Below are 461,373 nucleotides of genomic sequence, written 5' to 3' on the forward strand. Positions count from 1 at the left end.
GTCGCAATCAACGGCCCAGTTCCGTGCCTTCGCGGCGGTGCGTTCGAAGTAGTCGCCAACCTTCTGAGCGAGGCCTGCTTCCTGACGTCTGAACCTGAGGGCGTTCGCGATGTCATCTTCAGCCACGCCTTCCAGAGCAAGGAGGTTTGCGATCGCCAAGTCGATGCCACTGTCGCTTGTGTCCTTTAGGTCCTCGGTCTCTCCAGCCCAGCGGGAGCTGAGTCGCGGGTATCGGGGCGTGCCGTCGGGAGACCTCGCTTCAAGTAGGTCCACGACCGCTTCGGGGCACTCGCCATCGAAGGAAATCAGGCCGGCGGCATGGTCGCGGGGTCGCCCTTGAGTGGCTGCTCCCGCTTGAAGTTCGGCCCCACGGTCCCTCAGTGAATCGAAGGCTGAGAGCGCGTAGCGTCGCTCCGGGTGGAACTCGGCCATCCACGTCTCGTACGGGACCCGTCCCTTCGCCCGCTTCTTCTCATTGGGCCAGTTGATGGTCCCGGCGAGTCGCATGGTGCGGGAGGCGTCTGTAGCCGCTCGGTCCGCCCTGAGTACGTCAGCGATGCCCTTCAGCGTGTGCTCGAAGGTGCGGACGTTGGCCGGGTCCGTGAGGTCGATAGGCTCTTGGAGCAACCAATACAGGTGGAGTCCACCGCCGGAGTAGATCTCCATCGAAGGGACCAACGGGAAGGCCTGGATGAGGTCCCGTGCCGTGCTCTCGGCCAGCTTCGCGGAGAAGTCGATATCAGCCCAGAGGGCTTGGGTGGCCTGAAGGTGCTCCTTGCCGCCTCTCCTCTGACTTGTGCTCTTGGTCTGGCGAGTCGCCACTCCCACGCAGTAATTGAGTTCGCGTCTACGCGGCTTGGATGCCTCCGCCCAGACTTCTTCGGTGGTCTCGAAGACCTCCCGATCCGTTCGCCCGTCGGGTTCGATCAGTCGGAGATCGAGGTAGCCGGGGAGTCCGTCGAACAGGGCGTGCAGGAAGTCGAGCGTGTCGTTCCCGTGCGGGTCTTCGTCTCTCGGGTCGTGGGTCATTCTTGTTGGTTTCCTTCGTGGAAGCGCTCCCGGTTCTAACCCGCGGTTGGTGCTGGGGGCCTGCCGCGGCTTGCGGAGGGCAGACGCACCGGTCCGCTCACGGGCCCCAAGGGGCTTCGCGTGCGGGCGGGAGTGGTGGGAGCTGTGGAATCGGTGGGGGTCCTGCGTAGAGACCAGAGGTGGCGCGGTTCGGGCGAACCCGCGGCACTCCGCGGCTACACCGTGGGCCGGGGATTCAGACGGGATGCGGGCCCAAGACCCCCAATACGTGGCTGCCGGGCTGTCGGTTGGGCTCAGATGGCCTCTTCGGGCGCAGGGGCCCGTTCAGACTCGGGCAGTCCATCTCTGTCTGTATCTGTGTACTTCCTTCGTCGTGCGTCCCTATGCCCCATCGCTCTCCGCTGACGTCTCGCGGGTTCCATTCCTTGCAGAGCACCTACCGGGCCTTGCTTGTTCATGGCATCTGATACATGCTATTCTCGGATATCAGAAACGCCTCTGAGGAGCCATGAAATGCCCCCTGCCAAGCCCTCTCTCCCGTCCCCGGCTCACTCCGCCACCCCGGAGATCGCCCCCTCGGCGGCCGACTACAGGGCCTCCGCATGGTCTCCCTCCACCCGCAGGGCATACCAGTCGGGGCTCAAGGACTTCCGAGCTTGGGCTCAGTCCGAGGACCGCCCCTGGCTCCCTGCAGACGCCGCCACCGTCTCCGCCTACCTGGCCCACCTTGCCAACCTCGGCAGGTCCCCGGCGACCATCACCCAGCGTCTATCGGCCATCCGCTGGGCACACGAGGCCGAGGGGCACCCGAGCCCGACCAGCCATGCCGAGGTCCGCACCACCATGGCCGGCATCCGCCGCTCCAAGGGCACCGCGCCCGCCAACCGCAAGGACGCCGCCACGGCCGACCGAGTCCGTGACATGTCCAACGCCTGCTCCTCGGATCTCCTCGGCATCCGCGACCGAGCCCTCATCCTGCTCGGCTTCGCCTCAGCCCTCCGCCGATCCGAGCTGATCGCGTTGACGGTCGAGGACACTGAGTGGACCCCACGAGGACTGCTCCTCACCATCCGCTCCTCCAAGACGGACCAGGAGGGGCAAGGCAGGCAGATCGCGATCCTCCCAGGGCGAAGTCCAGAGACCTGCCCGCTCCGGGCTCTGCTCATCTGGCTGGAGGCCGGAGGAATCGCCGAAGGCTGTCTACTGAGGCGGGTGGACCGGCACGGAAACGTTGGCGAGAGCCTTGGTGATCGAGCTGTGGGTGAGATCGTAAAGCGGCTGGCGAAGAGGGCAGGGCTGGACCCGGCTCGGTTTGGTGGTCACTCGCTGCGGGCCGGCTTCATCACCTCGGCTGTGGATCGGGGAGCGAGGGTGGACCGGGTAATGGACCAGACTGGGCACCGGACCGCGGCGATGATCAGGACATACACGCGGCGGACGGATGCATTCGAGGATCACGCGGGGGCTGGGCTGCTGTAGATGATCGGCTCGATGAGTCGGGTGGACTGGGATGCTGTGAGCGACGGAGGGGCGGTAGGCCCGTTCGATCGCCTCGAACAGCTGCTCTGATGGGTTCGGGCGGAGGCACCGGGGGGAAGCGCGCGCGTCTCGAATATGCGTTTGGGCATTCGGATTTCTGCGCCAGATGTCCGCCGACTTGCCCAAGGCCGCGCCTGCCGTTGGGCTACGATCGCCGTACCTCGATCAGGCCCCGCCGGCGAAGTCTTCAGGTTATGGGCTGATCCGCTATGCGGCAGACCGACTTCGCACGAAGAGAAGGCCGCCGCCGGCGATCATGGCGGGCGAAGGCTAGATCCTGCTCCGCCCTCGATACTATGCACTCAGCCAAGCAGTTGCCGCGAGATAGACATAGAGAACAGCCGGGGGCCAAGCTGCGATGATTTCGGGCGTGCGCCTGATGACCATCGGTATCACCACGGAGCAAAAGAAAACACTCAGAGTCAACCCCGATAAGCGCCGTAGCTCTTCGTTCTCAAGAATCCGACGGCGCAGATAGCTTTCCTTCTTTGCGAGAAGATCAAGACTCTGTGACGAGATTCGGTACTGCGATCGCAAGAAGCGTTCGAACTCCTGAAAGTGAGCAGCTGCGGACCACGGCGAAACCCGGGGGCGGGACACGACGACCAATCCGTCAGAGGCACCCGCTTCGCACGATACCCGTGCTGCGTCCTGACTCTGGCGGGGGTTGGATGCAATATTCCGAAGGGCGTCCTCTTGCTGCTTTCCGCATTCCAAGTAGTCCTCAGTTGCTCTTAGGTATGAATCGAAGCCTTCGAAAGCCTCCGCTATTAACGAGCCGGACTCAGGTCTACCAGCCCAAGTCTCTCTGAGGACCTGTCGTCCCTGAAGAACCTTCAACATGTACTCGGATTCCTTGCGAATAGATTCGAGCCATTCAGCGAGTCGTAGGTCCTTAAGTTCATCCTCCTCGACTCGATATGGATACTGCTCCGCGATCGCAGTCATAGTCGCCAAGAGGAGGGCGCCCCGAGCTGAGCCTTGAAGTCTTGGGATACTGATCTCTGCTCCGCGAACGAGTTCGCTGGATGCCCATCCCGGCTCGTCTCGTACAAGCGCCGCGAACAGCCTAGCTTTGTCATGCGGCGAGACGTACGCCTGCCCGCACGGCTCTGTCAGATAGGCGCAGGCTGCGGGTGCTCCCGAACTTTCCCAAAAAAGAGGCACGCCGGGAGGTGAGAAGCGATACCTAAACGGAAGGCCGTCCTCGTTCAGAGTTCTCGAAATCGAGAGCGCGCGTTCCTCCAGGACCTCCGACTCGCCTAGGACAAAGATTCCGTATGCAGATAGAGCCCCCAGTATCACCGAGAGCACTGAGGCGTTTAGGCGCGCGACGTCAAGGGTCTTCTCGCTCGGCAACGAGTCTATCCACGACGCGGTACGCAGAAAGAGCCGTATCCCGCGTTCGCGAGAGCTCAAGAATCGGGACTGTAGACTCTGTAGAAGAGGACCCATGCACGAAAGGTCGGCGAAGTCTAGGCGCTCTGCAATCTCAAGGGGTGCCCACGCCCTCGGCCCGACGCATAACAAGCCTCTGAATCTGACAGGCTGATATCCGAGGTTCGAACGGGCAGCCGCCGCGTGGACTACGCTTTGGTTAGAACGGCGAGGTGCTCGCGCCTCTTCGCAGCTCGGCTGGCGTCTGAGGTCGCGGGGTATCGCGATGGCCAACTCACACCAGCAGTGTTCATGGCAACTCGGGACAGGTGGATAGATCCGCTCGTCCCGGACGCGCTGGTCGCCATCCTGCTCGTCCGCGCGGAGTACGCACGCAGCGTACAGGCCGAGAGCTGGGTCGAGATGTTGTTCGACGATCGAGACGCCGTCCCGCATGTTCCGGAAGCTCCGCACGATTGATCCCTAGCTGATCGGCGAGCTCTCCACGATTCGGAGCATGTCGATATACGACCCCTTCGCCCCTCTCAATCTACGGCAACTGGAAGAGGCTGAGCGCAAGGCGCGCCGCGCACACCCGATCCTATGGTGCGTAGCCGAGGTGATCGTCTTCGTCCGAGATCAAGTGTCTTGGTGTAGGCACTGGAGGCAGCGCCGAGCGATCGGCTACGACGGCCGGCCTCGCTGATCTTCCCGGGTGCCTTGTGAGGCAGAAAGCGGCCTATCCCGCACCGTCCGCGCGCCGTTGGGACTCCTTAACCATCCGAATCGCGCGTTTCAGGTTCTTTTCGCGACTCGCCCTGACGGCTTCTCGCTCCGCGGGATCTTGCAGGTCTCCGAGCGGTCGCCTTGGGGCGTCCGGGGTATCACTTGGTCCTCGCCAGTCGTAGAGTCCTTCAAGCTCAGCGATGTCTGCCTTGGCCTCTCGTTCGAAGGAGTCGATGAGCGGATCGGGGCCGATCTCGGCGCTTGCGGAAGCGCTCCCATAGCGAGCAACGAACTCAGGCAGCGGGTACGGAGCGACGTGTGACCACTTCGCACCAGGGGGCCGATGAAGCCACCACAGCATACGGTCCGAGCCATCGTCCGCCTTGTTGGACTCCTGGAAGCCGAAAAAGACCTCGACCTGGCTCTGGCCCCAGTCGCGTATCAACCGCTCGCCCTTGGTGCGGATACGTCGCACTGAACCGTTCTCGGTAACCGGCTTGGTCTCTTCCCACCTACTAGGGAGAGCGGCCCTGTCGCCGTCGCGCCTCCAGCCGTTGACCACCCAGACGAGCGCCTCGTAGAAGGCCTCGCGTGAGCGGACTTCGGCGGGCTTGATGTAGGAGTACTGGAACTCCAGGACCTGCCCGAGAGGTGTCTTCATGTCCGCGATGTGGATCTCACCGTCGGGTGCTTCGTGTCGAATCTCCTGCCAGTCGGCCGGGAAACGGTCCTTCCAGGCACGATGCCACTCTGTCTCGGGCTCCCACCAGTGGTCGCAGTGCCGACGCCCCCTGTGCGCCCAGTGGTGCACTCTTTTCTCGCCGCATCGCGGAAGCATGGCCTGACCGCATCCGCGGCATTCGCCGGGGAGCCCACGCTCGGCTTCGTGCCGTGCTCCGTTGACGAGGGCGAACCTCATGAAGCGCTCCTGTGCGGGGTAGGCGATACGGGACCATTGCTCGCTACCTGAGCGGGATGGGCTCCGGATGGTCGAAGTAGGTTACCTCGACATCGCCGGTGAGGTCCCCGATCAGGACCCACCGCGACTGATCGGGCTCGGTCGATCCGAATAGGTACACCTCGGCGAATGGCATGTCGGGAAGCTGCAAGGCGCCATAGTTGAGCGTGCCGACCCTATTGACGTGTACGGCGAGGATCGTTCTCTCTGTCCCTGAGTATCTGGTGGCAGCTGTTTCAAGGAGCGCCTGTAGGGTGATGCCGGGGTTTAGCTCGTCTGGCGGCAGCTCCTTAAGCTGCACGGCTGCGAAGAGATCCCCATCATCGTGCTTCACCACGGTGACGAAATCATAGTCGTCATCCTCAACCGGCGCGTACCCGACCGTCAACCCGAGCCGCGACGCGATGCCTAGCGTGAAGAAGGCGGCATCTCGGGCTTCGCGATGGACTGCCAGGCCGCGTGTTCTGAGGTTCGCGATGTCCCCAGGGACCTCTGAGAGATCGAAGGCAAGCTGGACAGAGCGTAGCTTGCCGAGGACCACGGCTGGATCGTGATAGTCGTAGGCCGCCCAGCGCCTGAGTGTGATCTGTTCATTGACGTCTGTGCTCCGGCGGGCGGCCATGGTGTCCCCGTTTGTTCCGCTCTCAGTCCTTGGAGCAGGCCGCTACTCGTGAAGGCTTGCGGAGGTCTTTCCCTCCCTCGATACATGTAGCCCATGCTCGCCCGTGGGCATTTGAGCGAGCGCAGTCTACCCTCAGACAGTGACGCGGCTTGGAGGCAGTGGGCTGGGCGGGCGTCGCGCCTGCAACGAGGAGTAGCAATGGGACTTCTACGAAGGATCTTTGGGGGCGCGAAAGAAGGGGCAAGACCTCCTGCCGAGATGGACGCCGAATTTGCTCAGAGAGTCGTGAACGACTTTGGTGCGGCCCTAGGCGATCGCAGTGGGGGCGCTGGAGGGGTCTCGGACACCCGCGAACTGCCTCACTCGAAGGAGACGATCAAGGCAGCCCTGATCTTCGCTCTCCGCTTCGCGAATGACCCGGTGTCTCGGGATCAGCTGAAGGCGGGATATGTCAGCCTCGCTGACTGGCAGGACGGAGTTGGCGATTCGGCTGGTGGGCTGAACCTCTCCCGGGCAGACCTCGACCGTGACCCCGTGGAACTAGCCAAGATGCTCCAGTCTCAGGCGATGCCGTCGCAAGAGTTGAGTGATCGAGTCGAAGCTGAGTCCCTCGCTCTCCAGGCCGAGCTGCGCCGGCTCGGCTACTGATCCGATGTCTGCACACACTCCCACGGCCTTGCTGCTTCCCTCATGGGCTCGATGAGGCAGGGCATAGGGCTTGCCTCCCGTTGTGCCACTAGTCCTTGCGGTCCCTGGCCGAGACGGCATTGAGGTTGCCGAGGCCCTGCGAGATCCCACGTAGGCCCCCTTCGGTGGCGGCGATGCCAGCCCCCGGCCCCGGGTTGATGGCAGAGATGGAGCGGGCGGTGGCGGCATTCGCGCCCTGCGCCTCAAGCGCTAACTGCTCTTGGACCGCGTCTTCGTTCCGGTCGACGGCAGCGATGCCCGCGAGTTCTCGGCGCCTAATGTCTCGAGCGAGTGCCTTCACGGTTCTGCCACCGATACCGGCCTCGCCGGTGGCCACCTGGTTCACGCTCTGGGCGCGTTGAGCTGCGTCCCGGACTTCCTGCTTCTTCAGTCCGGCAGCACGAGCCTCCTGGATCTGTCGCTTGCGGATGGTGTTCTGCTGAATACGTCCGGAGCGGAGAGCAGAAGAAGCAGACCGGCTGGCCATCTTCTCCTGGGTCTTGGCAGACTCGGCGGCAAAGGTGGCGCCCAGTACGGCCATGGTCACGGGTTCACACATATAGGTACCTCTCGTATTGGATGAAGGGATGTTCCCCGACTCCGTAGTGGGGGTGGAGCGCGGTGAACGTGAAGCCGAGCCGGCTGAGTCACTGGGCGGCCGCGACGTTTCGGCGTTTGCGGTGGGCCACACGGTCAGTGGGAAAACGGAAGACGTTCGGACGATCGGTCGAGACTCGGAAGTTGGGAGGGTCGAGGCAACCACGTTCGACCGCTTGGTACGTTCCGCGGAAAGACGGTTGCTCGGTCTCCGCGAGCGTCTGGGGGATCGCTATACGAATCTGACAGGCGAGTCTCTGGCCGACCGAGTGTTCGACGAAGACGGCCAAGGTCAGCTCGTCGAGGCGCGCTAGCTAGCGGGACTCGGGGCGTCGTGCATTCCTTAGCGCTTCGAGTCCATGCCGTTTGCGACGTACACCGCCGCGACGAACGCCCCAGCTGTGACCGCCACGGCCCAGTTGCCGCCCCACTCGGCATCAAGCACCAGCTGCGTAGGAATCAGCCACACCGCTAGGAAGATCGCAGCGGACTTCAACTGGTAGGCGGCGCCTCGTTGCGGGCCGTGCGGGCCAACGTCCTGAGGATGCTCGGTGGGGCTCGCCGAGCTGTTCGTGACGGGACGATCCGGCCGGTTCATGGGGCCTCCACAAGACGTGCATGAGTTTGCGGAGGGCTGGTTGCGTCTGCCGCACTGTTGGCAGAATCGAAGTCCGGTCTCGGGGGAGTGGTCAACGGGCGTCATTGGGCACTCGTAGTCCATCTGCAAGGATTCAGTGGAGATCGAGCCCCGCGCTAGGCGGAGCGTCGATCGGTTCGGGAGAGCTAGCCCGCGTACAGTACTACCTCCCACGTCCCCCAGTGAACCCCCGAGCTGCGTCCTTCCTTCATCCAGGACAGCTCTCCTACGGGCCGATCGAGCCAGCGATTCAGCTCCAGGCGACGCTCGCCGGGGAGTCGTATGTCCAGCCGACACCCGTTGCCGCTGGTCGGGTTGACGTAGACGTAGGCCTCAATCTTCTTGCGCATCTGTTCAACCATGGTCATTCCTCTCTACACTGTCTCGTGCTTGCCGCTCACCATCGGGAACCACCCGGAACTGTCTCGGTGATCGACACTCTTCTGTGTGTGGGGAGATTCGTGGGGACTTGGCTGTCCTTTGGTGTATCTGCCTGTCTTCTGAACTACGAAGAATCAGGCACTTAGCCACCCTGTAGACCCTCTGCTCTCCTTTACACCGAGGGGGTCCGGGGTTCGAGTCCCTGCGCGCCCACCAATTGTGTCGGCGCTGCGCGCCTCTCGAAAGCCCGCTTCTTGCGGGCTTTCTTGCGCTGAGGGCTCGGGTTCGGGACGGACTGCGTGGCTCTCGACTTGCGCTGAGGGCTCGGGTTCGGGACGGACTGCGTGGCTCTCGACTTGCGCTGGGGGCTCGGGGTCGGGAGGGCGCTTTCGTTCTGCGCTGAGGTCTCCGTTGCGGGGCAGTGCCTCGAGTGGGGCCCGTCGACCTCGTCGGGGGCGGGCGTTGCCGGGTTCGCGATCGCTTCGCGCGATCGGCGTGTGAAGGGCTTCACACGCCGGGATTCATATCGGTCCTTTTCGTGAGAATCGACGCCCGTGTGAACCCGTTCACCGAGTCGCCCCGCCATCCGCCGTTCAATGTCCCTGTCGACGGAGTGGTCGACGTTCAATCGAACGCCTTCGAACGAAGGAGGGACACGAACATGGACCGAAGGAATCGAAACGACGCGTGGACGCGACTTCGGCAGCAGGTCGGTCTGCTGCTCGCGCTTCTCGTATTGGCGCCGCTCTCCGCGGGAGCGGCCATCTTTTCCGTGAACACGACCGACGACGACGCCGACGCCAACGCGGGCGACGGCTTCTGCTCGACGGGGACGCTGATCGTGCCGGTCGGCGGCGGACTCGCCTGGGAGTGCACGCTTCGGGCTGCGATCGAGGAGGCCAACGCGAGCGCCGGATTCGACGAGATCCGCTTCACGGACAACCTCCCGACCGTCGCGGGGATCGTCGAGATCATCCCGGCCACGCAGCTCCCCTGGATCTACGACCCGGTCCGGATCGACGGCTACAGCCATCCCGACTACGACGGCTCGAGCCCGACTGCGCGACCGGTCATCAACCTGCTCGGCAGCAGCGTCGCGACGGCGAGCGTCGCCGGTCTGACGCTCCTTCCGGGCGCGGACGGCTCCCAGATCCAGGGCCTCGCGATCGCCGAGTGGACGGGCGCAGGGATCCTGATCTCGCCCTTCTTCAGCCCCGCCCCGGGCAACATCCGGATCGAGGGCAACCACATCGGCGTCTGGCGCGGCGTCTTCTACCGGGGCAATGACGGGGACGGGATCCACGTCGTCGGTTCGAACGGCAACACGATCGGAACGAACTGCACTGCGTTCGTGGGCTGCCCGGGACGCGGCAACCTGATCGCGACCAACGGTCGCCACGGCGTCTTCCTCGACGGGACGAGCTCGAGCAACACCGTCGCGGGCAACTTCATCGGCACCGACCGCTACGGCAACTCGACGTTCGTGCCCTTCGGCGGCTCGACGCCGAACGCGGAGTGGGGCGTGTTCGTCGGCCCCGATGCGGACGACAACGTGATCGGTGACTACGGCGGGATCTTCGTGCCGCCGAGCAACTCCACCGGGGTCGCCTCGGGCAACGTCATCTCGGGCAACCAGAGCGGTGGTGTCCGGATCGAGGGGGAGTTCAACCGGGTCTTCGCGAACCGGATCGGCACCAACGACGCCGGGACCGGCGCGCTCGCCAACCAGGGCCCCGGTGTGGTCGTCTTCGGCGACGACACGACGATCGGCAACGTCGGCCTCGGCAGCAACGTCATCTCCGGCAACACCTCGACGGGCGTCGTCTTCGAGACGCCGAGCGGCTTCACCCCGGTTCGCGTCCGCGTCCAGGGCAACCGCATCGGCGTCGACGCGACCGGCAGCAGCCCGCTCGGCAACGGCGGCTCGGGGATCTCGCTGTGGGGCAACGATCACGAGATCCTCGACAACGTGATCGGCGGCAACGCGTTCGTCGGCATCAGCGACAGCAGCTACTCGAACGAGACCCTTCGCAACTACATCGGCACGAACGCCTCCGGCGCCGACCTCGGCAACACGCTCTCGGGGATCTCGCTCTCCGGCGGCAACGTGCAGATCGGTACGGCCGGCAACGGCAACGTGATCGGCTTCAACGATCGCGGAATCACGATCGGAGGCTCGAGCTACGACATCACCGTCCAGGGCAACTGGATCGGCACCAACGCTTCCGGCGCCGATCTCGGCAACGTCAACGAGGGCATCTACGCGAGTGGCGCCGAGTACGTGATCGGCGGCTCCGGCGGGACGAGCAACGGCCTCGGCAACGTGATCGGTCACAACGGCGGCGTCGGGATCGAGGCCCGCGGCTTCGTGCCGACGATCCAGGGCAACTGGGTCGGCACCAACGCTTCGGGCGACGACCTCGGGAACAGCTTCGAGGGCATCTACGCGGAGCCCAGCTCCGGCGGTCCCCCGAGCTCGATCGGTGCGTACGCCTCGGATGGCGACGCGACGGTCGCGGCCAAGGGCAACGTGATCGCCCACAACGCGCTCGAGGGCCTGGTGCTCGACGGCGTGCAGGACGTCGCGTTGCGCGGCAACCGGATGTGGAACAACGGCGGGATCGCGCTCGACCTCGGAGACAACTTCGAGACCGACAACGATCCCTCGGACTTCGACGGCGGCGCCAACAACCTGCAGAACTTCCCCGAGATCGACACGGTCCACACCTACTGGAACGACGTGTCAGGAGCCCTGCACGTCCGCTACCGCGTGGACGCGCTTCCGGCTGCGGGCGTGCAGTACCCGCTCTCGGTGGACTTCTACCTCCACGACCCGTGGCTCTCGCCCGGCGACCAGGCGCGCGCCTTCGTCGCGAGCGACACGTACGTGGCCGCGGAGGCGGGCAACTTCAAGGACGTCGTCCTGTTGCCGATGCCCGGTTCGATCGCGCCCAACGTGCACGGCTTCGAGTTCGGAGGTCTGCGGGCCACCGCGACCGATGCCGACGGCAACACGAGCGAGCTCTCGCGAGAGAACATCCCGGTTCCCGAGCCGGGCATGCCTCTGCTGCTCGCGGCCGGCGGAGCGGGCTTCGCTCTCCTCGGTCGGCGAGGGCGCCGCGCCTAGCGCATCAGGGAAGCGCTCGACGCGCATCGCGGTCGCGCCCTCCTGCGCCCGTCCGGCCTCCGCCGGGCGGGCGCAGCTGCGTTCGGGGCCCCGCGCGGGCTCGCGGAGCTAGACTCCCGCGAGCCCCGGAGATCCGATGCCGACCTTTCCCGACCGACCCGTCCCGCCCCGCGCGTTCATCGAGGACGTGATTCCCTCGCTCTTCGCCGAGGTCGAGCTCGAGCCCGACGAGGAGGCGATCGATCTGCGCGTGGGCATCGTGCTGGAAGGCGAGGGCGGAGGCGAGTGGACTCTGCATTTCATCCAGGGCGAGCTCGGGGTGCGGGACGCGCGCGATCCCGAAGCCGAGCTCACGGTGATCCAGGCCGTCGCCGACTGGCGCGCGGCGATCTGGGAAGGCCGGCCAGCCCTCATCGCCGAGGGCGTCGAGCAGATCCGGAAGGGCGGCGCCGCCGAGCTGCGCCCGCCTTCCCCCGCCGACGGGCGCCCCCGCGTCGACCCGCTGAAGGGCATCTCGGATCTGCGCGGGCGGATCGAGATGGTGATCGACGACGCGAACGACGCGCGCTGGGCCGTCGGGGTGCTCGTGGGCCCGGGCGCGATCCCGCCGACGCCGCAGGCCACGATCACCCTGGGCGCGGCCGAGGCCGAGTCGATCCGGACCGGCGTGCTCCACCCGCTCGAGGCGTTGATCTCGGGGCAGCTCCAGCTCGACGGGGATCTCGGACTGATCCTCCAGCTCCAGGCGGTCGCGATGACCCTCTCGATGGCGGCGAGCGGCCGGTAGAGGCCTCCGCGACCGGGCCGTTCGAGCCGCGTCGTCCGCCGGCGACGATCCCCTCGGAATCCCTAGCGGGGGCGCCCCAGTTCCGCTAAAAATGCGGCCCGATACGACGGCGGTCCGGTAGTTCAATTGGTTAGAGCACCGGCCTGTCACGCCGGAAGTTGCGAGTTCGAGTCTCGTCCGGACCGCCATTGTACGTCTTTGAGCAGAGGTGCCGGATTCGCTGCGCTCTGCTTCTATGGCGACGCTGTTTTGCGTCTTTGCGCAGGACCTCGGATTCGTTGCGCCCTGCTTCTATGGCGACGTCGAGCTGCCTTTGCGCTCCGTCGTGAGCCCGCGCGAGAGGGTGGCCTCGGTCGTTTCCCTCGCGCGACGCCACCTGAGGGCGTGGCCTCGCCTTGGCTCGGCGGATGAAGGAGTGATTTCGATGGCTGAACGGGTCTTGTATGGGATGGCGGCTTCGCGGGCTTTTCGGTCGGTTTGGGCGATCGAGGAGGTCGGGGTCGAGTACGAGCATGTGCCGACGAATTTCGCCGGGGACTCGAAGACGCCGGAGTATCTGGCGGTGAATCCGAATGGGCGGATTCCGGCGTTGGTGGACGGGGATCTCGTTCTCTTCGAGTCGATGGCGATCAATCTCTACCTGGCGGAGCGCTACGGGGACGGGCTCTATCCCGACTCGCTCGAGGACCGGGCGCGGACCCATCAGTGGAGCGTCTGGGGGATCAGCGAGATCGAGCCGCTCCAGATGCAGATGATCGTGCAGATGTACTTCACGCCCGAAGAGAAGAAGAAGCCGAAGCTGATCGAGTCGGCGAAGAAGGGTCTCGAGCGGCCGCTCGCGGTACTCGACGCCCACCTGGCGGATCGCGACTTCCTGCTCGGCGACGCCTTCACGATCGCCGACCTGAATCTGGCGTCCGTGATCGACCTGCTCGGCGGCATGGGCAGGCACGACTATTCGGCCCACGCGAACGTGAAGCGCTGGACCGACGCGTGTTATGCGCGGCCGTCCTATTCGGCGGCCAAGAAGCGGGATTAGGCGCGGGACGAGCAGCCGGCGCGCGCCGGGCGATCTAGAGGTCCAGGAGGCGGGCGATCTCGCCGCCGAAGAAGCGCTCTCGCCCCGTCGCGCTCACGCCCTCGAGCTGCGCCTCGCAGATCGCGACCGCGTCGTCCCGGCCTTCCGGGTGGGGCAGGTCGCTCGAGAAGACGAGCAGCTCCTCCGGAACGGTGCCCCAGACGGCCTGCAGGGGGTCCGAAGAGACGAGCGGCGTCACGCGGACCTGGCGCTGCATGTACTCGCTCGGCTTGAGCGGGAGCGAGTAGTCGCCCGGGCCCATGCCGAAGTTGGCGCCGTGGGGCCCAGTCGTGATCGCGTCGATCGTCGTGAGGAAGTGGGGGAGCCAGGTGATCCCGAGCTCCTCGACGATCAGGACGAGGCCCGGGTGTCGCTCGAAGACGCCTTCGATCAGCATCGCCGCCATCGCGACCTGCGGAACGGTCGAGCCCGCGACCAGGTGGAGCAGGGCGAAGTGGCCCGGCGAGCCGCCGTTGAAGAACCAACCCTGATCGACCTCGGTCCGCGCCCCGCCGATGTGGAAGACGGCGGCCATGCCCAGGTCCGCCGCCGCGGCCCAGACCGGATCGAGATCCGGATGCGCGAGGCTCTTCGTCGGCGTCACCGGCTGCGCCCGGATCTGGAAGGCGCGACTCCCCGCCCGTCGCATCCGGGTCAGCTCGGCGATCGCCCAGTCGACGTCGGAGAGGTCGATCATGGCCGTGGGGATCAAGCGGTCCGTGTGGCCTTCGCAGATCCCGCTCGACCAGGTGTTGTAGGCGGAGATCGCGCGCCGGGTGAGCTTCGCGTCCCCCGCCCGCCGGGCGCCGGCGACCATGTCGTTCGCGAAGGTCGGGTTCAGGAACTGGACGTCGATCCCATGGGCGTCGTTGTGGGCGAGACGGGCCGCGGCGTCGTAGCTGAGCGGCGGCGGGGCCTCGTCCTTGCTGGCGTCCTCGTCCGCGATCCGCGCGAGGGAGGCGCGCAGCGCGCGTTCGCCGGCGGGGGCCAGGAGGCGGATCAGGTCCTGCGGAAGCTGCTCGCGCGGGACCCGGTCGATCAGGTCGCCGACGACGAAGCGGACGACCCGCTCGATCGTGTCCTCCGCCGGGAGCTGGGCGGCGAGGTCGGGGTCGACGCTCGCGAGCCAGTCCGGGGGCTCGAAGTAGTGGCTGTCGACGTCGATGACCCGCATGCCCTTCCTCCTCTGATCTGGGGAAAGGCTAGCTCGGATCTGGTCAGGGCCACGTGGCCGAGATCCTGAAGTGGATCCCGTCGTCCTGGAGCGAGCGGAGATCGTCCCTCGGGCCGTCCTGGAGCAGACGCGCGCCCCAGTGAAGCTCGCCGATCAGGGTCTCTCCGAGCCGTGCGCGGAGGCCCAGACCGACCGAGGCCAGCGACTCCGCGCGAAGGTTGTCCGACGAGAGGTGGCGGCTGAAGGCCCGGCCACCGTCGAAGAAGGGGACGAGCTGGACGATCGGTCGGCCGTCGATCGCATCGCGCCAGATCGGGATCCGCGCTTCGAGGCCGCCGACGACGCCTTCGTCCCGCACGATGCGGTTCTGGCTGTAGCCGCGGACGCTCGGCGGGCCGCCGATCGCGAACTGGGCCAGGCCGAAGACGCGTTGGCTCGTCAGCTGCGCGCTCGCACCGGCGATCAGCTCGATGTCGTAGTCGGTCACGCGTCGCGCCGCCTGGATCTGGGCGTTCCAGGCCCAGAAGCGTGCGTCCGGGAGGTCGCCGTCGCTCCGCGTGGCACCGAAGGCATCGAGCCCCACGGTCGCGACCGCACGAAGCGCCACGACCTGTCGCGGTCGGCGATGAACCGCGTCCGCGACCAGACGGAGCGTAGCCAGGCGCGTCCGCCCCTTCGGTGCGCCCGGAAGCGCGAAGGGCTGGTCGAAGCCGAGTGGCGCGAACGTGATCTCCGACTCGGCGAGCTCGCCGACCAGTCCGACGCCGAACTCCCAATCGCCCATCACGCCGTCCGGGCGGAAGGGCTGGTAGAGCCCGAGCTCCGCGGCCCAGTACTCGCTCTCGACGTCGAGCGGGTCGTTGCCCACCCCGTCCGAGACGTCGAAGCGGCGGTAGCGACCGATGGCGTGGGCGAGGGTGTCGCTCGCGTTGAGCGGGCGCTGGTAGACGACTTCGATCCCACCGCCCGCCTCGCTCACGTCGCCGCCGACGAGCAGGCTGTCCCCGGCGCGGGTCAGGCTCCGGTTCATCACGGCCGCGCCGAACCGGATCTCCCCCAGGCTCGGCGCCAGATGATTGTGGACCGTGGCCGCCGCCGAGAGCACGGACTTCTCTTCCACGGCGACGTCGAGGATCGTTTCACCGCGAACTTCACCCGGCCGGATGGTGGCGTGGATCCCCGCGAGCCGGGGGTCCCGCTGGAGCTGTCGGAGCCGCCCTTCGAGGGTCGGCACGTGGAGGGGACCTTCGAGGCCCCGGCGGATCCGGGAGGCGTAGTAGTCCGCGTCGACGCGTTCGGCCCCCGAGACCTCGACGTCGGCGAGTCGCCCCTCGACGAGCTGGACGATCAGCTCGGCGGGGCTGCCGAGCGATTGGGGCGGGAAGACGGCACCCGAGGTGAGGTAGCCCGCGCGCACGTAGACGGCGGTCAGCGCGTCCCGCAGTCCCTCGAGATCGTTGGCTGTGAGCGGGCGATCCAGCCAGGGGGCGGCGACCTCGTCGAACGCCTCGTCGGAGAGCGCCGTGTTGCCCTCGAAGCGCAGGTTGCGCACGACGACGATCGCGTCCGGTCGGTCCCCGTCGCCCTGGAGCGGCGCTCGGGGCGTCGGTGCGCTCGGGATCGGCGGAAGGACTTGTTCTCCCTCGAAGTCGGGCGCTTCGCGGGGCGCGATCGGGCGGGCGCGCGGCGGCTCCCGGAGGAGCTCCCGTGCGACGGCCCCAGGGTCCTCCGCGGCGGAGACCGCGTCCGCCGCCGATAGGGCGAGCCCGGTCGCGACGAGTCCCGCGAGCGTGGCCACGAACCGGACGGGCTTCATCCCGGGCACGTGACCCGAACGACCACGGGCCCCGCGTCGGCGGAGGCGACGACCCGTTCGTCCGGTTCGACCTCGTTCGCCGGCTCGGGTGGCGTCTCCGCCGACGCGGACGCCGGCCCCGGCGTGGGCACGGGCGTGGCGACCGCCAGCGGACCCGCCGGCGCCGGCGCGAGGCCCGAGTGGCGCTGGAGCACGAGGCTCGCGACCGCGCCGCCCTCTCGGGCTGCACACGCTTCACGAAGGAAGGCCGTGGCATCGCGGATCTCGGCGGGCACATTGGGACGTTCGACACGGATCACCGCCTCGGGCGAGGTGAAGTCCTGGTTCCCGTCCTGGCCGAAGACCGAGTCGGCGTTGATGTCGCTCGACTCGTCGAGCACCAGGCTGCTCGCCTCGACCCGGATGTTGCCGCCGTCCCCGCCGACCGCCCGCGCGAGGATCTGGCTGTTGATCAGGACGACGCTGGTCGCGGCCAGGGCGAGATCGCCGCCGCCGCCAGCCCCCTCGGAGACACTCGTACTGATCTCGCTGTCGCTGAGGAAAAGCACGTTCCCTGGAACGACGCCCGGCGGCGTGTCGACCGAGAGCCCCCCGTCCGGGTCGACCGTGACCGGCCCGCCGTTCACGTAGATGTCGCCGCCCTCGCCGAGATCCGCCTCCGCGGTGATCTCGCTCGCGGCGAGCTCGACGTTGGCGGCGCGCAGGTCGATCGTGCCGGCGTCGCCGACGCCGCGGGCCGTCGTCGCGATCCGCACGCCGTTCTGGAGGAGGAGGGACGGGGTCGTGATCCGGATCTCGCCCGCGTTCCCCGTGGCTTCAGGCTCGGAGATGGTCGTGATGCCGGGCGTGATCGCAGGGTTGGTCTGGTTCGCGATCACGACGTCCTCGGTCGCCGTGATCGAGATCGCGCCACCGTCGCCGCGTCCGCGGGTGCTCGAGTCGATCCGGCTGCCGTCGACCACGCGCAGGCGCGCGACCTCGATCGTGATCGCGCCGCCCTGGCCGCCGCCCTCGCGGACCTCCGAGAAGAGCTCGGCCCCGTTCTCGAGCCGGAACTCCTCGGCGCGGATCGTGACCGGGCCGCCGTTGCCCGACTGCTCGTCGCCGCTCAGGTCGCGCGCATTGGAGACGATCGAGACGACTTCTTCGTCGGGCTGTCCCGTGGCGTCGACCCGAACGAGCCCGCCGCGGGCGTCGATGTCGATCGCGCCGGCATCGCCGCCGAAGCGGCTCTCGGTCTGGAGGACCGCGACGCCTTCGAGGGAGACGTTCGCGGCACGGATCACGATGTCGCCGGCGCGCCCGGTTCCCGGGTAGGTCACACGGGTGATGTTGCCGCTCAGGTCGCTCTCGTACTCGAACCGGTAGTTGCCCTCTGGAAAGTCGAAGCTCTCCGAGAACGTGAGGAATCCGTCGCCCGGGAAGTTCTCTTCGAATCCACTCAAGCTCGTGATCGTGCTCGGCGTGTCGATCGTCCGGCCGATCATCGTCAGGTCGCCCGTCAGGTCGATGCCGATCGTGCCGGCGTCGCGGTCGGTCACGGTGAAAGCGCGTAGCTCTCCAGCGTCGAGGGTCAGGTTGCGGCCGAGGACGCGAATGTCGCCGGATCCATTCGCGATCTGGCAACCAAGACCAAGGCAGAACGCGGCGTCGGGTGGGATTCCTCCGCTGCTCACGACGGCGCGATCGCCGATGAATACGTCTCCGCGTGCCGTACCCGGTTGGAAGGAGACGTCGCCGGGCTCGCCGAGTGCCGCGCCTGGCTGGACATCGACGCCGCCGGGGCCGCCGACGCTTACCAGCGTGATCTGTCCGCCTGCGCTGTAGAGCAGCGTCAGCTCGCCTGCGACGCCTGTGCCGCGGATCTCGAGGTCGCCGCCGATGAGCGCGAGGTCGTAGCCCAGACCCGCGGCCGTGTTGCCGAAGCGCGTCTCGAGCTGGGTGTTCTCGACGCGGATCGGTGCAGGCGAGTCCGAGAGGAATCCGAACGCGGTGACCGGCGTCGACGAGAGGACGCTGCTCAAGGGCGTCGTCGCCGAGTAGACCCCGGCCCCGCCGCCGAGGGTCATGTGATCGGCGGTGGACAGGGTCACGTCCCCGCGGACGTCGATGGCGCCACCTTCGCCGACGACGACGCCCGACGGATTGATCATCAGGAACTCGGCGCCCTCGACGTTGGTGCGCAGCACGCCTTCGATCGAGGTGACCTCGCCGCCGGTCACCCGTGAGATGAATCGATCCACGGTGGCGGGACCGTCGAAGGTCGCGGTCTCCCCGCTCTCGAGACCGAAGCGCTCGAAGCTGTGGAACTGGTTGTTGCCGACGGAGACGCCGTGGGTCTCGTCGATCAGGTAGTCGGGACCCGGGAGATCGCCTGCGGTCACACCGGGCAGGGTGTCGTCGAGGGCGATGCTCGACTGCGCCCGGGCCTCTCCGGCGAGGGCAACGCAGAGCAGACAGGACAGCACCGCCGGGGCGACGAGGGCCTGGGCGGGCGGACGCGTCCTGTCCCGGCTCGGCCGGCCGCGGGACGAGGAACCGCGCCTTCGGCGACGGGACGACGGGGGCTTCGGGAAGTCGGGCATGCTCACTCCGTCCGGGACGATACCACCGGCAACACCCCCGCCGGGCATGCGCAGATTGGGGCCCGGGGCCCAGGAACCGCCCGATTCGGTGACCGATTCGACTAGACTGAGGCGGAGTGTCCGCCAGCCCACCCGCTGCGCCTGTGAAGTGCGCGACAGAAGGATGGATTCGGGACGCGCATGCTCTGGAAGACGCGGTCGGGAGGGGCCTCGCCAACCCAATCACCCACGAGGGGCACATGACCGGATGCCAGCGACATCGAGTCGGGAAGGGCCGCGCAGCCGGGCTGCTGCTCGCGGTGGCTTTCCTGTTCGCGGCCTCCGCCGTCCACGGGAAGCCGGCGATCGATGCGCAATGGTCCTCGACGACCGGCATCGGCCGGCCGGGGGGGCACGTCATCGAGGCCGGCCCCGGCGACACCCTCGTCGCGAAGATCTTCCTCCGCGCCGACGAGCTCGGCATCAGCCGCTATTCGATCTCGGTCCGGTTCGACGAGGGGGGCGGCGACGAGCTCGATCTGGTGGGCGTCTCGACGAGCCTGCCCCCGGGCTTCGACGCGGAGCTGCTTCCCAGCCCGGCCAGCCAGACCGACAGCACGCCCACCATGGCCGGCGAGATCCTGAGGATCGGCGCCGAGACCTTCGACGACTACGGCCCGGCGGTCACGAGCTTCGAGATCGCCGAGCTCACGTTCACCGTGAATACCCCCGTCACCGACGGATACGACCTGCGGATCGATCTGATCGATCCCGCCGACCGCATCGTGTCGAACGTGCTCGCACCCCGCGGCCCCGACGTTCGCGGCGGGCGGCTCGCGGTTCACGCGTCGTTGCCCCAGGGCCACGAGGTCGATCTCGACTTCATGGAGCTCGTCCACTTCACGAGCTTCGGGCCGGATCCTGCGACGGGCCTCGGTGAGGTGCCCTACGCCTACTACATCGGTCGCTTCGAGACGACGAACGACGAGTGGGTCGAACTCCTCAACGCGGTCGACCCCACCGGCGCGAACCCGCTCGGCCTCTACGACCCCGAGCAGACCTCGTCCTCGAACGGCGGGATCGACTACTTCCCGGGCAACCCGGCCGGCGAGAAGTACGCGTCCAAGCCGAATCGCGGACGCTTTCCCGTCAACTTCGTCGACTGGTTCGACGCGCTCCGGTACGTCAACTGGCTCGAGAACGGCAAGATGGACGGGGGGGACACCGAGGTCGGTTCGTACAACCTCCTCACGTCGCCGGTCACGGATCTCGGCGGCGCGTTCGGGCTGCCGACCGAGAACGAGTGGTACAAGGCCGCCTACGGACGTCCGATCGACGGCTTCTGGTGGCTCTACCCGATCCAGTCCAACTCGCCCCCCGGCGTCGCCACCTGCAACTTCTCGACGCGGACGGTGAACAACCCGTCGAGCACGACGGTCAACTATTCCTCGGCCTGCGGCTATCCCGTCGAGGTCGGCACGGCGCGCGCGGGTCAGACCACGAACGGCACCCAGGACCAGGCGGGCAACGTCTCCGAGTGGATCTACGCGCTCTCGGGCGACGGACTCTTCGCGAAGCACCGGGGAAGCCACTTCGACGAGTACACGGCGCCGCTCGAGAGCACCTTCGGCGGGACCTTCTCGCCGACCGGCACGAGCACCGACTTCATCGGCTTCCGGATCGTGCACCGGCGCGACAGTCCGGACTCGGACGCGGACGGAATCCAGGATCGGTTCGGTGCGAGCACCTTCGACATCTGCTTCGGCGGCCAGAACTTCGGCTGTCGGGACAACTGCAACGACGTCCGGAACCCCGACCAGACGGACACCGACGGCGACGGCGTCGGTGACGCCTGCGACACCTGCCCCTACGACTGGAATCCCCTCGAGACCTTCGACCTCTTCGGCGACGACGAGTTCTTCATCCCCGGGCAGCACGATACGGACGGGGACGGACTGGGCGACATCTGCGACGACGACGTGGACGGGGACGGAATTCCCAACGAGAGCGATCCCGACGCGGACGGGGATGGGGTGATGGACTCCGGTGCGCCCTGGATCTGCGGGCAGGAGCCGTCCGGCCAACCGTGCAACGACAACTGCCCGGGGATCCCGAATTCCGCGCAGTTCGACTGCGACGTGGACGGATTCGGCGATCAGTGCGACTACCGGCTGGACGTCGGGGCGGGGCCCGATCTCGACGGCGACGGCGTCGGCGACCGGAACGACGTCTGCCCGGGCTTCCTCGATCCCGACCAGAGCGACTTCGATCGCGACGGGTTCGGGGACGTGTGCGATCTCTGCCCGACGGTCAACGAGGAGATCCAGATCGACGCGGATCTCGACGGCGTCGGCGACGCCTGCGACGTCTGCCCCTTCGACTACGACCCAGGCCAGGCGGATGCGGATCTCGACGGGGTCGGCGACGCCTGCGATCTCGGCCTCGACACGGACGGCGATGGCGTGCCCGACGCCGACGACGGGTGTCCGCTGGTCTTCGAGACGTCGTCGGCGGACACCGACGGGGACGGGATCGGGGACGCCTGTGACCCGACGGTCGAGGTCTCGCAGACGGACTTCATGGACGCGACCGGCTACAACGGCTGCAACTTCGACTCCGACAACGACGAGTTCTTCGAGACCGCAGCGGGAGGCTCGACGTTCCAGTGGCTCTACAACGGGAGTGATGCAACTGGCGAGTGCTTCCTGACGGGCGACCTGGACGAGAACGGCTTCGTACCGTGGGGCTACGTTCCGACGGGTCCCTCCGGTGCGGACTGCTGCGTATACAGCTACGCGCAGGACGAGAGCGACCCGAATCCCTCGGTCGTGATGGTGACCGTCGAGTTCGGCGGCGCGATGGTCGACACGACGAACTCGGACGCGGACTTCGTCTACGACACCTGCGACAACTGCCCCGCGATCACGAACGCCGACCAGGCCGATCTCGACGGAGACGAGGTCGGCGACGTCTGCGACAACTGTCCGAACGATCCGAACCCGAGCCAGGCGGACACCGACGGCGACGGGATCGGCGACGCCTGCGACGCGATCCTCGGTCCGGAGCCCGACGGGCTCACGATGTTCTGGATCGGGTTGCTCGCGGCGGCGGCTCTCGCTCGCGTCCGTGTTCGCGCCGCGATCGGCTAACGAAGCCCACGCTGGCGACCGGAACTGGTCCGCCTAGAGCCCGCTCCCGATCAGGAGACTGCCTAGAGCCAGCTCCCGATCAGGAGAAAGGGCGCCCAGTAGGCCGGGTGGCGGTGGCGATCGCTCGCCAGGAGCGCCCGCTGGGCCTCGGCGAGCGACACGGCGCGGGAGCGCGGCGACACGGGATCGAAGACACCGCGGTAGAAGCGCTCCGCGATCTCGCTCGCGGCGGAGTCGTTCACGACCCAGAGCGTGCCGATCGCGCTGCGCGCGCCGGACTGGACGGCCAGCCCGGCGAGTCCCATGGCCGCCTCGTCGTCCCCCGCCGCCGTCTCGCAGGCGCTCAGCATCAGGAGCTCGAGGGGCTCCTCGCGGTCGCGGAAGAGGGCCAGGTAGTCGCTGAGCGCCGACATCGAGATCCGGCCGTCGTGGGTCAGGACGAAGGCGTCGTCCTTGCTGTCGAAGCGCGCGTGGGTCGCCACGTGGAGCACGCTGATCGGACGCGTCGACAGGCCGCGCTCGACCCGGGGCGGCGTGAAGGTCTCGTTCAGCAGCACGTCGGTCTCGAGGATCTGCGAGACCGCCTCGATCTCCGCTTCGACGAAGGGGAGGGAGGCGAAGCCGTCGATCGGGACCGAGAGGCCGCCGGCGAGGGCGAGGCGATTCGGGGAGGCGAGGGGGCGGGGGACCGTGAGGTCGATCCCGGGCGTCGTCGCGAGGGCGAAGCGCTCGACCAGGTGGCGCTCGCCGTCGTGGAGCGCCGCCATGGGCAGCGCGCGAAGCGCCTTGTCCGGCACGAAGACCAGGGTCCGGGTCCCCCACGCCTCGAGCTCGTCCTCGATCGGTCGGATCAGCCAGTCGTAGAGCGAGCGGGCGGGGCGGAGGTAGCGGCGGTGGCTGCGGATCTCGATCAGCTGCCGGAACTCCGCGGCGGTGGCGCGCAGACGCTCCCGGGGAACCGGGACGGCTCGACGGAAGCGGCCCTTCGGACTCGTGACGACGAGCTCCAGCCGATCGTCCAGCGCGATCGGGTAGATCAGCGCCGCCCCGGGATCGACCTGTCCGGCCTCGACACGTCGCTGGAGCGCCGCGTCCACGCATTCGTCGTCGAAGTAGTCGCGAAGCTCCTGGGCCTTCTGGCGCTCGAGGGAGCGCTGGGCGAGGGCCAGGTCGTCGTCGCGCTGGGCGCCCGACGGCGCAGGGCGGGCCGCGCGCTGGAGCAGGAGATCGACGTAGGCGAGGTGGACGGCCTGGAGCCGCGCGGCGGAGAGGCTCGGGTCGAGGCCGTAGCTGCGCGCGCGCAGGGGGCGCAGCAGCTCCGCCTCGTCGAGGGCCTGCGCGTACGCCGCGAGGGCCGCCTCCGGGTCGCCGCTCTCCCGGTGGAGCTCTGCGGAGGCGAGCCATGCCCGGTAGCGCGCGACCGGATCGTCGGCGCGCGTCGCGGCGGCGACGGCCCGGTCGAGCAGGGTGAGCGCTGCCGGGTTCTGGCCGTCCGCGCGGTAGAGCCGTGCGAGGGTGAGGAGCGCCATGCCCTGGGCGCGCTCGTCGTCGGTCGACTCGGCGAGGGTCAGCGCTTCGCGCGCCGCCGCGTGGGCGTTTCGTCGCGCCGGCGCGTCGATCGCGCCCGCGTCCCGCGGCGCCAGGGTCTCGGCGAGATGCAGGAGGAGTGCGCTTCGAGGCGCTTCGGCGTCGACGCGGTCGATCGCCTTCGAGGCGGCTTCGATCGCGGCCCCTGCGTCCGGTGCGCCCGAGGCGACGCTCGCCCGCGCGAGGTTCGCGCGGGCGCGCGCGCGGAGGACCGCGTCGTCTTCGGTCGCGTCGCCCGTCGTTGCGTCCAGTCGCGCCAGCGCGGCGAGGTACGCGGCACGCGCGGCGGTCCAGGCCTCCGCGCGGGCGCCGCCCTCGCGCAGGGCGGCCTCGAGCGCATGACTGTTGCCCAGGTGGACGTCGATCGCCGCAAGCAGGGCGTCCGCTTGCGCCTGCTCCGCCTCGGTGCGCGCCGCCTCGAGCAGGCGCCGCGCCGCCGCCGGGGACTCGAGCGTCATCGCGAGGTGACCCCGCGCCGCGAGAACGGCGGCGCGCAGGCCGGTGTCGTTCGATTCTTCGGCCATTCGCCGCGCCGCTTCGAGGGGCGCCTGGGCCGAGACGAGGTCGCCCCTCGCCTGGGCACGTTCCGACGCGGCGATGGCCTCGGCGACCCGCGCCGACGTCGCCGCGGGATCCGCGGAGGCGTTGAGCGCGACGAGAGCCACTAGGGTCGCCACGGTCGCGATGACGGGCGCGTCCGCGAGCCGGCGGCCGGCGCTCACGCGGCGCGAGACAGAGGCATCGGATCGGCAACGAAGACCCCGGGGCATGCGCGAATACTAGGGAAGTCCGCGTCCACGCCGCGCTCTGTGAATCGATTCACGGACGCAGGCGCCGAGCAGGTCCACGCTCAGGGGGAGAAGACCATCGTCGGGACGGCCCTGTGGGTCTACCCTAGGTGACGGGGTCCTGGGGGCCCGATTCAACCGACGCGAGCGGACCGGGGCATGCGCCAGCGCAGCGACGACAGGATGGAGCGAACGATGGATCCGCCGGTCTGGCTCGGCCGGCTTCGGCGTGCCGCGTTCGCGATCGTGCTTCTGGTCTTCGGTCCGGGGACCGCCGCCGCGCACCTCCAGGGCTACGGCTTCGCCCACGCGAACCAGCCGTCGACGCCGGCCTATTCGGCGCCGCTCGTCGACTCCTACAACGACGGCGGTGGAAGCATCGACATCACGCGAAGCGGACCCGGGGCCTACGCGGTGTCGTTCGAGGACCTGTCCGACGTGGGAAGCGGCGGCGGTCACGTCCAGGTCTCCTCGACGGATCCGGGCAGTCGCTACTGCACGATCTCGAGCTGGGGATCCACCGTCGCGAACGTCCGCTGCTACGACTTCCTCGGCAACCTCGCCGACGGGCGCTTCAACGTCCTCGTGCTGCGACCGGGGCCGGAGCCGAGCGACTACGCCTTCGCCTGGGCGAGCAACCCGACGTCGGCGTCTTACACGCCGAGCGCGACCTATCGCTACAACCCCGCCGGTACGGGATCCGCCACGGTCACGCGACACCAGGTCGGTCACTACTCGATCCGCTTCGACGACTTCGACGCGGTCGGCGCCGGGCCGCGGGTCGATCTCGTGACCGCCTACGGGGGGAACGCCCGGTGCCAGGTGCACGGGGCGATCTCCGACGGGTTCAACGTGCGGTGTCACTCGCCGCTCGGATTCGCGATCGACTCGCGCTTCGCCGCGCTCTCGATGCGCACGGAGCTCGAAGACGACGGGTGGGGCTTCGCGCGCGTCTCGGATCCCTACTCGTTCGGCTACACGCTCCCGTTCGACGACGGACACAACGCCGGCCTGCCCGACGACCCGACGGTCGACCATTCGGCGGTGGGCGTCTGGCACCTCGAGTGGCCGGGCCTCGACGCGATCGGGATCAACCTGGGAAGCGTGCAGGTCTCGGCGGATGCCTTCTTCGACCGCCAGTGCGGCGTCGATCCCGAGGACGGCGATTCGGTCACGATCCGCTGCTTCGACGGGATCGGGATGCCGGCGGAGACCGAGTTTCAGGTGCTCTTCCTGAAGCCGCCGCTCAAGGCCTGGCTCCGGGACTTCTCTTTCGCCTTCGCAAACGACAACATCTCCGGTCCGTTCCCGTACAGCGCGTCCGACGACGTGAGTCGGAACGCCGTGCGCGGCAGCCCGATCAACATCGACCGGATCTCGACCGGCGTCTACCACGTCGAGTTCGTCGGGACGGACGAGTTCTCGACCGCGGGCCACGTCCAGGTCTCCGCGTTCGGCTTCAATGCGAATCACTGCAACGTCGAGACTTCCTACGACGAGTGGGCGGAGATCCGCTGCTTCAACCGGCTGGGCAGCCTGACCAACACGCATTTCAACGTCTTCCAGGCGAAGCCTTCCGCGGCCGAGGACTCCATCGCCTACGCCCGCGCCGACCTCAACTACCTGTCTGCGTACACCGCGAACCCGACCCACGCCTACAACCCGGGCGGCGGCGCGGTCACCGTCACCCGGACCGCGACCGGCGTCTTCGACGTCCAGTTCCCGGGATTCGGCGCGATCGGGGACGACGGCGGCAACGCGCAGGTCTCGGCCTTCGGGCTCACCAACGGCAAGTGCCAGGTCGCGTCTTGGGGAAGCGAGCGCGTGACCGTCCGTTGCTTTACCACGACCGGCAATCCCGCGAATCTCAACTTCAACGTGATGCTGTCCCACGCGGACGCCAACGACGAAGCCCTGGCGTACGTCTGGGCCTCGTCCTCGACCGCCTCTTCGTACACTCCGTCCACCTTCTATGCCTATCAGACGGGGACCGGCGCGATCACCGCCACGCGCGGCGGGACCGGGAGCTATACGGTGAACTTTGAGGGCTTCGGAGACGAGGGGCTCGGCAGCGGCATCCCGCTCGTCTCGACCCACGGCTCCGCCGCAGGGATCTGCAACCCGGTCTTCTGGACGGGCTCGACCGTCACCGTCCAGTGCTACGACCTCGGCGGGAACGCAGCCGATCGGCGCTTCAGCCTCCTCTACCCGAAGGACTTCACGAACACCGTGCTCGAGGAGACCTACGTCGCCGCTCCGGAGCCCGGCTTCGGCGTCGGCCTCGTTGTGGGGGCGTTCGCGTTGTCGGCGTCGCGCCGCCGTCGTCGATAGGGGCGAGACCGCGCCCCGCGCCTACCGCTCGGGCGGCGCGGCCCGGAATCGCCCGGGCACGTCGACGAACTCCCCGGCGTATTTGCCGCCGTCGATGAGCAGCTCCGTCCCGTTGATGAAGCGCGCTTCCGGCGACGCCAGAAAGACCGCTGCGGGGGCGACGTCGTCCGGCAGTCCACGGCGTCCCATCGGACCGAAGGCGGCGTCGAAGGTCGGGGCGTCGCTTGCGCTCGCGATGCTCGGCGGCGAGGCGACGCCGAACGCGTCCGCGTGCATCTCGGCGCTGCCTGCGCGGGGGCAGAGTACGTTCGCCCGGACTCCGTACATCCCGTTCTCGAGCGCGGTCACCTTCGTCAACCCGACGAGGCCGAACTTGGAAGCGGTATAGGCCCCCGTCGTCGTCGTGCCGGAGAGGGAGTCGGTCGACCCGACGTTCACGATCGCGGCGTCACCGGTCTCTGACGCGGCGGCGCGCAGGCGGGACAGCGCCGCGCGGGTGCCCAGGAAGGGACCGACGGTGTTCACGCGGAGCACGCGTTCGAAGTCGGCCTGACTCGTCGCCTCCAGGGGCTGGAGGACGAGGATCGCGGCGTTGTTCACCAGGACATCGAAGCGGCCTTCCTGCGCGTCGATCTCCTCGAGGGTCGCGTTCCACTCGGCCTCGCTCGTCACGTCGAGGCGCCGGTAGCGCGCCGCCTCGCCGAGCTCGGCCGCGACCTTCTCGCCGAGCTCGTCGAGGACGTCGCTCAGGATCACCCGCGCCCCGGCCGCCACGAAATGGCGGGCGATGGCTTCGCCGGTGCCCCGGGCGGCGCCGGTGACGAGGGCGACCTTGCCTTCGAGACGGAAGGGATGCTCGTTCATGTGGACTCCTTCGGGCGCGCTCGGTCGGGGACTCGCTCGCTCGCCGTCAGTCGGCGAGGACTTCACCCTTCGCGAGGCGGTGCTTCTGGACCTTGCCCAGGGCGTTGCGCGGCAGCGCTTCGACCGGGTGCAGGGCGCGGGGGTGCTTGAAGGGGGCGAGGGCATCGCCGATCGCCGCCCGCAGATCCGCCAGCTCGACCGGTGCCGTGAGGACGGCGTAGGCCTCGACGCGCTCTCCCCATTCCGGGTCGGGCTCGCCCACGACGGCGACGTCCTCGATCTCCGGCCGCGTTCGCAGCACGTCCTCGATCTCCCGCGGATAGACGTTGTACCCGCCGCTGATGATCAGCTCCTTCGCACGACCGACGATCGAGACGTAACCGTCGTCGTCGACGGCGCCGAGATCGCCGGTGCGGAACCAGCCGTCGTCGGTGAACGCGTCGGCGTTGGCGTCGGGGCGTTGCCAGTAGCCGGAGAAGACGTTCGGTCCGCGGACCTGGATCTCCGCCGGCTCGCCTTCGAGGCGGAGCTCGACGCCGGGCAGGGGGAGCCCGACGGTCCCCGCGCGTCGCTCGGCGTCGTGGGGGTTCGAAACGAGCATCAGCGTTTCGGTCATCCCGTAGCGCTCGAGGACGCGCTGGCCCGAGACGCGCTCGATCTCTTCGTGGAGCGCAGCGGGTAGGGCCGCCGAGCCCGATACGCAGAGCCGGAGCCGGGCCAGCGCCTTCGCCTCGGGGTGGCTCGCCAGTCGGTGGTACATCGTCGGCACGCCGAAGAAGAGCGTCGCCTCCCGCTCTTCGATCTCCTCGAGGATCTCGTCCGGGCGGAAGCCGCGGTAGAGCACGGCGGAGCTGCCGTTGTAGAGCGTGCCGTGCAGGCCGACGCCGAGCCCGTGCATGTGGAAGAGCGGGAGCGCCAGGAGAAGGCGATCCGCCTCCGTCCAGCGCCAGGCCAGGCGGAGCCCCTCGGCGCTCGCGAGGCAGTTCGCGTGCGAGAGGACCGCGCCCTTCGGTCGGCCGGTGGTGCCGGACGTGTAACAGACGAGCGCCGGGGAATCGGGCGTTTCCGCGTCGAGCTCCGGGATCGGGCCGTCGGGGATCTCGAGGGTCGGGTCGAGCCGCGCCAGATCCGGCGCGAGCTCGGCGATCGCGGATCGCTTCGCGGGATCGTCGACGATTGCGGCGCGCGGACCGGCGTCCTCGATCACGTGGGCCAGCTCCCGGGGGCCGTAGGCGGTGTTCGTCGGGATGACGACGAGACCGAGACGGAGAGCGGCGACGTAGCTCGTGACGAGGTCCGCCGAGCTCTCCGCCGAGAGGAGGATCCGATCCCCGGACTGCAGGCCGAGGGCGGCGAGGCGGCCGGCCCGGGTGGCGGACTCCGCCGCGAGATCGCCGCGCGAGAGCCAGCCCCGGTCCGGATCGTGGATCACCTTGGTGTCGGGGCGCGCGCGCCAGTGACGGGCCCAGGCCGCGGTCAGGCAGGAAGCCCCGCCCGCCGTCGGGTCGAAGCGGGCGTCCGCCGGGACGTGGATCGAGGGCACGGTCATCGGTACGAGGCTCCCGGTCGGCGGCGCGAGGCCGTGGGCGAACGGGGAGGGTATCCGAGTCCGGGGGCGAAGCGCGCGGGGCCGAAGCCGATCGCGTGGCGCCGATGGTTCGCGGCGCGGCCGGCAAGCTGAAGGGCCCGGGGCGAGCCCCGGGCCCTTGCACCTGGTAGGAGGTCGCTCTCCGGCGAGCGAGTGATTCGCGACCCACCCGGGCCACGAATGCCGGAGAACGTCCTCTTGAAGACTGAGTGCCCGGCCGTCCGGAAAGGGGGACCGTCCGGGACGCGATCGGCAGCGGATCGGCAGCCTGCCGGCGCACGGGACGCGCCAGAGCCGATCGGGAGGCCGGAGGAAGAAAAATCTCCGCTCCGGGCCGAAAGTCCGGAACCGCCCGACGGGCGCGGGGTCTCTCCCCATGACCATCGAGTCATCGCCGCTGGTCACCTCTCCTTTGCTTTGGTTGTGAATCGGACTGGGCCCGTCTGCAAACGCAGGCGGGCCTTTTCTCTGTCCGGGGTGCGTGGGCGAGGCCGCCCGGGGGCGCGGAATCCTCACGATTGCCCGTGCCATGGCCGATAACCCTCGGGGCCGGAGATCCTCCGGCGCATGCTCCCGGAGGCGCCTTGGCGACCCTGCTCCTGATCGACCCGTCCGAACTCCACCGCGCCCAGCTCCGGGCGGCGGTCGAGCCGGCCGGGCTCTTCGACGAGATTCTGGAGGCGGCGGACGGGATCGCGGGGACGCGGGTCTTCCTCGACAAGCGCGTGGATGTGGTCGTGTGCCGGGGGGAGCTCGGCGGGGTCGATGCGGCCGGTCTCCTGCCGGCGTTCCTGGACGCGCCCGGCCGCGCGGCGGCCCCGATCGTCTTCCTGTCCGCGAAGGACGACCCGGAGTCGCGGGCGCGGCTGCTCGATGCCGGGGCGACCGACGTGCTGACGATGCCGGTCCACTTCGCAGAGCTGGTGGCGAGGCTGCGGATCCATCTCCGCAGGAAGCGGATGCAGGACGATCTGCGCGTGAAGGACGAGACGCTCGCGCGCCTGTCGACCGTCGACCCGCTGACGGGGCTCCGGACGCGGCGCTACGCCGACGACGTGCTCGCCACCGAGTTCCTCCGCGCGCGGCGTCACGACAATCCCCTCGCGATCCTGCTGGGCGACCTCGATCACCTCGTTCGGGTGAACGACGAAGTGGGCCATCTCGCGGGCGACGCGGCCCTTCGCGGGGTCGCCTCGGTCCTGCTCCACGACCTCCGGTGCACCGACGTCGCCGCGAGATATGGCGGGGGCGAGATCCTCGTCGTGCTCGCCCAGAACGATCTCTCCGGCGCGCGGATCCTCGCCGAGCGATGGCGAGAGTCGGTCGAGGAGTCCCGCTTCGCGGATCCCGCGGGCCAGGTCGTCGGCGTGACCCTCTCGATCGGCATCGCCGCGCTCGACGGCGAGACGGTGTCGCCCGAGGCCCTGGTGGGCGCCGCGGATGCCGCGCTCCACCGGGCGAAGGCGCAGGGCCGCAATCGCGTGGAGCTCGCCGGCCCCGCCTGACGGCGGCCGCGAACGGACGCGCCTAACGTTCCGCGTCGCGCCGGGCGCGCCAGGCCCGCAGGCGCTCGCCGATCTCGTTCTCGGCGCCGCGGTCCTTCGGCTCGTAGTAGCGACGGCCTGCCAGTCCCTCCGGCAGATTCTCCGCTGCGACGAAGCCGTCCTCCGCATCGTGGGCGTAGACGTAGTCCTCGCCGTAGCCGAGCTCCTTCATCAGGCCCGTCGGCGCGTTGCGCAGATGCATCGGGACCGGCAACGGCCCCTGACCCTCGAGGTCCGCGATCGCCGCGCCGAGCGCGAGATAGGCCGCGTTGCTCTTCGGTGCGCAGGCCAGGTACGTCGTCGCCTGCGCGAGGGGGATCCGGGCCTCGGGCATCCCGATCTTCTCGACCGCCTGGTGGGCCGAGACCGCCAGTCCGAGGGCGGACGGGTCCGCGTTGCCGACGTCCTCGGAAGCGAAGATCACCAGGCGCCGCGCCACGTAGCGCGGGTCCTCCCCGGCCTCGAGCATCCGCGCGAGGTAGTGGATCGCCGCGTCGGGATCGCTCGCGCGCAGGCTCTTGATCATCGCCGAGACGACGTTGAAGTGTTCTTCGCCGTCGCGGTCGTGGCGGAGCGCGATCCGCCCGACCGCTTCGCTCACGGTCTCGTCCGAGAGCGGCTCGGCGCGGCGGCCGCTCGAGAGATGGATCGTCGCGCTCGCGTCGAGCATGCCGAGGAGCCTGCGGGCGTCACCCTGCGAAGCGAGGATCAGCGATTTCCGCGCGTCCTCCGACAGCGTGATCCCCGAGCGACCGAGGCCGAGCGCTTCGTCCTCGAGCGCCCGGTCGAGCACGCGCCCCAGCGCCTCGGCTCCGAGCGCCTCGAGCGGGATCACCCGACAACGCGACAGGAGCGGGGCGATCACGCTGAACGAGGGGTTCTCGGTGGTCGCGCCGATCAGCGTGACCGCGCCGGCCTCCACGTGGGGCAGCAGCGCGTCCTGCTGGGCCTTGTTCAGGCGATGGATCTCGTCGATGAAGAGGAGCGTGCGCAGGCGGGTCCTGCGTGCGGCCTCGATGGCCTTGCGGATCTCCGGCACGCCGGACGTCACGGCGGAGAGCGGAACGAGCTTCGCGTCCGCACGCTCGCCGAGGATCCAGGCGAGGGTCGTCTTCCCGCTGCCCGGCGGACCCCAGAGGATGATCGAGGAGAGTGCGCCGCTCTCGAGCAGGGTGTGCAGCGGGCGCCCCGGCGCGAGCAGGGTCTCGTGGCCCACCAGGTCCTCGAGCCGCCGCGGCCGCATCCGCTCGGCCAGCGGGGCGTGGGGCTCGAGGCGGCGCTCGGTCTTCGTCTCGAAGAGATCGAGCGTGTCGTCGGGGGGCGGCATGGCGCGAGCGTAGCCGAGGCGATCGGTGTGTCGGGATTAGCTCCAGGTCGTGACGGATCCGGTCGCAGCCTCGCGGACCCCGATTCCCGCGCGAAGGGCGCCGGTGGTGTTGAGGGCGTCGCTTCGAAACGGGATCATGACGAGGTTCCGGCTCGCGTGGGCAGGGCGGCGGATCGGCGCCGAGTGGGTTGGTGGGGTGAGGCATCCATGATCGAAGTGCTGCGGATCGACAACCTGGCGCTCGTCGAATCGGTCGAGCTCGAGTTCGGCGCGGGACTCAACGTCCTGACCGGCGAGACCGGCGCGGGCAAGTCGATCATCCTGAGTGCACTCGCGCTCCTGACCGGCGGCCGGGCCTCGGCGGAGACGCTCCGCAGCGGGGCGGACGAGGGGGCCGTCGAGGCGCTCTTCCGCATGGACGGACACGAGGACGTGGCCGAGGCGCTCGAAGCGCGCGGACTCGCCGATACCACCGATGTCACCGATGCCACCGATGCGACCGAGGAGGTCGCGGGCGAGGCGCCCGAGCTGATCGTGCGGCGCACGCTCCACGCCGGGGGACGCAGCCGCGCGCGGATCGGCGGCCAGCTCGTCCCGGTCTCGACGCTCGTCGATCTCTTCGGAGGCCAGCTCGAGATCTCGAGCCAGCACGGCTCCCAGGCGCTTCGGCATGCGGAGGTCCACGCCGTCGCCCTCGATGCCTATGCGGAGAAGACCGCTCTGCGCGAGACCGTCGCCCGCGAGGTCGCCCGGGTCGGCGAGCTCGACCGCGAAGTCGCTGCGCTCCGGGCCGCCGAGGAGGAGCGCGCGCGGAGGCTCGACTTCCTCCAGTACCAGCGCCAGGAGCTCGAAGGCGAGGAGCTCGATACAGAGAGCGTCGCGCAGCTCGAGTCGGAGCACCGACGCCTGACCTACGCCGAGCGACTCGCCGACGAGATGGCCACGGCGAGCCGCGCCCTCGACGGTGGTGACGGCGAGGGGGACTCGGCCGAGACCGCGATCGCGACGGCGAGTCGTGCGCTCGCGTCCGCGCTTCGGATGGATCCCTCCCTCGAAGGCCTGGCGGATCAGCTCGAGAACGTTGCGTCGGAGCTGCGCGACGTCGCGGTCCGGGTGGCGGACTATCTCGGGGAGCTCGAGATCGATCCGGCGCGGCTGGCCGACGTCGAGTCCCGGATCGCGCGCCTCGAAGCGCTGCGTCGCAAGTACGGTCGCTCGGTCGAGGACATGCTCGCCCACCGCGACGAGATCGAGCGCGAGCTCGCGGCGCTCGAGGGCGCCGACGATCGGATCCGCGAGATCGACAAGCGCCGCAGCCAGGCGATCACCGCCGCGAACGAAGCAGCCGAGAAGCTCTCGAAGGCCCGCAAGCGGGCGGCGAAGAAGCTCGCGAAGTCCGTCGAGGGGGAACTCGGAGATCTCGCGATGGCCGGGGCGCGCTTCGTCGTCGACCTCGAGACCGTGGATCTCTCGGGTGCGCCCGAGGGACTCGAGACCGGCGCGGGCGGACGCGAGCGCCCGCAGTTCCTCTTCTCGGCCAATCCCGGCGAGGCGCCGCGGCCGATCCAGAAGGTCGCCAGCGGCGGCGAGCTCTCCCGGCTCTTTCTCGCGATCAAGAATGCGCTGCGTCGGGCGGACCGGAACATGGTGATCGTCTTCGACGAGGTCGACGCCGGGATCGGCGGCGCGACCGCCGAGCGGGTAGGGCGGGTCCTGGCCGAGCTGGCCACCGAGCACCAGGTGCTCTGCATCACGCACCTGCCCCAGATCGCGGCCTTCGCCGACCGGCATTTCGTGGTGCGGAAGGAGGCCAGTGGCGGCCGCACGCGGACCCGGGTCGCCGAGGTCCGGGACGAGGCCCGGATCGACGAGCTCGCTCGGATGGCCGGCGGTGAGACTGTGACCGACGTCACACGTGAGCACGCCCGAGCGCTTCTCCAGCGCTGAGTGGGCGCCGCTCGGCGGGGCCTCGGGGCCATTCTGGGGTATTTTTCCTTCATCGAAGGATTCTTCTGGGGCCTTCTCCTCGCGGCCCCGGGGTGAACGCCCCGGGAGGCGCCTCTCGGGTCCCTCGCTCGTTCAAGAACGCGCGCGCCTGCACCGATGAAGTGTCTGGAATCCCTGGATCCCGGACGCGGGGACCGGGCCTTCGAGGCGATGCGCGATGGCGACGGATCAGATTGAAACGGGCGACAGCCGACGACGCCCCCCGAGCGGGGCGACGGCGATGGTGCTCTCGGGCTTCTACGAGGGGCTCGAGGTCGCGATCGACCGGGATCGTCTGGTGATCGGCCGGGGTCGGAAGGCCGACCTGGCCCTCGCCGAGGCGACGATCTCCCGCGCCCACGCCGCGATCGGCTTCGACGGTCGGCTGTTCTACGTCGAGGACCTCGGCAGCACGAACGGAACCCTCGTGAACGGGGCCCGCGTGACGAAGCAGGCCCTCAAGTCCGATGACGAGATCCAGATGGGAAAGCTGCGTATTGGAGTGACGCTGCCCGCCTAGGGCAGCAGGGAGCAACGACCGTCGTGGAGACCTACACGCTCATCTTCGTTCGGGACCAGCGCGCACGCCCGGTCCAGATCGCCATCCCGAAGGTCCGGGTCAGGCAGGCCGCGATCGGCCTCGCCGTCGCCGTGCTGATCGGGTGCGCCCTGACCTGGGACTACTGGCGACTGCGGGCGGACAACGCGGAGCTGGCGGACCTGCGCGTCGAGGCCCTCGAGCAGCGCGAGCAGATCGCGGTCTTCCGGACCCGACTCGAGACCGTCGACACCGAGATCGCGAAGGTGACCGAGCTCGAACGCAAGGTCCGCATCATCGCGAACCTCCCCGGCACCGCCGGCGTGGGAGGCGAGGGCGTGGCCGAGTTGGCACCGCAGGGCGTTCCGGTCGGACCGCCCGCCGGCGTGCCCGTCGACCAGACGAAGCCGCCGCAGGGCCTCCAGGGCCAGGGCGGCGGGCAGCCGCTGCCCGAGATCGGCGAGGACGTTTCGGGAATCCGGGTTCTCGAAAACCTCGGCTCCCAGGCGCTCGAGCTCTCCGCCGCCTCGGGCGACCGCGTCGACTCGCTCGAGTCGCTCCTCGAGCAGCTCGAGGACAAGCGCCAGCGTCTCGTCTCGATGCCCTCGATCTGGCCGGCGAAGGGATGGCTCACGTCGCGCTTCGGTCCGCGCGTGTCGCCCTTCACGGGGCGCAAGCAGCTCCATGCGGGGATCGACATCGCCGCTGCCAGCGGCACCTCGATCTACGCCCCGGCCCGGGGTCGGGTCAGCTTCGTGGGTCGCAAGGGGCCCCTCGGCAAGACCGTCGTCCTCGATCACGGATTCGGCGTGAAGACCGTGTACGGGCACACGAAGGAGATCCACGTGTCGACCGGTGAAACGGTCGAGCGCGGCCAGGAGATCGCCGCCATCGGCAGCACGGGTCGCAGCACCGGGCCGCACCTCCACTACGTGGTCGAGGTGAACGGCAAGGCGCGGGATCCCTTGGACTATATTTTCGATTGAGGGCTGCGCCCTCAGTCGAAAAATAATCGGGTCCTTTTCCTTGGCGGCGCTTCGCGCCTCTCGACCGCGCCTTCGGCGGCGCGGTCTTGCGCTGAGGGCTCGGGGGCTTCCTCGGTGGTCTTGCGCTGAGAGCGCTCCAGTGCCGACGGAGAGAGCACGGGAAGCGCCCTTGCGGCGTCTCCGGGGCATTCTCGTTGCCGGTGGGAGGGGGCTCTCCTACCCTCCGGCGTTCATCTCAGCACCCCCCAGAGCCCCGGTCTCCGCCCCAGACCGTGATTCCGGCAGCGCTCTACCCAGGAACGGGCGGGGCGCCGGACACACGGCGATGCGACGGCCGTGGCGGGAAGCCGGAACGGGTCGATGCAACGAGTTCTCAGCAAGGTCTTCGGCACGAGCAACGATCGTGCGATCAAGCGGCTGCTTCCGCTCGTCGAGCAGGTGAACGTCCTCGAGGGCGCGCAGTCGAAGCTCTCCGACGCCGACCTGCGCGGGTTGACCACGCGCTACCGCGAGCGGCTGGACAACGGCGAGGCCCTCGACGATCTCCTTCCGGAGGCCTTCGCCACGGTCCGCGAGGCGGCCAAGCGGACGCTGGGCCAGCGCCACTACGACGTCCAGGTGATCGGCGGGATCATGCTCCACCAGGGGCGGATCGCCGAGATGAAGACCGGTGAGGGCAAGACCCTCGTCGCAACGCTGCCCTCGTACTTGAACGGTCTGACCGGCCGCGGCGTCCACGTCGTCACGGTCAACGACTTCCTCGCCTCCCGCGACGCCGAGTGGATGGGCCAGCTCCACCGCTTCCTCGGCCTCGAGGTCGGCTCGATCCTGCACGGGCAGAACGACGCCCAGAAGCAGGCCGCCTACGCCGCCGACGTCACCTACTGCACGAACAACGAGCTGGGTTTCGACTATCTCCGCGACAACATGAAGTTCAACGTGGAGAGCTGTGTCCAGCGCGACCTCCACTTCGCGATCGTCGACGAGGTCGACTCGATCCTGATCGACGAGGCGCGGACGCCGCTCATCATCTCGGGGCCGTCCGAGCAGAACACCCAGATCTATACGATCGCCAACCGCCTGATCCCGTCGCTCCAGATGGGGACCGCCGCCGAGCCCGCCAAGGGGATCGAGGAGACCGGCGACTTCTGGATCGACGAGAAGGCCCACAGCGCGACCTTCACCGACGAGGGCATGGCCAAGGTCGAGAAGATGCTGCGCGTCGACAATCTCTACGACCCGCAGATGCTGCCCGTGCTCCACGCCATGCAGCAGGCGCTGATGGCGCACACGCTCAAGAGGGTCGACGTCGACTACGTCGTGCGTGCCGGCGACGACGGCTCGAAGGAAGTCGTGATCGTCGACGAGCACACGGGGCGCCTGATGCCCGGACGCCGCTGGGCGGACGGCCTCCACCAGGCGGTCGAGGCGAAGGAAGGCATCCAGGTCCGCAGCGAGAGCCAGACCTTCGCGTCGATCACGTTCCAGAACTACTTCCGCATGTACGACAAGCTCGCCGGCATGACGGGGACCGCCGACACCGAGGCCGAAGAGTTCGCGAAGATCTACAACCTGGACGTGTCGCTGATTCCGACGAACCGGCCGCTGCTCCGAAACGACCAGGCGGACGTCGTGTTCAAGACGAAGAAGGAGAAATTCGACGCGGTCGTCGAAGAGCTCCAGGCGCGCAACGAAGCCGGGCAGCCCGTCCTCGTCGGCACGATCTCGATCGAGACGAGCGAGATGCTCTCGAAGAAGCTCAAGCGCTCGGGCATCAAGCACACCGTCCTGAACGCGAAGCAGCACGAGAAGGAAGCCGAGATCGTCGCCCAGGCCGGACGCAAGGGCGCGATCACGATCTCGACGAACATGGCCGGCCGCGGCACGGACATCCTGCTTGGGGGCAACCCCGAGGTGATGGCGCTCGAGAAGTGCCAGCACGACAAGAATCATCCCGACTTCGAGGCGACCCTCGCGAAGTTCGAGGCGCAGTGTGCGGCGGAGCGGGGTGAGGTCCTCGAGGCCGGCGGGCTGCACATCCTCGGGACCGAGCGCCACGAGTCGCGGCGGATCGACAACCAGCTCCGCGGCCGCGCCGGTCGTCAGGGCGACCCGGGCTCTTCACAGTTCTTCCTCTCGCTCGAGGACGATCTGCTCCGGATCTTCGAAGCGGACCGCGTCAAGCAGTGGTGGGACCGCGTCGGCGTCGAAGAGGGCGAAGCGATCGAGAATCGCATGCTCACGCGGGTGATCGAGAACGCCCAGAAGAAGGTCGAAGGCCGGAACTTCGACATCCGGAAGCACCTCCTCGACTACGACAACGTGATGAACAAGCAGCGCCACGCGTTCTACGCGCGGCGCCTCGCGGCGATGACCTCCGACGACAAGGCCCTGGACGAAGAGGTGCAGGCCTGCGTCGAGGGCTTCGTGGCGGATCTGCTCGGGCGGACCTGGCCCCAGCGCGGCGAGCCGGACGACGATCAGTACGTCGAGATGGCCCACGCCCTCGAGGCCCAGTTCGGGCTCGCCTTCTCGATCGAGGAGGAGCCCTTCCGGACCGCCGACGGCAAGCGACATCCCGAGAGCGACGCCCTCGGTCACGCGATCCTCGCGAGGATCGACGGGGCGCTCGAGGAGAAGCGGGAAGAGGGGCGCGTCCTCGCGGAAGAGACCTACGCGGATCTCGAGGGCTACCCGAACTTCCAGCGCATCATGCGGGACCTTCAGCTGCAGATCCTCGATCAGCAGTGGAAGGCGCATCTCCACACGATGGATTCGCTGCGCGGCGGCATCAACATGCGTGCCTACGCCCAGCGCGACCCGAAGCTCGAGTACCAGCGGGAGGGCTTCGCGCTCTTCGGCGAGATGGAGCAGCGGATCGACGACACCCTCGCCGAGTACGCGCTCAAGTTCAGCTTCCCGCGCCCGGAGACCGGGCCGAAGGCGACCCAACGTCGCGTCGACGGCAACCAGCAGCCCGAAGCACCGAAGCCCCGGAGCCAGGGCGGGGCCGCGCCGCCGACGCCCGCCGCCGCAGCAGGCGGAGCGGCTGCCGGCGCTGGGCAAGCGCCCGTCGAGAAGGTCGGCCGCAACGATCCGTGTCCCTGCGGCAGTGGCAAGAAGTACAAGAAGTGCCACGGTTAGGCGTCCCGCCCGACCGCGCTCCCGCTCGGAGCGCCCGGAGCTCACCACCATGAAGGTTCGACGCGAGGCGTTGCCGGTCCCCGGATTTCGCGCCGCTGGCCTGCACGCCGGGATCAAGGACCGCGAGCCGGATCTCGCCCTGATCGTCTCGGACGAGACGGCTTCGGCGGCCGCCGTCTTCACGCAGTCGACGGTGGTCGGCGCGCCGGTCGAGATCTCGCGCGAGCGCGTGAAGAGCGGGCGGGCGCGGGGCGTCGTCGTGAACAGCGGATGCTCGAACGTGGCGATGGGTGCGCGGGGGATCCGGGATGCGAAGGCGATGGCGCGGATCGCGGCGAAGGCCGTCGGGTGCGACGAGGCCGAGATGCTGGTCGCGTCGACCGGGGTGATCGGCGAGCCCCTTCCGATGGACGCGATTCGCGCCGGCGTTCCGCGGGCGGCGGACGCGCTCGCGGTCGACGGCTGGATGGATGCGGCCGAGGCGATCCGGACGACGGATACCCATGCGAAGGTCGCCTCGACGAAGCTCCGGCTGGGCGGGAAGACGATCACGCTACAGGGGATCGCCAAGGGCTCGGGGATGATCGAGCCGAACATGGCGACGATGCTCTCGTATCTGGCGACCGACGCGAAGATCGCGCCGAAGACGCTCCAGGGGATGCTCCGGCGCGTGGCCGACCGGACCTACAACTGCCTGTCGATCGATGCGGAGGGCTCGACCAGCGACACCGTCGTGCTGCTCGCGAACGGGGCGGCGGGGGGCGCTTCGCTCCGGGGCGACGACGCGACGAAGTTCGAAGCGGCGCTCCTCGCGGTCTGCGAAGACCTCGTTCGTCAGCTCGCGAAGGACGGGGAAGGCGCGACGAAGCTCCTGCTCGTCGAGGTCGAGGGGGCTTCGAGCGCGGACCAGGCGAAGCGGGCCGCGCGTCGAATCGGGAACTCGATGCTCGTGAAGACCGCGGTCTTCGGCGGCGACCCGAACTGGGGCCGCATCATGCAGGCCCTCGGACATGGTCAGATCGATTGGCATCCCGAGAAGACCCGCGTGAAGGTGGGCGGCGTGACGGTCTTCGCGAAAGGGCGTTCCGCGGGTCCGGCGGCGCGCAAGCGCGCCGAGAAGGCCCACGAGAAGGACGAGCTCACGATCGAGGTCGACCTGGGGCTCGGCCGGCACGCCGCGCGGCTCTTCACGTGCGATCTCACGTACGACTACGTGAAGATCAACGCCGAGTACACGACCTAGCTCCGGCCGGGCGGCGTTCCGCAGCGTGGCGTCCGAGCGGCACGCGGGGCGAGAGTCGGACTCGGCCAGGACCGCGCCCGCTCGGGAACCGGCCGCGTGGGAACACGCCGGCGGGCACCGTCGATGTCGGCGAGTGATCGCGCACACGCTGAGGCACAGTCAGGTCGGGCTTCATCGCGACGAGACGCGCCTCGAGGCGAGCGGTCGTTTCCGATGCGCGCGGTGGTTATCCGGCCTAACGGGAAGCGCGCTCGGAGGACGTGGAAACCGCTCGCTCCCGAGGTCGGTCTCGTGATAGTGTCGAACGACCTCGACCGAATGGGGACTGCCTGCCACCTTTCCGCAGCCCCGCCGGAGCCGCAATGAGACTCGGACTCGGGTTCTCCCTCATACTGCTCGCGACGTTCGTCCTCGCGGTTTCCGCCGCGGCGTCGGAGTCGTCGAGTGCGAGCTTTCGGCACCACGCCGGGACCGTTGCGGTCGTCGCCGCCTCGGGCGGAGCGGCTCCCCTGATCGGGGGGACGCCACCGAGTCTGTCCGACGCCTCGTTCACGGTGGGTGGATCCGTGGTCGCGCGTCCGACGGGAAGCGAGGTCTCTCTCACGACGCTGCTGCCGGGCTTCTGGGCGCGACTCGTGGGCGCGCTGCCGAACCTGGACCTCGATGGAGACGGCATCTCCTCGTTTCTCGACGACGACGACGACGGAGACGGTCTGGCCGACGTCGTCGAGACGAACACGGGCTTCTTCGTCGACGCCTCGAATACGGGCACGTCGTCGACTTCCGCCGACAGCGATGGCGACGGGTTCGGCGACGGGGCCGAGGTCCTCGCTGCGTCCGACCCGAACGATCCCCTGTCGACGCCGGCGACGCCGCTCGTCCCGGGACTCGGGACACCCGGGCAGCTCGTCCTGCTCGTCACCCTTCTGCTGGCCGGTCTCGGATTCGCGGGGTCCTCGCGGTCGAGGTCTCGAGCTGCTTGACGAACGCCCGGTCCTCGCGCCTCGCGCTTGACTCGAATCGACCTCTCTCGGAGGAAAGACACATGATGGTTGCTACGCACGACAGGATGGCTTCCCGCTTCGTGAGGAGTTCGAAGCGCGGGCGTCGGCGCCTCCGGTTCGTTTCTTCGCTCGTCGCCGTCCTGCTGTCGGCCTCGGTCGCGTCGGCGCAGGTTCCGGACCGCGTGGCGTTCCAGGGGCTCCTGCTCGACGACCTGGGCACACCGCTGAACCGAACCGTCGACCTCGATTTCTCCCTGTACGATTCGCTCGCGGCTGGATCGCTCCTGTGGAACGAGAGCCAGCTCGGTGTGCTCGTGGTCGATGGTGTGTACGCGGTCGAGCTCGGAGCCACGAGCCCGCTGGACGCAAGCGTGTTCGCGGCCGGGCCCGCGTTCCTCGAGATCGTGGTCGATGGGGAGGTGCTCGTCCCGCGCCAGCAGCTCCTCGCCGTTCCTTTCGCGTATCGCGCGGCGCAGGCCGGCAACGTCGGCTCGGTCGAAGCCCTCGTCCTGGAGCAGATCGTGTCGAGCTTCGCGTTCGACGGACAGGATCCGCCGAACCTCGATCCGTCCGAGGGGACGGCGGACGTCGACGGCGACGGCACGCCCAACTTCATCGATCCGGACAACGACGGTGACGGGCGGCTCGATGCGGACGAGCTCGCGACCGGAAACTCGATCAATCTCGTGACTCCGCAGATCACGTCGATCTCGCCGACGTCGGTCCCGTCCTTTACTCCGACGACCGTTCAGGTGTCAGGCGCGTTCCTCGGAACCGTTGCCAGTGTCAGCTACGGCGCCGAATCGCCGACCGCGACCGCCATCTCGAGCACGAGTTTCGAGATCGAGGTCTCGTCCGATACGGCTGCCTCCGATCTGTCGCTCCACGTCGTCGCCGCGAACGGAGAAGCGTCGGTTCCCTTCTCGGTCCCGGTCTTTTCTGTGCCGCCCTCGATCACGGACGTGGATCCCGTCTTCGTTCTGTCGGGTGTGCCGACCGTCGTGACCATCACCGGGACAGGCTTCGTTCCCGGCACCACGGTCGAGCTCGGGGCCAGCAGCTTCGTGCCTTCATCGATCTCGTCGTCCGAGGTCGTCGTCGAGATCACGTCGTCGGCGATCGGTCCTGACGACCTGCGGGTGCTCCATCCGGGGGGCGTGTCCGGTTCGATTGCGTTCGCCGTCGCGCCCCCCGCATTCCGCTTCGTCTTCGCGACGACGTCGACGACGCGCGCCGACTTCGGAGGGATCGCGGCGGGGGATGCGATCTGCCAGAGCGAGGCGGTGAGCGCCGGTCTGTCGGGCACCTTTCGCGCCTGGCTGAGCGAGTCTCAGGCGTTGGCCTCGCCGGACTCGCCTTCGGTCACGTTCACGCAGAGCACGATTCCCTACGTGACGACGCACGGCCGGCAGGTGGCGGACGATTGGGCCGACCTGACCGACGGAACCCTGGACAACCCCATCGATCGAGACCCGGTCGGTGCCCCGGTCATCGGCGGCGTGTGGACCGGGACCGAGACCGATGGGTCGTCTCCGCCGGTCGCGACGAATACCTGCGGCGAGTGGACGCCGGGCGGTACGACCGGCGTCTTCGGGCGTACGTCGAGCTCCGGTCAGGAGTGGACGAAGGCGCTCAGTCCCCCGGCGGGCTGCGCCACTTCGCTGCGGCTCTACTGTTTCGAACAATAGATCGCTCGTCCGGCTCTTCCCGCTCGGGGCAGGGCCGGACTACAGACGGTCATCCTGCCCTAGCGTGCGAGATCGACGATCTCCCGCTCCCAGGCCTGCGTCGAGGCGCATTCGATCGGCACGCCCCGGAGCAGCTGTCGATCCGGGAGGCGGGTCGTGAGGCGGAACGAGGCGTCGTGCGTCCCCCAGCTCGCCGTGTCCTGGGGCCTCCCCAGGAAGTCGGTCGCGTGGACTGCGCCGCTCTGCTGCATGCGGAGCTCGAATCGCGCGTTGGCCTCGACGCGCGTCCGGTCGCCCTCCGGCTCGAGAAGGATCGACAGTCGACCGACCCGCCCGCTCACGAGGTGGTCGATCTCGGCGAGGCCGAGGGTCGAGCGCCGCCGGAACTTCGACGACTTCTTCGGCTCGAAGCGCCAGGGGGCGCCGTTCACGGAGATCTCGAGGGTTCCGCAGTCGATCAGGCGCTCGAGCCGGCCGGCGTTCGTGTCGTCGAGGCCGTCGCGGGCGAGGTCGATCGTGATCAGCCCCGAGTCCTTCGACACCTGCTGGACGTCGAAGACGCTCTGCGCGAGTCCCCGGACGATTCGCGCCCAGGCGTCGTCGAAGTCCCGATCGACCACCGCGACGTGGTTCGTGGCCCCGGAGGAAGGGGGCGTGTAGACGGGGACGGCCTCGATCGAGGCGCAGCCGAACGAGAGCGCGGCGAGCATCATCACGGCGTGGGGAATGAGTCCCGCCAAGAGGGAGGGGCGTCGCATCGGGATTCTCCTTCGGTCTCGTGCTGGCTACGGCTGTGTCGCAGACTCGCTTCGCTGGGACAAGAGCGTTCTCCCGCAGCGTCGGGCCGCCGCTCTCTCGTAGGGGGCGCGAATGGCCGATCCTGTTCCGACGGGGCCTTCGCGGCGCGGATCGCGCGAGGGGTGATCCCGCCGCGGGTGTCTGCTAAACACCCGCCATCTCACACGTTCCGAGTCACCCCGGCGGTGCCTCGAGCGAGGCGAGACGTCTTTCTTCCGGCGGGCCGAGTGGTCCACGCGTGGAAGGCGGCCCGGGACAATCCAGTCCGGACGGGGCGCAGCGAAGGCGGATCGGGCTCGATTCGAGGTCGGGGAGTAGGACGGCTCGGGGCGGAGGACCAACCGCCAAAGGAGAATTCCGATGTCCGAGACGCCGGTCGCGCCCGAAGAGGCCACCGAGACGACCCCCGCTGCGCCCGCAGCCCCCGAGACCCCTGCCGCCGCGACCGATGCGGCCGCCGCCCCTTCCCCCGCCGCCGACACTTCGGCCGAGAGCGAGCTGGGCCAGGCGCTCAAGGAGCAGGAGATCTCGATCCGTGCCCTGATCGAGGCCGGTGTGCACTACGGCCACCAGCCCGGTCGCTGGAACCCCCTGATGCGCTCCTACATCTTCGGTGAGCGCAACGGCACCCATATCATCGATCTCGACCAGACCCTGCCGCTCCTCAAGGAAGGCCTCGACTTTCTCCGCGAAACCACGGCCGCCGGTGGCTCGGTGTTGTTCGTAGGGACCAAGCGCCAGGCCCAGGGTTCGATCATGGCCGAGGCGAGGCGCGCCGGTCAGCACTACGTGAACAACCGCTGGCTCGGCGGCATGCTCACGAACTGGAAGACGGTCAAGAAGTCGATCGATCGATACAACCAGTATCTCGACATCCTCGGCAACGAGGAGAAGCGTGCGGAGCTCTCCAAGAAGGAGCAGTCGAGCATGCAGCGCGCCGTCGACAAGTACGCGAAGTCGCTCGAGGGCATCCGCTCGATGGAACGCCAGCCCGACGCGATCTTCATCATCGACGTCGGCAAGGAGTCGATCGCCGTGCAGGAGGCCAAGCGCCTGCACATCCCGATCGTCGGCATCGTCGACACGAACAACAGTCCCCGGGACATCGACCTCGTCGTGCCCGGCAACGACGACGCGCTCCGCGCGATCGATCTCTACTGCGTGGCCGCGGCGAACGCCTGCCGCGAGGGCTACGACCAGCACCAGCAGGAGCTCGTCGCCCAGCGCAGCAGCCAGCCGGCCAAGCAGGCGGCGGGTGAGGCGGGACCGGCCAGCGGCCGCCGCGTCGTCGAGATCAAGCAGCAGCCGCGCCGTGGCCGAGGCGGCCGCGACGGCGAGCGCTCGGGCGGTGGCAAGAGCTACTCCGCGGGCGGCGACAAGGAAGACGCCTCTGCGACCAAGGCTCCCGCGGCGACCAAGGCTCCTGCGGCGGCAGCCAAGGCCGAGACTCCGGCTCCGGCGGCCGCACCCGCCGAAGGTGGCGAAGAGAGCAAGTAGGTTCCGGACGGGCCTGCCCCTTCGAGCGGGGCAGGCACCGCTCCGTGTTCCTCGGCAACCCATTTGATACGGGAGCCCAGGCTCCCCCGATCGGATCCCTCGTGACCCGGCCGTGTGCGGTCGGGCGCGTCGCGTGATCCGGGAGATCCAAGACAGTGGCGATTTCAGCAAGTGACGTGAAGGCGCTCCGCGACGCGACCGGCGCGGGCATGATGGACTGCAAGAAGGCCCTCTCCGAGGCCGAGGGCGACGTCGAGAAGGCGATGGAGATCCTCCGCGCTTCGGGGCTCGCGAAGGCCGGCAAGCGCGCGGGCCGCGAGACCAGTGAAGGTGCGGTCGTCTTCTCCGCCCAGGGCGGCAAGGGCGCGCTCATCGAGCTCGGTTGCGAGACCGACTTCGTCGCCAAGACCGACGACTTCCAGGCGCTGGCCCAGAACGTCGCCGACGCGATCGCGGCGGCGGGCGTGATCGACGACGCCGAGGCCGCCCTCGCCGTGGCGATGGACGGCGGCACGGTCGACGAGGTCATCAAGACCACCGTCGGCAAGGTCGGCGAGAACATCCAGCTGAAGCGGGTCGCCACCTGCGACATCGAAGGCCAGACCGGCGGCTACATCCACGGCGGTGGCAAGCTCGCCGTGCTCGTCGCGCTCCAGACGGCCCAGTCCGGTGACGCGGTGGACGCGATCGCCAAGGAAGTGGCGATGCACGTCGCGGCGCACGATCCGACGCCGATCGCGATCGACCGGGACGACATGCCCGCCGACGTGGTCGAGAAGGAGCGCGCCTTCCTGATCCAGCAGGCCAAGGAGTCCGGCAAGCCCGACAACGTGATCGAGAAGATGGTCGACGGCCGGATCAACAAGTTCTTCCAGGAGAACACGCTCCTCGCGCAGGGATTCGTGAAGGACCCCGACAAGAGCGTGCGTGATATCCTCGAGGAGGCCAGCGAAGCTGCCGGCGGCGACATCGTGGTCGCCTCCTTCGTCCGCTTCGCGCTGGGAGATAGCGCCGAGTCGTGACACGGACGTACCGGAGGATGCTGCTCAAGCTCTCCGGCGAGGGACTCGCCGGAAGTCAGGGCTTTGGCATCCATCCGGACGTGCTGGCGCGCGTGGCCGGTCAGGTCCGTGAGGTCCACGACGCGGGCACCGAGGTGAGCATCGTCCTCGGCGGCGGCAACATCATCCGCGGGATGAGCGCCGCGGCCGAGGGGATGGACCGCGCCCAGGCCGACTACATGGGCATGCTCGCGAGCGTGATCAATGGCATGGCCCTGCAGGACGCCCTCGAGCGCGAGGGCGTGCCCGTCCGCCTCCAGAGTGCACTCGAGATCGCCCGGGTGTCCGAGCCCTACATCCGCCGCAAGGCCATCCGCCACCTGGAGAAGGGGCGGGTCGTCCTCTTCGCGGCCGGAACCGGGAATCCGTACTTCACGACGGATACGGCGGCAGCGCTCCGGGCGGCCGAGATCCGGGCCGAGATCGTCCTCAAGGCGACGAACGTCGACGGCGTCTACAGTGCCGACCCGACCAAGGATGCCGGGGCCTCACGCTACGATCGCCTGGGGATCGCGGAGGCGATCCAGAAGGGGCTCCGGTTCATGGACCAGACGGCCCTCGCCTTGTGTCGGGAGAACGATCTGCCGATCATGGTCTTCGACATGGACGTGCCGGGGAACATCGTGAAGGCGGTCCGGGGCGAGCGGGTCGGAACACTCGTCGAGCCGGACGCGCCGATCGCCTAGACGAGGCAGGGCGAGGCGAGGCAGGGCGGGCCGTAGCGCCCGGGCACGAGAAGAATCCCGGCGGTGTCGGAAGACCGGGCCGCCGATCGGGAACGAACAGGCAACGCGCAGGAGGGCCTCGGAAATGGCGGAAGAAGAAGACGTCCAGGCGGTGATCGACGAGGGTCGGGACGCAATGGACAAGGCGCTCGAGCGGTTCCGCAAGGAGCTCACGAAGGTCCGGACGGGCCGGGCGAGCACGAGTCTGCTCGACGGCATCACGGTCGACTACTTCGATACGCCGACGGCCCTCAATCAGCTGGCCACGCTCTCGGTCCCCGATCCGCGCATGATCGTGATCTCGCCCTTCGACAAGACCGCGATCGCGCAGATCGAGAAGGCGATCCTCTCGTCGGATCTCGGTCTCACGCCAAGCAATGACGGCAAGGTCATCCGGATCGGGATCCCGCCGCTGACCGAGGAGCGCCGCAAGCAGCTCGTGAAGCAGGTCAAGAAGGTCGCCGAGGATTACCGCATCCGCGTGCGCGACGCCCGCCGCGACACGCTCTCGCTGCTCAAGGATCTCGAGGACGACGGCCTGTCGAAGGACGATCGCCACCGCGCCGAGAAAAAGGTCCAGGATGTGACCGACGAGTACGTCGGCAAGATCGACGAACTCACCGCCCAGAAGGAGAAGGACGTCCTCGAGGTCTGACGACCGGGCGTCTTCGTTCTATGTCCCCTCCCTCTTCGAGTCCCGCGGACGAAGCCGGTCTCCACGCCGAGATCGACCTCGATCACGTCCCGCGCCACGTCGCCATCATCATGGACGGCAACGGCCGATGGGCCGTGGACCGCGGCCTCGAGCGGAACGCGGGCCACCGCGAGGGGATCGAGTCCGTCCGCGAGATCATCCGTGCCTGTCGCGACTACGGCGTCGAGGCACTGACGCTCTACGCCTTCTCGATCGAGAACTGGAACCGGCCCAAGGGCGAGGTCTCCGAGCTGATGCGGCTCCTCGAGGAGTACCTCGAGACGGAGCTCGCCGAGGTCATGGAGCACGGTGCCCAGGTCCGGTCGATCGGGCGCCTCGATCGGCTTCCTCCGTCGACCCGACGCGCGGTCGAACACGCCGTCGCCGAGACGGCGGACAACGAGGGAATGAAGCTCGTCTTCGCGCTGTCCTACGGCGGGCGGACCGAGATCGTCGACGCCGCCCGACGCCTGGCCCGCGACGCCGAGCTCGGGAAGATCGACGCCGAGGGGCTCGACGAGAAGGGCTTCGCTTCATACCTCTACGCCCCCGACGTGCCGGACCCGGATCTGCTGATCCGGACCGGCGCCGAGCAGCGCGTCTCGAACTTCCTGCTCTGGCAGATCGCCTACGCCGAGCTCCATCTCTCCGAGCGCATGTGGCCGGACTTCCGCCGCGCCGAGTTCGAGTCCGCGATCCTCGACTTCCAGCGCCGCGAGCGCCGCTTCGGCCTGACGAGCGAGCAGGTCGCCGGCGGTGAGGCGAAGGGTTCGTCCGGAGAGGGTGGGGCGGACGAGGACGCCGCGTCTTGAGCGACGACTCGCGCAAGCGCCTGGCGATCCTCGGCAGCACCGGGAGCATCGGCGAGCAGACCCTCGACGTGGTCGCCCGCCACCCGGACCGCTTCGACGTCGTCGGGATCGCGGCCGGCCGCCGGGTCGAGCGGGTGATCGAGCAGGCGCGGCAGTTCGGCCCGCGCGTGGTCTCGATCGCCGACGAGAGCGCCGTGCCGGCGCTTCGCGAGGCCCTCGGTCCGGACGTCGAGGTCGTCTCCGGCGCCGCCGGGCTCGATCGCGTGGCGACCGAGCCGTCGGACCTCGTCGTGGCGGGACTCGTCGGGGCCGTCGGACTCCAGCCCGTGCTCGCCGCGATCCGCGCCGGCGTGGCGATCGGACTCGCGAACAAGGAAGTCATGGTGATGGCCGGGGCGATGGTCCGGCGCGAAGCCGCGGCCCGCGATGTTGCGATCATCCCGATCGACTCCGAACACAGCGCGATCTTCCAGTGCCTCGTCGGGAGTCGACCCGACGAGATCGAGCGCCTGATCCTGACCTGCTCGGGGGGACCCTTCCGGACCTGGGCGCCCGAAAGGATCGAGGCGGCGACCGTCGAGGAAGCGCTCGCCCATCCGAACTGGTCGATGGGCGACAAGATCTCGATCGACTCCGCGACGCTCATGAACAAGGGGCTCGAGGTGATCGAGGCGCGCTGGCTCTTCGACGTGCCGGCGGACCGGGTCGACGTCGTCGTCCATCCCCAATCGATCGTCCACTCGCTCGTCGAATACTGCGACCGCTCGGTGCTGGCCCAGCTCGGCCTGCCGGACATGCGCGTCCCGATCGCCGTCGCGCTGGCGCATCCGGACCGGGTCGAGCTCGACGTGCCCCGCCTCGACCTGGTCGAGCTCGCGCGGCTCGACTTCGAAGCGCCGGACCGTGAGCGCTTCCCGTGCCTCGATCTCGCGTATCGAGCGGTCGCCGGGAGCGAGGCGGCCCCGGCGGTGCTCAACGCCGCGAACGAGGTCGCCGTCGAGGCGTTCCTGGGGCGGCGGATCGCGTTCCCGGACATCGCGCGCCTGAACGGCGACGTGCTCGAGGCCCACCTGGCCGACCACGCGGGACAGCGCGTCGACGCGCTCGAGGAAGTGGTCACCGCGGACGCCTGGGCGCGGGGCGCCGCCAGCGAGTGGCTCGCGAAGAGCGAGTCCGCGCCCGGGGCGGGCGACTGATGGCGTTCATCGACTCGCTGGTCGCCGTGATCCCGATGCTCGGCGTGCTGATCGTGGTGCACGAGCTCGGACACTTCCTCGTCGCCAAGGCCGTCGGCGTGCGCGTGCTCAAGTTCTCGGTCGGTTTCGGGGCGCCGATCGGGATCGGCAAGCTTCGGCTTCGCTGGGAGCGGAACGGGACCGAGTACGTGATCGGGTGGATTCCGCTCGGTGGCTTCGTGCGCATGCTCGGCGAGCCCTATCCCGGCGACGACACGATGGGCCCGCCGATTCCCGAGGACGCGCGGGACGACGAGTTCCTCGAGCGCAAGCCCGTCTGGCAGCGGCTCTGCGTGGTCTTCGCCGGGCCGGGCATGAACCTCCTGCTTCCGGTCGTCTGTCTGGTCGGGATCCTCTGGAACGGCATCGATCGCCCGGACGCGGTCGTGGGCATGGTCGACGCGGGATCGCCCGCGGCGATCGCCGGCGTGGCGCCGGGGGACCGGATCCTGTCCGTCGACGGACAGACGGTCCGACACTACGGCGAGGCGGTGACGCCGATCCGGGAACGCAAGCCCGGAGAGACGGTCTCGCTCGAGCTCGAACGGGAAGGCGAGCGCTTCTCCCTCGACGTGGACGTCGCTTCCCAGGAGGTGCGCGACGGCTTCGGCGGAAACGAGGAGATCGGTTGGATCGGGCTCGCCCACGAACGCCGGGACGCGCGGATCGCGCTGCCGGATCCGGCGAGCGTCGCCGGGCAGGCGGGGCTGCGATCGGGCGACCGGGTGCTCGCCGTCGACGGCGCTCCGATCGAGGGCTGGGAGGCGCTCGCGGCGGCCCACGCGCGCGCTGCGACGGGCGGGACGACCTGGAAGATCGAGCGCCCGCGGCCCCTCGACGAGGCGGCCCTCGCGAAGCTCGCGCAGGGCGAGCGCGTCGAGACCGAGACCGACGAGCTCACGCTCGAGGTTCCGCGGACGGCGGACCTGGCAGAGCTGGGCGTCGTGCCGGCCACGATCCTCGTCGGCAGCGTCGCGGAGGGGAAGCCCGCCGCCCGCGCCGGTCTCCAGCGGGGCGACCTGATCCTGGCGGCCGACGGCGAGCCCGTGGGCAGCTTCCGGAGCTTCGTTGCGCTGATCCAGACGAGCCGGGGCCGCGAGCTCGAGCTGACCTACTCGCGGGAGGGCGAGCTGCGCACGACCCGGCTGCGCGCCGAGGAGGAGCTCGTCGAGGGCCGCTACGACATCGAGGCGATGGCCCAGAAGATCTACCGGATCGGCCTCGCGCCGCAGCCGTCGCTCCTCGCCGGCCCGGTCTTCGAACAGCAGATCCGCAACCCGCTCGAGTCGGTCCCCGAAGCGTTCGCCATGACCTGGGACATGACGGTCCGGTATCTCGAAGGCCTGTCCCGGGTCTTCGACGGCGGCGTCGGCGCGGACCAGATCTCGGGCCCGATCGGGATCGCCCGGATCGCGCGCCACTCCCTCGATCGCGGCTTCGAGGAGTATCTGTTCTGGATCATGCTGATCAGCATCAACCTGGGGATCCTGAACCTGCTGCCGATTCCGATCCTCGACGGAGGCCAGGCGCTGATCTACTCGATCGAGGGGATCATGCGCTCGCCGCTCTCGATGCGGGCGCGGGAGATGGCGAACTCCTTCGGCTTCGCCGTGCTCGTGCTGCTGATGGGCCGCGCCTTCTGGAACGACCTGACGCCTTTCTGGTCGAGATTCGTCGACTGGCTGTCGGGCAGCGCCCCCTGATCCGCGGCCGATGCCCCGCCGACTCCTCGCCCTCGAATCCGCGACCGATTGGCTGTCGATCGCCCTCGCCGAAGACGACGACGTCGTGTGCGTCCAGGAGGCCGCGCGCACCCGTCGGCATTCCGCCGAGCTGCTCCCGCTCGTGCGCGCGGCGCTCGCCGACGTGGGCTGGTCGGTCTCGCAGCTCGATGCGCTCGCGGTCTCGGCCGGTCCCGGGAGCTTCACCAGCCTGCGGATCGGGCTGGCGAGCGCGAAGGGCCTGGCCTTCGGGCGCGACTGGCTCGGCGTCGGCGTCTCGACGCTGGAGGCGATGGCGCTCGGCGTCCTCGACGAGGCGGAGGAGGGGACGCAGGTCGTGCCGCTCCTCGACGCGCGGCGGGGCGAGTGGTACGCCGGGGGCTGGCGAAGGCAGGACGGCGGGCGAGTCGCTGGCCTCTTGGAGGGGCTCTACGACCCGGCGACGATGGCCTCGGATCTGGACGGGCCGGTGACCTTCTGCTGCCCGGACCGGCTCGGCTGGCACGTGGACTTCGAGGCCGCCGGGATCGAGATCGCCGCTCGGATCGAGGGCGAGGCGGCGCGTCCCCGGGCGGATCGCGTGGCCCGGCTCGGTCTCGAGGCCCTGGCGCGCGGCGAGGGCCAGCCGGTCGAGGCGCTCTCGGCGCGCTATCTGCGTCGTGCGGAGGCCGAGGCCCAGCGTCTCGGCGGGCCCGTGGAGCGCGGCGAGGTGGCCCGGGTGGCGCCGTCCAGGGAGTGAGCCCCGGGGCGCTGCCGGTCTCTGGCGCCGGCCCAAAACGTCGCGTAATCTCGCGCGGTTAGCGCTTCCCGCCCGTCGGGGGTGGAGTGCGCCCGGGCACGCTCTGCGGTCCTCTGGACCCCTGACGTCGCCCCTTCGACCGGGCTCCGCCGTCCCGCAATCAATCGCCGGATCAGGCGCCCGCAGAGGCACCCGAAGGGCCCGCTTCCCGCTCTCGAAACCGTTTCTCCCTAGCCGCCGCAGGCGACCGAGCCCCACTCGGCGCCGAGCCAGCGCAACCCAAGGACCGACCCTCACATGGCACTCGACATCTACTACGACAAGGACGCGGATCTCGGACGTATTCAGTCCAAGAAGGTCGCGATCATCGGCTACGGCAGCCAGGGCCATGCCCACGCCCAGAACCTCCACGCGTCCGGCGTCGAGGTGATCGTCGGGTTGCGCAAGGACTCGTCGAGCTGGCAGAAGGCCGAGGGCGCCGGGCTCCGCGTGGCGACGGTCGCCGACGCCAGCCGCGAGGCGGACCTGATCATGCTGACGGTCCCGGACGAGCTCTGCCGCGACATCTACGAGAACGAGGTCGCCCCCAATCTGGAGTCCGGCAACTACCTGGCCGTCGCCCACGGCTTCAACATCCACTTCGAAGCGGTGATCCCGCCCAAGGACGTGAACGTGATCATGATCACGCCGAAGGGCCCCGGTCATACCGTTCGCGATCACTACGAGCAGGGCCGCGGGGTGCCGTGCCTGATCGCCGTCCATCAGGATCCCTCCGGCGACGCCAAGCAGATCGCGCTCGCCTACGCCTCCGCGATCGGCGGCGGCCGCTCGGGCATCATCGAGACGACCTTCCGCGAAGAGACCGAGACGGATCTCTTCGGCGAGCAGGCGGTGCTCTGCGGTGGCCTGACGTCCCTCATGCAGGCCGGCTTCGAGACCCTCGTCGAGGCGGGCTACGCCCCGGAGATGGCCTACTTCGAGTGCATCCACGAGACCAAGCTGATCATCGACCTGATCTACGAAGGCGGCATCGCGAACATGCGGTACTCGGTCTCGAACACCGCCGAGTACGGGGACTTCATCTCGGGCCCGCGCGTGATCGACGAGAGCGTGAAGGCGCGCATGAAGGACGTCCTCACCGACATCCAGCAGGGGGAGTTCGCCAAGCGCTTCATCCTCGAGAACAAAGCGGGCAACGTGGGCATGCACGCGCGTCGCCGCGCCGCCGCCGAGCATCAGCTGGAAGAGGTGGGAGCGAGGCTGCGTGGATTGATGCCCTGGCTCTCCGAACGACAGCTCGTCGACAAGAGCAAGAACTAGGAAGGCGGCCTCGCTCGCTCGATCCACGCAGGACGGCCTTCGGCCGTGCGTGACTCTTTTCTTTCGCGGCCTTCGGCCGCAAGGACAGGACGAGACGGCTACTCTGATCGGAAGGACGACGGGTCGGAGGTTCGAGCGGTGACGGACGAGCCCGAGAAGAAGCGGAGACGGCGGCGGAGACGGCGCAGACGGGACGATCCGGATCGGGCGGGGTTCGCGGCGCTGCTGCCGCAGCTGCTGACGACCGGGAATCTCGCGGCGGGCTTCTACGCCATCGTGATGGCGAGCAGCGGGCGGGTCCTGATCGCGTCCTACGCGATCTTCGTGGCGGCGCTGTTCGATATCCTCGACGGCCGTGCGGCGCGCATGACCGGCAACGTCAGCCGTTTCGGGGCCGAGTACGACTCGATCGCGGACACGGTCTCGTTCGGTGTGGCCCCGGCGATCCTCGCGTTCTACGCCGGCGACTTCGCGAGTCTCGGCTGGGCCGGCTGGGTCATGGCCTTCACCTACACGGCCTGTGCCTCGCTCCGCCTCGCGCGCTTCAACGTGCAGTCGGGTCGTTTCGAGGGGCGCTTCGACGGGGTGCCGACGCCGGCGGGCGCCGGCATGATCGTCTCGACCGTCTGGTTCAAGAACTTCCTGGTCGGCCCGACCGTGAGCCTCGGGCTGCCGTCGATCATCCCGGCGATCGGCGTCGCGTTCCTCGGTCTGCTGATGGTGAGCCCGATCCCGTACCACAGCGGGAAGAACCTGCGCTTCGGCCAGAGCTACTCCACGACGGTGATCTCGCTGATCGTGCTCCTGCTTCTGATCCTGGAGCCGGGCCTCAACTTCTTCCTCGTGGGCGTCGTCTACGTGATCTCCGGACCGGCGGGCTACCTGTGGCGCTGGCGGACCGGCCGCGAGCTGATCCCCGTGGAAGACGACACCGCGGAGGCCCCGGCCGACGAGGCCGCCCCCTCGCCGAACGTCACCCCCATCTCGGACCATGTGTCCGGCAGCGACGCCGGACGTTAGGGTCCCGCTTTTCCACCCCCTCGGCCCCCTCGGAGTAGACCGACGATGAGCGAACCGCAGATTCGCATCTTCGACACGACCCTGCGCGACGGCGAGCAGTCCCCGGGCTGCAGCATGAACCTGCAGGAGAAGGTCGCCCTGGCGCGCCAGCTCGAGCGGCTCGGTGTCGACGTCATCGAGGCGGGGTTCCCGATCGCGAGTGACGGCGACTTCGAGGCGGTCCAGGCGATCGCCAAGGAGATCGAAGGCGCGACGATCTGCGGTCTTGCGCGAACCGGCGAGATGGACGTCGAACGCGCCGCCCGCGCGGTCGAGTCCGCGCGCCAGGCGCGGATCCACACCTTCATCGCGACCAGCGACATCCACCTCGAGCACAAGCTCCGCATGACCCGGGAGCAGGTCCTGACCGAGGTCGAGCGCGCCGTCCGCCAGGCGCGGGACGCAGTCGACGACGTCGAGTTCTCCGCCGAGGACGCAACGCGCTCGAACTGGGACTTCCTGGTCGAGGTCTTCTCCGCGGCGGTCGAGGCCGGCGCCTCGACGCTCAACGTGCCGGACACGGTCGGCTACACGACGCCCAAGGAGTACGGCGATCTGATCGCGTTCCTGCGGGAGCGCGTGACCCGGGGCGGCGAGGTCACCTTCTCGGTCCACTGCCACAACGATCTCGGTCTCGCCGTCGCCAACAGCCTCGCCGCGATCCGCTCCGGCGCGCGCCAGGTCGAGTGCACCGTCAACGGGATCGGTGAACGCGCCGGGAACACCAGCCTCGAAGAGGTGGTGATGGCGCTCAAGACCCGGAGCGAGGAGTTCGACGGACTCGATACCGGCGTGAACACGCAGGAGATCTATCCGTCCAGTCGGCTCCTCTCGTCGATCACCGGCGTCCAGGTCCAGCCGAACAAGGCGATCGTCGGCGACAACGCCTTCGCCCACGAGGCGGGCATCCATCAGGACGGCGTGCTCAAGGCCGCGATCACCTACGAGATCATGACGCCGGAGTCGATCGGACGCGCCAGCAACGAGCTCGTCCTCGGCAAGCACTCCGGCCGCCACGCCTTCCGCGATCGACTCGAAGAGCTCGGCTTCGCCGTCGAGGGAGAGGACTTCGAGCGCGCCTTCAAGCGCTTCAAGGCGCTCGCCGACGCCAAGAAGGTCATCTACAACGAGGACCTCGAGGCCATCGTCGCCGACAGCGTCCAGACCGCCGGCGACCGCTACGTATTCGCCACGCTCGTTCTCACCTGCGGGAGCGACGCACCGCCGAACGCCCGGGTCGTGCTCGACATCGACAGCGCACGCCAGGAGACCGAAGCCTCCGGCGTCGGTCCGGTCGACGCGATCTTCAAGGCGATCTCGGATCTGACGGGGACGGGGAGCGAGCTGATCCGCTACCAGGTCCACGCGGTCACCGCCGGGCTCGATGCCCAGGGCGAGGTGTCCGTCACGATCGAAGAGGACGGGCGTCGGGTGATCGGCAACGGGGTCCACGAAGACGTGATGGTCGCGAGTGCGAAAGCCTACGTGCACGCGCTCAACAAGCTCGAGTGGCACAAGGCGCGCCACACGCCGGACGAGCCCAAGGGCATCTGAGGCCGGTTCGTCGCGTCGGCCACGTGCGTGACGCGCGACCCGGGTCGCGCACGGGAGCGCAGCGCGCGGTGGCCGCGCGTGCGCCTACGCGCGCGAAGTCCGATCCATAGTCGGACTTCGAGTGGCTTGTTAGCGTGCGCGCCATGTCGACCCACGCGCCCCGACCGACCTGCTTCGATCGCCCCGCCTCTCGATGGCTGCCTGCTCTGACGGCGTTCCTGCTTGCCGCGGCGGGCGTGATCGGGCCCGCCTCCGCGCACGAAGGCGAGGACGGCGTCGAGTCGATGGTCGTCTTCGGACGAGCGGACGAGCAGCTCGGCACCGCGAGGGCAGCCTCGGAGGGCCGCATCGCCGGGGCCGATCTCGAGCTGCGGCCCCTCGCACGGACGGGTGAGCTCCTCGAGGTCATCCCCGGCCTGATCGCGACGCAGCACTCGGGGCCGGGCAAGGGCAATCAGCTCTTCCTCCGCGGCTTCAACCTGGACCACGGCACGGACTTCGCGGCGCACTTCGACGGTGTCCCCGTGAACTTCCGAAGTCATGGCCACGGCCAGGGCTATCTCGACCTGAACTTCGTGATCCCGGAGCTGATCGAGACGATCGATTTCCGGAAGGGGCCGTATCGGGCCGACGTCGGGGACTTCGCCTCGGCGGGCGCGTCCTTCCTGCGCTCGCGGGACCAGCTCCCCGAGTCGATCGCGTCGCTCACGATCGGCGAGGATCGCTGGGTCCGCGGGCTGGTCGCGGCGAACCTCGAAGTGCCCACGGGCGAGGCCCTCGTGGCCCTCGAAGGCCGAACCTACGACGATCCGTACCGGCTCGACGCGGACCTGCTGCACATCAACGCGTTCGCCAAGTGGACGGTTCCCCTCGGCGACGGCACGCTCCGCGCTTCGCTGCTGGGCTACCACGCCGAGTGGTTCTCGACGGACCAGATTCCGCGACGTGCGGTGGAGTCCGGCGACGTCTCGCGGCTCGGCTTCATCGATCCGGACCTCGGTGGCGAGACGACGCGCGTGAGCGCCAACCTCGAATGGGCCAGCGAGGGCGAGGATCCGCTGCGGCTCTCGACCTACCTGATCTACTACCGGCTCAAGCTCTTCTCGAACTTCACGTACTTCCTGGAACCGGACGGGCTGGGCGACCAGCTGGCGCAGCGCGACCAACGCATCGCCTGGGGCGCGCGGGCGGAGCGCGACCTCTCGGCCGACTTCCTCGGCACGACCGTCGATTTCGGGTTCGGCGCCGAGACGCGGCTGGACCACATTCCCGAGGTCGGTCTCTATCGGAGCCAGGCGCGTCAGCGCTTCCAGACCGTTCGCGAGGACGAGGTCACCGAAGTGTCCGGCTCCGCCTGGGCCGAGGCGGTCTGGACGCCCGTCGAATGGATGACCTGGACCGCGGGCGTCCGCGGCGACCTCTTCGGCTTCGACGTGGACACGAAGGCCGGGCAGGGCGCCTTCACGAACGGAGGCGGCGAGGTCGACGGGCTGGTCAGCCCCAAGCTCTCGCTCACGCTGCGGCCCGCGGAGCCCTTCGAGATCTACCTGAACGCGGGGGGCGGCTTCCACTCGAACGACGCCCGCGGCACGACGATCCGGATCGACCCGGCCACGCCGACCCCCGAGATCGTCTCCCCGGTGGATCCCCTCGCGCGTCAGTGGGGCGCCGAGGCCGGTGCGCGCTGGCAGCCCGATCGCCGCTTCCACGTGACCGGGGCCTTCTGGTGGCTGCACTCCGAGTCCGAGCTCGTCTTCGTCGGCGACGGCGGCTTCACCGAGCCCCAGGGCGGCAGCCGTCGCTACGGCGTCGAGCTGACCGCGTTCCTGCGTCCGCTCCACTGGCTGGCCTTCGACGGCAGCTACGCCTGGTCGAACGCCGACTTCAGGAACACGCGAAGCGGTATGGACCGGATTCCGGGGGCGATCGAGACGGTCGTGTCCGCCGGCGTCACGCTCACCAACGGGCCCTGGTCGGGCAGCCTGCGCGTCCGTCATTTCGGGGCGTATCCGCTGAACGAAGGGAACACCCAGCGAGCGGGCGGCACGACGCTCGTGAACCTCGGTGGCCACTACGACTGGATGCAGCTGCGCTTCAGCCTCTCCGTCCTGAACCTCTTCGATTCGAAGGACAGCGACATCGAGTACTTCTTCGAGTCCCAGCTCCAGACCGAGGCGGCGCCCGAGGAGGACGTCCACTTCCACCCGGTGCCGCCCCGCCAGGTGCGCGCGACGGTGACCGCGCGCTTCTGAGACGGACGCGCGTCGGGCTCAGCCGCCGAGGGCGTGGGACAGGGCGTGTTCGGCGACGTGATGGAGCAGGGAGCCGAGCCCTCCGGCGAGCGCGAAGAGTCCCAGGCCGACGGCCCAGGGGGCGGAGGCCGTGGGCGCCGGGCCCGGCGCTTCCGGAGCCAGGAGCGTGTCGATCCGCGCGGCGACGCCGCCGTCGGCGATCCCGACCGTCGAGAACGAAGGCGCGGGCGTCGCGGACATCAGACGTTCCACGCGGAGGATCGCGCGGGCGACGGCCAGCGGATCGGTCCGTCGCGCTGCTTCCGCGTCACAGATCTGTTCGCTCGCGAGGACGAGCGCGTCGAGCACTTCGTTTCGGGTCGAGGCCGGGAGCGCCGTGGCGCCGAGCTGCGCCAGCCAGCGCCAGAAGGGCTCCGCGCGGCGGACGTGCGCTCGCTCGTGGGCGAGCAGCGCATCCCATTCGTCCGGCGCGAGGGCCCCGGCGAGCGTGCGCGAGACGAGGGTCCGCGGGCGCCAGCGGCCGTGGGTCAACGCCAGGGGGGCGGCGGTGTCGACGAGACAGAGGGAGGAGGCGTCGCCCGCGCCTGCGACGGACTCGAGGGCGCGCAGCGCGCGGTTCGCGGGCGCGTCCTTCCGCTGGCGATCGAGCGTCGCCAGGCCGACCCAGACGATCGTGAGGAGGACCGGGACGGCGACCCAGAGGCTCGCGATCTCGAAGCCGTGGACCAGACAGAGATGGACGTGGTCGGCGTGATGGAGGCAATGGTCGAGGCCCGCCCAGGCGAGGCCGAGCACGCCCGGCAGGAGCACGAGCAGGACGACGGTCGCGGCGAGCGGGAGCGGCGCGAGGGCGAAGGACAGCGCCGCGCGGTAGCGGCGGGTGGGAGGCTGGTCGGCGAGGTGGCGTGCGAGTCGAGGCCAGGCGAAGCGGGCGAACGATCCGATCGCGCCGAGCACGACGAGCCAGGCGAGGGCTGCGAGGGCGAGGGTCGTCGTCATTCCTCCTCCCCTCCGCTTGATCCGCCCCCTCGCTCGTCGATGCGCTCGTGGACGAGACGCCGAAGCGTCTCCAGCGCCTCGGGGTCGGTTCGCTCCGCGAAGTCGACGAAGCCGGCCAGGAGGTCCTGGCTCGGTCGGGACCGAAGCGCGTCGGCGAGGGCGCCGACGGCGCCGGCGAACCAGGCGCGGCGCTCGACGCGCGCGGCGTAGCGGTAGGCGCGGCCGTGTTTGGTGCGTTCGACCAGCCCCTTCTTCACGAGTCGCTCGAGGGTCGACTGAACGGTGTTCCGGACGGGGCGCCCCTGCGGCGCCACCTGCGCATGGACCGACTCGACGTCGAGCGCATCGGGCGTTCGCCAGAGCGAATTCATCACCGCGGCCTCGAGCGGTCCGAGCTCTGCCGCGCGCCGCCCCTCGCCTTCGATCGTCATGGTCGTGTCGTCCTCGTTCCGCGTTCGCGGGATCGGTCGACGGACCGGTTTCGGGACCGTCCGTCCTCGCCACCGGATCGTAGAGCATCGCCTCCGGCTCGACCCGACGGTCCGTCCCCGCATCCGCTAGGATCCGCGCCCGCGCGGGCGAACCGAGCCCGCAGCGACACTCCCGCAGAGCGAGGTTCATCGTGGCAGAGAAGATCATTTTGCTCCCCGGCGACGGCATCGGCCCCGAGGTGACCGAGCAGGCGCGCCTCGTCCTCGAGAAGGCGGGCGCCTCCGCGGGCCTCTCCTTCGAGTTCGAGGAGGAGCTGATCGGCGGCTGCTCGATCGACGCCCACGGCACGCCGCTGCGCGACGAGGTGATCGAGAAGTGCCGAGGGAGCCGTTCGGTCCTGCTCGGCGCGGTCGGTGGCCCCAAGTGGGACGACATGCCCGTCGACATCCGTCCCGAGAAGGGGCTGCTCGGGATCCGCAAGGCGCTCGGACTCTTCGCGAACCTCCGCCCGGCGCAGGTGATGCCCGCTCTCGTCAACGCGTCGGCGCTCCGCCCCGACATCGTCGAGGGCGTCGACATGCTCGTGGTCCGGGAGCTGACCGGCGGGATCTACTTCGGCGAGCCGCGCGGTCGGTCGGGAGAGAAGGGCAACCGATCCGCCATCAACGCGATGGTCTACGACGAGCACGAGGTCGAGCGCATCACGCGCGTCGCCTTCGAGCAGGCGCGGCTCCGTCGCAACCACGTGACCCACGTGCACAAGGCGAACGTCCTCGACGTGTCGCAGCTGTGGGTGGAGGTCGTGGACGAGGTCGCCCAGGACTACCCGGACGTCGAGCTGGCGCATCAGCTCGTCGACTCCTGCGCGATGCTCCTCGTCCAGGAGCCGAAGCGCTTCGACGTGATCGTGACCGGCAACCTCTTCGGCGACATCCTGTCCGACGAGGCCGCGATGATCACCGGCTCCCTCGGCATGCTTCCTTCTGCGTCGCTCGCCGAGGGCGGGTTCGGCCTCTTCGAGCCGGTCCACGGCTCGGCCCCGGACATCGCCGGCAAGGATCTCGCGAACCCGCTCGCCGCGATCCAGAGCGCGGCGATGCTCCTCGAGACGGCGTTCGGCGCGAAGGACGCGGCCGGGGCGATCCGCCAGGCGGTCGCCGACGTGCTCGACGCCGGCCATCGCAGCGGCGATCTGCTGCTCCCGGGCGAGTCGCGCGAAACGGTGGGCTGCAAGCGGATGGGCGAGCTCGTGCTGGAGGCCCTCGCGTAGGGCCCCCGTACGGAACGAGGAGAGAGCACATCGATGGGCGACGGCACGCCGCGACGGATCGTGATCTTCGGGGTCACGGGGCAGATCGGGCAGGAGCTCGTCGATCGCCTCGACGAGAGCGAATGGAACGTGGCGGAGCTCGTGGGCGTCGCCTCGCCGGACTCCGCGGGGACGACGTTCTCGTTCGGCGGGTTGGACCTCGACGTGGTGGGCGAGTGGCCGCCGCTCAAGGGGGCCGATCTGGTCTTCCTGGCGACCCGCGCCGTCGAGGCGCTCGAGGTCGTGCGTGAGTGTCTGAAGGCCGAGGTCGCGTGCATCGACCTGACCGGCGCCGTGAGCGGCCAGGACGCGGTCCCGCTCGTCTTCTCCGCGACGGAGGGTGCCGTCGAGGCCCCGCTGCTCTCGTGTCCGAGTCCGACCGCGCTCGCCTGGGACGCCGTCCTGCGTGCGGTCGCGGGAGAGGGCGCCATCGTGCGGGCGACCGGAACGGTGCTCGCGAGCGCAGCGGCGCACGGCCGCGCGGGTGTGGTCGCGCTATCCGAAGAGTCGATCGCGCTCTTCAATCAGTCCGAGCGTCCGGCGCCCGGGCCGGCCGGACAGGGCGTCGCGTTCGACGTGCTGCCGAGCGGAAACCTCGAGCGCGCCCGCGTCGAGCTCCGGCGTTCGCTCGGCGGGGAGGCGGAGATCGCGATGGGGGGCGCCGAGGTGCCGACCTTCGTGGGGGAGGCCACGTCGCTCCTGGTCGAGCTCGATGCGCCGGTGGATCTGGCCGCGATCACCGAGCGCCTCGCGGGCCACGCTCTGCTCGAGGTCGTCGCGGACGGTCCTGGCAGCCGCGGGCTCGTCGCCATCGACGAGGTGGAGGTCGCGCCCGTCGGACCGACGATGCGGGACGCGGCCGGCGAGTCCGGCGTCCTCGTCGGGCGGATCGAGGCGGAGCCGGCACGGGAAGGCGGGCGCGCCGTCCGCCTGTGGTTCACGATGGACCCGCTTCGGGTGGCGGCAGACCACGCCCTCGCGATCGCGGAAGCGCGGCTCGGCGCCGCGTGAGCGCCGCCGCCGGCGGGACGCGCACGTTCCGTCTCGTCCTCGAGTACGAGGGCGCGGGCTTCGAGGGCTGGCAGGTCCAGGCCGGGGCGCGGCCCGCGCGGACGGTCCAGGGCGTGCTCGCCGAGGCCCTCGAGTCCGTGACGGGACGGACGCCTCGGGTGCGGGGCGCCGGCCGGACCGACGCCGGCGTCCACGCGGAGGGCCAGGTCGCGAGCGTCCACGTCGAGACCGGACTCGTCCCCGAGCGGCTCCAGGCGGCACTCAACGCACGCCTGCCCGACGACGTCGCCGTCCGGGGCCTCGTCGAGGCCACGCCAGGCTGGGACGCACTCAGGGCCGCGCGGGGCAAGCACTACCGATATCGGATCTGGAACGGCGTCCAGCGCTCACCGCTGCGGGCCGGCACCTGCTGGTGGGTTCGCGAGCCGCTCGATCTCGAGGCGATCGAGCGGGCCGCCCAGGGCTTCGAGGGGCGCCACGATTTCGCGGCCTTCCAGGCGGCGGGCTCCTCGGTCAAGACGACCGCCCGGACCGTCACGCGCTGTGCCGTCTTCGGGGAAACCCGCGGCGACGTCCGGCTCGACGTCGAGGGCGAGGGCTTCCTGCGCCACATGGTCCGGAATCTGGCCGGGACCCTCGTCGAGATCGGGCGGGGCCGCTGGCCGGTCGAACGGGCGGCGGAGATCCTGACCAGCCGGGATCGCGGCCAGGCCGGCCCGACGGCGCCCGCCCACGGGCTCTGCCTGATCCGGGTGGACGACGATGGGGGATTGTCCCCGGCGGGGGCGGCCCCGGCCGCGCAGGTCGATCCAGTTGACTGCGACGGTCCCGTCGGGTAAACACTCGCTTTCCTGGACGCCCCTCCCGGGCGCGACAGGTATGTCTCGCGCGTGATTCGGCGACCGCCGACCGCGCTGGACATCCCGGAACAGTCCGAGTCCCTCGACTTCGCCCGGTCGCGCGCAGGCGCCCGGTCCTGGCGAGAAGGACGGCTTGATTTCAACCGGTCGGATCGCGAGCGCGCGCCGACCGGTGAGTGAACGAAGAAGGAAACGAAGCCCGATGGCCAATCGAGCCTTTGCCGCGACGAAGAGCGTGAGCAGCGACGAGGTGGATCGCGAGTGGTACGTGGTCGATGCGGAGGACCTGGTCCTCGGCCGCCTCGCCACCCGGATCGCCACCGTCCTGCGCGGGAAGCACAAGCCCAGCTTCACGCCCCATTCCGATACCGGGGACCACGTGATCGTGGTGAACGCCGACAAGGTCCAGCTGACCGGGCGCAAGCGCGAGCAGAAGACCTACTACCGCCACTCCGGTTACATGGGCGGCATCAAGTCGATCACCGCGGACAAGCTCCTCGCCTCGGCCCACTCCGATCGCGTCGTGCGCAACGCCGTGCGGGGCATGCTCCCCAAGAACAGCCTCGGCCGGAAGATGCTCTCCAAGCTGCGCGTCTACGCCGGTCCCGATCATCCCCACGCCTCTCAGAAGCCCGAGGAACTCCCGAATGTCTAGCTCTGCACCGGCCGCAGGCGCCGTCATCCAGGCCACCGGCAAGCGCAAGAGCGCGATCGCCCGCGTTCGTCTCAAGCTCGGCTCCGGCCAGATCACCGTCAACGGCAAGTCCATGGACGAGTACTTCCCCCGCGAAGCGCTCCAGATCCTGGTCCGCGGCCCCTTCGAGAAGACCGAGTCCGTCGGCCGCTACGACATCGACGCGAACCTCTGCGGCGGTGGCGTCGCCGGCCAGGCCGGCGCCCTGCGCCACGGCATCGCCCGCGCCATCGAGAAGCTCGACGAGACCCAGCGCGGCACCCTCAAGCGCGCCGGCTACCTGACGCGCGACCCGCGAAAGAAGGAGCGCAAGAAGTACGGACAGAAGGGCGCTCGCGCGCGCTTCCAGTTCAGCAAGCGCTGATCCTCCGCCTGCGGGCGCTCGGCGAATCCTCCGCCTGCGGGCGCTCGGCGAGTCCTCCGCCTGCGAGCGCTCGGCTCATCCTCCGCCTGCGGGCGCTCGGCGGGGTCGGATGTTTTCCGCCGCGTCGGCGCTCACGACGGTCGACGATTCGAAGCGGCCGGTTCCCGATGGGGGCCGGCCGCTTCTGCGTTCGGGGCCGCGGACTCGGGCGTCGCGAGGGGCGGAACGCGCTCGCGGTGTCAGGCGCGGTTGCGGCTCGCGAGCAGGGCGAGGCCGCCGACCAGGAGCAGGCCCGTGCCCGGCTCGGGAATGGGCTGGCCGGTCACCGTGAGCTCGAACTGCTTCACGAACAGGCTGCTGTCTTCGAAGATCTGTCTGTAGTCCGTTCCCGCGACGAGGAACCCGCCGAGGAAGACGCTCAGATCGAGGCGGCCCTCGAGCGCGAATCCGTACGGCGGTTCCCCGCGTGGGTCGTCCAGGACGGTGGTCTGCCAGGTCGGGTGATCGGTGAACGCGAGGTCCGCGAAGACGAGCCGGATCGGCTCGGAGTCGCCGCGGCCGAGCTGGATCAACAGGCTGGGCGGGAGCCGCTCGTGCGCGCCCTTCGGGTCCGAGGCGTAGCCGACGCGCGCATGGCGCCCATCGCCGAGTACCGAGACGGAGATCGAATCGATGCGGCTCCATCGGGTGCCGAGGTCGACGGTCATCCGCCGGGATTCCGGTGACTCGGGCAGCGGTTCTCCGCGGAGGCCACGCTCGTAATGGCCGTGGAGGTCGGAGAGGACGTACGTCTGCGTGAGGGCCAGCGCTGCACTCGGTGCGAGGAAGAGGAGCGCAGCGGCCAGGCGCAGGGCGGGACGGGTCGAGTCGTGAAATTTCACCGGCACCTCCGGGGTTGGGTGGTGCCCGCGCGCCTGATGTGGCCGCGAAAGACACAGTCCCGGCCTGCGCGCGCGCGATCCCGGAGGTGGAGACGGCTCCGGGCGTGGCCGCGATTGACGGCGTGGCGAGGCGCCCGCTATAAACAGCCGGACCCCCCCGGTCGAAGCAGGTGTGAGTGCGAACGAACTCCGCAGCGACCGTTTCGCTGCGCTCCGTCGTGCCGAATCGAAAAACGGCACACCCATGGTTCCCTTGACCTTCGGGGTCGAAGGAAACCAGGAAGAAAACGTCGTGAGAAGCCCTTCCACGACGTCGACGGCGGAGCTCCCCCGGTGACATCCCCGGCAGACAAAGCAGCCCTTAGCTCGGACACGAGCGCGAGCCAGGGCGATTCGATGTATTTCGCGTCCGATCCGACGGAGCTGGGTCTCTCCGTTTCGGCGATGGTCTGGCGCGAGGGTGAACTGTTGTTGATGCGCCGATCCGACAACGGCTTCTGGGGCCTGCCCGGGGGCTTCGTCGAGATCGGCGAGTCGGTCGCGGAGGCGGCGTGCCGTGAGGTCGCCGAAGAGACCGGGTGGAAGGTCGAGGTCGGCGGGTTGATCGGGGTCTACTCGGATCCCGGAACCAACGTCGTGGACTATTCCTTCAAGAAGAGCGGCCCGAGAAAGGGTGCCGACCCCGACGGTGGGGAGCGGCGCGTGCAGATCGTGAACCTCTGCTTTCACGCGGAGGCGGTCGAAGCGGGCGAGATGACGACGCCCGAAGAGACGCTGGAGATGGGATTCTTCGCGGCGGACGCGCTGCCGCAGCCGTTCGTGCCGATCCACGCGATCCGGATCGAGGACGGACTGGCCAGGCGCGCCGCGGCCGCGATTCGATAGGTTTGGGAAGAGCAGGGGGCCGACCGAGAGGCGGCCATCCGGGGGGAGAACGAGTATGAGTCCGCGACCGACCAAGTACATCTTCGTGACGGGCGGCGTGATGTCGTCTCTTGGTAAAGGCCTTGCTTCCGCGTCGATCGGCGCGCTGCTCGAGGCGAGGAGCCTCAAGGTCACGTTCCTGAAGCTCGACCCCTACCTGAACGTCGACCCGGGGACCATGAATCCGTTCCAGCACGGCGAGGTCTACGTGACCGAGGACGGCGCGGAGACGGACCTCGACCTCGGTCACTACGAGCGCTTCACGACGACGGTCCTCGGTCAGGTGAACAACATGACCGCCGGCCGGATCTACGACCAGGTGCTCTCGGCGGAGCGCCGCGGCGACTATCTCGGCGGGACCGTCCAGGTCATCCCCCACGTGACCGACGCGATCAAGGGGGCGATCCGGAACGCCAGCCAGGACTGCGACGTGATCCTCGTCGAGATCGGCGGCACGGTCGGCGACATCGAGTCGCTCCCCTTCCTCGAGGCCATCCGCCAGTTCCGCGCCGACGCGGGCCGCGAGAACTGCTGCTTCATCCACGTCGCCCCGGTGCTCTACCAGTCGACCGCCGGCGAGGTGAAGACGAAGCCCGTCCAGCACTCCGTGAAGGAGTTGCAGACCGTCGGCCTCGCCCCGGACATCATCCTCTGCAGGACCGACCGCTTCCTCGAGAAGGGCATCAAGAGCAAGATCGCGCTCTTCTGCAACGTCGACGAAGACGCCGTGATCACGGCCAAGGACGTGAGCTCGATCTACGAGGTCCCGCTCGCCTTCGCCAAGGAGAACCTCGACGAGAAGATCGCCCAGGTCCTCAACATGTGGACCGGACGCCCGGACCTGCGCCACTGGGAGCGCCTCTTCAACGTGCAGCAGAACCCGGAGCGGCAGATCCGCATCGCGATGGTCGGCAAGTACGTCGACCTGACCGAGAGCTACAAGTCGCTCAACGAAGCGCTCTACCACGGCGGCTTCGCCTGCGGCAACGAGGTCGTGATCGAGTACGTCGACTCGGAGAAGCTCGAGGACACGGCCGAGCTCGCCGGCTACGACGGCATCTGCGTCCCCCACGGCTTCGGCTCGCGGGGAATCGAGGGCAAGATCCGCGCGATCCAGTACGTCCGCGAGAACGAGATCCCGTTCCTCGGGATCTGCCTCGGGATGCAGATGGCCTGCATCGAGTTCGGTCGCAACGTCGTCGGCCTCGAAGGGGCGAACTCCTCGGAGATGGTCGAGGACTCGCCGCACCCGGTGATCGACATCCTGCCCGAGCAGAAGGAGGTCGAGGACCTCGGCGGGACGATGCGACTCGGCGCCTACCCCTGCGTCCTCCAGCCCGGCTCGAAGGCCGCGGAGGCCTACGGTCGGCTCCAGATCAGCGAGCGCCACCGCCATCGCTGGGAGTTCAACGAGGACTACAAGGACCGGTTCCAGGCCGCCGGCATGCTCTTTTCGGGCTCGTCCCCGGACGGCCGACTGGTCGAGGTGATCGAGATCCCGAGCCACCCCTTCTTCGTGGCGTCGCAGTTCCACCCCGAGTTCAAGAGCAAGCCCTTCGACCCGCACCCGCTCTTCGAAGCCTTCGTCCGCGCCGCCAGCAAGCGGGCCACGGACCCCCCGAAGCCGCCGGCCGACCAGCCGGAATAGGCGCCGCAGGGGAGCCCGGCCGCGGCCTTCCGAACGGACCTCCCAAGGGCGGCAAGCCCCGGCGGAATCCGCTAAAACCTGTGGCCTCGTGGGGCGTTAGCTCAGCTGGCTAGAGCGCCGTGTTCACACCGCGGAGGTCGGTGGTTCGAGTCCACTACGCCCCACCAGCATTGTTCGGCGCTGCGCGCCTCTCGAAAGCCACCCTTATCTGGGGTGGCTTTCTTGCGCTGAGGGCTCGATTTCCTGGCGCGGTGCTGCGCGCCTCTCGAAGGCCTCCCCTTTTCGGGGAGGCCTTCTCGCGCTGAGGGCTTTGGTATTGCCCGTTTCGTCGAGGCGCGGGGGTCAGACGGTTCGGCGGCGGGCGAGGTGGGTGAGGGCGCCCAGCGCCGTGAGCAGGGGGAGGAGGCCGCTGGGCTCCGGGACGAGGGTGGGTTCGCAGGCGTCGCCCTGGAGGTCGACGTCGGCGTCTTCCTGGGCCAGGGAGCAGAAGCCGCCGGCGCCACAGTCCGTGGGCAGCGTGCACGCGGTGCCGCGCAGGTCCGGTTCGCCCGCGGTGCAGGTCCCGCCGCCGGGGCCGTTCGGGGCAGCGGGGCAATTGTCGACCCCGTTCAGCACGAGGTCGAGGTCGCGGTCGATCCCGATGCGTTGGCCGGATCCGGGGGGAACGGCGGTGTAGGTCAGCGTGAGCGCATCGCCGTCCGGGTCGGCCTTGGCGCGAAGCGCCGCCTCGGTGATCGGCGCCCCGCCGTCGTCCGGCGTATAGGTCCCGCCGGCGGTGCTGACCCAGCCCTTCTCGACGCCGGCTTCGACGGTCTTCACGACGACGTCGCACTGGGTGACGGCCCCGCCCAGGACGGCCGACTCGAAGGCCGTACCGGCCATGTCGTCGAGGAGGGTGATGCGCGCGTTCACGTCGGTGACCTCGAAGGTCGCGGGGGTGATCGTCACCTGCTGCCCGACGATCGGCGCGACGTCGCTCGGCGCGGCGAGCATGAGCGCCTCGAGATCGGATTCCTGCTGGTTGTCGAGCGCGAACACGGGAGACTCGAAGAAGGTCTTGAGCGTGTCGACGGAGCCGTCGTGGAGGAAGCCCGTGCCGCGCACCTGGTCGCCGGACACGCTGAACATGCCGATCTTCTGAACCATGTTCCGGATGTGCGGGACCTTCACGTGCTGCACCGCGCCTTCGAAGCTCGCTTCGCCGCCGGTGCCGAAGAACCCGTTCACCGGATCGAGGGTGTGGCAGCCGTCGCAGTCCTCGACGGTGTCCGTCGCGTTGGGGTCGAGAGGGGCGCATTCGGTGGCGCCGGGGCCGCAGCTGAACCAGACGTCGTTGCCGCGCTGCTCGCTCGGAGCGGGTGCTGCGGCCGTGCGGAGCGTGTCGTCGAGGGAGCGCACGGGATTCGGCGGGAGCTGCACCTGGAGGATGAAGTCCGCGAACTGCTGCATCTCGGCGGGCGTGATCGTGCCCTCCTTCCCGATCAGTCCCTCGAAGGCGACGATGAAGTTCCGGAACGAGAGGTCTTCGTCGCAGGGGGCATTCGTCGCGTTCGCCTCGGCGTAGCCCGGCTGCGTGCAGGGATCCGTGCCGAAGAAGCCGTCGACGCGGTCACCCCGCCAGTGCATGCCGCCGTGGGTCGACATGCCTCGCAACGTCTGCGTCGTCATGGGCCCCTTCATCGGATGGAAGGGCTGGCTCGGCTGAGCTGCCTCGAGCAGCGGATCCGGCTGGGGCTGGTTGTTGGTCCCGACCCCACCATCCGGGTCACCGAGATTCCAGGCCAGGGCGTCGAAGTCGCCGAAGATGTGGCAGCTCGCGCAGGAGCTCTCGCCGTTGCCCGAGGTGATCGTCGCGTCGTAGAGGAAGGGGCGCCCCGCGACGAGCGAGACCGGCTCCGGGTTGTGCAGCGGGTGGACGGCCCAGGTCTCGCGGGAGACGAGATCGATGACCTCGATCGCGTTGTTGAAGCGCGTCATCACGTAGAGCTTGCCGTTCGTCTCGTCGACGGCGACGCCGGACGGGCCACCCCCGATCGTGTCGAGGTAGTCGGCGCTCTGGGCCGTCGGGTCGAAGTTGGTCTCGAACGCCGGGTCCTCGAGCTCGGCGCGACTGAAGACACCGACCTTGGACGAGCCGAAGGCGGGGACGTAGATCGTCTCGCCGTCCGCCGAGATCGTCGGTTGGAGGGGGGTCGCGAGGCTGTGGGTGATCTGCGCGTCGATGGCCGCGTGGTCCGCGCCGGCGTCCGTGTGGAGGGCGTCGTAGTCGATGTGCTGGTTCAGGTGCTGCACGTCCTGGGTCGGCCCCGACGGGTCGAGGATCGTGATGCGCGACTCCGACAGGTGCCCCTGTACGGTCGATCCGCCGTGCACACCCGGCCCTTCGAAGCGGATGTGGTTCGGGCTCTCGATGTTGGTGACGTAGACCTTCCCGCTCGTCGGGTTCACGGCCATGTTGAAGAGGATCGTGCCGACGGAATCGAAGACCGTACCGGCGGCCAGGGTGTCGGCGTTCAGAACGAACACGTCGTGGTCGGGCAGGTCGAAGGGGACCAGCGCGTTCCAGGATCGGCCGGCGGCGTCCTGCCAGTTCGCGCCATCGTATCTGACGATCACGCCGGTTTCGGGGGCGGCGTCGGAAGCGGCGTTGTCGTTCGGACCCGGAACACCGCCCGGCGCGCCGCCGCTCGGCCCGGCGCTGTCGAAGCCGTTCGGGACGAATTGCTCGGCGATCGTGGTCGTCTGATTGCCCGAGAGGAAGGCCGCCACGTAGACGTGGGTGCCGTCCGTGGCGAGGGCGCGCGGCGTGTCGGCGAAGAAGGTGAGCACGTCGACGGGGGTGCCGCCGATCGTCGTGCCGAGCGCGAGCGCGTCGAAGACCCAGACGTCGGCGCGTCCGATCCCGGGCGTCGTGAACCGGGGATCGGCGGGGTCGCCCGGGCCGAAGACACCGGCGATCGAGGGGTGCGTGCGGTGCTGGCCGCGGTGGGCGGTGGTGATGAAGGCGCGGTTGCCGCCCGTGCCGGCGAAGACGATGTCGCGGGGCTCGTCGCCGACGAGGAGGGTGCGGGTGACGTGCGGGGTCGCGCTCGAGACATCGACGATGCTCACGCTGTCCGAGAGATGGTTGACGACCCAGACCTCGTCGTCGGTTCGCGGGGCGACCGCGACCGGCTCCAACCCGACCGGGACCGACGCCGCGTGTTCGAGGGTGCCGAACACGACGTCGAAGATCTCGAGCGTGTTGTCCGGCGTGTTCACGGCGAAGAGGCGCGCGCCGTTCGGCGAAAGGGCGACCGGCCGCACGTGCCCGCTCTCGAAAGCGACGAAGGGGACCTGCGCTTCGGCGGGGGAGGGGATCAGGATCGAGCCGCCGACGGTCGCGACAGCGAGCAGGGCGGAGATCGGGCGCAGGAGGCGTAGAACGCGCAGAAAGAGCGGCAGCATGAGAAGACTCCAGATCGATGATCCAAGCACCCGGCCATCATACGTCGAGGGGCGAACCCGATGTCGGCGAATGCAGTTCCGGTCACGAAAATACGGGGGGATCGGCGCGATTCCTGCCTTCCGGCTGCAGCGGCCCTGCCTCACCGCGCCGGCGTCGATCATTCGGCCCCCATGATCTGAACGACGTAGCGCCGGAGGTTCAGCGCATGGACCCCCTCGACATCGACCTCGATCAGGTATCGCCCCGGTCGGAGAAAAGCCCCGTCCAGTTCCAGCCCGAACGTCGATTCGGTTCCCGCGACGCGCTCCACGCGGGTCTCCAGTCGCCGGCCGTCCTCGGTGACGACCCGCGCCGTGCGCGTCGGCTCGGCGCCGCCGTCGTCGAGGACGACGCGGAAGGCGACGGGTGCTCCTCGGTCGAGGTCGCTCTCGACGAGCGAGAGTCGGCCTCGCTCCGCGATCTCGAAGACCTGTACTTCCTCCCCGCCCGATCCGTCCACGCAGGCGAGGAAGGCCATGCCGATCCCCAGGATCCTGGCCCGAGCCCCTCGCGGCCGCCGCACGCCCGTCTGGCCCATGCCCCCCTCTGACCTCCATCCGTTCGCGTTCGTTTTTGCGTTCGAGATTGCTAGGATACGCGCCCTGTGGCCCGGTAGCTCAGCTGGATAGAGCACCAGCCTCCGAAGCTGGGGGTCGCGCGTTCGAATCGCGCCCGGGTCACCATTTTTCAACCAGTTACGAGGCATCGGCACTCCGTTCGGTCGGGCTCGGTCGGGATTCGGTCGGGTGGACGAGACGAAGGAAGCCCATGTCCGGCGTCTCCTCGGGGACGAAGTGCGCGTACCGGCGGAGCGTGGTCGCCGGATCGCTGTGGCCGAGCGCGTGCTGCACCCAGGTGATCGACTTTCCCGCGTCGAGCGCCCAGCTCGCGAACGTGTGGCGGGTCGCGTGGAAGGCGAGGGGGCGAATCGTCGGCTCGCCCTGGTCGTCGACGCAGCGAGTCCGCAGGCGGCGCCACGAGCGCCCGAAGTTCTTCTCTTCCCACTGATCCCCGTTCGCGTTCGTGAACACCCAGCCGGGCTCTGAGAAGGCGCCCTCGCGCTTCTTCCGGGATGCGCGCCACTCGTCGAGCAGCGCGCGGAAGTCGCTCGAGAGGGCCACCGTGCGCGGCTTGCCGCTCTTCGGCGCCTTGATCCGACCTCGCACGAGCGCCCGGCGGATCCGGATCTCCTCGCGCCCCACGTCCTCCCAGCGAAGCGCGAGGAGCTCGCCGCGGCGCATCCCCGTGCAGAGGGCCGCGAAGAGCACCGGGTAGACGAACCGCTCCCGGTCGCGCGCCTTCGCGAGGAGCTGCTCGACCTCATCGCGCGTCCAGGCGTCGACCTCGCGCACGCCCTCCTCGACGTACTTCCGTTCGATCTGCGCGACGAGCTGGCCGCAGTTGATCGCCGGGTTCCGGTCGAGGAGACCCGCCTCGACGTGCAGCGAGTACACCCGGCGCAGCGCCGACAGCGCATTCTTGATCGTGGCTGCGCTCTTCTTCGCGCGGAAGCGGTCATCGATGAACTCGATCAGGTCTTCCCGGGTGATGCCCCGAATCTCGCGCGACCCGAAGTAGGGGATCAGGTGCGTCTCGATGCTGTTGCGGTGGGTCTCCTCGGTCGAGTCGGCCATCGTCTTTCCGTGGATCGTGATCCACCCGCGCATCGTCTCGTCGAGCGGCATGGGCCCGCCCTCGAACCACCGGTCCGCGGCTTCCCCCTCCTGGTTCAGTTGGGCGGCGATGGCCTCGGCCGTGGCCTGATCCTTCACCTTGCGCCCCTTGGTTCGGTTGCCCTCGTAGACGAAGACGAACCACCCCTCGGAGACGCGGGTCCCGTCCTTCCGCTTCCTGAATCGCTCGCGCGCTTTGGCTCTCATGGTCGACACGCTAGCCACCTCCCCGGAGCGCACGCATCGCGGTTCGGTCCGCGCTCGACAGCCGCACGCGCGGCGCGGACGGATTCTCTTGCGATTCCGGGGACTCACCGACGACCCTTCGCACGGATTCGACGGTGACGAAGATTTTGCCTGCCCGGGTCCGGTGCTCGAGCTCGTCCCGATCGACCATGGCGCGGACGGTGCCCGGGGCGATGCCGAGGATCGCGCCCGCCTCGCGGAGCGAGAGGTCCGGCAGCTCGCGCCAGTGGAGCAGGGTGCGCTCGATCATGCGCCCCTCCCCTCGGCTCCGATGTCCGGCGGGGTCAAAAGAACTCTCCGACACAGAGGTCCCAGGTGCCCTCGCCGTGGGCGATGCAGTGATTGTCAATCATGTGCCTGTGCGGCGGCTTACCACCCCAGCTTCGCTCGGTGACGATTACGTCCATTTCCTCCGGTGCGACAATCGTTCCGTATTCGTTGACGATCGTGCTGCCTTCGAGCGCCCATCGCTCTCGCCAATCGTCGAGGTTGTGGATCTCCTCTTCCGGAATGACGTGAAGGCTGAAGCACCACCCGCCCGACGACTTGCCGATATGGAGATCGTCTTGGAACTCGACATGGCCGCACGTCTCGCACGGCTCCTCCGACTTCGGTCGCCAGTAGTAGTTCGTGCCCACTACTCTCCCCCTCCCTCGACCCGCGCGAGCGAGGCGCGGAGTTCGTCGATCTCGTCGGCGTTGATTTCGTAGTAATCCCCGCCATCGCAGTCGGTCAGGCGATTATTCTCCAAGACGACCCGCACTCGGTTGACGAGCCCCTCGACGGCGGTGCGGTAGGCGCTCGGGTCGGGGATGCCTTGGAATGCGTTCACGCAGGCGACTGCCCTTTGGAAATGGGCCATCTCCTCGGGCATTCCGCCGATGTCGTGCAAGATGGCCCCTTCGGAGTCCTCATCGAGCGAAACAATTCTCGGGTGCCTCTCGCCGTTAAAGTGCGTGGCGTAAAGCGTCCACGGCTCTCCGTACTTCCCCTCACTCATCGGATTCCCTTGCCATTGCTAGGTCGATCGCCTCTTCGTAGCTGTCTCCGTTTGCGATCCTCTTGCGGTCGCGCAGTCCGTTGTTTTCCAGGATCGGTCGGTTGATCCACGCCCCCAGCGGACCCTTAATTGCCTCGATCCCATCACCGCGCTCTGCTTGCTTCAAGACCCACGCGAGTCGGGCTTCGGCGCGCTTCGCCCGCTGCAAGACGCTCACGTAATCTCCGCACGCTTGGCCAAACAGGTTCTCTGCGCCTGTTAGTCGATCACGCAGGCGTTCGACCCCGGCTGCCAGCTCACGGCAGAACTCCGCGTGGTCCGTCGTCCCGTCACCTTCGAATCGCTCTGCCATCTCCAGCAGGACGATCATACGCTTGTCCCAATCGGCTACCGGCTCACCCACGAGATTCCCCCTCACGATCGATCAGCGTCATTCGGTACAGCGGCAGGATGTACTCGCTCCCGTTCTCATGTTTGATGAGAGCGGAGGGAACAAAATCCATCGGCCCCTTGATCTGTACGACTTCGATCGACTCGACACCGATGCGCCCAACGGTGTACCCCTCGGAGGCGTCCTCTCCGAAGTAGACGCCCTTGAGCTTGTCGCCTGTGTGGAACGTCTCGTTGCTCATTCCGAGGCCCCCTTAGCGTCGCGGGCTTCGGGCATGGCGTCGGCGATCTCGTAGGACTTATCCGCGAGATTCTTCGCGCTCGGCGGGCATCCCGTCCACTTTTTCGCACAGAGACCAGTCAGGGCGGCCATCGCGTATCGATCCCGCAGCGCGTCCTGTTCTTCTTCCGTCATATCTTCGAGGCGGGGCATTAGGCGCTCCTCTTGTATGTGTTGGCTTCCATTCCGAGGAGCCTCTCGGCCGCGATCCGGTTCCGGGGCTGCGGTTGCGCTTGTCCTGTCTCCCAGCGACACACGACGTTCGGTCCTGAAAGGCGGAGCGCCGTCGCTAGCTCGAACTGGCTCATGCCCGCGCGTAGCCGCGCCGCCCGCAGCCGGTCGCCCCAGCTCAAAACCTCGCCCGAGCCGTCGCAGTAGGGGCACGGCGCGCTCATTGATCCGCCCTCAGCCGCAGCAGCGCGCGGCAGATCACGACGCACACGATCACGACGACGAGCGACTTCACGAGTCGACGCGCGCCATCAGAACGGCGCCTCCGCGCTGGTCATGTTCTCCAGCGCCCACTCGGACAGGAAGTGCAGCAGCGCCCCCGAATCGGTGAACGCCCACCGCTTGGAGCCGTGTCCGCGCGTCGTGTGGTACGCCGTCTCGGTGACGACGACGCCGTTCGCGACCTGCTCGATCGACAGGCTGCGCTGCGTGATCTCGCCGGCCGGAACGTCGGCAGGCTCGGCGCCGGTGTTCATCTCCATCATGGGGACGCCACCTCCGAAGTGCATTCCCTCGACCATCACCGCCCCCTCGCCGACACGGTCGTCGTCGCCTTCACGCGCACGCCGGGGACGTTCATCGACTCGCCCACCGACCGGGCCAGCGCGTTCAGCGCCTTCTCGTTCGGCAGTAGGTACTGGAGCAGGTGCTCGTTCTGGGCCGCGGCCTTCACGAGCTCGGCGAGGTCGACCACCTCGGCCGAGTACCGCTTGACCGTGGACACGCCCTCGGCCTTCGGCTTCGCGGGGGCGGGTGCCGCGGGCGGGGGAACGATCGGGGCGTCGACGATCGCCTCGGCTTCGGCGGTGTCACCTCGAGCTTCCGCCTCCGCCGCTTCCTGGAGCCGGCGCTCCTCTTCCTGCTTCCGGGCCTCTTCCTGCCGGCGGCGCTCTTCCTCGCGGGCCCGGCGTTCCTCGGCCTCGATGAAGTCGCCCATCTTCCGCTTCACGAGCGACTCGGCTTCCTCGAGCGGCGCGATCTGCTCCTTGCGAAGCTGGGTCAGTCCCTTGTGGGCGTCGTTCGCGCGCTGGATGTGGGGCGCGAGGATCTCGATCATCTGCTTCTGGATGCCCTTCACGCGCTTCAGGAACTCGGCGGCGCGCTCGAACGCGGCGTCGCTGTCCACGACGAGCGCCCGCGCTTGCGCGACATCGGCGTCGACCGCGGGTCGGAGCTCGGCGATCTCGGCGTCGGGTCGCTGGATCACGATCTGGGAATCGGTCAGGGGTTCGGCTGCGGCCATCGTTCAGTCCTCCAGATGCGCCAGCCCTTGGGCCAGCCGATAGTGCGCGACGCGCAGCGCCGCGAAGAAGTTTCGACGGTCCTCGGGGTCGTCGTGCAAGAGCAGCCGCGGCTTGCCGTTCGGCTGAAGGCGGAGCGCGGCACGCTCGTCGGGCTCGATACCCACGTCGTTCGCGGCGATCGCGTAGCCGGCCGTCTGGACGCGCCACGTGGGACTCGGCTGTGCCGGCGTCTTCAGGTCGAGCAGCGTCACCCGCCCATCCGGATACATGCCGATCCGATCGATCGTGCCCGCGAAGAGGTAGGTCGAGGACGTGACCGCCAGCTCGATCTCGATCGGCTCGAACCCGGTCTCGGCCTTGAACGCAACGTAGGCCGCGACGTAGCCTCGGTAGGGTTCGGGCACGTCCTCCACGTCGAACTGCTCGTCGAGGTCGATCACATCGCAGTAGCCGTGGACGATGCGCCCGCGGAGCGACGCGTTTTCGACCACGTCGGCGCCGGCCACGCGCTTCAACTGCTCGATGTCGGACAGCCCGCCGAGGTCGATCACCTCGGTCACGGAGGGGACGCGCTCGCCCCGGACGCGATAGCCCGACGTATCGCGCCCGGGGGAGCCCCCCGACTGGCGATGCGGCCGCGTCCCAGTCGAAGAGTCGTCGAGGAGATCCGCGTAGTTCACGACGCGGCCTTCAGCTCGGCGAGGCGCTTGTGCAGCGCCGCGAGTTCGTTGGCCTGCTCGTCGTCAACGTCCGGGGACTCGGAACCGAATCGGTCGTACTCTTCGTCGAGCGTGATCTCGCCCGACACGACGCCCTCGAGGTCGTCCGGCGGGATCTCGAACACGGTGCCGCCCTCGCGGAGCTGAATCAGGACGAGACCATCGGGGGTCGTGCCTGTGATGCGCGGGAAAAGCGGCGTGTCCTCGTGCGGCGACCTCGGCTCGGCGCTGTCCGGCTTCCGGCGCTGTCCACCCTCCGGCTGCCGGGCCCGGACGCAGTCGACCCGGTCGTCGCCGAAGTCGGTCTCGTCCTCGAACAGCTCGATTGAGCAGCCGATCCAGACGTCGACGTCCTCGGACCCCACGGCCTCGGCGATCGACGCGCAGGCCTCTTTCTTGCCCGCGAGCCAGAAGTTCGCCGTCTCCTCGAACTTGATGCAGAGCTTCGTCGAAACCTTCCCCTCTCGATTCTCCATCTGGCGGGGTTCGACGCTCGCGATCGTGAGCACCTTCGGCGCGTTGCGGAAGTCGCGGGCCTTGAAGCTCTTCGGGAACAGATCCTTGTAGTCGGGCATGGGAGTTCTCCTAGTGGGTGAAGGTGAGGACCGCCCAGACGAGCGATCCGAAGGCCATGACGCCGAGAATCGGGACCACCACGGCCCGGAATCCGGCCAAGATCCGGCGGTGCTTCTCGCTGCGGGCCACTCGCTCCTGCTCCTCGATGCGCTCGGATTCGAGCGCGTAGGCGAGAGCGGCTTCGGCGGCCGGATCGAAGGTCGGGTCGATCAGCTGCCGGTAGACGTCGGCGTCGAGCTCGGGGTCGGCCCACACGCTCACGACGCGGCCTCCCAGTCGAGGCCGATCCCGCCGCATTCGTCGCACTCTTCCTCGGCGCCGAACTTGCCGGTGCCGTTGCACTCGTCGCAGTTGGGGGCGTCGAGCTTCTGGAGCGCCCCCTCCAGGGCGTCGCGCATGAACGAGAAGGCGAGGCGGAGCTGATCCAGGTTCGTATTCGCTACGTCGGCGTCGCGCTGTGCCCGATCGCGGTCGAAGGTCGCCCGTGCGGCCATCGCCATTGCCGCCTGCTGGGCCGTCTCCGGGTCCTCGATCGAGGCGATGCGGAGCACCTCGCGGAGCTCGTTGCGCTCCTTCGCGAGCTTCTGGATGCGGCGGCTGTCGCGGGCGAGTTCGCGCTTGAGCCGCGCTTTCTGATCCTGCGCCCGGTCGAGATCGCTCCGGAGCTCTTCCATCGCATCGTGGACGGCAGCGAGGCGGGACTCGCGCTCGTGGGCCTCGGCGCGCTGGGCGGCGTGGGAAACAGAGCCGCAGGAAACGAAATGAATGGTTGCCATGTCGGGTCTCCCTGAGTGGGTGACTCGACTATCGGGAACTATTCCCGTTTATGCAAGCTTTTTTTCGGAATTATTTCCCGGTTTCTGATTCCTGCTGTGATTTCGCGGGCTTCTCTTGCCGGCGCCACCACTGGAGCACTCGGTTATGGGCGCGCGATGCGGCCTCTTCGCCGGTGCTCGCGGTGCGGATGTCATCGAACAGCTTCCAGAGGAGTGCCCAGCTGCCGTCCTGGGCTTCCTTCGACAGGTTCAGCGCCCTAACTGTCTGCCGCACCTCAGCGAGGGTTAGGGAGCGGCCTAACGCTCGAGCGAGGTACTCGCCGCGATCGGCCTCCGGGACCTTGCCTGCCTCGTAGTCTTCCGCGACGAGGCGCTCCGGAAGCGTTCCAAGCGACGAGGCGATCGCTTCGATCATGTCGTGGTGCCATCGAGTCTTGCCGGTTCGCGCCGCTCGGATCTGATCGGAGACCTGTGTCTGGAACGCCTTGCCGGTCGAGGGGTGGCCCGCCTGCTCTGCGTCGAGGCGATACGCTACACGCCGCGCGAGCTCCATCCAGGTCACTTTCGGTCCGCCGTCCTCGCGGGATCGGGCGTCCGCCCGCAAGCGAGCGGTCTCTACGTTCTGGCTGATCGTCTTCCCGAGGGATCCCATCCGGGAAAATCTACCGGTTTCCGGGTAGATAGAGGTATCGGGAAAAATTTCCCCTAAAATGCCATTGACTGTCGGGAACTATTCCCGAAATATGGCGAGCATGCCGAAGCGAATCCGACCCGGGGAACGAGTGCGGCGATGGCGACTTAGCCAAGAGCCCAAGATGACTCAAGCCGAGCTCGGCAAGCGCATTGGGCTGAGCGGCGATGCGATCCGTCACTTTGAGAAAACCGGAAAGACGATCGCGTTCCCTGCGAAGGTCGCGTTATGCGCGCTCATGGAGTGCCCTCCGGACTGGATCTTTGACAGCGACGAGCTGACTGTCGCGCGAGAGGTGCATCGACTCTTCGTCGTCAACGAAGAAGCCGGGGGAGCGGCCGCGTGAGGCGGCCGCTAGTAGCCGCAGGCCTCGCGCCCGATGTATCGATCGAGGCATGCCGCGAAGTCGTCGCGCTGTCTCTCGACTTCGAGGAGTCTCAGTTCAGCAGTGTCGGCGCGCTGGCTTTGCGTGAGTCCCCAGAAGAACACAGCGACGGCGAAAACCAGAGCGAGCGTGAACGGTGCCCACGCGTCGCGCGAGATGGTGATCCCGCTCTGTTGGCGGTCGTCGTGTCCGTCTGCGGGCACGGAAGGCCGAGCGGCTCCGGCTACCACCTCGCCGGATTCCATCGATATCGCCGCTCGCTCGTGCTTTCGGATCGCCCATGCGGCCACGAGCCCGACGCCCAGCCAAAAGCCGGCCACGACCATTCGTTCGCCGCTCGCGTAGTCGGCGTCGCTTTCCGCGAAGGCCACCACACGGATGCCCATCGCGATGCAGTTCAGCGCGAGCCACATCGCGAGCACCGTGAACCAGCCCAAGTCGTACCTCCGTCTGGCCCATCCGGTCAGAGCCACGGGGCCGAACAGGGCGGCGAACGTGACCGCGGCTTCCGTATTCGTCATTCGCACCTCCGGGGAATTCAGCTTGCCCCGCGAGTATCCGCCACCACCCGCCACGACCGCCTTCGCCTCGTCTTCACCCCCCGCCACGATTCCCCGACCCGTGGCGGGTGTGCCGTTTCCACCCCCCAGGAGACTCCCCATGGAACGAGAGATCGAGGAGGTGGCGTCTCGCGCCGCCGCCCGCGAGGTCAGCCTCGCGCGCATCATCGACCGCGTCCGCCCCGAATGGTGGCCGCGCTGGACGCCGGCCAATGCGAAACGCCGGCTTTCCAATCAGCTGAACCCGCGAGACGCGCAGACGCCGCTTCAGGCGCGCGTGTGGTTCGAGGTGCTCGCGGACACGGGCGACGACGAAATGCTCGATCAGGCGATCGAAGCGCACCGCCGCGGCACCGCCGCGCGCATGAAACGGGATCACGACCGGCTGACCGCCGAGCTCGACCAGGAGCGCCGCCGGCCGCGGCTCGTGCGTCCCGGCGGGCGCGTCGCCGACACCGGCTGACCGACTGTGCCCCGACTCTCTGAGGAGGCCTTCGCCATGCGCTGCATGCACGAGAACACGGACGACACAGCGATCCGCCGCTTCCGGTATTCGGGTGGCTCGTACTTCGCTCTCCAGTGTCCCGACTGCCTTCGAAGGGTGGGGCGGAAGCTCGAGGCGAGCGAGCTCGATGTGCATCCCCGGGAGATCCGGTGGGCCGAGAAGAAGCGCGGGAAGACCGGCCTCGGCGGCAACGGGAACTCGAAGCGCCTGAACTACGAGGCGCGCTTCAGGCAGTCCGATTGGAAACGGCTTCGGGCGCGCGTCCTGGACCGAGACGACTTCACGTGCCGCAACTGCGGCGAGGCCGCGGATCAGGTCCACCACCTGACCTACGAGCGGTTCTGGAAGGAGCGTCTCTCCGACCTCGCTGCATCGTGCGCGGAGTGCAACCAGGCGGAGCGGCAGCAGAGGATTGCGGGCGGCGCGTAGCAGCGCAGATTCCACGGGGGGGGTGGGGATGACAGACTGGATTCAGTGGCGCGATGAGGAAGCAATCGAGGAGTGGCTCCACCTCTACTGGTGGGAACTGGACATCTTCCGGTTCGCGATCAAACCGCCGGAAGGCCTTCGGTTCACTGGTGATGCGCACGTCGAACGTCAGCGCACGATTCGGAACGCGAGCAAGGACCATTCGGGACCGGCGCCGGCGGACCTCGTGTTCGAGCTTCCCTGCGTCGACGAAGATGACCGGGTGCGGGCCGTCGTATGGCTGATCGTCGAGCTGAAGAACCGGAAGATCGAAGCGAGTGATCTGGCGCAGGTCGCGCGGTACATGGCGGGGCTGCGCGAAGAGAAGCGCTCGAAGGAGACCTGCTACGACGAGGTCGTCTGCGGAGCGCTGATCGGTACCGGTGTGACCTGGGCCGCTGTCGATGCCGTGCGACTCGCGCCGGCCGTGACGCTGGGATCGATCGACGTGCAGGGCTCCGATCTCGACTTCGAGATCTGGAACGAGCGCTTCGACGTCGTCGTGCCTGGGCATGACGGAATGAAGTCCGATTCCAGCCTGGGCGTGCCGCTCCGCGTCGTCAACGAGGGCGCGTAGCGATGGCGCGCCCCAAGTACCCGAGCGATCACCGACGTTGGTTCAAGCTGACCGAGGACATTCTCGACGACGAGAAGCTCACCGAAGCGTCGCCCGAGGTGTTTCGGTTCTACGTCCGGCTGCTCGCGATGCTGAACAGAACCAAGAGCAGAAACGGGCAGTTGCAGCTCGACGAGTTCGCGCTCATGGGGTGCACCATGCGAGGACAGCGGCAGCACGCCGAGAGGACTCTGCGAGCAGCGGCGGAGCTCGGCCTGTGCACCTTCAGACGAGACGGGAAGCACTTCACGATACGCGTCTCTAAATGGCCGAAAATACAGGGATTCACTCCGACGAAACTCCGACGCAGCTCCGGGGACACTCCGGACACTAAGACTAAGACTAAGACTAAGACTAAGACTAAGACGGAGGAGAGTAAGTCTGCTCCCGAGCAGGCCTCCCTCCTCGACGAAGCCGCGGCCAACGAGAAGCCGAAGCCCGAAGCGCTCGCCCAGCAGGCATGGCCCGCGATCCGCGCCGCCTTCGCCGAGTACGGAAAGGACGTGCGCGAGTCCCTTGCCGGGGACCGGCTCAAGCTGATCGCGAAGCGCATCCGCGACGGGGCGACGGAGACCGAGCTCGTCGCCGCGGTCCACGGGTACGTGATCGAGAACGAGGGTCTCGAGGTCTGCGAGAACGGCTGGAACCCGCGGAGGTATTTCCGCCCCGGCACGATCTTCAAGGAAGACGGCTTCTCGGATCGAGTCGAAGCGGGCATGGGCCCGCGCGACATCCCGGAGCGCACGCGTGGCGCAAAGGCAACGCCGCGCAGGGGGGTAGGCGTATGGCAGAACGGGTGACTCGAGGACCCGCCCCGATGACCCCGGTGGCGGAGGTCGTGAGCGAACTCCGGCGCGATCTCCCGAGCGCGGAGGACGCAGCGCAGCGCTGGCAGCACTGGCTCGATGGGCGTCTTTCGCCGAAGGCCGTCGACATGGTCCTGAAGGGCTACGGCGTGTCGAGCAGGTTCCGCCGGCTCGAGCCCTCCGAAGATCTCCTTCCCGCCGAGTGTCGGAAGTGGGTCGCGCTGGCCGACCAGGGCGCCGCGATGATCCTCGCCGGGCCGCCCGGCACGGGGAAGACGACGGCGGCCGTGTGGTGCCTACGCGCGCTCTACGAGCGGTGGTCACGAGAGGGCCGGGAGATCCCGAAGGCGAAGATCGTGAAGACGCGCGATCTCTACGCCGCCGTCTTCGACAAGAACGCCGCGCTGATCCGCGAGGTCGAGCGTTGCGACGCGCTCGTGATCGACGACTGGGGGACGGCCTACGAGCACGAGTGGCCGCTCGCCGAGCTAGAGGCGGTGATCGACCGCCGCTGGGACGAGTGCCGTCCGACGATCGTGACGACGAACATGAACCCCAGCGGGAAGGGCTCGGAGACGCTCCAGCAGAAGCTCCCGCGGTCCTACGACCGCCTGACCGGAGACCCGGGGCCCGGCGTCGTGATCCTCGATCGCCCGTCGCTCCGGCAGGGGGGGCGGTGATGGCCGAGAGCAAGCGCGCGCGGAAGCGACGCCTGAAGCGACGCCGTGAGGAGCGGAAGGGCGACGTCCCGCACCGACAGAAGCAGCGCGAGCGCCTCTGGAAGCGACAGAAGCAGCGGTGCGCCTACTGCCGGCGGTCGATTCCGCTCACGGCGGCGACGCTCGACCACGTGATCCCGCGGGCCGCCGGAGGATCCGGCCGAATCGGAAACCTCGTGGTCGCCTGTGGGCCGTGCAATCAGCGCAAGGCCGATCGGATGCCGGGATGAGCGAGCCGTACCGCCTCGAGATCGACCTGCCGGGCCTGCCGCCGATCAACTCCGCGGACGCACTCCACTGGAGCACGCGCGGGAAGAAGCGAAAGCTCTGGAAGCGTCTCGTCTGGGCCCAGGTCGTCGGGAAGAAGCCGCCGGCTCCTCTGTCCCGTGCGCGGGTCACGATCACGCGTTGCAGCTCGGTCGAGCCCGACCCGGCGAACCTGGGCGAGGGCGCGAAGTTCGTGCTCGACGGCTTGGTCGAGTGCGGTGTGCTCGCCGACGACAACCGCGAGACGATCGGGATGCCGGAGCTGCTCTGGGAGCCGGCGCCCGCGAAGAAGGGTCACGTGCGTGTCGTCGTGATCGAAGCGACACCGTAGGGTGTTCCACGTAGAACGAAAGGTATGAAACAGCAATGGACTTGAACACGGATGAGATCGAACCGCTGGGCGCCATGGTGCTCGTGCGCATCTTCCACGAGCGGAAGACGGCCGGGGGCCTGATCGTGCCCGAGACGGCGAAGATGTACGGCAAGAACGTGGCTGAAGTGCTGGCCGTGGGGCCGGGCGACATGCTCTTCGACGCGGGCACGGGATCGAACCACTTCCGGCAGGCGAAGGTCGATGTCGGGGACTTCGTCCTGATTCGGTACCACGCCGAGCAGACCGAAGTCCGGATCGCTGGAGACGACGAGGACGACTGGCACGTCGCGCTCATCGATCCGTCGGTGATGCTCGCTCGGCTCTCGAATTGGGAGCCGGGGCAGGTGGCGGCGTAGGGAATCTCCCTAGTCTAGGGGCGTCTGTGGCGGAACGAAACGAAAAGGGACAGTTCGTCAAGGGTTCAGGCGGGCGCAAGAAGGGCTCGCAGAACAAGACGACCAAGGCCGTGAAGAACGCGCTGCGCGACGCGCTCGAGGGCGCCCACGAGGACGGCGCGGAGGGCTACTTCAAGCAGCTGGCGAAGGACGATCCGGCGCTCTTCGTGTCGCTCGTGCGGAAGCTGATCCCCAACCAGATCGAGGGTAAGGTCGACGGCGTTCCCACGCTCGTTCTCGATCAGAACTTCGTGACGGGAAACGTGGCAGAGGTGGACACGGAGGAGGGGGAATCATGAGCAGTGAGGGAAGACGGTGGCGCTCGGGGACTCCCGAAGCGGTCGCAATGTCCGGGAAGCTAGGAATCGGCATCACCTGGCATGCTGTGTGCGCCGGATACGGAACGGTGGGTTGCATCGGCGATCGGGAGGAATGTGGCGCCGAGGAGCTTCCGCTCACGCGCGAGCCAGAGATCAAGAGCGAGCAGGATGTAGTCGACCTGCTGCATTCGCTGGGTTGGAAGCAGGTAGAGAGGGTCGGTTGGGTTTGCGGGGCGTGCTTTGCGAACGAAGAGATGTTGCCGCTGTTGATTCGGTACTTCGATGAGCGCCCGTAGCCGGGACGACGGCCAGCAAAGATACAGGGAGATCCGAGTCACCGTCGGCTTCCCGAACGCGCCGACCGTCGAACGGTTCGTCCAGGACCGGTCGCGCTACGCCGCGATCATGGGGCCGTATGGGTCCGCGAAGACGACTGGTGTCGTCCACCGCATCCGGGCGCACATGGTCGAGCAGGAGCCGAACTCCGAGGGCATCCGTCCTTCGCGCTGGCTGGCGACGCGGACCACGTACAAAGAGCTTACGTCGACCACGATGAAGGACGTGGAGAACCTATTCCGCGGCTGCGGTCAGATGAAGCTGGGCTCGGGCATGGAGCCGCCGAAGTTCCTGTACCACTGGCGCAACCCGGACGGGACCGAATCCAAGGGCGAGATCATCTTCGTGGCGCTCGATCACATCGAGACGGCGATCCAGATGATCGCGGGCTTTAAGCTCACCGGCGCGTGGGTGAATGAGGCGTCGGGCACCGCGAAGGCCATTCTCGACACGCTGGGCAAGCGGGTGGGGCGCTACCCGCTCCCGACCGAAGGGGGCGTGCGCTGCACCTGGAAGGGTGTCCTCCTGGACACCAACGCCATGGACGAGAGCCACTGGTACTACAAGCTCGCCGAGGAGGACAAGCCGCGCGGCTGGACGTTCTTCCGCCAGCCCGGCGCGCTCATCGAGAAGCCCGGCGAGGGTCGGCTCGGTAAGTCGCTGTGGGTGATCAACTCGGAGGCCGAGAACCTCGCCAACGTGGGCGAGGACTACTACCTCGACGGCCTCGAGGGCATCGACGACGACTGGATTCGCGTGAAGCTCGGCAACGAGTACGGGTTCACGGTCGATGGGAAGCCCGTCCACCCCGAGTACGTCGATTCGGTCCACTGCCTGAAGGAGCCGCCCGAGGTCCGCGACGCGCCGATCTTCCTCGGACAGGACTACGGTCGGACGCCGGCGACCGTCGTGGCTCAGTTCGACGAGTCCCAGGGGCGCACCGTGGCGATCGCCGAATTCTACGACGAGGACATCTCGGCCCAGAGCTACGCGCCCGAGCTCAAGCTCTGGCTCGACCGCAAGTTCAAGGGGCTCCCGATCGGGGGAGGGTGGGGCGACCCCGCTGGCGGCGACGGAAACCAGTCTACGGACCTGACGCCGATCCAGATCATGTGCGACAACGGCATCCCGATCGAGCCGGCGCCGACCAACGATCCGTTGCTTCGCCGCGGTGCCGTGCGCGGCCCGCTCAAGCGCATGGCGTTCGACGGGTTGCCCTCCCTCTTCGTGTCGCCCGACTGCCGGATGCTCCGCAAAGGGCTGATGGGCGGATACTGCTATAGAAAGCTGCGCACGGTTGACGGACACTACTCGGAGAAGCCGGACAAGAACGAGTACAGCCATCTGGTCGAAGCGCTGGAGTATCTCGAGCTCGGTCTGGGAGAGTCGGCCTCGCCGCGCGAACTCGCGCCGCACGCGCAGCCGATCTCACCATACGCAATCCAGTAGGGGGTGATTGGATGGCAGCGAAGAAGTCGAAGGCTGATGTTCCGGTCGAAGAGGAGGGTACGCCCGATCCGAGCGGCGCGCAGGAAGGCGGACTCTCGGTCGAGCGCTACTTCAACGAGCAGGATCAGGTCCCGGGCAGCCGGCGCAACCCGCTCAAGACGGCGCCACGCCGTGGCGAAGGCGACCTGATCTCGACCGTCGAGGCCTGTCGGCTCATCAACGATCGGGCGAAGTACCTCATGTTCGATCCGGCCGCGCTCTACCGCGACGCCGGCAAGACGGCGCCCTCGGCGCACGAGCTCTCGCCGGGCGACCTGCGCTTCTCCCGCGAGGAGTGCATCAAGTACGTCGACGAGGTGCTCGCCCGTCGTGAGGCGCGCCAGCGCCTCAAGGCCGAGGAAGCCGCCGCGGCGAAGGAGATGGCCGAGTTCTACGGCGAACAGAACAAGTCGCCGAACCCGGGCGCGAAGGTCGAGCCGGGCGCCCAGAGTCAGGACTTCGCCGAAGGCTAGAAGGGGGCCGCCATGGAGGAGGAGCGCGAACCCTACGATCCCGAGGTCGATCCCCGGAAGATCCGCCCTTGGGAAGACCCGGATCTGTTCGAGCTGGTCATCCAGACCTACGAGGACCTGGGACTGGTCGACGACTTCGATCGTCGCGGGAGCCGTCCCGAGCGCCTGCGTTCTGTCCGTGACGCTCCCCTCGCCGAGAAGCGCCGGGTGATCAGCTCGTTCTTCCAGCGCGACAAGAGGCCGCGGCGTGAGTACGCGGTGCGCGCGGGCCAGTTCCTCACCGAGCGCAAGGCGGCGCGAACGGCCGAGAGTAGCCGGCTTCGAAGCGGCGCAGGTCGAAACCGACGAGGGCGCGCCGCTGCGCTGCTCCAGGGCGCGTCGACTCTCTCGAGCCCGTCTCAGGACCGGGCGAATCTCGGTCGCGCCGCCGCCACCATCGGCTCACTCGGCCAGCGGGGGGTGCTCGGGTAGTGGCTTCCCCCTCGATAGAGACCCTGATCAAGACGCAGGAGCACATGGCGACGCGCCGTGTGAACTTCGACTCGATCCGGCAGGTGACGAAGGAGATCTTCTGGCCCGACGGCGCCGACTTCATCGTCCACCAGACGCAGGGCGGCGTCCGCAGCCAGTCCGTCTACGACGCCACGGGCGTGATCTCGCTCGAGCGGTTCGCGGCGATCTGGCAGTCGCTCACGACGCCCCAGAACTCGATCTGGCAGTCGCTCAAGTCGAACGTCGAAGAGCTCAACGACGACCCGACGGTGAAAGAGCACTTCGCCGACATGACGAAGAAGCTCTTCCGCGTCCGGAACTCGCCAAGTTCGATGTTCTACCCGCAGCAGGAGACGGACGCCAAGTCGCTCGGCTGCGTGGGGGACGCGTGCCTGCGAGTCGAACCCAACCGGATCACCGGCCTGCCTACCTACCGGTCGATCCACGTCGGGAACGTCTGGGTCGCGCTGAACGAGGACGGGCTTCCCGACACGATCTACCACAAGCGGCCGCTCACGGCGCTCGCCGCCGTTCGCATGTGGGGCGATCGAGCTCCCCGGTGCGCGAAGAAGGCGATCGAAGAGAAGGACTTCATGGAGGAGCACGAGTACCTCCATGTCGTCCAGCCTCGGGACCTGGGGCAGTACGACCCGGAGCGACTCGACGCGAAGGGCCGACGGTTCGAGTCGTGGGAAATCTCGCTCGAGGACAAGGCGCCCATCAAGACGCGCAGCGACGAGGAGAGCGACGGCTACTTCGAGCAGCCGTACATCTACTCGCGCTTCACGATCAACCCGCAGGAGGAGTACGGCCGCGGCCCGGCGATGTGGACGACGCCGACGAACCTGACCCTCCAGTCGATGAAGCGGTCCGTGATCAAGCAGGGCGAGAAGGCCGTGAGTCCGCCTCTGCTCTCGCACGCGCTCCAGTTCAAGGGCGACGGGCGCGGAACGCTCAACATGCGGGCCAACGCCATGAACCCCGGGTGGCTCGACCAGTCCGGTAACCCGCGCGTCCGGCCGTTCGACAACGGCTTCAAGTACGACATCGGCCGCGAGATGATCGAAGACGAGCGGAACACGATCCGCGACGCGCACCTCGTCACGCTCTTCCAGATCCTCGTCGACAATCCGCAGATGACCGCGACCGAGGCGCTGATCCGGGCCCGCGAGAAGGGCGCGCTGATCGGTCCGCCGATCGCCCGCCAGCAGACGGAGCGTCTTGGACCCATGACGATGCGCGAGCTCGGCATCCTCGCCCGGCTCCCGGAGGGCCACCCGAACCGGATCCCGGAGCCGCCGCCGGCGCTGGCTGAGGCCGGCGAAGACGTGCTGATCGAATACGAGTCCGAGGCGACCACGATGCAGCGCGAGGCCGAGACCGGTCGGGTGCGCGTGTGGTTCGAGGATCTCGAGCTGATCAAGACGGTGACCGGGGATCCGACCGTGGGCATGGTGGCGAACGGCCACGAGGCGGCGCGGTGGCTCAGCGAGGCCCGGCAGGTGCCGGCGGAGGTCGTGTCTTCCAAGCGCGAGGTCAAGGCGGCCGTCGATCAGATCGAGGCGGCGCAGGCCGAAGCCGAGCGGAACGAGGCGCTCCCGAACCGGGCCCGGGCGATGAAGGACATGGCCCAGGCTGAAGCGGTCGCCACGGCTTGACGTTCGTCGACGAGAATCAGCGGAAGGCGTTTCATGCGTTCTTCCAGACGCCTGAGGGCGCGTGGCTGCTCGAGGCGCTGATCGTCGGCAATCACGTCTTGGATGCGCTTCCTGATTCGAGGATCGAAAACGAGATGGCTCGACCCGTGACGGAGTTCGAGCGCGGTGTCTGCGAAGGCCGGCGGAGGCTGGTCCTCGAGATGCTCGATGTCTTTCAGCTGGGCGTCCAGGACGCCTACGGAGTGATCAACCGCGTGGAACGCATGGCGCAAGGGGAAGCGTCAGAAGAGGGCTACGCGGACTCTTGAGGGGTGAGAGATGTTTCGACGACACGTGTACCAGCAGGCGGCGGCAGAGCCCGAGGGTGGAAGCGGTGGCGGCGGTGCCGCGGGTGTGATCCAGGACGCGGGCGGCGCGGGTGGCGGAGGCGGCGGCGGGGCTGCGGAGGGGGGCGACCTGCCGACGGGCTTCGGTGAGCTTTCGCCCGATCTGGCGGCCGTCGTGCGCGAGGCGAAGTGGCAGGACCCCGGGCAGGCGGTGAAGTCCTATAACGACCTGCTCTCGCTGAAGGGCGCTCCGGCCGATCGACTCCTCAAGCTGCCCGGGTCGCCGGACTCGGACGAGTCGAAGGCCTATCTCGCGCAGCACCTCGGCGTTCCCGGCGAGGCCTCCGAATACGATCTCTCGGTCGTGACGCTGCCCGAAGGGGCCGTCGACATCCGAGACTCGATCACCGAGGCGCTGCACGCCGCGCGCGTGCCGGGGGACGCTGCGGCGCCCCTCGTCGATGCGATCGCGCAGGCCTATGCGGCGAAGTCGCTCGCGGCCGAGGAGGAGGCGGACGCGAAGTTCGCTCAGGCGAAGGACCAGCTCACAGGCGAGTGGGGCGGCGAGTCGCAGCAGCGATGGGCGAACGTCAGCAAGGCCTACAAGCTGCTCGGTCTCGACGATTCCCAGGCCGACAAGATCGCGCTCGAGGGTGAAGGCGGCGTGTCCGAGTTCTTCAAGCGGCTCGAACTGCTCGGCTCCCGCATGGGAGAGCCCACCGATCATGGCGCGATGCCGGAAGGCGGCGGCGATGGCGGCTTCCTGACGGCGAAGCAGGCCGAGGCTCGGCTCGACGAGATCGAAGCGTCGGGTGCCGACCAAAGTGATCCGAAAGTGCGATCCGAAATCGATCGCCTCTCGCGGATCGCGCGGCCCGGCAAGGTGTCGATCTGACCGACTGCGATTGACGTACCCGAAAGGCTGCGTATATCTTTTCGGAGTCCCAGAGAAGCCGCTCTATCGGCGGTCCTGCGGTTGCTTTCGAGCGATCGTGGTCCCGGGTTCCCCGGAGAAGCCACGCAAACCAAGCGTGAACCTTCTACGAGGAATCCAACATGGCCGATATCGACGCTGGCGCCATCTACTCGTACGAACGCCGGACCGAGATGCTCCTTCAGCAGGAGGACTCTCGTTTCGAGCCGTACGTCTTCATCCCCGAGACTGCCACGGGGAAGAAGAAGATGATCGTCGAACAGTACGGGCAGGTCGAAGCCGCCGAGGTCACTCAGCGCTATCAGGCTGCGACGTTCACCGAAGTCCCGCATGACTCTCGGTGGGTGACGCCCCGCGACTACTTCATCAACTCGCCGGTGGACGAGTTCGACGTGCAGCGTCGGCTCACCGATCCGACGGGGAACTACCAGAAGTCGCAGGTCGCCGGCATCAAGCGAAAGCAGGACGATGCATGCATCACCGGCTTCTTCGCCGACGCGATGACCGGTGAGGACGGCAATACGACCGTCACGTTCGCCGCGGACGGCGGGCAGACGGTCGCCGTCGGGTCCACCGGCATGACCATCGACAAGATGCGGTCGGGCAAGACCAATCTCCGCGCCTCCGAGGCGCTGGAGAAGGGCGACATGGTGATCATGGCGATCGCCGCGCAGCAGCACGACGACCTCATGAGTCAGACGCAGCTGATCAACCTCGACTACGCCAGTCGGCCCCGTCTCGAGGACGACGAGATCGTCTCGTTCCTCGGAACGAAGGTCATCGACAGCCAGCGGCTCGCGCTGAACGCCTCCGGGCACCAGCGCATCCCGATGTGGTGCAAGTCGGGGATGGCCCTCCAGAAGTGGAAGGGCGTCTCGGTCAAGGTCGAGAACCGGCCCGACCTCGTGAACACCAAGCAGATCAAGACCATCGCGACCTTCGACGCCACACGGCTCCAGGGCGGCAAGGTCAACGAGATCGTCTGCGCCATCCCGTAAGGGGAGGAGAGAACCATGGCTGAATTCTTCTCGAATCAGTTCGCGCCTGCGGGCACGGAGACGGCCTCTCCGGAGACGGGCTACCGCATCCCGAAGGGTGAGGGTGGCGGAGGCGGCAACCGTGTCGTCGCGCGTCTCACGACGGACGGCACCACCGCGGCCGACGTGTTCCGCATGATCCCGAACGTGCGTTCCGACGCGCGGATCTGGTCTATGCAGGCTCAGGTCGCCTCGACGCCTTCGGCGGGCGACATCGATGTCGGTCTGCACCTCTCGGGGTTCAACCACGACGGTGCGGTCGTCGATGCCGACCTCTTCGAAGATGGTCAGTCGGTCACGTCGGGCCTCTCGCTCGCGGACGTGTTCACGGGCGCCAGCCTGACGAACCTCGACCGCGGCAAGGCGCTGTGGGAGCTCCTGGGTCTCTCCGAGGACCCGGGCGTGCTCTACGACATCACCGTCACCACGGCGACGGGCTGGACGACGGCGTCGGCGGTCGAGTTCCTGCTGACGGCCGAGTTCCTCGAGCAGGGCGTCTAGGGGGTCGTCATGGCTGCACGACTCATGGCCGTCACCGGTCAGCAGGACATGAGCACGATCGCGTCGGTCGCCGCGGGTTCCGACCCGGGCACCGACATCATCACGATCCAGTTCGACGACTCGGACGACAAGTCCACGAGGCGAGCGGCGCTCACCCGTGCCCTGGAGGTCCTCACGGAGGAGGGGTGGCTCTAAGTGCCGTCACAGGTCGGAATCTGCAATATCGCGCTGCGACTCATCGGGGCAGGCAGAATCGTCTCCCTCGACGAGGATTCCGAGGCGGCTCGCGCCTGTAGCGACCTCTACGAGGCGACTCGTGAAGAGCTCCTGCGCACTCATCTGTGGCGGTTCGCTCGGAAGCGGGAAGCTCTGCCCGCTTCCAGCACCGCCCCTCTCTTCGGGTACGACGCGGCTTTCCCCAAGCCGGCCGACTGCCTGCACGTCTTCGCGGTCGACGCCGGGCGCTACGCAACGCGTGGCGTCCGGTGGACCGTGGAGGGGGACAACGTCCTCGCCAACGCGTCGGCACCCCTGAACATCCTCTACGCGGAGGACGTGACCGAAGCCGGGCGGTTCGATCCGCTCTTCGCTCAGACTTTTTCGCACCTCCTCGCGGCGTATCTCTGCGAGCCGCTCACCCAGAGCAACACGAAGAAGCAGCTGATCGAGCGCGATCTCGATCGCGTCTACTCCCAGGCGATCGCGGCCGATGCTCTCGAGTCCATCGAGATGATCGAAGCCGACGGAGTCTGGATCACGAGCCGCTACTACACGGGCGGCACGATCGATCCGACCATCGTCTGGGATGCGTGGGTCTGGTAGTGCCCCGGGCTGCCCCCGCCATCACCCGGATGAACGCCGGGAAGCTCTCTCCGCAGGTCGGTGCACGCATCGATCCGCAGATCCGCCCGTTCTACGACGCAGGCGCACAGGTCCTCAAGAACTTCATCGCGATGGTCGAGGGGCCGATCATCAAGCGGCCGGGCTTTGTCTACATCCGGCCCGCGCACCTCCAGAATACGAGCTTCAAGCTCGTCCCCTTCTACAACGCTGCGAGCCGCTTCGTGCTCGAGGTGAGCGGCACGGACTCCACCTCGGACTGCGAGGTCCGATTTCTCCAGGACGGCGTTGCAGCGGCGGAGACGGCGCAGTCTCTCACCGGATCGCCGACCGCCGCGAACCCCGTATCGATTCCGCTCACGTCGCACGGGTATTCGACGGGTGACGAGGTGCTGATCGCGGGCTCGGCAATGTCGGAGCTGAACGGCCGCTACTTCTCGATCACGGTCACGGGGCTGAACGCCTTTACGCTGGACGGAGAAGACGGAACGGGAAGGTCGACCGGGGCGGGAGGTACTGCCGCGAAGACGTACCACGTTCGTCCCTTCCTGACGGGCGATCTCCGAACGATCCAATGGGAGCAGGACCAGGACGTGCTCTACCTCGTCCACTCGAGTCGCCCGCCGACGTGGTACAGCCCGAACGCCCACAACGATTGGGAGTTCGACGGTCTCTTCGCCGGAAACGATTGGCCGCTCTTCGAGTTCGACTCGACCTCCGGCGTCACCATGCAGGCGTCCGCGACCGTGGGATCGATCACTCTCACGGCCTCCTCTGCGATCTTCACCGCCGAGCACGTGGGGCGAGCCGTTCGGCTGACCGACATCACCACGGGCATCGGGACGGTCGATCAAGACTCCGGGGGTGAAGGCTTCGTCGAGATCGACTCGGTGACCTCACCCCCATCGACTACCGCCTCTGCGACCGTGCGCTCGACGCTCGACGCGAACGTCGTTTCTTCGCCGACGACGCGATGGGCGTGGAGCGTCGTGGGCAACCCGACGGCGATTGCCTCCTTCGATGATCGTCTCTGGCTCAGCGGAATCGAAGGCTACGAGGGCCAGATCTGGGCCTCTCGCATCGGATCGATCCTGAATCCGGAGTCCTTCGCTCGCAACGCGACCGATGTGGGTGCCCTTCACTTCCGACTCCAGAAGGGTGGAAATCAGGAGGTGCGCTGGCTGCGCGGCATGGACGAGGTGCTCATCGTCGGCACCGCGAGCGATGAGCAGACGGTGACCTCGATCGACTCCACGGCGGCGATTGCGGCCGGGAACATCAAGGCCCGGCGCAGGTCGGCTCGGGGGGCTCGGGATGGCGCCGACGCGGTCGAAGTCGACGATCGCGTGATCTTCGTCCACCGCGCGGGACGGAAGGCCTACGATTTTCGGTACCGGATCGAGCTGAACGAGGTGACTGCCTCTGATCTCACCAAGCTCTCGCGCGAGTCGACGCAGAAGAAGCTCGCCGAGATGCAGTACCAGCAGGAGCCCTACAACGTCATCTGGAATCGGATGGACGACGGCTCGATCACGGCGCTGACCTACGACCAACGGGAGCTTGTGGCGGCGTGGCAGGACGTGGAGCTAGGGGGCGGTCCCACCCTTCTGTCTCACTGCATTCTCCCGTCCGACACGGATTCGTCGGACGAGGTCTGGGCCATCACGGAGCGCACGATCAACGGATCCGCGCAGCAGTACATCGAGCGCATGAACCCCTTCTGGGAGGAGGGCGACGCGCTCGAAACTTGCGTCTTCGTCGACTGCGCGTGGACCTACGACGGTGCTGCCGCGACGACGTTCTCCGGCCTCGACCATCTGGAAGGTGAAACCGTCTGGGTTCTCGCGGACGGTGTCCGACTGGACGACGTGACGATCGCGGACGGCTCGTTCTCGATCTCGACTGCCGCGTCGCAGCTGGCGGTCGGCTACGGCTACGACGCCGACTATCTGTCGATGCCGATCGAGGCTGGATCAGCCGACGGCACGTCGCAGGGCAAGCTCGGCTCGATCGCACGGATCATGCTCCGGCTCTACCAGACGGGCGAGGGACTCTTCTACGGCCGGACGCTCGACGACGATGACCTTAGAGTCGTCCCGATCCGTGCAGTGGGTGACGCGATGGACACTCCTGTCCCGGTCTTCGACGGGGACAAGGACGATCTCTTGATGCCGGCGCACCAGGAGCAGCGGCGCACCGTCGCGCTCCGTCATAGGGCGCCGCTTCCCTGCACCATCGTCGGCGCGTTCCCGCGCCTGGAGGCGCGGTAGATGGCCGCGGTGGCCCTTGGCGTCGGATCGCTTCTTGTGGGGTCGAGTATTGGCAGCTCGGTCTTCTCGTCGATCGGTTTCGGCAAGCGATCCAAGGCAGAAGAAGAAGCCGAGCAGCTCGCAGCGCTGATCGCACGGGAGCGGACGCGCGTCTCGGCCGCGCGCTCACGTCGGCAATCGGCACGCACGCTCGCGTGGCAGCGGGGCATGGTGGGCCGAAGCGGCGTGTCGCTCGAGGGGTCACAGATCGATCTCCTAACGGAGAACGCGAAAGAACTGGAAATGACCGCGATCTACATCGAGCGGTTCGGCGAGCTTGAAGCAGAAGCCGCGGAGGCCCGCGCCGACAGCATCGAAGAAGCGGCACGCATCGGAAAGGTGCTGGGGGTTCTTCAGGGCGTCACGAACGCCGGATCCATCGCCTACAGCATGTTTGGCACGCCCGGCGGTGCCGGGAGTGGGGTTACGACTGATCCGCGCCCTGAACAGACGCCGGCGCAGCGTGCGAACTCCAACTCCTTGTATCGGAATCGGATCCAGCGATGAGGATCCAGCGACTCATCGCCGCAGAGACGCCGATCGCCCCGCGGCCCACCGGCGAGCAGTTCGGGGCCGCTGAGGGACGCGCTGTCCAGCGGCTTGGGAACGAACTGGGGCGCACGGCGCAGCTCGCTTCGCAGATATTCGACAGCTACCAGCAACAGGTCGCCACGTCGCGGGGCCTCGACGCCGAGGACCAGCTCCGGCGCTTCGCCGAGGAGCAGGAGCAGAATCCCGACTTCGAATCGCGCGAACGCGTCTTCCTCGAGCGGGCCGCCGAGCTCCGGTCCGAGCTCGGGCGCGGTCTCACCCCGCGTCGCCGTGTCGACTTCGAGCGGATCCTGTCGCAGGCCCGGAACCGGCACGCCGTGACGGTGCGTGCGGGAGCCAGAGGGGCGGCACTCCAGGCGGCAGAGATCGAGACCAACGAGATCCTGCGAAAAGCCGCCGTCACGGTCGCGAACTCGGACGATCCGCTCGACCAGATGACCGCCCATGGCGAGGGTCGGAAGGCGATTCAGGACTTCGGCGAGAACTTCGGGCAGACGCCGGAGCGTATCGAGGAGTCTCTGCGGGGCTTCGACCGCATGATCGGAGACGCCGTCTTTGTCCAGAAGCTCCGCGAGGATCCGGTCCACGCCTACAACCTGCTCGAGGAGCCCGGGGCAGGGCTCACCGTGGGGCGCACGCCGGCCGAGATCGAGCAGATGCGGACTCGGGCGATCAACGAGGTCGAGTCCCGGATCCTGCGCGCGGACCAGATGGAGCTCACGCGGATTCGGAAGGCCGAAGCAGCCCGAAAGGAAGCGGCGCGCGACGTGATGGTTTCGATCGCGACCGAGGCCCGCACCGAAGAGGGCGTGAGCGTCGACTTCATCCGGGACAACGCCGATCTCCTGGGCGGCGAAAAGGCCATCGAGCTCATGGAATGGGCCGTCAACACCGGTGGGCGCATTCAGCGGACGAAGGTGGATCCCAACGTCCTTGAGGCGCTCCGCGCGCGCGCGGCGTCTGGCGAGGACGTGACGGGCGAGATCTTCGACGAGGAGGTCGCGGGGAACCTCGGGCCGGCCGAACGAAACGCGCTGCTCACCATCAACGACGACCGGTTCGACCCGGCCTTCGACTATCTCGACGGCGCGATCTCCGAATTCACGCGTGGACCCGCCCGGCAGCGCGTCAACGAAGCGAAGGCAGAGATGGTTCTCTGGGCAGCCAACCATCCGGAGGCGTCCCGCGCCGACGCCCTGGAACAAGCGCGGGAGATCGCAGAACGCGCCCAGATCTACGACACGAGCAAGATGCGAGTCGCCAAGTTGCCGCCGCCGTTCGCGGTCTTCGAAGAAGACGGGCGAACGATGCGGGCGAACGAGACAGAACAGGCTCTCACCGAGCGTCTTCTCTCGGGCGACATGGACGAGGACGAGTTCGATCGCGCGATGGATCAGTACGAGGCGTACATGGAGGCGCAGCGGGCCGAGCAGTCGCGCGCGGTCGAGCGTGACGCGACGGAGGGCAATCGGTGAGCACTCCGATCGAACCCCACGCCAACGTCATGCAGGCCCATGCCGAGCGCGAAGAGACGCAGCGCAAGGCCGCTCGCCGAGAGCGCATGATTGCGGAATACCGAGAGCGGCAGGCGGCTCTCGCAGCCGAAGCGGCACCCGCCGCACCTCCCGGCGGCGGTGACGGCGATGACGACGACGACAAGCCGTTCGACCTTGGTTCCCTCTCGGGCGGACCGCACGGCGAGCACGCGCCGGGGGCGATGGAGTCCGCGAGCCGCGCGGGGGGCGTGGCGCACAGCCTCGTCCCCTACCCGACGCAGATCGCGGGGGCGCTGCTCGACGCTGCGCAGGAGGCCCCGGCGGCCCTCGTCGACATGAGCGACTGGCTCGGCGAGAAGCTCAACCTGCCGGGCGACATGGGGGCGATCGTCGGAGACGAAGAATGGGGAATCCGGCACGACGTTGTCGATGCGATTCAGGCGCTCGTCCCCGACATCGAAGAGCGAGAGGACGGCGGCGGGGCGGCCGCGCGCGGCATCGCGCAGTTCATCGCGGGGTTCGCCCTCACGCGAAAGCTCCCGGGCATGGAGAAGCTCGCGGCGGCTGGGCGAACCGGACAGATCACTTCCGCGGCGCTTCGCGGCGCCGTGGCGGACTTCGCGGTGTTCGACCCGCACGAGGATCGGCTCTCGAATCTGATTCAGGAGTTCCCCGCCCTCGAGAACCCGGTCTCCGAGTACCTCGCCGCCGATCCTGACGACGGCGAGGCAGAAGGCCGCTTCAAGAATGCGCTCGAAGGGCTCGGTCTGGGCGTCGCGCTCGACGGGCTCTTCCTCGGCGTCCGAGCGATCCGGAACGCGAGGCGCGGCGCGGCCGAGGTCACCGAGCCGTTCGAGTCGATGGCGCGTGAGGTCGAGGTGCTCGACGAGCGGGTCACGCTCCAGAAGCAGCGATTCGACGAGCTTCTCGGCGACCCCGAGGCCCCGATCTTCGACATCACGCCTGCCCGGGTCTCCCCTGACGAGATCGCCGAAAGCGGTGCGACCGGATCCGCGCGGGCCCCGGCGGCGGCCGCCCGCGGCGCCAAGGGGGAAGAGGGCGCCGAGTACGTGATCAACTGGTCGCGGATCGACGAGGCCGACGACGTCAAGGCGATCATGCAGGACATCGCCAACGCGTCGAAGGAAGAGATCGACGCAGTCCGCGGACCGAAGATGCGCTTCGCCCAGGTCGAGGCCGAGGCGGGCGAGATGAACGCCTTCGAGGTGCTGAAGCATCGCCGCGAGCTGAATGGCGCGGCTCTTCCCCCGGCCGAGGCCACCGCCCTGCGCGCTCTGTTCGTGACGTCAGGCCGAAAGGTGCGCGAGCTCGCGGCGGCGGTGCGCGCCGATCCCGGGTCCGAGATCAACCAGATCGCGTTTCGCAAGATGATGTCGATCCACAACCTGATCCAGGCCGAGGCGTTGGCCGATCAGGCAGCGGCCGCGCGCACCTTCGCGGCTCGCCGGATCCCTGTCGGCGACACGCCCGAGTTCATGCAGCAGATGGAAGAGCTGACCGGCCTCTACGCCACCGGGACCGACACCCTCGACATCGCTGATCGGGTGCTGCGGTACGAACGCATGGGAAGGCAGGACGCAATCGCGCCATTCGTCTACGGCACTCCCTGGGCTAAGACGCAGGATGGCATTGCCCAGCTCTGGTATCTGAGCTTGCTCTCCGGGCCGCACACGCACGCGCGAAACTTCATCTCGAATACCACCGTTCTGCCCCTCCAGGTCATGGAGCGGCGCGTGGCGTCTTTCCTCTCGCAGCACGGAGGGAGCGGCGAGGTCGCCACCGAAGAGGCGGCGGCGATGCTGACGGGCATGTGGGAGGGAATCCGGAAGGCACTCCGCGTCTCCGCCGCCGGTCGGCAGGTGCTCCGCGACGGCCTCGAGCAGCCGGCGTTCGCTGGGGACGCGATCCGCGAGAATGCCGACGAGTTCGGGACCTTCTACCAGTCACTCGCGACAGGTCGTTCCGGCTTCGGCTCCGGAAAGGTCGACGAACGGGTGCTCGGGGCGTTTGACCCGGAGAAGTGGGAGATGTCGCGAACCACGCCGATGGGCGCCGTGATGTCCGTGTTCGATACCGCGACTGCGATGCCGACGCGCGCGCTGGCCGCAGGCGACGAGATCTTCAAGACGGCGAACTTCATGGCCGAGCTCCACGCGCAAGCGACGCGCCGCGTCGCGGCTGAGGTCAAGGCGGGCCGCATCGCGCCGGACGACTATCTCGACGAGGTGACGCGCCTCGTGAACGAGCCCGACAAGGCCATGCGGCTCCAGGCGATGCAGTTCGCGGACGAGTCGACGTTCACGAACACGCCGCCGCGAGGGTCCACGATCCATCGCGCGATGCGCTCGCTCGCCAATATTCCTGTCGTCGGGCGAGTCACGATGGCGTTCGTTCGGACGCCCTACAACATTGGACGATTCACCTTTCGCCGTACGCCGATCGCTCTCGCCATGCGTTCCTACCGGGATGCGATCGAGGCTGGAGGGCGAGAAGCCGAGCTCGCCCGCGCGCAGATGCTCACAGGAACAGCTCTTCTAGCTGTCTTCACCGATCTCGCGTTGCAGGGGCGACTCACCGGGAACGGCCCGCCAGACTCGAAGGAGCGTGCGCACCTGCGACGGATGGGGTGGCGCCCCAACTCGATAATGCTGGGCAGCGTCGAGGACGACACGGCTCGCTTCTACAGCTACCGGGGCCTGGAGCCTGTAGCAGGCTTGCTCGGAATGGCTGCCAACACCACTGAAATCCTCGCTGCCGCCGCGCACGAGGACGACCCGGAACTCGACGAGCTAGTGATCGCGTCGTCGCTGGCCATCGCGAATCAGATGACGGCCGCGAACTACATGCAGGGTGTCTCCGGAATCCTCGAAGCCATGAACCAGCCCGAGTTGCATGGCGAGGACTACTTCAACCGGCTCGCCGGATCCCTGATTCCACAAGGCGCCGCGACGTTCACCTACGCGATGGATCCGGTCTATCGGGAGGTCACGGACTGGCAGGATGCGATCCGAGCGCGGACACCGGGGCTTTCGGAGGGCATGCCCGCCGTGCACGACCTGCACGGACGCGAACTCACGCGGCAGGGACCGCACGGTCGGACGTACGACATCCTGTCTCCGCTGTACGCCTCTGAGTGGGATCCCGAGCCGATCGATCTCGAGATGCAGAAGCTCGAGATGCACCGCGCCCGCCCGAGCTGGAAACAGCAGATCGACGGTGTTCAGGTCGACCTCTCCCGCTACCCGGGTGCCTACCAGCACTTCGTCAAGCAGGCTGGGGACGGCCTGACCGGCGAGGCGCCCGGAATGATCCAGCGTGGTCAGTACGTGAGCGACGGCGGCACCCGCCTTCAGGAACTCAACTCGCTCGTCTCCGGCACGCACTCGCTTTCAGGCTGGTACGAGCAGATGGGACGCGAGGCCAAGATCGCCTTCATCCGTTCCGTGTTTCAGGCGTTCAACGACGAGGCGAAGGACGACCTGATGCGCGAGTTCCCAGAGATCCAGCAAACCGTGAACGAGCAACTCCAGCAGGACTGGCTCGAAGAGTACGGGGTCTCTGCCGACCCGAATACAGTGAGGCTGTTCAGATGACCGTATCAGTCGAGACCAAGCGTGCGCAGAGCAACGGCGACGGATCGACCGTGGCCTTCCCTTTCGGCATACCCGTGAAGGCGGAGACCGACATCGCGGTGCTGAAGACCGCGACCGCGACGGGCGTCGAGACGCCGCAGGTCCTCACGACCGACTACACGGTCACGCTCACCGGCTCGCCGGCGGGCGAGACGGGTGGCGTTGTGAACTTCCTGTCGGCTCCAGCCTCCGGAGAGCGGGTGACGATCTACATCAACGCTCCTCTGACGCAGACTGCGAGCCTTCCGCAGTCCGGGCCCTTTCTATCGGAAGCCGTGGAGTCCGCGCTCGACCGCAAAGTCACGCTCTCGAAGCGCGCCGTCGACATCGCAGAGCGGTCGCCGACTCTCTACGAAGGCGATCTCGACGGGACGGACGGTCGCTACGATGCGAACTCGAACCGAATCGTGAACCTCGCTACACCGGTCGAGACGACGGACGCGGCCACGAAGGGCAGCGTGGACGCCGCCATTGCCGCGGCGCTCTCCGTTGGGGACGTGACGGTCCTGACTGCGCTGGGCATCGGTTACACGATCGCGGACTACCGCTACCAGATCGGGGACACCGGCAGCACGGACGTTGACCTCGAGACGCGTCTCGGGGAGACCAAGAGCGTCACGGACTTCGGCGCCACCGGCGACGGGGCCACGGACGACACCGTGGCCTTCCAGGCGGCCGTCGACGCCGGCGGGCACATCTTCGTTCCGCCCGGCACTTACCTGCTCGATCAGGTCGAGATCACGAACGAAGTGCACATCGTCGCCGACCCGCAGGCCATCCTACGGCAGCGGTCGCTCACTGCCTCGCAGGATCAGGCGATCCTCTACTTCTCGACCGGCTCCGACTACTCGAGCTTCGAGGGCGGGCAGTTCGACGGGAACGCCGCCGCGCTGACCGGGTCGCACACGGACGAAGAGATGATGGCGATCCGCGTCATCAACGCGCCCGATCACATCACGATCGAGCGCACCTACATCCACGACTTCCTGTGGGCGGCGTGGCGGTTCGGCAGCGGGAGCTTCTCCGTCTTCCGGGACATCCACATCAAGGATTGCGGGAAGGGCTTCGTCCATCAGCAGCCGGTCGCCGGGCGTGTCGAGAACGTCACCGTGGAGGGCGCAGCGAACAACGGAAAGGCGATCTTCCAGCACGCGGTCGAGATCCGCGACGGCGACCACTTCAAGGTGAGCAACCTCCGCGTCGTCAGCTTCGCGCCGGACGGCTCCGGACTCGAACCGACGCCGAACGCGATCGCCTTCCAGCGCATGAAGAACCTGACGGCGGAGAACCTCGTGATTTCGGGCTTCGCCGGCACGGGCGGCAATCCGGGTATCGGGATGGACCTCGATTCCCTCGAGCTCTCGACGTTCGCGCACATCACGATCGAGGGCGGATACGACCGGGGCATTTCGTGCAACTCGCTCATGGACTGCTCCATCAGCGACGTGCATATCGCGATGGAATACAACGCCGAGGGCTCCAGCAATCACGGCTTCCAGGTGCGGACGGGCGGCCTCTATCCGCCGATCAGCCTCGGCGCCGTCAGCGAGAACGCGCGTGCGAACGTGGCCTGCCGAAACCTTCGCATCGCGAACGTGATCGTGACGGGAGCCGCGGACCACGGTTTCCACATCCAGTCGGGCGATATCTCGCTTTCCAATTGCATGGCGATTGGGTGCGACCTGGACGGCTTCCGGATCAACGAGAGTCTGCCGAGCGCGCTCTTCGTCAATCCCCCCATCCCGGCCACCGCGGTCGTCACGCTGGAAGGCTGCGTCGCGGTCAACAACGGCCAGTGTGGGGTCCGCGTCACGAAGGGTCAGGATGTCTCGATCGTGGGCGGGCTCTTCGTCAACAACGGTCAGGACTCGTCCGCCGGGACGAACTCGCGATGCGGCGTCGTCGTGAACGACGTGGACCGGATCTCGATCATCGGCGTGGATGTCTCGGACACCCAGTCTTGGTCGACGAAGGCCGACAATGCGTCCTTCGAGCCGGGCGCGACGGTCGGCGATCAGTACGAGGTGAGCCTGATCGACCCCGGCCTCGTGAACCTCGGGCAGCGGATCCTGATCCATGATGCGGGCGGCGCCGCGGTCGATGCGACGGCGAAGGTCGTCGCGAAGTACCTGGACGACATCACGGTCGAGATCAGCGGCGGATTCACCTTCTCGTCTTCCGGCAACCTGACGACGCTTTCGGGCACGTTCGACACCACGGGAGCCGAGCTCGACGGCGTGTCCGGGACGGCGCTCGATACGGAGATCATCGGCCGCACGTTCGTGGAGTCCGCCGGCGTCTATCGCCGGATCATCCGAGTGGACGACGCGGCCAACGGGATCATTGAAAGCGCCTTTCCGTCCGACCTTTCGGGTGCCGCGATCCAAGCGCTTCGATGCGACGTGGACCCGATCGCGTCGCAGCAGGTCGGCGTCCGAATCGAGTCGGCAGCGACGGAGGTCTACCTGTCCGGCGTCACGGGCGGCGGCAATGTGAGCGCGCTCTACAGCATCGCCGACCCGGCCTCGATCGCCGAGCTCGACGTAGCAGATGCCGCTTGGGTCGATGTCGCTTCGGCGAGCACGATCGCGATCCCCTACGGCCGCGGAAACGTGCGCGTGACGGGCACGACGAACGTCAACAACGTGACCGCGGGCTTCGACGGTCAGTCGGTTCGCCTGTGCTTCGCGGCGTCTCTCACGGTGGCGGACGGGACGGGGAACCTGCGGCTCGCGGGGAACTTCTCGGCGACGGCGGACGATGTGTTGGAACTCGTCTGCGACGGCACGAACTGGATCGAGGTTTCGCGGTCGGCCAACTGATCGCGGGGAGGGAATGACAATGGCACGAACGATTCGATTCTTGGCGGTGGCCCTCGCGCTGCTGTTCGCGGTGCCCGGCTGGTCGGCGCCGCAGGCCAACGGCGGGCGGATCTCGGGTGGCATCACCGAATGGACGATCACTTTCTTCGCCGGGGACACGTCGGAGTCGAAGTTCCTGGACGTGGGCGGGCAGTGTTCGGTGCGCGTCAACCACAGTGGCACCGGCACCGTCGAACTTTGGCAGGTCGCCGACAGCAGCGTCGCAGCGACGAGCGGAACGCAGGTCGGCTCCGATTTCACGACTTCGACGACGACTGCGACGACGTTCGCTCCGGGCACGTTCGGCGTCAAAGCCATCGCGACGACGGCTTCTCCGGACACCGTGATGAAGATCGAGTGCTCGAGGGTGCAGCAGGTGGGGGGCGGCGGCACTACCCCTTTCGACTCGTGCCGCTCTGGGGTCAGGGGCGGCGGATTCGATTCGGCGACGGGTCAGTATGCTTGGACCTGCGCAGGCACGGCATGGACTTCTGGCACGACTTTCTTGGACTGCGACGGAGAGGCTTCGACGACGAGCGGGACGGACGGGCGATGCTGGGCTGACGGCGAGCGCCCGATGGTCGACGAGACTCTCGAGGCGTTCATGCTGGCTCACGATGCGACGCTGCCGGGCGGCACGATCTACGTGCCTCTGTTCGCGGGTGAGGACCACGCGATCTACGTCTTCGAGGAGTGCGACGGTGACGACTGCCCACTGATCCAGCAGGGGTACAGCGACCGCCGAAAGAATCAGCCGAACCGGACGGCCTACATCACGGCGACCCACGGCCGAAGATTCGTCGCCGAGACCCCGTGCCGAGTCGATCCACTCACTGATCGGCGAACGGGCGTCTGCTTGGTCGACAACACCGACGATGGCACGGAGTCCGGATCCTGGGTCTTTCGGCATGGACTCGACCAGGAGGCGAGGTACTGCATCCCGACGAGCACGACGGATCCGACCTGCGACGTGGATGCGGCGGGCGTCGCCCCGTTTGATATGCCGACTCACGCCCTAGCCGGAGTCTCTTCCTCGGTGGACGAAATCACGCCTAGCACCTCCGGGAACGGCGGATACGGGGCGCTTTGCCTGGACAACGCAATCACGAGTTCGGTGGCGACAACGAAAGGTGTTTGCCGAGGAGACCCGCGCATTCGCTGCACGGTTGCAGGGTCGAGCTCGAGACTCACGACGACGACGGGAGGATGCGATTTCGGAGCGGGTGGCGACCTGGGGCCGTGCGAGGGGTTCGTCGACTACATCGAGCACGCGGTCGAGACTCTCGGAGAAGAACATTACATCGGCTTGAGGCTGACAAACTTCAATGAGGACGGGAGCACGGCCTCGAACGGCCAACAGTTCCACAAGCTGCCGGTGGAATCGGTCATCGCTGGGACGTGCGGGCAGGGGACGTGCGAGGGCGGAGACGACGCAGGTCAACCGTGCGACACCAACGGCCAATGTGAAGGCGGCGGCACTTGCGCCAATGTCGACGAAGGCGCGTTCGTTCGCCTGGGAATCGACGGCGACGAGCCGTTGTTCAGACTGTGGCCGTACATGACCGACGAGATTTCACCTTCTGGCCTCTGCTCGGGCGGAACAGATGCAGGCGAGCTCTGCTACACGGATTCGCATTGCGACGGCGGCGGGGTCTGCGAAGGCGCGCTGACGGTCAACCAGGTCGATTTGCTCGACCAAGACGCACGCGACATGGGTCCTGGTTATGCATTCGAGAACTTCGGATTCATGCCTAACAACCCCCTGGGTCGAGACTCGTCTCTCGCTTCGGCCGATTGTCTTCTCGGCACCGAGGCTGCGTGTGACGAGCGCCCGCTAATCGGCTTCATGTCGGCCGACGGCGGAGGGCACAGATCCAGCCGATACATCCGATGCTCCGAGGACGATTCCAAGTCTTGCCTCGACGGTCAGGTTCCCGGTCTCGGAGCGAAGATCCATGATTGGGTCGCGTCCGACGCACGGCAGGGATTGATCGCGGACCTGTCTCGGTGGGACTTCGACAATTCTCTGATCGAGGACACGACGATGGACGGTGGTCTGTTCGCCATCTTCGTTTCTGGATCGCGGGTCTGCAATTTCACGATGCGGAACGTCCGCGCTGCCTACGCGGTCAGCGGGTCTTACGCAAAGAACGTCCAAATCTGCGACTTCACGCTCGATGGGGGGTACTTCGATCAGGGCATGTTTCGCCTCCGAAACCCCGTGAACTGGACGATCGACCACGGCCAGGTCGGCGGCCTAGCAGGGCATTTTGCTGTGATCGGCGCCGAGGACGAGACGAAGATTCGCGGCTTGACGTTCAGCGAAATCAACGCCTTCGGGCACTCTGCGCCGATCATCAGTAGCAGCTTCGGCCCCGATCGATCGAAGAGCTTCATCGCGGTCACTCAGTCCGTTGTGGCCGCCGACCAGCAACAGGGTGAGCTCGAAGACATCGTGTTCGACGCGATCAAGGTCGAATCGACGTTGCCGGAGGTGATCCTCGTCCATTTCGATGCGGGGGACGACAATGCGGCTGGAGGTGCGACCGCGACTGACTTGGGCGTCGAGGAGTACATGCACCAGGTGTCGATTCTGAACTCGAGCCTTACGTCCGCGTCGGGTGCGCTCGTTTCGTTTATGAACGCGGACAGCTCGTCCAACTTCGACGCGGCCGACACGCTTGATTTCCGCACGGCAAGCCGAAGACCCCGGATGCAGAACAACCGTCTGAACGGGGTGCCGGCCGAAGACTTTCCGTACACGCAAGGCGCCGCCGCAGCATTCGGGGACTGCGAGGGCATGAGCTATGGATCGGTCGTCGCGGTCTACGACGACACGGCCATCGGCGCTTGCACGGATGCGGGAGCCGACGGGGTTCTCGACGGCGGTGGCACCGCACAGAGCGTGTGCAAGTGCGATCCGTCCGGTGATTCCGGAGATGGAGCCTGGTCCCCTATGTAGGCATACAGGCAGCGTCCGAGGATCCATTCGACCTGAGCGTCTACGCGAGCGAGCTCAACGCGGTTCACGGCAGCCCCGCCAACTGGCCGGAGTGGCCGACGGAGCCGACGATCACGAGCGGGCCGACCGCGCAGACCGACTGCTCGGGCCTCCAGACGGCGGTCGGCATCGCTGGCCGGCACTCGGTGATCGAAACCGGGGTCACGATCGGAAGCTCCGGGACACCCTGCGTCCTCACGTTCGCGTCGAACACCAAGCTCGAGATGCAGGGGACCGCCTTCCTCTGGGGCCGGTACATCATCAACACCGCGATCAGCAACGTAGAGATCACCGGCGGTGAAGCGAACGTCGGGACCGTCTTCTCCACGGTCAACGGCGACGACGTTCTGGTCGAGCAGGGCGTCTACACCTCGACGAGCGGCCCGGTCTTCTACGTGGGCAACTCCGGAGGTGGACCGACCGCCCGCGTCTCGATCGTGTCGAACGAGATATCCGCCGGATCCTATGCCGTCCTGGCGGACCCCGGCGCGGTGCCGAATCACGTCGACCTGATGGTCGTGAACAACGACATCACCTGCGCGACGGCGACGGACGAAGCCTGCGTGCGCGTGCAGGACGGCGACGGAGTGACCTATCTGGCGAATCGCGCCTTCAATACGGTGGGGCTGAAGTCCTGCTTCCGCATGTACGACGGGTCCGTCAACGCGCTCATGGCCGGCAACGTCTGCGTGAACGTGAACGGTCTCGCCGCGTTCGAGATTTACTCCACCGGAGAGGTTGGCGGCCCGACGGATCACCGGGGCGACATCGACAACGTCCACATCCTCAACAATCGGCACTTCTACTCCGGAACATGGTCCGGCGTGACCTCCGTCTTCGGTGGGCAAGCGGCGGGCAGCGGCGGCCCCGGGCCGTATACCTGCGGCGACTTCTTCTCGAGCGGGAACCAGCTCATCAGCAGCAACGATGCGACCTACGTCGAATCCGTGGCGAGTTGCTCCGGTTACACGGAAGACACGAGCGGAGACCGAGACCTGGACCTGGACGATGCGCCCTACAACGGATCGCCTCCTGACTGCTCAACCCTCGGATGTGGGCCTTCGTGATGTCCGCCTGCCCCGAATCGCCGAAGGTCCCGAACCCGCCGCCCACGATCGGCGGCCCGTTCTACGACTGCGGCATGGGCCCGGTGGGCTTCCGCTCTCCTTCGCCGATGAATCTGCCACACGGGTTCGGTGACAACGGTCTGTTGAACGGATCGAGTACCTGCATCCTGCCGTTCACGCCGCAGGGGTGGTGGGCTGGGAACGGTCAGCCTGACCTGCCGAACATCAAGATCACCGACAGCAACCGCATCATCCACAACGCGGCGATTTTCCCCGGCGATGTCGTCTTCTACGGGAAGAACGTCGAGTGGATAAGTCAGCCGGGCTTCGGCGCGATCGAGGGCGAGTACCGCTGTGCAGAGAGCGCCGAGAACATCTCGGTCGACGGCGTGTGTCTCTGCCCGGTGCCGGAGCCGGGGTTGCTCTCTGCGCTCGCGGTGGGGCTACTCGGGCTCGTGTTGGGCGTGCAGAAGCGAGGGAAGAAGTGATGGGCGGTAGCCCGGTGATCGACAAGCAGACGGGAATCAGCATCGGACTCGCGCTCACGCTGGCCGCGGCGGTGGGCGCTTTCACGCTGGACGTGAAGGAGGACATCACGCGGCTCGACGAGCGACAGAGCGTCATCAAGGCGGACACGGACAAGATTCCGTCGATCGAGAAGAGCATCTCGTCGATCCGAACGACGGTGAATCGTATCGAGGCTGCCAACGATTCGGCTTTCTCGTGGAAGAAGCCGGACATGGAAGTGTGGTGCCTTCGGACGGAGCGCAAGAATGACGGTTGGATCTGCGCCGACCCCTACACGGTTCGGAACGATGATTGACCGGCCGCTCGTCAAGGATCTCGTGATCCTGTTCCTGGCGATCTGGCTTGTGGCTCTCTCCGGATACTCGTGGTTTCGCAGCGCGACGCTGGGAAACGAGCTGCTCGACCGCGCGCTTGCGGCCTCCGAACGCTCTCTCGAGCTGCGGGATCTGGTCGTCGAGAACAACCGCATGAGCTTGTTCTTCAAGCACGACGTAGCGGCGCTCTGCCGGGCGACCGGGGCCGCTTGCTCATCGGACACGCTGGGGACGCGCGAGCCGTGGGAGTCCGAGCCGTGAAGCAAGCCGCCGCCATCGTCGTCGCCCTGGTGCCGCTGGCCGTGGCGGTGGTCGAGTACCGGCACGCGAAGGCGGCGAAGAGCGAGACGGTCGAGGTGGCGCGCGTGCTCTCGGAGGCGTGCCTGCGAACGAACGAGGTGAGGCCATGAGACAAGCGAAGACGCCGGCCGAGTTCGACGCCGACTGCCGCGAGATCGAGGCCGCCTTCCCGGCGCTCTGGCAGACGAGCGGATACCGCAGCGCGGAGCGGAACGCCGAGGTCGGCGGGCACCCGGAATCCGACCACGTGATCGGGATGGCCCGCGACTACTGCGCGCGAACGCTCGAGGAGCTCCATGCGGCCGAGGATTTCGCCGAGAGTCTCGGGCTCTGGGCATTGGTTCACGACAAGGGTTCCGGGATGCACCTGCACGTGCAGGGCACTCAGCCGGGGCCGCTGCCCGCTTGGTGGGTGGCGAAATACAAGGGGTGAGAGAGATGAAGGGATGGAAGACTGCGCTGGTGGCGCTGCTGATCGTGATCTTTGGAGGTCTCCAGACGTTCTTCGAGAGCGTCGAGATGGACACGAGCACGCAGGGCTGGGTACTCATGGGGATCGGTGTCGTGATGACGACGCTTCGCGCGATGACGAGCACGCCGATCTTCCAGGACGATGCCGAGTGAGCCTCGAATGGGTCCTCGGGCTCGTGGGAGGCGCTCTCGTGGCGCTCTTCGGCGGGCTGGGGTGGTCGCAGGTCCGGAAGCACGGTCGCGCGTTAGAGCGCCGTGAGCGGGCCGAGGAGGAGCGCGATGAAGCGGTCAGCGAAGCGGAGAGGGCGGCACGTGCTCCCCTGTCTGGGCCTCAGTCTGTCGATGCTCTTCGGCGCCTGCGCGACGACTAGCCCGGTGGGGGCCATCCGGTGCCCGGCGCCGAACACGGCCGAGATCGACGACTACGCGCTGATCGTCGAGGCAGATCCCGACCGTCCGGCGGTGCGCTGGGTGGCGAGGGTCATTTCCTATTGTTGGCCTGATGAGGCCGACGAGGTGCGGCGTGCCGACGCTCGATGACCTCGCGGAGTACGCCGCCAATTTCGAGTGTCCGCCGCCTCCGCCGCCCCGTCCGCCGTTCCAATACATCCTGCACATGCAGGTGCCGGGTGACGCGACGACGCCGCTGGAGCGGATCTGGCAGCCCGGGGACACGATCGAGCAGCCGATCTACGAGGGGATCATCGACGCGCCGGGTGGGGGAACCTGTGTTGTGTGGCGGGCTCGCCTGATTCGGGCGGGGGCCGAGGCATCGCCTACGGCGTCGTTTATGACGCATCCGGAGTGTCTGCCGGTTCCGGAGCCTTCGGTTTCGGCTTCGCTTCCGATCGCGCTTCTGGCCGCTTCCGTGCTCGTTCGTCTGCGGCGTCGCGCGTAGCCTTCCGCTTCCGGTCGGCGTGGTAGCGGCGCCACGAATCTTGGTCGCAGGGGCCGAGGTTGCTCACGGGGTGGCGGCCTTCACGCGGGCGAGTGCTGCTACGACGCTCTCCCGAGCAAACGGGCGGTCGAGGGTAACGTAGGCTTCAACCGCCGCGATCAGGGCCTCGACCGCCTCCTTCGGCGCGGGGTGGCGCTTCCGCCTTGCTTTCGAGCAGTCGTCGCATTGAAGGCTGTGCAGACAGTCACCCATCGTCCGCCTCCCGCGCGGCCTCAATTGCTCTGGTGAGTCGCGCATCGGCGGTCAGGAAGTCGTCGCGGTGCGCGGTGCTTGCGAAGAGCAGGATTCGCACGGCCTCCGCAGTCGCGACGATCAACTCGTCTCGCGTCTTCTCATCCATCGCTCTCCGCCTCCCGCGCGGAGTCGATCTCGTCTTCAAGCTCTTCCCACTCCTCGGCGGAGAGCATGACGCTGGGGCCAGTTTCGACGAGATCAGAGACGATCCGCTTCGGGTTGCCGCCGTTGATCGCTTCGCCTAGCCAGCCGTTCAGGAAGCACTGCGACTCGTAGAGCTGCTCGCGCACCTTCCGTAGCTTCAGGGTGTCCGGGTGCGCCTCGCCCTCCGCCGCAGCAACCTCGTCGAGAGTCATCGGCCGACCTCCGTGCTCCGCCGCGGGCTGGGGCTCGTCATCATCGAACAGGTTTCTGTACGGACGGTTCTCGCCTTCACGCCTCGGGTTCGATTCACACATCTCTTCGGGCTGGGGCTCGAGCGAGCGGAAGGCTTCGGCATTCTCTTCGAGGTCGTGCCAACGCTTGACCATCGCGGTCCATTCGGCGTCGACTTCGGCAGCCTGCGCGCCCCGGTCGGCGTGCTGATACGCCCACCAGAGGTCGTACATCTCGGCGGCGACGTAGCGTGCTTCGTTCCTCTCGCGCATGAGTCGCGCCACGTCCTGCTCTAGCAAGTCCTCTTGTTGCTTCAGGTCGGCGACCTTGGCGCGGGCTTCGTCCCGTTCGAGGAGAAGGCGAACGTTATGGTCGCCCGTTTTCCGGGCCGCCTCTTGGACGCTGCGGACGCGTTCCTCCGCGGCCTCCGCGCGCTGCTTCTGCGCGCGGTACTTGCGACTTAGCAGCTTCACATCCGTTACGTTGTGGGCTGCCATGAGGCGTTCGTCGAGCGCGTTGTCCTGCTCGGAAATCCGGTCGCGAAGAGTGCGAATGGTGGATTCGTACTCTTGCTCTCGCTGTCTCCAGAGGTCGATTGCCTGCGCTTCCTGTCCAAGCTCGTGGAGCGAGGTCTGGTCGTCATTCATCACGGGTTCCTTTCGTCGTTCCAAGGATGTGCCGCGACAGCGGCATCCACGAGCGCGCGAAGATCCGGCGGGAGTGCCCCGACCGGGGCCATGCGCCACAGGCGGGCCAGAGCCTTCTGAACCTCGTCCCGCTCCGCGATCCGCTGATCGCAGCGAGCCGCCCACTGTTCGGCTCGTGTTGCAGAGCCGTCCGCGCACTCGCGGAGATGGGCAACAGAGCCCTCCAGCTCCTCGACCCGCGCGCGGAGACGGGCGACTTCGGACTCGGCGGATTCGGCGCGAGCTACTGCAACGTCCAGCCCGCCCGAAAGGAGTTTTGCTTCCCCCTTCGCCTCTGCGAGCGCGGCGCGAAGGCGGGCGATCTTGTCGTATGGATTCTTGTCCTCAGGTATGACTCGTAACCGGCGCTCAATCTCTAGCTCTTCGCGAAGATCGGCAATCTCTGCTTCCGCCTCTGCGAGCGCGGAGTAGGGCACCACGGGGCCGTACTCGTTCTCGATCAAGCGGTCCGCCTGGACCTCGCCGGGCTCGCACCGCACGCAGTACCGCTTCACCTCGCCCCCGTCGCCGGCGGATTTCGGGTCAGTCATCGGAACGCCTCCCCAGATTCCCCTTGAGAACGGCCAGTCGGTTCGCGCGCTTCGCGAGCCGCACGGGCAGTCGGTCTCCGGTGTCCGCCCATGCCCAGCGATGCAAGTCGAGCGACGTGAACGCCTTGCGGCCCTCGATCTCCGCCTCTGCCCACGACACGAGCCGGCCGTCGATTCTGTCGATGAGTACGTCGGTGACTCGAATCTCCGGCTTCCACCACGCGCGAAAGCGAGCGAGCCAGTCCTTCGTCGGATCGGCGGGGGCGGTCATGATTCGTCCTTATCGGTCTCGCCAAGCGTGCCGCCAGCAAAACCCTCGTGGTCGGGATCGGCGAAGTTCGCCAGCTCGGCAATGAGGCCGCCGAAGACTTGGAGCCGGTGCCCCACGGCACGCATCTCCTTCGCGACCTTCCGGCCTTCGTCCCGGGCCTCGCGGAGCTTCCGCTTCGCGCGCATCGAATTGGACTCAGGCATCGTCGGCTTCGGCGAGGATGACCGCCTCCCGCAGCTCGGACCGGACGGGGAAGTCGCCCTCTTGCTGCCAGTAGGCTTCTCCAGCCTTGATCGCGTCGGAGAGCGAGCCGGCCGCGACCCTGCGGCTCTCGGTCCCCCCGTCGACTTCGTTACCTTCTTCGTCCTCGTACCACACGTCGAATCGCAGCTCGTAGATTCTTGTTGCCATCAATCACTCCTTCTCGCTGTCTCCCGCGCCAAGCGGCGGGGAGGGGCAATTTGGGTTGTCGCACTGGTACTTGCCGGGGCGAACCACCTGAAGCCACTCGCGGCAATCGCCGCACCGCGCGCCGTGCATCCCCATCTCCGGCCACGTTGTGCCGGGAGGCATCAACCTCTCCCGGAGATCACGCGCAAGCAGCTCGTATCCATCCCTCTCGCACGATTCCGCATACGCCCGGATCGCGGCGGGTGCGTGCGGGTCGTGAGTGAGGTCGAGCACGAAGTAGTCGGCTCCCTCATGCTTCCCGCCCGGCTCATCGGATCCGTCGACCCTCGACACCCTGAACTTCCCGAAGAGACCTCGTGTTCGATCAGCCATCCGTCTTCTCCTTGGGCTCCGCTGCCAGCGCCTTGAACGGATCGACTCCGGCCCACTCGCAAGCCTTCAGGAACACGACGACCGAATGCGGCGCGTAGTCGCCTCGTCGCATCCGAGACAGCGTGTTGAACGAGATCCCCGACGACTTCGCTGCCTCTCGCAGTGTGATTCCGCCTGCGTTGTTGATCGTGGCCTTCAAGGCTGCTTCGAGTCGGCCGCTCATTCCGCCTCCTCCTTGGGCTCCGCTGCGGGCGGGGGAGCGAACCGTGCAGAGCGGTGATGCAGGAACAGGTAGAGAGCGGCGTCGACCGCGTTCTCGCTGGGCGTCGTCCCGTCGAGCGGGCGCAGCACACGGACGAGATCGTCCGCAGCTTCCAGCGCCGCGTGATCGTGGAAGTCGCTCGGAGTAGGACGAGCGGCGCGCTCTAGCCGAGCACATCCCTCGCACGCGACGTTCATCTCGTCGTTCATGGCGTGGTCAGAGATCCAGAAGCCACACTTCCGGCATCGCCAGCCATCGATCACGGTGCATTCCCAGCTCGCCCCACTCACTGCGGGGTGGCCTCGCGGGGAGAGGGGGCGCACTCACAGGCAGCGTTCACGAGGTCGTAGCGCCAGCCGTCCGAGCACGACGCCTCGCAGGCGCGCAGCACCTCGTGGATCGTCGGCTCTCGATCGACGCCGCAGCCGGGGAGGGCGAGGGCGGCGAGGAGCGCGAAGGCCACCTGACCGAACCTCGCCAGATTCCCTAGGCGTTCCGGCCGGTTAGGGCGTTCGTAGACGGGCCTCCGAAGCTGGGGGTCGCGCGTTCGAATCGCGCCCGGGTCACCACCTAACTGCAAGCGGTCACTACTCTTTCTGAGTGGTGGCCGCTTTGCGTTCAAGCGAATGGGCCGGGCTGGGCCGGATGTGGGCCGGGTAGCGGTGGCCTACGAGCGATCGAGCGGAAACCAACCATCCCCGATCATCTCGTCTCGGATTCGCTGCTCGTCGCGAAAAGTCAGCTTCTCTCCGCGGCGCTCGAACTCCGCGTCCATGCGCCGGTTCAGCTCCTCCATGTAGACCGTCCATATCGCGTCATCGCGTCCCCTGATTTCGTCGCGTTCTCGAAGCTGGACGAAGATCCCCTTGTAGAGCGCAAAGACGAAGACAAGGCCGGGAAGCAGAGCCACCCACCCGAGCCCAATCTCGATCGCGATAGCCATGGCTATCGATCCGGCGAATGCCGAGAGTGTCCAGGCTTGGTGACGTTCGACGGCGGGAGGGCGACTGGCGCCGGGAGGGAGAAGCGGGCCGCGGCCATCAGCCATGCTGCACAACCTCGATCCGGAGGAAACCCATATCCTCCTGCTCAGGCTTGATCCAGTGGGAGTAGCGGCGCAGAGTGGTGTCGGGGCTCGCGTGCCCAAGCGCGTGCTGAAGCCATACGATCGACTTCCCGCCCTCGAGCGCCCAGCTGGCGAAGGTGTGCCGACAGCAGTGGAATGAGAGCGGGCGGATCAGCGTTTCGCCGTCATCGTCGACACACCTGGTTTTGAGGCGTCGAAACGCGCGCCCGAAGTTCTTCTCGTCCCACCGTCCTCCCGTCGCGGTCGTGAACACGTAGCCGGGCTCCGACCACAGCCCCTCGCGATCGCGCCGTGACTTGCGGAGCTCGTCGAGCAGGGCCTTCACCTCCGGCGACAGTGGTACGGTGCGAGCCTTATCCGTCTTGGGTGTCTTGATCGTTCCGTGCACGAGGGCGTCGCGAACGCGGATGCCGTCCGGTTGGACGTGCTCCCATCGGAGTGCCAGAAGCTCGCCGCGGCGCATTCCTGTGCAGATGGCTGCCAACAGAACCGGGTAGACGTACGGCTCTCGCTTCTTCGCGATGCCGAGCAGGACCGAAACCTCCTCGCGCGTCCAGGCGTCGACCTCGCGCACTCCCTGGCCCTCGTAGCGGCGGCCGATCCTGCGAACCATGTCACCGCAACGTGCCGCAGGATTCCGTTCGACGAGACCGGCTTCGATGTGAAGCGAGTAGACGCGGCGGAGGGCGGACAGTGCGTTGCGGATCGTGGCGGCCGACTTTCCGGCCTCGAACCGGTCCTCGACGAAGCGCCGCATGTCGTCGCGCGTGAGGGCGCGCAGGTCACGATCGCGGAAGAACTTCACCAGATGACCTTCGATCGATCCGCGATGCGTCTCCTCGGTGCTGGGCGACATCTCTGAGGCGTGCGTCTTGAGCCAGCCCCGGAGAGCCTCGTCGCAGGGCAGGGCACCGCCCACCATCCAGTGGTCCGCGGCCTCCTCCTCGGCGTTCACCTGCGCTGCGATTCGCTCCGCCGATTCCCGGGACTTCGCCTTCCGCTTCGTCTCCTTCTGGCCCTCATAGGTGACGACGTACCAGCCCTTCGAGACGCGCTCGCCCGCCTTGTTCCTCCGAAACAGCTCCCGCGCCTTCGCCCGCATGTGCATCAGCCTACGCCCTTTCGCAGATCACGCACGGTGGCGAGCTCGGAGCGGGAGAGCGGCTCAGCGCGATCCTGCTGTGCCTCCGCGCGCGCGAGGCCCGCGAATCGCTGCACGCTGGCGACGGTCACCATCTTCTTTCCGCATACGCGGCGGGCCTCTAGCTTTCCTTCTTCGAGCAGATTCCGCACCGAGCGATCCCCGACACCGAGCACTGCCGCCGACTCCTTCACGGAGAGCCAGGGCAACGCCTGCCAGTGCTCGATGGATCGCTCGAAGGGCATCAGGCCTCAACCACGTTGCGAGCTATCGCAGGCCGCGAAGCTTCTGAATCTCGAGCTGAATGTTGGAGAGCATCAGGACGACGCCGGGATGGCCCCCGAGGCCCGTGTCCTTCAGGAGGCCCTGAAGCTCCGCGTCTCGGCCGAACTCGAGGAGCGTGGCCTCGGCGCGCTCCCGTACTGCCTGACCATCTGGGCGAGCGTCGATCACCCGGCGCCACTCCGCGTCCTCCTGTTCGAACTGGGCGCGTTGTGCCGCTGTGTGTGCCTCGAGCGCGCGAGCTACATGCTGTTCGGCGGCCGATACGACCTGCAGCTGCTGCTTGGGCGAGAGCTCGATTCCGGCGAGAGCCTCGGCGGCCAGGGCCGCGTCCTCGGCGTTGATCTCTCGGGTTGGGCTCGAGCTGCTCTCGACGAAAGCCTCGGCGGCTTCGAGTAGGGAGTCGCTCGAGATCTCGCTCGTCTCAGTCGCCGCCCCCTCCGCCAGGTCGCCCTTGGACTTCTTCTGGACCCAGTCATTGGCGGGCGGCTCGTCGTCGTCGGACTGCGTCTCGCCGTCCTGTCGTGCGAGGAACTCGTCCCACGACTCGCCGGGCCGGGCGGCGTTCGGCTCGACCGCGAACGCGTCGTCCTGTGCTGCCTCGCTGGCCGCGTCGGCCTCTGCGTTGCCTTGGTCCAGGTCGCCGTAGATCGACCGTCCGATTCTGCCCATGGAATCACTGCTCATGCGTTTCTCCTCAGTCCTCGACGAACTCTTCAATCAGGTCCTCGGTCAGGTTGGTGATGGCATCGAGCGGGCGACCGAACGTGATCCCGTAGGACCGCACGAGCCCGAGGAACACCTCGAGCTCGTCGTCAGCGTTCGCGAGGTCCTCGTACTCGTCCGCGATGCGCTGGACGGGAGAATCCGCGCCACGGAACCGCGGCCCGACGCCAGTGATCGCCCGCGTGACGCCCGAGAGCTCGACGATCGGTAGGGTCCCGACCATCTCCGACAGCCCCGCGGTCGCGAGCAGCTTGGCGAGTTCACCCTCGTCCTCGACCTCGAACAGGTTCCCGGCGATGAGCGCCGCGCCGATACCGGGGAGCCAGTAGCGGAGCGTGTAGGAGGCGAGCAAGTTGCCGACGTCGCGCTCCTTGGCGAACTGCCGGAGGCTCGCGCGCCCCTGGTTGTAGAGCGTGTTGCGCCACGAGTAGAACAGGAGCAGCTGCCGCAGCCCCTCGTCGCCCCTCTGGATGGCCGCGAGGTCCTTCTGCCCGGCGCCGCCCTGGCTCATGCGGACGATTGAGTCCGCGAACTCGACGGACTGCTTGTGGTCGAGACCGAGCTCGACGGTCGCGGCGTCGTAGGAGCCGAGCCAGACGGGCAGGTCGACCGAGTAGAGCTGGACCTTGCCGATCAACTCCATCGACGCCCGCGTCGCGCGCGCCCCCAAGTCGCTCTTCCCGACCTGGCGGCGGAGCATGTCGCGGAGGTCGCGGTCGATCTGGCCGACGCGGTGCCGCATCTCGCCAGACTGCTCGGACACCCGGTCATAGACAGCCTGCATGCGGCGGGGATTGAGGCCCGCGTAGGCCTTTCGGATCCCGGAGGCGTAGTGCTTCGTCCAGTTCGGGACACGCTCGCGGAGCGTCGCCATCGCGTTGAGGTTCCCGAGCACCTGCGCGGCGAGGGTCGTGTATCGGAAGCCGAGCGTGTACGTCGTGACATGCACTCGCGTTGCGCGGAGCCCCTTCGCGAGTCCGCTCAGCGCACGGTTGTCCACGTGCCGATCGGTCGCGATCGAAGTGAGCCAGGGATTGAAGAGCTCGGTCATCGCTGGGCCGACCGTTTGGTTGAGCCGATCCTTGAACGCCGGCGCCTTCAACAGCCTGTCGATCTGGGTCAGCGTCTCGCGGTACGCTAGGTCGTGGATCACCTGGTCGAGGTGCGCCGCCACGACGCCCAGATCGAGGAGGAGAGGGCCGACGGCACGGGTCCGCTCGATCGTGTGGCCGTGACCCGTGATCGGCCGCTTGAACTGGGTCTCGAGACCCGCGTACAGATCCTTCTCGGCGTTCACGAAGGCCCGGCTCGATTCGTTGTGGTCGTAGACGACCGGGAAGTACCCGCCCCGGTAGCGCCCATGCACGGTAACGACCTCGCGCGGCTGGACCTTGGCGGGCACGACGCCGACGAGTCGGCGCTCTTGCTCAGCGATACGGGGCCACAGGGACTCGATCAGGTCCCAGGTCGCCTGGACGAAGTTCCAGTCCGCGCGAGACAGCTCAGAGTCGAGGACCGAGAAGATCGCTCGCTCAGTCCAGCCGCGGCCCTCCATGAGCTTCTGGAAGTTCGACTCGTTGCCGGTGTTGAGCGCGATCGCGAGAAGCTCGCTCTTGCTGGCACGCGTCTGCAGCTGCGGATGCCACTTCGGTGTGACGTAGCCGGCTCGATCCCCCTTCATGAGCTCGTCCATCAGCTCGGCGAAGGCCTGCGTGTACTCACGGCTCAGATCGTTGCGGTCTGCCTCGGCGTCGGCGATCGGCTGGAAGACGTGCTCGCGCCACGGCCCTCCAGGCTCGTGGCCATCCCACTCGTCGAAGAGGAACTCCATCCGGACGAGCGATGCCTCTGCCCCGACGACGTCCTGCTTGACGCCCTCGAAGTCGCTCGGGTTGAGATTCCCGCTCTTGGGCCGCTCCTTGAGGTTCGCTTCGGCGGATTCGATCAGCTCAAACCGGATATCGTCGAGCTCCCGCGCTTCGTTCTTCGTGCGGTACTCGAGCTTCCGACGAGCGAGCGTCTCGATGTTCTTGATCGAGTTCTCGAGATCGAGTAGCTCCTCGAGCGTCAGCTCCTTCCACGAGGTCGTGAAGGCCTCATCGCGCAGCCTGTCGGGGATGATGACCGACTCGTGCTCGCTCTCGCGCTCGAGGATCCAGTCCCGGAGGCTCTTTCGGCGATCGATCTCGCGGAGCGTTCGCGACTGGTTGAGGTCGAATCGAGCGAGGAGGGCGTGCACCTGTTCCGACGCCCCGGCCTTGCCGAGCCGCTCGAGCCGTGGGCGACTCTGCACGCGGCTGAAGTAGTTGGCCGCGGCCTTCGCCTTCTCGCGGGCGCTTCGGGCCTCCTGCTCCATGAACGCATTCAGCAGCTGCTTCCGGCGGTGCCCCTGGGCAGCTTGGAGATCGCCCCGCTCGGCCGCCTCGACGGCCAGGCGACTCTCGCGGGCAGCCGTGAGCCTATGGCGATGCGGCTCAAGGTGTCGGACGCGCGTGTTCCGCACCATTCGGGCCGCTTCGCTGCGCGCCGCGGAGAATGGGATGACCGGCACACCGAGTTGCTCCGCAAGCGACCGCTCCTCCTCGACGATCTGGTCGATCGAGAGCTCCGCGATGACGGGTTCCCCGGTCACGAAGTCGGTCTGCTGCTCGACGCTCTCCTGGTTGAGACTTTCGATCGCATCAGGGAGGCCCTGTCGAAAGGCCTGGGCCTCGTTCGGGGTCATGGCGTCGAACTCGAGCGCCGTGTGGTCGGCCACGGCGACGCCGAACTCCGTGGGTGCAATCCCCATCAAGTAGTCATCCATCGGGATGACGAAATCGCCCCCGCTCTGACGGACGTCCTCGATCTGCTCGAAGATCGAAGGAGCCTGCTCGCGAAGCGCGTCGAGTGCCGTCGGGTCAGCCGCATCGAGGAAGGCGAGGGCGGCCTCCGGGCGGATGTACACGGCGTCGATCCCGTCGCCCGCGTCGGCGGACTCGCGGATCAGCCGACGGAACGTCTCCGGGTCGGATTCGCGGAGCGTGGACTGCTGGGCGGCCCCCTTGAGCCGGAGCAGCCTCTGACCGTTCTCCACTGCGCGCTCGGCGAGGGACGAATCCGCCACGACGCGGGAGAGGCGCCCCGCCGCGGAGAGCCCGCCCCCGGCCTGCGCCCCCTGCTCGAGCGCAGACAGGATTCGGGCCCACACCGCGTCGGACCCGGTGAGTTCGAGCGGCTCGCCAGTGGAAGGATCCTCTAGGACGTGGGTGAACTCGTCGACGCCTTGCCCCTGGGCGGCGCCCGCGAGGAGCACCGAGGCGATCTGGACGCCTTCCTGCAGGGCCTCGGTGATGGCTTCGGTGGCGGCCCCCTCCGTGATCGAGCCCGCGAACCCGGCGAAGGCCCGCCGCAGCGCTGGGTTTCGGAGGGCTTCGGTGGCGGCCTTGCGCGAGAACACCCCCGTGATCTGGCCAACCCCGGGGACGTCGCGGAGGACACGCGACAGACCGAAGCGCTCGAGCAGGCCGTTGACGCCCCCGACGCCGAGCGCCATCGCCCGGGCTAGGTCTCGGTCGACCGGGACGCCGTCGTTGTCCGTGACCCGCTGCAGCTCTCGAAAGGCGTGTCCGGCTTCCGCGCGCGCCGAAGAAGCGAAGACGGCCAGAGAGCCCCCCAGCTTGAATCCCTCGGAGGCGGCGGCGCGCGCGCCGGCCAGCGCGCCTCCAGGCCCGGCGGGGAGCCCGGCCATCGCGCCGATCGGGGCGGCCCCTGCGGCGCCGACCACGCCCCCCTCGACGCCGGAGACCAGCGTCTCGGCCATATGGGGCAGGGCCTCAGCGACGACGCTCGGCGTGTTCAGCAGGATGCCGCTGATGCCCTCGTCGGGGACCCCGAAGTCGGGCCGCTCCCCGATCTGGCGCTCGAGGTACTGCATCTCGAGCTCCCGGAGCTCGTCCGGACCCTGCACCAGGTCGTCGAAGCTGAGGCGCCCCAGCTGGCGCCCGAGTTCGCCTCGCTTGAAGCCGTCCGCGGTCTCGCGCGAGATGCGCTCGATCATCCACATGTTCTCGAGGTCGGGCTCGGCGACGGCTGTGAGGTCCTGATCCGAGGCGATCCCTGCCGTGACGGGATCCTCTGCGGTGAGCCGCCGCGGGTTGATCTCGTCGATCCGATCCATGGCCTCTGGAGACGTTCCGAGCGTCGACATGAGCGTCGCGCCGAGTAGGTCGGCGCGGGGCGCGTCGGGATCGGGGAACTCGGGCGTGGCAAGCACCTCCGCGGCCGCGTCATCGAAGAGAGCGTCGAACTCAGTCGGCATCGGCGTCCTCCGCGGCGGCGGGAGCGCCGAGCCGCCGAAGCATGCCGGCGATGGTGTCTCGGACCTGATCCTCCGTGGGTTGCTCGACGCCTCGCCGAACGAGTGCGCGCAGCGCCTGGGTCCTCACCTCGGTCGGCGGGTTGCGCAGGAGCGCCTTGGTGTCAGCCGGCGTGAGCTCGCCGACGCGCTTCGTCTCGCCGAAGGCCGCGAACGTCCACCCGAAGGCCCCCGGCACCAGAATTCGCTCCGAGATCGTTCGCTTGATGATCTCCTCGCGCTCGTCAACGCTGAGGTCTCGGCCCTTCACCTCCCGCTCCTGGCGAGCGGCTCGCTCGAAGGCGTCGAGCATGAGGTCGATCTCCGTCTCGTTTTCGATCTTCGCGCTCCGGAAGCGACGCCGCGCGAAGGCGATGTCGCCGTCCTTCAGCGCACGCGTCGTCTCGAACTTCGTCGGGCTCCGAAGCTCCTTCTGCGCCTCCTGCAGCTCCCGGAAGTCCGGGCGTGCCAGCTTCTCGCGGTGCTGCCAGAGGTCAGTCTTGGCGAAACTCTGGGGGTCCGAGCGCCGGAGCCTGACCAGCTTCCGCCACGTCGCGGGATCCGTCTCGTCGACGAACGCCTCGCCGCGGGCCTGCTTCGCAATGCGCTTGTCGAGGTACTCGAGCATCCGGCGGCGCTGCGCGACGGGAACCCCGGGAAGGATCTCCGCTTCGCCCCCGCCATCGAGCAGTCGCTCCCAGCTCGCGTCGGTGTCGGCTTCTGCCTTCTGGCGCGCGGCGAACGCTTCCTCGTTCGTGCGCGTCTTCACGCGCTTCACCACTTCGTCGCGGAGCTTCGGATCCTCGACTGCGCGCGCGGCCGCCAGGCGCGCGTCGAGCGTCGGAAGGCCTGCGACGATTGAGTCGGTGACCCGTTGCGCCTGGCCTCGAATCCCGTCGAGCTCGACCGACTTCGCCAGCTCGCCGAGGCGGGCAGGATGGATGAACGACTGGAATCGCTCGAGGAGCTCGCGCGCCCCCTCGTGGTCGACTGTAGCGAGTCGCTGGATCGACGTTGCGAGGGCAGGGGAGAGCACCTCCTGAACCTGCACCGCTCTGGTGTTCTCGTCCCATCCTCCCGCGTCGCCCAGCTCGTCGATCTTGCCGACGATCTCTGCCATCGCGGCCGTTCGATCGTCGTTGGTGTCCGCTCGTGCGACGCGGTCAGCGGCGACCTTCAGGAACGCCTGGTTCGTGAGCGCCTCGTACGCACTCATCTCCCGCGCCGCGTGGCGCTGGAGCTGGGCGACCATTCGTGCCTCGCGAATACCCCAGGCGCGTTCGAAGGCTTCCGTCTGGACGCCCTGCCGGAGCTTTCCGGCAAACTCGCTACGGATTCGCGCCAGCGAGTCGCGGCCCACGCTCGCGACGTCGGGCGATCCATCGCCCCCGATCGCTTGGAGTCCGCGGCGGTTGAGCAGACCCGTCTCCGCGTTGTGCCAGGCGTCCAGTGCCCGGGCCTCGGCTCCGACCAGAGCGTCGGTCACCATGGCCATATCCGTCCGCCGCTTCATGTCGATGGCGATTCCGCCGACGGCGTCGCCAGCCGCGCCGAGCCCCTGAGCAATCGCATCGAGACCTACGTCTTCGGCTTGCACGCGACCGAGCGGGACCGCCTCCGCGATTCGGTCGCCCTGTGTGCTCTTCGGAACGATCGGCGCCATCGATCAGCCCTCCGTGCTTCCGTGCGTCTCGCGGCGGATGATCTCGACAGCGTTCAGCTTCTCGTCCGTGGGCTCCGTGTCCTCGTCGTCCGATTCGCCACGACGCGCCTTCCGGATCGCCTGAAGCTCTTCCGATTCGACGTAGGCGGCGACATCCGGATCCTCGAGGGCCTGAGCGGCGTCTCCGATTCGCTCGAGAAGCCCCTCGTAGAGGTTCATCTCGTCTCCGACACGGTCGGGCCTGTCCCCGAGCGCGTACGTGACTCGCGCCGCGACGGCGGCGAGGATGCGGCCCTTGAGGGCGCCGTCGAAGGGAATCCCGCGCGTGCAGTCGAGCGACGTCATCTGCGGCAGCGAGGGGTTCTTGCGACGGCGCACGACCGACGCGAGAACTTGGCGCGACTCCTGTGCGTTCTTGGTGATCCACTCGAGGCATTCGGTGAGGCCGACCAGGTGGTTCTCCGCCTCCTCGAGGCGGGTGCAGATCTGCCACGCTCGGGCAGCCTCCTCCTTCTCGATACCCACGCGCTTCTTGATGCGCGCGATCAGCTCAGCTTCCGATTCGTCGGACTCGGCCAGCCGCTTCAGCCGCTCGATGGCGTCGAGCTGATGCTGGCGGCTTGCGTTCGCACTGCGCTGCCGCCTGAGCTCCTCATTGACCTCCTCGCCGGGTTCCGTCACTGACGTAGCTACGAGCGCGTCATAGCGCTGCTCGCCCTGCTGCTGCTCAGCCCTGAGTGACTGCTCTCGGACAACCAGGTCCGCGTAGCTGACCCGCGGCGTGCTCGTTTCGATTTCCGTGCTCATTTGCCTCGTCCTTTCGATCGCGTCTCGCGCTTGATGCGGGAGAGCAGGTTGATCAACTCGGGATGGCGCCCGACGCTGGTGTCGTCGAGCCACGCTCGGAGCTCCGGCGTGCCGAACTTCTCGATCACCTCGAGCGCTTCGCGGCGCCGTTTCGCGGCGTCGGGCAGCTTCTCCATCGCCTCGTCCCAGTCGGCCGCCTGGTCCTTCAACGCCGCGGCAACGTCTGCGGCCCGCTGCCGGCGAAGGAATTCGAGGCCGCCGCGGTAGCTGGCCATTCGGTCGGTCGTGCTCATTCGGTTCCTATCTCCTCAACGCCTTCTTGCGCGTGGACCGTCCCATCCTCGACGGTCTCCGCGTCGACGACGCGCGTTTCCTGACTGGCTCGGCTGCGACCGTGGGGGCCTCGTCGAAGGTGCTGCTGATCTCGACAGTGGGCGGCGGCGCCATGGCACGCATTCGGGCCTCTCGGATCTGATCACTCATGAGGCGGTCGTCCGACAGGACGTCGTCGGGAACGCGCCCCTCCGCCGCGAGAATCAACCTCGTGAACGCCTCGAGCTGCGCCGGGGTCGACGCGGACAGTGCGGCCGCCAGCACCTTCGCAGCGAGGGCATCGGAGAACGTCTTGTCCCCGTCGAGCAGCGCAACCTGCTCGGGGGTGAGCTGGGAGATCAGCTCCGGGGTCACCCCCTGGTCCAGGAGCCGACGCATCGAGCCCGCGAAACCGCCTATGCGCTTCACTGCGTTCTGCGCGCGCTGGCGCTTCGATGAGCCCCCGGGGTTGCCGCTCTGGCCGGGGGCCCACGGCGGACGGAGGTTGGCGTGTGTCTTCCGAGAGCTATCAGGCACGGCCACCCCCGGTGCCCGCCCGGTGCCCGGGGGCCATTGCGGCGCGTGAAGCGCCCCTCAGCGCGACCCTGTCGCTCTTGGGATCAAGCCCGAGCCCGTGGACGCCTTGGACGCTTCGAACCCCGTTTCCCATAGGTTCTCCGGAATTCCTCCCTCGCGAAAAGAAGTGGAAATCGCGTCCAACGCGTCCAAAGCGTCCCGCGACCGTCATTCGCCCCTCAGCGCGAGGCCTTCACGTCCCCGCTTGCCGCCGACCTTGGCCTTCTCGAAACCGAGCTCGGTCAGCTTCTTGCCGAAGGCGACCTTCGTCATGGCGCGCTCGCCCGCACTGTCGGCCCAGTCCCGATAGGCTCGGAAGAGCGCATCCGACGTCGCGAACAGGCTGGGGCTGCGCTCACACCGGTCCTCGAGAAACTCCCCGAAGACATCCGACTCCTGCCGGTAGTCTTCTGTCGCACCGGTGACCGCCTGCGGCGCCTTCAGGCCTCCCGCGAGCTGGTACTTGACGCATCCCTCGACGCACCAAGCGAGCACGCTCGGCAGCTCCGCATGCAGCTTTTGAGCGAGCTTCGGGTCTCGCTCCTGTTCCGGAATCGTCACGTTGAACGGCACGAGCTTGATCCGCCGCCAGATCCCGAGATCCTGCCCAGTGATCACCGGCTTGTGGTTCGTCGAGAGCCACACCGAGAAGGCAGGTGTGAACTCGAAGTGCTCGGCCCACATGAATCGCGCGGTGATCGTATCGCCACCGGTGAGGGCCTTGACCTTCGCCTCGTTCAGGCGCCGGTTCTCGTCGCTCTCTGAGGCGCTCACGAACCGAGCGCCCTTGAGTCGAGCGACGTCGTTCGAGATGCCGCCTGAGCCCTTCTGGGATGCCATCAGCGTCTCCGCCGGAGTGTTCTTCGCGTAGTCGCCCAGCGCGGCACGGAGGGTCTCAACGAATCGGCTCTTGCCGTTCGCCCCGGATCCCCAGAGGATGAAGAGCACCTCCTCGAGCGTCATGCCGATCAGGCTGTAGCCAACCGCCCGGTGAACGAACTCGCGGACCTCGGGGTCCGGCAGCCATCGCTCAACGCAGTCCTCCCACAGCTTGGATCGCTGCGTCTCGTCGTACACGGTGCCCGCCACCATCGAGCACATGTCGTTCGGGTGATTGGTCATCGTGTCACCGGATCGGAGATCAACCACGCAGTTCTGTGCGTTCAGCGCCCACGGGTCTGCATCGAAGTCGTCGGGCGAGGCAGCGATGCCCGGCTCGGACTGAGCCAGAGAGAGCATCGCGCGCAGGCTCTTCTCCGATTCGGTACGCGTCCCGTGCTGGGCGAGACGCTTGCGATCGGCCTCCGTCGGACAGGCACCGGCCTGCTTGTAGATCTCCGGCGGCACGTCTCGCGCTAGCCGCATGATCTCGCCGGTTGTGTCGATCGCCCAGCGGGTTCCGTTGTAGACGAGCCACCGCTTGTAGGCCTGCACGTACCGGACGCGGTGCCCATGGAGACGGGCGAATCGCTGTGCATTCCCGAGGTCGGTCTCGCGCTCGAGTGACGGGACCGAACAGATCTCGCGAATCGCGTTCTCGCGGTCGCGGTAGTCGCCGCTGAGCGCAATCGTCTCGAGCAGATCGTCGGCGCTCATCAGTCGTCGTCTCCGGCGTCAGGTCGCACCGGCGAGGCCCAGTGCTTCAGCGTCTCGTGGGACAGGGCGCCGCCGGTCTTGCGCCCGGCCTCGATCTCCCGGGCCACTTGCCGAGCCCAGGCGAGTACGACGTCGACCTGGTCGCTCGCCGGCTGCGACCTGAAGGCGCCGAGCACCGCCAGCAGATAGGGCGTGTCGTTGATCCCCGCCGCCCGCGCTCGAATGACATGAGCTGCCGCATCGGGCGAGTGCTCCTTGCCCCAACTCAGCAGCACTTCGGAGAGGAGTTCGTGCGCGGCCCTGGGAGTCAGAGTCGGCACGAGCCGTAACACCTCGTCCAAGAGGCTGGACTGCGCATCTTCCGTGGTCGGCAGCGAGAGGATCGCGACGATCCCGGTGCGCAGCTCGATGGTCTCACGGGACACCTCAGGAGCCCGCCTGATCGAGGTCGATCTCGAACTCGCCCGGCTCGAGACCCAGTTCCCTCAGGCGGTCGTCAACCTCGTCCGGGTCGACGAAGTCTCGGCCGCCGATCCGATAGGCAGGAATCTTGCCTGTTCGGATCTCCGCCCTGTAGGTCTGCGGCGGCAGACCCGTTCGGCGGGAATCGCGGCTGATCAACTTCAGCCGCCGACTCTTCGCGTTTTCCATCTCGGCCTCCTTCGAAATCGTTTCGATCTAACGAATTCGATTGATAGGAGACCTCGGCGAATTCCGCGGCGCTGTAGGGGCCCTTATCGTCGTGTGGCTTTCTGAGAAAGGCTGACGAGCTACACGATGTCAGGCGGGAACGGCCCCCAGTGCAGCCGGTGCCCGGCATCGTCGTCCCGGATCTGCCTGAAGATCGACTTGATACTGGATGGCTTGTCGGAGCGGCCCGCATCTCTGAGCAGCTTCTCGGCGACAGCGTGAGTGGCGAGCTTGATCTCAGTCCTCTCGGCTTCGGACAAGGGCGTCCCGCACGTTTCGCTCCGCCACCACGCCTCGCGGAGGTGCGGGTACTCCCTCCGGAAGCGCACGCCGTAATGCGCGACGAAGATTCTCCGCCACCAAGGGTGGTACTTTTCGCCGGCCGGAGGTGCGATGCCCAGGTCGATCAGGGCGGCTTCGGAAATCGCATCTCGCACATCCTGCGCGGGCATGGGGATTGACCCGATCTTCGCCCGGGCCGGCACGATGATCGATGCCCACCACAGGAAGATCTGCCGATGCTTCGCTAGCGCGTCGAGCAGCTTCCGCACGTCTCCAGCGGCGGCGAGGTCTACGAGATCCGCATCTGTCGTGGCCAGAAGCTCGTCGCAAAGCTCACCGAATCGAATATCGCTTCGGAACAGGCCGTCCAGGTCGTCTACCCGGATCGTGGCTTCCGAAGCGCAGTCATCATCGTCGTCGGTCAGCTCGTCAATCTCGACAGACGGAGTAGACAGGGGACTCGCAAGTAGCTCAAGATTCTCCGCGGGCACGGCCGAGACGCGCTTGCGAAGCATCTCAGCGTACGACTCGCGTGTCTTGCGAAGTATCTCGGCGTGAATCTCGAGTGTGAGGCCGTAGCCGAATTCTTCCTTGCCCATCGCGCACCTCCGCTCGGTGCACCGCAGATGTGAAGCGCGGGCCAGGCCGGTGCGGAACCGGCTCTTCGGGTGGCCTCCCTAGGCCCGCGCAGTACTACAAGTCAGCGTACTCTTGACGAGGTCCAGGATCCCTAGCCTGAAAGAACAGCAGCTCCAACTCGATGAACGCATCAACAGCTGGGCGGATGTGTGGGTTCAGGCCGTCCTTGAACGCGGCGCCCCAGACGGTCACGCCCTGCCGCATTACTTCCTGGATGACCGGCAGATAGTCGCCGTCGCCGCTCACGATCACTATTTGGTCAGCGGTGCGATTGTAGGCATGCCGGAGCGCCTCAACCGTGAGATTGATATCGACGCTCTTGTTCTTGCCGCCGCGCTTCGGTTTCACAAAGACGTGTGGGACCAGCGTCTCGGGGCTTGCCGCCCCCTTTCGAATTCGCGCAGGCACCATGCTGATCAACGACCGAAGCGCGTTGACCTTCTCTTCGTTTCCAACGATCGTCGTGAGGTAGCTGACTCGCAGTAGGTCCTCGAACTGGTCCAGCGCGCCGAGCTTCCAGTGCCACACGAATTGGTCGGGCATATGCACGACATCAGCTCGCGGCTGCAGGAAGTTGTCTGCGTCACGCGTGCGCTCGAAGCCTGCTACTAGATTCTCGCCGTCGACCAAGATAAGAGTACGCTTGCTCATGCGTTCCGCTCCCGGTCCACCGAAGGCTCAACTTCCGCATCTGCGTTCGGCTTGACGTACTCCACCTTCAGGGGCTTCGCGCCGGGATATTCGTGCCTCATGAACTCCTCAATGTCGGCGAGGCATTCTCGGATCCTGAGTTCCGCGGTGTCTGCGTTGTCATAGATCGCATCGGTGAGGTCCTGGAGCTGTGAGGCCATCGACTCCGACACCAGGATCTCCCCTGGTTCCGTTGCATTCTCGTCTTGAAGCCTGAGGTGAATCTCGTGACGTTGCTGAAGGTCTCCGATGACCGCGTCGACGCATCTCGAACATGTGTGTAGGCGGAGCAGCAGGTCCGGATTCTTCGACTGCACCACGAATTTCAGCGCTTCGAAGTCGAATCGCACATCTGGAGGCTCAATCCCAAGCGGTTTGAGCAGAACATGTCGATGAGGATCGTCGCGGTGCTCCTCGAGTGATTGGTCGAGTATGTTCCGGATTAGGTTCTGCTGTGTCGCGAGCACGAACTGCGCATGTTTCAGGTCACTCTCGCGCCGTTCCCGCTCTTCATCGGCTCTTCGCCAGTGATCCAGAGAGAAGGCTATCCACGCACCTGTGGCTGCACCGATGAGCGTGCCAACCAGTGAGGAGCTGAACACTCGGTAGGGTGATTGCGGATCGAGGGCCGGGATCATCAGCGCGGCAGAGGCGACCGCGACGGCCAGGCCAAGGGCGAACGCCTCGGTGTATCGACTCATCGCTGCGCCTCCGCCTGACTACCCGCGTCCCCGGAAGTAGCTCGGGTGCTAAAGGTCGCCAAGAAGCCGCTCAGCCTGCTTCTCGATGAACTTCTTGCCAAGCTCAATCACGAAGGCAAGCCCTTCGTCGTGCGCGCGTTCTTGGACGAGGGAGGCGAAGTCAGGCTTCGCGAGGGACGCCGCGAAGTTGTGGCCCGCCGCCGTAAGACGCCAGGGCGTGTCCGCGATCATGTGTCCGCCAGTCGGGCCATATGTGATGCCGAGCCGAGACTTCGTAGCTAGAGGCGCCTCCAACAGCCCTTCGTCTCCGAGGATCTCAAGGTGGAAGACAAGCCTCCGCTGCGCTTCTTCTGTCGAAAATATGTCGTCGAAATCGCTCGACGAGACGGTGAGGCCCGGGGCATCGAGGAAGACCCCCAACACTGTGCCGAGGAAATCGTAGTCGATTCTCATCTCTTGCTCCGCGACAGCTTCACTCGGCAGTTCGTCGAGCATGTCTTCGGCTGCTTGTCAGGCTGCTTCACGATGAACCACTTGCCGCAGATCAGGCACTCGTGCTCGAGCACCTCGATCCGACGGATGACCTTGCGCCAGCGGACCCCGTCAGGAGTCTTCCCCTCACTCTTCCCCATGGGACGAGCGTAACGAAGGTGTGTTGGCTGCTCAACGTAACGGAGCTATGTTGGCGATGCCAGAGGGGTGAGATGACCAGCGCTGACCGAGCCGATATGTCTGTTGCCGAGGCACCAGGGACGAAGATCTGCGACGAGGCCCGCGCCTACGTCGACCAGGTCCTGCACGAGAAGCGCATCGCCATCCACGTCCTGCTCGCCCGCTGCGAATCCCCGATCGAGCAGCAGCTCGCGGCCGCCCTCTGGGCCCGCTGGGACTGCCGTGTCCGCGAGCTTGGGTCGGGAATGGACGCTCCGCTCGGTGGCGACGATTGCCGTGTGGTCTCGATCGAGCCGCAGCGGATGATCGTGGTCGCGAACGCTCGCTACCGCGCCGACTTCGTCGTCTACCGCTCGACGAAGGGGCAGGGCGTCGATCCGCTGATCGTTGTGGAGGCTGACGGCCGCGAGTTCCACGACCGCACGCAGTCGCAGGCGTGTCGGGATCGACGGCGCGACCGGGCAATGGTGCTCCAGGGGATGCGCGTGCTGCGTTTCTCAGGGAGCGAGATCTATGGGGACCCGGATGCGTGCGCGGCCGAGATCGACGCGCTCCTGCGGTCCTCACGGTGATTTCCGGGCATTTCGCCCTGAAGGAGAGAATGAATGCGTTACTACCTCGATGTGCACTTTCCGGTCGATCGACCGGACGACCTCACGCCCAAGGGCTTGCTGCAGGTGGCGGACGGGCGGCTACGAGCCGCTCGGCTCTTCGTCGCGGAGTCGGGAGGCGAACGCTACGTCGCGCAAGCTTCGGCCTTGATGGAGGATGTGGCGGCGCTTGTGAGCGCGGCGATCGCCCGAATCGACGGGGTCCCTGCGGAGGCGGTGTCGTTGTCCTCGGTGCCGGAGGTCGCCGAGGCGGCAGAGATGCTGTCCCACGCAGCATTCCTCTGCGCTGAACGGTCGGAGCCTATGCCGGCCGGCTTCGTAGACGATATTGCGGGCGGGCTGCACCGGTCGCTCGAAAGGCTCTCGAAGCAGGAGAGCGGTCGGCCGGTCGTGGCTGCGGAGGTGGCGGCAAATGGCTAGCCACATCTTGGAACTTCAGATTCCAGCTGTTTGGTACGAGCCCGGAGCATCTCCCAAGCGACCAGAAGACATCCTGAGCGACGCACTCGATCGCCTGTTGATTGCTGGGGCGCTAGCCGAGGACGAAGGGGAAGAGACGATTGCGTGTCTAATTACCGATGCGGTCGCGATCATTCGTGCTGTGGAGGCAGCCCTTGGCGACGGCGAGGCCATTGAGATCGGGGAGCACGCCGGAGATTCGTACGGCTCGCTCCATCACGTTGCGCAGGCGATTGGGATCAACCTCGAGCGGGACTCTCCGCTCGCGCTCTCTCTCCGTCAGGCGATGGCTCGGCTCCTGTTGGGCGCGCCACAGCTCGTGGCGGGAGACGGACGGCGAGGGGGCGGAGAGATAGCGGCCGACGACGCCGTCGACATGGAGCACGAGGACAAGCTCGAGATGCTCCTTCGCCTCCTGTTCGAGGTCGGCGGACGCGAGCTGGTGGACGCCGTCCGTGATGCGGTGAGGCACGGTTCGGAGATGGACCCGTGGTGCATCCTCGAACTGATCGCGAGGCAGAAGCGCGGCGAGGCCCTCGAAAGCGCCCGTTCGCAGTAGTTGACCCGGCCCACGGGTGAACGACAGAAACGCCCAGGGCGATTGATATCGGCAGGAAGAGCCCGTCTACGCAGCCTGCCGGATGACTCAGGATTGTATCTCCGAAGCTGGGGGTCGCGCGTTCGAATCGCGCCCGGGTCACCATTTCACCTATCAGCGCTCCGCGCTTCTTGCTCGGCCTTGAAGGGCCGAGCGCGCGCTGAAGGCTCTGGGTGTGCGTGCGTTGCAGAGCGCCCGGGCTCGAGAGGCCCAGCTTCGGCAGAAGTTGGGGGCGATCTGTGAGCGAAGAGCGAACAGATCGTAGGAGGGACTCTGCGTGCGCCAGCACGCGGAGGCCCGAAACTCCCGCGCGTTCGATCCGGAGGCGTACACGCCGAGCTGGCTTCGCCACGAAGTCGCGTTCGAATCGCGCCCGGGTCACCATTTCCTCTTCTCGGCGCAGAGCGCCTCGCGACCCCGCCTCGTTGGCGTGGTCTTGCGCTGAGGGCTCTGGGGGCTGGCGCCTGGCGGAGGGCTCGGGCTCGCCCGGATTGGGCCCTTCGCTGTCTGACGTTCTGCCGCAGGCTCCGATTCTTCGTCACCTCCGCGTTGCCCATGCACACCTACTTCATGGGAATGGGGACGGCCTTCCACGGGAAGAGACCGCGATGCGCAACTTCGTTCTCGCTCTGATCTCCGCGGTCTCTGTCGCTTCGAGTTCCGCATTCGGCGCTTCGTACCAGCAGATCGATGGGACCATCGTCGATCCGATCCAAGCCCTGTGTTGCGTCCCTAGCGGTACGGGATCGATCCACCCCTACTCCGGCGTCGACCTGGCGCCCGGCGTCGATCTTCGGGATGCCGGCCTCGTCGCGGCGGACTTGAGGAGTGCTGATCTCGAGGGGGCGGACCTTCGCAGGGCAGACTTCACGCTCTCCGATCTGACGGACGTGAACCTCGTGGGCGCCGACCTGAGGGATACGAATCTCACGGTGGCAGCCCTCAACGGTGTCGATCTGACTGGAGCGACCCTGGGTGGATACATGGGGTACGGATGGAGCATGGGCGGAGCGAACTTGAACCACGTGGTCTGGGTCGACTCCGGGGCAGATGAGGCTCAGTTCTGGGGTGCGGATCTCTCGTCAGCCGACCTTCGGAACTGGACCGCCACGGAGGTGTACGCTCAATTCGCGCGCTTCGTCGATGCGAATCTCGACGGAGCCTATCTGGCGCTCGTCGCACCCAATGCAGACTTTCGCGGAGCGAGTCTTCGCGGTGCGAGGTTCGAGCGGATCGACGACACACAGACGAGCTTGAATGGTGCGAGTCTGTTCGGCGCCGACCTTACGGGTGGATCCTTCTCGACCACGTATCCTTCGTGGCTCTCGGTGGGAGTCACTGTCGAAGGAGCCGATTTCTCGCAGGCGGTCCTGCGGGACGTGGTGGGTCTCGGGACCACGATTGGCGCGGCGACCTACGATGCGGGGACCGACTTCACGAATGCGTGGGCCGACGCGGACGCGACGATTCCGTTCGATCCGGTGACGGCAGGCTGGGTTCTCGTGCCGGAGCCGAGTTCGGCGTTCCTGTTGGGGCTCGGGCTCGCGGGGCTGGCTGCGAGACGGCACCAGGGATCGATGCGCCCGCGTTGAGGAGATCCGCGCGCTCGGTCTACGGATAAGACGTATTCACACTCCCCTCACAACACGCCGGCGCGTCGGGGACCATCATCGTCGCGTGCATGTTCGGGAAGAGGACCGGGTCCGCGAGGTCTACGAAGTTCGCTCCGGCGGCCTGGAGTCCGGCGATCACGGCGGGAAGCTGCGCGGCGGTGTTCGTGTGGATGTCGTGCATCACGAGGATTCCACCCGCCGTCTCGAGGAACTCGTGAACCGCCCAGCCCGGCAGGTCGTTCCGGTACTCGTCCTCGATGAAGGAAACGACTTCCGGGGGGCAGTACCCGCCGTTGGTGCCGTAGCACCAATCCGAGGTGTTGATGTGGACCGAGGCCGATGCCAGACCGTGGGTCCGCATCACCTCCATGCTCGCGCAGTTCGACGACGCGAAGGGGAACCGGAAATACTGCGGGAAGAAACACGGGTCGCCGATCGCCTCGCGAATCAGGTCGTTGTTCGCCGGCACTTCGATCTCGATCTCCTCCTGCGTGAGGAAGGCCATTCTGCGGTGCGTCAAGGAGTGATTCGCCACGCGGAACAAGGGGTCCTCGTGGATCTCCCGGACGATCGCCTGCTCCTCGGGCGTGTGCATCCGATTCCCGACCACGAAGAAGGTCGCGGGGATGTCGTTGGCTCGCAGCGTCGCGAGAACGAGCGGGGTCACGACCAGATGGGGGCCGTCGTCGAAGGTCATGGCGACGTTGTTGTTGAACGGCCCGGGATCGAGCGGGGGCAGCATTCCGCACGCGTAGCCCGAGCCCGGGTCGACCGTTCCCCAGTCGGTGCAGACCGGCGGGCCGAAGAGGATGTCGGTGCGCAGCCAGAGCTCCTGATTCGCTTCGTCGTAGGCGACGTGGAACTCCAGCAGGTCGACTCCCTCTGGCGCGTCCCCCTCCGGGTCGGTCGCGACGAGTTCGTCCGGCATCCACGCGCGGTGGAAGCCCTCTCCGAGGAGGGCCCACCCGCGGCTCGGACCGACCAGCGCACCCCCGACGACGATTCCGAGCAGAGCGAGCAGGGCGAACCCGGTCTTCGGGAGTCTCCGAGACACGAGCAGTATGGACAGAACGAGGACGAGCGCGAGGGCGGCCGGCGCGAGCCCGGGCACGTTCGGCGGAAGAAAGATCAGGAGCAGCGGCCTCTGTGCCCCCGCGCCGAAGAGCGTGTCCTCACCCAGGGCCGACTGGATGACGACGTAGCTTCGCGCGCTCGAGACCGACCCGGTCAGCGCGATCGGGAGATGAGTCTCGACCAGCATCGAGCCCGAAGCGCCGTTTCCCGCGATGCCCGTCCAGGTGGGCTGGGGGTTGGACGGAACCGGCGTCTCTACGTCGAAGAGATCGAGGAGCGGGTCCGCGCAGTCCGCCGTCGTCGTACTCGTGACCGTGTCGGTCGCGACGTCGAAGCGCGTCCTGACTCTCAGCTCGACGCCTTCCGCCTCGCCGTCGACGGTCATGACGCCGCAGCCCGTCGTGGGATTGCGATCCAGGTCGAGCAGGACGTCGATCGTCGCCATCTGTCCGGCGCTGGGAATCGCGAATCCGAGGATCGCCAGGATCACCAGACCCGATTCGCGAATCAACCCGCGCTTCCACATCGAGATTCCTACCCGCAGCTCGCTCGAAGGGCGAATCGCCGCCCGCACGTCGTGCAGGGGGACTCGCGACAGAAGAGCAGTCTAGGCCGTTCCACGCGGGCCAGCGCGGGGCATTTTCCCTGCTCGGCGGAGCGCGTCAGGGGCCCGAGCTCCGGCACGGTCGACGCCATGAACCGGCGCAGCGAACGCGCTCGCTTCGTCTATGCTCCGGCGCGCGTTCGGAGCGTCGGCCGGGCTCGATCGGGGCCGGGCGGTCGAGGAGGGGTGGATCGATGGTGAATCGCGGATCGAGCGAGGCGCGCCTGAGCCTGGGCGGCATGGTCCTCGCGGTCTTCGTCAGTCTCTTCGCGCTCGGGTGTGAGCCCGAGCCGGAAGCCGCGCCCGAACCGGCGGCGCTCGCGGTCGAGCCGCCGACGCTGCAGGACGCGGTACGCGGCGCACATCGTCGCCTGATCTACGTCCCGGCCTACGCGTATGCGCTCGACAAGGTCGGCCGGGTCCACCTCACGACGACGCTGCTCATCCACAACGTGTCTTCCGAGAGCGTGACCATCCACTCGGTTCGCTACTACGACGCGGGCGGCGTACTGATCGACAGCAAGCTGGATGCACCGCGGAGGCTCGCGCCGCTCGAGACCGTCGAGTTCCTGCACGAGCCATCGCCGGAGGCCGAAGGCGCGGGGGCGAACTTCCTGGTGGGTTGGAGCGGGCCCGACGAGCCGGCGCCGCTGATCGAAGCGCTGATGGCGGGTCACCAGGGGGCCGGGCGGTTGACCTTCTCGGCACGCGGCGTCCCGGTCGGCGACGATCCCGACTGAGGTTAGGTCGACGAGCGGGCCGCGATCGGTCTAGCTGCGCCAGAAGCGGGGCTGGGCGAGGGCGATCAGCGCGAAGAACTCGAGCCGGCCCAGCCACATCAAGAGGACCAGGACGAGCTTCTGCCAGCCGGCGAAGAAGGCGAAGTTCCCCGCAGGCCCGACGTCGCCGAGTCCGGGCCCGATGTTCGACAGGGCGGCGAGCGCCGCGGTCGAGGCGTTGACGAGGCCCGTTCCTCCGAAGGACAGGAGGAGCGCGCCGATCGCCCAGCCGGAGACCCACAGGAGCAGCAGGGCGACGACGCCGCGAACCGCTCCCTCCGGAACGATCTGAGCGCCGACGGCGACCGGGACGACGGCGTTGGGGCTGAAGGTCACTCGGATCTCACGGATCGCGAAGCGCGCTGCGACCAGCAGGCGTATGACCTTCGCGCCCCCGGCCGTCGAGCCTGCGCAGCCACCGCCGAACATGAGCGCGACGAGGATCGCCTGCGTGCTGCTCGGCCAGGTCGTGAAGTCGGCGGTGCCGAAGCCGGTCGAGGTCAGCACCGAGACGACGGAGAAGGCGACGTCGAGGGCCGCCTGTCCGGCCCCGAGGTCGGGGCTCGCCCCGAGTCGGACGAAGAGGATCGTCGCCGTCGCCCCGACGGCGAGGGTCAGGTAGGTCTGCAGCTCGGCGTCGCGCAGGACCTCCCGACCACGCTGCGTCAGCCCGCGGAGGTAGAGCGAGAAGTTCACACCCGCCATCAGCATGAAGACCAGCGTCACGATCTGGAAGCGGGCGTCGAAGTGGCCGGCCGAATCCGCGTAGGGAGAGAACCCGCCGGTCGAGACCGTCGCGAAGGTGTGCGTGAGGCTGTCGTAGACGCTCGCCCCGAGCAGGAGCATGACGACCACCTGGGCGCCGCTGAGCGCGAGATAGATCCGGAACGCCGAGCGCGCCGCGTCCTTGACCCGCGCGTGCAGGATCTCGGCCTTCGGGCCGGGCACTTCGAGCTTGAGCAGGAAGCGCGCGCCGGGGCCGAGCTCCGAGAGCAGGGCGACGAGCAGAACGACGATGCCGATGCCGCCCAGCCACTGCGTCATGCTCCGCCAGAAGGCGATCGAAGGCGTCAGGACCTCGACGTCCGGGAGGATCGAGGCGCCGGTCGTGGTGAAGCCCGAGGCCGACTCGAAGAGCGCGTCGATCCAGCCCGGGATCGCCCCGCTGACGACGTACGGGACGGCACCGAGCACGCACGCCACCAGCCACGCGCCGACGACGACCAGGATCCCGTCTCGTCGGTAGAGCTCGCCATCGTCGCGCCCGTAGAGGCGGCAGGCGAGCGCGCACAGGGCGCTCGCCCCCGCGCCGGCCGCGAGACCGCCCGCGGCCGCGCGGTCGCGGGTCGCGAGGGCGCCGATCAGCGGTAGCAGCTGCGCGACCGCCAGGACGCCGATCACGATCCCCAGCAGCCGGATCACGCGGCGCGGGTTCACGGCGCCTCTTCCGGTCCGGGAAAGAGGAGGGGGACGATGTCCGCAGCGCCCTCCGCGACGAAGAGCAGGACCTCGTCGCCTTCACGCAGGACGTGGTGCCCTCGCGGAATGGTGGGCCGACCGTTGCGCATGACCGCGGCGATCAGCAGGCCCTTCGGAATCTCGACGTCGACGAGGGCACAGTCGACGACGGGGCTCTGCGCGAAGACCGCGCGCCGAGAGAACGTCGCCTGCTCGTTCTCCAGGGAAACCACGTGCGGCTCGTAGTTCGTCTCGATGTACGTCTGGATGCGCTCGGCGGCGATCCGGCGCGGGGAGACGACGTTCATGCTGTCGAAGCGCCGGACGAGTGCGGAGACCTCGGTGCGCTGGACCAGCGCCGTGACGGCCTGGACGCCGAGGTCCTGGGCGAGCAGGCAGGCCATCACGTTGGCTTCGTCGTTGCCGGTGAGGGCGATGAAGGCCGACGCGTCGGCCACGCCCTCGGCGGCGAGGAGGGACGGGTCGGTCGCGTCGCCGTGGATGACCTCGCAGCGGGTGAACCGCGCGGCGAGTCGTTCGGCCGTCGCGCGATCCTTCTCGATGACCCGGATGCGCTCGGCGCGGTGGGCGAAGCCGCGCAGGGTGTCGGTTGCGGTGGTGCCTCCGCCGGCGATCACCACGAGTCCCCGGCGCGGCGGGCTGCCACTCACGGCGCGCTCGACCCGGTCGATCGACTCCGGCGTCGCGATCACCAGGACCTCGTCCCCCACCTCGGCCTGGACGACGCCGGTCGGGACCGTCAGTCCCTGCTTCGAGATCAGGGCGAGGACGAGCGAATCCTCTGGGAGGCGGGCGGCGGAGATGGGCTGGCGGGCCAGGATCGAGTTCGATCCGACCGTCGTCCTGCGGACCTCGAACGCTCCCTCGACGACGTACTCGACCTCGAGCGTGTTGTACCCGAGAACGTGATTCAGGACCTGCGTCGTCGTGAGGAGCTGGGTCGAGAGGAGGAGGTCCGCGGAGAAGGCGCGTTCATAGACTCGGCCGTATCGCGTGATGTCCTCCGACGTCCTGACGCGAACGACGGCCCGCGGAGCGCCCAGGGTCTTCGCGAGCAGGGCAGCCGCGAGGTTCGCCTCGTCGGACGAGCTGACGGCGATGAAGAGGTCGCATTCCTCCACCCGGGCCCGCTCGAGCGTCGGGATGTGACTGCCGTTGCCGAGGACGAACTGGACGTCGAGCTGGTCTTCGACGACCGACACCTTGCCGAGATCTTCGTCGATGACGGTGACGCGATGGCCCTGGACGGAGAGCTGGCTCGCCAGGTAGCGACCGACTTCCCCCGCGCCGAGAATGACGAAGCGGCGTGTTTCCATAGAGGTCGTGGAGCATACCGATTGATCGGTCGGTCCGTTGGGGTCCTGGACCTCGCGCTTCGGCAGGTCGTCGGCCTGCTGCTGTGCGGCGCCATCGGTGGCTCCTTCCGCTCGTCTTCGCCGGCACCCTCGTACGCCGGCTCCCGAGCGTCTTCATGCGCGGGGAACCGACGCTCGCCAGCCGATCGCGAGCGCCGCCCCGGTTGCGCCGAGGGCGTTGTAGACGAGGTCCCAGCCGGTGTTCTCGTAGCCGCCCACGTTCGTGTCCATGAAACGGGTGGCGGTGAACTCGACCACCTCGTTCAGGGCGCCGAGTCCCATTCCGGCGATTGCGACGAGGATGAGCAGTCCCGGCGTCGGGCGAAGCGGAGGTCGCGGCTCGGAATCCGACGTTCCGGTCGCGGGTGCGACGGCGCCGCAGAGTCCCTGCCAACACAGCCAGGTCGCGACCGCGAAGCCGTAGGCGTGGGTCAGCTGGTCGTATTTGAGCCATCCGCGCGCGCTGCCCTCTGCGCCAGGAAGGATCCAGAGGCTGTAGAGCACCTGCTGTCCGCCGTCGGTCGGCCAGCCCCCCGGAACAGGGACGAGTCCGCCGGCCATGTGCATCGCGCCCCAGATGGAGAGGCTCCAGATCAGTCCCGCGCTCAGACCGACGCGGGCCTGCACGACGAGTACGATCGCGATCAACGCGACCATCACCGCGATATAGAAGACGAACTCGGTGTTCCGAAGCCACACGGCGGCGCAGGTCGCCGCGAGCAGGTAGCCCAACGTGAAGAGGGCCACCGGTCGCAGAGCGGGCGGCACGAGCCGTGCGAGGGGGCCGGACGACGCCATCGATGCGGACGCTGGCGGGCGGCCCGCTAGCCGCGCGCCTTCGCCATGTCCCGCATGTTCGAGACCTGTCCGGCCTCGTCCCCCAGGAGCACGTCGTTGTAGTGGCGGTCGCCGCGGTGGTTCCGGCCGTCCACGCGTCCGTAGCCCATGATCACGCAGCTACGGAACGGGCCTTCGGTTCCGGTCGGCGGCGGCGCCACGTGGAGGCCGTCGCCGTAGTGGAAGGTCACGTCGCCCGGCTGCGCGGGCGGGCCGACGCCGTGGGGCGCGCTTTCGTCGTCGCCTTCGACGAAGGGGAATGAAGACTGCCACGAGCCGGGCAGGAAGCGGATCTGGCCGGCCTCTGGCGTGTTGGGGCCGAGGAAGACGCTGAGCACCGCCGTCGGGCACATGCTCGCGTGGCCGCCCATGCCGCAGTCGCGGTGCCACGGGAGATCGCCCAGGCCCTCGGCGACGCCGGGCTGCTTCCAGAGGAGCGCGAGCCCGTCCTTGTCTTCCGGCCCCTGCTTGTGCTCCATCGGGACCTCCGTGAGGGCCGCGACCTTCTCGAGGCGCGGGTCCCCGTGGAGCGAACGCATCCTGGGCTCCTTGCCCGGCCGGAGCACGCGGCAGAGCACCGACTCGCCGGCTTCGTTCTTGCCCCACCAGGACTCCTGGTCGCCCTCGGTCGCGGCGGCGCGCAGGCGCTCGCTCTCCTCGCGGAGCTCGGCGACTTCTTCGGGCGCGAGCACGTTGCGGACCCAGAGGTAGCCGACGACGCGCAGGAACTCGGCCATCTCCTCCGGGTCGTCGTCGAGCTCGAATCCGCGCGTGGGATCGAGCAGGCGACCCTTCGTGTCGCGGAGCTCGACGGCGTCCGGATCGTAGACCGGGCGGTCGCGGAACATCCAACGGAAGGCGGGCTCCCACTGGAGCAGGTCCATCAGATCGCCACGAACCGGCGTCACGCGGTCGCCGTACACGAGGCCGGCGGACGATTCGAGGTCCTCGGTCAGCTGGGCGAAGGACGCGCGCGGAAGCTCGACGACGGTCTCGGCGCGCGCGTCGCCGGCTTCGACTTCGATCGTCCCGCGCCTCGCGTCGGGTAGGTAGGTGCATGCGAGGCCCGACTCGCGCTCGCGGATCGCAAAGGGGCGGAGCGTCCGCGCGTACGACCCGGGCAGGCGGGAGTCACGACGGGCGAGCGCGGTCGCGAGCGCCTCCCGGTGGTAGTCGGCAAAGGATAGGTCTTCGATCGGGGTCGGAGCGGCCATGCGATCTCCTTCTCGCTACGCCTTAGAGCCTAGCCCGTCGCCGATCGTCGCAAGCGGGCCGGGCGGGCGTGGCGATCCCTCGATCCACGAAGTCGGCGAAGCGCTCGATCGAACGCGTTAGACTCCTGCGTGGGGGGCTGCCGCCACTTGATCGATTTCGTCTCCACCTTCGTGAGCTTCTTCGCGGTCATCGACCCGATCGGGACGCTCCCCGTCTTCGTCGCGGTGACGCGCAGCCACGACGAGGCCACACGCCGCCGGATGGCGATCGTGGCGACCGCCGTGGCGGCGGCGATCCTGGTCTTCTTCGTGATCGCCGGCGAATTCATCCTGTCGGCGATGAGCGTGCCGCTCGCGGCGTTCAAGGTGGCCGGCGGGATCGTGCTCTTCCTCTTCGCGCTCACGATGATCTTCGGGGAGAGCAAGCCCGAGGAGGAGCTGCGTCTCGTCGAGTCGGCGGACGAAGGCGCGATCTACCCGCTCGCCGTGCCGTCGATCGCGGGGCCGGGGTCGATGTTGGCGGCGGTCCTGCTGACCGAGAATGCACGCTTCGGGTTCGTCGAGCAGGCGCTGACGACGGGGGTGATGCTCTTCGTCCTGGGCCTGACCTTCGTGTTGATGCTCTCGGCCGGCTGGATCCAGCGCAGGATCGGCCAGAGCGGCGCGAGCGTGGTCAGCCGGGTGATGGGCCTGATCCTCGCGTCGGTGTCGGTCGAAGCCGTCCTGAGTGGGATCAAGGCCTACTTCGGTCTCTGAGTCGGCGTCGCAGCCGTCGGATCAGTCGTCGTCCTCGTCCCATGGCGATCGCTGCTGGAGCCCGAGCTCCTCCCCGAACTGGTAGTCCGAGACGCGCAGCCGGCAGCGCTCGCCGCGCCGCGGCATCTCCGAGCCCTGCTCCTGGAGTGTCGGCTCGAGCCGGGCCTTCACGTCGGGATCGTCGAGGCGCAGGTCGCCGACGACGCCCGTCGGCTCGGCCCAGGCGTCGAGGCCCGTCTGGAGGACTTCGACGAGGAGGTCACAGCGGTACTGCCAGGAGTCGAGGTCGTCGTGGCGCATCTGTTCGCTGAAGAGGAAGCGGTGGATCGCAGCGAGATGGTCGCCGAAGTCCCGATCGCATCGCTCGGAGCGACTGCCCGAGTCGAGCATGCAGATGTCGTGGTTGCGGCAGGCGAGGTCGACGGTGTCGATCGGGCGGATCCGGTAGAGGTCGAGGACCCGCGCGCGGCGTTCCTTCGCCGGGATCGAGCGGTAGTCCTTCGCCCAGCCGCCGCTGGCGATCTTGATCCGCGGATAGTCGCGGCCGCAGAAGCAGCCGTACCGGAAGTCCCTTCCGAGCGTCGTCGTCGCGAGGGCCGGACGCGCGCAGGGCCGGGCGCTCTCGATCGCCGATTGGATCGCCGCATTCAGCGGCGGGAAGGCTTCGGGATCGGGCCGGTAGGTGGCCGACGCACAGGCGAGGCCGGTCGTCGCCAGCAGAAAGAGCAGGGCCGCGAAGGCTCGCGGGTTCGTCATCGTATCGCTCCGGGTGCGCGGGAGACGCGCCCGTTGCGGGGGGCGGTCGGAATGTAGTCGCGCTCGGCTTCCGCGTCAGGCGCACGGCCGGTTTCGGACCGGTCAGGCGGGGCAGGGCGCGTGGGGTACGCTCCGCCGCCGATGGCTTCCGATGAATCCGAGACGCCGGGCGCCGACGCCCTGGTCGAGCTGCTCGAGGCGCTCGTCGACGATCCCGAGGCCCTTCAGGACCTGCCCGCCGAGCTCCACGAGCGACTGCGGATCGCCGCCGGCCGATTGGCCCTTCCGGATCGTCTGGAGCGCCGAAGATTCGCACGGACGCGCCGCGGCCTCCGTCGACGCGAGCGGCGGGAGCGCGACGACTCGGCTCTCGAGGCGACGTCCAATCGCGCGAAGAAGCGGGCTCTGGCGTTCCCGGTACCGCCGAAGGAGGCCGGGATCGACGACGAGGCGCGGCGACTGCTCGAGCATCAGGCGCGCGAACGGACGAAGGACGCGTCGCGCGGACGGCTCGACGAGCCGCGGGACTGCTACGTCTGCAAGGCGCCCTTCGTCGACGTCCATCACCACTACGACTCGATGTGCCCGGCGTGCGCGTCGCTCAACTGGACGAAACGGAGTCAGACGGCGGATCTTTCGGGACGGGTCGCGCTCGTGACCGGCGCCCGGGTGAAGATCGGCTTCGAGATCGCGGCCATGCTGCTGCGAGCGGGGGCGAGGGTGATCGCGACGACGCGCTTCCCGGTCGATGCGGCGGAGCGCTTCGCCCGGGAGCCGGACTTCGACGTCTGGGGCGAGCGGCTCTCGCTGGCGGCGCTCGATCTCCGGAACACGCCCGCCGTGGAGGCCTTCTGTACCGAGCAGCTCGCGCGGGAGACCCGGCTCGACTTCCTGATCCACAACGCGTGTCAGACCGTGCGCCGTCCTCCGGCCTACTACGAAGCGATGGTGGCCGCGCAGGACCCCGGCCGGCTCGACGGCGGCGCGGCCCGACTGCTCGGCACGGGGGCGGCTCGTGCGCTCGTCGCCCGTGACCCGGCGAGAGACGTCTCGAGGCTCTCGGTCGTCGACCTGCTGGGCGAGGCGGACCTCGCGCCGCTCTTCCCGGCGGGCGTCCATGACGGCGAGGGGCAGCCCCTGGACTTGCGCGAGAAGAACTCCTGGCGAATGGACCTCCACGAGGTCTCGAGCGTCGAGTTGATCGAGGTCCAGCTCGTGAACGCGATCGCGCCCTTCGTGCTGAACGCGAAGCTCAAGCCCCTGATGCTCGCCGTGCCGACCCCGGACAAACACATCGTCCACGTCTCGGCGATGGAGGGGCAGTTCTACCGGACCTTCAAGACGACCCGTCACCCCCACACGAACATGGCGAAGGCCGCGCTCAACATGATGACCCGGACCTCCGCGGCGGACTTCGCGAAGGACGGGATCCACATGAACAGCGTCGATACCGGCTGGGTCACCGACGAGGATCCCTTCGCGAAGACCGTCGAGAAAGAAGAGGCCCAGCGCTTCGCGCCGCCGCTGGACTCGGTGGACGGCGCCGCGCGGGTGCTCGACCCGATCTTCACGGGGTTCCTGACCGGGGAGCACTGCTGGGGGCAGTTCCTGAAGGACTACCGGCCGACGCGCTGGTAGCCGCGACGAGTCCGCTTCACGGCGGAAACGAGTACCCCGCCAGCGGATCCCCCGCGTCCTCCTCCGGGACGGGCAGGATCTGCCGCAGATGGTCCTCGAGCTGCCATCCGAATCGCTCCCGCCGCGCGTCCCACTGATCCGGATAGCCGAGGGACACCTCCTCGAAGCGGACGCCGTCCTTGTAGCGGGTGCACGGGATGTGGAGGTGGCCCGAGATGACGGTCCGCGCGTTGAAGCGGAGGTGCCAGTCTTCGGTCTTGCGCGTGCCGCACCAGACCATGAAGCGCGGGATGCGGGGCAGGATCGCGTGCTCCTGGAGGAGCGGGAAGTGGGCGATCAGGACGAGGGGATGGTCGTGCTCGGCGACGGCGGCTTCGAGGCGTCGCTCGCTCTCCTTCACCCGGGCGGTGCACCAGTCGGCGACGTTCCGATAGGGATCGCACTTCAGCATCGCCTCGTCGGTACACAGGATGTTCTTCTCGCGCGCCCACGAGACGGCCTTCTCGACGGGGACCTCGTCCGGGCGGAAGCTGTAGTCGTAGAGCGCGAAGAGCGGCGCCAGGACGTGGGGGCCGCCTTCGCCGGCCCAGACGGGGAAGGGGTCTTCCGGGCAGAGCACGTCGTTCCGGCGACACAGGTCGACGAGCGCCTGGTAGCGCGCGACCCCGCGAAGGCCGCTCTTGCGGGGCACCGTCCAGAGCTCGTGATTGCCGGGCACCCAGATCAGCTGCGCGAACTTCTCGCTCAGCAGGCGGAAGCCGAGCTCGACCTGCTCGAGGCTGTCGCCCACGTCCCCGCAGAGGATCAGCCAGTCGTCGGGGCGCGGGGCGAGCTCGCCGATCGCGAGAAGATTCTGGCGGTAGCCCACGTGGATGTCGCTGATGGCCCAGAGCTTCATGCGTCGCCGGATCCCTGCTCGAGGGAGAGGGGCAGGGCGCCGACGTCGCCGTAGGCGTCCGTATAGCGGCTGAAGCGCTCTCGGACTTCGTCCTCGTCGAGGCCGTACTCGTCGAGGGTGTAGTGGTGCTGGCCGTGCTTGCCCTTCGGATTGGCGGCGCGGAAGCGGCGAATCGCGTCCTCGGCGTCGTCGGTCCAGGGCAGCCCGAAATAGGCATGGATGTCCTGGATGGCGGAAATCGGATCCTTCACAAATCGCTCGAAGGGTAGGTCGTAGAACTGCGACGGGCCTCGGCCTTCGCGGGCCGCCATCATCCGGTAGATGCTCTCCTCCCAGAGCGCGAGGGTCTCGCGGCCGAACGCGCGGATGTCGGTGCCCTCGTTCATGGCGGAGCGCGACGCCCAGCACAGACTGCAGACCGAAGCGATCATCGGCACGGGGTCGCGATGGGTCTGGATGATCATCGCGTCGGGGTAGACGTCGAGGAGCGCGTCCGCGCCGTAGAGGTGGGTCGCGTCCTTGAAGAGCCAGCGCTTCTCGGGAGAGGCCGAGCCGACCAGCTGTGCGTTCCGGCGGTGGCGCGCGTAGACCGGGCGGAGATCCGCCTTCGCCCGCCACTCGGCGTAGCCGTGGACGTCCGCGTTCGCCTGGTAGGATCCGTGGGTGAAGCTCTGCTCGAAGACGTTCCAGTCCTCGTCGGGCAGGAAGGCCTCGATCTCGTGGGTCGCTCGCATGTCGGGGCTTCGGGCGAACATCATGTCGACCCGCGCGAGTGCGGCCTGGTAGTCGGGGTCGGCGTCCCAGTCGGCGCGCGGCGGACGCGGTTTCGGCGTGCGCATCAGCCAGTGCTCGAAGGCCTGCAGGGCCGGGTCCTGGGCCATCAGGTGGTGGAGGGCCGTGGTGCCGGTGCGTGGGAGGCCGATGATCACGAGTGGGCGCTCGATCTTCGCTTCGGCGGCTTCCGGACGGCGTCGCCAGCCCTCCTCGCAGAGCAATCGCGCCTGAAGGGCGTCGACGATCATGGCCTGGTGACCGATCTCGCCGACGGAGGTGAGGCGGGCGTCCTCGTCGAGGGATCGGCACAGCACGCCGAGTGCTTCGCGGTAGTCGTCTTCGCCGAAGTCGTCGAGGCCGCGCACTTCGGAAGCGCGTGCGTGGAACTCGTCGATCGAATCGCTGAACCGGAACGGGGCCAACCGGGGGTCTCCTTGGAGACCAGAGAATAGGGAATGGCCCGCGTGGCGGGCGGCCGGGCCGGGCTATCGTCGGCCGGCGCGAAACGGCGCAGTCGAGGAGGGGAGTTCGATGGGTCACGCGGAATCGATTCTCGGGCAGGGGCGAGCAGGGCGTGTCGTTGCGACGTCGTGGGTGTTCGCAATTCTCGCGGCTTGCGCCGCGAGCCCGCCGCCCGCGCCGGAAGCGTCCGCGAACCCCTATGCGGAGCTCGCCAGCGTCCGCGCCTTCGAGCAGGTCCAGGCGACCCTCGAAGCCATGAAGCAGGTCGTGCTCGAGGACGCCGAGACCGAGCGCGAGGCGAGCGAGGGCATGCGCGCGATCCTGCGGACCTTCGCGATGTCGATGGACACGGCGGGAGATGCCAACCCGAAGGCCCCGCACTTCGCGCGGCTGGATACGAAGATCCGCAAGGTCGGCGGCGACAACCCCGACGCCGAGTACGACAACGTCCATCTGGACAACCGCTGGGACTACGTGATCCGAGGCAACCTCGGGACGGTCCGACACGTGAGCTTCACGATCAGCGGCGCCGTCCAGCCCGACGGCCGCCGGGCCCGGCTCGCGTACTTCAATGAGCGCACCCTCGGCGCGGACGAGAACGGCGACTTCGAGATCCACCTGACGAAGGAGGACGACGGCGGGCCGAACTGGGTCGATACCTCGAACGGCGTGACCTCGATCCTCGTTCGCCAGTACATCGGTGATCGAGCCGCGGAGTCCCTCGCCACCTACGACATCGGGGTCGTCGGACGCACGCCCTACGAGGGCATCCCGGCCTCGACCGACCGCGAGATCGCACAGGCCCTCATGGCGGCGAGCTACGGCCTGCAGTTCATGTTCACGATGCACCGGACGATCGGCCCGGAGCTGTGGGACGCGCCGAACACCTTCTCGAGCTTCAACTCCGACTCGTTCGGGGAGGACATCAGCAGCGCCGACAACCTCTACATGTTCGGTACCTACCAGATCGAGGAGGACGAAGCGCTCGTGATCGAGACCGATCCCCTCGACGTCCGCTACTGGAACCTCGCGATCGAGTCGCGCTGGCACGAGACCGTCGACTACCTGACGCGGCGGACCCACCTGAGCCTCGACCACGCGGTCGTCGACGACGATGGCAAGCTGCGTTTCGTGATCGCCCACGGCAAGACGCCGCATCCGAACTGGATCGAGACCGGCGGCCATCGCAAAGGCTGGATGACCTTCCGGTGGGTCGGCGAGCGGGACGCGGAGGTCGCGATGCCGACGGTGCTCCGGGTGAAGCGCGCAGACGTGCCGGAGGTCCTGGCGGCGCGATCGGGCGGGGGCGCCTGAACCGAGGCGAGGGCGCAACCCGGGCGACCGCGGTCACCGCGCCGACGGCGCAGGACGTGTGCAATCTGCGGCGTCCGACGGGCCTCGCTTCGGTCCTGGGGAATCGCCCTCATGGATTCCCGATTCGTTCCGATCACGGTCCTCGCTGCGCCCTTCGGAATCCTCCGGCGGGTCCGATCGAGGTCCTTCGGATGTCCTGCGCCCTCCCTGCACGGCTCCTTCTTGCCGGCGTGCTCCTTTCCCTCGTCCTCTCGTCCGGGGGATGCGCGGCTGGGCTTCCCGCCATGGACCTGCTCTCGCCCCCGAGCCACGTCGTCGCGATGGACGGGACGGTCCGGGTGGAGCCGCAGGGGCCGGGTGCCGTCTTCGCGAGCCCGCGCGCGGCCGCGATGGACGCGCTGGCCTGGTGTTTTCTCGCGTCCCGGGAGCGGCCGCTCGACGGCAGACGTGCTCGCGGCGGCGCGATCAAGGCCGTCGCAGGCGGCTTCAGCTACGACGCGCCCACCCTCGAGCGACCCGGCACCCGGGTGCTCGCCTATCCGCTCCACTCGACCGATGTCGCGCACTTCCGGCACGTGCCGGTCCGACGCTGGCCGGGGCACGCCCCGGACGCGATGGACCGGGAAGCCCGTCGGATCGTCTCGAAGGTGGATCCCGCGGAGCGACCCTATTTCCTGCTGACGCCGGACCGGCGACTGCGGCTCTACGACGGGAGCGATCGGCCGGCGGAGACGCTCGCGCGAGTGGCGCTCGGCGGCCATCGCGGTGGGCCGGGTCTGGCGATTCGCGTGCCGGGAGGCGGGACGGATCAGCCGCTCGCGCTCGGAGATGCGTCGAATCGCTGAACCTCCGATGCGGTCCCGAGACCTCACGAGGCTTCCCTGCGCCCCTGTCTCCCTCTCGGAGTCGGGGGCGCGGTCGTTTCGGGCCACCGCTCGTGCCGCGGTCGACACGGGGTTCGGAATCAGTACGCTGCACCCCTACCGCCAGGGCCCGATCCCGTGGCCAGCGAGGAGTCCCGATGTCCAGCTCTCCCGACCCCGATCAGATCGTTCGTGACTTCAGCGCTGCCTGGGGCCGCGCCGACCTCGACTTCATCATGGACGCGTTCGCCGACGACGCGATCTATCACAACATGCCGATGCAGCCCCTCGAAGGGAAGGCGGCGATCCGGGCCGGGATCGAGGCCTTCCTGAAGCAGAGCCCGGGCGGGATCGACTTCGAGATCCTGAACCAGGTGAGCGCCGGCAACCTCGTGATGAACGAGCGGATCGACACCTTCGAGAACGAGGGCAACAAGACCGCGGCCCCGGTCGCGGGCTTCTTCCAGCTCGACGACGCGGGCAAGATCGAGGTCTGGCGCGACTACTTCGACATGGGCGCGTTCCAGGCCGGCTAGTTGTCCGCCTCCGACGATGACTCCGCGCGCGGCGTGGCCTTCTCGCCCGGCGTGACCCGCTACGCGCTGGTCATGCTGACGATCGCGTACGCCTTCAACTTCATCGATCGCCAGATCCTGGTGATCCTCCAGCAGTCCATCAAGGAGGAGATGGCGCTCCTCGACTGGCAGCTCGGCCTGCTGACCGGGCCGGCCTTCGCCGCGATCTACGTGACGGCCGGCATTCCGGTCGCGTACTGGGCGGACCGTGGCAACCGGAAGAACATCATCTCGCTGGCCGTCGCGGTCTGGAGCGGGATGACCGTCCTCTCCGGAACGGCACAGAATTTCTGGCAGCTCTTCGCGGCGCGCTTCGGGGTCGGGCTCGGCGAGGCCGGAGGCAGCCCGCCGGCCCACGCGATGATCAGCGACTACTACCCGCCCGAGGAACGCGGCGCGGCCCTCGGCTTCTATTCGGCGGGCCTCCACTTCGGCATCGTGCTCGGCTTCCTGATCGGGGCTTTCGTGGAGGAAGCCTTCGGCTGGCGCTACGCGTTCATGGTCGTGGGCGCCCCGGGCGTGATCTTCGCGGCGATCTTCTTCCTGACCGTGAAGGAGCCGCCGCGTGGCCGCTTCGAGGTCGCCTCGAGTGGCGCTCCCGCTCCGTCTCTCGGAGAGACGATCGCCGTCCTGCGCGGCTTCCGTTCGTTCTGGCTGATCGCGGTCGCCTGCGGGCTCACGGCATTCGGCGGCTACGGCGTCGGCAACTTCCTGCCCGCATTCATCGAACGCTCTCATGGCATCTCGGGGTGGGACCTCGGCGTCGTGATGGCCTTCGGCGGGGGCGGTGCCGGCATGGTCGGCACCTTCCTGGGCGGGCGCCTGGCGGATCGGCTCGGGGCCGGGGAGCGGCGCTGGTATCTCTGGCTCCCGGCCGTCGCGAGTACCCTCGCACTTCCACTCGTCTTCCCGATGCTCCTGTCCGCGGCAACGCCACTCGCGATCTCGTCGATGGTCGTCGTGACGGCGCTGACGAACACCTACCTCGGGCCGAGCCTCGCGACCTGCCACCAGCTGGTCCCGCCTGCGATGCGGGCGCTGACGTCCGCGATCCTCTTCTTCATCCTGAACCTGATCGGTCTCGGCTGTGGGCCCCCGCTCGCCGGCGCGCTCAGCGACGTGCTCGGCGAGACCTACGGCACGGACGGGCTGCGCTACGCGCTGATGATCGTCGCGATGATCTCGGCGCTCGGCGTCGGGTTCTTCGTGCTGGCCGCGCGGCAGCTTCCGAAGGACCTCGCCCGGGGCCAGGTCTAACCGGCGCTTCGCGTCGCGGTCACGATCCAGAGCGGGTCGGCGTCGTCTGGCGACCGGTCGACGGGCTCGATGTCCTCGAAGAGGCCGCACTGGGCATGGTACGCCGCGACGAGTCGGTAGCGCTCGGTCGCACCCGGGACGTGGAATGCGCGGATCGCCTTCGTCGGAAAGCAGCGGTGGGACATCGCGACGATCGAACGCCCACCGGGCCGCAGGACCCGAGCGACCTCGGCGAAGACCTCGAGGGGCCGCGTGAGGTACTGGACCGAAACCGCGTTCACGACGAAGTCGAAGCTCGCGTCGGCGTAGGGCAGGGTCGGCTCGCGGTTGAGGTCGTGGACGACGTGCTCGGTGAGCCGCCGATTGGCCGCGAGCTCCTCGGTGTTCATGCCGAGCCCCGCGACCCTCCCGAGTGGTGGGTCGAGGGGTAGGTGGGAGACCCACGACGACATCAAGTCGAGCACGTCCGCGCCCGGTGTCAGCACCTCGGCGTAGTAGTCGGTCAACGCCTCGATCGTGGCGTCGTCGATGTGGACGACCATGCGCGCGAACGCGTAGAAGTCCGCATCGGGGGATTCGTCCACCCGGTCGGTGGCGTGGGGCGGGAGCGGGGACAAGGCGATCTCCGAAGCGTGCGCCCCGACTATAGGCCCTTTCGGCTAGAGGCCCTTGGGCTTCGTCCCGATCACTTCGTCCGCGGCGAGCTGCTCGATCGCGTCCTCGGAGAGGCCGACCTCCGTCAGGACCTCGTGGTTGTGCTGACCCATCGTGGGCGCCGCGGTGCGGTTCCACGCGTCGACGGTCGCGAACGTGAAGGGCGGACGGACGACCGGGTGCGTGCCGACGATCGGATGGTCGACGTTCTCGAAGAAGCCGCGGGCGATGAACTGCGGATGGAAGGACTGCTTCCGGGAGTCCCAGACGCCGCCGGCCGGGATGCCACGGGCGTGGAGCGCCTGGACGGTCTCGTCGAGGTCCTGGGTCGCCAACCAGCTCGCGAGCGCCTCGTCGATGACGCCGTGTTTACGGCGGCGCCCGGCGTGGGTCGCGAGCTCCGCGTCGTCGGCCCAGGCCGGGTTTCCGAGGAGATCCTTGAGGGCGCTCCACTCGTCGTCGTTTCGCACGACCAGCGCGATCCAGTTCTCGTGTCCGGCGCAGGCATAGACGTTCTGGGGGGCGCCCTGGGGGCCGCGGTTGCCGTCGCGCCCGAGCTCCACGCCGTAGGCGGACCACTCGATCGCGAGCTCCGCCGCCGCATTGAGCGCGCCTTCGACCATCGTGCACTCGAGCAGGTGCCCCTTGCCCGTCTTCTCGCGCTCGGCGAGCGCGACCTGCGTCGCGAAGGCCGCGTGCATGCCGGCGAGGGGGTCACACGGTCCGCGCTGGATTCGAGGTTGATCGTCCGCGTGGCCGGTGATCCAGGCCAGGCCCGAGATCTGCTCCATCGTCTGGGCGAAGCCCACGTTGTCGCGCCAGGGGCCGGAGAGGCCGAAAGCGGGCATGCGGACGACGATGCACTTCGGGTTGATCCTGTGGATGTTCTCCCAGTCGAGTCCGAAGTTCTCGACGACCCGCGGCGAGAAGTTCTCGATGAAGACGTCCGCCTCTTCGATCAGCTTCTTGCAGATCTCGAGGCCCTTCGGGTCGGCCAGGTTGAGCGTGAGCCCGCGCTTGTTCGTGTTGGCAGCGAGGGTGATCGCGCTCCGCTCCCACCAGTCGCCTTCGGCCATGAAGAGGCCACCCATCATACGCATGCCGTCGGGGCGCTGGATCGCCTCGACCTTGATCACGTCCGCGCCGAGGTTCGCGAGCATCTGGCAGGCGGAAGGCCCGGCCCACCAGGCGGTCGTGTCGATCACGCGGATCCCCTTCAGCGGGAGGTCGGGGTCGCTCGCAGCGGAGGGCGTGATCCCGGGGTGCGGGCGTTCGCGAGACTCGATCGCGTCCTGATGCTCCCCGATCGTGGGGACCGGCTCGAAGGGTCGCGGCTCCTCGCCGTCCATCAGGTAGGGCGAGCGGGGCTGCTGGAAGCCGCCGGTCGGGTTCTTCTTGAAGACGCCCCGTTCCTTCAGATGGATGTGGTCGAGCACGGTCTTGCCGCTGCAGACCGGCGCGACGGGGATCCGGAGCAGGGACGCGCGCTCGACGATCTCCGCGGTGGTGTGCTGGGTCGTCCAGGCGCGGACGATCTCGTTCCACTCGTCCATGCGCGCCATCCGCGTTCCGATCATGGCCCACTCGGGCTCCTCGAGGAGGTCGGGTCTCTCGATCAGGAGCAGGAAGTCGGTGAACTGCTGGTTCGAGTTGGTGTTGAAGCCGACCCAGCCGTCGAGGGTCGGTTCGATCGAGGGCACCTCGACCGAGCGCGCACCGGCGACCGCTTCCGGCCGTCCGCTCAGGTGGTCCATCAGGTCGGCGTAGGTCGTCGAGCCGATGTTCATGACCTCGCAGAGCGAGAAGTCGATGTGCTCCCCCTGACCATTCGCGCGCGAGCGTCGCGCCGCGGCGAGGCCGGCAACCGCGCTGAACGTGCCGCCGATCCACTCGGTCGTCATTCCGCCGCACATCACGGGGGGCATCGACTGGAGCCCGCGTCCCGAGAGGCCACCGCTGTTCGCCTGGACGACGAGATCCGCCGAGGGCGTGCCCGAAAGCGGGCCGCCGCGTCCGTAGTCGGAGATCGAGAGAACCGCGAGGCCCGGGTACTGCTCCGCGAGAGCCTTGCCGTCGACCGCGCCGTCGCTCGTCTCGACGACGAGGTCGGCGCCGCGCAGCAGGGCATCGACGTGGTCGTCGCCGATCGCGCCCACCACCGACTTCTTCGACGTGTTGAGGAACTGGAAGAGGGCGCCGTCCTTGCCGTCGAGGTCCTGGCCGCTGGCGGTCCACCGTCGTAGCGCGTCGCCTTCCGCCGGCTCGACCTTGATCACCTCGGCGTAGGCGTCGGCGAGCAGCTTGGTGGCGTAGGCACCGGCGATCCGGTTGCTGAAATCGACGACGCGCAGATCGCGCAGTCCCTGCATGGCGTTTCCTCGGGATGGGCGGCGGGGCCGCGAGAAGAGCGAAGACTATAGAGCGGATGCCGGTGCGCCACCGGGCCGTCTGGGCGTGGTCAGAAGGTCTTCCATGTCTCGGGAAGGGAGGTCGAGCCCGCCAGCGTGAACTGCAGGCGCTCGAATCGCCAACCGTCCGGCGTGCGGACGCAGACGTCGTCGTAGATGCCGGTCTGGAGCTCCGCGCGCCCTTCGAGGGTCACCGCGAGCAGGGCGTGCCAGCGCGCCGTCGCCCGGTCGCCGTCGACCTCGATGCGCGGATTCGTGATGTGGTGGAACGCGAAGGGCATGATCGCCTCGCCGGTGGCCATGAAGGCGCGGATGCCGTCGTGCCCTTCGCCGCCGCCGTAGTCGCCGGAGTCCCATACGCCGTCGGGCACGAAGAGCGCGACGACCGCGTCCGGATCGTGTGCTTTCGTGCCGGTCCAGCCGCCGTCGACGGCGTCCGCGTAGCGCGCCTTCAGCTTCTCGATCTCGTGTACGTCTTCGAGGACACCCATTTCGCGTTCTCCGTGGTCGTGCGCCGCCCGATGTCGACCCGGGCGAGCGGTGGGGGACCGATTCTCGCCCGCGATCGGCCCGTTCGCGAGGGCGCGCGGGCGGGTTCGAATCGTCTATGGTGGACGGGTCGATGCGCCGCGACCGGTCGGCGCAGGGAGGCCGCCCATGCCCGAAGTCCACGATTCGTTCTGCCGTTTCTGTCACGCTGCCTGCGCGATCAAGGTCACCGTCGAAGACGGGCGGCCCGTCAAGGTGATCGGCAGCAAGGACAACCCGGTCTACCACGGATACACGTGCGCGAAGGGGCGCGCGCTCCCCGAGCAGCACGCGAACCCCCACCGCCTGCTCCAGACGATGAAGCGCGACGACGAGGGCGTGCACCGCCCGATCCCCGTCGAGCAGGCGATGGACGAGATCGCCGAGAAGGTGGCCCGGATCGTCGAGGAACACGGTCCGCGCTCGGTGGCGCTCTATACCGGGACGTTCTCCTTCCCGTACGCCGCCGGCGCGCCGATGGCGAGCGCGTGGCTGCGGGCCCTCGGCTCCCCGATGTTCTTCACCAGCGCGACGATCGATCAGCCCGGGAAGATGATCGCGCCGGCCCTCCACGGGACCTGGGGCGGTGGTCCCTATCACTTCGACGGCGCGGACACCTGGATGCTCTTCGGTGCGAATCCGACCATCTCGAAGTCGATCGGGATTCCCTGCATGAACCCGGCGAAGCGGCTCCACGACGCCATGAACCGGGGCATGGATCTGATCGTGGTCGATCCGCGGCGGAGCGAAGCCGCGAAGGCGGCGACGGTCTTTCTCCAGCCCAAGCCCGGGGAGGATCCGACGATCCTGGCCGGCATGATCCGCGTCCTGCTGGCCGAGGATCTCGTCGACCGCGAGTTCGTCTCGAGCTGGACCCGCGGTCTCGACGAGCTGCGCGAACGGGTCGAGCCCTTCACCCTCGACTACGTGGAGCGACGCGCCGGGGTCCCCGGCGAGGACGTGGCGCGGGCGGCTCGCATCTTCGCGTCCCACCGCAAAGGCGGGCTGAACATCGGGACCGGGCCCAACATGGCGTCCCGCGGCAACCTGACCGAGTACCTCGGGCTCTGCATGAACACGCTGACCGGGCACTGGCGCCGGGAAGGCGAGCTCCTGCCGAACCCCGGCGTGCTGATGGCGCCCAGCCCGAGCAAGGCGCAGGCCTTCGACCCGCACCCGGGCTGGGGCTTCGGCGAGCACATGCGTGTGCGCAATCTGACGGACACGGCGGCGGGCATGCCGACGGCGGCGCTCGCGGAGGAGATCCTGCTCGAAGGGGAAGGACAGGTGAAGGCGCTCTTCAGTGTGGGCGGAAACCCGATGGCGGCGTGGCCGGACCAGGACAAGACCCTCGCGGCGATGAACGCTCTCGATCTGAACGTCACCCTCGACATCAAGATGAGCGCGACGGCGAAGCTCGCGGACTACGTGATCGCCCCGAAGCTGTCGCTTGAGGTGCCGGGGATCACGCTTCCGACGGAGTCCCTCACGCCCTACGCGATGGGCTACCCCGAGCCCTATGCCCAGTACTCCCCCGCGATCGTGGACCCGCCGGAGGGATCCGACGTGATCGAGGAGTGGGAGTTCTTCTACGGCCTCGCCCAGCGGATGAAGCTCCCGATCACCCTCGCGGCGTCCTACGAGTGGGGCCCGGACATGGAGAAGCCCGAGGTCACGGCGTTCGATCTCGACCGGAAGCCCAGCAACGACGAGCTCTTCGAGGCGCTGACGAAGGGCGCGCGGGTTCCGCTCTCGGAGGTCCGCAAGCATCCGGGTGGCGCCGTCTTCCCGGAAGACGTCGCCGTCGCTGCCGGGGATCCGGACGCGCCGGGTCGGCTCGACTTCGCGGATCGCACGATGATGGGGGAGCTCGCGCAGGTGGCGGCGGAGCCGGTGGATCGGGACACCTACTACGCGTACCGCCTCGTTTCGCGGCGTCTCCCGGACGTCCACAACTCCGCCGGGCGCGACATTCCGAAGCTCGTCCGGAAGTGGAGCTACAACCCGGCCTTCATGAATCCAGAAGACCTCGCGGAGCTCGGTCTCGCAGCGGGCGACGTCATCGAGATCACGAGTAGCTATTCGTCGATCCTGGGCGTCGTGGAGCCGGAGGCGGAGCTGCGGCGCGGCGTCATCTCGATGGCACACGGCTTCGGGGACGCGCCCGGCAGCCCCGACGACAAGGACGTGCGCAAGATCGGGAGCAACACGGGCCGACTCTCGGCCGCCGATCGGAATTACGACCCCTACTCGGGAATCCCGCTCATGAGCTCGATTCCCGTCAACGTGGCGCCGGCGGAAGAGCTGGCGGCGAGCTGAACGGAAGCGCGGAGGACGGACAGTGGGCATTCTGGATCTATCGGGCCGCGGGGCCCTCGTCGTCGGCGGGGGGCAGGGCATGGGACGAGCGACAGCGCTCCTGCTGGCGCAGGCCGGCGCGAATCCCGCCGTGGTCGATGCGGAGCGGGAGCGCGCCGAGAACGTCGCGGCGGAGATCGAAGCGCTCGGGCGCAAGTCGGCGGCGCTGAGCGCGGACGTGACGAAGCGAGAGGAGGTCGAAGGCCTGATCGCCGCCGCCGATCAGGCGGTCGGCCCCCTCGATATCGTCGTCAACATCGTGGGTGGGGCGACCTGGGCGCCGCTGCTGTCCGTCGACGACGCGCACTGGGACCGGAATTTCGACGTCAACCTCCGGCACCACCTCTACGTCTCACAGACCGCGGCGCGGAACTGGGTCGACCAGGAGCGCCCCGGCGTGCTGTGCATCGTGGCTTCCGTCTCCGGCATGTTCGGCGCCGCGCGCCACGGGGCCTACGGTGCAGCGAAGGCCGGCGTACTGAGCTTCGTGAAGACGGCCGCCGAGGAATGGTGGCCCCACGGCATCCGCGTGAACTGCGTCGTGCCCGGGACGGTTCGCACGCCGCGCATGGAGGCCGAGTGGGCCTCGGGCAAGACGCCGCAACCTTCCACGGATCTGCTCGGAACGATCGCCGAGCCCGAAGACATCGGCGGCGCGATCACGTTCCTCGTCTCGGACCTGGCGCGAAAGATCACGGGCCAGGCGCTGGTGGTCGATGGCGGCTGGACCACACGCTTCCCCTACTCGCTCACCTGACGCCGTCTGGTGACGCCATCCACCGACGCGAAGGGCCGATCGATCGGAACGCGTCGGCGCGCGAGCTCCGTCACGGCAGCCTGGAGAAGACCGAGATGTCCGACCTGAACGAAATCTTCGGCCTGAACGATCGCGTCGCCGTCGTGACCGGCGCCGCCTCGGGGATCGGGCGATCCGTGGCCGAGGTCCTCGCGCAGGCCGGAGCCCGCGTGGTCCTCGGCGATCTCGACGCGGAAGGGGCCGAGGCGACGGCCAAGACCGTGCGCGAGGCCGGGGGCGAGGCCGTCGCGATGGGCTGCAACGTCGCCGTCCGTGACGAGGTCGACGGGTTGATCGCCCGGGCGGGGAGCGAGTTCGGCGGTCTCGACGTGCTCTGCAATGTCGCCGGCGTCCCGGCGGATGGTCTCCTCGAGACGCTGACCGACGAAGAAGTCGATCGCGTCGTGGCGATCAACCTGAAGGGCACGCTCTACGGGTGCCAGGCGGCGATCCCCGCGATGTCGACCCGCGGTGGCGGAAGCATCATCAACGTCTCGTCGGGTGCGATCGATCTCCCGGTTGCAGGCTACGGGCTCTATTCCATCACCAAGGCGGCGGTCGCCCAGCTGACCCACAGCCTCGCGCAGGAGGTCGGTGATCGCGGAATCCGCGTGAATGCCCTGGCACCCGGCGCGACGGTCACGAACTTCACGAAGCGCCGGCTCGAGAGGGACGCCGACGGAAACGTCGACGAGGCGAGCCTCGGCCAGTTCATCGGCTCGATGGAAGCGATGTCGCCCCTCGGTCGCGTCGGAGAGGCCGTCGACCAGGCCTGGCTCGTGCTCTACCTGGCGTCGGATGCGTCCCGCTTCTGTACCGGACAGATCTGGCGATCGAACGGCGGCGCCACGACGGGGCGCTGAAGCTCCTGCCCTCCGGCTCGAACGCGCGCTGAACAGGCGCAACGTGGCCGGTCGGATCGCACTCGTTGCGAGTGGTGTTCGCACGGCGTGCACCGATCCCGCGCGGGCGGTCGGCGGTCATCGCCGAGTGACGCAATCGCGTGTCGCTACGTCGATTACCGATTGACAAGCGGCGATCTCGACATATTTTGGATTCGTACGTCGCTGCACGGTCGTGGAGGACCGAGGTTCCGTTTTCCGAATTCGGAGGAGGGTCTCGGGCGAGCCGATCCGAAGAAGGAGTGTCGCGAACGTTCTCGCCGCGGCGCGAGGAGGACCTCGGGTCCTGCCGTGCGCGGATGACGACGCGGACTCCCGACGATCGATCCCCGATCCGATGCGGCGTGACTCGCTCGTCTTCGATGCCCGAAGGCAGAGTCGGATCCGCCCTCGAGGCGGCTTCGCGACCGGAAGGCACTGACCGGCGAAGCGTCGTCGCGCTCCGAACGACCGAAGCAACCCATCGTGCGGTCGACGTGCTCGATGCAGCCGCATCGGAGGTCGAGTAGGAAAACGGGTCGAGCTCGTGAGGATCGAACGAATCGCCGTTGGCGCGCGCAGCCAGGGACGCGTCCCGAGTCGGCGGCGCGCGCGATGGATGGCGTTCGAACGATTCGTTCACGTGTCGAGTGCGGAGAACAGACCGAGCCCGGGAGCCTCACCCGAACGGGCTTCGAAGAGCGAGGTGGTGCGCGCAGCTCTCTTGACGAGTGACATCGTGTGAGAGGCCGTGTGTGAGGCGTGGGACGGGGAGTGACCCGTTTCGCGCGAACCCCTTCCGTCGATCCGACCGTGGCGATTCCGCGATCCCCGAACGGTCGAAACCGGCGGGATACCTCCGTGAGCCCCAACCGCCCCCCAAGATCGAACGAAGATGGCGGCGGGTCGCTTCGGCCGAGCCCAAAGAGTTCCTGAAGCGGTGAAGTCTGATCGCAAGCCGCCTCGGTCCGGCGCGACGACCGAAAAGCGCCGGCGCGTCTTCCGAAAAGCGCCTGCGGCTCAGGAAGAGGCGGCGGCCCTGCCGGCGCGACTTCCGAAAAGCGCCCGCAGCTCAGGAAGACGCGGCGGCCCTGCCGGCGCGTCTTCCGAAAAAAGTCCCGTCGCCGAGCGAGAGCCCGCTGCTGTAGCCGCCGACGGCGAGCCCGGAGGTCGAGCGTCCCGCGCCGTAGAGCCCGTGGATGACGCGACCCTCCGGATCGAGCACGCGGCCGTCGACATCGGTCGCGAGCCCGCCGAGGGTGAACACGGCGTACCGCGCGTTGTCCGTCGTGCAGTCGATCGCGCCGAACGGTGCGCTCTCGAGCGGCTGGAGGTAGGGCTCGCGCTTTCCGAAGAGCGGATCCTCCCCGCGTCGGGCGTGGAGGTTGAAGACGTCGATCGTGGACTCGAGCGCGCCCTCCGGCAGGCCCAGCTCGCGACCGAGCTCGGCCGGAGTCTCTCCGACGGCGACGAGCTCGAAGCCGTATTCGGCAGGCGTGTAGAACGCGTCGTCGACGATCAGCCAGCACCGGCCTTCCTGGCGGAGAAGCGCGTAGTCCCCGAGGCGTCCGTAGTACGCGTCCTCGTTGATGAAGCGCTGGCCCTGGGCGTTCACGAGGAGGCCCGCCTTGAGATCCCACGGCTGGGTGACGGGGAGCGAGACCGAGACCTTGTCGAGGTGGCGGGTGCCGGCGCCCGCTTCCATTCCGAGGCGGATCCCCGACCCGTCGTCTCCGTCGGCCGCCACCCGCATCGAGCACTTCTTCGCCGCGGGCACGTAGGCATCGAGCATTTCGTCGTTCAGGACGAAACCACCGGTCGTGATCACGATCCCGCCTCGGGCACGTACGTTGCGCGCCTCGCCGAAGGTCTCGATCCGGGCGCCAGAGATCGCGCCATCCCGCTCGCGATAGAGCGCCGAGCAGATCGTGTTGAACGCCGTGCGCGCTCCGCTCCGTTCGACGGCCTCGCAGAGCACGCTCATGACCTTGTGTCCGGCCGCCCCCGGAACGGCCGCGACGTGGCCACGCGGAGCGGGTCGGGCGAGGTCGCGGAAGGGATGCACGTTCTCGGAGCCGGACCAGACGAGGCCGTCGTCCGTCGGCGGCTCCCCCGACTGCCCGTAGTAGAAGGTCTCCTTGTACGGGACGCCCTGGGCGACGAGCCAGTCGAAGTGCTCGACGGTTCCATCGCAGTAGAGCTCGAGCTTGGCGTCGTCCCGGCCGGGGCCGATCGAGGCCTGCAGGTACTTGAGCATCTCCTCCGGAGAGTCCTCGAACCCGCACGCCTTCTGGAGCTTCGTTCCCCCGCCCAGGTAGATCACGCCGCCGGACATCGCGCTCGTTCCGCCGCCGCCCCCGGCGCGCTCGACGACCAGTACGTCGGCATCCGACTCGCGCGCGGCGAGCGCGGTTGCGGCGCCCGCGGCGCCGAGCCCGACGACGAGGACGTCGACCTCCTCGTCGTAGGCGCTGATCGATCCGGCATCGAGGACCTCGGTCTTCATTCCCTCTCCTGATTGGGTGCCGCGAGGCTTCGCGGGTTCGTCAGAGACGGTAACCGCCGTCGACGCCGATGACCTGCCCGGTCATGGGCGCACCCGCGTCCGAGGCGAGCAGGATGCACATCGGCCCGAGCTCGGAGGGCTCTAGGATCCTGCGCTGGGCACTCTCCGCTTCGGCGCTTGCGCGAGCCTCGGAGTGGCTGATGCCCTGGGCCTTTGCCAGAACGTCGAAGTCCACGAGGTCCGTATTCGTCCAGCCGGGGCAGACGCAGTTCACGGTGATGCCGTGGCGGGCAAGATCGAGGGCCAGCTGCTTCGTGAGTCCGACCAGGCCGTGCTTGGCCGCGGTATAGGCGGGGCTCGCTGCGGCGTGTCTCGACGCCCCCGAGCCGATGTTGATGACGCGACCGTGGCCTCGCTCGCGCATCGATCGTACGGCGGCGCGGGTCGGCCAGTAGGCCGCCGTGAGGTTCAGGCGGAGGTTGGCCTCGAAGCCGTCGTCGTCCTCCGGCTCCCCTGCGAAGAGGTTGGGGTTGCCGCCGGCATTCCCGCCGACGTTGTTCACGAGGATGTCGATCCCGCCGAAGCGCTCGATCGCGTGCCGGACCGGCTCGCCCGCGGCGGTCCGGTCGGCCGCATCGGCGACGACCGCGGTCGCGCCGATCTCGTCCGCGGTCGTCTCCAGCACGTCCGCGCGCCGGCCCGAGATCACCACCCGGGCGCCGGCCCCGACGAGGGCTGCCGCGATGCCGGCGCCGATCCCGCGCGAGCCGCCGGTCACGACGGCGACGCGGTCGCGGAGCAGGGGGCCGAGTTCGGCGGGCGGGGACATCTGGATTCCTCTCGGGCTGGGAACGGGGTCGCGTCCGAAGGCTTAGCCGATCGGCCCCGATGGGCACAGGGGCAGAGGCCCCGATCCGAGGCTTCGTTGACGGCGCCTGCGTTCCCGGGGATCCTCGGGAGGTACCGGCCGGGAGAGTTTCATGCGGCGCTCGATGTTAAGCCCTGCCCGACGTTCTCTCGCGAGGACCCGTCGCCTGCTCTTCCTTCTCGTGCCGGCTCTTCTCTTCGGCTGCGGAGGAGCGGGAAGGTCGACCCCTGCCGATTCCGGCCGTGCGTGTGGGGTCGTGCCGGATCGCGTCGACGCCTGCCTGCTGCGCATGCGCGAAGCGGTTCCGCCGCGCCGTGCCCAGGTGCGAAAATCCGAAGGACTGGTCGACCTCCGCTTCGACGTGTCCGCTTCGGGCGCGGTGACGAACGTCTCCGTCGCGGCCTCCGTCGGTCATCCGATCTTCGAGACGCGAGCGATCCGGCTTCTCGAAGAGGCACGCTTCGCGCCGGCGATGCGCGAAGGGCGGCCGGTTCCGGCGGTCGACCAGGAGATCACGATTCCGTTCCGGCTCGTCTGGAACGAGCCGGGGGCATCGAAGGGCAAGCGCGGCAAGCTGATCCGCGCCGCGGTGGCGATCCGCCGGAACGAAGTCGGACGCGCAAGGGCGTTGCTCGCTCGGATGGACGAGTGGGAGTGGCCCAATCTCTACGAAGCGATGTCCCGTTCGATGCTCCGAGGGATGGTTCTCCACCTGGAAGGGCGGAGCGCGGAGGCGATTCCGCGACTCGAAGCGGCGACGCGGATGGACGGGGAGCTGACTTCGCCTGCAATTCATCGGCGGGCCCTGGTCTGGCTCGCGCGGGCGGCCCTCCTGGCGGACGACGACGAGAAGGTCGACGCGGCGCTGGCGAAGATCACCGAGCTCGAGGCCCCACGTCGGGATCCGTGGCCGCGTGACATTCAGGCGATCCGACGCCTTCGCGAGGCCGACCGCGAAGTTCGCGCGGCCGTGGAGCGAAATCGCGAGCGGCGCGGCGAGGGCCGCGAGATCGACACGAAGCCGGCCTCTTGAGCGGGCCGGCGGCGAGCGCACGGGGGCTGGCTCGGCGGGGCTCAGCCCGGCGTGTGCTCGAGCGGCGACTTGTAGTAGCGCGCGACGTCCGCTTCGATCACGTAGACGACGCGACTCGACCACTTGCGCCGCGGGAAGGGCTTTCCGATGTACTGCTGGGACAGCGCGTCGAGGACGAGGAGGTCGTTGTCGTCGCGCGTCTCGATCACGCGCCCTCGGATGAGCGCCTGCTCGTAGGGGTTCTCGTAGTCCGTGACCGAGAGGGCCACCCGTCCGTCCTGGGCGAGATTCGCGCCCTTGATGCCCCGGGAATCCGTCGCGATCAGGACGTGGTCCCCCTCACGGCCGATCCAGACGGGCTCGACCTTCGGCGAGCCGTCGGGCATGAGCGTCGCGAGGGCCGCGAAATTCGGGGCATCGAGCAACCGTCGCACGTCTTGGTCGAGAGGCCGGGCCATGCTGTCCTTTCCTTCGAGGGGCGGCGACCAGAGGATCAGGCGAGCAGGCCGCCGTCGACGACCATCGTCTGTCCGGTCATGAAGGAGGCGGCGGGGCTCGCGAGGAACCGGACGGCCCGCGCGATCTCGAAGGGATCCGCCAGTCGCCGCATCAGGTTCTGCTCGCCCATCTCTCGGGTGAACGCTTCGCGCTCGGCCTCGTCCTTCGGCAGGATCATGTCGGTCGCCACCGAACCCGGGGTCAACCCGTTCACGCGGATCCCGTCCTTCGCCCACTCCTGGGCGAGGGTCGACGTGAAGTTGATCATCGCCGCCTTCGAGGCGCAGTACGCGCCCAGGCCGCGCATCGGTCGGTGGGCACATGCGGCGGTCACGTTCACGATCGAGGCGTGCTCGCTCCGGACGAGGAGCGGATGGGCCTTCTGGCAGAGGAAGAGGGCGGCACGCGTGTTCACCCCGAAGACCTCGTCGAACTCGGCCTCGGTCAGGCGGCCGACGCTGTGGGGCTTCAGAATCGCCGCGTTGTTCACGAGCACGTCGAGCTTCGTCGTGATCGTCTGCAGACCCGCGACCAGCGTCTCGGCGGCACCGGGTGCGGCCGCTTCGTAGGCGAGGGCATGGGCGCGACCGCCCTGCGCTTCGATCCCGTCGACGACTGCCTGCGCCGCGGCGGGGCTCCGACCGGTCACGATCACCTCGGCCCCGGCGGCCGCGAACTCCTCCGCGATCGCCGCGCCGATGCCCCGGGTGCTGCCCGTCACGAGGGCGACGTGCCCGTCGAGGGCGAATGCTTCGTCGGCGGCGATCCGGTCCGTCATCGCGTCCTCCGGCCTCCTCGAAGGGTCAGTCAGCCCCGGCTCGGCCGCGGCACCGTCGGCGGCCACTCGCCGCCGCCGTAGACCTCGAGCGCCGCACCGGACACGTAGCTCGAATCCCGTGCCGCCAGGAAGAGCACCGAGTGCGCGATCTCCTCGAGTCGCGCGAAGCGACCGGCGGGAATCGAATCCGTGATGGCCTTCTTGGTTTCGCCGTCGCCGTAGTGGTCGCCGGTCAGCTCGGTCTCGACCAGGCCGCAGACGACGCTGTTGACGCGGACCTGGCCGCCCCACTCGACGGCGAGGGAGCTCGACGCGTTCATCAGACCGGCCTTCGCCGCGCCGTACGCGAATCCGGTCGGGGTCGGTCGGTGGGACGAGATGCTCACGATGTTGACGATCGAGCCGCCGTGTTCCCGCTGGGCCATGTGCTTGTGGACCTGACTCGAGAGGATGAGCGGCGCGTTCAGGTTCAGCTCGAGGATCTTGTTGATCAGCTTGGGCGGGGCGGTCGCGGCGTCCATGGCGGGCGCGCCGCCGGCGTTGTTGACGAGGACGTCGATCCCGCCATTCGGTTCGGCGCAGCGCGCGAGCCACGCCTCGGTCGCTTCCGGGTCGCGCACGTCAATGCTCTCGCAGGTGATCGCGTTCGACGAAAAGGGCGTCTCGGGCAGTCGTCGACTGCAGGTGAAGACCCGGGCGCCCGCGTCGGCGAAGGCTTCGCAGATCGCTCGGCCGATCCCGCGGCTGCCGCCGGTGACCACGGCGGTCTGATCGGAGAAGTCGTATCGGGTCTGGCCTGCGCTCATCGGTCCTGTCCTGCTCGTCCGTACACCGGGGGTGCCCCGGCGAAGCGCGAGCAGTGTAGTCCACGGAACCGGGTCCGGCGTGCGCGTCGGGGCGTCGCTATAACGAGGCGAAGCGACAGGAGGCGCCCATGTCCGAGGTCGAAGCGAAGCATCCCCGAGACAGTTTCTTCGTCTGGTTGGTCACGAATCCGGTGACCACCTGGTGGGTCCGGACCTTCGCTGCGCGGATCGATCCGTTGCTCTATCGCTGGACGAATGGGCGGTTCCACTCGATGGGGACCGGGACCGACGGGTTGGTGACGATCACCATGACGGGGCGGAAGACGGGCAAGCAGCGCTCCGTCCAGCTCGGGTGCGTCCACCACGAAGGGGACATCCTGCTCGTCGCGAGTGCGATGGGTCAGGAGAAGCATCCCGCGTGGCGGTACAACCTGGAGGCCAACCCGGAGTGCGAAGTCCAGACCCTCGGCGAGTCCTATCGCGCCCGAGCCCGGGTGTTGAGCGATGCGGAGAAGGGCGAGATCTGGGATCTCATGCGCGAGCAGATCCCCATGATCTTCGTCTACGAGGAGCGGACCGATCGCAACATCCGGGTCTTCCGGCTGAGCCGGATCCCGGAATAGCGGGGCTCAGGTGCGCGGCTTGCCGACGAGGACGCCCCCGTCGACGACGTAGTCCGCGCCCGTGCAGAACGAGCTCTCGTCGCTCGCCAGGAAGAGCACGACGTCGGCGATCTCCCGTGCGTTCGCCATCCGGCCGAGGGGGTAGCCGCCGTAGGCGGCGTCGTACTGCTCGTCGCTCCAGCCCTTGCGTTCGGTCATCTTGGTCTTGGTGGGGCCGGGCACGACCACGTTCACGCGGATGCCGTTCGGACCGAGCTCGATCGCCGCGGTCTTCGAGAGCCCGCGCACGCCGAACTTGGACGATGCGTAGGCGGACATGTTCTCGCGGCCTTCGAGACCCTGGACGGACGAGAAGTTCACGATCGAGCCGCCCCCCCGCGTCTTCATGGTCGCCATCACGGCCTTGATCCCCAGGAAGGCGCCGATCAGATTCGTGTCGACGACCTTCCGGAAGGTCTCGAGGTCCGTCTCTTCGAGGGGCTTCACGCGGATCATTCCGGCGTTGTTCACGAGGACGTCGAGGCCGCCGAAGGCCTCGGTCGCGGTCTCCACCGCCGAGGCCCATGCCTCCTCGCTCGTGATGTCGAGGGAGACGAAGCGGGCGGCCCCGTCTCGGAGAGCACACAACTCGTCGGTCTGGGCCTGCCCTTCGTCCTCGCGGCGGTCCGCGAGCACGACCTGCGCGCCTTCCTCGACGAAACGTCGCGCGGTGGCCGCGCCGATGCCGCGGGCGGCGCCGGTCACGAGGGCGACCTTGCCCGCGAGTCGGCCCGTGCCCGACTCGCTCATCGGGTGATCACCCGGTCGCCGCGCACGAATGCGTCGCGCTGCGCGTCGCCGGTCCCCATGATGTTGAGCTGGTACGTGTAGCCCTGCTCCATCCGGTAGTTGGTGTGCATCTCGAACACGTCGAGATGGTTGAGTGCCGCCTTCGCGAATTCGACCGCCGCCGGGGGCTTCTCGAGGATCATCTTCGCGATCTCCCGGGCCTTGGGCATCAGCTCCTCGGGCTCCGTCAAGTAGGCGACCGTGCCCCAGGCGTGGAGCTCGGCGGCGGTGGCCGGCTTGCAGGTGAGGCTCATCTCGCGGAGCTTCATGGGCGCGACGAGCTTCGCGAGGTGCGACGCGCAGCCGAGGGCGCCGTTGTCGACCTCCGGGAGGCCGAAACGTGCGTTCGTCGAAGCGATGATCATGTCGCAGCTCGCGACGAGACCGATCCCGAGTCCCATGCAGAAGTCGTTCACCGCAGCGATCACCGGGATGCGGGTCTGGTAGATCTGATGGAACGTCTCGTAGCAGGCCTCGCCTGAGCCCAGCAGATGGTCGAAGCCCGGGGCGCTCTGCATCTCCTTGATGTCGATCCCCGCGTTGAAGCCCTTGCCCTCGGCGGTCAGGATGATCACGCGCACGTCGGGGTTCCGGTCGAGCTCCGCGAACGTGTCCCGGATCTTCCACGTGTCCGCGACCGTGATTGAATTGACGGGTGGATGGTGCATCACCACCTCGGCGACGTGGTTCTCGATCGTGCAGCGGATGCTCATCGTGGGGCTCCTGGCCGGTTGCGCGCGGGACCGCGCGGAATTGCTTTACTTTCGCAGGTCTGCAAATCTGGGCAATCGCCGTCGGCGCTCCGGCTCCCCGCCGTTAGAGTGCGGGTGCGCACCCCGAGTCCGAGGTTCCCATGACCGCTGCGAAGAGCACGATTCCGAAGATCATCAGCGTCGACGATCACGTCGTCGAGCCGCCGCACCTGTGGGAGACCCGGCTCCCGGCGAAGTACAAGGACGTGGGGCCTCGCGTCAAGATCCTGCCCCGCGGCGAGCCGACGCTCAAGGACGGCGTGTGGGTCGAGGCGCCCGGCGATGGCCCCGAGATGGCGGCCTGGTGGCACTACGAGGATCACGTCTACCAGCTGCGTCAGATGATCGCGTGTCCGGGCATCCCGCCGGAGGAGGTCAAGCCGATCGGCGTGACCTTCGACGACATCGCTCCGGGCTGCCACATCCCCAAGGAACGCATCGCCGACATGGAGAAGAACCACGTCGAGGCCTCGCTCTGCTTCCCGAACTACCCGCGCTTCTGTGGGCAGATGTTCGCGGAGCGCAAGGACATGGAGCTGTCGAAGCTCTGCGTCGAGGCCTACAACGACTGGATGGTCGACGAGTGGTGCGGCGACTCGGAGGGACGGCTGATTCCGCTCTGCGTCGTGCCGCTCTGGGACGCCGAGCTCGCGGCGGCAGAGATCCGCCGGAACGCCGCTCGCGGCGTCCATGCCGTGGCCTTCTCGGAGCTCCCGTCCTGGCTCGGACTGCCCTCGATCCATACGGACTACTGGGATCCCTTCATCCGGGCGTGCGAAGAGACGGAGACCGTCATCTGCATGCACATCGGATCGGGGACGAAGACCGTGAACACGGCGCCGGAAGCGCCGACGATCATGTCGTCGAACCTGATCGCGCTCAACAGCGTGTCTTCGCTCCTGGACTGGATCTTCTCGGCGAAGCTCGCGCAGTTTCCGAAGCTCAAGCTGCTCTATGCCGAGTGCCAGATCGGTTGGATCCCGTACTTCGTGGAGCGCGCCGACGACACCTGGCAGACGCATCAATGGGCCCAGGGCGAGACGCGGCTGCCGAAGCCGCCGTCGGAGTACTACAAGGACCAGATCTACAGCTGCTTCTTCAAGGACAGTGTCGGCGTGGACCTGATCGAGCGGGTCGGCCTCGATCAGGTGATGTTCGAGACGGACTATCCCCATCAGGACGGAACCTTCCCGCACACCCTCGAGACGGCGGAGGAGCTCTTCGGTCACCTCCCGCAGGACCAGGTGAACAAGATCGCGCGCGAGAACGCGATCTCGCTCCTTCAGCTGGATCTCTGATGGAGCCGGTCGTGGAAAGGAGAGAGACGCTCCCGATTCCGCGCGGATGGTTCGCGGTCGCCCACTCCGACGAGATCGCACCGGGCGAGGTCGCGAAGGTGCACTATTTCGGCCAGGACCTCGTCGTGTTCAGGACCGAGTCGGGGAGGACCGGCGTCTTCGAGGCGTTCTGTCCCCATCTCGGCGCCCATCTGGCGGTGGGGGGACGGGTCGACGGCGAGTTCCTGCGCTGTCCGTTCCACGGCTGGGCGTTCGGCACGTCCGGAGAGTGCACGGACATTCCCTACGCGAAGCGGATTCCGCCGGGCGTCCGCGCCGGAAGCCTCGAGACCCTCGAACGCAACGGCTTCATCTTCGTCTGGTGGGATCCGGACGGAAGCGAGCCCTGGTACGACGTGCCGGAGGTTCCCGAGGCGAGTCGCGGCGACTGGTCGACGCCGGACCGCTACGAGTGGAAGGTCGCCGCCCATCACCAGGAGCTCGCCGAGAACGGCGTCGACCAGGCCCACTTCCAGTTCGTCCACGGGACGCTGGCCGTGCCCCTCGCCGAGTCGAGCGAGGACGGGCCTTCGCGCCGGATGTTCGCGCCGATCGAGATGAAGACGCCGCGTGGCGACGTGAACGGCGGGATCGAGACCCACATGTACGGCATGGGGTTCGCGACCGTCCGTTTCACCGGAATCGCGGAGACCCTCGAGTTCACGGCGACCACGCCGATCGACGAAGGCCACGCCCACGTCCGGTACAACTTCATCCAGCCGAAGGTCGACGGGAAGGATCCCGAGGGCGGTGTGGCCGCCGCGCTGATCCGCGACATCGTCAAGCAGATGAACGAGGACGTGCCGATCTGGGAGAACAAGAAGTATCTCCCGCGCCCGACGCTCTGTGACGGCGACGGTCCGATCGCCGAATTCCGCCGCTGGTGCGAGCAGTTCTACCCCGAATCCCCGAGCTGACCCACGGCTCCGATCGGAGATCCCTTCCATGCCCCTCGAACTCGCCGAGTTCAACCTCTCGGAGGAGCGACTCGAGTTTCGAGACACGCTCCGCCGTTTCTTCGAAGAGCACGCGCCGATCACCGAAGTGCGGCGGGTCATGGACGAGGAGGGCACCGGCCACTCCGCCGCTCTCTGGCAGAGCGCAGCCGACGAGCTGGGCCTCGCCGGGATCGCCATCCCGGAGAAGCTCGGCGGCCAGGGCTTCGGCCTCAAGGAGCTCGGCATTGCCCTCGGCGAGGTCGGCCGCAGCCTCGCGCCGATCCCGCTCTTCGCCTCGGCGGGTCTCGCCGGGCGCGACGTGCTGCACGACGCGGGGCAGGGCGCGGACGACTGGCTCACGCCGATCGCCGAAGGGAAGGCGGCGACCCTCGCCTGGGTGGAAGAGCGTGGCGACTGGGATCCGGCCGCCACGCGTCTCGAGCTCGTCGGCGACGGGGACGAAGTCCGGCTGACGGGCGAGAAGCATTTCGTGCTCGACGCAGGCGCGGCGGCAACGCTCTTCGTGATCGCGCGAACGCCCGGCAGCACCAGGGACGAGGGGCTCACGCTCGTGGCGATCGACGCCAGCGCCACAGGACTGACCCTCGAGCGACCCGAGAGCCTCGACCTCACACGCCCGGTCTGGACGCTCCGATTCTCCGACACGCCGGGACGGGTCGTGGGTCCCGTCGGCGGGGCTGCGCCCGGCCTTCGGCAGGGGCTCGACGAGGCGACGGCGCTGCTGTGCTCGGAGATGGAGGGCGGGATGAGAAAGGTGATCGAGACCGCCGTCGACTACGCCGCGGAGCGCTTCCAGTTCTCGCGGCCGATCGGTTCCTTTCAGGTGATCAAGCACAAATGCGCGGACCTCCTGATCGACTACGAAGGCGCGAGGACCGCTTCCGACGGCGCCATCGTCGCGCACGACGAGGGCGATCCGGAAGCGTCACTGCTCACGTCGGTCGCGAAGAGCTACATGGGCCCCGCCTACGTCCGCATGGCGACCGAGAGCGGGCAGATCCAGGGCGGCGTCGGGTACACCTGGGAGTACGATGCCCACCTCTACTTCCGCCGTGCGCTCGCCTCGAAGGCGCTGCTCGGCGACGAGGCGGTCCACCGGGATCGCCTCACCCGTCACGTCGCCCGAACCCTCGAAGCGGGAGCCGCCTAGCATGCGTCGCGCCGATACCCCCGAAGAAGCCGCCTTCCGCGCCGAGGTGCGCGAATGGCTCGAGGCGAATGCCGAGCGTCACGCCGAAGGTCCGCCGGTTCCCCTCGATCATTCGCCGGAAGCCGAGGCGCACCACTGGGAGGCCGCGAAGGACTGGCAGCGGAAGAAGTTCGAAGGGGGCTGGGCCGCCATCACCTGGCCCGTCGAGTACGGCGGTCGCGGCGGCACGCCGATTCAGCAGATGATCTGGAACGAAGAGCAGTCGGCCTTCGACGTCCCCGCCGGTTTCATCTCCGCTTCGCTCGGGATGATCGGTCCGGCCCTGATGCGCTTCGGGACCGAGGAGCAGAAGGCCTATCTCCCGGCGATGCTGCGCGGCGACGAGGTCTGGTGTCAGCTCTTCAGCGAGCCGGAAGCCGGATCGGATCTCGCGGCGGTCCGGACGCGGGGCGAGGTCGACGGTGACGAGCTCGTGATCAACGGGCAGAAGGTCTGGACGACCAGCGCGAATTTCGCGGAGAAGGGCTTCATCGTCCTGCGGACCAACCCCGACGTGCCCAAGCACGACGGCATCAGCTTCGCGCTGATCGACATGCGACAACCGGGCGTCGAGGTCAGACCGTTGGTCACGATGCGCGGGGACCGCCACTTCAACGAGGTCTTCCTGACCGACGTGCGGACGCCGCTCGATCACGTGGTGAACGGGATCGATCGGGGCTGGCCGGTCACGACCTTCGTCCTCATGAACGAGGGCGCATTCATCGGGACGTCGAGCCAGACGGCCACGAGCGCGTCCGCGCTGATCGAGTACGCCGCGGACGCGGGCCGACTCGAAGATCCGATCGCCCGGGAACGTCTCGGCGAAGCCTACGCGCGGGACCGTGTCCTGAGTCAGCTCCAGGACCGACTCAAGGGGGCGCTCCTCGACGGGCGGATGCCGGACGTGGACGGGTCGGTGCTCAAGATCCTGTCCGCAGAGTGGGGCCACGAGCGCGCCGAGCTCGCGAGCTGGCTGCAGGGTGCCGAGGGACTGCTCGCCGGGGGCGATGCCCCGGTCGCCGGACTCTGGCAGGACAAGGTCCTCTCGCGCGGGCTGAGCGCCGTCGGCGGTGGCACCCTCGAGGTCCACCGCAACGGTCTGGGCGAACGCGCGCTGCGGCTGCCCAAGGAGCCGCGCTTCGACCGCGACGTCGCCTTCCGTGATCTCAAGACGAGCGGCTGATCCCCGGTCTTTCCTGTCCTAGCGTCGCGGGGCGACCGAAACGGCGCCCACGACCCGCTGCCTTCCAAGGAGCCCGATCCATGGCCAGACTTCACACGCCCGAAGACGTGACCCCCGCGCTCTCCCTCCAGCCGCTCAACTTCGCCGCACAGGATCCCGGCGTCGGCGGCTGGCAGCCGCTCATGAACCAGGGCGTCGGCGCCGACAAGGCCGGGATCGATCGTCTGGTCGTTTCCGACCACGTGATCCTCGGCGAGAACCTCGGCCACTACGCGGACCCGAAGCGCGGGGGGACCGAAGGGGGCGTGCAGCCGACCGGTCCCGACGGCCACTGGCTCGATCCGCTCGTGGTGATCTCGATGTGGGCCGCGCAGACGAGTCATGCCCGCTTCCTGACCGGGATCCTGATCGCGCCGCTGCGCCGACCGGCGACCCTCGCCAAGCAGCTCTCGACGATCGACGTCCTGTCCCACGGACGCCTCGACATCGGGGTCGGCGTCGGCTGGCAGGAGGAGGAGTACCAGGCGAACGGCGTCGCCTACAAGGGCCGAGGGAAGCTCCTCGACGAGACCCTCGACATCATGCAGACGCTCTGGCGCGACGAGTCCGCGGCCTACTCGGGCGAGACCGTGAACTTCGAGAAGGTCCACCTGAACCCGAAGCCCCTCCGCGAGGGCGGCGTGCCGCTCTGGATCAGCGGCCGACTCAACAAGAACGTGCTCCAGCGGATCGTCCGCTTCGGTTCGGGCTGGATTCCGTGGGGCGCCGACGCGATGGACCCGATCGGCGGCCTTGCGAAGATCGCCGCCGAGATGGAGAAGGCCGGGCGCGACATGGCGGGCTTCCAGGCCGGGACCTATCTGCAGATTGCCGAGGACGGCGGGAAGATCGACGCCGAAGCCACGGTCGCGGCGGTCGGCGCGATGGCCGAAGCCGGGATCACCGATTTCCGGATCACGCTGGACCTGCCCGACGAAGAGGCCGCGGTCCAGGACCTGCTCGCCCCCCTGGTCGAAGCCTTCCGGAAGCAGGCGGGCCGCTAGCCCAGGCGCGGTCGACGACGCGGAACCTACCTGCGTCCTTCTGGCCCTTTCCGGGAACAGTCACCACGGCTGGACCCCGATCGGGCAGAGGGTTTCGCGTGGATCTTGGTTCGCTGCTCTCCTCCGACCCGTTGATCGTCGCGGTCGGTCTGGCTGCATTCCTGGCGGGTGCGGTCGTCTCGCGCGTGCTCCCACGGCGCGTCGGACCGGCCGTGCCGCCGTCCGCCGAGGCGATCGTGCTGGATCTCTGTGCGCTGAACGGTCGACTGGCCGAGGATCCGACGTTGGCGGAACTCGTCGTGCGTTACGTGGAGGCGCCCGCACGGCTCGATCGGGTCGAGCGGATCCGGGCGCGGGCCTGGTTCGACGCGGCGCGTCGGCTCCACGGTCTCCTGGCGGACGCGCTGGATCGCGATCCGGGGCTCGTGGCCCGGGCCGGCGATTTCGCGCCGTCCATGGGCGAGGGCGCCGGGGAGGCGCAGGTCAGGGGCGTCGCCGGCTTTCCGCCTCCGCCGGTCTCCAACGTCACGCTGATCGATCCGGAGTTCATGGCCTGGGTCGAGGCGATGAGGGTCCGCCGTCGAGCCTGAGTCGCGTCAGCGGATCTCGAGCACCTCGAAGCGCCGCTCGCCCCGCGGTGTGCGCACGGCGCCCTCGTCTCCCACCTCGAGACCGAGCAGCGCCTGTCCGAGCGGGGAGACCGGCGTGACCGCGCGGATAGTCTGCCCGTCGACCTCGAGCTCGATCCCGGCCGCGCCCGGGACCAGGAGCCACTGCTCCTCCTGCGCGTCCCCGGCTTCGTCCTCCGTCGCGACGGTCACGAGGGCCCCCACCGCGATCGCGTCGTCGTCGCCGAACAGACGAAGCGGCGTGCCCACGAGGGCCTCGATGTTGCGGCGAAGCTCGGTCACGCGCTCGGCGAGTCCGCGAGCGAGGTAGCTGTCTTCCGTGGCGCGCGTGTCCTTCGCGTGCTCGGCTCGATTCTCGGCGTGGGTCGCGCCGGCCTGCGTGTCGGCCTGGCGTCGCTCGACCGTCTCGAGGTCTGCTTCGATTCGCGCCCGGAGTGCGGAGACGAGCACCGCCTTCCTGCCCCGTTCGGCGCTCACGGCCCGCCCATCCGCGTGGTTCCGCACGGAGCGCTCGGATACCGTCGACGGCGTCCGCGCGTCCGCGGGCGTTCGTTCTTCCTGGCGAGGTCAAGCATGATGAAGCTCTACCACGTTCCCGGCTCCCGGTCCGCCCGGGTGCTCTGGCTGCTGCTCGAGCTCGGGATCGAGCACGAGGTCGTGCGGCTCTCCATGGCGGACGGCTCCCAGCGATCGCCGGAGTACCTCGCGATCCATCCCCTCGGCCGGGTGCCGTCGCTCGAGGACGAGGGTCAGACCTTCTACGAGTCGGGCGCGATCGTGCAGTACCTGCTCGAGCGCTACGGCGAGGGGCGCTTCGAGCCGCCGGTCGGAAGTTTCGAGCGGCCGCGTTATCTGCAGTGGTTCCACTGGGGCGAGGCCACGTTGCTCCCGCCGATCGTCACGATGAACAGCCACCGTTTCGTGCTGAAGGAGGCGGATCGCTCGAAGAAAGCGGTCGACGTGGCGCGCCGGCAGCTCGCGCGGATCCTCGCCGTGCTCGAGTCGGAGGTGGCCGGGCGCGCCTTCCTCGTCGGAGACGCGTTCACCGCGGCGGACATCATGGTCGGCTACGGCGTGACCCTCGCGACGCTCGTCGGTGAGCTCCCGGACGACGTCCCGGCCGTCCACGCCTGGCTGGACGGGCTCGCGGCGCGCCCCGCGTACGCGCGAGCGCTTCGCGGCGGATTCGCCGGGTAGGGGGAGGTCGTCGGTCGTCGCGCTCGCCGATCGCTCGGGGCGGCTCGAGCCGCCGGCAACTTCCGTCGGAAGCCGCCGGAATCGAACGGCTTCTCGATAACATCGCGAAAGTAGACTTATCGGTGGTGAAAGGATCCGCGCGTCTCGACGAGGAAGTCGACCGCAGGGGCGGCGTCACCCCGGGCAGGGTGGTAGAACGTGTTCCAGCCCCTGCCCGCGCGGCGGGCTTTCCGCACCCATCCCCGTGCTCGCACCCGAGGAGACGCCCATGTCCGCCGAAGTCGACCTGCTTGCCGAAGCCCGTTCGCTCCGCCCGCTGATCGAATCCGAGGCGAACGCGACGGACGACGCGCTCACGCTGACGCAGCCCGTGGTCGAGGCGTTCGAGAAGTCGGGTCTCTTCCACATGATGGTGCCGCGCTCCCTCGGCGGGTACGAGGCCGACTGCTCGACCATCATCGACGTCTTCGAAGAGCTGGCCCACCAGGACGGCTCGATCGGCTGGTCTCAGATGGCCAACGCGAGCGCCACCTCGTACTGCGCCTTCCTCGACCCCGGGGTCGCCCGGGACATGGTCGGCGACAAGGCGGGCTCGGTCTTCGCAGGTCAGTTCGCGCCGCGCGGCGTGATCCGCCGCGAAGGCGAAGGTTTCGTGATCTCCGGCGAGTACGGCTTCGGCAGCGGGAGCGGACACGCGTCCTACCTGGGCGGCGGCGGCTTCGTGATGACCGAAGAGGGCGTGCCGGAGATGCTGCCCAACGGACTGCCCGCCTATCTCTGTTATTTCGTTCCGAAGGAAGAGGTCGTCATGAAGGGCGGCTGGGACGTGATGGGGCTGCGCGGGACGGGCAGCTTCGACTACGGCGTCCCGGAGCAGTACGTAGATGCGAAGAACACGTTCTGGCTCTTCGATCCGCAGGTGAAGACGGGCGGTACGTTCTACGGCATCGGCGCGACGGCGCTCGCCGGCCTCGGCCACGCGGGCTGGGGGCTCGGCGTCGCGCGCCGGGCGCTCGACGAGATCGGCGAGATCGCGAAGGCCGGTCGCGCCCGCATGAGCAGTGGCGCGCTCCTCGACCAGCAGGTCTTCCAGCGCGAGTACGGCGAGAAGTGTTTCGCCCTCGATTCCGTCCGCCAGCTCGTGCACGAGGTCTACGGGCGCATGGAGCGACGCCTCGCCAACGGCGAGACCCTCGGCAAGGCGGACAACGACGAGATGATGGGCTGCGTCGCGTACATGACCCGGATCTGCGAGGAGGTGACGACCTTCGCCTATCGCGCGGCGGGGAGTCAGGGGCTGCGCAACCCGAGCCTCGTGCAGCGATGCTTCCGGGACATGATGACCGGTGCGCTCCACATCTTCGTCGACCCGAAGAGCTTCGAAGAGCACGCGAAGAACCGGCTCGGGGCGACGCCCGCCTGAGGCGTGCCCCGAACGGAACGAAACCGACGCCCGACGAGAACGGGCACCAGGAGAGACGATGGATTTCGGATTGAGTGAGGAGCAGGAGATGCTCCAGGAGACGATTCGCGGCTTCGCCCAGAACGAATGCCCGACGACGCGCCTCCGCGAGCTCTTCGACAAGGGAGAGGGGCACGACCCGGCCCTCTGGACGGCCCTCGCGGAGATGGGCATCGCGGGCCTGATCGTCCCGGAGGAGCACGGCGGCGCCGGCATGGAGCTGCTCGACCTGGCGCTCGTGGCCGAGGTGCTCGGCGAGTACGCGATCCCCGGCCCCTTCCTCGGTCATGCGCTCGCGATCCGCGGTGTGATGCTCGCGGGCAGCGCCGAACAGCAGGCGAAGATCCTGCCCGACCTGGCCGACGGTTCGCAGATCGCCACCGCGGCGCTCCAGGAAGGCGACGCGGACTGGACGCCCGAGTCCTGGACCGCGCGGGTTCGCGGCGGCCGCCTGACCGGCGAGAAGACCATCGTCTCGCACGCGGGCATCGCCGACCGGATCCTCGTCGGCCTCGACGCGGGCGGCCTCGCGTGGGTCGACACGCGGGGCGAGGGCGTGGTGATCGAGGATCTGGGCGGCATCGACCGGACCCGCCCGGTCTACCGGGTGCGCTTCGAGGGCGCGCCGGCGGAGGTCCTCGAGGGCGGTGGCGGCAATGCCTGGCAGCTCGTCGAGACCGCGGCGGTCCTGCTGGCTGCCGATGCCTTCGGCGCGGCGACGAAGCTGATCGACATCGACGTGGCCTACGCGATGGAGCGGGAGCAGTTCGGCCAGCCGATCGCCCAGTTCCAGGCGATCAAGCACACGATCGCGAGGCTCGGGACCGACATCGAGCCGGCCCGCGCGCTCTTCTGGTACGCGGCCCACTGCCAGGACGCGATCCCGGACGAAGCCGCCCGCGCCGCGTCGGTCGCGAAGGCGCACATCACGGACCGCGCCATGAACGCGGCCCGGGAGTCCGTGGAGCTCCACGGCGGCTATGGCTTCACCTGGGAATGCGAAGTCCAGATGTGGTTCAAGCGGATCATGCTCGACCGTTCGCTGCTCGGAACGCCGGATCAGTGGCGAGAGCGCACGGCCGTGTTGGGGGAGTACTGAGATGGATCTCGAATACAGCGCAGAACACCAGGCCTTTCGCGACGAGGTCCGCGAGTTCCTCGAGGGTTGGCCGCTCAAGGGCGACGAAGCCAGGCTCCCGCAGGAGGAGCAGGAGCAGATCTTCCGCAAGCGCGGGATCGAAGCGGGCTACGTCTATCGCGCCGTTCCGAAGCAGTACGGCGGTTCCGAGCAGCCACAGGACGCGATCAAGGACCGGATCATCGTCGAGGAGTTCTACGCGGCGGGCGCGCCGCGGGACCTGATGAGCCAGGGCGCCGGGCTGATGGTCCCGACGCTGCTCGAGTTCGGAACCGAGGAGCAGAAGGAGCGCTGGATCCCGCCGGCGCTGACCGGCGAGGCGAACTGGTGCCAGGGCTACAGCGAGCCCGGCTCGGGGTCCGATCTCGCGTCGCTCCAGTGCCAGGCGCGGCTCGACGGCGACGAGTGGGTGCTCAACGGCCAGAAGATCTGGACTTCGTCGGCGCAGCGCGCACACATGATGTTCGGGCTCTTCCGCTCCGAGCCGGACGCGAAGAAGCACGAGGGCATCACCTATCTGCTCGTGCCGATGGACGCCGAGGGCATCGAGGTCCGCCCGCTCCGCGAGATGAGCGGGGGCTACGAGTTCAACGAGGTGTTCTTCGACGACGTCCGCGTGCCGGTCGAGAACACCGTCGGGAAACGCGGTCAGGGCTGGCAGATCTCTCGCGCCACCCTCGTCCACGAGCGCAACCTGATCGGCAACCCGAACTCGATGCGGGAAGCCTTCTCGGATCTCCTCGACCTCGCGCGCAGCCGCAAGATCAACGGGGTGCCGGCGAACGAGGATCCCGGCATGCGACGCCGGATCGCCGAGATCGAGGGCTACGTCCAGACGAGCCAGCTCTCGAACATGCGTCAGTTCACGGCCGCGAATAAGGGCAAGATGCTCGAGGTCATGCGGCCCATGATGATGAACAAGGTGGCCGGCACGGACATCATGCAGATGATCATGAAGTGCGCCTACGACCTGCTCGGGGGCGACGGAATCCTCGCGCCGACGGAGTCGGAGCTGGACACCTGGGGGCGCCAGACGACGTCGACCGGCTGGGTCCTCCAGTACGTCTTCTCGATGGGGCCGGCGATCGCCGGGGGCGCGTCCAACATCCAGCGCAACATCATCGGCGAGCGCGGCTACGGCCTGCCTCGGGACCTGCGACGGGAGTCGTAGCCCCCGGGGCGGCTCGCCCTCAAGCACGTCCGCCGACAGGCCGATCCGGACTTCGAAGGAGCCCGGCATGAAGAAGGCGATGGCGAAGGCGGGATGGAAGCTCGGCGGCGGTCTGCTGCTCGTCGGGGCGGTCCTCGGTGTGCGCATCGTGACCGCGGATCCGGACGGGATCGAAGACCAGATCGACGAGCTCGAATCCCTCGAGGCCGAGCTGGCGGCGGACGCCGAGTCGCGGGGCGCGGAAGCGCCGGGATCGGACGCGGAGGACGCGGGCCTCGTGGCGCGGATGAGCGCGACGGTGCGCGACAGGCTAGGAAGCGCCGAGACGGGACCCGATCCGAACCGACTCGTGCGCTGTGACCTCGGCGGGGGTGTCCAGTTCATGCGCGCGGCCGATTGCCAGAGTCGCGGTGGCGACCTGACCGAAGTCGATCGCTAGGCGACCGCGAAGGCGGCTCGGCCGCAGGCGGTCGTCAGGCCGGCGCCTTCTTGCCGTGCGCGACCTCGCTGGGCGAGGTCGCTTCCTCGTCCTCCGCATCGTGGTCGATCGGGCGCAGTGCGAGCGCGGCGACCAGACCGAACGCCGCGAACAGGGCGCCCAGCAGGTAGCCGTCCCGGAACGATGCGGTCGAGGTCGCGTCGGCGCACATCGCGGTCAGGATCGAGACGCCGGACACGGCGCCGATTCCGGTGGTCGTCGACATGGTCGAGACCGCGATCCCGTGGTCCTGCTCGTCGACGGCGGAGGCGACCATCGTCGAGAGGGACGGCTGTGCCAGCCCCGCTCCGAGCCCGGCCAGCACGAGCCCGGCGACGATCGGAGCGAGATGCTCGATCTCGGCCCCGATCGCGAAGGCGCTCATCGCGGCGACGACGGCCACCATCCCCGCGATGATCATCGACCGTTCGCCGTACTTCGCGCCGAGGCTGCCGCCGACCGGTGACGCCGCGGAGAGCGAGATCGGCCGCGCGATCGTCCACATCGACGTCGCCGCCTGGCCGAGACCGAAGACGCCGAGCATGATGAGCGGACTGATGATGAAGCCGCCCATGTACGCGAACTGCATCATGAACCCGATCACCAGGGGCAGGACGAAATTGCGCCGAGCCAGGAAGTCGAGGGGAAGCAGCGGGGACGGGGATCGCCGCTCGATCGTGGCGAAGAGCCAGAGCAGCGCGGGCGTGGCCACGAGCGCCAGCAGCACGCGCGGATCCGAGGCGCCCCAGACCGGCAGCCGGTTGACGGCGAAGGTCAGCGTGAAGGCCGCCACGGCGAGGGCGGCGGCGCCGGGCACGTCGAGGGAAAGGTCGTCGCGTCGCGGCGTCTCGACGAGGACCCACAGCGCCACCGAGAGCGCGATCGCCGAGAGCGCTCCCTGGATCAGGAAGATCGGCCGCCAGCCGATCCACTCGACGAGAACGCCGCCGACCGCGAGGCCCACCACAGGCGCCCCCGCGATCACGACGCTCATCCAGCCCATCGCCTTCACCCGGTCGCGCCGGTCGTAGACCTTGAAGAGGATCGCCATCGAGGCGGGCATCGTCGCCGTGCCCGCGAGCTGGGCGAGGGTGCGGAACCCGATCAGGCTCGTCGCATCCCACGCGAAGGCCGTGGCCGTCGCCACGACGGTGGCGAGGGCGAAGCCCGAGAGATAGACGAGGCGATGGCCGTGCAGGTCGCCGAGCTTGCCGAGCAGAGGGGCGGAGACCGCCTGGGCCAGCATCGGCGCGGTCATCACCCAGGCGATCGTCGCGACGTCGCTTCCGAGGTCGGCGGCGATCGTCTTGAGCGAGACGCCCAGGATCGTCATGGTGAAGGTCGTCGCGAAGCAGCCCGCCAGACAGGTCCAGAGGACCCACCGGCGGTGGTTCGGACTCGCCAACGCACGGGCGCGCACGCGCTGCCAGGGGCCGGCAGCGCCCGGACTCGGCTTCGAGGCCGATCGAGTGCGGGGGGCCTCGCCGGCGCGCGTCGCCGCCTCGTCGGGCGGAGAAGCGGGGCCGGTCGGGCCGCGGTCTTCGTGCATGTGGAGGAGATCCCGGTGGGCGCGGGCGGCCGCAGCATAGCGTGCGTCCCGGGCGGCCCCAGGACGCGCCTCCGTTTCAGATCGAAAGCCGCGACGGGCCGGGGCTCCAGACCGCATCCCGAGCCCGCGTGAGGTCGCCGGTGGGCGCTCTTGCGTGGCACTTGCCTTGCACTTGCCTGTCGGCGCGCGGCCTTTCCGCGCGGCATGGAGAGAGCGATGCAGGTGAAGATCGAGCCTTCGGGCGCAGCCCCGGTCCCGGTGACGCCGGGCGACGACAAGAAGAGCGGGGGCGCCGAAGGGGCCGCCGGGTCCCGGACCGACGCCACGACGGGACGGGACGGATCGGCGAGCCGCAGCGAGGCCGCGGACGATGCGTCCCGACTCGCGCTCTCGCTCCGCGCGCTGGCGGCGCAGCGGAGTGCGGCCGGAGAAGGTTCCCTGTTCTCGCGTCTGGGGAAGCCCGTCGATCCGGCCGATCTCGCCGGGCGCATTCGGTCCGACCCGTCCGGAGCGATCGCCGCACAGGGAGCCGTCGCCCCGGGTCGCGCCCTTCGTCTGCTCGCGGCTTCGAACCCGGAGATCTCGCCGAGCCGCCTCGCGGAGATCACGACGGCGTTCGAGAATCGGCTGGCCGCGACCCTCGAGCCGCTGGAGGTCGACGAGAACGCCGCTGCGGCGCCCCTGCCGGCCGATCGGATCGAGGCGATTCGTGCACGGATCGAAGCGTGGCGCGCGGCGGCGCCCTGGGCGGGCTCGCTGGGGTAGCCCCGGGGCGCATGTGACGCGCATCACTCGTGCGAACGAAGTGCGCTCGGGGCGTAGCGTTCCCGCAATACGGGCGCGGTCCAGATCTCGTGAAAGAGAAATCGACGTTTTCCCGACTCGCCGCGCCACGTGTCCCGAGAATGGGTCACTTATCTCTATGACAGTGGGGGACCCTGTCATTTCTCTGGGATCCGGAACGAGGCTGTGTGCCTGCGTTGCGACTCGCGACGTGGCTCACGTCCGCCAGCAGGCGGTCTGAAGCCGTTCCGTCGATCACCCCATCGACAAAATCGGAATGTGAAGCTGAACGACCGCTCGGAAGGCGGGTGTGGGGATCTCTGCCTCTCGCGGAAGCGGAAGGGACGGACCGCGCGCACCTGAGGGTCGAATCGAACGCGACGGCGACGCGAAGAGCGTCGAGTCGGACGATTTCGACGCGACGGCGGCGAGCGGCTCGAAGTCCGACCACCGCGATTCGGGGAGACCCGCATCCAGAATCCGGCGCAACGGACGTAGGCCGCGTTTCAGGGAGCGCTTCGCTCCGGAGGTGCATCTCGGAAGCGCTCTCGTAGCGCCGCGCGGACACGTGGGTCCGCGGGGTGCGACCGGACCGGAAGGAATCGTTGGCTCTCGTTCGCCCGACACGACGTGGCGTGGCACGGCGAACGTGAATGACGGGCTGGCGACCGGGCGAGGGCGCAGAAGATGCAGGGGCGTTTCGAGCGTGGGCTCGAGCGGCCCGAGGAGATGTCGTGTCCCGTACGTCCGCTGCTGCGGCGTTGATGATCGAACCGGACGAGGTCGAGTCCTCCGGTGCGATGGTCGAGCGCCATGCTGATGCTCAAGATTCCCTGATCGACCCGAACGCGTCGGAAGCGCAAGTCGCGGGTGAGACGCAGGCGCTCAGCGAGCTCTCCGACCAGGCGCTGCTCGAAGGGCTGCGGGCCCAGAGCGAGCCCCACTTCGGCGAGCTCTACAACCGCTACTTCCAGCGGATCTACAACTTCGTGTACGCGCGCATGCGCAACCACGCGGAGACCGAGGAGGTCGTCCAGGAGACCTTCCTGGCGGTCTTCCGATCCTTCGAGAACTACCGCGGACAGTCGTCGCTGCTGTCCTGGATCTACGGGATCGCGAAGAACACGACGAACAATCACCTTCGCCGCGCGAAGAGCCAGAACGAACGGATCGACCTCGCCGACGACGAGGATCTCGTGCCGCGTGCGTCCCTCGGTGAGGGCATGCCCGACGAACAGCTCGACATGCAGCGCTTCGGTGACCTGCTCGCGGAGCGCCTCGACGGCGTGGCCGACTGGCAGGCCGAGATCTTCGAGATGCGTCACTTCGAGAACCTCTCGATTCCCGAGATCTCCGAGCGCACCAAGCGCTCGAGTGACGCGGTCCGGTCGAGTCTCTATCGCGTGAAGCGACTCTTCTTCGAGGCGGCCGCGGCGAACGGAATCGCCGTGGCGGTCGCCGGGGGGAGCCGTCGATGAAGCGCATGATGCAGGACGTCGTCGGTCGCCCGATCACGCGGGAGACGACCCGTGGATACGCTCGCGACGTGGCGGGTGCTTCCTTCGCTCCGATCACGCTCGACGTCGCGTCGTTCCGCCACGCACTCGACGATCCGATGGGCACGGCCGAGACCGACGCCGAGTGGCTGGCCGAGTTTTCCGAGTTCATGGCCGGGGACGACGAGCTCGACCGGGCTGCGAAGAGCGGCGGGCGTTCGAGTCCGGACCCGATGTTTCGTGAGCGTCTGCGCCGACGGCTCTGGCGCACCCACGTGCTCGCGAACGTTCGCGACAGCGGCGAGACCCACTAGCGACCTCGTTCCCCCCGGATCGAGCGCGCGGCCCGCGTCGCGACCGCCAGGGACCTCCGCGCGGGGGGGCATGGCGCCGTGCGCTGCTTCGCCCGCGGGGTCGTGGCGACGGTCCGCACCGCGGTGTAGGGAACGGGCTGCGCCCGATTCGTCCCGGGTGGCGTCCCGGCGGGATTGGGGCAACTTGGGCAGGCCACCGTCGGCGCCGTCCACGGTTCACAAGGAGGGAGGTTCCCATGTCGATCGACCTCGAAACCAACGAAGAGCTTCCCCAGGACGAGGCCTATTTCGACGACGGACCTTCCCGGGTGCGGAGCTTCGATGCCCGCCTGCTCGAGGAGCCCTTGACGCTGCTGCCGAGTCGGCCGCCGCTCGCGATGGGGCGGGACGACTCGGTCAAGAGCGCGATGCACGCGATGCGGAAACGCCACCGGAGCTGCGTCCTGATCACGCAGGACGGGACGCTCCACTCGCCGCTGATCGGGATCTTCACCGAGCGCGACGTGCTCCTCAAGATCATCGACTCCGGCCGCAACCCGGTGGACGTCTCGCTCGCGGACGTGATGACGACGGAGCCCGAGTCGCTCGCGATCGACGCGAAGCTCGCCTGGGCGCTCAACATGATGAGCGTCGGAGGCTTCCGCCACCTTCCCGTGACCGACGAACGCGGCTGGCCCGCCTTCATCATCTCGGTCCGGGACATCGTCGAGTTCCTGGTGGAGTCCTTCCCCGCGGAGATCCTCAATCTCCCGCCGGACTTCCGCCGAGAGAAGAGCCTGCCGCGCGACGGCGCCTGAGGCCCGAGCCGGTCTCCGGTGATCCCCGGATCCACGGTCCTCCGGTCGGCCGGGGCGCCGCGTCTGGGGTGAAGCCTGCACGGCCCCGTTTCGTTTCTTCCATTCCCGTTGGAAACCTTGAGTTGTGCGCGAGTGGGGACGATGTAGGCCCCTGAGTTGGGTCACTCGATTTCATCGACCCACGCCTCCGGGCGTCGCGAGGGCTCATGTCGGAACCGGATAGCGAAGCATCGAACGAAGCGAACGAGTCGGCTGCGGGCTTCTTCTTCAGCCGTCAGCCGATCGTTGCGGGCGAACGCCGATTGATCGGTTGGGAGCTCGCCTTCGGCGCACCCGACGGCCGCACCCTCTCCGCGGGAGACGAGAAGAGCGACGAATACCTGCAAGCGGCGATCGCCTTCGCGAAGAGCGCGCAGTGGGACTCGCTGCTCTGCGGCGGGCGGGCGCTGCTCCCGGTCGATCGAGGGATGATCTTCAGCGACGTGATGGAGGAGCTGCCGCGCAATCGCTTCCTCCTCGGGCTCTCGCCCTGTGACGACATCGACGCGAACCTCTCGAACCGTCTCCACGATCTGCACGGCCGCCGCGGGACGCGACTGCTCTTCTTCGGCTATTCGCGCCGGGACCGGCGGGAGCAGCTGCTCGACCTGTGCGATGCGGTGGAGATCGATGCTTTCAGTCTCGACGAAGATGCTCGGGCGCTCCTGATCCGACGCGCCCAGCGGCGCAATCTCCAGGTCCTCGCGACTTCCGTCGACGGCGACGCCGACTTCGTCCGGATTCGTGACTCGGGCTTCGAGCTCTTCTCGGGGCGCAGCTACTCCGAACACTCCGACGATGCCGACACCCAGGCCACCGCGGACGGCAAGGTCCTGCTCCAGCTCCTCGTCGAGGCACGCGGAGAGCTCGAGATCGAGCCCGTCACGAAGCAGATCGAGTCCACGCCGGCGCTCCAGGAGGGGCTGCTTCGGCTGGTCAATTCGCTCGAACTCGCGCGCGCACAGCGCATCGAGAACGTCGGCCAGGCGCTGATCATGATCGGCGCGAAGGGACTCTCGCGCTGGCTCAACCTGCTGCTCTTCCAGATCGGGAGCAAGCACGGCACGCGGGGGCCGCTCTTCCGGGTCGCGGCGAGCCGTGCCCGCCTGATGGAGCTGATGGTCGGGGCCGGCGTCGAGGAAGCCACGCCGGAGATCAAGGCGCGCGGCGAGATGGCGTTCCTCGTCGGCATCCTGTCGCTGGTCCACGTGCTGCTCGGTGTGGACCGGAGCAGCGCGATCTCGGATCTCGTCCTCCCGGACGAGATGAGCCTGGCGCTGTCGAGCCACCAGGGCGAGCTCGGCCGCATGCTTCGCCTCTGTGAATGCCTCGACAGCGGAGAATTCGTCGAGGCCGCGGAGATCGCGCAAGAGCTCGGCGTCGAGGCGCAGACGCTCTGGGCGCATCAGTGCTCGGCCTTCGACTGGGTCGCGCGGATGATCTAGGGGCGTCGCCCGCCCCGCGACCGGGCAAACGGCTCCGGCCGCGGCTCAGGTGACCTCGAGCGCCCGCGTCATCAGGATCTTGCCGGATCGGACGAGCTCGACGACGGCGTCGTCGCTGAACAGGCTGATCATCGCGTCGAGCTTCTCGCTGCCACCGTAGACGCGCAGGATCACGCTCTCGGCGGCGTAGTCGACCACCTTCGCGCTGAAGTGCTCCGCGATCTCGAGGACCTCTCGGCGCTCCTCGCCCGCGCAGCGGATCTTGATCAGGGCGATCTCGGTCTCGTAGCGATCGGAGGACGTGTGGTCGAGCGCGTGGACCACGTCGACGAGCTTCGCGAGCTGCTTGATCATCTGCTCGAGGATCGCGGGGTCGCCGGAGCAGGTGACCGTCATGCGCGAGAAGCCGTGCCGCGCCGCCGGGCTGACGACCAGACTCTCGATGTTGTAGCCCCGCCGCGAGAAGACCATCGCCACGCGCACGAGGACGCCGGGTGCGTCCCGCACGAGAAGCGAGATCGTGTGGAGGTCGCGGTTCGCCTTCTCGGCGTTGCCCGGCGCGATGGGCCGGAAGCCGGGGGCGTTCTGGATCGGAGTCGGACTGCTCATGTCGACGGGTCCCGTTCGGAAGGTCCTGTGCGAGCAGGACGGGGAAGGAAGGCGAAGCAAGGAGAAGCAAGGAGAAGCAAGGAGAAGCAAGGAGAAGGGCGGGGCTCGCCGGCTTCGGATCAGGTGCTGCCGGTGGGCTTGGCCATCTGCTCCTTGGGCTTCTCGACGATCATGCCGGAGAGAGGAGCGCCCGCCGGGATCATCGGGAAGACGTTGTCTTCCTTCACGACCTCGGCCACGACCAGGCACGGCCCCTCGTCGTACGCCTGGGCTTCGGACAGAATCCGCTCGACGTCCGAGGGGCGCTTGATCCGCATCGCCTTGACGCCGTACGCCTGCGCGAGCTTCACGAAGTCCGGGTTCCCGACGAGGTCCACACCCGACAGGCGATTCTCGAAGAACAGCTCCTGCCACTGGCGGACCATGCCCAGGTAGTTGTTGTTGATCACCAGGCACTTGACCGGGAGCTTGTGGATCGCCGCCGTCGCGAGCTCCGCCTGGGTCATCTGGAAGCCGCCGTCTCCGCAGACCGCCCACACCTTCTTGTCGGGGCAGCCGAGCTGGGCGCCGATCGCCGCCGGGAAGCCGAAGCCCATCGTGCCGGCGCCGCCGGAGGAGATCCAGTGTCGGTTGGTCGTCGAGAGGCAGAACTGCGCGGCCCACATCTGGTGCTGGCCGACGTCGGTCGTGATCACCGCGTCGCCCTGGGTCACCTCGTGGAGCTTGTCGAGCACGAGCTGCGCGCGGAGACCGCCCTGCTTGGCGTACTTGAGCGGGTAGCGCTTGCGCCACTGCTCGCACTGGTCGAGCCACGCCTCGGTGTCGGCGGTCGAGACCTGCGGAATCAGCTCTTCGAGAACGAGGCGCGCATCGCCGGCGATCGCCACGTCGGCCGTCACCATCTTGCCGAACTCGGCGGGGTCGATGTCGATGTGGATCTTGGCGGCGTCGACGCAGAACTCGTCGAGCTTCCCCGTGATGCGGTCGTCCCAGCGCGCCCCGATCGCCATGATGCAGTCGCAGTTGTCGACGGCCTTGTTGGCGTAGGCCGTGCCGTGCATGCCGAGCATGCCGAGATGGAGCGGATGGGTCTCGTCCGCGGCGCCCTTGCCGAGCAGGGTGTTCACGATCGGCGCGCGCAGCTTCTCCGCCAGTCGGATCACCGCCTTGCCGGCCTGGGAGATCACGGCGCCGTGCCCCACGTAGAGGACCGGGCGCTTCGCGTTCGAGAGGATCTCGGCCGCCTGGCGGATCGCCACGTCGTCGCCGTGCGAAGGTACGTGGTATCCGGGCAGGTCGACCTCGTCCACGAAGGGCGCTTCGCACGGGCCCTGGGTCACGTCCTTCGGCAGGTCGATCAGGACCGGGCCGGGACGGCCCGTCGTCGCGATGTGGAAGGCTTCCCGGGTGGCGCGCGGGATGTCGGCCGCGTCCTTCAGCAGGTAGCTGTGCTTCACGACGGCGTAGGTGATGCCGGTGACGTCCGCCTCCTGGAAGCCGTCCTTGCCGAGCATCGCCGAGATCGTCTGACCGGCCAGCACGATCACGGGGACCGAATCCATCTGGGAGGTGAGGAGGCCGGTGACCGTGTTGGTCGCTCCCGGGCCGGAGGTCACGAGCACCACGCCGGGCTTGCCGGTCGCCCGGGCGTAGCCGTCGGCCATGTGGGCCGCGCCCTGCTCGTGGCGGACGAGGATCAGCTCGATGCTCGAATCGACCAGCGCGTCGAAGATCGGCATGGCCGCGCCACCCGAATAGCCGAAGATGTACTCCACACCCTCACGTTCGAGGCACTGGATCAGCTTCTCTGCACCCGTGGGCACCCGGTTCTCCATGATCGATTCCTCTCTCGCACGTCAGCCTCGAGCGTCAGCGGGGGAATGCAGGTCCCCAGGGCAGACCGAGGCCTCGGAAGGGCGTCCTCACGCTCGAAGTCGGCGCAATATGCCATAGATCGGCGCGAAAACCTCGCGACTCAACGGGATCCTCTCGAAAAAACCGCGTTTCAGAGGTCTGGGGGCCCACGCGCGAGGGCACGCGCTGTCTCTTTGTCCGCTCTCGGTCGGTTAAAACTGGCTTTCTAGAAAGATATACGTCTCGATTTAGATTCTCGCTGCGCTGGGCCCGAAACGGGGCCGGGACGCCCCTCGGGCACCGCGAGCGCGGACCCGTTAAGCTGCGCGCTTCACGTCCCGATCCGGAGACGTCGGACCCGATCCGCCGATGCGGTGTCGGAGTTCGTGGACGAGCGCAGCTTCACTGCGCCAAGCGCCCATCCGGACCGGGGCGAGGGGGAACTTCGATGCGACGAATCCAGGCGGCACGAGATCAGCGGCTTTCCGGGTCGCGGCGACGGGGCGGGCTCTTCGGGCTCGTGCTGGCGGCGATCTGCGCAGCGAGTCTGTCCTTCGCATCGCCGGTCCTGGCTGACGAGTACGACGAGGATTCCGCGGGCCACCCGCTCCGGATCGTCGCCTACGTGCTCCATCCGGTGGGTGTCGCGATCGACTACCTGATCCTGCGGCCCGCCCATTGGATCGTCTCCCAGGAGCCGATGAAGACCGTCTTCGGTCACGAGGACTAGCGCTGCCCCGATCGCCAGGAGGCGTGAGGAAGGCGTAGGGAGGGCCGCCTCGTTGCGGCAACGGACGCGGCAGAACCGACGGAGGGCAGCGGCCGTCCGTACCCGCCAGCGCCTGCCGCGATGGGCCGGGGTCGCCCTCGTCGTCATTCTGGTGATCGCCGGGGTCGCGTCCGCGGACGTTCCGGATCCGGGCTGGCTGGACGGCGACCCCGGGCAACGGCTCGACGTTCGCGGAATGACCTTCGTCGCCAGCGAAGGCGGCGCGAACGAGATCCTGCTCCGCGCCGAGCGCGCGGACTTCTATCCGGAGCGCGAGGTCGCGGATCTCGACGTCGTCGACGTGGAGGTCACCCCCGGAGACGACCGGATCGGCTTCCGGATGCGCTGCGACGAGGGGCAGCTCAATCTGGGGACCCAGGCGTTCATCGCCGAAGGGCACGTGGTCGGGACCATCGAGGGAAACCGGCAGTTCGAAGCGCTCTGGGTGGCCTATGATGAGGCCGAGGGGGTGCTCTACACCGACGATCCCGTCCTCATCGTCGACGAGGATGGTCGCTATCGGGGTGGCGGCTTCCGCTATTTCGTGAACGAGTCGCGCTTCCGCCTGCAGGGCGGGGCGACGGTCGTGCAGGGGCCATGAGCCGAATCCGCTCTCTTCATCTCGCAGGCGCACTGGTCGCCGCCGTTCTCTGCGCGCTGCCCGGCTCGGCCGGCGCGGCGCCGAGCATCGGCGTCGCGGGCTTTGCCGGCGACGCGCCGCGCGGGCCTTCGGGCGTGACGTTGGCAGGGTCGCTCGCCGACGCGATCGCCGGACGGGATCTCGAGCGGGTGCTCCGCCCGGGGAGCTTCGTGGCAGAGCCCGGGATCGATCCGGCGGCCTCGGACGTGCGCGACTGGGCCTACGCGGCCGCCGTCGACGCCCTGATCCTGGGCGCGGTCTGGCCGCGGACCGAGGAGCGCGCTTCGCGCCTCGTCGTGGTCGTGCGTTCCGGGCATTCGGGGGCGGAGCGCTCTCGCCATTCCGTCGACCTGCCGGGCCTCGACGGCCGCGGACCGGTGATCGACGCCCTGGCGGAGGAGATCCTGATCGGACTCGGGTACGAGCCGTCCGACGCCGCCCCGCTGGGTCCCGTCGAATCGGCGGGCCCCGCGGCGACGAACACCCCGGGCGCGGGCGGGGATCGTGGTCGCGGGCTCGACACGGCGTTCGACCGCGAGGGCTTCGATGCCGATGCCCCGATCGAGATCAAGGCCGACGAGGCCGAGATCGTGAGCCGCGACCACGGGCGTGATCTCCTCTTCCAGCGCAACGTCCACGTGACCCAGGCGAACGTGACGCTGCGCAGCCAGCGGCTCGAAGCGACCTACAAGCGCGGCGAGTCCGAGCCCGAGAAGCTCGTGGCGCGCGGGGACGTCTTCGTCGACCAGGGCGGGCGCCAGGCGCGATGCGACCGCGCGATCTATCTGCGAAAGGATCAGCGGCTGACCTGTTCCGGCCACGCCGAGCTCGTTCAGGGCTGCGACATCGTCCGCGGGGATTCGATCCATTTCTGGCTCGCCGACGACCGCGCGCGGGTGGAGGGGGCGGCGTCGATCGTGATCCGGCCGGAGGGGGAAGCCGGCGTCGGCTGTCGACGGACCGGAGGCAGCTCGTGAGTGAAGCCGTGCTCTCGGCGACGGGTCTCGTCAAGCGCTACGGCGAGAAGGTCGCCGTTCGTGGGATCGATCTCGAGGTGCGGAGCGCCGAGGTCGTCGGGCTGCTCGGGCCGAACGGCGCGGGCAAGACGACCACGTTCAACATGATGGCCGGCAGCGTTCGGCCGAGCGAAGGTCAGGTCTTCCTCGGCGACGAGGACATCACCGAGCTCCCGATGTATCGCCGCGCGCGCATGGGGATCACCTATCTCCCGCAGGAAGCCTCGATCTTCCGCAAGCTGACGGTCGCCGACAACGTCGGGGCGATCCTCGAGACCGTCGAGCCCAACCGGGCGCGCCGGAAGGAGCGCCTCGCCGAGATGCTCGCCGAGCTCGGGTTGACCGAGAAGGCGAGTCGCAAGGGCGCCGACCTCTCGGGTGGCGAACGGCGGCGCGTGGAGATCACGAGAGCGCTCGTTCTCGATCCCCAGTTCATGATGCTCGACGAGCCGTTTGCCGGCGTCGACCCGATCGCCGTGATCGACATCCAGAAGATCATCGAGCAGCTCAAGGCGCGCGGGATCGGTGTGATCATCACCGACCACAACGTCCGGGAGACGCTCTCGATCTGCGATCGTGCGTACATCATCAAGGACGGAACGATCCTGCGTCTCGGCACCCCGGCCGAGATCGCCGAGGACCCCGAGGTCCGCGAGGTCTACCTGGGCAAGAATTTCAGCCTGAACTGACGCGGAGGCCGGCAGAGGGCCGGCGGTAGGGGTGCGGGGCGGAATTCCCGCGGGCGAAGGGCCGGCAACTGGGCGGTGAATCGCCCTGAGGCCGAATCTGGGGGATTCTTGGCCTCAAGAAGTCGGCGCTAGAGGACGCGAAGTACAATTGGAATGAAGCGTGCATGGCGCCCGCCGCCGCACGCGCGGCACCCACAGAGGAACGCTCTCCCGGCATGGCCATCGAACTGAAACAGCAACTCAAGATCTCGCAGCAGCTGGTCATGACGCCCCAGCTGCAGCAGGCGATCAAGCTGCTTCAGTTGAACCAGCTCGAGCTGGTCAATCTCGTCCAGCAGGAGCTCCAGGAGAACCCGGTCCTCGAGGAATCCGACGGCGAGGAGGAGACGCAGGCCGAGCGTGAGGACGCGACGCCGGACGACTTCGACGATGGTCCCGAGGCCGGGGAAGCGGGCGACGCCGATGCCACCCCCGAGATGGAGATGGCCGCGGACCTGGCTTCTGCGGACGGGCCCGAGGCCGGCGACGTCGCATCGTCCGACGCTGCGACCGAGGCGGCCGTCGACGAGCCCGGCCCGACCGACGCGGAGAAGATCGCCGACGTCGAGTGGGAGCAGTATCTCGAGAGTCATCCGATGACGGGCCTCGATCACGGCGGGGTCGCGGGCGAGGACGATCGCCCCTCTCTCGAGGCCACCTATACCCGCCGGCCGAGCCTGGCGGAGCATCTCGAGTGGCAGCTCCAGGTCACCGACCTCGACGCGGCCGAGCTCGAGATCGCGACCTGGATCATCGGCAACATCGACGATCGCGGCTTCCTCTGCTCGACCGTCGAGGAGATCGCGCGGCAGTCCGGCGCTCTGGAGCCGGACGTCGAGCGCGTCCTCGCCGCGATCCAGCAGCTCGATCCGACTGGCGTCGCGGCGCGCGACCTGCGCGAGTGCCTGCTGATCCAGATCGACACGCTCAAGATCGAAGACGCGCTGGCGCGTCGCCTCGTCGACGAACACATCGACCTGCTGCAGAAGCGCGATTTCCGCGGTCTCTCCCGCGTGACCGGCGCGACGCTGCAGGAGGTGGCCGATGCGGCCCGCGTGATCGGCGGCCTCGAGCCGCGTCCGGGTCGTGGGTTCGGGGGCGAGGACCCCGTCTACATCACGCCGGACATCTACGTCTACAAGATCGGCGAGGACTTCCACGTCCTGCTGAACGAGGACGGCCTGCCGAAGCTGAAGATCAACTCGATGTACCGCGAGGTGCTCTCCACCGGTGGAGCGACCGGCGGCAAGGCGGGGAGTCGGTCGGCCCCGGCCGCGGAGCTCGCCGAGAGGGACACCAAGAACTACGTCCACGACAAGGTCCGCTCGGCGATGTGGCTGATCAAGTCGATCCACCAGCGGCAGCGGACGATCTACAAGGTCATGCAGAGCATCATCCACTTCCAGCGCGACTTCTTCGAGCATGGTGTCGCCTATCTGAAGCCGCTCAACCTGCGGGATGTCGCCGAAGACATCGAGATGCACGAGTCGACGGTCAGCCGCGTGACGACCAACAAATACGTCCATACGCCCCAGGGCATCTTCGAGCTCAAGTACTTCTTCAACTCGAGCATCGGGCGCTCGGACGGCGGCGAGGCGGTCGCCAGCGAGAGCGTCAAGGAGAAGATCCGCAAGATCATCGAGGCCGAGGATCCCGCCCGGCCGCTCTCCGATCAGCGGATCGCGGAGATGCTGAAGGCGGGGAGCATCGACATCGCGCGAAGAACCGTCACGAAATACAGAGAAGCGATGAATATCCTGTCGTCGACGAAGCGCAGACAGGTCGTGTGACCTGCCTGCGCTTCGGCGCCGCCAGGATCTTCATCGGGGGCGCTTCGCGCCCCTGGCGATGACTCTCTATCTTGCCGCGCGCTCTGCGCGCGGGGCTCGCGCACGACGCTTCGGCCAGGGAGGGGCGCTTCCGGCGTTCGCTCGCCGGAGGTGTTCGTGAGGCGGAGCTGATCGGGAACGCTGACAGCGGTTCCGCCCCCGAATCCCGGAATAGGGGATAGCGGGGGGCCGGCGGGCTGGGATAGAGTGCGGCCGCACTGCGGAGCGGGCATGAAGATCACCGACATTCTCGTGCGCGAGGGCTCGATCCTCGACCTGGTTGCGACCGGGAAGGACGATCTGCTCGCGGAGCTGGCGGGCGCGCTCTCGTCGGCGGAGCCGGCCCTCGAGCGGGACGCGCTGCTCACGGTCCTGCGGGAGCGCGAGGCGCTGCAGAGCACGGGGATCGGGGAGGGCGTGGCCATTCCCCATGGGAAGATCGCGGGGCTCGATCGCCTGGTCGCGACCTTCGCGCGGAGCACCGCCGGCGTCGACTTCGAGTCGATCGACGGTCAGCCTACGCAGCTGTTCTTCCTGCTCGTCGTGCCCGAGCAGTCCGGAGGACAGCACCTGAAGGCGCTGGCGCGGATCTCCCGCTTCTTCCGGGATGCCAGCTTCCGCGGCAAGCTGCTCGAAGCCGGGAACCTCGACGAGATCTTTCGGGCCATCGAAGAGGAAGACGCCAAGTTCTGACCCGGAGCGCGCCGGTTGCGCCCGCTCGTCGGCGGGGATCCTGCCCTGTGCCGACTCGGAGGAAGCGGCGTTGTCGATCGGTGAAGAAGAGGCGGGGGCTGCAGGCGAGGTCCCGGATCGCGTCGCGGAGACGCAGATCCACGGTTCCCTCGTCGACGTCGCGGGCATCGGCGTCCTGATCCTCGGCCCGTCGGGCATCGGCAAGAGCGAGTGCGTGATCGAGCTCGTCCGTCGCGGGCAGCGCCTCGTGGCCGACGACGTGGTCAGGCTGGCGCGCGACGACGCGGGGCGGTTGATCGGCTGGTCGCCGCCGCACATCCGCCACTTCATCGAGGTGCGCGGGCTGGGCCTGATGAGCGTCGCCGACCTCTTCGGGGCGGAAGCGACCCTCGACGCCTGCGAGGTGGGCTTCGTCGTCCGGCTCGAAGCCCTCGGTCGCGGGAATCAGTTCGAGCGGATCGGCCTAGAGCGGGAGCGCGAGACGATCCTCGAGGGCCCCATCCCGATGGTGCGCCTCCCGGTGCACGCCGCGAGCAACCTGGCCACCCTCGTCGAGTTGGCGATTCGCGACTGGCAGCTACGACTCCAGGGGGTGAATGCGGCCGAGCGACTCGATGAGCGCCTGCGCGCCACCAGTGGCATGCTCGGGTCGGCCGGAGGCGGCGGGGGGGAAGAAGAGTGAGCGGGCAGAGCGGTCAGCGGATCGTCTTCGTGAGCGGGTTGTCGGGGTCGGGGAAGACCACGGCGATGGCCGCGCTCGAGGACCTTTCGTTCTACTGCGTCGACAACCTCCCGGTTCAGCTCGTCCCCCAGTTCCTGCAGCTCTGCACGACCGCTTCGACCGAGATCGACCGGATCGCGCTCGCCCTCGATGCCCGCGAGCAGCACTTCCTCGAGCGTTTTCCCGAGCTCGTCGCCGAGCTCCGGGAGACCGGCGCGAACGTCCAGGTGCTCTTCCTCGACTGCTCGAACGACGTCCTCGAGCGCCGCTACCGCGAGACGCGGCGGGTCCATCCGCTCGCGCCGACGGGATCCGTCCTGGAGGGCGTCGAGCGTGAGCGCACGCTGCTCGACCAGGTGGTGAGCCTCGCCGACCTGAAGATCGACACGAGCATGCTCAACGTGCACCAGCTCAAGGACACGATCGGTCGTCAGGTGTCCGGCGACGCGCCGAAGCAGACCGTCGTGAACGTCGTTTCCTTCGGCTATCGGCACGGGACGCCGGCGGCCGTCGAGCTCCTCTTCGACGTCCGGTTCCTCCCGAACCCGTATTTCGAGAGCGCGCTCCGCCAGGGAACCGGTCTCGAGGCGGAAGTCGCCGACTACGTGCTGACGAGCGAGCGTGGCCGCGAGTTCTTCGAACGGCTCGATCGTTTCGTCGACTACCTCCTTCCCCTCTACGACGACGAAGGGAAGGCCTATCTCACGATCGGCATCGGCTGCACCGGCGGTCGCCACCGGTCGGTCGCCGTGGCCGAAGCCGTCGGCGCGCGGTTGCGCGAAGCCGGGCGTGAGGTCAATGTGTCTCATCGAGACGTGGAAAGGCCGCTCTGAGATGGCTGCTGCGAATGCGAATCTTCGGGTCGGCGTCCTGATCGTCACCCACTACCGGCTCGGCGAGGAGTTCCTGCAGGCACTGCGGCTGATCCTGCCGGAAGCACCCGAGTGGGACGCGGTGTCGGTCGATCCGTCGATGCCGGTGGAAGAGGTCCGCGGAAAGATCGCCGATGGACTCAAGGCGGCCGACGCGGGCGACGGCGTGTTGATCCTGACGGACATGTTCGGGGGCACGCCGTCGAACATGAGTCTCTCGTTCCACGACGAGCACCAGGTCGAGGTGGTCACGGGGATGAATCTCCCGATGCTGATCAAGCTCGCGACCCTCCGTGAGGAGAAGCCCCTCGACGAGCTCGCCGCGTTCATCAAGGCCTACGGCCAGCGCAACATCTCCGTCGCCAGCGAACTCGTTCCGGAGGCCGACGGATGAGCGAGCTCACGGTCGAGAAGGAGTTCACCGTCCGTTCCGAGCTCGGGCTCCACGCGCGACCGGCGGGCAAGCTCGCTTCGGTGGCCGGTCGCTTCGAGGCGGAGGTGACCCTCGGCCGTGGTGACGAATGGGTCAGCGGCGAAAGCGTGCTCTCGATCCTGTGCCTGGCGGCCACCCAGGGCACGGCGCTGCGTGTGCGCGCCGTCGGCGTCGATGCCGAGCAGGCGGTGATGGAGATCGGGGCCCTGATCGAATCGCCCGACTGATTCCTGTCGGCGCTGCGCGCCTCTCGGCAGGCCCCTTGGAGGGCCTGCCTTGCGCTGAGGGCTCGGGGGGAGGGTCTCCGGCCGGTGGTGCCGGCGTTCCCGGAAGAAGGCGCTCTCGGGGGCCTTCGGGGCCGGCGGGAGTGGGGCGCAACCCCGCGATTTCGGGCGATTTTCGTTTGATCCCGGGGGTCTTTCCGCCTACCCTGCCGCCCTCAATCATGGGGAGACCGCGATGGCTTCGCGCTTGATGTTCACTTCCGAGTCCGTGTCGATGGGGCACCCGGACAAGATGTGCGACCAGATTTCCGACTCGATCCTCGACGCGATGCTCGCGCAGGATCCGACGTCCCGAGTCGCCTGCGAGACGGCGACGACGACGGGCCTCGTGCTCGTCTGTGGTGAGGTCACGACGTCGGCCGTCGTCGACATTCCGACGATCGTTCGCAGCGTCGTCCACGACATCGGCTACACGAGCTCGGACATGGGCTTCGACGCCTCGACCTGCGGCGTCACGGTCGCCCTCGGCAAGCAGAGCCCGGACATCTCGCAGGGGGTGTCCGAAGGCGAGGGCCTCCACAAGGAGCAGGGCGCCGGCGACCAGGGCATGATGTTCGGCTACGCCTGCGACGAGACGCCGGAGCTGATGCCGGCGCCGATCCGCTTCTCCCACCGTCTGATCGAGAAGCACCGCGAGCTGCTCGAAACTGGCGAGCTCGACTACCTGCGCCCCGACGCGAAGAGCCAGGTCACGATCGAGTACGACGAGGACGACCGCCCGAAGCGGATCGACACCATCGTCCTCTCGACCCAGCACTCGCCGGAAGTCTCCCACGACCAGATTCGCAAGGACATCATCGAGAAGTGCATCCGAACCGTGCTGCCCGGTGAGCTGATCGACGACGACACGATCTTCCACGTGAACCCGACCGGCCGCTTCGTCGTCGGTGGCCCGATGGGCGACGCGGGTCTCACCGGCCGCAAGATCATCGTCGACACCTACGGCGGGATGGGCCGCCACGGCGGTGGCGCCTTCTCGGGCAAGGACCCCTCCAAGGTCGACCGGAGCGCTGCCTACGCCGCGCGCTACGTCGCGAAGAACCTGGTCGCCGCGGGGGCGGCACGTCGCGCCGAGGTCCAGCTGGCCTACGCGATCGGCGTCGCCGAGCCGGTCTCGATCCGCGTGGACACGTTCGGGACGAGCGATCTCGACCGCGGGCGCCTCGAGCAGATCGTGCGCAAGCACTTCGATCTGACGCCGCGGGGGATCGACGAAGCGCTCGACCTGCGACGCCCGATCTATCGCACGACTTCCTACCACGGTCACTTCGGCCGCGAGAACGTCGGCCTTCCGTGGGAGAAGACCGACAAGGCCGAGGCGATCCGCGCCGACCTCTAGCGGGTCGGCCTCGGTCACACGTCCTCGCGATGGATCGGATGCGCCCCATGACCGACGCCCGGACTCGCTCGCGCCGGTGGCGCGCCGTCCCGCGCGCGCACGCGCGTGCCGGGGCACGGCTGCGCCTGAGGGCGACGGTCCCGGCGATCCTCGTCGCGGTGCTGGTCGGCTGCGCCACCGCGCAGGCGAACGGGGGCGGCGGCGTTCGCGTCCTCGTCTACGACGGCGTCGCGGCACTGGACATCGGCGCAGCGGCCGAACCGCATCGCGTCGAGCTCGCGGCGGGGCAGCTGCGCGTCGACGGCGAGACGGTCGGGTCCCACTGGTCGCCGAGCGGCCGCGGGCCGTGGCGCGTCGGGTCGCGAACGCTGCGGGGGCGCGTGGCCGTGCGCGCGCGATCCGGGCGGATCCAGGTGCTGAACCGCGTCGATCTCGAGTCCTACGTGGCGTCGACGGTCGGAGGCGAGATGTCGGCCAGCTGGCCTGCGGCGGCGCTGCGCGCCCAGGCGGTCGCCACGCGGACCTACGTGCTCCACGAAGCGGCGCGACGGAGCAGCAACGACTGGGACGTGAGTTCGACGGCGACGAGTCAGGTCTATCGCGGAATCGGTGCCGAGACCGAGGAGACGCGGGCCGCCGCCCGTGCCACCCGTGGCGAGATCCTGACCCATCGGGGCGAGCCGATCCTCGCCGTCTTCCACTCGACGGCCGGAGGCCGCACGGCGACGGCCGGCGAGGTCTGGGGCGAGGATCGTCCCTACCTGCGCGTCGTCGACGTCGAAGGCGAAGACATCGCGCCGCACACCTACTGGCGAATGGAGTTCGCAGGCAGCGACCTGACCGGAGTGGTCTCGGTGGCGGGCGTCGAGGTGGGGGATCTGGATTCCCTGTCCGTCACGCGCCGGACGCGCGGCGGCCGCGTGGAGCGTCTCGAGATCCGCGGCGCCCAGGGCCGCCGGGAGCTGCGCGGCTCGGCGCTCCGCAGTCTGGTCGGGACGCTCGGGCTGCGCAGCACCCTGTTCGACGTCCGCGAGACGGCGAGTGGATTCGCCTTCGTCGGTTCTGGCTTCGGCCACGGCGTGGGGATGAGTCAGTGGGGGGCGCGCGCGTTGGCAGAGCGCGGCCTGTCCTACCAGCGTATCCTCGCGCGCTTCTATCCTGGCACGCGTCTCGAACGCTGGTCCTCCCGGCGGCTGGCCGGGAACCTGTCCCCAACCCCGTCGGTCGCTGCCGACCGAGGGAGATGAGATGAGTACGAACGACCTCACCCTGCTGCAGGCTCAGCCCGGTGGCGCAGACTTCTCGTTCTTCCTGATGATGGGGGCGATCTTCCTCATCTTCTACTTCCTCGTGATCCGACCGCAGCAGCGGCAGCAGAAGGACCGCGAGGAGTTCCTTCGAACCGCGGCGAAGGGCGATGACATCGTCACGTCCGGCGGGATCCACGGGAAGGTGAGCTCGGTCGACGGCGACGTGCTCGAGGTCGAGGTCGCGCGCGTGCGCGGGGAGAAGGTCAAGCTCAAGGTCAGTCTCGGTCGCGTGGATCAACTGACGAAGGCGGGTCAGGCGGACGCCGACAACAACTCAGATGGCTCGAAAGCCAAGGCTTCGAGCTAGGCGGGAGATTCGAACGTGGGTGGACCCGTAGGATTCCGAGCGATCAGCGTCTTCCTGCTGCTCGTTCTCTTCTCCTTCATGACGGCGGCGAACTTCATCCCGAAGGAAGATCGCGTCGCGAGCAATTTCTGGCCGGACGACGGGCTGCGCCTCGGTCTCGACCTGCGCGGCGGCATCCATTGGGTGGTCGGCGTCGAGCTGGAAGAGGCGGTGACCCAGGAGCTCGAGTTCGTTCGTCAGTCCGTCGAGGAGCGCCTCGAACGGAAGCAGGTCTCGCTGGCGGGGGCGTCCGTCGACGGCGAGCGGCTCACCCTGCAGCTGCGCTCGGAGGACGACCGCGCCGCGGTGATCGAAGCCGTCGACGACACCGGCGTCGCGCGCGGCACCGGCGGCAGCGGGCTCGACCTCGAGTATGCGCTGACCGACGACTGGATCACCGAGGTGCGCGAGCGCACGATGCTCCAGGTCCTCGAGGTCCTGCGGCGCCGGATCGACGATCCCCAGCGCGGCATTCCGGATTCGGTCGTGACCCGGCAGGGCGACGACCGCGTGCTCGTGCAGATTCCCGGCGAGCAGATCGATCGCGATCGCGCGCGAAACCTGCTCAAGAGCACGGGCTTCCTCGAGTTCAAGATCGTCGAGGACAGTGACGTCTCCGAAGAGGCCCTGCGGCGCCGCTATCCCGACGGGATCGGCGACGACCGGGTCATCCTCGTCGAGAAGGATCGCCAGACCGAGACGGTCGTCGCGGCCTACCTGCTCCCGAAGGTCGCCGCGATCACGGGGGCGTACCTCGAGGACGCGCGGCTCGAGTTCGACCAGACGCAGGCCCCGATCGTGGGCTTCCGCTTCAACGCGGCGGGCGGCGAGATCTTCGGTCGGCTGACCGAGACGAACATCGGACGCGGCCTCGCCGTCGTCCTCGACAACCAGGTCTACAGCGCCCCCTCGATTCGCGGGCGCATCACGATGCAGGGCCAGATCACCGGCAACTACACCTCGGAGGAGGCCGCCGATCTCGCGGTCATCCTGCGCGCCGGCTCCCTGAGCGTTCCGACGACGATCGAAGAGGAGCGGACGGTCGGCCCCGGCCTCGGCCAGGACTCGATCGAGAGCGGCGCTCGCGCCTCGATCATCGGCCTCGTGCTCGTCCTCTTCTTCGCCGCCGGCTACTACCGCCTCTCGGGCGGCTACGCCGCGGTCGCGCTCCTCGCGAACCTCGTGATGCTGATCGGGCTGATGTCCTTCTTCGAGGCGACGCTCACGCTGCCCGGGATCGCGGGCCTCGTGCTGACCGTCGGCATGGCCATCGACGCGAACGTGATCATCTTCGAGCGCATCCGCGAGGAGTTGCGTGGCAACAAGTCGGTTCGCGCCGCGATCGCGACGGGGTTCCAGAAGGCGACCGGCGCCGTCCTCGATGCGAACATCACGACGCTGATCACCGCGATCATCCTCTACCAGTACGGAACGGGGCCGATCAAGGGCTTCGCCGTGACGCTGTCGGTGGGGATCGTGACGAGCGTCTTCGCCGCGCTGCTGGTCACGCGACTGCTCTTCCAGCTCTACCCGGGCGAGCGCAACGTCCAGTCCCTGTCCATCTAGCGACGCGTCCGACGAGAACTCCCTTCCCTCCCTACCTCCCTCCCGACAGGAGAAGCCCGTGCCCTTCGAAATCGTCCCGGCCGGCACCCAAATCGACTTCCTCGGCAAGCGCCACATCTGCCTGGTGATCTCACTCGGACTGATCGCGCTCGGCGCGGTCTTCGCCGGGTTGAACGGCGTCAACGTCGGTCTCGACTTCGCCGGCGGAACCGAGGTCCAACTCCTCTTCGACGAAGGCGTCGCGGTCGACGAGCAAGCGCTTCGCGAGCTGACGGAAGCGAAGGGTTTCACGAGCTACCAGGTGGTCCGCTTCAGCGACGACCCGAGCGTGAATGAGTTCGTGATCAAGTTCCTCGACGTCCTCGAGGGGTCCGAGGCGGCCGCCGAGGTCGCGCGGCTCGAGGCAGAAGCCGAGAGCGAGGGCGAGAGCGCGATCGGCCTCGAGGCGAATACCCGCGTCGTCGTGCTCGAGTCCTTCATCGAGCAGGAGATCGGCGGCCACACCGAGCAGCGCGTCGAGTACGTCGGTCCGCGGGTCGGTGCCGAGCTGCGTGAGGATGGGGCGCTCGCGCTGCTCTACTCGGCGATCATGATCCTGATCTACGTCGCCTTCCGGTTCAGCGCCCGCTTCGCGCCGGGCGCGGTCGTGGCCGTGATGCACGACCTCGCGATCACCGCGAGCATCCTCGTGATCATCGGCGAGGAGTTCGATCTGCGGATCCTGGCCGCGATGCTCGCGATCCTCGGCTACAGCCTGAACGACACGATCATCATCTACGACCGCATCCGCGAGAACATGGACCTCCACACCACGGCGGACCTCGAGGCGACGCTCAATACGAGCGTGAACCAGACGCTCTCGCGCACGGTGCTCACGTCGGTGACGACGCTCCTCGCGCTGCTCTCGCTCTTCTTCCTGGGCGGCGAGGTCATCCAGCCCTTCGCGAAGACGATGCTGATCGGCGTCCTCGTTGGCACCTACTCGTCGATCTTCATCGCCTCCCCGCTGCTCCTCTTCCTCGAGCAGCGCTACGGCGACGGCGGGAAGCCCAAGGCCAAGAAGGGCCCCGGCGTCAACAAGGCCGTCGTGTAGCGGGGCCCGGCGCTTCGACACCGCTGCGCACGAGGGACCGATCGGCCCGAACACGAAACGGCGCTCGCCGCGGCCCGCGAGGGCCGACAGCGGCGCCGTTCGTTTCGAATCCCCTGGTACAGGCCCGGAGGGCCTGGACCGACTAGGCCGTCTTGCGTGCCTCGGCCTCGGGGCCGCTGGCCGCGGGCTGGGGCGGGGTGGCGGGCTTCTTGGGCTCGCTCGCGCTCGCGCCGGCGCTCTGGGCCGCCATGTCGATCGAGCCGTTCAGCACCGCGCCTTCCTGCACGTTCAGACGCGGGGCCCGGAGGTCGCCTTCGACGACGCCGGTGGCCTGGATCTCGATCCGTTCGGTGGCGCTGAGGTTTCCGATCACCTGGCCGATCACGATGATCGACTTGGCCTGGACCTCCGCCTTCAGGCGGCCGTTGGCCCCGACGGTCAGCTGGTGGTTCTGCAGGTTGACGTTGCCGTCGACCTGGCCCTCGATCTCGAGGTCCTCGTCGCCGGAGAGCTCACCCTTGAAAATGATCGACTGACCAATCGTGGCCATGCGCTTGTCCCCCTCTGAGCGTGTGCTCGTGCCGGTCGTCTCGCCGGTCGCGGTCATCTTGTCCGTCGACGCGGTCTCGTTTGGTTCCGCCGAAGAATCGCCTCGTGCCGTGACGGGGCGGGTGGACCAGGTCTGGGTTCGCTGCGAGTCGTCTCCGGACGGGACTGCGCCCGTATCCTTCTGCCGATCGCGGCCGGAATCATTTGAGGTATTATCCCCACGATTCCTCGAGCTGAAGAGCCCCACGTGTTCCCCTCCGAACGCTTGGGCCCCCAGTCATCTGGGGGGCGGCGGTCGAGCTTAACGCATCGATCGCACGCGCGAGTCGCTCTTTTCCGAACCCGATCCTCCCTCCAGTCCCATGGATTCCGCCGTGATTGCGATCACGGCGCACACCCGACGGGCGAGTCATCGATGCCTCACGCTTCGTCCGTTTCACACCCAGGCTGTAGAACTTCCATGGGGTCGAAGAGCACCGCAGCACTCGCCGCGGCGATTTATCGAACGTCGCTTGCATCGATTCCAGTCGAAACGCATCATCCGCGCACGCTCCCGCACAGGCTCGATCCCATCCCCTGGACCGGTTTGCAGACTGCAAGGCCGGCCGGTCCAACCGGGCGCCCTCGGCCACGATTCGTGGCCCGGGTTCCGACGAAGGACGGGTTCGCTGCGCCTTCTCATGCCGATCGGTGCTCCGGCTGCGCCCCGAGCCCGATTCGGAGGAACTTCATGTCCGTCTTCGGATCCCTCGCCCCCATTCTTCTGTTCGCACTCGCCATGGGCGGGGCAGGGGCCGCGTTCGCCGTCGGAGGCGAAGAAGAAGCGGACGAGGCGCTCTACGTTTCGCAGGTCTCCGCGGCGACCGAAGGCGACCTCGCGCCCGACGCCCGAATCGTGGGGGAAGGGCGGCCGATCTCGCTCGACGAGGCGATCGGGCTCTCGATCCAGAACAACCTGGACATCGAGGTTGCCCGCTACGAGCCGCTGATCTCCGAGTCCGACCGGGACGGCGCCTGGGGTGCCTACGATCCTCGGCTGGCCGCCGACATGGGCTACGACGTGCAGGCGACGCCGTCGGCGATCGCACTCTCCGGTCAGGACCCCGGCGAGCTCAACCGCGATCGCGTGAAGGGCGGTGGCATCGGCGTCGACCAGGCGATCCCCTACATCGGCGCGAGCTTCGGCGTGCGCTTCGACGCCTCGGCGACGCGGACCCGGAGCGACATCGCGGCCTACATCGACGATCGATTCGACACCCGGCTCGTCTTCTCAGGAACGGTCCCGCTCGCCCGGAACCTTCTGTGGAACGAGGCCTGGACGCAGGTGAAGACCTCGGAGGCCGACTATCTCGGCTCCCGCTTCGACTTCGAGACGGCCATCATGGACGTCGTCCAGCAGTCCGCGAACGCCTACTGGAACCTCGTGGCTGCCCGGGACAACGTGCGCGTCTCGCAGAAGAGCCTCGAGACGGCGCGCGCGCTCCTCGAGCAGACGAAGACCCAGTACGAGGTCGGCGTCGTCTCGCGCGTGGAGGTCGTCGAGGCCGAGGCGGGCGTGGCCGATCGCGAGTTCGAGGTCATCCGGACGGCCAACCAGTACCGCAATGCGCAGGACGATCTGATCGATGCGGTGCTCGGGCGCGAGTTGAGCGCCATGACCGATCTTCAGTTCGCCCCGTCCGACGACCCGGGCGTGTCCGTGGCCGATTCCGTCGATGTGAGGACGGCCGTCGAGACCGCCTTTCAGCGGCGCCCCGAGCTCCAGAGCTCGCGCAAGACGATCGAGCGCAGCGAGTTCTCGCTCAAGTTCGCGAAGAGCCAGCGCCTGCCGCAGTTCGACGTCGAGATGGAGTACGGGTTCACCGGGCTCGGGGGTGATCCCAATCCCGCTCCGACCTTCGGCTCGCCGGCGCCCCAGGTCGACTTCGACGACACGACCAACGACTTCTTCAACCAGAACGGCGCCGACAGCTACAGCGTGAGGGGGGTGTTCTCGATTCCCTTCCCGAACACGTCGGCCCGCAAGCGCGTCGTTCGAAGCGAACTCGACCTCCGACGGAGCAAGACGCGGCTGGCGCGTGAAGAGCAGACGATCGTGCTCGAGGTGCGTCGCGCCGCACGAACGCTGCTCGCGTCCGCGCAGGGCATCGAAGCGGCCGAACGGCGGCGCCTGGCGGCGGAGGAGCAGCTTCGCGCAGAACGCATCCGGCTCGAGCACGGCGAGTCCACGCCCTTCGAGGTCCTGCAGCGCGAGAGTGACCTCGTCGAGGCCGAGAGCCAGAAGATCGACGCCCTCCAAGCCTATCGCTCGGCGGAGATCGGCCTCGAGCGCGCCCGGGGCACGATTCTTGACTTCCACAGCGTCGAGCTCGACACGGCGGCGGAGCTTGCCCCCTAGGCATGTCGTCGAGCGCGTCGGTCGCCGCCCTCGTCCTCGCCGCCGGCCGTGGTGAGCGACTCGGCCACGCCCTCCCGAAGGCGTTCGTGCCCCTCGCGGGCACGACGCTGGTCGAGCGTTCGATTCGTGCGCTCGCCGGCGCCGGCGTCTTCGACGTGATCCAGCCGGTCGTCGCGGCGGCGGACCTCGACCTGTGGGCGCAGATCGATCTCGCCGACCTCCCGGGCCTCCGGGAGCCCGTTCCCGGTGGCGCCGAGCGTCAGGACTCGATGCGCGCCGGGCTCGCCGCGCTTCCGGACGAGACTGCCTTCGTCGCAGTCCACGATGCCGCGCGCTGTCTGGTGACGGCGACGGATCTTCGGGCCGTGGTCGCCGCGGCCCGCGAATCCGGCGCGGCGCTTCTCGGCGAGCGGAGTCGGGATACCCTCAAGCGGGTGGTCGACGGACGCGTGGTCGAGACGCCGCCGCGAGAAGAGATGTGGGCGGCCCAGACGCCGCAGGTGATCCGGCGGGATTGGCTCGAGGAAGCGATGGACGAGGCAGTGCGGAAAGGGCGGCTCGGGACGGACGACGCGCAGCTCGTCGAGTGGACGGGGCAGGCGGTGACGATGGTCGAGGCGACGGCGCCGAACCCGAAGATCACCCGCCCCGAGGACCTGCGGATGGCCGAGGCGCTGCTGGAAGGCGAGGGCGGATCGTGATCCGGATCGGGCAGGGATTCGACGTTCATCAGCTGGTCGCCGGGCGAAGACTCGTCCTCGGCGGCGTCGACGTTCCCCACGACAAGGGACTCGAGGGACATTCGGACGGCGACGCATTGCTCCACGCGGTCGCAGACGCGATCCTTGGCGCCCTCGGACAGGGCGACCTCGGTCGACACTTCCCGTCGAGCGACGAGCGCACGCGCGGCATCGACAGCGGCGAGATCCTGACCGAGGTGGTGGAGAAGATGACGACGGCCGGATTCCGGGTCGGGAACGTCGATGCGACGATCATCGCCCAGGCGCCCAGGCTCTCGCCCCACCAGAAGGCGATGCACGAGAATCTGACCGCGCTCCTGGGGACGGACCCGGGACGCGTGAACGTGAAGGTCACCAGCACGGATCATCTGGGCGCGATGGGGCGCGGCGAGGGGATCGCCGGGCTGGCGGTCGTGCTCCTCGAGTCCGCCGACGGCCAGTAGAGAGGCAGGAGCACGACCCGCGGTGACCCCCATCGAGTTCTACGACACGCGAACGCGTACGCGCCGCGCCTTCGAGCCCCTCGAGCCCGGCAAGGTCGGAATCTACACCTGCGGGCCGACGGTCTACGCCGAGCAGCACGTGGGGAATCTCCGCTCGCGGCTCTTCTCGGACCTGCTCAAGCGATTCCTTCAGTCCGAGGGCTTCGAGGTCACCCACGTCATCAACATCACCGACGTGGGGCACCTCGTCTCCGACGCGGACGAGGGCGAGGACAAGATGGAGGCCGCCGCCCGCAAGGCCGGCCAGACCGCGGAAGAGATCGCGGCCCACTACACCGAGCTCTGGCGCCGGGACGGCGCCGCCGTGAACTGCCAGCCGCCGGAGCACAACCCGAAGGCCACCGAGCACATCGCCGAGCAGATCGAGCTCGGCCAGAAGCTCGAGGCCGCCGGCTACCTCTACCGGATCGACGACGGGATCTACTTCGACACGAGCAGGTTCGACCGCTACGCGGAGCTCGCGGGTCTCGACCTCGAGGGCCAGGCCGAGGGGGCGCGGATCGGCGTGACCGAGGGCAAGCGCAATCCGTCGGACTTCGCGGTCTGGAAGTTCGCGGAGGAGGGCGTTCAGCGTCTCCAGGAGTGGGACTCGCCCTGGGGCCGCGGCTTCCCGGGCTGGCACCTCGAGTGCTCGGCCATGTCCGTCCGCTATCTCGGTGAACGCTTCGACATCCACACGGGTGGGATCGATCTCTCGACGGTCCACCACACGAACGAGGTCGCGCAGGCCGAGTGTGGCTACGACGTGCATCCCTGGGTCCAGTTCTGGATGCACAACGAGTTTCTGGCACTCTCTACCGACGGAGCCGGCGGCGAGAAGATGTCCAAGTCGAAGGGCAACGTGACGACGTTGAACGACCTGATCGATCGCGGCATCGACCCGCTCGCCTTCCGCTACTTCTTCCTCCAGGCCCACTACCGCCAGCAGCAGAACTTCACCGACGAGGCGATCCAGGCCGCGGCCAAGGGCTTCAAGCGCCTCCAGAAGGTCGCTGCGGAGCTCGAGGCCGTCGAAGGCGAGGGCGACGCCGACGTCCAGGCGCCGTACTCCGCCCGCTTCCGGGAGGCGCTGGCGGACGACCTGAACGCGCCGCGCGCGATGGCGGTCGTCTGGGACGTCGCCCGGAGCGACGAGCTCGCCGACGTCGACCGCCGGGACCTGCTCCGCCGCTTCGAGCCCGTGCTGGGTCTCAAGCTCGGCGAGCCCGCGGAGGCTGCGGCCGACGACGAGTGGGAGCGCGATCCGCGGATCGACGCCCTCGTGGCAGAGCGGACCGCCGCGCGCGCCGCGAAGGACTGGGCCGCCGCCGACCGGATCCGCGACGAGCTCGCCGCCGAGGGGATCGAGATCGTCGACTCGCCCGAGGGCCCGCGCTGGCGCCGCATGGCCGGCTAGCGACCGCGCGCTTCGGCCTGCCGCCCGAGGCTCGGGGGCCGTCCCGGCCTATACTGCCCCCATGAGCAACGCCTTCAAGCTCGAGAGCGAGTTCGAGCCCGCCGGAGATCAGCCCGCGGCGATCGATGCCCTGGTCGAGGGGATGGCCGGCGGCGACAAACACCAGACGCTCCTCGGCGTCACGGGTAGCGGGAAGACCTTCTCGATCGCCTGCATGATCGAGCGCCTCAATCGTCCGGCGCTCGTGATGTCGCCGAACAAGACCCTGGCGGCCCAGCTCTACGCCGAGTTCAAGGAGCTCTTCCCGAACAACGCCGTCGAGTACTTCGTCTCCTACTACGACTATTACCAGCCCGAGGCGTACATCCCCTCGACGGATACCTACATCGAGAAGGACTCGTCGATCAACGACGAGATCGACAAGCTCCGTCACTCGGCGACCCATTCGCTGCTCACGCGGAACGACGTCCTGGTCGTCGCCAGCGTGTCCTGCATCTACGGCCTCGGCGCGCCCGAGAACTACGGCTCGATGCACGTCTATCTCGAGACGGGGATGAATCTCGTGCGGGACGACCTGCTTCGGCGCCTCGTCGACATGCAGTACGACCGGAACGATCACGACTTCCACCGCGGCACGTTTCGGGTTCGCGGAGACGTCGTCGAGATCTTCCCGCAGTACGAAGGCGAGATGGCCGTTCGCGTCGAGTTCTTCGGCGACGAGATCGATTCGATCGCGGAGATCGATCCGCTCCGCGGGAAGGTCGTGGCGCGGCCGAAGAAGGCGATGATCTACCCGGCGAGCCACTACGTCGCCGGGCAGGAGCGGATCCGGCAGGCCTGCGACGGGATCCGGGAAGAGCTCCAGGAGCGGCTCGCGCTCTTCAACAAGGAGAACAAGCTGCTCGAGGCCCAGCGCCTCGAACAGCGAACGATGTACGACCTCGAGATGCTCGAGACGATGGGCTTCTGTCACGGCGTCGAGAACTACTCGAGGTGGCTCGACGGCCGGAACGCCGGTCAGACGCCCTACACCCTCTACGACTACCTGCCGGAAGGGACGATGGTCGTCCTCGACGAGAGCCACGTCTCGGTTCCCCAGATCGGCGGCATGTACCGCGGCGACCGTGCGCGCAAGGAGACCCTCGTCGACTTCGGCTGGCGTCTGCCGTCGGCCCTCGACAATCGACCGCTCCGGTTCGACGAGTGGGAGGAGCGCGCGGGCCAGCGCGTCTACGTCTCGGCGACGCCCGCGGACTACGAACTCGAAGCCTCGAAGGGCGTCGTCGTGGAGCAGATCATCCGCCCGACGGGGCTCCTCGATCCGCAGATCGAGATCCGCAAGGCGACCGGACAGGTCGACGACCTGCTGGCCGAGATCCAGGGCCACGTGAAGAACGGGGAGCGCGTGCTGATCACGACGCTCACCAAGCGGATGGCCGAGGAGCTTACCGACTACTATGCCGAGCTCGGTATCAAGATCCGCTACCTCCACAGCGACATCAAGACGATCGAACGGATGGACATCATCCGCGAGCTCAGAGAGGGCACCTTCGACGTCCTCGTCGGGATCAACCTCCTGCGCGAGGGCCTCGACATTCCCGAGGTGGCGCTCGTCGCGATCCTCGACGCCGACAAGGAGGGCTTCCTGCGCTCCGCGCGTTCGCTCATCCAGACGATCGGCCGGGCGGCGCGGAATGCCGAAGGGCGCGTGATCCTCTACGCGGATCAGCAGACGGATTCGATCCGGCAAACCCTCGACGAGACCGGACGACGGCGGGCGAAGCAGGAGGAGTACAACGCCGAGCACGGGATCACGCCGAAGACCGTCCAGAAGAAGATCACGAGTCTCCAGGACTCGATCTGGGAGCGGGACTACGTGACCGTGCCGCGGGCCGAGGAGAAGACGGAGCCGGGACTGCCGCAGCACGAGCTCGGACCGTTGATCGAGCAGCTGCGCGCCGAGATGCGCGAGGCCGCTCGGGAGCTCGAGTTCGAGCGGGCGGCGGAGCTCCGCGATCGCGTGAAGGCCCTCGAGGCCGAGCGCATCCGGCTGACCTGAGGCCTCTGGCTTGGCCGTGGATCCCGATGCGACCGAAGACGCCGCCCCCGGCGAGGGCGACGCACGGACCTCCGAGGCGGGGGCGGCCGTCGAGGGCGACGCACGGCCCTCCGAGGCGGCGGCGTCCGGCGCGAAGAGCGACGAGAAGATCGTCGCCGCCGCGAAGCCGGCGCGGGTTCCCCTCGCCGAGCAGGCGGCGAAGCTCCCGACGAGTCCCGGCGTCTACCAGTTCAAGAACGAGCGCGGCACGGTCCTCTACGTAGGCAAGGCCCAGAACCTCCGGAGCCGCGTCCGTCAGTACGTGAGCGGCGGCGACGGGCGCCATCAGATCCCCGCTCTCGTCGATCGCGCGAGCGACGTCGAAGTGCTGGTGACGGGCAACGTGAAGGAGGCGCTGCTCCTCGAGAACGAGCTGATCAAGCAGCACAAGCCGGTCTTCAACGTCCGCCTCCGGGACGACAAGCAGTACCTGGCGCTGCGGATCGACGAGAGCGAGACCTGGCCGCGGGTGACCATGGTCCGGAAGTTCCGCAAGGACGGAGCGCAGTACTTCGGGCCCTACACGTCGAGCGTGGCGCTCAAGTCGTCGCTCTCGAAGCTGCGAAGGCTCTTCCCGCTCCGCTCGTGTACCGAGGGGACGTTCAAGGACTATGCCCGGCGCGGTCGGCCCTGCATCGAGTACGAGATGAAGCGCTGTCTCGGGCCCTGCGTCGGGCTCGCGGACGCCGACGCCTACGCGGAGCAGGTGCGGGGGACGATGCTCTTCCTGCGTGGCAAGTCCCGGGAGCTGGTCGAGAACATCGAACGCGAGATGCACGAAGCGGCCGCGGAAGAGCGCTTCGAGGACGCGGCGCGCTTGCGCGATCGGATCCAGGCGGTCGAGCGCACGATCGAGTCCCAGCAGATCGTGACCGAGGGCGGTGTCGATCGGGACGTGTTCGCGATCGCCCGGGAGGGCGGTGAGCTCGACGTGCAGGTGCTCCACGTGCGCGAGGGGCGGGTGATCGGCGCGCGCAGCGTCCCCTTCTCGAACGTCCGGCTCGACGACGGGGAGGTCATGTCCTCCTTCCTCGGTCAGTTCTACGGCTCGGGCGACGGTCACGCTCCGCCCCGTGAGATCCTGACCAGCGTCGACTTCGAGGACGAGGGCGCTCTGGCCGAGCTCTGGCGCGAGCGCTTCGAGCGGCCGGTCACGATCCGCTGGGCGCAGCGGGGCGCGGGCAAGCGACTCGTCGAGATCGCCGAGCGGAACGCGCGGCTCGCGCTCGCGACCCGCCTCGCGGCCCGCGAGAGCGTCGACACCGCCCTCGACGAGCTCGAGGAGAAGTGTCGTCTCTCGGTCCGCCCGCATCGAATCGAGTGCTACGACGTGTCCAATCTGCAGGGGACCCTCGCGGTCGCCAGCCGCGTCGCCTTCGCCGACGGTGAGCCGGTCAAGAAGGACTATCGCCGCTACCGGATCCGCGAGGCGGAGGCGGGGGACGACTACGCGTGCATGCGTGAGGTGCTCGACCGGCGACTTCGGCGGGTCGAGACGGAGCCGCTGCCGGACCTGCTCATGGTCGACGGCGGCCGCGGGCAGGTCGGGGTCGTGATGGCTGCCCTCGAGGACGCGGGGCTCGAGGTCGAGGTCCTCGGGATTTCGAAGGAGCGCGACGACGAGAGCCCGAGCGTCCGCGTGAAGCGGGGCGGTGGGCTCAAGGCGGAGCGGCTCTTCAAGCCCAATCGCACGAATCCGATCCAGCTCCTGCCGAGCAGCCGCGGGATGCTCCTGCTCCAGCGCATCCGCGACGAGTCCCATCGCTTCGCGATCGAGTTCCAACGCGAGCTGCGCTCGAAGGTCAATCTGACCTCGATCCTCGAGGAGCTGCCCGGGATCGGGCCGACGAAGAGGAGGGCGCTCCTCAAGACCCTGGGCAGTCTGCGCGCCGTCCGGAACGCGAGCCACGCCGAGCTCCTCACGGTCCCCGGGATCACGGAGAAGGACGCCACTTCGATCCGCCGGTTCTTCGACGCGTTGACGGCGCCGGAGGAGGCCCCCGAAGAGGCGTCCGATGCGGCCGCGGACGAGGGACGCGAGCCGTCGGACGTCGTCGCCGCCGCCGGGGAATCGCCCGGATCTGCCGCCGACTTGCCGGTCGCTTCGACCGACGGCGAGCTCGAGCCGCGCTAGGCCGGCCGGGCCGGCAGGTCCGATCAAGCGCGCCGAAGCGGGGGCCGATGAAGCGGGGAAGCCCGCGCGGCGCCTTCGAGCGCGCTGCGCCCTCCCATCGGAGGCCGTCATGCGCGTCGTCCATCGCCCTTCCAGGAAGAACGTCCTTCGAGCGCTGCTGTACCTCGGGATCGCGGCCGGTTGTCTGATCGCCGGAGGGGCGTCGGCGGAGATCTACCAGTGGCGGGATGCCCGGGGCCGACTGCACTTCGCGCAGGATCTGAACCAGGTGCCGATCGAGTACCGGGCCCAGGCGCGGGGCGACGTGGTGAAGCCGGAGGAGAGCTCGCGGATCCAGCACTACGAGGCGGCGCCGGCGGCCCCGGCCTCCCGCCGAGGGAAAGCGGGCCGATCCTCGACCTCGAGCGGCGGGGGAGGCGGGCAGGTTCACAAGATCCGCGTCGAGCGAACCGGCAGCACCATGCGCGTCAACGTGCGCTTGAACGATTCGGTGGTCGCGCCGTTCTACGTGGATACCGGGGCGTCCGACGTCGTGCTCCCGACATGGGTCGCGAAGGAGCTCCGCCTCGATCTCGCGGGATCGCGCACGGCGCTCTACGGAACCGCGAACGGCATCATCCAGCAATCCCTCGTGACCCTCGACAGCGTTCAGCTCGGCGGCGCGCGGGTGGAGAACGTGCCCGCCTCGGTCAGTACCTCGATGTCGACCGGGCTGCTCGGACTCTCGTTCTTCAACCACTTCCGCTATCGCATCGATCCGGTCAGCGGGACGATCACGCTCCAGAGCAACGGTCTCGTCGAATCCGGTCGGATCCGAGGCGGGCGGAGCGAGTCCCAGTGGCGAACCCAGTTCGCCGGCCTGGCCGCGCGACGGGCTGCCATCGAGCGTGAGAAGGCCGCGACCAGCGCCAACCGGTCGCGGCGCCAGGCCGAGCTCGACGCGATGATCGACGAGGTCGACCGCCAGCTCGACGTCCTCGAAGACGAGGCGGACGAAGCGCGCGTGCCCATGCAGTGGCGCGACTGACCCCACCGCTCGCGGCGGCTCGAACTCGATCTGCCCTCCGTGGGTAATCCGCTTCCACCCGGGCTGGATCCCGGGCCGTGGATCTCGCTGCGGCGAGATGCGAGAGCCGCGCGAGCCGCCGCAGGGCCGGAAGCCACCGGCCCGCTGCCGGCTCCCTGCGCCCTCCGCCGTCCCGGGCCCGTGGCATGTCTCTTGCTCTTTCCCGGTCGGAACTCGCGATCGCATCGAGGGGGCGATCCAGACCGGGCCCAGCCGGGGCCGGATGCGGACGGATCTGGAACGATGGAGTGGAACTGGAGCAGGCTCTTCGGGCGGAAAGACGGCGGCGCGCGCGGCGTCGGCGGCCGGCGTCCGCACCTCGAGCCGCGCAGGCTCGAAGACTGGGAATCGCGACTCGTCGAAGAGGGGGTCGCCCAGGAGTGGGCCGGGCGACTCGCGCGGCGACTCGAGGCGCAGTACCAGGCAGAGGGGACGGGTTCCGCGGAGGCTCTGATCCTGGGGGCGGTCGCCGCGACCGAAGTCCAGGCCGAGGCCCATGCCTGGGTGGAGCGGAACATGCGAGACGTGAAGGAGGTCGAGCGGCTCCTCGGCGCCTTCAGCGGTGAGCTCGAGAAACTCGACGAAGTCCTCGAGGTGCTGGCCGCCTACGCCCAGCGCATGCGCACCAAGCCGAACCGCAAGCCGACGCATACGCTGCACTAGCGGAAAGGCCGAGCGCTGCCCTCGACGTCCCCGCGTCGACGGAGTGCCTGCGGAGCCGGGTGCGCCGCCGACTTCCGCGATGAGAGGTCAGCTCTCCCCGTGTCCCAGGCCGTCGAAGGCCGATTCGATGCGTCCTCGCAGCCAGTGGTGCGGCGGGGAGTCATCGATCCGCTCGTGGTGGATGAGATACACGGGAACCGGCGCGACGGAGATCGGCGGCCTGCACCACGTCAGCCGGTGGCCGGGCATCCACAGGTCGATCAGCATCTTCGGAATCGTCGCCACGAGGTCCGATCTCGCGACCACCTTCGGAATCGTCACGGGCTCGGAGACCGTCAGGACGACCTTCCGGTCGAGCCCGTGCTCGGCGAGCGCACCGTCGATCGCCTCGTCGCTCATGCTCGGATGGGCCACCCGAATGTGCTGCGCAGACACGAAGTCCTCGAGGGTCAGCGGCCCCTCGAAGAGCGGGTGACCTCGACGGCCGACGGTGACGTACTCCGCGGAGATGAGAAAACGGCTCGAGAGACTCGGGATGTCCGCCGGGTGGTACGAGCTCACGGCGAGATCGACGGTGCCGCGTTCGAATTCGCGGACGATCTGGTCGGGCTGGGTCCCGACCGGGACCACGAGTGAGACGCCGGGCGCCACCTTGGCGAGGTCCCGGATCAGAAGGGGCAGGAGGCTCACCTGGGCCGACTGGTCGAGGCCGATTCGGAAGCGCTCCTGGCTCGATGAAGGATCGAAGGTGCGCTCGTCGCCGAAGACGGTCGCGGCGTCTTCCAGGAGCGCTCGCACCTGGTCGGTGAGCGCCGCGGCCTTGGCGGTTGGCACCATTCCCTTCGACGTCCGCAACAGGATCGGGTCCTCGAGGATGTCACGGAGGCGCGCGAGCGCGTGGCTCGTCGCCGATTGCGAGAGGCCGATCCGCCTTGCCGCACCGGTCACACTCGCTTCCCGGAGGATCGCGTCGAGCACGATCAGAAGATTGAGGTCGACGCTCGCCAATCGCATGAGGCCCCCAGTTCTGTCGATGCACCCGGTCGATTCCCGTCATCGAGACAATGCAGGTGCTCTTGCGATCAGAATCGCGACCATACCGCGTCGAGCATGGATGATCATGCCTGCCGTCGACCGAGTCGCGGCGCGCAGGGCGAAGATCAGAGCACCTCCCTGGGAGCCGGGTCGATGAAGACGGAATCTACGAGTCGAGCGAACGGGCTCTCGAGCGGCACGGCCTATCGGAGCTACGTCCTGGGCCTGCTCTGCCTCGTCTACATGTCGAACCACATCGATCGCCAGATCCTGATGATCCTCCTGCAGCCGATCAAGGACGAGCTCGGCACGAGCGATCTCGAGATGGGACTCCTGACGGGGCCCGCGTTCGCGCTCTTCTATACCTTCGCCGGCATCCCGATCGCTCGATGGGCCGATCGTGGGAGCCGCAAGACGATCATCGCGATCTCCGCACTCATCTGGAGCGCGATGACGACCCTGTCGGGCACGGCCCGCAGCTTCGCTTCCCTCGCGCTGATGCGTGTAGGTGTAGGCATCGGCGAGGCGGGCTGCAGTCCCCCGTCCCACTCGCTGATCTCCGACTACTTTCCGCCGCATCAACGCGCACGGGCGCTCGGGATCTACTCGGCGGGGACGCAACTCGGCGCGGCGATCGGGTGGCTGCTCGGCGGCTGGCTCGCGCATCTCCTCGGCTGGCGAGATGCATTCATTGCGGTGGGCGTTCCGGGTGTCGCGCTCGCCCTGCTCGTCGCGGTCAGCGTTCGGGAACCCGAACGCGGAGCCTCGGAGATCGTCCGTGATCCGGTCCCGGTCGCGGAGCGCGTACCTCGCGTACAGCAGCCGCTCGGAGAGGCGCTTCGCGAGCTCTGGCAGAAGAAGTCGTTCGTCTGGCTGCAGGTAGGCGGCGCGCTCCATGCGGTCGCCGGATACGGCGTCGCCGTCTGGGTCGCGCCATTTCTCATGCGTGTACACGACCTCGAGATCCAGGTGATCGGGACGTCGCTCGGTTTCATCGCATTGGCAGCGGGTTTGCCGGGAATGTTCATCGGTGGCTATCTCTGCGATCGGCTCGTGCGACGAGACGTTCGTTGGTATCTCTGGGTGCCCACGCTGGCCGCGCTCGTCGGGATCCCCTTCACGACCGCCTTCCTCTTCCTGCCTTCGACGCGCTGGGCCCTTGCAGCCTACGCGGTCCACTCGGCACTCAACCTCGCGTTTACCGCGCCGGTCTACGCGCTGATGCAGGCGCTCGTTCGCGTCGAGTCGCGGGCGCTCGCCGCCGCGGTCTTCCTCTTCGTGACGAACCTGGTGGGGCTCGGGGTGGGGCCCGTCGTCGTGGGTGCCCTGAACGATGCATTGCACCCCAGCATGGGCGTCGAGTCGATCCGGTACACGATGCTCGTCGCCGCGATCACGAACGTGATCGCATGTGTCTTCTATCTCCGGTCGGCACGGACCGTCGCTGACGAGATGGAGAATCCGATCGACGGGGGCGTCGCGTGAGGAGGCGAGGATGAGGGACTTTCGATCACGATGGGACGAGGCCGTGGCCGCGGTCACGGCGCCCGGGACACCGTTCGAACTCACCGTGGAGCGGGTGCTCGGGCGAGAGATGCCCGTCTTCGAGCGGCGACATCGTTCGCTCCTCGAGGTGCTGGAGCGATCGGTGAGCTTCGGGGATGCCGAGGTCGCTGTCTGGGACACCGGGGAGCGATGGACCTTCGTCGGACATGCACGCCAGGTGGCCTCGCTCGCCGCCGGGCTGCGCGAGCGGTATGGAATCGGCCCCGGGAGTCGCGTCGCGATCCTCGCGGCGAACCGCCCCGACTGGGTGCTGACGGCCTGGGCCACGATCGCGCTCGGGGGGGTCGTGGTCGCGATGAACGGGTGGTGGCAGAGTGACGAGATCCAGTACGGGCTCGATCTGACCGAGCCGGATCTGCTCTTCGTCGACAAGATTCTGGGGAAACGCCTGGAGGGCGTCCGCCTCTCGGCTCCGACGCTCGTGTTCGAGGAGGACTTCGCGGATCTGGTCGGATTCGACGAGGGGGCGTCGCTCCCGTCCACGCCGATCGACGAGGATCAGCCGGCCGCGATCATGTTCACCAGCGGGACCACGGGACGGCCGAAGGGCGCCGTGATCTCCCACCGCAACTTCATCGCGTTCGTGCAGATGACGCTTTGTCGCGCGGCGATCGCGCACGCGATGGATCCGCCCGACGTTCTGCAGCCGTCGGTGTCCATTCTGGCCAGTCCGCTCTTCCACGTGTCGGGCTTTCAGGCGGGCGCGCTGATGGGGCCGGCGACGGGAGCGAAGATGGTGTGGGCGACGGGGCGCTTCGATCCGCGAAAGATCTTCGCGCTTACCCGGGCGGAGGGAGTGACCCGCTGGACGGGCATCACGACCCAGCTCTGGCGCTTGATCGAGGATCCGGAGTTCGAGCCGGAGCAGTTCACGCAGCTCACGGGAACCGGCGGCGGGGGGTCCACGTTCTCTCCCGATCTCCAGCGGGCACTCCGACGCAAGCTCCCCAATGCGATGCAGGATTTCGGGGTCTTCTACGGCTTCACCGAGTGTGGTGGGCTGTGCACGGCGGCGCCCGCCGCTCTCCTCGAAACGGATCCCGTGACCGTCGGGCACGTGCTACCGGGGACCTCGGTGGCCGTGCTCGACGACGACGGGAAGCCCGTGCCGGACGGCACCGAAGGCAATGTCTGCGTACGAGGCGCGAACGTCATGCTCGAGTACTGGCGGAACGAAGAGGCCACGAGAGAGGCCTTCGTCTCGGACGGGTGGATCAAGTCGGGAGACATCGGACGCGTCGAATCGGGCCGCCTCTACATCGCGTCGCGCCTCCGGGACATGATCATCCGCGGCGGTGAGAACGTCTACCCGATCGAGATCGAGAACCGGATCGAGGACCATCCCGACGTGCTCGAAGCGGCGGTGGTCGGCGTCGAGCACCGGACTCTGGGCCAGGAGGTCAAGGCGATCGTGGTGCTGCGTGATGGGGCCACGCTTTCTCCCGAGGAGCTTCGTGACTTCGTGGCCGAGACGCTCGCGTACTACAAGGTGCCGACGTGGATCGAAGTCCGCGCAGAGGCGCTGCCGAGGAACGCGACCGGGAAGGTCCTCAAGCAGGAGCTGGTGGGAGACCCGACGATCGAGTCCACTCGGTCGGAGCCGACCTAGCCGACTAGCGACGCGGTGTCCCCTCGGATCGAGGGGACCAGTGGAAGCGAAGCCCCGTGAGGGCGCGGAAGCTCCAGCGGTCGTTCTCGTAGTGCCAGCGAACGAACTCGCCGGGTACGTTCGGATCGACTCCGACCAGGTCGGTTTCCAGGTCCCCGAAGAGCCGGATGGCCTGCCCCTCGACGTAGAGACTCGCGGACAGCGGGCCAAGCGTCGGTTCGAGCAGGTACTCGAGTTCGAGCCCCGGACCCATGCCGTGATAGACCTCGGTCTGGGCGTCGGACAGCGAGATCAAGCGGTAGCTGTCGAGCGACGTGTTGGGAGAGCCGAGGCGTACCGCGCGGCGGGACACGCCGACCACGTCGAGACGACTCCTCGAGTAGACGAGCGACGGTTTCACCCGAACCCGATTGCCGTCCAGGTCGAAAGTCCAGGCGACGCCGAGTGCCGCCACCAGGAGGGGCGATTGCTGCTGGGCGGTGATCGAAGTCCCGCTCCCCAGAATGAGCGAGTCGCCGACCACGGAAACGGTCGGAAGGATCGGGAAGCGGAACTCGTCGGGTCGGCCGTCCCTCGCGAGGCTCGTCTCGCTGGCAACGACGCCGATCACGTCGAAGTCGAGGCTGACTCGAGGGGAGCCGAGCCCCTTCGTCAGCTGGGGCGTCAGCACGCCGAAGCCGACGCCCAGCAGGCCGGAGATCACGTCGCTCCGGCCGAAGATCGGTGAGATCAGCGTCGAGGGACCATCGTTCGCGACCGGATTCGGGGGATTCGGCTGGGGAGGACCGGTGATCTGCGAGGATGAGGCGGAAGCCTTTCCCGAGAATCCGTCGATGCCCATCGCGAGGGAGAGCGAGAGGGACCACTCGTCGGACTCCTCCGCGTTCGCCGGACCACTCGTCGCCATGGCCCAAGTGGTGCAGACCGAGAGGAGGATCCTTCCTCTGCGTCCCCACGCCCGGGGCGCGGTGGTTCGGGACGGGGTGTTCGCAGACTTGTTAGGCGATAGCGAGCGAGGCTCGAACGAGCCCGTCGATCCAGTCGGAAGCGTTCTCGTCAGTCGACGCAAGGTTTTCCACTCCGTGGACACCGTGGTCCGTGGGGCGCCCGGTGCGTCTCGGCGTGTTGCCGGTTGCGTGCATGTCGAGAGTCGACTGCGGGCGCGTGATGCCTGTTGCGCGAACGGCGTCAGGTCTTCGCAGTATCTGCCACGGGCCTTCGCGTTTCAATGGAATCGTTCGCGCGATCTCGGCTTTCGAGGATTCTGGAGAAACGACTCGTCGACGCATGAATGCCATCAATCCCCCATCTGCGAAGAATGCATGGGCGGTCGAGGTGTCGGCGTGGATAGTCATCAGTCTCGCGATCCGAGTTTCCTGCGCCGACGAAGTGCACGGCTCGCGGTCGCGATCGCAACTCTCTCCAGCAAGGACGAAGGCTCACTCCGTGGCTTCGCAATTCCCATCGATGTCGACCCCGCTTCGACGAAACGAATCGTCCGGAACGAGGCGCGCGTGCCGGCGCGCGCTCGCGGCCGTGTCCTTGCTCGTGTCGACCGTCGCGAGCACGATGGTGTCCGCCGAGGACGATCCTTTCGAGGGGATCGAGGAGATGGTGGTGATCGGCGACAGCACGGCTGGGCTGCTCACGTCGCAGAGCACCTCCGCAATCGGCTTCGACGCCCTCGAGCTCGGCGAACTCGGCGTCGAGGATCTGAGCGACGTCAGTGCCAGCATTCCGAACTTGTCGATCAGCTCTTCGAACTCGACCAACGCTTCGTTCTTCGTACGGGGCGTCGGCCTGCAGGACTTCGGTGCGAACGCGACCGGGGCCGTCTCCATCTATCAGGATGGTGTGCCTCGAAACGCGTCCGCGACGCAGTTGGTGGGACTCTTCGATCTGTCGGGGCTCTCGGTACTCCGTGGGCCCCAGGGCGTCGGCTCGTTCAGGAACGCCTCTGCGGGTGCGATTCAGATTCAGACCGCCACGCCGGAGCCGGAGTTTTCCGCGTTCGCATTGTCGACGGTCGGGCGGCTCACGACGCCCGACGCGCGTGATGCCGCGCGATATCGCTTCGAGGGTGCCGTGAACGCACCGATCTACTCGGATACGGTCTCCGCGCGCCTCTCCGCGATCTTCGGACACGAGTCGCCCTTCTTCGAGAACGGCTGCGCGAACCGGTCTTCGCTCGCTTCGCGTCCCGTCGCCGCGAGCCGGAACGATCCAGCCGCGCAGCTCTGCGACCAGACGGTCAGGAGCGGGCAGGGCGACGGTGAGACCCTGCAGGTGGGTGAGAGGAGTGGCGTTTCGCCGTTCCTGGGGCGCTATCTGGGCGAGGTGGACGACTGGGGCGTGCGCGCCCAGGTGAGAGTTCAATCGCCGGATCGGACGCTCGATCTGATCGTGCGCGGCGAGGTCACCCATCGAAATCGTGACTCCACCGTCGGACAGCATCTCGGCACGGGCGGGCCGTCCGGCAATCTGCTGGGCGTGCGGGACAACGAGGGGTATCGCGACTCCGACATCACGCGGCTCCAGGATTCGTTGGCGGATCAGGGGGTCCCGTTCGCGGAGGCGCAGGCCATCATCCAGCGCGGCCTCCGAAAGGACCCGCTCGATGGCGGGCCCTATCGGGGCGACTTCGACAGCCCGGGTCGGACGATTCTCGAGACGCTGGCGCTCTCTCTCACGGGGAAGGCCTCCTTCGAGGCCTTCGAGATGAAGACCAACTTCGGCTTTCTCGACTACCGCAAATCCGAGCGACGCGATACCGACTTGTCGCCGAACCGACGGTTTCCGTCTGCCGGAAACGACCAGGCGTGGCAGGTCGCGGGAGATGTCGTCTTCTCGGGAGAAGAGTGGCTCGATCTCCCCGTCGTCTGGGAGGCAGGGGTCTACACGCTGACGGAGCAGGTGGAGGCGGCGCTCGCCCAGGACCTGCTGGGGTCGGCGGCCCGGGACAACCAGTTCACGCAGGAGATCTACAGCCTCGGGGCGTGGGCGTCGGTCGAGTACGAGTTCCTCGAGGGGCTCACGGTTGCGGCCGGCGCGCGTTACAACTGGGAGCAGAAGGACTTCGAGGTCCAGGACATCAACACGCGGTTGCTCGGAAACGGCGGCACGTTCACGCTGCCGCCCCAGCGATCGTCGAATCAGCGAACCTGGGACGCGCTGACCGGCTTCGTCGAGCTTCGACACGAGTTCACGGCGGACGTCTCGAGCTATCTGCGGTACTCGCGGGGCTTCAAGGCCGGTCACTTCAATCCGAGTCGTCCGCTGGGCGCGAAGGTGCCGGGAGAGGGCTACGCCGACCCCGAGAGCATCGACGCGTTCGAGTGGGGTGTGAGTTCGTCTTTCTGGAATGGTCGCGTGGCCCTGGACGGCGCCTTCTTCTTCTATCTCTACCGCAACTACCAGGTGTTCCGACTGTCGGCGACGGAGACCGGCGTCTTCCGCGTGATCCAGAACGCCGAGCGCGCGCGAAACTACGGGGCCGAGATGGAGCTCGACCTGCGTCCGCTCGAGGGCATCGCTCCGCCCCTCCTCGAGAACCTGCGTATCCAGTTCCGGGGTGGCTGGCTCGAGACTGAGTTCCTCGAGTTCACCGAGGTCGACTTTCGGCTCTTCGGGGCCTTCCCGACCACCGTCCTGATCGACTACACGGGCAACCCCCTGATCAGTGCGCCCAGTCTCCAGGTCTCGGGCACCGTCACCTGGCGCTTCGAGATCCCCGGTATCGGAACGATTACGCCGCGCTACGACTTCTCGTGGACCGACGACGTGCCCTTCGACGCGAACCGCGGCCGTGGGCAGATCGACGGGCTCGGGCGCAGCAAGTTCTCGCCCTATCTGATCGGGAACCTGGCCTACATGATCCACAACGTCCGGTTGAGCTACGCGACACCGGACGAAGGGCTCGAAGTTGCGGGTTGGTGTCGCAACGTGACGGACGAGCGATTCACGACCTTCGCGGCCGACATCTCGAACTTCGCCCGCCAGCAACTCCACTACGTCGGCGATCCCCGGTCCTGCGGTGCCGAAGTCCGACTCGCCTGGTAGCGGGACGACCCGGCGTAGGGCGGGTGACAGTCGTGTGGGGTTCGCAGCCGCGCCCCATGCGGTTCGCGCGATGTCAGCGTCTACGGGAGCTGGTAGCCGAGCGCTCGAAGCTGGTCGAGCTGCATCTCGTCGAGCTCGAGTGCGCCGGCATCGAAGATCGCGTCGGTCTCGAGATGCCGATCCGCTGCTGCGCGGAGACGGCTGGCTGCCTCCGGGGCTTCGGCGATCTGGTTGCGCGTGAAGCCGTCCTCGGAAGACAGCAACGCCTCGAAGGGTTCGCCGTCGGCATCCGTCCCGGAGACGTAGCGCAGCCGATCCTCGCTCGCGCTCACGGCCGGCTTCCGCTCCGGATCGGGACGTCCCCAGTTCTCGTCGAGGAACGCGAACTGGACCTCCTCGATCCCCGATTCCTCGCGAACTCGTCCCGCCGGATCCAACGCCCGAAGGATGTCGTCTCGGCGAGATCGTCCGTCGCGCTCGTCGGGCAGGCGTCTTCCCAACAGCTCGAGCAGCGTGGGCCAGACGTCGAGGTTCGTCGAGGGTCGCTCGATCACCAGCTCTTCCTCGAGCCGGAAGGGCAGCCCGAGGATGAAGGGCGTGTGGGTCGTCTCGGGAAAGACGGCGCGGGCGTGCCCCTCGAAGCCGCGCTCACCGAACGCCTCGCCGTGGTCGGAGAGGAGGACGAAGAGGGTGTTCTCGAGCAATCCCTCTTCTGCCAGGAAGCTGTGCAGCTCGGAGATCAGCCAATCCGTTCGGAGCAGCGAGTTGTCGTAGATGTCAGAGGGAGCGCTGCCGAAGAGTGCCGACTGATCGTCATACGTGTACTCGTGTAGATCCATCATGTGCAGATAGAGGAGCCAGGGCTGGCGCCGGCCGTTGATCCTGAGGAACTCGATCGCGTCGCCGACCAGCTCCTCGTCGCCGGCATGGCCGAGTTCGTTCGGGCGCAGGCGCTGGAGCCCCGCGTCTCGCAGCTGTCCCATGGGCCGGTAGTAGCGATCGAAGCCTTGATCGAAACCGAAGTAGCCGTTGACCCATCCGTTTCGGTAGATCCCGACCGTCCGGTAGCCGGCCTCGGACAGGATCTCTGCCGGGAGCTCCGCGTCCTCAGAGAGGACGTGGTCGAACTTCGTGACACCCGTGCGGAGCGGGTAGAGACCTGACCAGAGCGAAGCCATCGAGGCCTTCGTCCAGGACGACTGCGCGAGATGCTGGTCGAACCGGATGCCCGAGCGCGCGAGCGATGCGATGAAGGGCGTCGTCTCGCGCTCGTACCCGTATGCACTCATGCGATCGGCTCGCAGGGTGTCGATCAGGACGAAGAGGACGTTGAGGTCGTCGCGCTGGGCGAGGGCGACGACGTCCTCGACTCCGCCCACGGGTCTCTCGTCGCCGCGTCGGAATCCGAGGTCGACGGATCGGTACACGAAGAACGAGATGGCCGCGACCGCGAGCATCCAGAGTGCGATCCGCTCTCGACGGCGACGTCCGTTCGACACGAAGCTCCTCCCTTGTGCGCTCGACTTGTGATAGGAACGGGGAGACAGCTTTCAATGTCGATCAGGACTACGCCAATGCAACGAATCGATAGTGTGTATGCAGGATCCGGCCGCCGCTCCGTCGCTCCGTCACGACTGCGCGTCGCGCACGCGCGACGCTGGCGACCCGCGATCGCGCTGCTGTTGGCGGGGCTCGTCTGGGTGGGTTGCAAGACGAGCGAGGACTCCGTGATCGGTCGCGTGCGCGCTCAGCAGCTCGCCGGCGAGTACGCGGAAACGATCGGTTCACTTCGCGAGCTGATCCGAGAGGGGACGATCCGCGGAGAGGTGATGGTGCTCTACGCACGCGCGCTGGCGTTCACCGGGCATCCCGGACGGTCGTCCTGGGCGCTCGATACCGCGATGGAGGACCCCGATTGGATCGTGCCGGCCGGTCTTCAGCTCGCGCGCAACGCCTACGAGAGCGGGAACTATGAGCTGTGCCTTCGCACGCTCGACCGGATCGAATCCGAGCGGCCCGACGCCGGCGAACTCGATCGCGTCGCAGCGCGACTGCGGGCGCAGGCCCTGATCGGTACGCGCCGCCACTACGAGGAAGCGCTCGAAATCGTGGAGGGCCTGCTCGACGACGGCCCCGACGACGAGGTGGCGCTTCGGCTCCAGGGGATCGCGCTCCTCGGTCTCGGACGCATCGAGGAGGCGGAATCCCTGATCACGCAGGCGGGCGACCGGTCTGCGATCGACGAGGTCGGGCTCCGCCCCGCCGAGGGAGAGCCCTTCTGGTGCTCCGTCCGCGCGCGCTTTCAGCGCGAATCCCGCGACGTGGAAGCGGCGCTCGTCACGCTCCGCTCCTGTCTCGAGGCCGACCCCGGCGCTCCGCTCCTCGTCCGGGAAGCGGTCGAGCTGTACGCTGCGCTCGGCCAGACGGCGCGCGTGCTGGAGATCCTCGAAGCGGCCTACGCAGCGGATCCCTCGAATCGCGACGCTCGCCTGGCCCTCGTCGCTCAGCTGGTGGCTTCGGGGCTTCCGGAGCGAGCCGAGGCGGCCTTGCGCGAGGCCACGAAGAGCAGTGAGCCGCTTCGTGCGGTCGAGGCCTGGATCGACCTCGCGGTCCATCTGGTGAATCAGGAGCGCGTACCGGAGGCGCTCGAAGCGTACGACCACGCCTTCGGCGGCATGGACGCGGAGCCCTCTCCAGAGCTCCAGTTTGCTCACGCGGAGGCGCTGATCTTCGCTGGCCGGCACGACGAGGCGCTGCGCATCGCCGACACCACTCCCGTCGAAATCCATCGCCCGATGATTCGCGGACGCGTGGCTTTCGAGCGAGGTCAGCACGAATCCGCCTTGATGGCGTTCGAAGAGGCGGCGCTCGCCTGGCCGAACAATGCGCCGATTCGCTACTACCTCGGCCGATCCGCGGAGTCGATCGGCGACTTCGACCGCGCAGTCGAGGAGTATCGGCATGCGCTGCGGTCCGATCCGGCTCTCGCAGAGGCGCGCACGCGACTCGTCGAGATGCACATCGCCGAGCGCCGCGTCCGCCACGCGCTCGCCGTCCTGCGCTTCTCGTCGCCGCGCCAAGACGCTTCGCCCGTGACGCCCAAGGAGCGATTGCTCGAGGTCGAGCTGCGCGTGCTCCTGGGCCAGGCGCCGGACCTCGCTCGACTCCCGAACGACCCCGATCGCACGGCGCAGGAGATGGAAGCAGCGGCGATCGAGGCGTTCGTCCGCGGTCTGCGACGTCGGGGGGGCGCGCAGGCCGTGTTGGTCGGCCTCGGTACGCTCGACCGAACGCGACTCGGAGCGCCGGCGTGGGACGTCGCGCGGGCATCCCGGGTGGAGGCGCTGCTCGCGCTGGGCCGTGATGACGACGCGCTGGCGGAAGCCCACCGAGCGGTCGAGGAGAGACCGGGAGTCGACCGGGTGCAGATCTCGCTCGCCGACGCGCTGGCACAGGGGCCGGCGGGGACGCCGAAGGCGAAGTCGATCTACACGGCGGTCCTCGAACGAACACCCGGCCACCCCGATGCATTGCTCGGCCTGGCCCAGTTGGCTCGTGCGGACGGGGACATCGACGGTGTCGCGCTGGCGCAGCGCGCGCTCGGGGCACGGCCCGGCGACGCGGAGATCCTGGAGGAGCTCGTCGACGCGCTGTTGCGCTCCGGGCGGCGGGACGACGCGATCGCGGCGCTCAGACGCCAGCTCACGCGAGAGGCACCGTTCGACGGCCGGGCCGCGTTGCGGCTTGCGGAGCTCCTGCCGCCCAACGCGGAGACGGAGGGCGAGCGGCGTGAGCTCCTTCTTCGTGCGCTGCGCTTCGGCGCGGGGGAGCCCGCCGCACGTCGCCTCGCCGAGCTCGACCCGGAGGCGGGCGAGGAGGGCGCCTCGAATCGTCCGTCGGAAAGGCTCTGACGGCGACCGGCCGTCGGCGACTCAGGCCGCGAGACGCTCGCTGGGAGGCGGTGCACGGTGGCCGCCCCGGCGAAGCGGAGAGTTCAATCGGCCAGCTGGGCGCCTAGCGCGGGTCCGGGGGCGGGGGAGAGAGCGCGGGTCGGCGAAGCCGGGCCGCTGCCCGAGTCGGTGTTCGCGGCAGTGATGCGTTTCCACTGGTCGTCGGCGAGCAGCTCGCGATGCTCGTTGATCCAGGCGCGCGCGGCCGGCTCGTCGACGCCGATCCACTTCCGTACGACCCAGAGGATCGTCACGGATCGTCGGGCCGAGTCGACGATCGCCTCGGTTCTGCGCAGCATGGCGTTCCAGTCGACGTGCTCGCCGGCCGTGTTGACTGCGCGTCGGATCGACTGGATGCGCACCGGATCCACCCAGGATTCACCGCCATGCGCGTCGATCCATCGGGTCATCGCGGGCGGATCGACGCGGCTCCAGGTGCCGGCGACCCGCGCGACCGCCGAGTTGCGGTCCGCGGTGTCGCGCAGGGTCGAGAGCCAGTCCATCGCCGCGGTGGGGTCGTGATCCGCCCAGTTGCGCGCGATTCGAGGGACGAAGTTGCGCACGTCCATTCCGTCGGCCTCGACCTGCGAGAGCCAGATCGCAGCGAGCGCCGGGTCCTGGCCCGCCACCACCGAGAGCGCGCCGGCCATCAGCAGACGTCGCTGGTCGGACTCGAACTCCGGCGTCGACCAGGCCCACTCGAGGGCGGCCGTTCCGCCGTCACGAAGCGTTCGAACGCGGGCGTAGGTGCGGAGTCCCTGCGTGACGTCGGACGCGTCCTCGAGTGAGCCCAGGAAGTCGGCGAGCCCCGGCTGACCGGATTCGAACCAGCCGACCACCAGCGCGTCCAGCAGGTCGATGCGATAGATCGGCGCACCGGGGGCCACCTCGAAGAGGAGCCCGCTCGCCGCGACGGTCTGTGGATCCTGTCGCGCCCATGCGCGCACGATCGTCGAGATGACCCGTGGGTGGCGCGCGCGAAGGGTCGCTTCGGCCCAACCGAATGCGCTCTCCGGATCGAAGCCCGCCCACCACTCACCGAAGAGGGCGTACTCGACGTCGCCGCGGTCGAGGGCCGCGTTCTCGAAGGTGCGCCGGATGCGATCGAGCTCCCCGGGGCTCGCTTCGCTCAGGTACATCGCGACCCAGGCAATCCGGTCCAGCGCCTCGTCGTGGGTGAGAACGTCGGCGAGAAGCGCGTCGGCCGGAATCGCGTCGCCTCGGGACACGCTCTCCTGCGTCGGGGCACCGCATCCGAGCACGCCCGCGAGGAGAGTCAGTACCACGGCCATCCGGCCGCGTTTCGGAAGGCTCTGAGCAGCCTTGGGAACGAGCGGGCTGCGGCGTGCCGATGGCCGGCGGGCGAGTTCGCGAATCATGAGGCCTCCTCGAGGTGGACGACGCCGTCGCCAGGTCGCGAAGTCCGGGCGGGCCGAGAGTGCCGGAGGGGGAAGCGGCGGCGCAAGGCTGTGGGGATGCAGTTGCTCGATGTGCAACATGCCGTCTGTGAATTTGAATCCGACCGATCCGGAGTGAGAGAATTGATCTCGGCCACGACATGCAGAGCCGGGACCGCACGCGCGGAGATGGACCCGATTCCCGGCGCCCAGTGGTGCGTCGGGAGGAGCGGAGGGTCGAGGCTCGACGAGGCGCGCGCGACGGCACGCACGGATCACACAGACGAATGACGGATGCGACCCGTGTCGGATCCCTAGGAGAGAACGCATGAGCAGGTTCGAGATACCGGCAGCCGGCGCTGCCATTCTGACGATGGCCCTGGGGCTGTCGGCGTTCACGGCGACGGCGCAGACGGTGGCCATGAGCGGCCAGTACCACCAGAGTTCCGGACGCACGGTCAACCTACCCATCAATCCCCTGACCCCCTGCGACCCGTCCCAGAGCGCACGTTGTCACGGGGCCGGTGTGAACGGCGGTACGCCCGCCTACGTCGAGCCCTCGTCGGGGGTGCCCGTCGCGGGGGGGCATCGGATCATTCCCGGTGGCCTCGGTGTCGGCGATGCCTTCACCGTTCCGACGGACGCCTTCACCCAGCCTGGCGTCCGGAGTTCGACGCCGATTCTCAACAACGTTGCGATCCTGCAGCTCGACACCACCTTTTCGTATGCCGGTCCGGCGTCGGGGCGGGCGCGAACGCCGGCGCCGCTCACGCGCGTCATGTCCGCCATGAACTGGACGAAGCCGGGCGCGGGGCAGGCCGGCCGCCTGGCCGCGAATACGACGCCCCTCGATCCGGCGACCCAGACGGAGTTCTTCGTAGGGCTCTCGTTCGACGCGGGCCCGAACGAGTTCGGTGGGACGATGGCGATGCTGCTCGCCGGATCGGGTCGCGTCTATCTGAACGGCGTCATCCTCGGCAGCGCAGCCGGCGCGACCTCCACGCGCCCCTGGGTCGGGACGAACCCGGTGGGTGGGAGTCCGACGTTTCGGACGCGCGATGGCGCGGGCTGGGGCTACACGACGATGGGAGGCCAGCCGCCGGGCGTGATCATCAACAACGCGGGCTTCGCCGCGCCCTGCACCCAGGAGTTCCCGCCCGGCCCGGCGGGTTGTGGTCTCGTGACCGACTTCACGGGCACGACGATCGGAACGATCCCGGCAGCGACTTCCACCCGCTGGCTCTATCCCTGGACCACCGGAACCGTCGAGGTCGTGCGGACCGGCACCGTGGGCGGCAACCCGTTCAATCAGACGCTGACGGGGATGGGGTACGACACGACGTCGATGACGACCGGTGGCGGGACCGTCCGCAACATCGGGCTGGTGACCGGCGGATACTATCGTCGGACCTCTGCGTCGGGTGTCGACAATCTCTTTACCGTCACGGGCATGGACCTTCAGTTCGTCCCGGAGCCGGGGGCGTTGGCCTCGCTGGTCTTCGGGGTCGGTTGCCTGGGAGCGCTCACGCATCGTCGACGCAACGGCTGACACGCGACGCGTGACGCAAGGCGCCTCGGACCCGGTTTCCCGGTTCCGGGGGGCGGCTCGGACGGGGCCCGGGGAGGTCGTCGACGTATCGACGCGCCTCCTCGGGCCCATCGCGTGGGGCAGGTGTTCCTGAGGCGAACCGAGACCCACTGTGCGCTCACCTGCGGTTGCCCACGCCGCGCGCCGTGATGCAGACTGCGTCGCGAGATGGGATGTCGACGACGTAGACGAAGGAGGCCGCAGCAGCCGTGAACGTAGACACCGGACGACGACGAGAAATCCTCGAGGCGTACTCGCGCCACGCCGAGGCGCGCCGAAGCTTCGAGTGGCGTGCCCTGGCCGACCTCTTCGCGGTCGACGCCCGCTACTTCGATCCCATCTTCGGCTGGCAGGAGGGGCGCGAGCAGATTCGGGCCTTCCTCGCGGAGGCCGCTCGCGGACTCGCGGAGCGCGAGTTCCGTGAGTGCTGGCACGTGGTCGACGACGATCGCGTCGTCCTGTACTGGCACTGCGTCCGGCCGGGAGAGACCACCGAGTCCGGGCGTCCGCGCTACCACGGGATGTCGTCGCTGCGCTACGCCGGAGAGGGGCTGTGGGCCGAGCAGATGGACATCTACGACCAGGCCGAAGCACGCGGCTCGCGCGAAGCCGCGCGCCTGGACTGAGCGTCACCGCGGGCTTCGCGGCGAAGGCCGGCGCGGAATCGGTCCGGCGGCCCGACTCAGCCCCGGTCGATCGTCGTCGGCGTCAGACCGCGTTCTCGCAGGACGAATTTCTGGATTCGACCGACCGGATTCCGGGGGATCGCCTCCATGAACTCGAGATAGCGGGGACGGGCGAATCGCGGGAGCACCTCGTCGAAATGCGCGAAGAGCGCCTCGGCGCTCAGCGCGGATCCCGAGACGGGGACGACGACCGCCTTGACGTCATCCTCCCCCAGATCGCTCGGCACGGCGTGGACGGCCACGTCCTCTACGTCCGGATGGAGGTGGATCGCCGCTTCGATCTCCATGGAGGAGATGTTCTCCCCACGACGGCGAATCGCGTCCTTCTTTCGATCGACGAAGTAGAAGTATCCGTCGACGTCGAGCTTTCCGATGTCCCCGGTATGAAACCACTCGTCGCGCTCGGCGCGGAGGGGGCCTGCGCCGCCACCCTTCAGGTAGCCCTCGAACATCGCGTGTGGCGTACGCGCGCGGATGAGGATCTCCCCGGGCTCGCCTCGCGGGACGTCTGCCCCGTGGTCGTCGACGAGCCGGATCTCGAGGTCCTCGTTGATCGGGCGGCCGGCGGAGCCGTCGGGAAACTTCTCGCCGAGCCGGGCGACCGCGACCGGAAACGCCTCGGTCAGGCCGTACATCGTCTGGACCTCGACGCCGAAGCGCCGGTGGATCTCCTCGACGGGGCACGGAAGCGGAGCGGTCCCCAGAAAGCGCAGGGGCAGCTCGCGATCGCCGGGGTCGGCGGGTTTCGACATCAGCATCGCGATCATCGGACCGACCGAGACCATTCCCGTGCAGCCGAAGCGCCGCACGATCTCCCACGCGGTCGCGGGATGGAATCGTTTCTCGATCACGCTCTGGGAGCCTGCGAGGATCGGTGTCAGGAGCCCCTGCAGCCCGCTCACGTGGAACATCGGCATGGGGACGAAGACGACGTCGCGCTCGGTCATCCGGGCGCTGTCGACGAAACTCCAGCCGAGCCGCACGAGGTATTCGTGACTGAGGACCACGCCTTTCGAGGGGCCCGTCGTGCCGGACGTGTAGAGGACCGTCGCGTAGTCGCCCGGATCGGGCCAGGTCGGGACTGCCATCGGCGCGGCCGCCAGCAGCGCCTGCGTCGTCGTTGCGTTCCGCGCGGAGGCTTCGCTGTCTGCGCGCAGGATCACGTGCTCGAGCGCCGGGCATCGAGGGCGCACCTGCTCGACGGCGGAAAGCGTGTCGGCGTCGCAGACCACGGCCCGAGCCCCGCTGTCGTCGAGCTGGTGGCGGAGGAACTCGCCTCGATAGGCGAGGTTGATGGGGACCGCGACCGCGCCGACCAGCATCCCCCCCAGCCAGATCTCGGCGAACTCGAGGGAGTTCGCCAGGAAGAGCGAGTAGCGGTCGCCCGATCGGAGTCCGAGGCTCGATAGCCCTGCCGCGGCGCGGCGCGCACCGTCCCAGAGCCGACCGAACGTGACCGGCTCGCCTTCGAACCGGATCGCGATGTGGTCGGGGGTTGCCTCTGCTCGCTCGGCGAGAAGCTCGACCAGGGACTTCACGCCGGGGCGACCTCGATCTCGTCGATCGCGTGCTTCGGATAGAACTGGTAGCACCACTGCCGAAGCTTCGTGTAGGCGTCGACTTCCTCCGGAGCGAAGTTCGCCGCGGGCAGGTATTTCATGTTCTCCCAGGCGAAGTAGTCCTGAGGGATCACCTGCCACTGGAGCTCGAGCATGTGCAGCGCGATCCCGGTCGGCTCGTCCCCGTCATCGCCCTCGACCCGCTTCGACGTCTGCTGCATGAAGTTGCGGCACATCTCGTCGTCGATGGGCGTCATGCAAGCGATCTGGAGCGTCGGGTGGGGGACCTCCCACCGGACGCAGCCGAAGAAGCCCCACGCCCTGACGTCCGTCGTCGCCTCGACCTCGCCGTCGGGTGTCATCCGAGTCGAGTCCTTGCCGGCTCCGTAGGGAACGTGCAGCTTGCATTGGAACTCCGGGTAGCCGAACACGTACTCGGTCGCCGTCGGCGCGCGACCGGCGCCGTGCACCCAGGCCACGTGCGCCGGGTCCGCGGCGTTCTCGTGGGGGAGCTGGGGGTGACACTTCACCTCCCAGCTGCGTCCGCTGAAGGGGAGCATCGGATACCAGCCGTCGTCCTCGAGCTCGGGGAATGCGGGCAGGTCCCATTGCGGAGGATTGCCTTCGGAGTCCCACCACATCATGATCATGCCGTGGAGTTCCCGGACCTCGTACGTCTTGATCTGGAGGTGGGCCTTGCAGTCCTGCTTGCTGTACGGGATCTCGGTGTTTCGCCCCTCGCCGTTCCACATCCAGCCGTGCCAGGGGCACATCAGCTGATCCCCCTTGACGTGTCCCATGCGATCCGTGAACTCTCCCTTCACGCCGCGATGGGCACCGAGGTGCAGGCAGAACGCATCCTGCAGATAGAGCTGTCCCGAATCCCCCCTCCAGAGCACGAAGTCTTCGTTGAAGTACTTCAACGCCTTCACTTCGCCCTTGTCGATCTCGTGCGACCAACCGATCTGCCACCAACTCCTGGGGTAGCGAAATCGGGGGAGAGAGAGAACCGGATTGGGCATGATCGTGGACCTCTTCGCCGCTCGTCGATCGGATGTCGAGCGGTCTTCGGGAGAATGACTTGCCCGACACGGGCGGCGTGTCTCCGTCGTGGTCGAGCGAGCCTCGGAAGGCAGCTCCGCTGCCTTCGGCCGACGAAGGGATCTGCCTGACGTCAAGGGCGAACGGTCGGCTGGCGAGATCAGCGGCCGTCGATCCCTTCATCGCATACGGCCTTCGGCATGACAAATTCGGATCCCTCATGCGCGCTATCGAAGAGCTGCATCCGACCGCGTTCCGGCGACCGGGGCCGATCCGGGTCAAGCGCCGACGAGATCCCGCAGGAGTGATCGGACTTCGCCGAGGAACCACTCGTGACCGGCGGCGCCCTGCGTCCGTTCATGGTGGACGAGATGGACGAGGGCGGGGGCCAGCTCGAGCGGTGGTTCGTGTCTCGTCAGTCCGTCGGGCTCGCCGCCGACGTCCAGCAAGGCGCGCGGAATCGTCGCGATGAGGTCCGTGCCCGCGACGATCGTGGGAATCGAGGCGGGCGTCGAGACGGTCAGCTTGATGTGTCGCTGCGCTCCGCGGGCCGCGCAGAGTTCATCGATCTCCTGGTCCGCCAGATTGGGATAGTCGACGGTGACGTGATCCGCTTCGAGGAAGTCATCCAGGGTCAGCGTCTTGCGTTTCCTGGATCGCCTGCGGCGGGTGATGCAGATGTATTCGCTCGCGACGAGCTCCTCGACGATCAGCCCCTTCGCGCCGCTCGGAGCGAAGGGCGTGACGGCGAAGTCGATCTCGGCGTTCTCGAGCGACCGCACGAGCTTGTCCGCCTGTACCGGAACGACCGTCAGCACGACGTCCGGGGCCGTCGACCGGATACGTTCCACCAGGGCCGGCAGCACGGTGAGCTGTGCGGCGCTCTCGAGGCCGAGGCGCACGGCCATCCGGGACGTGCCTGGGACGAAGGGCTGGCCTCCCGTCAGGACCTCTCCGGCGGCGTCGAGAATCTTCCGGACGGGCATCTCGAGCTCGGCGGCCCTCGGCGTGACGACCATGCCTTGCGCGGTCCGCTCGAGCAGGGGGTCGTCGAGGAGTGTCCGAAGTCGGGCGAGGGCGTGACTCGTCGCCGACTGCGAGAGGCCGAGGCGCTTCGCGGCCGCGGTCACGCTGGACTCCGCGATCAGCGCGTCGAGGACCACCAGAAGATTGAGGTCGAGGCCTGCGAGTCGCACGGTGTCACCTCGGAGGTAGGAGAACGTTGGATCGCTAGGTAAGCAAAGTCCCTGGCCGCGCGCCGCGGCGGGTCGCGGTCCGGACCGTGAGGCAGGGGTCGTCGGCGTCTCGTCGATGCCCGCATCGGGGAGCTCCGCGGACGTGGTAGCGGCCGTGAACGTGCGGCTCCGCTCCGTGCCCGGCCGGACGCGCGGGGGCGCCCCGTGGACGGGGCTGCGATGTTGATGCGGACGTTGCGTTCGGCCTCGGATGCGGTGGCGAGAGGGGGCGATGTCGAATCGGCTCTTGGGAGCGAGTTGCCTGGCCTACGCGATCGGCGTGGGCTGCGCGGAGGCAGGATGGGCGCCGGCGTCCGGTGTGCTCGTGGGGCTGGTGCTCGTGGGCGGCGTCCTGGTCGCCGGGCTGGCGGCGAAGCATCCGCGCGCGGCGATCGTGGCGGGGCTGCCGCTGCTGGTCTTCGTGGGTGCGCTCCGGCTCGAGCTGCGCCTCGAGCAGGCGCGGCAGGATCTCGATCGGGTCGCCTCACTGCCTGCGGATTCCGCACAGCGTTTCGAGGCGCGGGTGGTCGATCGTCGAGAGCGGCGTTGGGGAACCGAGATCGAGATGGATCGCGTCCGGCGGCTGGGCGAGGGGCCGCCACTGCCGAATCGCTTGCTGCTCTCGGTTGCGAAAGACGGCCTTGGGAGCCGGATTCATCGCCTCTCGCAGCCGGGGGGGCGAGTGCGATTCGTAGCGCGGTTGACCCCCATCGAAGGGACACGGAACCCGGGGACCGACGACGTCGCGCGGACCTGGGCTCGCCGCGGCCTCGCGGTCCGCGCCCGGGGGCTCGACCCCGCCTGGGCGGTCGCGATCGACGATGCGAAGGCCCGCGCGCCGTCGCTGCGCCAGCGTGTGCTCGATCGGGTGGGACCCCTGCTCGCCACCCGCTCGGGCGGCAGCCTTGCCCTGGCGCTCGTCCTCGGCGAGCGCGCAGGCCTGGCCCCCGAGCTCGTCGATGGATTTCGTGCCCTGGGCCTGTCCCACCTGATCGCGATCTCGGGGCTCCACGTCGCACTGGTGGGGGGCGGCGTGGTTCTCGTCGTGCAGCGGCGCGTTCGTCGAAGCGCAGCGGGGCGGCTCCCCGTCGCGATCGCCTGGGGCCTGGGAGCCGCTGCGGCGGTCGTCTACGCCGTCCTCGCCGGCGCGGGGCCGGCGGTACAACGCGCGGCGTTGCTCTTCGTCGGGGCGGCGCTGGCGAGACCCCTGCGACGCGATCTGACGCCGGCGCGGGCGCTGGGCGGAGCGGCCCTCGCTCTCGGTCTCGCGGAGCCCGCCTGGCTCTTCGATCTCGGGGCGCAGTTGAGCTTCCTTGCGTGCGCCGGAATCGTGTCCGTGTCCGGGAGCAGGCCGTCGCATCCGCCGCCGGAGAGGAGAGACCGGACGACGTTCCGGGAGGCGTTCCAGGTCTCGGCGTCGACGACACTGGCGGCCTCCTTCGCGGCGGCACCGGCGCTTGCGGCGGCGGGCCTCGCCCTCGTTCCGTGGGCGCCGCTCTCGAATCTGGTCGCGGTGCCGCTGCTGACCGGCATCGTGCTGCCGATGGCCTTCGTCGCGGTCGGTTGCGCCGCCGCCGGTGGCGAGGGGGTGGCGGCGATGGCGCTGCTTCCGGTGGCCGCGGCCGAATGGGCGGTTCTGTCGGCGGCGGACCTCGTGCCCGGATCGGCGGGGGCGGATCGGCTCGGGGCGATCGTGCTGGCGGCCGGCTGCGCGTGTGGCCTGGTGCTCACTCGACGACGGGCCTTCGGTGCGGCGTTCGTATCGTGGGTCGCGTTGGCCTCGCTCGGGGTGCCGCCCGGGACGGGCGCGTTCCGGCTCCCGAATCCGCCGCGGGTCGTCTATCTCGACGTCGGCCAGGGCGACGCCGCGCTGATCGAGGGGCGGGACGCACGGGTCCTCGTCGATACCGGGCGGTCGCTCGGCGGGGCCGGGCGCGCCGGGCGGGTGGAGCGGGCCGTGCGCGCGCTGGGCGGTCGCCGGCTCGATCGGCTGGTCGTGACCCACGGCGATGCCGACCATCGAGGCGCGGCGACGGACCTGCTCGCGCGCCTGCCGATCGGCGAGATCTGGCTGCCCGCGTCGGGCGCCGAGACCGACGAGCGGCTGGCGGACCTGGCGCGCGAGGCGAGGAATCGGGGGATCCCGGTGCAGTGGTTGGCGGCGGGCGCGTACCTCGAGGTCGGCGACCTGGGATTCGAAGTCCTGTCGCCTGCGCCGGGCACGACCGCCCCGATGAGCGGGGGCAACGAGGCTTCGCTCGTCCTCCGGGCGGAGGTCGGCGGCATTCGCCATCTCCTGGCGGCGGACATCGGAATCGAGACGGAGGCCGCGCTGGTCGAGTATCCGGCGGGGCTCGCTGCCGACGTCCTCAAGGTCGGGCATCACGGCAGCGCGGGGAGCACCTCCGAGCGCTTCCTGGCCGCGGTCGCCCCGAAGGTCGCCGTCGTCAGCGCACCGTGTCGAACTCAGCGTGGTCTTCCCGCCCCGCGCGTGCTCCGCCGCCTCGACCGCTTCGGGGCCCGCCTCGCGTGGACCGGGCGCGACGGGGCGGTCGCCGTTGCCCGATCCGGGGGCGAGATCGAGATCGTTCGTTGGGGCGAACGCCGCATCTGTCCGAGCGATCCCGAAGCACGCGTACCGACCGTGGACCTACCTCCCGGAGAATCGCGGCGGGCGCTTCTGGACGAAGGCCCGCTGCGCCTCTCGCGCGTCCTCCGTGCGGCGGAGGGGCTTTCCGAGCTCTTCCTGACGAGAATACGCGTTCTCGAGACTCATTCCCTCGAGCTCACGGACGCCCGAGAGCGTGGCCCGGACGGCGAGCGGCGCGTTGGCCGCGATCTGGTCGGCGACCTCGAAGACGCGCTCCATCAGTCGGTCGGCCGGGACCAGCTCGTTGACGAGCCCGATTCTCAGGGCGTGCTCGGCGTCGATCGGCTGGGCTGTATATAGAAGGTGGTTTGCGTGGACTGCGTCGATCTGGCGGGGGAGGGCGATCGTGGCCTGGCCGGTGGGGTAGAGACCGAGGGCCACCTCTTCGAGCGCGAAGGTGGCCTCGGGCACTGCATAGCGGAGCTCCGTGCCCAGCATGAGGTCGAAGCCCCCCGCTCGGGCGTGTCCGTTGACGGCGGCGATCAGCGGGACGCGCAGCTGGGTCTTCACGAGGGTGGCGTGACCCGCCGCGCGGAGCCCCTCGAAGTCGACGGGATCGATCTGCTCGCCCCGGGCCAGCGCCTGGGAGGCGGGAATGGTCTTCGTCATGTCCATTCCGGCACAGAACACGCGGTTCCCGGCGCCGGTCAGGATCGCCACCCGGATCTCGTCGTCCTCATTGATGTGAGCCCAATGGGCAGCGAGATCGCGCAGCGTCTCCGGGTCGAGACAGTTGGCGCGGTCGGGGCGGTCGATCGTCACGACGGCGACGTGGGGGTGGTCGGCGGGCAGCTCGAAGCGCGCGGGCATGGTCGGTCGGATCTCCAGGAGGGCCGGACGCAGTCGGGTCGGGCCGTCGGATCGGGTTCGGCTAGAGACACGAACCCGACCGGTCTGCTAGCAACCGCTCGGACGAAGTCGGGCGGTGGACCAGCCTAGCAGGCAGCGCGACGCCCATCGGTTCACGAGAATCCAGATTCTCGAACTCTATGGGCGCAACCGGCCTGAGAATCGATTAGGGAGAACGAATTGAGCCGCGGCGTGGGACACGACGAGCGTGAGGCGTTGGCGGCGGCGTGGCCCCGCGCGCTGATCGAGGCAGGCCTCGCGCAGGAGATCACCGACGACTGGCTGGTCCGCACCCAGCGCGCCGCCGAGTCCGGGCTTCCGGCCTGGCCCCGTTACGCACTCGATGATCGGCTCGTCGACGGGCTCTTCGAGGTGCGGCGGGCGCGGCGCCTCGTGCGCGGGCTGGACGGAGCCGCCGAGGCATTGGATCGCGAGCAGGCGGGGCTGTCGCGCGCCGCCGCGACGCGACCCAGCGGGCGACGCATCTCGCGGCTGCTCCTGCTCGGTGCCGACGGGGCGGATCGCTTCTATCGCCAGGCGGCGCGCCTCGCGGAACGCCACGCCGAGCGGCTCGCGGTCGTCGTGATCGAGGCGGACGAGGCAGCGCTCGGGGAGGCCCTGTACGGCCCGGGAAAGCGGGTTCGGGCAGCGCTGGTCGACCACAAGGACGCGGTCATCGCCCTGCTCGAGCGGTTGTTGCTCCAGGCCGAAGGCGGGCGCGCGGAGAGCGACTGAGCCGCGACGGCCTCCGGGATTTCGATCTGAAAGCCCCGTTTCAGGCGGTCCGCAATCCATTGCGGAGTTCGGCCGTCTGGCGGGGCGGATTCGTTTCAATCTGAAACGAATTCCTCGAATCGGGCTGTAACTCACTGCCGTGGAAAGGGATTCCGTTCCACGGGGAACGTCCTCGGCTCGGCTCGCCGTCGAGGTCTAGTCGCCGTCGAGGAGCGTGCGGATCCGGGTGAGCAGCGTGGCGGGCGTGAAGGGTTTCTCGATCAGCTCCGCGCGGGTCGGGTCCAGCCCGTGCCGTGAGAGCGTTTCGTCGGTGAACCCGGACATGAAGAGCACGCGAATCCCTGGTCGTAACTCCCTCGCTCTGCTTGCGATTTCGGGCCCGGCCACCTTCGGCAGGACGACATCGCTGAGCAGCAGGTCGATCGCGCCCTCGTGCCGGGCGCAGTGTCGCAGGGCCGCGGTCGCGGACTCTGCGCAGAGGACGCGGTAGCCGCTCTTCTCGAGCGTCCGCCGGACGAGCCGCCGGACCGGGTCCGCGTCCTCGACGAGGAGGATCGTCTCGTTTCCGCCGATCTGTCGCTTGTCCGTCGACGTGTCGTCCGTCGCGGCCCCCGTCGCGGCGACCGGGAAGTAGATCGTGAAGGAGGTGCCCGCGCCCGGCGTCGAGTCGACGTCGATCTGGCCGCCGCTCTGGCTCACGATGCCGTAGACCGAAGCGAGGCCCAGCCCCGTGCCCTGGTGGGTCTCCTTCGTCGTGAAGAAGGGCTCGAAGATCTGGGCGCGCGTGTCGTCGTCCATGCCGATGCCGGTGTCGGAGACGCGGAGCAGCACGTAGTTGCCGGCTTCGACGACGCCCGACTCGGTGCGACGGTCGGTTCGCGCGACGTGATTCGCGGTCTCGATCTGCAGGCGGCCTCCCTGCGGCATCGCGTCCCGCGCGTTCACCACGAGGTTCACGATCACCTGCTCGATCTGGCCGGGATCGGCGATGATCGAACGCAGCTCGCCGTCCTGAAGGGTCACGAGCTCGATGTTCTCGCCGATCAGCCGGCGCATCATGCGGTCGATGTCGGCGACGACCGCGTTCAGGTCGACGGGCTCCGGCTGGAGGACCTGGCGCCGGCTGAACGCGAGCAGCTGGCGCGTGAGGCCCCCCGCTCGCTCCGCGGCGCGAAGGATCTCTTCGGCGTCCCGTCGTGCGCCGTGCCCCTCGCCGAGCTCGTCGAGCACGAGGTCGCTGTAGCCGATGATGGCGGTGAGGAGGTTGTTGAAGTCGTGGGCGATCCCGCCGGCGAGGCGTCCGACGGCTTCCATCTTCTGGGCCTGGTTGAGTCGGAGCTCGCTCTCGCGGAGCGCCTCTTCGGCGGAGCGGCGCGCGCCGATGTCGCGAAGCGTGACCGCGAGATAGGACGCGTCCTCCTCGCGCTCGCCCAGGAAGAGGAAGACGGTGGCCTCGGTCGGGATGGGTGCTTCGCCGGCCGGGTTGCGCAGGTGCAGCTCGCCCGACCATGGCTGAGCCGGGGTGAGGAGTGGCAGGATCTCGTTCTCGAGCCGCGCCGCGTCCACGGTCGAGAGCAGCTCGTCGAGGTGGGGCCCCTCGACTCGCGGCTCGCTGCCGGGCGCGAAGGAAGCACCCAGTCGGCGTGAGGCGGCGTCGTTCGCGAAGCGCAGCGTCGTGTCCGTATCGCAGATGAAGACGAGATCCGTGCCTTCCTGGACGACGCGGTAGAGCAGGTCGCGCCCGAACTCCGTGCGGCGCCGGTCGGTCACGTCGCGGGAGACGATCAGCGCGTGGAGCGTTCCTTCCGGAGCGTCGAAGGAGCTGCTCCGTGACTCGAGCCAGCGGTAGGTCCCGTCCTGGTGCTCGATTCGGTTGATGGCGAACGACTGGCCCTCGCCCGTGAAGAGCCCCTTCTGGAATTCGCGATTCGCCGCGCGGTCGTCGGGGTGCACCATTTGCGGGATGCTGCGCCCGATCATCTCCTGGGGCGTGAAGCCGAGCATCGGGAGGCTCGCCTCCGACGCGAAGAGGATCCGGCCCCGTTCGTCGATCTCGATCAGGAGCTCGTGGTGCTGGCGAGAGAGCGCCTCGAAGCGGTGTTGGTTCGCGCGGATCTCCGCATCCGCGCGCTGACGATCGATGGCGGCGGCGGCGTGGGTCGCGAAGGCGGAGAGGAGCGACCGGACGAGGTCTGCATCGAGGATCGGCTGGCGGCCGTAACCGCCGACGAAACCGATCACGACGCCGTCCGCGCGATGGAGCGGTTGGCCCGCGTAGCTCTCGAAGGTGGGCGACAGGCGTTCGGCGACCTCGGGCACGAGGGCCGACACGCCCGACGGGAAGACGCACGCGTCGCCGCCGGCGGCGGTCGCATCGGGCAGCTGCCCGAGCGCGAAGCGTTCGCGCGCCATCGGCTCGCCGTCCTCGAAGCCGACGGCGACGTGGGCGTGGCCCGGGTCGTCGGGGGCGATGCCCGCGAGCACGATCCGATCGAGGCCGAGCGCCCGACCGATGGAGACGAGGTTCTGCTCGAGGCCCTCCCGTCCGTCGACGGCGACGCCCTTGGCGATCGAGCGGAGCGCGAGCTCGACCTGCTTCCGGGCCGTGATGTCCTCGTAGACGACGGCGAAGTTGCGCTGCTCGTCTTCGGTCTGGAAGGGCTCCCAGCTCGCCGCGTACCAGGACTCGGTTCCGTCGTCGTTCTCGTAGACGAAGTCACCGGCTCCTCGTCCGGGGCGATCGAGGCGAACCGAGTCGTACCAGACCGTCTCCATCGCCTGACGCACGTCGTCCGACATGCGCGGGAAGAGGTCGTGCACGGAGACTTCGTGGCCGAAGGCGGTCTTGAAGGCCCGGTTCGAGAAGAGGACGGCACCGCTGCGATCGAGAATGGCGGCCGGACGGCCACCGGACTCGACGATCGTGCGGTAGTGGTCGTCCCGCTTCCGTGCGACGGCGGACTGCGCGCTCTGCTCGGTCACGTCACGGAGGACGGCGACGACCCTGCGCGGCCCGTCTCCTTCTTCGAAGCTGCGGACCCTCGCCTCGAACTCGACGCGCAGGCCGTCGCTTCGCGGAACCCGGAAATGCACCGTCGGCTCGGCGCCCGTCGCCACGATCTTCTGGAAGGCGGCCAGGGTCGCCGCGCGATCCTCGGGCACGATCACTTCGACGAAGCTGCGACCGACGAAGAACTCCGGAGGGCGAGCAAGGATCGGCTCGATCGCGGGGGACACGTAGAGCAGGCGGCCGTCGATGCCCAGTTCGACGACGGCGTCGGTCGCGTGGCGCAGGAGCGCCCGTTCACGGTGGCTGGGGGGCACCGGATTGTCACGATCGCCGATCGGCATGGATTCCGTCCCGAGGGTCTCGGGGCAAGCCCCCAGGCTCGACTCCGGTACACCTCCCGAACAATCCTATCCGGCGGCGTGCGCGAGGACCACAAAAAATCAACTTTGTGGCGCGTTCGGCGGCGGCGGGTCAGGGGAAAACCGGAGGGGCGGGGGGCTTCCGCTGCGTTCCGCGTCGCGGTCAGTAGAGGCCGAGCATGCGCCCCGACATGGCGACGACGGAGAGGACGAGCACGGGGCGGATCAGCTTCTCCCCGCCGAGGACTGCGGCGCGCGCGCCGACTTCGCCTCCGAGTGCGAAGCCGACGACGAGCGCCGAGGCGGGGGCCCAGTCGACCTGTCCGTGCAGGATGAAGACCGGCACGGCGACGACGGTCAGCGCGCCGATGATCACGACCTTGATCGCGTTGGCGCGAACCAGGTCGAGGCCGCTGCGGGCGAGGGCGGCGATCAGGAAGAGGCCGACGCCGGCCTGGATCGCGCCGCCGTAGAGCCCGATCCCGAAGAAGATGAGCGCATTCCACCATCGAGAACGCGGACTCTCATCAGCGTTCTCCTCCCGAGCCGGCGCCCGACGCAACATCGGGTAGAGCAGTGCGATCATGGCGACGCCGAAGGCCTGTCGGAACAGCTCCGCCGACATGCGCGACGCCCCTTCGGCGCCGACCACCGAGCCGAGCAGGACGGGCACCAGGACCGGCGCCGCGCCACGCAGACCGTCGAGGCCTTCCTTCCGGAAACGCCAGATGGCGACGCCGTTCTGGAAGAGCACGCCGATCCGGTTCGTGCCGTTCGCCGTCGTGGCGGGCAGTCCCACCATCACGAGGAGCGGGACCGTGATCAGGGAGCCTCCGCCGGCGAGGGTGTTGATCACGCCCGCGACGAGCCCGCCGACGGCGAGCAGGAGCCAGGTCGTCGGGTCTTCCATCGAGGCGAGGCACTCCAGGGCAGGCGGGCAGGGGCGGATTCCCCGGCGCAGTCGCCACGGGGCGTCACAGAATGCAAACTCCCGTTGGAAGTCGCCAGCGGGTCGAGCGGCCGGAGCTGGGCGAGGAGAGGGCGTGTCGTGACGATCGAGAGGGCCTGTGGCAGCTGGGAGACGCCGATCGGATCGGCGGACCTGGTGCGGGGGGCCCTGCGCCTCGGCGCGCCGCGAATCGAGGCCGGCTTTCTCTACTGGCTCGAGGGCCGCCCCGACGAGGGCGGCCGACAGGTCGTGGTCCGTGCGTCGCTCCCCTCGGCGCCGGGCGGCGAGGTCGGAAGGACTCGAGAGGCGAGTCCACCCGGCGTCAACGTGCGCACCCGGGTGCACGAGTACGGTGGGGGGGAGTACACGGTCTGGCGCGATCGCCTCTATTACGTCGACGACGCCGGCCAGCGGATCCTGGGCGGGCGGGTCGGCGGGCCCGTCGAACCGATGGTCGATCCCGGGAGCGCCTGGGCCGATCTGACGGTGACCCCGGACGGCGCCTGGCTGCTCGCGATCGAAGAGCGACCCCGCGCAGGGACCGAGCCCGAGAACCGCGTGATGGCGATCCCGCTCGACGCGGCCGGTGCGCGAGCGGGCGCGCCGCGGGGGGTGGCCGCGGGGCACGACTTCTACGCCTCGATCACGGTCGCGCCCGCCGGCGACCGCGTCGCGTTTCTCGCCTGGGACCATCCGAACATGCCGTGGAACGGGACCCTCCTCGAGACGGTCGCCTGGGGTCCGGAGGGACCGGCCGGGGCCGCTCGGGCCGTCGCCGGCGGCGCGTCGGAATCGCTGTTCCAGCCGCGCTTCTCCGCCGACGGGGCGCTCTTCGTCGCCACTGATGCGAGCGGGTGGTGGAACCTCGCGCGGCTCGGCGACGCGGGGCTCGTTCCGATCCATCACGAGGCCTTCGAAGTCGGGCGTCCGCAGTGGCAGTTCGGCATGTCCGCCTGGGTCTTCGCGGCCGGCGGCATCGTGGCGGCTGCTCAAGCGTCTGCGGTCGACCGTCTCGTAGAGATCGATGTCGAGAAGGGAGATTCTCGTGATCGCAGCGGGGGCGCGTCCAGCATCGATGGTCTCACGAGCGGCGAGGGCTGGCTCGCGTACATCGGCGCCGGCGCGGATCGCGGCGCGGCCGTCTGTCTGCAGCCCGAGGCCGGGGGCGAGGTGCTGCGCGTCCGCGAGAGCAGCGGTCTGGCGCTGCCCGGCGACGTGGTGAGTCGCGCCGAGGTCGTCTCGCTCCCCTCGCGCGACGGCCGCACTGTGCATGCCTTTCTCTACGGGCCTAGGTCGGGAGCCCAGGTCCCGCGACCCGGAGAACGGCCGCCGCTGCTGGTGAAGAGCCATGGGGGACCGACCGCCGCGGCGAGCTCGGCCCTCGATCCGCGGATCCAGTACTGGACGAGTCGCGGCTTCGCCGTCGCCGACGTGAACTACGGCGGATCGACCGGCCATGGCCGGACCTACCGCGACCTGCTGGCGGGCCAGTGGGGAATCGTCGACGTCGAGGACTGCGTCGCGGTCGCGGAGACCCTCGCGGGGGAAGGCCGGGTCGATGGCGATCGTCTCGCGATCAGCGGCGGCAGCGCGGGCGGCTACACGGTGCTGGCCGCGTTGGCCTTCCACGACACGTTCTCCGCCGGGGCGAGCCACTACGGAATCGGCGACCTCGAGGCGCTCGCTCGCGACACCCACAAGTTCGAGTCGCGCTACACGGACTGGCTCGTCGGGCCTTTGCCCGAGTCCGAGGCGATCTACCGCGAGCGCTCGCCGATCCACCACGTCGACGGGCTCTCGTGTCCGGTCGTCTTCTTTCAGGGCCTCGAGGACAAGGTCGTCCCGCCGAATCAGGCGGAGGCGATGGTCGACGCCCTCGCCGCGCGCGGACTCGCGCACGCCTACGTGCCCTTCGAGGGAGAGCAGCACGGTTTTCGTCGTGCCGAGAACATCCGAACGGCGCTCGACGGGGAGCTCTATTTCTACTCGCGGATCTTCGGGTTCGAGGCTCCGCGTCCGGACGCGGTGCGCGTCGTCGAGCCTTCATGAGGAGACGCGGGTTCCTGTCGAGCATCCTGCTCGTCATCGTCGCACGGGTCGCCTGCGTCTCGCCGACCGGCGGCTGGGACAGCGCGTCGTTCGTCTCGCTCCATCCGGAGATCGCTGGGATCCGCGGGCAGCGGATCGGGGACCTCACGCCCTACCCGGCGATCGTCGACGGGCAGGTGGCGATGGTCACCTGTCGTTTCGTCACCGACGGGCGTCCGATCCCGATCGCCGTCACCGGGGAAGGGTGGCCCGCGACGTGGGGCGAGCGCGCCCTCGAGGCCGTCGATGCCGCGGTCGTCGCGATCGAGTTCGATCGGCGCTCGCTGCCCCTCGATTCGCCGGGCATCCACATCCGATCGTTGGCGGCGGCGAGCGGCACGGGCCCTGCCGGTCTCGCGGACACGCGGGCGGAGTGCGACGTCGGCGCGGCGTCCTCGGGCGAGCGGGACGTGCGCGGGCGGCTGGTGCACGCGGAGGTCCGTATCCGTCGGCGCGTGCTCGGGACCTGGGCGCTGGAGCGTGCGGCGACCGCGGAGGGCTGGGTCGGTGCGATGCTGCACGAGCTCGGGCACGCACTCGGTTTCCAGGGCCACGCCGCCGTCGGCGACTCCCTGGTCCAGCTCGAGCAGAGTCGCCTGCGCGCACTCGGTCGACGGGTGCTCGCGGGCGGGAGCGTTTCGGCGCCGAACGTGCGCGCCCTCTACGCGGTCGCGCCCGGGACCCGGCTCGGGGTCGCGACCCTGTCGGCCTCGGCCGAGGCGGTCGTCGCGGCGGCGGTGCGCGAGATTTCGGCGCGAACGAGCAGGTCGGGTCCGCCGATCGCCGCACGCTCGGTCGTGGGCGATCGGCACGCGCGGCTGGCCTGGCGTTGGCGGGACGGGACCTCGCTCGTCCTGCGCTTCCCGAACTGGAGCGAGTCGCTCCGCTGGGGGCGTCCCGTCGAAGTCCGGCGCGGCGAGATCGGCGCGCTCGAGGCCGACCGGGCCTACTCCGCGACGTCCGGGTCGATCGCCCGGGCCCGGGCGATCAGCTCGTTCGCTCGATTCGTCTCGCCGGCGGCGCGAAGTACGAGGCCGAGTCGGTAGAGCACGACCGCCTCGTCCGGTGCCTGCTCGAGGGCGATCTCGAGATGCTGGAGGGCGCGCGCATGGTCCGATCGCGGTTGCTTGAAGAGCGCCCAGCCGAGCCCCATCTGGTAGGCGGGCTCGTCCGGCCAGAGCTCGACCGCGGGCTCGAAATACTCGAGCGCGCCTTCGAAGTTGCCCATCTTCGCGAGGATCTCGCCCTTGCGATACGAGGTCTCCGCCTGGGCCAGGCGGGCGGTGTCGATCTGGAGTTCTTCGCTTCCGCCCGCGTCGTAGGCCTTCTTCTTGTCCGGATCCGACAGGACTTCGAAGGCCTCGGCGATCCGGGCGAAGACCTGTGCGGCGGCTTCCTTGTGATCGTCGAGGCCGAGTCGCCCGAGCGCATCCGGGTGGTACTTCTTCGCGGCCTTGAAGTACGCCTTCTTGATCTGCGCGGCGCCGGCATCCTCCTCGAGTCCGAGCGCGGCGTAGTGGTCGAGGTCGGCGAGCTGTCCTCGTAGCGCGTCGATCTCTTCCCGGAGCGCTTCGGCCTTCGGGTTCGAGCCGGCCGCCGAGGCGGCCCCCGCGGTCTTCGTCGCGGCGGCGGGTCGGGCGGCGGTCGATGCGCCTGCGCCGGCGACCTCCACTTCGAAGTCGAAACGGGTTTCGGTCGCCTCGGTCGGGGGCTCGATCCGTCGGAGGACGCCGCTGAAGACCACGGCCCAGAGCGTGGCCGCCGCGAGGGGATCGCCCGCGCAGTCGCCGAGGACGCGCCCGATCGGCCGCGTTCCGTCGAGGCCGGCGATCGCCCGCGCCGCCATATCGCCGGCCTCCGCGAGCTTTCGCGTGACCTTGCGGTGACGCGGGGTGATGTCGCCGTGGAGCCCCTCGACCGCGACGATCGCGCCGAAGAGTCGGTCCGTTCCCCAGCGGCGCGGCAGCTCTTCCTGGAGGAGCGCGAGCAGGTCGAAGGGGCGCGCGGTCTTCGGGTCGTCGGCCTCGGGCGGGGCCTCGGTCCAGCGGTACTGGCCGGCGCCCCACTCGAACGTGTCGGCGATCCGCGCGCGGGTCTCCGCGCGCATCGCCAGATAGAGCGCCTTCGGGTCGAGCAGCTCGAGGGCGAGCACGGCGGAGACCTGGGGACAGCCGCGCTCGGCGGCGAGCCGTTCGACCTCGACACGTTGGGTGCCGTCGATTCGGCCGGTGTTCGCCAGGAAGGCCGCGAACTCGTCCTGGTTCCGCGGGGCCGAGATCGAGATCGGCGCACCCGCGCGGACCAGCAGCTTGCGTTCGCGCTGACCATGGGAGAGCGCGAGCAGACCCGTGCGCTCGTCACGCCACGCCTGGGCGAGGATCTGGGGAACGCTGACCGCGTCGAGGCCGCCCTCGTCCGGTGCGTCGATCCACTGCCCCTCCACCCCGGTCCCTCCTACAGCTGGTGCTTCTGGGCGTCGGCGATCTGGAAAGCGGTCGCGATCGCCTCGGTCAGGTCCTTGCGCAGCACGAGATGAGAGGCCTCGAGGCTTCCCATTGCCGCCTCGGCCGCGGGCGAGACGCCGGTGATCAGGCTCTGCGCGTTCCAGGACTCGATCGTCTCGAGGACCTGCTCGAGGGCAGCGGCCCCGAAGCCCTCGTCGAGCGGCCGCTCCCGCAGATCGACCACGACGGCGCGGATCTCGGAGATCCCCGGATCCCGACCGAGCATGTCGACGGTGCCGAGGGCCTCGTCGAGGGTCGTGAACGGGAGCACCATGACGGGGCCCCAGATGTGGACCACCGGCTGGGAGCGGTCGAACTGGCCGTCGGGACCGGCTCCCTTGGAGAGTGTCGGCGTCGCCTCGGCGCGTTCGATCGGTGGACTGACCGCGACCTTCCGGAATGCCTCGAAGGGAACCTTGGCGAGCAGCCACTGCATGTCACCGTCGCCGCGGGTGTTCCACACGCCGGCTTCCTGGACCTCGAAGCGACAGGCCTCGTCGCCGCGGGCGGCGCATTCGACCTCGCGGGCCACGAGGGATCGATTGAGCGTGCCCGAGAGCCAGCCCGTCGTATAGCCGGCACTCATCCAGCACGAGGGCCGCTCGCCCGCACCGAGTCGCGAGCAGCGCGCGACGGCCTCGTGTCGTTCCGGCCAGCAGCCTTCGAGGGAGAATGCGCCCTCGTCGTCGGTGCACGCGCCGGAGGTCCAGTGCATCACGAGGGCCGTGGTGTCCGGTCCGTCGCTGCCGAGCTCGTCGTCGTGCTCGTGGCAGACCCGCGCTGCGTCGCGCAGTCCGTGGAGCAGACCGATCTGGAAGAGGGCGAGGCTCGCGTCCCGGGGGCCGAGCTCGTCCTGGAGCTCCACGAGGAGGGACGCCAGGAAGCGCCCGTCCACGAAGAGCTTGGGATCGTTCATCAGCACCGTGTCGGGGCCGAATCCCAGGGCGGTGAGCATCTCGAGGGCGTCGTGTCCGCGCTCGGGCTCGGTCGGAGGCTTGGGGGGATGTCGCACGTCGGGGCCGGGGGTTGCTCTCAGCCTTCGATGAAGGCGTAGATGTCGAACTTCTGGTCCTTGCTGATGAAGGCTTCGCCTTCGTCTTCGAGGAGCCTCAGGAACGCTTCGACCACGACCGGGTCGAACTGGGTTCCGGAGTACTTGTGCATCTCCTTCACGACCACGTCGATCGGGAGCGCCTTTCGATAGGGACGATCGGAGGTCATGGCCTCGACCGTGTCGGCGACGACGATCACGCGTGACGGCAGCGGGATCTGGTCGCCGGCGAGCCGGTCCGGGTAGCCGTGCTGGCAGCCGTCGTACCACTCGTGATGGTGGCGGACGCAGGGGACGACGCTGCGCAGGAACTCGACCGGCTCGAGGATCTTCGCGCCGATCTCGGGGTGGCGCTTGATCTCTTCGTACTCCGCCTCGTTGAGGCGATCGGGTTTGGTGATGATCGCGTCCGGGATCCCGATCTTGCCGACGTCGTGGAGCAGGCCGGCGAAGTAGACGCGCTCGATCAGCTCCTTGCGGAGGTTGAGCTCGCGGGCGATTCGCGAGGCGTAGACGGCGACGCGCTCGGAGTGGCCGCGGGTATACGCATCCTTGGCGTCGATCGCCTCCGCGAGCGCGCGGATCGTCTGGATGTACGCGGTCTTGAGCTCGGTGTTCTTCCCGTCGAGCTGCTTGGTTCGTTCGCGAACCTTCTCCTCCAGGTTCTTGTTCATGTCCTGGAGCTTGAAGTTCTGCTCGCGGGTGACGGAATTGAGACGCTTGATCTCGGCCTTGAGGTCGTAGTGGTCGAAGGCCTGGCGGAGGGTCGCCTTCAGCTCCTCGTCGTTCCACGGCTTGGTGATCAGGCGGTAGATCTCGCCCTTGTTGATCGCCTCGACGGCGATCGTCATGTCGGTGTATCCGGTGAGCATCATGCGCACGACGTCCGAATGGCGATCACGCACCGCCGAGAGGAAGTCGACACCGCTCATCTCGGGCATCCGCTGGTCGGAGACGATCACCTGGGGCCCGACACGGTCGATCAGCTCGAACGCCTCGGCCGGGCTGTTGGCGGTCAGCACGTCGATCGGCTCGTTGCGGAGCAGGCGCTGGAGCGCCTTCAGGATGTTGACTTCGTCATCGACGAAAAGGACGGTGTGGTTCTGCACCGGAGCTCCCTGGACGAAAGCCCGGACCTGCGGAGGCACGGAGAACTCGTCCTGCGTGAGGCGATCGGGGGCGCTTCACAGGGAGTCCCATCGGCCCCTCGCCCGCGAACCGTTAGAGGACGAGCGCCTTCGCCGCGGTTTACGACCGCGCGACCGGCAACGACGAGCGCCCGGTCGGCAACCGATCCGCAGACGCGGGGCACACCACGCGCACTCGTGGCTTTTCCCTACGCCACCGCACGCCCGCCCCCAGCGACCGGCGAGCCGTCCGCGTAGATCGAAACGGAGAGCGCCTGCGGTCCAAGCGCACGCGCCCGAGGTAGCGAGCGCCCGCGGCCCAAGGGCGCGTACGCGCCCGAGGTAAACAGGGCCCAAGCGCGCTCTGCGCGCGCTTATAGATAGTTCCCGCCGTCGGTCCGGATGCGCGTGTTGGCCTGGCGGAAGCGGCTGAGCTCCCGGGCGAAGTCGTCGTTCGCGACGACCTCCGGCGTCTCGCCCGCGGCATCCAGGCGCGCCTTCCGTCGCAGGACCGCATGCAGGATCCGGATCCAGTCCCCGATCGAGGGCTCCCGCGTGTTGTTCACGACCTTGCCCCAGTCGATCTCGCCGAAGAGCGCACGGTCGGCGCGGGATTCCGCGGAGACCGAATGAATCCGCAGCGCCTCGATCACGTCGTCGGGGAAGAGCGGATTGACCTCGACGATCCGCTCGAAGCGTCCCGGGGTGAGGAACGCCTCGGTCAGCGTGTCCGGGTGGCTCGTGCTGCCGATCACGAGGCACTCGTCGACCGAGAGCGATCGATCGATCAGCTCGAAGAGCAGGTCCATGATCGGCCCGATCGGGAGCTCGGAGGCCCGTTTGCCCATCTCGTGGGCGCGGGTGAAGTCGAGCTCGTCGAAATAGACCGTGACCGGGGGCATTTCCTCGAGGGTCTGCGACCAGCCCTGGACCAGCTCGCCGATCTTGTTCGCGCCGTGGATCACGTCGAGGACCATCCGCGGCACGTCGACGCGGACGAAGGCCGTCTCGGTTCGAGCCGCCAGGTACTCCGCGAGGAGCGTCTTTCCGCTGCCGGCCCGTCCGATCATCAGCATCGCGCTGGGCGGAAAGGTCCCCCAGCGGCCGTAGACCTCAGGGCTCGTCTGGGCATAAGCGTAGGTGAGGATCTCCTCTTTCGCGCTCGCCAGACCTCCGATCGAATCCGCATCGATCACCGGCGCCGGCACGATCGTGGCTCCCCGCGCCAGGGGATCTACATTCCGCTGGAAGCTGGACCAGATGTTCGCCGCTCGGTCCGCCTGGATGCGTCTGTCCGTCATGGCCCGCAGTCTAGCGGCGGGACGGGTCGGCGCTTCCGATCCCGGCGGAGTTGCGCCATACTGCGCCGCCAGCGCGTCCCCATCGTCTATCGGTTAGGACTCCAGCCTTTCAAGCTGGCGAGGCGGGTTCGATTCCCGCTGGGGACGCCATCCTTTTTGTCGCTGCGCTGGGCGGAGCCTCTTTCGCAGCTCCGCGAAGGCGTGGCAATCCTCGACGACCCTGAGGTCGCCTTCGTCGTCGTTCGGTCCGCGGCGCGAAGATCCACCGCACTGATCCGCCCCGAATCTTCTCGTGGGGCGGGTTTGCTGGCGCCCCCGCGGAGAATTGATGTCGAGCGGCGCGGCGCGGCGGGTGGGGCTTTCGTGGGCGTTGGCTTCGGCCGTTGGGTCGGCGTTCATGGCGATTCCGTGGAAGCTCGCCAATGACGTGGGGACGCCGGCGCATTCGGTGTTCGTGCTGCTGCTCGTGGCGGCGACGGGGAACACGCTCCTGTCGGTCGGGCAACGATTGCGGGGGCCGATGCGCGGCGGGCGGATCGGGCTGATCGATCTCGGGGTGGCGATCGGGCTCGCGGGCTTCACGCTGGCGGGGAACCACCTGGCGGCGTTGGCCGTCCAGACCATGTCGCCGTCGATGATGAACCTGTTGCTGCGGGCGGAGCTGCCGCTCACGGCGGTGGCGGCGTGGATCTTCCTGGGAGAGCGCGCCCCGGGACGCTTCTGGGTCGGCACGGCGATCGCGGCGGCCGGGCTCGTTCTCTTGCAGGGCGCGCCCGAGGGCGACGTCGGTGCGCTTCGCCTCGATGCGCTCGGCCTCGCCCTCGCGTCGGCGGCCTGCTTCGGTTCGCTCGCCGTCGTGACTCGCGCTTTCGTCCATCGAATCGACGTCGTGGGCGTGAACGCGATCCGGTTGTGGCTCGCGGTCGGTCTCTGGTTCGTCTTCAACGATCCGAGTGGGCTGGCCGGGATCCCCGAGGCGCAGTGGCGCTACGCGACGCTGGCTGCGATCGCGGGGCCCTTCCTCGGTCGACTCACGCTCATGATCTCGGCCCGCACGATCGAGGCGCGCCTGTCGAGTCTCGTGATGCTGCTTGCGCCGGTACTGACGCTCGCGCCGGCGTACGTGCTTCTCGGCGACTGGCCGACCGATCGACAGCTGCTCGGCGGGGCCGTCATGCTCGTGGGGATCGCCTGGCCGCTCTCCGCGTCGCGACGCTAGGCGGCGGCCTGCACCTTCGGCGCGGCGCTATGCGGCGGCCTGCACCTTCGGCGCGGCGCTATGCGGCGGCCTGCACCTTCGGCGCGGCGCTATGCGGCGGCCTGCACCTCGAGGCGGTGGATCGCCGAGACGTGGAGGTTCGGGCAGCGCTCCGGGCCGTTCACGAGCTCCACCTGCGGCAGGATCGGCGCGAGGGCCCGTAGCGCGGCCCGCAGCTCCCAGCGCGCGAGGTTCGCGCCCAGACAGAAGTGGGCGCCATAGCCGCCGAAGGCGAGGTGGCGGTTCTTCTTGCGCGTGATGTCGAACGCGTAGGGTCGGTCGAAGATCTCAGGGTCCCGATTCGCGGACGGGTACCACATGCCCACGTCCTCACCGGCCTTGATCTTCACGCCGTTCAGCTCGAAGTCCTCGACCGCCGTCCGCGCGAACTGCAGCACGGGCGAGGTCCATCGGAGGATCTCCTCGCCGGCGGAGACGATCAGCTCATCGTCGTCGGCGTTCTCGTGGAGGAGCTTCAGCTGCTCCGGGTGCTGGAGCAGGGCGGCCATTCCTCCGCTGATCGCGTTCTGGGTCGTCTCGTTGCCGGCGGCGAGGATTACGAAGAGGTAGCCCTGGAGCTGCTGTTCGGTCAGCTCCTTGCCGTCGACTCTTCCGAAGACGATCCGGCTCGAGAGGTCCTCACCGCCGGGGCCCTTCTTCCTGCGGTCCTTGATGACGTCGAGCATGTACTCGGTCATCTCGTTCGACGCGCGGATGCGACCCATGTTGCGGTCTTCGCCTTCCTGGAACCACGTCTCTTCGGGCGCGCCGATCATCACGTTGGTCAGCTGCTTGAGCATCTTCCAGTCGCCGTCCGGCAGGCCCATCATCTCGCCGATCGCGGCGAGGGGCAGCTTCTCGGCGAAGCCCTTCACGAAGTCCGTCGTCTCGCCTCGCGCGCTGGCGGCCTTCAGGTTCGTCACGAACTCCTGGGCGAAGTCGTGGGACATCCGGGCGAAGTGCTTCTCGAGGGGACGGAGCGCGGCCGGGGTGAACTGCTTGGCCGTGATCAGACGGAAGTTCCGGTGGCGCGGGTCGTCCATGAAGATGAAGTCCGGGACTTCGTCCGGATCCCAGCCGCGGGATTCGTTGCGCATCCGCTGGGACCAGTCTTGACGCGCATCGTCTTCCTTCGACTGAAGGCGCAGACGGCGGCTGTTCACGAAGACTTCGCTGTGTTTCGAGATCTCGAGGATGTCCGCGTGACGGGTGATCGCGTAGAAGGGGTCGATGTCGTCGCGCTCGTACCAGAAGACCGGCGCCTTCTCGCGGAGGAGATCCCATTCGGCGAAGGGGTAGCCGCGCTCCAGATAGAGCTCCGGGGTGTGGATGTCGAGGTTGTCGAGGGTGAGTTCCGCCATGCATCGATCGTAGTGCGCGGGAATCCGGGGATCCAGCCGGGCGGACGGCGTTCTGGCGCGTCTAGATCGCTTCGCGCGAGGCGACCCGGGTGCGCACGTCGAGCCGGCCTGGCGCCTCGCCGACCGGCACCCAGCGGAAGCTCATGAATCCGTCGGTCCTTCCGCCGGTGTCGAGCGCGTTGGCGTGGTCGACGGGGCCGGGCGCGATCACGATCTGGAACCCGCCGTCGGCCGTCGGGGCGACGGTCGCGTCGTTCAGGTGGACGCGTCGGCTGCGGAAGTCGGCGGTCTCGTGCCAGCGGTCCTCGATCTGGAAGATCCAGTAGGGCGTCTCCGGCGGAAAACGACCCTCGACGATCAGGACTTCGTCGTCGGCCAGGCGCCAGGCACCGACGCGATAGCGAACGTCGGCGTTCAGCCCGAGGTCTTCTTCGTCGCCCCGCGCGCGGGTCGTATCGGGGAAGGTGTTGAGCGCCGTCGGCTCGAGGAGTTCCGGCATCCAGTCGCGGGACGAGAACCAGAAGCGGCTCATGCCCGCGACCCGCTGGAGGCGGGCGGCGACGACTTCGTCCGTCAGGCGCGCCGGCGGCGGCACCGGCCCGATCACTTCGACGGCCAGGTCCGGGTCGCCTTCGGCCTCGAGATCGTGGTGATACTCGCGAATCGTCACGTTGAAGCTGTCGTCGTCCATCGACAGGAAGTCGCCGATCCAATCCTCCGGGCGCGTCCGCGCGATCAGGATCTCGAAGCGGTCGTCGGCGTCGTAGCCGATCTCGTCGGCCCGCAGACTCGAAGCCAGCGAGATGGACGGACGCATCGCGACCGCGTCGAATCGCATCGACTGCACCTGGATGTTCGAGAAGGGCGCGCGACTGCGCCGCCCCGTCAGCCGGTACGTGTAGTCGGGTGAGACGGTGAACCCGTGGTACTCCGCGTCGGGGCTGTTGCCGCCGACCTTGGTGAGCGCCGGCTGGAGGTCGAAGGTCGTGATCACGGGGCGGGCGGGGTCGTCGGTGAACGGCATGCGCGCGGTATTCGACAGGATCGCGAGCAGGCCCTGGAAGCGATCGATCGCGTCCTGTTCGGTCGGCGCGCCGTACGGTCCGTCCCCCACGGTCGCGGCCCCCGCCTCTCGCAGGGTCTCGACGAGCCGGTGCCAGGCGGCGTACGAGGAGAGCGCTTCGAGCTCGGCGCGTGCGTCGCCGACCGGCGGCGGTGCCTGCAACGAGGCCAAGCGATAGAAGAAGACCGCGGCGCCCGTGCTCACGACCAGCGAGAGCGCGAGGACGGCGACGAGGAGGTTTCGGCCCAATGTGCGTCGATCAGGCGGTCGCCGGCGCCGGTTGTGCGCCGCGTACGAGCTTGCCCGGCGTGGCGCCCGTCGGCTCGCCGTCCTCGACGACGACCTCGCCGGAGACGATCGTGTAGCGATAGCCGCGCGCCTTCTGGACGAGACGCTTGCCGCCGGCGGGCAGGTCGTAGCGCATCTCCGGCGCTTCGAGGGCGAGGGCGTCGAAGTCGATCACGTTCACGTCGGCCTTCATGCCCGGCGCGAGCACGCCGCGATCGAGGAAGCCGACGAGCCTGGCCGTATCCGCGGCCTGGCGCTTCACGATGTACTCGACGGCGATCGGTTCGGTACCGGGCTTCTTCGCCGCGCGATCGCGCGCCCAATGGGTCAGCAGGTAGGTCGAGAAGCTCGCGTCGGAGATGAAGCTCACGTGGGCGCCGCCGTCGCCGAGCCCCGGGACCGTGTGCGGATGCTGGAGCATCTCGAGGCAGTGGTCCGAGTTGCCGTAGAAGTAGTTGAGCGCGGGCATGAAGATCTGTCCCGTGCCCTCGTCCGCGAGCAGGACCTCGAGGGCGTACTCCTCCGGCGCGCGACCGGCCGCTTCCGAGAGCGCGGCGATCGATTCCTCCGGGCCCGGCTCGTAGTTCGGCGGGTTGCCGAGACGGAAGAGGCGTCTCGGGTCCATGATCATCCCGCCCCGGACGAAGGCGGCGCGGCGCTCCGGGTCAGCGAGGAACGCGGCGCGCTCGGCGATGGGGAGCCCGACCGCTTCCTGGAAGACCGGGTTCTTGATGAACGGATTGAAGGTCGCCTCGAGGCTCATGATCACGCCGACCGGGCGCGGGGCGACCTGCGCGTGGAGCTCGACGCCTTCGGCCTGGGCTTCGCTGATCAGCTCGAGCATTCGGCGCCAGTCCTCGGGGCGCTCGTCGATCTGCGCGACCGAGACGGACATCGGGCGTCCGCTGCGCTCCGCCATCTGCCGGACCATCGCGAACTCCGGCTCGAGATCCGGGAAGTCGCCCACGATCTCGAATACGCCGGCCCCCGCCTCCTTCAGGCCCTCGGCGATCCCCCAGAGCTCTTCGGAGGTCGCCGTGTACGAGGGCGTGTGCTCTCCGTCGACCGTCTTGTGGTTCACGGTCCGGGAGGTCGTGAAGCCGACGGCGCCGGCGAGGATGGCCTCCTTCGTGAGGCGTGCCATCTCCTGGATCTCGTCGGGCGTCGGTCGTTCGTTGTGGTCCGCGCCGCGATCGCCCATGACGTAGCCACGCAGCGCGCCGTGCGGAACCTGCGCGGCGAAGTCGAGGGAGTGCGGGCGCTTCTCGATCGCGTCCAGATACTCGGGGAAGCTCTCCCAGTCCCAGGTGAGCCCTTCGGCGAGAGCGGTGCCCGGGATGTCTTCGACCCCTTCCATCAGGCCGATCAGCCACTCGTGGCGGTCGGGGCGCGCGGGCGCGAAGCCGACGCCGCAGTTGCCCATCACGACGGTCGTCACGCCGTGGTAGATCGAGGGCTCCATCAGGTGGTCCCAGCTGACCTGTCCGTCGTAGTGGGTGTGGACGTCGACGAAGCCCGGGGTGACGAGCAGGCCGGTGGCATCGATCTCGCGCTGGCCGGGGCCGACGTCCCCGCCGACGGCGGTGATGCGTCCCTGGTCGATCGCGAGGTCCCCGGTTGCGCCGGGGGCGCCGGTGCCATCGATGAGCGTGCCGCCGCGAATCACGAGATCGTGCATGTCGAGTGCTCCTGGTCTGCCGCAGCCCGAGGGCGACGGGGTGGATCGGGATCTGGAGAGGGTAACCGTCGCGCAGGCCGGGGAAAGGCAGGGCGCAGGGGGGCCTCCGGGGGGCGGACTCAAGGATTTCCGGCGGTCGCCGATGTAGAAAGGGACCGGGGCGAGGCATCCCGGTCGCCGCATCTGAATCGGGTCGGGCGTTCTCGAGGGACGACCGGCCCGTTTCTCTTTCGGGACACCGGCCTCGGGCGCTAGGCCTCGACGCCGAGCCGCCGCGATTCCGCCGCTGCGATCCGCGCCTCCATGCGCTCCAGAAAAGCGGCGAGGGTGGGGCGGTCCGCGATCGCTTCGGCGCAGCCCGGGATGGGACCGTCCCGGAGCACGAGCAGCATCGCGTAGACGGAGACGTCGGCGACGGATGGCTCGTCGGCGTGGAAGAAGGTGCGGTCGCCGAGGAAGCCCTCGAGATCCGTCATCCGGTCGAAGAGCTCTCCGATGATCTCGAGCTCCCGGGCGTCGGCGCGGGTCTGAGGGGTCTTGCCGAAGCGCCGCCCGACGTGACCCAGGAGACGGGCGAGGAGCGAGTCGTCGACCGGCTGGTCGTCCCCCGGCTGCGGGTAGCGCGCCGTCCGCCAACGATTCCAATAGAAGGTGAAGGAGTCGTTGGACCATTCGGCGAGGCGCTGCTGGGCCTCGGCGGTCTTGGGCACGCTCGACAGCAGCGGCGGCTCCGGGGCCACCTCTTCGATCCAACCGAGGATCACCGCCGAGTCGGCCTTGCGCCGCCCGTCGATCTCGAGCACCGGCAGCGTCCGCGCGATCGGACTCCAGCGGGCCACGTCCTCCGGATCGTCCGAGACGACCCGCTCGAAGGGCAGGCCCTTCAGCGCGAGGGCGGCCGCGACGCGTTCCGAGTACGGATTGCGCGACTGGGTGTAGAGCCGGATCGTGGTCGGTCTCGGGCCCGGCGCGGGCACGCTGTCGCTCATGCCAGCCCGCTCACCGATTCCGGCACGTCGGGCCGGTCCGCGCTCGGCGCTGGAAAGAGATCGTCGATGGCGCGCACCACGTCGTCGGGGAGCGTCACGCCGACGGCTCCGGCGTTCTCTTCCAGCTGTTCCATCCGTGTCGCGCCGATGATGACGCTCGCGACCGTCGGCTCCCGGAGGCACCAGGCGAGGGCGAGCTGCGCGAGGGAGATCCCGAGACCCGTCGCCAGCGGAGCGAGTCGGTCGACGCGGTCGAGAATGTCGGCGTCGAGACCCCGACCCATCCAACGATTGCGCTTGGGGTCGTCGGCTCGGCTCTGTTCGGGGATCCGGCCGCCGCTGTACTTGCCCGTGAGCGTCCCCTGGGCGAGAGGGCTGAAGACGATCTGGGACAGCCCTTCGCGCGCACTGGTCGGGATCACGTCGCGCTCGATGCCGCGCGAGAGGATCGAGTACTCGGGCTGGTTCGAGACCGGCCGGGGGGTCCCGATTTCGTCGGCCAGCGCGCAGGCGTCGGAGATCTGGGACGGCGTCCACTGGGACACGCCCCAGTGGCGGACCTTGCCCTGCCGGGTCAGCGCGCCGTAGGTTCGGACCGTCTCTTCGAGGGCGGTGTCCGGATCGAACCGGTGGCACTGGTGGAGATCGATCCGCTCGACGCCCAGCCGCTTCAGCGAGTGCTCGACGCTTCGGGTGACGTGCTCGCGGGAGAGTCCGCTCTCGTCCGGCCGATCGGACATGGGGAAGAAGCACTTGGTCGCGACGAAGACCTCGCTCCGCGGCAGGCTCGCGATCGCGTGGCCGAGGGTCTCCTCCGCCAGCCCGTCCTGGTAGACGTCGGCGGTGTCGAAGAGGTTGATGCCGAGGTCGAAAGCGCGGTGGACGAGACGGGTCGTCTGGTCGTCGTCGACACGCGTGCCCAGGGTGAGCCAGGAGCCGAGCGACATCTCGCTCACCCGGAGTCCACTTCGCCCCAACGCGCGTGTTCGCATGCTTCGAAGCTAGCATTTCGACATGGGCTGCTGCGGGACGGACTCCGCCCGTCGCGACTGGTAGACTCCCGCGCCGTGCTCCACCTCGCCTCCGAAACCGACCCCGACTGGCTGCCCCGCGCCGCGTCCAATCTCGACGACGTGCTGCTCGACCATGCGCACTGCGAGAAGAAGGCGGCGGGCGCGGCGATCAAGCTGCTCTTCGCGTATCCCCATCACCGGTTCCTGCAGGAACCCCTCGCGGAGCTCGCCCGCGAGGAGCTCGAACACTTCCAGCAGGTGCTCTCGATCCTCGACGCGCGCGGCGTGAAGTACCAGACGATCCGACCGAGTCCCTACGGCATGGCGCTGCACGCGAAGGTGCGTCGCGACGAGCCCGACCGGTTGCTGGATCTGCTCTGCGTGTCCGCACTGATCGAGGCCCGCAGCTGCGAGCGCTTCCAGCTGCTGGCCGAGGGCCTCGGAGACGCCGATCGGGATGCTCGTGGACTCTATTCCTCGCTGCTCGCGAGCGAGGCCCGCCACCACGGGATCTACCTCGCGCTCGCGAGCGAGCTCGTCGGGCGGGCGGCCGCCGAAGCGCGTCTCGACGAGATCGGTCGGCACGAGGCCGAGGTGGTCGGGGCGCCCTGCGAGTGGGTGAGGCTGCATGCCGGCTGAGGCGCCGTCCGACGGGCCGCGTCCCGCCACGGGGCTCGACGAGAGCTCCCCTCGCTTCGTCGGGACTGCCGAGGGACGCGTCGCGTATCACGAAGCGGGGGACGGCGAGCCCGCGCTGGTGATCCTCCATGGCTTCACGGGGCACCGCGACGATTTCATCGGGATCCTGCCGACCCTGGGCGAGCGGCGGCGCGTGCTGGCGCCCGATCTCCGGGGGCACGGGGATTCGGAAACGGGACCGGGGGCTTTGGGCTGGTCCTTCGAGCAGCTCGTGAACGATTTGCTGGCCTTCCTGGATGCGATGGGGCTCGAGCGGATCGACCTGCTCGGTCATTCGGTCGGCGGGTTCGTGGCGTTGCGGACGGCCCTCCGGGCGCCGGAACGGATCCGCTCCCTCGTTCTGATGTGCACGGCGCCGGAGACCCCGTCCGCGATGGACCCGACGGGCTGGCAGGCGGCCGTCGCGATCAGCGCGGAGCGCGGGATGGACGGGCTCATTCCCCTCGCCGAGCGGGCGATGCGCAACGACCCCTTTCCCGGGCTCGCGGCCTGGGGAGACGTCGAGCGCTACTACGCCCACCATCGCCGGCGACACGCGTCGATGACCCCGGAAAGCTACCGCGAGGTCGGGGCCACGTTCTTCGAGTCCGAGTCCCTGGTCGCGCAGTTGCGCGAAGTGGAGATGCCTGCCCTCGTGCTGGTGGGCGCACAGGACCACGAGTGGTTGCCTGGAGCCGATCTCTTCGAGCAACATCTGCCCGCCGCGCGCCGCATCACGATCGACGGCGCGGAGCATCATCCGCATCAGGAGAATCGCGCCGCCTTCCTCGAAGCGCTCGAGACCCATCTCAGCGGCCTCGAGCAGGTCGGGCAGGGCGACGCGAACTGAAGACGAACCGGGGCGCCCGACGGCGTCCACCGAGCGCGTGCGGCGCTCGGACCTCGAGGGGAACGACGATGAGTGGAGCGACCGAGGACATCCAGATCACGACCAGCGGCGGCGAGACGATGAACGCCTATCTCGCGCTTCCCGAAGGAGGAGGACCGGCCCCCGGCGTCGTCGTCTGGATGGAGATCTTCGGCGTGAACGATCACATCCGGGACGTGACCCGACGCGTCGCCGCCGAGGGCTACGTCGCGCTCGCCCCCGACTTCTTCCACCGCACGGGTGCCGGCCTGAACCTGGGCTACGACGACGCGGGCTTCGAGGAGGGCTTCAAACACTTGAACGCCCTCGTCGCCGATCAGATGATCGCGGACGCGAAGGACGCGGTCGCCTATCTCCGCGGCCGCGACGACACGACGGACAAGATCGGCGTGATGGGCTTCTGCATCGGAGGTCACATGACCTATCTGACCGCGTGCGAGACCGACGTGGCCGCGGCCGCCTCGTACTACGGCGGCGGCATCGCCGCGCCGGAGGGGCCCGGCGGCGCGCCCGGCACGCTCACCCGCACGGGGAAGATCCGCGGCAAGCTCAACTGCTATTTCGGGAGCCAGGATGCGCTGATCCCCGCGGACCAGGTCGAGGCGATCAAGGCGTCCCTCGCCGAGAATGGCACCGACCACGAGGTCCACATCTACGACGCGGACCACGGCTTCCACTGCGACCAGCGCGGCACCTACCACGAGGCCAGCGCGAAGGACGCCTGGGAGAAGACGAAGGCGCTCTTCTCCAGCGAGCTTCGCTAGGCCCCCGCGCGCGTTTCCGCTGGGCGTCGCCTGAGGGGCACGCGGCAACGAAGGCGCCGGGGCGCCCAAGGTCGCATGTCAGTCAGCCCAGGATCTTGTGCAGCGCCTCGATCAGTCGATCGACGGGCTCGGGGCGCGCGTTCTCGCCCATCAGGCCGATGCGCCAGATCTCGCCGGCGAGCGGGCCGAGGCCGGCGCCGACTTCGATGCCGAATTCGCCGAGCAGGCGTCCGCGGACGGCGCCTTCCCCGAGCGCGTTCACGCGGTCGGGCAGGCGGACGGAGGTGAGCATCGGCAGGCGGTTCGCCGCGTCGACGAGCGGGGTGAAGCCGAGGGGCTCGAGCCCTTCGACGAGGCGCGCCGCGGCGGCCTCGTGTCGGTCGTACCGAGCCGGGAGGCCTTCGTCGAGGATCACGTCGAGGCCGGCGGCGAGGCCGTAGGTCGCGGTGATCGGGGCGGTGTGGTGGTAGACGCGTTTCTCGCCCCCCTGTCCGGCCACGTAGTATCCGGCGAGGAGCGACAGGTCGAGGAACCAGCTCTGGACCGGCGTCTTGCGCGCCTTCACGGATTCGATGGCGCGATCGGAGAAGGAGACCGGCGAGAGACCCGGCGGGCACGACAGACATTTCTGGGTACCGCTGTACGCCGAATCGATTCCCCACGCGTCGAGCTCCACCGGCCGGCCGGCCAGGGAGGTCACGCAGTCGAGGACGACCATCGCGCCCGCGTCCCGCGCGGCCTGGGAGATCGCCTCGACGGGCTGGCAGACCCCCGTCGACGTCTCCGCGTGAACGAAAGAGACGACCCGCGGCCGGACGCGGTCGATCGCCTCCGCCATCGCGTTCGGATCCAGCGTCGTGCCCCATTCCGCCTCGACGGTCGTGACCGCGGCGCCGGCGCGCCGGCAGACCTCGGCCATGCGGCCCCCGAAGACGCCGTTCACGCCGATCACCACCGGGTCGCCGGGCTCGAGCAGGTTGACCAGCGCGGCCTCCATCCCGGCGCTGCCCGTCGCGGAGATCGGCAGCGTCATCGCGTTCGCGGTCCCGAAGACCGTCCGGAGTCCGTCCTTCACGCGGTCGAGCAGGGCGATGAACTCGGGGTCGAGGTGGCCGAGCAGCGGCCGGCTCATCGCCTCGAGGACCGAGGGGTGGGCGTTCGAGGGGCCGGGGCCCAGAAGCAGGCGTTCGGGAAGCGTTCTCAGGATCGACATGGCGGGCAGGGTAGCGGCTGTCCCCCTCGGACCGAGGCCCAGCGCTCACGAGTTGACATGGCCCGGGCGTGCCCGGTAGTGTTGGGCGTGCCCCCCAGGGAGGCCCAGGGGCCGCGGTTCCTACCCGCACCAGATCGCATCCATGTCGCCGGGCCGCGTAGAGAGTCAGCCGGTCCGGCGGAAGACCAGCTCGAGCCGGGGGGGCTTTCGGGGATGGCCAGGACCGTTTGGATCGTCGTGGGCGGCGCATTGCTCGTCGCCGGAATCGCCTTCTATCTGCTCATCACGACCGACGCCGGGGATCGACCGGCGCTCGACCACATCGACGCGAAGAGCCGTGAAGAGATGGACCGGCTGCTGCGCGAAGACTGAAACCAGACGAGGCGGCGCCTCTCTCTGGCAACTGAGGTCCCATCCACGATGGGCTTTCGAACACGGGAGACATACGAGGAGGACGAACGGCGCGGACTCGCTCCCTGGGCGACCTGTGCCGCGGATTCCGTCGGGCGACTCGTCGACGAGCCGCCCCATGTCTATCGGACAGCCTTTCAGCGGGATCGCGATCGCCTCGTTCACGCCCGTGCCTTCCGCCGCCTCGAGTTCAAGACCCAGGTCTTCGTCCACCTGGAGAACGACCACTACCGCAACCGGCTCACGCACACGATCGAGGCGGCCCAGGTCGCGCGGACGATCGCTCGAGCGCTGCGCCTGAACGAAGACCTCGCCGAAGGGATCGTGTTGGCCCACGACCTCGGGCACACGCCCTTCGGTCACGCCGGCGAAGCCGTCCTGGCCGAGTTGATGGAGGAGCACGGTGGCTTCGACCACAACCGCCAGAGCCTCCGGATCGTCGATCTGCTGGAAGACCGCTACCCGGACTTCAGCGGCCTGAATCTGACCGCCGAGCTCCGCGAGGGGATCCTCAAACACGGCTGCCCGTGGAGCCACCCGGTCGAGCTGCCCCCGCTCCATGCCCAGCGGACCCTCGAAGCCCAGGTCGCGGACTGCGCCGACGAGATCGCCTATCTCCATCACGATCTCGACGACGGCCTGCGCAGCGGGCTGCTCTCCCTCGACATGCTCGAGAGCCAGGACCTCTGGAAGCGCGCCCAGGCCAGCCGGCGGGCGGAGCTCGGGGCCGACGATTCGTTCTCGGTCACGCGGACCCAGAAGATCGGGGCGCTCCTCGACACGCTGAACACCGACCTGATCACCGAGACTTCGCGCCGCCTCGACGCGGACCCCCCGGCGTCCCTGGCGGCGCTGCGGACCCGCGAAGCCCCGCTCGTCGGGTTCTCCCCCGACGTCGACCTCGCGAAACGGGAGCTCAAGAGCTTCCTTTCGCAGAACTTCTACCACCATCCCCACGTGCTCCGGCGTACGCGCAAGGCGGAGTGGATCGTGGGCGACCTCTTCAAGACCTACCGGGACGACCCGATGCTGCTCCCCGCGAACGTGCGGACCCGCTTTCCGCGGGAGGGCGAGCTTCGGGCCATCTCGGACTACATTGCAGGGATGACGGACCCGTTCGCCATGGACGAGCACCAGAAGCTGCTCGATCCCCACGCGCCCTGACCCGTCACGCTGCCTAACACGGCGCCCTCGTGAAGCGAGGCGCGCCGCTTGGACCGAAACGAACGATGAGCCTTCCGGAGAGCCTCGAACGCGCCGCCAGCGAGCTGGCCGCGCTGGCCGACAAGATTCGCCCTGCCAACGGAGATCCCCACCGCCTGCTCGACGAGTGCGACGCATCCGAAGCGACCCAGCTGCTCGGATGGATGCTCGATCAGGAACCCGACGACGGCGCCGAGCTGATCGAGGCCTGGGGGGAGGCGGACGCCGGCATCCGCGCGATCCTCTCCGTCGAGGATGGTGGGATCGGCAAGGCCGGACGCAAGCTCCTGCGCAAGGCGCGCCATCGCCTTCGCTCGGCGGGCGTCGAGGTCGCCGCCGAAACGGCCCCGCCGACGACACGCAAGGGCGTCGTCACGAACACGGATCGCTGGCAGGCGGCCCACGTCTCCCAGCCCGATTTCCGGGGCGCGCGCATGGGCTATCTCGTCGACAGTCATCCGTCGGGGGGCGCGCGGCTCTTCGAGATCCGCTTCGACGAGGGGCGAGGCCTCCTCGACTTCAAGATCTACAACGCCGGCCGCAGCAAGGTCCGCGGATTCCTCAAGAGCCTGACGGAGACCTCCGGCCGACGTCTCTTCGAGGTCGAGCGCGACGCGCTCCGGGCGCTGATCTGGCGCGCCGCGAACGCGCAACCCGTCGATCGGCCGCTGCCCTCCGCGTACGTCGAGTGGCGCTCGCGTCTCTTCGACGATGCCCTCGAGAAGGAATCGACGCCGGGCGAGCAGATCCGGTCCGCCCTCGGTGAGGGGGATCGCGCGGCGGGGATCGAAGCCCTGTGTGCCGAGGTGAAGGCCGGCGCGCTCGGGCCGTGGCCGCCGGCGACGGCCTGGGTCGGCGACTGGATGGACAAGGGACGCGAGGCCGTCGAAGGACTCGAGGGCGACGCGCGCGGGAGCGCGATCGACGCCTGGATCGACGAGGTCGCGGAGGCGCTCCTGCAAGAGACGGACGGGGCCCTGCTCGCGCGGAACCTCGACGAGCTGGCCTGGGTCCGAGCTCAGGAAGGAAACGAAGACGGAGCGAGGGCGCTGCTCGCGGTCTCGGGTGCGATCGCCGAGGACCGCGCTTCGGCGCTCGCGTTCACCCGTGCGCGGGTCGAGTCGCTCTTCGAGCCCTTCCTGGGAAGTCTTCGCGTGATCGTCGAAGACGCATTGGCCGACGAAGACTGAAGAACACACCGGGCCCGCGGGCCCGGAATGAGGTGAGCGCATGCTGCTCTCACAGAACCGACATTGGCGCGCCTCGCTCTCGAAGACTGCGGGCGAGGTCGTGCTGTCACTGGAAAAGGAAGAGCTGCCGGAGGACTGGCGGGACTTCAAGGATTTTCGGCTGGAGATCCCAGTCGATCGATGGAATCGCGTTGTGAAGCACGTGCGCACCGACCGCAAACTCGTCGGCGGCATCGTGCTGGAATTCGCCAATCAAGAGGATCAGCTGCCGGCCGTGCTCGCTCAGGACCGGCTCTACGGAGATCTCCAACGCGTCGTCCAGGATGCGACGTCCACGCTCATCGAGAGCGGGGCGCTCGCCCTGACGGCGGTGGACCTCGCGCCCGAGTGATCCGGCCCGGAGGGGCCCGCTCCCGCGCGACGTCGATACGAACGAGACGGCCGCTGATCCCATCGCGGCCCCGGGTGCAGCGCCCTGCGCGCCCCGCGGCCAGAGGAAACGAACCGGAATGATGAAGAGATTCTCGAGAAAGCGCCGCGCAGACGGCGGAGGCAAGGCGAGCGCGATCGATGCGAGCGAGTGGCTGCCGAAGATCGCCGAGAAGGGCATCGTCGAGACCGAATCGCTCGAGCCCTGGACGGAAGCCGGCGTGCCGGACACCGTCGCTGCGATCGGCAAGGGCGCCCGCGCCGACGGCTCCGCGGTCCTGGTGGCCTTCTCGCCGGCCTCGGCGACCGAGGCGATGATCGGCGGCCTCGCCGCGGCGCAGCGCGCGGCCGAGTCCGAGGCGTTCTCCGGCGAGCTGCTGATCGTGGCCCCCCAATGGCCCGCCGGCGCGCGTCGCGTGCTCGGCCTGATCGGCCGCACGCCCTACACCGTGGAGCCGGTCGCGGCCCCGGGGCTGACGGAGGGACGCGTGGTCGTGGAAGCCGAGCCGGCGCCGCGGATCCTTGCGAGCAGCGCCGCCCAGCTCGCGTCGCGCATGGTCTCTTCCGAATCCCGCTCGGCCTTCAGTCGCGCCGCCGCGGCGCTCGAAGGGCTCGCGGCGAAGCACGGTGGCTGCGTCCGGGTCGGCGTGGACCGACTCGAGCTCGTGGTGCTGGCGCGGCGCGTGGCGGAGATCCGCGCCGATGGCGAGAGCGCGGTGCTCGAGATCCAGATCGGGGGCCGCTCGACGACGCCGCTCTCCGGCGCGGATCTCGCCGGTGCGCTCGATGGACTCGAAGGGCAGCTCCGCCGCCGTCTCAACGACCGAAAGGTGCGCGAAGGCGAGGAAGGGCTGCGCGGCCGGGTGATCGGCCAGCTCGCGGCGGGGAGCGAGCTGCGGGGCGTCCGTCCCTGGCCGCAGCCGGGCGCGGACCTCGATGCGGTCGACGGCGTCGGGATCAACGAATCCGGCGACCCGGTGGTCGTGGCCGTACGGGAAGAGCTCGACTGGCGCTCGCTCGGGGCGGTCCTCGAATCGCTCGGTCAGATCGAGTCGCTCCTGCCGGTGCTCTTCACGGAGACGGCCCCGCCGCTCAAGCTCGGCACGCCCCGCCTCCTGCTGACGGCCCAGCGCTTCAGCGACGGCCTCGAGCGCGCCCTGTCGGCGCTCGTCGTCCCCTACGAGCTGCGTGCGGTGTCCGGCGAAGCCGGTTCGGGCGTGGATCTCGTCTCGCGGTCGGCCGGTGACGGCGCCGAGTCCCGACCGGCGCGGCGCGGTCGGCGGCGCGGGGGCCGGGGGCGCAGCGCCGGAGAGGGCCGTGGCGCGAACGCCGAGAAGGCCGACGACGACGACGGCGGCGACGGAGAGGCCGAGGCGAGCGGCGACGGCGAGAGCCGGGGGGCGGCCCGCGCGGACGGCGAGGGCGAGGATGGTGGTCGACGCGGCCGCCGAAGACGGCGCTCGCGGCGCGGTGGACGCGGCGGCGACGCCGGGGATGCCCCGGATGCCGGCGAGAACGGGGACGCCGAGGCGTCGGCCCGCGAAGGCGACGAAGGCCGAAGCGGCGGCCGCCGCAAGCGTCGGTTCGAGGAAGTGTCGCTGATGGATCTCGACGAAGGTCCAGATGCGGACGACGAGAACGCCGAGGAGGCGGACGGCGGCTCCGGCGAGCGCGGCCGTCGACGCGGTCGCCGACGCGGCCGGCGCGGCGGGGAGCGCCGTGCGGCGGCTTCGGCCGACGAGCAGGACGACGGCGAATCCGCGGGGGACGACGATCCGTCCGATGCGGTGAACGACGACGATCTGGTGGATGCGGACGATCTCTCGGAGATCCTCGCGCGCCTGCCCGACGACGTGCCGGACTTTCCGGCGACGGGCGGGAGCGCCGACTACGACGACGACGAAGAGGACGACGAAGACGATTCGGCCGCGGCGCGGGCGGAGCGAGAGTCGCGGCGGCGCGCGCGGCGCGGGGACGACGACGACGACCGCCCGGCGCCTCGAAAGCGCTCGGCGATCCTGGTCCACGCGGATCCGGACTCGCTGATCGCGGCGATCCTGCTCGCTCGCGACATCCGTCAGCTCGACGGTCTCTGGGTCTATCCCCAGGAAGACCTGATGACCTTCTTCCGGAGCATCGCGACGGACCTGCGCGACGACACGCCGATCTTCGTGGTGGGCTTCTCGCCCAAGCCCTCCCACGACGTGATCCAGGCGGCCTCGCTCTATCGCGGCCGGCTCACCTGGTTCGACCGGGGCGCGTGGCCGCCGGAGGATCTCGCGGCGATGCGGTCGTCGATCGGTGCGGAGGCGATCCTCGGAGGCGACGGCGGCGACAGCACGCTGCCGCTGGTCCTCGAGACCTGCAGCCGGCGCAGTCGTTTCTCGGACAAGCTCGTCGATCTCGCGACCGGACGGTTCACGCAGCACGACTTCGAGCGGTGGGGACGCCTCTGGCGACATCGCCTCGCCGAGATCGCCACGAAGACCGGCGACATCCGGGGCGACATCGCATCGCTCCTCTCCGGGCGTCCGAGTGACCTGGCGAAGGAGGCCTCGCTCGTCGAGATCCCGCCGCCGCCGCCCGAGATCGCCTGGGTGGCCGAGCGGGACTTCCGGCTCGTGCACTTCGGTGGACACGTGCTCGTGGTCGCGGACATCGACGCCGGACTCGACGTGCACCTCGTCTCGCGTGTGCTGCGCGAGCGCTATCAGGCAAGCCTCTCCCTCGCGCGGACCGCTGGAGACGACGTCTTCGTGTTCGCGGGCGACGAGACGACCGGCAAGCGGGCCCTCGACTACATGGCGATCGCCGAGCACCTGACGGACAAGCTCGAATGGGTCGAAGCGCGACCCGATGCGGATCACGTCTCCCGCTTCCGCGTCCGGGACGTCGATCGGCATCCCGAGCGGTTCGAAGAGGTGGTCGGCGAGATCGCGATGGGTCGCTCGCTGCTCGAGCGATAGGCGGTGTCTTCCGAGGACGGCCAGTCGGTCTCGCTCGTCGAGGTCTTCACGTCCGCGCAGGGCGAGGGGCCGGAGGTCGGCCGGACGACGGTGTTCGTCCGCTTCGGCGGCTGCGACCTGCGATGTCGTTGGTGCGATTCGCCCGGGACCTGGCGCCCGGTCGACGAAGCACGCTTCGAGACGAGCCCGGGGAGCGAGGATTTCGAGACCCTGCGCAATCCGATCGACGTCCCCGCCCTCGCGGACCGGATCGACGCCCTCGCGCCGACGCCGCGGACCTGGATCAGCCTGACGGGCGGCGAGCCGCTGCTCCAACCGGCGGCAGTCGATCGGCTCGCGCGGACGCTGTCGGCGAGGGGGCGACGGATCTATCTCGAGACCCACGGACTGCACGCGGACGCCCTCGCGCGCTGCGTCGACGTGATCGACCTGGTGTCGATGGATTGGAAGCTCGCGAGCGACGTCCAGCCCGGTCCCGGGGTGCCTCGGCCCGAGGGACTCGACTTCCACGATGCCCACCAGCGCTTCCTGCGCGTAGCGCGGAAGGCGGAGGCGGTCTACGTGAAGGCGGTCCTCACGCCGTCGACCCGGGACGACGAGCTCCACGCGATGCTCGAGCGGATCGCCGCGGTCTCAACCGAGATTCCGCTCGTCCTCCAGCCGGTCACGCCCACCGGCGGCGTCGACGCCATGCCCGGGCCGGACCGACTGCTGGCCTGTCTCGCGCGCGCCGAGACCGTCCTCGAGGACGTGCGCCTGATCCCCCAGACGCATCCGATCTATGGCGTGCTCTAGGGACGCGAGGGCCTCCGCGAGGTCGCCCGCCGGCTGCGCGCCGAAGCGTTCGGCCAGATAGTCCGCGGTGATCCGGTCGAAGGCGGACGCCCCTTCGGGCGAGAGGCGCGTCGAGACCTCGCTCGCGAAGGCGCGGGCCGGCGTCGTCTCGGCGCGGGGCAGACCCGCCCGCGCGAGCAGCGCGAGGGCTTTGCGATAGGCCTCGGGGATCGTCGGTCCGTCGTCGGAGCGCGGGCGTCGCCAGAACGAGGCGAGCCCCGCGAGCAGGACGATCCCCGCGAAGACGAAGACGGGATCCAGCCCCTCGAACGGATTCGAGATCGAGGGCGTCTCCCGGGGCCCGTCCGAAGGCGCGTCCTCGCGGTTGCGGTCCCGGCGCCAGCGCTGCCAGAGTCCTCGCAGGGCGCCGATCTGATCGGCGCTGTCGAAGTCGACGACGCGCTGGAACCACCAGAGCTCGATCGCCGATCCGAGCTGGGCCATGCGGAGCCAGAGCGACGGGTCGTCCGAGGCGCGCAGGCGCAGGTCCGGCGGCGTGGGGTCGAAGCGGACCCAGCCCGCGTCGACGAAGTGGATCTCGACCCAGGCGTGGGCGTCCGCGCGCGAGACCTCGACGAAGCCGCCGACCTCGTTCGGCAGGCCGCCGGCGAACCCGTTCACGAGACGGGCCGGGAGTCCCGCGCTGCGAGCGAGGACGACCATCGCGCTCGCGAAGTACTCGCAGTGGCCCTCGAGCTCGCCGAGCAGGAACGCCTCGATCGGCGACGCGTCGTCGTCGCCGAGGGGCGGGGGCGCGTCGGTATAGCGGCCATCGCGGCGCAGCGCGTCGCGGAGGGCGAGGGCGCGTTCGAAGTCGGTGGCCTGGCCGGCGACGAGCTCTGCAGCCCGCGCGTGGATGCGATCGTCGATGGACGGGAGCGCGAGATAGCGCATCGCCGGACGCGGCCCGCCGGGTCGGGGCTCGAGCGGCGGCGACGCGACGTCGGCGCGCAGGCGGACGGCGTCGCGCTCGGAGGGGCGACTCCAGATCGTGTACCGGATCCGTTCGTCGCCGCGGCCCGGCAGGTAGAGCCCGTCGTTCCGATCGCGCTCGAGACCCTGGAACGGGCCCTCGATTCGGAGCGCGTCTCCGGGCGTGAAGAGGACCCCCGCTTCGACCGGCTCACGGAGGATTCGCTGGGCGACGAGACGCTCCGCCGTCTCGTACCCGTCGGGGTCGAGCACGATCCCGAATCGGCCGACGCCGGGTACCGGGCGACGGTTGGCCACGCGCTCCTCCTGGGAGATCGACCAGTCCCGGCCGTCGAAGGCGTCGAAGGCGAGGCCGCGCCAGTAGGCCTGATCCGGCGGCGGCAGCGGCGCGTCCTCGGTCGCGCCCTGCACGCGGAGTACGACGCTCTGGTCCTTGCGGATCCGGCCGACCGTTCCGAGGGAGACGCGGTCGCTGAAGCCGGAGAGGGCGATGCCCGGACCGCTCCCGCCGCGCATGAGATTGCCCTTCAGACGCGGGAGCGTCACGAAGAGGACCCCGGCCAGGACCAGGGAGGCGATCGTCGCGAGGATCGTGGTCCGACGCAGGTCGCGCGTGATCACCCGCGAGGCCGCGGCCGGGTCCCCGGCTTCGGCGGCCTCGATCGCGAGTGTGTGCACGAGGAGCGTCCAGGTCACCGTCACGAGGAAGACCACGAGCAGCGGCGGAAAGAAGACGCTGTCCGTCAGGTTCGAGGCCAGGACCACCTGGAAGAGCGACAGGGCGACGAGTACGAACTCGGACTTGCGGGGGCGGGCGTCGAGGAGCTGGAGTCCCTGGGCGAGGGACGTGAAGTAGGCGAGGGAGATCGTGGCGGGGTTGCCGTCCAGAGCGGAGCGGATCGTGACGGTCGTGATCCCGCACATGAAGACGTTCAGCCAGACCGGGCTCTTGCGGAAGGCGGGCGGGTCGTCGCGCGTTCCGTAGCTGACCGCGTAGGTGACGAGCTGTACACCCACGACCCAGAACGGCAGCTGTTCGGTCAGCCAGAGCGAGGCGCTGGCGACCAGCGACATCCACCACGCCGCGGTCGGGCGCGGCGCATCGACTTCGGCGCGGAACTCGCGTCGGGTCATCCTCGCTCCTCGCGTCGGGTCATGCCCGTTCCTCGTCGAGGGACTGCGGCAGCGCTTCTTCTTCGATCGTGATCGTGATCGGGGCGGTCAGATCGCCGGCGGTGACGCGGGCGAGGTAGCCGAGCAGCTCGCGCCGGTGGGCCGGGCCGGTCGAGGGCGGAATACGAACGCGCGGCGAGCGAAGGCCCACGCGCAGGCCGGCTTCGAGGTGGGCCACGACCTCGGAGGCGGCGACGCGGATCCGGTCCTCGATGGCGGTGGTGGGCTGTCCCGCAGCGGCGCGGACGAGCACCTCGATCTCGCCCGAGGCTTCGCCTTCCCGTTCGCCGACCAGCAGCCGTCCGCTGCGGACGCTGCGGCGCCAATGGACGCGGCCGAGTCCGTCACCGGGAACGAACTCCCGGAGCCCGGCGAGGTCGTCGCCCCGTCGCGAAGCCCCATCGCGTTCGTCGCTCTCGTCGCCGGTCGTCTCGTCGGCGTGAAGGGGGACTTCGCTCACCTCGGGATAGACGAGCGCCCGCGCGGGCGCGTCGATCTCGGCGGATTTCACGAAGAGGCCGAAGGGGAAGCGCGTCGAGACGCGGACGTGATCGAAGCGGACGTCGCCGCGGGCCTCGGGCGACCACGCGTAGCTTCGATCGACGTGCTCCTTCGGACCGATCCGGAGGGCGAAGGCGCGGCCCGCGAGGGTGGGGCCGTCGGGCGCCTCGAGCAGGTCCTCGAGCGAGATGGCGAAGGCCGTGGCGCGCTTCTGACGGTTGTGGATGCGCAGGACCAGTCGGTTCTCGCTGCGCGCGAAGAGTTCGCTCGGCAGGCGGCGTTCGATGCGGATCCCGCGAAGCGACATCTCGGAGAGCAGGCCCGAGAGCACGAGGAACGAGAGCATCAGTGCGAGTACGAGATAGAGCAGGTTGTTGCCCGTGTTCAGCGCCGCGAACCCGACGCCCAGGATGATGGCAACGAAGCACCAGCCTGCGCGGGTCGCGCGGAGCCTTCGCGGAGCGCGGATGCGACGACGGGACACGTGCAGGCCCGGACCGCGAATCAGAGCGGGACCGCGACGCGGTCGACGATCTCGCTCAGGATCCATCGCGGTTCCTCCGCGCCGGAGGACAGGCCCGCGCGGGTGTGGGCGGCGACCCGATGGGCCAGGACGTCGACGGCGAGCTCGCGCACGTCTTCGGGGATGCAGTAGTCGCGCCCGTCGGCGAGGGCACTCGCCTGGGCCGCGCGGCGGAGGGCGAGGGCGCCGCGGGTCGACGCGCCGAGGGCGAGGGCCTCGTGTTCGCGGGTCGCCGCGACCAGGTCGAGCAGATAGGCGACGACGCTCTCCTCGAGCTTGACCGCTTCCGCTGCGCTCTGGAGGCGCCGAAGTCCGTCGAGGCTGAGTACGGGATCGAGGGTCGGGAGCGTGTGGACGCTCGGGTCGAGGGAGAGGACGCGCGCTTCGTGCTCGCGCTCGGGGTAGCCGAGGGTCAGGCGCATGAGGAATCGATCGAGCTGACTCTCCGGGAGCGGGTGCGTCCCGTGGTGCTCGAGGGGGTTCTGCGTGGCGACCACGAAGAAGGGGTCGGGCAGGGCGTGGCTCACGCCGTCGACGCTGACTGTGTCGTCGCTCATCGCTTCGAGGAGGGCCGACTGCGTCTTGGGGCTGGCCCGGTTCACCTCGTCGGCGAGCACGAGGTTCCCGAAGATCGGCCCCGGCTGGAAGCGGAAGGCGGGGGCGGCTCCGGGCTGGGTCGCCTCGGGCATCGTCATCCCGAGCAGGTCGCCGGGCAGGAGGTCGCTGGTGAACTGAACGCGACGGAACTCGCCGTCGATGGTTCGCGCGAGCGCCTGGGCGAGGGTCGTCTTGCCGACGCCCGGGACGTCGTCGAGGAGCACGTGGCCCCGCGCGACGAGGCAGAGGATCGCGCGCCGCACGACCTCGGACTTCCCGTGCACGGCGCGTTCGACTTCGGCCTGCCAGCGTGTGATCGACGACGCGGCCTCGCGGCTGGTGATGAGCTGCTCGTTCGACTGCATGACCGGTGGGAATCCCCTCTGCGCAGACCGGGCAAGGGTGCGCGCCCCTGCTATTCGGCGCGGGGGACGCTTGCCCTGAGGCGGGCGGCCGATCCGGCATCACGCACCGGCAGCTTGGACGCAGCCCACCGGCGAGCAGTTCACCGAACGCCCCGAAAGCGGCCCACCGCCCCGCGAACGACGTCCCAAGCGCCCGCAGCACCTCGATCACGGCAGAGCCGAAAACGTCGCCGAGCGCCCGCAGCGCCTCGTTTGCGGCAGGGCAGAAAACGTCGCCGAGCGCCCGCAGGCGACTACCTAGAAGCTGTACTTGATCTCGCCGTAGACGCGGTCGTTCGAGTCGAAGGCGCCGGGACCGAGGCGGGGGCCGTCGAAGAAGACGAGCCAGCCGCCTTCGACCTTGAGGCTGTCGGTGACTTCGTATTCCGCGGAGGCGCGAAAGAGCCCGCCGTCCTGCGCTCGCTCGCCTAGAACGCTGCCGAGGAGCGTGATGTCGAGGCGCTCGCGGAAGAAGGGGCGGGTCACCCGGATGGCGGTCTCGAACCGATCCGCCGCGACGAGTTCGCGGGTGCCGGTCGTGCCGCCGGGATGGTCGAAGAGGTGACGGTTCACGACCTCGACGGCGACGGTCAGCTGGTCCGGGCCGTACCACTCGATGCCGACCATCGTGTCGAGGCGGTCGCGCTCTTCGTTCAGGAAGTTGAAGAAGGGCGGACCGGGGAGGACGGCGAAGCGGTAGGTCCGGATGCCCATCAGGTAGGCCATCTCCGCCTTGAACAGAAAGGCGCCCCGCGTGATGTTCCCCGCAGCGCCGACCATGCCGTAGCGGTTCGCCTCGGCCTTGATCCCGGTGCCCTGCAGGTCGACGACCCGGCTGGACTCGTCGATGTAGGCGCCGTAGACGGAGAAGTCCCAGCCGCTGAACCGCCCGTCGAACTTTGCCGCGAAGTTCGGGGTTCCCGTCCAGTCGTCGCGGTCGTCGATCGGCGCGCCACCGCCGAGGCCGCCGCCCGGGCCCGCGGTGAAGATGTCGGGGATGAAGTCGCTGCCCGGCGGCGCGTTCCGGTCGTAGCGGTGCTCGGGAATGACCAGGAACTGTCCCGACCATGGGCCGCTCTGGTAGTCGAGCTTGACCATCGCGCGTGGGCGACGCAGGTCTTCGATGTCGACGAGCCCCGGCTCCTTGTTGTCGAGCGGATTCACGACGTCGACGACGCGGAACGTGTCGGAGCGTCCCCAGTTGACGACCTTGCGTCCGATCGTGAGGTCGAACTTCTCCGTGATCGGGCCGGCGACGTAGGCCTCGCCGCTGTCGACCTGCCACTCGTAGACGTCGAGGACCGCGCCGTTGAACTTGTCGCGGCCGCGGATGTGGTAGCTGAAGTCGTACCATCCGAGCAGCTCGGCGCGGGCCTGCCATTCGCTCGGGAGCTGGACGTCGATCTGCAGCATCCCGTCGAGGTCGAGCCGCGAGAGTCCGTCGTAGTCCGTCCGCCGGCCGCCACCCACGCTGTCCGCGACGGTGCGGCTCAAGTAGCTCCAGACGGCGGCGGAGGCGATCGACCCGCTCACGTCGACGTTCTCCCAGGCCCACTCGCCGCCCGGGATCGCGACCAGCCATCCTGGCGCGCCGGCTTCTTCGTCGTCCTCGATGATCGAGACGTCGAAGTCGTCGTCGAAGCCGCCCATCAGGTCGTCGAGATCATCCTCGGCGAGGGCAGCCAGCGGCGCCGCAAGGAGTACGGCGACGAAGAGGGCAATCGGAGCGCGCACGCGTCAGGGACCGGTCTCGAGCCCGCGGACGCTGAACATGTCGAAGTCCAGGTCCTGGTTGAACTTGACGTCGCTCGTTCGGAGGATCGTCTTGTGCAGGGTCTGCTTGCCCTTCTTCGTGGTCATCGTCATGACCGTCGGAACCCAGATCCCTTCGATCTGCTCGAGCTCTTCGACCTTCATGTACTTGTTCCGCTTGCCCTTCTTGACCCAGATCTTGGCCTGGACGACGACGTAGTTGTCCTTGCGGACGAACTGGATCGACTTGGTGTAGCCCGTCTCGTCGATCTCGTCGTCGTCGATCGGCGTCGACTGGATGATCCAGACGGGGTGGCCGTCGAGCTCGCCTTCCTTGAGGAGCTCGTACTCATACTTCTCGAGCGGCCGCTCCGTCATGTCCGCATAGGAAAAGTCGGAGCCCATGAAGCTGCCGCTCTTGTCGCTCGAGGCGATCCGCTTGGTCTTCTTGAGGGCCGGCAGGTAGAGCCACTGGTCGTCGTCGCGGTCGGCGTCGTCGAAGTCGTACGTCAGGAATCCGGTGTCCTCGACGTCGGCGGGGCTCAGGAAGAACATCATCGACAGATCGTCGGGGTCCTTGTCCTTGCGGAAGCTGCGGAGCTCGCGAACGCGCTGCTTCCCCCGCTTGTCGATCAGCACCATCTGCATGTTCGACGTCTGGTTGTCGCCGTCTTCGCGCTCGTCGACCGCGGTCATGATCTCGCGGGCCTTGGGGTCGTCGGCCGCCATCGCGGGCGAGGCGACGAGCGAGAAGACCAGGACGACGAGCGTGACGCGAGCGAGCGCGACGAGCGCTCCGCGCTGGGCGTGGACTCGACCGGGCATCAGCGTTCCTCCTTCGGGGCGATCGCGGGATCGTGCTGCGCGCGGGGTGCGCGCGGCTGCCTGGCGACGAGCGCCGAATGGACAGTGGGGAGCCGCCCGCAGTAAACCCCAGATCCGCCGCACGGAAAAGGGCGGTCGGCGCGGCCGTCCGGGCCGCCTCGGATCGTTGCGTTCGCCTCGATTCGACGCCACCGATCGTTGCGTCGTGCTCTCCGAGGGCCTCACGCCTGTATCGTGGTGCGCGGTCGGCCGATGCGGCGACGTGAAGCCGCGCTCTGGCCGAGGCCCGAGACACCGCGGTGGAGGACGAAGCATTGGAAAGCGGAGACCCGTCGCAACGGGAGCGGGGAGAGGCCCCGGCCGAATCGACCTGGCGTGCCGCGATCGAAGCCGGCTTCGCGCGTTGGGGCCGGCTCGTCGTCCGCCACCGCTGGCTGGCGCTGTTCGTGTCGGTGGCCGTGACCGGTTGGTTGGTCAGCCACCTTCCCGAGCTCGAGGTCGACAACTCGACCGAGTCGTTCCTCACGACCGACGCCCCGGACGTCCTCCTCTACAACGCCTTCCGCGATCAGTTCGGTCGCGACGACAAGATCGTCATCGCCGTCGACGGGGGCGATCTCTTCTCGCTTCCGTTCCTGGAGCGGCTGCGGGACCTGCACGAGGCGCTCGAGACCGACGTGCCCTTCGTGACCGAGGTCGAGAGTCTGGTGAACGCGCGCTTCACGCGCGGCGAGGAGGGGCAGCTGGTCGTCGGCGAGCTGCTCGAGGACTGGCCCGCGACGTCCGAAGACCTCGCCCTCTTCGAGGTGCGTGTCCGCGCGAATCCGCTCTATCGGAACGCGCTCGTGTCCTCGGACTACGCGGTGACCGCGATCCTGGTCACGCCGGACACCTACTCGAGCGAAGCGCCGCAGCAGGGCGAGCTCGAAGGCTTCGATGACGAAGCGGGGGAGGAGGCGGACGCCGAGCCCGTCTACCTGAAGGCGGCCGAAGGCGACGCCGTGATCGAGGGGATCTACGCGGTCCTCGACCGCTTCGCGACCGACGACTTCCGACTGCACATGGCGGGTGCGCTCCCGATGACCTGGCGCATCAACTACGGCATGACGCGAGACATGTCGATCCTGCTGCCGACCACGCTCGCGCTGATGGCCCTCGTCCTGGGCGTGCTCTTCCGGCGGGCCGGCGGGGTCGCGCTGCCGCTGATGGTCGTCGCGCTGTCGCTCAGCGCCGCGATCGGCGTGATGATCGTGCTCGGGATCCCGGGGTCGACGGCCGTGCAGATCCTGCCCGTCTTCCTGCTGACGGTCGGTGTCTGCGACGCGGTCCACGTGCTCGCGATCGCCTATCGCTATCGCATGGAGGGGATGGAGAAGGAGGAGGCGATCGTTCAGGCGCTCGCCCATTCCGGGCTGGCCATCCTGATGACGAGCGTGACGACTGCCGCCGGAATGGCCTCGTTCGTGACGTCGGAGATGGCGGCGGTCCAGCATCTCGGTGTCCTCGCGCCGATCGGCGTGCTCCTGGCCTTCATCTACACCGTGGTGCTCCTGCCGGCACTCCTCGCGGTCTTCCCCCTGGCTCCGCCGAAGCGCGGTCGGATCGCGCAGGGGCTCTTTCCCTTCGAGGGCTTCCTGATCGGTGCGGGCCGCTTCGCCGTCCGGTCCCCCTGGCGCGTCCTCGTCCCGACGAGCGGCGTGATCCTGATCGCCGTCCTCGGCGCCGTGCAGATCACCTTCAGCCACAACGGTCTCACCTGGTTCCCCGAGGACGACCGGACCCGCGTGGATTTCGAGGCCGTCGACCGTTTTCTGGGCGGCTCGATCACGATGGACGTGCTGGTCGACACGGGTAGGCCCGGTGGTCTCTACGACCCGGACCTCCTGCGCGAGCTCGAGCGGATCGAGTTCGAGGTGGCCAACGTCGCGCGGGATCCGATCGTGGTCGCCGATGCGGTCTCGATCCGCGAGATCGTGGAAGAGACGCATCAGGCGCTGAACGAGAACCGGCCCGAGATGCGCCGCGTGCCCGATTCACCCAACGCGGTGGCTCAGGAGCTCCTCCTCTTCGAGCAGAGTGGAAGCGACGACACCGAGGAACTCGTCGATGCCGAGTATCGGCTGACTCGCCTGAACCTCCGGATCCCCTTCGTCGACGCGCTGCTCTTCCCCGAGTTTCTGGCCGACGCGGAGAGGATCCTGACCGATCGGCTCGACGGGCGCGCGACGTTCCAGATCACCGGCCTCATGACGCTCCTCTCGGCCATCTTCGACGCGGTCATCGTCAGCATGAGCCGCTCCTACGTCTTCGCGTTCTGCGTGATCACCCCGCTCATGATGCTGCTTCTCGGAAGTCTCCGGCGCGGGCTCGTCAGCATGGTCCCGAACCTGCTGCCGATCGTGGCGGTGCTCGCGGTCATGGGCTGGGGGCGAATCGCCATCGACACGACGACGATGATGGTGGGCGCCATGGTGATCGGGATCGCCGTGGACGACACGATCCACTTCATGCACAAGTTCCAGAGCTATTTCGAGCAGACCGGCGATCTCGAATTCGCGGTCGTCGAGACGCTCCGGACCACGGGCTCGGCGCTGCTCTTCACCACCCTCGTGCTGATCGCGGGCTTCGCGGTCTTCGGCCTGTCGGAGATGGCGAACATGCGGGTCTTCGGACTGCTGTCGGCGTTCGCGGCGGCGGTGGCGCTGATCGCCGACATCCTGATCGCCCCCGCGCTGCTCGCGGTCGTCGAAGGGGCTCGAGCGCGCAAGCTTGCGGCGCGGGCGGCGGCCGAGCGCTGAGTCTTCGAGGCGGGGCTGTGCTACCCCACGCCTGAACGCGGCGTGGTCGCGGGGCAGGGGGGATCCTTGAAGGCACTCATCTTCGATACCGAGACGACCGGCATGGTCCAGTTCCGGAAGCCGCCGGAGGACCCGAGTCAGCCCGACCTGATCCAGCTGGGGATGCTGCTCGTCGATTGCGCGTCCTGGGAGGCGAAGGCGCGCCACTCGATGCTGGTGACCCTCGCCGACGGCGTGACGATCGATCCCGGTGCCAAGGAAGCCCACGGGATCTCGGAAGACGACTGCGCGCGGTACGGCGTGGCGCCCATCGTCGCGTGCTCGCTCTTCAATCAGGCCTGCATGCAGGCCGACATCATCGTGGCCCACAACCTCTCCTTCGACGAGTCGATCATGAAGACGGCGCTCCACCGGATCGGCAACAAGCCCCACCGACTCGACGGCCGACAGCACGTCTGCACGAAGGAAGCCTCGACCGACGTCCTGAAGCTGCCGGGCAAGTACGGCTACAAGTGGCCGACCCTCGCCGAGGCGTATCGGCACTACACGGGGGACGAGATCGAAGGCGCCCACGACGCCCTCGTCGACACCGAGGCGTGTCTCCAGGTCTTCCGCGGGCTCGTCCAGGAAGGGATCGTCGACCTGATCGGCCGTTAGGCGTCGGGCGCGACCTCGAAGAACGCCTCGACCTCCCGTTCCTCGTCGGCCCAGCGGGCGAGCCGCTCGATCATGGCGCGGAGGTCGCCACCGAGCGCCTGGAGCACGGCCGCGTGTCGCGCGCGATCCCGGACGTAGGTGCCGCGGAGCGCCAGGCAGGGATCCGAGAGGCGCGCCGCTTCGGCGACGCGCTCGGGCTCGTAGGCCGTCAGGGAGAGTGCGGCGAGCTCGCCGCGCAGGGCCGCCTCGGCTTCGGCCCGCCGCTCGGCGCGATCCGGCGCCCCTTCGAGGTCGACCAGTGACTCCCGGAACGCGAGGGTGAGGTCGGCGATCCGGGTGCGGTCGACGATCGCGGCACGGACCTGATCGGCATCCGGCCAGTCCTCCGGCGTGTCCGGGCTCGGGGGGTGCTGCTCGAAGTAGCGGATCGCGGCCTGCTGCCCGATGAACTGGGCAACGCCCTCGTTGAAGTCGGCGTTCCCGGGAACGAAGGCCGTCGCGTGGACGAGCTCGTGCAGGATCGTCTCGACGAAGAGCGCCGGGCCGCGCGCGAGCATCGGTCGGGTGATGGGGTCGTCGATCCAGCCGAGGGTCGAGTAGGCAGAGACGCCGCTCACGCAGACCTGATAGGTTTCCGCGCGGAGGCGTTCGGCCTCCTGCTCGGCGCGCGCGCGATCGAGGAATCCGCGATAGGGCAGCGCGCCCAGCAGGGGATAGCGCCAGGGCACGGTCTCGAGACTGTCTCGTCTCGTCCGGACCAGGGTCGTGACGACCCGATCGCCGGGCCAGTCGACGTAGCTCGTGTACTGTCCCCCGACTTCGAGGCCCAGATCGGTCGCGAAGGCACGGACGTCCTCGACCCGTGCGAGCATCGCGCGAACCTCGGAGGGGGTCGCGGGGTCGGCGACGACCGATTCGATCGCCTGGCGTCGCCACATGAGGCGGACCTGCCCGTCGGCGAGGTGTCCGTAATAACATCCGCCCAGGCCGAGACACAGCCAACCGACGACGACGAGGAGACCCGAGCGCATGACCGAGCCCATCCTGCGATTCCGGATCGACTGCGCCGACGCGACGACGCGTGAGTGGCTGCTCGCCGAGGCCTTCGAAGCCGGGGCCGGGGGCGCCGAGGAGAGCGAGTTCGACGGACGCTTCCGTGCGGACATCTACGCGGCTCCCGACGAGATCGAATCGTTGCGCGAGACGATCGCCGCCCTCGAGGCACCCGACACCCGGGTCGATCCGGTCGAGACCCTGCCCGAGGTCGACTGGAGCGAGGCGTGGAAGGAAGGGCTCGATGCCCTCGAGATCTCGCCGCGCCTGCTGATCCGACCGCCCTTCGTCGCTTCGCCCGAGAACCCGGGGCAGCAGGAGGTCGTGATCGAGCCGGGACAGGCCTTCGGGACCGGCAACCACGCCTCGACCCGGCTCTGTCTCGAGTGGATCGACGGAATCCTCGCGGGAGAGATCGAGGGCCCGTCCGTCGATCGGTTGCTCGACGTCGGCACGGGGAGCGGGGTTCTCGCCCTGGCGGCCGTCGTGCTCGGCGCCGGGCAGGCGATCGGATTCGATCTCGACCCGGTCGCCATCGAGGCGGCGGAGGAGGCGGCGCGGAGCCATCCGCGCGGTTCGGCGGCGGCGTTCTTCGCGGGGCCGATCGAGGCGGTCTCGGGGCCCCCGTTTCCGCTCGTCGTGGCGAACCTCCTGAAAAAGGAGATGCTGCCGATCGCGGGGGAGATTGCTGCACGGGTGGCTCCCGGCGGACGGCTCGTGCTCGCGGGACTCCTCGAGGAGGACCTCGCGGCCGTCCTGGACCGCTTCGCCGACGAAGGGCTCGCCGAGGTGGATCGACGGCAGCAGGTCGATGCCATCGGCTGCTGGGTCTCCCCCTGTCTCGCGCGGCCGTCTTGATCCGCCGTCGCCGCGCTCATTTCGCGTCCCTCGCGAGCCAGTCTTCGTAGAGCTCCTCGAGGATCGCCTCGAAGGGGGTCCGCGGCCGCCATCCCGTCGCCGCGCGCAGACGTGTCGCGTCTCCCACCAGCCAGTCCGTCGGTCGGAAGTGCTCCGGATCGGTCTCGACCCTCGGGTCGATCCCGGCGAGGGTGATCAGCCGATCGAGCAGGGACTGAATCGAGGTCGCGACTCCGCCCGCCACGTTGTAGACGTCGGCGGGAACCGCCGGATCCAGCAGCCTCACGTAGGCCTCCAGCACGTCGTCCACGTGGAGGAAGTCGCGCACGCTCTCGAGGTTGCCCACGCGCATCACTGGCGCCTGGCGCCCGGCCCGGATCGCCGCGACCTGCCTGGCGAAGCTCGAGACGACGAAGGCATCGGACTGTCCCGCGCCGGTGTGATTGAAGGCGCGGACGCGGACGACGTCGAGCCCACCGGCCTCCGCCGCGCGTGCGCCCAGGGCTTCCGCGGCGGCCTTGGTTCGCGCGTAGGGGGAACGCGGACGGAGCGGCGTCGACTCGTCGAAGGGAGCGGGGGCATCCTGCGCGCCGGAGACCGGGGCGTACTGGTCCGCCGAGCCGATCAGCAGCACCCGGGCGTCGGGGCAGCGTTCGGTGACACACCCGAGGAGCGATCGCGTCCCGAGGAAGTTCAGCCGGTAGCAGAGCGCCGGCTCCTTCCAGGAACGGGCAACGCTGCTCATCGCGGCCAGGTGAATCACGGCGTCCGGCGCGGCGCGTTCGAGCGCGGGGGCGAGTGTGCGCGGATCGGTGACGTCGATCTCGCGATCGACGCCGACCACCTCGTGGCCCTGGCGCTCGAGCCGAGGTCGCAGCCGCCGCCCGACGAACCCCCCTGCGCCCGTCACGAAGACTCGCATGGGCGCAGGCTGACAGATCGATCCCGTCCGGGCAACGCTTGGCCCCGACCGGGCCGTGCGTCACGCGGTCGACTTGACCCGGGGTGGGCCGATCGGCGAACCTGCCGCCATGATCATCGGAGTCGCCGGACGAAACGGAGCAGGCAAGGGGGAGCTCGTCCAATTCCTCGAGGCCCGGAGCTTCACTGCACTCTCTCTGTCGGACGCGATCCGGGCCGAGCTCGCCGCTCAGGGGGTCGAGGAGTCGCGGGAGCGCATGATCGAGACCGGCCAGGCGATGCGCCGCCGTGCGGGGCCGGGCGCGCTCGCGCAGAGCCTGTCGAAGCAGCTCCTGCCCGATCGCAACTACGCGATCGACTCGATTCGCCACCCCGTGGAGGTGGAGATCCTTCGTGCCCATGCCGAGGCGACGGGCCACGTCTTCCAGCTCGTCTGGGTGGACGCCAAGCTCGAGACCCGTTTCGAGCGGATGGTGGTCCGCGGCCGCTCCGGAGATCCCGAGACGATCGAGGAGCTCGAAGCCCTCGAGGCACGGGAGCGCGGGAGCGACGACCCGAACGCCCAGCAGCTCGATGCGGTCGAGGCCGAGGCGGACTACCGGCTGGGGAACGACGACAGCCTCGAGGCCTTCCAGGAGTCGATCCAGGCCTGGGTTCGCAAGAACCTGTCCTTCGCGCGACCGGATTGGGACGACTATTTCATGGGGATCGCCCGCGTCGTCGCGTCGCGATCGAACTGCGTGAAGCGGAAGGTCGCCGCGGTCGTGACCCTCGAGAAGCGGATCATCTCTACCGGCTACAACGGGACCCCCCGTGGCACGACCAACTGCAACGAAGGCGGCTGCCCGCGCTGCAACGACCTCGCGCCCGGTGGCACGCGCCTCGACGAATGTCTCTGCTCCCACGCGGAGGAGAACGCGATCACGCAGGCGGCGTATCACGGCGTCTCGCTCAAAGGCGGATCGATCTACACGACCTTCTCGCCGTGCCTGCAGTGCACGAAGATGATCATCAACGCCGGGCTCCTCGAGGTGGTCTTCCAGAGCGAGTACCCGCTTGGGGACACGTCGCTCGCGCTGCTCGCGGAAGCCGGGATCGAGACGCGCCAGATCGCTGGCTGAGCGGCGTCCGTCGGCGCGGACGCGCGCCTTCGGTCCCGGCGCGAAGGTTGCGCCCCGAGCGGAGTCGCACGTGCGTTGCCGCTCGATTGCCGGTGGGTGAACGGGCCCTGGGCAGATCCCGAGCCATTTCCCTCAATTCGCTACCGGAACGCGCCGAAATCGACAGACGGCAGGTCCCGCATGTCACGGGCGGGGTCCGCCGTCGGGCCCCACCCGTCTCCGGCGACCCGTGCGAGAGCGAAATGCGCCCCAGCCCTTCCAGATTGATGGACCACCGCGAGTATCCGGTCCTGTACGTCGACGACGAGCCGGAGAACCTCCGGATCTTCGAGCTGACGTTCCGTCGCGATTTCACGGTCCTGACGGCGAGTAGCGCCAAGGCAGGGCTCGAGCTCCTCGCACAGCACCCGGTCGCCGTCGTCCTGTCGGACCAGAAGATGCCCGGCATCGAGGGCGTCGATTTCCTCCGCCAGGTCCGCGAGCTGGACGCGCGTACGCTCCGGATCCTCGTGACCGCCTACGGCGACACCAAGATCCTCGGGGACGCCATCAACGACGGCAACATCTATCGCTACGTCGCGAAGCCCTGGGAGCCCGAGGACATGCGGCTCACGGTCCAGCGCGCGATCGAGGCCTATGCGCTCGAGGCGGAGCGGGCGACGCTGCTCGAAGAGCTGATGATTCTGAACCGGCTCTCGCGGACGATTCATCGCGACATCGATCGCGGTCGTCTCTACGACACACTGCTCGCGGCGCTCCGGGAGGAGCTCGACTTCGACGGATGTGCGCTCCTGCTGCGCGACCCCGACGAACCGCGCCTGTCGATCGCGGCGAGCGAGCCCGACGACGACGTGGCGAGTCGGCTCGGGGAGCTCGTGTTCGACGAACAGAACGCGGCGGAGTTCATCGACCGCGTGCTGAAGGGCGACACGCAGCTGCTTCGTGGCGACGAGGCGGTGGAGCACGAGCAAGGCGTCCGGGCCTGGCTGACGGAGGTCTCCGCCGACGAGATCTTCGTCGTGCCGCTCGCGGGCAAGGAACGCGTGATCGGCGCGCTCGCGGTCGACAACCGCCGCGGGGGGCAGCCGCTCGGTGCCGACGGTCGCATGCTCGTCGAAGGCCTCGCCATGCAGGCGGTCATCGCGATCGAGAATGCGCAGCTGGTGGACGACCTCCGGCGCTCTCGTGCCCAGATCCGCCGGGTCGATCGGCTCGGCACGCTCGGAACCCTCGCCGCGGGACTCGCCCACGAGATCAATAATCCGTTGGTCTCGCTGAATACGTTCCTGTCGCTTGCACCGGAGAAGCGGGAGACCGACGACCCGAGCTTCTGGAGCGAGTATCACGAGCTCGCCTGCGGCGAGCTCGAGCGGATCCGCGGCCTGGTCGAGACGATGAGTCGACTGGGGCGGGGCGGTCCGACGCCGGCGCTTGCGAAGGAGCCGGTCCATCTGGCGGACGTGGCCGAGCAGGTCGTGCGGCTGCTCCATCGCGAGACCGAGCGGGCGGGTGTGACGATCCAGATGGAGATCGCGGACGACCTGCCCGAAGTGCCCGCCGTGCGCGACCAGATCCATCAGGTCGTGCTGAACCTGGCGTTGAATGCGATCCAGGCGAGCCGGAGCGGCGGCTCGATCCTGCTGCACGTCGGTCCCGACGGTCCGCCGGAGAGCCCGACCGGCGCCCGCCTGCGTTTCCAGGACGCGGGCGAGGGAATCAGCGAAGAGAATCTCGAGCGGATCTTCGATCCCTTCTTCACGACGAAGGACCCCGACAAGGGAACCGGACTGGGTCTGATGATCTCCCATCAGATCATCGCCGATCACGGGGGCTCCATCGAAGTCGAGAGTACCCCCGGCGAAGGCGCGACCTTCCACGTCCGACTTCCGAGCGAAGCGCCGGGGTCGGAAGCGATGGGACTGCCCGACGACCCCGCTTGACGCTGCCCGGCGGATCCCAGAGAATCCGCTCGCCTCGCAGGCCCGGGGCCGTTTCGAGGGGGCAGAAGAGGGGATTCGACCATGACCGGGACGCGAACCGCACGGCGCCGAGCCATCGCCGCGCTCGCCACCGTTCTTCTCGGCGCTGCGGCCTTCGCCGCGCCCGCGAGCGCCGAGCCGCGACTGCTCCTCCTGCCGATCGTTGTCCACAGCGCCGAGGATCCCGACTATCTCCGAGCGGGTCTGTCGGACATGCTCGCTTCGCGCTTCGAGCGGATCGGGGCGCTGGACCTGATTCGTGGCGAGGTCGAGGGACGCGGCACGACGGATCCCGACGAGGCACGCGCGCTCGCGAAGAAGCGTGGCGCCGACTTCGTTCTCTACGGCTCGTTCACCCGCTTCGGCAAGGGGGCCAGCCTCGACGTCCAGTGTGCCCCGGTCGCGGGGGAGGGGACCGCCGGCGCTCGTGCGCCGTTGCGCGAGATCTTCGTCCACTCGGGGTCGATCGGGGAGATCATCCCGGACCTGGACGAGCTGGCCGGCAAGGTGAGCCGCTACGCGCGAGGCGAGCTCGTCGCGACGGGCGTGCCGCCGAGCCCCGGCGCCGTCGCCGCGGGCGGTGGCGGGAGCGCGAGCGACCTGCAGGACCTTCGCAATCGCGTCGAGGGGCTCGAGGCCGCGGTGCGCGCGCTCCTCGAAGAGAGCACGGGGACTGGGAGCGACGAGGAGCTGCGCTAAGCTCCCGGCCCTTCGAGGGTGCCGACTGGCGCCCCCGTCTCGCCTCCGGTCCGCCCGCGTCCTCCTCGTATTCTCGACGAGCCGCGGAAGGGCGCGGAATCGATCCTGGGGTGGTGTAGCTCAGCTGGTTAGAGCGGCGGCTTCATAAGCCGTAGGTCGGCGGTTCAAGTCCGCCCACCACTACCACGATCGGACGCCTCCTCAGCGGGTCCACACCGGCGACGTGACTGCGCGCTCCTGGATCGCGGCCGGCACGCCCTCCGGTCTCGCGCGCCCCGCCCGGTTCGCGTCCCACGTCGACCAGCGACAGGTCGGGATCTCGAGGACCCGCACGTAGTAGAAGGTCCCACCGGGCGAGACGGGCATCGGGTCCTGCCACCGAACCCGGATCTCGGGTCGACCGGCAGACTCGTCCCACTGGCAAGTCTCGAGGTCGGGGTCGGGGGCGCGCGCCGCGCAGTCTTCCGCCGCGCAGGCGAGGTCGAATACGCGCTCGTGGGTCTCGCCCTCGGTGTCGATCCAGCCGCGCACGATCTGGACGCGATCGAGCGGCGCGGAGCGTGGGTCGCGCTGCGCGGCGACGACGAAGGTGGGGCGGGCCGCGGTGTGCGGCGCGGGCGGGAGGACGCTGCCCATGGGTGTGCCGGATCCCGCTTCGATCCACGCGCCGGGATCGTCCGCCCCGTCGTCGGGCGCGCTCCAGCCCGCGGCGAGTCGGACGCGGATCCGCGTGCCGGACGTGCCATACGTCTCGCGACGCCGGATCGCGTCGAAGATCGCCTCGCGGCGGTTCGACTCGGCCCAAACGCCGGCGAGCCCGGCGGCGCCCCATCGGGTCACGAGGGACGCGACCGGCTCCGCTCGAGGCGGACCGGGCGGACCGGGCGCGAGACGCAGGGCGATCGTGCTGTCGTTGTTCCCGATCTTGCCCGTGTAGTTCTCTTCCTCGAAGGGGCTCGCCGCGTTGTGGCCGTCGGTGGAAGCCACGACCCCGAGCCGGAAGGGATTCTCGCCGAGATTCTTTGCGACGGACAGGCCGCGGCGAAGGGCATCGCGGAGGTAGGAGCCGGGCGGCGCGCTCGCCCGCCCGGGAGCGGTCGTTCGGCGGGCGATGATCTCGAAGTGCGCGAAGGGGTCGTCGGGGGAGAGCGTGGGGTGGGTCTCGGAGGCGCCCTTGATCTGGAAGACCTCCATCGCCGGCTCGTTGCGCGCGCGGAGGGCGATCCAATCGGCGTCGAGGGGACCTCCGTCGAAGCGTGTCGTCGCGAACATGCGACCGTCGCTGCCGTTCGCGTTGTGCGGAATCGCCAGTGCGTCGTGGCCGCCCTCGCGCACCTCGTCCAGCCATCGCCAGAGGTCCTCCGGGTTGGCCGAGTCCATCGACGAGAACGGCCGCGAGGGCGCGCTCCCCCGAAACAGGACGTTGCGGTGGAGGTTCCGCCCTTCCGGGTTCGACGTGTACTCGAAGGCGGCGAAGGTCGTGAACTCGCCGGGCACGTACTGCGCGTTCGCGAGGGCGACCAGCGTCCCCCAGGCGGGCTCGAGGACCGCGGGCTGGGTGAGCGCGGGGAGTCCCTGCCGTCGGCGGTAGCTCTCGTAGATCCGGTTCCAGGCGAGGCGCCGGTGCTGTGGCGGGCCGGTCGTCCAGGTCCGGATCAGGGGCTGTTTTCGCAGGGCGTGTTCGGGGTCCGCGGCCGCCTGGGTGACGCCCAGGTACTCCGCGTGGTCGGTGAGCGCCATGAAGTCGAGCGGAGGGCCCGTCAATGCGATGGGCCGGTCGCCGTGATGCGCGATCGTCTCGCCCCGTGCGTAGCGATAGGCGTCGCGCGGTGGCGCGACGACCTGAGCGGAGTAGGCGTCGAAGCTCCAGGAGGAGTGGACGTGCAGGTCGCCGAAGAGGAGCGTGCGGGGCGTCGGAGCGCTCGAGGCTTCCTCGCCCGACGCGGGCGCCGCGGCGAGGATCAGCCAGAGCGCGGCGAGTGCGCGGGCCGTCCGGGTCGCGCCGATTCGAGCGGGCCGCATGCCTAGTTCCCGTAGATCGCGCCGCCGTCCACCTTGAGGATCGCCCCGGTCGTGAAGCGCGACGCGTCGCTCGCGAAGTAGAGCGCGGCTCCGACGATCTCGTCGGGCTCGCCTCCGCGTCCGAGCGGGATCGAGCGGTTCAGTCCTTCGATCATGGCCGGGGTCCATGCCCTGCTGATATCGGTCATGAAGGGCCCGGGCATGATGCAGTTGACCCGGACCTTCGGCGCGAACGCGCGGGCGAAGCTCTTCGTCAGGTTGTGCATGCCGGCCTTGGCGGCGCCGTAGATCATCTCGATCGGCGAGGCCTGGCTGCCGGCGATGCTCGAGACGTTGAGGATCGAGCCGCCGTCGCCGTCCATCATGGCGCCGCCCAGGACCGCCGAGAGCCGGAACGTCCCCTTGAGGTTCACGTCCATCACCTTGTCGTAGTGCTCCTCGGTCACGTTGCGGATGTCGTCGTAGAGGAGCGACATGCCCGCATTGTTCACGAGGACGTCGACGTGGCCGAAGGTGTCGAGGGCCTTCGCGGCGAGGTCGTCCATCGCGCCCCAGTCGGCCACGTGGGCGCCGATCGCGAGGGCGCGCTGCCCCGTCTCGTTCTCGACCTCCTTGGCGAGGGCGTCGCAGGCGTCCCGCTTCCGGCTCGAGATCACCACGTCGGCGCCGACGCGGGCGAAGGCGAGGATCATCTCCTTCCCGAGGCCGCGGCTGCCGCCGGTCACCACGGCGACCTTGCCGTCGAGCCGGAACTGATCGGTGGGATTCGTGGACATCGTCGAGAGCTCCGTGGCCGGGGAAGTCGGCAGGCCAACCAGTGGCGTCGTCCGCGGGAGTATCCCACCGTACGACCTCTCTTCCCACCCCTCTTCACATCCAGAGGATCCGCATGCCGATCGATTTCAGCGTCGAACCCGAATTCCAGGAGCAGCTCGACTGGATCCGCGACTTCGTGGACACCGAAGCGGTTCCCCTCGATCTCGCGTTCGGAGGCGAAGAGGGCGTCTACAACAAGCAGCACCCGGTCTGGTCCGAGGCGATCCGCCCGCTCCAGGAGAAGGTGAAGGCACGGGGGCTCTGGGCCTGCCATCTCGGCCCGGACCTCGGTGGTCTCGGCTACGGGCAGACGAAGCTCGCCCTCATGAACGAGATCCTCGGGCGCTCCGGCTTCGCGCCGAGCCTCTTCGGTTGCCAGGCTCCGGACTCGGGGAACGCCGAGATCCTGGCGCACTACGGGACCGACGCGCAGAAGGAGGCGTACCTCGAGCCGCTGCTGAACGGCGAGATCTCCTCGTGTTATTCGATGACCGAGCCGCAGGGCGGCGCCGATCCGAACGTCTTCGAGTGTCGCGCGACGCAGGACGGTGACGACTGGGTGATCGAGGGCGAGAAGTGGTACTCGTCGAGTCTTCGCTGGGCGAAGTTCGCGATCGTGATGGCCGTCAGCAATCCGGACGTGCCGATCTACCAGGGCGCGTCGATGTTCCTCGTGCCGACGGATACGCCCGGCCTCCGGATCATCCGCAACACGGGCATGTCCGGCGAGCCGGAAGGACACGGCGGTCACGCCTACGTCCGCTACGACAAGGTGCGCGTCCCGAAGGAGAACCTGCTCGGCGGCGAGGGGCAGGCCTTCAAGATCGCGCAGACGCGACTCGGCGGCGGGCGCCTCCACCACGCGATGCGAACGGTCGGTGCGGTCCAGCGGCTGCTCGACATGATGGCCGAGCGCGCGGTCAGCCGGTTCACGAAGGGGTCCCGTCTGGCGGACAAGCAGAGCGTGCAGGACATGCTCGGGCAGACCTGGCTGGAGCTCCAGCAGTTCCGGCTGCTCGTGCTCCACGCGGCGTGGTCCGTCGACCAGGTCGGCGGCTCGGCGGCGCGGACGGAGATCGCCGCCGTCAAGGTCGCGACGCCCAAGGTCTACACCGAAGCGGCCTACCGCTGCATGAAGCTCCATGGTGCGCTCGGGACGTCGAACGAGATGCCGATCGGGGGCATGTGGCTGGCCGGTGCCTCGCTCGGGCTGGCTGACGGTCCGACCGAGGTCCACATGACCACGATCGCCAAGCACGTCCTCAAGGACGTCGAGCCCGCGGAGGGGCTCTGGCCGAGCGAGCACCTGCCGGAGCGGCGCGCCGCGGCCCGGGAGCGCTTCGCGCACATCCTCGAGATGGAGATCGGGAACAGCTGATTCGCGGCGCGGATCCCCGCGGGAGGTCGTGCGCCGCGTGCTGGACGCGGCGTCATGGATCGAACTGGAAATTCATCCCCATCGGCAACGGGTTTTCGCGTAGGGTGATCCCTTCTGGGAAGGAGACAGCCGATGCAGAAGCTCTCGATGCTGGACTCGAATGGGAAGACGGCGGTTCTACCGCTCCTCCTCCTCCTCGTTGGAATGACGCTCGCGGCCGGGACGGCCTCGGCAGGAACGATCCTGCCGGGTCTCTACCAGCTGCTCGATCACCCCGACGGAGCGGTCAGTCCTCCGCCCTATGGCCTCCGAGCCGATGCGCTCGGCTTCACGTTCAGCGTGGAGCTGAGTGGCGCGGACGTCGTCCTCGAGTGGGACGGCGGCTCGACCGCGAGCATCACCGGAAGCCTCTGGAACAACCAGGCCTCGGAAATGTGGACCGTCGACTACACGCTCACGGGCGTGACGGCGGCGCCGCTTGATCTGGGGTTCACCGCCACCGGTGGATCCGGAACGCTGACCGACCCGGCGCTCAACGACTACACGTTGACCGCCGAGGCGAACGGCTCCGGATCGGTGTTCGACTTCCTCGCGGATGGTCACCGACTCGGTGGCCATCCGGCGTTCGGGGATGAGGACACCGCCGTCGGGCGCGGGTGGCTCGAGCCGCCCGGATCGACGGACGACTGGCTCGTCCGCGCGGTCGTGATTCCGGAGCCGGGCACGGCTCTGTTGCTCGGGCTGGGACTGGCGGGCCTCGCGCGCCAGAACCGGAACCGAGGGAGCAGGGCGTAGGACGACCCGGGCGCGCGAGCGTCCGAGTCCCGAAACAAAGCGCCGCTCTCCGTCGGTCGACGGAGGGCGGCGCTTCTTTTCGGATTCTCCATCAGGCGCCGGGCAGTCGGTGCTTCTGGACCTTTCCGCTGGCCGTGCGGGGGAGGGCGTCGACCACGCGGATCGCCTGCGGCTGCTTGTACCGGGCGAGGCGCGGGCCCAGCCAGTCGAGGACCGCCGCTTCCGAGACGCGGCCGCCGGGACTCGCCGCGACGTACGCGATCCCGACCTCGCCCCAGGTCTCGTCCGCGACGGCGACGACCGCGGCTTCCGCCACGTCCGGGTGCTCGACGAGGGTCGCCTCGACCTCCGCGGGGTAGACGTTCTCGCCGCCCGAGATGTACATCTCGCGCGCGCGGCCGACGAGGGTCACGTCGAAATCCTCGTCGCGGGTCGCGAGGTCTCCGGTTCGAAGCCATTCGCCCCGGAGCGTCTCGGCGTTCGCCTCGGGCCGTTCCCAGTAGCCGAGCATGGTGATCGGACCCGCGACGACGATCTCCCCGACCTCGCCGACCCCAACGTCGCGCCACTGCTCGGGCGGATCCTCGAGGCTCGCGGGATCGACGAGGCGGATCTCGCCGTGGCGCACCGGGCGGCCGACGCTCCCCGCCTTCGTGAGCGTCGACGCGGGGTCGAGGCAGGTCAGGATCGACGTCTCCGTCTGGCCGTAGCCCTGCATCATCGCGAGGCCGCGATCGTGATAGGCGCGGATCAGCTCGCTCGGCGCGGCGGCTCCGGCGGTGAAGGCGAAGCGGAGGGACGCGGGTGGGGCGGTGACGGGCTCGCCGGTCTCGAGACAGGCGAGCAGCCGCTCGTGCATGGTTGGCACGCCCCCGTAGTAGGTCACACCCTCCTGCTCGATCGCGCGCCAGACCCGCGCCGGGTCGAAACCCTCCTGGATCACGAGCCCGGCGCCGGCGAAGACCGCGGGCAGGGCCAGGATCTGAAGCCCGAGCGAGTGGAAGAGCGGTGCGACGACGAGGACGCGATCCGTGGGCGAGAGATCGAAGTAGCGCTCCGCGTTGAGGCAGTTGTAGAGCGTCTTCCGGAGCGGCAGCAGCGCGCCTTTCGGCTTGCCGGTCGTCCCGCTCGTATACATCAGGATCGCCGCGTCCTCGGGCGAGGCGACGTCGCGTGCGGGGACGCCTGCGGCGCTCGCGAGCGCAGCCTCGTAGGCGTCGGGCGCGCCGCCGACGCGCAGCACGACGGGATCGCAGCGTTCCGCGGACGCGATGGCTTCCTCGGCCCGCGCTCGCCAGTCGTGCTCGACGAGGAGGACGCTCGGCCGACAGTCGTCGAGCTGGAACGCGACCTCTTCGGACGTGAGGCGTGCGTTGACCGGCAGCACGATCGCACCGAGACGCGCTCCCGCGAAGAGCGCTTCCAGCGTGGCCCCCCGATTGCCGAGCCAGACGGCGATCCGGTCGCCCTCGGAAACGCCTTGCGCAGCCAGCCATCCGGAGAGGCGCTCGATCCGATCGGCGGCGGTCGCGTAGTCGCAGCGTCGATGGTCGTCCGCCCAGGCCAGGGCGTCCGGACGTCGGGTCGCGTGGGCTTCGACCCAGCGTCCGACGTCGTGGTCGCGCGACGGAGGCGTAGCGGGTGCAGTCGGATCGGCATCGAGGGCGGGAGACATGGAGGGCGCGGAGAGTACCCGGCGCCTTTCTCTTCGTCAGCGGAACGATCCGTGAGAGAATGGAGCCCTGTCCCGGAGGCGTGCGGCTGACTCCCATCCGGAATTTCGACTCGGCCCGCGGGCCGGGGTCGGCTAGCGTTCCGGACCGATTCGTCGGCCCATGGATCCACCGGCCGACGAGAGCGAGGAATCCAACGATGTCGCCCGTGTCGCCCGTTTCCCTGAACTCCGCTCGTTGGTTGGTGGCGCTGGGCGTCGCCAGCTTCGCGGTCGCGCTCTTCGTGCCGACGGCGATGGCCCAGGATGAAGATCGCTTCGAACGTCCGGGGGCGATCGGCGTCGGCTATGTCTACGCCGCCAGCGACTACGATCACGTGCCCGGTCAGGGCAGCAACACCAGTGGTGCGAGCGGCTTCACGATCCGGATGACCTATCGGTTCAACCAGTGGATCGCTTCGCACGCGCGCGGCGACTACGTCCGTGGCTTCGACGTCCGCTTCGCCGGCGACGACGTCGACGCCGACTACGGTCAGGGGACGATCGGCGTGCGTCTCTTCCCGCTCGCTCCGCTGACCGAAGCCTTCGACGATCGCGTCGAGCCTTTCCTCGATGCGACGGGCGGGATCGGTCACGTGACGCGCAACTTCCAGGGCGCGGTGTCCGACGAGAAGGAGTACGGCTTCGCCGCGCGATTCGGGGCCGGGGCCGATCTCTGGTTGACCGACGCGATCGGCGTCGAGCTGGGCGCCTTCTACAACCTGGGGACCGGGGAGCTCTACGACTACTCCTACTACGGCGGCACGGGCGCCGTCACCTACCGGTTCTAGATCGGGCAGCGATCCCAGCACGACAGGGCACCCGCCCGCTCCGTCGGCGGTACACTCCGCGGATGGTCGACGACGTCCTCCGCGAAGCGCTCGAAGCGGCCGGGATCTCCGGTACGCGGCTCCTCGTGGCCGTTTCCGGCGGCCGCGATTCGGTCGTGCTGCTCGACGCGTTGACGCGCGCCGCCGAGACGCGCGATCTCGAGCTGGTCGTCGGCCACGTCGACCACGGTCTGCGCGGCGAGGATTCGGCCCGCGACCTTCGCTTCGTCGGCGAGCTGGCGGAGCGAGCCGGCCTTCGGTTCGACTTCCGCCAGGTCGATCCCGAGGCCGGGCGAAGCGAGCTTCCGAGCCGGTCGCGGCCCACCCTGGAAGAGGCCGCGCGGAGCGTTCGCCGGGCCGCCCTCGAGGAGATGGCCGACGCCCACGGTGCGCGGCACATCGCGACGGCGCATCACCTGGGCGATCAGGCCGAGACCGTCCTCCTTCGGCTGCTTCGAGGGACCGGCCCGGACGGGCTCGCCGCGATGGCGCCCGTCGATCCGACCGGGCGTTGGCTTCGGCCGCTCCTCCGGGCAACGCCCGACACGGTCGCCGAGGCGGCCCGGGTGCGTGGGCTCGCGTGGCGGGAGGATGCGTCGAATACCGATCGCCGATTCGCACGCAACCGTCTGCGTCACGACTGGCTGCCGGGTTTGGCGGACGCTTTCAATGCGCAGCTCCTCAGGAACCTCGGCGATCTGGCCGAAGCACAGAGGAGGGACCGCGAATGGATCGAGGTCCTGGTCGGTGAGGCGGCGAAGGAGCGGATCGAAGTTGGCCCGAACGGGGTTCGAATGGCGATCGATGGCTGGGCGGCGCTTCCCGAGGCGTTGGCGCGACGGCTCGTTCGCCACGCGATGCGCGCGGCCGGTCTCGAGCGAGACGTCCGCCGGGTCCATCTCGAGCGGATGCTCGCGTTCCTGCGCCGCGGTCGCGCAGCCGGACGGGATCTTCGCCTCGAACTTCCCGCGGGGAAAGTGCTTCGTCGGCTCGACGATGCATTCCTCCTCTCGACGGCCGACGAACCCGGGCAGATGGGTCGGGCCGGGAATGCTACTGTCTCCCTGCGGGACTGATCGGGTCGCCCGCATCGCCGGTTGGCGCCTCGACATCGGCAAGACCGGCCACAAACGATCCGACCAGGAGCCGAAAAGAGATCTCGAGCGAGCAGGACGTGTGAACGGGGCGAGGGGCCCGCGCCCCGTCCCCGAGCGAACCCGTCGTCCGGTCCGAACGTCCCACGAAAGCGAGTGGGGGAACCGTCCGGGCGGGCAACGCGCACTCGGCGTTTCAACCCCCGCTCGAGACAGCGCCAACAGAAGCGCCCGCAGCCACGCGCCCCGTGGACCCATCGCGAGGCGGCCCTCGATCCACCGGATCCGGCCGGCCTCACACGACACGCCCGTCGATCGGAGCAAGGTGTGAATCAGCAGTTCTACAAGAACCTGGCCCTCTGGGTCGTGATCCTCGTGGTCATGCTCCTTCTCTTCACGACGTTGAAGACGAACGAGAGCCCGGTTCCGAAGATCGCCTTCAGCGAGTTCATGGAGCAGGTCGAGACCAACCAGGTCGAGGCCGTCGTGATCGAGGAAGGCAACATCGAGGGCAAGTTCACCGACGGCCGCAAGTTCACGAGCTATGCGCCGCCGACCTCGATCGACGGAGACTTCCTCGAGAACCTGAACGGCCGCAACATCGAGGTCGACGTCAAGCCGCGGGACGAGGGCGGCTTCTGGCGTCAGATCCTGATCATGTGGTTCCCGCTCGTCCTCTTCATCGGTCTCTGGATCTTCTTCATCCGCCAGATGCAGAGCGGCGGCGGGAAGGCGATGAGCTTCGGCAAGTCGAAGGCACGCCTGCTGACCGAGAACCAGCACCAGGTGACGTTCAAGGACGTGGCGGGGATCGAAGAGTCGAAGACCGAGCTCGAAGAGATCATCGAGTTCCTCCGCGAGCCCAAGAAGTTCACGCGTCTCGGCGGCCGCATTCCGAAGGGTGTGCTGCTGGTGGGGCCGCCCGGCACGGGCAAGACGCTCCTCGCCCGCGCCGTGGCCGGTGAGGCCGGCGTTCCCTTCTTCTCGATCTCGGGCTCCGACTTCGTCGAGATGTTCGTCGGCGTCGGCGCGAGCCGCGTCCGCGACCTCTTCCTGCAGGGCAAGAAGCAGGCGCCGTGCATCATCTTCATCGACGAGATCGACGCCGTCGGCCGCCACCGCGGCGCCGGCATGGGCGGTGGTCACGACGAGCGCGAGCAGACGCTGAACCAGCTCCTCGTCGAGATGGACGGATTCGAGTCCAACGAGGGCGTGATCATGATCGCGGCCCCCAAGCGGCCCGACGTGCTCGACCCCGCGCTCCTCCGCCCCGGTCGTTTCGATCGCCGCGTGGTCGTGCCGCGACCGGATCTCAAGGGCCGGCTCGAGATCCTCAAGATCCACACCCGCCGCGTTCCGCTCGCCGACGACGTCGACCTCGAGCTCCAGGCGCGGGGTACGCCTGGCTTCGTCGGTGCGGACCTGCAGAACCTGGTGAACGAGGCCGCGCTCCTCGCGGCGCGCCGCAACGCGAGCCGCGTGGCGCACGAGGATTTCGAGAACGCGAAGGACAAGGTCCTGATGGGGACCGAACGACGCAGTATGATCATGTCCGACGAGGACAAGCGGATCACGGCCTACCACGAGGCTGGGCACGCTCTGGTCGCGCTGCTCACGCCCGACGACTCGGACCCGGTCCACAAGGTCACGATCATTCCCCGCGGCATGGCCCTCGGACTCACGCAGACGCTCCCCGTCGAGGACCGGCTGAACTACACCGAGTCCGAGATCTACGCGGTCATCCGCTACGCGATGGGCGGGCGCGCCGCCGAGGACATCGTCTTCGACCACTTCTCGACCGGCGCCTCGAACGATCTGCAGCAGGCGACCAACTGGGCGCGGCGCATGGTCACCGAGTACGGCATGAGCAAGGAGCTCGGTCCGGTCTCGTACGCGGGGGAGGGGGGCGACGTCTTCCTCGGCCGCGACTTCGCGACCCGTAAGGACTACTCGGAGCAGAAGGCTCGCGAGATCGATGACGAGGTCTCGGGGATCCTCGGCGCGAAGTACGACGAGGCGAAGCAGCTGTTGCTCGACAACCGCGCGCTGCTCGACGGCGTCGCCGAGGCGCTGCTCGAGCGGGAGACCCTGGAAGGGCCGCAGCTGCAGGCGCTCCTCAAGGGCGAGCCGCTTCCGGACCTGAGCGCCGAAGCATCCAACGGCCGGGCGGAGCCCGCGACGGGGACGCGGGACGACGATATTCCCGACGGGAACGCCGGGGGCAACATTCCAGACCCGGAGCCGATGCCCAGCTGAGTCGCTGGGTGGTGGGCCGGGGCGAGCGGGCGAGCTGAGGGGCGATCGCGTTGCTCAAATACCTGGGGCAGCTCATGTCGGATCTGGTGGAGTTCTTCGACTCCCGGTTCGACCCATTCCGCGACACGCTCGACATCCTGCTCGTCGCCGGGGGCATCTACTGGCTGCTCCTGCTGATCCGAGGCACGCGGGCCATCCAGATCCTGGTGGGCCTGATCGTGTTGATCGCGCTCACTCTGGTGTCCCAGCTGCTCGAGCTCGCCGCCCTCGGTCTGATCCTCGAGCGCCTGCTCGAGCCCGCGGTCGTGATCATCGTGATCCTCTTCCAGAACGACATCCGGCGCGCGCTCGCCCGGGTGGGGCGCGGGATCTTCCCGTCGTTCTCGAACGCCCAGGAGATCCAGGTCGTCGAGGAGATCGTGCGGGCAGCGGGCTCGCTCTCCCAGCGCCGTCATGGGGCGCTGATCGTCCTCGAGCGCGAGAGCAACCTCGGGGATCTGATCGAAGCCGGGGTTCCCGTCGATGCGGCGCTCTCGAAGGAGCTGCTCTCGAGCATCTTCCAGCCGTCGTCGCCGATGCACGACGGCGCGGTCGTGATCCAGGAGGGCCGCGTCGCGAGCGCCGGCTGCATCCTGCCCCTCACGCTCCGGACCGACCTGCCGGAAGGGCTCGGCACCCGTCACCGCGCCGCGGTCGGCATCACCGAAGAGACCGACGCCCTCGTCGTCGTCGTGTCCGAGGAGACGTCGAGCATCTCCGTCGTCCTCGGCGGCGAGATGCTGCGGGGCCTCGACGCGCCGCGCCTCCGGGTCGTCCTGCGCGACGTCCTCGGCGGCGAACGCAAGGAGCTGCCGGACGCCGGCGAAGTCATCGGCGGCCTCGAGGTGGCCGAGGAGCCCGGCTCCGGACAGGCGACCGCGAGCTAGACCGATCCCGACGCCGGGTGCGAGGATCCGGTCGTCCCGTCCCCGCCGAGACCGGTGCGGGCACCGAAAGGAGTGCGGCGAAACGTGGCGTCGCGATTCGAAAACCTGAGGCCGGGCGTCTTCGTGCTCGCCCTCGCGATCAGCATCTTCATCTGGTTCGTCGCCCAGGGCACGTCGAGCGTCATTCAGTCCTTCGACGTCGAGGTCGAGCTGGTGGGCGTGGAGGACGGTCTCGTCGTGACCGACCAGAGCTCCGACGAGGTGAACGTCCGCCTGCGCGGAAGCCGCGCGGCGCTCCGGAACCTCGACACGGACCAGCTCAAGTACCGGATCGACGCCGGGGGCGGAAAGCCGGGCGTGGCCGTCTACGACGTCGACGTCGATACGATCGACCACCCCACCGGTACGCAGTTCGTGGGTTATTCCCCCTCCAGACTGCAGGTCCGATTCGAGAAACGAGGACGCAAGGCGGTCGCCGTTCGTGCCGACTACGAAGGTGAGCCCGCGCCCGGATTCCACGTGGCGGGGGTCGACATCGAGCCCCAGAAGGTCTGGCTCGAGGGAGCACGCAGCCAGGTCATGCGCCTCAACGAGGTGGTGACCGAATCGATCGACATCGCTGGCCTCGCCGCCAACGCCAAGGAGGAAGTCCGTCTCGTACTCGGGGCGGGCACCGTCTGGGCCGAGGACAACGCGCCGGTCCAGGTCACCATCCGAATCGAAGCCGACCCGGTTCCGGAACCGGTGATCGACCTCGAAGACGCGGATCTCGAAGACCCGAGCCTGCCCGACGAAGGTGGCGCAGCAGCAGAGCAGACATGAAGCGCCGGATCCGCTCTCCACGCGAACGGAGGGTCGTGAACGAAGGGCCCGGCGCTGCGGAAACGGCAGGATGAGCAAGAACGAGACCTCGGGACAGACACGCAAGCTCTTCGGGACCGACGGCATCCGTGGGACTGCGAACGTCCATCCCATGACTCCGGAGGTGGCGCTCGCCCTGGGTCGCGCGATCGCCCACGTGTTCCGCGAAGCGGAGGGCGAGCGCAAGCAGATCCTGATCGGCAAGGACACGCGCCTCTCGGGCTACATGTTCGAAGACGCGCTCGCCGCGGGAATCTGCTCGATGGGCGTGAACGTGATCCAGGTCGGGCCGGTGCCCACGCCGGCGCTGGCGTTCCTGACCCGGGACATGCGCTGCAACGCGGGCGTCATGATCACCGCCAGCCACAACCCCTACCAGGACAACGGCATCAAGTTCTTCGCGGCCGACGGCTTCAAGCTGCCCGACGAGGAAGAAGCGCGGATCGAGCGTCTGATCGAATCCGGCGAGGTCGCGCACATCTCCGTCCCGCCCGACGAGATCGGGCAGGCCCAGCGGATCGAGGACGCTCGCGGCCGCTACGTCGTCTATCTGAAGAACGCGTTTCCGCGGGACCTCACCCTCGAAGGCATGCGGATCGTCCTCGACTGTGCGAACGGCGCGGGATACCGCGTGGGCCCGACGGTCCTCGAGGAGCTCGGGGCCGAGGTCTTCACGATCGGCGTCGAGCCGAACGGCCGGAACATCAACGAGGAGTGCGGGTCGCTCCACCCCGACCGCGTCGCGGCGAAGGTGAAGGAGCTGCGTGCCGATGTCGGCATCGCCCTCGACGGGGACGCCGACCGGGTGATCATCTGCGACGAGCACGGCGAGATCTTCGACGGCGACATGCTGATGTGGATGTGTGCGCGCTCGATGAAGGAGGCGGGGACCCTCTCGAACGACACGCTGGTCGCGACGGTCATGAGCAACCTCGGGCTCGAGATCGCCCTCGACGGGATCGGCGTGACGCTCGAGCGCACGCAGGTCGGGGATCGCTACGTCGTCGAAGCGATGCGCGAGCGGGGCCACAATCTGGGCGGCGAGCAGTCCGGCCACATCCTTTTCCTCGAGCATTCGACGACCGGGGACGGGATGATGTCCGCGCTCCAGGTCCTCGCGCTGATGGCCCGGAGCGGCCGGCGCCTGAGCGAGCTGAACCAGGGCTTCGAACGCTTGCCGCAGGTCATGGTCAACATCGGCGTGGCCGAGAAGCGACCGCTGGAAGAGCTCACGACGTTCCAGGAGCAGGTCGCCGAGGTCGAGGACGAGCTCGGCGAAACCGGACGCGTGCTGATCCGCTACTCCGGAACCGAGAACAAGGCGCGCGTCATGGTCGAGGGCCGCGACGAGTCGCGGGTGCACGAGATCGCGAATCAGCTGGCGAGCAAGCTGAAGGCTTCCCTCGCAGGAGCGGACTGAACATGCGCCTGGTGCTCTCTCTGGACAGCTGGCCGGTCCTCCGCGACTTCGCCGCGAGTGATCGCAGCGAGCTCGGTGCGGCGGCCAGCCTGGCCGAGCTGGCGGGGGTCGATGCGCTCCGCCTCTCGATCAACGAAGACCTCGTTCCGGTTCGTGAGACCGACGTCGACACGCTCCGCCGGGCGGCGCGCACGATGGAGCTGCGAATGCCCGTGTCGCAGAGCCTGCTGAAGATTCCGCTCGAGGCGCGCCCGGACCGGGTCGTGCTCGTCGGGGAGCGGCACGCCGAAGCGGGACAGGCGCCGCCGGTCGATGCACGCGTGGCGGGGCAGGCCCTCGGCAGCCTCCTGCGTTCCCTGGAGGATGCCGGCATCGCCGCGAGCGTTCGGGTCGCGCCGGACCTCGACGCGATTCGTGCGGTCCACGCCCAGGGCGTCCAGGACATCGAGCTCTTCACGGGACATCTCGTCGATCTGCCGGACGCGGAGCGCCGGGCAGCGCTCGTCACGCTCGGGGATACGGCGCGTCTGGCCAGCAAGCTGCGTCTCGGTCACGGGGTCGCCGGTGGCCTCGACGACCGCAACGTCGCCGAAGTGCTGGCGGCGGCACCGTCCGCCGATCGTGTCGTGTTCGGACGCGGTCTCGCCCGACGCGCGCTTCTCGTCGGCCTCGATCGCGCGATCCGCGATTTCCGCGACCGCCTGCGCTGACGGCGGAGCGGGCGCGACGCGCGCGTGAACGTCGGCGCCCGGGGCAGGCGAACGGCTACTCTCAGGAGAGAGCGCGCGGGCGATCCGCCCGGGATGCGCCGGAGGTCGGAATCGTGACGGCACGCGACGAGAGCGAGGGCTGGCCGAGCCCGCCGGGATCGCCGCCGGATCGGGGCGCCGGCGTCGCTTTAGGGGAATGGCGACTCGTCTCCGCGGAGGAGATGCGCGCCCTCGACGCCGCGACGATCGAGGGACGGGGGGTGCCCGGCGAGGTGCTGATGGAGAACGCCGGGCGGGCGCTGGTCGTGCCCGCGGTCGGGCTCCGCGCGCGTTCGGAACGCCCGGCCGGACCGGTCCTCGTGCTGGCCGGGGCCGGAAACAACGGCGGCGACGGCTTCGTCGTGGCGCGCCATCTGTTCGGAGAGGGGATTCCCGTCGAGGTGGTCCTGATCGGCGATCCCGAGAAGCTGCCCCCGGATGCCGCCGCGAACTGGCGGCGCCTGGCGCCCTTCGATGTGCCGGCGCGGGCGGTCGCGCCGGAGGACGCCGTGGACGTCGTGTCTCCACGCCTCGCGCGGGCGAGCGTCGTGATCGACGCGCTCTTCGGGACCGGGCTCCAGCGGGATCTGACGGGCGGTTTCGCCGCGGTCGTCGAGGCGACGAACGCGGCGCGGGCAAGCGGCGTGCGGGTGCTCGCCGTCGACTCGCCGTCCGGGATCGACAGTCGGACCGGGGCGGTGCTCGGTGCGGCGATCCTCGCGGACGAGACGGTCACCATCGCGCTCCCCAAGCTCGGGCTCGTGCTCGAGCCGGGCGGGCGGCATGCGCGTCGGATCCGCGTCGCGCGGATCGGGATCGCCGATCCGGACCCCGACGCGCCGGATCGAGTCGAGCTGTGGAACGCGCGCGCCGCGTCGTCGCGCTTCCCCGACCGGGTCGCGGCGGGACACAAGGGCACCTTCGGGCACGTGCTCGTGATCGCCGGCTCGACCGGCAAATGCGGGGCCGGCGCGTTGTCGAGTCGGGCGGCCGCGCGCGGTGGCGCCGGGCTCGTCACCTTCGCGTATCCGGCCGGTCTCGAGGCCGAGCTCGCCGCCTTGCCCGTCGAGGTGATGAGCGCGCCGGTGGCGTCGACCGAAGAGGGCGGGTTCGCGCTGGCCGGCGAGAAGGCGGCGCTCGAGCTGGCGTCGTCTCGCGACGTGGTCGTGCTGGGGCCGGGACTCGGACGCCATCCCGAGACCGACGCGCTGGTCCGGAAGCTCCTGATCGAGGTCGATCGGCCGGTCGTGCTCGACGCCGACGGGTTGAACGCCCTGGAAGGCGCGCCGGAGCAGCTCCGGGATCGAAGGGCGGCGACGGTGATCACGCCTCATCCGGGAGAAGCCGCTCGTCTGCTCGGGACGACGACCGTAGAGATCAACGCGGATCGGTTGGGGGCGGTGCGCCGGTTGAGCGAGCGCTCCGGGGCGATCGCGGTCTTGAAGGGCGCGCGAACCCTGGTCGCGAATCCGGCGGGGCGGACGGTCGTGACGCCGACGGGCGGGCCGGCGCTCGCGACCGGCGGAACGGGGGACGTGTTGACCGGCGTGATCGCTGCGCTGCTCGCGTCCGGACTCGAGGCCCTGGACGCCGCCGCGCTGGGTGCGTGGTGGCACGGCGCCGCGGCGGATGGATTGCCCGCGAGCGAGACCGGATTCGGATTGCTGGCGAGCGAGGTCGCCGACGCGATGCCCGCGACGGCGCGGAGGATCCACGAAGCGGCGCGCGGCGGCGCGAGCGATCGGGAGGGTGGACCGGGTGACGTCCTGGACCTTCGTTTCCCGGGACCCTGAGGAGACGCGCGCGATCGGTCGCGAGCTGGGGCGCTCGATCGGTGTGGACGGGGCGGTGCTCGCGCTGATCGGGCCGCTCGGGGCGGGAAAGACCGTCTTCGTGAAGGGCCTCGCGGAAGGCCTCGGGGTCGACCCGCGCGGGGTCTCGTCGCCGACCTTCGTGATCGCCCAGCAGTATCCCGTGCCGGCGTCGGAGCAGGGACCCGAGATGCTCCATCACGTGGACCTCTACCGCCTCGAAGACGAAGACGAGCTCGTGAACATCGGGTTCGACGACATGCTCGCGCCGGGGGGCGTCCTCGCCGTCGAGTGGGCGGACCGGTTCCCCGGCGTGCTCGGGCGGGATCACCTGCGGATCGAGCTCGGGGGACCGAGCGCCGCCGAGGCCGACGGAACCGACGAAACGCTGGGTCGGCCGCAGGGGCCGGGCCGGAAGGCGGTCGTGGCGGCAGTCGGAACCTTCAGCGAACGGATCGCGGCGGACTGGTTCGACCGGGTCGAGGCGCGGGCGGAAGGGGGCGCCGAGTCGGGCGGATTCGAACGACTGGCGGCCCTCGTGACGCTCTTGATCGCGGCGACGTCCGTCCTCGCGGGCGCGATCGAGCACCCGGGATCGTTGCTCCGCGAAGCCGAGGCCCCGTGTCTCTGGCTGGCCGAGCGGGAGGCCGACGAGTTCGGAACGACCCGGGCCGAGTGTGTCGACGGCGGGGCGGCGATCGCGCCGCCGACCGGGATCGCTCGGCTGGTGAACGGCGAGCGGATCGACGTGAATACCGCGCCGGCCATCTGGCTGGAAGCCCTTCCCGGGATCGGTCCCAAGCGCGCCGAGGCGATCGTCGATGCCCGGCGGGACGCCCCGTTCCGGTCGCTGCGCGACCTCGAGCGAGTACCAGGGATCGGGCCGGTGACGCGCGGACGGATGGCGGCATTCGTCGAGTTGGAGCGCGAGGCGGAGGGGGCCGATGGCGCAGGGTGAGATGACCGATCCGCACTCGGAAACGGAAGCAGGCGTCGCAGCGAGCCTCAGGGCCCGCTGGGGCGAGGTGGAGCGATTCTTCGAGCGCGAGCTCTGGCTCGCGCGTCCGGACGAGACCTTCGTGCATCGTGGGCTGCGCTCCGTCGCGCAGCTGATCGTGCTGACCGTGCGCGGCTTCTACGCCGACCATCTGCTCCTGCGCGCGAGCGCGCTGACCTACGTGACGGCCCTCTCGATCATTCCCATGCTCGGCGTGGTGATCGCGATCGTCGGCGCCGTCGGCGGCGACGAGACCCTGATCGAGTTCGCGATCGACCAGCTGACGACGGTCGCACCCGAGGTCCGCGAGACCGTGCGGGAATTCGCCGGGAAGCTCGACTTCGCGAGCTTCGGGACGGTCGGCGGGGCGGTCGTCTTCGGGACGGCGATCTTCGCCCTGCGCCACCTCGAAGCCACGCTGAACGACATCTGGGGCGTCGCCTCCGCGCGGAGCTGGGCGCGTCGGTTCTCGGACTACCTGGCTGTCCTCGTCGTCGCGCCGGTGTCGACGGGGGTCGCGGTCAGTCTCGCCACGACGCTCCAGAGCAATCGGCTGGTCGGGCGCTTCCTCGAGGATCCGACCTTCGCCTGGCTCTACGGACTCGGACTCGCGCAGGTGCCGGTCTTCGTTCTCTTCCTGGGCTTCACCTTCCTATACTGGTTCTTTCCGAACACCCAGGTCCGGATCCGCGCCGCGGCGCTCGGCGGCCTCGTCGCCGCGATTCTCTTCTCGGCGGCCCGGACGATCTACGTCGACTTCCAGGTCGGCGCGGCGACCTACGAGACGGTCTTCGGGGCGCTCTCGGCGATTCCCCTGATCCTCGCGTGGCTCTACGCATGCTGGGCCGTGCTGCTCCTCGGCGCCGAGGTGGCCTTCGCCGCCCAGAACCTGGCCTTCGCTCGCCGGGAGATGCGCTACGGCGAGGCGGGCGTGGCAGAGCAGGAGGCCGTGGCCCTCGAGATCGCGGTGACGATCGCGCGCTGCTTCCGCGAGCACGCGACCCCACCGGACGCGGAGAAACTCGCCGACCTGCTCGATGAGCCGGTCCGCCTCGTGCGGCGGCTCTGCGAGGGGCTGGAAGAGGCCGGCCTCGTGCTGCCGATCGCGACGATCGACGGACAGGACCCGGGCTACGTGCCGGCGGGGCCGATCGCGGACATCACCGCCGGGGCGGTGCTGCGCGCGGCGCGGGGGGACGTGTACGGTTCCGGCGCACACACGGCAGCGCGGACCGAATCGGTCGCCCGCGTCATGGAACGGCTCGAGGGAGCGTGGGGCGGCGTCGCGGACGAGACCAGCCTCGCGATGCTCACCGACCCGCCCGGAACGGAGCACTCGGAGTGAGGATCTATCTCGACCACAACGCGACGACCCCGGTCCGCGACGAAGTCGTCGACGCGATGACCGACGTATTGCGAAACGGGTTCGGAAACCCGTCGAGCGTCTACGAGGAAGGCGCTGCGACGCGAGCTCGGCTCGAGGCGGCGCGGGCGCAGGTGGCGAAGCTCCTCGGGGCCGAGGCGAACGAGATCCGCTTCACCGGCGGCGCGACCGAGGCGAACAATACGCTGCTCCTCGGCCTGCTCTCGCCGGGCGATCACGTGGTCACGACCGGGATCGAACACCCGTCCGTCCTGGCGCCCCTCGACGTGCTCGAGGCGCAAGGCGTCGAGGTCACGCGCGTGGCCCCCGACGCGGACGGCTGCGTCGCGGCCGACGATGTCCTCGAGGCGATCGGCCCGTCGACGAAGCTCGTGAGCGTGATCTGGGCGAACAACGAGACCGGCGCCCTCCAGCCCGTCGAGGCCATCGCCGAGGGCGCGCGTGCCCGTGGCGTGCTCGTCCACTCGGATGCGACCCAGGGCGTCGGCAAGCTCGTGATCGACCTCGCTCGCGTGCCCCTCGACTTCCTCTCGACCTCGGCCCACAAGCTGGGGGGGCCGAAAGGGGCGGGCGCGCTCTTCGTGCGCGACGGACGGGACGTACCGGCCTACCTGTTGGGTGGAGGGCAGGAGAAGGGCCTGCGAGGTGGCACGGAGAACGTCGCGGGCCTCGTGGGCTTCGGCGCGGCCTGCGCCCTGGCCGAAGCGGAGCTCGACGCACGGCTCGCCCGCTACGGCGCCCTGCGCGATCGCCTCTGGCGCGGCTTGCAGGACACGCTCGATGGACTGCGCTGGAACGGGGATCCGAAGCGCGCCCTGGTGAACACCCTCAACGTCGAGTTCGAGGGCGTGGCGGGAGAGGTGCTCGTTCAGGCCCTGGATCTCGAAGGCATCGCCGTCTCGGCGGGGGCCGCGTGCCATTCGGGCTCGATCGATCCGTCGGCGGTCCTGACCGCGATGGGACGCACGCCGGAACAGGCACGCGCGAGTCTCCGGCTCTCGGTCGGCCACGGTCTCGACGAAGCCGCGATCGACGCGGCGGTCGCGATCTTCGCGCGACTCGTTCCGCGGGTCCGCGAGATGGAGAACGCGTGAGCACCGATTCGTCCTCCGAAGCCCGGGTCGAGGCCGAGGGCCGCGTGGTCGTCGCGATGTCCGGAGGCGTGGATTCGTCCGTCGCTGCGGCGATGCTCGTCGGCGAAGGCGCGGACGCGATCGGCGTGACGATGAAGCTCTCGGAGAGCGAGTCGCGCTGCTGCTCCCTCGAGGACGCGGACGATGCGCGTCGTGTGGCGGAGCGGTTGGGCATCAGGTTCTACGTGGCGAACTACGCGGACGCCTTCACGAAGGAGGTGGTCGAGCCCTTCGCCGACGACTACCTGGCGGCGCGCACGCCCATTCCCTGCGTCGCGTGCAACCAGTCCTTCAAGTTCGACCACCTCCTCGATCGTGCGCGCGTCTTCGGGGCGGATCGCGTCGCGACCGGCCACTACGCGCGTCTCGAGCACGACCCCGGGACCGGGGCGGCGCGACTCTTCCGCGGCCGCGACCGTCAGAAGGATCAGAGCTACTTCCTCTTCTCGCTCACGCAGGAGCAGCTGCGCGCGGCCTCCTTTCCGCTCGGTGATCTCACCAAGGAGCAGGTCCGCGACCGGGCGCGCGACCTCGGCCTCGGCACGGCCGAGAAGCCCGAGAGTCAGGAGATCTGCTTCGTGCCGGACGGGGACTACGCGAAGGTCGTCGAGCGGTTGCGCCCCGAAGCGAGTCGCCTGCGCGGCGAGATCGTCGACGAGTCGGGCCGCGTGCTCGGCGAGCACCGCGGCGTCCATCACTTCACCGTGGGACAGCGCCACGGTCTGGGCATCTCCGCGGACCGGAGGCTCTACGTGCTTCGCCTCGACCCCCGCGAACAGAAGGTCGTGGTCGGGGGCGTCGAAGGTCTCGACTGCGGGCGCGCGCGGGTCGATCGGGTCAACTGGATCGCGGGGCCCGCGCCGAGCGAGCCCGTTCGGGTGCGCGTGCAGGTCCGCCACCGCCACACGGCGGCGCGTGCGACGGTCACGCCCGGTCCCGACGAGACGGCGGAGATCGCCTTCGAAGAGCCGGTGCGCGCGGTCGCGCCGGGACAGGCGGCCGTCTTCTACGACCTGGAGAGCGACGACGAAGTGATCGGCGGCGGATGGCTGGTCGCGGGGGGCGGTCCGGGCTCGCGGAGGAACGGGTGAGCGACGACGAAGACCGGGACCTTCGTCTGGCGGAGCTCGAGGAGGCCCTCGGCCACCGCTTCGCCGACCCGTCGCTCTTCGCGACGGCGCTGCGTCACGCCTCGTACGCCCACGAACGGGCGACGGCCTCGGGCGAGGGGGACGATCCGGAAGGGGAGAGCAACGAGCGGCTCGAGTTCCTGGGCGATGCGGTGCTCGCGCTGGTCGTCGCGGAGGCACTCTACGCCGCGAAGCCCGACTGGCAGGAGGGGGAGCTCACGCGCGCGCTGCACGCGATCGTCGAGGGGCGCTCGCTGGCGACCCTCGCGGAGGAGCTCGGCGTCGGCTCCGTGATGCGCCTCGGCCGGACCGAGGAGAGCTCCGGGGGGGGCTCGAAGCCGAAGGTCCTCGAGGACGCGATGGAGGCGCTGATCGGCGCCCTGTACCTCGACGGGGGAATCGATCCGGTCCGGCGCTTCGTCGGTGCGCGTTTCGCGGACGCCCTCGCGGCGGACGCGACGCCGGTCGAGCGCGATCCGAAGACGGAGCTGCAGGAGCGACTGATGCGTGACGTGGGGGAGTTCCCGTCCTATCGCCTGACCGGCGATACGGGCATCGAGGGCGATGACGTCCGGTTCTCGGTCGAGGTCGTCTCGAAGGGCGAGGTCCTGGGACGGGGGACGGACCGGACCAAACGCCGCGCCGAGAAGGCGGCGGCGCGGGAAGCGCTCGCGCGTACGGCTTGCGTCGGGGAGGCCGACTGAGATGGACGACGACGGTTTCAAGGCCGGCTTCGTGGCGCTCCTCGGTCCACCCAACGCGGGAAAGTCCTCGCTCCTGAACGCGCTGCTCGGGATGCGACTGGCGATCGTGAGCGCGAAGCCCCAGACCACGCGCAGCCGCATCCTCGGGATCCTGCCGCGAGAAGGCGCGCAGGTCCTCTTCCTCGACACGCCCGGCCGTCACAAGAGCGAGAAGAAGCTGAACGAAGCGCTCAACGACGTCGTCGACGAGGTCGCCCGGGACAGCGAGGTCGCGCTCCTGCTCGTGGACCGCGCCGTCGGCTGGACCGAGATCCACGACGACATCGCGGAAGCGCTCCAGAAGCTCGGTCGCCCGACGATCGTCGTCGGCACGAAGGAAGACCTCGGTCGCGCCCGCTCTGCCGTCTGGCCGATCCCCGAAGCCCCGGCGTCCTGGCCCCAGCTCTCGGTCTCGTCCAGGTCGGAGACGGGGCTCGAGCCGCTGCTCGACGCGATCGTCGAGGCCTTGCCCGAGTCGCCGCCGCTCTACGGCGAAGAGGAGCTGACGGATCGCCCGATGCGCTGGCTGTGTGGGGAGATGATTCGCGAGGCGCTCTTCGAGCTGCTCGATCAGGAGCTGCCGTACTCGATGGCGGTCGACGTGCTTCGCTACGACGAGTCGGGGCGGAAGGCGGTCAAGATCGGTGCGAATCTGCTGGTCGAGCGGGACTCGCAGAAGCGGATCGTGGTCGGCAAGGGTGGGGCGATGATCAAGAAGATCGGGATCCGCGCGCGGCGGGCGATCGAGGACTGGGTGGGGCGACAGGTCCACCTCGAGCTCTTCGTGAAGGTCGATCCGGGCTGGCTGAAGAACGAGCGGCGGATCAAGGAGCTCGGATATCACTAGGCTCCTCCGGCTGCGAGCGCTCGGCTAATTTTCCGGCTGCGGGCGCTCGGCTAATTTTCCGGCTGCGGGCGCTCGCCGGGGGCTCCGGCCGTGTGTGGTCGCCCGGTCGTCTCCGGCTGCGGGGGATCGCATGATCCTCCGCCGGCGGGTGCTCGCCGGGTTCGGGGTGGCTGCCTGAGAGGGCTGCGATCAGGCCCCGAGGGGCTATGAGGTGGGTTCAGTGCGGCTTCGGTGATTTCGCAGTTGACGTGAGCTGGCAGATTGCCGAAAAATCCGGACATGTGGAGCATCGCCGAAATCTGTGAGCGCGCCGGGCTCTCCGCGCGCACCGTCCGCTACTACGAGGAGATCGGGCTGCTGCCTGGGGTCCGTCGCAGCGAAGGGGGCCGACGGGTCTACGGGGAGGACGAGCTCGAGCGTCTCGCGTTCATCACGCGCCTCAAGACGCTCGGACTCTCGCTCAAGGAGATTCGCGACCTGAACGCGGTCTACGCGATCGGCGGCTCGACCCAGGCGATGCTCGAGCACCTGCAGCCGCTGCTCGCCGCCCATCTGGCGGACGTGGACCGGCGGCTCGAAGAGCTGACCGCGCTTCGCGGACAGCTCGCTCTCTATCGCGACCACATCGAGGCGCGGATCGCCGAGGGAGGCGACCCCGCCGGCGAGCGCGACGTCCCGAACGCCACCGACGCCGGACGCGACGTATCCGATCGAAGGAGTGCCACGGCATGACCGAGTCCGCTTCCCGTCCCCCGATCCGCGTCGTGACGGCGGCCTCGCTCTTCGATGGCCACGACGCGGCGATCAACATCATGCGGCGACTGCTGCAGGGCCTCGGCGCCGAGGTGATCCATCTCGGCCACGACCGAAGCGTCGACGAGCTCGTCGAGGCGGCGCTCGAAGAAGACGCCGACGCGGTCGCGCTCTCGTCCTACCAGGGCGGGCACATGGAGTACTTCCAGTACCTGGTCCAGCGCCTCGCCGAAGTCGGCTTGCCGCACGTGCGTGTCTACGGCGGTGGCGGCGGGACGATCACGCCGGAAGAGATCGAGTCTCTCCACCGGATCGGCGTCGCCCGCGTCTTCAGTCCGGAGGACGGCCGCATCCTCGGCCTCGAGGGCATGATCGCGACGATCGTCGACGAGTGCCTCGAGGCCCGTGTCGACCGTGAAGCGGAGCCCGCCGCAGGCCTCGACGAGGTCGCCACAGGAATCGCCCATGCGGCGCCGCGGGACGTCGGGCGACTGATCACGTTCTTCGAGAGCTACGCCGACGCGCACAAAGACGACGCGGAGCGCGTCCGCGCCCGCGTGGCCGAACGGGCGGGGGCGAAGGCGCCGGTCATCGGCTTCACGGGCACGGGCGGCGCGGGCAAGTCGAGCGTCGTCGACGAGCTCGTGATGCGGCTGCGTCGAGATGCGCCGGAGCTGAGGATCGCGCTCCTGCTCGTCGATCCGACCCGCAGGCGGAGCGGCGGCGCCCTGCTCGGCGACCGCATCCGCATGAACGCGATCGGGGGTGAGCAGGTCTTTGTCCGCTCGATGGCGACTCGGCGCGCGAACCTGTCGCTGGCAGCGGCCGTGGGCGATGCACTCGCGGTGCTCCGAGCGGCGGACTTCGACCTCGTCTTCCTCGAGACCGCCGGCATCGGTCAGAGCGACTCCGAGATCGTCGACCAGGTCGACTGCTCGCTCTACGTGATGACGCCGGACTACGGCGCGCCGTCGCAGCTCGAGAAGATCGACATGATCGACTACGCGGACCTGATCGTGCTGAACAAGTGCGACCGGAGGGGCGCGGCGGACTCGCTCCGGGACGTGCGCAAGCAGTGGCGGCGGAACCGGAACGCGATGACCACGCCGGATGCCGAGGTGCCGGTCTTTCCGACGGTCGCCCGGAACTGGAACGATCCGGGTACGGAGCACCTCGCCCGGGCCCTCGAGGCCCGGCTCGGTGCGCTCGGGATCGCGGCCTTCTCGGACACGGCCGCCCCGGTGTTGAGCGAGAACCCGGTCTCGGAGGCGAGCGGTCTCGTTCCCGCCTCGCGTCAGCGCTACCTCGCCGAGATCGCGGAGTCCATCCGGGGCTACCGAGCCCGCGTCGAAGAGGACAGCGCCGCCGCCGCGCGCGCCGATGGCTACGCGCGGGTACTCGCCGCCGAGGGGTACGTCCCGGCAGTGCCGCTCGCGCCGATCGAGACGCCGCCCGGCGACGACGTCGCGGCACGCCTTGCGGAAGGCTACGCCGCCGCAGCGGCCCGGGTCGAGCCGTCGCTGGCCGCATCGCTGGCCGCATGGCCCGCGAAGCGCGAGCAATACCGGGCCGATCGTCAGAGCTACACCGTCCGCGGTCGCGACATCGAGGTCGAGAACCGGACGACCACGCTCTCCGGCAACACGATTCCCAAGGTCGCGATTCCGCGGACCGACGACTGGGGTGACCTCGCGCGATACCTTTCGCTCGAGAACGTGCCCGGCTCCTTCCCGTTCACCGCGGGCGTCTTTCCGTTCAAGCGAAGCGGCGAAGACCCGGCCCGGATGTTCGCCGGCGAGGGCGGCCCCGAGCGCACGAACCGCCGCTTCCACTACGTCTCGGCGGGCCAGCCCGCGGCGCGTCTGTCGACCGCGTTCGACAGCGTGACCCTCTACGGCCGGAACCCGGCCGAGCAGCCCGACGTCTTCGGCAAGATCGGTAACTCGGGCGTGTCGATCTGCACCCTCGACGACGCGAAGAAGCTCTACTCGGGCTTCGATCTCGGCGCGCCGACGACTTCGGTCTCGCTCACGATCAACGGCCCCGCGCCGACGGTCCTCGCCTTCTTCCTGAACGCCGCCGTCGATCAGCGCGTCGAGCGCCATCTGCGCGAGGCCGGCGAGCTCGAGGCGGCGGTGGCGCGCTTCTCCGCTGCGCTCGAGGCGAAGGGGCAGACGCTGCCCGAGTACGCCGGGGATCAGCCTCCGACCCACGACGGGCTCGGCCTCGGGCTGCTCGGCATCCCGGGCGACCGGGTGGTCGACGCTCCGACCTACGCGCGCCTGCGGAGCGAGGTCCTCCAGTCCGTTCGAGGCACCGTCCAGGCGGACATCCTGAAGGAGGACCAGGCCCAGAACACCTGCATCTTCTCCACCGAGTTCTCCCTCAAGCTCCAGGGCGACATCCAGGAGACGTTCTGCCGAGAGAAGGTCTCGAACTTCTACTCGGTCTCGATCTCCGGCTACCACATGGCCGAGGCCGGCGCGAACCCGATCTCCCAGCTCGCCTTCACCCTCGCGAACGGCTTCACGTTCTGCGAGTACTTCCTCGCGCGCGGCATGTCGGTCGACGACTTCGCCTCGAACTTCTCGTTCTTCTTCTCGAACGGGCTCGACGCCGAGTACTCGGTGATGGGACGCGTGGCGCGACGCATCTGGGCCATCGCGATGCGCGAGAAGTACGGGGCCAGCGAGTCGAGCCAGAAGCTCAAGTACCACATCCAGACCTCGGGCCGTTCGCTCCACGCGCAGGAGATGGATTTCAACGACATCCGGACGACGCTCCAGGCGCTGACGGCGCTCCAGGACCAGTGCAACAGCCTCCACACCAACGCCTACGACGAGGCGGTCACGACGCCGACCGAGGAGTCGGTGCGACGGGCGCTGGCGATCCAGCTGATCATCAACCGCGAAGCGGGGCTCATGAAGAACGAGAACCCGATCCAGGGCGCGTTCGTGATCGACGAGCTGACCGATCTGGTCGAGGAGGCCGTCCTCCAGGAGTTCGAGCGGCTCTCGGAGCGGGGCGGCGTCCTCGGCGCGATGGAGACGCTCTATCAGCGCGGGCGGATCCAGGACGAGTCGATGGTCTACGAGCAGCTGAAGCACACGGGCGAGCTGCCGATCATCGGCGTCAACACGTTTCTGCCCGACGACCCGGCGGATCCGGTCCTCGACGACGACAAGCTCATGCGCTCTTCGGACGCGGAGAAGCAGGCGCAGCTCGATTCCCTCGCCGCGTTCCACGCCCGTTGGGCGGACGAGGCGCCCGCGGCGCTGGCGCGACTCCAGGAGAAGGCCCGGAACGGGGAGAACCTCTTCGACGAGCTCCTCGAGACGGTCAAGGTCGCGAGCCTCGGCCAGATCAGCGAGGCGCTCTTCGAGGTCGGCGGACGCTACCGCCGGGCGATGTAGACCTTCGACGGTAGGCCGCCTAAGTCACTGAAAACGAAATGGATGTCGGGCGGGACGGGGCTGCTAGACTCGGCCGCCCCGAGGTCCCGACGGACCGCACGGGCGCGACGCGGACCCCCACCCGGCCGAACGACCGGGTACCCGGAAACGGGCCGCGATCCCCAGCACAGGAGCCAACGAGATGGCCGATTCGAAGGGCGGCATCCGCGCCGCCGATCAGCTTTCCGAGTGGAAGGAACTCGCGAGCAAGGAGCTCCGCGGCAAGGACGTGGACGACCTCGTCTGGACCAGCCCCGACGGGCTCGACGTGAAGGCGCTCTATACCGCCGCCGACCTCGAGGGCCTCGACCATGCCGACACGCTCCCCGGCATGTTCCCCTTCCTGCGCGGTCCGCGGGCCACGATGTACGCGAACCGGCCCTGGACGCTCCGACAGTACGCGGGCTTCTCGACCGCCGAGGAGTCGAACCGCTTCTACAAGGCCAATCTGGCGGCGGGCCAGCAGGGGCTCTCGGTCGCCTTCGATCTCGCGACTCATCGCGGGTACGACTCGGACCACGAGCGCGTGACCGGCGACGTCGGCAAGGCCGGCGTGGCGATCGACTCGGTCGAGGACATGAAGATCCTCTTCGACGGGATCCCGCTCGGCGAGGTGACCGTCTCGATGACCATGAACGGAGCGGTGATCCCGGTCCTCGCGTCGTTCATCGTCGCCGGCGAGGAGCAGGGCGTCGATCGCAAGAATCTCGCGGGCACGATCCAGAACGACATCCTCCAGGAGTTCATGGTCCGCAACACCTACATCTATCCACCGACCCCGAGCATGAGGCTGGTCGCGGACATCATCGAGTACACGGCGAAGGAGATGCCGAAGTTCAACTCGATCTCGATCTCCGGCTACCACATGCAGGAGGCCGGGGCGACGACGGTCCAGGAGCTCGCCTTCACGATCGCCGACGGTCTCGAGTACGTCCGCGCCGCTCTCAGCAAGGGCATGGACGTCGACAAGTTCGCCGGCCGACTCTCGTTCTTCTGGTGCATCGGCATGAACTTCTACATGGAGATCGCCAAGATGCGCGCCGCCCGCCGGATCTGGGCCGAGCGCATGCAGAAGGAGTTCAAGCCGAAGAACGCCCGGAGCATGATGCTCCGCACCCACTCCCAGACCTCGGGCGCGTCGCTGACCGAGCAGGATCCGATGAACAACGTGATCCGGACGACGGTCGAGGCGATGGCGTCGGTCTTCGGCGGGACGCAGTCGCTCCACACGAACGGCTACGACGAGGCGGTCTCGCTTCCCACCGACACCGCGGCGCGCGTCGCCCGGAACACCCAGCTCATCCTCCAGGAGGAGTCGGGGATCCCGGCGGTCGTCGATCCCTGGGCGGGCTCCTACTTCATGGAGAACCTGACCCAGCAGGTCTACGAGGCGGCCAACGAGCTGATCGACGAGGTCGAAGCGCTCGGCGGGATGACGCAGGCGATCGAGCAGGGCATGCCGAAGCTCCGGATCGAGGAGTCGGCCACGCGTCGCCAGGCGCGCGTGGACTCGGGCGAGGACGTCATCGTCGGCGTCAACAAGTACCGCCTCGCGGAAGAAGACCCGATCGAAATTCGCGACATCGACAACACCGCCGTGCGCGAGTCCCAGTGCCGCCGGCTCGACGACATCCGGGCGAACCGGGACCAGGCCGCCGTCGACGCGGCGCTGTCCCACGTCACGGAGCTCGCGGAGAGCGGAGAAGGCAACATGCTCGAGGCGGCCGTCGCGGCCGCCCGCGTGCGCGCGACCGTCGGCGAGATCACGGAAGCGATGGAGAAGGTCTACTCTCGCCATCGCGCCGAGGTTCGCTCGGTCTCGGGGGTCTATCGCCAGATGTACCGCGACGAAGACGCGTTCGAGAAGGTGTCGAAGGACGTCGCCGAGTTCGGCGAGCGCCAGGGGCGTCGCCCGCGCATGCTCGCCGTCAAGCTCGGCCAGGACGGGCACGACCGCGGGATCAAGGTCATCGCGACCTCCTTCGCCGACCTCGGCTTCGACGTCGACGTCGGCCCGCTCTTCCAGACCCCCGAAGAGGCGGCCCAGCAGGCGATCGACAACGACGTACACGTGATCGGCGTCTCCAGTCAGGCGGCCGGCCACAAGACCCTCGTGCCCCAGCTGATCAAGGCCCTCGCCGACGTCGGCGCCTCGGACATCGCGGTCATCGTCGGTGGCATCATCCCGCCCCAGGACTACGACTTCCTGCGCGAGGCCGGTGTCTCGGCGATCTTCGGTCCCGGCACGCCGGTTCCGGACGCCGCCGCCGAGGTGCTTCAGGTCCTGAAGAATCGCGCCGCCTGATGCCTCCTCGGACGGGAGCGCCAGGCACGGCCGATCCCGCCGAAGTCGCCCGCGCGATCCGTGCGGGCGACCGGCGTGCGATGGCGCGGGCCATCACGAAGCTCGAGAGCACCCGCGACGAGGACTACGCGGCGGGTCAGGCGATCCTCGAAGAGATGATCGAGGACGCCGGAGATGCGATCCGTGTCGGCATCACCGGTCCGCCCGGCGTCGGCAAGAGCACCTTCATCGAGGCGCTCGGTCTCTACCTGGTGGAGCAGGGCAAGCGGGTGGCCGTGCTCGCGGTCGATCCGTCGAGTCCGGTGACCGGCGGCTCCATTCTCGGTGACAAGACGCGGATGGAGCGGTTGACCGTACGGCCGGAGGCCTTCATCCGGCCGTCGCCATCCGGCGGCTCCCTCGGCGGTGTCGCCCATCGGACCCGCGAGGCGATGCTGCTCTGCGAGGCCGCGGGCTACGACGTGATCCTGATCGAGACCGTCGGGATCGGCCAGTCCGAGGTCACGGTCGCCTCGATGGTCGACTTCTTCCTGGTGCTCCTGCTGCCTTCCGGTGGCGACGAGCTGCAGGGGATCAAGAAGGGCGTGATCGAGCTCGCGGACGCGCTCGTCGTCAACAAGGCGGACGGGCCGATGGAGCAGACGGCCCATCGCACGCGCGTCGACTACGCCAGCGCCCTGGATCTGATCCGCCAGACGAACGACGAGTGGCGCCCGGTGGCCCTCGCGGCGAGCGCGCTCAACGAGGAAGGGATCGCCCCGGTCTGGAACACGATCACGGAGCATCATGCGCTCTGTGTCGCCAATGGCGGCTTCGAGCAGCGTCGGCGCGATCAGGCCAAGGACTGGATGTGGAAGCTCGTGGACGAGGGGATCGCCCGGGAGTTCCGCGAGCAGCCCGGCATGGACGCGCGCATCGCCGAGCAGGAGGCCAGCGTCGCCGCCCAGAAGACGACGCCCGCCGCCGCGGCGCGGCTCCTTCTCGACGCCTTTCGGGCGCGCTGACCGACCGCCTGAGGGGGCAGGGCCGCGGCGGGGCACGGGAATTCCGGATCCGGGCTCAATCCGTCCCGCGGATCCGCCGATGAGGCCCTGAGCACCGGCGCGCAATGCGTCGGCAGGAGTCGCGGTCATGGTCCAGATCAACATGAGCAGCAAAGAGATCACGCTGAAGGTCGTCTACTACGGCCCGGCGCTCTCCGGCAAGACCAGCAATCTCCAGATGCTGCACGAGATGATGGACGAGTCGACGCGCAGCCACATGCTGACCCTCGACACGAAGGACGACCGCACCCTCTACTTCGACTTCCTGCCCGTCGAGTTCGACACGGTGGGGGGCTTCTCGGTCAAGATGAAGCTCTTCACCGTCCCCGGGCAGGTCATGCACAAGTCGACCCGCAAGGTCGTCCTCGCCGGCGCCGACGCGATCGCTTTCGTCGCGGACAGTCAGCGGAGTGCCGCCTCGGCGAACGCCTACTCCTGGCGCGACATGGAAGCGAACCTCAAGGCCCATGGGATCGACTTCGATTCGCTGCCCAAGGTCGTGCAGTTCAACAAGCGCGACATGCCCGACGTGAAGGATCTCGCCGAGATCAAGAAACAGTGGGGCGACACGCCGACCTTTCCGGCGATCGCGACCCGAGGCGAGGGGGTCGTGGAGACCTTCCGCGAGCTGATGCGCGTGCTCTACCGCGGGCTCGAAGACCGTCACGACTTCTCGGCGAAGTTCGCGCTCTCGGAGGAGGAGTTCCTCAAGGGCGTGATGAAGAACTTCAAGGGCACGTCCGCCTAGCCCGCGTGCTTCGGCGCTCCGCGCGAGCGTCGGCTGCCGCCCGCGACGGCCGCCACCCGCTCGCCGCTCCGCCGTGAACCCTGCGTCGCACCACGGGAATCCCGTGGACGCCGAGTCCTTGGACGCGCTCGGCCGCGTGATTGACACCCCAGTCAACCATGCCTATCGTCGACGCACCGTCACCCCCGGGTATTCCGCCCGGGTGCGCCCTCCAACCGCTGCCGGAACCGCGCGAGAGGCCTCGTCTCCTCTCAGGTCTGGACGGCGGGATCGCTAAGGTGAGCCTCTCCCCATGTCCAAGTCCGAACCCGATTCGCGGCCCGCGCGCGAAATCCAGGAGAGCGAGCCGGGACCCGGCCTCTCGACCATCTCCGAAGCGATCGACGACATCGCCGCCGGCAAGATGGTGATCCTCGTCGACGACGAGGACCGTGAGAACGAGGGCGACCTCGTGATCGCCGCGGACAAGTGCACGCCCGAGGCGATCAACTTCATGGCCAAGTACGGCCGCGGGCTGATCTGTCTTCCGATGGAGGAAGAGCAGCTCGAGCGCCTCAACCTCGCGATGATGGTGCCGGACTACGAGAACACCACGCCCTACGGCACGGCGTTCACCGTCTCGATCGAGGCCCGAGAGGGCGTGACGACGGGCATCTCGGCGGCGGATCGAAGCGCGACCGTGCTCGCGGCGGTGAACCCCGACGCGAAGCCCACGGACATCGTCCGGCCCGGGCACATCTTCCCGCTGCGCGCGCGACAGGGCGGCGTCCTCCGACGCGTCGGCCAGACCGAGGGGTCGGTCGACCTGGCCCGACTCGCCGGGTGCCACCCGTCGGGCGTGATCTGCGAGATCATGAACGACGACGGCACGATGGCGCGGCTGCCCGACCTGGTCGAGTTCGCGAAGGAGCACGATCTCAAGATCGTGACCATCAAGGACCTCGTCGCCTATCGCCTGCGCAACGAGCAGCTCGTCCACCGCTCCGCGGTCGCGAAGATGCCGACGAAGCACGGCGAGTTCGACGCGATCGTCTTCGAGAACGAGATCGATCACGTCGATCACATGGCGCTGGTCATGGGCGAGATCGACCCCGAGAAGCCGGTCCTGATCCGCGTGCATTCCGAATGCCTGACCGGAGACGCATTCGGCTCGATGCGCTGCGACTGCGGCGAGCAGCTCGACGCGGCGATGCGCATGATCTCGGAAGAGGGCGGCGGGATCATCCTCTACATGCGCCAGGAAGGCCGCGGGATCGGCCTCAAGAACAAGATCAAGGCCTACGAGCTCCAGGACAAGGAAGGGCTCGACACGGTCGAGGCCAACAACAAGCTCGGCTTCGGCGCCGACCTGCGCGACTACGGCGTGGGCGCCCAGATCCTCGCGGATCTCGGCGTGACGAAGATCCGGATCCTCACGAACAACCCCGGCAAGCGCGCCGGGATCAGTGGCTACGGCGTCGAGATCGTCGAGCGGGTTCCGCTCGAGATCGAGCCCAACGCCAGCAACCTGAACTACCTGAAGACCAAGAAGGAAAAGCTCGGGCACGTCCTGAGCTTCCGGTCCCAGGGCGAGTAGAGAGCAAGGAAGAGACGATGTTCAGTTCCGTAGAAGACGTGATCCAGCAGCTCAGCGACCAGGAGTACATCTGCGACAAGCAGATCGCGACGGTCGTCTTCCTGGCGCAGCAGCTCGGCAAGCCGGTGCTCGTCGAGGGGCCCGCGGGCGTCGGCAAGACCGAGCTCGCGAAGGTCGTCTCGAAGGCGCTCGGACGCGACATGATCCGCCTGCAGTGCTACGAGGGGCTCGACGAGGCGAAGGCGCTCTACGAGTGGGAGTACTCGAAGCAGCTCCTCTACACGCAGATCCTGAAGGACAAGGTCTCCGAGACGATCGCGGACGCCGGCAACCTGACGGAAGCCGCCGAGCGCGTCGGGGCCGAGGATTCGGTCTTCTTCTCGAACCGCTTCATCGTCCCGCGCCCGCTCATGCAGGCGATCACCTCGGACGACCCGGTGCTCCTGCTGATCGACGAGGTCGACAAGTCGGATCCCGAGTTCGAGGCGTTCCTCCTCGAGGTCCTCTCGGACTTCCAGGTGACGATCCCGGAGATCGGCACGATCGAGTCGAAGACGACGCCGCTCGTCTTCCTGACCTCGAACGATGCGCGCGAAATGAGTGATGCGCTCAAGCGACGCTGTCTCCACCTCTGGATCGACTACCCGAGCGAGGAGCTCGAGGTCCAGATCCTCGACCGCAAGGTGCCGAACATCGACAAGCGCCTCGCCGAAGAGGTCGTCCAGCTGATGAACAAGATCCGGGATCTCGACCTCAAGAAGACGCCGTCGATCTCGGAGACCCTCGACTGGGCCCGCGCGCTGCTCGCGCTGAATGCGGACGAGCTCGAGGACCAGATCGTCGGCGACACGCTGAACGTGATCCTCAAGTACGAGGGTGACGTCCAGAAGGCCCAGAACGAGCTCGCGAAGCTGATCGAGAAGAAGACCGCACAGAAGGCCGCCGAAGCGCCCCAGCAGGCCCCGGCGGAGTCGACCAAGAAGGGCATTCTTCACTGATCGCGCGCGCTTCGCGCGCTGTAGGGCGGACAGGCCTATCGCTTCGGCTTGATCTCGAACCGGACGAGCGAACGTCCAAGGCAGCTAGATGCAGAAGAAGATCATCGAGTTCACGAATCTCCTTCGGAAGAGCGGGATTCGTGTGTCCGTCGCCGAGGGGATCGACGCGTTCAACGCGCTCGACGAGCTCTCGCTGGACGACCGTGAGGTCTTCCAGGACGCCCTGCGTTCGTCCATGGTCAAGCGCGGGGACGAGATCCCGACCTTCGACGAGCTATTCAACCTCTTCTGGTCGGGCTTCTACGACAATCTGAAGGGCGCCTTCGGCGACATGGAGGGCGACCTCGCCAACATGGGCATCGATCTCGAGCAGCTGCTGAGCCAGCTCGCCGAGATGATGGAGAACATGGACGGCGACCTGGACATGGGCGAGCTGGCGCAGGCGCTGCTCACCCAGAACCTGTCGGAGCTCGAGAACATGATCCGCGCCGCGGCCGAGGACGCGGGCACGGGCCGGATCGAGAACATGCTCCAGGTGGGCTTCTTCTCCCGCCGCACGACCGAGCAGCTCGGCCTCGAGGGCGCGCAGCAGGACCTCGAGAACCTCGTCGAACGCATGAAGGCGATGGGGATGGGCGACGAACAGATCCAGCAGATGCAGGAGATGATCCGCAAGCTGATGGAGACGGTGCGCCGCACGGTCCGCAACTTCACCGAGCGGGAGCTGCAGCAGCAGAACCACAACTACATGGAGAAGTTCCGTCGCGAGATGCTGACGGAGAAGAGCTTCTACCACCTGACCGAGGAAGAGATCCAGAAGATGCGCGAGGTCGTGACGCGGCTCGCGCAGCGGATCAAGAACATCCTCTCGATCCGGAAGAAGCGGCTGAAGCGCGGAAAGCTCGACCTGCACCAGACGCTTCGCCGGAACATGGCCCGGGGCGGGATCCCCTTCGAGGTCGTCTACAAGACCCGACGCAAGGACCGGCCGAAGCTGATCATCATGTGCGACGTCTCGTCGTCGGTGGCGAACGTCTCGCGCTTCATGCTGCAGTTCATGTACAGCCTGCAGGAGGCCTTCACGAAGATCCGCTGCTACGTCTTCGTCGCCGAGCTCGGCGAGGTGACGGAAGTCTTCCACGACAAGGACGTGAACAGCGCCGTCGAGAAAGCCCTCGACGGGGGCGACGTGATCAACGTCTATACCCGCAGCAACTTCGGCTTCGCCTTCCACGAGTTCTGGAAGAACCACCTGGCCGCGGTCGACAACAAGACGACCGTGATCATCCTGGGCGACGCGCGCAACAACTACAACGACGCGAAGGCCTGGTGCATCCGGGACATCCAGAACAAGGCCAAGAACGTCGTCTGGCTGAACCCCGAGAGCCCCTCGGCCTGGGGATTCGGCGACTCCGTGATGGACCGGTACATGCCGTACTGCGACATCGTGGAGGAGTGCCGGAACCTTCGACAGCTGTCCAAGGTCGTCGATCAGATCGTGCTCTGACCTTGCCAGGGTGGGGAGGCCCTGCCGCTCTCCGCGGGACGGATGCTTGCTCGCTGCTTCGGGCGGCCTAGGTTCGGGGCATTGCTCGGTCGGGTATCTTGCCTGAGGGCCGCTCGTCGATCGTTCTTATCGGCGGTGTAGGAGGTTGGGGATGAGTGCTTCTGAGGCGATGGATTCGGGGCCGGACGCGACGATCTCGGAGGAGCTCGAGCGGACGATGAAGCGGGGCGTGGCCGAGAAGGACGAGGCCTCGCTCCTCCTGGTCGCGATTCGGGACGTGGCCGTCGTGTCGGCGCTCCTGTCGCTCTTCGCCGCGGCGGAGGCGTGGGCCACGGTTTCTGGGCTGGCCTTCGCCTCGCTCCTCGCGACGGTCGACGGCTTCCTCGTCGGCGCTGCGACGACCGCGCTGGCCCATGAATGGGGGCACTTCGCGGGGGCGCGGCTCGGAGGAGGGCACGCGCCGCTCAAGCCGCTGGCCGGCTTCCTGCCGCTCTTCGACTTCGACTACGCCGCCGACGAGGCCAACAACGAAGGCCGCGGCTTCGAGTGGATGAGCCTCGGTGGGAACATCGCCCACGTCGCCGTCCCGCTCTTCTATTTCCTCGCGCTCCCGACCAACGGCCCGGGGACCGCTGCGCTCGTCGGCGGCGCCGCCGGCTTCGCCGTCTTCTCGAGCCTCGTCGAGTGGCCCGTGATCGCCCGGACGCGTCAGGGGATGCCCGGCCTGAAGGCCCTCGGCACGATCCCGAGAGATTTCGTCCCCCGCTACACCCCCTGGGCCGTCGGCGCTGCCTTCCTGCTCTTCCTCGTTCTCTGAAGCGCGCTTCGCGACGAGGCAGCGCGTATCGCTCCCGGCGCAGGCTCGGCGTCCCAGGACGTCAGGGGCGTTCAGGGGGCGATCCGGTTTCTGCCGTACGCTCGTGGGTCGACCTGACGCGGTAGACGCGCAGGTCCGGATCGCCGTCGTAGCTGAGCTCGAAGAAGCGTGGATCGTGGCGACCGAGCAGGTACAGCTCGACCAGCAGGGAGCTCGCCACCTCGCCGCTCATCACGTAGGCCTTGAAGTTCGACGCTCGCGAGTCGAGGGCCATGACGAGAACGGAGTCGGCTTCGTGGGGGGCGCCGATTCCCGCTCGAAATGCCCGTCTCGAGTGACGATGAAGCGTGAGATCGCCAGCTGGCCGAATCGCCCCCGGCGAAGGTCGAGCGCCGCGGTCCCGTTGCGCGCGAAGCGTGGCGCGCGGTGCGCGAAACGCGGTGCCTGGTGCGCGCGAAGCAGAATCGCGAACTGGCCCATCGCGCGTCGACGACAGGCGTCTACGCGCGCACCGTTGCGAGCATTGAAGGGCCCTGTTTCGATGCGTTCGCTGAAGGGACAGATGCGTCCGCTCCTCAGCGTCCACGATCCACATCCACCTACAAACTCCCACCCACCAAAGAAAAGCGCCCGCTTCGATTGCTCGAAGCGGGCGCTGGTCAGGGGGAGAGGCGGCGGACTCATTCAATGGGGGGTGAGAGGTTGGACATCTCAGAAGAAATGGCCAATCCGCCGCCACTCCGAAACCCGATGACTTATGGGCATTATGCCGGGCTTCGGAAGGTTGTCAATCAAGTTTCGGAACTCCTTTCAATGGAAGATGAAAACGACGCAAATTCGAGGGTTTTTGTGATTTTTCGAGAGACGATCTGAGCAAAACGAGGGGGTTGCCCCGGTCGTGGATCCCCACCCCGGATCGATCGACGCTTCGGGGTCGCTCGGGTACGTTCGGCGCCGCCCGCAGCCGGCGATCGCGCCGCGGCGATCCCTCCCGACGAACCCTGCCGCCCCCTCCGAACGGCCCTGCCGAACACCCGCCAGAGGCGGGCGCGAGAACGATTCCGTGGACTCGAAACGCTTCGCCATCCGCACCTACGGCTGCCAGATGAACGTGCACGACTCCGAGAAGGTCGCGACGCTCCTCGAGGACTCCGGTCTCGCCACGGCGGAGGGCGAGGGGGACGCGGACGTGCTCGTGATCAACACCTGCTCGATCCGCGACAAGGCGGAGCACCAGCTCTACAGCGACCTCGGCAAGCTGCGCGCCTGGAAGGCGGCCAAGCCCGGTCGCGTCGTGGGCGTCGGTGGCTGCGTCGCCCAGCAGGTCGGGGACAAGCTGCTCGGTCGCTTCGACCACCTCGACTTCGTCTTCGGGACCCACAACCTGCGCAAGGTGCCGGCGATGCTCGACCAGGCCTCCGCGGGCCAGCGGGCCGCCTGGGTGGACGAAGAGAAGAGCCAGGCGCGCTTCGATCTGCCGATGCGCCGGCCGGAAGCGCCCGTCGGAAAGCGCCACAAGGCCTTCGTCACGGTCATGGAAGGCTGCGACATGTTCTGCAGCTTCTGCATCGTCCCCTCGACCCGCGGCCGCGAGATCAGCCGCCTGGCGAGCGAGATCGAGGCGGAGGTGGCGTCGCTGGCGGAGCAGGGGATCCGCGAGGTCACGCTCCTCGGGCAGACGGTGAACGCCTACGGGCGGCACGACGTGCGGCGCGGGAAGGCGGCGGCAGCGGGGACGATGCCCTTCGCGGAGCTCCTCGCGCGGCTCGATGCGATCCCGGGCATCGAGCGCCTCCGCTATACGAGCCCGCATCCGCTCTTCTACGACGACGCGTTGATCCGCGCGCACGGTGAGCTCGAGCACCTCTGCCCGCACGTCCATCTGCCGGTCCAGAGCGGTTCGAACACGATCCTCGAAGCGATGCGGCGTCGGTACACGCGCGAGCGCTACTTCGAGATCGTCGACGCCCTGCGCGCGGCGCGGCCGGACATCGCGATCACGTCCGACCTGATCGTCGGCTTCCCCGGCGAGACGGAGGCGGACTTCGACGACACCCTCGGCCTGGTCGAGCGCGCCGGACTCGTCGACAGCTTCAGCTTCAAGTACTCCCCGCGTCCCGGCACCACGGCCGCCGACCTCGCCGGCGAGGTCCCGCCGGACGTGGCCCAGGACCGCCTCGAGCGGCTCCAGTCCCAGCAGAAGGCCCAGACCCTCGCGTACCACCGGACCCGGGTGGGGCAGGAGACCCTCGTCTTCGTGGACGGCGAGAGCCGGAAGGGCCACGGGCAGCTCTCCGGCCGAGACCCGCACCACCGCGTCGTGAACGTCGATCTGCCTTTCGAGGCGGGCGTCGGGCCCGGGGCGGCCCTGGCCGTCGAGATCGTCGAGGCGACGCCCCACAGCCTTCTGGGGCGCCCCCTCGATCCCGCGCTCCGCGCCTGAGCCGGCTCGGCCTCGACGGGGCCGGCGCCGGCCGTCCGAGCGCCGATTTCCCCCGATCCCGGGTGAAGTCACGCCCCGGATCTGCCGATGTGCAGAGGAGTGTCGATCGCGCCCGGGGCCCGGTCGGGGCCGCCCTGTGCGTCCTCGCCGTCGCCGGCGAGCCGATCGGCATGGGACGAACACCGTACGGTGGGCGCACGAGGGGTCATGAGCAGAGCGCGCATACTCGCAGTCGATGATCAGCGTTATTTCCGCGAGCTGATCGAGGGGCTGCTCGACGACGAGGGCTACGCGGTCCAGACGTGCGCGTCCGGCGAGGAAGCGCTTCACATCCTGGAGCGTGAGGACTTCGACGTCATCCTGACCGACCTCGTGATGCCCGGGATCGACGGTGCGGAGCTCGTCCAGCGCGTGAAGGAGCGGCGGCCGGAGCAGGCCGTCGTGATGGTCACCGGCGTCGTCGACGTCGAGACCGCCGTGCAGGCGATGAAGCTCGGGGCCACCGACTACATCCTGAAGCCTTTCGACGGTCCGACCCTCGTGGATGCCCTCGACAAGATTCTCGCCCAACAGCGCCTCGAGACCGAGCACGCGCGCCTGATGGAGGAGAACCTCGAGTTCATGGGCGTGCTCTCCCTGGTCGAGCGCGCGACCGGGCTCTTCTCGACGTTGGCCGTCGAGCCCCTCGCCGAGCGAATCGTCGAGGGGCTCTGCCTCGAGACCCGCGCCCAGTCGGGCGTCCTCTGGGCCGCCGAGGATCCGGGCCGGGAAGGGCTCGATCTGGTGGGCGCGCGAGGCCTCGTGCGCGTCGACGGCGAGCCCGAGCGGGTCGATCTCGGGGACCTCGAATCCGAGTGGTGCCCGGGGCTCTCCGAAGCGCGCTCGGTGTTGGCGGCCATGCCCGAGGACTTCGACGGCATCGAAGCGCTCTACGTGCCGCTGCGTGTCGGCGGGACGACCCTCGGTGTGGCGCGCCTGTCCGACAAGCTCGACGGCGAGCCCTTCGACGCGAACGATCGCGTGCGCGCCGAGAAGTTCTCCGACTACGGCGGGGCGGCGATGCAGAACGCGCTCCGCTTCCGCGCCCTCGAGCGTCGCTCCCTCCGCGATCCCGAGACCCGCGCCTACTCCCACGCCTATCTCGCCGACGCGGTCCGCAACGAGATCCAGAAGGCGAACCGCTTCGGTCACCGCTTCTCGCTCCTGCGCGTCGAGGTCGAGGGCCTGATGTCGCCGGACGCGAACGGTCAACCCGTGATCGTCGACCGCGAAGCCGTCGAAGCGGCCCGCCGGATCGAGGGCGCGCTCCGCGCCACCGACCTGATGGCCACCGCCGCCGACGGGGCCTTCGTCCTGCTGCTCTCCCAGACCGACGCGCTCGGTGCCGGCGTGCTCGCCCAGCGGATCCGCACCGCGTTCTCCGCGCTGTGGGAAGGCAGCGAGGCCCCGGCGACGCGCTTTGCCGCCGCGACCTTCCCGGTCGACGCGACCCAGCTCGAGGGCCTCGAGCGCGTGCTCGGGGAACGGGTCACGCAGGCCCAGCAGAGTCTGCTCGCGACGCGGCCCGAGCTCGCACGGTCGCAGCCCCTCGACCCGCTCTTCGACCGCATGCTCGAGCTCGGCAGCGTCGAGTCGGCCGAGGTCGAGGGACAGATCCTGCGCTTCGTGCTCGAGGACGTCGTGCGGCGCCCGGCGGAGCGCGGAGTGCTCTTCCTGTCCCCGGGTGTGCGCTGGCTCCCGGAAGTCCTCGAGACCCTCGAGGAGATCGGGCGCGGCCCGATGAAGACCGAGATCGTGCTCCTCGCGGAGGGCGAGCCGCGGGAGTCGCACCCGCAGCTCACCTGGGTGACGAAGGCGGGCCTCGATTCGCGCCGGCCCTTCCTGGTCTACTACGGCGACGGTCCCGCCTACGCGATGGTCGGGCAGGTGACCCTGGCCGCGGCCCGCGCGGCGGTGTTCCAGACCGCGGATCGCGCCCTCGTCGAACATCTGGCCTTCGAGCTCCAGCGCGAGCTCGAAATCGTGCTGTCGGTGTAGGGGGAAGCGATGTCGAGTGACCTCGTCCTGATCGCCGATGCCAACCTGGGTCGCGCACGCCGGGTGGCGACGGCCCTCGAGGCGGCGGGCCGGCCCTGCGCCGTCGCGCCCCATGGTGCCGGGGCCCTCGAGATCGCCCTGTCCGAACAGCCGCGGGTCATCGTCACCCACGTCGATCTGCCGCTCGTCGAGCCCGGCAAGCTGGCCGAGATCCTGCGCGCGAATCCGCGCACGCGGGCCGCGCGATTCCTGTTCCTCGGCGCCGACGGCGGTCGCGACGCGACCCTGGGTGGTGTCGGGGACGAGTGCCTGCCCGCCGACGCGGAGACCAACGACATCCAGGACGCCATCGAGGAGCTCCTGGATCGTCAGGCCCGCATCGAGGCGCTCGAGGAGCGTGCGAGCTACGAGCGGGAGTTCGAGGGCTCGCTCTCGGAGCTGCGCCCGGCAGAGCTGCTCCAGATGCTGAACGTGCGGCGCTCGACCGGTCGACTGACGCTGACGCCCGAGCTGGAGGACGGCTCCACCCCGGACGGCTGGATCCTCGTGAGCGAGGGCGAGATCCACGCGGCGGGCGCCGGTGCGGCGGAGGCCGAGAAGGCCCTGTTCCGGATGCTCGACTGGGGACTGGGCGACTTCCACTTCGAGCCGACCGAGATCGATCGTCCGGCCACCATCAAGGCACCGACGCGTTCCGTCCTCGCCGAGGGGCTTCGCCAGCTCGACGAATGGAACCGGCTCGCGCCGAAGCTCCCGCCCCTCGAATCGCCGGTCAAGCTCTGCGTGGAGCGCGGTGAGCTCCCGACGACGGTCCATCCGCTGACCCAGTCGGTGCTCGGCCAGCTCGAGGACGCCGACCGGGTGGGCGACGTCGTCGATCGCTGCCCCCATCCCGACTATCAGGTGCTGCGTACGCTCCATACGCTGGCCGAGCGCGGCATCGTCGAGTTCGGTCGCGCACGGATCGCGCCCCCCGAGCCCGTGTCGGGGCAGGCGATCTTCCACGAGGCCCAGGTCCGCCGACTCCGCAGCTTCGCGGGGCAGGGCGTTTCCCGAGAGGCCGTGCCGCCGAGCTGCAAGCTCCTTGTGGTCGGTGCCAGCCAGGGGGGCGTCGAGCTCTTCGCCTCGTTGATCGCCAAGGTGCCGGGCGCCGAGCTCGCCCCGCGCTTCGAGCGGGGGCAGGTCGGTCGGAGCGATCTCGAGCCGATCGCACGGATCGACGTCGACGGCGACTTCGGCATCGACCTGATCCACGTGCCCACCGCCGAGTCCTGCGCACCGCTCTGGCGGTTCGCCGGCCACCGCGCCCTCGGTACGGTCTTTCTCCTCGATGCGGCCGTCGGGACTTCCGCCGCGGAGCTCGCGCCGGTCTCGGAGGCGCTCGGCAGCGCTCCGGATGCGCGGACCTTCCACGTGGTGATGCTGGGCGAGGGAGAACGTCTCTCCCCCGACGACCTGCGCGACAACCTGTCGCTGATCGACGAAGCGAGCCTCTTCCTGCTGCCGATCGAGCCGGACAAGGATCCGAGCTCGCTCCTGCGCAGTCTCTTCGCGAGGATCGTTCCGTGAGGGCGTCCCAGCTCAAGCACTTCGCGCTCCTCGCGGAGTTCAGCGAAGAGGAACGCGAGGCCCTCGCCGACCTGCTCGAGGAGCGTTCGCTTCCCGACGGCAAGAGCGCGTTCCGGGAGGGCGCCGAGGCCGAGGGCATGGTCCTCCTCTCCGAGGGACGTCTCAAGCTCAAGAGCAAGCGGACCGGCGCCGTCGTGGGCGTCCTCGAGGCGCCTGCGCACCTGGGCGCCGCGTCGCTCTTCGCCTTCGGCAAGCGGGAGGTGACGGCGCTCGCCGACGGCGGCGCGACCATCCACCTGCTCTCCCGAACCGGCCTGCCGCGCCTGGCCGACGACTCGCCCCGGGCCGCGTTCCGGTTGGCGGAGGCCGTCGCCGCCGAGCTCGCCGGCCTGGTCCGAGTCGGGCTCGATGCCCTGGCAGAACACGATCTCGGAGACACGAAGTAGCCTCCGGCGTGCCGCGCCCCGGCGGGTTCCTTGAAACCGGACCGACCGCCGATTATGCTCCGGCATCGTCTCGCGGGGGTGACGCGGCCGGATGCCCACCGGTCCCGGTTTCCCGTATCTGCCCCCGAGCTTTCGGCCCCTCGCGCTGCGATACCCGTCCCAGACGCGCGCGCGAGGTACCCCCATGACCGAACCGACGACCCGGCCGGAGATCCGCGAAGGCCTGACCTTCGACGACGTTCTGCTCGTCCCGAACGCCTCCGAGGTCCTGCCGAACGACGTCGATCTACGCACCCGGCTCACTTCGACGATCGAGCTGAACACGCCGCTGATCTCGGCGGCGATGGACACGGTCACCGAGCACGAGACCGCGATCTGCATGGCGCGCAACGGCGGGATCGGGATCGTCCACAAGAACCTCTCGGTCGCCGAGCAGGCGGCCGAGGTCGACAAGGTCAAACGCTCCGAGTCGGGCATGATCGTCGACCCGATCACGATGCGTCCCGAGCAGCCGATCCGCGAGGCGCTCGAGGTGATGAGCCGCTTCCGGATCTCCGGCGTGCCGGTGACCCGCGACGGCAAGGCCGTCGGGATCCTGACGAACCGCGACCTGCGCTTCGTGAAGGACGTGACCGCCGAGATCTCGACCGTCATGACGAGCGAAGGGCTGGTGACCGTCGAGCCGGGGACCACGATGGAGCGCGCCCGGGAGCTGCTCCACCACCACCGGATCGAGAAGCTGCTCGTGGTCGATGGCGACGGCAAGCTCTGCGGCCTGATCACGATCAAGGACATCGAGAAGACCGAGCGCTATCCCGATGCCTGCAAGGACGACCTCGGTCGGCTGCGCTGCGGCGCGGCGATCGGCGTCGGGCCCGACCGGCTGGAGCGCTGCCAGGCGCTGGTGGACGCGGGGGTCGACGTCGTGATCGTGGACACCGCCCATGGGCATTCCGCCGGCGTGCTCGAGACGGTGCGCGAGCTCGCGAGCCACTTCCCGGAGCTCTCCCTCGTCGGCGGCAACGTGGCGACGGCCGAGGGCGCCGAGGCGCTGATCAAGGCCGGCGTGTCGGCCGTGAAGGTCGGCGTCGGGCCGGGCTCGATCTGTACGACGCGGGTCGTCGCCGGCGTGGGCGTTCCCCAGTTCACCGCGATTCGCGACGCCTCCGAGGTGGCGAGTCGCTCGGGGGTCCCGGTGATCGGTGACGGCGGGATCAAGTTCTCGGGCGACGTCGTGAAGGGACTCGCGGCCGGCGCCTCGACGATCATGATCGGCTCGCTCTTCGCCGGAACCGACGAATCGCCCGGCGAGGTCGTGCTCTTCCAGGGCCGCTCTTACAAGGTCTACCGGGGCATGGGCTCGCTCGGCGCGATGGCCGCCGGCAGCCGTGACCGCTACTTCCAGGACGAGGTGTCCAACGACAAGCTCGTCCCGGAAGGAATCGAGGGGCGCGTGCCGTACCGCGGGAGCCTCTCCCAGTCACTCCACCAGCTCTATGGCGGCCTCCGCTCGGGCATGGGCTACTGCGGCGCTCCGGATCTCGCCTCGCTCCGCGAGGGCGCCCGGTTCGTGCGGATCTCCTCCGCCGGGCTCCACGAGAGCCACGTCCACGACGTGATCGTGACCAAGGAGGCGCCGAACTACCGGCTCGAGTGACGACTGCACGGTGCTGCCACCCCCCCATCGTCATGGGCAGCACCGCCGGATCAGGCCGCCGGATCCACCCATCGCGTCGAACGGGATCCCCGCCCGCGCGACCCAGCCCGGAACACCCGGGGAGACCCCCTCCCATGACCGACTCCCATTCCTCGCGGATCCTGATCCTCGACTTCGGCGCCCAGTATTCCCAGCTGATCGCGCGCCGGGTCCGCGAGAGCCAGGTCTACTGCGAGCTCGTCCCTGCCGACGTCTCGCTCGATCGCATCAAGGATTTCGCGCCGGACGGCGTGATCCTCTCCGGGGGCCCGTCCTCCGTCCTCGACCCGGATTCGCCGGACATGGACGAGGGCGTGCTCCAGCTCGGCGTCCCGGTGCTCGGGATCTGCTACGGGCTCCAGCTCCTGGTGCAGAAGCTCGGCGGCCAGGTCGAGTCCGCCGACGACCGGGAATACGGCCGCGCCGAGCTCGAGATCGTCGACGACGACCCGCTCTTCGACGGACTGGCCCGAGACGACGAGCAGGTCGTCTGGATGAGCCACGGCGACCGGGTGCTCGCGCTGCCCGACGACATGCACGTGATCGCGAAGTCGGGAGGCTCGCCCTTCGCCGCGGTGCGCTCGACGCGCGGCCCCTACTGGGGCGTGCAGTTCCACCCGGAGGTGGTCCACACGAAGGGCGGCGTCCGGATGCTCGAGAACTTCGTCCACGGCATCTGCGGCTGTGACCCGTCGTGGACGATGTCGAGCTTCGTGGACGATACGGTCGAGTCGATCCGGAAGCAGGTCGGGGGCAAGCGCGCGGTCTGCGGCCTCTCCGGCGGCGTCGATTCCTCCGTCGCGGCGGCGCTGGTCCACCGCGCGATCGGCGACCAGCTGACCTGCATCTTCGTCGACCACGGCATGATGCGAAAGAACGAGCGCCAGGAGGTCGAGGCACTCTTCGCCGAGGCGCTCGGCGTCGAGCTGATCTCGGTCGACGCGAGCGACCGCTTCCTCAAGGCCCTCGAAGGCGTCTCCGAGCCCGAGAAGAAACGCAAGATCATCGGCAACATGTTCATCGAGGTCTTCGACGAGGTCGCCGCCCGGATCACCGAGGAGAGAGGGGACGTCGGCTTCCTGGTCCAGGGCACGCTCTATCCCGACGTCATCGAGAGCGTTTCCGTCAAGGGCAAGTCGGTCACGATCAAGACCCACCACAACGTGGGCGGGCTGCCCGACGACATGAAGCTCGATCTCGTCGAGCCGCTTCGGGAGCTCTTCAAGGACGAGGTCCGCGCCGTCGGCCGGGAGCTCGGCCTCCCGGCCCGGGCGCTCGGGCGCCATCCCTTCCCGGGCCCGGGACTCGGGATCCGGATCCTGGGCGAGGTCACGCCGGAGCGGCTCGCGCCGCTCCGCGAAGCCGACGCGATCATGGTCGAGGAGATTCGGCAGGCCGGTCTCTACGACGAGATCTGGCAGGCCCTGGTGGTCTTCCTCCCGGTCCAGAGCGTGGGGGTGATGGGCGACGATCGGACCTACGAGAACGTCGTGGCCGTGCGCTGCGTGACGTCGACGGACGCGATGACCGCGGACTTCGCGCACATCCCCTACGACGTGCTGGGCCGGATCTCCAACCGGATCATCAACGAGGTCCAGGGGATCAACCGCGTCGTCTACGACATCTCGAGCAAGCCGCCGGCCACGATCGAGTGGGAATAGGGGAGAGAGCCTTCAGCGCCTGAAGAAGACCAACGGATGCCCAAGCCCTTCGTCCACCTCCACCTCCACACGCAGTACTCGCTCCTCGACGGGGCGATCAAGCACAACCCTCTCTTCGAACGAGCGAAGTCTGCGAACATGCCGGCGGTCGCCCAGACCGACCACGGCAACCTCTTCGGGACGATCGAGTTCTACGAGAAGGCGCGCGCCAACGGCGTGAAGCCGATCATCGGGTGCGAGGCGTACTTCGCCGGCGGCTCCCGCTTCGACCGCGAACGCAAGCAGCGCGAAGAGACCGGCTACGACTCGGTCAATCATCTGCTGCTGCTGGCGATGAACAACACCGGCTACGCCAACCTGATGAAGCTCATCTCGAAGGCGTACCTCGAGGGCTTCTACTACAAGCCGCGGATCGACTGGGAGCTGCTCGAGCAGCACCACGAAGGGTTGATCTGCACGTCGGGTTGTCTCTCGTCGCCGGTCTCGCGCGCGATCACGGCCGGGGAGCTCGACAAGGCGTGGACCCTCGCCGAGGACTTCCATCGTCTCTTCGGCGACCGCTACTACCTCGAGGTGATGCGCCACGGCATCCAGGACCAGGAGATCGTCAACCAGGAACTCTTCAAGATGAAGCACGACCTGGGGATCCCCCTGGTCGCGACGAACGATGCCCACTATCTCGAAGAGCACGATCACGACGACCACGACGTGCTCTTGTGTGTCGGAACGGCCGCCAACGTCAGCGACGAGAAGCGATTTCGTTTCGACGGCAAGGGGTTCTACGTCAAGGATGGCGACGCGATGCTGGAGGTCTTCCACGACCATCCGGACGCGGTCGAGAACACGCTCGAGATCGCGGAGCGGTGCGACGTCGAGATCGACATGGACACGTATCACATGCCGGACTACCAGGTCCCGTCCGGCAAGAGCCTCGAGGAGGTCATGGAGGAGCAGGCCTTCTCGGGCCTGCGCGAGAAGCTCGGCATGGAGCCGGACGAGCCCTTCGAGGGCGACAAGGGCAAGGCCTACGTCGACCGCCTCCACCACGAGCTCGGCGTCATCAACAAGATGGGCTTCCCGGGCTACTTCCTGATCGTCGCCGACTTCATCAACTACGCGAAGCGCAACGGGATCCCCGTCGGCCCCGGGCGCGGCAGCTCCGCGGGCAGCCTCGTCGCGTACGGCATGAACATCACGAACGTCGACCCGATCGAGTACGACATCATCTTCGAGCGCTTCCTGAATCCCGAGCGCATCTCGATGCCGGATATCGACGTCGATTTCTGCATGCGGGGCCGCGAGCAGGTGATCCGCTGGGTCGCCGACAAGTACGACGGCAAGGTCCCGGAGCGCGACGAAGACGACCCGCGCCACGAGCTCGACGGCAAGTACGACGAGATGCGCGTGGCGCAGATCGCGACCTTCGGGACGCTTCAGGCGAAGGCGGCCATTCGCGACGTCGGCCGCGTGCTCGGGATGAGCTTCGGCGACGTCGACCGGATCGCGAAGCTCGTGCCAGAGGTCCTCGGAATCAAGCTCGCGGACGCGATCGATCAGTCGCCGGAGCTCCGCGCGATGATGGATTCGGATTCCCAGGTCAAGCGACTCGTCGACACGGCCCGCAGCCTCGAGGGGCTCACACGCCACGCCTCGAAGCACGCCGCCGGCGTGGTGATCGGCACGAAGCCGCTGATCGACATGGTTCCGCTCTACAAGGATCCGAAGTCCGGCGACGTGATGACCCAGTACAACATGGTCAACGTCGAGCAGGTCGGCCTGATCAAGTTCGACTTCCTGGGGCTCAAGACACTCACGCTCATGGCGGACGCCGAGCGGATGATCCGCAAGAAGCCGGGCTTCGAGGAGTTCGACGTCAACGCCATCCCGATGGACGACGAGCCGACGTACGACCTGTTGTGTGGGGGCGACACCGAAGGCGTGTTCCAGGTGGAGTCCTCGGGCATGACGGATCTCGTGCTCAAGCTGAAGCCGAGGACCTTCCGCGAGATCATCCCGCTCGTCGCGCTCTATCGTCCGGGGCCGCTCCAGTCGGGCATGGTCGACGACTACGTGGCCCGGAAGAACGGCGTCACGAAGATCGAGTACCTCCATTCGACGATCGTGGACCTGACCGAGGAGACGCTCGGCGTCATCGTCTACCAGGATCAGGTGCTGCAGATCGCGCAGAAGATGGCGGGCTACAGCCTAGGCGAGGCGGACCTGCTCCGCCGCGCCATGGGCAAGAAGAAGCCCGAGGTGATGCAGGAGCAGCGCAAGCGCTTCGTCGACGGCTCGGTCGCGAACGACATCGACAAGAACGAGGCCGGCCACGTCTTCGACATGATCGTCGAGTTCGCGGGCTACGGATTTCCGAAGGCGCACTCGACCGCCTACGCCTACATCACGTATCAGACGGCCTTCCTCAAGGCGAACCATCCGGCGGAGTACCTCGCTTCGGTCCTGACGATCGAATCCGTGAATCACGACCGGCTCTCGCGCTACATTGCGCACGTCCGCGAGAAGTCGATCGAGATCCTGCCGCCGGACGTGAACGAATCCGAGCAGGACTTCGGCGTGGTCGACGGCGCGATCCGCTTCGGTTTCGCCGGCATCAAGAATGTCGGCGCCGGCGCGATCGAGTCGGTCCTCGAGGCGCGGGCGGAGGGCGGTCCCTTCGAGAGCCTCTTCGACTTCGCCGACCGCGTGGACGGCAAGAAGGTGAACCGGCGGGTGGTGGAAGCGCTCGTGAAATGCGGCGCCTTCGATTCGCTCCACCCCGGGCGCGCCTCGGTCTGGGCCTCGATCGAGACGGCGCTCGAACGCGCGGCGCGGGCCCAGCGGGACCGCGCGGTCGGGCAGGAGAGTCTCTTCGGAGGAATGAGCGAGGCCGAAGGGCTCGACGCACCGAAGCTGCTCGAGGCGGCGGACTGGGGGGAGCGGGAGCGACTGAGTCACGAGAAGGAGCTGCTCGGCTTCTACGTGACCGGCCACCCCCTGGCCGAGGTGGCCGCGCTGCTCTCCCGCTTCACGGACACCACCGCCCTCGCGGCGGAAGGCAAGGCCGGGCGCGAGATCCGGGCCGGCGGCCTGCTCACGGGACTCCGGGAGACGCGGACGAAACGAGGCCAGCGGATGGGCTTCGGCCAGCTCGAGGATCTCGAGGGCAGCTTCGAGCTCGTCATCTTCTCCGAGCCCTTCGAGCAGCACGTCGAGTTGCTCCGCATGGCCAAGGACGGCGGTGGGGTCGAAGGCGAGGTCGGTCCGATTCCCCTCGTGATCCACGGCACGCTCGAGGAGGGAGATCCGCCGAAGATCCTGGTGCGGGACGTGACGCGCCTCGACCACGCCGAGGAGAAGCTCTCCGCGAGCCTGCGCGTTCGCGTGCAGTCGCCGGACGTCACCCGGGATCGATTGATCGCCCTGCGCAAACTGCTGGGATCCCATGCGGGGGATTGCGGTGTCTATCTCCACATCACGATTCCCGGCGAGAGCGAGACCGTCCTGGGCGTCGGCGGCATCCGCGGCGTCGCCGCCTCCGAGGGGCTCTGCCGCGAGGTCGATCGGCTCTTCGGAAAGCCGGTGACCGAGCGGGCGATGTAGGGCCGGCGCAGGCTCTGTAGAATCCGGTCGTGAGGGGGCTACGCGGGATGGGTTTCGAGGGAAGAGGTCTGGCCGGTCGCTTCGGACAGATGGTCCGGGTGCTGGGAGGGGTCGCGCTCGCGATCTCGTTCTGCGCGGGCGTGGACGGGGACGCGGCGGCCGATACGGCGGCGGGCGTGCAGCGCGTCGAAGCCGTCGGCATCTACGGAATTCGAGACGCGATGCGCAGGAAGGTGATTCCGCGGGACGAGGCGATCGCCGACGCGCGCTGGGAGGGCGTCTCCCGCGTGGCGCTCGAGCTGATCGGCGAGTCGGGGGCGATCGGCCCGGGAGACGACCTCGACGCCTTCGGCGAGATCGTCGACGCGCTGCCGAAGGACGATTCCGACGTCGAGGGGCCCCTCGAATCGCGCGGCTTCGGAGCACGCGCCGTGGATCCCGACGACGTGCGACTGGGGCGGGATGGTCCGAGCGACGACGAAGCCGAGCTGCTGCGGACGGCGCTCGGCAAGGACATGCTGCCGTATACGCGGAGCTATCGGATCCTCGAGGACCAGGGGGAGCTGCCGGTCCTCTTCGCGGACGAGCCCGGGGTCGAGACCGAGTACGTGATCGTGATCGAGGTGATCGTCGACGTCGATCGTGTCGGCCGTGCCCTCGAGGAGGCGGGGCTCGTGGTGGCGGCGGAGGCGCAGGACGAGCAGGTCGACGTGACGATCGAGCTGGTCGGGCTCTCCCGGTACGAAGCCCTCGAGCACGTGCTGGCCGCGCTGCGGGGGCCGCTCGGGGCGACGTCGGTCTCGACGGTCGAATTCGAGCGCGAGCGGCAGCTGATCGCCGTCGAGGGGCCCTTCGATGCGGAGGGGCTCGCGGCGCGGATCGCCGACCTCGGCGACGCGCGACTCGTCCTCGAGCCCGTCGCCCTCGACCCGGTCTTCCGCCGGATTCGGGTGCTGGCACGCTGGTTTCCGCCGATCGAGGCGGATTCGCAGGCGTCGGGTCGCTGAAACCGGCCTCAGGTCGGCGGGAGCGGGCTGCGGACGGCCGGGGCACACCCCGGGACGGCTTTTCCCCGCTGGAACCTGTTGACGCTTCCCGATCAAAAGGCTAATTAAACCGCCGCTTTAGCTGGATCATAGACACGTAGCTCAGGGGTCTAGAGCACCGCCTTGACATGGCGGGGGTCGGCGGTTCAAATCCGCCCGTGTCTACCAGCCTCTTTTCCACGGCCGGATTCCGGTGGCGCTGGGGGGCGTCTTCGCTGGAAACCCTCGACGCGGTCGCCGCGCCGTGGCCGTCTCGTGGTTTCGGAGCGCGCGCTCGATCTCGAACGTGCGCTCGCGAGTCTAGAGGTCTGCGGTGGATCGTCGCGAACCCAAAACGGAAGGCCCTCGGCTGCGCCCGCTCTCGGGACGCACGGCTCGCTGTGCCTTTCGCGCGCGCCCGCTGACTCCCATGGCCCACGACCATGCGTGACGCCATCACCGTCACGCTCCCCGACGGCAAGCAGCTCGAGCTCGCCGCCGGCGCGACCGTCCTCGACGTCGCCGCCGAGATCGGTCCGGGTCTCGCCAAGGCTGCGCTCGCCGGGCGGATCGACGGTCAGATCGTGGATCTCCGCGCGCCGCTCCGCGAGGACGTCGCGCTCTCGATCGTGACCACGAAGGACGAGACGGGCGGCGAGGTGATCCGCCACTCCGCCGAGCACGTCATGGCCGATGCGGTCAAGCGGCTCTTCCCGAATGCCCAGGTCGACGCCGGGCGAACCGATCACAGCGAGAAGTTCCAGTACGACTTCCTCGTCGACGAGCCCTTCACGCCGGAAGACCTCGAGGCGATCGAGAAGGAGATGAACTCGATCCTCTCCGAGGGCGCCGAATTCTCGCGCGAGGTCCTGTCCCGGGAAGCGGCGGCGGACCTGTTCCGGTCGATGGGCGAGGAGCTGAAGCTCTCGCGCCTGGCGGACATCCCCGAGGACGCCGAGATCACCGTCTTCCGCCACGGCGCCTTCGCCGACCTCTGCCGCGGGCCCCACGTCCAGTCGACGAAGCAGATCGGCGCCGTGAAGCTCCTCGAGTCGAGCGGGACCTACTTCCGCGGCGACGAGTCGGGGCCGAAGCTCCAGCGGATCTACGGCACGGCCTTCGAGAGCAAGAAGGCGCTGAAGAGCCACCTGGCGCGTCTCGAAGAGGCGAAGAAGCGCGATCACCGGCGTGTGGGCGCCGATCTCGGTCTCTTCCACCTCGACCCGCTCGCTCCGGGCTCGCCGTTCTACCTGCCGAAGGGCATGGCGCTCTACAACGAGCTCGTCCGCTTCGTCCAGGACCTCTATCCCAAGTACGGATACAAGGAGGTCATGACGCCGCAGCTCTTCCGATCGGACCTGTTCAAGACGTCGGGACACTACGACAAGTTCCACGACGACATGTACTGGTTCGAAGGCAGCGACGAGGGCGAGGAGCTCGGCGTCAAGGCGATGAACTGCCCGGGCCACTGCCATCTCTTCTCGACCGGCAAGCGCAGCTACCGCGAGCTGCCGATCCGCTGGGCCGAGTTCTCGCGTCTCCACCGCAACGAGCGAAGCGGCACCCTCAACGGGATCACCCGCGTCCGCACCTTCGCGCAGGACGATGCGCACATCTACTGCGAGCCCGAGCAGGTTCCGCAGGAAATCGACAGCTTCTTCCAGATGACGGCCGAGATCTACGACAAGCTCGGCGTCGACGGGGTCGAGATGGCGGTCTCGACGCGGCCCGACGAGTTCCTCGGCGATCCCGCGGACTGGGACGTGGCCGAGAAGGCGCTGATCGAGGCCGTCGAGCGGGCCGGCTTCCATTGCCACATCAAGGAAAAGGACGCGGCCTTCTACGCGCCCAAGGTCGAGGCGGACTTCAAGGACGTCCTCGGTCGCGCCTGGACGCTGGCGACGATCCAGATCGACATGGCGATGCCGGGGCGCTTCGGGCTCAAGTACGTCGGACGCGACGGCGAGCTCCACCAGCCCGCGATGCTCCACCGGGCGATCCTGGGCTCCCTCGAGCGCTTCATCGGGATCTACATCGAGCACACCGGCGGCGATTTCCCCTTCTGGCTGAGCCCCGTCCAGGTCGTCATCCTGCCGATCGCGGATCGCCACGCGCCCCGGGCCCACGAATTGAAGTCCGCACTCGCCGCGAAGGGGGTGCGTGCGGAAGTCGACGATCGGAGCGAGACTCTCGGGTTCCGGATCCGCGAGGGTCAGACCCAGAAGATTCCGCTCACCCTGGTGATCGGAGACGACGAAGTCGAGCGGGGAACGGTTTCCCCGCGTTTGAGAAAATCCAAGCAGGCCAACGACGCGATGTCGGCGGAGGCGCTCGTCGAAGCGCTCGCCCAGGCGAACGCCGAACGTCGCAAAGCTCCGTTGGACTGAGGAGGAGAGCCACATTCCGTCCAGATCCAGATTCAGGATCGTTCAGCCCGAGCGTGATCAGACCCGGGTGAACGAGAGGATTCGAGTCCGTGAAGTCCGCGTCATCGGCGCCGACGGGGAGCAGCTCGGCGTGATGCCGCCGGAAGCCGCCCTCGACATCGCCCGAGAAGACGGTCTCGATCTGGTGGAGGTGGCCGCGAACTCGCGTCCGCCCGTCTGCCGGATCATGGACTACGGCAAGTTCAAGTACGAGCAGAAGAAGAAGGGTGCGAACAAGAAGACCCAGTCGGCGAGCCTCAAGGAGGTGAAGCTTCGACCGGGGACCGATCAGCACGACCTGAACTTCAAGCTCGGCAACGCGCGTAAGTTCCTCATGGCGGGCGACAAGGTGAAGGTCACGGTGATGTTCCGTGGTCGGGAGATGGTCCACACCTATCGCGGTCGCGAGCAGCTCAACACGGTGATCGAACAGCTCGGTCCGATCGCGAAGGTGGAGTCGACCCCCCGGATGGAGGGGCGCTTCATGTCGATGATCCTGGTCGCCGACCGCGAGGCGGTGGCGGAGGCCAAGCGCGCCGAAGAGGCGGGCGAGGTCGCGGAAGCGGACGCGGAAGAGACGACCGAGGAGACGGCGACCGAAGCGGCGGCCACGGAAGAAACCGCGGCAGAGGAAGCCACGACGAACTAGTCGCCTGCGGGCACTCGGCGACGAGTGAACCGAGCGACGTATCGGCGGTGGGCACGAAGCCCGCTGCCTCAACCAGGCGAAGGAAAGGTTCCGATGCCCAAGATGAAGACCCACCGCGGGTCGGCGAAGCGGTTCAGCAAGACCGGAACGGGCAAGCTGAAGCGCAACAAGAGCAATCGTCAGCACATCCTGACGAAGAAGACGACGAAGCGGAAGCGTCAGCTGCGCCAGCACGATCTGGTGTCGGCGCACGACGAGCCGCGCGTACGTCGGCTTTTGCCTTATCTCTGATTTTTCGAGCGCTGCGAGCGCCGGCGTGATCTCGGATCTGCCCGGCGCGCGCTCGATGACAGGATGAGGCTTGGAGCCAGCAGGGGCCGCACGGAGCGGAGCCTGCGTTGAACCGTCCGAGGAGGCCGAGGCACGCCTGCCGGACTGGCAAGACCCCGGAAACGATTCCTGGCGGTCGAAGAAAAGCGAGAGGAAGATGCCGAGAGTGAAGCGGGGCGTCCCCGGCGCCAAGCGACGAAAACGAGTACTGAAGCGCGCGAAGGGCTATTTCGGCGCGCGCAGCAAGCTCCACGGCGTGGCGACCGAGGCCGTCGACAAGGCGGAGAAGTACGCCTATCGCGACCGTCGCCAGCGCAAGCGAGAATTCCGCGGTCTCTGGATCGCGCGCATCAACGCGGCGGCACGCCAAAACGGTGTTTCATACAGCCGCCTGATGGCCGGCCTGAAGGCGGCCGATATCGAAGTCGACCGGAAGGTCCTGGCTCAGCTGGCCCTCGAGGACCCGCAGGGCTTCGCGGCCCTGGCCGAGAAGGCCAAGGGCAGCCTCCAGTCGTGACCCAACGGGCGGGCGGCGCGACGCGATTTGGGCGTCGCGCCGACCTGCGCGAGGTTCGAGACCAGCCAGGGCTACCTTTCTTCGAGCGCGCCAACCAGGCGTAGTCATTGAGGGAATCAGAGGTCCAGGGCCCTTCGAGGGGCCGGAAGCGGGAGAGCGGACGATGACCAAAGCCGAGATCGTCGAACAGATCTACGAGCGGGTGGGCTTCTCCAAGAAGGAGGCCGCGGAGCTCGTCGAGAAGGTGTTCGAGATCATGAAGGAGACCCTCGCCGAGGGCGAGAAGGTCAAGATCTCCGGCTTCGGCAACTTCGTCGTGCGCGAGAAGAACGCGCGCAAGGGGCGGAATCCCCAGACCGGGCAGGAGATCCTGCTCGACGCCCGTCGCGTCCTCACCTTCAAGCCCAGCCTCGTTCTGAAGAACGTCCTGAACGAGACCGAGGTGACCGACGAGGATCGCGCCGCGGAAGCGCGCCAGAACGACGAGGCCTAGCCGGGGTCGTCGTTCTCGTGACTCGCGCCGTCGATGCGCGAGTTTTCCCGTGCACGCGTCGTCCTCGCGTGGCATCGTGAGTCCGCCACTTTCAGGGTTCGGGGGAACGCATGCCGCGAGGGACGGGGAAGTCGGGCGCAAAGCGCGGGACCAAGGCTGGTGCGAAGGGCAGCGCAAAGAGCGGGACGAAGAGTTCCTCCGCCCAGGACGTCGACGGGATCGAGCCCGTCGACCACGAGGGCGACGCCGCCGCGCGTACGAAGCTCCTCGCCTCCGACAAGCTCTACTACCGGATCGGCGAAGTCAGCAAGCTGACCGGCGTGAAGGCGCACGTCCTTCGGTACTGGGAGACCGAGTTCCGATGGATGGCGCCGCCGAAGAGCCGCTCCAAGCAGCGCCTCTATCGCAAGCGCGACATCGAGTTCGTCTGGCTCCTCAAGCGGCTGCTCTGGGACGAGCGCTACACGATCGCCGGTGCCCGTCGGCGCATCCAGGAGCTCGGCGTCGAGGATGCACTCGCGCTCCTCGACCAGCCGCCCGGCACGAGCGCGACGAAGTCCGAAGTCGAAGCCGCCGTGCAGGCCGCGAGCAGCGAGCAGTGGGTCTCGTTCCGCGCGGCCCTCGACGAGATGCAGTCGGAGCTCGTCGCGATCCGGGGAGTGCTGCAGGAAGGATCATGAGCGCGACCGCGCTCGATTCTCCGACCGGGGCGATCGCACTCGCGCCAAAGGCGGACGCATGAGTCCGAGTGCGCCGTCCGATCATGGGGCTGGAATCGACGGACTCTCCGAGGTGAGCCGGAAAGCGTTCTCCGAGACGTCCGACCCGGCCGCCTACGTAGGACGGCCGGCCAGCGATGCGACGCTCGACGCGGTCGATCGCTGGCTCGAGGGGGGCTCGACGGTCTGCGCCCTCGTCGCCACGCCCGGGCTCGGCAAGACGATGCTCCTGCGCGTCGTCGAGGCGCGGCTGGGCGAGCGCGGGATGGCGTCCCGGACCGGCGCAGGGCGTCCGAACGCGCTCTATCTCCCCTATGCGGGCCTGGGCCCGATCGACCTCGCGATCTGGGTGCACGGGCTCCTGGGTCGGCCGGCGCCCGCGATCGCGGAGGCGGGCGAAGCCGTGGCAGCACTCGCCCGACTGGGGGAGGGCCCGGATGCGCCCTTCACGCTCCTGCTGGACGACGCCGACTCGATCCCCCCGGAGACCCTCGAGGCCATCACGTCGACGCTTCCGACGGAGCGCTCGTCGCTGCGTCTGCTGCTCGCGCTCAACCCCGACTCGAAGGGCAGCCGACTGATCGCGGCGCTGCATGCGCTCGCGCCGCAGGAGATCCGCTACCGGGAACGGCTGAGTCCCGTCGAGACGAGGGCGTACGTGCGCGCTCGGATGCGCTGGGCCGGCTTCGCCGCCGCCGAGATCGATCGCGTCGACGACGAGGAGTCGCGCCGGATCCACGCACTCTCGAACGGCATCCCGCGCGCGATCCACGCGGTCGCCGCGGACCGTCTCCACACCGCCTCGACGATCCGCGGGGCCGAGGGCCTGGGGGCCAAGCGACGTCGCGAGGACTGGATGGGCCGCCCGATCGAGGACGACCTCGAGTTCTGATCCGGCGGCGTCCCGAGTCCGACCCGCAGGTCGGATTTCCCTGTCGTTTCCGGGGCTTCCGGCATCGACTCCCCCGGTCCCGTGAGCTAAACCTACGCGCTCGTCGGGCCGTGGCGCAGTCTGGTAGCGCGCTTGACTGGGGGTCAAGAGGTCGCGGGTTCAAGTCCCGCCGGCCCGACCATTTTCCTTGCGGGCGGAGTTGCACGGACTCCCTCGCAAGCTTCCCGACTTTTCGGCGCAGCATCGGATCGGCGTTGCTGTCGGGCCGATCGTGGGAGCAGGGATCCCTCGCCGGTCGAGGCAGGCGCCCTGGGGCGCCGTTCAGGCGGGTTCGATGCGATAGGCTCCCCCCATGCCCCGCCTATCGAAGCTCTCTCGCTCGGTCGCCGACCGGGTCGTGCTGATCACCGGTGCCGCCAGCGGCATGGGCCGTGCGACCGCCCACCTCTTCGCCGACGAAGGCGCGAAGGTCGCGGTGACCGATCTCGGTCGGGATCGCGTCGATCTCGTCGTCAAGGAGATCACCGAAGCCGGCGGGACCGCCGCGGGTTGGGCGCTCGACGTGGCCGACCTCGACCGCATCCATGCGGTCGTCGACGAGATCGGGGCGACCCTCGGCGACATCGGGATCGTGGTCAACAACGCCGGGATCGCCGTCGGCGGGACCCTCGACATGAGCGACGACGAGTACGAGCCGGGATGGACGCGGGCGCTCGACGTGTTGCTCACGTCGCACCAGCGGATCGTTCGCGCCGCGCTGCCCCAGATGCGTCGGGCCGGCGACGGGCGGATCGTCAACATCGCCTCGACGGAGGGACTCGGGGCGACGAAGAACGCCGGTCCCTATACCGCGGCCAAGCACGGGGTCGTCGGGCTCACGCGGTCGATGGCGCTCGATCTCGGACCCGAGGGCATCACCGCGAACTGCATCTGCCCGGGGCCGATCCTCACGGGTCTGACGGAGGCGATTCCGGAGGCGCACCGCGAGAAGTTCGCCCGCCGCCGCGTCCCGGCCCGACGCTACGCCGACCCCGAAGAGGTGGCGCACATGACGCTCTCGCTCGCGTTGCCCGCCGCTTCCTACCTCAATGGCGTGGCGATTCCGGTCGATGGGGGATTGTCGATCCAGAACACGTAGGCCGCCGGGGCCCGTGGATCGAAGCTGGGGGGAGCGTTGAGCGAAGGCGCGGGAACGCAGAGCAGGGGCCGGATCCTCGTGACGGGAGGCGCCGGCTTCATCGGCTCGCATACGATCGTCGACCTGGTCGAGAACGGCTTCGAGCCGGTGATCGTCGACGACTTCTCGAACTCCGATCGTGGGGTCGTCGAGGGGCTGGCGGGGATCTGCGGCCGGCCGATCTCCTGCTACGAGATCGACTGCGGCGACAAGGAGCGGCTCTCGCAGGTCTTCGAGGCGGCGGGGCCGATCGAGGGCGTGATCCATTTCGCGGCGTCGAAGGCCGTCGGCGAGTCTCAGGAGAAGCCGCTCCTCTACTACCGGAACAATGTGGGCGGGCTCCTGAACCTGCTCGAGGTGATGGGCGAGTTCGGCACCCGCGACCTCGTCTTCTCGTCGTCCTGCACGGTCTATGGGCAGCCGGAGGCGCTCCCCGTCACGGAGGAGACGCCGCGGGCGGAGCCGGCGAGCGTCTACGGCGCGACCAAGCGGATCTGCGAGGACATCCTGGCGGACGTCGTCGCTTCCGGCGCGCCGCATCGCGTGACCCTGCTTCGCTACTTCAATCCGATCGGGGCCCACCCGTCGGCACGGATCGGCGAGCTGCCCCTGGGCGATCCGCAGAACCTCGTCCCCATCATCTTGCAGAGCGCGGCGGGCCTGCGCGGGCCGGTGCAGATCTTCGGCGACGACTGGGATACGCCCGACGGGACGTGTGTGCGCGACTACATCCACGTGCTCGATCTCGCGGCGGCGCACGTCCGCTCCCTCGATTGGATGGCGGAGCAGGGCGATGGGCCGCTCGTCGAGGTCTTCAACGTGGGGACGGGGCGGGGGACGTCCGTTCAGGAAGCCGTCGACGCCTTCGAACGCGCCACCGGACAGTCGATCGCCCGGGAGGTCGGCCCGCGCCGATCCGGCGACATCGAGCAGATCTTCGCGTCCTGCGACAAGGTCGAGGAGGTGCTCGGCTGGAAGGCGAGGCGGACGATCGACGATGCGATGCGAGACGCCTGGCGTTGGCAGGAGCGCCTGGGGTCGCGCTAGGCCCAGCCCCCGCCACAGCCCCCGTCACCCCGACGCGCGCGGCCGTCCCGGTCGCGAAGCGCGGGGCTAGCTCTCGTCGAGGAGGCGAAGCAGGTACTCGCCGTACTCGTTCTTCGAGAGCGCGCTCGCCTGGCTGCGGAGCTGATCGTTCTCGATCCAGCCGTTGCGCCACCCGATCTCCTCGGGACAGGAGATGAGCAGGCCCTGACGCTGCTGGACGGCTTCGATGAAGTTCGCCGCCTGGAGGAGCGCTTCGTGGGTTCCGGTGTCGAGCCAGGCGACGCCGCGGCCGAGCAGCTCGACCTTGAGCGAGCCGCGTTCGAGGTAGGCCAGGTTGACGTCGGTGATCTCGAGCTCGCCGCGGGGGGACGGGGTCAGGCCGCGGGCGATGTCGACGACCTGTTCGTCGTAGAAGTAGAGGCCGGCGACCGCGTAGTTCGAGCGGGGGGTCTCGGGCTTCTCCTCGATCGAGAGCACGCTGCCGTCGTCGCCGAACTCGATCACGCCGTAGCGCTCGGGGTCGTGGACCCGGTAGCCGATGACGGTCGCGCCGGCGTCCTGGGTCGCGGCGCGGCGGATCGAATCGGGGAAACCGTGGCCGTAGAAGATGTTGTCGCCGAGGGCGAGGGCGACCGGATCGCCGTCGATCCAGTCCGCCGCGATCAGGAAGGCCTGGGCGATGCCCTCCGGCTTGTCCTGGACCCGGTACTGGATCCGGACGCCGAACTGGCTGCCGTCGCCGAGCATGCGCTCGAAGATCGGCGTGTCCCAGGGCGTCGAGATCAGGAGGATGTCCCGGATGCCCGCCAGCATCAGCGAGGACAGCGGGTAGTAGACCATCGGCTTGTCGTAGACCGGGAGGAGCTGCTTGGAGACGCCGTTGGTCGCGGGGGCCAGGCGCGTTCCCGAACCGCCGGCGAGGAGGATGCCCTTCATGCCTGGTCTCCTTCCGCGGCGCCCTTCGTTTCGGCGGAAAGGCCCTGTCGTGCGCGCGCGTCGCCTTCCTCCTGGATCGCGAGCCGCCAGGCCTCGTTGTCGAGGTACCAGGCGACGGTCTCGGCGATCGCCTCCTCGAAGGTGTGGCCGGGGCGCCAGCCGAGCTCGCGGAGCGACTTGCTCGCATCGATCGCATAGCGCCGGTCGTGGCCGGGGCGGTCTTCCACGAAGCTCTTGAGCTCGCGGTAGTCGTCGAGACCCTGCCGCTTCATCGCTTCGTTGGCCGCCGCGGGTCGCAGGTGCTCGATCGCGTCGCACAGCGCGTCGACGACCTGCAGGTTCGAGCGCTCGCTGTTCCCACCGAAGGCGTACTGCTCTCCGGGCGTGCCGTCCTCGAGCGCGCGCACGATCCCTTCGCAGTGGTCGGTCACGAAGATCCAGTCGCGCACGTTGCCGCCGTCGCCGTAGATCGGGAGCGGCTTCCCCTCGAGCGTGTTCAACACCATGAGGGGAATCAGCTTCTCGGGGAACTGGTAGGGCCCGTAGTTGTTCGAGCAGTTCGTCGTGAGCGTCGGGAGGCCGTAGGTCTTGTGATAGGCGCGCACCAGCAGATCGGCGCCGGCCTTGGAGGCCGAGTAGGGCGAGTTGGGTGCGTAGGGCGTCTCCTCGGTGAAGTAGCCCTCGGCGCCGAGGGTCCCGTAGACCTCGTCGGTGGAGACGTGCAGGAAGCGGAAGTGCTCCCGGTCTTCGGGCGGGAGCTCGGCGAAGCGGGCGCGCGCGGCCTCGAGGAGCTCGAAGGTCCCGCCGATGTTCGTGTCGACGAACGCGCGCGGGCCATCGATCGAGCGATCGACGTGGCTCTCCGCGGCGAAGTTGAGGATCGCCGTCGGGGCGTGGTCGGCGAAGGCGGCGACGACGTCGTCGGTCCGCGCAATGTCGCCGTGCAGGAAGACGTATCGATCCGGGTCGGGCAGGTCGCGGAGGTTCTCGAGGCTGCCCGCGTAGGTCAGCTTGTCGAGCACGACGATCCGGACGTCGGGACGGTGCTCGAGGGCCCAACGGACGAAATTGGAGCCGATGAAGCCCGCTCCACCCGTCACGAGCCAGGTCTGCGAAATCATGTGGGGCACTCCTGCCGGCCTCGCGGCCTCACGCTAGCACCGGTCCCGCGCGCCCCCGCGCGACGGTCCGGTGCAAGTCTTCCCTCGGCCGGTAGGCATCGATCTTGAGCGTTCCGAGGTGCTTGGGGGGCGGAGTTGCCGGTGGCCTGCGCTCCCGTCCCCGCGCCCCCTCTTGAGTGCCCGCAGCGGCAGGCCGAGGGGTGGGGCGCGGGCGCGGTGTTTTGCCCGAATCCGAATGGCTGCGTTTCGGCCTCGAAATCCCCGTCCCCGATCGGCAGATCGCCGGCAAGATCCGGCCGAACCGGGGTGGGTAGGATTCCACTCTCCTGAACATTTCGTCACAAAGGTCTGGAAACGTTCTGGAAATTACATCGGCTCACGAGCAGTTCACGGTAGCTTCCGCTTATAATCACGTGGCTCGCGCATACCCTTTTCGGTGAGCGCGGGCACATCTTCTGTGGGCCGTTGGGGCCTCTGACGTTCAGAAAATGGGCGATCTGACGTCAGGATTTCTCCCCATGACGATTTCGGAGCGGGAATCGTCCCCACCTCGAGGATCAGGACTTCGCCATGCTGAGGAACAACGGCAAGATCACTTCGTCGCTGCTGATGTCGATGGACGTCGTGGTCAGTACGGTGATCTGCCTCGGCTTGCTCTACTGGACCGATCTCTCTGGCATGAGCGATCCGCTCGCAGAGGCGGGAGGCTCGACGCTTCTCCTCGCGGTCACGGCCTGTCTCGTCTGGCCGTTCACGTTCCAGCAGCTCGATGTCTACGCCTCGGTTCGGACGCTCGGGCCCTGGGACGTCGCCCGTCGGCTGCTGGTTTCCGGCTGCGTCGTCGCGACGATCCTCGGAGCCGTCGCCTTCGCGAGTGACGTGCCGATCTCGCGCGAGTTCCCGTTCGTCTGCGCTGCGGCGCAGGGGGCGGCGCTCTCGTTCATGCGCTTCGCCGTCTACACGACGCTGCGGACGGCGCGTCGCGTCGGACGCAACACGCGAAACGTGCTGATCGTGGGGACGGGCGCGCGCGCGGCGCAGATCAAGCGAAGCATCGAATCCCACCCCCAATGGGGATTGTGCGTTCTGGGCTTCGTCGACGACGTCGACTCCGCGATCGATCGAAGTCTCTTCGATGCGAAGATCTTCCGGGTCTCGGAGATGGACACGGTGCTGACGGAGATGGTCGTCGATCGCGTCCTGATCGCCGTTCCGCGCTCGATGCTCGGCTCGATCGCCCCGGTCCTGTCCGCCTGCAGCAGCACCGGCGTGCCGATCACCTTGATGACGGATCTCTTCGGCGACTACCTGCCGACGCCCTACGTCGGCAACTTCGGGTCCCGGCCGTCCCTCGAGTTCGCCATGGCCCACCACAACTCGTTCCTGCTGAGCGTCAAGCGCGCGGTGGACGTCCTGGGCGCCGCGGCCGCCGTCGTGGTCAGCGCGCCGCTGATCGGGCTCGCTGCCCTCGCGATCAAGCTGGAAGACGGTGGCCCCATCTTCTTCCGTCAGACGCGCTGCGGCCTCTACGGACGCCGCTTCTCGATGATCAAGCTTCGCACGATGTGCGTGGACGCCGAGGCGCGGAAGGCGGACCTCGTCGAGATGAACGAGATGGACGGTCCTGTCTTCAAGGTCAAGCTCGACCCCCGCATCACCAAGGTCGGTGCGTTCCTGCGCCGCTACAGCCTCGACGAGCTTCCGCAGTTCTGGAACGTCCTCTCCGGCGACATGAGTCTGGTCGGGCCGCGTCCCCCGGTTCCGGAGGAAGTGGTCCACTACGAGATCTCCGAGCGACGCCGTCTTTCGATGCGTCCGGGGATCACCTGCATCTGGCAGGTCGGTGGGCGGAACGAGATCGGCTTCGAGGAGTGGGTGAAGCTCGATCTGGAATACATCGATCACTGGTCACTGGGCCTGGACGCGAAGATCCTCTTTCAGACGATCCCCGCCGTCCTCCTGGCTCGCGGCGCTTCCTGATCGACGGGGCGCGTTCGGAGGTGCGACCGACGGCACCTCGCGCTCGTCGTCTCGCCGTCGCAGGAGCGCCTAGCCCGCCCCGAATCCGTGTGGCCCGTGGCCGTCCATGTTGGTGAGATGGAGACCGCCACGCGCTTCCTCGAAGGGTTCGAGCGCAGCCTGGAGCTCGGGCGAGACGGCCAGCGTTCTCCGGTTCTCGAGTACGAGATAGCCGTTCCGCGCGAAGGCCTGGACCCAATCCGGATGCGATTGATTGGAGCCGATCAGGTCGACGCCGCGGTCCTCGAGGACGCGGGAAGCCGCCGCGATCACGACGGGCGCGTCGGCGGGCTTCGCCAGCACGTCGGCGATGCAGCCCACGCGGAGATCGCCGAAGCGTGGATCCTCGGGGTCGCGGTTGTCCATCGCGACCGCCCAGCCGATGTCCTGCCCGCCGCGGCGTACGCGGAGGCGGATGCCGAAGGGCCAGCCCGAAGCCGGCACGAGCGCGTTCATCGTGCCCGCGTCGCGCAGTCCGAGCGCGAGGTAATCACCGTGGCAGGCCGCCCAGAGATCGTCTGCCCAGGCCCCGAACTCGTCGACCTCCTCGCAGGACACGTCGCGCAGGCTCGGGCGCCGGAGTCCGCGGAGCGCCTGAAGGCCACGGAATCCGACGCTGCCCGCGCCCGTGAAGGCGAGGGCGTCGAGCGCCAGGCGATTCCGGGTCGTCCCGCGCAGGTATCGATTGCGGCGCAGGAAAGCGAACGGGCGGCAGACGCGGAGGCAGAAGGGCGTGTCATGGATCAGCCAGCCGAGCGATCTCAGCAGCTGCAACATCGTCGCGTCGTCTCCGCCGTGGCCCCAGCTGTAGAGAAGCGGCGAGCGCTTCAGCATGTCCCGGATCAGGCGCAGGCCGAGGGCGGCGTGGCGCGGCGAGATCGCGCCCTCGGAGACGGGACCCTGCCAGTCGGAGACCGAGTGGCGTTCGCCCCGGATGATCCACGGCTGGGGCTTGAGGGCGTAGGCGCCACGCACTCGCCCCTCGTCATCGGTCGCGACGAAGTGATCTCGCCAGACTTCGACGCCCTCGCGCGGCGGGATCCAGTCGTCGACGGCGGCCTCGTACCAGCCCCACGGCGACTGCCCCTCGGCCATGCGTCGGTTGAAGTCGGCGACTTCGGGGACGTGCTCGTCGCGGTAGGGGACGATTCGGATGCCCATGCCCGTCGAGACTCCTGTGCTGCCTGGGTCGGCGTGTGGAAAACGACGGCCGGCGTCCGGGGGAGGGGCCGCGAGAGTATACGACATCGGCCGTGCGACTCCCTCGCTGTACGGCTTCCCGACCCGCGCGAGGTCGCCTGCACGATCGACGTTCGGCGGTGGGCGACGCGGGGCTATGCTGGCGCGCGATGAAGAGCGAGCTTCGGGTTCTCGTCGTCGGCGCCGGTCTGGCGGGATTGGCGCTCTGCCATGCGCTGTCACGCCGCGGGATCGCCGTCGATCTCGTCGAGCGCGATCCGGTTCCGCGGCCGGGGACGGGCATCCTCCTGGCCGGAAACGCGATGCGGGCCCTCGACGAGATGGGCATCGGGCGCGAGGTCCGACGGGCGGGGCGGGTCGTCTCCGAATTCCGCTTCGCCACGGCCGAAGGCGATGCCCTCTTCGAGGTCGCCGTCCCGGGCGCCTGGCCGGATTTCGTGTCGATCGAGCGGAAGGTGCTGCGCGCGCTCCTCGTCGAGGCCATCGCTCCGATCGTTCCGCGGAACGGATGTGTGATCGAGCGCTTCGTTCCGCACGCCGACGGCGTGCGCATCGTCGACGGCGAAGGCAGGAGCGCGGACTACGGATTGGTGGTGGGGGCCGACGGCGTGCACTCGCAGGTCGCTGTCGACCTCCTGGGCGACGCGCCGACGAAGCCGATCCCGGGACGGATCGGATGGCGATTCGTGGCCGACTGTCCCGCCGGCCTCGAACATCCCCTCTATCAGGTCGGCAACGCCCGAACCTTCCTGCTCCATCCCTTGCCGAACGGGCGGGTCTACTGCGGCGCCGGCCCGGTTCCGAGTCATTGCGTCCCCGAGGGCGCCGATCCCCGAATCGCACTTCGGACCGCGTTCCAGGACTTCGGGGGGCCCGTCTCGCGCGTGATCCACGGGCTCGATTCGATCTCGAACCCCGAGCAGTCGATCATCCCCACCCACTACTGGCAGATCGATCGCGCGCGATGGTCGAAGGCGCGTGTCGTCCTCGTCGGGGATGCCGCCCACGCCTGCGTGCCGACGCTCGCCCAGGGAGCCGCCATGGCCTTCGAAGACGCGCAGGTGCTGAGCGCCGCTCTGGCGCGCGGGGACAGCGTCGAGCACGCGCTCGCGGAGTTCGAAGAGGGTCGGCGTGCTCGCGTTCGAGAGGCCCAGTCGGCTTCGCTCCAGCGCCTTCAGAGGACCGTGGAGCTGGACGATAGACAGTTGATGATTCGGGACCGGGTGCTCGCTCGCGTCGGCAAGGAACAGCTCGAGCGTGCCTGGGCCAACCTCGCGACGAGCGGCCCCTGGGATGCGGGTGACCCAGCCGTGCACCCAACGTCCGGATGAGGAACAGGAGAGGGCGATGATCAAGCTCGTGCAGGAGTATTTCTCGGGCTCGGCCCGGCGCTCGCCGGACCATCCTGCGGTCGTCTGTCGCGACGAGAGCGTGACCTACGGCGAGCTCGATCGACAGACGAACGCCTGGGCGCGCGATCTCCAGGCCCGTGGTCTCCGGCGCGGCGAGTTCGTCGTCTTCTTCATGAAGAAGGGGATCCCGTCGATCCGGTCGATCCTCACGATCCTGAAGACGGACTGTGCCTATGTCCCGGTCGACGTGACGAGCCCGCCGGGACGGCTCGCGGACATCCTCGAGACGACCGGCGCGCGCTTCGTCCTCGTGGACACGAAGAGCGAAGGCATCCTCCGCGACGCGCTGGGAGACGACGCCGCGATCGAGATCGTGAACGTGGAGGGCGAGCCGTCGGGGGCGCCGGAGCCGCTCACGTATCGCAATCTCTCGATCGACATCGCCTACGTGCTCTTCACCAGCGGCTCCACGGGCAAGCCCAAGGGCGTGATGATCAGTCACCAGATGATTCTCGACTACATCGACTGGTGCGTCGAAACCTACGACATCCGGCCGACGGACCGGGTCGCGAATCACGCCCCCCTCTACTTCGACAACTCGACGTTCGATCTCTACACGTCGTTCAAGTCGGGCGCGACCCTCTATCTGGTTCACGACGCGCTGAACACGATCATGGTCAAGCTGATCCCCTGGCTCGACAAGAACGAGATCAGCGTGTTCTTCTGCGTTCCGAGCGTGCTGAACATCCTGCTGAAGTCGGGGAAGCTCGCGCCCGGACAGTTCTCGAAGATGCGCCACGTGCTGGCCGCCGGCGAGGCCCTGCCGCCCGCCGTGCTGGGCCAGTGGATGGATCTCTATCCGCACGTGCAGTACACGAACATGTACGGCCCGACCGAGATCACCGTCGACTGCACCTTCCACGTCGTGCCAGAGCGTCCGGCACCCGACGCGACCCACGTTCCGATCGGGAAGCCCCGCGAGAACATGGAGATCTTCGTGGCGCGCGAAGACGGGACGCACAGCCTCGAGCCCGGCACCGAGGGAGAGTTGCTCGTGCGGGGGAAGTCCGTCTCGTACGGATATCTGGGAGACGCCGAGAAGACGAAGGCCGCGTTCGTGCAGAATCCGATGCACGACCGGTTCCACGATCCGGTCTATCGGACGGGTGACCTCGTGCGGGTCGCCGACGACGGAGGGTTGCTCTTCCTGGGCCGTCTCGACCATCAGATCAAGTACATGGGCAATCGGATCGAGCTCGGCGAGATCGAGTCCGCCCTCGTCGCGCTCGACGGCGTTCGCGACGGCGTCGTCGTGTTCAACGACAGCCCCGTCGTCGAAGAAAAGTGCATCGGCGCGCTCGTCTGCCTCGGCGACGGAGCCGACAAGGAAGCCGTCGTCGCAGAGCTGCGGAAGCGCGTGCCGAGCTACATGGTTCCGCGCAAGGTCGTCGTCGCGGACGCGATTCCGCTGACGCCCAATGGCAAGGCGGATCGCAAGGCGACCTTCGGGCTCGTCTTCGAGGACTGAGTCGGGGGCTCGTCCGGTCGGCTGGGTCCGAAGAGGCCGGCCTCCGGGCGTCAGGCGTCGACGGTGAAGAACGTCTCGTAGATCGCGTTCACGTCGCGAATCGAATCCGCGTCGAGGTCGTCGGTGTCGACCTCGTCACCGAGGAGATGCTCGACGAAGAGGATCAGCTCGACGACCTCGAGGGACGACAGGATGCCGTGCTCGAGGATCGGGGTGTCGTCGAGGAGCTCGGCGGGCCGGTCCTTGGCGTGCTCGAGGATCCAGTCGCGAAGCTTCGTCTTGATTTCGGGCTCGGTCATGTCCATTCGATTCCTGGCGAGGTCAGTCGAGGACCGGCATCGCGGTCAGGATGCCGGAGTCGACGAGATTGGTGAGGAACTTCTCGGAGGCGCGCTGTCGGTGTTCTCGGCAGACCTCGGACTTGAGCGCCGCCTCGCGCGCGGCGTAGGTGTCCTTGATTCCGGCGTCGCGGTAGACGGAGGGGTTGAGGAAGTCACGCCAGCTGGCGTTGATGTAGTCCAGGAGCCAGGACCGGAAGTCCTCGAGCTCTTCCTCGTTCCATTCCGCCGTGATCTCGTCCCACTTCGACTTCAGGTAGGCGCGCCCGAATCGGATGTGGCGGGCCTCGTCGACGTGGTGCACGCGATTGATGTCCCGGCAGATCTGGTCGAGTCGCTCGTCGGCGCCCATCACGACGTTGTAGTAGTCCGAGAGCTCCTCGACGACGAGCACCTTGAGGAGGAACGAGAGATCTTCGCCCCCCTTCGGCATCTCGCGCGCGAACGAGATCTTCTTCTCCGGGTAGACGCGGCCCAGATAGCGCCGCAGGAATCCCGAGAACATCATCATGTGCTTGTTCTCTTCGTCCATGAAGTGATGCATGTACTCGGTAACCGCGAGATCCTTCTCGTTCACGTACATGCGATGGCTCATGCCCTCGAGCAGGGGGCGCTCCCCGTTCAGGATCAGGCTGAAGAATCCACAGCACTCGTAGAAGGCGAGGCGCTTCTGCTCTTCCTCGGTCATCTCGTGCCAGATCGGCGTGTCGTAGAGCGAGACGAGCTCGGGACTCATCGCCCACCCGTCGGGATCGAGCGCCTCCGGAAAATCGAGAACGGTGGAGGGGTCGTAGAAGAATTTCTGAGAGGCCCGCGTCATCTGCTGCGCGACGGTCTGTACCTTGGACATTGGCTTCTCCTGGTCCTGAACTGGGCCTCGGCGGGGCCGTGGGTGAGGGCGCGCCGGCCGCGCGGAGGCTATGGGGGAGTGGCCTCTAGGGCACACGAGGGGACGAAATTTCTGCCAGCGAGACGAGTCTCGGCCCCCCGGAGGAAGGCCGAGGAGGCTGCCACCTTCGATCGTATCGGAGTGCGAGAAACGCGGGTCAAGCGCTTTCGGCTTGCGCTTCCGGCTGGCCGTTCGACCCGTGGCCTCGCACCCCCACGAGTATAGATCCTGTGAGAGCGATGGTCTCGCGAGGAGCCCCTTCGAGTCGCCTTTCTCCTCGTTCGTGATGGCCGGCTCACGGATCACACGGATGGGCGCCGTCCGGCCCGACCCCGCGCGGCGGTGCCGCAGAAACCGCTCAGGGCGTCGGTGGCGAGGGCCGATGCGCGTTTCTGCGGTCTCGTTGGCCGGCGCCCCGGGCACCCACTGAAACTGCGAGCGGCGGCGTGCAGGCCCCGCGTCGATACCGTCCTCGACGGGACAGCGATAACGTTCGGCGGTCATCGGTACCGCAAGTGCGCGGGGAACCAGCAGCCAGCATGCAATCGACCACGGTCTTCTTCAGGGATGACGATGTCGGCGAGCTGACCGATCCACTCCGGAGTGTCCTCGAGATCCTCCTCGAGGCGGAGGTGCCGTGTCACTACCAGGTCGTGCCCAGCTACCTGGACGCGGCAGCCGCCGACGCGCTTCGCAAGCTCCAGTCGGAGCGCGCCGATCTCCTCTTCCTGGACCAGCACGGTTGCACGCACTCGCAGATCGTCGACGGCCAGCCGCGTGCCAGCGAATTCGATGGCGACCGGCCCTACGACGATCAGTTCGATGCAATCTCGACAGGGCGTGACCGGCTGAAGGAGATGCTGGGCGAAAGCTTCTCCGGGCGCGTCTTCACGCCCCCTTGCCACAAATACGACGCGCAGACCCTGCGCGCGCTGGGCGACGCAGGCTTCGACACGCTCTCCGCGGGTCTTCGGGCCGACGGGCCCTCGCGTCTCTACTACGCCGTGGGCCGGCGCCTGGGGCGCGTGAAGCTGCTGGGAAAGCGCGTGTCCTACCACGGTCGTCGGATGCCGGACGCGCGCCTCGTCGAGGTCTCGGTCTCGCTCGACGTCCACGAGGACGTCGACGCCTCGGGGCGTCGGATCGACAAGGATTCCGAGCAGCTCTGGCAGGAGTTCGAATGGCTCCGACGCCGCCTTCCCGCGGTGGGCATCATGCTCCACCACCAGGCTTGCGACACGCCCGCGAAGGTCGGAGCCCTTCGGGCATTCGTGGCGCGACTCCGCGCCGACGCAGGGGTCCGATTCGGACGGCTCGGCGCGCTGGCGGCGGGGGCCGCATGAAGATCGCGTACATGACCCCGCAGTATCCGAAGGTGAGCCACACCTTCATTCGTCGCGAGATCGTCGCGCTCGAGACGAGGGGCCATACGGTCGTCCGACTCACGATCCGCAAGAGCGACCTCGACGTCGTCGTCGATCCGGCTGATCGCGCCGAGCTCGAACGCACGATCGTCGTGCTCGCGGGGTCGGCGAAGCTCCTCTCCGCCGTCCTGATGGTGCTCGCGACGAGACCGCTGCGCGCCGTCGCGGTCGCTGCGAACGCGCTCCGCGTCGGACTGCGAAGCGGGAGCGGCCTGGTTCGCCCCGTCGCCTACTTCGTCGAAGCCTGTCGTCTGGTGCGGCTGTGCGCCGAGGAAGAGGTCCAGCACGTTCACGTCCATTTCGGGACGAACGCCGCGACGGTCGCCATGCTGGCCCATCGCCTCGGCGGCCCGACCTTCAGCGTCGCGATTCACGGGCCGGACGAATGGGACGCGCCCGAGCGTCATCTGATCGCCGACAAGATCCGGGAGGGCGCGTTCACGACCGTGATCTCGGCCTACGCGCGAGCGCAGGCGCAGCGCTGGTCGCGGCCCGAGGACTGGCCGCGCCTGCACGAGGTGCATTGCACGGTCGACGAGGCCTTCTTCGAGGCTGCATCGCCGATCGAGGACGATCCGGAGATTCGATTCGTCTGCGTCGGGCGACTCACGCCGCAGAAGGGGCCGCACCTGCTGGTGGATGCCTTTGCACGACTCATCGAGGAGGGCACCAACGCCCGACTCGTCCTGGCGGGCGACGGCGAGCTGCGTGACGAGGTCGAGGCGCGGATCGCGAGTCACTCACTGGGGGACCGCGTCCGGATCACCGGCTGGATCAGCGAGGCGGAGGTCCGGCGTGAGCTCGCGGCAGCCCATTGTCTGGTTCTGCCGAGCTCCGCCGAGGGGCTTCCCGTGGTCATCATGGAGGCGTTCGCGCTCGGGCGTCCCGTGCTCTCGACCTTCGTGGCGGGCATTCCCGAGTTGGTTCGCCCCGGCGAGAACGGCTGGCTCGTTCCGGCCGGCGATGTCGACGCGCTGGTGTCGACCATGCGTGAGATCGTGAAGACGCCCGTGGACGAGCTTCGCCGGCGAGGCGAGGAGGGAGCGCGGGCGGTTCGCGATCGGCACACCGCCGCCACCGAGGGGCCCAAGGTCGACGCGCTGATCCGCGCGGGTCGAGGCGAGGGCAGCTGACGTGTGTGGCATTGCCGGTGCAATGGGGCCCGCCGCGGCGCCGCTTCGCGAGCGCGTCACGCGCATGACGCGAGCCCAGGCCCACCGCGGGCCGGACGACGAGGCGATCTGGGAGAGCGCTCCGGTCTCCGGTGGGGCCGACGGCCCGGTCCAATGCGTGTTTGGCCACCGTCGACTCTCGGTCGTCGATCTCTCCCCGCTCAGTCGGCAGCCGATGGTCGACGAGGCGACCGGGGTCGTCCTCTGCTTCAACGGCGAGATCTACGACTTTCGCCACTTGCGAAAGGAGCTCGAGGGCGCGGGACATCGATTCAAGTCCCAGGGCGATGGCGAAGTCCTGCTCAAGGCCTGGATCGAGTGGCGGGAGGATTGCCTCGAGCGGCTCGTCGGGATGTTCGCCTTCGCGATCTGGGATCCGCGCGACGTGACGCTCACCCTGGGTCGCGACCGGATGGGGATCAAGCCGCTCTACTACACGCAGAGAGAAGACGGTACGCCCGACGCAGGGGCGATCTACTTCGCTTCCGAGCTCCGTGCCCTCGTGGCCGCCGACGTCACGGAGCGTCGCCTCGACCCCGTGTCCCTCGAGACGTTCGTGCACAACGGCTTCGTGCCGGGTCCGGCGACGATGATTCGCGGGGTTCGGTCTCTGCCGGCGGGATGTCTGCTCCAGATTCCCGTTGCCGGAGGGCGACGAGCCGAGCAGCGGTATTGGCAGCTGCCGACGGCGGATCGGTCGCTCCCGGAGGCCGATGCGGTGGAGGCCGTCGATGCCGCCCTTCGCAGCGCCGTGTCCCGCCGCCTCGTCGCGGACGTGCCGCTGGGCATCTTCCTCTCGGGCGGCGTCGACTCGAGCGCGGTCGCCGCCCTGGCTCAGGCGGCTTCGGATCGAAGCGTGACGACGCTGAACGTGAGCTTCGAGGAAGCCGAGTACGACGAGTCGCCTCAGGCCGAGGCGGTCGCCAAGGCGCTCGGGACCCACCATCGTCGGCTCGCCCTGTCCGAGGACACCTTCGTCGCCGGTCTGGACGACGCGTTGGGGAGCCTCGATCAGCCGACCTTCGACGCGATCAATACGTTCTTCGTCAGCCGTGCGGTCCGCGAGGAAGGTCTGACCGTGGCGCTCGCCGGGACGGGCGGTGACGAGCTCTTCGGCGGCTATTCGAGCTTCGCGGACCTGCCCAGAGCGCGACGACTCCTCGGCGGCGTGGGCTGGCTCCCGGCCTCGCTACGGCGGGGTGTGGGTCAGCTGATCGGGCTCGGCCTCGGTCATGCGGGGACGCGCAGCGTGCCGCCGCAGACGCGGTGGGGAAAGCTCGCGGATCTGCTCGCGTCGCCGCCCGCGCTCTCCGACCTCTATCAGGTGTCCTCCGCGCTCTTCACGGAGCGCTTCAAGGAACGTCTCCTGGCCGAGCGGGCCGGGACCGGTCAGGTCGTCGCGGGCCTCCCGGCCGAGCTGGAGGCGCTTCTCTCCGAGGCGACGCGAGAGCAGCCCGATCTGCACGCGACCTCGATGATGGAGCTCTCGCTCTTCCTGGGAGAGCGGCTGCTCAGGGACACGGACGCGGCCAGCATGGCCGTCGCGCTCGAAGTGCGTGTGCCCTTCGTGGATCACGAATTGATCGAAGCGGTGGCCCGTCTCCCCGAGGCGAGGCGCTTCGCTCCCCTCCGACGCAAGCAACTCCTTCGCGATCTGGGGACCGCCGGCCTCGATCCGGCGATCTTCGACCGCCCGAAGGCCGGCTTCGAGCTTCCGCTCGACGTCTGGTGTCGACGTCGCCTCAAGGGACGCGTGTCCGAGGCGCTGCTCGACGCCGAGGCCTGCCGGCGAGTGGGGCTCCGGCCCGAAGCGGTTCGACAACTCTGGCAGGCCTTCGAGGCGGAGCAGCCCGGGATCTACTGGTCCCGCGTGTGGTCTCTCTTCGTCCTGCTCACCTGGAGCCAGCAACATGATGTCCGAATCTAGCCCGAACGTTCCCTCGAACGAAGCGGCTCCGGTGCCGCCCATCCGGCAGGAGCACGGTGATGTACGGCCGGCGCCGTCGCGGCGGTACTGCCTGATCACGCCGTGTCGAAACGAGGCGGAGTACATCCGCTCCACGCTCGAAACCACTACTCAGCAGAGCGTGCCGCCGACGCTCTGGGTCATCGTCGACGACGGATCGACCGACGAGACGCCGGAGATCCTCGCGGAGTACGCCGCGCGCTTCGACTACATCCAGATCGTCTCGCGCGCGGATCGGGGCGCGCGCGCGGTCGGGCCCGGCGTGGTCGAGGCCTTCTACGACGGTCTCTCGCACGTCGATCTCGCCGACTTCGACTACGTCTGCAAGTTCGATGGGGATCTCGAGATTCCGCCGCGCTACTTCGAGCGCTTGATGGAGATCATGGAAGAGGACCCCTACATGGGGAACTGCTCCGGAAAGCTCCATCTGCGCCACGACGACGGTACGCTCGAGCAGGAGCGGACCGGAGACGAGAACGCCGTCGGCCCGACCAAGTTCTATCGCGTCGAGTGCTTCGAGGACATCGGCGGCTTCGTTCGCGAGGTCAGCTGGGACGGGATCGACGGACACATCTGTCGGATGAAGGGGTGGATCGCCCAGTCGCGGGACGAAGAGCTCTTGCGCGTGATCCACCTCCGGCAGATGGGCAGCAGCCAACACAGCCTCTGGGTCGGCCGCGTGCGCTGGGGACGCGGCAAGTATTTCATGGGCTCCGCGTGGTACTACGTGGCCGCCGTCGCGCTCTATCGGATGTTCGAGCGGCCCTGGGTCCTGGGCGGCCTGGGCATCGCCTGGGGCTATCTGAAGGCGTCGATCCAGCGGCACCCGCGATACGAGAATCCCGCCTACCGTCGCTATCTGCGTCGCTACGAAGCGTCGTCCCTCTTCCGGGGCAAGGCCGGAACGATGGCGCGGGACAATGCGCGCGTGCGTCGGGAGTTCGATCGCTAGTCGGCTCTTCCGCGGCCCGGTCCGGCAGGTGCCGACCCGGAGGGCGCGGAGGCGCGACGCCGCTCGGTTCCCTCGGCGCGTCGCTCCACGCGGGAGACGCACCTCCCGCTCAGCCGTCGGCGCGATCCGGGGCCGGTCGGGCGCGTCGAAGTCGCTGGATCCCGACCATCGTCAGGATTCCCGGGAGAACGACGTAGAGCAGCGCACCGTCCATCGACGGGACATTCGGTGCCGGGCCGCCGCCGGTGGTGGTGATCGTCACCGTGTCCGGCGCACTCGAGGCGATCCCATCACTCACGACCAGCGAGACGACGTAGGCGCCCTCGACGTCGGGCGTGAGCGCGGGCGTCATGCTGAAAGCGTTCTCGAGCGTCGCGGTCGAGCCGGCGGGCTGCGTCTCGATCGTCCAGATCCAGAGCGCGATCGGGTCGTCGTCCGGGTCGGTCGCCATTCCCTGGAGAAGGGTCGTCACGCCCACGTCGACCGTCTGGTCGGGGCCGGCATCCGCGGTGGGCGGGGAGTTCGTCGCAGCGCTGATCGTGACGCTGTCGGGCAGACTGGAGTCGAGTCCGTCGGAGACGACGACGGAGATCTCGTAGTCCCCGGCGAGATCGGGCGTGATCGCCGGCGTGGGGCTGAATCGCTGCTCGATCACCGCCGTCGACCCCGCCGGTGCCGCGTCCAGCGTCCATGTCCAGAGCACGATGGGATCGTCGTCGGGGTCGCTCGCGGAGGCCGTGATGGGCGTTCGCTGGCCCACGATCGTCGCGAGATCCGGGCCGGCATCCACGACGGGCGGCTGGTTCGCGACGCCCGTCACGGTGAGCGTATCGGGGTCGCTTTCCAGCAGACCATCCGAAACGAAGACCGAGATCACGTAGTCGCCGGCGAGATCCGGCGTGAGCGAGGGCGTCGGGCTGAACGGCTGATCGAGGACGGCCACGGAGCCCGGGGGCGCCGATTCGATGGACCAGTTCCAGAGGGTGACCTGGCCTTCGTTGGCATCGCTGGCCGAAGCCGACAAGGCCTGGGGGACGCCCAGGGTGGTCGTCACGTCCGGCCCGGCGACGACGACCGGCGCGAAGTTGGTCTCGGCCGTGAGCGTCGCCGTGTCCGGGTCGCTGCTGAGGAGCCCGTCGGAGACGACGACGGAGATCACGTAGTCGCCGGCCAGGTCCGGAGCCAGCGACGGGGTCGGACTGAACTGATTCTGCAGCGTGGCGACCGATCCGGGCGGCGCGGAGTCGATCGACCAGTTCCACTGGGCGATCGGATCCCCGTCCGGGTCGTCCGCCGTGCCGACGAGCGCGAAGGTCTGGCCGATGAAGACGGTCCCGTCCGGGCCGGCATCGACCGTCGGTGGCGAGTTGGGGAGGGCCGTGACGGTGACGGTATCGGGTGCGCTCGTGAGGAAGCCATCCGACACGACGAGCGACACGATGTAGTCGCCGGGCACGTCGGGCGTAATCGTCGGCGTCGGGCTGAACGCGTTCTCCAGGGTCGCCGTCGAGCCCGGCGGGGCCGATTCGATCGTCCAGAGCCAGGTCGCGATCGGATCCTCGTCGGGATCCGTCGCCATCCCGAGCAGCCCCGTCGCAACCCCGAGCTTGATCGTCACGTCCATGCCCGCGTCGGCGACGGGGGGCTGGTTCTGTGCGGAAGCCAGCATCGGCAGAGTGAGCAGCAGCGCGGTCCAGAGGATCACGCGAGCGAGCGGGTGCCGGCGGCGAGGTCGCAGAGCCGCGCCCGCTCCCCTCGGCGAGGCGCTTCGCCCCAGCCAGCCTGTCGTCGCGTCGTCGATCAATTCCGAACCTCTCGGCCTGCCAGTCCTTCGCCCTGCCTGCGACGACGCTTCGATTCGATCGTTTCGCTCGTCTTCCGGCAAGGCCGTCGAGCCCCGCCCCGGACGAGGTCACGGACCGACCGCGATCCATGGGCACAGCGATCACGGAACGAGTGCGTTCGGGGCCGCGACCCGTTTCGTGCAAGTCAGCTGCGGTCTAGGTTTGTGCCCGATCGAGCGAAGGCGTGACCTACATTCTAGTCGGATTCATTTTTCTTGTGGCTCCTATCGGTAGGACGGCCAGGGGCGAGGAGACAGTTGCCGGCGAGCTGCCACCGGCAACTGCGATCGTGAATGGGGCGAGTCGCCTCAAGCAGGTCTGCACGCGGGCCGATCCGAGACGATCTGCCGCGTTCTGCGCACTCGATCCCGTGGTCACCGAATCTTTCGGATCGGCAACCCACAGCCGGTACGGCGCTTCGTCGGCAGGAGAGAGAAACCGGTGGCTCCCACGGGCAGCTGGCCGATAGGAAACTACATGACCGAGGCCACCCAGCACAGCCGGACCGGACTCGTCGCGATCGGGCGCAACGAAGGCGAGCGGCTGCGGGTCTGCCTGGAATCGTCCCTGCCCCGGGCGCGTCACGTGGTCTACGTCGATTCGGGATCGACGGACGGGAGCGTGGCGCTCGCCCGATCGCTGGGCGCGACGGTCGTCGAGCTCGATACGACCGTGCCCTTCACCGCCGCTCGGGCTCGCAATGCGGGGTTCGAGCGTCTCGACGCCCTGGCGCAGGACCTCGAGTTCGTGCAGTTCGTCGATGGCGACTGCGAGCTGGAGCCCGGCTGGCTCGATCGCGCCCACGCGGTCATGCGCGAAGAGGCGGACGCCGTGGTCGTCTGCGGTCGGCGCCGCGAACGCTTCCCCGAAGCCTCGATCTACAACCTCCTCTGCGACATGGAATGGGACACGCCGATCGGCCCGGCTGCGGAGTGCGGTGGCGATGCCTTGATGCGGGTCGATGCCTTCCGGCGTGTCGGCGGCTACCGCCCGGACCTGATCGCCGGAGAGGAGCCCGAGCTCTGCTCGCGGCTCATCGCGGAGGGCGGACGGGTGCTTCGCATCGACGAGCCGATGACGCTTCACGATGCGCGGATGACTTCGTTCCGGCAGTGGTGGACGCGCAATGTCCGTTCGGGGCACGCGAATGCCGAAGGGGGATCGCACCAGGTCGCGCACGCCTCGGTCCGCGCCAGTCGCGAGACACGAAGCACCTGGTTCTGGGGCGGCGTGCTGCCGCTCGTGATGGTCATCGCCCTCGTCGTCGGCGCTCCGGCGATCACCCTGGTCCTGGCTGCGCTCTACGCTGTTCAGGTGCTGCGGATCGCGCGTCGCGCCCCCCGGCCGCGCTTCGCCACCGCCCACCAGTACGTCTACGCAGCTTCGTGTGTTCTCGGCAAGCTGCCCAACGTGCAAGGGCAGCTGCGCTACGCGATCGGGCGGCTCACCGGGCGTCGCAGCGCGCTGATCGAGTACAAGGGCCCGGAATCGGCCCCGCGCGACCCGACGGCGACCTGATCCTCTCGCGGGTCTCAGTTGAAGCTTCGACGCGTGAACGGGTGGCGCGAGAGGATCGCACGGTAGGCGATCACGGGCGCCGCGAGGCCGACGGCCGTCAGTACGGCGAAGAAGAGGACGAAGTTCACTCCGTCCCAGGGGAGCAGCCGGAGCATGATCCCCTTCGTCGCGCCGATCGCGATCGTGTTCATCAGGTAGATCGCGAAGCTGTAGGCGCCGAGGAACGAGAAGACCCGCGCAGGCAGACCGCGCAGCGGCCCGATGATCGCCAGCGCTGCGGGGATCGAGGCCAGGCCGACGATCGTCTTGGAGTAGGGCCAGGGCGCGATCGTCTCGCTCGCGAAGCTGATCGCGAAGAGGAGCGCGAAAATCGGTGCTCGGGCCCGTACGAAGCTCATCACTGCGTCGTAGTGTCCCGCGATCATCGCGCCGACCTGGAAGTAGAGCGCGTACTCGAAGACCAGGTGGATCGCGGCGAGCCGCGTCAAGCCTGGAAAGACGAGGAGGTGCGTCGCGTGCATCGCGACGACGACGCAGAGCACGAGTCGCTCGCGCTGCCGGCAGGCCGCGAGCAGCAGCGGGAAGAGCAGGTAGAGCTCGAGCAGCACGTAGATGTACCAGAGCGTGGCTGCTGCGCTCTGGGTGGGCCGAACGAAGAGCTGGATCAGGTTCGTGACCAGCCCGCCCCCCGCGTTGTCCACGTGGATGAAGCTCGCCGCGAGCGACTTGCCGACCAGAATGGCGGCCCCGATCAAGAGGAATCCCGGGGCCAACCTCAGGAGCTTGCTTCGAGCCCAGTCGCCGAACTCTGCCGGCGATCCGACGGCGGTGTAGGTATATCGAAACACCAGCCCCGACATCGTCATGAACAGCGGCATGTGGAACTGGTAGATCCCGAACTTGAGATGCTCGTACCAGAGATTCCCGGACGGCGGCTCGCGGGCGACCACGTGCCCGATCACCACCAGCAGGATGGCGAAGCCGCTGATGTGGTCGACTTCGACCAGGCGTCGCCTTTTGCCTTCAGATCCCACTGCGTTGGTCCGCTCCAAGACGAGTCGGGCAAGCCGACCCGACGGGCGCCGATCGGGTGCCGGGTTCGACGCAGTGTGACGTTTCGGCCCGAATCGGACAAGACTTTCGGGATTTGCGAGAATCCGCCACCGCGACGGCCAGACCGACCCTGAGCATCCATGAAGATCGCATTCGCCTACTTCACATTCGTGATGTTCATCCCGTTCGCCTACCTCGTCATGCGTCGCATGGAGAGAGCGCAGGCCGCGGCGACCGTCGTCATCGTCGGCTCGATCCTGTTGCCCGAGGTGATCGCGGTCGACCTGCCGGTCGTGCCGCCGATCGACAAGGAGTACCTGACCTACACCTGTACCCTCGTCTTCGCGTTCCTCTGCCATCGTCGAGCGTTGCTCGAAGCCAGGCCGGGGACCGGCCTCGAGATGATCGTGATCCTGATCTTCCTGGCGAACATCGGCACCGCCACGATGAATTCCGTTCCGATGATGGACGAGGGGCGTCTCGAGGACGGTCTCGGTCCCTACTGGATCGCCGCGAAGACGGTGGACGACGTGCTGACCGTCTTCGTCCCGTTCCTGGTCGGTCGCGCGATGTTCCGGTCGATCGAAGACCTGTACGTGTTCCTGAAGACGCTGGTCATCGCGGCGACCGGCTATACGGCACTGATCGTCCTCGAGACGGTCATGTCCGTTCCCTTCCGCGTCTGGCAGCTCGCCCAGGTGATCTACGGACTCCCGGCGCGGGTCAACATGCGCTGGGGGCTCGCGCAGCCGGTCGTGTTCTTCGACAACGGCCTCGCGCTCGCGACGTTCATGGCCGTGTCGACGATCGCCGCCGCGGCGATCGCGCGGACGGGACTGCCGCTTCCGTGGGTCGGACGGGGATTCGGCCTTCCGAAGATTCCCACGCCTCTCGCGAGGAACATCGTGACGGTCGGGCTCCTGCTCGCGCGGAACGTCGCGGGCATGGTCTACGGAGTGAGCTTCTTTGCCGCCTATGCCCTCGCGCGGAAGCAGCTGGCCGCGATGCTCGGTCTCGGCCTCGTGCTGCTCGCGTGCATCTACCCCACGCTTCGAATGGTCGATCTCTTCCCCTACGAGGAGATCGTGGAGTTCGCCCGACAGTACCTGCCCGAGCGGGCGCACTCGCTCGAAGGGCGCTTCCTCGAGGAGGAGCACGTCCTCGGGCAGATCGGCGATCGGCTGTGGCTGGGATGGGGGACGTACAGCCGGATCCCGGGTGCGGAGGGGTTCGGGCAGGGCGAGGTCGGCCTCGACGGGTGGGTCACGATCAAGATCGGGACGAGCGGCGTCCTCGGGGTCGCGCTCTACTACTTCGTGTTCGCGGCGCCTGCGATCCGGGCCTGGTTCGGGATGAGACGCACGAATCGCACGGGACAGATCCTGCTCGGCGCGATGATCGGGATGGTCGCAATCCGGATGATCGACATGATCATCAACGGCTGGTGGAACTGCTTTCCCATCTTCCTGGCGGGGGTGACCGCCGGGGTGACGGGGGGTCTGGGGCGTTCGAGCGGGAAGCCCCCGATCGGCTCCTCGCAGCGCAGTCGGTCGACGGCGACCGCAAACGAGCCTCCCGTCGCCGGGGGGACGTCAAAGGAGCGAGACGAAGTCCGGCGGACGGTCTCGACGGCAGAGCTCCTCCAGGCGGGAAGGCGCCCGGACGATGAAGATCGATAGACCCGCGCGCGATACGCTCCGTTCCGCGACGCGGTCCGCCTGCAATGGAATCTCCTCCGGGTCGACGAATCGGTCGGGGTGGATCGTCGTGCTCGCCGCGGTGCAGGGCGGGGCGCGGTGCACGTCCATCGGAGGCATCGGAGGCATCGGAGGCATTGGAGGGTGAAATGCGGGTTGGGTTCTTCCTCGTCGCGGCGTTGACGATCTCGCTCACGGCGACGCTCGTCGTCAGCGAGCTGTTCGTCCGTCTGGTGGCTCCGCAACCCGCTTCCTGGCTGGCGATCTATCGCTCCCACCCGGAGCTCCCCTTCTTCGCGATGCAGCCGGATCGGTCGCTTCACGTCGATACGGGTGAGACGGAGTGGACCGTCCTGACGGACGATCGCGGATTCCGTCGTCCGTCGGAGCCGCCGACATCACCGACGCCACCGCCTCCCGGGCAGTGCACTGCGATCTGGCTCGGGGATTCGTTCACCTTCGGGCACGGGGTCGAGTACGAGGAGTCCTTCGTCGGTCGAGTGGCGCAGCGGACGCCGCGAGTGACGCATCTCAACACGGCCGTCGCGGGCTATGGCCCCGTCCAGTATCGGCACACGTTGGCGCATCTCGGTGAGGGCGGAACGCGCTTCGATTGGGTCTTCGCCGTCAGCTACGTGGGCAACGACTTCCACGATACGCAGTGGGACAAGAATCCTCGGGTGAGCGAGGGGATCCTCGGGAACGAGGGGGGCCTGAAGAGCTTCCTCAAGCGGAGGCTGCACCTCTATCGGCTGCTCTCTGCGACCTATCACCGTTTCGATGGCGGCAATCAGAACGCCTACGCGGCCATCGACGAGCAGCTCGCGAGCGCCGAGGCCTGGCAGGGAGCGTTCCTCACGGCCGCCCGAGACCGTTGGGGCGCCGAGATGCGCGCGATCAAGGATCTCGTGGAAGCGCGGGGCGGGAAGGTCGCGTTCCTCGTCCTGCCGACGCGCGCGGCCGCGGCCGCCCATCACGCGGCCGCGGCGGGCAGTCTGGAGCCAGCGTCCGGATCCGACGTGGACCCCGCACGTCCCGTCGAGGAGGCCGTGGGGATGCTCGAAGAGATGGGCGCGCGCTACCTCGATCTCACGCCCGTGGTGGGCGAGCGCCCGCCGGCGGAGGTCTTCTTTCCGCGCGACGGCCACCTGAATCCGGAGGCGAATCAACGCGTCGCCGACGAGATCCTTCGCGAATTCGATCTGCGCTGCCAGGCGACCTAGATCGAAGCGTAGGGCGTGGGGCGGGTCCCGTGCGCGGGAAGCCGGTCGCTAGGCTTCCGATGCGTCGGACGCGTGCCTGCGGCGCAGCTGGGTCGCTCCCGCGCCGGCGGCGAGCAGCGAGAGCACGAGCAGCATCGAAGGCGACATCGACGGGACCGCCGGCGACGGCGCGAGCTGGGCGAACTCGTAGAAGTCGACGGGCCGATTCCACGACTGCGCAGGCGTGCTGCTGAAGTAGAGATACTTCTGGTAGAGGCTCCCGATCTCCTTCAGCACGTCCTCTTCGTATTCGAACGTGTGGGCGAATCCGTCGGTGAAGACCACGGTGAAGCGGAAGTTCTCGAGGTAGGTCGCTCCGTTGTCCGTGTCGAAGCTGATCGAACGCGGCTGCTCGGCCTGGAGTCCCGGTTCGAGCCCGACGCCGACGGGCGCTTCCGTCGAGCCGTCGACCGACCAGACGTGCCGCGAGAAGGGGATCAAGGTCGGGTGGTTGTCGGGGATGCAGTTCTCGACGCAGATGAACTGGCCGTCCTCGCCGTCGATCGTCCAGCCCGTCTGCTGCAGGGCGGCCGTCGAGGCCGTGCGGTCCATGATCCACTCGCGAATCGCGACGCCGCCGGGCTGGCTCGTGTTCTTGATCCGGATCGTGAAGCGGCGAGCGATCTCCTCGCGGACACGCGAAATGCGTACCTCGAAGGCGCGGTCCGAGGCGACGGTGGGGTAGAGCCCTTCGACGGCATCCAGTCGAAGCCCCTCGCTCGTTCCGCCGAGATTCGTCAGCCGGATGTGGGTCACGCCGTCGAGGGCACCGAAGTCGATCGAGAAATGCTTGACGGCCTCGAAGTCGTTCTCCCACTGATCCGGCGGCGGGACGCTGCGGGCGTCCTGGGTGTCGAACGTATCGATGATGGTGAAGCCCACTCCGTCCGTGCTCGCCTCGACCTGCACGGTGGCGTTGTCGGTCGCCCCGAGGCCGCCGACGAACGCAGAGACGAGCAGATCGTCCTGGAGCGCGTTGTTTCGGAGCGGAGTCGGAAAGGCGAGCTCGACGGTCTCGCCCGGGTCGAACACGTCGGTGCTGGTCCCGCCGAAGCCCAGACCGGAATCGTTCACGAAGCGATAGTCCGGGACGCCGAGGGCGACCGCGGGGGCGCCCGTCGAACCGGCGATGTCCGTCGCGCTGGTCGCATAGGAAGTGAGCTGCGCATTGGCTGCGCCCGCCACTGCGAGCGAAAGGGCACAGGCGAGCCAGAAGGGGATGGCTCGGCAGGAGGCGTGCGGTCGGAAGTCGGCTCTCAAGGATCTGTCTCTCGCCGTAGTGGTTCAGGGGCGTTCGTAGGGATGTACCCGCCAGGGGGGGCAGGGTGTCACCGATCCCGCGGACGTCGGCCTCGCGGCATCGATTTGCGCACGCGAGATCGGCCCTCCGGGGAGCGGTCGCCGGCCCGGAGCGATCAGCCCGATGCGATCAGGGCGCAGGCGATGGCGTACTTCGAGCTGCGACTGACTCGAAGGGGAATGCCCTGGACCATCTTCATCGCCGCCGCGCGATCCTCGGGCGCGAACTTGAACTCGACCACCAGAATCGCGGGCATGTCGATCGAGCGTTCGAGACGCGGAGTGCGACCGAAGCGCTGGTCGAAGGCCTTGAGGTCGGTGTCGACGGTGAGTCGGACCCGCCCGTCTCCCGAGACGAAGTAGTGCCGGTAGTACTGGTTCACGAGCGCGACCGCCGGATTCAGATCGAAGCGAACGCGTGCATCGTCGGGGAGCTGTCGTCGGAGGTCGGCCCGGAGGGTCTGCCAGGGCACGTCGTGGCGTGGTACGCCGACGACGGGATAGGAGAGCTTCCAACCGAGCTTGTTGCGTCGCAGCTTGACTTCGAGCGTGGAGCGATCCGACTCGGGCTCGCGCCCGTACCAGCGCAGTCGCACCTTCTCTCGCGCGCTGGCGCCGACCAGGTTCTCTTCGAAGGCGCCGAGGTCGTACGTGTCGAAGTAGGTGCTGTTCACGAAGCGCGGCGGGTAGGGGCGGACGAAGCCGGCCGCGTGCTCCCGGATCCAGGTCTCGATCACGTCCTGTGCGCTGGCCTGGCCCAGGAACTTGACCTCGAAACGCTCGGTGCCTGCGAGGAGCTGGTCGTCCATGGCGCTAGTAGAGGATGTCCGTGTCGAAGGGGATCACCGCTGCCTCGACGCCGTCCAGCGTCGCTGCGCTGCCTTCCTGGACCAGGGCCTCGGTGGCGACGTTGCGCATCTCGACCCGCTCGAGGGTGGCCTGCGCGGGTCCGTACTCGGGCTTCTTCGTGTAGACCGAGACCCCGGCCGTCGCGGCGTCCTCGACCAGCGAGTCCTCGAACAGCAGCCGCGAAGCGTCCTTGCTCGCCGCGCCCGATCCGACCCTTCGCGCCTGGACGTTTCGTGCGATGAGGTCGCTGGCCTCGCCGACCGAGATCGCCTTGTCTTCGATGTCCTCGAGCACGGCGCCGTCGACGGTGATCTTCGCACCGCTCACGTCGATCCCGTCGCCCCCGATCTTCGTGTACCGGCCCCCGCGGATCTCGCCGTCGGAGAAATCGGCATCGAGCGCGTCCGAAGGCGTGTCGTGGAAGTCGACCGAGTCGAGGACGAACTGCGAGCGGATCAGATTGAGCGCGTCCTCTCCGCGGTGCCCTTCGAAGCGCGACCTTGCCATGTCGACCTGGCCCGTACGGATGGTGACGCCGCCGGTCAGACGCCAGCCCGCTCGCTGGATGCCGGACGTCCGCTCCACGATGACATGACGCCAGTAGTGCGGTCGATCCGAGCGAAGACTGACGAGTCCGCCCCAGGCGTCGACGCCGTCTACGGGTCCGAGGCGAACCGGCGCGTCGGGGGTGCCCTCGAATCGCAGCGGTCCGGACGTCACCGCGATCGCGTCGGTCCCGAATCGAAGCTCGGTCCCGGCGGTCAGGTGGAGACCGAGGCCCTCGGGCAGTACGAGGGAGCCGTCGACCTCGAAGCGTCCGGGCTTCGAAACGAGCGACGTGCCGTCGGCCGACGGAGAGAGGAAGGGGTGCTTCTCGAGGGTCTCTTCGAGGGTCGAGATCGGGATCGGGGAGCGGCTCGCGGCGGACCACGAGCGCATCACGGGAATCTCGTGTCGCTGGGACTGGCCTCGGACGCGTACCTCGAGCGTCGCTGCGAAGGCGACCCGATCGGTGTCTGCCGGCAGGGCGATCGAGACGAGGGTCGGTTCGCCGAAGGCGGGGGTCGCGGGCACCTCGATCGGCCAGTCGAGCGAATCGGCAACCGCCTCGTCGGCCTGAGAGGCTCCGTCGGCGTCGTCGGCTTCTTCGACCGACAGGCCGAGCACGTCCACCCCGACCGGGAGCACGTTGGTGAGCTCGATCCGGGGCGTGTCGCAGTCCATGCAGAGACTCGCCTGGAGCGGAACCGGATACTGCATGAGCGGATCGCCGAGCGGCGGCAGGAAGTGGTCGAAGCGCTCGAGATCGATCGAGGCGAGACGCTCGGCGCGGCGGGCGAGGGCGTCGAGGTGGAGAGGCTCGATGAAGCTCAGCCCCTCCTGGAGGCGCGGCACAATCTCGGCTTCGCGGGCGCGTGCCCGAGCGGGGAGGTCTCCGGAGGCCATGTCGCCCGCGATCCGACGGAGCTCGCGTACGTAGACCGCGCGGAATTCGTCGTCCGCGAGGAGCAGCGGCGTGAAGCCGCCACGACTGGAGACCAGCCCGGGCTCGCCCGGGGCGCCCTGCACGTTGCCGTCGAAGCCGATCGGCTCGATCCGGGCGGTCAGCGGGTTGTAGTAGTACCGCATGTTGTGCCAGGCGAGAGGATGATAGGTGCGCCACACCTCGCAGACCGCCATGAAGCGGGCCATCGCTTCGACGTTGAAGACTTCGTCGGGCCGGAGCGCGCCGGCCAGGAATCCACGCATGAGCCCCACGGCGGCTGCGTAGTCGGCGCTGAGCCCCGGGGACTTCGCGACCTTTCCGCTCCGGAACGGCTTGAGCCGTGACACGTGCGGATTGCCGTAGGGGCCGAAGCTCCCGTTCAGCTGGAGATTGCGCCAGAAGTCACTCTCGTCGAACCGGAAGATCACGCCTTCGCGCCGACGCTGGGACTCGAGCAGCTCCTTCGAGAAGTGCTCCTCGACGGCCATCACGCCGATGTCCTTGCCGTTGACGGAGAGGTTCACGAAGCGGTAGCGCGGGGTGAGGATGCCCTCGCTTCGGAGGTGTTCGAGGAAGACGGGCTCCGCCTGATAGTCGCGCACGCTCGGCGACTGGAGCGAGAAGCGGCGCATGCCGAAGAGCTGGTCGCTTCCGCGGACCGCGACCCGGAACGACCATTTGTCGCCGTGGAGATGATCGAGGGCGTCGCCCTTGAGCCGAATCCGGGTGCGGATCGTGCGGTCGCCGTGGCGGATCTCGGCCGGGACCAGGTCGTCGTCGGCGGCCATGAGAACCCCGGTGGCCATCGCCTCGGCGCGCTTGGCGCGGAGCTTCTCGAGGTGCTTGAACTTGATGTCGAGGTGGAGTCGTTCGAACGTCTCGCCGTCGAGGCTCGCCCGGAGATGGTTGCGTCCGATCGACAGCATGCGCGCCGGGAGCTCGCGCACGGCCACGGTCTGGAGATCCGGGGCGTTGCGCGGCTGGAACGCACGGAACACGAACATCCCGAACAGGATGAGCGCGGCGGAGTAGGCCGCCAACAGAGCGGCCGCGACCATCAGGCGCAGCGCGAGGGAGGCGCGTGAGCGCCGGGCTCGGCGTCGTCGGGGTTCGATCTTCGAGACTCTCATGGCAGCGGAGGCCTCTAGGCGGAGAGGGGCGGGCGGATCGCGGAGGTTCCGCGATCGGGGTGAGCCATGCGCCGGCGGGCGCGGGGCTCGTGATCCCGCGGGTTCATACGGCCGGGACGCGCTGCTGGTCGATGAACGTCACGCCGATGCCCGGGTAGGCGGTCTCGAGCGCATCGATCATCTCTGCGAGGCGCGTCGAGTCCTGCATGTCGACCCAATAGGTCGCCTCGAGACTGCCGTGTCGTTGGTCGATGCGGCGGAGGTCGCCGGAGGAGACGAAGGGACGGAAGGTCTCTTCGATCCCGTTCAAGGGGTTCTGCTGTCCCTCGCCGACGGGGCAATCGATCGACAGGTAGAGGTTCTTGGGCTCCATTCCCTCGCGTCGCCAGCGGAGCACGGCTACGGCGGTCAGGATGATCACGGCGGAGACCACCGTGGGCACGAGCTGGTCGGCCCCGAGGCCCAGTCCGATCGCGATCGCCATGAAGAGGTAGGCGAGCTCTTCGGGCTCCTTGATCGGGGTTCGGAATCGGACGATCGAGAGCGCGCCGACGAGACCGAGCGAGAGAGCGAGGGACGACTTCACGACCGTGATGATCAGGATCGTGGTCATCGTGATGAAGGGGAAGACCTGGGCGAACTCCGTTCGGTTGGACAGCGTCGACCCGAAGCGCTCGAAATGCCAGCGCAACGCCACCGCCAGGATCAGGCCGAGGGCCAACGCGATCACGAGTGACGGCATCGAGAGCGGAGCGCCGGAACTCAGCTCCGCGGTTAGACCTTGCATTCCTTGACCCGTCCCTTCTCACGTTCGTTCGCGAAGATGTCACAGCTTTTCATCGAAAGGGAGCGCGTGGGCGGACGAAGGAGACTCGTCGTGTGCGCTCCGATCTCGACTGAGTGACCGCTCGCAGCGAGAAGGGGACGGGGTGGGATTGCACCAATCGATCGAGGGTGGCCACTGCCCACACTCGAGAGCAAGTGCGTGGCAGTCGACCCGCATCGAACCGATCCGTTCCGACTCGCCAGCGACGTTCCGACGGGTGTCGGAATCGTACGCCTGAGCCCTAGACGGATCGGATGGCGCCGCAGGCACCTTTAGGGTGGAGTCGGCGAAAGGGCGCGCGCGAGAGGCGGCCGGAGCGGGCGAGAGACCGCGGCGAATTCATGTCGCCGCGGTCCCTCGGGAGGCTCCGATCAGGGGCAGATGCAGCTGCCGTTGTATTCGACGTGGCGCGCGCCGGGGCCGCACACCGGGTTGCCGAGCATTCCGCCGCCGTTCGTGTCGATCCACACGACCCGCTGACCCGTGAAGATCACGTCACCCGGGAAGGTCGCGTTGTTGTGGTAGACCTGATCGCTGTTGTGGACCTCGACGTCCGGGAGCGTCGGGAAGGCCCACGCGGCGGGCACGAAGTCGGCGGTGATGCAGGTCGTCTGGCCCGACATCGACTGCAGTCCGTGGCGCATGCGCGTCGGGTTCGGGATCTGCGTGGAGTCTGCGTATCCACAGGCCCTGAACGGCGCGCCGGCGACCGGCGTGAGCGCCAGGTTCGGCTGGACCGAGCAGGCTCCGCCGGACGGCGGCGGGGTGGGCTCCGGTTCGGGCTCGGGCTCCGGTTCGGGCTCGGGTTCCGGCTCGGGCTCGGGTTCCGGCTCGGGCTCGGGTTCCGGCTCGGGCTCGGGTTCCGGTTCAGGCTCGGGTTCCGGCTCCGGCTCCGGCTCCGGCTCCGGCTCCGGTTCCGGCTCGGGTTCAGGTTCCGGCTCGGGCTCCGGCTCGGGTTCCGGCTCAGGCGGGGGTGCCGGTGCGGCGGCGAGCAGGACCGGCGCCGGATAGGCGACCGGCGCACCTCCGCTGCCACAGCTCGCTTCGGCGCTGCCACGCTCGAAGGCGCCGACGTCGACGGTCCCCTGGCGACACGACTCGTCCCAGTCGGCGATCAGCGCGTTCGCGAACCTGTCCGAAACGACGAGTCCGCGATTCGCTGCCTGCGCGTCGCCGACGGCGAGCGCGAATTCGGCTCCGGTGCTCTCGAAGCGGGGGCCGGGGGCGGCGCCGAAGGCGAACGGGCTCGAGCCGGCGTTCACGTTGCCGCCGCTCTGCCAGTTGCCGCTCGCCTGGACGTAGCCACCGCTGTGGTTCGGCGCGTAGACCAGGTTGTTGTAGCAACGGTGCCCGCTGCCGACCTGGGCGCTGCACAGGGTCACGCCCGTCGCCGAGGGCTCGCTCGAGAAGATCGTGTTGTTGAAGCAGTGCACGTTGTCGTAGGAGCCGCCTCCGCGCGGCTCGTTCGGCACGTTGCAGAGCACGGCATCGAGGTTCGGCGAGTCCTGCCCACGCAGATCCACCGTGTTGTTCCGGACGGTGACTTCACCCGCCTGGATCGTCACCAGGCCGAAGTGCGGCGTCTCGATGGAGGGCCGGTCGTATCGCATGTGGTTGCTCTCGACGATGATGTTCTCCATCGACGAGAAGCCGTTCGGACCCTCGTTGTGACAGCCCGCGTCCCGACAGAAGCGGAGGAAGGGCGCGAACGAGTTGCCGTGGCTCACGAAGAGATTGCGGCGGAGGACGGCCCAGCCGCTCGCCGTCGTCTCCGGGTCCGTTCCGCGAATCTGGATCGCGTTGCGCATGGACTGGAGACCCGGTCGGCGCCACTCGCTGTCGGAGAGCAGGACGTTCCGCGCGCCCATGAAGCGCATGTTGAACTCGGCCTTCTCGTGATTGTCGATCAGCGAGTTCATCACGACCAGGCGATCGCCCGCCCAGAACATGTTCGAGCCGGTCTCGTCGCCGTCGGGGCTCATCTCGAGGTCCGACCCCCAGACGGCCAGTCGACTGGCCGGCGTACCGGCGATTTTGACCGTGCTGCCCGAGGCCTCGGTCACACGCACCCGGTGGACGACGAGTCCGTTGGATCCGGCGACGTTGAACGCCGCCTCGAAGCCGCTCTCGGTGCCGGGGCCCTGCATCGACAGGCCGGAAACGGTCCAGCCCGAGGTGCCCGCGAAGCCGCCGAGCCGGTTGCCGGCGTAGTCCACCAGCGGGCGATCGCTACAGGTGTTGCCCGCGTCGTCCCGCGCGCTGACCAGGCCCGCGCCGCTGCCCCGGGCGAGGGTCACCGCGGAATCCATCGTCCAGGACTCGCCGCAGGCCAGAACCACCCAGACCTTGCGCTCGTCCGCGCGCGGCGTCGCCGTGAGCGCGCTGTTCAGGCTTCCCTGATTGCCGAGCCGGGTCGCGCCGGCCGGGCACCAGGCGCCGAAGCTGCTGCCGCGGCTCAGGCAGTAGGTGCTCCCGGCGAAATGCGTGAGCGGGTCGACGACCGTGACGTTGCGCGTGGTCGACGAGAACTCGCCATCGGGGTCGGTGACCTCGAGGCTGATCGTGTAGCTCCCGGGCGTCTCGTACATGTGGCCCGCGATCGGGCCGCGTGTGGTGTTGGCCGGCCGACCGGTGCGCAAGAGGCCGCTGCCGGCGTCACCGAAGTCCCACCGGTAGTCGAGCTCGTGGAACTCGCGCACCGACTCGGCATCCGAGGTCCCCTGGGCATCCACGAAGACGAAGCAGGGCGCGACGCATTCCTGGCCGTTCGCATCGTCGCCGACGCCGAAGGCGTTCGTCGTGAACGTCGCCTGCGGCGGTGCCGCGCTGGCCACCATGGGCACGAGCAACGCTCCGAGGAATGCGAGGAGAGCCCTCGTCGATCGGCCCGTCGTCCGATGGTGGGACATGTCACGTTCTCCTGGTGCATCCGCGACGGTCCGTCGGGGATGTTGCGGTGTCGATCGGGGCCGCTCGGCGGCAGGTGGCCGCGACTCCCGGGCAGCGTCGAGTTCGTCTTCGATCGGGTCGGCCAGCCCCTTGCCGGCGTTCCCCTGCGATTGTGGGTCACCTGAGGCGGGCAGCGTCCGATAGGAAGGGGCGGTGCCAGCCCGATTCATCGGGAGTGATATCGACGCGCGCGCGGCTTTTCGCGGTGACGAGAGTCACCGCGGTCGAACTCGCGAGATCGCCGTACGAGATCGATTCGTGGGGTTTGGGCATCATTTCGAGAGTCGGGGCGAGGTTCGCACGCCCGGGATATGGTTTCGGCGGTTCGCCGCCAGGGGGCAGCGCGTCCCGGGGCGACGGGACACGCGCAGGGCAGGAGAGGGAGCACTTGCGACTCGAGCGACTCGCCTGCTTTGGGAGCGAGCCGGCCTGGATTCTCGTCTCGGTCGCGCTGGCCGCCGGAGCGGTCTGGATGACGATGCAGCGTCACCAGGGCTTCTTCGTGCGATGCCTGCCCGGGAGTGACTTCTACGTCCTCGCCGAGACGCCGCGCGTCGCCGGGGTCACCTTCGAGTCCGACGGCCGGCTGACGATCGAGCTCGCCGGCGTGGCGGAGGCGGGTTGGCGCGTGCACGCCGCGGCGGGCGCTGCCCGCGTGCTGAACGGCGCCTCGCCGACGATCCAGCTTCGCCCGGGCGTCGAAGGCAGCCGTCTGTCGGGGGTGTCGACCGGCCGCGTGCTCGACGTCCGAACGCAGTGGGCCCCTGGGCAACCCGCTCCGCTCGTGACGTTCCCGTCGATGCCGGTCGCCGCCGCGCCGCGCTTCTCCCGCTCGGATTTCGTTCTCTCGTCCGAGCGCCACGCGCCGGCCGACGTGTCCGAAGCCCGCGCCCTCCTGGCTCCGCTCTCGCTCGACTCGCTCGCGAGCGATCGGGCGCGCGTCGAGCGCCTCGCCGCTTTCCTCCACCAGCAGCTCGAGCCCCATCGCGGCGCGCCGACCCCCCGGATGGCGCGGTTGAACGGCCTCGAGCAGTACCGCGAGGCGCTCGCTGGCCGCTCCGAGGTCTACTGTGCGAATCACGCCGAGATCTTCGCGTTCATGGCGAACGTCGCCGGCTTGCCGACCCGTCTGGTCGACGTTACCGGTGAGCTGGGGGACGTGGCCGTCGGCGCGCACTCGTTCGTGGAGACCTTCGTGGCCGAGGAGGAGCGATGGATCTACGTCGACCTCCAACTCGGGGTCGCGGGGGTGCGGGCGGCCGACGAGCACATGCTCGCGGCCGACGAGCTGCTCGACCGGATCCGGCGGCGCGCGACCGCGGATCTCACCCTTCGGCGCATTGCCGCGGGAGAGGTCGAGGACGTGCCCTGGGCGCGTCGCGCGGGCGCGATGGAGACGTTTCTCAACCCCGCCGCGTCGCTGGTCTACTTGAGGGCTTCGCTCGATCGCTTCGCGCCGCTCGAGCGTCTCTGGCGGCTGGTCGTCCGGCCGCAGCCGGCGATCTGCGAAGGGGCGGTACCCGATCGGACCGCGCTTCGACTCTGGGTGACCTGGCTGTCGGTGGCCGGCTTTGCGCTCTGGGGCGGAGCCCGCCTGCGACACGCGATCCGCGGCACGCGATCGGATGCTGGCGAAGGAGAGGGGAGGCCTGCCTCGTGAAGATTCTCGCGGTCGCGAGCGGCGGCGGTCACTGGATCGAGCTGCTGCGCCTTCGGCCCGCCTTCGGCGACCACAGCGTCCACTACGTGACGGTGCAGGAAGAGTATCGCGAAGACGTGCGCGGCTCGGGCTTCAGCGTGGTGCGCGACGCGACGCAGTGGCAGCGCGTGGCCCTCGTGATCCAGGCGCTCCAGATCGTGTGGGTCGTCCTGCGCGTTCGTCCCGACGTCGTGATCTCCACCGGCGCCGCGCCGGGATTCTTCGCCCTGCGACTCGGTCGTCTCCTGGGCGCGCGCACGATCTGGCTCGATAGTCTGGCGAACGTCGACGTGCTCTCCCGCTCGGGCCAGATGGCCGGGGCGCACGCGGACCTCTGGCTGACGCAATGGCCCGAACTGGCCGCCGAGTCGGGACCGGTCTACCACGGAAAGGTCATATGATCTTCGTCACCGTCGGCCACCAGATGCCGTTCGATCGGATGCTGCAACTGATCGATCGCTGGAGCATCGATCACGGGCGGGACGATCTCTTCGCGCAGGTGGGCGAGTCCACGTTTCGCTCGGCCCAGTTCGAGTGTCGACCCTGGCTGTCCCCCGACGAGTACCGGGAGCGACTCGAGGGCGCGAGTGCGATCATCTCCCATGCCGGCACCGGCACGATCATCCAGGGACTGTTGCTCGGTAAACCCATGCTCGTGCTGCCCCGACTCGCGAAGAACGACGAGACGCGAAACGACCACCAGGTCGGCACGGCGCGCTACTTCGAGTCGCGAGGGCTGCTGATGGCGGCGTACGACGACGTTGGTTTCGCCGCGGCGCTCGAGGACTTCGAGTCGTTCCGTCCTCGGGAGGAGCTCGGCGACTACGCGTCGGACAGTCTGATCGAGAAGATCTCCAGCTTCATCTCGGCCGAGCCGCGTCCGAAAGACTAGAGCGCGCCGCGACTGCGGCGCGCTGTTGAGGGAGTGAGTATGTCGGAAGAAGGGGACGCGCCGGAGGCGGGTGCGCTCGAGATCGAGGACATTCTGGATCGGCTTCGATGCCCGAAGACCGGAACGGCGCTCCGACGAGACGGCGACTTCCTTCGCAGCGCCGGAGGGGCCTCCGGAGACGCGGCGTCCTATCCGATCGTCGATGGGGTGCCGGATCTCCGTACGCCACCGGAGCGATTGACCGTCGATCTGCCCTGGTACGAGCCGTGGGCCGACCTCGAGACGCTGAGCCTCGAGCCGCCGCCCGCGCACTCGGCGCCGGATCTTCCTTATCACCTGGACGCGCAGCTGGCTTCGGTGCCGGGAGACGAAGGCGATGGCCGCTGGATCCTCGAGGTCGGCTGTGGGCAGCGTCAATGCGAGGCCTACTTCGCGCGGCGGGGCTTCAACTACGTCGGAACCGACGTCGACCATCGCGGTCGCGGGCCGCATCTCCTGTCGGACGCACACAATCTGCCCTTCGATTCCGGCTCCTTCGATCTCTACACGTCGATGGCGGTCTACGAACACCTCGTCTCGCCGCTCCAGGCGGCGCTCGAAGCCCATCGCATCCTTCGACCGGGTGGTGTCTTCTTCGGCACGGCGGCGTTCGTCTACGGGTTTCACGACCTCGCGAGCTTCCACCACATGACCCATGGCGGCTTGCTCTGGACGTTCCACATGGCGGGCTTCGAGGTCGAGCGGATCTGGCCCGACTGGCTCTACACCGAGTCGATCCCCGAGATGGCCTTCGGAGAGGGGCCGGGGACGCCGTGGCGGATGACCGCAAGTGCGCTGCTCCGGGTCCTCGACTGGACCTTCGTGACCGCTTCGCGCGCGATGCGGCCGCTGGCGGGGAAGCCGCCGCTGGACCTCGCCGCGCGTCGTGCGGAGCGGGCGGGCTCGCTGTCGTTCATCGCACGCAAGCGAGTCGACTGAGCCGCGCGCGGTCGCCGACGCCCCCCGCTTGCGAGGCGCCGACTAGTCTTCGCGCGTGAGGCGCCGCCGCCAGCGCTCGAACCAGACCATCGCGCCGACGCCGAAGGCCTGGAGCGACCAGGCCGAGGGCTCGGGGACCGGGAACTCCTGGCGCACGATCGTCTTGTCCGCGTCGGGGACGACGACGTCGAGCACCGGCGAGTAGGTGAAGGCTTCGATCTCGTCGGGCTGCCCCGGCTCGAAGTAGAAGCGGATCAGCGTGAGGTAGGCGCCGCCCGGAGACGGCGTGCGCGACCAGTCGCTCACCGTCCGCAGGATCTTCTGTCCCTCGAACTCGTCGATGAACTTCATGTCCTGGACGATGTGGCCCTGTGCGCCGAGGAAGAGCTGGGGGGCGACGGTGGGCGCCTCGCGCACGATCTCGTGGTAGACCTGCGAGTACTGCATCATGTCGTGGATCAGCAGGATGCCCGGCACGTTCGGGTACTGCCCGAAGACGTCGATCGCCCAGTCGATCTGCTGCTGGCTCGTGCCGAAGCCGCCCTCGTAGGACGGCCCCACGACGAGCACCGGCCGATCGCCGATGCGGAAGCGCCAGGCGTGGCCATCCTGGTTCTCGTGCGGGTAGGTCTCGAGGTGCTCGTAGTAGCGGTCGGAACCGGCGAACGCCGTCTCGAGCGCCTCCATGTTCGCTTCGCTGTAGTAGTAGTTGAAGCCCCGGACATCGAGCTCGGTAGAGGGGTCGACCCCCACGTTGTCGTGGTTGCCGCGCACGATCGCCGTCGGGATGCCCAACCAACCGACCGCCGGGTCGGGGTCGAAGCGGGACCACTGGTCGACGAAGCGCTCCCATTCGGGCGGCGTGTATGTCGTCGGGAACGAACACGAGATGCAGTCGGTCCCGCCGCCGCCGGCCGGTGCGGCGTAGCAGCCGGCCGGAGCCGGGGAGCAGATGGGCTGGCTCAGGCAGTAGCCCATGCTGACGGCGGGCTGACCGCTGCAGCTCGGCGGGACGGGAAGGAAGCTGCCGAGGTTGACGATGTCGCCCACGTGCATGACGAGATCGATGTTCTCGGTGTGCTTGTTCGCGATCACCCAGTTGACCATCGCCGAGAAATCGGAGTACTGGTCGGGGTCGCCGTTGATGGCGGTCTGGGTGTCGCCGAAGATCACGACCGTGCGGTAGTCCGCCTGGGCTCGGGCGCTCTCGGGCGCGAGTCCCATGACGACGAGCGACGCTGCCAGGGCGCACCACGCGATGGCCCTTCGATCCATGATCATTCCCTCATCCCCCCGAATCCGAGTGCCCCACATGATTCGGTGACCCCAGGATTTCGCCCGTGATCGGCCTCACGAATTTGCATCTTGAGTCGATCCCGACCGGAGGCGCGGGAGATAATCCGCAGGCCGCGCAGCGCGACGACCGAAGAGAAGACCGGTCTCGGCGGCGGCACGGGCCGAGTGGGGTATTCACGCCACACGGGGTTCTCGGGAGTGATACGTTCCGAGCGCCAATGGGACCTTGGAGGGGGAGAGATTGAGCGGCGAAGGCGATTCCCGACTCGGCGACGTGGCGCGCTGGCTCTCGCGCGTTCTCGGCGCCGCGCTCGTGTTGTGGGCGATCTCGGACGACCCGCTCATCGGTGGAAGGCCGGGCTTCGGTCTGGCCCAGGGCGTCGTCGCCGCCATCGGCGTCTTCGTCGTCGCCTCGAGCTTCGCGTCCGCCGGATGGAATGCGCGGATCCTCGCGCTGGTGCTCTCGAGTGCGTTCGTGCTGAGCTTCGGCGAGATCGCGGTCCGCGTGCTCTACTCGGCACGCTACCAGCGGCCCTATCATCTCGACGAGGCGCTGCTCTACCGGCTCACCCCGGGTGCGGTGCACGACTTCCAGCACGAGGCGACCAACGGCGGCGAGCGGATCCGGTATCGCGTCAACAGCGATGGGTTCCGTGGGGAGGAGCTGGAAGCCGACCCCCGGCTTCGTGTGGCCGTCTTCGGCGATTCCTTCGTCCAGGGGGCGTTCTCTGCGCTGGAAGACACCTTCGCCGAGCGGCTGGAGGACGAGCTCTCGGCGCGACTGGGCGACGGTGTGGAAGTCGTGAACGCGGGCGTTGCGGGCTACGGCCCGGGTCAGACGCTGCGGAAGATGGAAGGCGACGTGGCCCTGCTCGATCCGGATCTGATCCTGATCGCGATCTTCGCGGGCAACGATTTCGGCGACACGATCCGCAACAAGCTCTATCGCCTCGACGACGCGGGGCGTCTGCTCGAGACGGACTTCACGATCGGGCCGGAGCAGCGACGTGGTTTCACGCTTCGCCGTCGCGAACTGATCCTGAAGCGCGTCGTGCGAGACGCCGTGCGCGCACTCCTTCCCAGGCTCGGAGTGGGAGGAGATGAAACCGATGCGATGGTGGCGATGACGCCGCGGGAGCGGATGGATCGCTTCCTGGAAGATCGCGCGCGTGAGTTCGACGAGTACATCGTCCGCGGCGACCACGTGGTGCACGCGCTCGCCGAAGACACCTACGACGCGGACGTCAGCCTCACTCCGGACAGCGCCTCCGCCCGCTACAAGGTCCGATTGATGGACGAGGTCCTCGGGCGAATGCAGTCGATCGCCGCCGAGCGCGGCGTGCCGATCGTCCTGATACCCATCCCCCACCCGATCGACGTCGGAGGCCACCCGACCGGGGAGGTCGATCGCGATCGGTATCCGTACTATCGACCCCGCGCCCTGGTCGGGATCCTCGAACGGATCGCCGATCGCCGCGGGATGCCCTTCGTCGAGCTCTTCGAGGGCTATCGGGCGCTCGGTTCGGAAGAGGTGTACTTCGGCGGCTTCGACGACCACTGGAACGACCGCGGCCAGCGACTGGCGGCGGAGTGGGTCGCCGACTTCCTGATGGAAAGAGAGCTCGTGTCGGCCGCCCGCGCCGACGCCGACGCCGTCGCGGAGCGGCCCTAGTCGATGGCGGGTGGACACGCCGATCCGAGCCAGCTCGATCCCGACGCGATCGAGTGGGATGCCGTGGTGATCGGAACCGGAGTCGGGGGGGCGACCCTCGGCTACGAGCTGGCGCGTCGCGGCCGGCGCGTCCTCTTCGTCGAGAAGGGGCGCTACCTCCAGAAGGATCCGGAAGCGGAGCAGGGCGAGCTCGGTGAGCTCAGCGTCGACCCGGACGAGCGACTGCGTCGTGGCTGGTGGCCCCATCCGATCAGCGGCCGCACCGATGTGGAGGGCCGAGCGCCGGGCACCGGTTGGGCGCCCGTCCGACACCTCCTCGACGACGGGGAAGCGGACTTCTTCGCGCCCCTGGGCTGCGGGACGGGGGGATCGTCGGTCCTCTACGGAGCGACGCTCGAGCGCTTCCATCCGCGGGACTTCCGTCCGCGGGAGAATTTTCCGGAGGTAGCGGAGACGACGCTGCCCGAGGCGTGGCCGGTGGGATGGAACACGTTCGCGCCGCTCTACGAGGAAGTCGAACGGCTCTACGAGGTGCACGGGACGCCCGATCCGTTGAGCGACGGCGAGGCGCCGCTTCCGGAGCCGCCGCCGATGAACGAACAGGACCGCTCGATTCACGCGCTCTTCGAGCAGAACGGCCTCCACCCCTATCGCAGCCACATCGGCTGCGCCTTCAAGCCCGGATGCGACGGCTGCGGGGGACGACTCTGCGTGCGGGCGTGCAAAGGGGATTCCGGGCGGGTTTGTCTGGTTCCGGCGGTCGAGACGCACGGCGCCACGCTGCTCTCCGGGTGCGAGGTCACGCGGCTCGTCGCGGATCGTACGGCGGTGCGCGAAGTGCACGGACGCTGGCAGGGGCGCGACGTCCGGCTCCGCGCCAAGGTCGTCGTTCTCGCGGCCGGCGCGCTGATGTCGCCGGTTCTGCTGATGAACTCGAAGAGCGAGGCGTGGCCCGAAGGCGTCGCGAACGGGTCGGGCTGGGTCGGTCGGAACCTGATGCTCCACGCGGGCGACATGGTCGCGATCCGGCCGAAGGGTCGCGCCGAGGGCGGCGGCTTCACCAAGACGATCTCGATCAACGACTTCTATTTCGCGGGGGGCCGCAAGCTGGGCAACTTCCAGTCCCTCGGCGTTCGGGTCGACACGGGGGCCGTCTTCTCCCACGTGCGCACCACCCTCGACAAGGGCCCCGCCTGGCTGCGCCGGATCGTGCCCTCGATCGTCGCGCGACTGATCGCTCGGGTCGGGGCGATCTTCTTCCGGAACGCGGTCGTGTTCTCCGCGATCCTCGAAGACCTGCCCTACCTCCACAATCGCGTGATGCCCGACGCGAGTCAGCCGAGCGGCATCCGCTACGAGTACACCTATCCCGACGAGCTGATGGAGCGGAACACGCTCTTTCGTCGCAGTCTGATCCGGGCCCTCGGTCGTCGTCGGGTCACGGTGTTGAGTCGGCCGGTGAACCTGAACTTCGGGCACGTCTGCGGGACGTGTCGCTTCGGTGACGATCCTCGCACGAGCGTGCTCGATTCGACGAATCGCGCGCACGAGGTCGAGAATCTCTACGTGGTCGATGCGTCGTTCTTTCCGTCCAGTGGCGGTGTGAACCCGAGCCTGACGATCGCGGCGAACGCGCTTCGCGTCGCGCGCATCATCGACGGGCGGTTGGGCGACGCCGGCGCGAACGCCGGCGCGGAGGAGGTCTGAACATGCAGTTCGAAGGACGCACGGTGGTCGTGACCGGAGCGGGCAGGGGCGTCGGTCGCAGTCTGGCCATCGGCTTCAGTCGGGACGGCGCCCGGGTCGTGGGGCTCGGCCGTACGGCCGCCGACCTCGAAGAGACGGCGGGGCAGTGTGACGGGCGCATGCAGTTCGTGGTCGGCGACGTGGGGAAGCCCGACGTGATCGAAGCGCTCTTCGGCGAGGCGGAGCGAGAGGGGGGACACGTCGACGTTCTCGTGAACAACGCCGCCGTCTATCCACGCGAGTCGTTTCTCGAGAGCGATCACGCCGATTGGGTCGGGGCCTTCGAGACGAACGTCTTCGGCATGGCCCTCTGTTGCCGGCGGGCCTTGCCCGGGATGCTCGAGCGAGGCTACGGACGCGTCATCAACATGGGGAGCTTCGCCTGGAAGGGACCGATCCCGGGTGCCTCGGCGTACTCCACCTCGAAAGCCGCGGTCTCGGTCCTGACGCGATCGATCGCCATCGAGGTCGACCGGGCTCGCTACCCCGACGTGCTCGTGAACGAGCTGCTGGCGGGCCAGTTCACGACCCGGATGAGCGACGTCGGCGAGCACCCGGATGCGGCCTATCCGCGCGCTCGCGCGGTTGCCGCGCTGCCCGCCGGCGGTCCGCATGGCGAGATCTTCCTGAAGGACGAGGTCTACTCGGAAGGGTCTGGCGGCCTGCGATCGCGGGTGAAGCGCGTGCTGGGCAGGGCGCTCGGGCGCGACTAGGAACGGACTGCGGAGGTCAGCCCGACCTGAACCGGAACTCCCGCAGGAGCCGGAACGCAGCCCAGAGGCCGTAGGGCGCGAGCACGAGCCCGCCGACGACGAGGACGCGAAGCGAATCCGGCAGCGGAAGCCAGTCGCCGCTCGCCTCGATCGCGGCCCAGGTCACGCCCGCCAGCAGCGCGCCGAGGGCGGTGTAGCCGAGCTCGGGCAGAGGGCTCGCGACGCCGATGCGCGCGAGTCGGATCGCGGGCTGGACGAACGCGGCCATGCTGCCGATGCCCATGCCGATCAGCAGGCCCCGGAGTCCGTCGATCTCGAACCCGACCAGGCAGCCCACGGTCGTGCCCGCCAGGCCGAACAGATTCGAGAGGGCCCAGCTCCTCCCGTCGCCGAGCGACAGGAGGCTGATGCAGGCGTGGACCTGCAGGAACGCGAACCAGAATCGGATCAGGGCGAGCTGGGCGATCCACTGCGCGTCCTGGTAGCGCTCGTCGTAGAGGAAGTCGAAGAAGGCCGGCGCCACGATCAGCGCGCCGAGCCCCATCGTCAACGCGGCCGGGAGCGTGACGCGGCGAAGGGAGCGGTACCGATTGCGGAGCGTCTCGGGTCCATCTCGATTCGACTCGGCCACCACGGGGGCGACCACCGAGCTGAGCACGGTATAGGCGACGTCGCGCAGGAGGGACGGGATGATGATGCCCATGCTGTAGACGCCGAGGACCGCCGCCGGGACGAGTCGGCCGAGCAGGGCGATGTCGATCTGCGCCAGCACGAAGGAGAGTCCGCTCGAGGCGAAGACCCACTTGCCGAGCGAGAAGATGTCGTCGACCGACTCCTTCTCCCACTGGAAACGATCGATCGGACCCGGGATCCACACGTGACTCAGGATCGTGATCACCAGCTGGTTGACGAGGCCGCCGATCACGAGCGCCCAGACGCTGGGCTCGACCCAGGCCATCGCGATCATGACCACGATCGACGTGACGCGACCGAGCATCTCGATCGCGACGCGACGCCCCAATTGGAGGCGGCGGGTGAGGACGAGGAACTTGGTCGATTGCACGCCCATCAAGACTGCGGCGAAGGTCGCGACGGGCATGATCGTGAGCAGCTGGGGCTGGCCGTAGAAGTCCGCGACCAGCGGGGTGACGGCGAGGCCCAGGCCCCAGAGCAGGAAGCCGCGCACGACCTGGATCGTGAAGGCCGTGTTCATGAACTCGGGTTGATCGCCGCGCTCGAAGCGCATGATGGCAGCCGGGATCCCGATGTTGGAGAACTGCTCGAGGGCGAAGACGATCAGGTACACGATCGCCATCAACCCGAAGGCTTCCGGGAAGAGCATGCGCGCCAGGACCAGGTTGCCGATCAGGCGTAACACCTGCGCGCCGCCTTGCCCGACCAGGCTGATCAGTGCTCCCTGGCCGGCGCGCGCGCGCAGGCCCGTGGCCTTCTCCGTCACGAAAGGCCCTCCGGTCGCGGCGGATGCACGTCCGGGGCCGCCCCGAGGCGGAGGTTGAAGCGGAGGAAGTCCCGCATGTGGTAGCGGGGCTCGTGGCTCTCGCGGCCCGACAGGGCGAATCGGATCCGGCGAATCAGGCCACCGAGGATGTAGACCGAGTTGGCGATCCAGAGCGTCGCGCGCCCGTGGTTCTTCAGGAAGTAGCGGCGGCGCGACGCGTACCAGTAGGGCGGCGTGCGACGGGACAGGTCCTGGAAGCCGGTCGAGACCGATCCGATGTGCGTCACCGAACTCTCGGGCACGTACGCCGTCGGCCAGCCCGCACGGGCGGCGCGGAGGCAGAAATCCGTTTCCTCGTAGTAGAGGAAATAGCCGTGATCGAGGAGGCCGATCGCGTCGAAGACTTCACGCCGCACGAGCATGCTCGCGCCGGCGAGCCAATCGACGGGGGCGGTCTCGGTCGGGAGCTCCGGTGAGACGATCTTGTGCGCGAGGAGCTTCGACACGAAACCCACGCCGAGGGTCATCTCGAACTCGCTCGCGATCGAATGGAAACGGAAGGCGGTCCGGTGGGTGTCGCCCTCGACGCCGTGGATGTAGCTGCCCGCGATCCCGTAGTCGGGATTCTGGTCGAGAAAGGTGACGAGCCGATCGACCGAGCCGGGATCGGGGAAGGCATCGGAATTCAGCAGGTAGACGTAGTCCGGCGGATCCGGGCGCTCGAGGGCGGGGCCGATGGCGAAGTTGTTGCCCCAGGCGAAGCCACCGTTCCACGGCGAGGCGAGCACCTCGACGCGATCGCCCCAGTCCGCCTCCGCGACACCTCGCTCGAGGATCTCGAGGGACCCGTCGCCCGAGTCGTTGTCGACGATCGCGACGCGGGCGTCCGGATACGCCCCGAGCTCTCCGAGGAGGGTTTCGACCGCGCGCAGGGTCATCTCCGGCGTCTTGTAGTTGACCGTGACCGCGAGCAGCTTCAACGCGTGTCCCCATGTCCGACGGACTCCGGTCCGGCCGGAGTTCATTGCAGGTCGGTCGCAGGCATGAACGGAGAGCCACCTCCGAACGCCACGACCCCAGAGAATGGTGTCCACATCGACTCGGAAGGGGGCTAGCGATAGGGCCAATCCCCAGAGGAACACGAATTCGGGCGGAGTTTCGCCGGCAATCGACACGCAGTCACGCGGGATTGCCCTACCGTTCGCAAAGGACTTCAACCCTTTTTGGGTTTCGGCGGTCACTCCCCTAGCGGCACCGCTTCGGCCCCGAAGGGTAGTGGCTCAAGGAACGCCTAGAGCCGCTCGATATGCCCTGAATCCATCGAATCCGGGAAGCGGCCGATTCGAACGTCCTGGCCTGAGGGATCCATCCATGTCTGCCACCGCCCCCCAGCTCACCTGCGTGCTCGCCGGCTCCGAGTCGCTGCTGATCCAATGCGGGGAGATTCTCTCCGAGAGGGGGTGGGGAATTCAACGCGTCGTTTCGCGGGACGCTGCCATCCTCGACTGGGCGCAGGGGGCCGGGCTCGAAGTCTGCGCGGGCGGCAAGGAGCTCGCCGATCAGCTCGACGGCGTCGAGTTCGACTACTTCTTCAGCATCACGAACCTGTCGATCATTCCGGACGCGGTGATCGACCGGGCGCGTCGAGGGGCGATCAACTTCCATGATGGTCCGCTGCCTCGCTACGCAGGGATGTACACGCCCGCGTGGGCCATTCTCAACGGCGAGACCGAGTACGGGGTCACCTTCCACGAGATGACCGGTGGCGTCGACGAGGGTCGGATCCTCGTCCAGCGCCTCTTTCCCATCTCGGACGACGAGACGTCGCTGAGCCTCAATACGAGCTGTTATGCCGCCGCCATCGAGGGCTTCGGTGAGCTGGTGGGGCAGCTCGAGACGGATCGGCTCTCGCCCCGGGACCAGGACCTCGATCAGCGCAGCTACTTCGCGCGCCACACGCGTCCCGCTGCGGCGGGTCTGGTCGACTGGCAGGCGAGCGCGCAGGCGATCTCGGCCTGGGTGCGCGCGATGGATTTCGGCGCGCGGTACGAGAACCCCTTCGCGGTCGGCAAGCTGACCCACGGCGGGCGTGTCGCGCTCGTGCGCGGCGCCCGTCGGGTGGCTACGGATTCGGATGCCCCGGCCGGGACGCTCCTCGAGATCGACGAGAGCGGCTGGGTCGTGCGCTGCGGCGAAGATGCGGTGGCGCTCTCCGGACTCGCCGGTCCGCGAGGGGCGGAATGGACCGGCACCGAGGCCGCGGCGCAGCTCGGGCTCTCCGTCGGAGACCTCGTGGGTTCGGTCGACGCCGTCGATCGCGAAGCCGTCGGCGCGCGCAACGAGACCTTCACGCCTGCGGAGCGCTTCTGGGTCCGACGGCTGGCCCAGCTCGATCCGGTCGAAGCCCCCTTCCGCCGCGCCGATGGAGCGGTCGACGGAACCTCCGCCGCCGGCCGTCTCGGGCTGGAGACAGCGGGGCTCCTGCCGGACGTTCCCGCCGAGCAGCGCGCCGAATCGATCCTCGCCGGATTCGCCTTCCATCTCGCTCGTCTCCAGGGGACGGACCGTTTCGACGTGACCTGGAGCGAGGACGCGCTCGTGTCCGGGCTGGCCGGAACCGGAGAAGTGTTCTCGCCCTTCGTTCCGCTTCGCGTGGAAGTGGACCCCGAGCGAGCCGTGGGCGAAGCCCTGGCCGAGTTCGGGAGCGCCCTCGGGCGGGTGCGCGAGCGCGGGACCTTCCTGGTCGACGCGATCGCGCGCGACCCTGCGCTGGCCGCCCACCCGCTGCTGTCGACGGGGCAATGGACGTCCGTCGCGGTCGGTCTCCACGCCGATCCCGCCTCCACGCCGCTTCCGCCGGGCGCCGACCTGGCCCTCTTCGTGGCGCCCGACGCTTCATCGGCGTCGATGGCGTTCGATCCGCAGAGCCTCGCGGCCGAAGATGCCGAGCGACTGATCGCGCAGCTGCAGCTTCTTCTGGGGGCCCTCCACCAAGCGGATCTTCCCGTTTCGGGACTCCCGCTCCTGGCGCCCGAGGAACGCGCGAAGGTGCTCGACGGTTGGAACGACACCGTCGTCGATTTCGATCGCGGCGCGACGGTCCGGTCGCTCTTCGAGGACCGGGTCGCGCACCAGCCCGATGCACCCGCCCTGGTCTTCGAAGGGGAGACCCTCAGCTATCGCGAGCTGGACGAGCGGGCAGGGCGCCTCGCGAATCATCTGTCGCAGCTCGGCATCGGTCGCGACGCGCTGGTCGGTCTCCATCTGGCCCGATCGATCGACATGCTCGTCGGTGTCCTCGGCGTCCTGAAGGCGGGCGGCGCCTACGTCCCCCTCGATCCGGAGTACCCGGAGGATCGCATCGCGTACATGATCGAGGATTCCCGCGCCTCGGTCGTGCTCACCCACGCCGCTGCGTCGCCCGCGCTTCCGGCCTGCGAGGCGAACGTGGTCCACCTCGACCGCGACGCGGCAACCATCGCCGCGCACCCGGTCGCCCGCCCGGACACGGAGTGCCGCCCCGAAGATCTGGCCTACGTGATCTACACGTCGGGCTCGACCGGCAAGCCGAAGGGCGTGATGGTCGAGCACCGCAACGCCGTCAACTTCTTCGTCGGCATGGACGATCGGGTCCCGCACGATCCGCCGGGCACGTGGCTGGCCGTGACCAGCCTCTCCTTCGACATCTCCGTGCTCGAGCTCCTCTGGACGCTGACTCGCGGATTCGAAGTCGTCGTCTATGCCGATCGGGAGCGCAAGGGCGGGGCCGCCGGCGTCGATCCCGCCAACTGGCGGCCGATCGATCTCGGGCTCGCGCTCTGGGGCAACGACGTCGGGAGCGGCTCGAAGAAGTACGAGCTGATGCTCGAGGCCGCGAAGTTCGGCGACGAGCACGGCTTCTGCGCGGTGCATACGCCGGAGCGGCACTTCGGGGACTTCGGGGCGCCGTTCCCGAATCCCGCCGTCACCAGCGCTGCGATCGCCGCGGTCACGGAGCGGATCCAGATCCGGGCCAGCAGCTGCGTGCTGCCGCTGCATCACCCCGTCCGCGTCGCCGAGGACTGGGCGGTCGTCGACAACATCTCCGACGGCCGCGTGGGGATCTCCTTCGCTTCGGGTTGGCAGCCCAACGACTTCGTGATCCGACCCGAGGCGTACGCCGACGCCAAGAAGTCGATGTTCGAGAACGCCGAGATCGTCCGACGACTCTGGCGCGGGGAATCCGTCGACTTCGTGAATCCCCACGGTGATCAGGTCGCGACGAAGACGCTGCCGCGGCCGGTGCAATCCGAGCTGCCGACGTGGATCACGACGGCCGGCAACCCCGAGACCTTCGCCCAGGCGGGGGCGGCGGGCGTGAACGTGCTCACGCACCTGCTCGGACAGTCCCTCGACGAGCTGGCCGAGATGGTCAGGGTCTACCGGAAGGCGGCGGCCGACGCGGGACACGATCCGTCGACGTTGAACGTCACGTGCATGCTCCACACGTTCGTGGGCGAGGACGACGCCGAGGTGCGTCGGATCGTGCGCGAGCCCATGAAGAACTACCTGGCGAGTGCGATGGCGCTCGTCGTGGACTTCGCCTGGAGCTTCCCGGCCTTCGAGCGTCCCGGCGGTCCCGACTCCACGCCCGAGGACGTCGATCTCAACTCCCTCAGCGACGAGGAGACCGACGCGATTCTCGAGTTCGCCTTCGAGCGCTACTACGAGACGAGTGGGCTCTTCGGGACGCCCGAAGCCTGTGAGGCCATGCTCCAGCGCTGCAAGGATGCGGACATCGACGAGATCGCCTGTCTGATCGACTACGGCGTCGATACGGACGTCGTGCTGGGCTCGCTGGACGCGCTCGCCGACGTGCGCGCGCGGGTGAACGAAGCGCCGGTCGTCGAGGCGACGCCCGCCACGCCTTCGGTCGACCACGGCTTCGCCGCACAGGTCGAGCGGCACGGCGTGACCCATCTCCAGTGCACGCCCTCGCACGCGACCATGCTCCTCACCAACCCGGACACCCGCGCCGCGCTGGGTCGGATTCCGCACCTGATGATCGGCGGTGAGGCCTTCCCGGTCTCGCTGGCGGCGGAGCTCGACGGTGTCGCGTGCGGAACCGTGACGAACATGTATGGCCCGACGGAGACGACCATCTGGTCGTCGACGGAGCCGGTGAGCGGACGGCCCGATTCGATTTCCATCGGTCGTCCGATCGCGAACACGCGACTCTACGTGCTCGACGGCGGACGCGAGCCGCTGCCCGTCGGCGTGGCCGGCGAGCTGTGGATCGGCGGCGAAGGCGTCGTTCGCGGCTACCACGATCGACCGGATCTGACCTCGGATCGATTCGTCGACGATCCCTTCGAGGATCGCCCGGGCGCGCGCATGTATCGCACCGGCGATCTCGCGCGGTGGATGCCCGACGGGCGGATCGACTTCCTGGGACGCCTGGACCACCAGGTGAAGATCCGTGGCTACCGGATCGAGCTCGGCGAGATCGAGGCACGCCTGGCGGGTCTCGACGGGGTTCGCGAGGGCGTCGTCATCGCCCGGGAGGATACGCCGGGGGACGTGCGACTCGTCGGCTACGTCGTCGCCGAGGACGCGGCGCCGGAAGAATCGACCCTCAAGGACCAGCTGCGGGTCTCGCTGCCGGAGTTCATGGTTCCGTCGAACGTGCTCTTCCTGGACGCCTTCCCGCAGACGCCGAACGGAAAGGTGGACCGGAAGCGTCTGCCCGCCCCGCACGAGGTCGCGAAGAAGTCGCAGGCCGAGTACGTGGCGCCGGCCAACGACCTGGAAGGACAGATCGCGGAAGTCTGGCGCGAAGTCCTCTATCTCGAGCAGGTGGGCACCCACGACAACTTCTTCGATCTGGGTGGGCATTCGCTGCTGGTCGTTCAGGCCCATCGGAAGCTGCGGGAAGTCTGTCCGATGGAGGTCACGCTGACCGATCTGTATCGATTCCCGACGATCGCGGGGCTCGCCGAGCACGTGTCCAAGGGGGGCGACGGTGGCGAGGCCGTGGCGGCCAGCCAGGCGCGGGCCGAGAAGCGGAAGCAGGCGCTCGGGCGGAGACGTCGTCGCGGAAGTCGAAGCTGATCCGACCGGGTGCGGGGCTTCCGAAGCGGAGAGCGAAGAGAGGGTTTCGATGAGCGAAGAGGGACCGGGCGAGAACGACATCGCGATCGTGGGCATGGCGCTGCGCGTGCCCGGCGCGAACACGCCCGCGGCGTTCTGGGACAATCTCCGGAACGGCGTCGAGTCGATCGTCGACTACGACGAGGAGACGATCCTGGCCTCCGGAGAATCGCCGGCGGCGCTCCGAAACCCCGCCTATGTGCGTCGTGGTGGCGCGCTCTCCGACGTGAAGCTCTTCGATCGGGAATTCTTCGGCTTCAGCCCCAAGGAAGCGGCGATTCTCGACCCGCAGCACCGTCACTTCATGGAGCTCTGCTGGGAAGCGCTCGAGGACGCGGGCCACACGCCCAAGCGCTTCGACGGCCAGATCGGACTCTACGGTGGCTGCGGCATGGGCAGCTACTTCTACTTCAACGTCTGCAGCAATCGCGACCTGGTCGACTCCGTCGGCCTCTTCCTGCTGCGGCACACCGGGAACGACAAGGATTTCCTGGCCACGCGCGTCTCGTACGTGCTCGACCTCAAGGGGCCGAGCGTGAACGTGCAGACGGCCTGCTCGACGTCCCTCGTGGCGACGCACCTCGCGGCCCAGAGCCTGCTGTCGGGAGAGTGCGATCTGGCGCTTGCCGGCGGCGTGACGATCCAGTTTCCGACCGAGGCCGGCTACATCTTCAAGGATGGTGAGGTCCTGTCGCCGGACGGCCACTGCCACGCCTTCGACCATCGCGCGGCGGGCACCATCCTCACGAGCGGGGGCGGCGTCGTGGCCCTGCGTCGGCTCGAGGACGCGCTCGAGGACGGGGACGACGTCTACGCCGTGATCAAGGGGTCGGCCGTCAACAACGACGGCGGCCAGAAGGTCGGATACCTGGCGCCCAGCGTCGACGGCCAGGCCGCCGCCATGACGGAGGCCTACACCGTCGGCGAGGTCGATCCGGCGACCATCGGAATGATCGAGTGCCACGGCACGGGCACCTACATGGGGGATCCGATCGAGATCTCGGCCCTCACGCAGGCCTTCCGGGGTTCGGAGAGCGAGGGCGCGACCGAGAACCAGTTCTGTCGGATCGGCTCCGTCAAGACGAACATCGGGCACCTGGACACCGCCGCCGGGGTCGTGGGGTTGATCAAGGCCGCCCTGTCGGTGCGGAACCGGCAGATCCCGCCCTCTCTGGGCTACGAGAGCCCGAATCCGGAGATCGGCTTCGGGAATACACCGTTCCTCGTGAACGAGACCCTGACCGACTGGCATTCGACCGACGGCGCGCCTCGGCGCGCGGCGGTGAATTCGCTGGGCGTCGGCGGCACCAATGCGCACGTCGTGATCGAGGAGGCCCCGGCGGCCTCACCGTCGGCGAGCGATTCCGACGGCTCGGTTCTCCTCCAGCTGTCGGCGCGCAGCAACAAGGCGCTCGATGGCGCCTGTGGAAGGTTGGCCTCCTATCTCGAGGCGAACCCGGACGTGCCGCTGGCCGACGTGGCCTTCAGTCTCCAGCAGACCCGTGAGGAGCTCGAGCGGCGGCGTGTCCTCGTGGCGCGCGACCGTGCGCAGGCGATCGAGCTGCTCGAGGAGCTCGATCCGCGGCGCGTCTTCACGCATCAGGTCCCGGAGATGCGACCCTCGATCGTGTTCATGTTCACGGGGGCCGGCAGTCAGTACCCGAACATGGGCCGGGATCTCTACGAGAACGAGCCGGTCTTCCGCGAGCATGCCGACCGGGGCTTCGATCTCTACGAGGAGCGCACCGGCTTCGATCTCCGCTCGCTCGTCTACCCCGACGCGGCCGACGTCGAGAAGTCCGAGTCGCTGCTGATGGAGACGCCGCGCCAGCTGCCGGCGATCTTCATCATCGAGTACGCGATCGTGCAGCTCTGGCGCTCGAAGGGCGTCGAGCCGTCCATGCTGATCGGACAGAGCCTCGGCGAGAACGTCGCCTCCTGCGTGGCGGGCGTCGTGTCGTACGAAGCCTGTCTCGACTGGATGATCCTTCGCGGGCGCCTGACGGACGAAACGCCGGCGGGCGCGATGGTGGCGGTCACCTTGCCCGCCGACGAGATCTCCGCGCATCTCGGAGACGAGTGCGATCTGGCCCTCGTGAACGCCCCCGGGCTCTGCGTCGCTTCCGGCGCCGAGGCTGCGGTGGAGGCGCTCGAGAAGCGACTCGGGGATGCGGAGATCGACTATCAGCGGGTGCCGGTCGCGCGGGCCGGACACTCGCGCCTCTTCGAACCGATCCTCGACGAGTTCCGTCGCTTCATCGAGAAGCTCGACCTGCAGCCGCCGAAGATTCCGATCGTCTCCAATCGGACGGGAAAGATCCTTACGGACGAAGAGGCGACGGATCCGGACTACTGGGTCGGCCACCTCCGGCACACGGTCCTGCTCTCGCAGAGTCTGGACACGATTCTCGAGACCCCCGGCCGCGTCCTCGTGGAGGTCGGTCCCGGTCAGACGCTCGGCTCCTTCGCGCGTCAGCAGCCGCGCGCGTCGACCGCCAACATCCTCGCGTCGCTGCGTCACCGCGCCGACACCATCGATGATCGCGACTTCCTGCTGGTGAACCGCGGTCGGTTGTGGGCCTCGGGCCTCGACGTCGAGCTCGAGGCGCTCTACGAGGGCCAGACGCGCCGAAAGGTCCGGCTGCCGACCTACGCGTGGGACCACCAGAGCTACTTCATCGACCGCGTCGAAGCCGAGAGCGGGTCCGTCGACGAAGGTCTTCCCGAGCACCTCGACGACATCGCGGACTGGAGCTACGTCCCGACCTGGCAGCCCACCGCCGTCGATCCCCGACGCGCCGAGACCCCGGAGACCTGGCTGATCTTCATGGATCACGCGGGGATCGGGCGCCGCCTCCGCAAGCGACTCGAGGCCCTCGGCCACGTGGTCGTCTGCGTCTTCGAGGCCGACAGCTTCCGGAAGCGCTCGGAAAACGAGTACTCCCTCGCTCCGGAGCTCGGGCGCGAAGGGTACGAGGCGCTGGTCAAGGACCTCGCCGCGCACGGTCGCGCTCCCTCGCGAATCGTTCACCTGTGGCTGACGACGGACTCCGAACGTTTCCGCCCCGGCTCGAGCTTCTTCCACGAGAACCTCCAGAACGGCTTCTACAGCCTCTATTTCCTGGCCCGGGCCCTGGCGGAAGAGAACCTGCCGGGCGCGGTGCACATCAACGTCGTGTCGAACGGTCTCCAACGGGTGCTCGATGGCGACGGTCCGCTCTACCCGGAGAAGGCGACGGTCCTCGGTCCGGTCAAGGTGATCCCGCGCGAATTCCCCGACGTCACGTGCAAGAGCATCGACGTCAACCTGCCCGACGCGGGGCGCGGCGCCTGGCGCGCCCGACTCCTGGGCGGCCGTGGCTCCGACGGGGGGCGGCCGGCGAGTCTCGACGAAGTCGCGGAAGCCCTCGAAGCCGAGCTGCTCGCGCCGTGCGAGAGCGAACTCGTCGCCCATCGCGGCGGCGAGCGATTCGTACAGCGATTCGAGGCGAGCCCGCTGGCCGAGCGACGTGCCGAGGTCGAGAGCGGTCTCCGGGCAGGCGGGACCTACCTGGTGACCGGTGGCCTGGGTGGCCTGGGGGCGACCCTCGCCGATCGTCTGGCGCGCGAAGTCGAGGGCGTCCGCCTCGTGCTGGTCGGACGAACGCCGCTGCCGCCGACCGAGGAATGGGATGCGATCGTCGCGAGCGCGGCTCCGAACGATCGCAACGCGACGAAGATCCGGCGGGTCCGGGCCCTGGAAGCCGCCGGCGCGGAGGTGATGACGTTCGCCGCGGACGTGACCAACCTCGAAGAGATGCGTCGGTGCGTCGGCGAGGCGAAGGGACGCTTCGGCGGAATCGACGGCATCTTCCATGTCGCGGGCGAGGTCGCGGACGAGCTGATCCAGCTGAAGGTCGATGCGGACATCGAGCGCGTCTTCGGCCCCAAGATCCACGGCACCCAGGTCCTCGACGGGTTGCTCGAGGAGGCCGGCGTCGAGCTCTTCGTGCTGTATTCCTCGACGAGTGCGATCACCGCGCCGCCGGGACAGGTCGACTACGTCGCGGCGAACGCCTTCCTCGACGCCTTCGCCCAGAGTCGCCGGGACCATCCGACGCGCACGCTGGCGATCAACTGGGGCATCTGGAACGAGGTCGGTCTCGCGGCGAGTACGTTCGGCTCCAACGACCAGGACGACACCGAATCGCAGGTCGCGCCGGTCGATCATCCCTTCTTCGACTCCCGGGTCGTGGACTCCCATGGACATACCGGATTCCTGAAGAGCTACTCCCCCCAGCGCGATTGGATCCTCGACGAGCACCGGACCGCGGCCGGCGAAGCGCTCTTTCCGGGCGCGGGCTATCCCGAGCTGGCGCGTGCGGCGCTCGCCGAATACGGCGAGACCGGCCCCTTCGAGATCCAGGACCTCTACTTCCTGCGACCGCTCTACGTGCCGGATGGCGAGGTGCGCGACGTGCGCGTGCAGCTCAAGCCGACGGATACGGGCTACCAGCTCAAGGTCCGGACGCGAGACCGGATCGAGGGACGCGTGGCCTGGGTCCTCGCCGGAGAGGCGCGCCTGGAGCTCGGGGGCGACCACGCGGGGCACAGCATCGACCTCCCTTCGATCGACGCGCGCTGTACCGCGAACCGGTCGACCGTGAATCAGCTCGGGCACGCTTCCGGCCAGGAAGAGCACGTGCGCTTCGGGCCGCGCTGGCGGGTGCTGCGCCAGGTTCTGTACGGCGACGGAGAGGCCCTCGCGCGGATCGAGATTCCGGAGGCCTTCGCGGGGGACCTCGACGAATACCACGTGCACCCGGCCATGCTCGACTACGCGACGGGTTACGCGATGGAGCTCATCGACGGGTACGATCCCGCGGATGGGCTCTGGATTCCCGTGTCCTACGGCCGAATCGTGGTGCACGCGCCGCTCGAACGTCAGGTGAGCAGCTGGGTCCGGCTTCGGAGCGCGAACGACGAGTTCGCTTCCTTCGACGTGGTCGTCGCGGACGAGTCGGGGCGGGTGCTCTTCGAGGCCGAAGACTTCACGATCAAGCGCCTCCCGGAGCCGGTCGACCTGGGCGAGGGGATCGATCCCGCGACCAGCGACATCGAGTTCGAGGCCGCCCGGCGCGCCGACGGGGACGACGACCTCTCGCCGGCGGAGCTCCAGCTGCGGCGAAACTACGAGGCCGGAATCGGCCCGGAGGAAGGGACCGAAGCGCTGTTGCGTGCGATCGCGGGCCACGCCGATCCGCAGGTCGCGATCTCGTCGATCGACCTCCAGTACCTGCTGCGCCAGGCGGAGCGCGTGACGGCGGAGTCCTCCGGCGGCGGCGCTCGCTTCGAGCGGCCGGATCTCGAGAGCGAGTACGCCGAGCCGCGGGACGAGATCGAGAAGACGCTCGTCTCGCTCTGGGAAGAGATGCTCGGCGTCCAGGGGCTGGGCATCCACGACAGCTTCTTCGATCTCGGCGGGCACTCGCTGATCGCGGTCCGATTCTTCTCGAAGATCAAGAAGACCTATCGCGTCGACTTCCCGATCTCGGTGCTCTTCGAGGCGCCGACGATCGAGGGTTGTGCCGCGCTCATTCGCGACGCGATGGGCGACGACGGGAGCGTCACTGCCGCCGCGGACGGGGAGGCGCGCGCGCCGCGAACACGCTTCAAGCACCTGGTGGCGATGGACGCGGGCGAGGGAGCCGGAGGTCCGAATCCGCCGTTCTTCCTCGTCGCCGGAATGTTCGGCAACGTGCTCAACCTGCGGCACCTGGCGGCCCTCGTCGGGACCGATCGCCCCTTCTACGGCCTGCAGGCGCGTGGGCTCTACGGTGACGAGCAGCCGCACGAGACCTTCGAGGAGATGGCGAGCGCCTACCTCGAGGAGATCCGCACCGTCCAGCCGGAGGGTCCGTACTACATCGGGGGCTTCTCCGGAGGCGGCATCACCGCGTTCGAGATGGCGCACCAGCTCGAGGCCGCCGGCGAGGAGGTCGCGCTCCTCGTGATGCTGGATTCGATCCTCCCGGTCCTGCCGCCGCTCACGCCCGTGGACCGAGCGCGCGTCCAGATGATGCGGCTGCGTCGTCAGGGGTTCGGCTATCTGGGCGAGTGGGCCCGGAACCAGCTGAAGTGGCGGCGAGAGCGCTGGGAAGCCCGGTTCGGCGAGAGCGAAGAGAACGGCGGGCAGGGCGAGGACGTCTTCCACAACGTCGCAATCGAGCAGGCCTTCCGTGCCGCCCTGCCGCGGTACCAGATGCGGCAGTACGCGGGCCACGTGCATCTCTTCCGGCCGAAGCTGGATCGGGCGTACGTACTCGGACCCGATCGCGTGCTCAACTCGGAGAAGCTCTGGGTCTACCCCGACAACGGATGGACGCCCTGGGTCGGCTCGCTCGAGGTTTCCGAGATGCCCGGAAACCACGACAGCATGGTCCTCGAGCCCAACGTGCGGGTCATGGCGTCGCGCCTGCGCGAGCTGATCGAGTCCTGCTGACGCCCCGGGCGGAAGGGCACGGCAGGCAGTCGCAGATTCCCGGCAATCTCGGACACGAAACGGGTCCGAGCGGGTACTCACCCGGCAGACCGCGGTCCGAGAAGGCACGCGGCGGCCGGTGACGAGCGCCTCGTTCCGGGGCTGAGGTAAGCTGGCCGACAGGGGGAGAACGCAGTATGGGAGAGATCTCTGACGCCCTGGCGAGGGCTTCCGACGAGGAGCGCCAACAGGCGCCTCGTGAGGAATCGCCGCGCCGCGCGCAGAGTCCCCAGCCGTCTCCTGGCTCCGATGCGCGCGATCTGATCGCCGCCCGGGCTCGCGCGGAGTCGTCCTCGGTGGCCGAGCAGGTACGGCCGCCGGCGCCGCCGCCGGAGCGGCCTGCGGCACCGACCCCGGAGCAGCCGAAGCCGGAGCTGCGGCATCCGATTCCGCTCGGAGAGGGGCCGGACCGGATCGCGCGGATCTGCGCCGTCGACCCGCACGGATCGACGGCGGTGCGCTTCCGTCACGTGGCCGTTCGGATGCGCGGCCGTCTGGACGCCGCCCGAGAACCCTCGGTGCTCGTCACGAGCGCGCTTCCCGGAGAGGGTAAGACGACCGTCGCGCTGAATCTCGCGGTGGCCCTCGCGTCGATCGCCCCGGGCTGTCGGATCGCGCTCGTCGACCTCGATCTGCGTCGCGGAAGGATCGCCAACATTCTCGGCTACCAGGCCAAGGTCGGGATCGAGCAGGTGCTCTCGGGCGGGCTCGAGGTCGATCAGGTCGCCGTCCCGACGGACGTGGGGCGCCTCGAGTTCCTTCCGACCACGAGCTACGTCTCCGACGCCCACCGCCTCCTGGGCGGCTTCATCGGTTCGCTCATGAAGCAGCTCCACAGTCGCTACGACTACGTCGTCTGCGACGGACCGCCGGTTCTCCCGGTTCCCGACGTGCCGTTGATCATGCCCCACGTGGGCGGCACGCTCGCGATCGCCGCCTCTGGCCGGACGCGACACAAGGCCTTCCGCGAGATGATGGATCTGCTCAAGGGAGGGACCATGTTCGGCGTCTTCCTGAACGAGAGCCCGTCTCGAGGCGCGGCCGATCACTACGCCTACGGCGCCTACGGTCTGCGTGAGCCGGCGGTCGAGGAAGTCCCCGAGGAGCTGGCCGAGACGGCCGCAGACGAGTCGGACGGGTTCGACGAGCTCGCGTCCGCGACCGAACGCGCGGCCATCGAGGAGGTTCGGCGGGCATGACGGGCGATCCCGGAAGCGGAGCCTTCATCGACGACGGCCAGGGCGACGTCATCGCGCTGCCGGGATTCGCGACGGATCCCGCCGGCATCCTGCGGCGACGCTGGAAGTGGATGCTCGCGGTGATCGTGCTCGGCCTCGCCGGCTGCGCGGCGTTCGTCTACACCCAGGAGCCGTCGTTCACCTCCCGCGCCACCGTGATGGTCTCGAGCCAGCGGATCTCGGAGCAGTTCGTCACTTCCACGGTCGAGACCGACCAGCTGGAGAAGGTGAGTGCGATCGTCGGCGAGCTTCTGTCTCGCAACAAGCTGGCCGCGCTGATCGAGAAGTTCGGGATCTACGAACCCGACGAGGAGAACGGGGAAGAGGAGCTCACCCTCGCCGAGAAGGTCGCTCTGCTCCGCTCGAAGATCCGCATCGCGCCGGACTACTCGAACGCTCCGGTCATCGGAGCGAACAGCACGTCCACCGTATTCGAAGTCGTGTTCACGGGGTCGGATCCGCAGACCGCGGCGGCCGTCGCGAACGAGCTCGCCATGGGCTTCACGGACATCCACCTGCGTCTCCGCAGCCGCCAGGCGAGACTCACGACCGAGTTCCTGCGGCGCGAGCTCGAGCGCGTGGAAGTCGAGCTCTTGCGCCAGGAGCGAGCGATCACCGAGTTCAAGCAGGCCCACCGCGGCGAGCTCCCGAGCGAGCTCGCGACGGCCCTCGGACGGCTCGACCGAATGCAGAGCGAACGACAATCGCTCGCGCTGCAGGTCGCCGAGGCCGAGAGTCGACTGGTGAGCCTGCGCGAGAGCGGGAACGACGTCGCACCGGATTCGCCGGAAGCCCTGCTGCGAACGCTGAAGAACCGGGAGAAGGAGCAGCTGGCGCTCTACACCCCGGATCATCCGAATCTCGTGTCGCTTCGGAACCAGATCGCGTCCGTCGAGGCGCAGATCGCGGAGCGGTCCGAGGCCGCGGACGACGAAGTCGAGGACGTTTCGCTTCCGGCCGCGGCCGCGCGGCTGACGATCACCGAGCTCCGCCGACAGCTGTCGGAGACGATCGCCGAGATCGAGGAGCTCGATCGTCGCGTGGCCCTCGTCCCGGTGCGCGAGGAAGAGCTCACCGGCATGGAGCAGCGCGCGCAGATCCTGCGCGAGGACCACCAGGAGTTCCTGCGCAAGGTGAATCAGGCGAAGCTGGCGCAGGCCGTCGAGTCCGCCCAGCAGGGCGAACGCGCGACGATCCTCGACTCGGCCGTGCCGCCGAACGAGCCGGACACCAAGGTCATCCTCTACGTGATCGTGCTGATCGTCGCGACCTTCGGTGGCTCGGTCGCCATCGCGATCCTTCTCGAGCTCGTCGACTCGGTCATCGTCTCGGCGAGCGAGATCGAGGCGTCGTATCGGGTGCCGGTGGTCGGCTCGATCTCGCGGCTCGGATAGGCCGCGTTCCGGGCGACCCGATCGTGACGGATGGGATGCAGCGGGAGGTCGGGCCGGAGACGGCTCTGTGGGATCGCGCGGCAGCGCCCTGGGTCGTGGGTCTCGGTCTGGTCGTGGCCTTCTGGCCCGCGCTGCTCGAGCTGTTCGGGCATCTCGCGACCCATGCGTGGTCGCGCACCGCGCTCGTCTTCCCCTGGCTTTGCTACGTCGCGATCCGCTGCGAACGTCGGCGGGGCCCCGACCGGCCTCGCACCGGATCACGCCTCGCGATCTGGTCCGCACTCGGAATCGGTCTGCTGATCGAGCTCGTGGCCGTCGCAGGCGACGTGGTGCGCCTCGGCCGTCTCGGCGGTCTCGTGGCGCTCTTCGGCGTCTCGTGGGGCGCGGGCTGGATCGGTCTGCGGACGGCGCTGCTCCTCGTCTGGACGATTCCGTTGCCGGCCATGCTGATGCGGGTCGCGAGCCCGCGCCTCGAGATTTTCTGGGCGGGCATCGCCGCTGCGCTCGTCCCGGACGTCTCGATGGTGCCGATCGACCGCGGCGCGATCCTTCGATCGGAGGCCAGCGAGCTGCTGCTGCTGGCGCCGGACGGCGGTCTGGCGCTCGGCTTCGGACTGGCGGGACTCGGCTTCTTCGGCGCCGTCGTGCACGGGGCGGATCTGAAGCGCGCGGTCGCGAGCGCGATCCTGTGGTCGCTGATCTGGATCCCGCTTCAGCTCTGCATCGTGACGGGGGCGACGATTGCGCTCTCTCTCGGGGCCGACAGCCGGGTCACCGAGGCGATCCTGACGCAGACGGGGTGGATCGTCGTGGTCGTCGGGGGCGTCGCCCTCTCTCTTCGGGCATGGGCGATGTCCGGGGACGAACGTGAAAAGGGGGGCGGGAAGTGAACGCACGACGAGGCGAAGCCATCGCCCTGATCTCGATCCTGTGTCTCACCGCGATCGTCTCGTGGGCCTTCCTGCTGCGGCCCGTCGCGGAGCACGACCCGACGTCCTTCGATCGGCTCCCCCGGATTCTGAACGACTGGATCTCGATCGACCTTGAGATGGACGACGACGTTTCGGAGATCCTCGGCGCCGACCACAACCTCCAGCGCGCCTATCAGCACCCGCTCGGGTATCACGTCTTCGTCTACATCGGCTACTACGACACGTCGAGCGGAGGCGCCCCCGAGCACACGCCGGACGTCTGCTACCCGGCTCAGGGATGGCAGATCCTCGATTCGGTCCAGCAACGCGTCGGAGGAGAAGAAGGACTCGTGATGCGCGAGCTGCTCGTCGAGCGCGGAGGCGAGCAGCGCCTCGTTCACTTCTGGTACCGGACGAAGACGGCTTCGGGCATCACGTCCGTCACGGGGCTCCGGTTGTCGCACGTGGTCGGTCGCATGACGGAGAACCGGGGCGATGGAGCGCTGATCCGCGTGAGCACGGCGATCGGCGAGGGTGGCGTGACGGCGGCGCGGCTTCGTCTGTTCGGGATCGATCGGGCCGTGGAGGCCTCGGTCGATCAGGTCTGGCCGCAGCCACGCGAGGGCGGGAGCGAGAGCGCGAGAACGCTGGGCGCGATCTAGGGGCAGCACGAGGCACGCGCCCGGGGCCAGGGGGGTTGCGTCGCGGCTCAGACCCGCTTGAGCCGCGTATGGGTGTCCCGCGTCAGGGAGGCGATGTCGAGGCCGGACGGGCACGCGGTGGCACAAGGGGCGCCGCTGCACGAGAGGCAGCTCGCGCCGTTCCGCTCCAACCGGCCGTACTCGTCCGCGGCGATGGCCGGCTGCTGGTAGTCGAGCGCGTACATCCGTGTCCGCATCACGTCGGCGATCGCCACGCCGGCTGGGCAGCTCGACAGGCAATCCCCGCATCCGACCAGGCAGCTCGACCCTGCATTCCGATGGAGGTAGCGGGAGAGCAGGGCGAGGTCCTCCCGGTCGGGGGACTCGGCGCCGGAGGCCTCGACGTATTCGTCGATCATCTCGCGACTGGTCATCGACACGACCAGGCCGTGGACGGACGGCTCCGAGAGGACCCACCGGAAAGCGGCCTGGGAGAACGTCCGCCCGGGCCGCTCGAAATCGCGCATGTCGTTCAGTCGCGCGCCCTTGAGCGTCTTCATGACCATGACGCCCACCCCCTCCCGGTGCGCTCGCTGGAGCACTTCCGGGAGGCGATTCTGACTCGTCACGATGTCGAGGCTGGGCAGCCACTCGCTGAGGTAGCGCTTGGCCTCGTCCTTGAAGCTGGGCTGCTGGGCGAAGTTGTAGGCGACGAGGAAGACGTCGACGAGCTTCTCGTCGAGCACGTAGTCCATGCACTCCGTGAGCCGCTGGGCGTGTCCCGACATGCCGACGGCCCGGATCTTGCCCTGCTCCCTGGCACGGGTCACGAACGACTGCCATTCCTCGCTGGCCACGCGCGCGACGTCGTTCACCGCGTGATTCATGTAGATGTCGATGTAGTCGGTCTCGAGGCGGCGGAGGCTCTCCTCGAGCACCCGCATCTGCTGCGCGGCCGAGTGCGACGTCTCCGCGACGAACTTGCTGGTCAGGGTGACGCGGTCGCGGCGGCCGCGGAGGGCGCGCCCCAGGACGTGTTCCGCTCGACCGTTCGTGTAGCTCTCGGCGGTGTCGAAATGGGTGATGCCGCGATCGAGGGCGTGGTGGATCAGACGTTCGTCGGATTCGAGGCTGAACGTGCCGAAGCTGATGTCCGGGACCTCGATTCCGGTGCGACCGAGGACCACCCGACGACGGATGCCGGCGGTCTCGGGCGGGTCGAGGGCCGTCATGCTCGCGGCCGCGGGGCCGGCGGCGGTCAGGGTCGTGCCGAGCGCACCGCTGGCCCGAAGGAAATCGCGACGCGTCCAGTCGGAGGACCCGGCCTCGTTCGGCGTGCCTTCGTCGATCGGTCTGGCGTCAGGGCGGCGGCGTCTCAAACGAACCTCCTCGAACGGGAAGTGTAGGCGGTCGGAGGGCGGAGCGGAACGATCGCGGGGCCCGACTGCGTTCGCCGACGCAAGAAGCCCCGCACCGGGACGGTGCGGGGCTTCGAGTCGTGCCGCTTTCGTGGCCCGGAGTTCCTGTTTTCGACTACGGGTCGAAGCGCTCGATCTGGAGGAGGAGCGGCGGAAGGGGCGCTTCCGCGGGGCTCCCACCTCCGGAGCTGACGCCCTGGAAGATCTCGAGATCATCCCAGTACTTCGAGCCCGGACCGCCGGCCCAGACGCCGATCGTACCCTGCCGCGGTCGATTCGCGCTGGCGTCGACGCATTCGATCTGCGGCGCGCTCGGCTCGGACTCGCCGAATCGCCAGACCTTCGCGCGGATCCGGTTGTGGCTGACCTCGTCGACGACGTCGATCTCGAAGCGGAGCCAGTCACCGGCTGCGGGGACCACGCCGGAGTCGGCCGAGGTACACGCCACGCCGGGGCGACCGACGAACCGGAAGGACTCGCCCGCCGCGCGCCCGATCCGATAGTAGGCATCGCTCGACGGATACTGGCTGTAGGTGGTGATCCCGATCTCGGCGTCGGGATGGTCGATCGCCATCCGTCCCCGGACCTCGAAGTTCGAGCGGATGTTCCCCGCGGCGACCGCATGCGAGTGGATGTCGGAGGCGGTCGACGAGGTGGTGAGCATCCGGTTCCCGCTGTTCCAGACGAGACGGAAGAGCGCGTCGTCGACATCGAGACTGAAGTCGGCGTCGGTATCGACCCAGCCGGGGACGACGGTGCCGGAGGAGTCGGTGTCCCAGTCGAATCGCGCGGCTGCGCCGGCGGTCGGCGGAATCTCGGTGCCGCTTCCGGGCTCGACGGTCGGATCCTCGGGAGCCGGCGGGTCCGGCGGCAGCGGCGGAGGAGGCGTGCCATCGCCCAGTCGAACCTGGGCGTTCGACCAGTCCGAGACGCTTCCGCCCGGCCCGTACGCCCGCATCGAGATCGAGACGTCGCCATCGCCGACTTCCACGCCGGCCGCGAAGACGCCCTGGCCGTCCGGGGTGGGGAGACCGAGGGAGGTGACCTGCGCCGCGCCGCCCGCGAGAGGCTGCACGCGAACATCGAAGGCCGTGGCATCCGTACGCGGGTGGGTCCAGTGCAGGCTCTCGAGGCGCGCTTCCGCGACCGAGGCGACCAACAGGAACGCGACCGCCAGGCCGCTGGCGTTCCCAGCGCGAACGATGTCTCGAGACCGAAGGAACATGCTGAGATCCTCTTCGTGCAGCCGGCTCAGGGGCGATTCGGAAGCCCTCCGGGCATCGCGCGTCCGGCTTGAACAGGTATCGGAGGTGACCCGTACGCGGTCCGTGACTCGGGTCACAGGTGGCCGTCGAACCTCAGGTTTTCGGTTTTTGGGGTGACCCGGTCGGTCCCTTGCGCCTCGCGGGATCGAATCGAGTGTCGGCGCGCACGCGGGCCGGACGGACACCTCCCGAACCGCGTCGGGCGGCGCGAGCGTAGCAGCCGGCCCTGTGCGCGACCGGTCGAGGGGCGGCCGCCCCACGAAACCCTGCGCACGGGCTGCCGCCACGCAGAGCGAGGGGCTCGGCTAGGCTCGGCCTCGGTGGAACACCTGCTGAACGATCTCCTGCCCGCGACCGTGCGTGTTGCCGTCGCGCCCGTCGGCGACCACGAGGACGCGCTCCTCCCGGACGAGCGCGCGATCGTCGCGAGCGCCGTCGCCAAGCGCCGCCGGGAGTTCTCGACCGGTCGCGTCCTCGCACGGAGGCTCCTCGCAGAGTTCGATCACCCGGAATTCGCGTTGCTGCGCGGCGAGGATCGCGTCCCGCAGTGGCCGGAGGGGCTGGTCGGCTCGATTTCGCATGCCGACGCGCTCTGCGCGGCCGCGGTCGGACAGGCCAGCGAGTTCGCGGGGATCGGCGTGGATCTCGAGCCGGACGAGGCCGTCGACCGCGAGATCGAGCGCGTCGTCTGTCGCGACGGGGAGCGTGCGTGGGTGCGGGCCGGCGGCGACGGAGCGGTGGGGCGTCGGGTGCGGGTCGTGTTCAGCGTGAAGGAAGCGGTCTACAAGGCGTTCTATCCGCGCACCCGTGAGTTCTGGGGCTTCCAGGACGTCCTCGTCGAGATCGATCTGGACGCGGGGCGCTACCGGGCGACGCTCCCGGAATCGGCAGGCGTGCGGCAGGTGAGCGGCAGGGTCGCGCTTCGGGAGGGCTGGATCCTCTCTACGCTCGCGGTGCGCGCGAACGAGGTCGGGGCGCCGGGGGACGCGGCGTCCGTCCGCTGAGCGTCTGATCCCTTCGGGGACCGGGCTTGCCTGGCCGATTCCGCCGGAGCGCGATCGCGCCGAGGGCCTCCCCGGGCCCCGAGGGCGACCGCGCTGGCCGGGGGAAGACTGCTAGATTCGGCGCCGTCCGGGCCGGCCCGATGCATTTCGCATGGAGCCGCGCGAGCCCGGAGAGCGGGGCTTCGATGAGTCGGCAAGTCGCAGTGATCACGGGCATTACCGGCCAGGACGGGTCCTATCTCGCGGAGCTCCTCCTCGAGAAGGGCTACGAGGTGCACGGGATCGCGCGGCGCACCTCGCTGTTCAACCGGTCGCGAATCGAGCAGACCCGTGACGCGGCGCTCGCCAAGGGGCAGACCTACGCGCTCCACTACGGCGATCTCGGGGACTCGAGCAGCCTGAACCGCATCCTCGCGGAGACGCGGCCGACGGAGGTCTACAACCTCGCGGCCCAGTCCCACGTGGCGGTCTCCTTCGAGCAGCCCGAGTACACCGCGGACGTGGACGGGACGGGCGTGCTCCGCCTCCTCGAGGGCATCCGGATCAATGGCCTCGACGCCCGCTTCTACCAGGCCTCCACCAGCGAGCTCTACGGCAAGGTCGTCGAGACGCCGCAGAGCGAGACGACGCCCTTCCATCCGCGCTCGCCCTACGCGGTCGCCAAGCTCTACGGCTACTGGATCGTCCGGAACTACCGCGAGTCCTACGGGATGCACGCGAGCAACGGCATCCTCTTCAATCACGAGTCCGAGCGGCGCGGCGAGAACTTCGTCACCCGCAAGATCACCCTCGGCCTCGCCCGCGTGAAGCTCGGGCGCCAGGCGCGGCTCTCGCTCGGCAACCTCGACGCGAAGCGCGACTGGGGGCACGCGCGGGACTACGTGGAAGCGATGTGGCGCATGCTCCAGCAGGACGAGCCGGACGACTATGTCGTCGCGACCGGCGAGACCCATTCCGTGCGGGCGTTCGTGGTCGCGGCGGCCGCGGCGGCCGACCTCGAGATCGAGTGGGAAGGCGAGGGCACCGACGAGGTCGGGCGTGACCGCGCGACGGGCGAGATCGTCGTCGACGTCGATCCCCGCTTCTACCGCCCCGCCGAGGTCGACCTCCTGCTGGGCGACCCGACGAAGGCGAAGGAGAAGCTCGGCTGGACGCCGCGCATCAGCTTCGAGGCCCTCGCCGAGACGATGATGCACGCGGACCTGGAGCTCGCGGCGAAGGGCTAGCGCTCGCCCGGGCGGCGCGACGCGGACGGTGCCTCCCGGTACCTTCTCGGCATGCGCTGCGTGGACTTTCCCCGTGGCCGCGGGGGACGATCTCGCGGCCTGACCCTCTGGCTGCTCGTCCTGATCGCGCTCGCCTGGGGCTGCGACTCGGGCGGCGGCGGGGCCGCCGCGCCCGCGCCTCTGCGGAGCGTCGACCTGGCGACGATTCCGCCGGGTGCGGCGGGTGTGCTTCGCGTGCACGGGTCGGAGGGCGTGGGCTCCGCGGGCGTCCCCGTGACCGGCGGCCACGACGTCGATGGCGATGGGAACGCCGACGTCGCGATGGCCGCCTTCCAGGCGGATCCGAATGGACGGACGAACGCCGGCGAGGTCTTCCTCCACCTGGGCGACGGGACGATCGGCGGGATCGTCGACACCGCCGTGGCGAGCGCCCGGATCCTCCGGATCCAGGGCGCCGCCGAAGCCGAGACGACGGGCTCGGAGATCTGGATGGACGACGTCACCGGCGACGGGGCGGCCGAGCTGATCATCGCGCGCCAGAACTTCACGCCGGACCCCGGACGGATCGGCGCCGGGGCGGTCACGCTCCTGATCGGCGGCCCTGGGGTCGCGACCCAGGCCGCGAGCCTCGCGCCGATCGACCTGGCCGTCGCCCCGCCCGCCGGGATCACGCTCACGACCCTGGTCGGGGGCGAGGCCCTCGGGCGATTCGGGATCTGGATCCGGACCGGGGACGTGACCGGCGACGGCATCGCCGATCTGCTCGTCGGCGCGGACCAGGAGGATTCGGGCGGCGAGCCCGACAGCGGGGCGGTCTACCTGATCCGCGGGGGTCCCCATCTCGCCGTCGGCGGGACCGTCGACCTGGTGGACCTCGCGACCGCGCTCCCTGGCCATCTCGCCCAGATCCGCGCGCCGACCGGCGCCGCCGGGTTCCACGTCGGGGCGACCTGCGCGCTGGCGGACCTCGACGGAAACGGAAGGGCCGAGGTGATCGCGGCGGCGACGATCGAGCGGGCGGGCGCGAGCTTCCCGGCGCTCGGTGCGCCGGCCGGCTCCGCCGTCGCCTCCGGCGGGGTCCGCGATGGCGCGATCTACATCGCCTGGGACGACAACTTCGCGGGCGCCTGGCCCGCCGGCTTCAGCTTCGCCTTCGACACGGCGCCGGACGACACGAGCGAGGTGCGCGGCGGCGTTCGCAACATCGCCTTCGGCGAGGAGATCCTGGGCGGACTCGACTTCGACGCGGACGGGAACGCGGACCTCTTCCTGGGCGACATCGTCGGGGACGCGACGGGCGGATTCCGCCTCCGCTCGGGCAGCGGTCACCTCCTCTACGATGCGGCCTCGCTCCGCGGGGCGCCGGCCTTCGACCTCGACAACCCGCCGCCGGGTCTGGTCATGACCACGTTCATCGGCCCGGAGCGCTTCGACATCGCCTCGGACACGGGGCTCCAGGGCGACTTCGACGACGACGGCTTCCCGGACCTCGCCTTCTCCTCACCCCACGGTTCGCCCTACGGGCGAAGCGAGGCGGGCAAGATCCACGTGATCCACGGGCAGGTCGGCCCCTGGCCGGCGGTGATCGATCTGCGCTGGGGCCGTCAGCCGGATCCCATGGACGTGCGGATCAGCGAGGTCCACGGCGTGAAGGCGGTCGACGTGCTCTGCTACAGCGCCGATGCCGCCGACTACGACGGCGACGGCGTCGACGATCTGATCGTCAACGAGATGCTCGGCGACGGCCTGCTGCCGGCGGACGCGAATACCGGGAACGTCCTGGTGTTGAGCGGGACGTTGATCCGCGACCTTCCCTAGGCGGGACGCGCTAGGCGTATCGCACGGGCGGGTTCGGCCCGGCGTCGGCGCCGCCGCGCGCCTCGGCCACCGCTTCACCCAGATCCCGCAGGTACTCGTCCGCGACCTCTTCGTGCGAGGGCGAGAGCATCATGTGGATCCCGTTCGGGTTCGCGACGACGCCGCTGAACCAGCCGCGGTCGTGGAGCGACTTCCAGACGGCGAAGATGTTCAGGTCGTCGCCTTCCGCGGGACCGAAGGCGATCAGCGCGAGGCGAGGATCTCCGTAGACGCGAAGGCCGAGCGGGGCGAGTCCGGCGAGGATCCGGTCACGGGCGGAGATGATCCGCCGGGTCCGCTCGCGGTAGCCTTCGACGCCGAGATAGTGCATGACCGCCCAGGCCGACGCGATCGCGCCTCCCGGTCGTGTCCCCGCCACGGTCGGCGTCGTCATCGCGCCCGCCGGCCAGTCCGAGTTCGAGAAGGTCTGGTGGACGTGCTGCTCGGCGGAGCGGTGGAGGACCGTCGACGCGCCCTTGGCGGCGTAGCCGTACTTGTGGAGATCGGCGGAGATCGTGCGGACGCCCTCGACCCGGAAGTCCCATTCGGGGAGCAGGACGCCCTCGCGCTCGGCAAAGGGGTTCAGGTAGCCGCCGACGCAGGCGTCGACGTGGAGCCAGACGTTCCGCTCGAGGGCCAGGTCACTCAGCGCCGGGATCGGATCGACCAGCCCGTACGGGAAGCAGGGCGCCGAGCCCATGATCATGAGCGTCCGGTCGTCCATCGCCTCGGCCATCGCCGCCGGGTCCGCCAGGAATTCATTGTCGACGTCCACCCGTCGGATCTCGAGGCCGAGATAGTGAGCGGCCTTGTCGAAGGCGAGATGGGCCGTCCGGGGCAGCACGAGGTTCGCGCCGATCACGTCGACGCCGCGGGAAGCGGCTTCGTCGCGGCAGGTCTTGACCGCGAGGATGATGCTCTCGGTTCCGCCGCTCGTGATGTTGCCCGTGCCTTCGACCGGGCCGTTCAGCAGGTCGATCGCCATCGCGATGACCTCGGTCTCCATCCGCTTCAGGCTCGGGAAGGCCGCCGGCCCGAGCGCATTCTCGGATTGGTAGAGGGCGTAGGCTTCCTTGGCGACCTCGAGTACGTCCTCGCCCGGGTGGAAGACGTAGACGGCGCTCTTCTTGCTCCGCCAGTCGATGTCTTCGGAGCCGAGGCCGATCAGGCGCTCGCGCAGGGCGGGCCAGGCCTCGCCCTTCTCGGGGAGGCGGACGCCCGCGTCTTCCTCCGCGCCGCTCAGGGGATCAGCCCCTGGACCGCCGCCGGCATGTCCTCGGCGACGCGCACGATCGGGATGCCCGTCTGGATCGCCTGATCCATCTCGACGACCGCCCGCGGCAGGTCTTCGAAGGCGTAGATCTCGTCGTGGATGGTCGGCTTGAAGACCGAGCCGTAGAGCGACGTGGCGGCGTCGATGCCGGTGGGCGTCTCGTAGTGCGTGTGGTCGAGCGTGATCTGCTTGGCCGAGGCGCCCGCCGAGTTGTAGGTGCAGTCGCGGCTCAGCTGCCAGCCGGCCGAGACGTTCACGCCCAGGCGGGAGGCGGCGGTGATGCCGGCGTCGAAGCACGGGCCGCGCATCAGGTCGCACACGATGTGCATGCCGACGCCGTCGGTCAGGCTCTTCACTTCCTTGCCGAAGGCCTTGATGTCCGCGCGATCGGCGAAGCGGTTGTACTGCTTCTGGTCGATGCCGATGATCCCGAACTTCGCGAGGGCCGCGCGGCGCTCCGGGGAGCCCGAGCAGAAATACGCCTTGTGGCCGCGGTGGGCCGCGAGCATCAGGAAGAGCTCGGAGACGCCGCCGCCGAAGCCCAGGACGTTGAAGGTCGCGAGCTGTTCGTCGGGCAGCTTCACGCGCAGGATCCCCTCGGCGCGGCGCCACATGTGGTAGGCGGTCGGGGCGCGCAGGGGCAGGGCGGCGATCTCCCAGAGGTTCAGGCCGCAGTCGAGCGGGGCGTGGACCAGCTGCCAATCGCCGACGACGCACTCCTCGGCGTACCAGCCGATCGAGTCGGGCTGGTCGTAGGCCCAGATGCGGAGCGGGTAGCCGTAGGCGTCGGGGTCGCCGTTGCAGTGGGTGATGACGATGTCGCCGGGCTTGAACTTCGTGACGTTCGCGCCGACCTCGGTCACCTCGCCGAGGGCCGAATTGCCGGGGTAGATCTTGCCGCCGCGCAGGTCGGCGATGTTGACCGTGTCGGCGGTCGCCGCGTGGGTCAGGTTGTGCTCGGCGGAGACGGCGAGGGTGCGGAACTTGACGTCGCCCGGGCCGACGTTCGCGAGCTCGAGGGTGTCGAGGGCGATCACCTTCGTGATGTCCATCCTGGACAGGTCGTCGTTCACTCGGGCGCGCTCGGCGGCGATCGCGTCGGCGGTGATGGCATAGGCGCGGCAGGAAGACATTGGGGTTCCTCGTCGGATCTCGGACAGGGGTTCGTGGTGGGATCGTGGCCGGGCGGCGCGCGAGCGGGCCTGAGGGATCATCAGCGCGCGAAGGCCCCTCGGCCGGCGCGCGAGGATAGCGGGAGGCGGAGCGGGGCGCTGCGCCTCGGCGGCCGGCAGCAGTGACGCAAGTTCAGCCGTCGTTTTACCCATGTTGGGTGGTTGGTGTCCGCGCGCGGCCGGCAGGGCGCGCGAGAGCGTGCTCAATCGGGTTTCGCCCGGCCGGGTCCGGTCCCTGCCTTGCAACGCCTCCGTCTCGGGAACGGGCCATCGGTCGCACCGGAGGCGGCGTGAGGCGGAGAGGACGAAAGATCGGACGGGCGGCGGCGCTTCGCCGTTCGGCCTGCCTGCGCGAAGAGGAGATCGCGGTCGTTCGACGCGCGCGCCGGATCGCCTGCGGCTTCGTGATCGGCCTGCTCGCGATCGCGTTCGCGGCGAGCGACGCGACCGCGACGCCGCTCGACCTGAGCGATCTCCGCGCCCGCTGGATCGAGGTGCGCTTCGAGATCTCCCCTGCCGACGAGCCGGGCAGCCTCGACCGCCTGTGGAGCGCGCCGCGTCGCGCGCGTCTCGAGCCGATCTCCGGGACGCGGAGCGTCTCGATCCGCGTCCCGGCGCCCGAGCTGGAGGCACAGCTCCGCTCGACGGGCACCGACGCGGTCGCGGGCAGCTTCACCGACTTCGTGTGGACCCTCGACCCCGTGACCGGCCACGTCCACAGTGCCGGATTCGCGGGGCGGGTCCACGAGCATCTCCGGTTGGGGCCGATCCGGACGAAGGCCGCGATCGACATCCGCGTCGACATGAACACCGAGGCCCACGCGGGCTTCGTCCCGAGCGCAGGCCTCTTCGGGGTCCGCACGCATCGCTTCTGCCGTCCCCAGGCTCGGGCCGGCTCCGGGTGCGTGGCCGTTCGTCCCGCGCGCTTCGATCCGGTCCGGGGCTACGTGAACGCGGTCGGTCGGGTCCACGCGGCCCACCCCCTGGCCGAGATCACGGCTTTCTCCCCGCTGGGCGAGGTCGAGTTCCGGGAGCGCGCGGAAGGCGGAACCGATTCGGCCCGCTCCGGCCCTTCTCTCCGGGAAGCGGTATGCTCTTCGGCGTTCGACCGCTCGTGTCCGGTCGACGGGGGGGACACATGAACACGATGATCCGCGGTGGACTGGGCGTACTCCTGGCCACCGCCCTGATCTCGCTGCTGACGACTCTATCGCTCGCGACGCCGGCGTTCGCGCAGTCGCAGCTCCACCAGATCACCTGGGCGCATGCCGAGCCCGAGACCGTCAGCCACTTCGTCATCCTGGTTTCGGAGACCGAGGGCCAGGTCGAAGGCGCGCGGGAAGAGAACGTCGGGAAGCCCCAGGGCGATGCGGTCGGCCGATACACGCTCTTCTCGGCGATGATCGCCTTCGAGCCGACGGAATTCCTGGCGGTCAGCGCCGTCGGGTTCGACGGCCGGCGTAGCGAGCCCTCCGACTGGGGCGCGATGCCGCCCACGCGGCCGGGCCAGCCGCTGCTGGTGGACTGAGTCCGGGCCGCTGCCCGGCTCGTCGGACTCCCGAGCGTAGATGATGGGATCGCCTCCTCGAGCGCGCCCGTGCCGTCCCGCGACACCCCTCGTCGCGCGGCGCGCGCTCGTTCTGGTTCTGGCCGCTGCCCTCGTCCTGGCGTTGGCCACCGGCTGCGCCGGTGGCGTGAATGGCAACCCCGGCGTGATCCATCACGTCGCTCGGGGCGAGAATCTCTACCGGATCGGGCTGCGCTACGGCGTACCCGCCAAGGAGATCGCGCGGGTCAACGGCATCCGCGACGTGACCGAGCTCCGTGTCGGACAACGGCTCTTCATTCCGAAGGGGGGCGGCAAGCGGACGCCCAACGTCTCGGCGAAGAAGCGCGATCGCGAGCCGCGACTCTCGGGCAACACGGCGGAGGCGCGTCGTCGCGCCGAGAAGAGCCGCAAGGAGAAGCGGGGTCTCGAGCTCGCCTGGCCGGTCAAGGGGAAGCTCAGCTCCAAGTTCGGACGTCGCTGGGGACGCAACCACGAGGGCATCGACATCTCGGCCCCGACCGGCACGCCGATCGTCGCCGCCGAGGCCGGCCGCGTGACCTTCGCGGGACGAAAGGGCGCCTACGGCAAGGTGGTCATCGTGAAGCACGCGGGTCGCTACCGCACGCTCTACGCCCACGCGAGCAAGCTCGTCGTGCGCAGCGGTCAGTTCGTCGAGCGCGGCCAGAAGATCGCCGAGGTCGGCTCGACCGGACGCTCGACGGCGCCGCACCTCCACTTCGAGGTCGTGCGCGCGGGGAACAAGCAGAACCCGCTCGGCTACCTGCCGTAGCTCCGGGCGGTCGGCGCTGGCCTCGCGCGCCGGGGCCCGCCTAGCGATCGGCTTCGAGCTTCTCCCGGAAGGCCTGCGCGGGGATCGCGCCGGAGAAGTGGAAGCCCTGCATCTCGTGGCAGCCCTGCGCAGCGAGGAACTCGGCCTGGTCGGCGTGGCTCACGCCTTCGGCGATGGGGTGCAGGTGGAGGTCCTGCGCCATGCGGATCACGTTGGCGAGCAGCTGACTGCCTTCGCCGTCCGGCGCGATCGTGTCGACGAGGCGACGGTCGAGCTTCAGCACGTCGATCGGCTGGCTCATCAGGACGGCGAGGGCCGAGTAGCCCTTGCCGAAGTCGTCGAGGACGATTCGGACGCCCATGCGGCGCAGCTCTTCGAGGCTCGAGGCCGTCGTGTCGTCGTCCCGGAGCAGGAGACTCTCGGTGATCTCGAGGTCGAGGAGCTGCGGCGGAAGGCCGGCGTGCTTCAGGGCGTCGACGACGGCCGTGAAGACGTCGTCCTGCTCGAACTGGAGCGGCGAGACGTTGACGGAGAGGCGGATGGGCTCGTCGCAGCTCGCGAGCCACATCGCGCCTTCCTGGCAGGCTCGCATGAGCGTCCATCGACCGAGGCTCGTGATGAAGCCCGTGTCCTCGGCGATGCGCAGGACCTCGTCCGGCGAGACCCGGCCGAGCGTCGGCGAGGACCAGCGGAGGAGGGCCTCCGCGCCCACGATCCGGTCCGTTCGGTAGTCGACCCGCGGCTGATAATGGAGCTCGATCTCTTCGCGGTCGAGGGCGGCGCGGAGCTCGTTCTCGAGGGAGAGGCGTCGGATCGCGCCGTCTTCCATCGACTGGGTGAAGAAACGAAAGCCGCCGCCGTTGCCCTTGGCCGCGTAGAGCGCGGCATCGGCCCGCTTGCGGAGATCGTCGGGGGTCTGACCGTCGCCCGGATAGACCGCGATGCCCGCGGAGGCAGAGGGGGTGAGGGTCTGGCCCAGCAGATCCACGGGCTGCTGCATCGCCGATAACATTCGTGCGGCGACGCGCTCCGCATCGGCGGGGCCGTGGATGCCCGAGAGCAGGACGGTGAACTCGTCGCCGCCGAGTCGGGAGACCAGGCCTTCCTGGTTTGCGCTGCCGTCGTGATCGAGACAGACCACGTCATGGGCGCGGACGGAGTCCGAGAGCCGCGCGGAGACCACGCGAAGGAGCTGGTCGCCCGCATCGTGTCCGAGGGTGTCGTTGATCAGCTTGAAGCGGTCGAGATCGATGTAGAGGAGGGCCAGCTGCTCGCGTTCGCGCTTGGCTCGGGCGAGCGCGTTGGCCAGGCAATCGTCGAAGTGGCGGCGGTTGCCGAGTCCCGTCAGCTCGTCGATGCGACTCCGCGCCTCGGCCTCGGCGAGCCGCTGCATGTGGTCGGTCGTGTCCTCGCACACGCCGAAGACGCGCGAAGAACTTCCTTCATGGATCGCTCCGAAAGCCCTGCCACGCGTACGGAAATGCCGCTGCTTTCCGTTCACGTCGGTCAGCCGGATCTGGACGCAGAAGGGGGTGCTCGACCGGGCCGCCTCGAAGAGCGTGCCGGCGAAGAGCGCGCGGTCGTCGGTGTGGATGCAGTCGAGGAGCGGCGTCGGCGCCATCGTGTCGCCGTCGTCGTCGTAGCCGATCAGGCGCTGGAGCTGGGGCGACGGACAGAAGGTGCCGGTGTCCGGTCGGAAGTCGAAGTAGACGAGGTCCATCGTCGACTCGAGCTGCTGGAGCGTCGTGGCCTGGCTCTTGAGCTCCTCGAACCGCTGCCAGCGCGCGAGCACGGCGCGGACGTGGTCGGCGACCCGTGCGAAGTCGATCGACGCCGGGAGGAGCTCGAAGACGTGATGGTCGACGCAGGGATGCGCGTTCTCGCTCTGCGGGGTGTGCAGCACGATGGCGGGCGCACCGGGAAACGTCTCGACGATCTGCTCGCAGGTGGCCGCGAACTCGAGGCCGCCTGCACCGGGCAGGAGGAGCACGACCATCGGGTCGAGTCGCGAGCGCGCGAGGTCGTACACGTGGAGTCCGCCGGCTTCCAGGTGGCGGACGATCTCCGCGACGCGCTCGTCGTCGGTCGCACTCCAGATCGCGACGTCGATTTGCCGCTCTTCGGGCATTCCCTCTCCCACGCATCCCGCGCACGCGCCCGGAGGGCTCGCGTCCGTACAGGACGGAAAGTCGCACCCGTCGCTCGACGGGCGGCGTTCCTGCGTGGGCTTATCGGATCATCCAGGCGGCTAGCTGTATATCCGCGAGGAAGATCGGGAGAAGAATCTAGACTGGCCGGGACGGATCGCTCCTGAACGGTGGCGCGACGCTTCCATTCAGAAACGCAGTTGCCGAAGTCCTGCGCGTGGGATGCCGATCGGTCAAGACGGCGCGCGCCAGGCGAGCGGCTTGTAGAGCACGCGTCCGTCGCCCTCGACCGCCCAGCCGACGATCGGGTTCAGGTGGTAGAGCGCGGCGCCGGGCCCGCGGGCATCGAGGAGCTGCCGAACCGTCGGCTGGACGTACCCGGTCTCGTCGATCGCGCGACTCGAGAGCTCCATCGGCGCGCCGTCGAACCGGAAGGGCAGGGTGAATCGCGTGTGTGCCTTCGGAAGCACCGGCCCCGCGAGCCTCGCCGCCTGCCACCGCTTGCCGCCGTCGAGGGAGACCTCCACGCGCGTGATCCGGCCGCGGCCGCTCCAGGCGATCCCGCGCAGCTCGTGCCAGCCGCGCTCGAGCACCGCCGGGTAGGTGGGCGTCGTGATGACCGACCGCGCGTCCATCGTGAAGCTGAACTGGCGGACCCGTCCGTTCCCGATCGGCTCGGTGTACTTCGACGTCTCCTCGCGGGTCATGAAGGGCCGGTCCGACACTTCGATGCGTCGGAGCCACTTGACGCTCGAGTTCCCCTCCCATCCCGGGTTGAAGAGCCGGATCGGGAATCCCTGGGCCGGCCGGAGCGGCTCGCCGTTCTGCGCGTAGGCCACGATCGAGTCGTCCTGAGCCTTCTCGATCGGGATCGAGCGGGTCATCACGGCCGCGTCCGACCCCTCGGCCAGGAGCCACTTCGCTCCGGGCTTCACGCCGGCCTCCCGAAGCAGCGTTACCAGCGCCACGCCGGTCCACTCGCTCTGACTCGTGAGGCCGCAGAGGAACTGCGGCGTCGTCTCTTCGCCCGCGTCGACGCGAAGGTTGCCCGAGCACTCGAGAAACGCGATCCGCGAGACGGCCGGGAAGCGGAGGAGATCGGCGGTGGAGAATTTGAGGGGCCGCTCGACCATCCCGTGGATCAGGAGCTCGTGGTGTGCGGGGTCGATCGCGGGGATGCCGGCGTGATGGCGTTCGAAGTGGAGGTCCGAGGGCGTGATCGTGCCGTGGAGATCCTGGAGTGGCGTTCCGGAGATCGAACCGAACGCCGAGAGGCGCTCGAGCCTGGCGTGAGGAGAACGTCCGCCGAGGGAAGAGGGCGGTCGGCCCGGGATCTTCGTCGGGTCCGCGGTCGGCGAATCGTCGGCGCCCGCGCGACCGGTCAGCGCGAGGCCTCCTGCGCCCGCCAGCGCCGCCAGCACGCGCCGTCGCGTCGGATCCTTCGGCGTCCGCGGTTCGTCGCTCATCGGATCTCCTTCCCGCCGCGCCGGTCGTCCGGCACGAAGCGATCCCGTGCCGGCATCTCGATCTTCGGGAGCGCGTCGCGATCGAGCCGCGCCTCCGCGGGCCACAGATCGTTCAGATGGAGGAGGTAGGCGGTCAGCGCGTAGACCTCGTCGTCGGAGAGCGAGCCCGGCCGCTCGAGGGGCATCGCGCGTCGCGTGTAGTCGAAGACCGTCGTCGCATACGGCCAGTAGCTCCCGATCGAGCGCGGCGCGCGCGGGTCCTCGCCGAAGGGGAAGGCGTCGCCCTCGACCCGGCCCGTGAGGCGATCGAAGGGCGTGCCGCGTCCGTCCTCGCCGTGGCAGTGGCGACACTTCGCTTCGTAGAGCGCGCGGCCTTCGTCGGCGGTGCCGCCTCCGTCGGGCAGGCCCGTGCCGTCGGGGCGGACGTCGATGTCGAGGCGGGCGATGTCGGCGTGGGTCGCGGGGCGGCCGAGGTCGAAGCGAGTGGGTTGGGCAGGGGTCGCGGGGTCGTTCGCGTGGAGTCCGCTGCAGGCGAGCAGCAGGACGACGAGCGTCGAGGCGGTCAGGGGCGACACGATCCGAATCACGGTTCGACGCTAGCGCAGCGGCGTTTCCGCCTGATGCGGCGGGCTCTCTGCTAGCCTCGGGCTTCGGCGTTCGATCGACGCCGCGCGCCCCCGTAGCTCAGATGGATAGAGCGTCGGTTTCCTAAACCGTGCGTCGCAGGTTCGAGTCCTGCCGGGGGCGCCAGGAAATCCAACACCTTAGGAGGAGCTTCTCGATGTCCCAGCTGCCCGAGTTGGCGGATAGTCTGCGAAAGCTCGCGGAATCGGGAACAGACTATCGGCTCTCGCGAATGTTCCTCAATCTCATCTACGAGCGTGCTGTCGAGCTCGGGCTCGATCCGGCCGACTTCGAGATGGAGACCTACGTCCTTCACGGCGGCGGGGGGACAGAGATGCCGACCTTCCGACACCGGTGCACTCGGATGCGTCACGGGCCGACGGAAGGGTATTTCTCCTTCGGGCGCGGAATCGACGAGGAGGGGTGCTGGACCTACCCCTGTGAATGGTCGCCATCCCATCGTGAGCGGACCAACTTCGGTTCGCCGCCCGATCGCGAGACGCAGGTGCATTTCGCGACGGAGGATTGGCTTACCGCGATCAAGGTGGAGAAGGAGTCTCCGAATCTCTGGGAAGGGGTTCAGCTAGCGATCGAGGCCTCCGCAGGTTCCGAAGGTCCGAACGAGCTTCTTGGGGTGGACGCGCGAATTGCATTCGCCAAGGACCTTGATGCGATTCAAAGCGACTTCGAGGAACGGTTCGCCGAGTCTCAGAGTGCGATCGACGATCTCCGAAAGGAGATCGACTTCCTGAAGGGGTCGACCCAAAGGCTGGGCTGGATCGATCTGAAACGATCCGCTGTCGCATCAGCGGTAACTCTCGGGATGCAACACGGCCCGGCCTTCGCCAGCGAACTGCTGCAGCGCATCCTTGCGGCGATCGAGCGCGTTCCAGAGCTGCCCGCTGGGATCGTGCTCTGATCTTGCGGTCACGAAAGACGGCTTCGACCTGTCTGCGGCGCTAGCCGGTTTTCGCTCGACGACGTAGCCATGGCGGCCACACAGGCTCTCGGCTCGCCACGTCGGCCGGTCGCGCCGATCGCAGCGGCGTCGGAGATCGGCTGGGGAGGAGCATATGGGGAAGCAGAAGAGGCACGTCGGCCGATGCGTCTACTGCGGCCACAGCGGAATGGTCACGCGAGACCATGTCCCGCCGAGAGGACTCTTCCCATCCGCGCTGCGTGGGGATCTTCCGATCGTGGATTCCTGCCGGGCCTGCAATCAGAGCTACGCACACGACATCGAATACGTGCGTGACTGCCTAGCTCTCGATGAGGACGTCGGCTCGACACCCTACGGCGTGGCTCTGTTCGAGGTCGCCCGCCGCAACGCTCGCCGCGGGTTCGGGCCGGCTCGAGGGCTGATCCGGGATGCGGAGCGCGTTGAGGTGCTCTCCCCGGAAGGCGTCGTCCTCGGCGAGCGGTTTCAGGTCGGTATCGACCGAGGCCGAATCCTGCACGTTGTCCGCCGCACCGTTCAGGGGCTTTGGGCGCACCATATCGGGCAGGTGCTGCCCCCGGAGCTGACTGTGAACTGCTGGATGGCTGGTGAGGTCGCCGACGTGGTTCTTGGCGAAGAGGAGCCTTGGATGTCGCTCCGCGAAGAGATCACGAGCGCGCCGCTCATGAGCCTTGCTAAGGGGGCCTTTGGCTACAGATTCGTGGTTGTTCCCGACCACAGTGAGGCATCGATCTGGTTCCTGCACTTCTACAGCGCGAAGACGTTCATCGGGATCACGCTCAACGAAGAAGTCGCGGAGGCGCGACGGCGGGAGCAGCGCGAGACTAGCTAGTGAGAGCAGCTTCCAGCGCCGCTGAAGCTTCTTCCTGCTGGCCGGGAAGCACGTGGGCGTACCGGTCGAGGGTAAAGGCGACTGTTGAGTGCCCGAGTCGCTCTGAGACGATCTTCGGGTTGACGCCCGATTCCAGCAGCAGCGTCGCGCACGTGTGGCGGCAGTCGTACCAGCGGAATCGCTTCTTCAGGTCCTCGGGAAGCTCGGCGGCCTTCAGAATCGGTTTCAGGACCCGACGCGAGAGGTTCGAGTTCCGGATCGGCTCGCCGAGCTCGCCCGCGAACACGAAGCCGTGGTCGTTGTAGGCCCGCTTCAGCTTCAGGCGCCACGCGAGCTGCGCCCGGCGCCAGCCGCGCAGATCTGCGGCGATCGAAGCGGGTAGGGGGATCCTGCGGCGGCTGAGCCGCGTCTTCGGCTCGCCAAGCTTCCATATCTTCCCACGCTTCCCGGTCCGCTTGTCGGGCTTCCCGTCGATCCAGGCCAGCGACCGCTCAACGCAGACGACGCCGGCTTCGAGGTCGCAGTCGTCCCAGCGAAGCCCCTGGACCTCGCCGGGACGCATGCCGGTCGCCATGGAAAAGACGAACACGAAGCCGCGGGGGACCGACTTGGCGGCCTCGCGGAATGCTCGCGCCTGCGCTGCTGAGAGGGCCAGCATCTCGGTTCGAGACTCCCGGGGCGCCTGGACCCCGTCGACCGGACTCGTCGCGATGTATCCCCACCTGACCGCCTGTCGGAGGGCCGCTCGCAGGACGGCGTGAGTGCGCCGGGCACCGTGCGCGCTCGGAAGTCCCTTCAGAAGCTGTTGGACGTCGATCGGCGTGACCTGGTTGAGCGGGCGCGCGCCGAGCGTCGCGCGAACCGGCTCGAGGAAACGCTGGTAGTCCTGGAGGGTCCGGGGCCTAACCCTGTCCTCGACCGCGTCCGAGATCCATCGATCGAGGTACTCGCTGAGCGGCAGCCGCGACGGCGTATGCAGCTCGCCAAGGTCGCGCTGCGTCAGCAGCTGCCGGAGAGCCTTCTCGGCGACCGCCTTCGTCCCATGAACTGTCTTCGACTCGTAGATCCGCTTTCCGGTGTCAGGATGGGTTCCGAGGTAGATCGTCACGAGCCACTTCTGGTCGCCGCGGCGCCGGATCTGACCGGAACGACGGCTCAAGCGGAAACCTCGCCCCGCGCGTCCGCCATCGCCTCGAGTGACTCCACGGCCGCGAACTGAAAGTCTCGGATGACGTCTTCGGAGACCATCTCGAAGTCGCCTCGCGCGACGTGTTCGCACAGAATCCACATCACGCGAGCGTGGTCGCGATGGCGCTCCTCCGTGGAGGTGCTGTAGCGGATGCGGACTCGCTGCCCATGGCACGCATCGAACGCAGCGGCCTGGAGCGCCTCGACGTCGTCGAGCAGGTAGTCGGCCTCGTCGTGATTGATGTCTGCCGCCCGGACGCGCACAGCGAGGGCCAGCCGTGACGTCGCAAACGAGATGAGATCGGCAGCAGTCGCCGCGCCGGGTTCCTCGTGGTCAGACGGCACTCCGAAATGGAGCTCGAGCTCGTGAAGACTGTCGTCTGCACAGCGATGATCCGCCGTCATGTCGTCGACGAGCATCCAGTCGAGCTCGTCGATGATCTCGGAGGCGATTCTGCAGTCCGGACGGTTCTCGAGGCTCGCGAGACCGTGTGCGCGGTTTGCGATCTGCGCCCGGAGTAGTGCGACAGACTGCGGGTCCCCGGCCACGATGAACTCGACCGTGCCGCCGTCGGCGGTGATTCCCGCAGCCGAGCGAAGTGCGTCGGCGTCGGCCAGGAGGGCGCGGACCTGGTCGCACAGCCAGTCATCCTCCGCGAGGAACGCGCGAGCGAGCGCCATGCGTCTTCGAGCTCGGGCCTCGAGCCACTCAACCGGCGACGACCGGTCGATCGTGTCGCGTTCTTCCACGCCGAGCTCGAGCTTGATCACATGGCAGTCCGTTCGCATGGATTCCCCTTCCTAGCGCCGCATCCTCCGCAGGTGCCGTCGCAACAGGTCCGCGACGTAGGCCGCGGGAGCCGTGTCGCCCGCGAGATCTGCGAGCTCTCTCGCCTCTGATTCCGTCAGCGAGATCATGATGCGCCGGTCGCGGCGCTGGTCAGAGGGGATGGGCTTGCGGCCCGCCCCCGGTCGTTTTCCACCCTTGGGAGACAATACGAACTCCTATGAATTCCTGCAACTTTCATTCATAAAGGACGAGCGCGTGTTGCTTTGGCGCGGGCCTCGCTTTGGTGTCGTGCTCCTCGCGCCACCGGCGGCAACTTCGCGGAGCCGGCGCGCGGCGCGGCGGTAGACTGCGACGCGAGCCGACTCGAACGTCCGAGCCTCGAGCAGAGGCTACGGAGCGATACCGTCGATCACCACCATGTGGCTGGGCCGAGCGATGATCATGTCTGCGCGGAGGTAGGCGCGGATCAGGACGCTCAGCGTCGAGAATCCCAGCCCCGACGCGGCGTCGGTTGCCTCGCGCGAGATCTCGATCGTGAGGCGGGTGCGCATCCCGACGAGGACCTCGTTGAAGACACCCACGTACGCCTCTGACGCGGCCGTCTCCGTGCCGTGCGTCAGATCGATCGGCACCTGGCCCGACGAGAAGCGCCGCATCTGCTGCCAGCTCTCCGGGCCAGCATTCGATAGGTAGCGTCCATTCCCATCCTTCTGGCGATCGATCTGCCCCCACGTTCGCGGAGCGTAGATTGCCGAGATCTGCCCTCGGCCGTTCGCCGATCGGACCATCTCTGCGGCTTGGCTGAAGTCGTCGAGATCGATCGCTGCGCCGTTCGTGCCGAGGTCGAGGATCTGGACCCCGGTCGTTCCCCGGATCCCCAGCATCTCGGCGCCCGAGCCCGAGCCGCGAAGGAGTCCGAGGTCTAGCGCGAGCCCGAGAGACTCGGACAGCGAACGCTGCACGACGTCGCCAGCGTTCGGCGAGTCCTCGATCAGCTCGACACTCATCGGCGTCATAGCCACGAGCGTCTTGGCCGTCAGTGTCTTCGGCCCGAACGCGACGTCCGAGGCGGTGATCGGTGCGTTCTCCGCGTGCCACTCGGACGTCGCGTCCGCCGTGACAGCGGCGAGCTTGAGCGTCGACGATTCCATCGGAAGGGTTCGCGCTCCGGCTCGAAGGACCTGGCTCTCGTTTCGCGAGAGATCGATCACGGCATTGGACAGGGGCTCCGGCACGAGGTGACCGCCAGCTGCGTCGACGCTGACCGTCATGGCGCGCTCCTCGGCCTCGGCGCCATGCCAGTTCCCCGTGACGAGACCTCGCAGATAGCGACCGAAATCGAGATCCGACGGCCGGATACCGTCCGGCAGGTTCGGTTCGCAAACGTCCGAGAGCCGCTCCGACGGCGCCAGGCTCCGGACTTGGTTGCCGTTCATGTCGCGGTACACGACGCCGCCACGGTCCTCGAGCTCGTTTGACCGAGGGGTTCGGTCGAGCGCGCCGAGGAGGCTATCTCGAGTGGCTGACTCGAGGCGCTCGATCGTCGTCATCATCCCCTCGGCGGCCTGTGTCACGTGTTCGTAGCGCTGCTCTTCGTCGGCTGAGAGCTTTCGCTGTTCACTCTCCGCTCGGTCGAGGATCTCGCGAGCGGACTCGATCAGCTCCATTCGTTCCGCCCTGAGGCGCTTGGCTTCCTGTGCGATCTGAACCATGGACATGGTTTGCCCTTTCGAGCAACGCCGGGCGCGACACGGAGCTACAGAGCACCGCAATCCATCGCCAAGCGTCGCTTGCGTTGAGGATTCGATCTCCGGAGTTCCGCGCTGGGGATACTCGTTCGAGCGAAGTCGTTTTCTATCTGTTGGGGTTCGATCGGCGACGGAGTCGTCGGCGTTCCGCGCTGGGGATACGCGTCTCGATCGTGATTCCAACGTACTGCAGGATCGCGGGGAATCAACTTGCGAACCTCTCGATTCCGACCGCGGCGATTTCAAGCTGCAGCAGCTTGCAGAGATAGATCGCCCAGACGTTCCCGGGCGTTTCGATGAGCGAAGCCTCCGCACGCTCGACTGCGAAATAGATCGCCTTCATGTCTCGCTCGGAAGCGCCCTCGAGGTCGAGTTCAAAGCTCGTGATCGACCGGTCCCGACGCTCGAGCACGTCGACGAGCGCTGAGCAGAGATCTCCGTCGGACGGGTAGTCGGTCAGCGAGCTGATGAGGGCCGAGATGCCGGCTCGTTCTACTCGCGCGAGATCGACGTCAATTCGCATAGCCGAGCTCCCCGCGCTCGACGTGCTCGAAGATCGCCCAGTGGGTGTGGATCTCGAGCAGGTGCACGAAGAGCAGCGCGAACTGCGCCGTTCCGTACCTCCCTCGGATCTCCTGGCGCGCGAGCTGCAGCACTTCGAGCGTCGCCCGCAAGGCGTCGGTTTCGACGACGTCGAGCGAAAGATCCACCCCGAACGGGTCCACGAGACCGTCTGTAGGGCCGCTCTCGAGACCGCCCATCACGCGGAGCTGCCTTTCGAGCTCGCGAACCGGCAGAGTTGACGGAGTCAGCCGCGCCAGTGTCTCCAGGAGCAGCGCCGTCGGTGCGCGCTCCAGTTTTCGCATCGAGAAGATGATCGTCATCGCGTGTTTCTCCCGTGTGTCGCTTCGACTTTTGAACCCGTCCCCATCTCTCCGTCCCCACCCCCCGCGGTATCGGTCCCCTCAGGCTGTAGAGATTTGACCGCCCCTCCCGGTGGCGGCGGATGTCCGATCAGCGCGCGCGTCGATTCGCGGGGGACCGAAGTCGGAGACACGCACTCGCCGCGAGGCGAGGCGCGGGCCGCGCGGCATGGAGCGCACAGCGGCGTGAGGCTCGCGATCACCTCGCTCAGATCGACCGCATCGCCGCCAGCGAACTCGACGTGCGTCGCTGGCTTCTGGCGGCACTCTCGACACATGGGGTCGAAGGCGAGGAGGGCGCGCCTGGCGGTGCGCCAGTGAGTACCGGATCTGATGGGGCCGGCGGGGGGGCGGTTCGACGCCGGTCGTATGGGGGGAGGGGGAGGGTCCGGCTGGCATGTGCGGTGGCCCGCTACCGCCCCCTGGCACGGTTGTCCCTCATCCAACATTTCCAGGGGGTTACGGTATAAGCGTGTGGCACGGTTGGACTGGTTGGGAGGGCCGGCGAGAGGCGAGCGTGCCAACCGTGCCAGCTGGGCCACGCGCGTCATGACGCCCCCTTCCGTTGGTACTGCCATCGCCCGTCGCTGCGCTTCTTGCTCTCGACGCCAGCCGCGTCCTTCGCGCGCTTCACCGTTCGCATCGAATGCCCCGCGGCTTCGGCGGCTGCCTCGACGTCAGCTGACAACACCGGGCCTTCCGCGACTAGATGGCGCAACCACTCCGTTGCGCTCTCGCGCGCGGGCGCCGGCACCGGCCGATTGACGCTGCCGATGATCTCGTCCGCGTCCCATGAGACGCGCCCGAGCCAATCGACTCGTGAGGTATCACCCGCCGGCCCCTCGACAGATGCGATTCGGTAGCCGAGCGACTGGGTCTGCATGGGCGGCGCGAGATTCGACTTCGTGACTGCGAGGACTCGGCGATCGCCATCGTCGGGGTCGGTGCCGGCGACGAGGCCAGAGCGCGCAGTCCCGATGATCGCGATCGAATCCGTCCCGCGATAGAGCGCCCGGCCGTTCTTCACGTCCTTGTTGAGGTGCCGCACGAGAACGACCGCGCAGCCCGTGTCGGAGGCCGCTCGCTTGATCCGGCTCATAGCCTGCGCCGTCGACTGTGTGTTCTTGGTCCTGGTCGAGGTGCCGGCGAACGTCGCGAACGGGTCGACGATCAACAGCTGCGCGCGCAGGTAGGCGATCGTCGCGATGAGCTCGTCCGTCGCGTCCACGACTGAGGGCAGTCCATCGTCCATGTCGATGACGTGAACGCGCTCGAGGTCTGCGCCGGCCGCTTCGACTCGCGGGCGAATCGTGTCGTCGGGGTCATCCTCTGCGGTCATGATGATGACGTCGCCCTGCGAGCCCTGGGAGCCGTCAGGCATCGAAGCACCGCTCGACACTCGGGCGGCGAGGTCTGCAAGGATGGTCGACTTTCCGACCCCAGGGTCGCCGTCGAACGTCGTGATCTTCCCGAGCGGGATGCGGCCTGGCCAAAGCCACTGGACGGCCCTCGGCGTCACGTCGGCGAGGCGCGTGGTCGAGAGCGGCGGCGCGACGAGCACTGCTGGTGACGCCGAAGGCGTCGTTCCGCAGAGGTCGTGGATCGCCCCGACCCGATCGTCGAGCGAGTCGCTCAGCGCGAGCGTTTCGAGAGGTGATCGGGTCGCCGACTCCACGCGCGACCGATCTCAGCCAACCGTCGATCGAGACTGGCTGTGCGTCGGATCGGCCGTCGGGCCACCCTCTCGAATCCACTTCTCGAGCTCGGACTCGGAGAAGCGAACGGTTCGCCCGAAGCGCACCGACGGGATCTGCCCGAGGCGTGCGAGCTCATAGACGCGCCAGGTGCTCGATCCGAGTAGCTCGGCGACCTCGTTGGCCCTGAGTAGCTTTTCCATCGCTGGTGTCCTCCTCGCTAGCTGCGACGAGGGCACTATGCGTGAGAGCGACGGCGATCACCCGGGCAGACAACGTGCGGGGATACATGCCTGCCCGAACGAGCGCAGGCGACGCAGACCCTAGGTACCGGAGGTCCGCGCGGGAAGGCTGAAGAAGCCGGGCTCCCCCGCCTTAGGTCGGTGCACCTTGAGGTAGGCGATGCAGGCGTCGGTGCTTGCGAACCCGAACTCCCGTGTCGTCGATTCGATCGCTTCACGCGGCGTCAAGCGTCGGCGCCGGCGGTCGGTCAGCCGCTGGAGCTCACCCATCTGACTCAGGTAGAACTCGATTACTGCGCAGGAGTCCTTCGGTGGACGGCCACCCGCGACATCGCCCCTGGCGACTCCGGCGATTCGCGCCGCCTCCGCGGTCGTTGGTGCCTGGCGCGCACGGCGGAAGGCCTCATCCCGCCGCTCCACGGCCTCGCCGCGCGGCAACCAATGTGCCGCGAGGGCGAGTGCTTCTGCAAGCGCCTCGAGGTCTCGATGCTCGACGGTCAGCGCGCGCAGCTCGTCCGCAGCCGCGTCGGGATCTTCGAAGGTGAGGTCGTTGAGGAGCTCGTCGACGCGCGTTCGCAGCCTCTCGATCTGCTCGGTTCGGGCCTCTTCGGAGCCCGGTCTCGAGCTGGGCGGGTCCAGCGAGAGCGGTGCCGAGCGCCGGTCGGCATCGCCTGAGTCAGTCTGCGAGTCGTCTGCGAACTCCGCCATCCGGACCCAACGATACCCAAACTGGCCCAGTCGGCGGATCAGGAAATCCGAACAAGTTCAACGGCTACCCATCGCGCCCAATCTGCGCTCATGGCTTGGACCGGATTCCTAAACCGTGCGTCGCAGGTTCGAGTCCTGCCGGGGGCGCCAGCCCGAGTTGATCCGCGATCACCTCGGGCTGCACGTTTGCCGCGGAGGCAGACGTGCGGGTTGGGTGCACGAGCGGATCCTCGGGCGCCCAGGCAACGACGGGTCTGCTTGGCAGCGATCAACGCTCGGGGCTGTGAATCGTCACAAGCCGCCCCCGCGAGCCCCGCGTCGGCCCGACGAGGCCATTAGCTTCCATCTCGCGTAAGATCCTCGAAGCTCTGTTGTTGCCGATTCCGAGCTCGCGTTGAAGTGCTCCGTTGGTAATCGTCTCCCGGCGTGAAGCGAACTCGACGGCGCGGACGTAGTCTTCGTCAGTGTGTTCCTCGTCCGGGCCGAGCGCGACCTCTAGCGTCGGGCGGACTCTCAAGAGATCGACCAGCGACCGCGCTTGCGCCGAGGTGACGAGCGGCGTGAGTACGCGTTGGAGAGATGCCGCACCCGGCTTCCGAAGCAAGAGGTCGCCGAACGGGAGTAGTTCCTCTGCGCCGTTCTGGTCCAGGACTGTTCTGGAGTCTTTTCTCGACGCCACGTGAAAACACGCTCTGGCTGGAAAGCTCGAACGGATTGCGTCGGTCAGAACTGTCGTGCGTGTCGACTGAGTGAAAAGAAGTAGATGGATGCCGACCTCTCTCCCCATCTGTGCGATCTGCGGCAACAGCTCCTCCGCAGTGCGCTTGGACTTCGCGACGATCGGAGTCAGCTCAGAGATCACTACGACCAAGAACGGCATCGGGTCGCCCTTTACGCTGTGAGCGGCCGCACCACGAGATGCTCGGCTGGATCTGAGTGCGCGGTTGAACTCGCCCAGCCCTCCGACGCCAGCGTCCCTCAGCCTGGACTGCCGTTCTTCTATCTCGGAGACAACCCACCCCAGGGCACCGAGAGCCTCCTCTGGATGTCGAACGACGTCTCCAACAACGTGGGGCGCCTCTTGATAGACGCCGAGGTCCAATCCGAGCGGGTCGAGAAGGACGAGCCCAAGCTCGTCAGGCGCACATCGGCAAAGCAATGTGCAGAGGACTGCGTGGAGGAGGGTCGATTTGCCCGTGCCCGTCGCCCCGGCAACCAAGAGGCCGGGCAGCTCGGCGAGGTCAAGGCTCTGAGTGACTCCAATGGTGTCCTGTCCAATCGCAATGCTGAGCTTGGATTCCACGTTTGCGAACGACTTCGATTCCAGGATTTCTCGGAGATGAATATCTTCGCGCTCGTCGTTCGGAAGGCGGATGCCCACAACTGCCTTGCCTGGTAGTGGCGCGAGGATTTCGATGGCCGGCGCTCGAAGAGCGAGAGCAAGATCGCTTCGGTAAGTTGCGACCTTGTTGACCTTGACGCCTGCGGCGGGCTCATACTCATACATGGTGAAGACCGAGCTCGGGTGGACTCGGACGACACGGCCGGCGATAGCGAAGTCCGCAAGCTTCTTTTCGATGATCTTGGAGTTCATCAGGAGCGAGTCTCGGTCGTAGGATCGTTCCGGATGCGGGTCGGCGAAGATGGAAAGTGAGTCATTCACGCCCGGTGCAAGTGCGATGTCTGCCGCTCCGGAGTCTCGGTTACTACGTAGTCGCTCAGCTTCTCTGCCCAGCCAGGCATCGCGAGCCGCGGCGAAGGCGCTTTGGGCGCGGAGCAGTAGGGGTTTGCGAACTGGCGATTGGGTCGAGTCCGCACGTTTGGCGCTGGATGTCTCGAGGTTCCATGGCGACGGCGGGACGTCGCTTGCCTGTGAGGTGTGTGCAGGCCCCATTGACCCGAGTTCCTCGAGCCGGCGGAGCAGTTGGTCCGCGTCCGTCCCGAAGCTCACGTGCCTCAGCTCGGCGCATTGGATCGACGACATCGGCCAGAGCGAACTGGGCAGGTCGGAGCGCCTCGGCATCTGGGTACCTCCCACGAGAACGGGAAGGACTGTGATGTTCGACTCCAAGCCGCGCTCGATCTCGATGCGGACGTAGTCGGTGGCGTCGTCAATGCGCCGGTGGGGAGAGTCGCGAGACCGACCTTCCCAGCGTGGCCCGATAACGACGAGCATCAGTTCAGATTGAGCGACCGCCTGTTCGACGACGTCAAGAAAGTCGACGCCTGGGGGGATCGTCGCGTCCACATCCATGAAGACTCGCTCGGCGTCTCCTAGATAGTCGACCAGTCGATCGTAGAGACGGCCGGCGTGCCCGGCGTCCTCGCGGCGATAGCTGATGAATATCTTGGAGATCATCGCACTCGGTATCAGGTTGTCGTGCAGGGCGGGGGCACCGAAGAGGCCGTAGCGAAACTAGCGCTACTACCCAACCGCGACGAGTCCACTGGATTTGGACTGATCGGTCGAATCTTGCCGATGCGCTTGGGTAAGCAGGTCGAGTCGGGGGGGGAATAGATTCGCGAGTCGCCAAGACCACGCTTCCGATCATCGCTTTCGGATGGGGTCAGCAATTGAGTCCGGCGCGAATGGAGTGCCGAAGGTGGTGGGGAGGTGGTCGTCTTGGATCATTCCGCCCAACGTTCCAAACGACGAGCGTCGGGGGACGAGCGACCTGCCGACCACGATCATGATTCGAAGGTCTTTCGGGCGGTATGCGAAGGCCGTGTTCGAGCCGATCGTGAACTCGTGCGGGCCGGCGGTCGGACGCCAGGTCGGCTTCGGATGTCTCTCCGATCCCCAAGGAGGAATCGAAGAGCATCTGGAGAAGCCAAGGCTACGCACGCCCGACACAGGCGCTGGAACTCGACGAGGTCGACCGTCCGAAGTCGTTCGCGGGACAGGTGCTGATCCGCGTTCGGGCGATGATGATCAATGCGAACGACATCGACGGCTGTTGAGGATGCCGAGCATCTTGGTGTGCCCAGAAGCGGTGGGGAAATCATGGATTCGAGACCTACGGTGTCCTCCGCTGTGAGTCGGAGCGATCGCGGGTACGCGGGATCGCGGGAAGCAATCGTTGGGATCGTTCGGGTGCCTATTCAAGGCCCACTGCGACCAGGCCCTGCCCCACATGGCATGGTCAGTGCGCCAAGCAGCGCCCGAGGACTCCCCACACTCCGATCCCTTGGCTTCCTAGGTGGTGCATCGGAGGTTCGAGTCGTGTCGGGGGCGCTGGAAAGGCGAATGGAATCAGGTGTCAGCGATGTCTCACCCAAAACACTGCGGACGAACAGCGAGTCCGGCCACATGGGGGGTCGATCAGCCGGCCGGGTCTTCGTCGCTGCGCCTCGCAACGACCACGCACGCCGTCAGGTCCCCATCACGTTGACCGCCGTCCGGCTCATGTCGGGCACGCCGTCGACGTCCAGGATCATCATGATCGCGAGGCCGGCGAAGCGGCCGAGCAGGGTGCGGACGAAGATCCCGAGGAAGAGGCCGATCACCACGCGGACCCAGGGCGGGGACTCGATCAGCGAGTCGAGGCTGCCGCTCAGGCGGCGCAGCGGCGCCGGGGGGAGGTGATAGCGGCATCCAGTCCTCCGTGCCAGGGTGCGACGAGGCGTCAGCGAGGGGAGCGACGGCAGTCACGGGATCGTCCTCGGTGAAGCGCGTCTCCACCGCGATCACGAGCGGCTAGGGTTCTCGAATGCCGCGGACCGCCGAGTCAGTGAACGTCGATTCCGGACCGCTCGAAGCGCCCACACGCGCGCCCGACGCGATCGCCGAGTGGGTCGATCGGCACCTGCACGGGCTGATGGGCGACGACGCGGCGGCGTCGCCTCGTTTTCGGGGCGGCCAGGCAGCCGCGGACGAAGCCCTCGAGCGATTCGACGTCGGGGGCTACGCCTCGAAGCGCAACGTCGTCGAGCCGGCGCAGGCGCGCGGTGCGTCCGGTCTCTCGCCGTGGATCCGGCACGGATACCTCCCGCTGACGCGAGTGTGGGGCGCCGTCGAAGGCGGGCCGCCGCGCGATGTGGCGAAGTTCCGGAGCGAGCTGCTCTGGCAGGAGTACGCGCGCCACCTCTACGCGAGGATCGGTCGCGCGAGTGGGCGTTCGCTGCGTTTCGCCGCGGTCGAGCGCGGGGCGGGACGGATGGGGGCGCGGGCGTCGGCCGGGATGGCGTGCATCGAACGCCTGCGCGACGAGCTCCACCGCGACGGCTGGATCCCGAACGCTTCGCGGATGTGGGTCGCGTCCCATTGGAGCGTGCGCGGGCAGGGCGGGTGGCGCGACGGCGAGGATCGCTTCTTCCAGCATCTGCTCGACGGCTCCCGGGCGGCGAACCGACTCGGCTGGCAATGGACGGCCGGGGCGCAGACGGGGCGCCTCTACACGTTCGAGCGCGGTCAGGTCGAGCGGCAGGCACCGGATTGGTGCCGCGATTGTCCGCGGAACGGCGACTGTCCGATCGAAGGGGCGCCGAATGTCGAGGCTCCGGTCCATGCGGCGATGCCGGCCCCGGGGCTGGGTCGCGTGCGCGACGCGAGGAGCGGAGCCGGGCCGTCGGCGGTCGTCGATCGAGGCGAGCCCGAGGCCGTCTGGCTGACGGCCGAGTCGCTCGGGCACGCGGATCCGGCGCTCGCGGCCCATCCGGAGCTCCCGGTCGTCTTCGTCTTCGATCGCGGGCGTCTCGCGAGATGGCGGCTCTCGCGAAAGCGCCTCGTCTTTCTCGTGGAGGGGCTCGCCGAGCTGGCGGAGCATCGTTCCGTCGCGCTCCACGTCGGGGATCCCGCGCGGGTCCTGGCGGGGCGCCCGCTGGCCGCCACCCATGCGCCCGTACCCGGCTGGCGATTCCTGGCGACGCGACTCGAGATCGCGCAGGAATACCCGTGGCCGTGGCTGGTGGCCCCGCACGCCGGCTCCATCGGGTCGTTCAGCGCCTGGAGGAAGAAGATCACACCGCCGAGGTCGAGTGGTCCGCAGCAGGACCTCGGGCTCTAGCGAGCCCCGGATCGCGCGCGAGTCGGGGGCCGGGGGTGCCGTGGCCAGGCCCATTCGTCATGCTTGGTCGACCCGCTCCTCGTTCAGGGCGCCGCCTCCGGCCAGGCGCCTCGGAGAATCGACCGTGCGAACGATCTCGCCCCCTGGCAGCTACCACGACGAACGTGAAATCGAGGCGGTGACCGACCTGCTCCGATCGAGCCACCTGCAGATCGGAGAGAACGTCGAGGCCTTCGAGGCCGCGGTCGCGTCGTTGATGGCGAAGAAGCACGGCGTGATGGTGAACTCGGGCACGTCGGCGCTCTACCTGGCCCTCGACCTCCTCGATCTCGAGCCCGGCGACGAGATCATCACGTCCGTCCTGACCTTCTCGGCGGACATCGCCCCCATGGTCCGCGCGGGCGTCATCCCCGTCTTCGTCGACGTCGACGAGACGGGCTACCAGATCGACGTGACGAAGATCGAGGAGCGGGTCGGGCCGAGGACGAAGGCGATCCTGACGCCGAACCTGATCGGCAACTGCCCCGACTGGGACGTGATCCGGGACATCGCGGATCGCCACGGTCTCAAGGTCGTCGAAGATACCTGTGACGTCCTGGGCGACACGCGGCTTCGCGGCACGCCGACGGGGACCCGCGCCGATCTCGGCGTGACGAGCTTCGCCGTGACGCACTCGATCACGGCGGCGGGCGGAGGAGGGCTGGTCGGCCTCGACGATCCGGACCTCCTCGATCGCTGTCTCGTGAAGCGACGCTGGGGGCGCCGGTCGGAGCGGTATCTCTTCGGAAGCAAGCGCGGCCAGAGCGATCGGTTCAGTGCGACCGTCGACGGGCTCGCCTACGACAACATCTTCGTCTTCGAGGAGCCGCTCGTGTGGAACTTCGAGCCGACCGAGCTGGCGGCGGCCTTCGGGCGCGTCCAGCTCGAGAAGCTCGACGCGTTCAATCGGCGTCGTCGGGCCAACTTCGAGCGCTATGACGAGTGGTTCCTGGAACACGAGGACCGCTTCATCCGCCCCACGACGACGCCTGGCGTCGAGACCACGTGGATGCTCTACCCCTACATGGTCCGCCCCGATTCGAAGCTGTCACGCGGCGAGACGCAGGAGCTCCTCGAGAAGCAGGGCGTCCCCACTCGGGTCGTCTGGAGCGGAAACATCACCCGCCAGCCCGGCTTCTCGGAGATCGAACGCCGCGACCCCGAGGACGGCTACCCGAACGCGGATCGGGTGATGGAGTACGCGCTCATGCTGCCCACGCACCAGGGGCTGACCGACGACGACATCGACTACGTCCTCGACGTGCTCGAACAGACCCTCGGCTAGCGACGCGATCCCGCCGAGCGACGAAGGAGGCTTCCTGATGCGAATCCGTCCTCTCGACATGAGCGAGTGGAGTCCGAAGATCCTGGCGAAGCTCGCGAGCATCGGCCGCGTCCATGTCGACGACGCCGAACGAGCGACCCCGGATCCCGACGGCGCCGAGCGGAAATCGCCCCCCGGCATGCTGAACACCGTGGTCCACCACCCGGACCTGGTCGAGCCCTTCCTCGACTTCGCCAACGTCATCGCGTTCAAGGGGAGTCTCCCGCGCCGGGAGTCGGAGCTGCTCGCGCTCCGCGTCGCGTGGAACTGCCGGAGCGAGTTCGAGTGGGGGCACCACGTCGACTACGCGCGCGATGCGGGGCTCTCCGACGGGGAGATCGCGCGGATTCCTGCCGGGCCGAACGCGGAGGGCTGGTCCGACATCCAGCGGGCCCTGCTCGAGGCGGCCGACGAGCTCCACACGACCCAGAACGTGTCGGACGAGGTGTGGGCGAAGCTCGCGGGCGTCTACTCCGAGAAGCAGCTCGTCGAGGTGCTCTTCGTGGTGGGGGAGTACACGATGCTTTCGATGGTCGTGAACGCGTCGGGGGTGGCGCTCGAGCCGGGCTTCGATCCGTTGCCCGACGATTCGCTCGCCTAGGGCGTTCCGGTTTCGCGCTGATCGTCGATCACGAGCACGATGTTCGCGATCAGCCCCGTGTCGTCGCACAGGCCGGTCACCGACGCTTCATCGCCCACCACGACGCCATCGGTCACGGCGGTCTCGCTGCCTTCCTCGGTGATCGTCACCGACAGCGCGCGCGTGTTCTCGTCCGTCGTCACCGCGAGCGGTCGCCCGGATCGACACGGATTCACATCGAGGTCGAGCTCGAAGCCGTCGTCCAGGACCTTGACCACCTCGCCGGTCACGAGCAGCTCGCCGGCGCGCTCGACGTCGACGAGGACGAGTGCCCCGCGGATGAAGTCGGGATCGTCCAGCACGAGCACCCCGTCGACGGTCAGCGGGTCGCCCTCGAAGACGTCCTCGAGTGCGAGCGGCGCGCCGGTCGTCGTGAGGATCCGCGTGCCGTTGCCACCAGGCGGTGCGCTCTGGAGCGCGACGTCGATCGGGTCGAGAGCGCTGACCGCCTGATCGGGATCCAGCAGGATCGGGAGGACGTCGACCGTCGGCGGTGCGTCGACCACGCCCGAGAGGCGGAGGGCCTCGCCGAGCTGCACGACGAAGGCGTCGACGGTCAGGAGGCCCTGGCGATCGATGACGGGGCGGCCGGCGTCGTCGATGAGAACGGCCGCTGCGGGAATCTCTTCGGGTTCGACGTCGCAGCTCGTGGGGCGTGGCTGGAGACCGGGCGGCCGGCCGAGGAACCAGATCCGGCATGCGCCGCGCGGCGGGCGCTGGCCGGGCGGGACGCGGACCACGGGAACGGCCGGCAGCGTGTCGTCGACGAGTCCCACGAGCGTGACGGACTCGCCGACCCAGAATTCGTCGAAGAGATCGTCGAGGGCGCGCGGGCGGCCTTCGCTCTCGACGTTGTCGAAGAAGGCGCTGTCTTCGTCGAGGCGGGCCGTAACGCAGCCGCGCTGGGCGGGCAGCTCGACGGTCTCGGCGACGGAGACGGCATCGCAGACGAGGATCTCGTTCTCCTCGGCGTCGACCTCCGCAACGGTGCCCTCGACACGGACGACCTTCTCTTCGAACGCGGCACTCACGAGATCCGCGTGGATGACCGGGCGGAAGAGGAATCGTTCCGAGCCGGGCGGCGCTTCGACGATGTGGATCGAGCGGCCTGCGTCGATGTCGAGCTGGAGGTAGGCGAGCTCGCCGTCTTCGATCTCGATGCAGCCGCCTGGAACGACCTCGATCCGCCCACTGTTCCCGGGGCGCTCGGCGTCGACCCGTTCGCCGTTGGTGAAGACCAGCTCGATCCGGGCGACCTCGAGGCGGAGGCGGCAGTAGCGGCCGGCGGGAACCGTCCGGTGGAGGCCGAGGGGGAGCGAGTGCGTGCGAAGCTCCAGCAGGTCGATCGGCTGACCGTCTCCCTCGTAGAGCACTTCGCGGGCGCCGTCTTCGCCGCGAAGCTCCATTCGGACGACCGTCAGGTTGATCTCGGAGAAGAGGCTCGGGTCGGCCGGCGCATCCGTCAGGAGGATCGCGACGGCGCCTTCGCCGCCGACGGCCGCCGCAGTCGAGGTCGAGGAGGAGCCGCCGCCGCCGTCGGCGCAGCCGAGCGAGAGGGCGAGGAGGGCAACGGCGAGGAACGTCGCCCCTCGCGGCAGAAGGCGTTCGAAGGCGGGCAGCAGCATGGGGGGACCTCGTGATCATTCAGCGGGAGCAGCGCGTGCTCTTCCATTATAGGAAAGAATGCCGGCCGGCAGGGATCAGGCACGCGTGGAGCCCCGTCGACGCGGGGCGGCGGGATTCGGCGAGCGAGGGGAACGATGCGACCCGGCTCGGCGAGAGCGTGCGCCGGCAGGGCCCGTCGCGATTCTTGATGTGGAACTGGCGGTCTAGACGAGCTCGATTGTACGCAGCCGTCAATGGCATAGCTTGTGCCAATAGATGATCGGCCGCCGGTCGGCCCCGCGCGCTCGACCGACCGTCGTACGTCGAAGTGGCGCTTGCGGTTCCACCCACCCGGAGAAGAAGACATGAAGATCGGACTCATTCCCGCGAACATCGGGGCCCCGAACGGCGAGATGATGATCGGGTTGGCCAAGCTGGCCGAGCAGGTCGGCTTCGAGTCGATCTGGACCTTCGAGCACGTGATCATCCCGGTCGACTACGCGTCGAAGTACCCCTACAGCGCGGACGGCAAGATGGGCGTCGACCCCGACGCGAACTTCGTCGACCCGCTGATCGCGCTCACGGCGATCGCCGCGCAGACGACGACCATTCGGCTGGGGACCGGCGTGAACATCCTCTCCCAGGCGAATCCGCTCTACGTGGCGAAGCAGGCGGCCAGTCTCGACTTCGTATCGGGTGGTCGCTTCGAGCTCGGGGTCGGGATCGGCTGGCTCCGCGAGGAGTTCGAGGCCTGCGGGACGCCGTTCGAGCGACGCGGTGCGCGCTTCGACGACTACGTGCAGGCGATGCGGAAGGTCTGGACCGGCGACGTCGTCGAACACGAGAGCGAGTTCCTCCACTGGACGGGATTCAAGAGCAACCCGACGCCGGTCCAGGATCCCTTCCCGGTCGTGATCGGCGGGACCAAGGGCAAGGCATTCGAGCGCGTGGCCCGCTTCGGCAACGGCTGGTTCGCGCCGACCGGGAGTCCCAAGCAGCTCGCGCCGCTCATGGGGCAGCTCGAGGAGGCCTGCGCGAAGGAGGGACGGACCGCCTCCGAGATCGAGGTCACCTCGATGTGGTTCCCGAACCCCGAGGATCTGAGCGACGTCGAGCAGTTCGCCGAGTTGGGCGTCGGGCGCCTCGTCGTGCCGGTTCCGGCGATCGTGAAGGGCAACCCGATCGAGAGCATCCAGGCCTTCGGCGAGAACGTGCTGGCGAAGCTCAAGTGAAGGCCCTTCGAACGCCCGACGAACGCTTCGCGAACCTCCCGGGCTACCCCTTCGAGCCGCACTACGTCGAGGTCGACGACACCGAGGGCGGCACGCTCCGGATGCACTACCTCGACGAGGGGCCCGCGGACGGACCGCCGGTGATGCTCCTCCACGGCGAGCCCACCTGGTCGTACCTCTATCGGAAGATGATCCCCGGACTCGTCGCGGCGGGTCATCGGGTGCTCGTTCCCGATCAGATCGGCTTCGGACGGAGCGACAAGCCGACCGAGAAGACGGACTACACCGTCGCGCGCCACGTCGGCTGGCTCCGGGCGCTCATCTCCGCGCTCGACCTTCGGGACTGCACCTTCTTCGGGCAGGACTGGGGCAGCCTGATCGGCTTCACGGCGGTGCTTCACGAGTCGTCGCGTTTTCGCGCGATCGTCGCGGCGAACGCCGGGTTGCCGGATGCGCCTCGATTCGAACGGATGATGGCCGCTTCGGCGAACTCGCCCGATCCGACCGCCTTCGCCCGTTGGCAGGGCTGGATCGCGGAGCGAACGGAAATGGCGGTCGGTCGATCCCTGCGCGAAGGACTCGTCGGGATCCCGTCCGGCGCGATGGCTCGGATGTCGGACGCCGAGGTCGCCGCCTACGACGCGCCCTTCCCGGACGCGCGCTACCAGGCGGGCGTGCTCGTCTTTCCCGCCCTCGCGAATCTCACGCCGGAAGCGATGGCGCTCTTCGAGTCGGCCTGGAATGTGCTCGATCGCTGGGAGAAGCCGTTCGTGACGGCCTATGGCAAGGCGGATCCGGTCCTCGGCCATTTCGACGCGGTCTTCCAGGAACACGTTCCCGGCGCTCAGGGGCGTCCCCACCGGGTCTTCTCGGAGGGGACGCACTTCATCCAGGAGGACGAGCCGGACGCGCTCGTCGAGACGATCCTATACGCGGCGAAGGCCTGAACCCCGCGAAGCGACCGAGCGGCTCCGCTGCTGCGAGACGAGGGGAGCGGCTCAGTCTTCGTCGAGCCGGCGAGCGACGACGGTGTCTCGCCCTCGCTGCTTGGCCTCGTAGAGTGCCGCGTCCGCGCGCTCCACCAGCGTTTCGGGAGAGCAACGGTTCGCAGGCGCCGCGACGGCGCCGACGCTGACCGTGACGTGGGTGTCCACTCGGGAATCGGGGTGCGGGATCCGGAGGCTTGCAACCGCGTCTCGACAACGCTCCGCCAGTCCTTCGAGCGATTCCGGATCGACGTCGTACCAGACGACCAGGAACTCCTCGCCTCCGTAGCGCGCAACGAGATCGACGGGGCGCTGCGCGCAATGCTCGAGGGCGCCGGCGACGTCACGAAGGCACGCGTCACCGGCCACGTGTCCCAGGGCGTCGTTGAAGCGCTTGAACTCGTCGACGTCGATCATCGCGACGGCGATCGAGAGCTCTCCGCGCGTCGCCAGTCGGTGGACGCGCGCGAGATGTTCGTCGAGATGTCGACGGTTGCGTAGGCCGGTGAGCGGATCGCGTTGGGCCTGCTCGCTCAGACGCAGCTGGCTCAGGAAGCTCGTTCGCATCGAACGTTCGATCTCCCTCGCCGCGGCGAACCCGAGCAGATTGGCTCCGACGAGCGAGATCAGCCCGCGGACCACCTTCGGAGCGGCTTCTCCGAGGACGAGCTCGCTTGCGCCGAGGGAAAGCGCCAGTAGCGCGCCGATGGCGGTGCTGTACTGGATCCGCAGGCCGCTCAGGACGTAGACGCCGAAGCTCAGGAGGACCGCTCGGTGGATCGTCCAGCCGTGACCGAGGAGCTGGAGATGGATCACGATTCCGGCGATCGTCAGTCCCGTGATCGCGCAGCCGATGAAGGCGACCGGCAGGTGCCACTTCAGTCTTCGCTCATCGGAGGCGATCCAGGCCAACAGCAAGAGCGCGGGGACCACGACGCCGATCCGAACCGGGGCTGACCAGGCGAGGACCTCGGCCGGCATCGATCGAATGTCACCCAGGGTCGCCATGCCGAAGACGGCCGCCGCCACCGCCATGCCGAGGCGCGTACGCGGCGCGGCCTGCTTGAGCATGTAGCCGCGGAATGCCTGGGCGTGCTCCGGCGGAATCCGGTCGTAGTCTTGGGATGCGTGGGTCAAGCGGAGTCGGTCGATTGGATGGGGCCACGGCGATACGTGGAGGGGCCCAGGCGTGTCGTCCCGTCGATCGAGAGAACCCCTGACTGCCAGCATCGACCGCGATCCGAGACGAGTTGAAGCGGATCCGCCAGGAATTGGTTCACCCGGGCACAAATACGGAGTCCCCCCTATGGGGTCGTGGGGGAATGGGCTGATCACGGCTGGAGCAGTGTTTCGCTCCAGGCCCCTTCGACGCGGGCGACGACGGTTCGGGTATGGACCCGGTCTCGGCTGCCCTGCCAGTGCTCGACCCGGTCCGGTTCGAGCCGGAAGCCGATCCAGTCGGACGGGCAGGGGATCGGGTCCGGTAGACGGGCTTCCGCCGCATCCCTCGCTGCGCGGAGGGACTCCGGAGAGTCGAGCGGCTGCGACTGGGCCGAGACCTGGATCATGATCTGGCCCGCCCGAGGGCGTGCCGCGAAGTCCGCCGCGACCTCTTCGTCGCTCAGCCGAACGACGGTGCCGTCGACCCGGGCCTGCTCCTCGATCGGCTCCCAGTAGAAGCAGACGCTCGCGCGAGGATTACCGGCCAGGTTCTGCGCCTTCTCGCTTCGCGCGTCGGTGAAGAAACGCAGGCCCTCGTCGTCGATCGACTTGAGGAGCACGTGGCGAACCGACGGCGAGCCCGTTCCGTCGACCGTCGCCAGACTCATCGCGTTCATGTTCCGGCGCCCCGTGGCGCTCGCTCGCTCGATCGCGTCACGAATGCGCTCGATCGCCTCGGAATACGTCCTGGACACCGCGCTCATGGGGCTTCTCCATGCCTGGTTCGGGCCCCAAGTGGTCGGTCATCCATCGAAGACGGTCAATGGGCGGCGGACCCGGGTTCTCGCGCGGTCGTCGCTCTCCTGTCGTAGTCTCGCGCGGGACCGAGTCGAAGCGGAGGAGTCCATCGTGAGCAAAGCCGTCCTGACCCCGGAGCAGCAGGAGTTCCAGGAATACGCCCGTCGCTGGCTGGCAGAGAACGCGCCGCCGCCGCCCCCCGAGCGCCTGCCCATCACGGCGATCGAAGTCATGACCGTCGGCCAGCGCGACTACCTCCAGGCCTGGCAGCGCAAGTGCTACGACGCGGGCCTCGTCGGCGCCGACTACCCGACCGAGTACGGCGGCGGGGGGCACGAGGGATTCCAGCGGATCGCGAACATGGAGCTGGGCCGGGCGAAGGTGCCCTTCCTGATCAACATCGTCGGCCTGAACATGGCCGCGCCGACGATCCTGGTCCACGGGACGGAAGCGCAGAAGGAGAAGTTCATTCCGGGCTGTCTCTCCGGGGACGAGATCTGGTGTCAGGGCTTCTCCGAGCCGGGCGCCGGCTCCGACATGGCGAACCAGCAGACGAGCGCGGTCCCGGACGGCGACGACTGGATCGTGAACGGTCACAAGGTCTGGACGAGTCTCGGTCACTTCGCGAAGTGGATGATCCTGATCACGCGAACCAGCAAGGACCACAAGTACGACGGGCTCACCTACTTCCTCTGCCCGATCGAGGGTCACGACGGCGTGACCGTCCGGCCGCTGGTCAAGATTACCGGGGAGGCCGGGTTCAACGAGGTCTTCTTCGAGGACGCGCGGGTGCCCGACGCCTATCGGCTCGACGACGTCGGCAAGGGCTGGACCGTCGCGATGACGACGCTGACCTACGAGCGCGGGGCGGCAGAGAGCGCCGGGTCCGGCGGCGGCGAGAGCGTTCACCCGACCCAGCGGCTGATCGAGCTCGCGCGTGACACCTGGCGCGACGGCGAGTGCGCAGCGGACGATCCGGTCACGCGGGACGCGATCATGCAGCGCGCCATCGTGGCGGAAGGCATGCGCCAGAACGGTCGGCGCGCGCGGGTCGAGGCGCTCTGCGACCACCCGATGCGATTGCCGCTCCAGCAGAAACTCACGTCGAGCGAGTTCGTCCAGGATAACGCGCGCGTCGGCGTCGACATCGCGGGGGCGAAGTCGACGCTCTACAAGCTCGACGAGCGCGCTCCGAGCAAGGGCTACTGGCCGCTCGCCTACATGAACTCGTACGGTCACACGATCGCAGCCGGCACGAACGAGATCCAGCGCAACATCCTGGGCGAGCGCGTGCTCGGCCTGCCGAAGTCGAAGTAGGCGAGGGGGACGAGATGGCCGAGAAGAACGCGGCACCCAAGGATTTCGGGTTCGGAGAGGACGAAGCGATGCTGCGCGACCTCGCGCGCAAGTTCCTCGACGAGCAGCTGCCCGTGGAGACCCTACGTCGACTCGTCGCAGAGGCGCCCGAGCCGATCTATGACGAAGGCGAGCGAGCGCGCTGGGACGAGGCGCTCTGGAAGGAGATCGTCGAGCTCGGTTGGACCGGGCTCGCCGTCGGCGAAGAAGAGGGCGGCGCGGGGATCTCGCTCGTGGGGATCGCGGGCGTCGTCGAAGAGGTCGGACGGCACGCGCTCCCGTCGCCGCTGATCCCGACCCTCTCCGCGAGTCTCGTACTCCGCGAAGCAGGCGGGCCCGTCGCCAGGACGATCCTCGAAAGGATCGCGCAGGGCGCGACGGCGTCCCTCGCGATCACCGGCGAGCGGGGGAGCTGGGATCCGGATGCCCCTGCGCTCGAAGCGCGAGAGGACGGCGATACGATCGTACTCGACGGGATGGCCTGCTTCGTCCAGGACGCGTTCAAGGCCGACGTCCTGATCGCCTCGGCTCGGCTCGGGGGCGACGTGGTCCTGTGCGCCGTCGAGGCGGGCGCGGCGGGACTCACGATCGACGCGGACCACATCCACGATCTCACGCGTGACCAGGCGACGCTCCGCTTCGACGGTGTGCGCGTGGGCGGCGACGCGGTCGTGTCGAGGGAAGCGCTCGGTGCGCTTCGCAAGGCCTGGCCCGGACTGCTCGTCCTCGTGACGGCGGATCTCTGCGGGACGAGCGAGTGGCAGCTCCAGACGACGGTCGAGTACGCGCGGCAGCGGACCCAGTTCGATCGGCAGATCGGGTTCTTCCAGGCCGTGAAGCATCCGTTGGTCGATGCGATGGTCGAGATCGATCGCGCGAAGTCGCTCCTCTACCACGCGGCGTGCGAGATCGATCGCGGCTCCGAGGAGGCGGAGACCGCCGCGCGGATGGCGAAGAGCGCGGCCTCGGACGCCGGCGCCTTCATCTCGGATCGATCGGTCCAGCTCCACGGCGGCATCGGCTTCACCTGGGAGTGCGACGTCCACATCTATTTCAAGCGCAGCCTGCACAACCAGGTCCTGTTCGGCGACGGGGTGCACCAGCGCAAGAAGCTGGCGGAGACGCTGATCGGCCCGATCGGCTGACCACGCCCAACCCTCGCCGCGAGAGGAAGAGTCATGCCCGTCGACTACGTCGACTTCGAAGAAGCCCGCCAAGCCTCCGGTCTCCGCATGATCGTGGTGTCCGCGGTCCCGAGTCCCTGGGGCGAGGCGGCGAAGGGGATCCTGCACGTGAAGGGGATCCCGTGGAAGGCCGTCCGCCTGGATCAGGCGAGCGATGCGATGGCCGAATGGTCGGGAGAACGAAGCGGTCCGGTCGCCTTTCTCGACGACGAGGCCCCGCGATCCGGTTGGCTCGAGATCCTGCTCCTCGCGGAGCGATTGGCACCCGCGCCGTCGCTCGTCCCGACCGATCCCGTGGCACGCGCGGAGATGCTCGGCCTCTGTCAGGAGCTCTGCGGGGAGCAGGGGCTCGGCTGGGTCCGTCGGCTCCAGGGCATCCACGAAGGCATGACCGGTGGTGGGGGATTCCCGGCCCCGGTCGCGAAATACCTAGCGGGCAAGTACGGCTACCGCGCCGACGAGGCGTCGTCGTACTCGGCGCGCGCGGCCGAGCTGCTCGAGCTCTTCGCGCGCCGTCTGAAGGCTGAGCGCGACGCGGGGCGCCGTTACTACCTCGGGGATCGGCTGACCGCCCTCGATGTCTACAGCGCGACCTTCATGGCCCTCGTCCAGCCTCTCCCGCCCGAGGACTGTCCGATGCCCGACGCGATGCGCACGGCCTTCGGGACCCTCGACGACGCGACTGAGAAGGCGCTCGATCCGATCCTGCTGGAGCATCGGGACTTCGTCTACGCGGAGCACCTCGAACGCCCGCTCTCGCTCTGACGTGGCGCGCCGGCGGGTCTACTCCGCCGGAACGGCCAGCATCGCCTCGATCCCGCCGTCCACCGGAAGCACCACCCCATTCACGAAGCGGGCGTAGTCCGAGGCCAGGAACACGGCGACGTTCGCGATGTCTTCGGGGGTGCCGAGGCGTCCCATCGGTTGCTTCGCGGCGAAGCCCTCGACGCCGCCGGGGAGGGTGCGGAGCCAGGCGAGCATGCCGCCGGCGGCGGCGGAGGGCGCGATTGCGTTCGCCCGGATGCCGCGCGGGCCGTACTCGATGGCGACGCTCCGCATGAAGCTGTTCACGCCGGCCTTCGCCGCGCCGTAGGTGGCGAGCCCCTTCACGGCCCCTGCGCCCGCGCCGCTCGTCGTGGACAGGATCACGCCTCCGCCTCGCTCGACCATGATCGGGAGTGCCTCCATGGTCGCGTGGTAGACCGCGTCGAAGTTGAGCGCTCGGAGTCGCGTGTGCTCCTTGCGGTCGATCTCTTCCATCGGCGTCGGAAAGGACCCGCCGGCGTTGTTGTAGAGCACGTCGATCCCGCCGAAGCGGTCGCAGGTCGTCCGCACGATGCTCGCGGCCTGGTCGGGATCGGTCACGTCGCAGACGAGGGAGGCGACCGTTCCGCCGCTCTTCTCGATCTCGTCGGTGGTCTCGCGGAGCCCGTCTTCGTTGAGGTCCGTCGCCAGAACGGAGCCGCCGAGGGACGCGAAGAGGATCGCGCTCGCCCGCCCGATCGAACCGCCGGCGCCCGTCACGGCGATCGCCTTGCCCGTGTAGTCGATCTTCATGCGTCGTTCCTCCTCCTGGCCGATTGGCAACGTCGAGGCACCGTACCCCGCCAAAGAGCCGACCGCGAAGGGGCGTTCGCCGCCGATTCAGTCGGCGTAGCCGTCGAGCACCTGTCGGGTCGGGGCCTGGGTCGGTCGCGGATGCGGCGAATACCAGGGCATCAGGATCTTCGCGATCCGCGGGGCGTAGAAGCGGGCCTCGCGCCGGTTGAAGGGCTTGCTCGCGGCGAGGGTCTCGTCGGAGACGCGACCGCGCTGGCGGTCGATCTCCATCAGGTGGTCCCGGACCCGCTCCGTGAAGCTCTGGAGATGGGCACCGAAGGCGCGGAAGCCGCGGAGCCGGTGGAGCCAGCCCGGCGCGACCGCGTCGAGCACGTCGTGGGTCACGTTCCGGTGCTCGAACTCCTCGGCGAGGTGCCAGGACCAGAGCTCTCGGACGGCGGGGTCGGCCCCTTCGAGGGCGTCGTCGATCTCCTGCAGGAAGAACTCCGACGAGATCAGCCCCGAGCACTCGAAGCCCTCGCAGTACGCGAGGTTCCACTCGAGGGTCTCTTCCACGAGGAAGCGCTCGAAATCCGCCTTGATCTCCGCGTCGAAGGCCTCGAGTCCGGGGTACTGCTCGAAGAGGACCCGGTTGTAGGCCGCGTGGACCTTGTAGTGGTTCGCTTCCTGGCGGTTGAAGATGTCGACGTCCGCGAGGAGCGCCGGAGCCTTCTCCTCGAGGATCGGGCGGGCCTGCTTCATGATCCGGATCAGGTAGGGCTCGAGATAGGGCAGGAAGAGCGACGCGCCGTTCAGGCGGTGGGCCATCTCCGGCCATCGCGGGATCCAGAGGCCGTCTGCGGTGGAGAAGTCGATTCGCGGAAGGCGCGCGCGCATGGAGCATTCCTCTCTTCCAGATATAAGAGTGTAGAGGAGGGCGTCCGGACACGCCGTCGGTGAGGTTCCGTCCACGTGGCTACCGACCCGTTCGTACCTTAGATTCCGAGGACCCGGAATCGGCGAGTTCGGCCCTCGAGCCGCCGCGCCATTCGTTTTCGATCAGGAGATACACCCATGAGCGACCGCCACTTCGACAAGTACAAGGTGATCGACGTCGATACCCACATCACCGAGCCCGCCGGCGTCTGGACCGACCGCGTGGCGAGCAAGTGGGGCAACAAGATTCCCCACATCCGCCAGATCGAAGGTCGCGACGTCTGGTTCATCGGCGACGAGCCCGCCGGCGGCCCCGGCTTCTACACCTTCGCCGGCCACGACGACACGTACCCGAACGCTCCGCTCGGATACGACTCGATTCCGGCGGCTTCCTACGACGCCGACGCGCGGCTCAAGCTGATGGACGAAGAGCAGATCCACGCGATGGTCCTCTACCCGAACCTGGGCGGCTTCGGTTCCGGTGGCTTCCTGCGCCTCGGCGAGCCCGAGCTCATGCTCGAATGCGTGCAGGCCTACAACGACTTCCTGGTCGACTGGTCGAGCGCGGATCTCAACCGACTCCTCCCGGTGATGGCGCTTCCGTTCTGGGACGTCGACCTCTGCGTGAAGGAGATCGAGCGCTCGGCTTCCAAGGGCCATCGCGCGGTCCTCTTCGGCAGCCGGCCGGAGACCTTCGGGATGCCGCCGCTCGCCCACAAGCACTGGGATCCGGTCTGGGCCGCGACCCGTGACGCCGGCCTCCCGATCAGCTTCCACATCGGCTCGGGCGACATCAGCGACATCGCACAGGACAAGTCGGAGATGGGCGTCAAGGCGAACTTCTCCCGCGGCGGCGCGCTGGCGCTCCTCGACAACCAGAGCTGCCTGGCCGCGCTCCTCTTCGGCGGCGTCTGCGCCCGCTTCCCCGACCTCGACTTCGTCTCGGTCGAGAGCGGCGTCGGATGGCTGAAGTGCGTGCTCGAGATGTTCGACTGGCAGTTCGTGAACGGCCAGGTCCGCAAGGAGCATCCGGAGTACGACCTGCTCCCGAGCGAGTACTTCAAGCGCCAGGTCTACGGCTCGTTCTGGTTCGAGCGCAACGGCATCGGTGAGGCGATCTCGGAGTTCCCGGACAACCTGATGTGGGAGACGGATTACCCGCATCCCACGAGCCAGTACCCGAGCCCGAACAGCACGGCCGTCCATCCGCGCGACTACGTCGAGGACGTCTTCGACGGCGTGGCCGAGGACGTCGTGCGGAAGGTCCTCCAGGACACGCCGGCGCGGCTCTACAACGTAGAGATCTAGCGACGCCGACCTCTCAGGCCGAACGCTTCGTGCGGAGCAGGGCCCCGTCTCTCCAGAGGCGGGGCCCTCTTGCATGGATCCTGGATCAGTCGTCGTCGGGCTCGATCCAGGGCTCGCCCGGCTGCCACGTGCCCGCCGCGTGGGCCCCGACCTTGCGACCATCGAAGCTGATCCACTTCCGGGGCACGAGCTGGATCACGACGCGTCCGGGGCTGTCGAGGCGCTCGATCCACGCCTCCTCTCCCAGGGCGCGCACGTTGTCCGGCTGCCCGGGCATCACCTTCTTCGCGAGGGCGCGGTAGAACCAAGCGTGGTGTTCGGAGCCGTGCTCGTGGACCGTGGCCAGGGTCTTGGCCGTGACGGTCTGCTCTCCCGGAAAGGCGACGATCACGGAGCTCCGGGGCCGGGCGCGAAGGGCCGGTACCCGCTTGCGCTCGGGCATGCAGGTCACCCAGAAGCTGCCGTCCCGCCACACGTAGATGTGCATCACGCCGACGGGCCAGCCATCGGAGGTCGTCCAGTTGACCGCGCATTCGTGCTGGCGGGCGAGGAGCGTCTCCCGACGTTCCGGCGAGATCCCGTAGAGCGAGACGTCGTCGAAGTCCTCGAGCTTGTCCATCGGTCCGTCGCTCATGCGATTCCGCTCCTCTCGTCCAGCGTCCGAAGCTCAGCCATCGACGCGCTCGGTGCGCGCCGCCAGGGCCATCAAGATCTCGTGGTGGCGGACACGATCGAGTCTGTACCCGCGGTAGGCCAGCGGGGCGAGGATCGCGAAGACCGCGACCAAGGGGCCGTAGACGATCCCGAGGTTCCGGATCGTCTCCGCCGGAATGGAAGCCGCGGCGCCCTGGGCCGCGAGTCCGGCCGGCCAGGCGATCACGTCGAGCGCGATCCCGGCGATCAGGTTCCCGGCGCCCGAGGCGGCCTTGCCGGAGAACGCGACGACGCCGAAGAAGATGCCCTCCTGCCGTCGGCCGGTCTCGAGCTCGTGTTCGTCGGTGATGTCGCCGATCATCGAGCTGAAGCTCGCGAGCGCCTGTTGGACGACGAGGCCCTGAAGCAGGCGGAGCGCCGCCAGGCTCGTGATCAGGTCCGTCGTACCGTTCTCCGGGAACAGGTCCAGCAGTCGAAGGATGATCGGGAGGAGCTGGAAGAAGGACCAGCCGGCCGTCCCGAAGACGAGCGTCGGCCCCTTGTCCCACATGCGATGGAAGCGGGTCGTCAGCAGCGCGCCGCCGACGAGACCGACGGGGTAGCAGACGAGTAGGACCATCATGTCGCTACCGTCGAGCTCCCAGAAGAACTCGTATACGTAGAGCGACAGGGCGGCCTCGGTTCCCACGAGGACGTAGATCAGGAGTACCCCGGTGAAGAGCGGTCGAAAGGAAGCGTTGGCGAAGGCGGCGGCGGCTTCCCTCGTCATCCGCCGCAGTGGGTGCGTCGCGCGGAGGGACCCGTTCTCGCGGTGGGTGGGTAGGAGCGGGATCTGGTCGCGGGTGAACCAGGCCGAGAGCAGGATCGTCGCCACCATCACCACGCTCATCACGACGGCGAACGACCCGTAGGCCTCACCGTTCATCCGACCACCGCGTTCGTCCGCGAAGAAGTATCCGAGGCCGATCCCGGCGATCGCGAAGATGCCGAGGTAGCCCCAGATCTGACGAACGGCGACGAGGTGCGTTCGCTCCTCGTAGTTTGCCGTGAGCTCCGCGCCGAGGGAGATGTGCGGCACGTGGTAGATGGTCATCATCAGCCGCGTCAGGATCGTGAACGTGGTGAGCCACAGGAAGTGGCCCGTCGTCGACAAGTCGGTGGGGGGCGCGAAGAGGGCGAAGAAGGAGAGCGCGAGCGGAACGGCGGCGCCGACCATGAAGGGGTGACGACGCCCCCAACGCGACCGGAAGTTGTCCGAGATCGAGCCCATGAGCGGGTCGGTGATCGCATCGACGATCAGCGCGATCCCGAGAGCGAGGCCGGTCAGGCTGCCCGAGAGTCCGAGTACATTGTTGTAGTAGAAGAGGACGAAGAAGCTGAAGCTGAAGTTCTTCAGTCCTTCGGCGACCTGCCCCATGCCGAAGAAGAACCGCGTCGCCGGTCGCAGCTTCCGATCGATCGGGGTGTAGATCAGCGCGTCGGGCACGCACTCTCCGGCGTTCATGCGCGCGAGGCCGGGGGCGGCTCCGAGCGGGTCGAGGCAACCTGACAGACCCGAATTCCCGTGTCAACGCGATCGCGCGGCCTCGCGGTCCGGGCGCGCTAGCGGTATCGCAGGAAGAGATCCGCGACGAAGTCCGCGTGAGCATCGATCGTCGCGGCCTTGCGTGGATCCGTTCCCGTGAGGCGCTTGCAGTTCGCCGGCACCGCGAAGATCAACGTGGCGGCCCCGATCAAGGCGAAGAGCGCGTGGGGCAGGTCCTCCTCTCGGAAGCCCGCGTGCTCGAAGATGCCGGCCCGGCGGATCATCTCGAAGCGCGGCTCGACCAGCGTGTCGACGAGCCAGCGCGTCCTCGCGTCGAAGCGATGGCCCTGGTCGACGATGAAGCGGAAGAACTCGGGGTGCGCGGCCATGGTTCGGACGTAGCTGCGGAGCGCGGTGCGGGCGATCTCGTCGTCCGCGGAGCCGGATCGGTCTGCGAGCTGCTGGCCGATCTCCCGGGTGAGGTTGCCGAAGACCGTTTCCGCTGCAGCCCGCCAGAGCGCGTCCTTGTTCTTGAAGTGGTAGGTGAGCAGTCCCTGCTCGAGTCCGGCTTCGCGGGCGATCTCCCGGGTGCTGGCGGCGTCGAAGCCCTTGTCCCCGAAGACCCCGACGGCCGCGTCGACGATCTTCTGCCGGGTGACTTCGCCGCGACTCGGCGCGCGATCGTGGGAGGCAGGCATGTTTCGAAACTAGTCGGACGACAAGGACGGGTCAATCGAGCGGGCAGGGGGCCGGTTCGAGGACGTGCCAGCCATGGTGCTCCCCGGACTCGTTCAGCGAGGTGATCCGCTCGCCGCAGGCAAGGATCGGCACGCATCGCCGCCGGGCCCCGTCGTCCGGCAGGCCGTCGTCGACCTCCACACAGCGGAGGTCGCCCTCCACCCACCATCGTCCCCCGAGACTTCCGCCGGTTCCATCCGCAAGGACCCACCGCGACGTGAAACGCCCGTCGCGACACCAGAGATTGACGGCGCTCCCTCTCGCGCCGTCCTGCACCTGAGCGCGATCGAGGACGTCCGCGAAGCGGGCCTCGATCTCGGCGCCCGTGAGCGCCGCGCACGAGGGCGCCTCGACCGAGATCGTCGAGCAGGCGATCAGGAAAGGGAGAAGGCCGATCGGGCCGAGGATTCGCATCGGGTCACCGGATAGGGCAGGCGGCGCAGCTTGCCAAGTGGGGTCGGCCGACGACGCGTGGCGCCGCTGCTTCGCTGTGGCACGCTGACGGACATGACGGTCCCTTCCCGCAATCCGCATTTCGGTGAACCCTTCGACGACGACGCCGCGACCCTCGCTAGGCACCTCGAGGATGCGAGCGTGCCGACGCTCCTCTGCTCGTTGGTGCACATGACCGGCGACCCGAGCTGGATCCGCGGTCGCAAGCGGGCGGCGCCCTCGGCGCCGACCAACGCCGCGAGCCTCACCGGCGGCGACGACGTGCTCGAACTCCCGCCGGACGCCGTCGAGGTGATCACCGCGTATCAGCGCGGCGGCTGCGAGCCGAAGGCCGTCTCCGACGAGGTGCTCGCCGAGATGATGAGCTTCCTCGCGCGTCGGCCGCTCTCCGATCGCATGACCGACATGTTCTTCTTCGACATGCAGTTCGACGGGAAGGATCCGGCGGCGATCACCTGGCGCGAGGAGATCGACGAGTCGGTCCGCGACGCGTCGCCGGTCGTCGTGATCGGCGCCGGCATGGCGGGGATCCAGATGGGCATTCGTCTCGCGCAAGCGGGCCTTCCCTTCACGATCGTCGAGAAGAACGCGGGCGCCGGCGGAACCTGGTACGAGAACCACTATCCCGGCGCGCGGGTCGACGTTCCGAGCCACCAGTACTGCTACGCCTTCGAGCCGGGGCACCACTGGAGCGAGTACTACTGCCAGCACCCGGAGCTGCGCGCCTACTTCACGCACATCCTCGACAAGTACGACCTGCGATCCCACACGCGCTTCGAGACCGAGGTGACCGGGGCCGAATGGGAAGAGGACGCGGGGCGTTGGCGCGTAGGGCTTCGCGGCGCCGACGGGTCGACGGAGGTGCTGGACGCGCGCTTCGTGATTTCCTGCTGTGGCTCGCTCAACATTCCCAACCTGCCCGACATCGAGGGGCTCGCGTCCTTCGAAGGTCCCGCCTTCCACTCGGCGCGCTGGCCCGAGGACTTCGATCACCGCGGGCTGCGCTTCGCGCTCCTCGGCGCGGGCGCGAGCGGCTTCCAGATCGCGCCTGCGATCGCGGGCGAGGTCCAGTCGCTGTCGATCTTCCAACGCACGGCGCAGTGGGTCATGCAGAACCCCCTCTACCAGTTCCCGGTTCCGAGCGGGGAGGCCTGGTGCATGAAACACCTCCCGTTCTACGCGCGGTGGCTGCGTTTCACCAAGACCTACCCGGGGATCGGGAATGGCGTCGAGCCCTTCCGGGTCGATCCGGACTACGAGGATCCGGCGAATCGCTCGGTGAATCCGGTGAACGCGATGGGGCGGGACTTCATGCTCCAGTGGATGCACAGGGAGCTCGAGGGGTGCGACGACCTGATCGAGAAGGTGACCCCGGACTATCCGGCGATGGGCAAGCGCCTGCTCCAGGACGACGGCAGCTGGTTCAAGGCGCTCCGGCGCGACGACGTCGAGCTGATCCGGACGTCCGTCGAGCGAATCGAGCCCGGCGGGATCCGCACGACGGACGGGCGTCTCCACGAGGTCGACGCGATCTGCTTCGCGACGGGCTTCAAGCACAACGACTTCACGGCCTTCGACATGAAGGGGCGGAATGGCGCCTCGCTGCACGCGCAGTGGGGCGATGAGCCGAGTGCCTATCTCGGGATTTCCGTGCCGAATTTCCCGAACTTCTTCATCTGCTACGGGCCGGGTACGAACCTCGCCCACAGCGCGGGGCTCTTCTTCCACGCCGAGTACCAGACGATGCACGCGATGCAGGCGATCCACCGGGTCCTCTCCGGGGACGCGAAGGCGATCGAGGTCCGGCAGGACGTCCACGATCGCTATCTCGAGGAGCTCGTCGAGCGGATCTCGAGCCTCGTCTGGGCCCATCCCACGATTCAGCACAGCCACTACAAGAATCCCGAGGGCCGCGTCTATACCCTCTCGCCGTGGTCGATCGACGAGTACTGGGACATGTGTCGGGATCTCGATCCCGAGGCCTACACGATCGACTGAGTCCGGGGTCGTCCGGGATCGAGGAGAAGCGGATGAAGGTGCTCGGCTTCAACCGGGTCGAGATGATCGTGCCCGAAGACCGGATCCACGAAGCGGTGGAGCAGTTCAATGCGGTCCTCGGGACGAAGCTCCCGCGTCCGATCTCGATCGAGGGTCATCCCGTCCTCTCGTCGACGGACTTCGACGGAAGCGTCGAGCTCGTGACGAGCGTGGACGGGAAGGGGCCCTTCGCTGGGCGAGAAGGTGGCCAGGTCGGGCCCCTCGTCTGGGAGATCGAGGACTTCGAGGACGCGCGGCGGTGGCTCGGCGAGAACGGCTACCGGATCGCCTTCGAGTACGACAGCACGGCCGGCGGCGAGAAGGAAGCGAGCACGCCCGTCCGGCAGCTCGTCCTCGACCCGGAGCAATGGTTCGGATTCCACGTCACGCTGATGGAGCGCGGCCGGAAGCAGGGAGGAGAAGAATGAGCCGACGCGGAATCGGGTGTGGTGTGGCGGCGCTCGTCCTGAGCGTCTTCGTCGCGGACGCCGTGGGCGCGCAGGGGGTCACGATCGGCGGGACACCCGCCGACGGGGAGGCTTCGGGCCTGACGTCGATGTTCGCGGGCGACCGGTTCGAGAACTTCCGGAACATGGACCGCTTCGTGCCGACCTCGAGGATGGCGCCGTCGCCCGACCCCTGGGACCTCGGGCCCGACCGCGACACCCTCGACTACACGGGGACCTTTCACGGCGAGCCGACCTCGCTCGCCGAATTCATCGCGCTCTCCGACACCTCGGCCTTCCTGGTGATCAAGGACGGGGCGGTGATCCACGAGACCTACGCCCACGGCGACACGCACGACAGTCTCCACACCTCGTTCTCGATCGCGAAGTCCTTCACGTCCGCCCTGATCGGGATCGCCCTCGAGCAGAGGAAGATCGAGCGCCTGGACGACCCGATCCGCAAATACCTGCCGGAGCTGACGAGCCCGACCTTCGACGGTGTGACCGTCGAGCACGTCCTGCAGATGTCCTCCGGCGTTCGCTTCGACGAGCGCTACACGGCGCCCGAATCCGACATCAATCGCATGGTCCAGCAGGTCCCGCCGATGACGTACCTCGAGTACATCAACACGCTGGGGCGGGAGCAGGCGCCGGGAACCTTCAACCACTACGCGAGCATCAATACGCAACTGCTCGGAATCCTGCTGAGACGCGTGACCGGCGAGTCGATCACGGACTTCATGACCCGGGAGCTCTGGAACCCGCTCGGCATGGAGTCGCCGGGCCTGTGGACCCTCGACCACGAGGGCCAGGAGCTGGCGATGGGCGGGCTGGCCGTGAGCGCCCGGGACTACGCCAAGCTCGGGCTGCTCTACCTCCACGGCGGACGACGCGGCGACGTGCGGGTTCTGCCCGAGGGCTGGGCGGAGGCGTCGGTCACGCCGAACCAGCCCCACCTGATGCCCGGGGAGAATCCGGGCTCCTCCAACACGTCCGGGTACATGTACCAGTGGTGGACGCCGCGAAACTGGGACGGGGACTTCCTGGCGCGCGGGATCTGGGGGCAGAACGTCTACGTCCACCCGCGGAACGGGGTGGTGATCGTGAAGCTCGCTGCGGACCAGAAGAACTTCGACCCGCGCTTCAAGCTCGACTACATCGACTATCTGCAGGCGCTCGCTCAGTCCCTCGAAGATTGAGTCGGGCGTTCCGGGCGCGTCGACCACGCCGTCGGCTCATCGAGGGCGTGCCGGCTCCGGATGAAGAGCGCATCGCGCTCGTGGCCCCGCACGAAGCGATCGTCGCGATCGACGGCTCGGCGTGCGTCCCGGAGACGGGCGGCATCCAACCGGAAGAAGTCGGCCAGGAAACGAAGCTCGCCCTCGACCGAGCCGGCCTCGAGGCGGGCGCCGCGCTCTTCGAGGAGCGCCGTCGCCAACTCGCCGAGCAGCGCGTCCCCCTCGCCGTCGAGAAAGAGGCGGATCCCTTCGACGAAGTCCTGGGGGACACGCCGTGCCGCGAAGACGCGAGCGCCCCGGCGATCCGGAAGGGCGGGCAGACGACTGCGGGGCTCCGCGTGACCGAGGTGGCCGAAGAGGAGGCAGAGGCCGTCGAACGCCTGCCGCGCGCGCCAACGGGGTCGGAACGTGCCGTGCCAGGAGAGGTCGAGGGCCTCGAAGGCGTCGGGATCGCTCGTGAAGCAGAGCACGAGACGGCCCGCGTCGCGCCCGACGCCGATCGCCGGGTACAGGAAGTCGAAGGCGCCCTCGACGTTGAACGGCGGGCGCAGCGTGCGGATCAGCTCGTTCTCGAGCAGGAGCGCTTCCGCTTCGCTCGCCTGGCCGCGGACCTCGAGCGATTCCGCTTCGCGGACGATCGAGCGCATCTTGCGGTGGGCCTTGCGACGGGTGGCGTTGCGGTACTGCGCGAGTCGCCGGCGCGCGTTCTTGGCCTTCCCGACGTAGAGCACCTCGCCCGCGCCGTCCCGGAACAGATAGACGGCCGGTCCGGTCGTCGACTCGGACAGGAAATCGCGGCCGAATTTGCGATCGAAACGCTTGAGCCCCATGGCCTCCCCCCGAAGGCCTTCGAAGCGTAGACGATCGAGGACGCATCTCCGAGGTTTCGGCGCCGTGAACGAACGCGTACCGTCGACAAGGCCCCGCGAAGACCCCCGCGCCCCTCAAGCGCATCCGTTCGGAGGACCCATGGACCCGCTCGACCCCGCGAATGCCCGGACCGCCATCGAGAACCTGATGTTCACCTATGCCGAGCGGATCGATGCCGGCGATCTGGACGGTCTGGCCGCGCTCTTCGAGCACGGGCGGATCATCGACACCGAGGGGAACGTCCAGGGAGAGGGCGTCGCCGGCGTGCGCGCCATCTACGAGGCCGCGACGAAGATCCACGCGGACGGGACGCCGATGACCCAGCACGTGACGTCGAACCTGATTCTCGAGTTCGCGGACGACATGAAGAGCGCGGAGGTGCGTTCGCGGTGCACCGTCTTCCAGGCGCTGCCGCCGGACTTCCCGCTCCAGCCGATCATCACGAACTACTACGAGGATCGGTTCGCCTGGGACGAGGCCCGCGGCTGGCACTTCGTCGAGCGGAAGATGATCCCCAAGCTCCTGGGCGACTTGTCGGAGCACCTGAAATACGACATCTCCCAGGTGATGCCGGACTAACGGAGAGGCCGAATCGATGGACACGCCGGCGCTGGCCTGGGGCCACGTGAACCTGAACGTGCGCGACCTCGAGCGCTCGATCGCCTTCTACGAGCAGCTGGGCTTCGCGGAGTTCATGCCGGGCATCGCCTACCTGGGCATCACCCGCGCCGGCCCGCCGGCCGCGATCCCGGAGGCTTGTGCGACCGCGCTCGGTCTGGCGAGAGGAACGCGGGCGAGGGGCTGCATCCTCGGTCTGCCCGGCGGCTTTCCGATGCTCGACCTCACTTCGTACGAAGGTGCCGGCTCGGGTGAACCCGCGAGCGGGGGCGGCTCGGGCTGGGAGCGGATCTGTCTCGCGTCCCAGGACCTCGACACCGACGTCGCGCGGCTCCGGGCCGCAGGAATCGAGTTCCTCTCCGCCCCGGCCGAGGATCCCGGAGGCCTCGCGCGGATCGCGATCTGTCTCGATCCCGACGGCCACCGGATCGAGCTGATCCAGATCGCCTTCGAGCGTTGGCCGCGGCCTCAGCCCTCGGAGATGAGCGCGTCCACGGCGGAGTAGGGATCGATCTCGCCTTCGCGGAGGGCCGCGAGGATCGATGCGCCCCCGTCGCTCTGCGCCGCCAGGACCCGAGCCGCCGCCCGCTCTCGCAGTAGATCGTGGAAGACGCGTTCGCTCCGCCGGCGCGTCTTGCGGGCGAGGCCGCCGGTCGTCTCGAGGTGGGTCCGGTGGCGCTCGATCGTGTCGACCAGCTCGGGGATCCCCTTCGCGCGCTCGGCCTCGGTCTTCACGATCGGCGGGTCCCAGCCGTCCTCTGCCGGCTCGCGAAGATGCAGCATCGCCGTGAGCTGCTTGGCGACCCGATCGGCGTGCGGCAGATCGGCCTTGTTCACGATGAAGACGTCGCCGATCTCGAGGATTCCGGCCTTGATGGCCTGGATGTCGTCGCCCATGCCGGGGATGCTCACGACGGCGGTCGTGTGCGCCAGCTCGACGACGTCGACCTCGTCCTGGCCGACGCCGACGGTCTCGATCAGGACGAGGTCGAAGCCCATTGCATCGAGGACCGTCGTCGCCTCGAAGGCCGTCTTCGAGAGACCGCCGAGCTGCCCGCGCGTCGCCATCGAACGGATGAAGACGCCCGGATCCGTAGCGTGGGTGTTCATCCGGACCCGATCGCCCAGGATGGCGCCGCCGGAGAAGGGGCTCGACGGATCGACCGCGATCACGCCGACCCGCTTCTCGCGTCGTCGGAGCTCGCCGACGATCCGGTCGACGAGGGTCGACTTGCCTGCGCCCGGCGGACCGGTGATGCCCAGGACGTGGGCGCGGCCGGCGTGGGGGAGCAGGGCGCGCAGGCCCAGGAGCGCGCCTTCGTCGCCTTCCTCGAGCATGCGGATCAGGCGGGCGCCGGAGGCGGTGTGGCCCTCGCGGGCGCGCTCGGCGAGCGCGACCGGATCGCGGGGCATGGGCTAGGCGCCCTCCGAGGAAACGGAGGCATGGGACGACTGCTGCTCGTCCCACCATTCGCGGATGAACTCGGCGATCTCCGACGTCTTCGCGCCCATCGTGAAGACGCGATCGACGCCACTCGCGAGGAGGGAGTCGGCGTCCTCGTCCGGGATCACGCCGCCGACGACGACGAGCTTGTCGTCGATCTCCTCCTCGCGGAGCTTGTCGAGGACCTTCGGGATGTGCTGCATCTGGGCGCCCGAGAGGCTCGAGATCCCGATCACGTCGACGTCTTCCTGGAGCGCGGCCTGGACGACCATGTCCGGCGTCTGACGCAGACCCGTGTAGATCACCTCCATCCCGGCGTCGCGCAGGGACTGAGCGATCACGGTCACGCCGACCGTGTGGCTGTCGAGTCCGAGCTTCGCGAGGAGCACCCGGATCTTGCGTTCCGCCATCGCGCGCTCAGACCCCCGACGTGAGCGAGTCCGGGTGGTAGACCCCGAACACGTCCCGCATCACGTCGCAGATCTCTCCCTGCGTCGCGAGCGCCTTCACCGCGTCGAGAATCGGGGGCACGAGGTTCTCGTCGCCCATGGCCGCCTCACGGACCCGTTCCAGGGCCTTGGCGACCATCTCCTCGTCGCGATCCCGCCGGATCCGGGTCAGCTGGTCGACCTGCTTTCGCTCGGCCTCCTGGCCCAGCTTGAAGACCTCGATCGCCCGGTCTTCGTCGGGATCGACGAGATGGTTGACGCCCACCTGCTTCCGGACGCCGTCCTCGATCTCGCTGAAGCGGGCACGCTGGGAGCGGGCGAGCTCCTTCTGGAAGTAGCCGGCCTCGATCGCCGCGAGGGCCCCGCCCATGGCGTCGATCTTCTCGATCTCGGCCATGACCTCGTCTTCCATCCGCTTCGTCATGACTTCCAGCATGTAGGCGCCGGCGAAGGGGTCCACGGTGTCGGCGATCCCGGTCTCGTGGGCGACGATGTGCTGGACGGCGATCCCGGTCCGGACCGCTTCCTCGGTCGGGAGCGCGTGGGCCTCGTCGTGGAGCGGGGTCGTGATCGCGTAGGCGCCGCCTCCCGCGGCGCAGGCGAGCATCTGGATCGCCAGCCGCGCGATGTTGTTGAGCGGCTGCTGGAGCGTCAGGCCGGTCGTGCCCGGCGAGCTGATCAGACGCAGCTCCATGGACTCGGGCTTCCTGGCGCCGTAGCGCTCCTTCATCAGGCGGGCCCAGATCTTCCGGTAGGCGCGCAGCTTCGAGACCGCCTCCATGAAGTCCATCTCGAGGCCCGTCACGAAGCTCCAGTAGGGTGCGACCTCGTCGATGTCGAAGCCGCGCTCGAGGGTCGCGTCGAGGTATTCCATCGCGATCGAGAACCCGAACGCGAGCTCCTGGACCGGGTTCGCGCGGGCGGCGTAGATCTGGGCGGAGACGACGGTGATCGGGATCCAGTTCGGGCAGTTCCGGATCGTGTACTCGATGCAGTCCGTGGCGATCCGCAGCCCGTGCTTCGGCGGATAGATGTAGCGGCCGACGCACGTGTACTCGATCAGGATCGCGTTCGACATCTGGAGCGTGAAGCTCGCCGGGTCGATCCCCTTCTCTTCGAGGGCGGCCAGGATCATCGCCAGGTTCACCGGCTGAGGCGCATTGCAGACCGAGTTCAGGTGCTGGAGCTTGTCCCAGGGGAGGTCGAGGGCCTGCACCATGTCGGGCAGCGTGTCGATCGCGGTGCCCGCTCGGGCCACTTCACCCTCGGCGAGGGGATGGTCGGAGTCGTAGCCGTTGGTCGTCGGGAGGTCGTACTCGATGATGAAGCCGTTGAGGCCCTGCTCGAGCATCTTCGACCAGCGCTCCGAGGAGTCCTTGGCGGTCCCGAAGCCCGTGACCTGGAGCATCTTCCAGAAGTCCTGGCGATAGCCGCCCGGCGTGGTGCCTCGGGTGTACGGGAATTCGCCGGGGAAGCCGAGGTCCTTCAGGTAGTCGAAGCCGATCGCTTCGAGATCCCGCGGCGTGTAGACGTCCTGGACCGGCCAATGGAGCTGCTGCGTGCGAAACGCCTCCTGACGCTGGCCCGTTCGAGCCAGGGCGGGGTCGAGCACGTCCTGCCGCCAGCGTCGTTCGGCGGCCTCCAGGCGATCGTCTTCGTCGGGTGACGGGCGCGGCGCTGCGGTCATGGTGGGAACTCCTTCGGTGGACGCGAAGTCCGTCGGGCGTCACCGGCCGGGTTCGCGTAAGCGCTCGGAAGATCGCGGCTTTTCGGTTCTCCGGCAAGGTCCCCGTGGAGCCCGTCCGACTCGATCTTCCGACGCCGAGCGAGAGTCGCAGGACGAGGCCCTCGCGTGGCTCGATGCGGGATCGCCTGCGCGCGGACGTCGGCGCCGAGCTCTCTCGCGCCCCTTCGTCCGGACGTATACTCGACCGTCCGCCAAGGAGGGTCATCGGTGCTCAAGCTCCACTTCGCTCCCAACTCGCGCGCCGGCCGGATCGTCTGGCTCCTCGAAGAGCTCGGCCTCGAGTACGAGATCAACAACATGGCCTTCCACCCGAAGGATCTGAAGTCGGACGAGCATCGCGGGCGGCACCCCCTCGGCCGAGTGCCGGTCCTCGAAGACGGGGACCTGCTGCTCTGGGAATCCGGCGCGATCGTCGAGTACATCCTCGAGCGCTACGAGAACGGTGGACTCAAGCCGCCGGTCGACGACCCGCGCTGGCCGAAGTACCAGCAGTGGTTCCACTACTGCGAGGGCATGGTCATGCCGCCGGTGAACACGATCGTCGTGCAGACGATCCTGCTCCCGCCGGACCGACGGGACGCGACGGCCCTCGCACAGGCCCAGAAGCTCCTGACCCGCGCCCTCGCGCCGGTCGACGACGCGCTCGAGGGCAAGGACTACCTGATCGGCGACTTCTCGGCGGCGGACGTCATGCTCGGCCACGCGTGCTTCATGAGCAATCGCGTGGGCTGCGTGCCCGACGAGATGAAGAACCTGAAGGCCTACGTCGAGCGGATCGCCGCTCGGCCCCACTTCCAGACCGCGATCAACCTGCAGTAGCGGCAGGAATCCGGGCTGCGGGAGGGCATGCGGGGTGGGCCGTGCGGGCTTATCCTGTCCAGATGGCCGATCTCCACTACGCAGAACCGCCCGCCCTCCTGCGCGACGTGATCGACGACCTGGATCGCGTCTACGCGCTCCTCGCCGACAACGCGCCCTACACGCCACTCGGCGGGTGGTACGCGCCGGGCGCCGACCCGGAGGCGGCGACCAGTGCGATGTGGTTCCAGCAGGACTGGGTCCACGCGGACTACCGCGCGCCGGGCTCGGATCTCTTCCTCCAGTGCGAGCGCTATTTCGAGGCGACCCGGTCGTACTACGACGCTGAGGTCGTGCTGCCGCACTCGGTGTACGTGAACCTGATGGCGGGGCTCGCCGAATGCGGTCCCGCCCACACCGACAATCCGAAGTTCCGAGGGCGCGAGCGGAAGAACACGCCGATGTGGCTACTGCGGGCGATGCTCTGGTCGGGACTCTTCGCTCGCTGGGAGATCGTCCAGTCGACGGCGATCTGGTGGCTGAACGACGTCGAGGAGGGCGGTCTTCGCTACTGGGCGGACGGCCCCTACGCGGAGCCCCATCGTCACGTGGGCGACATGGCGAATACCGCGATCCTCGGCGACAACCACCGCATGTTCCATCAGGTCGAGCGGGTCGGTCCCTTCGACGCGGGGACGCGTCGCGTCACCCCGCGCGCCGAACTCGCGCCGCTCCCGGACGAGCCTCGGACCTGGGCCGTGACCGATCGGGGCGAAGAGGTCTTCCGCGCGCCGCTGTCGGACTATCGGGTGAGCGTGCTCTGGAAAGCGGACGTCTACGAGAGCGAGGACCACCGCCGGGAGGTGGCCGACGACCGGCTCTCGATCGAGGACGTCGTGCGGGTCTTCGACGAGGATCTCGCGAAGCGCGGGGAATCGATTCGCTTCGACCTCGAACGCCTCGAGGATCCGGTCTTCGTCGCGGCGATCCAGGAGGTCTATCCGGAAGCGAGGCCCGTCGGCGCCGGGCGTACGATCTACGACGAAGTCGCCTGAGCCCGAGACTGCCCGAGCCGACCCGACCATGACCGACGAGACCGCCGCGATGGCCTGGCCCATCGATCCTTCGCACACCCGCCATCTCGACATCGCGCTGAGCGTCGCCGATCCCGGCGTCCTCGATTTCCGCGCCGACGTGCTCGACCTGCGCAAGGCCGGCCTGATGTCGCTCGGCGGGCGGATCGCGACCCCCGGAATCATCCACAACATGACGCTGTTCGGCCGTGCGGACGACGCGACCGGCGAGATCCTCGAGCTCTCGTGGAACCAGTCCCACGTGATGCACGAAGCCAACCACGCGAGCGACGGGGAATGCTGCCGGGATCCGATGAAGCGGCTGTCAGGACTCGTGGGATCGCGCCTGGGCGCGGGATTCCGGGGTGATCTCAAGCGCCATTTCGGCGGACCGCTCGGGTGCTCCCACGTCAACACGCTCTTCCAGGAGCTCTCGGCGACCGTCGCGCGACTGCACCAGCTCCGGGAGGACGAGCCGACCCTCGCCGAGCCGCGTCCTTCCGGCGCGCGGATCGCCCGCCGCGCCGTCTTCTTCGATGCCTTCCTGCCGGAGGAGGGCACGTGCTCGGAGCTGCGCGTGCGGCTGTCCGATGCGCAGTACGGGAGCCCCGACGAGATCGGCAACGAGTCCATGGCGCGGCACAGCGAGGTCCGCCTTGCCGCGCAGGTCGATCTGATGGGCTGGCAGCTCCTCGGGCTGCGTGGCTCCGAACGCGCGCGGGTCGGGCCGGAGATCGAGGCCGGCCCCTGGACCGATCGGAACGACGTCCTCGAGGAGTTCGTCGACACCTCGCTCGGGGGCGGCATGGCACGGCTCTGCGCCGAGCGCTTCGGAGACGACGCCGCGGAGGCCTGTCTCCTGTCCGCGCTGCTCGCGCTCGCACCCGGGATGACGCAGGTCGGTGCCGGACTCTCCGATTCGCTCGTGCCCTCGCCGGTGGCGCGCCCGCAGAAGACCGGCGCCCCGCTGACCGGGGCGGGGCCGTGCTACCTGCTCCGCGGTGACGGGCCGCTCATCCAGGTGATCACCGGCCCGGGCGGCGACTGATTCGGGAAGCGTCTAGAGCCCGAGGGCCTGGGCGAGGGCGGCCTGGTAGCCCTGCTCGAGCCGGCGGCTGATGCGGGCGGTCGGCAGGAACCCGTCGGCCCCGTGGAAGAGCCCGGGGTAGACCGAGAGCTCGCACGGCACGCCGGCGGCGATCAGGCGCCGCGCGTAGTCGATGTCCTCGTCCCGGAAGAGATCCTCGGCGCCGACGCAGACGTAGGCGGGCGGCAGCCCCTCGAGGTTCGTCGCCCGGGCGGCACACGCATAGGGCGAGGCATCCTTGCCCGGCGCGCCGTCGAGGTACATCTCCCAGGCGTTGAACGAGGTGCGACGGTTCCAGACGGGATGGTTCGTGTACTGACCGGAGGGCGTGTCGTGCAGGTTGTCGATCATGGGGTAGATCAACAGCTGCATCGCGAGCTTCGGTCCTCCCCGGTCCCGGTTCAGCAGGGCGAGCCCTGCGGCCATGCCGCCGCCCGCGCTCGCGCCGCCGATCGCCAGGCGGTCGAGGTCGATCCGTAGGTCGTCGGCCTGCTCGACGATCCAGTTGAGCGCGGTCCAGCAGTCTTCGGTTCCGGCCGGGAAGGGGGCTTCCGGGGCGAGTCGATAGTCGACGGACACGACCGTCAGGTCGAGCGCCTCCGCGATCCAGGTCGCGCGATTGTCGAGGGCGGAGCCGAGGATGTAGCCCCCGCCGTGGATCCACAGCAGGCAGGGCTGGATCTCGTCGGAGGGGCGGCGATGGACGTAGACCTTCACGTCGCCGTCCGGGGAGGGGGCCGTTCGCTCGGTGATCACGACGTCGGTGGGCGGGGGCGGCGGTGCGTTCGCGGCCATCGTCTCGCGGAGCGCGACGATCGATTCGCGGGTGATGTTCGCGAGACCCTCCGGCAGGGCCGGGAGGATCACGGCGATCTCCGGGTCGAGGCGGTCGTAGTCGAGTTCCATGAAGGTGGGGCTCCGTGGCGGGTTCCGGTCGGGAATCGACGATAGCGGGCCGTCGCCTCGGCGCCCGGCCGCTACGCTTCGGCGTCGATGCAGACCGAGCCCCCCGCCGCGACCGGAACGCCCGCCGACGAGAAGGGCGCCGTTCGATGGGCCGTGCTTGCCGGGGTCTGGCTCTGTTATGCGAGCTTCGGTCTCGTCGCCACGAGCCTCGCGCCCCTCGTGCCCGTGATCGTCGAAGACCTGGGGATCGGGCACGGCGCGATGGGGAGCATCCTCGGCGCGTGGCAGCTGGTCTACATCTTCGCCGCCGTCCCGTGTGGCCTGCTCCTCGACCGCATCGGCCCTCGCCACGCGATCGCGCTCGGCGGCCTCTTCATCGCGGCCTCCGCCTACGGACGAAGCCTCGCGACGAGCTACGGCGAGCTGCTCTTCGCGGTCGGGCTCTTCGGGATCGGCGGCCCGATCGTGAGCGCCGGCGCGCCCAAGGTCGTGACGAGTCTCTTTCGCGGCCCCCAGCGTGGCCTCGCCATGGGGATCTACATGACGGGCCCGGGGATCGGGAGCGTCGTGTCGCTCACGCTCACCCACGCGGTCCTCGTCCCGGCGTTCGGCGGCTGGCGGGCGGTGCTCGCGGTCTGGGCCCTCGGAGCGCTCGCCGCGTCGCTCCTCTGGTGGGCGGTGGCGGGACTCGCGGGCGAGGCGACGAGGGCCGATCCAGTGCCGCCGACGGGGCGTCCCGGACAGCTGGCGACGCTTCGCAGTCTGATCGGGATCCCGGCGGTGCCGCTCCTGCTGGCGATGGCGGTCGGGCTCTTCTCGTTCAACCACGGCCTGAACAACTGGCTGCCCGCGCTGCTGCGTTCGGGCGGGCTCGACCTGATCGAAGCGGGCTACTGGGCGTCGATCCCGACCGCGGTGGGGATCGCGGGCTCGCTCCTGATCCCACGGCTCGCCACCCCGGACCGCCGCTACCGGATCCTCTTCGCACTCTCGTTCGCCGCGTTCGGCGCGTCGCTGCTCTTGCAGACGACGACGGCGATCACCCTCGTGCCTGGGCTGCTGCTCCAGGGCGTCGTGCGTTCCTCGCTCATGACGGTCCTGATCCTGACCCTCGTCGAGCTCCCCTCGATCGGTGAGGAGCGGGCGGGCGCAGCGAGCGGACTCTTCTTCTCAGCGGCCGAGGTCGGCGGCGTGCTCGGTCCGCTGGGACTCGGGCTGCTCTACGACGCGACCGGCACGTTCGGCCCGGGGCTCTACACGCTCACGGGGATCTCCGCGGCGCTCTGCCTGGCAACCGTCCGGCTGTCGTCGATCGCGGGCCGATCGGGCTGACGCGGGTCCGCCCCTCAGCCCGTTCGCCGCGAACGGCGGGCGAGGCCTGCGAGTCCGAGGCCGAGGAGGAGAGCGGTGCCCGGTTCCGGCACGGGCAGGTTTACGAAGCCCTCGCTGCCGCCGCCGTCGAAGTCCTGGACGTGGATGCCGATCCGCAGCGCACCGCTCGCCAGATCGTCGATCACGTCGGAGAAAGGACGTCCGGGCTGCAGATCGAACACGATGCCGAGCATCTCACCCGGGTTCACGCCGTTCGGGGCGACCGGCGGGTCGGAGTCGGCGAGGAAGCCGGCGGTGACCTGGAAGCCGATCGAGTTTCCGCCGGGCAGGTTCGGCGGCGCGGCCCCCTGCGAGAAATCCACGTCCGGATGGCCGAATGAGCCGAGCGCGTCGTCGTCCATGTCGATCAGGCCCGCGATCCCGAGGAGCGTGCCGTCGTCGAAG

At 68.4% G+C, this 461,373-nt stretch carries 404 protein-coding genes, 8 tRNA genes and 3 pseudogenes (2 of these 415 running past the window's edge); 252 read left to right on the forward strand and 163 right to left on the reverse strand.

What is annotated here, in order from left to right; genetic code table 11:
* Positions 1–1,029, reverse strand: the beginning of a protein-coding gene (locus tag NXI30_04040; GenBank protein MCR9093365.1) for a hypothetical protein. 2,202 nt of this gene lie to the left of the window's left edge; 1,029 of the gene's 3,231 nt are visible here — the first part of the coding sequence; the start codon lies at positions 1,027–1,029; its stop codon lies beyond the left edge, outside the window.
* An 843-nt stretch (positions 1,030–1,872) separates the two neighbouring features.
* On the opposite strand from NXI30_04040, the gene NXI30_04045 reads away from it, so the two are divergent.
* Positions 1,873–2,508 (forward strand): site-specific integrase, encoded by a 636-nt coding sequence (locus tag NXI30_04045; protein MCR9093366.1) that lies wholly within the window; start codon positions 1,873–1,875, stop codon positions 2,506–2,508.
* A gap of 354 nt (positions 2,509–2,862) precedes the next feature.
* Here the strand turns inward: NXI30_04045 and NXI30_04050 are convergent, their stop codons facing one another.
* The 3 genes from NXI30_04050 to NXI30_04060 all read right to left on the reverse strand — a co-directional run bounded on the left by NXI30_04050 (position 2,863) and on the right by NXI30_04060 (position 6,251).
* Positions 2,863–3,927, reverse strand: a complete 1,065-nt coding sequence (locus NXI30_04050; GenBank protein ID MCR9093367.1) for a hypothetical protein — start codon at positions 3,925–3,927, stop codon at positions 2,863–2,865.
* 757 nt (positions 3,928–4,684) lie between these two features.
* Positions 4,685–5,332, reverse strand: a complete 648-nt coding sequence (locus NXI30_04055) for a hypothetical protein (protein ID MCR9093368.1) — start codon at positions 5,330–5,332, stop codon at positions 4,685–4,687.
* A gap of 301 nt (positions 5,333–5,633) precedes the next feature.
* The gene (locus NXI30_04060; GenBank protein ID MCR9093369.1) at positions 5,634–6,251 is read right to left on the reverse strand and encodes a hypothetical protein; all 618 of its coding nucleotides are present in this window, start codon (positions 6,249–6,251) and stop codon (positions 5,634–5,636) included.
* A gap of 258 nt (positions 6,252–6,509) precedes the next feature.
* Between NXI30_04060 and NXI30_04065 the strand changes: the two genes are divergently transcribed.
* Positions 6,510–6,899: a hypothetical protein gene (locus tag NXI30_04065; protein MCR9093370.1), complete on the forward strand. Its 390-nt coding sequence runs from the start codon at positions 6,510–6,512 to the stop codon at positions 6,897–6,899.
* 88 nt (positions 6,900–6,987) lie between these two features.
* Here the strand turns inward: NXI30_04065 and NXI30_04070 are convergent, their stop codons facing one another.
* Positions 6,988–7,497 carry a hypothetical protein gene (locus tag NXI30_04070; GenBank protein MCR9093371.1) on the reverse strand — a complete coding sequence of 170 codons (510 nt, stop codon included), beginning with the start codon at positions 7,495–7,497 and terminating at the stop codon, positions 6,988–6,990.
* A gap of 28 nt (positions 7,498–7,525) precedes the next feature.
* Between NXI30_04070 and NXI30_04075 the strand changes: the two genes are divergently transcribed.
* On the forward strand, positions 7,526–7,849 hold the full coding sequence (locus NXI30_04075) for a hypothetical protein (protein MCR9093372.1): 324 nt from the start codon (positions 7,526–7,528) through the stop codon (positions 7,847–7,849).
* A 29-nt stretch (positions 7,850–7,878) separates the two neighbouring features.
* Here NXI30_04075 and NXI30_04080 read toward each other — a convergent pair whose 3' ends face one another.
* Positions 7,879–8,133: a hypothetical protein gene (locus NXI30_04080; GenBank protein ID MCR9093373.1), complete on the reverse strand. Its 255-nt coding sequence runs from the start codon at positions 8,131–8,133 to the stop codon at positions 7,879–7,881.
* Between the two features lie 185 nt (positions 8,134–8,318).
* On the reverse strand, positions 8,319–8,522 hold the full coding sequence (locus NXI30_04085) for a hypothetical protein (GenBank protein ID MCR9093374.1): 204 nt from the start codon (positions 8,520–8,522) through the stop codon (positions 8,319–8,321).
* 692 nt (positions 8,523–9,214) lie between these two features.
* On the opposite strand from NXI30_04085, the gene NXI30_04090 reads away from it, so the two are divergent.
* From NXI30_04090 to NXI30_04105, 4 genes are all read left to right on the forward strand, one after another.
* Entirely contained in the window at positions 9,215–11,680 is a 2,466-nt protein-coding gene (locus NXI30_04090) for a CSLREA domain-containing protein (protein ID MCR9093375.1), read from the forward strand.
* A gap of 136 nt (positions 11,681–11,816) precedes the next feature.
* Positions 11,817–12,467: an SCP2 sterol-binding domain-containing protein gene (locus NXI30_04095; GenBank protein MCR9093376.1), complete on the forward strand. Its 651-nt coding sequence runs from the start codon at positions 11,817–11,819 to the stop codon at positions 12,465–12,467.
* A gap of 111 nt (positions 12,468–12,578) precedes the next feature.
* Positions 12,579–12,655 (forward strand) — tRNA-Asp (locus NXI30_04100).
* A 236-nt stretch (positions 12,656–12,891) separates the two neighbouring features.
* Positions 12,892–13,506, forward strand: coding sequence for a glutathione S-transferase family protein (locus NXI30_04105; protein MCR9093377.1), 615 nt, complete (start codon positions 12,892–12,894; stop codon positions 13,504–13,506).
* A gap of 34 nt (positions 13,507–13,540) precedes the next feature.
* Here NXI30_04105 and NXI30_04110 read toward each other — a convergent pair whose 3' ends face one another.
* Genes NXI30_04110 through NXI30_04120 form a run of 3 tightly spaced genes read right to left on the reverse strand, consistent with a single transcriptional unit; the run spans position 13,541 to position 19,120 of the window.
* A complete protein-coding gene (locus tag NXI30_04110; protein ID MCR9093378.1) occupies positions 13,541–14,719 on the reverse strand; it encodes an amidohydrolase in 1,179 nt (392 codons plus the stop codon).
* 43 nt (positions 14,720–14,762) lie between these two features.
* Entirely contained in the window at positions 14,763–16,535 is a 1,773-nt protein-coding gene (locus tag NXI30_04115; protein MCR9093379.1) for a BamA/TamA family outer membrane protein, read from the reverse strand.
* Positions 16,532–19,120: a filamentous hemagglutinin N-terminal domain-containing protein gene (locus NXI30_04120; GenBank protein MCR9093380.1), complete on the reverse strand. Its 2,589-nt coding sequence runs from the start codon at positions 19,118–19,120 to the stop codon at positions 16,532–16,534. Before NXI30_04120 ends, NXI30_04115 begins: the two co-directional genes overlap by 4 nt.
* 239 nt (positions 19,121–19,359) lie before the next feature.
* Here NXI30_04120 and NXI30_04125 point away from each other — a divergent pair, with 239 nt between their 5' ends.
* A complete protein-coding gene (locus NXI30_04125; GenBank protein ID MCR9093381.1) occupies positions 19,360–22,248 on the forward strand; it encodes a thrombospondin type 3 repeat-containing protein in 2,889 nt (962 codons plus the stop codon).
* 62 nt (positions 22,249–22,310) lie between these two features.
* Here the strand turns inward: NXI30_04125 and NXI30_04130 are convergent, their stop codons facing one another.
* On the reverse strand, positions 22,311–24,557 hold the full coding sequence (locus NXI30_04130) for a CHAT domain-containing protein (GenBank protein MCR9093382.1): 2,247 nt from the start codon (positions 24,555–24,557) through the stop codon (positions 22,311–22,313).
* Between the two features lie 261 nt (positions 24,558–24,818).
* Here NXI30_04130 and NXI30_04135 point away from each other — a divergent pair, with 261 nt between their 5' ends.
* Positions 24,819–26,954 (forward strand): hypothetical protein, encoded by a 2,136-nt coding sequence (locus NXI30_04135; GenBank protein ID MCR9093383.1) that lies wholly within the window; start codon positions 24,819–24,821, stop codon positions 26,952–26,954.
* Between the two features lie 21 nt (positions 26,955–26,975).
* On the opposite strand, the gene NXI30_04140 is transcribed toward NXI30_04135, so the two are convergent.
* Complete coding sequence (locus tag NXI30_04140) at positions 26,976–27,818, reverse strand: SDR family oxidoreductase (GenBank protein MCR9093384.1); 843 nt, start codon at positions 27,816–27,818, stop codon at positions 26,976–26,978.
* Positions 27,819–27,864: 46 nt separating this feature from the next.
* Entirely contained in the window at positions 27,865–29,367 is a 1,503-nt protein-coding gene (locus NXI30_04145; protein ID MCR9093385.1) for an acyl-CoA synthetase, read from the reverse strand.
* 623 nt (positions 29,368–29,990) lie between these two features.
* On the opposite strand from NXI30_04145, the gene NXI30_04150 reads away from it, so the two are divergent.
* Positions 29,991–30,911 carry a diguanylate cyclase gene (locus tag NXI30_04150; protein ID MCR9093386.1) on the forward strand — a complete coding sequence of 307 codons (921 nt, stop codon included), beginning with the start codon at positions 29,991–29,993 and terminating at the stop codon, positions 30,909–30,911.
* A gap of 22 nt (positions 30,912–30,933) precedes the next feature.
* Here the strand turns inward: NXI30_04150 and NXI30_04155 are convergent, their stop codons facing one another.
* On the reverse strand, positions 30,934–32,193 hold the full coding sequence (locus NXI30_04155; protein MCR9093387.1) for a replication-associated recombination protein A: 1,260 nt from the start codon (positions 32,191–32,193) through the stop codon (positions 30,934–30,936).
* A gap of 291 nt (positions 32,194–32,484) precedes the next feature.
* On the opposite strand from NXI30_04155, the gene recN reads away from it, so the two are divergent.
* The 7 genes from recN to NXI30_04190 all read left to right on the forward strand — a co-directional run bounded on the left by recN (position 32,485) and on the right by NXI30_04190 (position 42,866).
* The gene (recN, locus tag NXI30_04160) at positions 32,485–34,224 is read left to right on the forward strand and encodes a DNA repair protein RecN (GenBank protein MCR9093388.1); all 1,740 of its coding nucleotides are present in this window, start codon (positions 32,485–32,487) and stop codon (positions 34,222–34,224) included.
* Between the two features lie 217 nt (positions 34,225–34,441).
* On the forward strand, positions 34,442–34,783 hold the full coding sequence (locus NXI30_04165) for an FHA domain-containing protein (protein MCR9093389.1): 342 nt from the start codon (positions 34,442–34,444) through the stop codon (positions 34,781–34,783).
* A 23-nt stretch (positions 34,784–34,806) separates the two neighbouring features.
* Entirely contained in the window at positions 34,807–35,787 is a 981-nt protein-coding gene (locus NXI30_04170) for a M23 family metallopeptidase (protein MCR9093390.1), read from the forward strand.
* 360 nt (positions 35,788–36,147) lie between these two features.
* Complete coding sequence (gene secA, locus NXI30_04175) at positions 36,148–38,931, forward strand: preprotein translocase subunit SecA (protein MCR9093391.1); 2,784 nt, start codon at positions 36,148–36,150, stop codon at positions 38,929–38,931.
* Positions 38,932–38,980: 49 nt separating this feature from the next.
* Complete coding sequence (gene argJ / locus NXI30_04180) at positions 38,981–40,174, forward strand: bifunctional glutamate N-acetyltransferase/amino-acid acetyltransferase ArgJ (protein ID MCR9093392.1); 1,194 nt, start codon at positions 38,981–38,983, stop codon at positions 40,172–40,174.
* A 362-nt stretch (positions 40,175–40,536) separates the two neighbouring features.
* A complete protein-coding gene (locus tag NXI30_04185; GenBank protein ID MCR9093393.1) occupies positions 40,537–41,157 on the forward strand; it encodes a hypothetical protein in 621 nt (206 codons plus the stop codon).
* A 62-nt stretch (positions 41,158–41,219) separates the two neighbouring features.
* Positions 41,220–42,866, forward strand: a complete 1,647-nt coding sequence (locus NXI30_04190; protein ID MCR9093394.1) for a DUF1554 domain-containing protein — start codon at positions 41,220–41,222, stop codon at positions 42,864–42,866.
* A 59-nt stretch (positions 42,867–42,925) separates the two neighbouring features.
* On the opposite strand, the gene NXI30_04195 is transcribed toward NXI30_04190, so the two are convergent.
* A complete protein-coding gene (locus tag NXI30_04195; GenBank protein ID MCR9093395.1) occupies positions 42,926–43,624 on the reverse strand; it encodes a hypothetical protein in 699 nt (232 codons plus the stop codon).
* A 400-nt stretch (positions 43,625–44,024) separates the two neighbouring features.
* Here NXI30_04195 and rpsB point away from each other — a divergent pair, with 400 nt between their 5' ends.
* From rpsB to NXI30_04255, 12 genes are all read left to right on the forward strand, one after another.
* Complete coding sequence (gene rpsB / locus NXI30_04200; GenBank protein ID MCR9093396.1) at positions 44,025–45,161, forward strand: 30S ribosomal protein S2; 1,137 nt, start codon at positions 44,025–44,027, stop codon at positions 45,159–45,161.
* Between the two features lie 155 nt (positions 45,162–45,316).
* On the forward strand, positions 45,317–46,183 hold the full coding sequence (gene tsf / locus NXI30_04205; GenBank protein MCR9093397.1) for a translation elongation factor Ts: 867 nt from the start codon (positions 45,317–45,319) through the stop codon (positions 46,181–46,183).
* Positions 46,184–46,200: 17 nt separating this feature from the next.
* Positions 46,201–46,908: a UMP kinase gene (pyrH, locus tag NXI30_04210; protein MCR9093398.1), complete on the forward strand. Its 708-nt coding sequence runs from the start codon at positions 46,201–46,203 to the stop codon at positions 46,906–46,908.
* Between the two features lie 124 nt (positions 46,909–47,032).
* Positions 47,033–47,602 (forward strand): ribosome recycling factor, encoded by a 570-nt coding sequence (frr, locus tag NXI30_04215; protein MCR9093399.1) that lies wholly within the window; start codon positions 47,033–47,035, stop codon positions 47,600–47,602.
* A gap of 20 nt (positions 47,603–47,622) precedes the next feature.
* Complete coding sequence (locus tag NXI30_04220; GenBank protein MCR9093400.1) at positions 47,623–48,453, forward strand: isoprenyl transferase; 831 nt, start codon at positions 47,623–47,625, stop codon at positions 48,451–48,453.
* Complete coding sequence (locus tag NXI30_04225) at positions 48,450–49,649, forward strand: 1-deoxy-D-xylulose-5-phosphate reductoisomerase (GenBank protein MCR9093401.1); 1,200 nt, start codon at positions 48,450–48,452, stop codon at positions 49,647–49,649. Before NXI30_04220 ends, NXI30_04225 begins: the two co-directional genes overlap by 4 nt.
* Positions 49,649–51,391 carry an RIP metalloprotease RseP gene (rseP, locus tag NXI30_04230; protein MCR9093402.1) on the forward strand — a complete coding sequence of 581 codons (1,743 nt, stop codon included), beginning with the start codon at positions 49,649–49,651 and terminating at the stop codon, positions 51,389–51,391. Before NXI30_04225 ends, rseP begins: the two co-directional genes overlap by 1 nt.
* 10 nt (positions 51,392–51,401) lie before the next feature.
* Positions 51,402–52,148 (forward strand): tRNA (adenosine(37)-N6)-threonylcarbamoyltransferase complex dimerization subunit type 1 TsaB, encoded by a 747-nt coding sequence (gene tsaB / locus NXI30_04235; protein ID MCR9093403.1) that lies wholly within the window; start codon positions 51,402–51,404, stop codon positions 52,146–52,148.
* A gap of 297 nt (positions 52,149–52,445) precedes the next feature.
* Positions 52,446–53,468 (forward strand): ketol-acid reductoisomerase, encoded by a 1,023-nt coding sequence (ilvC, locus tag NXI30_04240; protein ID MCR9093404.1) that lies wholly within the window; start codon positions 52,446–52,448, stop codon positions 53,466–53,468.
* A 138-nt stretch (positions 53,469–53,606) separates the two neighbouring features.
* A complete protein-coding gene (gene pssA, locus NXI30_04245; protein ID MCR9093405.1) occupies positions 53,607–54,488 on the forward strand; it encodes a CDP-diacylglycerol--serine O-phosphatidyltransferase in 882 nt (293 codons plus the stop codon).
* Between the two features lie 45 nt (positions 54,489–54,533).
* Complete coding sequence (locus NXI30_04250; GenBank protein ID MCR9093406.1) at positions 54,534–56,081, forward strand: 2-isopropylmalate synthase; 1,548 nt, start codon at positions 54,534–54,536, stop codon at positions 56,079–56,081.
* A gap of 143 nt (positions 56,082–56,224) precedes the next feature.
* Entirely contained in the window at positions 56,225–58,333 is a 2,109-nt protein-coding gene (locus NXI30_04255; protein MCR9093407.1) for a TonB-dependent receptor, read from the forward strand.
* 18 nt (positions 58,334–58,351) lie between these two features.
* Here NXI30_04255 and NXI30_04260 read toward each other — a convergent pair whose 3' ends face one another.
* A complete protein-coding gene (locus tag NXI30_04260; GenBank protein ID MCR9093408.1) occupies positions 58,352–59,332 on the reverse strand; it encodes a M56 family metallopeptidase in 981 nt (326 codons plus the stop codon).
* Positions 59,329–59,763 carry a BlaI/MecI/CopY family transcriptional regulator gene (locus NXI30_04265; protein ID MCR9093409.1) on the reverse strand — a complete coding sequence of 145 codons (435 nt, stop codon included), beginning with the start codon at positions 59,761–59,763 and terminating at the stop codon, positions 59,329–59,331. Before NXI30_04265 ends, NXI30_04260 begins: the two co-directional genes overlap by 4 nt.
* Before the next feature lie 191 nt (positions 59,764–59,954).
* On the opposite strand from NXI30_04265, the gene leuB reads away from it, so the two are divergent.
* The 5 genes from leuB (at position 59,955) to rpsI (ending at position 64,002) form a co-directional block, all read left to right on the forward strand.
* Positions 59,955–61,034, forward strand: a complete 1,080-nt coding sequence (leuB, locus tag NXI30_04270) for a 3-isopropylmalate dehydrogenase (protein ID MCR9093410.1) — start codon at positions 59,955–59,957, stop codon at positions 61,032–61,034.
* A gap of 33 nt (positions 61,035–61,067) precedes the next feature.
* Complete coding sequence (locus NXI30_04275; GenBank protein ID MCR9093411.1) at positions 61,068–62,084, forward strand: hypothetical protein; 1,017 nt, start codon at positions 61,068–61,070, stop codon at positions 62,082–62,084.
* The gene (gene truA, locus NXI30_04280) at positions 62,081–62,923 is read left to right on the forward strand and encodes a tRNA pseudouridine(38-40) synthase TruA (GenBank protein MCR9093412.1); all 843 of its coding nucleotides are present in this window, start codon (positions 62,081–62,083) and stop codon (positions 62,921–62,923) included. Before NXI30_04275 ends, truA begins: the two co-directional genes overlap by 4 nt.
* A gap of 223 nt (positions 62,924–63,146) precedes the next feature.
* Positions 63,147–63,599, forward strand: coding sequence for a 50S ribosomal protein L13 (rplM, locus tag NXI30_04285; GenBank protein ID MCR9093413.1), 453 nt, complete (start codon positions 63,147–63,149; stop codon positions 63,597–63,599).
* Positions 63,592–64,002 carry a 30S ribosomal protein S9 gene (gene rpsI, locus NXI30_04290; GenBank protein MCR9093414.1) on the forward strand — a complete coding sequence of 137 codons (411 nt, stop codon included), beginning with the start codon at positions 63,592–63,594 and terminating at the stop codon, positions 64,000–64,002. Before rplM ends, rpsI begins: the two co-directional genes overlap by 8 nt.
* A 239-nt stretch (positions 64,003–64,241) precedes the next feature.
* On the opposite strand, the gene NXI30_04295 is transcribed toward rpsI, so the two are convergent.
* Positions 64,242–64,883: a PEP-CTERM sorting domain-containing protein gene (locus tag NXI30_04295; protein ID MCR9093415.1), complete on the reverse strand. Its 642-nt coding sequence runs from the start codon at positions 64,881–64,883 to the stop codon at positions 64,242–64,244.
* A gap of 396 nt (positions 64,884–65,279) precedes the next feature.
* Between NXI30_04295 and NXI30_04300 the strand changes: the two genes are divergently transcribed.
* The 3 genes from NXI30_04300 to NXI30_04310 all read left to right on the forward strand — a co-directional run bounded on the left by NXI30_04300 (position 65,280) and on the right by NXI30_04310 (position 67,622).
* Complete coding sequence (locus NXI30_04300) at positions 65,280–65,768, forward strand: NUDIX domain-containing protein (GenBank protein MCR9093416.1); 489 nt, start codon at positions 65,280–65,282, stop codon at positions 65,766–65,768.
* A 55-nt stretch (positions 65,769–65,823) separates the two neighbouring features.
* Positions 65,824–67,455: a CTP synthase gene (locus NXI30_04305; GenBank protein ID MCR9093417.1), complete on the forward strand. Its 1,632-nt coding sequence runs from the start codon at positions 65,824–65,826 to the stop codon at positions 67,453–67,455.
* A 90-nt stretch (positions 67,456–67,545) separates the two neighbouring features.
* Positions 67,546–67,622 (forward strand) — tRNA-Val (locus NXI30_04310).
* A gap of 175 nt (positions 67,623–67,797) precedes the next feature.
* Here NXI30_04310 and NXI30_04315 read toward each other — a convergent pair.
* Complete coding sequence (locus tag NXI30_04315) at positions 67,798–70,902, reverse strand: hypothetical protein (protein MCR9093418.1); 3,105 nt, start codon at positions 70,900–70,902, stop codon at positions 67,798–67,800.
* A 158-nt stretch (positions 70,903–71,060) separates the two neighbouring features.
* Positions 71,061–71,420 carry a hypothetical protein gene (locus NXI30_04320; protein MCR9093419.1) on the reverse strand — a complete coding sequence of 120 codons (360 nt, stop codon included), beginning with the start codon at positions 71,418–71,420 and terminating at the stop codon, positions 71,061–71,063.
* 128 nt (positions 71,421–71,548) lie between these two features.
* Here NXI30_04320 and NXI30_04325 point away from each other — a divergent pair.
* Positions 71,549–71,625, forward strand: a tRNA-Arg gene (locus NXI30_04325).
* A 12-nt stretch (positions 71,626–71,637) separates the two neighbouring features.
* On the opposite strand, the gene NXI30_04330 is transcribed toward NXI30_04325, so the two are convergent.
* The 14 genes from NXI30_04330 to NXI30_04395 all read right to left on the reverse strand — a co-directional run bounded on the left by NXI30_04330 (position 71,638) and on the right by NXI30_04395 (position 78,681).
* The gene (locus NXI30_04330; protein ID MCR9093420.1) at positions 71,638–72,822 is read right to left on the reverse strand and encodes a tyrosine-type recombinase/integrase; all 1,185 of its coding nucleotides are present in this window, start codon (positions 72,820–72,822) and stop codon (positions 71,638–71,640) included.
* Between the two features lie 10 nt (positions 72,823–72,832).
* Complete coding sequence (locus NXI30_04335; GenBank protein ID MCR9093421.1) at positions 72,833–73,111, reverse strand: helix-turn-helix domain-containing protein; 279 nt, start codon at positions 73,109–73,111, stop codon at positions 72,833–72,835.
* 34 nt (positions 73,112–73,145) lie between these two features.
* Positions 73,146–73,499, reverse strand: coding sequence for a hypothetical protein (locus tag NXI30_04340; protein MCR9093422.1), 354 nt, complete (start codon positions 73,497–73,499; stop codon positions 73,146–73,148).
* Positions 73,499–73,861 (reverse strand): hypothetical protein, encoded by a 363-nt coding sequence (locus tag NXI30_04345; protein ID MCR9093423.1) that lies wholly within the window; start codon positions 73,859–73,861, stop codon positions 73,499–73,501. Before NXI30_04345 ends, NXI30_04340 begins: the two co-directional genes overlap by 1 nt.
* Positions 73,854–74,264, reverse strand: coding sequence for a hypothetical protein (locus tag NXI30_04350; protein ID MCR9093424.1), 411 nt, complete (start codon positions 74,262–74,264; stop codon positions 73,854–73,856). Before NXI30_04350 ends, NXI30_04345 begins: the two co-directional genes overlap by 8 nt.
* Entirely contained in the window at positions 74,257–74,493 is a 237-nt protein-coding gene (locus NXI30_04355) for a hypothetical protein (GenBank protein MCR9093425.1), read from the reverse strand. Before NXI30_04355 ends, NXI30_04350 begins: the two co-directional genes overlap by 8 nt.
* Positions 74,490–74,684, reverse strand: a complete 195-nt coding sequence (locus NXI30_04360; protein MCR9093426.1) for a hypothetical protein — start codon at positions 74,682–74,684, stop codon at positions 74,490–74,492. The genes NXI30_04355 and NXI30_04360 overlap by 4 nt, the downstream gene beginning before the upstream one ends.
* 329 nt (positions 74,685–75,013) lie before the next feature.
* Complete coding sequence (locus NXI30_04365; GenBank protein MCR9093427.1) at positions 75,014–75,283, reverse strand: hypothetical protein; 270 nt, start codon at positions 75,281–75,283, stop codon at positions 75,014–75,016.
* On the reverse strand, positions 75,283–76,005 hold the full coding sequence (locus NXI30_04370) for a hypothetical protein (protein MCR9093428.1): 723 nt from the start codon (positions 76,003–76,005) through the stop codon (positions 75,283–75,285). Before NXI30_04370 ends, NXI30_04365 begins: the two co-directional genes overlap by 1 nt.
* Positions 76,006–76,008: 3 nt before the next feature.
* Positions 76,009–76,686 carry a PD-(D/E)XK nuclease family protein gene (locus NXI30_04375; GenBank protein MCR9093429.1) on the reverse strand — a complete coding sequence of 226 codons (678 nt, stop codon included), beginning with the start codon at positions 76,684–76,686 and terminating at the stop codon, positions 76,009–76,011.
* Positions 76,683–77,300 carry a hypothetical protein gene (locus NXI30_04380; protein MCR9093430.1) on the reverse strand — a complete coding sequence of 206 codons (618 nt, stop codon included), beginning with the start codon at positions 77,298–77,300 and terminating at the stop codon, positions 76,683–76,685. Before NXI30_04380 ends, NXI30_04375 begins: the two co-directional genes overlap by 4 nt.
* Positions 77,301–77,310: 10 nt before the next feature.
* Positions 77,311–77,562: a hypothetical protein gene (locus tag NXI30_04385; GenBank protein MCR9093431.1), complete on the reverse strand. Its 252-nt coding sequence runs from the start codon at positions 77,560–77,562 to the stop codon at positions 77,311–77,313.
* Positions 77,559–78,077, reverse strand: a complete 519-nt coding sequence (locus NXI30_04390) for a hypothetical protein (protein ID MCR9093432.1) — start codon at positions 78,075–78,077, stop codon at positions 77,559–77,561. The genes NXI30_04385 and NXI30_04390 overlap by 4 nt, the downstream gene beginning before the upstream one ends.
* 70 nt (positions 78,078–78,147) lie before the next feature.
* Complete coding sequence (locus NXI30_04395; protein ID MCR9093433.1) at positions 78,148–78,681, reverse strand: hypothetical protein; 534 nt, start codon at positions 78,679–78,681, stop codon at positions 78,148–78,150.
* Positions 78,682–78,892: 211 nt separating this feature from the next.
* Between NXI30_04395 and NXI30_04400 the strand changes: the two genes are divergently transcribed.
* On the forward strand, positions 78,893–79,114 hold the full coding sequence (locus NXI30_04400; GenBank protein ID MCR9093434.1) for a helix-turn-helix transcriptional regulator: 222 nt from the start codon (positions 78,893–78,895) through the stop codon (positions 79,112–79,114).
* Positions 79,115–79,122: 8 nt separating this feature from the next.
* Here the strand turns inward: NXI30_04400 and NXI30_04405 are convergent, their stop codons facing one another.
* Positions 79,123–79,674, reverse strand: coding sequence for a hypothetical protein (locus NXI30_04405; GenBank protein MCR9093435.1), 552 nt, complete (start codon positions 79,672–79,674; stop codon positions 79,123–79,125).
* Positions 79,675–79,813: 139 nt separating this feature from the next.
* Between NXI30_04405 and NXI30_04410 the strand changes: the two genes are divergently transcribed.
* From NXI30_04410 to NXI30_04580, 35 genes are all read left to right on the forward strand, one after another.
* On the forward strand, positions 79,814–80,176 hold the full coding sequence (locus tag NXI30_04410; GenBank protein MCR9093436.1) for a hypothetical protein: 363 nt from the start codon (positions 79,814–79,816) through the stop codon (positions 80,174–80,176).
* Between the two features lie 36 nt (positions 80,177–80,212).
* Complete coding sequence (locus NXI30_04415; protein ID MCR9093437.1) at positions 80,213–80,647, forward strand: hypothetical protein; 435 nt, start codon at positions 80,213–80,215, stop codon at positions 80,645–80,647.
* A gap of 28 nt (positions 80,648–80,675) precedes the next feature.
* Positions 80,676–81,263, forward strand: coding sequence for a hypothetical protein (locus NXI30_04420; protein ID MCR9093438.1), 588 nt, complete (start codon positions 80,676–80,678; stop codon positions 81,261–81,263).
* A gap of 2 nt (positions 81,264–81,265) precedes the next feature.
* A complete protein-coding gene (locus NXI30_04425) occupies positions 81,266–82,102 on the forward strand; it encodes a phage replisome organizer N-terminal domain-containing protein (protein MCR9093439.1) in 837 nt (278 codons plus the stop codon).
* Between the two features lie 17 nt (positions 82,103–82,119).
* Positions 82,120–82,788, forward strand: coding sequence for a hypothetical protein (locus NXI30_04430; protein MCR9093440.1), 669 nt, complete (start codon positions 82,120–82,122; stop codon positions 82,786–82,788).
* Complete coding sequence (locus NXI30_04435; GenBank protein ID MCR9093441.1) at positions 82,788–83,057, forward strand: HNH endonuclease; 270 nt, start codon at positions 82,788–82,790, stop codon at positions 83,055–83,057. Before NXI30_04430 ends, NXI30_04435 begins: the two co-directional genes overlap by 1 nt.
* On the forward strand, positions 83,054–83,425 hold the full coding sequence (locus tag NXI30_04440; GenBank protein ID MCR9093442.1) for a hypothetical protein: 372 nt from the start codon (positions 83,054–83,056) through the stop codon (positions 83,423–83,425). The genes NXI30_04435 and NXI30_04440 overlap by 4 nt, the downstream gene beginning before the upstream one ends.
* Positions 83,426–83,460: 35 nt before the next feature.
* Positions 83,461–83,823, forward strand: coding sequence for a co-chaperone GroES (locus NXI30_04445; protein MCR9093443.1), 363 nt, complete (start codon positions 83,461–83,463; stop codon positions 83,821–83,823).
* Positions 83,824–83,849: 26 nt separating this feature from the next.
* The gene (locus NXI30_04450; GenBank protein MCR9093444.1) at positions 83,850–84,161 is read left to right on the forward strand and encodes a hypothetical protein; all 312 of its coding nucleotides are present in this window, start codon (positions 83,850–83,852) and stop codon (positions 84,159–84,161) included.
* Positions 84,158–84,478, forward strand: a complete 321-nt coding sequence (locus tag NXI30_04455; protein ID MCR9093445.1) for a hypothetical protein — start codon at positions 84,158–84,160, stop codon at positions 84,476–84,478. Before NXI30_04450 ends, NXI30_04455 begins: the two co-directional genes overlap by 4 nt.
* A complete protein-coding gene (locus NXI30_04460) occupies positions 84,465–85,967 on the forward strand; it encodes a TerL (protein MCR9093446.1) in 1,503 nt (500 codons plus the stop codon). Before NXI30_04455 ends, NXI30_04460 begins: the two co-directional genes overlap by 14 nt.
* Positions 85,968–85,978: 11 nt before the next feature.
* Positions 85,979–86,479 (forward strand): hypothetical protein, encoded by a 501-nt coding sequence (locus NXI30_04465; protein MCR9093447.1) that lies wholly within the window; start codon positions 85,979–85,981, stop codon positions 86,477–86,479.
* A gap of 12 nt (positions 86,480–86,491) precedes the next feature.
* A complete protein-coding gene (locus tag NXI30_04470) occupies positions 86,492–86,950 on the forward strand; it encodes a hypothetical protein (GenBank protein MCR9093448.1) in 459 nt (152 codons plus the stop codon).
* 44 nt (positions 86,951–86,994) lie between these two features.
* Entirely contained in the window at positions 86,995–88,629 is a 1,635-nt protein-coding gene (locus NXI30_04475) for a portal protein (GenBank protein MCR9093449.1), read from the forward strand.
* On the forward strand, positions 88,626–88,937 hold the full coding sequence (locus NXI30_04480) for a hypothetical protein (protein ID MCR9093450.1): 312 nt from the start codon (positions 88,626–88,628) through the stop codon (positions 88,935–88,937). Before NXI30_04475 ends, NXI30_04480 begins: the two co-directional genes overlap by 4 nt.
* A gap of 10 nt (positions 88,938–88,947) precedes the next feature.
* Positions 88,948–89,850, forward strand: a complete 903-nt coding sequence (locus tag NXI30_04485) for a hypothetical protein (protein ID MCR9093451.1) — start codon at positions 88,948–88,950, stop codon at positions 89,848–89,850.
* Between the two features lie 161 nt (positions 89,851–90,011).
* The gene (locus NXI30_04490) at positions 90,012–90,887 is read left to right on the forward strand and encodes a phage capsid protein (protein MCR9093452.1); all 876 of its coding nucleotides are present in this window, start codon (positions 90,012–90,014) and stop codon (positions 90,885–90,887) included.
* 15 nt (positions 90,888–90,902) lie between these two features.
* Positions 90,903–91,427, forward strand: coding sequence for a hypothetical protein (locus NXI30_04495; GenBank protein MCR9093453.1), 525 nt, complete (start codon positions 90,903–90,905; stop codon positions 91,425–91,427).
* A gap of 9 nt (positions 91,428–91,436) precedes the next feature.
* The gene (locus NXI30_04500; GenBank protein MCR9093454.1) at positions 91,437–91,622 is read left to right on the forward strand and encodes a hypothetical protein; all 186 of its coding nucleotides are present in this window, start codon (positions 91,437–91,439) and stop codon (positions 91,620–91,622) included.
* Positions 91,623–92,249, forward strand: coding sequence for a hypothetical protein (locus tag NXI30_04505; GenBank protein MCR9093455.1), 627 nt, complete (start codon positions 91,623–91,625; stop codon positions 92,247–92,249).
* Positions 92,250–92,278: 29 nt separating this feature from the next.
* Positions 92,279–94,537, forward strand: coding sequence for a hypothetical protein (locus tag NXI30_04510; GenBank protein ID MCR9093456.1), 2,259 nt, complete (start codon positions 92,279–92,281; stop codon positions 94,535–94,537).
* On the forward strand, positions 94,538–95,083 hold the full coding sequence (locus NXI30_04515) for a hypothetical protein (protein ID MCR9093457.1): 546 nt from the start codon (positions 94,538–94,540) through the stop codon (positions 95,081–95,083). It begins immediately after the preceding gene.
* Positions 95,080–96,603: a hypothetical protein gene (locus NXI30_04520; protein ID MCR9093458.1), complete on the forward strand. Its 1,524-nt coding sequence runs from the start codon at positions 95,080–95,082 to the stop codon at positions 96,601–96,603. The genes NXI30_04515 and NXI30_04520 overlap by 4 nt, the downstream gene beginning before the upstream one ends.
* Positions 96,600–100,238: a hypothetical protein gene (locus NXI30_04525; protein ID MCR9093459.1), complete on the forward strand. Its 3,639-nt coding sequence runs from the start codon at positions 96,600–96,602 to the stop codon at positions 100,236–100,238. Before NXI30_04520 ends, NXI30_04525 begins: the two co-directional genes overlap by 4 nt.
* Positions 100,235–103,099: a hypothetical protein gene (locus NXI30_04530; protein MCR9093460.1), complete on the forward strand. Its 2,865-nt coding sequence runs from the start codon at positions 100,235–100,237 to the stop codon at positions 103,097–103,099. The genes NXI30_04525 and NXI30_04530 overlap by 4 nt, the downstream gene beginning before the upstream one ends.
* A 19-nt stretch (positions 103,100–103,118) precedes the next feature.
* Positions 103,119–106,100: a hypothetical protein gene (locus NXI30_04535; GenBank protein ID MCR9093461.1), complete on the forward strand. Its 2,982-nt coding sequence runs from the start codon at positions 103,119–103,121 to the stop codon at positions 106,098–106,100.
* A 185-nt stretch (positions 106,101–106,285) separates the two neighbouring features.
* Positions 106,286–107,206: a hypothetical protein gene (locus NXI30_04540; protein ID MCR9093462.1), complete on the forward strand. Its 921-nt coding sequence runs from the start codon at positions 106,286–106,288 to the stop codon at positions 107,204–107,206.
* Entirely contained in the window at positions 107,206–107,694 is a 489-nt protein-coding gene (locus tag NXI30_04545) for a hypothetical protein (protein MCR9093463.1), read from the forward strand. Before NXI30_04540 ends, NXI30_04545 begins: the two co-directional genes overlap by 1 nt.
* A complete protein-coding gene (locus tag NXI30_04550) occupies positions 107,694–108,029 on the forward strand; it encodes a hypothetical protein (protein MCR9093464.1) in 336 nt (111 codons plus the stop codon). The genes NXI30_04545 and NXI30_04550 overlap by 1 nt, the downstream gene beginning before the upstream one ends.
* On the forward strand, positions 108,022–108,309 hold the full coding sequence (locus tag NXI30_04555; GenBank protein MCR9093465.1) for a hypothetical protein: 288 nt from the start codon (positions 108,022–108,024) through the stop codon (positions 108,307–108,309). The genes NXI30_04550 and NXI30_04555 overlap by 8 nt, the downstream gene beginning before the upstream one ends.
* Positions 108,306–108,458, forward strand: coding sequence for a hypothetical protein (locus tag NXI30_04560; protein ID MCR9093466.1), 153 nt, complete (start codon positions 108,306–108,308; stop codon positions 108,456–108,458). Before NXI30_04555 ends, NXI30_04560 begins: the two co-directional genes overlap by 4 nt.
* Positions 108,455–108,781 carry a D-Ala-D-Ala carboxypeptidase family metallohydrolase gene (locus NXI30_04565; protein MCR9093467.1) on the forward strand — a complete coding sequence of 109 codons (327 nt, stop codon included), beginning with the start codon at positions 108,455–108,457 and terminating at the stop codon, positions 108,779–108,781. Before NXI30_04560 ends, NXI30_04565 begins: the two co-directional genes overlap by 4 nt.
* A gap of 5 nt (positions 108,782–108,786) precedes the next feature.
* Complete coding sequence (locus tag NXI30_04570) at positions 108,787–108,972, forward strand: hypothetical protein (GenBank protein MCR9093468.1); 186 nt, start codon at positions 108,787–108,789, stop codon at positions 108,970–108,972.
* 159 nt (positions 108,973–109,131) lie between these two features.
* Complete coding sequence (locus NXI30_04575) at positions 109,132–109,359, forward strand: hypothetical protein (protein ID MCR9093469.1); 228 nt, start codon at positions 109,132–109,134, stop codon at positions 109,357–109,359.
* Positions 109,343–109,717, forward strand: coding sequence for a PEP-CTERM sorting domain-containing protein (locus tag NXI30_04580; GenBank protein ID MCR9093470.1), 375 nt, complete (start codon positions 109,343–109,345; stop codon positions 109,715–109,717). The genes NXI30_04575 and NXI30_04580 overlap by 17 nt, the downstream gene beginning before the upstream one ends.
* A gap of 63 nt (positions 109,718–109,780) precedes the next feature.
* Here NXI30_04580 and NXI30_04585 read toward each other — a convergent pair whose 3' ends face one another.
* From NXI30_04585 to NXI30_04625, 9 genes are read right to left on the reverse strand one after another with little or no spacing between them, the layout of a single operon-like run.
* On the reverse strand, positions 109,781–109,969 hold the full coding sequence (locus NXI30_04585; protein ID MCR9093471.1) for a hypothetical protein: 189 nt from the start codon (positions 109,967–109,969) through the stop codon (positions 109,781–109,783).
* Positions 109,962–110,117: a hypothetical protein gene (locus NXI30_04590; protein ID MCR9093472.1), complete on the reverse strand. Its 156-nt coding sequence runs from the start codon at positions 110,115–110,117 to the stop codon at positions 109,962–109,964. The genes NXI30_04585 and NXI30_04590 overlap by 8 nt, the downstream gene beginning before the upstream one ends.
* Positions 110,110–111,033 carry a hypothetical protein gene (locus NXI30_04595; GenBank protein MCR9093473.1) on the reverse strand — a complete coding sequence of 308 codons (924 nt, stop codon included), beginning with the start codon at positions 111,031–111,033 and terminating at the stop codon, positions 110,110–110,112. Before NXI30_04595 ends, NXI30_04590 begins: the two co-directional genes overlap by 8 nt.
* Positions 111,033–111,623 (reverse strand): hypothetical protein, encoded by a 591-nt coding sequence (locus tag NXI30_04600; GenBank protein ID MCR9093474.1) that lies wholly within the window; start codon positions 111,621–111,623, stop codon positions 111,033–111,035. The genes NXI30_04595 and NXI30_04600 overlap by 1 nt, the downstream gene beginning before the upstream one ends.
* Positions 111,616–111,894: a hypothetical protein gene (locus NXI30_04605; GenBank protein MCR9093475.1), complete on the reverse strand. Its 279-nt coding sequence runs from the start codon at positions 111,892–111,894 to the stop codon at positions 111,616–111,618. Before NXI30_04605 ends, NXI30_04600 begins: the two co-directional genes overlap by 8 nt.
* Positions 111,891–112,079 carry a hypothetical protein gene (locus NXI30_04610; protein MCR9093476.1) on the reverse strand — a complete coding sequence of 63 codons (189 nt, stop codon included), beginning with the start codon at positions 112,077–112,079 and terminating at the stop codon, positions 111,891–111,893. The genes NXI30_04605 and NXI30_04610 overlap by 4 nt, the downstream gene beginning before the upstream one ends.
* Before the next feature lie 10 nt (positions 112,080–112,089).
* A complete protein-coding gene (locus NXI30_04615; protein ID MCR9093477.1) occupies positions 112,090–112,305 on the reverse strand; it encodes a hypothetical protein in 216 nt (71 codons plus the stop codon).
* Positions 112,306–112,308: 3 nt separating this feature from the next.
* Positions 112,309–112,677, reverse strand: coding sequence for a hypothetical protein (locus tag NXI30_04620; GenBank protein ID MCR9093478.1), 369 nt, complete (start codon positions 112,675–112,677; stop codon positions 112,309–112,311).
* Entirely contained in the window at positions 112,670–112,900 is a 231-nt protein-coding gene (locus NXI30_04625) for a helix-turn-helix domain-containing protein (protein MCR9093479.1), read from the reverse strand. Before NXI30_04625 ends, NXI30_04620 begins: the two co-directional genes overlap by 8 nt.
* A gap of 56 nt (positions 112,901–112,956) precedes the next feature.
* On the opposite strand from NXI30_04625, the gene NXI30_04630 reads away from it, so the two are divergent.
* Entirely contained in the window at positions 112,957–113,106 is a 150-nt protein-coding gene (locus tag NXI30_04630) for a hypothetical protein (protein MCR9093480.1), read from the forward strand.
* 119 nt (positions 113,107–113,225) lie between these two features.
* Here NXI30_04630 and NXI30_04635 read toward each other — a convergent pair whose 3' ends face one another.
* From NXI30_04635 to NXI30_04720, 18 genes are all read right to left on the reverse strand, one after another.
* Positions 113,226–113,402: a hypothetical protein gene (locus NXI30_04635; GenBank protein MCR9093481.1), complete on the reverse strand. Its 177-nt coding sequence runs from the start codon at positions 113,400–113,402 to the stop codon at positions 113,226–113,228.
* 204 nt (positions 113,403–113,606) lie between these two features.
* Positions 113,607–113,987, reverse strand: coding sequence for a hypothetical protein (locus tag NXI30_04640; GenBank protein ID MCR9093482.1), 381 nt, complete (start codon positions 113,985–113,987; stop codon positions 113,607–113,609).
* On the reverse strand, positions 113,980–114,981 hold the full coding sequence (locus NXI30_04645) for a tyrosine-type recombinase/integrase (protein MCR9093483.1): 1,002 nt from the start codon (positions 114,979–114,981) through the stop codon (positions 113,980–113,982). Before NXI30_04645 ends, NXI30_04640 begins: the two co-directional genes overlap by 8 nt.
* 152 nt (positions 114,982–115,133) lie before the next feature.
* Complete coding sequence (locus tag NXI30_04650; GenBank protein MCR9093484.1) at positions 115,134–115,412, reverse strand: helix-turn-helix domain-containing protein; 279 nt, start codon at positions 115,410–115,412, stop codon at positions 115,134–115,136.
* Positions 115,413–115,434: 22 nt separating this feature from the next.
* Entirely contained in the window at positions 115,435–116,136 is a 702-nt protein-coding gene (locus NXI30_04655) for a hypothetical protein (protein MCR9093485.1), read from the reverse strand.
* Between the two features lie 10 nt (positions 116,137–116,146).
* Entirely contained in the window at positions 116,147–120,475 is a 4,329-nt protein-coding gene (locus tag NXI30_04660) for a hypothetical protein (protein ID MCR9093486.1), read from the reverse strand.
* Complete coding sequence (locus NXI30_04665) at positions 120,465–122,174, reverse strand: hypothetical protein (GenBank protein ID MCR9093487.1); 1,710 nt, start codon at positions 122,172–122,174, stop codon at positions 120,465–120,467. The genes NXI30_04660 and NXI30_04665 overlap by 11 nt, the downstream gene beginning before the upstream one ends.
* A 3-nt stretch (positions 122,175–122,177) precedes the next feature.
* Entirely contained in the window at positions 122,178–123,074 is an 897-nt protein-coding gene (locus NXI30_04670; protein ID MCR9093488.1) for a hypothetical protein, read from the reverse strand.
* Positions 122,978–123,274 (reverse strand): hypothetical protein, encoded by a 297-nt coding sequence (locus tag NXI30_04675; protein ID MCR9093489.1) that lies wholly within the window; start codon positions 123,272–123,274, stop codon positions 122,978–122,980. The genes NXI30_04670 and NXI30_04675 overlap by 97 nt, the downstream gene beginning before the upstream one ends.
* A 7-nt stretch (positions 123,275–123,281) precedes the next feature.
* Positions 123,282–123,692, reverse strand: coding sequence for a hypothetical protein (locus NXI30_04680; protein MCR9093490.1), 411 nt, complete (start codon positions 123,690–123,692; stop codon positions 123,282–123,284).
* Between the two features lie 345 nt (positions 123,693–124,037).
* Positions 124,038–125,465 carry a phage/plasmid primase, P4 family gene (locus NXI30_04685; protein ID MCR9093491.1) on the reverse strand — a complete coding sequence of 476 codons (1,428 nt, stop codon included), beginning with the start codon at positions 125,463–125,465 and terminating at the stop codon, positions 124,038–124,040.
* Entirely contained in the window at positions 125,465–125,890 is a 426-nt protein-coding gene (locus NXI30_04690; protein MCR9093492.1) for a hypothetical protein, read from the reverse strand. Before NXI30_04690 ends, NXI30_04685 begins: the two co-directional genes overlap by 1 nt.
* A gap of 1 nt (position 125,891) precedes the next feature.
* On the reverse strand, positions 125,892–126,116 hold the full coding sequence (locus tag NXI30_04695) for a hypothetical protein (GenBank protein MCR9093493.1): 225 nt from the start codon (positions 126,114–126,116) through the stop codon (positions 125,892–125,894).
* A gap of 119 nt (positions 126,117–126,235) precedes the next feature.
* Positions 126,236–127,036: a hypothetical protein gene (locus NXI30_04700; GenBank protein MCR9093494.1), complete on the reverse strand. Its 801-nt coding sequence runs from the start codon at positions 127,034–127,036 to the stop codon at positions 126,236–126,238.
* 94 nt (positions 127,037–127,130) lie between these two features.
* Positions 127,131–127,727, reverse strand: coding sequence for an NYN domain-containing protein (locus NXI30_04705; GenBank protein ID MCR9093495.1), 597 nt, complete (start codon positions 127,725–127,727; stop codon positions 127,131–127,133).
* The gene (locus NXI30_04710) at positions 127,724–128,467 is read right to left on the reverse strand and encodes a hypothetical protein (GenBank protein ID MCR9093496.1); all 744 of its coding nucleotides are present in this window, start codon (positions 128,465–128,467) and stop codon (positions 127,724–127,726) included. The genes NXI30_04705 and NXI30_04710 overlap by 4 nt, the downstream gene beginning before the upstream one ends.
* A gap of 48 nt (positions 128,468–128,515) precedes the next feature.
* Entirely contained in the window at positions 128,516–128,920 is a 405-nt protein-coding gene (locus tag NXI30_04715) for a hypothetical protein (GenBank protein MCR9093497.1), read from the reverse strand.
* Positions 128,917–129,099: a hypothetical protein gene (locus NXI30_04720; GenBank protein ID MCR9093498.1), complete on the reverse strand. Its 183-nt coding sequence runs from the start codon at positions 129,097–129,099 to the stop codon at positions 128,917–128,919. The genes NXI30_04715 and NXI30_04720 overlap by 4 nt, the downstream gene beginning before the upstream one ends.
* Positions 129,100–129,195: 96 nt before the next feature.
* Between NXI30_04720 and NXI30_04725 the strand changes: the two genes are divergently transcribed.
* The 4 genes from NXI30_04725 to NXI30_04740 all read left to right on the forward strand — a co-directional run bounded on the left by NXI30_04725 (position 129,196) and on the right by NXI30_04740 (position 132,399).
* A complete protein-coding gene (locus NXI30_04725) occupies positions 129,196–129,711 on the forward strand; it encodes a DUF559 domain-containing protein (GenBank protein ID MCR9093499.1) in 516 nt (171 codons plus the stop codon).
* A gap of 33 nt (positions 129,712–129,744) precedes the next feature.
* Positions 129,745–130,170, forward strand: a complete 426-nt coding sequence (locus NXI30_04730; GenBank protein MCR9093500.1) for a hypothetical protein — start codon at positions 129,745–129,747, stop codon at positions 130,168–130,170.
* The gene (locus NXI30_04735; GenBank protein MCR9093501.1) at positions 130,163–130,768 is read left to right on the forward strand and encodes a hypothetical protein; all 606 of its coding nucleotides are present in this window, start codon (positions 130,163–130,165) and stop codon (positions 130,766–130,768) included. The genes NXI30_04730 and NXI30_04735 overlap by 8 nt, the downstream gene beginning before the upstream one ends.
* Positions 130,769–131,298: 530 nt before the next feature.
* A complete protein-coding gene (locus NXI30_04740) occupies positions 131,299–132,399 on the forward strand; it encodes a pentapeptide repeat-containing protein (protein MCR9093502.1) in 1,101 nt (366 codons plus the stop codon).
* A gap of 19 nt (positions 132,400–132,418) precedes the next feature.
* On the opposite strand, the gene NXI30_04745 is transcribed toward NXI30_04740, so the two are convergent.
* Positions 132,419–134,005, reverse strand: a complete 1,587-nt coding sequence (locus NXI30_04745) for a polysaccharide deacetylase family protein (protein ID MCR9093503.1) — start codon at positions 134,003–134,005, stop codon at positions 132,419–132,421.
* 287 nt (positions 134,006–134,292) lie between these two features.
* Between NXI30_04745 and NXI30_04750 the strand changes: the two genes are divergently transcribed.
* Positions 134,293–134,838: a DUF3124 domain-containing protein gene (locus tag NXI30_04750; protein MCR9093504.1), complete on the forward strand. Its 546-nt coding sequence runs from the start codon at positions 134,293–134,295 to the stop codon at positions 134,836–134,838.
* Positions 134,839–134,868: 30 nt separating this feature from the next.
* Here NXI30_04750 and NXI30_04755 read toward each other — a convergent pair whose 3' ends face one another.
* From NXI30_04755 to NXI30_04770, 4 genes are all read right to left on the reverse strand, one after another.
* Positions 134,869–136,314: a TrkH family potassium uptake protein gene (locus NXI30_04755; protein ID MCR9093505.1), complete on the reverse strand. Its 1,446-nt coding sequence runs from the start codon at positions 136,312–136,314 to the stop codon at positions 134,869–134,871.
* Entirely contained in the window at positions 136,311–137,672 is a 1,362-nt protein-coding gene (trkA, locus tag NXI30_04760; protein ID MCR9093506.1) for a Trk system potassium transporter TrkA, read from the reverse strand. The genes NXI30_04755 and trkA overlap by 4 nt, the downstream gene beginning before the upstream one ends.
* 153 nt (positions 137,673–137,825) lie before the next feature.
* On the reverse strand, positions 137,826–138,509 hold the full coding sequence (locus NXI30_04765) for a hypothetical protein (GenBank protein MCR9093507.1): 684 nt from the start codon (positions 138,507–138,509) through the stop codon (positions 137,826–137,828).
* A 26-nt stretch (positions 138,510–138,535) separates the two neighbouring features.
* Positions 138,536–139,762, reverse strand: coding sequence for a phytanoyl-CoA dioxygenase family protein (locus tag NXI30_04770; GenBank protein MCR9093508.1), 1,227 nt, complete (start codon positions 139,760–139,762; stop codon positions 138,536–138,538).
* 147 nt (positions 139,763–139,909) lie between these two features.
* Between NXI30_04770 and NXI30_04775 the strand changes: the two genes are divergently transcribed.
* Complete coding sequence (locus NXI30_04775; protein ID MCR9093509.1) at positions 139,910–140,518, forward strand: MarC family protein; 609 nt, start codon at positions 139,910–139,912, stop codon at positions 140,516–140,518.
* Positions 140,519–140,539: 21 nt separating this feature from the next.
* On the opposite strand, the gene NXI30_04780 is transcribed toward NXI30_04775, so the two are convergent.
* Positions 140,540–141,274, reverse strand: coding sequence for a hypothetical protein (locus tag NXI30_04780; protein ID MCR9093510.1), 735 nt, complete (start codon positions 141,272–141,274; stop codon positions 140,540–140,542).
* A gap of 516 nt (positions 141,275–141,790) precedes the next feature.
* Here NXI30_04780 and NXI30_04785 point away from each other — a divergent pair.
* Positions 141,791–142,912: pseudogene (locus NXI30_04785) on the forward strand (SDR family oxidoreductase).
* Between the two features lie 16 nt (positions 142,913–142,928).
* Here NXI30_04785 and NXI30_04790 read toward each other — a convergent pair.
* Together NXI30_04790 and NXI30_04795 are read right to left on the reverse strand one after the other, a co-directional pair.
* Positions 142,929–143,810 carry a metallophosphoesterase gene (locus tag NXI30_04790; GenBank protein ID MCR9093511.1) on the reverse strand — a complete coding sequence of 294 codons (882 nt, stop codon included), beginning with the start codon at positions 143,808–143,810 and terminating at the stop codon, positions 142,929–142,931.
* A complete protein-coding gene (locus NXI30_04795; protein ID MCR9093512.1) occupies positions 143,807–145,006 on the reverse strand; it encodes a sulfotransferase in 1,200 nt (399 codons plus the stop codon). Before NXI30_04795 ends, NXI30_04790 begins: the two co-directional genes overlap by 4 nt.
* 109 nt (positions 145,007–145,115) lie before the next feature.
* On the opposite strand from NXI30_04795, the gene NXI30_04800 reads away from it, so the two are divergent.
* From NXI30_04800 to NXI30_04815, 4 genes are all read left to right on the forward strand, one after another.
* The gene (locus tag NXI30_04800) at positions 145,116–146,360 is read left to right on the forward strand and encodes a hypothetical protein (protein MCR9093513.1); all 1,245 of its coding nucleotides are present in this window, start codon (positions 145,116–145,118) and stop codon (positions 146,358–146,360) included.
* A 191-nt stretch (positions 146,361–146,551) separates the two neighbouring features.
* Positions 146,552–147,205 carry a hypothetical protein gene (locus NXI30_04805; GenBank protein ID MCR9093514.1) on the forward strand — a complete coding sequence of 218 codons (654 nt, stop codon included), beginning with the start codon at positions 146,552–146,554 and terminating at the stop codon, positions 147,203–147,205.
* A gap of 176 nt (positions 147,206–147,381) precedes the next feature.
* Positions 147,382–147,759, forward strand: a complete 378-nt coding sequence (locus tag NXI30_04810; GenBank protein MCR9093515.1) for a nuclear transport factor 2 family protein — start codon at positions 147,382–147,384, stop codon at positions 147,757–147,759.
* Positions 147,760–149,055: an MFS transporter gene (locus NXI30_04815; protein MCR9093516.1), complete on the forward strand. Its 1,296-nt coding sequence runs from the start codon at positions 147,760–147,762 to the stop codon at positions 149,053–149,055.
* Here NXI30_04815 and NXI30_04820 read toward each other — a convergent pair.
* The 3 genes from NXI30_04820 to NXI30_04830 form a co-directional block, all read right to left on the reverse strand.
* A complete protein-coding gene (locus tag NXI30_04820; protein ID MCR9093517.1) occupies positions 149,052–149,672 on the reverse strand; it encodes a class I SAM-dependent methyltransferase in 621 nt (206 codons plus the stop codon). The genes NXI30_04815 and NXI30_04820 overlap by 4 nt on opposite strands.
* A gap of 42 nt (positions 149,673–149,714) precedes the next feature.
* Positions 149,715–152,078, reverse strand: coding sequence for a CoA transferase (locus NXI30_04825; GenBank protein ID MCR9093518.1), 2,364 nt, complete (start codon positions 152,076–152,078; stop codon positions 149,715–149,717).
* An 89-nt stretch (positions 152,079–152,167) separates the two neighbouring features.
* Positions 152,168–152,608 (reverse strand): nuclear transport factor 2 family protein, encoded by a 441-nt coding sequence (locus tag NXI30_04830; protein MCR9093519.1) that lies wholly within the window; start codon positions 152,606–152,608, stop codon positions 152,168–152,170.
* A 166-nt stretch (positions 152,609–152,774) separates the two neighbouring features.
* Here NXI30_04830 and NXI30_04835 point away from each other — a divergent pair, with 166 nt between their 5' ends.
* The 3 genes from NXI30_04835 to NXI30_04845 all read left to right on the forward strand — a co-directional run bounded on the left by NXI30_04835 (position 152,775) and on the right by NXI30_04845 (position 156,662).
* Positions 152,775–154,964: a molybdopterin-dependent oxidoreductase gene (locus NXI30_04835; GenBank protein MCR9093520.1), complete on the forward strand. Its 2,190-nt coding sequence runs from the start codon at positions 152,775–152,777 to the stop codon at positions 154,962–154,964.
* Between the two features lie 22 nt (positions 154,965–154,986).
* Positions 154,987–155,760 (forward strand): SDR family oxidoreductase, encoded by a 774-nt coding sequence (locus NXI30_04840; GenBank protein MCR9093521.1) that lies wholly within the window; start codon positions 154,987–154,989, stop codon positions 155,758–155,760.
* A gap of 95 nt (positions 155,761–155,855) precedes the next feature.
* The gene (locus tag NXI30_04845) at positions 155,856–156,662 is read left to right on the forward strand and encodes an SDR family oxidoreductase (protein ID MCR9093522.1); all 807 of its coding nucleotides are present in this window, start codon (positions 155,856–155,858) and stop codon (positions 156,660–156,662) included.
* 1,090 nt (positions 156,663–157,752) lie between these two features.
* On the opposite strand, the gene NXI30_04850 is transcribed toward NXI30_04845, so the two are convergent.
* Together NXI30_04850 and NXI30_04855 are read right to left on the reverse strand one after the other, a co-directional pair.
* Positions 157,753–159,186 carry an FAD-dependent oxidoreductase gene (locus NXI30_04850; GenBank protein ID MCR9093523.1) on the reverse strand — a complete coding sequence of 478 codons (1,434 nt, stop codon included), beginning with the start codon at positions 159,184–159,186 and terminating at the stop codon, positions 157,753–157,755.
* Between the two features lie 40 nt (positions 159,187–159,226).
* Complete coding sequence (locus NXI30_04855) at positions 159,227–160,015, reverse strand: SDR family oxidoreductase (protein ID MCR9093524.1); 789 nt, start codon at positions 160,013–160,015, stop codon at positions 159,227–159,229.
* Positions 160,016–160,310: 295 nt separating this feature from the next.
* On the opposite strand from NXI30_04855, the gene NXI30_04860 reads away from it, so the two are divergent.
* Positions 160,311–161,087 (forward strand): energy transducer TonB, encoded by a 777-nt coding sequence (locus NXI30_04860; protein ID MCR9093525.1) that lies wholly within the window; start codon positions 160,311–160,313, stop codon positions 161,085–161,087.
* A gap of 41 nt (positions 161,088–161,128) precedes the next feature.
* Here NXI30_04860 and NXI30_04865 read toward each other — a convergent pair whose 3' ends face one another.
* From NXI30_04865 to NXI30_04875, 3 genes are read right to left on the reverse strand one after another with little or no spacing between them, the layout of a single operon-like run.
* A complete protein-coding gene (locus NXI30_04865; GenBank protein ID MCR9093526.1) occupies positions 161,129–161,545 on the reverse strand; it encodes a TIGR03618 family F420-dependent PPOX class oxidoreductase in 417 nt (138 codons plus the stop codon).
* Between the two features lie 35 nt (positions 161,546–161,580).
* Positions 161,581–162,363, reverse strand: coding sequence for an SDR family oxidoreductase (locus NXI30_04870; protein MCR9093527.1), 783 nt, complete (start codon positions 162,361–162,363; stop codon positions 161,581–161,583).
* A gap of 29 nt (positions 162,364–162,392) precedes the next feature.
* On the reverse strand, positions 162,393–163,169 hold the full coding sequence (locus NXI30_04875) for an SDR family oxidoreductase (GenBank protein MCR9093528.1): 777 nt from the start codon (positions 163,167–163,169) through the stop codon (positions 162,393–162,395).
* A gap of 128 nt (positions 163,170–163,297) precedes the next feature.
* Here NXI30_04875 and NXI30_04880 point away from each other — a divergent pair, with 128 nt between their 5' ends.
* On the forward strand, positions 163,298–163,792 hold the full coding sequence (locus NXI30_04880) for a nitroreductase family deazaflavin-dependent oxidoreductase (protein MCR9093529.1): 495 nt from the start codon (positions 163,298–163,300) through the stop codon (positions 163,790–163,792).
* A 6-nt stretch (positions 163,793–163,798) separates the two neighbouring features.
* Here NXI30_04880 and NXI30_04885 read toward each other — a convergent pair whose 3' ends face one another.
* Positions 163,799–164,581: a glucose 1-dehydrogenase gene (locus tag NXI30_04885; protein ID MCR9093530.1), complete on the reverse strand. Its 783-nt coding sequence runs from the start codon at positions 164,579–164,581 to the stop codon at positions 163,799–163,801.
* A complete protein-coding gene (locus NXI30_04890; protein MCR9093531.1) occupies positions 164,578–165,333 on the reverse strand; it encodes an enoyl-CoA hydratase family protein in 756 nt (251 codons plus the stop codon). The genes NXI30_04885 and NXI30_04890 overlap by 4 nt, the downstream gene beginning before the upstream one ends.
* 140 nt (positions 165,334–165,473) lie before the next feature.
* On the opposite strand from NXI30_04890, the gene NXI30_04895 reads away from it, so the two are divergent.
* From NXI30_04895 to NXI30_04920, 6 genes are all read left to right on the forward strand, one after another.
* On the forward strand, positions 165,474–166,670 hold the full coding sequence (locus tag NXI30_04895; GenBank protein ID MCR9093532.1) for an amidohydrolase: 1,197 nt from the start codon (positions 165,474–165,476) through the stop codon (positions 166,668–166,670).
* An 11-nt stretch (positions 166,671–166,681) separates the two neighbouring features.
* Complete coding sequence (locus NXI30_04900) at positions 166,682–167,626, forward strand: aromatic ring-hydroxylating dioxygenase subunit alpha (GenBank protein ID MCR9093533.1); 945 nt, start codon at positions 166,682–166,684, stop codon at positions 167,624–167,626.
* Between the two features lie 28 nt (positions 167,627–167,654).
* Complete coding sequence (locus NXI30_04905) at positions 167,655–168,818, forward strand: acyl-CoA/acyl-ACP dehydrogenase (GenBank protein ID MCR9093534.1); 1,164 nt, start codon at positions 167,655–167,657, stop codon at positions 168,816–168,818.
* A 1-nt stretch (position 168,819) separates the two neighbouring features.
* Entirely contained in the window at positions 168,820–170,040 is a 1,221-nt protein-coding gene (locus NXI30_04910) for an acyl-CoA dehydrogenase family protein (protein ID MCR9093535.1), read from the forward strand.
* Positions 170,041–170,120: 80 nt separating this feature from the next.
* Positions 170,121–171,083 carry a TIGR03619 family F420-dependent LLM class oxidoreductase gene (locus tag NXI30_04915; GenBank protein ID MCR9093536.1) on the forward strand — a complete coding sequence of 321 codons (963 nt, stop codon included), beginning with the start codon at positions 170,121–170,123 and terminating at the stop codon, positions 171,081–171,083.
* A 98-nt stretch (positions 171,084–171,181) separates the two neighbouring features.
* Positions 171,182–171,673 (forward strand): hypothetical protein, encoded by a 492-nt coding sequence (locus NXI30_04920; protein ID MCR9093537.1) that lies wholly within the window; start codon positions 171,182–171,184, stop codon positions 171,671–171,673.
* A gap of 6 nt (positions 171,674–171,679) precedes the next feature.
* Here the strand turns inward: NXI30_04920 and NXI30_04925 are convergent, their stop codons facing one another.
* Positions 171,680–172,189, reverse strand: a complete 510-nt coding sequence (locus tag NXI30_04925) for a GreA/GreB family elongation factor (GenBank protein ID MCR9093538.1) — start codon at positions 172,187–172,189, stop codon at positions 171,680–171,682.
* Positions 172,190–172,285: 96 nt separating this feature from the next.
* Between NXI30_04925 and NXI30_04930 the strand changes: the two genes are divergently transcribed.
* The 5 genes from NXI30_04930 (at position 172,286) to NXI30_04950 (ending at position 177,119) form a co-directional block, all read left to right on the forward strand.
* The gene (locus tag NXI30_04930; GenBank protein MCR9093539.1) at positions 172,286–172,909 is read left to right on the forward strand and encodes a glutathione S-transferase family protein; all 624 of its coding nucleotides are present in this window, start codon (positions 172,286–172,288) and stop codon (positions 172,907–172,909) included.
* A 268-nt stretch (positions 172,910–173,177) separates the two neighbouring features.
* Positions 173,178–174,332 (forward strand): acyl-CoA dehydrogenase family protein, encoded by a 1,155-nt coding sequence (locus NXI30_04935; GenBank protein ID MCR9093540.1) that lies wholly within the window; start codon positions 173,178–173,180, stop codon positions 174,330–174,332.
* Positions 174,333–174,390: 58 nt separating this feature from the next.
* Positions 174,391–175,470 carry an acyl-CoA/acyl-ACP dehydrogenase gene (locus NXI30_04940; protein MCR9093541.1) on the forward strand — a complete coding sequence of 360 codons (1,080 nt, stop codon included), beginning with the start codon at positions 174,391–174,393 and terminating at the stop codon, positions 175,468–175,470.
* Position 175,471: 1 nt separating this feature from the next.
* On the forward strand, positions 175,472–176,680 hold the full coding sequence (locus NXI30_04945; protein ID MCR9093542.1) for an acyl-CoA dehydrogenase family protein: 1,209 nt from the start codon (positions 175,472–175,474) through the stop codon (positions 176,678–176,680).
* A 67-nt stretch (positions 176,681–176,747) separates the two neighbouring features.
* Complete coding sequence (locus NXI30_04950) at positions 176,748–177,119, forward strand: hypothetical protein (GenBank protein MCR9093543.1); 372 nt, start codon at positions 176,748–176,750, stop codon at positions 177,117–177,119.
* Between the two features lie 34 nt (positions 177,120–177,153).
* Here NXI30_04950 and NXI30_04955 read toward each other — a convergent pair whose 3' ends face one another.
* Entirely contained in the window at positions 177,154–178,707 is a 1,554-nt protein-coding gene (locus NXI30_04955) for an MFS transporter (GenBank protein ID MCR9093544.1), read from the reverse strand.
* A gap of 216 nt (positions 178,708–178,923) precedes the next feature.
* Here NXI30_04955 and NXI30_04960 point away from each other — a divergent pair, with 216 nt between their 5' ends.
* The 5 genes from NXI30_04960 to NXI30_04980 all read left to right on the forward strand — a co-directional run bounded on the left by NXI30_04960 (position 178,924) and on the right by NXI30_04980 (position 183,581).
* On the forward strand, positions 178,924–179,472 hold the full coding sequence (locus NXI30_04960) for a hypothetical protein (protein ID MCR9093545.1): 549 nt from the start codon (positions 178,924–178,926) through the stop codon (positions 179,470–179,472).
* Between the two features lie 752 nt (positions 179,473–180,224).
* A complete protein-coding gene (locus NXI30_04965; protein MCR9093546.1) occupies positions 180,225–180,968 on the forward strand; it encodes an RNA polymerase sigma factor in 744 nt (247 codons plus the stop codon).
* Positions 180,965–181,300: a hypothetical protein gene (locus NXI30_04970; protein ID MCR9093547.1), complete on the forward strand. Its 336-nt coding sequence runs from the start codon at positions 180,965–180,967 to the stop codon at positions 181,298–181,300. Before NXI30_04965 ends, NXI30_04970 begins: the two co-directional genes overlap by 4 nt.
* A 236-nt stretch (positions 181,301–181,536) precedes the next feature.
* Complete coding sequence (locus tag NXI30_04975) at positions 181,537–182,097, forward strand: CBS domain-containing protein (protein ID MCR9093548.1); 561 nt, start codon at positions 181,537–181,539, stop codon at positions 182,095–182,097.
* Between the two features lie 206 nt (positions 182,098–182,303).
* Entirely contained in the window at positions 182,304–183,581 is a 1,278-nt protein-coding gene (locus NXI30_04980) for an HDOD domain-containing protein (GenBank protein MCR9093549.1), read from the forward strand.
* A gap of 45 nt (positions 183,582–183,626) precedes the next feature.
* On the opposite strand, the gene ilvN is transcribed toward NXI30_04980, so the two are convergent.
* Both ilvN and ilvB read right to left on the reverse strand, forming a co-directional pair.
* Positions 183,627–184,190 carry an acetolactate synthase small subunit gene (gene ilvN / locus NXI30_04985; protein ID MCR9093550.1) on the reverse strand — a complete coding sequence of 188 codons (564 nt, stop codon included), beginning with the start codon at positions 184,188–184,190 and terminating at the stop codon, positions 183,627–183,629.
* Between the two features lie 119 nt (positions 184,191–184,309).
* Complete coding sequence (gene ilvB / locus NXI30_04990; GenBank protein ID MCR9093551.1) at positions 184,310–186,025, reverse strand: biosynthetic-type acetolactate synthase large subunit; 1,716 nt, start codon at positions 186,023–186,025, stop codon at positions 184,310–184,312.
* Between the two features lie 467 nt (positions 186,026–186,492).
* Here ilvB and NXI30_04995 point away from each other — a divergent pair, with 467 nt between their 5' ends.
* The 15 genes from NXI30_04995 (at position 186,493) to secF (ending at position 199,683) form a co-directional block, all read left to right on the forward strand.
* Positions 186,493–186,774 (forward strand): hypothetical protein, encoded by a 282-nt coding sequence (locus tag NXI30_04995; protein MCR9093552.1) that lies wholly within the window; start codon positions 186,493–186,495, stop codon positions 186,772–186,774.
* A 52-nt stretch (positions 186,775–186,826) separates the two neighbouring features.
* The gene (locus tag NXI30_05000; GenBank protein ID MCR9093553.1) at positions 186,827–187,414 is read left to right on the forward strand and encodes a hypothetical protein; all 588 of its coding nucleotides are present in this window, start codon (positions 186,827–186,829) and stop codon (positions 187,412–187,414) included.
* A complete protein-coding gene (locus tag NXI30_05005) occupies positions 187,411–188,430 on the forward strand; it encodes a hypothetical protein (GenBank protein MCR9093554.1) in 1,020 nt (339 codons plus the stop codon). The genes NXI30_05000 and NXI30_05005 overlap by 4 nt, the downstream gene beginning before the upstream one ends.
* Positions 188,427–189,158, forward strand: a complete 732-nt coding sequence (lptB, locus tag NXI30_05010; GenBank protein MCR9093555.1) for an LPS export ABC transporter ATP-binding protein — start codon at positions 188,427–188,429, stop codon at positions 189,156–189,158. Before NXI30_05005 ends, lptB begins: the two co-directional genes overlap by 4 nt.
* 215 nt (positions 189,159–189,373) lie before the next feature.
* Positions 189,374–190,987, forward strand: a complete 1,614-nt coding sequence (rpoN, locus tag NXI30_05015) for an RNA polymerase factor sigma-54 (protein MCR9093556.1) — start codon at positions 189,374–189,376, stop codon at positions 190,985–190,987.
* 270 nt (positions 190,988–191,257) lie between these two features.
* A complete protein-coding gene (locus tag NXI30_05020; protein MCR9093557.1) occupies positions 191,258–191,719 on the forward strand; it encodes a PTS sugar transporter subunit IIA in 462 nt (153 codons plus the stop codon).
* A gap of 70 nt (positions 191,720–191,789) precedes the next feature.
* On the forward strand, positions 191,790–192,401 hold the full coding sequence (locus NXI30_05025; GenBank protein ID MCR9093558.1) for a hypothetical protein: 612 nt from the start codon (positions 191,790–191,792) through the stop codon (positions 192,399–192,401).
* The gene (gene rapZ / locus NXI30_05030; protein MCR9093559.1) at positions 192,398–193,273 is read left to right on the forward strand and encodes an RNase adapter RapZ; all 876 of its coding nucleotides are present in this window, start codon (positions 192,398–192,400) and stop codon (positions 193,271–193,273) included. The genes NXI30_05025 and rapZ overlap by 4 nt, the downstream gene beginning before the upstream one ends.
* A 1-nt stretch (position 193,274) precedes the next feature.
* Positions 193,275–193,706, forward strand: a complete 432-nt coding sequence (locus NXI30_05035; GenBank protein MCR9093560.1) for a PTS fructose transporter subunit IIA — start codon at positions 193,275–193,277, stop codon at positions 193,704–193,706.
* On the forward strand, positions 193,703–193,972 hold the full coding sequence (locus NXI30_05040) for an HPr family phosphocarrier protein (GenBank protein ID MCR9093561.1): 270 nt from the start codon (positions 193,703–193,705) through the stop codon (positions 193,970–193,972). The genes NXI30_05035 and NXI30_05040 overlap by 4 nt, the downstream gene beginning before the upstream one ends.
* A gap of 232 nt (positions 193,973–194,204) precedes the next feature.
* Positions 194,205–195,368, forward strand: coding sequence for a methionine adenosyltransferase (metK, locus tag NXI30_05045; GenBank protein ID MCR9093562.1), 1,164 nt, complete (start codon positions 194,205–194,207; stop codon positions 195,366–195,368).
* Between the two features lie 47 nt (positions 195,369–195,415).
* Positions 195,416–196,615 carry a SpoIID/LytB domain-containing protein gene (locus tag NXI30_05050; GenBank protein MCR9093563.1) on the forward strand — a complete coding sequence of 400 codons (1,200 nt, stop codon included), beginning with the start codon at positions 195,416–195,418 and terminating at the stop codon, positions 196,613–196,615.
* 1 nt (position 196,616) lies between these two features.
* Positions 196,617–196,985 (forward strand): preprotein translocase subunit YajC, encoded by a 369-nt coding sequence (yajC, locus tag NXI30_05055; protein ID MCR9093564.1) that lies wholly within the window; start codon positions 196,617–196,619, stop codon positions 196,983–196,985.
* A 15-nt stretch (positions 196,986–197,000) separates the two neighbouring features.
* Entirely contained in the window at positions 197,001–198,590 is a 1,590-nt protein-coding gene (gene secD / locus NXI30_05060) for a protein translocase subunit SecD (protein ID MCR9093565.1), read from the forward strand.
* Between the two features lie 58 nt (positions 198,591–198,648).
* Positions 198,649–199,683 carry a protein translocase subunit SecF gene (secF, locus tag NXI30_05065; protein ID MCR9093566.1) on the forward strand — a complete coding sequence of 345 codons (1,035 nt, stop codon included), beginning with the start codon at positions 198,649–198,651 and terminating at the stop codon, positions 199,681–199,683.
* A 142-nt stretch (positions 199,684–199,825) separates the two neighbouring features.
* Here the strand turns inward: secF and NXI30_05070 are convergent, their stop codons facing one another.
* On the reverse strand, positions 199,826–200,233 hold the full coding sequence (locus NXI30_05070; protein ID MCR9093567.1) for a polymer-forming cytoskeletal protein: 408 nt from the start codon (positions 200,231–200,233) through the stop codon (positions 199,826–199,828).
* 729 nt (positions 200,234–200,962) lie between these two features.
* On the opposite strand from NXI30_05070, the gene NXI30_05075 reads away from it, so the two are divergent.
* The 8 genes from NXI30_05075 (at position 200,963) to NXI30_05110 (ending at position 211,230) form a co-directional block, all read left to right on the forward strand.
* A complete protein-coding gene (locus NXI30_05075) occupies positions 200,963–202,630 on the forward strand; it encodes a TolC family protein (GenBank protein MCR9093568.1) in 1,668 nt (555 codons plus the stop codon).
* 2 nt (positions 202,631–202,632) lie between these two features.
* Entirely contained in the window at positions 202,633–203,331 is a 699-nt protein-coding gene (gene ispD / locus NXI30_05080; GenBank protein MCR9093569.1) for a 2-C-methyl-D-erythritol 4-phosphate cytidylyltransferase, read from the forward strand.
* Positions 203,331–203,813 (forward strand): 2-C-methyl-D-erythritol 2,4-cyclodiphosphate synthase, encoded by a 483-nt coding sequence (gene ispF / locus NXI30_05085; protein MCR9093570.1) that lies wholly within the window; start codon positions 203,331–203,333, stop codon positions 203,811–203,813. The genes ispD and ispF overlap by 1 nt, the downstream gene beginning before the upstream one ends.
* A 22-nt stretch (positions 203,814–203,835) precedes the next feature.
* Complete coding sequence (gene cysS / locus NXI30_05090; protein ID MCR9093571.1) at positions 203,836–205,269, forward strand: cysteine--tRNA ligase; 1,434 nt, start codon at positions 203,836–203,838, stop codon at positions 205,267–205,269.
* Positions 205,270–205,330: 61 nt separating this feature from the next.
* Positions 205,331–207,328, forward strand: coding sequence for an excinuclease ABC subunit UvrB (gene uvrB / locus NXI30_05095; protein ID MCR9093572.1), 1,998 nt, complete (start codon positions 205,331–205,333; stop codon positions 207,326–207,328).
* Between the two features lie 16 nt (positions 207,329–207,344).
* Positions 207,345–209,501: an excinuclease ABC subunit UvrC gene (uvrC, locus tag NXI30_05100; protein ID MCR9093573.1), complete on the forward strand. Its 2,157-nt coding sequence runs from the start codon at positions 207,345–207,347 to the stop codon at positions 209,499–209,501.
* Between the two features lie 109 nt (positions 209,502–209,610).
* Positions 209,611–210,528 carry a TIGR02281 family clan AA aspartic protease gene (locus NXI30_05105; protein MCR9093574.1) on the forward strand — a complete coding sequence of 306 codons (918 nt, stop codon included), beginning with the start codon at positions 209,611–209,613 and terminating at the stop codon, positions 210,526–210,528.
* A gap of 282 nt (positions 210,529–210,810) precedes the next feature.
* Complete coding sequence (locus NXI30_05110; GenBank protein MCR9093575.1) at positions 210,811–211,230, forward strand: hypothetical protein; 420 nt, start codon at positions 210,811–210,813, stop codon at positions 211,228–211,230.
* 87 nt (positions 211,231–211,317) lie between these two features.
* Here NXI30_05110 and NXI30_05115 read toward each other — a convergent pair whose 3' ends face one another.
* Positions 211,318–212,244 (reverse strand): LysR family transcriptional regulator, encoded by a 927-nt coding sequence (locus NXI30_05115; protein ID MCR9093576.1) that lies wholly within the window; start codon positions 212,242–212,244, stop codon positions 211,318–211,320.
* A 174-nt stretch (positions 212,245–212,418) separates the two neighbouring features.
* Here NXI30_05115 and NXI30_05120 point away from each other — a divergent pair, with 174 nt between their 5' ends.
* Together NXI30_05120 and NXI30_05125 are read left to right on the forward strand one after the other, a co-directional pair.
* Entirely contained in the window at positions 212,419–213,750 is a 1,332-nt protein-coding gene (locus NXI30_05120) for an MFS transporter (GenBank protein MCR9093577.1), read from the forward strand.
* A 10-nt stretch (positions 213,751–213,760) separates the two neighbouring features.
* On the forward strand, positions 213,761–215,440 hold the full coding sequence (locus NXI30_05125) for an acyl--CoA ligase (GenBank protein ID MCR9093578.1): 1,680 nt from the start codon (positions 213,761–213,763) through the stop codon (positions 215,438–215,440).
* Positions 215,441–215,444: 4 nt separating this feature from the next.
* On the opposite strand, the gene NXI30_05130 is transcribed toward NXI30_05125, so the two are convergent.
* Positions 215,445–216,347, reverse strand: coding sequence for a hypothetical protein (locus NXI30_05130; protein ID MCR9093579.1), 903 nt, complete (start codon positions 216,345–216,347; stop codon positions 215,445–215,447).
* A 629-nt stretch (positions 216,348–216,976) separates the two neighbouring features.
* Between NXI30_05130 and NXI30_05135 the strand changes: the two genes are divergently transcribed.
* Positions 216,977–219,499 carry a TonB-dependent receptor gene (locus NXI30_05135; protein ID MCR9093580.1) on the forward strand — a complete coding sequence of 841 codons (2,523 nt, stop codon included), beginning with the start codon at positions 216,977–216,979 and terminating at the stop codon, positions 219,497–219,499.
* 80 nt (positions 219,500–219,579) lie between these two features.
* On the opposite strand, the gene NXI30_05140 is transcribed toward NXI30_05135, so the two are convergent.
* Positions 219,580–220,998 carry a sulfatase gene (locus NXI30_05140; GenBank protein MCR9093581.1) on the reverse strand — a complete coding sequence of 473 codons (1,419 nt, stop codon included), beginning with the start codon at positions 220,996–220,998 and terminating at the stop codon, positions 219,580–219,582.
* A gap of 75 nt (positions 220,999–221,073) precedes the next feature.
* On the opposite strand from NXI30_05140, the gene NXI30_05145 reads away from it, so the two are divergent.
* Positions 221,074–223,410, forward strand: coding sequence for a tetratricopeptide repeat protein (locus NXI30_05145; GenBank protein MCR9093582.1), 2,337 nt, complete (start codon positions 221,074–221,076; stop codon positions 223,408–223,410).
* Between the two features lie 83 nt (positions 223,411–223,493).
* On the opposite strand, the gene NXI30_05150 is transcribed toward NXI30_05145, so the two are convergent.
* Positions 223,494–224,741 carry a hypothetical protein gene (locus tag NXI30_05150; protein ID MCR9093583.1) on the reverse strand — a complete coding sequence of 416 codons (1,248 nt, stop codon included), beginning with the start codon at positions 224,739–224,741 and terminating at the stop codon, positions 223,494–223,496.
* A gap of 433 nt (positions 224,742–225,174) precedes the next feature.
* Between NXI30_05150 and NXI30_05155 the strand changes: the two genes are divergently transcribed.
* Together NXI30_05155 and NXI30_05160 are read left to right on the forward strand one after the other, a co-directional pair.
* Positions 225,175–226,395 (forward strand): PEP-CTERM sorting domain-containing protein, encoded by a 1,221-nt coding sequence (locus NXI30_05155; GenBank protein ID MCR9093584.1) that lies wholly within the window; start codon positions 225,175–225,177, stop codon positions 226,393–226,395.
* A 248-nt stretch (positions 226,396–226,643) separates the two neighbouring features.
* Complete coding sequence (locus NXI30_05160; protein MCR9093585.1) at positions 226,644–227,060, forward strand: nuclear transport factor 2 family protein; 417 nt, start codon at positions 226,644–226,646, stop codon at positions 227,058–227,060.
* Between the two features lie 56 nt (positions 227,061–227,116).
* Here the strand turns inward: NXI30_05160 and NXI30_05165 are convergent, their stop codons facing one another.
* From NXI30_05165 to NXI30_05175, 3 genes are all read right to left on the reverse strand, one after another.
* Positions 227,117–228,658 carry an AMP-binding protein gene (locus NXI30_05165; GenBank protein MCR9093586.1) on the reverse strand — a complete coding sequence of 514 codons (1,542 nt, stop codon included), beginning with the start codon at positions 228,656–228,658 and terminating at the stop codon, positions 227,117–227,119.
* Entirely contained in the window at positions 228,655–229,701 is a 1,047-nt protein-coding gene (locus NXI30_05170; protein MCR9093587.1) for a Rieske 2Fe-2S domain-containing protein, read from the reverse strand. Before NXI30_05170 ends, NXI30_05165 begins: the two co-directional genes overlap by 4 nt.
* Before the next feature lie 297 nt (positions 229,702–229,998).
* The gene (locus tag NXI30_05175; protein MCR9093588.1) at positions 229,999–230,916 is read right to left on the reverse strand and encodes a LysR family transcriptional regulator; all 918 of its coding nucleotides are present in this window, start codon (positions 230,914–230,916) and stop codon (positions 229,999–230,001) included.
* A gap of 271 nt (positions 230,917–231,187) precedes the next feature.
* On the opposite strand from NXI30_05175, the pseudogene NXI30_05180 reads away from it, so the two are divergent.
* Positions 231,188–233,347 (forward strand): annotated as a pseudogene (locus NXI30_05180) (ComEC/Rec2 family competence protein).
* Positions 233,348–233,605: 258 nt separating this feature from the next.
* Here the strand turns inward: NXI30_05180 and NXI30_05185 are convergent.
* Complete coding sequence (locus tag NXI30_05185) at positions 233,606–234,415, reverse strand: enoyl-CoA hydratase-related protein (GenBank protein MCR9093589.1); 810 nt, start codon at positions 234,413–234,415, stop codon at positions 233,606–233,608.
* Between the two features lie 219 nt (positions 234,416–234,634).
* Here NXI30_05185 and NXI30_05190 point away from each other — a divergent pair, with 219 nt between their 5' ends.
* Complete coding sequence (locus NXI30_05190) at positions 234,635–235,189, forward strand: hypothetical protein (protein MCR9093590.1); 555 nt, start codon at positions 234,635–234,637, stop codon at positions 235,187–235,189.
* Between the two features lie 195 nt (positions 235,190–235,384).
* Here the strand turns inward: NXI30_05190 and NXI30_05195 are convergent, their stop codons facing one another.
* Both NXI30_05195 and NXI30_05200 read right to left on the reverse strand, forming a co-directional pair.
* Positions 235,385–238,513, reverse strand: coding sequence for a PAS domain S-box protein (locus tag NXI30_05195; GenBank protein ID MCR9093591.1), 3,129 nt, complete (start codon positions 238,511–238,513; stop codon positions 235,385–235,387).
* A 208-nt stretch (positions 238,514–238,721) separates the two neighbouring features.
* The gene (locus NXI30_05200) at positions 238,722–239,468 is read right to left on the reverse strand and encodes a sulfite exporter TauE/SafE family protein (GenBank protein ID MCR9093592.1); all 747 of its coding nucleotides are present in this window, start codon (positions 239,466–239,468) and stop codon (positions 238,722–238,724) included.
* A gap of 138 nt (positions 239,469–239,606) precedes the next feature.
* Between NXI30_05200 and NXI30_05205 the strand changes: the two genes are divergently transcribed.
* Positions 239,607–241,556 (forward strand): prolyl oligopeptidase family serine peptidase, encoded by a 1,950-nt coding sequence (locus NXI30_05205; GenBank protein MCR9093593.1) that lies wholly within the window; start codon positions 239,607–239,609, stop codon positions 241,554–241,556.
* Positions 241,553–242,641: a hypothetical protein gene (locus NXI30_05210; GenBank protein ID MCR9093594.1), complete on the forward strand. Its 1,089-nt coding sequence runs from the start codon at positions 241,553–241,555 to the stop codon at positions 242,639–242,641. The genes NXI30_05205 and NXI30_05210 overlap by 4 nt, the downstream gene beginning before the upstream one ends.
* Here the strand turns inward: NXI30_05210 and NXI30_05215 are convergent.
* From NXI30_05215 to NXI30_05230, 4 genes are all read right to left on the reverse strand, one after another.
* On the reverse strand, positions 242,542–244,038 hold the full coding sequence (locus NXI30_05215) for a DnaJ domain-containing protein (GenBank protein ID MCR9093595.1): 1,497 nt from the start codon (positions 244,036–244,038) through the stop codon (positions 242,542–242,544). The two genes, NXI30_05210 and NXI30_05215, sit on opposite strands and share 100 nt — an antisense overlap.
* Positions 244,039–244,049: 11 nt before the next feature.
* Positions 244,050–245,111: a hypothetical protein gene (locus tag NXI30_05220; GenBank protein MCR9093596.1), complete on the reverse strand. Its 1,062-nt coding sequence runs from the start codon at positions 245,109–245,111 to the stop codon at positions 244,050–244,052.
* A gap of 20 nt (positions 245,112–245,131) precedes the next feature.
* Positions 245,132–246,259, reverse strand: a complete 1,128-nt coding sequence (locus NXI30_05225; GenBank protein MCR9093597.1) for a response regulator — start codon at positions 246,257–246,259, stop codon at positions 245,132–245,134.
* 392 nt (positions 246,260–246,651) lie between these two features.
* Entirely contained in the window at positions 246,652–247,578 is a 927-nt protein-coding gene (locus tag NXI30_05230) for an AAA family ATPase (GenBank protein MCR9093598.1), read from the reverse strand.
* A gap of 75 nt (positions 247,579–247,653) precedes the next feature.
* Between NXI30_05230 and NXI30_05235 the strand changes: the two genes are divergently transcribed.
* Both NXI30_05235 and NXI30_05240 read left to right on the forward strand, forming a co-directional pair.
* Positions 247,654–247,728: transfer RNA gene (locus tag NXI30_05235), tRNA-Glu, on the forward strand.
* Positions 247,729–247,975: 247 nt separating this feature from the next.
* Positions 247,976–248,797, forward strand: coding sequence for a DMT family transporter (locus tag NXI30_05240; GenBank protein ID MCR9093599.1), 822 nt, complete (start codon positions 247,976–247,978; stop codon positions 248,795–248,797).
* Between the two features lie 89 nt (positions 248,798–248,886).
* Here the strand turns inward: NXI30_05240 and NXI30_05245 are convergent, their stop codons facing one another.
* From NXI30_05245 to NXI30_05265, 5 genes are all read right to left on the reverse strand, one after another.
* Complete coding sequence (locus NXI30_05245) at positions 248,887–250,197, reverse strand: cytochrome P450 (protein ID MCR9093600.1); 1,311 nt, start codon at positions 250,195–250,197, stop codon at positions 248,887–248,889.
* A gap of 61 nt (positions 250,198–250,258) precedes the next feature.
* A complete protein-coding gene (locus tag NXI30_05250) occupies positions 250,259–251,509 on the reverse strand; it encodes a DUF1214 domain-containing protein (protein MCR9093601.1) in 1,251 nt (416 codons plus the stop codon).
* A gap of 10 nt (positions 251,510–251,519) precedes the next feature.
* The gene (locus NXI30_05255) at positions 251,520–253,226 is read right to left on the reverse strand and encodes an amidohydrolase family protein (protein ID MCR9093602.1); all 1,707 of its coding nucleotides are present in this window, start codon (positions 253,224–253,226) and stop codon (positions 251,520–251,522) included.
* 251 nt (positions 253,227–253,477) lie between these two features.
* Entirely contained in the window at positions 253,478–254,215 is a 738-nt protein-coding gene (locus NXI30_05260) for a glutathione S-transferase family protein (protein MCR9093603.1), read from the reverse strand.
* Positions 254,212–255,207, reverse strand: a complete 996-nt coding sequence (locus tag NXI30_05265) for an aldo/keto reductase family protein (protein MCR9093604.1) — start codon at positions 255,205–255,207, stop codon at positions 254,212–254,214. The genes NXI30_05260 and NXI30_05265 overlap by 4 nt, the downstream gene beginning before the upstream one ends.
* 75 nt (positions 255,208–255,282) lie before the next feature.
* Between NXI30_05265 and NXI30_05270 the strand changes: the two genes are divergently transcribed.
* The 3 genes from NXI30_05270 to NXI30_05280 all read left to right on the forward strand — a co-directional run bounded on the left by NXI30_05270 (position 255,283) and on the right by NXI30_05280 (position 257,559).
* Positions 255,283–255,867, forward strand: a complete 585-nt coding sequence (locus NXI30_05270) for a tRNA-(ms[2]io[6]A)-hydroxylase (GenBank protein MCR9093605.1) — start codon at positions 255,283–255,285, stop codon at positions 255,865–255,867.
* Positions 255,857–256,756: an alpha/beta hydrolase gene (locus NXI30_05275; GenBank protein MCR9093606.1), complete on the forward strand. Its 900-nt coding sequence runs from the start codon at positions 255,857–255,859 to the stop codon at positions 256,754–256,756. The genes NXI30_05270 and NXI30_05275 overlap by 11 nt, the downstream gene beginning before the upstream one ends.
* A gap of 68 nt (positions 256,757–256,824) precedes the next feature.
* The gene (locus NXI30_05280; protein ID MCR9093607.1) at positions 256,825–257,559 is read left to right on the forward strand and encodes a dienelactone hydrolase family protein; all 735 of its coding nucleotides are present in this window, start codon (positions 256,825–256,827) and stop codon (positions 257,557–257,559) included.
* 82 nt (positions 257,560–257,641) lie between these two features.
* Here NXI30_05280 and NXI30_05285 read toward each other — a convergent pair whose 3' ends face one another.
* On the reverse strand, positions 257,642–258,772 hold the full coding sequence (locus NXI30_05285) for an alanine--glyoxylate aminotransferase family protein (GenBank protein MCR9093608.1): 1,131 nt from the start codon (positions 258,770–258,772) through the stop codon (positions 257,642–257,644).
* A 213-nt stretch (positions 258,773–258,985) separates the two neighbouring features.
* Here NXI30_05285 and NXI30_05290 point away from each other — a divergent pair, with 213 nt between their 5' ends.
* The 6 genes and pseudogenes from NXI30_05290 (at position 258,986) to NXI30_05315 (ending at position 265,574) form a co-directional block, all read left to right on the forward strand.
* A complete protein-coding gene (locus tag NXI30_05290) occupies positions 258,986–259,144 on the forward strand; it encodes a hypothetical protein (protein ID MCR9093609.1) in 159 nt (52 codons plus the stop codon).
* A 48-nt stretch (positions 259,145–259,192) separates the two neighbouring features.
* Positions 259,193–260,347 carry a deoxyguanosinetriphosphate triphosphohydrolase gene (locus NXI30_05295; protein MCR9093610.1) on the forward strand — a complete coding sequence of 385 codons (1,155 nt, stop codon included), beginning with the start codon at positions 259,193–259,195 and terminating at the stop codon, positions 260,345–260,347.
* Between the two features lie 65 nt (positions 260,348–260,412).
* Entirely contained in the window at positions 260,413–261,576 is a 1,164-nt protein-coding gene (locus tag NXI30_05300) for a hypothetical protein (GenBank protein ID MCR9093611.1), read from the forward strand.
* Positions 261,577–261,616: 40 nt separating this feature from the next.
* Positions 261,617–261,967, forward strand: a complete 351-nt coding sequence (locus tag NXI30_05305; GenBank protein ID MCR9093612.1) for a hypothetical protein — start codon at positions 261,617–261,619, stop codon at positions 261,965–261,967.
* Positions 261,968–262,085: 118 nt separating this feature from the next.
* On the forward strand, positions 262,086–264,971 hold the full coding sequence (locus tag NXI30_05310) for a hypothetical protein (protein MCR9093613.1): 2,886 nt from the start codon (positions 262,086–262,088) through the stop codon (positions 264,969–264,971).
* 3 nt (positions 264,972–264,974) lie between these two features.
* A pseudogene (locus NXI30_05315) lies at positions 264,975–265,574 on the forward strand (7-carboxy-7-deazaguanine synthase QueE).
* Positions 265,575–265,604: 30 nt separating this feature from the next.
* Here the strand turns inward: NXI30_05315 and NXI30_05320 are convergent.
* From NXI30_05320 to NXI30_05340, 5 genes are all read right to left on the reverse strand, one after another.
* On the reverse strand, positions 265,605–267,872 hold the full coding sequence (locus tag NXI30_05320; GenBank protein MCR9093614.1) for a DUF3488 and transglutaminase-like domain-containing protein: 2,268 nt from the start codon (positions 267,870–267,872) through the stop codon (positions 265,605–265,607).
* Positions 267,873–267,891: 19 nt separating this feature from the next.
* Positions 267,892–268,962 (reverse strand): DUF58 domain-containing protein, encoded by a 1,071-nt coding sequence (locus NXI30_05325; protein ID MCR9093615.1) that lies wholly within the window; start codon positions 268,960–268,962, stop codon positions 267,892–267,894.
* Positions 268,917–269,897 (reverse strand): MoxR family ATPase, encoded by a 981-nt coding sequence (locus NXI30_05330; protein ID MCR9093616.1) that lies wholly within the window; start codon positions 269,895–269,897, stop codon positions 268,917–268,919. The genes NXI30_05325 and NXI30_05330 overlap by 46 nt, the downstream gene beginning before the upstream one ends.
* 297 nt (positions 269,898–270,194) lie before the next feature.
* Positions 270,195–271,670 carry a hypothetical protein gene (locus NXI30_05335; protein ID MCR9093617.1) on the reverse strand — a complete coding sequence of 492 codons (1,476 nt, stop codon included), beginning with the start codon at positions 271,668–271,670 and terminating at the stop codon, positions 270,195–270,197.
* A gap of 3 nt (positions 271,671–271,673) precedes the next feature.
* Positions 271,674–272,513, reverse strand: coding sequence for an outer membrane lipoprotein-sorting protein (locus NXI30_05340; protein MCR9093618.1), 840 nt, complete (start codon positions 272,511–272,513; stop codon positions 271,674–271,676).
* A gap of 314 nt (positions 272,514–272,827) precedes the next feature.
* On the opposite strand from NXI30_05340, the gene NXI30_05345 reads away from it, so the two are divergent.
* Together NXI30_05345 and NXI30_05350 are read left to right on the forward strand one after the other, a co-directional pair.
* A complete protein-coding gene (locus NXI30_05345) occupies positions 272,828–275,311 on the forward strand; it encodes an MMPL family transporter (protein MCR9093619.1) in 2,484 nt (827 codons plus the stop codon).
* 66 nt (positions 275,312–275,377) lie between these two features.
* Entirely contained in the window at positions 275,378–275,968 is a 591-nt protein-coding gene (locus tag NXI30_05350) for a 3'-5' exonuclease (GenBank protein MCR9093620.1), read from the forward strand.
* Here NXI30_05350 and NXI30_05355 read toward each other — a convergent pair.
* Complete coding sequence (locus tag NXI30_05355; GenBank protein MCR9093621.1) at positions 275,965–276,999, reverse strand: aminopeptidase; 1,035 nt, start codon at positions 276,997–276,999, stop codon at positions 275,965–275,967. The two genes, NXI30_05350 and NXI30_05355, sit on opposite strands and share 4 nt — an antisense overlap.
* Between NXI30_05355 and NXI30_05360 the strand changes: the two genes are divergently transcribed.
* Complete coding sequence (locus NXI30_05360; GenBank protein MCR9093622.1) at positions 276,998–277,879, forward strand: 50S ribosomal protein L11 methyltransferase; 882 nt, start codon at positions 276,998–277,000, stop codon at positions 277,877–277,879. The genes NXI30_05355 and NXI30_05360 overlap by 2 nt on opposite strands.
* 16 nt (positions 277,880–277,895) lie before the next feature.
* Here the strand turns inward: NXI30_05360 and NXI30_05365 are convergent, their stop codons facing one another.
* Positions 277,896–278,801 carry a GDP-mannose 4,6-dehydratase gene (locus tag NXI30_05365; GenBank protein MCR9093623.1) on the reverse strand — a complete coding sequence of 302 codons (906 nt, stop codon included), beginning with the start codon at positions 278,799–278,801 and terminating at the stop codon, positions 277,896–277,898.
* A 109-nt stretch (positions 278,802–278,910) separates the two neighbouring features.
* Between NXI30_05365 and NXI30_05370 the strand changes: the two genes are divergently transcribed.
* The 4 genes from NXI30_05370 to NXI30_05385 all read left to right on the forward strand — a co-directional run bounded on the left by NXI30_05370 (position 278,911) and on the right by NXI30_05385 (position 282,785).
* Positions 278,911–279,921 (forward strand): deaminase, encoded by a 1,011-nt coding sequence (locus NXI30_05370; protein ID MCR9093624.1) that lies wholly within the window; start codon positions 278,911–278,913, stop codon positions 279,919–279,921.
* 266 nt (positions 279,922–280,187) lie between these two features.
* Positions 280,188–281,861 carry an ATP-binding protein gene (locus NXI30_05375; GenBank protein ID MCR9093625.1) on the forward strand — a complete coding sequence of 558 codons (1,674 nt, stop codon included), beginning with the start codon at positions 280,188–280,190 and terminating at the stop codon, positions 281,859–281,861.
* Between the two features lie 81 nt (positions 281,862–281,942).
* Complete coding sequence (locus tag NXI30_05380) at positions 281,943–282,599, forward strand: CsgG/HfaB family protein (GenBank protein MCR9093626.1); 657 nt, start codon at positions 281,943–281,945, stop codon at positions 282,597–282,599.
* 109 nt (positions 282,600–282,708) lie between these two features.
* Positions 282,709–282,785: transfer RNA gene (locus tag NXI30_05385), tRNA-Met, on the forward strand.
* A 15-nt stretch (positions 282,786–282,800) separates the two neighbouring features.
* On the opposite strand, the gene NXI30_05390 is transcribed toward NXI30_05385, so the two are convergent.
* Together NXI30_05390 and NXI30_05395 are read right to left on the reverse strand one after the other, a co-directional pair.
* On the reverse strand, positions 282,801–284,621 hold the full coding sequence (locus NXI30_05390) for a DUF3604 domain-containing protein (protein MCR9093627.1): 1,821 nt from the start codon (positions 284,619–284,621) through the stop codon (positions 282,801–282,803).
* Between the two features lie 2 nt (positions 284,622–284,623).
* The gene (locus NXI30_05395) at positions 284,624–285,397 is read right to left on the reverse strand and encodes a glucose 1-dehydrogenase (protein MCR9093628.1); all 774 of its coding nucleotides are present in this window, start codon (positions 285,395–285,397) and stop codon (positions 284,624–284,626) included.
* Between the two features lie 113 nt (positions 285,398–285,510).
* Here NXI30_05395 and NXI30_05400 point away from each other — a divergent pair, with 113 nt between their 5' ends.
* Together NXI30_05400 and NXI30_05405 are read left to right on the forward strand one after the other, a co-directional pair.
* Positions 285,511–286,815: an acyl-CoA dehydrogenase family protein gene (locus NXI30_05400; protein MCR9093629.1), complete on the forward strand. Its 1,305-nt coding sequence runs from the start codon at positions 285,511–285,513 to the stop codon at positions 286,813–286,815.
* Between the two features lie 132 nt (positions 286,816–286,947).
* The gene (locus tag NXI30_05405) at positions 286,948–287,610 is read left to right on the forward strand and encodes a PEP-CTERM sorting domain-containing protein (protein MCR9093630.1); all 663 of its coding nucleotides are present in this window, start codon (positions 286,948–286,950) and stop codon (positions 287,608–287,610) included.
* A gap of 91 nt (positions 287,611–287,701) precedes the next feature.
* Here NXI30_05405 and NXI30_05410 read toward each other — a convergent pair whose 3' ends face one another.
* Positions 287,702–289,285 (reverse strand): AMP-binding protein, encoded by a 1,584-nt coding sequence (locus NXI30_05410; GenBank protein ID MCR9093631.1) that lies wholly within the window; start codon positions 289,283–289,285, stop codon positions 287,702–287,704.
* Between the two features lie 197 nt (positions 289,286–289,482).
* On the opposite strand from NXI30_05410, the gene NXI30_05415 reads away from it, so the two are divergent.
* The 23 genes from NXI30_05415 to NXI30_05525 all read left to right on the forward strand — a co-directional run bounded on the left by NXI30_05415 (position 289,483) and on the right by NXI30_05525 (position 318,701).
* Entirely contained in the window at positions 289,483–290,112 is a 630-nt protein-coding gene (locus tag NXI30_05415; protein MCR9093632.1) for a porin family protein, read from the forward strand.
* Between the two features lie 62 nt (positions 290,113–290,174).
* Positions 290,175–291,227, forward strand: coding sequence for a tRNA lysidine(34) synthetase TilS (gene tilS, locus NXI30_05420; protein ID MCR9093633.1), 1,053 nt, complete (start codon positions 290,175–290,177; stop codon positions 291,225–291,227).
* Positions 291,228–291,572: 345 nt separating this feature from the next.
* Positions 291,573–293,501 carry an ATP-dependent zinc metalloprotease FtsH gene (ftsH, locus tag NXI30_05425; protein ID MCR9093634.1) on the forward strand — a complete coding sequence of 643 codons (1,929 nt, stop codon included), beginning with the start codon at positions 291,573–291,575 and terminating at the stop codon, positions 293,499–293,501.
* Positions 293,502–293,551: 50 nt separating this feature from the next.
* Positions 293,552–294,427, forward strand: coding sequence for a diadenylate cyclase CdaA (gene cdaA, locus NXI30_05430; protein ID MCR9093635.1), 876 nt, complete (start codon positions 293,552–293,554; stop codon positions 294,425–294,427).
* Positions 294,428–294,511: 84 nt separating this feature from the next.
* A complete protein-coding gene (locus NXI30_05435; GenBank protein ID MCR9093636.1) occupies positions 294,512–295,249 on the forward strand; it encodes a CdaR family protein in 738 nt (245 codons plus the stop codon).
* Between the two features lie 70 nt (positions 295,250–295,319).
* Positions 295,320–296,708 (forward strand): phosphoglucosamine mutase, encoded by a 1,389-nt coding sequence (gene glmM / locus NXI30_05440; GenBank protein MCR9093637.1) that lies wholly within the window; start codon positions 295,320–295,322, stop codon positions 296,706–296,708.
* 2 nt (positions 296,709–296,710) lie between these two features.
* Positions 296,711–297,418 (forward strand): pyridoxine 5'-phosphate synthase, encoded by a 708-nt coding sequence (locus NXI30_05445; protein MCR9093638.1) that lies wholly within the window; start codon positions 296,711–296,713, stop codon positions 297,416–297,418.
* A gap of 113 nt (positions 297,419–297,531) precedes the next feature.
* The gene (locus NXI30_05450) at positions 297,532–299,250 is read left to right on the forward strand and encodes an NAD(P)H-hydrate dehydratase (protein MCR9093639.1); all 1,719 of its coding nucleotides are present in this window, start codon (positions 297,532–297,534) and stop codon (positions 299,248–299,250) included.
* Positions 299,216–300,226 (forward strand): tRNA (adenosine(37)-N6)-threonylcarbamoyltransferase complex ATPase subunit type 1 TsaE, encoded by a 1,011-nt coding sequence (gene tsaE, locus NXI30_05455; protein ID MCR9093640.1) that lies wholly within the window; start codon positions 299,216–299,218, stop codon positions 300,224–300,226. The genes NXI30_05450 and tsaE overlap by 35 nt, the downstream gene beginning before the upstream one ends.
* Positions 300,213–301,610, forward strand: a complete 1,398-nt coding sequence (locus NXI30_05460; GenBank protein MCR9093641.1) for a YihY family inner membrane protein — start codon at positions 300,213–300,215, stop codon at positions 301,608–301,610. The genes tsaE and NXI30_05460 overlap by 14 nt, the downstream gene beginning before the upstream one ends.
* Positions 301,607–302,743 (forward strand): cysteine desulfurase, encoded by a 1,137-nt coding sequence (locus NXI30_05465; GenBank protein ID MCR9093642.1) that lies wholly within the window; start codon positions 301,607–301,609, stop codon positions 302,741–302,743. Before NXI30_05460 ends, NXI30_05465 begins: the two co-directional genes overlap by 4 nt.
* Positions 302,740–303,873 (forward strand): tRNA 2-thiouridine(34) synthase MnmA, encoded by a 1,134-nt coding sequence (gene mnmA, locus NXI30_05470; protein MCR9093643.1) that lies wholly within the window; start codon positions 302,740–302,742, stop codon positions 303,871–303,873. Before NXI30_05465 ends, mnmA begins: the two co-directional genes overlap by 4 nt.
* Positions 303,870–304,616, forward strand: coding sequence for a ribonuclease III (rnc, locus tag NXI30_05475; GenBank protein MCR9093644.1), 747 nt, complete (start codon positions 303,870–303,872; stop codon positions 304,614–304,616). Before mnmA ends, rnc begins: the two co-directional genes overlap by 4 nt.
* Before the next feature lies 1 nt (position 304,617).
* Positions 304,618–305,502 carry a GTPase Era gene (era, locus tag NXI30_05480; GenBank protein ID MCR9093645.1) on the forward strand — a complete coding sequence of 295 codons (885 nt, stop codon included), beginning with the start codon at positions 304,618–304,620 and terminating at the stop codon, positions 305,500–305,502.
* 279 nt (positions 305,503–305,781) lie between these two features.
* Complete coding sequence (locus tag NXI30_05485; protein ID MCR9093646.1) at positions 305,782–306,234, forward strand: MerR family transcriptional regulator; 453 nt, start codon at positions 305,782–305,784, stop codon at positions 306,232–306,234.
* Positions 306,231–309,668 (forward strand): methylmalonyl-CoA mutase family protein, encoded by a 3,438-nt coding sequence (locus NXI30_05490; GenBank protein ID MCR9093647.1) that lies wholly within the window; start codon positions 306,231–306,233, stop codon positions 309,666–309,668. The genes NXI30_05485 and NXI30_05490 overlap by 4 nt, the downstream gene beginning before the upstream one ends.
* 181 nt (positions 309,669–309,849) lie before the next feature.
* The gene (gene scpA / locus NXI30_05495) at positions 309,850–312,012 is read left to right on the forward strand and encodes a methylmalonyl-CoA mutase (GenBank protein MCR9093648.1); all 2,163 of its coding nucleotides are present in this window, start codon (positions 309,850–309,852) and stop codon (positions 312,010–312,012) included.
* Complete coding sequence (meaB, locus tag NXI30_05500) at positions 312,012–313,016, forward strand: methylmalonyl Co-A mutase-associated GTPase MeaB (protein MCR9093649.1); 1,005 nt, start codon at positions 312,012–312,014, stop codon at positions 313,014–313,016. The genes scpA and meaB (NXI30_05500) overlap by 1 nt, the downstream gene beginning before the upstream one ends.
* Before the next feature lie 127 nt (positions 313,017–313,143).
* Positions 313,144–313,803 carry a gliding motility protein gene (locus tag NXI30_05505; GenBank protein ID MCR9093650.1) on the forward strand — a complete coding sequence of 220 codons (660 nt, stop codon included), beginning with the start codon at positions 313,144–313,146 and terminating at the stop codon, positions 313,801–313,803.
* Positions 313,804–314,095: 292 nt separating this feature from the next.
* Entirely contained in the window at positions 314,096–315,379 is a 1,284-nt protein-coding gene (locus NXI30_05510) for a bifunctional 3,4-dihydroxy-2-butanone-4-phosphate synthase/GTP cyclohydrolase II (GenBank protein MCR9093651.1), read from the forward strand.
* Between the two features lie 17 nt (positions 315,380–315,396).
* On the forward strand, positions 315,397–316,377 hold the full coding sequence (locus NXI30_05515) for a MoxR family ATPase (GenBank protein ID MCR9093652.1): 981 nt from the start codon (positions 315,397–315,399) through the stop codon (positions 316,375–316,377).
* A gap of 88 nt (positions 316,378–316,465) precedes the next feature.
* A complete protein-coding gene (locus tag NXI30_05520) occupies positions 316,466–317,884 on the forward strand; it encodes a VWA domain-containing protein (GenBank protein ID MCR9093653.1) in 1,419 nt (472 codons plus the stop codon).
* Positions 317,885–318,035: 151 nt separating this feature from the next.
* Positions 318,036–318,701 (forward strand): hypothetical protein, encoded by a 666-nt coding sequence (locus NXI30_05525; protein ID MCR9093654.1) that lies wholly within the window; start codon positions 318,036–318,038, stop codon positions 318,699–318,701.
* 61 nt (positions 318,702–318,762) lie between these two features.
* Here NXI30_05525 and NXI30_05530 read toward each other — a convergent pair whose 3' ends face one another.
* Positions 318,763–318,975 (reverse strand): hypothetical protein, encoded by a 213-nt coding sequence (locus tag NXI30_05530; GenBank protein MCR9093655.1) that lies wholly within the window; start codon positions 318,973–318,975, stop codon positions 318,763–318,765.
* 789 nt (positions 318,976–319,764) lie between these two features.
* Between NXI30_05530 and miaB the strand changes: the two genes are divergently transcribed.
* The 19 genes from miaB to galE all read left to right on the forward strand — a co-directional run bounded on the left by miaB (position 319,765) and on the right by galE (position 341,428).
* The gene (gene miaB, locus NXI30_05535) at positions 319,765–321,144 is read left to right on the forward strand and encodes a tRNA (N6-isopentenyl adenosine(37)-C2)-methylthiotransferase MiaB (protein ID MCR9093656.1); all 1,380 of its coding nucleotides are present in this window, start codon (positions 319,765–319,767) and stop codon (positions 321,142–321,144) included.
* A 207-nt stretch (positions 321,145–321,351) separates the two neighbouring features.
* Positions 321,352–323,181, forward strand: coding sequence for a response regulator (locus tag NXI30_05540; GenBank protein ID MCR9093657.1), 1,830 nt, complete (start codon positions 321,352–321,354; stop codon positions 323,179–323,181).
* Positions 323,182–323,190: 9 nt separating this feature from the next.
* Complete coding sequence (locus NXI30_05545; protein MCR9093658.1) at positions 323,191–324,750, forward strand: DUF4388 domain-containing protein; 1,560 nt, start codon at positions 323,191–323,193, stop codon at positions 324,748–324,750.
* A complete protein-coding gene (locus tag NXI30_05550; GenBank protein ID MCR9093659.1) occupies positions 324,747–325,196 on the forward strand; it encodes a cyclic nucleotide-binding domain-containing protein in 450 nt (149 codons plus the stop codon). Before NXI30_05545 ends, NXI30_05550 begins: the two co-directional genes overlap by 4 nt.
* A gap of 184 nt (positions 325,197–325,380) precedes the next feature.
* Complete coding sequence (gene guaB / locus NXI30_05555) at positions 325,381–326,853, forward strand: IMP dehydrogenase (GenBank protein MCR9093660.1); 1,473 nt, start codon at positions 325,381–325,383, stop codon at positions 326,851–326,853.
* Positions 326,854–326,987: 134 nt separating this feature from the next.
* Positions 326,988–328,553, forward strand: coding sequence for a glutamine-hydrolyzing GMP synthase (gene guaA / locus NXI30_05560; protein MCR9093661.1), 1,566 nt, complete (start codon positions 326,988–326,990; stop codon positions 328,551–328,553).
* Between the two features lie 36 nt (positions 328,554–328,589).
* Entirely contained in the window at positions 328,590–332,153 is a 3,564-nt protein-coding gene (locus NXI30_05565; protein MCR9093662.1) for a DNA polymerase III subunit alpha, read from the forward strand.
* 29 nt (positions 332,154–332,182) lie between these two features.
* Positions 332,183–333,160 carry a hypothetical protein gene (locus tag NXI30_05570; protein ID MCR9093663.1) on the forward strand — a complete coding sequence of 326 codons (978 nt, stop codon included), beginning with the start codon at positions 332,183–332,185 and terminating at the stop codon, positions 333,158–333,160.
* A 130-nt stretch (positions 333,161–333,290) separates the two neighbouring features.
* Positions 333,291–333,367 (forward strand) — tRNA-Val (locus NXI30_05575).
* A gap of 254 nt (positions 333,368–333,621) precedes the next feature.
* Entirely contained in the window at positions 333,622–335,565 is a 1,944-nt protein-coding gene (gene thrS, locus NXI30_05580; GenBank protein MCR9093664.1) for a threonine--tRNA ligase, read from the forward strand.
* A gap of 37 nt (positions 335,566–335,602) precedes the next feature.
* A complete protein-coding gene (gene infC, locus NXI30_05585; GenBank protein ID MCR9093665.1) occupies positions 335,603–336,253 on the forward strand; it encodes a translation initiation factor IF-3 in 651 nt (216 codons plus the stop codon).
* A 93-nt stretch (positions 336,254–336,346) separates the two neighbouring features.
* Positions 336,347–336,544, forward strand: a complete 198-nt coding sequence (gene rpmI / locus NXI30_05590) for a 50S ribosomal protein L35 (protein MCR9093666.1) — start codon at positions 336,347–336,349, stop codon at positions 336,542–336,544.
* A gap of 196 nt (positions 336,545–336,740) precedes the next feature.
* A complete protein-coding gene (gene rplT, locus NXI30_05595; protein ID MCR9093667.1) occupies positions 336,741–337,100 on the forward strand; it encodes a 50S ribosomal protein L20 in 360 nt (119 codons plus the stop codon).
* Between the two features lie 163 nt (positions 337,101–337,263).
* Positions 337,264–337,593, forward strand: coding sequence for an integration host factor subunit alpha (locus tag NXI30_05600; protein ID MCR9093668.1), 330 nt, complete (start codon positions 337,264–337,266; stop codon positions 337,591–337,593).
* Positions 337,594–337,703: 110 nt separating this feature from the next.
* Positions 337,704–338,273, forward strand: coding sequence for a MerR family transcriptional regulator (locus tag NXI30_05605; GenBank protein ID MCR9093669.1), 570 nt, complete (start codon positions 337,704–337,706; stop codon positions 338,271–338,273).
* A 58-nt stretch (positions 338,274–338,331) separates the two neighbouring features.
* The gene (locus NXI30_05610) at positions 338,332–339,204 is read left to right on the forward strand and encodes an ATP-binding protein (GenBank protein ID MCR9093670.1); all 873 of its coding nucleotides are present in this window, start codon (positions 338,332–338,334) and stop codon (positions 339,202–339,204) included.
* Between the two features lie 104 nt (positions 339,205–339,308).
* Positions 339,309–339,385: transfer RNA gene (locus NXI30_05615), tRNA-Pro, on the forward strand.
* 171 nt (positions 339,386–339,556) lie between these two features.
* Positions 339,557–340,342: an SDR family oxidoreductase gene (locus NXI30_05620; GenBank protein ID MCR9093671.1), complete on the forward strand. Its 786-nt coding sequence runs from the start codon at positions 339,557–339,559 to the stop codon at positions 340,340–340,342.
* Between the two features lie 36 nt (positions 340,343–340,378).
* Positions 340,379–341,428 carry a UDP-glucose 4-epimerase GalE gene (galE, locus tag NXI30_05625; GenBank protein MCR9093672.1) on the forward strand — a complete coding sequence of 350 codons (1,050 nt, stop codon included), beginning with the start codon at positions 340,379–340,381 and terminating at the stop codon, positions 341,426–341,428.
* Between the two features lie 66 nt (positions 341,429–341,494).
* On the opposite strand, the gene rfbA is transcribed toward galE, so the two are convergent.
* On the reverse strand, positions 341,495–342,364 hold the full coding sequence (gene rfbA, locus NXI30_05630) for a glucose-1-phosphate thymidylyltransferase RfbA (GenBank protein MCR9093673.1): 870 nt from the start codon (positions 342,362–342,364) through the stop codon (positions 341,495–341,497).
* Positions 342,361–343,485 (reverse strand): dTDP-glucose 4,6-dehydratase, encoded by a 1,125-nt coding sequence (gene rfbB, locus NXI30_05635; GenBank protein ID MCR9093674.1) that lies wholly within the window; start codon positions 343,483–343,485, stop codon positions 342,361–342,363. The genes rfbA and rfbB overlap by 4 nt, the downstream gene beginning before the upstream one ends.
* A gap of 570 nt (positions 343,486–344,055) precedes the next feature.
* Between rfbB and NXI30_05640 the strand changes: the two genes are divergently transcribed.
* Entirely contained in the window at positions 344,056–345,465 is a 1,410-nt protein-coding gene (locus NXI30_05640) for a sugar transferase (protein MCR9093675.1), read from the forward strand.
* A 69-nt stretch (positions 345,466–345,534) separates the two neighbouring features.
* Here the strand turns inward: NXI30_05640 and NXI30_05645 are convergent, their stop codons facing one another.
* The gene (locus tag NXI30_05645; protein ID MCR9093676.1) at positions 345,535–346,665 is read right to left on the reverse strand and encodes a hypothetical protein; all 1,131 of its coding nucleotides are present in this window, start codon (positions 346,663–346,665) and stop codon (positions 345,535–345,537) included.
* 188 nt (positions 346,666–346,853) lie between these two features.
* On the opposite strand from NXI30_05645, the gene NXI30_05650 reads away from it, so the two are divergent.
* Positions 346,854–348,035: an FAD-dependent monooxygenase gene (locus NXI30_05650; GenBank protein MCR9093677.1), complete on the forward strand. Its 1,182-nt coding sequence runs from the start codon at positions 346,854–346,856 to the stop codon at positions 348,033–348,035.
* A gap of 16 nt (positions 348,036–348,051) precedes the next feature.
* On the forward strand, positions 348,052–349,584 hold the full coding sequence (locus NXI30_05655) for an amino acid adenylation domain-containing protein (GenBank protein ID MCR9093678.1): 1,533 nt from the start codon (positions 348,052–348,054) through the stop codon (positions 349,582–349,584).
* A gap of 50 nt (positions 349,585–349,634) precedes the next feature.
* Here NXI30_05655 and NXI30_05660 read toward each other — a convergent pair whose 3' ends face one another.
* Both NXI30_05660 and NXI30_05665 read right to left on the reverse strand, forming a co-directional pair.
* Positions 349,635–349,883 carry an acyl carrier protein gene (locus NXI30_05660; GenBank protein ID MCR9093679.1) on the reverse strand — a complete coding sequence of 83 codons (249 nt, stop codon included), beginning with the start codon at positions 349,881–349,883 and terminating at the stop codon, positions 349,635–349,637.
* A gap of 22 nt (positions 349,884–349,905) precedes the next feature.
* A complete protein-coding gene (locus NXI30_05665; protein MCR9093680.1) occupies positions 349,906–350,772 on the reverse strand; it encodes a diiron oxygenase in 867 nt (288 codons plus the stop codon).
* Positions 350,773–351,350: 578 nt separating this feature from the next.
* Here NXI30_05665 and NXI30_05670 point away from each other — a divergent pair.
* From NXI30_05670 to NXI30_05685, 4 genes are read left to right on the forward strand one after another with little or no spacing between them, the layout of a single operon-like run.
* A complete protein-coding gene (locus NXI30_05670; GenBank protein ID MCR9093681.1) occupies positions 351,351–352,154 on the forward strand; it encodes a DUF2334 domain-containing protein in 804 nt (267 codons plus the stop codon).
* On the forward strand, positions 352,151–353,368 hold the full coding sequence (locus tag NXI30_05675) for a glycosyltransferase family 4 protein (GenBank protein ID MCR9093682.1): 1,218 nt from the start codon (positions 352,151–352,153) through the stop codon (positions 353,366–353,368). Before NXI30_05670 ends, NXI30_05675 begins: the two co-directional genes overlap by 4 nt.
* 1 nt (position 353,369) lies before the next feature.
* Positions 353,370–355,334 carry an asparagine synthase (glutamine-hydrolyzing) gene (gene asnB / locus NXI30_05680; protein MCR9093683.1) on the forward strand — a complete coding sequence of 655 codons (1,965 nt, stop codon included), beginning with the start codon at positions 353,370–353,372 and terminating at the stop codon, positions 355,332–355,334.
* The gene (locus tag NXI30_05685) at positions 355,318–356,325 is read left to right on the forward strand and encodes a glycosyltransferase family 2 protein (protein MCR9093684.1); all 1,008 of its coding nucleotides are present in this window, start codon (positions 355,318–355,320) and stop codon (positions 356,323–356,325) included. The genes asnB and NXI30_05685 overlap by 17 nt, the downstream gene beginning before the upstream one ends.
* Positions 356,326–356,434: 109 nt before the next feature.
* Here the strand turns inward: NXI30_05685 and NXI30_05690 are convergent, their stop codons facing one another.
* Positions 356,435–358,030 (reverse strand): PKD domain-containing protein, encoded by a 1,596-nt coding sequence (locus NXI30_05690; protein ID MCR9093685.1) that lies wholly within the window; start codon positions 358,028–358,030, stop codon positions 356,435–356,437.
* Between the two features lie 616 nt (positions 358,031–358,646).
* Between NXI30_05690 and NXI30_05695 the strand changes: the two genes are divergently transcribed.
* Entirely contained in the window at positions 358,647–359,687 is a 1,041-nt protein-coding gene (locus tag NXI30_05695; protein ID MCR9093686.1) for a glycosyltransferase family 2 protein, read from the forward strand.
* A 14-nt stretch (positions 359,688–359,701) separates the two neighbouring features.
* Here NXI30_05695 and NXI30_05700 read toward each other — a convergent pair whose 3' ends face one another.
* Complete coding sequence (locus NXI30_05700; protein ID MCR9093687.1) at positions 359,702–360,721, reverse strand: acyltransferase; 1,020 nt, start codon at positions 360,719–360,721, stop codon at positions 359,702–359,704.
* 159 nt (positions 360,722–360,880) lie between these two features.
* On the opposite strand from NXI30_05700, the gene NXI30_05705 reads away from it, so the two are divergent.
* Entirely contained in the window at positions 360,881–362,419 is a 1,539-nt protein-coding gene (locus NXI30_05705; GenBank protein MCR9093688.1) for a hypothetical protein, read from the forward strand.
* 167 nt (positions 362,420–362,586) lie between these two features.
* The gene (locus NXI30_05710) at positions 362,587–363,660 is read left to right on the forward strand and encodes a hypothetical protein (protein MCR9093689.1); all 1,074 of its coding nucleotides are present in this window, start codon (positions 362,587–362,589) and stop codon (positions 363,658–363,660) included.
* A gap of 48 nt (positions 363,661–363,708) precedes the next feature.
* Here NXI30_05710 and NXI30_05715 read toward each other — a convergent pair whose 3' ends face one another.
* The 5 genes from NXI30_05715 to NXI30_05735 form a co-directional block, all read right to left on the reverse strand.
* On the reverse strand, positions 363,709–364,959 hold the full coding sequence (locus tag NXI30_05715; GenBank protein ID MCR9093690.1) for an IPTL-CTERM sorting domain-containing protein: 1,251 nt from the start codon (positions 364,957–364,959) through the stop codon (positions 363,709–363,711).
* 155 nt (positions 364,960–365,114) lie between these two features.
* A complete protein-coding gene (locus NXI30_05720) occupies positions 365,115–365,807 on the reverse strand; it encodes a VTC domain-containing protein (protein MCR9093691.1) in 693 nt (230 codons plus the stop codon).
* Between the two features lie 4 nt (positions 365,808–365,811).
* The gene (locus tag NXI30_05725) at positions 365,812–368,463 is read right to left on the reverse strand and encodes a hypothetical protein (protein MCR9093692.1); all 2,652 of its coding nucleotides are present in this window, start codon (positions 368,461–368,463) and stop codon (positions 365,812–365,814) included.
* A gap of 103 nt (positions 368,464–368,566) precedes the next feature.
* Positions 368,567–369,250: a DUF4956 domain-containing protein gene (locus tag NXI30_05730; GenBank protein MCR9093693.1), complete on the reverse strand. Its 684-nt coding sequence runs from the start codon at positions 369,248–369,250 to the stop codon at positions 368,567–368,569.
* A gap of 410 nt (positions 369,251–369,660) precedes the next feature.
* Entirely contained in the window at positions 369,661–372,198 is a 2,538-nt protein-coding gene (locus NXI30_05735; protein MCR9093694.1) for a PKD domain-containing protein, read from the reverse strand.
* A gap of 428 nt (positions 372,199–372,626) precedes the next feature.
* Here NXI30_05735 and NXI30_05740 point away from each other — a divergent pair, with 428 nt between their 5' ends.
* Genes NXI30_05740 through NXI30_05755 form a run of 4 tightly spaced genes read left to right on the forward strand, consistent with a single transcriptional unit; the run spans position 372,627 to position 375,807 of the window.
* Positions 372,627–373,898: a hypothetical protein gene (locus NXI30_05740; protein ID MCR9093695.1), complete on the forward strand. Its 1,272-nt coding sequence runs from the start codon at positions 372,627–372,629 to the stop codon at positions 373,896–373,898.
* Positions 373,895–374,338, forward strand: coding sequence for a UDP-N-acetylglucosamine transferase subunit ALG14 (locus NXI30_05745; GenBank protein ID MCR9093696.1), 444 nt, complete (start codon positions 373,895–373,897; stop codon positions 374,336–374,338). The genes NXI30_05740 and NXI30_05745 overlap by 4 nt, the downstream gene beginning before the upstream one ends.
* Entirely contained in the window at positions 374,335–374,829 is a 495-nt protein-coding gene (locus NXI30_05750; protein MCR9093697.1) for a glucuronosyltransferase, read from the forward strand. The genes NXI30_05745 and NXI30_05750 overlap by 4 nt, the downstream gene beginning before the upstream one ends.
* A 39-nt stretch (positions 374,830–374,868) precedes the next feature.
* Entirely contained in the window at positions 374,869–375,807 is a 939-nt protein-coding gene (locus NXI30_05755; protein MCR9093698.1) for a class I SAM-dependent methyltransferase, read from the forward strand.
* Between the two features lie 42 nt (positions 375,808–375,849).
* On the opposite strand, the gene NXI30_05760 is transcribed toward NXI30_05755, so the two are convergent.
* Positions 375,850–377,082 (reverse strand): metallophosphoesterase, encoded by a 1,233-nt coding sequence (locus NXI30_05760; GenBank protein MCR9093699.1) that lies wholly within the window; start codon positions 377,080–377,082, stop codon positions 375,850–375,852.
* Between the two features lie 262 nt (positions 377,083–377,344).
* Between NXI30_05760 and NXI30_05765 the strand changes: the two genes are divergently transcribed.
* The 3 genes from NXI30_05765 to NXI30_05775 are packed head-to-tail and all read left to right on the forward strand — an operon-like array spanning position 377,345 to position 381,234.
* Positions 377,345–378,775, forward strand: coding sequence for an SGNH/GDSL hydrolase family protein (locus NXI30_05765; protein ID MCR9093700.1), 1,431 nt, complete (start codon positions 377,345–377,347; stop codon positions 378,773–378,775).
* 3 nt (positions 378,776–378,778) lie between these two features.
* Positions 378,779–380,482, forward strand: coding sequence for a GMC family oxidoreductase (locus NXI30_05770; GenBank protein MCR9093701.1), 1,704 nt, complete (start codon positions 378,779–378,781; stop codon positions 380,480–380,482).
* 2 nt (positions 380,483–380,484) lie between these two features.
* Positions 380,485–381,234 (forward strand): SDR family oxidoreductase, encoded by a 750-nt coding sequence (locus tag NXI30_05775; protein ID MCR9093702.1) that lies wholly within the window; start codon positions 380,485–380,487, stop codon positions 381,232–381,234.
* 16 nt (positions 381,235–381,250) lie between these two features.
* Here the strand turns inward: NXI30_05775 and NXI30_05780 are convergent, their stop codons facing one another.
* Both NXI30_05780 and NXI30_05785 read right to left on the reverse strand, forming a co-directional pair.
* The gene (locus NXI30_05780) at positions 381,251–382,693 is read right to left on the reverse strand and encodes an oligosaccharide flippase family protein (protein MCR9093703.1); all 1,443 of its coding nucleotides are present in this window, start codon (positions 382,691–382,693) and stop codon (positions 381,251–381,253) included.
* Positions 382,690–383,673, reverse strand: a complete 984-nt coding sequence (locus NXI30_05785; protein MCR9093704.1) for a glycosyltransferase family 2 protein — start codon at positions 383,671–383,673, stop codon at positions 382,690–382,692. Before NXI30_05785 ends, NXI30_05780 begins: the two co-directional genes overlap by 4 nt.
* A 391-nt stretch (positions 383,674–384,064) precedes the next feature.
* Between NXI30_05785 and NXI30_05790 the strand changes: the two genes are divergently transcribed.
* From NXI30_05790 to NXI30_05815, 6 genes are all read left to right on the forward strand, one after another.
* On the forward strand, positions 384,065–388,783 hold the full coding sequence (locus NXI30_05790) for an LLM class flavin-dependent oxidoreductase (protein ID MCR9093705.1): 4,719 nt from the start codon (positions 384,065–384,067) through the stop codon (positions 388,781–388,783).
* A gap of 49 nt (positions 388,784–388,832) precedes the next feature.
* Positions 388,833–395,303: an SDR family NAD(P)-dependent oxidoreductase gene (locus NXI30_05795; protein MCR9093706.1), complete on the forward strand. Its 6,471-nt coding sequence runs from the start codon at positions 388,833–388,835 to the stop codon at positions 395,301–395,303.
* 335 nt (positions 395,304–395,638) lie between these two features.
* Positions 395,639–396,541 carry a CpsD/CapB family tyrosine-protein kinase gene (locus NXI30_05800; protein ID MCR9093707.1) on the forward strand — a complete coding sequence of 301 codons (903 nt, stop codon included), beginning with the start codon at positions 395,639–395,641 and terminating at the stop codon, positions 396,539–396,541.
* A complete protein-coding gene (locus NXI30_05805) occupies positions 396,538–397,974 on the forward strand; it encodes a Wzz/FepE/Etk N-terminal domain-containing protein (protein ID MCR9093708.1) in 1,437 nt (478 codons plus the stop codon). Before NXI30_05800 ends, NXI30_05805 begins: the two co-directional genes overlap by 4 nt.
* A 35-nt stretch (positions 397,975–398,009) precedes the next feature.
* The gene (locus NXI30_05810; protein MCR9093709.1) at positions 398,010–398,864 is read left to right on the forward strand and encodes a hypothetical protein; all 855 of its coding nucleotides are present in this window, start codon (positions 398,010–398,012) and stop codon (positions 398,862–398,864) included.
* Positions 398,861–399,547 carry an EpsI family protein gene (locus NXI30_05815; protein ID MCR9093710.1) on the forward strand — a complete coding sequence of 229 codons (687 nt, stop codon included), beginning with the start codon at positions 398,861–398,863 and terminating at the stop codon, positions 399,545–399,547. Before NXI30_05810 ends, NXI30_05815 begins: the two co-directional genes overlap by 4 nt.
* 47 nt (positions 399,548–399,594) lie before the next feature.
* Here NXI30_05815 and NXI30_05820 read toward each other — a convergent pair whose 3' ends face one another.
* Complete coding sequence (locus NXI30_05820; protein MCR9093711.1) at positions 399,595–400,905, reverse strand: aldo/keto reductase; 1,311 nt, start codon at positions 400,903–400,905, stop codon at positions 399,595–399,597.
* A gap of 154 nt (positions 400,906–401,059) precedes the next feature.
* Positions 401,060–402,169: a hypothetical protein gene (locus tag NXI30_05825; protein ID MCR9093712.1), complete on the reverse strand. Its 1,110-nt coding sequence runs from the start codon at positions 402,167–402,169 to the stop codon at positions 401,060–401,062.
* Between the two features lie 360 nt (positions 402,170–402,529).
* Between NXI30_05825 and NXI30_05830 the strand changes: the two genes are divergently transcribed.
* The 3 genes from NXI30_05830 to NXI30_05840 all read left to right on the forward strand — a co-directional run bounded on the left by NXI30_05830 (position 402,530) and on the right by NXI30_05840 (position 406,257).
* On the forward strand, positions 402,530–403,213 hold the full coding sequence (locus NXI30_05830; protein ID MCR9093713.1) for a 4'-phosphopantetheinyl transferase superfamily protein: 684 nt from the start codon (positions 402,530–402,532) through the stop codon (positions 403,211–403,213).
* Between the two features lie 185 nt (positions 403,214–403,398).
* The gene (gene gmd / locus NXI30_05835; GenBank protein MCR9093714.1) at positions 403,399–404,439 is read left to right on the forward strand and encodes a GDP-mannose 4,6-dehydratase; all 1,041 of its coding nucleotides are present in this window, start codon (positions 403,399–403,401) and stop codon (positions 404,437–404,439) included.
* A 60-nt stretch (positions 404,440–404,499) separates the two neighbouring features.
* On the forward strand, positions 404,500–406,257 hold the full coding sequence (locus NXI30_05840; GenBank protein MCR9093715.1) for an integrin alpha: 1,758 nt from the start codon (positions 404,500–404,502) through the stop codon (positions 406,255–406,257).
* A 10-nt stretch (positions 406,258–406,267) separates the two neighbouring features.
* Here NXI30_05840 and NXI30_05845 read toward each other — a convergent pair whose 3' ends face one another.
* The gene (locus NXI30_05845) at positions 406,268–407,539 is read right to left on the reverse strand and encodes an aminotransferase class V-fold PLP-dependent enzyme (GenBank protein MCR9093716.1); all 1,272 of its coding nucleotides are present in this window, start codon (positions 407,537–407,539) and stop codon (positions 406,268–406,270) included.
* Positions 407,536–408,702, reverse strand: coding sequence for a hypothetical protein (locus NXI30_05850; GenBank protein ID MCR9093717.1), 1,167 nt, complete (start codon positions 408,700–408,702; stop codon positions 407,536–407,538). Before NXI30_05850 ends, NXI30_05845 begins: the two co-directional genes overlap by 4 nt.
* A 329-nt stretch (positions 408,703–409,031) precedes the next feature.
* On the opposite strand from NXI30_05850, the gene NXI30_05855 reads away from it, so the two are divergent.
* The 3 genes from NXI30_05855 to NXI30_05865 are packed head-to-tail and all read left to right on the forward strand — an operon-like array spanning position 409,032 to position 411,080.
* Positions 409,032–409,883 (forward strand): hypothetical protein, encoded by an 852-nt coding sequence (locus NXI30_05855; protein ID MCR9093718.1) that lies wholly within the window; start codon positions 409,032–409,034, stop codon positions 409,881–409,883.
* Positions 409,880–410,269, forward strand: coding sequence for a hypothetical protein (locus NXI30_05860; GenBank protein MCR9093719.1), 390 nt, complete (start codon positions 409,880–409,882; stop codon positions 410,267–410,269). The genes NXI30_05855 and NXI30_05860 overlap by 4 nt, the downstream gene beginning before the upstream one ends.
* A gap of 40 nt (positions 410,270–410,309) precedes the next feature.
* The gene (locus NXI30_05865) at positions 410,310–411,080 is read left to right on the forward strand and encodes a LysM peptidoglycan-binding domain-containing M23 family metallopeptidase (protein ID MCR9093720.1); all 771 of its coding nucleotides are present in this window, start codon (positions 410,310–410,312) and stop codon (positions 411,078–411,080) included.
* A gap of 40 nt (positions 411,081–411,120) precedes the next feature.
* On the opposite strand, the gene NXI30_05870 is transcribed toward NXI30_05865, so the two are convergent.
* From NXI30_05870 to NXI30_05880, 3 genes are all read right to left on the reverse strand, one after another.
* Entirely contained in the window at positions 411,121–413,208 is a 2,088-nt protein-coding gene (locus tag NXI30_05870; protein MCR9093721.1) for an EAL domain-containing protein, read from the reverse strand.
* Between the two features lie 252 nt (positions 413,209–413,460).
* A complete protein-coding gene (gene soxC, locus NXI30_05875; GenBank protein ID MCR9093722.1) occupies positions 413,461–414,693 on the reverse strand; it encodes a sulfite dehydrogenase in 1,233 nt (410 codons plus the stop codon).
* Positions 414,690–415,280, reverse strand: coding sequence for a cytochrome c (locus NXI30_05880; protein ID MCR9093723.1), 591 nt, complete (start codon positions 415,278–415,280; stop codon positions 414,690–414,692). The genes soxC and NXI30_05880 overlap by 4 nt, the downstream gene beginning before the upstream one ends.
* A gap of 86 nt (positions 415,281–415,366) precedes the next feature.
* On the opposite strand from NXI30_05880, the gene NXI30_05885 reads away from it, so the two are divergent.
* From NXI30_05885 to NXI30_05895, 3 genes are all read left to right on the forward strand, one after another.
* A tRNA-Arg gene (locus tag NXI30_05885) sits at positions 415,367–415,443 on the forward strand.
* A gap of 31 nt (positions 415,444–415,474) precedes the next feature.
* Entirely contained in the window at positions 415,475–416,236 is a 762-nt protein-coding gene (locus NXI30_05890) for a hypothetical protein (protein ID MCR9093724.1), read from the forward strand.
* A gap of 154 nt (positions 416,237–416,390) precedes the next feature.
* Positions 416,391–417,107 (forward strand): HNH endonuclease, encoded by a 717-nt coding sequence (locus tag NXI30_05895; protein MCR9093725.1) that lies wholly within the window; start codon positions 416,391–416,393, stop codon positions 417,105–417,107.
* Here the strand turns inward: NXI30_05895 and NXI30_05900 are convergent.
* From NXI30_05900 to NXI30_05945, 10 genes are all read right to left on the reverse strand, one after another.
* Positions 417,100–418,266, reverse strand: coding sequence for a site-specific integrase (locus NXI30_05900; protein MCR9093726.1), 1,167 nt, complete (start codon positions 418,264–418,266; stop codon positions 417,100–417,102). The two genes, NXI30_05895 and NXI30_05900, sit on opposite strands and share 8 nt — an antisense overlap.
* Positions 418,263–419,084, reverse strand: coding sequence for a hypothetical protein (locus NXI30_05905; protein MCR9093727.1), 822 nt, complete (start codon positions 419,082–419,084; stop codon positions 418,263–418,265). Before NXI30_05905 ends, NXI30_05900 begins: the two co-directional genes overlap by 4 nt.
* A 390-nt stretch (positions 419,085–419,474) precedes the next feature.
* Positions 419,475–420,803: a phage major capsid protein gene (locus tag NXI30_05910; GenBank protein MCR9093728.1), complete on the reverse strand. Its 1,329-nt coding sequence runs from the start codon at positions 420,801–420,803 to the stop codon at positions 419,475–419,477.
* A 235-nt stretch (positions 420,804–421,038) separates the two neighbouring features.
* Positions 421,039–421,356, reverse strand: a complete 318-nt coding sequence (locus tag NXI30_05915; protein ID MCR9093729.1) for a hypothetical protein — start codon at positions 421,354–421,356, stop codon at positions 421,039–421,041.
* Positions 421,346–421,717 carry a hypothetical protein gene (locus NXI30_05920; protein MCR9093730.1) on the reverse strand — a complete coding sequence of 124 codons (372 nt, stop codon included), beginning with the start codon at positions 421,715–421,717 and terminating at the stop codon, positions 421,346–421,348. Before NXI30_05920 ends, NXI30_05915 begins: the two co-directional genes overlap by 11 nt.
* A gap of 586 nt (positions 421,718–422,303) precedes the next feature.
* Positions 422,304–423,317, reverse strand: a complete 1,014-nt coding sequence (locus NXI30_05925; protein ID MCR9093731.1) for an AAA family ATPase — start codon at positions 423,315–423,317, stop codon at positions 422,304–422,306.
* Positions 423,318–423,443: 126 nt separating this feature from the next.
* Complete coding sequence (locus NXI30_05930; GenBank protein MCR9093732.1) at positions 423,444–423,653, reverse strand: helix-turn-helix domain-containing protein; 210 nt, start codon at positions 423,651–423,653, stop codon at positions 423,444–423,446.
* A 120-nt stretch (positions 423,654–423,773) separates the two neighbouring features.
* Positions 423,774–424,400: a hypothetical protein gene (locus tag NXI30_05935; protein ID MCR9093733.1), complete on the reverse strand. Its 627-nt coding sequence runs from the start codon at positions 424,398–424,400 to the stop codon at positions 423,774–423,776.
* A 268-nt stretch (positions 424,401–424,668) separates the two neighbouring features.
* Positions 424,669–426,759 (reverse strand): FtsK/SpoIIIE domain-containing protein, encoded by a 2,091-nt coding sequence (locus tag NXI30_05940; GenBank protein MCR9093734.1) that lies wholly within the window; start codon positions 426,757–426,759, stop codon positions 424,669–424,671.
* 1,013 nt (positions 426,760–427,772) lie between these two features.
* Entirely contained in the window at positions 427,773–427,907 is a 135-nt protein-coding gene (locus NXI30_05945) for a hypothetical protein (protein MCR9093735.1), read from the reverse strand.
* 203 nt (positions 427,908–428,110) lie between these two features.
* On the opposite strand from NXI30_05945, the gene NXI30_05950 reads away from it, so the two are divergent.
* From NXI30_05950 to NXI30_05960, 3 genes are all read left to right on the forward strand, one after another.
* Positions 428,111–429,406 carry a deoxyribodipyrimidine photolyase gene (locus tag NXI30_05950; protein ID MCR9093736.1) on the forward strand — a complete coding sequence of 432 codons (1,296 nt, stop codon included), beginning with the start codon at positions 428,111–428,113 and terminating at the stop codon, positions 429,404–429,406.
* 124 nt (positions 429,407–429,530) lie between these two features.
* Positions 429,531–430,730, forward strand: a complete 1,200-nt coding sequence (locus tag NXI30_05955) for a DegT/DnrJ/EryC1/StrS aminotransferase family protein (GenBank protein MCR9093737.1) — start codon at positions 429,531–429,533, stop codon at positions 430,728–430,730.
* Between the two features lie 37 nt (positions 430,731–430,767).
* Entirely contained in the window at positions 430,768–431,370 is a 603-nt protein-coding gene (locus NXI30_05960; GenBank protein MCR9093738.1) for a carboxymuconolactone decarboxylase family protein, read from the forward strand.
* Here the strand turns inward: NXI30_05960 and NXI30_05965 are convergent.
* Positions 431,367–433,034, reverse strand: a complete 1,668-nt coding sequence (locus NXI30_05965; GenBank protein ID MCR9093739.1) for a DUF4382 domain-containing protein — start codon at positions 433,032–433,034, stop codon at positions 431,367–431,369. The two genes, NXI30_05960 and NXI30_05965, sit on opposite strands and share 4 nt — an antisense overlap.
* Before the next feature lie 345 nt (positions 433,035–433,379).
* Here NXI30_05965 and NXI30_05970 point away from each other — a divergent pair, with 345 nt between their 5' ends.
* Both NXI30_05970 and NXI30_05975 read left to right on the forward strand, forming a co-directional pair.
* Positions 433,380–434,246 carry an LLM class F420-dependent oxidoreductase gene (locus tag NXI30_05970; GenBank protein MCR9093740.1) on the forward strand — a complete coding sequence of 289 codons (867 nt, stop codon included), beginning with the start codon at positions 433,380–433,382 and terminating at the stop codon, positions 434,244–434,246.
* Complete coding sequence (locus NXI30_05975; protein ID MCR9093741.1) at positions 434,243–435,193, forward strand: haloalkane dehalogenase; 951 nt, start codon at positions 434,243–434,245, stop codon at positions 435,191–435,193. Before NXI30_05970 ends, NXI30_05975 begins: the two co-directional genes overlap by 4 nt.
* 51 nt (positions 435,194–435,244) lie before the next feature.
* Here NXI30_05975 and NXI30_05980 read toward each other — a convergent pair whose 3' ends face one another.
* On the reverse strand, positions 435,245–436,369 hold the full coding sequence (locus NXI30_05980) for a GGDEF domain-containing protein (GenBank protein MCR9093742.1): 1,125 nt from the start codon (positions 436,367–436,369) through the stop codon (positions 435,245–435,247).
* Positions 436,370–436,563: 194 nt separating this feature from the next.
* Positions 436,564–437,157, reverse strand: a complete 594-nt coding sequence (locus tag NXI30_05985) for a pyridoxal 5'-phosphate synthase (protein MCR9093743.1) — start codon at positions 437,155–437,157, stop codon at positions 436,564–436,566.
* Positions 437,158–437,302: 145 nt separating this feature from the next.
* Between NXI30_05985 and NXI30_05990 the strand changes: the two genes are divergently transcribed.
* The 3 genes from NXI30_05990 to NXI30_06000 are packed head-to-tail and all read left to right on the forward strand — an operon-like array spanning position 437,303 to position 440,496.
* Entirely contained in the window at positions 437,303–438,508 is a 1,206-nt protein-coding gene (locus NXI30_05990; GenBank protein MCR9093744.1) for an acyl-CoA dehydrogenase family protein, read from the forward strand.
* 14 nt (positions 438,509–438,522) lie between these two features.
* Positions 438,523–439,692 (forward strand): acyl-CoA/acyl-ACP dehydrogenase, encoded by a 1,170-nt coding sequence (locus NXI30_05995; GenBank protein MCR9093745.1) that lies wholly within the window; start codon positions 438,523–438,525, stop codon positions 439,690–439,692.
* Between the two features lie 33 nt (positions 439,693–439,725).
* Entirely contained in the window at positions 439,726–440,496 is a 771-nt protein-coding gene (locus NXI30_06000) for a hypothetical protein (protein MCR9093746.1), read from the forward strand.
* 18 nt (positions 440,497–440,514) lie between these two features.
* Here NXI30_06000 and NXI30_06005 read toward each other — a convergent pair whose 3' ends face one another.
* Together NXI30_06005 and NXI30_06010 are read right to left on the reverse strand one after the other, a co-directional pair.
* Complete coding sequence (locus NXI30_06005) at positions 440,515–441,288, reverse strand: SDR family oxidoreductase (protein MCR9093747.1); 774 nt, start codon at positions 441,286–441,288, stop codon at positions 440,515–440,517.
* Positions 441,289–441,375: 87 nt separating this feature from the next.
* A complete protein-coding gene (locus NXI30_06010; GenBank protein MCR9093748.1) occupies positions 441,376–442,167 on the reverse strand; it encodes a metal-dependent hydrolase in 792 nt (263 codons plus the stop codon).
* Between the two features lie 177 nt (positions 442,168–442,344).
* On the opposite strand from NXI30_06010, the gene NXI30_06015 reads away from it, so the two are divergent.
* Positions 442,345–443,514 carry an amidohydrolase gene (locus NXI30_06015; GenBank protein ID MCR9093749.1) on the forward strand — a complete coding sequence of 390 codons (1,170 nt, stop codon included), beginning with the start codon at positions 442,345–442,347 and terminating at the stop codon, positions 443,512–443,514.
* Between the two features lie 85 nt (positions 443,515–443,599).
* Here NXI30_06015 and NXI30_06020 read toward each other — a convergent pair whose 3' ends face one another.
* The 4 genes from NXI30_06020 to NXI30_06035 form a co-directional block, all read right to left on the reverse strand.
* Entirely contained in the window at positions 443,600–444,148 is a 549-nt protein-coding gene (locus NXI30_06020; GenBank protein ID MCR9093750.1) for a hypothetical protein, read from the reverse strand.
* A gap of 33 nt (positions 444,149–444,181) precedes the next feature.
* The gene (locus NXI30_06025) at positions 444,182–445,654 is read right to left on the reverse strand and encodes an MFS transporter (GenBank protein MCR9093751.1); all 1,473 of its coding nucleotides are present in this window, start codon (positions 445,652–445,654) and stop codon (positions 444,182–444,184) included.
* A gap of 116 nt (positions 445,655–445,770) precedes the next feature.
* Positions 445,771–446,391, reverse strand: coding sequence for a TetR/AcrR family transcriptional regulator (locus NXI30_06030; protein MCR9093752.1), 621 nt, complete (start codon positions 446,389–446,391; stop codon positions 445,771–445,773).
* Positions 446,392–446,422: 31 nt separating this feature from the next.
* The gene (locus tag NXI30_06035; GenBank protein MCR9093753.1) at positions 446,423–446,845 is read right to left on the reverse strand and encodes a hypothetical protein; all 423 of its coding nucleotides are present in this window, start codon (positions 446,843–446,845) and stop codon (positions 446,423–446,425) included.
* A 93-nt stretch (positions 446,846–446,938) separates the two neighbouring features.
* Between NXI30_06035 and NXI30_06040 the strand changes: the two genes are divergently transcribed.
* From NXI30_06040 to NXI30_06050, 3 genes are read left to right on the forward strand one after another with little or no spacing between them, the layout of a single operon-like run.
* Positions 446,939–448,882, forward strand: a complete 1,944-nt coding sequence (locus NXI30_06040) for an NAD(P)/FAD-dependent oxidoreductase (GenBank protein ID MCR9093754.1) — start codon at positions 446,939–446,941, stop codon at positions 448,880–448,882.
* A 32-nt stretch (positions 448,883–448,914) separates the two neighbouring features.
* A complete protein-coding gene (locus NXI30_06045) occupies positions 448,915–449,349 on the forward strand; it encodes a VOC family protein (GenBank protein MCR9093755.1) in 435 nt (144 codons plus the stop codon).
* Positions 449,346–450,566, forward strand: a complete 1,221-nt coding sequence (locus NXI30_06050; protein ID MCR9093756.1) for a beta-lactamase family protein — start codon at positions 449,346–449,348, stop codon at positions 450,564–450,566. The genes NXI30_06045 and NXI30_06050 overlap by 4 nt, the downstream gene beginning before the upstream one ends.
* On the opposite strand, the gene NXI30_06055 is transcribed toward NXI30_06050, so the two are convergent.
* Positions 450,548–451,435, reverse strand: a complete 888-nt coding sequence (locus NXI30_06055; protein ID MCR9093757.1) for a GIY-YIG nuclease family protein — start codon at positions 451,433–451,435, stop codon at positions 450,548–450,550. The genes NXI30_06050 and NXI30_06055 overlap by 19 nt on opposite strands.
* Before the next feature lie 139 nt (positions 451,436–451,574).
* Between NXI30_06055 and NXI30_06060 the strand changes: the two genes are divergently transcribed.
* Positions 451,575–452,054 carry a nuclear transport factor 2 family protein gene (locus tag NXI30_06060; protein ID MCR9093758.1) on the forward strand — a complete coding sequence of 160 codons (480 nt, stop codon included), beginning with the start codon at positions 451,575–451,577 and terminating at the stop codon, positions 452,052–452,054.
* Between the two features lie 16 nt (positions 452,055–452,070).
* Complete coding sequence (locus tag NXI30_06065) at positions 452,071–452,598, forward strand: VOC family protein (GenBank protein MCR9093759.1); 528 nt, start codon at positions 452,071–452,073, stop codon at positions 452,596–452,598.
* On the opposite strand, the gene meaB (NXI30_06070) is transcribed toward NXI30_06065, so the two are convergent.
* From meaB (NXI30_06070) to NXI30_06080, 3 genes are read right to left on the reverse strand one after another with little or no spacing between them, the layout of a single operon-like run.
* On the reverse strand, positions 452,562–453,506 hold the full coding sequence (gene meaB / locus NXI30_06070; GenBank protein ID MCR9093760.1) for a methylmalonyl Co-A mutase-associated GTPase MeaB: 945 nt from the start codon (positions 453,504–453,506) through the stop codon (positions 452,562–452,564). The genes NXI30_06065 and meaB (NXI30_06070) overlap by 37 nt on opposite strands.
* A 3-nt stretch (positions 453,507–453,509) precedes the next feature.
* Positions 453,510–453,947, reverse strand: a complete 438-nt coding sequence (locus tag NXI30_06075) for a cobalamin B12-binding domain-containing protein (GenBank protein ID MCR9093761.1) — start codon at positions 453,945–453,947, stop codon at positions 453,510–453,512.
* A 7-nt stretch (positions 453,948–453,954) separates the two neighbouring features.
* Positions 453,955–455,673: a methylmalonyl-CoA mutase family protein gene (locus tag NXI30_06080; GenBank protein ID MCR9093762.1), complete on the reverse strand. Its 1,719-nt coding sequence runs from the start codon at positions 455,671–455,673 to the stop codon at positions 453,955–453,957.
* Between the two features lie 267 nt (positions 455,674–455,940).
* Between NXI30_06080 and NXI30_06085 the strand changes: the two genes are divergently transcribed.
* The 3 genes from NXI30_06085 to NXI30_06095 all read left to right on the forward strand — a co-directional run bounded on the left by NXI30_06085 (position 455,941) and on the right by NXI30_06095 (position 458,652).
* Positions 455,941–456,552: a glutathione S-transferase family protein gene (locus NXI30_06085; GenBank protein ID MCR9093763.1), complete on the forward strand. Its 612-nt coding sequence runs from the start codon at positions 455,941–455,943 to the stop codon at positions 456,550–456,552.
* A 62-nt stretch (positions 456,553–456,614) separates the two neighbouring features.
* The gene (locus NXI30_06090; protein ID MCR9093764.1) at positions 456,615–457,586 is read left to right on the forward strand and encodes a hypothetical protein; all 972 of its coding nucleotides are present in this window, start codon (positions 456,615–456,617) and stop codon (positions 457,584–457,586) included.
* Between the two features lie 28 nt (positions 457,587–457,614).
* Complete coding sequence (locus tag NXI30_06095) at positions 457,615–458,652, forward strand: DUF2889 domain-containing protein (GenBank protein ID MCR9093765.1); 1,038 nt, start codon at positions 457,615–457,617, stop codon at positions 458,650–458,652.
* Positions 458,653–458,664: 12 nt separating this feature from the next.
* Here NXI30_06095 and NXI30_06100 read toward each other — a convergent pair whose 3' ends face one another.
* Positions 458,665–459,597 (reverse strand): alpha/beta hydrolase, encoded by a 933-nt coding sequence (locus tag NXI30_06100; protein ID MCR9093766.1) that lies wholly within the window; start codon positions 459,595–459,597, stop codon positions 458,665–458,667.
* A gap of 87 nt (positions 459,598–459,684) precedes the next feature.
* Between NXI30_06100 and NXI30_06105 the strand changes: the two genes are divergently transcribed.
* Positions 459,685–460,929, forward strand: a complete 1,245-nt coding sequence (locus NXI30_06105; GenBank protein MCR9093767.1) for an MFS transporter — start codon at positions 459,685–459,687, stop codon at positions 460,927–460,929.
* Between the two features lie 14 nt (positions 460,930–460,943).
* Here NXI30_06105 and NXI30_06110 read toward each other — a convergent pair whose 3' ends face one another.
* Positions 460,944–461,373 carry the 3' portion of a PEP-CTERM sorting domain-containing protein gene (locus NXI30_06110; protein MCR9093768.1) on the reverse strand. Its footprint extends 257 nt past the window's final position, so 430 of the gene's 687 nt are visible here — the last part of the coding sequence; its start codon lies off the right edge, out of view; the stop codon is at positions 460,944–460,946.

Source organism: bacterium (assembly GCA_024742285.1).
In the GTDB taxonomy this organism is placed as follows: domain Bacteria; phylum Myxococcota_A; class UBA9160; order UBA9160; family UBA4427; genus UBA4427.

Coding starts and splice junctions, on each gene's coding strand:
- NXI30_05930 (MCR9093732.1), bottom strand. CDS start 423,653: ATGGAAAAGCTACTCAGGGCCAACGAGGTCGCCGAGCTACTCGGATCG.
- NXI30_04710 (MCR9093496.1), bottom strand. CDS start 128,467: ATGAGTCGATACACCGAGGCGTTCGCCCTTGGCCTGGCCGTCGCGGTC.
- NXI30_06080 (MCR9093762.1), bottom strand. CDS start 455,673: ATGACCGCAGCGCCGCGCCCGTCACCCGACGAAGACGATCGCCTGGAG.
- NXI30_04770 (MCR9093508.1), bottom strand. CDS start 139,762: ATGGCCGCTCCGACCCCGATCGAAGACCTATCCTTTGCCGACTACCAC.
- NXI30_04885 (MCR9093530.1), bottom strand. CDS start 164,581: ATGAGCGAGTCGGGCACGGGCCGACTCGCGGGCAAGGTCGCCCTCGTG.
- NXI30_04675 (MCR9093489.1), bottom strand. CDS start 123,274: ATGAGCACGACCGACCGAATGGCCAGCTACCGCGGCGGCCTCGAATTC.
- NXI30_05185 (MCR9093589.1), bottom strand. CDS start 234,415: ATGCCCGCGCGCTTCGAGCTGCCCGCCGACCACCCCCACGTCGCCGTC.
- NXI30_05170 (MCR9093587.1), bottom strand. CDS start 229,701: ATGCCCAATCCGGTTCTCTCTCTCCCCCGATTTCGCTACCCCAGGAGT.
- NXI30_04950 (MCR9093543.1), top strand. CDS start 176,748: ATGAAGAAGGCGATGGCGAAGGCGGGATGGAAGCTCGGCGGCGGTCTG.
- NXI30_04195 (MCR9093395.1), bottom strand. CDS start 43,624: ATGCGACGCCCCTCCCTCTTGGCGGGACTCATTCCCCACGCCGTGATG.
- NXI30_04315 (MCR9093418.1), bottom strand. CDS start 70,902: ATGCTGCCGCTCTTTCTGCGCGTTCTACGCCTCCTGCGCCCGATCTCC.
- NXI30_04415 (MCR9093437.1), top strand. CDS start 80,213: ATGCGCTGCATGCACGAGAACACGGACGACACAGCGATCCGCCGCTTC.
- NXI30_05755 (MCR9093698.1), top strand. CDS start 374,869: ATGTCGGAAGAAGGGGACGCGCCGGAGGCGGGTGCGCTCGAGATCGAG.
- NXI30_04855 (MCR9093524.1), bottom strand. CDS start 160,015: ATGTCCCCGCCCGCCGAACTCGGCCCCCTGCTCCGCGACCGCGTCGCC.
- NXI30_04120 (MCR9093380.1), bottom strand. CDS start 19,120: ATGCCCGACTTCCCGAAGCCCCCGTCGTCCCGTCGCCGAAGGCGCGGT.
- NXI30_05510 (MCR9093651.1), top strand. CDS start 314,096: ATGTCCAAGTCCGAACCCGATTCGCGGCCCGCGCGCGAAATCCAGGAG.
- NXI30_05305 (MCR9093612.1), top strand. CDS start 261,617: ATGCTGCTCTCACAGAACCGACATTGGCGCGCCTCGCTCTCGAAGACT.
- NXI30_05750 (MCR9093697.1), top strand. CDS start 374,335: ATGATCTTCGTCACCGTCGGCCACCAGATGCCGTTCGATCGGATGCTG.
- NXI30_04665 (MCR9093487.1), bottom strand. CDS start 122,174: ATGGCGCCGATCGTTCCGAAGAGCACACAGGGCGACCGAATCGCGGAG.
- NXI30_04080 (MCR9093373.1), bottom strand. CDS start 8,133: ATGAACCGGCCGGATCGTCCCGTCACGAACAGCTCGGCGAGCCCCACC.
- NXI30_04720 (MCR9093498.1), bottom strand. CDS start 129,099: ATGGGGAAGAGTGAGGGGAAGACTCCTGACGGGGTCCGCTGGCGCAAG.
- NXI30_04865 (MCR9093526.1), bottom strand. CDS start 161,545: ATGGCCCGGCCTCTCGACCAAGACGTGCGACGGTTGCTCGATGCCCCG.
- era (MCR9093645.1), top strand. CDS start 304,618: ATGGACGACGACGGTTTCAAGGCCGGCTTCGTGGCGCTCCTCGGTCCA.
- NXI30_04715 (MCR9093497.1), bottom strand. CDS start 128,920: ATGAGAATCGACTACGATTTCCTCGGCACAGTGTTGGGGGTCTTCCTC.
- NXI30_05340 (MCR9093618.1), bottom strand. CDS start 272,513: ATGCCCGGTCGAGTCCACGCCCAGCGCGGAGCGCTCGTCGCGCTCGCT.
- NXI30_04570 (MCR9093468.1), top strand. CDS start 108,787: ATGAAGGGATGGAAGACTGCGCTGGTGGCGCTGCTGATCGTGATCTTT.
- NXI30_04140 (MCR9093384.1), bottom strand. CDS start 27,818: ATGAACGAGCATCCCTTCCGTCTCGAAGGCAAGGTCGCCCTCGTCACC.
- NXI30_04530 (MCR9093460.1), top strand. CDS start 100,235: ATGACCGTATCAGTCGAGACCAAGCGTGCGCAGAGCAACGGCGACGGA.
- NXI30_04110 (MCR9093378.1), bottom strand. CDS start 14,719: ATGCGGGTCATCGACGTCGACAGCCACTACTTCGAGCCCCCGGACTGG.
- NXI30_04975 (MCR9093548.1), top strand. CDS start 181,537: ATGTCGATCGACCTCGAAACCAACGAAGAGCTTCCCCAGGACGAGGCC.
- NXI30_04890 (MCR9093531.1), bottom strand. CDS start 165,333: ATGAGCATCCGCTGCACGATCGAGAACCACGTCGCCGAGGTGGTGATG.
- NXI30_05545 (MCR9093658.1), top strand. CDS start 323,191: ATGTCGAGTGACCTCGTCCTGATCGCCGATGCCAACCTGGGTCGCGCA.
- NXI30_04895 (MCR9093532.1), top strand. CDS start 165,474: ATGACCGCTGCGAAGAGCACGATTCCGAAGATCATCAGCGTCGACGAT.
- NXI30_04125 (MCR9093381.1), top strand. CDS start 19,360: ATGACCGGATGCCAGCGACATCGAGTCGGGAAGGGCCGCGCAGCCGGG.
- NXI30_05035 (MCR9093560.1), top strand. CDS start 193,275: ATGGCTGCTGCGAATGCGAATCTTCGGGTCGGCGTCCTGATCGTCACC.
- NXI30_05445 (MCR9093638.1), top strand. CDS start 296,711: ATGCGCCTGGTGCTCTCTCTGGACAGCTGGCCGGTCCTCCGCGACTTC.
- NXI30_05260 (MCR9093603.1), bottom strand. CDS start 254,215: ATGAGCGACAGCGTGCCCGCGCCGGGCCCGAGACCGACCACGATCCGG.
- rplM (MCR9093413.1), top strand. CDS start 63,147: ATGGCCAATCGAGCCTTTGCCGCGACGAAGAGCGTGAGCAGCGACGAG.
- NXI30_05775 (MCR9093702.1), top strand. CDS start 380,485: ATGCAGTTCGAAGGACGCACGGTGGTCGTGACCGGAGCGGGCAGGGGC.
- rseP (MCR9093402.1), top strand. CDS start 49,649: ATGGCGTTCATCGACTCGCTGGTCGCCGTGATCCCGATGCTCGGCGTG.
- NXI30_05670 (MCR9093681.1), top strand. CDS start 351,351: ATGCAATCGACCACGGTCTTCTTCAGGGATGACGATGTCGGCGAGCTG.
- NXI30_04880 (MCR9093529.1), top strand. CDS start 163,298: ATGTCCGAGGTCGAAGCGAAGCATCCCCGAGACAGTTTCTTCGTCTGG.
- NXI30_04955 (MCR9093544.1), bottom strand. CDS start 178,707: ATGCACGAAGACCGCGGCCCGACCGGCCCCGCTTCTCCGCCCGACGAG.
- ispD (MCR9093569.1), top strand. CDS start 202,633: ATGTCGTCGAGCGCGTCGGTCGCCGCCCTCGTCCTCGCCGCCGGCCGT.
- NXI30_06105 (MCR9093767.1), top strand. CDS start 459,685: ATGCAGACCGAGCCCCCCGCCGCGACCGGAACGCCCGCCGACGAGAAG.
- yajC (MCR9093564.1), top strand. CDS start 196,617: ATGAGTACGAACGACCTCACCCTGCTGCAGGCTCAGCCCGGTGGCGCA.
- NXI30_04190 (MCR9093394.1), top strand. CDS start 41,220: ATGATGGTTGCTACGCACGACAGGATGGCTTCCCGCTTCGTGAGGAGT.
- NXI30_04335 (MCR9093421.1), bottom strand. CDS start 73,111: ATGATCGAGCGCACCCTGCTCCACTGGCGCGAGCTGCCGGACCTCTCG.
- NXI30_05020 (MCR9093557.1), top strand. CDS start 191,258: ATGAAGATCACCGACATTCTCGTGCGCGAGGGCTCGATCCTCGACCTG.
- NXI30_04655 (MCR9093485.1), bottom strand. CDS start 116,136: ATGAGCAGTGATTCCATGGGCAGAATCGGACGGTCGATCTACGGCGAC.
- gmd (MCR9093714.1), top strand. CDS start 403,399: ATGAGTCGGCAAGTCGCAGTGATCACGGGCATTACCGGCCAGGACGGG.
- rfbA (MCR9093673.1), bottom strand. CDS start 342,364: ATGAAGGGCATCCTCCTCGCCGGCGGTTCGGGAACGCGCCTGGCCCCC.
- NXI30_04410 (MCR9093436.1), top strand. CDS start 79,814: ATGGAACGAGAGATCGAGGAGGTGGCGTCTCGCGCCGCCGCCCGCGAG.
- NXI30_04805 (MCR9093514.1), top strand. CDS start 146,552: ATGTCCTGCGCCCTCCCTGCACGGCTCCTTCTTGCCGGCGTGCTCCTT.
- NXI30_04835 (MCR9093520.1), top strand. CDS start 152,775: ATGCCCGAAGTCCACGATTCGTTCTGCCGTTTCTGTCACGCTGCCTGC.
- NXI30_04300 (MCR9093416.1), top strand. CDS start 65,280: ATGTATTTCGCGTCCGATCCGACGGAGCTGGGTCTCTCCGTTTCGGCG.
- NXI30_04380 (MCR9093430.1), bottom strand. CDS start 77,300: ATGCCCGACTACAAGGATCTGTTCCCGAAGAGCTTCAAGGCCCGCGAC.
- NXI30_05895 (MCR9093725.1), top strand. CDS start 416,391: ATGGGGAAGCAGAAGAGGCACGTCGGCCGATGCGTCTACTGCGGCCAC.
- NXI30_04260 (MCR9093408.1), bottom strand. CDS start 59,332: ATGACGACGACCCTCGCCCTCGCAGCCCTCGCCTGGCTCGTCGTGCTC.
- NXI30_04515 (MCR9093457.1), top strand. CDS start 94,538: ATGGCCGCGGTGGCCCTTGGCGTCGGATCGCTTCTTGTGGGGTCGAGT.
- NXI30_05920 (MCR9093730.1), bottom strand. CDS start 421,717: ATGACGATCATCTTCTCGATGCGAAAACTGGAGCGCGCACCGACGGCG.
- NXI30_05300 (MCR9093611.1), top strand. CDS start 260,413: ATGAGCCTTCCGGAGAGCCTCGAACGCGCCGCCAGCGAGCTGGCCGCG.
- NXI30_06095 (MCR9093765.1), top strand. CDS start 457,615: ATGACCGACGAGACCGCCGCGATGGCCTGGCCCATCGATCCTTCGCAC.
- NXI30_04255 (MCR9093407.1), top strand. CDS start 56,225: ATGTCGACCCACGCGCCCCGACCGACCTGCTTCGATCGCCCCGCCTCT.
- NXI30_04060 (MCR9093369.1), bottom strand. CDS start 6,251: ATGGCCGCCCGCCGGAGCACAGACGTCAATGAACAGATCACACTCAGG.
- NXI30_05770 (MCR9093701.1), top strand. CDS start 378,779: ATGGCGGGTGGACACGCCGATCCGAGCCAGCTCGATCCCGACGCGATC.
- NXI30_04275 (MCR9093411.1), top strand. CDS start 61,068: ATGGGCGACGGCACGCCGCGACGGATCGTGATCTTCGGGGTCACGGGG.
- NXI30_05805 (MCR9093708.1), top strand. CDS start 396,538: ATGACGGGCGATCCCGGAAGCGGAGCCTTCATCGACGACGGCCAGGGC.
- NXI30_04105 (MCR9093377.1), top strand. CDS start 12,892: ATGGCTGAACGGGTCTTGTATGGGATGGCGGCTTCGCGGGCTTTTCGG.
- NXI30_04265 (MCR9093409.1), bottom strand. CDS start 59,763: ATGACGATCGAAGGCGAGGGGCGGCGCGCGGCAGAGCTCGGACCGCTC.
- NXI30_05005 (MCR9093554.1), top strand. CDS start 187,411: ATGAGCCGAATCCGCTCTCTTCATCTCGCAGGCGCACTGGTCGCCGCC.
- uvrB (MCR9093572.1), top strand. CDS start 205,331: ATGAGCAACGCCTTCAAGCTCGAGAGCGAGTTCGAGCCCGCCGGAGAT.
- NXI30_04615 (MCR9093477.1), bottom strand. CDS start 112,305: ATGGCAACAAGAATCTACGAGCTGCGATTCGACGTGTGGTACGAGGAC.
- NXI30_05540 (MCR9093657.1), top strand. CDS start 321,352: ATGAGCAGAGCGCGCATACTCGCAGTCGATGATCAGCGTTATTTCCGC.
- NXI30_04915 (MCR9093536.1), top strand. CDS start 170,121: ATGGCCAGACTTCACACGCCCGAAGACGTGACCCCCGCGCTCTCCCTC.
- NXI30_04405 (MCR9093435.1), bottom strand. CDS start 79,674: ATGACGAATACGGAAGCCGCGGTCACGTTCGCCGCCCTGTTCGGCCCC.
- NXI30_04455 (MCR9093445.1), top strand. CDS start 84,158: ATGAGCAGTGAGGGAAGACGGTGGCGCTCGGGGACTCCCGAAGCGGTC.
- NXI30_04165 (MCR9093389.1), top strand. CDS start 34,442: ATGGCGACGGATCAGATTGAAACGGGCGACAGCCGACGACGCCCCCCG.
- pyrH (MCR9093398.1), top strand. CDS start 46,201: ATGCTGCTCAAGCTCTCCGGCGAGGGACTCGCCGGAAGTCAGGGCTTT.
- NXI30_04155 (MCR9093387.1), bottom strand. CDS start 32,193: ATGCGGCCGCGGCGGCTCGAGGACCTGGTGGGCCACGAGACCCTGCTC.
- NXI30_04070 (MCR9093371.1), bottom strand. CDS start 7,497: ATGTGTGAACCCGTGACCATGGCCGTACTGGGCGCCACCTTTGCCGCC.
- NXI30_05145 (MCR9093582.1), top strand. CDS start 221,074: ATGCAACGAATCGATAGTGTGTATGCAGGATCCGGCCGCCGCTCCGTC.
- NXI30_04555 (MCR9093465.1), top strand. CDS start 108,022: ATGATTGACCGGCCGCTCGTCAAGGATCTCGTGATCCTGTTCCTGGCG.
- NXI30_04730 (MCR9093500.1), top strand. CDS start 129,745: ATGCGTTACTACCTCGATGTGCACTTTCCGGTCGATCGACCGGACGAC.
- NXI30_04870 (MCR9093527.1), bottom strand. CDS start 162,363: ATGACGGACCGGATCGCCGCCGACGAAGCATTCGCCCTCGACGGGCAC.
- NXI30_04970 (MCR9093547.1), top strand. CDS start 180,965: ATGAAGCGCATGATGCAGGACGTCGTCGGTCGCCCGATCACGCGGGAG.
- NXI30_05870 (MCR9093721.1), bottom strand. CDS start 413,208: ATGCCCGAAGAGCGGCAAATCGACGTCGCGATCTGGAGTGCGACCGAC.
- NXI30_04360 (MCR9093426.1), bottom strand. CDS start 74,684: ATGCCCCGCCTCGAAGATATGACGGAAGAAGAACAGGACGCGCTGCGG.
- NXI30_04185 (MCR9093393.1), top strand. CDS start 40,537: ATGAGACTCGGACTCGGGTTCTCCCTCATACTGCTCGCGACGTTCGTC.
- NXI30_05115 (MCR9093576.1), bottom strand. CDS start 212,244: ATGCGATTGGCGAGCGTCGACCTCAATCTTCTGATCGTGCTCGACGCG.
- NXI30_04830 (MCR9093519.1), bottom strand. CDS start 152,608: ATGGGTGTCCTCGAAGACGTACACGAGATCGAGAAGCTGAAGGCGCGC.
- NXI30_05890 (MCR9093724.1), top strand. CDS start 415,475: ATGTCCCAGCTGCCCGAGTTGGCGGATAGTCTGCGAAAGCTCGCGGAA.
- NXI30_04875 (MCR9093528.1), bottom strand. CDS start 163,169: ATGAGCGCAGGCCAGACCCGATACGACTTCTCCGATCAGACCGCCGTG.
- NXI30_05950 (MCR9093736.1), top strand. CDS start 428,111: ATGCCGCGGACCGCCGAGTCAGTGAACGTCGATTCCGGACCGCTCGAA.
- NXI30_05295 (MCR9093610.1), top strand. CDS start 259,193: ATGGGCTTTCGAACACGGGAGACATACGAGGAGGACGAACGGCGCGGA.
- NXI30_04605 (MCR9093475.1), bottom strand. CDS start 111,894: ATGACCGCCCCCGCCGATCCGACGAAGGACTGGCTCGCTCGCTTTCGC.
- NXI30_04445 (MCR9093443.1), top strand. CDS start 83,461: ATGGACTTGAACACGGATGAGATCGAACCGCTGGGCGCCATGGTGCTC.
- trkA (MCR9093506.1), bottom strand. CDS start 137,672: ATGGAAACACGCCGCTTCGTCATTCTCGGCGCGGGGGAAGTCGGTCGC.
- NXI30_04420 (MCR9093438.1), top strand. CDS start 80,676: ATGACAGACTGGATTCAGTGGCGCGATGAGGAAGCAATCGAGGAGTGG.
- NXI30_06065 (MCR9093759.1), top strand. CDS start 452,071: ATGGACACGCCGGCGCTGGCCTGGGGCCACGTGAACCTGAACGTGCGC.
- NXI30_04850 (MCR9093523.1), bottom strand. CDS start 159,186: ATGAAGACCGAGGTCCTCGATGCCGGATCGATCAGCGCCTACGACGAG.
- NXI30_04090 (MCR9093375.1), top strand. CDS start 9,215: ATGGACCGAAGGAATCGAAACGACGCGTGGACGCGACTTCGGCAGCAG.
- NXI30_05525 (MCR9093654.1), top strand. CDS start 318,036: ATGAGTGCTTCTGAGGCGATGGATTCGGGGCCGGACGCGACGATCTCG.
- guaA (MCR9093661.1), top strand. CDS start 326,988: ATGACCGACTCCCATTCCTCGCGGATCCTGATCCTCGACTTCGGCGCC.
- NXI30_04590 (MCR9093472.1), bottom strand. CDS start 110,117: ATGGATGAGAAGACGCGAGACGAGTTGATCGTCGCGACTGCGGAGGCC.
- NXI30_05320 (MCR9093614.1), bottom strand. CDS start 267,872: ATGACCCGACGCGAGTTCCGCGCCGAAGTCGATGCGCCGCGCCCGACC.
- NXI30_05620 (MCR9093671.1), top strand. CDS start 339,557: ATGCCCCGCCTATCGAAGCTCTCTCGCTCGGTCGCCGACCGGGTCGTG.
- NXI30_06055 (MCR9093757.1), bottom strand. CDS start 451,435: ATGGGGCTCAAGCGTTTCGATCGCAAATTCGGCCGCGATTTCCTGTCC.
- NXI30_04700 (MCR9093494.1), bottom strand. CDS start 127,036: ATGGGCAAGGAAGAATTCGGCTACGGCCTCACACTCGAGATTCACGCC.
- NXI30_04905 (MCR9093534.1), top strand. CDS start 167,655: ATGCCCCTCGAACTCGCCGAGTTCAACCTCTCGGAGGAGCGACTCGAG.
- NXI30_04460 (MCR9093446.1), top strand. CDS start 84,465: ATGAGCGCCCGTAGCCGGGACGACGGCCAGCAAAGATACAGGGAGATC.
- NXI30_05850 (MCR9093717.1), bottom strand. CDS start 408,702: ATGTCTTCCTGCCGCGCCTATGCCATCACCGCCGACGCGATCGCCGCC.
- NXI30_04940 (MCR9093541.1), top strand. CDS start 174,391: ATGGATTTCGGATTGAGTGAGGAGCAGGAGATGCTCCAGGAGACGATT.
- NXI30_04475 (MCR9093449.1), top strand. CDS start 86,995: ATGGCGACGCGCCGTGTGAACTTCGACTCGATCCGGCAGGTGACGAAG.
- soxC (MCR9093722.1), bottom strand. CDS start 414,693: ATGAGCGACGAACCGCGGACGCCGAAGGATCCGACGCGACGGCGCGTG.
- NXI30_05505 (MCR9093650.1), top strand. CDS start 313,144: ATGGTCCAGATCAACATGAGCAGCAAAGAGATCACGCTGAAGGTCGTC.
- NXI30_05720 (MCR9093691.1), bottom strand. CDS start 365,807: ATGGACGACCAGCTCCTCGCAGGCACCGAGCGTTTCGAGGTCAAGTTC.
- NXI30_05075 (MCR9093568.1), top strand. CDS start 200,963: ATGTCCGTCTTCGGATCCCTCGCCCCCATTCTTCTGTTCGCACTCGCC.
- NXI30_05325 (MCR9093615.1), bottom strand. CDS start 268,962: ATGGATCCTGAGCGAGATCGTCGACCGCGTCGCGGTCCCGCTCTGATT.
- NXI30_05915 (MCR9093729.1), bottom strand. CDS start 421,356: ATGCGAATTGACGTCGATCTCGCGCGAGTAGAACGAGCCGGCATCTCG.
- NXI30_05530 (MCR9093655.1), bottom strand. CDS start 318,975: ATGGCCCTCGACTCGCGAGCGTCGAACTTCAAGGCCTACGTGATGAGC.
- NXI30_04595 (MCR9093473.1), bottom strand. CDS start 111,033: ATGAATGACGACCAGACCTCGCTCCACGAGCTTGGACAGGAAGCGCAG.
- NXI30_06040 (MCR9093754.1), top strand. CDS start 446,939: ATGACGGTCCCTTCCCGCAATCCGCATTTCGGTGAACCCTTCGACGAC.
- NXI30_05660 (MCR9093679.1), bottom strand. CDS start 349,883: ATGACCGAGCCCGAAATCAAGACGAAGCTTCGCGACTGGATCCTCGAG.
- guaB (MCR9093660.1), top strand. CDS start 325,381: ATGACCGAACCGACGACCCGGCCGGAGATCCGCGAAGGCCTGACCTTC.
- NXI30_04565 (MCR9093467.1), top strand. CDS start 108,455: ATGAGACAAGCGAAGACGCCGGCCGAGTTCGACGCCGACTGCCGCGAG.
- NXI30_05970 (MCR9093740.1), top strand. CDS start 433,380: ATGAAGATCGGACTCATTCCCGCGAACATCGGGGCCCCGAACGGCGAG.
- NXI30_05380 (MCR9093626.1), top strand. CDS start 281,943: ATGACCGGGACGCGAACCGCACGGCGCCGAGCCATCGCCGCGCTCGCC.
- NXI30_04075 (MCR9093372.1), top strand. CDS start 7,526: ATGTTCCCCGACTCCGTAGTGGGGGTGGAGCGCGGTGAACGTGAAGCC.
- meaB (MCR9093649.1), top strand. CDS start 312,012: ATGCCTCCTCGGACGGGAGCGCCAGGCACGGCCGATCCCGCCGAAGTC.
- NXI30_04430 (MCR9093440.1), top strand. CDS start 82,120: ATGACCCCGGTGGCGGAGGTCGTGAGCGAACTCCGGCGCGATCTCCCG.
- NXI30_04725 (MCR9093499.1), top strand. CDS start 129,196: ATGTCTGTTGCCGAGGCACCAGGGACGAAGATCTGCGACGAGGCCCGC.
- NXI30_05710 (MCR9093689.1), top strand. CDS start 362,587: ATGCGGGTTGGGTTCTTCCTCGTCGCGGCGTTGACGATCTCGCTCACG.
- NXI30_05790 (MCR9093705.1), top strand. CDS start 384,065: ATGTCTGCCACCGCCCCCCAGCTCACCTGCGTGCTCGCCGGCTCCGAG.
- NXI30_04620 (MCR9093478.1), bottom strand. CDS start 112,677: ATGGCTGATCGAACACGAGGTCTCTTCGGGAAGTTCAGGGTGTCGAGG.
- NXI30_04330 (MCR9093420.1), bottom strand. CDS start 72,822: ATGAGAGCCAAAGCGCGCGAGCGATTCAGGAAGCGGAAGGACGGGACC.
- NXI30_04550 (MCR9093464.1), top strand. CDS start 107,694: ATGGGCGGTAGCCCGGTGATCGACAAGCAGACGGGAATCAGCATCGGA.
- NXI30_04145 (MCR9093385.1), bottom strand. CDS start 29,367: ATGACCGTGCCCTCGATCCACGTCCCGGCGGACGCCCGCTTCGACCCG.
- NXI30_05290 (MCR9093609.1), top strand. CDS start 258,986: ATGGCCAGGACCGTTTGGATCGTCGTGGGCGGCGCATTGCTCGTCGCC.
- NXI30_06090 (MCR9093764.1), top strand. CDS start 456,615: ATGGCCGATCTCCACTACGCAGAACCGCCCGCCCTCCTGCGCGACGTG.
- NXI30_04980 (MCR9093549.1), top strand. CDS start 182,304: ATGTCGGAACCGGATAGCGAAGCATCGAACGAAGCGAACGAGTCGGCT.
- NXI30_06005 (MCR9093747.1), bottom strand. CDS start 441,288: ATGAAGATCGACTACACGGGCAAGGCGATCGCCGTGACGGGCGCCGGC.
- NXI30_04305 (MCR9093417.1), top strand. CDS start 65,824: ATGAGTCCGCGACCGACCAAGTACATCTTCGTGACGGGCGGCGTGATG.
- NXI30_04610 (MCR9093476.1), bottom strand. CDS start 112,079: ATGCGCGCGAAGCGGAAGCTCCGCGAGGCCCGGGACGAAGGCCGGAAG.
- NXI30_04545 (MCR9093463.1), top strand. CDS start 107,206: ATGTCCGCCTGCCCCGAATCGCCGAAGGTCCCGAACCCGCCGCCCACG.
- NXI30_05230 (MCR9093598.1), bottom strand. CDS start 247,578: ATGACGGACAGACGCATCCAGGCGGACCGAGCGGCGAACATCTGGTCC.
- NXI30_05105 (MCR9093574.1), top strand. CDS start 209,611: ATGCGCGTCGTCCATCGCCCTTCCAGGAAGAACGTCCTTCGAGCGCTG.
- NXI30_05070 (MCR9093567.1), bottom strand. CDS start 200,233: ATGGCCACGATTGGTCAGTCGATCATTTTCAAGGGTGAGCTCTCCGGC.
- NXI30_04765 (MCR9093507.1), bottom strand. CDS start 138,509: ATGGCGTCGTCCGGCCCCCTCGCACGGCTCGTGCCGCCCGCTCTGCGA.
- NXI30_05375 (MCR9093625.1), top strand. CDS start 280,188: ATGGACCACCGCGAGTATCCGGTCCTGTACGTCGACGACGAGCCGGAG.
- NXI30_04115 (MCR9093379.1), bottom strand. CDS start 16,535: ATGAAGCCCGTCCGGTTCGTGGCCACGCTCGCGGGACTCGTCGCGACC.
- recN (MCR9093388.1), top strand. CDS start 32,485: ATGATCGAAGTGCTGCGGATCGACAACCTGGCGCTCGTCGAATCGGTC.
- NXI30_05565 (MCR9093662.1), top strand. CDS start 328,590: ATGCCCAAGCCCTTCGTCCACCTCCACCTCCACACGCAGTACTCGCTC.
- NXI30_05355 (MCR9093621.1), bottom strand. CDS start 276,999: ATGCGCTCGGGTCTCCTCGTCGTCGTCGGTTGGCTGTGTCTCGGCCTG.
- NXI30_05650 (MCR9093677.1), top strand. CDS start 346,854: ATGAAGAGCGAGCTTCGGGTTCTCGTCGTCGGCGCCGGTCTGGCGGGA.
- NXI30_05960 (MCR9093738.1), top strand. CDS start 430,768: ATGCGAATCCGTCCTCTCGACATGAGCGAGTGGAGTCCGAAGATCCTG.
- NXI30_06000 (MCR9093746.1), top strand. CDS start 439,726: ATGCCCGTCGACTACGTCGACTTCGAAGAAGCCCGCCAAGCCTCCGGT.
- NXI30_05985 (MCR9093743.1), bottom strand. CDS start 437,157: ATGAGCGCGGTGTCCAGGACGTATTCCGAGGCGATCGAGCGCATTCGT.
- NXI30_05640 (MCR9093675.1), top strand. CDS start 344,056: ATGCTGAGGAACAACGGCAAGATCACTTCGTCGCTGCTGATGTCGATG.
- tsaB (MCR9093403.1), top strand. CDS start 51,402: ATGCCCCGCCGACTCCTCGCCCTCGAATCCGCGACCGATTGGCTGTCG.
- NXI30_04510 (MCR9093456.1), top strand. CDS start 92,279: ATGAACGCCGGGAAGCTCTCTCCGCAGGTCGGTGCACGCATCGATCCG.
- NXI30_05935 (MCR9093733.1), bottom strand. CDS start 424,400: ATGGCGGAGTTCGCAGACGACTCGCAGACTGACTCAGGCGATGCCGAC.
- NXI30_04135 (MCR9093383.1), top strand. CDS start 24,819: ATGGATCCGCCGGTCTGGCTCGGCCGGCTTCGGCGTGCCGCGTTCGCG.
- NXI30_05600 (MCR9093668.1), top strand. CDS start 337,264: ATGACCAAAGCCGAGATCGTCGAACAGATCTACGAGCGGGTGGGCTTC.
- NXI30_05605 (MCR9093669.1), top strand. CDS start 337,704: ATGCCGCGAGGGACGGGGAAGTCGGGCGCAAAGCGCGGGACCAAGGCT.
- secA (MCR9093391.1), top strand. CDS start 36,148: ATGCAACGAGTTCTCAGCAAGGTCTTCGGCACGAGCAACGATCGTGCG.
- NXI30_05760 (MCR9093699.1), bottom strand. CDS start 377,082: ATGGATCGAAGGGCCATCGCGTGGTGCGCCCTGGCAGCGTCGCTCGTC.
- NXI30_05725 (MCR9093692.1), bottom strand. CDS start 368,463: ATGAGAGTCTCGAAGATCGAACCCCGACGACGCCGAGCCCGGCGCTCA.
- NXI30_05675 (MCR9093682.1), top strand. CDS start 352,151: ATGAAGATCGCGTACATGACCCCGCAGTATCCGAAGGTGAGCCACACC.
- NXI30_04790 (MCR9093511.1), bottom strand. CDS start 143,810: ATGAAGCTCTGGGCCATCAGCGACATCCACGTGGGCTACCGCCAGAAT.
- NXI30_06020 (MCR9093750.1), bottom strand. CDS start 444,148: ATGAGCGACGGACCGATGGACAAGCTCGAGGACTTCGACGACGTCTCG.
- NXI30_04750 (MCR9093504.1), top strand. CDS start 134,293: ATGGTGAATCGCGGATCGAGCGAGGCGCGCCTGAGCCTGGGCGGCATG.
- NXI30_04085 (MCR9093374.1), bottom strand. CDS start 8,522: ATGCGCAAGAAGATTGAGGCCTACGTCTACGTCAACCCGACCAGCGGC.
- NXI30_06075 (MCR9093761.1), bottom strand. CDS start 453,947: ATGGCGGAACGCAAGATCCGGGTGCTCCTCGCGAAGCTCGGACTCGAC.
- NXI30_04995 (MCR9093552.1), top strand. CDS start 186,493: ATGCGACGAATCCAGGCGGCACGAGATCAGCGGCTTTCCGGGTCGCGG.
- NXI30_04220 (MCR9093400.1), top strand. CDS start 47,623: ATGTCCCCTCCCTCTTCGAGTCCCGCGGACGAAGCCGGTCTCCACGCC.
- rpmI (MCR9093666.1), top strand. CDS start 336,347: ATGCCCAAGATGAAGACCCACCGCGGGTCGGCGAAGCGGTTCAGCAAG.
- NXI30_05155 (MCR9093584.1), top strand. CDS start 225,175: ATGAGCAGGTTCGAGATACCGGCAGCCGGCGCTGCCATTCTGACGATG.
- NXI30_04625 (MCR9093479.1), bottom strand. CDS start 112,900: ATGAGCGGCCGACTCGAAGCAGCCTTGAAGGCCACGATCAACAACGCA.
- NXI30_05275 (MCR9093606.1), top strand. CDS start 255,857: ATGCCGGCTGAGGCGCCGTCCGACGGGCCGCGTCCCGCCACGGGGCTC.
- NXI30_04660 (MCR9093486.1), bottom strand. CDS start 120,475: ATGCCGACTGAGTTCGACGCTCTCTTCGATGACGCGGCCGCGGAGGTG.
- scpA (MCR9093648.1), top strand. CDS start 309,850: ATGGCCGATTCGAAGGGCGGCATCCGCGCCGCCGATCAGCTTTCCGAG.
- rpsB (MCR9093396.1), top strand. CDS start 44,025: ATGTCCGAGACGCCGGTCGCGCCCGAAGAGGCCACCGAGACGACCCCC.
- meaB (MCR9093760.1), bottom strand. CDS start 453,506: ATGCCCCGCGATCCGGTCGCGCTCGCCGAGCGCGCCCGCGAGGGCCAC.
- NXI30_05610 (MCR9093670.1), top strand. CDS start 338,332: ATGAGTCCGAGTGCGCCGTCCGATCATGGGGCTGGAATCGACGGACTC.
- NXI30_04735 (MCR9093501.1), top strand. CDS start 130,163: ATGGCTAGCCACATCTTGGAACTTCAGATTCCAGCTGTTTGGTACGAG.
- NXI30_04470 (MCR9093448.1), top strand. CDS start 86,492: ATGGAGGAGGAGCGCGAACCCTACGATCCCGAGGTCGATCCCCGGAAG.
- NXI30_05695 (MCR9093686.1), top strand. CDS start 358,647: ATGACCGAGGCCACCCAGCACAGCCGGACCGGACTCGTCGCGATCGGG.
- NXI30_06015 (MCR9093749.1), top strand. CDS start 442,345: ATGAGCGACCGCCACTTCGACAAGTACAAGGTGATCGACGTCGATACC.
- glmM (MCR9093637.1), top strand. CDS start 295,320: ATGAGCAAGAACGAGACCTCGGGACAGACACGCAAGCTCTTCGGGACC.
- NXI30_04320 (MCR9093419.1), bottom strand. CDS start 71,420: ATGGCCTTCCTCGCCTGCGTGGACGGATCGGGCGGGGAGGAAGTACAG.
- NXI30_04825 (MCR9093518.1), bottom strand. CDS start 152,078: ATGCAGGGACTGCGCGATCTGCGCGTCGTCGATTTCAGCAACCGGATC.
- NXI30_05520 (MCR9093653.1), top strand. CDS start 316,466: ATGCAGAAGAAGATCATCGAGTTCACGAATCTCCTTCGGAAGAGCGGG.
- NXI30_04600 (MCR9093474.1), bottom strand. CDS start 111,623: ATGACTGACCCGAAATCCGCCGGCGACGGGGGCGAGGTGAAGCGGTAC.
- NXI30_05995 (MCR9093745.1), top strand. CDS start 438,523: ATGGCCGAGAAGAACGCGGCACCCAAGGATTTCGGGTTCGGAGAGGAC.
- NXI30_04250 (MCR9093406.1), top strand. CDS start 54,534: ATGAGCGAACCGCAGATTCGCATCTTCGACACGACCCTGCGCGACGGC.
- NXI30_04055 (MCR9093368.1), bottom strand. CDS start 5,332: ATGAAGACACCTCTCGGGCAGGTCCTGGAGTTCCAGTACTCCTACATC.
- NXI30_05655 (MCR9093678.1), top strand. CDS start 348,052: ATGATCAAGCTCGTGCAGGAGTATTTCTCGGGCTCGGCCCGGCGCTCG.
- NXI30_05810 (MCR9093709.1), top strand. CDS start 398,010: ATGCAGCGGGAGGTCGGGCCGGAGACGGCTCTGTGGGATCGCGCGGCA.
- NXI30_04685 (MCR9093491.1), bottom strand. CDS start 125,465: ATGAGCGCCGACGATCTGCTCGAGACGATTGCGCTCAGCGGCGACTAC.
- NXI30_04095 (MCR9093376.1), top strand. CDS start 11,817: ATGCCGACCTTTCCCGACCGACCCGTCCCGCCCCGCGCGTTCATCGAG.
- NXI30_05120 (MCR9093577.1), top strand. CDS start 212,419: ATGAAGACGGAATCTACGAGTCGAGCGAACGGGCTCTCGAGCGGCACG.
- NXI30_04520 (MCR9093458.1), top strand. CDS start 95,080: ATGAGGATCCAGCGACTCATCGCCGCAGAGACGCCGATCGCCCCGCGG.
- NXI30_05910 (MCR9093728.1), bottom strand. CDS start 420,803: ATGTCCATGGTTCAGATCGCACAGGAAGCCAAGCGCCTCAGGGCGGAA.
- NXI30_04355 (MCR9093425.1), bottom strand. CDS start 74,493: ATGAGCAACGAGACGTTCCACACAGGCGACAAGCTCAAGGGCGTCTAC.
- NXI30_05645 (MCR9093676.1), bottom strand. CDS start 346,665: ATGGGCATCCGAATCGTCCCCTACCGCGACGAGCACGTCCCCGAAGTC.
- NXI30_05485 (MCR9093646.1), top strand. CDS start 305,782: ATGTGGAGCATCGCCGAAATCTGTGAGCGCGCCGGGCTCTCCGCGCGC.
- NXI30_05370 (MCR9093624.1), top strand. CDS start 278,911: ATGATCATCGGAGTCGCCGGACGAAACGGAGCAGGCAAGGGGGAGCTC.
- NXI30_04370 (MCR9093428.1), bottom strand. CDS start 76,005: ATGGCCGCAGCCGAACCCCTGACCGATTCCCAGATCGTGATCCAGCGA.
- NXI30_06010 (MCR9093748.1), bottom strand. CDS start 442,167: ATGCGCGCGCGCCTTCCGCGAATCGACTTCTCCACCGCAGACGGCCTC.
- NXI30_04435 (MCR9093441.1), top strand. CDS start 82,788: ATGGCCGAGAGCAAGCGCGCGCGGAAGCGACGCCTGAAGCGACGCCGT.
- NXI30_05665 (MCR9093680.1), bottom strand. CDS start 350,772: ATGTCCAAGGTACAGACCGTCGCGCAGCAGATGACGCGGGCCTCTCAG.
- NXI30_05280 (MCR9093607.1), top strand. CDS start 256,825: ATGAGTGGAGCGACCGAGGACATCCAGATCACGACCAGCGGCGGCGAG.
- NXI30_05245 (MCR9093600.1), bottom strand. CDS start 250,197: ATGGCGGAACTCACCCTCGACAACCTCGACATCCACACCCCGGAGCTC.
- NXI30_04440 (MCR9093442.1), top strand. CDS start 83,054: ATGAGCGAGCCGTACCGCCTCGAGATCGACCTGCCGGGCCTGCCGCCG.
- frr (MCR9093399.1), top strand. CDS start 47,033: ATGGCGGAAGAAGAAGACGTCCAGGCGGTGATCGACGAGGGTCGGGAC.
- NXI30_04495 (MCR9093453.1), top strand. CDS start 90,903: ATGGCTGAATTCTTCTCGAATCAGTTCGCGCCTGCGGGCACGGAGACG.
- NXI30_05265 (MCR9093604.1), bottom strand. CDS start 255,207: ATGCGAACACGCGCGTTGGGGCGAAGTGGACTCCGGGTGAGCGAGATG.
- NXI30_04400 (MCR9093434.1), top strand. CDS start 78,893: ATGACTCAAGCCGAGCTCGGCAAGCGCATTGGGCTGAGCGGCGATGCG.
- argJ (MCR9093392.1), top strand. CDS start 38,981: ATGAAGGTTCGACGCGAGGCGTTGCCGGTCCCCGGATTTCGCGCCGCT.
- NXI30_04485 (MCR9093451.1), top strand. CDS start 88,948: ATGTTTCGACGACACGTGTACCAGCAGGCGGCGGCAGAGCCCGAGGGT.
- NXI30_04585 (MCR9093471.1), bottom strand. CDS start 109,969: ATGGGTGACTGTCTGCACAGCCTTCAATGCGACGACTGCTCGAAAGCA.
- NXI30_04390 (MCR9093432.1), bottom strand. CDS start 78,077: ATGGCAACCATTCATTTCGTTTCCTGCGGCTCTGTTTCCCACGCCGCC.
- NXI30_04845 (MCR9093522.1), top strand. CDS start 155,856: ATGTCCGACCTGAACGAAATCTTCGGCCTGAACGATCGCGTCGCCGTC.
- NXI30_05415 (MCR9093632.1), top strand. CDS start 289,483: ATGTCGCCCGTGTCGCCCGTTTCCCTGAACTCCGCTCGTTGGTTGGTG.
- NXI30_05130 (MCR9093579.1), bottom strand. CDS start 216,347: ATGGCGACGAGTGGTCCGGCGAACGCGGAGGAGTCCGACGAGTGGTCC.
- NXI30_05040 (MCR9093561.1), top strand. CDS start 193,703: ATGAGCGAGCTCACGGTCGAGAAGGAGTTCACCGTCCGTTCCGAGCTC.
- NXI30_06060 (MCR9093758.1), top strand. CDS start 451,575: ATGGACCCGCTCGACCCCGCGAATGCCCGGACCGCCATCGAGAACCTG.
- NXI30_04910 (MCR9093535.1), top strand. CDS start 168,820: ATGCGTCGCGCCGATACCCCCGAAGAAGCCGCCTTCCGCGCCGAGGTG.
- NXI30_05110 (MCR9093575.1), top strand. CDS start 210,811: ATGGAGTGGAACTGGAGCAGGCTCTTCGGGCGGAAAGACGGCGGCGCG.
- NXI30_04535 (MCR9093461.1), top strand. CDS start 103,119: ATGGCACGAACGATTCGATTCTTGGCGGTGGCCCTCGCGCTGCTGTTC.
- NXI30_05730 (MCR9093693.1), bottom strand. CDS start 369,250: ATGCAAGGTCTAACCGCGGAGCTGAGTTCCGGCGCTCCGCTCTCGATG.
- NXI30_05330 (MCR9093616.1), bottom strand. CDS start 269,897: ATGCAGTCGAACGAGCAGCTCATCACCAGCCGCGAGGCCGCGTCGTCG.
- NXI30_04365 (MCR9093427.1), bottom strand. CDS start 75,283: ATGGTCGAGGGAATGCACTTCGGAGGTGGCGTCCCCATGATGGAGATG.
- rpsI (MCR9093414.1), top strand. CDS start 63,592: ATGTCTAGCTCTGCACCGGCCGCAGGCGCCGTCATCCAGGCCACCGGC.
- NXI30_05200 (MCR9093592.1), bottom strand. CDS start 239,468: ATGGAAGACCCGACGACCTGGCTCCTGCTCGCCGTCGGCGGGCTCGTC.
- NXI30_04800 (MCR9093513.1), top strand. CDS start 145,116: ATGGGTCACGCGGAATCGATTCTCGGGCAGGGGCGAGCAGGGCGTGTC.
- NXI30_05395 (MCR9093628.1), bottom strand. CDS start 285,397: ATGTCCACGAATCCCACCGATCAGTTCCGGCTCGACGGCAAGGTCGCC.
- NXI30_05940 (MCR9093734.1), bottom strand. CDS start 426,759: ATGATCTCCAAGATATTCATCAGCTATCGCCGCGAGGACGCCGGGCAC.
- NXI30_05400 (MCR9093629.1), top strand. CDS start 285,511: ATGCCGATCGATTTCAGCGTCGAACCCGAATTCCAGGAGCAGCTCGAC.
- NXI30_05965 (MCR9093739.1), bottom strand. CDS start 433,034: ATGCTGCTGCCCGCCTTCGAACGCCTTCTGCCGCGAGGGGCGACGTTC.
- NXI30_05825 (MCR9093712.1), bottom strand. CDS start 402,169: ATGTTCCTTCGGTCTCGAGACATCGTTCGCGCTGGGAACGCCAGCGGC.
- thrS (MCR9093664.1), top strand. CDS start 333,622: ATGCGTGACGCCATCACCGTCACGCTCCCCGACGGCAAGCAGCTCGAG.
- NXI30_05390 (MCR9093627.1), bottom strand. CDS start 284,621: ATGCGGCCCGCTCGAATCGGCGCGACCCGGACGGCCCGCGCACTCGCC.
- NXI30_05705 (MCR9093688.1), top strand. CDS start 360,881: ATGAAGATCGCATTCGCCTACTTCACATTCGTGATGTTCATCCCGTTC.
- NXI30_05685 (MCR9093684.1), top strand. CDS start 355,318: ATGATGTCCGAATCTAGCCCGAACGTTCCCTCGAACGAAGCGGCTCCG.
- NXI30_05240 (MCR9093599.1), top strand. CDS start 247,976: ATGGCGATTCCGTGGAAGCTCGCCAATGACGTGGGGACGCCGGCGCAT.
- NXI30_04065 (MCR9093370.1), top strand. CDS start 6,510: ATGGACGCCGAATTTGCTCAGAGAGTCGTGAACGACTTTGGTGCGGCC.
- NXI30_05360 (MCR9093622.1), top strand. CDS start 276,998: ATGACCGAGCCCATCCTGCGATTCCGGATCGACTGCGCCGACGCGACG.
- NXI30_04630 (MCR9093480.1), top strand. CDS start 112,957: ATGCAGGAACAGGTAGAGAGCGGCGTCGACCGCGTTCTCGCTGGGCGT.
- NXI30_04680 (MCR9093490.1), bottom strand. CDS start 123,692: ATGCGTCGGCTCCTGGACCAGGGGGTGACCCCGGAGCTGATCTCCCAG.
- rfbB (MCR9093674.1), bottom strand. CDS start 343,485: ATGATTTCGCAGACCTGGCTCGTGACGGGTGGAGCGGGCTTCATCGGC.
- NXI30_04490 (MCR9093452.1), top strand. CDS start 90,012: ATGGCCGATATCGACGCTGGCGCCATCTACTCGTACGAACGCCGGACC.
- NXI30_05365 (MCR9093623.1), bottom strand. CDS start 278,801: ATGCGAGTCTTCGTGACGGGCGCAGGGGGGTTCGTCGGGCGGCGGCTG.
- NXI30_05405 (MCR9093630.1), top strand. CDS start 286,948: ATGCAGAAGCTCTCGATGCTGGACTCGAATGGGAAGACGGCGGTTCTA.
- rpoN (MCR9093556.1), top strand. CDS start 189,374: ATGGCCATCGAACTGAAACAGCAACTCAAGATCTCGCAGCAGCTGGTC.
- NXI30_04650 (MCR9093484.1), bottom strand. CDS start 115,412: ATGCCCTTCGAGCGATCCATCGAGCACTGGCAGGCGTTGCCCTGGCTC.
- NXI30_04640 (MCR9093482.1), bottom strand. CDS start 113,987: ATGGCTGATGGCCGCGGCCCGCTTCTCCCTCCCGGCGCCAGTCGCCCT.
- NXI30_05255 (MCR9093602.1), bottom strand. CDS start 253,226: ATGCACGATCTCGTGATTCGCGGCGGCACGCTCATCGATGGCACCGGC.
- NXI30_05050 (MCR9093563.1), top strand. CDS start 195,416: ATGACCGACGCCCGGACTCGCTCGCGCCGGTGGCGCGCCGTCCCGCGC.
- NXI30_04500 (MCR9093454.1), top strand. CDS start 91,437: ATGGCTGCACGACTCATGGCCGTCACCGGTCAGCAGGACATGAGCACG.
- NXI30_05735 (MCR9093694.1), bottom strand. CDS start 372,198: ATGTCCCACCATCGGACGACGGGCCGATCGACGAGGGCTCTCCTCGCA.
- NXI30_05460 (MCR9093641.1), top strand. CDS start 300,213: ATGGCGCAGGGTGAGATGACCGATCCGCACTCGGAAACGGAAGCAGGC.
- NXI30_04810 (MCR9093515.1), top strand. CDS start 147,382: ATGTCCAGCTCTCCCGACCCCGATCAGATCGTTCGTGACTTCAGCGCT.
- ilvB (MCR9093551.1), bottom strand. CDS start 186,025: ATGGAGAACCGGGTGCCCACGGGTGCAGAGAAGCTGATCCAGTGCCTC.
- NXI30_04345 (MCR9093423.1), bottom strand. CDS start 73,861: ATGAGTGAGGGGAAGTACGGAGAGCCGTGGACGCTTTACGCCACGCAC.
- NXI30_04945 (MCR9093542.1), top strand. CDS start 175,472: ATGGATCTCGAATACAGCGCAGAACACCAGGCCTTTCGCGACGAGGTC.
- NXI30_04930 (MCR9093539.1), top strand. CDS start 172,286: ATGATGAAGCTCTACCACGTTCCCGGCTCCCGGTCCGCCCGGGTGCTC.
- NXI30_04425 (MCR9093439.1), top strand. CDS start 81,266: ATGGCGCGCCCCAAGTACCCGAGCGATCACCGACGTTGGTTCAAGCTG.
- NXI30_06045 (MCR9093755.1), top strand. CDS start 448,915: ATGAAGGTGCTCGGCTTCAACCGGGTCGAGATGATCGTGCCCGAAGAC.
- NXI30_04780 (MCR9093510.1), bottom strand. CDS start 141,274: ATGACGAACCCGCGAGCCTTCGCGGCCCTGCTCTTTCTGCTGGCGACG.
- NXI30_04045 (MCR9093366.1), top strand. CDS start 1,873: ATGGCCGGCATCCGCCGCTCCAAGGGCACCGCGCCCGCCAACCGCAAG.
- NXI30_04960 (MCR9093545.1), top strand. CDS start 178,924: ATGCAGGTGAAGATCGAGCCTTCGGGCGCAGCCCCGGTCCCGGTGACG.
- tilS (MCR9093633.1), top strand. CDS start 290,175: ATGGTCGACGACGTCCTCCGCGAAGCGCTCGAAGCGGCCGGGATCTCC.
- NXI30_06035 (MCR9093753.1), bottom strand. CDS start 446,845: ATGCGAATCCTCGGCCCGATCGGCCTTCTCCCTTTCCTGATCGCCTGC.
- ilvN (MCR9093550.1), bottom strand. CDS start 184,190: ATGAGCAGTCCGACTCCGATCCAGAACGCCCCCGGCTTCCGGCCCATC.
- NXI30_06100 (MCR9093766.1), bottom strand. CDS start 459,597: ATGGAACTCGACTACGACCGCCTCGACCCGGAGATCGCCGTGATCCTC.
- NXI30_06030 (MCR9093752.1), bottom strand. CDS start 446,391: ATGCCTGCCTCCCACGATCGCGCGCCGAGTCGCGGCGAAGTCACCCGG.
- NXI30_05285 (MCR9093608.1), bottom strand. CDS start 258,772: ATGTCGATCCTGAGAACGCTTCCCGAACGCCTGCTTCTGGGCCCCGGC.
- NXI30_05150 (MCR9093583.1), bottom strand. CDS start 224,741: ATGGCCGTGGTACTGACTCTCCTCGCGGGCGTGCTCGGATGCGGTGCC.
- NXI30_05795 (MCR9093706.1), top strand. CDS start 388,833: ATGAGCGAAGAGGGACCGGGCGAGAACGACATCGCGATCGTGGGCATG.
- NXI30_05865 (MCR9093720.1), top strand. CDS start 410,310: ATGATGGGATCGCCTCCTCGAGCGCGCCCGTGCCGTCCCGCGACACCC.
- NXI30_04695 (MCR9093493.1), bottom strand. CDS start 126,116: ATGGAAAACGCGAAGAGTCGGCGGCTGAAGTTGATCAGCCGCGATTCC.
- metK (MCR9093562.1), top strand. CDS start 194,205: ATGGCTTCGCGCTTGATGTTCACTTCCGAGTCCGTGTCGATGGGGCAC.
- NXI30_05410 (MCR9093631.1), bottom strand. CDS start 289,285: ATGTCTCCCGCCCTCGATGCCGATCCGACTGCACCCGCTACGCCTCCG.
- NXI30_05905 (MCR9093727.1), bottom strand. CDS start 419,084: ATGCGAACGGACTGCCATGTGATCAAGCTCGAGCTCGGCGTGGAAGAA.
- NXI30_04705 (MCR9093495.1), bottom strand. CDS start 127,727: ATGAGCAAGCGTACTCTTATCTTGGTCGACGGCGAGAATCTAGTAGCA.
- rplT (MCR9093667.1), top strand. CDS start 336,741: ATGCCGAGAGTGAAGCGGGGCGTCCCCGGCGCCAAGCGACGAAAACGA.
- NXI30_05490 (MCR9093647.1), top strand. CDS start 306,231: ATGACCGAGTCCGCTTCCCGTCCCCCGATCCGCGTCGTGACGGCGGCC.
- NXI30_05210 (MCR9093594.1), top strand. CDS start 241,553: ATGAGGAGACGCGGGTTCCTGTCGAGCATCCTGCTCGTCATCGTCGCA.
- NXI30_05860 (MCR9093719.1), top strand. CDS start 409,880: ATGAACACGATGATCCGCGGTGGACTGGGCGTACTCCTGGCCACCGCC.
- NXI30_05125 (MCR9093578.1), top strand. CDS start 213,761: ATGAGGGACTTTCGATCACGATGGGACGAGGCCGTGGCCGCGGTCACG.
- NXI30_04935 (MCR9093540.1), top strand. CDS start 173,178: ATGTCCGCCGAAGTCGACCTGCTTGCCGAAGCCCGTTCGCTCCGCCCG.
- ilvC (MCR9093404.1), top strand. CDS start 52,446: ATGGCACTCGACATCTACTACGACAAGGACGCGGATCTCGGACGTATT.
- NXI30_05310 (MCR9093613.1), top strand. CDS start 262,086: ATGATGAAGAGATTCTCGAGAAAGCGCCGCGCAGACGGCGGAGGCAAG.
- NXI30_05515 (MCR9093652.1), top strand. CDS start 315,397: ATGTTCAGTTCCGTAGAAGACGTGATCCAGCAGCTCAGCGACCAGGAG.
- NXI30_06050 (MCR9093756.1), top strand. CDS start 449,346: ATGAGCCGACGCGGAATCGGGTGTGGTGTGGCGGCGCTCGTCCTGAGC.
- NXI30_04465 (MCR9093447.1), top strand. CDS start 85,979: ATGGCAGCGAAGAAGTCGAAGGCTGATGTTCCGGTCGAAGAGGAGGGT.